Origin of the sequence: Luteibacter sp. 9135 (assembly GCF_000745005.1) — a bacterium.
Classification (GTDB): Bacteria; Pseudomonadota; Gammaproteobacteria; order Xanthomonadales; family Rhodanobacteraceae; genus Luteibacter.
Genome location: NZ_JQNB01000001.1, coordinates 112289 through 572715, shown reverse-complemented (window position 1 = coordinate 572715; position 460427 = coordinate 112289). Strand labels below are relative to the sequence as shown.

The 460427-nt window shown below is 67.0% G+C and carries 401 protein-coding genes, 2 tRNA genes, 1 other RNA gene, 1 pseudogene and 4 riboswitches (2 of these 409 running past the window's edge); of the genes and pseudogenes, 234 read left to right on the top strand and 171 right to left on the bottom strand.

All coding sequences use genetic code 11. The features are described from left to right. Positions 1–909 carry the 5' portion of an LTA synthase family protein gene (locus FA89_RS02550; RefSeq protein ID WP_036137911.1) on the bottom strand. 990 nt of this gene lie to the left of the window's left edge, so only the first 909 of its 1899 coding nucleotides appear in the window; the start codon lies at positions 907–909; the stop codon falls past the left edge of the window. Between the two features lie 177 nt (positions 910–1086). Between FA89_RS02550 and glnE the strand changes: the two genes are divergently transcribed. The 4 genes from glnE (at position 1087) to FA89_RS02530 (ending at position 6872) form a co-directional block, all read left to right on the top strand. Then, positions 1087–3975, top strand: coding sequence for a bifunctional [glutamate--ammonia ligase]-adenylyl-L-tyrosine phosphorylase/[glutamate--ammonia-ligase] adenylyltransferase (gene glnE / locus FA89_RS02545; RefSeq protein ID WP_036137908.1), 2889 nt, complete (start codon positions 1087–1089; stop codon positions 3973–3975). A 50-nt stretch (positions 3976–4025) separates the two neighbouring features. Then, entirely contained in the window at positions 4026–4973 is a 948-nt protein-coding gene (locus FA89_RS02540) for a nucleoside hydrolase (RefSeq protein ID WP_036137905.1), read from the top strand. A gap of 84 nt (positions 4974–5057) precedes the next feature. Then, positions 5058–5303, top strand: a complete 246-nt coding sequence (locus FA89_RS02535) for a type B 50S ribosomal protein L31 (protein WP_036137903.1) — start codon at positions 5058–5060, stop codon at positions 5301–5303. Between the two features lie 273 nt (positions 5304–5576). After that, positions 5577–6872 (top strand): citrate synthase, encoded by a 1296-nt coding sequence (locus tag FA89_RS02530; RefSeq protein ID WP_036137900.1) that lies wholly within the window; start codon positions 5577–5579, stop codon positions 6870–6872. A gap of 278 nt (positions 6873–7150) precedes the next feature. On the opposite strand, the gene FA89_RS02525 is transcribed toward FA89_RS02530, so the two are convergent. Both FA89_RS02525 and FA89_RS02520 read right to left on the bottom strand, forming a co-directional pair. After that, positions 7151–7777, bottom strand: a complete 627-nt coding sequence (locus FA89_RS02525; protein ID WP_036137897.1) for a hypothetical protein — start codon at positions 7775–7777, stop codon at positions 7151–7153. Positions 7778–7815: 38 nt separating this feature from the next. Then, entirely contained in the window at positions 7816–10392 is a 2577-nt protein-coding gene (locus FA89_RS02520) for a penicillin-binding protein 1A (protein WP_036137894.1), read from the bottom strand. 232 nt (positions 10393–10624) lie between these two features. Between FA89_RS02520 and FA89_RS02515 the strand changes: the two genes are divergently transcribed. The 11 genes from FA89_RS02515 to FA89_RS02465 all read left to right on the top strand — a co-directional run bounded on the left by FA89_RS02515 (position 10625) and on the right by FA89_RS02465 (position 23101). Further along, complete coding sequence (locus tag FA89_RS02515) at positions 10625–11683, top strand: pilus assembly protein PilM (RefSeq protein ID WP_036137892.1); 1059 nt, start codon at positions 10625–10627, stop codon at positions 11681–11683. Beyond that, positions 11683–12435 (top strand): PilN domain-containing protein, encoded by a 753-nt coding sequence (locus FA89_RS02510; protein WP_036137889.1) that lies wholly within the window; start codon positions 11683–11685, stop codon positions 12433–12435. The genes FA89_RS02515 and FA89_RS02510 overlap by 1 nt, the downstream gene beginning before the upstream one ends. Beyond that, positions 12432–13082, top strand: a complete 651-nt coding sequence (locus tag FA89_RS02505) for a type 4a pilus biogenesis protein PilO (RefSeq protein WP_036137887.1) — start codon at positions 12432–12434, stop codon at positions 13080–13082. The genes FA89_RS02510 and FA89_RS02505 overlap by 4 nt, the downstream gene beginning before the upstream one ends. Further along, the gene (locus tag FA89_RS02500; protein ID WP_036137885.1) at positions 13082–13609 is read left to right on the top strand and encodes a pilus assembly protein PilP; all 528 of its coding nucleotides are present in this window, start codon (positions 13082–13084) and stop codon (positions 13607–13609) included. Before FA89_RS02505 ends, FA89_RS02500 begins: the two co-directional genes overlap by 1 nt. A 19-nt stretch (positions 13610–13628) precedes the next feature. After that, complete coding sequence (gene pilQ / locus FA89_RS02495; RefSeq protein WP_051938475.1) at positions 13629–15908, top strand: type IV pilus secretin PilQ; 2280 nt, start codon at positions 13629–13631, stop codon at positions 15906–15908. Between the two features lie 143 nt (positions 15909–16051). Further along, positions 16052–17044 carry an AAA family ATPase gene (locus FA89_RS02490; protein ID WP_036137882.1) on the top strand — a complete coding sequence of 331 codons (993 nt, stop codon included), beginning with the start codon at positions 16052–16054 and terminating at the stop codon, positions 17042–17044. Next, the gene (locus tag FA89_RS02485; protein WP_036137879.1) at positions 17041–17964 is read left to right on the top strand and encodes a DUF58 domain-containing protein; all 924 of its coding nucleotides are present in this window, start codon (positions 17041–17043) and stop codon (positions 17962–17964) included. Before FA89_RS02490 ends, FA89_RS02485 begins: the two co-directional genes overlap by 4 nt. Next, complete coding sequence (locus FA89_RS19070) at positions 17964–18470, top strand: DUF4381 domain-containing protein (RefSeq protein ID WP_051938474.1); 507 nt, start codon at positions 17964–17966, stop codon at positions 18468–18470. Before FA89_RS02485 ends, FA89_RS19070 begins: the two co-directional genes overlap by 1 nt. Further along, complete coding sequence (locus tag FA89_RS02475; protein ID WP_036143508.1) at positions 18463–19443, top strand: VWA domain-containing protein; 981 nt, start codon at positions 18463–18465, stop codon at positions 19441–19443. The genes FA89_RS19070 and FA89_RS02475 overlap by 8 nt, the downstream gene beginning before the upstream one ends. Beyond that, positions 19440–21413, top strand: a complete 1974-nt coding sequence (locus FA89_RS02470; protein WP_036137877.1) for a tetratricopeptide repeat protein — start codon at positions 19440–19442, stop codon at positions 21411–21413. The genes FA89_RS02475 and FA89_RS02470 overlap by 4 nt, the downstream gene beginning before the upstream one ends. A 2-nt stretch (positions 21414–21415) precedes the next feature. Next, the gene (locus FA89_RS02465) at positions 21416–23101 is read left to right on the top strand and encodes a BatD family protein (RefSeq protein ID WP_051938473.1); all 1686 of its coding nucleotides are present in this window, start codon (positions 21416–21418) and stop codon (positions 23099–23101) included. Here FA89_RS02465 and FA89_RS02460 read toward each other — a convergent pair. Further along, the gene (locus FA89_RS02460) at positions 23098–23622 is read right to left on the bottom strand and encodes an O-acetyl-ADP-ribose deacetylase (protein WP_036137873.1); all 525 of its coding nucleotides are present in this window, start codon (positions 23620–23622) and stop codon (positions 23098–23100) included. The two genes, FA89_RS02465 and FA89_RS02460, sit on opposite strands and share 4 nt — an antisense overlap. A 77-nt stretch (positions 23623–23699) precedes the next feature. On the opposite strand from FA89_RS02460, the gene FA89_RS02455 reads away from it, so the two are divergent. From FA89_RS02455 to FA89_RS02445, 3 genes are all read left to right on the top strand, one after another. Beyond that, positions 23700–24161 carry a MarR family winged helix-turn-helix transcriptional regulator gene (locus tag FA89_RS02455; protein ID WP_036137870.1) on the top strand — a complete coding sequence of 154 codons (462 nt, stop codon included), beginning with the start codon at positions 23700–23702 and terminating at the stop codon, positions 24159–24161. A gap of 117 nt (positions 24162–24278) precedes the next feature. Continuing rightward, on the top strand, positions 24279–25418 hold the full coding sequence (locus FA89_RS02450; protein WP_036137868.1) for an efflux RND transporter periplasmic adaptor subunit: 1140 nt from the start codon (positions 24279–24281) through the stop codon (positions 25416–25418). Between the two features lie 10 nt (positions 25419–25428). Continuing rightward, positions 25429–28581 carry an efflux RND transporter permease subunit gene (locus tag FA89_RS02445; RefSeq protein ID WP_036137866.1) on the top strand — a complete coding sequence of 1051 codons (3153 nt, stop codon included), beginning with the start codon at positions 25429–25431 and terminating at the stop codon, positions 28579–28581. A 30-nt stretch (positions 28582–28611) separates the two neighbouring features. On the opposite strand, the gene FA89_RS02440 is transcribed toward FA89_RS02445, so the two are convergent. From FA89_RS02440 to FA89_RS02430, 3 genes are all read right to left on the bottom strand, one after another. Next, entirely contained in the window at positions 28612–30054 is a 1443-nt protein-coding gene (locus FA89_RS02440) for a M20/M25/M40 family metallo-hydrolase (protein ID WP_036137863.1), read from the bottom strand. A 96-nt stretch (positions 30055–30150) separates the two neighbouring features. Then, complete coding sequence (locus FA89_RS02435) at positions 30151–31530, bottom strand: ATP-binding protein (RefSeq protein ID WP_240003841.1); 1380 nt, start codon at positions 31528–31530, stop codon at positions 30151–30153. A 26-nt stretch (positions 31531–31556) separates the two neighbouring features. After that, positions 31557–32270 carry a response regulator gene (locus FA89_RS02430; protein ID WP_036143505.1) on the bottom strand — a complete coding sequence of 238 codons (714 nt, stop codon included), beginning with the start codon at positions 32268–32270 and terminating at the stop codon, positions 31557–31559. A gap of 197 nt (positions 32271–32467) precedes the next feature. Here FA89_RS02430 and FA89_RS19065 point away from each other — a divergent pair, with 197 nt between their 5' ends. Together FA89_RS19065 and FA89_RS02420 are read left to right on the top strand one after the other, a co-directional pair. Then, positions 32468–33463 (top strand): helix-turn-helix domain-containing protein, encoded by a 996-nt coding sequence (locus FA89_RS19065; protein ID WP_051938472.1) that lies wholly within the window; start codon positions 32468–32470, stop codon positions 33461–33463. A gap of 181 nt (positions 33464–33644) precedes the next feature. Further along, on the top strand, positions 33645–36641 hold the full coding sequence (locus FA89_RS02420) for a TonB-dependent receptor plug domain-containing protein (protein WP_036137859.1): 2997 nt from the start codon (positions 33645–33647) through the stop codon (positions 36639–36641). Between the two features lie 192 nt (positions 36642–36833). Here FA89_RS02420 and mscL read toward each other — a convergent pair whose 3' ends face one another. Next, positions 36834–37244 carry a large-conductance mechanosensitive channel protein MscL gene (mscL, locus tag FA89_RS02415; protein ID WP_036137856.1) on the bottom strand — a complete coding sequence of 137 codons (411 nt, stop codon included), beginning with the start codon at positions 37242–37244 and terminating at the stop codon, positions 36834–36836. Positions 37245–37353: 109 nt separating this feature from the next. Continuing rightward, positions 37354–38040, bottom strand: a complete 687-nt coding sequence (locus tag FA89_RS02410) for a fumarylacetoacetate hydrolase family protein (protein WP_036137853.1) — start codon at positions 38038–38040, stop codon at positions 37354–37356. A 118-nt stretch (positions 38041–38158) separates the two neighbouring features. On the opposite strand from FA89_RS02410, the gene FA89_RS02405 reads away from it, so the two are divergent. From FA89_RS02405 to FA89_RS02390, 4 genes are read left to right on the top strand one after another with little or no spacing between them, the layout of a single operon-like run. Beyond that, complete coding sequence (locus FA89_RS02405; RefSeq protein ID WP_081916313.1) at positions 38159–39238, top strand: efflux RND transporter periplasmic adaptor subunit; 1080 nt, start codon at positions 38159–38161, stop codon at positions 39236–39238. Positions 39239–39257: 19 nt separating this feature from the next. Next, positions 39258–39944 (top strand): ABC transporter ATP-binding protein, encoded by a 687-nt coding sequence (locus FA89_RS02400; RefSeq protein ID WP_036137851.1) that lies wholly within the window; start codon positions 39258–39260, stop codon positions 39942–39944. 14 nt (positions 39945–39958) lie between these two features. Further along, a complete protein-coding gene (locus FA89_RS02395; protein WP_036137848.1) occupies positions 39959–41125 on the top strand; it encodes an ABC transporter permease in 1167 nt (388 codons plus the stop codon). Between the two features lie 9 nt (positions 41126–41134). Further along, entirely contained in the window at positions 41135–42457 is a 1323-nt protein-coding gene (locus FA89_RS02390) for an ABC transporter permease (RefSeq protein WP_036137845.1), read from the top strand. Between the two features lie 2 nt (positions 42458–42459). Here FA89_RS02390 and FA89_RS19975 read toward each other — a convergent pair whose 3' ends face one another. The 4 genes from FA89_RS19975 to FA89_RS02375 all read right to left on the bottom strand — a co-directional run bounded on the left by FA89_RS19975 (position 42460) and on the right by FA89_RS02375 (position 45083). Continuing rightward, the gene (locus FA89_RS19975; protein WP_185754201.1) at positions 42460–42711 is read right to left on the bottom strand and encodes a hypothetical protein; all 252 of its coding nucleotides are present in this window, start codon (positions 42709–42711) and stop codon (positions 42460–42462) included. 124 nt (positions 42712–42835) lie between these two features. Then, positions 42836–43747 (bottom strand): drug/metabolite exporter YedA, encoded by a 912-nt coding sequence (gene yedA, locus FA89_RS02385; RefSeq protein WP_036137842.1) that lies wholly within the window; start codon positions 43745–43747, stop codon positions 42836–42838. Between the two features lie 93 nt (positions 43748–43840). Continuing rightward, positions 43841–44719, bottom strand: coding sequence for a methylated-DNA--[protein]-cysteine S-methyltransferase (locus tag FA89_RS02380; protein ID WP_240003840.1), 879 nt, complete (start codon positions 44717–44719; stop codon positions 43841–43843). 76 nt (positions 44720–44795) lie between these two features. After that, the gene (locus FA89_RS02375) at positions 44796–45083 is read right to left on the bottom strand and encodes a hypothetical protein (protein WP_036137841.1); all 288 of its coding nucleotides are present in this window, start codon (positions 45081–45083) and stop codon (positions 44796–44798) included. 80 nt (positions 45084–45163) lie between these two features. On the opposite strand from FA89_RS02375, the gene FA89_RS02370 reads away from it, so the two are divergent. Next, positions 45164–45529 carry a Rieske (2Fe-2S) protein gene (locus FA89_RS02370; protein ID WP_036137839.1) on the top strand — a complete coding sequence of 122 codons (366 nt, stop codon included), beginning with the start codon at positions 45164–45166 and terminating at the stop codon, positions 45527–45529. Here the strand turns inward: FA89_RS02370 and FA89_RS02365 are convergent. From FA89_RS02365 to FA89_RS19060, 4 genes are all read right to left on the bottom strand, one after another. Then, positions 45516–47333, bottom strand: coding sequence for an SLC13 family permease (locus tag FA89_RS02365; RefSeq protein ID WP_036137836.1), 1818 nt, complete (start codon positions 47331–47333; stop codon positions 45516–45518). The genes FA89_RS02370 and FA89_RS02365 overlap by 14 nt on opposite strands. Before the next feature lie 185 nt (positions 47334–47518). Further along, positions 47519–49252 carry a ubiquinone-dependent pyruvate dehydrogenase gene (gene poxB, locus FA89_RS02360; protein ID WP_036137833.1) on the bottom strand — a complete coding sequence of 578 codons (1734 nt, stop codon included), beginning with the start codon at positions 49250–49252 and terminating at the stop codon, positions 47519–47521. A 95-nt stretch (positions 49253–49347) separates the two neighbouring features. Continuing rightward, complete coding sequence (gene trmB / locus FA89_RS02355) at positions 49348–50076, bottom strand: tRNA (guanosine(46)-N7)-methyltransferase TrmB (RefSeq protein WP_036137831.1); 729 nt, start codon at positions 50074–50076, stop codon at positions 49348–49350. 15 nt (positions 50077–50091) lie between these two features. Next, a complete protein-coding gene (locus tag FA89_RS19060) occupies positions 50092–50661 on the bottom strand; it encodes a hypothetical protein (RefSeq protein WP_051938471.1) in 570 nt (189 codons plus the stop codon). A gap of 134 nt (positions 50662–50795) precedes the next feature. Between FA89_RS19060 and FA89_RS02345 the strand changes: the two genes are divergently transcribed. Next, positions 50796–50869, top strand: a tRNA-Gly gene (locus FA89_RS02345). A 270-nt stretch (positions 50870–51139) separates the two neighbouring features. Here FA89_RS02345 and FA89_RS02340 read toward each other — a convergent pair. After that, on the bottom strand, positions 51140–51346 hold the full coding sequence (locus tag FA89_RS02340; protein WP_036137826.1) for a hypothetical protein: 207 nt from the start codon (positions 51344–51346) through the stop codon (positions 51140–51142). A 41-nt stretch (positions 51347–51387) separates the two neighbouring features. Between FA89_RS02340 and FA89_RS02335 the strand changes: the two genes are divergently transcribed. Beyond that, complete coding sequence (locus FA89_RS02335; RefSeq protein WP_036137823.1) at positions 51388–51897, top strand: ferritin-like domain-containing protein; 510 nt, start codon at positions 51388–51390, stop codon at positions 51895–51897. A gap of 70 nt (positions 51898–51967) precedes the next feature. Continuing rightward, a complete protein-coding gene (locus FA89_RS02330; RefSeq protein ID WP_036137820.1) occupies positions 51968–52480 on the top strand; it encodes a YciE/YciF ferroxidase family protein in 513 nt (170 codons plus the stop codon). A gap of 294 nt (positions 52481–52774) precedes the next feature. On the opposite strand, the gene FA89_RS02325 is transcribed toward FA89_RS02330, so the two are convergent. Then, on the bottom strand, positions 52775–53662 hold the full coding sequence (locus tag FA89_RS02325) for a manganese catalase family protein (protein ID WP_036137818.1): 888 nt from the start codon (positions 53660–53662) through the stop codon (positions 52775–52777). A 163-nt stretch (positions 53663–53825) separates the two neighbouring features. Then, the gene (locus FA89_RS02320; protein WP_036137815.1) at positions 53826–54017 is read right to left on the bottom strand and encodes a response regulator; all 192 of its coding nucleotides are present in this window, start codon (positions 54015–54017) and stop codon (positions 53826–53828) included. 426 nt (positions 54018–54443) lie between these two features. On the opposite strand from FA89_RS02320, the gene FA89_RS02315 reads away from it, so the two are divergent. Next, positions 54444–55931: a S41 family peptidase gene (locus FA89_RS02315; RefSeq protein WP_036137813.1), complete on the top strand. Its 1488-nt coding sequence runs from the start codon at positions 54444–54446 to the stop codon at positions 55929–55931. A gap of 165 nt (positions 55932–56096) precedes the next feature. Then, a pseudogene (locus FA89_RS02310) lies at positions 56097–57302 on the top strand (OmpA family protein). A 42-nt stretch (positions 57303–57344) separates the two neighbouring features. Here FA89_RS02310 and FA89_RS02305 read toward each other — a convergent pair. The 3 genes from FA89_RS02305 to FA89_RS02295 all read right to left on the bottom strand — a co-directional run bounded on the left by FA89_RS02305 (position 57345) and on the right by FA89_RS02295 (position 60242). Next, positions 57345–57791 carry a DUF3060 domain-containing protein gene (locus FA89_RS02305; RefSeq protein WP_185754200.1) on the bottom strand — a complete coding sequence of 149 codons (447 nt, stop codon included), beginning with the start codon at positions 57789–57791 and terminating at the stop codon, positions 57345–57347. Between the two features lie 404 nt (positions 57792–58195). After that, positions 58196–59224, bottom strand: a complete 1029-nt coding sequence (locus FA89_RS02300) for a hypothetical protein (RefSeq protein ID WP_051938470.1) — start codon at positions 59222–59224, stop codon at positions 58196–58198. A 259-nt stretch (positions 59225–59483) separates the two neighbouring features. Further along, positions 59484–60242: an SDR family oxidoreductase gene (locus tag FA89_RS02295; RefSeq protein WP_036137806.1), complete on the bottom strand. Its 759-nt coding sequence runs from the start codon at positions 60240–60242 to the stop codon at positions 59484–59486. Between the two features lie 26 nt (positions 60243–60268). Between FA89_RS02295 and FA89_RS02290 the strand changes: the two genes are divergently transcribed. Continuing rightward, entirely contained in the window at positions 60269–61270 is a 1002-nt protein-coding gene (locus FA89_RS02290; RefSeq protein WP_240003839.1) for a LysR family transcriptional regulator, read from the top strand. Beyond that, positions 61267–61587 (top strand): hypothetical protein, encoded by a 321-nt coding sequence (locus FA89_RS20425; protein WP_036137800.1) that lies wholly within the window; start codon positions 61267–61269, stop codon positions 61585–61587. The genes FA89_RS02290 and FA89_RS20425 overlap by 4 nt, the downstream gene beginning before the upstream one ends. A 61-nt stretch (positions 61588–61648) precedes the next feature. On the opposite strand, the gene FA89_RS20530 is transcribed toward FA89_RS20425, so the two are convergent. Both FA89_RS20530 and FA89_RS02275 read right to left on the bottom strand, forming a co-directional pair. Then, entirely contained in the window at positions 61649–62134 is a 486-nt protein-coding gene (locus FA89_RS20530) for a hypothetical protein (protein ID WP_240003838.1), read from the bottom strand. Between the two features lie 110 nt (positions 62135–62244). Further along, on the bottom strand, positions 62245–63018 hold the full coding sequence (locus tag FA89_RS02275; RefSeq protein WP_240003837.1) for a transporter: 774 nt from the start codon (positions 63016–63018) through the stop codon (positions 62245–62247). Between the two features lie 226 nt (positions 63019–63244). On the opposite strand from FA89_RS02275, the gene FA89_RS02270 reads away from it, so the two are divergent. The 6 genes from FA89_RS02270 to FA89_RS02245 all read left to right on the top strand — a co-directional run bounded on the left by FA89_RS02270 (position 63245) and on the right by FA89_RS02245 (position 68401). Next, positions 63245–63592, top strand: coding sequence for an energy transducer TonB (locus FA89_RS02270; protein WP_036137795.1), 348 nt, complete (start codon positions 63245–63247; stop codon positions 63590–63592). A 126-nt stretch (positions 63593–63718) separates the two neighbouring features. Then, positions 63719–63943, top strand: coding sequence for a hypothetical protein (locus tag FA89_RS02265; RefSeq protein ID WP_036137792.1), 225 nt, complete (start codon positions 63719–63721; stop codon positions 63941–63943). Positions 63944–64024: 81 nt separating this feature from the next. Next, positions 64025–65461: a sensor histidine kinase gene (locus tag FA89_RS02260; RefSeq protein ID WP_036137789.1), complete on the top strand. Its 1437-nt coding sequence runs from the start codon at positions 64025–64027 to the stop codon at positions 65459–65461. Further along, on the top strand, positions 65452–66789 hold the full coding sequence (locus FA89_RS02255) for a sigma-54-dependent transcriptional regulator (protein WP_036137787.1): 1338 nt from the start codon (positions 65452–65454) through the stop codon (positions 66787–66789). The genes FA89_RS02260 and FA89_RS02255 overlap by 10 nt, the downstream gene beginning before the upstream one ends. Positions 66790–66938: 149 nt before the next feature. Next, positions 66939–67760, top strand: a complete 822-nt coding sequence (locus tag FA89_RS02250; protein WP_185754199.1) for a hypothetical protein — start codon at positions 66939–66941, stop codon at positions 67758–67760. A 71-nt stretch (positions 67761–67831) separates the two neighbouring features. Then, positions 67832–68401 (top strand): hypothetical protein, encoded by a 570-nt coding sequence (locus tag FA89_RS02245; RefSeq protein ID WP_036137785.1) that lies wholly within the window; start codon positions 67832–67834, stop codon positions 68399–68401. A 71-nt stretch (positions 68402–68472) separates the two neighbouring features. On the opposite strand, the gene FA89_RS02240 is transcribed toward FA89_RS02245, so the two are convergent. Continuing rightward, entirely contained in the window at positions 68473–69594 is a 1122-nt protein-coding gene (locus tag FA89_RS02240) for a fatty acid desaturase family protein (protein ID WP_036137782.1), read from the bottom strand. A gap of 9 nt (positions 69595–69603) precedes the next feature. Continuing rightward, positions 69604–70674 carry a ferredoxin reductase gene (locus FA89_RS02235; protein WP_036137780.1) on the bottom strand — a complete coding sequence of 357 codons (1071 nt, stop codon included), beginning with the start codon at positions 70672–70674 and terminating at the stop codon, positions 69604–69606. A gap of 92 nt (positions 70675–70766) precedes the next feature. On the opposite strand from FA89_RS02235, the gene fabR reads away from it, so the two are divergent. The 4 genes from fabR to FA89_RS02215 all read left to right on the top strand — a co-directional run bounded on the left by fabR (position 70767) and on the right by FA89_RS02215 (position 74124). After that, complete coding sequence (gene fabR / locus FA89_RS02230; protein WP_036137778.1) at positions 70767–71420, top strand: HTH-type transcriptional repressor FabR; 654 nt, start codon at positions 70767–70769, stop codon at positions 71418–71420. 86 nt (positions 71421–71506) lie between these two features. Next, positions 71507–71962: a hemerythrin domain-containing protein gene (locus FA89_RS02225; protein WP_036137776.1), complete on the top strand. Its 456-nt coding sequence runs from the start codon at positions 71507–71509 to the stop codon at positions 71960–71962. A 112-nt stretch (positions 71963–72074) separates the two neighbouring features. Beyond that, a complete protein-coding gene (gene nhaA / locus FA89_RS02220) occupies positions 72075–73280 on the top strand; it encodes a Na+/H+ antiporter NhaA (protein ID WP_240003836.1) in 1206 nt (401 codons plus the stop codon). Between the two features lie 67 nt (positions 73281–73347). Then, positions 73348–74124: an HAD-IIA family hydrolase gene (locus FA89_RS02215; RefSeq protein WP_036137774.1), complete on the top strand. Its 777-nt coding sequence runs from the start codon at positions 73348–73350 to the stop codon at positions 74122–74124. Between the two features lie 7 nt (positions 74125–74131). Here FA89_RS02215 and FA89_RS02210 read toward each other — a convergent pair whose 3' ends face one another. Next, positions 74132–75259 carry a Gfo/Idh/MocA family protein gene (locus FA89_RS02210; protein ID WP_036137770.1) on the bottom strand — a complete coding sequence of 376 codons (1128 nt, stop codon included), beginning with the start codon at positions 75257–75259 and terminating at the stop codon, positions 74132–74134. 157 nt (positions 75260–75416) lie between these two features. On the opposite strand from FA89_RS02210, the gene FA89_RS02205 reads away from it, so the two are divergent. Further along, positions 75417–76622 carry a GAF domain-containing sensor histidine kinase gene (locus tag FA89_RS02205; protein WP_051938468.1) on the top strand — a complete coding sequence of 402 codons (1206 nt, stop codon included), beginning with the start codon at positions 75417–75419 and terminating at the stop codon, positions 76620–76622. An 18-nt stretch (positions 76623–76640) separates the two neighbouring features. On the opposite strand, the gene FA89_RS02200 is transcribed toward FA89_RS02205, so the two are convergent. Then, positions 76641–78512, bottom strand: a complete 1872-nt coding sequence (locus FA89_RS02200) for a DUF1302 domain-containing protein (protein WP_036137768.1) — start codon at positions 78510–78512, stop codon at positions 76641–76643. Positions 78513–78645: 133 nt separating this feature from the next. On the opposite strand from FA89_RS02200, the gene FA89_RS02195 reads away from it, so the two are divergent. From FA89_RS02195 to FA89_RS02160, 8 genes are all read left to right on the top strand, one after another. Next, complete coding sequence (locus tag FA89_RS02195; protein ID WP_036137766.1) at positions 78646–79953, top strand: MFS transporter; 1308 nt, start codon at positions 78646–78648, stop codon at positions 79951–79953. A 187-nt stretch (positions 79954–80140) separates the two neighbouring features. After that, positions 80141–80590: an ATP-dependent zinc protease family protein gene (locus tag FA89_RS02190; protein ID WP_036137763.1), complete on the top strand. Its 450-nt coding sequence runs from the start codon at positions 80141–80143 to the stop codon at positions 80588–80590. Next, positions 80587–81522 carry a 30S ribosomal protein S6--L-glutamate ligase gene (rimK, locus tag FA89_RS02185; RefSeq protein ID WP_051938467.1) on the top strand — a complete coding sequence of 312 codons (936 nt, stop codon included), beginning with the start codon at positions 80587–80589 and terminating at the stop codon, positions 81520–81522. Before FA89_RS02190 ends, rimK begins: the two co-directional genes overlap by 4 nt. 196 nt (positions 81523–81718) lie before the next feature. Beyond that, positions 81719–82405, top strand: coding sequence for a response regulator transcription factor (locus FA89_RS02180; protein WP_036110317.1), 687 nt, complete (start codon positions 81719–81721; stop codon positions 82403–82405). Beyond that, entirely contained in the window at positions 82389–83672 is a 1284-nt protein-coding gene (locus FA89_RS02175; RefSeq protein ID WP_036137760.1) for a sensor histidine kinase, read from the top strand. The genes FA89_RS02180 and FA89_RS02175 overlap by 17 nt, the downstream gene beginning before the upstream one ends. 160 nt (positions 83673–83832) lie before the next feature. Continuing rightward, on the top strand, positions 83833–86145 hold the full coding sequence (locus FA89_RS02170; protein ID WP_051938997.1) for a TonB-dependent receptor: 2313 nt from the start codon (positions 83833–83835) through the stop codon (positions 86143–86145). Continuing rightward, on the top strand, positions 86145–87644 hold the full coding sequence (locus FA89_RS02165) for an esterase-like activity of phytase family protein (RefSeq protein ID WP_036137757.1): 1500 nt from the start codon (positions 86145–86147) through the stop codon (positions 87642–87644). Before FA89_RS02170 ends, FA89_RS02165 begins: the two co-directional genes overlap by 1 nt. An 11-nt stretch (positions 87645–87655) precedes the next feature. Further along, positions 87656–88531: a hypothetical protein gene (locus FA89_RS02160; protein WP_036137755.1), complete on the top strand. Its 876-nt coding sequence runs from the start codon at positions 87656–87658 to the stop codon at positions 88529–88531. 1 nt (position 88532) lies between these two features. Here FA89_RS02160 and FA89_RS19490 read toward each other — a convergent pair whose 3' ends face one another. The 3 genes from FA89_RS19490 to FA89_RS02145 all read right to left on the bottom strand — a co-directional run bounded on the left by FA89_RS19490 (position 88533) and on the right by FA89_RS02145 (position 90914). Then, a complete protein-coding gene (locus FA89_RS19490; protein WP_081916311.1) occupies positions 88533–89336 on the bottom strand; it encodes a DUF2846 domain-containing protein in 804 nt (267 codons plus the stop codon). Between the two features lie 64 nt (positions 89337–89400). After that, complete coding sequence (locus tag FA89_RS02150) at positions 89401–90318, bottom strand: branched-chain amino acid transaminase (protein ID WP_036137753.1); 918 nt, start codon at positions 90316–90318, stop codon at positions 89401–89403. Between the two features lie 65 nt (positions 90319–90383). Beyond that, positions 90384–90914 carry a DUF4124 domain-containing protein gene (locus tag FA89_RS02145; RefSeq protein WP_185754198.1) on the bottom strand — a complete coding sequence of 177 codons (531 nt, stop codon included), beginning with the start codon at positions 90912–90914 and terminating at the stop codon, positions 90384–90386. Between the two features lie 134 nt (positions 90915–91048). On the opposite strand from FA89_RS02145, the gene FA89_RS02140 reads away from it, so the two are divergent. After that, entirely contained in the window at positions 91049–91837 is a 789-nt protein-coding gene (locus FA89_RS02140; protein ID WP_185754197.1) for a glycosyltransferase family 2 protein, read from the top strand. Positions 91838–91840: 3 nt separating this feature from the next. Here FA89_RS02140 and FA89_RS02135 read toward each other — a convergent pair whose 3' ends face one another. Beyond that, entirely contained in the window at positions 91841–92878 is a 1038-nt protein-coding gene (locus FA89_RS02135) for a CDP-glycerol glycerophosphotransferase family protein (protein ID WP_036137750.1), read from the bottom strand. A 52-nt stretch (positions 92879–92930) separates the two neighbouring features. Beyond that, positions 92931–93752, bottom strand: a complete 822-nt coding sequence (metF, locus tag FA89_RS02130) for a methylenetetrahydrofolate reductase [NAD(P)H] (protein WP_036137748.1) — start codon at positions 93750–93752, stop codon at positions 92931–92933. A gap of 142 nt (positions 93753–93894) precedes the next feature. Here metF and FA89_RS02125 point away from each other — a divergent pair, with 142 nt between their 5' ends. Then, positions 93895–94407 carry a DUF4232 domain-containing protein gene (locus FA89_RS02125; RefSeq protein ID WP_051938465.1) on the top strand — a complete coding sequence of 171 codons (513 nt, stop codon included), beginning with the start codon at positions 93895–93897 and terminating at the stop codon, positions 94405–94407. A gap of 251 nt (positions 94408–94658) precedes the next feature. Here the strand turns inward: FA89_RS02125 and ahcY are convergent, their stop codons facing one another. After that, entirely contained in the window at positions 94659–96089 is a 1431-nt protein-coding gene (ahcY, locus tag FA89_RS02120; protein WP_036137744.1) for an adenosylhomocysteinase, read from the bottom strand. Positions 96090–96107: 18 nt separating this feature from the next. Then, positions 96108–96190: riboswitch (S-adenosyl-L-homocysteine riboswitch) on the bottom strand. A 93-nt stretch (positions 96191–96283) separates the two neighbouring features. On the opposite strand from ahcY, the gene ppc reads away from it, so the two are divergent. Next, entirely contained in the window at positions 96284–98989 is a 2706-nt protein-coding gene (ppc, locus tag FA89_RS02115; protein ID WP_036137742.1) for a phosphoenolpyruvate carboxylase, read from the top strand. Positions 98990–99135: 146 nt separating this feature from the next. On the opposite strand, the gene FA89_RS02110 is transcribed toward ppc, so the two are convergent. From FA89_RS02110 to FA89_RS02100, 3 genes are all read right to left on the bottom strand, one after another. Continuing rightward, complete coding sequence (locus FA89_RS02110; protein ID WP_036137740.1) at positions 99136–101007, bottom strand: ATP-binding cassette domain-containing protein; 1872 nt, start codon at positions 101005–101007, stop codon at positions 99136–99138. Between the two features lie 168 nt (positions 101008–101175). Then, entirely contained in the window at positions 101176–102222 is a 1047-nt protein-coding gene (locus tag FA89_RS02105) for an aldose epimerase family protein (protein WP_036137737.1), read from the bottom strand. A 27-nt stretch (positions 102223–102249) separates the two neighbouring features. Next, entirely contained in the window at positions 102250–103428 is a 1179-nt protein-coding gene (locus FA89_RS02100) for a XylR family transcriptional regulator (RefSeq protein WP_036137735.1), read from the bottom strand. Positions 103429–103581: 153 nt separating this feature from the next. Here FA89_RS02100 and xylA point away from each other — a divergent pair, with 153 nt between their 5' ends. From xylA to FA89_RS02075, 5 genes are all read left to right on the top strand, one after another. Beyond that, positions 103582–104898 (top strand): xylose isomerase, encoded by a 1317-nt coding sequence (gene xylA, locus FA89_RS02095; protein ID WP_036137734.1) that lies wholly within the window; start codon positions 103582–103584, stop codon positions 104896–104898. 13 nt (positions 104899–104911) lie between these two features. After that, positions 104912–106393: a xylulokinase gene (gene xylB / locus FA89_RS02090; protein ID WP_343123025.1), complete on the top strand. Its 1482-nt coding sequence runs from the start codon at positions 104912–104914 to the stop codon at positions 106391–106393. A gap of 51 nt (positions 106394–106444) precedes the next feature. Continuing rightward, entirely contained in the window at positions 106445–107461 is a 1017-nt protein-coding gene (gene xylF / locus FA89_RS02085; protein WP_221174271.1) for a D-xylose ABC transporter substrate-binding protein, read from the top strand. Between the two features lie 80 nt (positions 107462–107541). Next, positions 107542–109089, top strand: a complete 1548-nt coding sequence (locus FA89_RS02080; RefSeq protein WP_036137729.1) for a xylose ABC transporter ATP-binding protein — start codon at positions 107542–107544, stop codon at positions 109087–109089. 40 nt (positions 109090–109129) lie between these two features. After that, the gene (locus tag FA89_RS02075; RefSeq protein ID WP_051938464.1) at positions 109130–110275 is read left to right on the top strand and encodes a sugar ABC transporter permease; all 1146 of its coding nucleotides are present in this window, start codon (positions 109130–109132) and stop codon (positions 110273–110275) included. A 122-nt stretch (positions 110276–110397) separates the two neighbouring features. Here the strand turns inward: FA89_RS02075 and FA89_RS02070 are convergent, their stop codons facing one another. The 3 genes from FA89_RS02070 to metE form a co-directional block, all read right to left on the bottom strand. Then, positions 110398–110919 carry a DUF4142 domain-containing protein gene (locus FA89_RS02070; protein ID WP_051938463.1) on the bottom strand — a complete coding sequence of 174 codons (522 nt, stop codon included), beginning with the start codon at positions 110917–110919 and terminating at the stop codon, positions 110398–110400. Positions 110920–111058: 139 nt separating this feature from the next. Then, on the bottom strand, positions 111059–112279 hold the full coding sequence (gene metK / locus FA89_RS02065) for a methionine adenosyltransferase (protein WP_036137726.1): 1221 nt from the start codon (positions 112277–112279) through the stop codon (positions 111059–111061). A gap of 392 nt (positions 112280–112671) precedes the next feature. Further along, complete coding sequence (gene metE, locus FA89_RS02060; RefSeq protein WP_036137724.1) at positions 112672–114963, bottom strand: 5-methyltetrahydropteroyltriglutamate--homocysteine S-methyltransferase; 2292 nt, start codon at positions 114961–114963, stop codon at positions 112672–112674. 196 nt (positions 114964–115159) lie between these two features. Beyond that, positions 115160–115381: riboswitch (cobalamin riboswitch) on the bottom strand. Positions 115382–115474: 93 nt separating this feature from the next. Between metE and FA89_RS02055 the strand changes: the two genes are divergently transcribed. Then, positions 115475–116785: a glycosyltransferase gene (locus FA89_RS02055; protein WP_051938462.1), complete on the top strand. Its 1311-nt coding sequence runs from the start codon at positions 115475–115477 to the stop codon at positions 116783–116785. 55 nt (positions 116786–116840) lie between these two features. Here FA89_RS02055 and FA89_RS02050 read toward each other — a convergent pair whose 3' ends face one another. Continuing rightward, positions 116841–117821, bottom strand: coding sequence for an aldo/keto reductase (locus FA89_RS02050; RefSeq protein WP_036137723.1), 981 nt, complete (start codon positions 117819–117821; stop codon positions 116841–116843). A 544-nt stretch (positions 117822–118365) separates the two neighbouring features. On the opposite strand from FA89_RS02050, the gene fusA reads away from it, so the two are divergent. The 4 genes from fusA to FA89_RS02030 are packed head-to-tail and all read left to right on the top strand — an operon-like array spanning position 118366 to position 122523. After that, on the top strand, positions 118366–120462 hold the full coding sequence (fusA, locus tag FA89_RS02045) for an elongation factor G (RefSeq protein WP_036137722.1): 2097 nt from the start codon (positions 118366–118368) through the stop codon (positions 120460–120462). Continuing rightward, the gene (locus FA89_RS02040) at positions 120459–121655 is read left to right on the top strand and encodes a molybdopterin molybdotransferase MoeA (RefSeq protein ID WP_051938461.1); all 1197 of its coding nucleotides are present in this window, start codon (positions 120459–120461) and stop codon (positions 121653–121655) included. Before fusA ends, FA89_RS02040 begins: the two co-directional genes overlap by 4 nt. After that, positions 121625–122188 (top strand): molybdenum cofactor guanylyltransferase, encoded by a 564-nt coding sequence (mobA, locus tag FA89_RS02035; protein ID WP_240003835.1) that lies wholly within the window; start codon positions 121625–121627, stop codon positions 122186–122188. The genes FA89_RS02040 and mobA overlap by 31 nt, the downstream gene beginning before the upstream one ends. Next, a complete protein-coding gene (locus FA89_RS02030; RefSeq protein WP_036137719.1) occupies positions 122185–122523 on the top strand; it encodes a hypothetical protein in 339 nt (112 codons plus the stop codon). Before mobA ends, FA89_RS02030 begins: the two co-directional genes overlap by 4 nt. Before the next feature lie 9 nt (positions 122524–122532). Here the strand turns inward: FA89_RS02030 and fdhD are convergent, their stop codons facing one another. Both fdhD and FA89_RS02020 read right to left on the bottom strand, forming a co-directional pair. Next, positions 122533–123354 (bottom strand): formate dehydrogenase accessory sulfurtransferase FdhD, encoded by an 822-nt coding sequence (fdhD, locus tag FA89_RS02025; RefSeq protein WP_036137717.1) that lies wholly within the window; start codon positions 123352–123354, stop codon positions 122533–122535. Beyond that, on the bottom strand, positions 123341–125647 hold the full coding sequence (locus tag FA89_RS02020) for an FdhF/YdeP family oxidoreductase (protein ID WP_036137714.1): 2307 nt from the start codon (positions 125645–125647) through the stop codon (positions 123341–123343). Before FA89_RS02020 ends, fdhD begins: the two co-directional genes overlap by 14 nt. Before the next feature lie 156 nt (positions 125648–125803). On the opposite strand from FA89_RS02020, the gene FA89_RS19055 reads away from it, so the two are divergent. Beyond that, positions 125804–126811: a hypothetical protein gene (locus FA89_RS19055; protein WP_185754196.1), complete on the top strand. Its 1008-nt coding sequence runs from the start codon at positions 125804–125806 to the stop codon at positions 126809–126811. A 23-nt stretch (positions 126812–126834) separates the two neighbouring features. Here the strand turns inward: FA89_RS19055 and dusB are convergent, their stop codons facing one another. Further along, entirely contained in the window at positions 126835–127821 is a 987-nt protein-coding gene (gene dusB / locus FA89_RS02005; RefSeq protein ID WP_036137706.1) for a tRNA dihydrouridine synthase DusB, read from the bottom strand. A gap of 114 nt (positions 127822–127935) precedes the next feature. Between dusB and FA89_RS19050 the strand changes: the two genes are divergently transcribed. Continuing rightward, positions 127936–129207: a GGDEF domain-containing protein gene (locus FA89_RS19050; protein WP_051938458.1), complete on the top strand. Its 1272-nt coding sequence runs from the start codon at positions 127936–127938 to the stop codon at positions 129205–129207. A gap of 726 nt (positions 129208–129933) precedes the next feature. Here the strand turns inward: FA89_RS19050 and FA89_RS01995 are convergent. After that, positions 129934–130188 carry a CsbD family protein gene (locus FA89_RS01995; protein ID WP_036137703.1) on the bottom strand — a complete coding sequence of 85 codons (255 nt, stop codon included), beginning with the start codon at positions 130186–130188 and terminating at the stop codon, positions 129934–129936. A gap of 154 nt (positions 130189–130342) precedes the next feature. Between FA89_RS01995 and FA89_RS01990 the strand changes: the two genes are divergently transcribed. Genes FA89_RS01990 through FA89_RS01970 form a run of 5 tightly spaced genes read left to right on the top strand, consistent with a single transcriptional unit; the run spans position 130343 to position 136671 of the window. Further along, positions 130343–132946: a glycoside hydrolase family 31 protein gene (locus tag FA89_RS01990; RefSeq protein ID WP_051938457.1), complete on the top strand. Its 2604-nt coding sequence runs from the start codon at positions 130343–130345 to the stop codon at positions 132944–132946. A 2-nt stretch (positions 132947–132948) separates the two neighbouring features. Continuing rightward, entirely contained in the window at positions 132949–133887 is a 939-nt protein-coding gene (locus FA89_RS01985; protein ID WP_221174270.1) for a glycine betaine ABC transporter substrate-binding protein, read from the top strand. Further along, positions 133884–135014: an ABC transporter permease gene (locus FA89_RS01980; RefSeq protein ID WP_036137700.1), complete on the top strand. Its 1131-nt coding sequence runs from the start codon at positions 133884–133886 to the stop codon at positions 135012–135014. Before FA89_RS01985 ends, FA89_RS01980 begins: the two co-directional genes overlap by 4 nt. Continuing rightward, the gene (locus FA89_RS01975; RefSeq protein WP_036137698.1) at positions 135011–135940 is read left to right on the top strand and encodes an ABC transporter ATP-binding protein; all 930 of its coding nucleotides are present in this window, start codon (positions 135011–135013) and stop codon (positions 135938–135940) included. Before FA89_RS01980 ends, FA89_RS01975 begins: the two co-directional genes overlap by 4 nt. After that, positions 135937–136671, top strand: coding sequence for an ABC transporter permease (locus FA89_RS01970; protein ID WP_036137696.1), 735 nt, complete (start codon positions 135937–135939; stop codon positions 136669–136671). Before FA89_RS01975 ends, FA89_RS01970 begins: the two co-directional genes overlap by 4 nt. Positions 136672–136863: 192 nt before the next feature. Here FA89_RS01970 and FA89_RS01965 read toward each other — a convergent pair whose 3' ends face one another. Beyond that, entirely contained in the window at positions 136864–138915 is a 2052-nt protein-coding gene (locus FA89_RS01965) for a M13 family metallopeptidase (RefSeq protein ID WP_036137695.1), read from the bottom strand. Between the two features lie 229 nt (positions 138916–139144). Between FA89_RS01965 and FA89_RS01960 the strand changes: the two genes are divergently transcribed. From FA89_RS01960 to FA89_RS01950, 3 genes are all read left to right on the top strand, one after another. After that, positions 139145–139921, top strand: coding sequence for a TenA family transcriptional regulator (locus tag FA89_RS01960; RefSeq protein ID WP_036137692.1), 777 nt, complete (start codon positions 139145–139147; stop codon positions 139919–139921). A 58-nt stretch (positions 139922–139979) separates the two neighbouring features. Further along, positions 139980–142721: a putative bifunctional diguanylate cyclase/phosphodiesterase gene (locus FA89_RS01955; protein ID WP_036137689.1), complete on the top strand. Its 2742-nt coding sequence runs from the start codon at positions 139980–139982 to the stop codon at positions 142719–142721. A 74-nt stretch (positions 142722–142795) separates the two neighbouring features. Further along, the gene (locus tag FA89_RS01950; RefSeq protein WP_036137686.1) at positions 142796–143467 is read left to right on the top strand and encodes an HAD family hydrolase; all 672 of its coding nucleotides are present in this window, start codon (positions 142796–142798) and stop codon (positions 143465–143467) included. A gap of 286 nt (positions 143468–143753) precedes the next feature. Here the strand turns inward: FA89_RS01950 and FA89_RS01945 are convergent, their stop codons facing one another. The 3 genes from FA89_RS01945 to rsmI form a co-directional block, all read right to left on the bottom strand. Further along, positions 143754–144128, bottom strand: coding sequence for a YraN family protein (locus tag FA89_RS01945; protein ID WP_036137684.1), 375 nt, complete (start codon positions 144126–144128; stop codon positions 143754–143756). Between the two features lie 28 nt (positions 144129–144156). Then, a complete protein-coding gene (locus tag FA89_RS01940; RefSeq protein WP_036137682.1) occupies positions 144157–145959 on the bottom strand; it encodes a penicillin-binding protein activator in 1803 nt (600 codons plus the stop codon). 101 nt (positions 145960–146060) lie between these two features. After that, entirely contained in the window at positions 146061–146888 is an 828-nt protein-coding gene (gene rsmI / locus FA89_RS01935) for a 16S rRNA (cytidine(1402)-2'-O)-methyltransferase (protein ID WP_036137679.1), read from the bottom strand. A 950-nt stretch (positions 146889–147838) separates the two neighbouring features. On the opposite strand from rsmI, the gene rnpB reads away from it, so the two are divergent. The 16 genes from rnpB (at position 147839) to lpxC (ending at position 165227) form a co-directional block, all read left to right on the top strand. Continuing rightward, an RNA gene (gene rnpB / locus FA89_RS19480) (RNase P RNA component class A) lies at positions 147839–148205 on the top strand. Positions 148206–148542: 337 nt separating this feature from the next. Further along, entirely contained in the window at positions 148543–148989 is a 447-nt protein-coding gene (mraZ, locus tag FA89_RS01930; RefSeq protein ID WP_036137675.1) for a division/cell wall cluster transcriptional repressor MraZ, read from the top strand. A gap of 47 nt (positions 148990–149036) precedes the next feature. Continuing rightward, positions 149037–149960 (top strand): 16S rRNA (cytosine(1402)-N(4))-methyltransferase RsmH, encoded by a 924-nt coding sequence (rsmH, locus tag FA89_RS01925; RefSeq protein ID WP_036143449.1) that lies wholly within the window; start codon positions 149037–149039, stop codon positions 149958–149960. Continuing rightward, the gene (ftsL, locus tag FA89_RS01920; RefSeq protein ID WP_036137674.1) at positions 149957–150229 is read left to right on the top strand and encodes a cell division protein FtsL; all 273 of its coding nucleotides are present in this window, start codon (positions 149957–149959) and stop codon (positions 150227–150229) included. Before rsmH ends, ftsL begins: the two co-directional genes overlap by 4 nt. Further along, complete coding sequence (locus tag FA89_RS01915; RefSeq protein WP_036137672.1) at positions 150226–152034, top strand: peptidoglycan D,D-transpeptidase FtsI family protein; 1809 nt, start codon at positions 150226–150228, stop codon at positions 152032–152034. The genes ftsL and FA89_RS01915 overlap by 4 nt, the downstream gene beginning before the upstream one ends. Beyond that, positions 152031–153524, top strand: coding sequence for a UDP-N-acetylmuramoyl-L-alanyl-D-glutamate--2,6-diaminopimelate ligase (locus FA89_RS01910; protein ID WP_036137670.1), 1494 nt, complete (start codon positions 152031–152033; stop codon positions 153522–153524). Before FA89_RS01915 ends, FA89_RS01910 begins: the two co-directional genes overlap by 4 nt. Continuing rightward, positions 153521–154885: a UDP-N-acetylmuramoyl-tripeptide--D-alanyl-D-alanine ligase gene (locus FA89_RS01905; RefSeq protein ID WP_036137668.1), complete on the top strand. Its 1365-nt coding sequence runs from the start codon at positions 153521–153523 to the stop codon at positions 154883–154885. The genes FA89_RS01910 and FA89_RS01905 overlap by 4 nt, the downstream gene beginning before the upstream one ends. Then, positions 154875–155957 carry a phospho-N-acetylmuramoyl-pentapeptide-transferase gene (gene mraY, locus FA89_RS01900; RefSeq protein WP_036137665.1) on the top strand — a complete coding sequence of 361 codons (1083 nt, stop codon included), beginning with the start codon at positions 154875–154877 and terminating at the stop codon, positions 155955–155957. Before FA89_RS01905 ends, mraY begins: the two co-directional genes overlap by 11 nt. 6 nt (positions 155958–155963) lie before the next feature. Next, entirely contained in the window at positions 155964–157184 is a 1221-nt protein-coding gene (gene ftsW / locus FA89_RS01895) for a putative lipid II flippase FtsW (RefSeq protein ID WP_036137663.1), read from the top strand. Beyond that, on the top strand, positions 157181–158284 hold the full coding sequence (gene murG, locus FA89_RS01890; RefSeq protein ID WP_036137661.1) for an undecaprenyldiphospho-muramoylpentapeptide beta-N-acetylglucosaminyltransferase: 1104 nt from the start codon (positions 157181–157183) through the stop codon (positions 158282–158284). Before ftsW ends, murG begins: the two co-directional genes overlap by 4 nt. Beyond that, complete coding sequence (gene murC, locus FA89_RS01885) at positions 158281–159720, top strand: UDP-N-acetylmuramate--L-alanine ligase (RefSeq protein ID WP_036137658.1); 1440 nt, start codon at positions 158281–158283, stop codon at positions 159718–159720. Before murG ends, murC begins: the two co-directional genes overlap by 4 nt. Beyond that, a complete protein-coding gene (locus tag FA89_RS01880; protein WP_240003834.1) occupies positions 159717–160694 on the top strand; it encodes a D-alanine--D-alanine ligase in 978 nt (325 codons plus the stop codon). Before murC ends, FA89_RS01880 begins: the two co-directional genes overlap by 4 nt. Next, a complete protein-coding gene (locus tag FA89_RS01875) occupies positions 160691–161431 on the top strand; it encodes a cell division protein FtsQ/DivIB (protein WP_036137653.1) in 741 nt (246 codons plus the stop codon). The genes FA89_RS01880 and FA89_RS01875 overlap by 4 nt, the downstream gene beginning before the upstream one ends. 8 nt (positions 161432–161439) lie before the next feature. Beyond that, on the top strand, positions 161440–162675 hold the full coding sequence (gene ftsA / locus FA89_RS01870) for a cell division protein FtsA (RefSeq protein WP_036137650.1): 1236 nt from the start codon (positions 161440–161442) through the stop codon (positions 162673–162675). A gap of 134 nt (positions 162676–162809) precedes the next feature. Next, positions 162810–163994, top strand: a complete 1185-nt coding sequence (gene ftsZ / locus FA89_RS01865; RefSeq protein WP_036137648.1) for a cell division protein FtsZ — start codon at positions 162810–162812, stop codon at positions 163992–163994. Between the two features lie 321 nt (positions 163995–164315). Continuing rightward, entirely contained in the window at positions 164316–165227 is a 912-nt protein-coding gene (lpxC, locus tag FA89_RS01860; RefSeq protein ID WP_036137646.1) for a UDP-3-O-acyl-N-acetylglucosamine deacetylase, read from the top strand. 632 nt (positions 165228–165859) lie between these two features. Here lpxC and FA89_RS01855 read toward each other — a convergent pair. Then, the gene (locus tag FA89_RS01855) at positions 165860–166318 is read right to left on the bottom strand and encodes a DUF721 domain-containing protein (protein ID WP_051938454.1); all 459 of its coding nucleotides are present in this window, start codon (positions 166316–166318) and stop codon (positions 165860–165862) included. Between the two features lie 29 nt (positions 166319–166347). Between FA89_RS01855 and FA89_RS01850 the strand changes: the two genes are divergently transcribed. Both FA89_RS01850 and secA read left to right on the top strand, forming a co-directional pair. Continuing rightward, complete coding sequence (locus FA89_RS01850) at positions 166348–167280, top strand: M23 family metallopeptidase (RefSeq protein ID WP_036143440.1); 933 nt, start codon at positions 166348–166350, stop codon at positions 167278–167280. Between the two features lie 134 nt (positions 167281–167414). Beyond that, the gene (gene secA / locus FA89_RS01845; RefSeq protein WP_036137645.1) at positions 167415–170138 is read left to right on the top strand and encodes a preprotein translocase subunit SecA; all 2724 of its coding nucleotides are present in this window, start codon (positions 167415–167417) and stop codon (positions 170136–170138) included. 79 nt (positions 170139–170217) lie between these two features. Here secA and FA89_RS01840 read toward each other — a convergent pair whose 3' ends face one another. The 7 genes from FA89_RS01840 to FA89_RS01810 form a co-directional block, all read right to left on the bottom strand. Further along, positions 170218–171069 carry a symmetrical bis(5'-nucleosyl)-tetraphosphatase gene (locus FA89_RS01840; protein WP_036137642.1) on the bottom strand — a complete coding sequence of 284 codons (852 nt, stop codon included), beginning with the start codon at positions 171067–171069 and terminating at the stop codon, positions 170218–170220. Positions 171070–171132: 63 nt separating this feature from the next. Further along, entirely contained in the window at positions 171133–171516 is a 384-nt protein-coding gene (apaG, locus tag FA89_RS01835; protein ID WP_036137640.1) for a Co2+/Mg2+ efflux protein ApaG, read from the bottom strand. A gap of 52 nt (positions 171517–171568) precedes the next feature. Beyond that, positions 171569–172348, bottom strand: a complete 780-nt coding sequence (gene rsmA / locus FA89_RS01830) for a 16S rRNA (adenine(1518)-N(6)/adenine(1519)-N(6))-dimethyltransferase RsmA (protein ID WP_036137637.1) — start codon at positions 172346–172348, stop codon at positions 171569–171571. Further along, positions 172345–173340, bottom strand: coding sequence for a 4-hydroxythreonine-4-phosphate dehydrogenase PdxA (pdxA, locus tag FA89_RS01825; RefSeq protein WP_036137634.1), 996 nt, complete (start codon positions 173338–173340; stop codon positions 172345–172347). The genes rsmA and pdxA overlap by 4 nt, the downstream gene beginning before the upstream one ends. A gap of 7 nt (positions 173341–173347) precedes the next feature. Continuing rightward, complete coding sequence (locus FA89_RS01820; protein WP_036137631.1) at positions 173348–174724, bottom strand: peptidylprolyl isomerase; 1377 nt, start codon at positions 174722–174724, stop codon at positions 173348–173350. A gap of 30 nt (positions 174725–174754) precedes the next feature. After that, positions 174755–177334 (bottom strand): LPS-assembly protein LptD, encoded by a 2580-nt coding sequence (locus tag FA89_RS01815; RefSeq protein ID WP_240003833.1) that lies wholly within the window; start codon positions 177332–177334, stop codon positions 174755–174757. Between the two features lie 149 nt (positions 177335–177483). Continuing rightward, positions 177484–178044, bottom strand: coding sequence for a cob(I)yrinic acid a,c-diamide adenosyltransferase (locus FA89_RS01810; RefSeq protein WP_036137628.1), 561 nt, complete (start codon positions 178042–178044; stop codon positions 177484–177486). An 84-nt stretch (positions 178045–178128) separates the two neighbouring features. Between FA89_RS01810 and ubiH the strand changes: the two genes are divergently transcribed. The 3 genes from ubiH to FA89_RS01795 all read left to right on the top strand — a co-directional run bounded on the left by ubiH (position 178129) and on the right by FA89_RS01795 (position 181410). After that, positions 178129–179340 (top strand): 2-octaprenyl-6-methoxyphenyl hydroxylase, encoded by a 1212-nt coding sequence (gene ubiH, locus FA89_RS01805; protein ID WP_036137625.1) that lies wholly within the window; start codon positions 178129–178131, stop codon positions 179338–179340. Beyond that, complete coding sequence (locus FA89_RS01800; protein WP_036137623.1) at positions 179337–180548, top strand: UbiH/UbiF/VisC/COQ6 family ubiquinone biosynthesis hydroxylase; 1212 nt, start codon at positions 179337–179339, stop codon at positions 180546–180548. Before ubiH ends, FA89_RS01800 begins: the two co-directional genes overlap by 4 nt. A gap of 64 nt (positions 180549–180612) precedes the next feature. Further along, positions 180613–181410: a dienelactone hydrolase family protein gene (locus tag FA89_RS01795; RefSeq protein WP_036137620.1), complete on the top strand. Its 798-nt coding sequence runs from the start codon at positions 180613–180615 to the stop codon at positions 181408–181410. Positions 181411–181414: 4 nt separating this feature from the next. On the opposite strand, the gene FA89_RS01790 is transcribed toward FA89_RS01795, so the two are convergent. Further along, a complete protein-coding gene (locus FA89_RS01790; RefSeq protein ID WP_036137617.1) occupies positions 181415–182413 on the bottom strand; it encodes a polyprenyl synthetase family protein in 999 nt (332 codons plus the stop codon). Between the two features lie 129 nt (positions 182414–182542). Between FA89_RS01790 and FA89_RS01785 the strand changes: the two genes are divergently transcribed. From FA89_RS01785 to ssb, 6 genes are all read left to right on the top strand, one after another. Then, positions 182543–183748, top strand: a complete 1206-nt coding sequence (locus tag FA89_RS01785) for an MFS transporter (protein ID WP_036137614.1) — start codon at positions 182543–182545, stop codon at positions 183746–183748. A gap of 166 nt (positions 183749–183914) precedes the next feature. Then, the gene (locus FA89_RS01780) at positions 183915–184445 is read left to right on the top strand and encodes a fimbrial protein (protein ID WP_036137611.1); all 531 of its coding nucleotides are present in this window, start codon (positions 183915–183917) and stop codon (positions 184443–184445) included. 29 nt (positions 184446–184474) lie between these two features. After that, positions 184475–185203 carry a fimbrial biogenesis chaperone gene (locus FA89_RS01775; RefSeq protein ID WP_036137609.1) on the top strand — a complete coding sequence of 243 codons (729 nt, stop codon included), beginning with the start codon at positions 184475–184477 and terminating at the stop codon, positions 185201–185203. A 16-nt stretch (positions 185204–185219) separates the two neighbouring features. Then, positions 185220–187661 (top strand): fimbria/pilus outer membrane usher protein, encoded by a 2442-nt coding sequence (locus FA89_RS01770; RefSeq protein ID WP_036137606.1) that lies wholly within the window; start codon positions 185220–185222, stop codon positions 187659–187661. Further along, entirely contained in the window at positions 187658–188185 is a 528-nt protein-coding gene (locus FA89_RS01765; protein WP_036137603.1) for a fimbrial protein, read from the top strand. The genes FA89_RS01770 and FA89_RS01765 overlap by 4 nt, the downstream gene beginning before the upstream one ends. A 112-nt stretch (positions 188186–188297) precedes the next feature. After that, positions 188298–188924: a single-stranded DNA-binding protein gene (gene ssb / locus FA89_RS01760; RefSeq protein ID WP_036137601.1), complete on the top strand. Its 627-nt coding sequence runs from the start codon at positions 188298–188300 to the stop codon at positions 188922–188924. A 115-nt stretch (positions 188925–189039) separates the two neighbouring features. Here ssb and FA89_RS01755 read toward each other — a convergent pair whose 3' ends face one another. Then, positions 189040–190170, bottom strand: coding sequence for an aminotransferase class I/II-fold pyridoxal phosphate-dependent enzyme (locus FA89_RS01755; protein ID WP_036137598.1), 1131 nt, complete (start codon positions 190168–190170; stop codon positions 189040–189042). Between the two features lie 121 nt (positions 190171–190291). On the opposite strand from FA89_RS01755, the gene FA89_RS01750 reads away from it, so the two are divergent. Beyond that, positions 190292–191170 carry an EamA family transporter gene (locus tag FA89_RS01750; RefSeq protein WP_036137595.1) on the top strand — a complete coding sequence of 293 codons (879 nt, stop codon included), beginning with the start codon at positions 190292–190294 and terminating at the stop codon, positions 191168–191170. Between the two features lie 63 nt (positions 191171–191233). On the opposite strand, the gene FA89_RS01745 is transcribed toward FA89_RS01750, so the two are convergent. Next, positions 191234–194218, bottom strand: a complete 2985-nt coding sequence (locus FA89_RS01745; RefSeq protein WP_036137592.1) for an autotransporter family protein — start codon at positions 194216–194218, stop codon at positions 191234–191236. Positions 194219–194529: 311 nt separating this feature from the next. Between FA89_RS01745 and FA89_RS20525 the strand changes: the two genes are divergently transcribed. From FA89_RS20525 to ku, 3 genes are all read left to right on the top strand, one after another. Then, on the top strand, positions 194530–194757 hold the full coding sequence (locus tag FA89_RS20525; RefSeq protein ID WP_051938452.1) for a hypothetical protein: 228 nt from the start codon (positions 194530–194532) through the stop codon (positions 194755–194757). 163 nt (positions 194758–194920) lie between these two features. Next, positions 194921–196831 (top strand): CocE/NonD family hydrolase, encoded by a 1911-nt coding sequence (locus FA89_RS01735; RefSeq protein ID WP_036137590.1) that lies wholly within the window; start codon positions 194921–194923, stop codon positions 196829–196831. A 68-nt stretch (positions 196832–196899) separates the two neighbouring features. Then, on the top strand, positions 196900–197922 hold the full coding sequence (gene ku / locus FA89_RS01730) for a non-homologous end joining protein Ku (protein ID WP_036137588.1): 1023 nt from the start codon (positions 196900–196902) through the stop codon (positions 197920–197922). Between the two features lie 189 nt (positions 197923–198111). Here ku and FA89_RS01725 read toward each other — a convergent pair whose 3' ends face one another. The 4 genes from FA89_RS01725 to FA89_RS01710 all read right to left on the bottom strand — a co-directional run bounded on the left by FA89_RS01725 (position 198112) and on the right by FA89_RS01710 (position 202780). After that, entirely contained in the window at positions 198112–199335 is a 1224-nt protein-coding gene (locus tag FA89_RS01725; protein ID WP_036137585.1) for an AGE family epimerase/isomerase, read from the bottom strand. Next, complete coding sequence (locus FA89_RS01720) at positions 199332–200312, bottom strand: carbohydrate kinase family protein (protein WP_036137583.1); 981 nt, start codon at positions 200310–200312, stop codon at positions 199332–199334. Before FA89_RS01720 ends, FA89_RS01725 begins: the two co-directional genes overlap by 4 nt. Before the next feature lie 72 nt (positions 200313–200384). Beyond that, a complete protein-coding gene (fucP, locus tag FA89_RS01715; protein WP_354515752.1) occupies positions 200385–201620 on the bottom strand; it encodes an L-fucose:H+ symporter permease in 1236 nt (411 codons plus the stop codon). A gap of 110 nt (positions 201621–201730) precedes the next feature. Then, entirely contained in the window at positions 201731–202780 is a 1050-nt protein-coding gene (locus FA89_RS01710) for a LacI family DNA-binding transcriptional regulator (protein ID WP_036137578.1), read from the bottom strand. A 170-nt stretch (positions 202781–202950) separates the two neighbouring features. Here FA89_RS01710 and FA89_RS01705 point away from each other — a divergent pair, with 170 nt between their 5' ends. The 5 genes from FA89_RS01705 to FA89_RS01685 all read left to right on the top strand — a co-directional run bounded on the left by FA89_RS01705 (position 202951) and on the right by FA89_RS01685 (position 209903). After that, a complete protein-coding gene (locus FA89_RS01705) occupies positions 202951–205299 on the top strand; it encodes a GH92 family glycosyl hydrolase (RefSeq protein ID WP_036137575.1) in 2349 nt (782 codons plus the stop codon). Positions 205300–205533: 234 nt separating this feature from the next. Then, entirely contained in the window at positions 205534–207330 is a 1797-nt protein-coding gene (locus FA89_RS01700; RefSeq protein ID WP_036137572.1) for a sensor histidine kinase, read from the top strand. Continuing rightward, positions 207327–207779, top strand: coding sequence for a response regulator (locus FA89_RS01695; RefSeq protein ID WP_036137569.1), 453 nt, complete (start codon positions 207327–207329; stop codon positions 207777–207779). The genes FA89_RS01700 and FA89_RS01695 overlap by 4 nt, the downstream gene beginning before the upstream one ends. A gap of 21 nt (positions 207780–207800) precedes the next feature. Next, positions 207801–209363, top strand: coding sequence for an ATP-binding response regulator (locus FA89_RS01690; protein WP_036137567.1), 1563 nt, complete (start codon positions 207801–207803; stop codon positions 209361–209363). 90 nt (positions 209364–209453) lie between these two features. Further along, on the top strand, positions 209454–209903 hold the full coding sequence (locus tag FA89_RS01685) for a hypothetical protein (RefSeq protein ID WP_185754194.1): 450 nt from the start codon (positions 209454–209456) through the stop codon (positions 209901–209903). Here FA89_RS01685 and FA89_RS01680 read toward each other — a convergent pair. Both FA89_RS01680 and FA89_RS01675 read right to left on the bottom strand, forming a co-directional pair. Next, the gene (locus tag FA89_RS01680) at positions 209854–211257 is read right to left on the bottom strand and encodes a sigma-54-dependent transcriptional regulator (RefSeq protein WP_036137563.1); all 1404 of its coding nucleotides are present in this window, start codon (positions 211255–211257) and stop codon (positions 209854–209856) included. The genes FA89_RS01685 and FA89_RS01680 overlap by 50 nt on opposite strands. Positions 211258–211324: 67 nt before the next feature. Further along, positions 211325–212968: a sensor histidine kinase gene (locus FA89_RS01675; RefSeq protein ID WP_036137560.1), complete on the bottom strand. Its 1644-nt coding sequence runs from the start codon at positions 212966–212968 to the stop codon at positions 211325–211327. A 272-nt stretch (positions 212969–213240) separates the two neighbouring features. Here FA89_RS01675 and sucC point away from each other — a divergent pair, with 272 nt between their 5' ends. Further along, positions 213241–214401: an ADP-forming succinate--CoA ligase subunit beta gene (sucC, locus tag FA89_RS01670; RefSeq protein ID WP_036137557.1), complete on the top strand. Its 1161-nt coding sequence runs from the start codon at positions 213241–213243 to the stop codon at positions 214399–214401. Between the two features lie 13 nt (positions 214402–214414). Further along, the gene (gene sucD, locus FA89_RS01665; RefSeq protein ID WP_036137555.1) at positions 214415–215287 is read left to right on the top strand and encodes a succinate--CoA ligase subunit alpha; all 873 of its coding nucleotides are present in this window, start codon (positions 214415–214417) and stop codon (positions 215285–215287) included. 422 nt (positions 215288–215709) lie between these two features. Here the strand turns inward: sucD and FA89_RS01660 are convergent, their stop codons facing one another. Genes FA89_RS01660 through FA89_RS01645 form a run of 4 tightly spaced genes read right to left on the bottom strand, consistent with a single transcriptional unit; the run spans position 215710 to position 220178 of the window. Further along, the gene (locus tag FA89_RS01660; protein WP_036137552.1) at positions 215710–216465 is read right to left on the bottom strand and encodes a L,D-transpeptidase family protein; all 756 of its coding nucleotides are present in this window, start codon (positions 216463–216465) and stop codon (positions 215710–215712) included. Between the two features lie 26 nt (positions 216466–216491). After that, entirely contained in the window at positions 216492–217583 is a 1092-nt protein-coding gene (locus FA89_RS01655; protein WP_036137549.1) for a dipeptide epimerase, read from the bottom strand. A 7-nt stretch (positions 217584–217590) separates the two neighbouring features. Continuing rightward, on the bottom strand, positions 217591–219006 hold the full coding sequence (locus tag FA89_RS01650) for an SH3 domain-containing protein (RefSeq protein ID WP_036137547.1): 1416 nt from the start codon (positions 219004–219006) through the stop codon (positions 217591–217593). 14 nt (positions 219007–219020) lie between these two features. Further along, positions 219021–220178, bottom strand: a complete 1158-nt coding sequence (locus FA89_RS01645) for a DUF819 family protein (RefSeq protein WP_036137545.1) — start codon at positions 220176–220178, stop codon at positions 219021–219023. Positions 220179–220271: 93 nt separating this feature from the next. On the opposite strand from FA89_RS01645, the gene FA89_RS01640 reads away from it, so the two are divergent. Both FA89_RS01640 and FA89_RS01635 read left to right on the top strand, forming a co-directional pair. After that, a complete protein-coding gene (locus FA89_RS01640; RefSeq protein WP_036137544.1) occupies positions 220272–220967 on the top strand; it encodes a M15 family metallopeptidase in 696 nt (231 codons plus the stop codon). Positions 220968–221038: 71 nt separating this feature from the next. Next, a complete protein-coding gene (locus FA89_RS01635; RefSeq protein ID WP_036137541.1) occupies positions 221039–222655 on the top strand; it encodes an NAD+ synthase in 1617 nt (538 codons plus the stop codon). 84 nt (positions 222656–222739) lie between these two features. Here the strand turns inward: FA89_RS01635 and FA89_RS01630 are convergent, their stop codons facing one another. Beyond that, positions 222740–223567, bottom strand: a complete 828-nt coding sequence (locus tag FA89_RS01630) for an outer membrane protein assembly factor BamD (protein WP_036137538.1) — start codon at positions 223565–223567, stop codon at positions 222740–222742. 69 nt (positions 223568–223636) lie between these two features. Between FA89_RS01630 and rluD the strand changes: the two genes are divergently transcribed. Both rluD and pgeF read left to right on the top strand, forming a co-directional pair. Continuing rightward, positions 223637–224611: a 23S rRNA pseudouridine(1911/1915/1917) synthase RluD gene (gene rluD, locus FA89_RS01625; protein ID WP_036137535.1), complete on the top strand. Its 975-nt coding sequence runs from the start codon at positions 223637–223639 to the stop codon at positions 224609–224611. A 2-nt stretch (positions 224612–224613) separates the two neighbouring features. Beyond that, positions 224614–225348 (top strand): peptidoglycan editing factor PgeF, encoded by a 735-nt coding sequence (gene pgeF / locus FA89_RS01620; protein WP_036137532.1) that lies wholly within the window; start codon positions 224614–224616, stop codon positions 225346–225348. Positions 225349–225355: 7 nt separating this feature from the next. On the opposite strand, the gene otsA is transcribed toward pgeF, so the two are convergent. Further along, complete coding sequence (otsA, locus tag FA89_RS01615) at positions 225356–226777, bottom strand: alpha,alpha-trehalose-phosphate synthase (UDP-forming) (protein ID WP_036137530.1); 1422 nt, start codon at positions 226775–226777, stop codon at positions 225356–225358. Next, a complete protein-coding gene (gene otsB / locus FA89_RS01610; protein ID WP_036137527.1) occupies positions 226774–227559 on the bottom strand; it encodes a trehalose-phosphatase in 786 nt (261 codons plus the stop codon). Before otsB ends, otsA begins: the two co-directional genes overlap by 4 nt. Before the next feature lie 168 nt (positions 227560–227727). Between otsB and clpB the strand changes: the two genes are divergently transcribed. From clpB to FA89_RS01500, 22 genes are all read left to right on the top strand, one after another. Next, positions 227728–230316 carry an ATP-dependent chaperone ClpB gene (clpB, locus tag FA89_RS01605; protein ID WP_036137524.1) on the top strand — a complete coding sequence of 863 codons (2589 nt, stop codon included), beginning with the start codon at positions 227728–227730 and terminating at the stop codon, positions 230314–230316. A gap of 18 nt (positions 230317–230334) precedes the next feature. Further along, positions 230335–230652: an FmdB family zinc ribbon protein gene (locus FA89_RS01600; protein WP_036137523.1), complete on the top strand. Its 318-nt coding sequence runs from the start codon at positions 230335–230337 to the stop codon at positions 230650–230652. A 107-nt stretch (positions 230653–230759) separates the two neighbouring features. Further along, positions 230760–231353, top strand: a complete 594-nt coding sequence (locus FA89_RS01595; RefSeq protein WP_051938450.1) for a DUF3011 domain-containing protein — start codon at positions 230760–230762, stop codon at positions 231351–231353. Positions 231354–231427: 74 nt separating this feature from the next. Beyond that, positions 231428–233197 (top strand): aspartate--tRNA ligase, encoded by a 1770-nt coding sequence (gene aspS / locus FA89_RS01590; RefSeq protein ID WP_036137520.1) that lies wholly within the window; start codon positions 231428–231430, stop codon positions 233195–233197. Between the two features lie 20 nt (positions 233198–233217). Next, positions 233218–233862 (top strand): esterase/lipase family protein, encoded by a 645-nt coding sequence (locus FA89_RS01585; RefSeq protein WP_036137519.1) that lies wholly within the window; start codon positions 233218–233220, stop codon positions 233860–233862. A gap of 49 nt (positions 233863–233911) precedes the next feature. Continuing rightward, positions 233912–234661 carry a YebC/PmpR family DNA-binding transcriptional regulator gene (locus FA89_RS01580; RefSeq protein WP_036137518.1) on the top strand — a complete coding sequence of 250 codons (750 nt, stop codon included), beginning with the start codon at positions 233912–233914 and terminating at the stop codon, positions 234659–234661. Between the two features lie 41 nt (positions 234662–234702). Then, a complete protein-coding gene (gene ruvC / locus FA89_RS01575) occupies positions 234703–235224 on the top strand; it encodes a crossover junction endodeoxyribonuclease RuvC (protein WP_036137516.1) in 522 nt (173 codons plus the stop codon). After that, a complete protein-coding gene (ruvA, locus tag FA89_RS01570) occupies positions 235221–235820 on the top strand; it encodes a Holliday junction branch migration protein RuvA (RefSeq protein WP_036137514.1) in 600 nt (199 codons plus the stop codon). Before ruvC ends, ruvA begins: the two co-directional genes overlap by 4 nt. 3 nt (positions 235821–235823) lie before the next feature. After that, complete coding sequence (locus tag FA89_RS01565) at positions 235824–237725, top strand: potassium transporter Kup (RefSeq protein WP_036137512.1); 1902 nt, start codon at positions 235824–235826, stop codon at positions 237723–237725. 195 nt (positions 237726–237920) lie between these two features. After that, positions 237921–238283, top strand: a complete 363-nt coding sequence (locus FA89_RS01560) for a hypothetical protein (protein WP_036137510.1) — start codon at positions 237921–237923, stop codon at positions 238281–238283. A 1-nt stretch (position 238284) separates the two neighbouring features. Continuing rightward, positions 238285–239061 (top strand): hypothetical protein, encoded by a 777-nt coding sequence (locus FA89_RS01555; protein WP_036137506.1) that lies wholly within the window; start codon positions 238285–238287, stop codon positions 239059–239061. A 77-nt stretch (positions 239062–239138) separates the two neighbouring features. Continuing rightward, a complete protein-coding gene (ruvB, locus tag FA89_RS01550; protein WP_036137503.1) occupies positions 239139–240179 on the top strand; it encodes a Holliday junction branch migration DNA helicase RuvB in 1041 nt (346 codons plus the stop codon). Beyond that, a complete protein-coding gene (ybgC, locus tag FA89_RS01545; RefSeq protein WP_036137501.1) occupies positions 240176–240580 on the top strand; it encodes a tol-pal system-associated acyl-CoA thioesterase in 405 nt (134 codons plus the stop codon). The genes ruvB and ybgC overlap by 4 nt, the downstream gene beginning before the upstream one ends. Before the next feature lie 33 nt (positions 240581–240613). Further along, entirely contained in the window at positions 240614–241297 is a 684-nt protein-coding gene (tolQ, locus tag FA89_RS01540) for a protein TolQ (protein ID WP_036137499.1), read from the top strand. Between the two features lie 8 nt (positions 241298–241305). Continuing rightward, complete coding sequence (gene tolR / locus FA89_RS01535) at positions 241306–241758, top strand: protein TolR (protein WP_036137496.1); 453 nt, start codon at positions 241306–241308, stop codon at positions 241756–241758. Beyond that, positions 241745–242686 (top strand): cell envelope integrity protein TolA, encoded by a 942-nt coding sequence (locus tag FA89_RS01530; protein ID WP_036137493.1) that lies wholly within the window; start codon positions 241745–241747, stop codon positions 242684–242686. The genes tolR and FA89_RS01530 overlap by 14 nt, the downstream gene beginning before the upstream one ends. 111 nt (positions 242687–242797) lie before the next feature. After that, positions 242798–244126 (top strand): Tol-Pal system beta propeller repeat protein TolB, encoded by a 1329-nt coding sequence (tolB, locus tag FA89_RS01525; RefSeq protein ID WP_185754191.1) that lies wholly within the window; start codon positions 242798–242800, stop codon positions 244124–244126. A 244-nt stretch (positions 244127–244370) separates the two neighbouring features. After that, positions 244371–244880 (top strand): peptidoglycan-associated lipoprotein Pal, encoded by a 510-nt coding sequence (gene pal / locus FA89_RS01520; RefSeq protein ID WP_036137489.1) that lies wholly within the window; start codon positions 244371–244373, stop codon positions 244878–244880. Positions 244881–244883: 3 nt separating this feature from the next. Next, positions 244884–245726, top strand: a complete 843-nt coding sequence (gene ybgF / locus FA89_RS01515; protein WP_036137487.1) for a tol-pal system protein YbgF — start codon at positions 244884–244886, stop codon at positions 245724–245726. Between the two features lie 4 nt (positions 245727–245730). Next, positions 245731–246423 carry a 7-carboxy-7-deazaguanine synthase QueE gene (gene queE / locus FA89_RS01510; RefSeq protein ID WP_036137484.1) on the top strand — a complete coding sequence of 231 codons (693 nt, stop codon included), beginning with the start codon at positions 245731–245733 and terminating at the stop codon, positions 246421–246423. 21 nt (positions 246424–246444) lie between these two features. Further along, entirely contained in the window at positions 246445–247128 is a 684-nt protein-coding gene (gene queC, locus FA89_RS01505; RefSeq protein ID WP_036137481.1) for a 7-cyano-7-deazaguanine synthase QueC, read from the top strand. 86 nt (positions 247129–247214) lie between these two features. Next, a complete protein-coding gene (locus FA89_RS01500) occupies positions 247215–247799 on the top strand; it encodes an RICIN domain-containing protein (protein WP_081916300.1) in 585 nt (194 codons plus the stop codon). Positions 247800–247847: 48 nt separating this feature from the next. On the opposite strand, the gene FA89_RS01495 is transcribed toward FA89_RS01500, so the two are convergent. From FA89_RS01495 to FA89_RS01465, 7 genes are all read right to left on the bottom strand, one after another. Next, positions 247848–247923 (bottom strand) — tRNA-Lys (locus FA89_RS01495). A gap of 65 nt (positions 247924–247988) precedes the next feature. After that, entirely contained in the window at positions 247989–248933 is a 945-nt protein-coding gene (locus FA89_RS01490; RefSeq protein ID WP_036137478.1) for a DedA family protein/thiosulfate sulfurtransferase GlpE, read from the bottom strand. 106 nt (positions 248934–249039) lie between these two features. Continuing rightward, positions 249040–249765 (bottom strand): LuxR C-terminal-related transcriptional regulator, encoded by a 726-nt coding sequence (locus FA89_RS01485; RefSeq protein WP_051938448.1) that lies wholly within the window; start codon positions 249763–249765, stop codon positions 249040–249042. 87 nt (positions 249766–249852) lie between these two features. Next, positions 249853–251763: an ATP-binding response regulator gene (locus FA89_RS01480; protein WP_036137476.1), complete on the bottom strand. Its 1911-nt coding sequence runs from the start codon at positions 251761–251763 to the stop codon at positions 249853–249855. Between the two features lie 65 nt (positions 251764–251828). After that, positions 251829–252521, bottom strand: a complete 693-nt coding sequence (locus tag FA89_RS01475) for a TVP38/TMEM64 family protein (protein ID WP_036137474.1) — start codon at positions 252519–252521, stop codon at positions 251829–251831. Positions 252522–252537: 16 nt separating this feature from the next. Continuing rightward, complete coding sequence (locus tag FA89_RS01470) at positions 252538–253095, bottom strand: nucleoside deaminase (protein ID WP_036137471.1); 558 nt, start codon at positions 253093–253095, stop codon at positions 252538–252540. After that, the gene (locus FA89_RS01465; protein ID WP_036137470.1) at positions 253095–254822 is read right to left on the bottom strand and encodes a glutamine--tRNA ligase/YqeY domain fusion protein; all 1728 of its coding nucleotides are present in this window, start codon (positions 254820–254822) and stop codon (positions 253095–253097) included. The genes FA89_RS01470 and FA89_RS01465 overlap by 1 nt, the downstream gene beginning before the upstream one ends. A gap of 100 nt (positions 254823–254922) precedes the next feature. Between FA89_RS01465 and FA89_RS01460 the strand changes: the two genes are divergently transcribed. After that, positions 254923–255441: an adenine phosphoribosyltransferase gene (locus FA89_RS01460; RefSeq protein WP_036137469.1), complete on the top strand. Its 519-nt coding sequence runs from the start codon at positions 254923–254925 to the stop codon at positions 255439–255441. A 4-nt stretch (positions 255442–255445) separates the two neighbouring features. Here FA89_RS01460 and FA89_RS01455 read toward each other — a convergent pair whose 3' ends face one another. Both FA89_RS01455 and oxyR read right to left on the bottom strand, forming a co-directional pair. Next, on the bottom strand, positions 255446–256051 hold the full coding sequence (locus tag FA89_RS01455; RefSeq protein ID WP_036137467.1) for a hypothetical protein: 606 nt from the start codon (positions 256049–256051) through the stop codon (positions 255446–255448). Positions 256052–256064: 13 nt separating this feature from the next. Beyond that, entirely contained in the window at positions 256065–257027 is a 963-nt protein-coding gene (gene oxyR, locus FA89_RS01450) for a DNA-binding transcriptional regulator OxyR (RefSeq protein WP_051938447.1), read from the bottom strand. A 152-nt stretch (positions 257028–257179) separates the two neighbouring features. On the opposite strand from oxyR, the gene FA89_RS01445 reads away from it, so the two are divergent. The 3 genes from FA89_RS01445 (at position 257180) to FA89_RS01435 (ending at position 261340) form a co-directional block, all read left to right on the top strand. Next, a complete protein-coding gene (locus tag FA89_RS01445; protein ID WP_036137465.1) occupies positions 257180–257728 on the top strand; it encodes a peroxiredoxin in 549 nt (182 codons plus the stop codon). Positions 257729–257933: 205 nt separating this feature from the next. Next, positions 257934–258476: a carboxymuconolactone decarboxylase family protein gene (locus FA89_RS01440; RefSeq protein ID WP_036137463.1), complete on the top strand. Its 543-nt coding sequence runs from the start codon at positions 257934–257936 to the stop codon at positions 258474–258476. A gap of 179 nt (positions 258477–258655) precedes the next feature. After that, complete coding sequence (locus FA89_RS01435; RefSeq protein WP_036137460.1) at positions 258656–261340, top strand: M1 family metallopeptidase; 2685 nt, start codon at positions 258656–258658, stop codon at positions 261338–261340. A gap of 16 nt (positions 261341–261356) precedes the next feature. On the opposite strand, the gene FA89_RS20895 is transcribed toward FA89_RS01435, so the two are convergent. Continuing rightward, the gene (locus tag FA89_RS20895; protein WP_081916299.1) at positions 261357–261776 is read right to left on the bottom strand and encodes a DUF4879 domain-containing protein; all 420 of its coding nucleotides are present in this window, start codon (positions 261774–261776) and stop codon (positions 261357–261359) included. A 573-nt stretch (positions 261777–262349) separates the two neighbouring features. Here FA89_RS20895 and FA89_RS01430 point away from each other — a divergent pair. Together FA89_RS01430 and FA89_RS01425 are read left to right on the top strand one after the other, a co-directional pair. Continuing rightward, positions 262350–262586 carry a hypothetical protein gene (locus FA89_RS01430; protein WP_185754189.1) on the top strand — a complete coding sequence of 79 codons (237 nt, stop codon included), beginning with the start codon at positions 262350–262352 and terminating at the stop codon, positions 262584–262586. Between the two features lie 355 nt (positions 262587–262941). Beyond that, the gene (locus tag FA89_RS01425) at positions 262942–263964 is read left to right on the top strand and encodes a LacI family DNA-binding transcriptional regulator (protein WP_051938446.1); all 1023 of its coding nucleotides are present in this window, start codon (positions 262942–262944) and stop codon (positions 263962–263964) included. On the opposite strand, the gene FA89_RS01420 is transcribed toward FA89_RS01425, so the two are convergent. After that, positions 263961–265079, bottom strand: a complete 1119-nt coding sequence (locus FA89_RS01420; protein WP_036137456.1) for a Gfo/Idh/MocA family protein — start codon at positions 265077–265079, stop codon at positions 263961–263963. The genes FA89_RS01425 and FA89_RS01420 overlap by 4 nt on opposite strands. A gap of 140 nt (positions 265080–265219) precedes the next feature. On the opposite strand from FA89_RS01420, the gene FA89_RS01415 reads away from it, so the two are divergent. After that, positions 265220–266122 (top strand): phytanoyl-CoA dioxygenase family protein, encoded by a 903-nt coding sequence (locus tag FA89_RS01415; protein ID WP_051938445.1) that lies wholly within the window; start codon positions 265220–265222, stop codon positions 266120–266122. A gap of 12 nt (positions 266123–266134) precedes the next feature. Here the strand turns inward: FA89_RS01415 and FA89_RS01410 are convergent, their stop codons facing one another. Beyond that, positions 266135–267058, bottom strand: coding sequence for an alpha/beta hydrolase (locus FA89_RS01410; protein WP_051938444.1), 924 nt, complete (start codon positions 267056–267058; stop codon positions 266135–266137). A gap of 47 nt (positions 267059–267105) precedes the next feature. After that, complete coding sequence (locus tag FA89_RS01405; RefSeq protein ID WP_036137455.1) at positions 267106–267969, bottom strand: alpha/beta hydrolase; 864 nt, start codon at positions 267967–267969, stop codon at positions 267106–267108. A 65-nt stretch (positions 267970–268034) separates the two neighbouring features. Here FA89_RS01405 and prmC point away from each other — a divergent pair, with 65 nt between their 5' ends. Next, positions 268035–268862 carry a peptide chain release factor N(5)-glutamine methyltransferase gene (gene prmC, locus FA89_RS01400; RefSeq protein WP_036137454.1) on the top strand — a complete coding sequence of 276 codons (828 nt, stop codon included), beginning with the start codon at positions 268035–268037 and terminating at the stop codon, positions 268860–268862. Positions 268863–268875: 13 nt separating this feature from the next. Here the strand turns inward: prmC and dxs are convergent, their stop codons facing one another. Further along, positions 268876–270771, bottom strand: coding sequence for a 1-deoxy-D-xylulose-5-phosphate synthase (dxs, locus tag FA89_RS01395; protein WP_036137453.1), 1896 nt, complete (start codon positions 270769–270771; stop codon positions 268876–268878). A 77-nt stretch (positions 270772–270848) separates the two neighbouring features. Then, complete coding sequence (locus FA89_RS01390; RefSeq protein ID WP_185754188.1) at positions 270849–271451, bottom strand: HNH endonuclease; 603 nt, start codon at positions 271449–271451, stop codon at positions 270849–270851. A gap of 270 nt (positions 271452–271721) precedes the next feature. Here FA89_RS01390 and FA89_RS01385 point away from each other — a divergent pair, with 270 nt between their 5' ends. Then, the gene (locus FA89_RS01385; protein ID WP_036137451.1) at positions 271722–272480 is read left to right on the top strand and encodes a SapC family protein; all 759 of its coding nucleotides are present in this window, start codon (positions 271722–271724) and stop codon (positions 272478–272480) included. Positions 272481–272550: 70 nt separating this feature from the next. On the opposite strand, the gene FA89_RS01380 is transcribed toward FA89_RS01385, so the two are convergent. From FA89_RS01380 to FA89_RS01370, 3 genes are all read right to left on the bottom strand, one after another. Continuing rightward, on the bottom strand, positions 272551–273027 hold the full coding sequence (locus FA89_RS01380) for a GNAT family N-acetyltransferase (protein ID WP_036137450.1): 477 nt from the start codon (positions 273025–273027) through the stop codon (positions 272551–272553). 168 nt (positions 273028–273195) lie between these two features. After that, positions 273196–274971, bottom strand: coding sequence for an acyl-CoA dehydrogenase C-terminal domain-containing protein (locus FA89_RS01375; protein WP_036137449.1), 1776 nt, complete (start codon positions 274969–274971; stop codon positions 273196–273198). 40 nt (positions 274972–275011) lie between these two features. After that, entirely contained in the window at positions 275012–275512 is a 501-nt protein-coding gene (locus tag FA89_RS01370) for a hypothetical protein (RefSeq protein ID WP_036137448.1), read from the bottom strand. A 149-nt stretch (positions 275513–275661) separates the two neighbouring features. On the opposite strand from FA89_RS01370, the gene FA89_RS01365 reads away from it, so the two are divergent. The 4 genes from FA89_RS01365 (at position 275662) to FA89_RS01350 (ending at position 280075) form a co-directional block, all read left to right on the top strand. Beyond that, positions 275662–276144: an SET domain-containing protein gene (locus FA89_RS01365; protein ID WP_036137445.1), complete on the top strand. Its 483-nt coding sequence runs from the start codon at positions 275662–275664 to the stop codon at positions 276142–276144. A 100-nt stretch (positions 276145–276244) separates the two neighbouring features. Continuing rightward, complete coding sequence (locus tag FA89_RS01360) at positions 276245–276790, top strand: type 1 glutamine amidotransferase domain-containing protein (protein WP_036137441.1); 546 nt, start codon at positions 276245–276247, stop codon at positions 276788–276790. Between the two features lie 209 nt (positions 276791–276999). Next, positions 277000–278013 carry a hypothetical protein gene (locus FA89_RS19045; RefSeq protein WP_051938443.1) on the top strand — a complete coding sequence of 338 codons (1014 nt, stop codon included), beginning with the start codon at positions 277000–277002 and terminating at the stop codon, positions 278011–278013. A gap of 58 nt (positions 278014–278071) precedes the next feature. Then, positions 278072–280075, top strand: a complete 2004-nt coding sequence (locus FA89_RS01350) for a hypothetical protein (RefSeq protein WP_036137439.1) — start codon at positions 278072–278074, stop codon at positions 280073–280075. Between the two features lie 7 nt (positions 280076–280082). Here FA89_RS01350 and FA89_RS01345 read toward each other — a convergent pair whose 3' ends face one another. Further along, positions 280083–280577, bottom strand: a complete 495-nt coding sequence (locus FA89_RS01345) for an RDD family protein (RefSeq protein ID WP_036137435.1) — start codon at positions 280575–280577, stop codon at positions 280083–280085. A 169-nt stretch (positions 280578–280746) separates the two neighbouring features. Here FA89_RS01345 and FA89_RS01340 point away from each other — a divergent pair, with 169 nt between their 5' ends. The 8 genes from FA89_RS01340 (at position 280747) to FA89_RS01305 (ending at position 289630) form a co-directional block, all read left to right on the top strand. Further along, positions 280747–281097 carry a hypothetical protein gene (locus FA89_RS01340; protein WP_036137430.1) on the top strand — a complete coding sequence of 117 codons (351 nt, stop codon included), beginning with the start codon at positions 280747–280749 and terminating at the stop codon, positions 281095–281097. 32 nt (positions 281098–281129) lie between these two features. Next, positions 281130–282080, top strand: a complete 951-nt coding sequence (gene xerD, locus FA89_RS01335; RefSeq protein WP_081916298.1) for a site-specific tyrosine recombinase XerD — start codon at positions 281130–281132, stop codon at positions 282078–282080. Positions 282081–282279: 199 nt separating this feature from the next. Next, entirely contained in the window at positions 282280–282630 is a 351-nt protein-coding gene (locus FA89_RS01330; protein ID WP_036137427.1) for a hypothetical protein, read from the top strand. A 25-nt stretch (positions 282631–282655) separates the two neighbouring features. Next, complete coding sequence (locus FA89_RS01325; protein WP_036137425.1) at positions 282656–283006, top strand: hypothetical protein; 351 nt, start codon at positions 282656–282658, stop codon at positions 283004–283006. A 167-nt stretch (positions 283007–283173) separates the two neighbouring features. After that, positions 283174–283923: a DsbC family protein gene (locus FA89_RS01320; RefSeq protein WP_036137422.1), complete on the top strand. Its 750-nt coding sequence runs from the start codon at positions 283174–283176 to the stop codon at positions 283921–283923. Positions 283924–283996: 73 nt separating this feature from the next. Beyond that, on the top strand, positions 283997–287860 hold the full coding sequence (gene purL / locus FA89_RS01315) for a phosphoribosylformylglycinamidine synthase (RefSeq protein WP_036137418.1): 3864 nt from the start codon (positions 283997–283999) through the stop codon (positions 287858–287860). 16 nt (positions 287861–287876) lie between these two features. After that, positions 287877–288731 (top strand): glycosyltransferase family 2 protein, encoded by an 855-nt coding sequence (locus FA89_RS01310; protein ID WP_036137414.1) that lies wholly within the window; start codon positions 287877–287879, stop codon positions 288729–288731. Beyond that, positions 288728–289630: a DMT family transporter gene (locus FA89_RS01305; RefSeq protein WP_036137412.1), complete on the top strand. Its 903-nt coding sequence runs from the start codon at positions 288728–288730 to the stop codon at positions 289628–289630. Before FA89_RS01310 ends, FA89_RS01305 begins: the two co-directional genes overlap by 4 nt. A gap of 306 nt (positions 289631–289936) precedes the next feature. On the opposite strand, the gene FA89_RS01300 is transcribed toward FA89_RS01305, so the two are convergent. Further along, positions 289937–291075, bottom strand: a protein-coding gene (locus FA89_RS01300) for an IS3 family transposase (protein ID WP_185754187.1) whose coding sequence is annotated in 2 segments (ribosomal slippage) — positions 289937–290829 and positions 290829–291075 — 1140 coding nt in all. Because the reading frame shifts where the segments join, the coding sequence is not laid out codon by codon here. 507 nt (positions 291076–291582) lie between these two features. Further along, the gene (locus tag FA89_RS01290) at positions 291583–292716 is read right to left on the bottom strand and encodes an aldose epimerase family protein (protein WP_036137399.1); all 1134 of its coding nucleotides are present in this window, start codon (positions 292714–292716) and stop codon (positions 291583–291585) included. Positions 292717–292848: 132 nt separating this feature from the next. Here FA89_RS01290 and FA89_RS01285 point away from each other — a divergent pair, with 132 nt between their 5' ends. Further along, positions 292849–293556, top strand: a complete 708-nt coding sequence (locus tag FA89_RS01285; RefSeq protein WP_036137397.1) for a FadR/GntR family transcriptional regulator — start codon at positions 292849–292851, stop codon at positions 293554–293556. A 49-nt stretch (positions 293557–293605) separates the two neighbouring features. Here the strand turns inward: FA89_RS01285 and FA89_RS01280 are convergent, their stop codons facing one another. Then, the gene (locus FA89_RS01280) at positions 293606–293812 is read right to left on the bottom strand and encodes a YbdD/YjiX family protein (protein WP_036137394.1); all 207 of its coding nucleotides are present in this window, start codon (positions 293810–293812) and stop codon (positions 293606–293608) included. A 10-nt stretch (positions 293813–293822) separates the two neighbouring features. Then, entirely contained in the window at positions 293823–295898 is a 2076-nt protein-coding gene (locus tag FA89_RS01275) for a carbon starvation CstA family protein (protein ID WP_036137391.1), read from the bottom strand. Between the two features lie 197 nt (positions 295899–296095). On the opposite strand from FA89_RS01275, the gene def reads away from it, so the two are divergent. Next, positions 296096–296632 (top strand): peptide deformylase, encoded by a 537-nt coding sequence (gene def, locus FA89_RS01270; RefSeq protein ID WP_036137389.1) that lies wholly within the window; start codon positions 296096–296098, stop codon positions 296630–296632. A gap of 22 nt (positions 296633–296654) precedes the next feature. On the opposite strand, the gene FA89_RS01265 is transcribed toward def, so the two are convergent. From FA89_RS01265 to FA89_RS01250, 4 genes are all read right to left on the bottom strand, one after another. Further along, complete coding sequence (locus tag FA89_RS01265) at positions 296655–297038, bottom strand: hypothetical protein (RefSeq protein ID WP_036137387.1); 384 nt, start codon at positions 297036–297038, stop codon at positions 296655–296657. Between the two features lie 119 nt (positions 297039–297157). Next, positions 297158–297973: an orotidine-5'-phosphate decarboxylase gene (gene pyrF / locus FA89_RS01260; protein ID WP_036137384.1), complete on the bottom strand. Its 816-nt coding sequence runs from the start codon at positions 297971–297973 to the stop codon at positions 297158–297160. Between the two features lie 245 nt (positions 297974–298218). Further along, complete coding sequence (ettA, locus tag FA89_RS01255; RefSeq protein WP_036137382.1) at positions 298219–299877, bottom strand: energy-dependent translational throttle protein EttA; 1659 nt, start codon at positions 299875–299877, stop codon at positions 298219–298221. A gap of 126 nt (positions 299878–300003) precedes the next feature. After that, positions 300004–301011 carry a hypothetical protein gene (locus FA89_RS01250; protein WP_036137380.1) on the bottom strand — a complete coding sequence of 336 codons (1008 nt, stop codon included), beginning with the start codon at positions 301009–301011 and terminating at the stop codon, positions 300004–300006. A gap of 285 nt (positions 301012–301296) precedes the next feature. Between FA89_RS01250 and FA89_RS01245 the strand changes: the two genes are divergently transcribed. The 13 genes from FA89_RS01245 to FA89_RS01185 all read left to right on the top strand — a co-directional run bounded on the left by FA89_RS01245 (position 301297) and on the right by FA89_RS01185 (position 312927). Then, positions 301297–302448: a hypothetical protein gene (locus tag FA89_RS01245; RefSeq protein ID WP_036137378.1), complete on the top strand. Its 1152-nt coding sequence runs from the start codon at positions 301297–301299 to the stop codon at positions 302446–302448. 83 nt (positions 302449–302531) lie between these two features. Next, positions 302532–303788 carry a serine hydroxymethyltransferase gene (glyA, locus tag FA89_RS01240; RefSeq protein WP_036137376.1) on the top strand — a complete coding sequence of 419 codons (1257 nt, stop codon included), beginning with the start codon at positions 302532–302534 and terminating at the stop codon, positions 303786–303788. Between the two features lie 3 nt (positions 303789–303791). Further along, positions 303792–304307, top strand: coding sequence for a transcriptional regulator NrdR (gene nrdR, locus FA89_RS01235; RefSeq protein WP_036137374.1), 516 nt, complete (start codon positions 303792–303794; stop codon positions 304305–304307). A gap of 41 nt (positions 304308–304348) precedes the next feature. Continuing rightward, the gene (ribD, locus tag FA89_RS01230) at positions 304349–305410 is read left to right on the top strand and encodes a bifunctional diaminohydroxyphosphoribosylaminopyrimidine deaminase/5-amino-6-(5-phosphoribosylamino)uracil reductase RibD (RefSeq protein WP_036143404.1); all 1062 of its coding nucleotides are present in this window, start codon (positions 304349–304351) and stop codon (positions 305408–305410) included. Then, a complete protein-coding gene (locus tag FA89_RS01225; RefSeq protein ID WP_036137372.1) occupies positions 305407–306402 on the top strand; it encodes a Gfo/Idh/MocA family protein in 996 nt (331 codons plus the stop codon). The genes ribD and FA89_RS01225 overlap by 4 nt, the downstream gene beginning before the upstream one ends. Before the next feature lie 69 nt (positions 306403–306471). Beyond that, positions 306472–306621, top strand: a riboswitch (FMN riboswitch). Between the two features lie 125 nt (positions 306622–306746). Continuing rightward, the gene (locus FA89_RS01220) at positions 306747–307388 is read left to right on the top strand and encodes a riboflavin synthase (RefSeq protein WP_036137371.1); all 642 of its coding nucleotides are present in this window, start codon (positions 306747–306749) and stop codon (positions 307386–307388) included. Positions 307389–307401: 13 nt separating this feature from the next. Then, complete coding sequence (gene ribB / locus FA89_RS01215) at positions 307402–308493, top strand: 3,4-dihydroxy-2-butanone-4-phosphate synthase (RefSeq protein ID WP_036137370.1); 1092 nt, start codon at positions 307402–307404, stop codon at positions 308491–308493. A 71-nt stretch (positions 308494–308564) separates the two neighbouring features. Beyond that, positions 308565–309497, top strand: a complete 933-nt coding sequence (gene ldcA, locus FA89_RS01210; RefSeq protein ID WP_036137369.1) for a muramoyltetrapeptide carboxypeptidase — start codon at positions 308565–308567, stop codon at positions 309495–309497. Between the two features lie 45 nt (positions 309498–309542). Further along, complete coding sequence (gene ribH / locus FA89_RS01205; RefSeq protein WP_036137368.1) at positions 309543–310010, top strand: 6,7-dimethyl-8-ribityllumazine synthase; 468 nt, start codon at positions 309543–309545, stop codon at positions 310008–310010. Beyond that, positions 310007–310450: a transcription antitermination factor NusB gene (gene nusB, locus FA89_RS01200; RefSeq protein ID WP_036137365.1), complete on the top strand. Its 444-nt coding sequence runs from the start codon at positions 310007–310009 to the stop codon at positions 310448–310450. The genes ribH and nusB overlap by 4 nt, the downstream gene beginning before the upstream one ends. Before the next feature lie 35 nt (positions 310451–310485). Continuing rightward, positions 310486–311439, top strand: a complete 954-nt coding sequence (gene thiL / locus FA89_RS01195; RefSeq protein ID WP_036137362.1) for a thiamine-phosphate kinase — start codon at positions 310486–310488, stop codon at positions 311437–311439. Continuing rightward, positions 311436–311936 (top strand): phosphatidylglycerophosphatase A family protein, encoded by a 501-nt coding sequence (locus tag FA89_RS01190; protein WP_036137359.1) that lies wholly within the window; start codon positions 311436–311438, stop codon positions 311934–311936. The genes thiL and FA89_RS01190 overlap by 4 nt, the downstream gene beginning before the upstream one ends. 10 nt (positions 311937–311946) lie before the next feature. Continuing rightward, on the top strand, positions 311947–312927 hold the full coding sequence (locus tag FA89_RS01185) for a potassium channel beta subunit family protein (protein ID WP_036137357.1): 981 nt from the start codon (positions 311947–311949) through the stop codon (positions 312925–312927). Here the strand turns inward: FA89_RS01185 and FA89_RS01180 are convergent. Then, positions 312912–313646: a 16S rRNA (uracil(1498)-N(3))-methyltransferase gene (locus tag FA89_RS01180; RefSeq protein WP_036137354.1), complete on the bottom strand. Its 735-nt coding sequence runs from the start codon at positions 313644–313646 to the stop codon at positions 312912–312914. The two genes, FA89_RS01185 and FA89_RS01180, sit on opposite strands and share 16 nt — an antisense overlap. Before the next feature lie 50 nt (positions 313647–313696). Continuing rightward, entirely contained in the window at positions 313697–315067 is a 1371-nt protein-coding gene (locus tag FA89_RS01175) for an adenosylmethionine--8-amino-7-oxononanoate transaminase (protein ID WP_036137351.1), read from the bottom strand. Between the two features lie 58 nt (positions 315068–315125). Here FA89_RS01175 and gspN point away from each other — a divergent pair, with 58 nt between their 5' ends. Genes gspN through mazG form a run of 5 tightly spaced genes read left to right on the top strand, consistent with a single transcriptional unit; the run spans position 315126 to position 318835 of the window. After that, on the top strand, positions 315126–315899 hold the full coding sequence (gene gspN, locus FA89_RS01170) for a type II secretion system protein N (RefSeq protein ID WP_036137348.1): 774 nt from the start codon (positions 315126–315128) through the stop codon (positions 315897–315899). Next, positions 315896–316684 (top strand): inositol monophosphatase family protein, encoded by a 789-nt coding sequence (locus tag FA89_RS01165; protein ID WP_036137346.1) that lies wholly within the window; start codon positions 315896–315898, stop codon positions 316682–316684. Before gspN ends, FA89_RS01165 begins: the two co-directional genes overlap by 4 nt. Further along, positions 316681–317238: an ADP compounds hydrolase NudE gene (nudE, locus tag FA89_RS01160; RefSeq protein WP_036137344.1), complete on the top strand. Its 558-nt coding sequence runs from the start codon at positions 316681–316683 to the stop codon at positions 317236–317238. The genes FA89_RS01165 and nudE overlap by 4 nt, the downstream gene beginning before the upstream one ends. After that, the gene (gene cysQ / locus FA89_RS01155) at positions 317235–318053 is read left to right on the top strand and encodes a 3'(2'),5'-bisphosphate nucleotidase CysQ (protein ID WP_036137342.1); all 819 of its coding nucleotides are present in this window, start codon (positions 317235–317237) and stop codon (positions 318051–318053) included. Before nudE ends, cysQ begins: the two co-directional genes overlap by 4 nt. Beyond that, complete coding sequence (gene mazG / locus FA89_RS01150; RefSeq protein ID WP_036137340.1) at positions 318050–318835, top strand: nucleoside triphosphate pyrophosphohydrolase; 786 nt, start codon at positions 318050–318052, stop codon at positions 318833–318835. The genes cysQ and mazG overlap by 4 nt, the downstream gene beginning before the upstream one ends. A gap of 297 nt (positions 318836–319132) precedes the next feature. Here the strand turns inward: mazG and FA89_RS01145 are convergent, their stop codons facing one another. Next, on the bottom strand, positions 319133–319675 hold the full coding sequence (locus tag FA89_RS01145; protein WP_036137337.1) for a hypothetical protein: 543 nt from the start codon (positions 319673–319675) through the stop codon (positions 319133–319135). Between the two features lie 163 nt (positions 319676–319838). On the opposite strand from FA89_RS01145, the gene FA89_RS01140 reads away from it, so the two are divergent. Both FA89_RS01140 and FA89_RS01135 read left to right on the top strand, forming a co-directional pair. Beyond that, on the top strand, positions 319839–320621 hold the full coding sequence (locus FA89_RS01140; RefSeq protein ID WP_036137334.1) for a DUF4097 family beta strand repeat-containing protein: 783 nt from the start codon (positions 319839–319841) through the stop codon (positions 320619–320621). 100 nt (positions 320622–320721) lie between these two features. Continuing rightward, on the top strand, positions 320722–321825 hold the full coding sequence (locus tag FA89_RS01135) for an SLC13 family permease (protein ID WP_036137331.1): 1104 nt from the start codon (positions 320722–320724) through the stop codon (positions 321823–321825). A 207-nt stretch (positions 321826–322032) separates the two neighbouring features. Here the strand turns inward: FA89_RS01135 and FA89_RS01130 are convergent, their stop codons facing one another. From FA89_RS01130 to FA89_RS01110, 5 genes are all read right to left on the bottom strand, one after another. After that, positions 322033–323316, bottom strand: coding sequence for a polyhydroxyalkanoate depolymerase (locus FA89_RS01130; protein WP_051938442.1), 1284 nt, complete (start codon positions 323314–323316; stop codon positions 322033–322035). Positions 323317–323399: 83 nt separating this feature from the next. Next, positions 323400–324164 carry a class I SAM-dependent methyltransferase gene (locus FA89_RS01125; protein WP_036137328.1) on the bottom strand — a complete coding sequence of 255 codons (765 nt, stop codon included), beginning with the start codon at positions 324162–324164 and terminating at the stop codon, positions 323400–323402. Positions 324165–324190: 26 nt separating this feature from the next. Beyond that, entirely contained in the window at positions 324191–326467 is a 2277-nt protein-coding gene (locus FA89_RS01120) for a xanthine dehydrogenase family protein molybdopterin-binding subunit (RefSeq protein ID WP_036137325.1), read from the bottom strand. After that, positions 326464–327015 (bottom strand): (2Fe-2S)-binding protein, encoded by a 552-nt coding sequence (locus FA89_RS01115; RefSeq protein ID WP_081916297.1) that lies wholly within the window; start codon positions 327013–327015, stop codon positions 326464–326466. Before FA89_RS01115 ends, FA89_RS01120 begins: the two co-directional genes overlap by 4 nt. Before the next feature lie 47 nt (positions 327016–327062). Continuing rightward, the gene (locus tag FA89_RS01110; RefSeq protein WP_036137323.1) at positions 327063–328376 is read right to left on the bottom strand and encodes an APC family permease; all 1314 of its coding nucleotides are present in this window, start codon (positions 328374–328376) and stop codon (positions 327063–327065) included. A 1035-nt stretch (positions 328377–329411) separates the two neighbouring features. On the opposite strand from FA89_RS01110, the gene FA89_RS01105 reads away from it, so the two are divergent. From FA89_RS01105 to murD, 3 genes are read left to right on the top strand one after another with little or no spacing between them, the layout of a single operon-like run. After that, a complete protein-coding gene (locus tag FA89_RS01105; RefSeq protein WP_036137322.1) occupies positions 329412–331973 on the top strand; it encodes a bifunctional aspartate kinase/diaminopimelate decarboxylase in 2562 nt (853 codons plus the stop codon). Then, positions 331970–333319 (top strand): UDP-N-acetyl-alpha-D-muramoyl-L-alanyl-L-glutamate epimerase, encoded by a 1350-nt coding sequence (gene murL, locus FA89_RS01100; RefSeq protein ID WP_036137321.1) that lies wholly within the window; start codon positions 331970–331972, stop codon positions 333317–333319. Before FA89_RS01105 ends, murL begins: the two co-directional genes overlap by 4 nt. Further along, on the top strand, positions 333306–334664 hold the full coding sequence (murD, locus tag FA89_RS01095) for a UDP-N-acetylmuramoyl-L-alanine--D-glutamate ligase (RefSeq protein ID WP_036137320.1): 1359 nt from the start codon (positions 333306–333308) through the stop codon (positions 334662–334664). Before murL ends, murD begins: the two co-directional genes overlap by 14 nt. A gap of 57 nt (positions 334665–334721) precedes the next feature. Here murD and FA89_RS01090 read toward each other — a convergent pair whose 3' ends face one another. The 3 genes from FA89_RS01090 to fliK all read right to left on the bottom strand — a co-directional run bounded on the left by FA89_RS01090 (position 334722) and on the right by fliK (position 341235). Then, positions 334722–339593: an RHS repeat-associated core domain-containing protein gene (locus FA89_RS01090; RefSeq protein WP_036137319.1), complete on the bottom strand. Its 4872-nt coding sequence runs from the start codon at positions 339591–339593 to the stop codon at positions 334722–334724. 170 nt (positions 339594–339763) lie between these two features. Beyond that, positions 339764–340027, bottom strand: coding sequence for a hypothetical protein (locus tag FA89_RS01085; RefSeq protein WP_036137318.1), 264 nt, complete (start codon positions 340025–340027; stop codon positions 339764–339766). Next, on the bottom strand, positions 340024–341235 hold the full coding sequence (gene fliK / locus FA89_RS01080; RefSeq protein WP_036137317.1) for a flagellar hook-length control protein FliK: 1212 nt from the start codon (positions 341233–341235) through the stop codon (positions 340024–340026). Before fliK ends, FA89_RS01085 begins: the two co-directional genes overlap by 4 nt. Before the next feature lie 147 nt (positions 341236–341382). Here fliK and tgt point away from each other — a divergent pair, with 147 nt between their 5' ends. From tgt to secF, 4 genes are all read left to right on the top strand, one after another. Next, a complete protein-coding gene (gene tgt / locus FA89_RS01075; RefSeq protein ID WP_036137316.1) occupies positions 341383–342513 on the top strand; it encodes a tRNA guanosine(34) transglycosylase Tgt in 1131 nt (376 codons plus the stop codon). 142 nt (positions 342514–342655) lie between these two features. Next, positions 342656–343000, top strand: coding sequence for a preprotein translocase subunit YajC (yajC, locus tag FA89_RS01070; RefSeq protein ID WP_036137315.1), 345 nt, complete (start codon positions 342656–342658; stop codon positions 342998–343000). 59 nt (positions 343001–343059) lie between these two features. Further along, positions 343060–344940 carry a protein translocase subunit SecD gene (secD, locus tag FA89_RS01065; protein ID WP_036137313.1) on the top strand — a complete coding sequence of 627 codons (1881 nt, stop codon included), beginning with the start codon at positions 343060–343062 and terminating at the stop codon, positions 344938–344940. A 12-nt stretch (positions 344941–344952) separates the two neighbouring features. Continuing rightward, the gene (gene secF / locus FA89_RS01060; RefSeq protein WP_036137311.1) at positions 344953–345915 is read left to right on the top strand and encodes a protein translocase subunit SecF; all 963 of its coding nucleotides are present in this window, start codon (positions 344953–344955) and stop codon (positions 345913–345915) included. Positions 345916–345990: 75 nt separating this feature from the next. On the opposite strand, the gene FA89_RS01055 is transcribed toward secF, so the two are convergent. Then, a complete protein-coding gene (locus FA89_RS01055) occupies positions 345991–346230 on the bottom strand; it encodes a hypothetical protein (RefSeq protein WP_036137310.1) in 240 nt (79 codons plus the stop codon). 204 nt (positions 346231–346434) lie between these two features. Between FA89_RS01055 and FA89_RS01050 the strand changes: the two genes are divergently transcribed. From FA89_RS01050 to FA89_RS01030, 5 genes are all read left to right on the top strand, one after another. Then, the gene (locus tag FA89_RS01050; RefSeq protein WP_036137309.1) at positions 346435–346713 is read left to right on the top strand and encodes a hypothetical protein; all 279 of its coding nucleotides are present in this window, start codon (positions 346435–346437) and stop codon (positions 346711–346713) included. 110 nt (positions 346714–346823) lie between these two features. After that, a complete protein-coding gene (locus FA89_RS01045; RefSeq protein WP_036137306.1) occupies positions 346824–348137 on the top strand; it encodes a two-component system sensor histidine kinase NtrB in 1314 nt (437 codons plus the stop codon). A gap of 79 nt (positions 348138–348216) precedes the next feature. Beyond that, on the top strand, positions 348217–349071 hold the full coding sequence (gene motA / locus FA89_RS01040; protein ID WP_036137303.1) for a flagellar motor stator protein MotA: 855 nt from the start codon (positions 348217–348219) through the stop codon (positions 349069–349071). A gap of 6 nt (positions 349072–349077) precedes the next feature. Further along, positions 349078–350115, top strand: coding sequence for a flagellar motor protein MotB (gene motB, locus FA89_RS01035; RefSeq protein WP_081916296.1), 1038 nt, complete (start codon positions 349078–349080; stop codon positions 350113–350115). An 88-nt stretch (positions 350116–350203) separates the two neighbouring features. After that, on the top strand, positions 350204–350431 hold the full coding sequence (locus FA89_RS01030; protein ID WP_036137300.1) for a hypothetical protein: 228 nt from the start codon (positions 350204–350206) through the stop codon (positions 350429–350431). A 14-nt stretch (positions 350432–350445) separates the two neighbouring features. Here the strand turns inward: FA89_RS01030 and murU are convergent, their stop codons facing one another. Both murU and FA89_RS01020 read right to left on the bottom strand, forming a co-directional pair. After that, positions 350446–351120: an N-acetylmuramate alpha-1-phosphate uridylyltransferase MurU gene (gene murU / locus FA89_RS01025; RefSeq protein WP_036137298.1), complete on the bottom strand. Its 675-nt coding sequence runs from the start codon at positions 351118–351120 to the stop codon at positions 350446–350448. After that, positions 351117–352130: an aminoglycoside phosphotransferase family protein gene (locus tag FA89_RS01020; RefSeq protein WP_036137293.1), complete on the bottom strand. Its 1014-nt coding sequence runs from the start codon at positions 352128–352130 to the stop codon at positions 351117–351119. The genes murU and FA89_RS01020 overlap by 4 nt, the downstream gene beginning before the upstream one ends. Before the next feature lie 140 nt (positions 352131–352270). On the opposite strand from FA89_RS01020, the gene FA89_RS01015 reads away from it, so the two are divergent. Further along, a complete protein-coding gene (locus tag FA89_RS01015; protein WP_036137290.1) occupies positions 352271–353548 on the top strand; it encodes a nucleotide sugar dehydrogenase in 1278 nt (425 codons plus the stop codon). Positions 353549–353562: 14 nt separating this feature from the next. Here FA89_RS01015 and FA89_RS01010 read toward each other — a convergent pair whose 3' ends face one another. From FA89_RS01010 to FA89_RS01000, 3 genes are all read right to left on the bottom strand, one after another. After that, positions 353563–354519 carry an ADP-ribosylglycohydrolase family protein gene (locus FA89_RS01010; RefSeq protein ID WP_036137288.1) on the bottom strand — a complete coding sequence of 319 codons (957 nt, stop codon included), beginning with the start codon at positions 354517–354519 and terminating at the stop codon, positions 353563–353565. 10 nt (positions 354520–354529) lie between these two features. After that, positions 354530–355948 (bottom strand): nicotinate phosphoribosyltransferase, encoded by a 1419-nt coding sequence (locus tag FA89_RS01005; RefSeq protein WP_036137287.1) that lies wholly within the window; start codon positions 355946–355948, stop codon positions 354530–354532. Between the two features lie 63 nt (positions 355949–356011). Further along, positions 356012–357061 (bottom strand): bifunctional nicotinamide-nucleotide adenylyltransferase/Nudix hydroxylase, encoded by a 1050-nt coding sequence (locus tag FA89_RS01000; protein WP_036137286.1) that lies wholly within the window; start codon positions 357059–357061, stop codon positions 356012–356014. Positions 357062–357331: 270 nt separating this feature from the next. Here FA89_RS01000 and FA89_RS00995 point away from each other — a divergent pair, with 270 nt between their 5' ends. After that, on the top strand, positions 357332–357556 hold the full coding sequence (locus FA89_RS00995; RefSeq protein ID WP_036137285.1) for a hypothetical protein: 225 nt from the start codon (positions 357332–357334) through the stop codon (positions 357554–357556). 97 nt (positions 357557–357653) lie between these two features. Here the strand turns inward: FA89_RS00995 and FA89_RS00990 are convergent, their stop codons facing one another. Then, positions 357654–358988 (bottom strand): ammonium transporter, encoded by a 1335-nt coding sequence (locus FA89_RS00990; RefSeq protein WP_051938441.1) that lies wholly within the window; start codon positions 358986–358988, stop codon positions 357654–357656. Beyond that, on the bottom strand, positions 358978–359316 hold the full coding sequence (locus tag FA89_RS00985; protein ID WP_036137283.1) for a P-II family nitrogen regulator: 339 nt from the start codon (positions 359314–359316) through the stop codon (positions 358978–358980). The genes FA89_RS00990 and FA89_RS00985 overlap by 11 nt, the downstream gene beginning before the upstream one ends. Before the next feature lie 320 nt (positions 359317–359636). Here FA89_RS00985 and FA89_RS00980 point away from each other — a divergent pair, with 320 nt between their 5' ends. The 8 genes from FA89_RS00980 to FA89_RS00945 all read left to right on the top strand — a co-directional run bounded on the left by FA89_RS00980 (position 359637) and on the right by FA89_RS00945 (position 366339). After that, complete coding sequence (locus FA89_RS00980) at positions 359637–360089, top strand: SUF system Fe-S cluster assembly regulator (protein WP_036137281.1); 453 nt, start codon at positions 359637–359639, stop codon at positions 360087–360089. A 14-nt stretch (positions 360090–360103) separates the two neighbouring features. Then, on the top strand, positions 360104–361564 hold the full coding sequence (sufB, locus tag FA89_RS00975) for a Fe-S cluster assembly protein SufB (RefSeq protein ID WP_036137278.1): 1461 nt from the start codon (positions 360104–360106) through the stop codon (positions 361562–361564). 2 nt (positions 361565–361566) lie between these two features. After that, a complete protein-coding gene (locus tag FA89_RS00970) occupies positions 361567–361977 on the top strand; it encodes an ACT domain-containing protein (protein ID WP_036137276.1) in 411 nt (136 codons plus the stop codon). Between the two features lie 20 nt (positions 361978–361997). Continuing rightward, a complete protein-coding gene (sufC, locus tag FA89_RS00965; RefSeq protein WP_036143389.1) occupies positions 361998–362783 on the top strand; it encodes a Fe-S cluster assembly ATPase SufC in 786 nt (261 codons plus the stop codon). Continuing rightward, positions 362780–364105 (top strand): Fe-S cluster assembly protein SufD, encoded by a 1326-nt coding sequence (sufD, locus tag FA89_RS00960; protein WP_051938440.1) that lies wholly within the window; start codon positions 362780–362782, stop codon positions 364103–364105. The genes sufC and sufD overlap by 4 nt, the downstream gene beginning before the upstream one ends. An 18-nt stretch (positions 364106–364123) precedes the next feature. Then, positions 364124–365371 carry an aminotransferase class V-fold PLP-dependent enzyme gene (locus tag FA89_RS00955; RefSeq protein ID WP_036137273.1) on the top strand — a complete coding sequence of 416 codons (1248 nt, stop codon included), beginning with the start codon at positions 364124–364126 and terminating at the stop codon, positions 365369–365371. A gap of 123 nt (positions 365372–365494) precedes the next feature. After that, entirely contained in the window at positions 365495–366028 is a 534-nt protein-coding gene (locus FA89_RS00950; RefSeq protein WP_036137271.1) for a GNAT family N-acetyltransferase, read from the top strand. Then, on the top strand, positions 366025–366339 hold the full coding sequence (locus FA89_RS00945) for a non-heme iron oxygenase ferredoxin subunit (RefSeq protein ID WP_036137270.1): 315 nt from the start codon (positions 366025–366027) through the stop codon (positions 366337–366339). The genes FA89_RS00950 and FA89_RS00945 overlap by 4 nt, the downstream gene beginning before the upstream one ends. Before the next feature lie 15 nt (positions 366340–366354). Here the strand turns inward: FA89_RS00945 and FA89_RS00940 are convergent, their stop codons facing one another. Further along, on the bottom strand, positions 366355–367116 hold the full coding sequence (locus FA89_RS00940; RefSeq protein ID WP_051938439.1) for a MipA/OmpV family protein: 762 nt from the start codon (positions 367114–367116) through the stop codon (positions 366355–366357). A gap of 136 nt (positions 367117–367252) precedes the next feature. On the opposite strand from FA89_RS00940, the gene FA89_RS00935 reads away from it, so the two are divergent. From FA89_RS00935 to FA89_RS00920, 4 genes are read left to right on the top strand one after another with little or no spacing between them, the layout of a single operon-like run. Continuing rightward, positions 367253–367966 carry an MtnX-like HAD-IB family phosphatase gene (locus tag FA89_RS00935; RefSeq protein WP_036143381.1) on the top strand — a complete coding sequence of 238 codons (714 nt, stop codon included), beginning with the start codon at positions 367253–367255 and terminating at the stop codon, positions 367964–367966. Further along, the gene (locus tag FA89_RS00930) at positions 367963–369366 is read left to right on the top strand and encodes an aspartate aminotransferase family protein (RefSeq protein WP_036137266.1); all 1404 of its coding nucleotides are present in this window, start codon (positions 367963–367965) and stop codon (positions 369364–369366) included. The genes FA89_RS00935 and FA89_RS00930 overlap by 4 nt, the downstream gene beginning before the upstream one ends. 17 nt (positions 369367–369383) lie before the next feature. Beyond that, complete coding sequence (locus FA89_RS00925; protein WP_036137263.1) at positions 369384–370448, top strand: GNAT family N-acetyltransferase; 1065 nt, start codon at positions 369384–369386, stop codon at positions 370446–370448. Then, positions 370426–371334 carry an arginase family protein gene (locus FA89_RS00920; protein WP_036137261.1) on the top strand — a complete coding sequence of 303 codons (909 nt, stop codon included), beginning with the start codon at positions 370426–370428 and terminating at the stop codon, positions 371332–371334. The genes FA89_RS00925 and FA89_RS00920 overlap by 23 nt, the downstream gene beginning before the upstream one ends. Here FA89_RS00920 and FA89_RS00915 read toward each other — a convergent pair. After that, entirely contained in the window at positions 371294–372301 is a 1008-nt protein-coding gene (locus FA89_RS00915) for a YeiH family protein (RefSeq protein ID WP_240003832.1), read from the bottom strand. The two genes, FA89_RS00920 and FA89_RS00915, sit on opposite strands and share 41 nt — an antisense overlap. An 89-nt stretch (positions 372302–372390) precedes the next feature. Here FA89_RS00915 and FA89_RS00910 point away from each other — a divergent pair, with 89 nt between their 5' ends. Continuing rightward, positions 372391–373299: a LysR substrate-binding domain-containing protein gene (locus tag FA89_RS00910; RefSeq protein WP_036137253.1), complete on the top strand. Its 909-nt coding sequence runs from the start codon at positions 372391–372393 to the stop codon at positions 373297–373299. A 10-nt stretch (positions 373300–373309) separates the two neighbouring features. On the opposite strand, the gene FA89_RS00905 is transcribed toward FA89_RS00910, so the two are convergent. The 5 genes from FA89_RS00905 to FA89_RS00885 form a co-directional block, all read right to left on the bottom strand. Then, a complete protein-coding gene (locus FA89_RS00905; RefSeq protein ID WP_036137250.1) occupies positions 373310–374299 on the bottom strand; it encodes a diguanylate cyclase domain-containing protein in 990 nt (329 codons plus the stop codon). Then, on the bottom strand, positions 374296–374865 hold the full coding sequence (locus FA89_RS00900) for a chemotaxis protein CheB (protein WP_036137247.1): 570 nt from the start codon (positions 374863–374865) through the stop codon (positions 374296–374298). Before FA89_RS00900 ends, FA89_RS00905 begins: the two co-directional genes overlap by 4 nt. Beyond that, on the bottom strand, positions 374862–375701 hold the full coding sequence (locus FA89_RS00895; RefSeq protein WP_081916295.1) for a CheR family methyltransferase: 840 nt from the start codon (positions 375699–375701) through the stop codon (positions 374862–374864). The genes FA89_RS00900 and FA89_RS00895 overlap by 4 nt, the downstream gene beginning before the upstream one ends. A 1-nt stretch (position 375702) precedes the next feature. Beyond that, positions 375703–379356: a response regulator gene (locus FA89_RS00890; RefSeq protein ID WP_036137243.1), complete on the bottom strand. Its 3654-nt coding sequence runs from the start codon at positions 379354–379356 to the stop codon at positions 375703–375705. A gap of 104 nt (positions 379357–379460) precedes the next feature. After that, complete coding sequence (locus FA89_RS00885) at positions 379461–380369, bottom strand: CPBP family intramembrane glutamic endopeptidase (RefSeq protein ID WP_051938438.1); 909 nt, start codon at positions 380367–380369, stop codon at positions 379461–379463. An 87-nt stretch (positions 380370–380456) separates the two neighbouring features. Here FA89_RS00885 and FA89_RS00880 point away from each other — a divergent pair, with 87 nt between their 5' ends. Further along, positions 380457–382115: an FAD-dependent oxidoreductase gene (locus FA89_RS00880; protein WP_036137241.1), complete on the top strand. Its 1659-nt coding sequence runs from the start codon at positions 380457–380459 to the stop codon at positions 382113–382115. A 3-nt stretch (positions 382116–382118) separates the two neighbouring features. On the opposite strand, the gene FA89_RS00875 is transcribed toward FA89_RS00880, so the two are convergent. After that, a complete protein-coding gene (locus FA89_RS00875; protein WP_036137239.1) occupies positions 382119–383720 on the bottom strand; it encodes a peptide chain release factor 3 in 1602 nt (533 codons plus the stop codon). Between the two features lie 363 nt (positions 383721–384083). Continuing rightward, a riboswitch (SAM riboswitch) is annotated at positions 384084–384198 on the top strand. A gap of 92 nt (positions 384199–384290) precedes the next feature. Here FA89_RS00875 and metX point away from each other — a divergent pair. From metX to FA89_RS00860, 3 genes are read left to right on the top strand one after another with little or no spacing between them, the layout of a single operon-like run. Then, the gene (metX, locus tag FA89_RS00870) at positions 384291–385334 is read left to right on the top strand and encodes a homoserine O-succinyltransferase MetX (protein WP_051938437.1); all 1044 of its coding nucleotides are present in this window, start codon (positions 384291–384293) and stop codon (positions 385332–385334) included. A 3-nt stretch (positions 385335–385337) separates the two neighbouring features. Then, positions 385338–386534: a cystathionine gamma-synthase gene (gene metB, locus FA89_RS00865; protein WP_036137236.1), complete on the top strand. Its 1197-nt coding sequence runs from the start codon at positions 385338–385340 to the stop codon at positions 386532–386534. Continuing rightward, positions 386531–387598: a homoserine dehydrogenase gene (locus FA89_RS00860; protein WP_036137234.1), complete on the top strand. Its 1068-nt coding sequence runs from the start codon at positions 386531–386533 to the stop codon at positions 387596–387598. Before metB ends, FA89_RS00860 begins: the two co-directional genes overlap by 4 nt. Before the next feature lie 495 nt (positions 387599–388093). Here FA89_RS00860 and FA89_RS00855 read toward each other — a convergent pair whose 3' ends face one another. Continuing rightward, the gene (locus tag FA89_RS00855; RefSeq protein ID WP_036137232.1) at positions 388094–389764 is read right to left on the bottom strand and encodes an APC family permease; all 1671 of its coding nucleotides are present in this window, start codon (positions 389762–389764) and stop codon (positions 388094–388096) included. Between the two features lie 158 nt (positions 389765–389922). Between FA89_RS00855 and FA89_RS00850 the strand changes: the two genes are divergently transcribed. Further along, positions 389923–390303: a hypothetical protein gene (locus FA89_RS00850; protein ID WP_036137230.1), complete on the top strand. Its 381-nt coding sequence runs from the start codon at positions 389923–389925 to the stop codon at positions 390301–390303. Positions 390304–390423: 120 nt separating this feature from the next. Here FA89_RS00850 and FA89_RS00845 read toward each other — a convergent pair whose 3' ends face one another. Continuing rightward, entirely contained in the window at positions 390424–391806 is a 1383-nt protein-coding gene (locus FA89_RS00845; protein WP_036137229.1) for an L-serine ammonia-lyase, read from the bottom strand. 72 nt (positions 391807–391878) lie between these two features. Here FA89_RS00845 and FA89_RS00840 point away from each other — a divergent pair, with 72 nt between their 5' ends. After that, positions 391879–392103 (top strand): glutaredoxin family protein, encoded by a 225-nt coding sequence (locus FA89_RS00840; RefSeq protein WP_036137227.1) that lies wholly within the window; start codon positions 391879–391881, stop codon positions 392101–392103. 3 nt (positions 392104–392106) lie between these two features. Here the strand turns inward: FA89_RS00840 and FA89_RS00835 are convergent, their stop codons facing one another. From FA89_RS00835 to FA89_RS00815, 5 genes are all read right to left on the bottom strand, one after another. After that, entirely contained in the window at positions 392107–393450 is a 1344-nt protein-coding gene (locus FA89_RS00835) for a GTP-binding protein (protein ID WP_036137225.1), read from the bottom strand. A 6-nt stretch (positions 393451–393456) separates the two neighbouring features. Beyond that, positions 393457–394017: a YceI family protein gene (locus FA89_RS00830; protein WP_343123023.1), complete on the bottom strand. Its 561-nt coding sequence runs from the start codon at positions 394015–394017 to the stop codon at positions 393457–393459. Then, complete coding sequence (locus FA89_RS00825; RefSeq protein ID WP_036137218.1) at positions 394014–394598, bottom strand: cytochrome b; 585 nt, start codon at positions 394596–394598, stop codon at positions 394014–394016. The genes FA89_RS00830 and FA89_RS00825 overlap by 4 nt, the downstream gene beginning before the upstream one ends. Then, positions 394582–395205 carry a YceI family protein gene (locus tag FA89_RS00820; RefSeq protein ID WP_036137217.1) on the bottom strand — a complete coding sequence of 208 codons (624 nt, stop codon included), beginning with the start codon at positions 395203–395205 and terminating at the stop codon, positions 394582–394584. The genes FA89_RS00825 and FA89_RS00820 overlap by 17 nt, the downstream gene beginning before the upstream one ends. Before the next feature lie 98 nt (positions 395206–395303). Further along, positions 395304–396761, bottom strand: coding sequence for a GTPase (locus FA89_RS00815; protein ID WP_036137216.1), 1458 nt, complete (start codon positions 396759–396761; stop codon positions 395304–395306). A gap of 115 nt (positions 396762–396876) precedes the next feature. Between FA89_RS00815 and FA89_RS00810 the strand changes: the two genes are divergently transcribed. Next, positions 396877–400389, top strand: coding sequence for a hybrid sensor histidine kinase/response regulator (locus tag FA89_RS00810; protein ID WP_051938436.1), 3513 nt, complete (start codon positions 396877–396879; stop codon positions 400387–400389). Between the two features lie 11 nt (positions 400390–400400). Here FA89_RS00810 and lptG read toward each other — a convergent pair whose 3' ends face one another. Together lptG and lptF are read right to left on the bottom strand one after the other, a co-directional pair. Next, positions 400401–401498, bottom strand: coding sequence for an LPS export ABC transporter permease LptG (gene lptG / locus FA89_RS00805; RefSeq protein WP_036137214.1), 1098 nt, complete (start codon positions 401496–401498; stop codon positions 400401–400403). Next, positions 401498–402601 carry an LPS export ABC transporter permease LptF gene (gene lptF, locus FA89_RS00800; protein WP_036137213.1) on the bottom strand — a complete coding sequence of 368 codons (1104 nt, stop codon included), beginning with the start codon at positions 402599–402601 and terminating at the stop codon, positions 401498–401500. Before lptF ends, lptG begins: the two co-directional genes overlap by 1 nt. 97 nt (positions 402602–402698) lie before the next feature. On the opposite strand from lptF, the gene FA89_RS00795 reads away from it, so the two are divergent. The 4 genes from FA89_RS00795 to FA89_RS00780 all read left to right on the top strand — a co-directional run bounded on the left by FA89_RS00795 (position 402699) and on the right by FA89_RS00780 (position 406725). Beyond that, positions 402699–404192 carry a leucyl aminopeptidase gene (locus FA89_RS00795; protein WP_036137211.1) on the top strand — a complete coding sequence of 498 codons (1494 nt, stop codon included), beginning with the start codon at positions 402699–402701 and terminating at the stop codon, positions 404190–404192. Between the two features lie 10 nt (positions 404193–404202). After that, positions 404203–404625: a DNA polymerase III subunit chi gene (locus tag FA89_RS00790; protein ID WP_036137207.1), complete on the top strand. Its 423-nt coding sequence runs from the start codon at positions 404203–404205 to the stop codon at positions 404623–404625. A 934-nt stretch (positions 404626–405559) separates the two neighbouring features. Then, a complete protein-coding gene (locus tag FA89_RS00785; protein WP_036137204.1) occupies positions 405560–405865 on the top strand; it encodes a transposase in 306 nt (101 codons plus the stop codon). Continuing rightward, positions 405856–406725: an IS3 family transposase gene (locus FA89_RS00780; protein ID WP_185754475.1), complete on the top strand. Its 870-nt coding sequence runs from the start codon at positions 405856–405858 to the stop codon at positions 406723–406725. Before FA89_RS00785 ends, FA89_RS00780 begins: the two co-directional genes overlap by 10 nt. 117 nt (positions 406726–406842) lie before the next feature. On the opposite strand, the gene FA89_RS00775 is transcribed toward FA89_RS00780, so the two are convergent. Further along, positions 406843–409602: a valine--tRNA ligase gene (locus FA89_RS00775; protein WP_036137198.1), complete on the bottom strand. Its 2760-nt coding sequence runs from the start codon at positions 409600–409602 to the stop codon at positions 406843–406845. Positions 409603–409682: 80 nt separating this feature from the next. Here FA89_RS00775 and FA89_RS00770 point away from each other — a divergent pair, with 80 nt between their 5' ends. From FA89_RS00770 to tsaB, 3 genes are all read left to right on the top strand, one after another. Then, positions 409683–411596, top strand: a complete 1914-nt coding sequence (locus FA89_RS00770) for an ATP-dependent DNA helicase (protein WP_036137195.1) — start codon at positions 409683–409685, stop codon at positions 411594–411596. Positions 411597–411702: 106 nt separating this feature from the next. Then, positions 411703–413040 (top strand): cell envelope integrity protein CreD, encoded by a 1338-nt coding sequence (creD, locus tag FA89_RS00765; protein WP_036137193.1) that lies wholly within the window; start codon positions 411703–411705, stop codon positions 413038–413040. Next, the gene (gene tsaB, locus FA89_RS00760; RefSeq protein WP_036137190.1) at positions 413037–413726 is read left to right on the top strand and encodes a tRNA (adenosine(37)-N6)-threonylcarbamoyltransferase complex dimerization subunit type 1 TsaB; all 690 of its coding nucleotides are present in this window, start codon (positions 413037–413039) and stop codon (positions 413724–413726) included. The genes creD and tsaB overlap by 4 nt, the downstream gene beginning before the upstream one ends. A gap of 25 nt (positions 413727–413751) precedes the next feature. Here the strand turns inward: tsaB and FA89_RS00755 are convergent, their stop codons facing one another. The 6 genes from FA89_RS00755 to FA89_RS00730 are packed head-to-tail and all read right to left on the bottom strand — an operon-like array spanning position 413752 to position 418686. Further along, positions 413752–414963, bottom strand: a complete 1212-nt coding sequence (locus FA89_RS00755; protein WP_036137187.1) for a DegT/DnrJ/EryC1/StrS family aminotransferase — start codon at positions 414961–414963, stop codon at positions 413752–413754. Continuing rightward, positions 414947–415345, bottom strand: a complete 399-nt coding sequence (locus tag FA89_RS00750; RefSeq protein WP_036137184.1) for a DMT family transporter — start codon at positions 415343–415345, stop codon at positions 414947–414949. Before FA89_RS00750 ends, FA89_RS00755 begins: the two co-directional genes overlap by 17 nt. Then, positions 415342–415701, bottom strand: coding sequence for an EamA family transporter (locus FA89_RS00745; RefSeq protein WP_036137183.1), 360 nt, complete (start codon positions 415699–415701; stop codon positions 415342–415344). Before FA89_RS00745 ends, FA89_RS00750 begins: the two co-directional genes overlap by 4 nt. A gap of 3 nt (positions 415702–415704) precedes the next feature. Further along, on the bottom strand, positions 415705–416553 hold the full coding sequence (locus FA89_RS00740) for an alpha/beta hydrolase (RefSeq protein ID WP_036137180.1): 849 nt from the start codon (positions 416551–416553) through the stop codon (positions 415705–415707). Positions 416554–416609: 56 nt separating this feature from the next. Further along, positions 416610–418019: a sensor histidine kinase gene (locus FA89_RS00735; RefSeq protein WP_051938434.1), complete on the bottom strand. Its 1410-nt coding sequence runs from the start codon at positions 418017–418019 to the stop codon at positions 416610–416612. Next, a complete protein-coding gene (locus tag FA89_RS00730; protein ID WP_036137178.1) occupies positions 418012–418686 on the bottom strand; it encodes a response regulator in 675 nt (224 codons plus the stop codon). The genes FA89_RS00735 and FA89_RS00730 overlap by 8 nt, the downstream gene beginning before the upstream one ends. A 272-nt stretch (positions 418687–418958) precedes the next feature. Between FA89_RS00730 and FA89_RS19040 the strand changes: the two genes are divergently transcribed. Then, on the top strand, positions 418959–420776 hold the full coding sequence (locus FA89_RS19040) for an LTA synthase family protein (RefSeq protein ID WP_185754186.1): 1818 nt from the start codon (positions 418959–418961) through the stop codon (positions 420774–420776). Between the two features lie 21 nt (positions 420777–420797). Here FA89_RS19040 and FA89_RS00720 read toward each other — a convergent pair whose 3' ends face one another. The 9 genes from FA89_RS00720 to FA89_RS00680 all read right to left on the bottom strand — a co-directional run bounded on the left by FA89_RS00720 (position 420798) and on the right by FA89_RS00680 (position 430241). After that, complete coding sequence (locus FA89_RS00720; protein ID WP_051938432.1) at positions 420798–421463, bottom strand: HAD-IA family hydrolase; 666 nt, start codon at positions 421461–421463, stop codon at positions 420798–420800. 165 nt (positions 421464–421628) lie between these two features. Continuing rightward, complete coding sequence (locus FA89_RS00715; protein ID WP_036137176.1) at positions 421629–423416, bottom strand: M56 family metallopeptidase; 1788 nt, start codon at positions 423414–423416, stop codon at positions 421629–421631. 1 nt (position 423417) lies between these two features. Further along, positions 423418–423804, bottom strand: a complete 387-nt coding sequence (locus tag FA89_RS00710; protein ID WP_036137173.1) for a BlaI/MecI/CopY family transcriptional regulator — start codon at positions 423802–423804, stop codon at positions 423418–423420. 410 nt (positions 423805–424214) lie between these two features. Next, a complete protein-coding gene (locus FA89_RS00705; RefSeq protein WP_036137170.1) occupies positions 424215–424619 on the bottom strand; it encodes an HU family DNA-binding protein in 405 nt (134 codons plus the stop codon). 211 nt (positions 424620–424830) lie between these two features. Then, positions 424831–427026, bottom strand: a complete 2196-nt coding sequence (locus tag FA89_RS00700) for a xanthine dehydrogenase family protein molybdopterin-binding subunit (protein WP_185754185.1) — start codon at positions 427024–427026, stop codon at positions 424831–424833. A gap of 8 nt (positions 427027–427034) precedes the next feature. Beyond that, positions 427035–428027, bottom strand: coding sequence for an FAD binding domain-containing protein (locus FA89_RS00695; RefSeq protein ID WP_036137168.1), 993 nt, complete (start codon positions 428025–428027; stop codon positions 427035–427037). Beyond that, the gene (locus FA89_RS00690) at positions 428024–428605 is read right to left on the bottom strand and encodes a 2Fe-2S iron-sulfur cluster-binding protein (RefSeq protein WP_441295030.1); all 582 of its coding nucleotides are present in this window, start codon (positions 428603–428605) and stop codon (positions 428024–428026) included. The genes FA89_RS00695 and FA89_RS00690 overlap by 4 nt, the downstream gene beginning before the upstream one ends. A gap of 77 nt (positions 428606–428682) precedes the next feature. Then, positions 428683–429267, bottom strand: coding sequence for a nucleotidyltransferase family protein (locus FA89_RS00685; protein WP_036137166.1), 585 nt, complete (start codon positions 429265–429267; stop codon positions 428683–428685). Continuing rightward, the gene (locus tag FA89_RS00680; protein ID WP_036137163.1) at positions 429264–430241 is read right to left on the bottom strand and encodes an XdhC family protein; all 978 of its coding nucleotides are present in this window, start codon (positions 430239–430241) and stop codon (positions 429264–429266) included. The genes FA89_RS00685 and FA89_RS00680 overlap by 4 nt, the downstream gene beginning before the upstream one ends. A gap of 85 nt (positions 430242–430326) precedes the next feature. On the opposite strand from FA89_RS00680, the gene moaA reads away from it, so the two are divergent. Genes moaA through FA89_RS00655 form a run of 5 tightly spaced genes read left to right on the top strand, consistent with a single transcriptional unit; the run spans position 430327 to position 434191 of the window. After that, positions 430327–431301 (top strand): GTP 3',8-cyclase MoaA, encoded by a 975-nt coding sequence (gene moaA, locus FA89_RS00675; protein WP_036137161.1) that lies wholly within the window; start codon positions 430327–430329, stop codon positions 431299–431301. A gap of 21 nt (positions 431302–431322) precedes the next feature. Continuing rightward, positions 431323–431574: a MoaD/ThiS family protein gene (locus FA89_RS19035; protein WP_051938431.1), complete on the top strand. Its 252-nt coding sequence runs from the start codon at positions 431323–431325 to the stop codon at positions 431572–431574. A 3-nt stretch (positions 431575–431577) separates the two neighbouring features. Further along, on the top strand, positions 431578–432066 hold the full coding sequence (locus FA89_RS00665) for a molybdenum cofactor biosynthesis protein MoaE (protein WP_036137158.1): 489 nt from the start codon (positions 431578–431580) through the stop codon (positions 432064–432066). Further along, on the top strand, positions 432063–433001 hold the full coding sequence (gene moaCB / locus FA89_RS00660; protein ID WP_036137155.1) for a bifunctional molybdenum cofactor biosynthesis protein MoaC/MoaB: 939 nt from the start codon (positions 432063–432065) through the stop codon (positions 432999–433001). The genes FA89_RS00665 and moaCB overlap by 4 nt, the downstream gene beginning before the upstream one ends. Beyond that, positions 433001–434191, top strand: coding sequence for a molybdopterin molybdotransferase MoeA (locus tag FA89_RS00655; RefSeq protein WP_036137152.1), 1191 nt, complete (start codon positions 433001–433003; stop codon positions 434189–434191). The genes moaCB and FA89_RS00655 overlap by 1 nt, the downstream gene beginning before the upstream one ends. A 32-nt stretch (positions 434192–434223) precedes the next feature. Here FA89_RS00655 and FA89_RS00650 read toward each other — a convergent pair whose 3' ends face one another. The 16 genes from FA89_RS00650 to rpsB all read right to left on the bottom strand — a co-directional run bounded on the left by FA89_RS00650 (position 434224) and on the right by rpsB (position 451980). Continuing rightward, on the bottom strand, positions 434224–434589 hold the full coding sequence (locus tag FA89_RS00650) for a hypothetical protein (protein ID WP_036137150.1): 366 nt from the start codon (positions 434587–434589) through the stop codon (positions 434224–434226). A gap of 855 nt (positions 434590–435444) precedes the next feature. Then, a complete protein-coding gene (gene rnhB / locus FA89_RS00645; protein ID WP_081916292.1) occupies positions 435445–436149 on the bottom strand; it encodes a ribonuclease HII in 705 nt (234 codons plus the stop codon). Between the two features lie 10 nt (positions 436150–436159). Further along, positions 436160–437386 (bottom strand): lipid-A-disaccharide synthase, encoded by a 1227-nt coding sequence (gene lpxB, locus FA89_RS00640; protein WP_036137147.1) that lies wholly within the window; start codon positions 437384–437386, stop codon positions 436160–436162. 69 nt (positions 437387–437455) lie between these two features. Further along, on the bottom strand, positions 437456–438229 hold the full coding sequence (lpxA, locus tag FA89_RS00635) for an acyl-ACP--UDP-N-acetylglucosamine O-acyltransferase (protein WP_036137144.1): 774 nt from the start codon (positions 438227–438229) through the stop codon (positions 437456–437458). Continuing rightward, positions 438226–438699 carry a 3-hydroxyacyl-ACP dehydratase FabZ gene (gene fabZ, locus FA89_RS00630; protein WP_036137141.1) on the bottom strand — a complete coding sequence of 158 codons (474 nt, stop codon included), beginning with the start codon at positions 438697–438699 and terminating at the stop codon, positions 438226–438228. The genes lpxA and fabZ overlap by 4 nt, the downstream gene beginning before the upstream one ends. Further along, positions 438696–439724, bottom strand: a complete 1029-nt coding sequence (lpxD, locus tag FA89_RS00625; RefSeq protein ID WP_036137139.1) for a UDP-3-O-(3-hydroxymyristoyl)glucosamine N-acyltransferase — start codon at positions 439722–439724, stop codon at positions 438696–438698. Before lpxD ends, fabZ begins: the two co-directional genes overlap by 4 nt. Positions 439725–439803: 79 nt before the next feature. Beyond that, on the bottom strand, positions 439804–442248 hold the full coding sequence (gene bamA, locus FA89_RS00620; protein ID WP_036137137.1) for an outer membrane protein assembly factor BamA: 2445 nt from the start codon (positions 442246–442248) through the stop codon (positions 439804–439806). 131 nt (positions 442249–442379) lie between these two features. Continuing rightward, positions 442380–443723, bottom strand: coding sequence for an RIP metalloprotease RseP (gene rseP, locus FA89_RS00615; RefSeq protein WP_036137134.1), 1344 nt, complete (start codon positions 443721–443723; stop codon positions 442380–442382). Positions 443724–443768: 45 nt separating this feature from the next. Then, on the bottom strand, positions 443769–444953 hold the full coding sequence (locus FA89_RS00610) for a 1-deoxy-D-xylulose-5-phosphate reductoisomerase (RefSeq protein ID WP_036137131.1): 1185 nt from the start codon (positions 444951–444953) through the stop codon (positions 443769–443771). Between the two features lie 3 nt (positions 444954–444956). Then, positions 444957–445775: a phosphatidate cytidylyltransferase gene (locus FA89_RS00605; RefSeq protein ID WP_036137129.1), complete on the bottom strand. Its 819-nt coding sequence runs from the start codon at positions 445773–445775 to the stop codon at positions 444957–444959. A gap of 12 nt (positions 445776–445787) precedes the next feature. Then, positions 445788–446525 (bottom strand): polyprenyl diphosphate synthase, encoded by a 738-nt coding sequence (uppS, locus tag FA89_RS00600; RefSeq protein ID WP_036137126.1) that lies wholly within the window; start codon positions 446523–446525, stop codon positions 445788–445790. A gap of 20 nt (positions 446526–446545) precedes the next feature. Beyond that, the gene (gene frr / locus FA89_RS00595; RefSeq protein WP_036137124.1) at positions 446546–447103 is read right to left on the bottom strand and encodes a ribosome recycling factor; all 558 of its coding nucleotides are present in this window, start codon (positions 447101–447103) and stop codon (positions 446546–446548) included. Positions 447104–447219: 116 nt separating this feature from the next. Then, a complete protein-coding gene (gene pyrH / locus FA89_RS00590; RefSeq protein ID WP_036137122.1) occupies positions 447220–447942 on the bottom strand; it encodes a UMP kinase in 723 nt (240 codons plus the stop codon). A gap of 597 nt (positions 447943–448539) precedes the next feature. Next, positions 448540–449463, bottom strand: coding sequence for an IS110 family transposase (locus FA89_RS00585; RefSeq protein ID WP_036137119.1), 924 nt, complete (start codon positions 449461–449463; stop codon positions 448540–448542). A gap of 691 nt (positions 449464–450154) precedes the next feature. Continuing rightward, the gene (tsf, locus tag FA89_RS00580) at positions 450155–451033 is read right to left on the bottom strand and encodes a translation elongation factor Ts (RefSeq protein ID WP_036137116.1); all 879 of its coding nucleotides are present in this window, start codon (positions 451031–451033) and stop codon (positions 450155–450157) included. 86 nt (positions 451034–451119) lie between these two features. Continuing rightward, entirely contained in the window at positions 451120–451980 is an 861-nt protein-coding gene (gene rpsB, locus FA89_RS00575; protein WP_036137114.1) for a 30S ribosomal protein S2, read from the bottom strand. Positions 451981–452304: 324 nt separating this feature from the next. Between rpsB and map the strand changes: the two genes are divergently transcribed. The 5 genes from map (at position 452305) to dapE (ending at position 458098) form a co-directional block, all read left to right on the top strand. Continuing rightward, a complete protein-coding gene (gene map, locus FA89_RS00570; RefSeq protein ID WP_036137111.1) occupies positions 452305–453072 on the top strand; it encodes a type I methionyl aminopeptidase in 768 nt (255 codons plus the stop codon). Between the two features lie 151 nt (positions 453073–453223). Then, positions 453224–455794, top strand: coding sequence for a [protein-PII] uridylyltransferase (gene glnD / locus FA89_RS00565; RefSeq protein ID WP_081916783.1), 2571 nt, complete (start codon positions 453224–453226; stop codon positions 455792–455794). Next, positions 455781–456608, top strand: coding sequence for a 2,3,4,5-tetrahydropyridine-2,6-dicarboxylate N-succinyltransferase (gene dapD, locus FA89_RS00560; RefSeq protein ID WP_036143344.1), 828 nt, complete (start codon positions 455781–455783; stop codon positions 456606–456608). Before glnD ends, dapD begins: the two co-directional genes overlap by 14 nt. 3 nt (positions 456609–456611) lie before the next feature. Then, complete coding sequence (locus FA89_RS00555) at positions 456612–456968, top strand: arsenate reductase (protein ID WP_036137108.1); 357 nt, start codon at positions 456612–456614, stop codon at positions 456966–456968. Further along, on the top strand, positions 456965–458098 hold the full coding sequence (gene dapE / locus FA89_RS00550) for a succinyl-diaminopimelate desuccinylase (RefSeq protein WP_036137106.1): 1134 nt from the start codon (positions 456965–456967) through the stop codon (positions 458096–458098). Before FA89_RS00555 ends, dapE begins: the two co-directional genes overlap by 4 nt. Positions 458099–458101: 3 nt before the next feature. On the opposite strand, the gene FA89_RS00545 is transcribed toward dapE, so the two are convergent. Then, entirely contained in the window at positions 458102–458914 is an 813-nt protein-coding gene (locus FA89_RS00545) for a phosphodiester glycosidase family protein (protein ID WP_081916291.1), read from the bottom strand. Positions 458915–459017: 103 nt separating this feature from the next. Between FA89_RS00545 and FA89_RS00540 the strand changes: the two genes are divergently transcribed. Continuing rightward, positions 459018–459506, top strand: a complete 489-nt coding sequence (locus tag FA89_RS00540; RefSeq protein WP_036137104.1) for an NUDIX hydrolase — start codon at positions 459018–459020, stop codon at positions 459504–459506. Positions 459507–459515: 9 nt separating this feature from the next. Here FA89_RS00540 and parC read toward each other — a convergent pair whose 3' ends face one another. Continuing rightward, on the bottom strand, positions 459516–460427 hold the 3' portion of the coding sequence (gene parC / locus FA89_RS00535) for a DNA topoisomerase IV subunit A (RefSeq protein WP_036137102.1). Its footprint extends 1329 nt past the window's final position; 912 of the gene's 2241 nt are visible here — the last part of the coding sequence; the start codon falls outside the window, past its right edge — the gene reads right to left on this strand; its stop codon occupies positions 459516–459518.

Below are 460427 nucleotides of genomic sequence, written 5' to 3'. Positions count from 1 at the left end.
GGTGCCGCCGCCGAACGTGGGCACGTGCAGTTGCCCTGTGCTGGCGTGCTGGGCCAGACGGTGTAGGTTTGGTGCGAAATCCTCGTGCTCGATGCCGCGAATGACGGCGGGATCGAAGAACGACTCGCTCTGGATCACCACGATGTCCGGTGTCTGGCGCGCATTCGCCGCGGCGCTGGTCATGTGCTGGCGCAGCTGGGCATCGGTGGCCGCGAGGAACTGCTGTGCTTCGGCCGGATCGGCCTTCTGCTTCTTGCCGGCGTTCTGCAGGCGGAACTGCATGAGCGTGGTGACCACGCCGTTGTATCCGGCGTTGGAGGCGGCAGACCAGGGCTGCATGCCCAGGCGGTCCTTGTTGTACATCGCCGACCAGGCCGGCACCCCCGCGGCCAGCGTGCCGATCAACGCGAACAGGGCCAGCCCGGAGACCAGGCGGCGGCCATGGGTGCGCCTCGCGAACAACGGTGGCTCGACGCGGGCGACCAGGACGATCAGCGCGACGACGCCGAGGATGGCCAGGTAGGGCAACGGGCTGGCGGGCAGGTAGCCGCCCAGGAGGTGCAGGCCGCCGTTCTTCAGCTGGCCCACCATGCGGAAATCGGCCGGCAACAGGGGCGAGCCCAGGTTCTTCATCTTGATCGCGCTGACCGCCAGGACGGCACCCTGGACGAGGAAGGCGATGCCGAAGGACAACCAGGCGCGACGGGTGAGCACCAGCAGCAGCGAGGCCAGCAACAGCCCCGGCAGCGCATTGGCGAACAGGTGCCAGGGGCGCTCCGCCCACGCGCTGCTGGCGACGCCGGGATTGCCGTCGAGAAATCCCGTATAGAGGACGAACGCGACCGCCAGGCACAGCGGCAGGGCGACCCGTCCGGCGATGTCACGCCCATGTGATGAAAGGAGAGTCATAGCGTCCTCGTATCGCGCCCCCGTCGTGAGGGGATCGGGACTGTAACGTAATGGACATGAACCGGTTGTCAGGCGGTCATCGAAATGTCATGACAAAAAAGGTCATGATTCGCAAGAAAAACCTCAGTTTTGCGAACCCGGCCGCGACCGGTCCGCCTCGGGCACAATGACCATCCTATGAATGCTTCCACGCCAGTGCCACGCGAGAGTCCCGAACTCCGCGGCCTCATCGACCATCGCTATGCCGACGTCATGGCGGCATGCCGCGCGGCGCGCGTGCCGCTGCATGACGACGCCGGCGTGGCCGAGCGCATCCGTCGCACCTTGCTGGCCTCGGATTTCGCGTTCGATGTGCTGCGTCGCCAGCCTGAACTGCTGTCCCCTGCGGGCCTCGAGCGCCTTCGCGGCAATCCGGATGCCAGCACCCGCGCCGCCTCGCTCGACCTGCCTACCGACGAGGAGCGCTGCATGGCGATGCTGCGGCGCTTCCGGCATGCGGAGGCGTTGCGCATCGTATTTCGCGACGTCAATGGCCTGGACGATGTCGACGACACCCTGGCCTCCACGAGCGCGCTCTACGAAACGTTGTTGTCGGCTGCCCTGCGCTGGTCCGAGCAGTCGCTGCATGCGCGCTACGGCCGCCCGCGCGACCCGGCCGGCGTGGAGCAGCGCATGGTGGTGGTCGGTTTCGGCAAGCTGGGCGGCAACGAGCTGAATTTTTCCTCCGATATCGACCTCGTGTTGGCCTATGCCTCCGGTGGCGAGACCGACGGCGCGCGTCCCCTCGACAACGGCGAGTACTTCATCCGCGAGACACGCCAGCTGGTGCGCCTGCTCGCCGAACCCACCGTGGACGGCATCTGTGCCCGCGTCGACCTGCGTCTGCGCCCGTTCGGCAACGCGGGGCGCCTCGCGCTACCGTTCGCCGCAATGGAGCAGTACTACCAGCGCGAGGGCCGCGACTGGGAACGTTATGCCTGGATCAAGGCGCGTCCCGTGGCCGGCGATCGTGTCGCCGGGCGCGAGCTACAGGACATGTTGCGGCCGTTCGTGTATCGGCGTTACCTCGATTACACGGCATTCGCCGGTCTGCGCGAGATGAAGTCGCTGATCGACGCGGAAGTCGCGCGCAAGGACCTGGCCGGCAACCTCAAGCTGGGGCCGGGCGGTATCCGCGAAATCGAATTCGTGGTGCAGCTCACCCAGATGATCCGCGGCGGGCGCGACCCCGCCCTGCGCGTGCGCGGGCTGCTGCCGGCCCTGCGTGCCTGCGAGGCGAAAGGTTACATCCCGGCGGCGCGGGCAAAGCTGTTGCGCGAGGCCTACCTGTTCCTGCGCCTGCTGGAGAACCGCGTGCAGATGCTGCGCGACGCGCAGACGCACGATATTCCCGACGACGAGCTGTCGCGCGAGCGTCTTGCCCTGGGCATGAATTACCCCTCGTGGAACGCGCTGGCGGAGGTGCTGGCCGGCCATCGCGATGCGGTGTCCGCCGAGTTCGCCGCGGTGCTGGTGCCGGAGGCCGGCGGCAAGGCGGTGGCCCCGGCGGCCGACGTCGAGTTATGGAACGCCGCCAGAGACGAATCGCTCGTGGGGGAGACACTGGAAGCTTCGGGTTTTCGTCCGGGCCACGATGTGGCCGCGGAGCTGGTGAAGCTGCCACGCGCGGCGTCGGTGCGATCGATGTCGGCACGCTCGTCCGAGCGGCTGGAGCGATTGATGCCGCAGCTGATCGGCGCGGCCCGGGGCAGTGCCTCGCCAGCGGCCAGCCTGTTGCGCATGCTTCGTCTCGTGCAGGCCGTGGCGCGCCGATCGTCCTACCTGGCGCTGCTGGATGAACAGCCCAGCGCACGTCGCCGCGTAGCGCATGTCTTCGCCGACAGCGCGTTCCTGGCCGAGCGTGTCATCGCGCAACCGCTTCTGCTCGACGACGTGCTCGATCCGCGCATCGACCAGTTGCCGCTGAAGCGCGCGGACATCTCGGCGGAGATGGCCCGTTCGCTCGGCACGCTGGACGAGCGCGACGCGGAGCACGAGCTGGAACGTATCAATGAATTCCGCTCCAGCATCGCGTTCCGCCTGGGCCTGGCGTTCAACGACGGGCGTGCCGACGCAACGGCCACCGCGCGGCGCCTGGCCGGCCTGGCGGAGGCGGTGGTCGCGGCGGTGCTCGCCCTTGCCACGCGGGAACTGACGGCGCAGCACGGGCGCCTTCCCGGCGAGGGCAGCGGTTTCGCGGTGCTGGGCTACGGCAGCCTCGGTGGTGAGGAACTGGGTTTCGCCTCCGACCTCGATCTGGTGTTCGTCTACGACGGCAAGCGCGCCAACGCGATGAGCGACGGTCCCCGTCCGGTCGATGGCACGCGCTGGTACCAGCGACTGGCCCAGCGGGTCATGCACTGGCTGAGCGCGCAGACCCACGCCGGCAAGCTTTACGACGTGGATACGCGCCTGCGGCCGGACGGCTCCAAGGGTCTGCTCGTGGCCAGCGTGGATGCCTTCGAGGCCTACCAGCGCGACCGTGCGTGGACCTGGGAGCACCAGGCGCTGCTGCGTGCCCGGCCGGTGGCGGGGGATGCGCGCGTCGGTGGCCTGCTGGCCGAGATCCGCCGGGACATCCTCGCCACGCCGCGTGACGCCGAGCGCGTTCTCGCGGAAGTGAGCGCGATGCGTGCCCGCTGGCGTGGCGAGCGTGATCGTTCCGACGCAGGCCATGTCGATCTCAAGCAGGGCGGCGGTGCCTTGATCGACATCGAGTTCATCCTGCAGGGCATGGTGCTGGCGCATGCCGCCACGTGCCCCGCCATTCTGGATACGCCGGCCAGCAGTCCGCTGATCGACGTGCTGCGCGAGCAAGGGCTGCTGAGCCAGGCGCAGGCCGATACGCTGCATGTCGCGCATGCCGACCTGCTCCAGGCCGGCCTCGCCTGCACGCTGGACCTCCGGCCGCGCATCGCCACGCGCACGCCCTCGCTGGATCGGGTGCTCGCCGGGGTGACCCAGGTGGCGGGCGAGCTCGGTTTCGCCTTCGCCGCTGCCGACGCGGCGTCCCGCCAGGCTGTCTGAAGCTGGCGGCCGGCGTTATGCTGTGCGGCCGTCCACGGACCGATACCCCGATGACCCGACTGCCGCTGCTGATCGACACCGACCCCGGCGTGGACGACGCGCTGGCCATCCTGATGGCCCATGCGCACACCGATGTCACCGCCCTGACGGTTGCCGCCGGTAACGTCGGCCTGGCGCACACGGTGCGCAACGCCTGCACCCTCGTGGAGCTGATCGGCGCGACCACGCCGGTGTTCGCCGGTTGCCCGTCGCCGCTGGTGCGTGCCCCCGACGAGGACGCCGCGTTCGTGCATGGCGCGGACGGTTTCGGCGATGTCGGCTTCGTCGAGCCGGCCCACACGGCGCATGCCGAGCACGCGGCCCTCGCCCTGATCCGCCTGACCCGCGAGCGCCCGGGCGAGTTGACCCTGGTGGCCCTGGGGCCGTTGACCAACCTGGCCCTGGCCGTGCGGCTCGATCCCTCGTTTCCCGCACGCGTCAAGCGCCTGGTGGTCATGGGCGGCGCGGTGACGGGGCACGGCAACACCGGCCGGATACCCGCTGAGTTCAACATCGGCTTCGATCCGGAAGCCGCGCACGTCGTCTTCGAGGCGTTCCAGGGTTTCGACCTGGTCGACTGGGAGGCCACGGTCCGCCATGCCTTCCCCGACGAGGTCTACGATCGCTGGGTAGCGGCGGGCGACCACCGCGCCGCCTTCTTCGAGAAAATCTTCGGCACGGCGCGCCGCTTCAACGCCGCCCACGAGCGCACGGGTTTCATCGCCGCCGACGCGCTGGCCATGGCCGTGGCGCTGGACCCCGCGATGATCGTCCGCGCGGAAACCCGCCATGTCGCCATCGAACTGGACGGGCGGCTGACCCGTGGCGCCACCGTGGTGGATTGGCAGGGCCGGCTGGGTGGGCGCCCCAACGCCAGGGTGGTGCTGGAAGTGGACCACGATCGCTTCGGCGACTTGATCGCCGGTGCGCTGGGCGTCGCGCCGGTCGCGTCTACCTAGGTTTCCTGGGCCGCCGGTTGCGAAGGCCCCGGGTGCGGGCTACAATGCCGCTCTTTTCACCCCGCTATTTCTCAGGTTCAAGCCATGAAAGAGAACATCCATCCGAAGTACCAGCCGGTGGTCTTCCAGGACCTTTCCTCCGATTTCGCGTTCCTGACGCGTTCGACGATGTCCTCGAAGGACACCGTCAAGTGGGAAGACGGTAACGAATACCCGGTGATCAAGCTCGATATCTCGAGCCACTCGCACCCGTTCTATACCGGTAAGCAGAAGACGCTGGACGTCGGCGGTCGCGTCGACAAGTTCCGTCAGCGCTACGGCAAGAAGTAAGCAGCGACATCATCCGCGCGCCGCCTGCGGGGTGGCGTGTCGCGAGGATAAAAAGACACGGGGCAGGCCCACGGCTTGCCCCGTGTCTTTTTGCGTGCGCGGTTTACACGTCGGGCTAACGGACGTTCGAAGGGCCTCTGTGTGATAATGGGGAACTTCGGTCGCGGGTTGCGACCGGTACGGCGCCTTCCCCAGGGGGTCGTTATCCCAACCATGGCTACGTCGCTTTCCCCGAGGGGGAGGCGGCGGGAACAAAGCACAGAGGAGCTCGCCGTGTCCGACGCCAAAACCGTCAAATTGGTCGATGAATCCAACAAGCCCGTGAGCGAACTGCCGGTCATCGGCGGCACGCTCGGCGCCGAGTGCGTCGACATCGGCACGCTGTACAAGGACACCGGTTACTTCACCTACGATCCGGGTTACGGCAGCACCGCCAGCACCAAGAGCGCCATCACCTATATCGACGGCGACAAGGGTGTGCTGCTGTATCGGGGCTACCCGATCGAACAGCTCGCCGAGAAGTCCACCTTCCTCGAAACCTCCTACCTGCTGCTCAACGGCGAACTGCCGAACAAGACCGAGTACGCCGCGTTCGAGCACGACATCACGCATCACTCGATGATGCACGAGAACCTCAAGTTCTTCCTGCGTGGCTTCAACCACGACGCGCATCCCATGGCCATGCTGGCCGGTTCCATCGCGTCGCTGTCGGCGTTCTATCACGACAAGCTCGATGTCGATAACCCGGAAGACCGCAAGCTCGCCGCCGTCCGTCTTATCGCGAAGATGCCGACCATCTCGGCCGCCATCTACCGTCACTCGATCGGCTGGCCGACGCGTTACCCGCGCAACAACCTCGAATACGTCACCCGCTTCCTGCACATGATGTTCGAAGTGCCGAGCGAGCCGCTCGAACTGAACCCGGTAGTCGCCAAGGCGCTCGACCTGCTGTTCATCCTGCATGCCGACCACGAGCAGAACGCGTCGACGTCCACGGTTCGCCTCGTCGGTTCCACCGGCGCCAATCCGTATGCGTCCATCGCCGCGGGTATCACGGCGCTGTGGGGCCCGGCGCACGGCGGCGCCAACGAAGCCGTGCTGAAGCAGCTCGAGGAAATCGGCTCCGCCGACAAGGTCGAGAACGCGGTCAAGCGCGCGAAGGACAAGAACGATTCGTTCCGCCTGATGGGCTTCGGTCACCGCGTCTACAAGAACTTCGATCCGCGCGCGAAGATCATCCGCGAGATGTGCCACAAGGTGCTCGAGGAGCTCGGCGTCAACGACCCGCTGCTCGACGTCGCCATGAAGCTGGAAGAAGCCGCGCTGAAGGACGACTACTTCGTGGAGCGCAAGCTCTACCCGAACGTCGACTTCTACTCCGGCATCATCTACAAGGCACTGGGCATCCCCACCGAGATGTTCACCGTGATGTTCGCCATCGCGCGCACCTCCGGCTGGATCGCCCACTGGATCGAACAGCACGAAACCCCGGGCGCGCGCATCGGCCGCCCCCGCCAGATCTACACCGGCGCCGACGTTCGCGACTACATCCCGAACGACAAGCGCTAAAAAAAAGGCCCGCAAATGCGGGCCTTTTTTTTAGCGCGGTAGGAGCGCACGCATGTGCGCGAACCCTCAGATCCCATCACGCGAATGAAGCCGAACGGCCGCATGTGCAGGCGTTTCCGTGAGCCCGGTGAACCTTGCAGGCCGCATGCGCAAGCGTTTCCGTAAACCCGGTCGGCGCCGGGTTTGCTTCGTTTTGCGCTCGGAAACGCCTTAATTTGTGCGAGGGGCGGCTTCATTCGACGTAGCAGGGTTCAGGGGTTCGCGCACATCGTGCGCTCCTACCCGGCTAGCAGGGCCTGGACCATCGACACGGTGGCGCGGCGCATGGGGCGTTCGTCCACGCGGTCGAGCGGGGCCTGGCGCAGGGCGTCCACGGGCAGCACGGTGAGGTCGAAGGGGATGCCGTCCGCGCCGAACAGCAGAACGGGGTGTTCGCTCTGCGTGTCGTTGGACCAACGCAGCCGGCGTGTCTGGGTTTCCAGTGGAATACCCTGTTCCTGCAGGAACAGGACCGGTGCCTCGGGATCGTCGCTGAACAGATGCAGGCAGACGGCCGAGTGGTCGTCGGCGGTGCCTTCCAGCACGGCACCGACCAGTCGCGCATCGAAGCCGCGCAGGAAGCGCATCGCCTCGATCGCCGCCTCGCGGCGCGCCCGCAGGGCCTGGGGTTGTGTGTCGGCCTGGAACAGGCGCTGGTGCTCGCGCAGCGCGTCCTCGATCTCGTGGTTGCGCGGCAGCGCCTGGGTGTCGACGATACCCAGCCGCTCCGCGGCCTTCAGCTTCGCGTGGTGGAAGTCACGGATGCCATGCTCGCTCATCAGGCGGGCCGCCTCTTGGGCGACCAGGACGCGATGCCGCTGGGCCCTGTCCTGGGCATGGATCTTGTGGTGTTCGCCTCGTGCCATGACTCACCCCCGTGTGGTGTGTATGTGTACGTGTGCCGTCAGAAGATGTCGTAGGCGTGGTCCTGCTGTTCCTCTTCCTGCTTCTGTGCGGCCTGCTCGCGCAGGCGGTCGACATCTTCCACCTTCATGACTTCGCTCATGCCGCCCGGCGAGGGCAGGCCGGAGCCGGGATCGATCTGCACCGTGGCGATGCCCGGGGGCATGGCCAGCGTATGTGACGGCTTGTCCTTCAGCACCGCGCCCATGTAATCCATCCAGATGGGCAGGGCCGCCTTGGCACCGAACTCGCCGCGACCCAGCGAACTGAAGTCGTCGAAGCCGACCCACACGGCCGTGGAGATGTCGCCGTTGAAACCAACGAACCAGGCGTCGCGGTGATCGTTGGTGGAACCGGTCTTGCCTGCCAGGTCGTCGCGACCGAGCGCACGTGCCGCCGAGCCGGTACCGCGCTTGATCACGTCCTGCATCAGCGAGGTGATCAGGTAGTCGTTGCGCACGTCGATCACATGCGGCGCCAGCTTCGGCGCCTGCGCCGTGTTGTCGTGGGCGTCGGCGGGCAGCACGGCATCGCCGGTACCGACACCAGCCGCGGAACTGCTGGCGGCGGGCTTGGCCGGGATCAGGGCCGTAGATGCCTGGGTGGGCGGGCCGGCCGGCGTGGGGTTCAGCATGCGCTCCTGGCACTCGGCACAGGCGCGTTCGGGATTGGCCACGTAAACCGGCTTGCCGTCGCGGTCGTCGATCCGCGAGATGAAATACGGTGTGATGAGGTAGCCGCCGTTGGCGAACACCGCGTAACCGCGCGCCATGCTCATCGGCGAGACGGAGGCCGTGCCCAGGGCGAGCGACAGGTTCTGCGGCAGGGCGTCCGGCGTGAAGCCGAAGCGCGTCATGTAATCGCGGGCGAAGCGGATGCCGATGGCATCCAGCAGGCGCACCGAGACCAGGTTCTTCGACTGGACCAGGGCTTCGCGCAGGCGCATCGGGCCGGCGAACTTGCCGTCGTCGTTGGCCGGCGTCCACATGCCGTCGGGGCGTGACGGGTCGGGGAAGGCCACCGGGGCATCGTTGACGATGGAAGCAGGCGTGAAGCCGCGCTCGAACGCCGCCGAATACAGATAGGGCTTGAAGCTGGAGCCCGGCTGGCGGGCGGCCATGACGGCGCGGTTGAACTTCGAGCGGACGAAGCTGAAGCCGCCGACCAGCGCACGGACGGCGCCGTCTTCCGGATCCAGCGAGACCAGGGCGGCCTGCACGGCGGGGATCTGGGTGAGGCGCCAGGGGCCCTTGGCCGGTTCCGGACGGGCCTCGGTGCTGACCTTGGCCGTGTCGGACGCACTGGCGTTCTCGGAGAGGTCGTCCTTTTCGCTGCGGATCAGGCGGACGATGTCGCCCCGCTTGAGCACGCTGTCCACCCGGGTGGGCGCGGCACCTGCACGGCCTTCGTTGACATAGGGGCGGGCCCAGGCGATCGATTCCAGGCTGATGGTCGCGGTTTCCTTCGCGGACAGGTACACCGTGGCCTCCTTCGCGCCCGTGGCCGTGACGATGCCCGGCATCATGCCGGCCACGCCCGTGTAGCCGGCGAGAACCCGGTCGTATTCGTCGGGACCGGCCTGTGCCGCCAGTTCCTCGTGGCCTTCCGGGCCACGGTAGCCGTGGCGGCGATCGTAGGCGGACAGGCGCCCGCGCAGGGCGTCGTTGGCCGCCGCCTGGCTGTCGCTCGGCACCGTGGTACGCACGACGTAGCCCTCGGTGAGCGCATCGTTACCCAGTTTCTCCAGCACCTGCTGGCGAACCATCTCGGCCAGGTAGGGGGCATCCACCTCGATCTGCTGCTCGTGCGGGAAGGCGTCGTTCGGCTCTTTCACCGCCTCGTCGTATTCCGCCTTGGTGATGAAGCGGTTGGAGAGCATCTGGCCGAGCACCCAGTTCCGGCGGTTGACCAGGCGGGTGGGGTTGTTCAGCGGGTTGACCACCGAGGGCAACTGGAAAGTGGACGCCAGCGACGCGCACTCGGCCACGGTCAGCTGGTCGAGCGTCTTGCCGTAGTAATACGAGGCCGCGGCAGCCAGCCCGTAGGACCGGTGCCCGAGGAACATCTTGTTGATGTACAACTCGAGGATCTGGTCCTTGGTCAACTCGTTTTCCATGCGCAGGGCGATGAACACCTCGGTCAGCTTGCGCGAGTAGAGCTTCTCGGGGCTGAGGAAGAAGTTGCGGGCCACCTGCTGGGTGATCGTCGAACCGCCCGGGCCCTTGTCGCCGCCGGACAGGATCACATGGATGCCGGCGCGGGCGATGCCATGCCAATCGACGCCGGGATGGCTGTAGAAATCGCCGTCTTCGGCCGATAAGACGGCATTCTTGAGGCGCGCGGGCACGTCGGCGATGTGCACCGGGATACGGCGGGTCTCACCGAACGAGGCGATCAGGCGTCCGTCCGAGCTCAATACTCGTAAGGGAACCTGCATGTGGTAATCACGTAGCACCGCCACGGAGGGAAGGCGCGGCGCCAGGAGCCAGTAGGCGACGCCGATGGCGCCTACCACGAAAAGGATGCCGGCCAGGGCGAGATACAGCCCGATGCGCAGCAGACGCTTGAGAATTCGCATGGAGGAAGGGGTTCACCGGCGTGAGGGTCGTGGCGGAGTATAGAGCTTCGCCGTCAGGTGGGGCGGTCGCCCCGGGTTCGACGGAAGGTGAGGGGTTTTCGCTAACCCAGTGACGCTATTTGTGAATTGGTGCCGGCAGGGCCCTAGCGGGCCGTTGCCAATCCGTTAAGATTTCGATCTAATGCCATCGCGCCGAAGACCAATTCCGACAAGGCGCGGGGAAGGGGGAAACGTGGGGCTCTTTACACCCAAAGCGGCGCCGCTCATCGGTGTCGATATCAGTTCGACCGCCGTAAAGCTGCTACAACTCAGTCAGGCCGGTGGGCGTTACCGCGTCGAGCATTATGCCGTCGAGCCGTTGCCGCCCAACGCTGTCGTCGAAAAGAACATCGTCGAGGTCGAGGCAGTGGGCGAAGCCATTCGCCGCGCTCTGGCCCGGTCCGGATCCAAGCTCAAGCACGCGGCCGCCGCCGTGGCGGGCTCGGCCGTGATCACCCGCATCATCCCCATGTCGGCCGATCTGTCCGAGGACGACCTCGAAGGGCAGATCCAGGTCGAGGCCAACCAGTACATTCCCTACCCGATCGAGGAAGTCAGCCTCGACTTCGAGGTGATGGGCCCGGTCCGCGACAACCCCGAGATGAACAACGTGCTCCTGGCGGCGTCGCGCACCGAGAACGTCGACATGCGCATCGCCGCGCTCGACCTGGGCGGCCTGACCGCCCGCGTGGTCGACGTCGAGGCCTTCGCCATGGAGAACGCTTTCGGCATGGTCGCCGACCAGCTCGCAGTGTCGCGCGACGCCCTGGTCGCCGTCGTCGATATCGGCGCCACCATGACCACCCTGGCCGTGCTGAAGAACCAGCGCACGATCTATTCGCGCGAGCAGGTGTTCGGCGGCAAGCAGCTGACCGACGAGATCATGCGTCGCTACGGCCTGTCCTACGAGGAAGCCGGCCGGGCCAAGCGCAAGGGCGGCCTGCCCGAATCGTACGAGATGGAAGCGCTGGAACCGTTCAAGGACTCGCTGGTGCAGCAGGTCAGCCGTCTGCTGCAGTTCTTCTTCGCGGGCAGCGAATACAGCCGCGTGGACCAGGTGGTGCTCGCCGGCGGCTGCGCCTCGATCGACGGCATCACTGAATTGCTCGAGCAGCAGTTGGGCGTGCCCTGCGTCGTCGCCAACCCGCTGGCACGCATGGCCCTGTCCAACCGCGTGCAGGCCCAGACGCTGGCCCAGGATGCCCCCGCGCTGATGATCGCCGTCGGCCTCGCCATGAGGAGCTTCGACTGATGGCACGGATCAACCTACTTCCCTGGCGCGCCGAGCGCCGCAAGCAGCGCGAGCGGGAGTTCTATATCCAGCTCGGCCTGGCCTTCGGTGCCGCCTTGGTCGTGCTGATCGGCTGGTCGCTGTGGATGGATGCCCGGATCGACAACCAGAGCGAGCGGAACAGCTACCTGACCAGCGAGATCAAGCAGCTCGACGACCGTATCGAGAAGATCAAGGACCTGGAAAAGGTCCGCGCCGACCTGCTCCAGCGCAAGCAGATCATCGAGGAGCTGCAGGCCAACCGCTCGCAGATGGTCCACCTGTTCGACGAACTGGTGAAGACCATCCCCGCGTCCGCGCGCCTGTCCGGCATGAAGCAGTCCGGCGATTCCATGTCGCTCGACGGCGTGGCGCAGTCCAACTCCAGCGTCGCCGAGTACATGCGCAACGTGGAAGCGTCGCCATGGATGGGCCATGCGGACCTGCGCAAGACCGAAAACACCCATGACGCGTCGCGCATGCCGTATTCGTTCGGCCTCGACGTGCACCTGAAGACCCCGGGCGACAGCGCCCAGGACGGCGCACCGGCCGGCGCTTCGACGGCGGCCATGCCGACCGCCGTCGCGGTCCCCGTGCCACTGGCCCAGGCGGCGAAGGCGGTCACCGGCGCGCCGGCACCCGTCGCCACGGCGCCCGCCAGGTCCGCCGCCACGACGATGCCGCCGGCGGCTACCCTGCCGGCCGCGGCCGCTTCGGCGGGAGTCAAGCCATGAAGTTCTTCGACGATCTGCGCAACCTGGACCGGCACAATGTCGGCGGCTGGCCGAAGCCCATCAAGACGTTCTTCACCGGCCTGGTCTTCGTCGTGGTGATGCTGGGCGGCTGGTATTTCCAGATCAGCAGCCAGCAGGACGACCTGGCCTCCGCCGAATCGCAGGAAGAGACCCTCAAAGGCCAGTTCTCGCAGAAGCAGGCCAAGTCGGCCAACCTCGAGGCCCTGGAGCAGCAGCTGTCCGACATGCAGGACATGCTGCGTACGCTGCTGCGCCAGTTGCCCAGCAAGACGGAAATGCCCGAGCTGCTGATCGACATCTCGCAGACGGCATTGGCCGCGGGCATCGAGACGGAGCTGTTCCAGCCCGGTCCAGAAACGCCCAAGGACTTCTACGCCGAGAAGCCGATCACGCTGCGCATGGTGGGCACCTACCACCAGTTCGGCACCTTCATCAGTGGGGTGGCCTCGCTGCCCCGCGTCGTGATTCTGACGCTGCACGACGTGTCGCTGAGCCCGAAGGCGGGTGACGCGAAGAATCCGGGTAATGGCCAGCTGGTGCTGCAGGGCACCGTGAAGACCTATCGCTACCTCGAGGACGACGAGACCCCGCAGGCGAAATCCAAGCTGCAGAAGGCGACGCCGTGATGAAACGCCATGACGCCTTGACCCGCCCGCTGGCGATCGCCCTGTTCGGCGCGCTCTCGCTGGCCGGTTGCACCAAGGGTACGTCCGACCTGCGCGAGTGGGTGGACGCCGAGAAGCACAAGAAGGGCGAGCCCATCCCGCCACTGCCCGTGATCCGCACCTTCGAGACGTTCGCCTACCAGGACCAGGGCGCGCGCGATCCGTTCAGCCCCAGCACGGCGGAAATGGACAGCAACGTTGCCAGCGGTCCGCGCCCGGACGAAAACCGGCCGAAGGAACCGCTGGAGATGTTCGGCCTCGACAGCCTGAAGATGGTTGGCACGGTGGGTGCAGGTGCCAGCCTGGAGGCGCTCGTGAAGGATCCCGGTGGCGTGATCCATCGTGTCCATCGCAACGAATACATGGGTCAGGCCTACGGTCGTATCACGTCCGTGGGTGAGGATCGGATCGATCTGGTCGAACTGGTGCCGAATGGCTCGGGCGGCTGGATGGAGCGCCCCGCAAGCATCGCGGTCGGCGAAAAATAAGAACTCGGGGATGACGCACATGACGACCAAACTGAATCATCCGCCGGGTAGCGCGCGTCACCGCACGCGCCGCTGGATCCTGGGCGCTGCACTGGCTGTCGCAGGTGCCTTTGCCGGCACCGCCGCGGCGGAGAACACGTTGCAGAACGTGAGCTACGACGCGCAGCCGGGCGGCCGCATCGAGTTGCGACTGGCCTTCTCGGAGCAGGCGCCGACGCCGAAGGTCTTCACGACCAACAACCCGCCCCGCATCGCTATCGACCTGCCAGGCACCACCAATGCCTACAGCACCCGTCACCTCGATATCGGCAAGGGTTCGACCCAGGGCGTGTCGGTGATCTCCGCGGCGGGCAAGACCCGCGTTACGGTGGAACTGTTCCGCGAGTCGGCCTACCGCACGCGTACCGAAGGCAAGACCCTCTTCGTCACCGTGAACAACGGCCCGACCAGCGCGACCACCACCACGGCCACCGTATCCGACCCGACCAAGGCGCTGCCTTCCAGCGCCGGCTCGCCGGTGTCCAACATCGATTTCCGTCGTGGCCAGAACGGCGAAGGCCGCGTCATGGTGACGCTGGGCGGCACCGGCACCACGCCGGAAATGCGCCGCGAGGGCGACCACGTGATCGTCAGCCTGGCCGGCTCGTCGCTGCCGCCGAAGCTGGCCCAGCGCCTGGACGTGCTCGACTTCGCCACCCCGGTGCAGTCGATCGAGTCCAAGGCGTCGCCGGGCGGCGCCCGCCTCGACATCCGCACCAAGGGCGACGTGGACGTATCGGCCTACCAGAGCGGTGCCGACTATGTAGTGGAAGTGGCCCCCAAGAAGGCCGCCGCAATGGCCGGCAAGGCCGCCAAGGGTCAGGACCCGACGTACTCGGGTTCCCGCCTGACGTTCAACTTCCAGGACATCCCCGTGCGCTCGGCCCTCCAGCTGATCGCCGACGAGGCCAAGCTCAACCTGGTGGCTTCCGATACCGTGGGCGGAAGCGTCACGCTGCGGCTGGTCAACACGCCGTGGGACCAGGCGCTGGACGTGATCCTGCGGGCCAAGGGCCTGGACAAGCGTCGTAGCGGCAACGTCATCTGGATCGCCCCGCAGGCCGAACTGGCCAGCTACGAGCAGAGCCTCGCCGATGCCCGCCAGAAGGCGCAGGATTCCGCGGAGCTGGTCTCCGACTACATCCCGATCAGCTACGGCAAGGCCGAGGACATCGCCAAGCTGCTGACCCAGGGCAGCATGACCAGCACCGGCGGCGGCGCGTCCACCAGCGGCTCGCGCGGTTTCCTCTCCGGCCGCGGTAGCGTGTCGTTCGACGACCGCACCAACACGCTGCTGATCAACGATACGCCGGACAAGATCCGCGACCTGCGCGAGCTGATCGGCACGCTCGACCGCCCGGTCCAGCAGGTGCTGATCGAGTCGCGCATCGTCGTGGCCACCGATACCTTCACCCGCCAGCTGGGCGTGCGCTGGGGTGTGCAGGCGTTCAACCACAATAACGCCAACCAGGTCGTCGGTACGTCGCCTGACCTCAGCAGCGGCGGCACCGGCACCACCGCCGGTGGCGCCGGCGGCCTCGTCACCAGTGTCCGCAACAGTGACGTAAATTACGGCAACGCGGTCAATCAGTACAACGCCAACGGCGGCACGGGCACGCTGCCGGTCCGCGATCCGTACACCCTGCCGGGCGGCTACAACGTCAACCTGCCGGTGTCCAACCCGTCGGGCAGCATCGGCCTGGCGATCCTGGGTGCCAACTACCTGGTGGACCTGGAGCTTTCGGCCGCGCAGACCGAAGGCCGCAGCGAACTGATCTCCAGCCCGCGCGTGATCACGGCCAACCAGCAGGAAGCGATCATCAAGCAGGGCCAGCAGATCGGCTACGTGACCTACCAGGCGTCCAGCTCGGGCGGTGGCGCGCAGAACGCCACCGTGCAGTTCAAGGATGCCGTGCTCGAGCTGCGCGTGACCCCGACGATCACCGCCGACAGCCGCGTGTACCTCAAGATCAACGTCAAGAAGGATGCGCTGGCCCAGTTCGTCACCAGCCCGGGCGGCGGTTCGGTGCCGCAGATCGACACCCGCGAGATCAACACCTCGGTGCTGGTCGACAACGGCCAGACCGTGGTCCTGGGTGGCATCTACGAGATCACCAAGACCAACACGACCGACAAGGTGCCGGGCCTCGGCGACATCCCGGGCCTGGGTGTGCTGTTCCGCCGTACCAACCGCGGTAACAACAAGGCGGAGCTGCTGATCTTCGTGACGCCGCGCATCCTGTCCGACACGCTGCAGTAAGCAACTCGCGTTTCAAGGCGATATCGGGAGGCGGCCTTCGGGCCGCCTCTCTCGTTTGCGGGCAGGGCTCTCACCGAAAGCGGATTAAACTTCCCGGGCCGACTGTGGTCTCATCGGTCTTCCACCCGATACGAGATCCACCGATGTCCGAGACGCCGAACGCCACGACCCCGCTCCAGGAGGCCTTCCTCCGCCTGCGTGAGGAACTGACCCGCGGCATCATCGGGCAGCCCCACCTGGTGGAGTGCCTGCTGATCGCGCTGCTGGCCGATGGCCACCTGCTGGTGGAGGGCGCGCCCGGGCTTGCCAAGACGACCGCCATCAAGGCCCTGGCCACCCGTGTGGAAGCGGACTTCCACCGTATCCAGTTCACGCCCGACCTGCTGCCAGCCGACCTCACGGGCACGGACATCTTCCGCCCGCAGACGGGCAGCTTCGAGTTCGAGCGGGGGCCGCTGTTCCACAACATCGTGCTGGCCGACGAGATCAACCGCGCGCCGGCGAAGGTGCAGTCGGCCTTGCTCGAGGCGATGGCCGAACGACAGATCACCATCGGTCGCCGCACGTGGCCGCTACCGGACCTGTTCATGGTCATGGCCACGCAGAACCCGATCGAGCAGGAGGGCACGTTCGCGCTGCCCGAGGCCCAGCTGGATCGTTTCCTGATGCACGTGACCATCGGCTACCCGGACGCCGAAGCCGAGCTGGCCATCCTGCGGCTGGCGCGCCAGCAGGCCCGCGAGGCGATGCATCCCGTGCCGCCGCCGGCCTATATGTTGCGTCCCGCGGATGTCTTCGCCGCGCGCGACGCGGTACTCGCCGTGCACATGGCCGCGCCGCTGGAGCTCTACATCACCCAGCTGGTGGTCGCCACGCGCGAGGCCGGTAAATACGGTCCGGAGCTGGCGCGCTGGATCGCCTGGGGCGCCAGCCCGCGCGCCACCATCGCACTGGATCGCTGCGCCCGCGCGCATGCGTGGCTGGCCGGTCGCGACTTCGTCGTGCCCGAGGACATCCACGCCATCGCCCACGAAGTGCTGCGCCATCGTGTGCTGCCCAGCTACGAAGCCGAGGCGGAAGGCGTGCGCACCGATGCCGTGATCGATCGCCTGCTGGATCTCGTGCCGCTGCCGTGACCGTCGCCCCTGCCGTTGCCGATGGGCGCGTCCACGTGTCGTTGCCCGAACTCATCGCGTTGCGCTCCTGCGTGGCGCGCGCCCCGGCGCCCCAGGTCGTCTCGCGCGCGCCGCGCAGCGGGCAGCGCCCCGCACGGCTGCACGGCCGTGGCATGGATTACGCGGAGTCGCGTGTCTACCAGGCCGGCGACGATGTCCGGCGCATGGACTGGCGCCTGACCGCACGCAGCGGCGTGGCGCATACGAAATTGTTCCAGGAAGAGCGCGAAGGCCGCCTGCTCGTGTTGCTCGACATGAACGCCAGCATGCGTTTCGGTACACGCACCCGCTTCAAGTCGGTGCAGGCTGCCCGTGCCACCGCGATCGCCGCGTGGTACGCGATGCGCGGCTCGGAACGCGTCGGCGTGCTCGCCTTCGGTGGTCAGCGCCAGCTCGTCCGGCCGCAGGGCGGTCCACGCGGTGTGCTGACGGTACTCGGTGCCATGGCTGCGTGGGATGCGCTTCCGGCGGACGCCGACGAACCGCTTTCAGGTGCCTTGCAGCGTGCCGGTCGCCTCATGCACGGCGCGTCCCGGGTGCTGCTTGTCAGCGACGGTTTTGCCGTCGACGACGCGGCACGGGGGCGCATGCTCGGGCTGATCGGCAAGGCGGAGGTGTCGGTGCTGGGCGTGGCCGATCCGCTGGAGTTGGCCGAGCCACCGGCCGGCCGTTATCCGATCGCGTACCGCGGTACCCACTACGATCTGGCGCTGCAGGGCGACCGGCAACGTGCCGAGTTCGCACGCGGACTCGGCGAAGGCCAGCGCAAGCTCACCGCGCTGGCGGGTGGCCTGGGCCTGCGTGTGCGCTCCATCGACACCAGCGAAGATCCCCTTGAAGCGATCGTCGCGTTGCTGGGCGCCAGCAGGAGGGCACGCTGATGCCCGACCAGGGTCCGGTACTGCGCGACATCCACGTGCCGCACGTGTCCGCCTGGTGGCCGCTGGCACCGGGCTGGTGGGTGCTGCTCGGCCTGTTGCTGGTCGCGTTGGTGGCCGGCGCGATCGTCTGGCGCCGCCGCCGTGCCTGGCGCCGGCACGTGGACACGACGCTCGGCGAGCTGCGTGAGGCCCGTGCACGGCATGCCGCGGACGGCGACACCGCGTGCTTCGCCGCATCGGTCAGCCAGTTGCTCCGCCGTGTCGCCCGTATGCGTGACACCCGCAGTGTCACGCTGCGTGGGGAGGCATGGCGCGACGCATTGGCCGCGCTGGCACCGCGCAGCGATGTAACCCGTCTTGCGCAGCTCGATACCGCGATCTACCAGCCGGCCGCGTCGCTCGACGTGCCGGTCGTGGCGCGCGATGCGGAAGCCTGGATACGCGAGGCGATGCGTCGTCGTCCTTCGTCCGCCACGCCGGGGAGGGCATCGCATGTTCCTGCCTGAGTTTGCGTGGCCCTGGATGTTCCTTGCCTTGCCGTTGCCGTGGCTGCTGCGTCGCGTGTTGCGGCCGGTGCGGCCCGCGCAGGCGCTGAACCTGCCGCAGCCCGGGCTGGCGCTGACGCAGGCGGCGTCGATGCGGGCCCCATTCGCGTCCACGCTGCTGCTCGCGCTGGCCTGGCTGTGCCTGGTCGCCGCCGCGGCGCGTCCGCAGCAACTGGGCCCGCCCGAGCCCCAACAGCGCAGCGGGCGCGCGATGATGCTCGCCGTCGATCTTTCCGGAAGCATGTCGCTTGACGACATGCGCCTGGCCGGTCGCGCGGTCACGCGCTTCGCCGCCGTGGAGGCCATCGCCGGCGACTTCATCGATCGCCGTGCAGGCGATGAACTCGGTCTCATCCTGTTCGGCTCGCAGGCCTATCTGGTCACGCCGCTCACTTATGACCTCGATGCCGTGCGTGCGCAGTTGCACGGTGCCGTGGTCGGACTGCCGGGTCGCGAGACGGCGATCGGCGATGCCCTGGCCGTGGCCGTAAAACGACTGGCCAGCCTTCCCGAGCAGGCGCGCGTGGTGGTGTTGCTCACCGACGGCGTAAACAACGCCGGATCCATCGCACCGCGCGAGGCGGCCCGTGCAGCGAAGGCGGCGGGCGTGCGCATCTACACCATCGGCATCGGTGCCACGGCGATGCGTGTCCCCGATTTTTTCGGTAGCCGCACGGTCAACCCGTCGGCCGATCTGGACGAAGGCATGCTCACCGATATCGCCAGGCAGACCGGCGGTCGTTTCTTCCGCGCCACCGACACCGATGAAATCGCGCAGGCGTATCGTGCCATCGACGCCCTCGAACCGTTGCCGCAACAAGGCGCCGCACTGCGTCCGCATATCGAATTGTTCCGCTGGCCGTTGCTGCTGGCGCTGGGTCTGCTGATGGTCGGCGCCGCGCCGCGCTACCTGGGCGGGAGCGCACGTCGATGATTCCCTCGATGGCCGACTTCCATTTCCTGCAGCCGCAGTGGTTGTGGCTGGCGCTGCTGGTTCCGCCGATCGCCTGGCTGGTCGGGCGCCGCGGTTCGTCGTCGCGTGCACTGTCGCGGCTGGCCGATCCCGCCCTGTTGCCCTATCTGCTCGACGGCACGCCCTTGGGCTCGCGCGGGCCGGCTGTCGCCGTGGTCGCTGCCGGGTTGCTCGCCGTGCTGGCCCTTGCCGGCCCTACCTGGAACCGGCAATCGCAGAAGCTCTTCGCCGAACACGCGGCGCAGGTGGTCGTGGTATCGATGTCGCCGCACATGCTGGCCAAGGACATCGTGCCGGATCGACTCAGCCGCGTGCGCTACAAGGTCCGCGAGTTGTATGCGGCCAACCGCGACGGGATGAACGGACTGATCGCCTACACCGGCGAAGCCTTCATCGTCGCGCCGCTCACCACGGATGCGCATAGCGTGGACGACCTGCTGACGGCGCTCTCGCCGGACACCATGCCGGTGACCGGCGACGACCCGGCCAAGGCGATCGACATGGCGGCCGACCTGGTCCGTCATGCGGATCTTCGCGGCGGCTCCATCGTGCTCGTGACGGATACCGCCGATCGCTCGGCCGTGGCCGCCGCGGCGCGTGCGCGCGCCGCCGGGGCACGCGTTTCCGTGCTCGGCGTCGGTACGGTTCGAGGCGGGCCAGTGCCAACGCCGGACGGCGGTTTCCTCAAGGACGACAGCGGCGCCATCGCCCTCGCGGCGCGTGACGATGCCGCGTTGTCGGCGGTGGCCGCTGCTGGCGGCGGTCGCTTCGTTCCGCTGGCGGATGGCGGCACCGATGTCGCCACCCTGGCCGGCATGCTGCACGACGACGGGCAGGGCAAGGCGGTGGACGGCGCACAGGCCGGCGCGTGGCAGGACCGCGGCCCGTGGCTGCTACTGCCCCTGTTGCCGCTCGTCGCGCTGGCGTTTCGTCGGGGCTGGATGCTGGTCCTGTTGCTGGCCTGCCTGCCGTGGTCGCCACCCGCACGTGCCGACGGCGTGGTCGATGCCTTCCGCACGCCCGACCAGCAGGCCGCGGCGGCCCTGCGCGAGGGTGACGCCAAGCGGGCGCAGGCGCTGGCGCGCAGCCCTGCCTTGCGCGGCGCGGCGGCTTACAAGGCGGGCGATTTCGCTGCAGCACAACGTGCGCTCCAGTCCGGCACCGACACCGATTCGCAATACAACCTCGGCAATGCGCTGGCGAAGCAGCAGCACTACGAGGACGCGCTGGCGGCCTACGATCGCGCGTTGAAGCTCGATCCGCACAATGCGGACGCCGCCGCGAATCGCGCGGCGGTGGCCGACTTCCTCAAGAAGCAAAACGACGCTTCGAAAGACAAGCAGGACAAGCAGGACAAGAAGAATCAGCAGGGTAACAAGGACCAGCAGGGCAAGAACGGCAAGGACGGTCAGCAGGGCAACGGCGGCAAGAACGACGCCGGCCAGCAGGACCCCAAGAACACGGGCGACGACTCTAAAAACTCATCCGGCAAAGACGGGAAAGATCCATCCCAGGGCAAGGACCAGCCGCCCGGCAAGGATGGCGAGAAGCCGGGTGACGACGGCAAGGACGGTAAGGAAAACAGTGCTTCCGGCAAGGACGGCGACAAGGGCACCGACAAGGCGCCGCCGCCGCAGGGCGATGCGGCCGCCAAGTCCGCGGCCGAGAAAGCCGAAGCCGAGCGTGCCCAGCAGGCGTTGAAGGAAAAGATGGACCAGGCGATGTCCGGGAAGGCCGCTGCGCAGGACGCGACGAAGGACGATGGCAAGCCGCACGACCTGGGCGCGCTGTCCGCCGGCGATGCGGCGTCGAAACTGCCGCCCGACGTGCAACGCGCGCTGCTGCGCGTGCCCGACGATCCGGGCGGCCTGCTGAGAAGAAAATTCATGCTCGAGTACCAGCGTCGCCATGGTGCGGAGCCGGAGGAATGACGATGCGCCGCCTGCTCCTAGCCTGCCTGTTGCTTTGCCTGTCGTTTGTCGCCCTTGCGCAGGCGGTGGCACCGACGGCTTCGCTGGATCGCACCTCGATCGATGCGGGCGATACCGTCACGCTCAACATCGAACTGGGCGATGCCGCCGGCGACACGCCCGACCTGTCGTCGCTGATGACCGACTTCGTCGTGCTGGGTACCTCGACCAACCGCAGTCTCAGCGTTGTCAACGGCCGCCGCGAGGCGCATACCATCCTTGGCATCGCACTGCGGCCGCGGCACGAGGGCCATCTGACGGTACCGGCCCTGGACATCGGCGGGCAGCGGACACAGCCGCTCACGCTGGACGTCGCGTCAGCCGGCAATGCATCCAACGCGCCCGCGGACCGGCCCGTGGTGCTGGAGGCCAAGAGCGACCCGTCGCAGGCGTATGTGGGGCAGCAGATCGACTACACGTTGCGCCTGTATTTCGCGGTCAACCTGGCCGACGGCCAGCTGGACGATCCCTCCGCGGAAGGCGCCGAGATCCGTCGCGTCGGCCAGGATGCCAATTTCCAGACCACCCGCGGCGGTCGCCGCTTCAATGTGGTCGAGCGGCATTACGCCATCTTCCCGCAGCATGCGGGCCCGCTGGAGATCCATCCGCCGAGTTTCCAGGGCACGGCGGTGGATGCCTCCGATGCCAGTGCGTTCTTCGGCACCGGTTCCCCGGTCAATGCCGTGGCCGAACGCAGCATCGTCCAGGTGCGCCCGCGGCCAGCCAGCGCCCCCGGCGGTGCATGGATTCCGGCGCGCGAATTGACGCTGGCGCTCGACGGCGTGCCGGCGGACGGCAAGGCGCGTGTGGGCCAGCCCATGACGCTGACGATGCGCGTCGATGCCACCGGCATGCCGTTCGAGGCGCTGCCGGCGCTGTCGTTGCCGACGCTCGACGGCGCGGACGTGTATCCCGACAAGGCGGTGACCGGTGGCGGCGCAAGCGGCCCGTGGATCACCGGGCGACGCCAGCAGGGCTTTGCCGTGGTACCGACGCGGCCGGGCACCTTGCACATTCCCGCCACGACGTTGCATTGGTGGAACGTGGTGACCGACACCGCGCAAGTGGCCACCTTGCCCGCGCGCGATATCGAGGTGGCGCCCGCGGCCGGTTCGGCCGTGGCCCCTGTCGGCACGCCGCCCGCTGCCGCGGCAAACCCGCTGGCGGCAGGGTCCACTGCGTCTGCACCGCCCCCGTCGCTGCCTGCGACCGGCGTACCCTGGCGATGGCTGTTCGTCGGCGTGTGCGTGCTGTGGCTGCTCACCGTGGCTGCGTGGTTCGTCATGCGGCGTCGCAAGCCCGGCGCGTCACCTTCGGCGCGCCCGACCGCGGCGGCGCCCAGCCGTGAACGGCCGGCTCGCGAGGCCTTTCTCAAGGCCGCAGCGCATGCGGAGCCCGCCGGGATCGAGCGGGCATTGCTGGGCTGGGCCGCCAGCGTGCAGCCATCCGCGCGGACGCTGGGTGCGCTTTCCGCGCTGCTGGCGCCGGGCCCGCAGCCGGTGGCGATCGCCCAGCTCCAGCGAGCCCGCTTCGCCGGCGCGGAAGTAGATCGGGACGGCCTGCGTCAGGCGTTCGTGGACGGGTTCGCCTGGAAAGCCGCGCCGCGTGACGGCGACAGCGCCGTGCTGCCGCCGCTTTACCCGCGCTAGCCGCGCAAGGCGTCGGCCAGCGCGGCTTCATAGACGCGTGTCATGGCCGCGCCGAACGTGCAGAAGATCACTTCTTCGGGCGCCCAGGGCGCCTCGCGCACCGTCCGCACCGCCAGTCGGGCGGCGCTGTCGGGCGGATAACCGTAGACGCCCGCGCTGATGGCCGGGAAGGCGATGGACGCCAGGCCGTGCTCCCGCGCCAGTCGAAGGCAGTTTTCATAGCACTGGGCGAGTTGGGCCGGCTCGCCGTGTCCGCCGCCATGCCACACCGGACCCACCGTATGGATGACGAAGCGGGACGGCAGGGCAAATCCCGGGGTGATCCGGGCTTCGCCGGTGGGGCAGCGTACGCCCCGGGGGTGCTCCGGCAAGGCCCGGCAGGCCGCCAGCAGCGCCGGGCCCGCGGTGCGATGGATGGCGCCGTCCACACCGCCACCGCCCAGCAGGGACGGGTTGGCGGCATTGACGATGGCATCCACCGCCAGGGTGGTGATGTCCGCCTCGCGAATGGTCAGGCCCATAAGGCAACTCCTTGTGACGGCACGGCGCCAATTGGCTACGATGGTCGTCTGTCAGTTCTGTATTGTCCCCGAAGGTTATGGCCGACCCGATCAAAGTTGAAGACATCTCGTTCGCCTACCTGATCAACGACGTGACCTTGCTCTTCCGCAAGCACTTCGATCGTCGGGCGGTGCGCTTCGGGCTGACCCGCGCGCAATGGCGGGCCCTCAAGGCGCTGCATCGGCTGCCGGGCATGCGCCAGAACGAGCTGGCGGAACAACTCGACATGGAACCGATCGCCGTGGGCCGCGTCATCGACCGCCTGCAGGCGGCCGGATTCGTCGAGCGCCGGGCGGACCCGAAGGATCGCCGGGCGTGGCGGCTGCACGACACCGAGCAGGCCCGTGGTGTCATCGACGACATGGAAGACATTGCGCGCGGCCTCCGTCGCGACGCCACCCAGGGCATTTCGCTGGACGACCTCCAGGTGATGCTGGCGGTCCTGGACCGCATGAAGGAAAACCTCCAGGCGCTGGACGGGCCGGGCGAAGAGAACTGAGCCGGTCAACCATCCTGACGGATATGCGTTAGCGTTTACGGTTAATCGAAACCCCACACCCATGTCCGCGTCCCAGGATGCGGCGACCGAAGCCTGAAGGCTCCGGCCGGAGCACCCATGCAGCGATCCCCAGGGAAGAAGCTCGTCCTCATCGTCGGCCTGCTGGTCGCCGCCGCCGTCGGCATCGCCGTCTGGCGGCATGGAGCGGGACACGACGACGCGCCGAAGACCCTCGGCGGCTCGCGTCCGACCGCGGCGACACCGGTCAAGGCGGCTCAGGCGCAGCGCGGCGAGATCGACCTGTCACTGAAGATCATTGGCCGCGCGGAAGCCTATTCCACCGTGAACGTGCGCTCGCGCGTCAGCGGTCAGCTCGAGACGCTGGCTTTCACGCCGGGGACCCACGTGACCAAGGGCCAGTTGCTCGCGCGTGTCGATCCGCGCCCGCTACAGGCCGCACTGGACCAGGCGCAGGGCAAGGTGGCCAGCGACGAAGCCCAGCTGGCCAAGGCCGAGGCCGACATGGGCCGCTACCAGAGCATGCTGGGCAAGGGTTTTGTCAGCCGCGCCGATGTCGACCTCTACAAGGCCAATCTCGGCGTGGCCCGTGCGGCGCTGGTCAGCGACCGTGCCGCCGTGCGGGCCGCGCAGACCCAGCTCGATTTCACGACGATCAAGGCCCCGTTCGACGGCGTGACCGGTTCGCCGCTGGCCTGGCCGGGCGCCACCCTGGCGGCCGACACCACCGACATCGTGGTGCTCAACCAGGTCGATCCCATCCGCATCGCCTTCGCCGTTCCCGAGGACAGCCTGGCCGCCGTGCGCAACAGCGCGCGGAGCGGGCCGTTGACGGTGCGGGCGAAGATCCCCGGCGACGCGGGCGCACCGCTGCAGGGCGACCTGGAATTCATCGACAACGCCGTGGACGTCACCACGGGCACCATCGTCCTCAAGGGGCGCTTCGCCAACGCGGATGCCCGGCTTACGCCGGGGCAGTTCGCCGAGGTGACCCTGCCGACCACCCGGCTGCGCGACGCGATCAGCATCCCGGTGATCGCGCTGCAGAGCTCGTCCGCCGGCACGTTCGTCTTCGTGGTGAAGCCCGACCAGACCGTGGAGCAGCGCCCGATCACCACGGGCGCCACCACGGCCGACCGGGTGGTGGTGGACAAGGGCCTGCAGCCCGGCGAACGCGTGGTCACCGAAGGCCAGCTGCTGTTGGTCGACGGCGCGCGCGTGCGCGTCGACGAGGGATGAGGGCGTCGGGATGAACCTGCCGGAACTCTGTATCCGTCGGCCGGTGATGACCACGCTGCTGATGGCCGCCCTGGTCATCTTCGGCATCGTGGCCTATCCCAGGCTGCCGGTGAACGAACTGCCCAACGTCGATTTCCCGACGATCAACATCAGCGCCAGCCTGCCGGGTGCCTCGCCGGAGACCATGGCATCGTCGGTGGCGACGCCGCTCGAGGCGCAGCTGTCCACCGTGGCGGGCATCGATTCGATGACCTCGTCCAGCTCGCTGGGCTCCACCACCATCACGGTGACCTTCGCGCTGGATCGCAGCATCGACGGTGCGGCCCAGGACGTCCAGGCGGCCATCTCCGCCGCGCAGCGCCAGTTGCCGCAGGACATGCCGACCCCGCCGACCTATCGCAAGGTGAATCCGGCCGACGCACCCATCCTGTTCCTTACCATGCAATCGTCCACGTTGCCGTTGTCCACCGTGGACGACTACGCCGAGACCGAACTCGCCCAGCGCCTGTCGATGGTCGACGGCGTGGCGCAGGTCAGCGTCTATGGTTCGCAGAAGTACGCCGTGCGCATCGCGGTGGACCCCGACCGGCTGGCGGCCACCGGTATCGGTGTCGACCAGATGGCCGCCGCGATCGCGTCCGCCAACGTCAACAAGGCCACGGGCTCGCTCAACGGCAGCCGCCAGTTGCTGTCCATCCGTTCGGACGGCCAGCTGATGCGCGCGGCGGATTACGCCCAGGTGGTGGTGGCGTACCGCAACGGCGCGCCCGTGCGCCTGTCCGATATTGCCGTGCCGCGCGACAGCGTGCAGGACGACCAGAAGGCCAGCTGGTTCAACGGCACGCGTGCCATCACGCTCGCCATCCAGCGGCAGCCCGGCGCCAACACGGTGGAAACCGTGGATCGCATCCTCGCGCTGCTGCCGGACTTTTCACGCACGCTGCCGCCCTCGGTGAAGCTGGACGTGATGTACGACCGCTCCGTATCCATCCGCGACTCCGTGCACGACGTGCAGTTCACCCTGGTGCTCGCGGGCATCCTGGTGGTGCTGGTGATCTACCTGTTCCTGGGCAATGCGTCCGCCACGCTGATTCCCGCCGTGGCCCTGCCGATCTCGGTGCTGGGCACGTTCGGGGCCATGTTCGCACTGGGCTACAGCCTCGATAACCTGTCGCTGCTGGCGCTGACGCTGGCGGTGGGTTTCGTCGTCGACGATGCGATCGTGATGCTCGAGAACATCATGCGGCACATCGAGATGGGCGAGGCGCCGTACGAGGCCGCCATCAAGGGCGCCACCGAGATCGGCTTCACCATCTTCTCGATGACGCTTTCGCTCGTGGCGGTGTTCATCCCCGTGATGTTCATGGGCGGCATCGTGGGCCGCCTGTTCCACGAGTTCGCGGTGGTCATCAGCGTGTCCATCCTGATCTCCGGATTCGTGTCGATCACGTTGACGCCCATGCTGTGCAGCCGCTTCGTCAAGGCGCACGCACACGACAAGCGCAGCCGTGTGGTGATCTGGTTCGACCGCGGGTTCGGCGCGGTGTCGGACGGCTACACCCGCACGCTGGCCTGGTGCATGCGCCATCCACGCGTGGTGTTGCTGGTGTTCGCCCTGAGCCTCGTGGCCACGGGTGTGCTGTTCGCCGTCACCCCGAAGGATTTCATTCCGGCCGGCGACAGCGGCCAGCTGCGCGTGACGACCGAAGGGCCCACGGATATCTCGTTCAGCGCCATGTCGGCACGGCAACAGGTGTTGGCGAAGATCGCCAAGGACGACCCGAACATCGAGGCGGTGATGTCGAGCGTCGGTGCCGGCGGCGCACGCGCCACGGTTAATGCCGGCTCGCTCTTGCTGCGCTTGAAGGACCCCGCGGCGCGTGGACACACCACTCCGGACGAGATCATCCAGTCGTTGCGCAAGCGCTTCGCCGACGTGCCCGGCATCCGGGCCTATATACAGAACCCGCCGGCGATCCAGGTGGGCGGTCGCCAGTCGAAGGCGCAATACCAGTACACGGTGCAATCGACCGATCTGCAGGCGCTTTATGGCTGGTCGGGCAAGCTGGTCGCGGCCTTCCAGAAACTGCCCGGCTTCCAGGACGTCACCACCGACCTGGATCTCAACAGTCCGTCGATGGTGGTGACGGTGAACCGTGACAAGCTGGGTCCGCTGGGCCTGACGATGTCACAGGTGCAGACGGCCCTTGGCGACGCCTTCGGCGAAAACCAGATATCCACGATCTACGGCGCGGCCACGCAATACTGGGTGATCCTGCAGGTGGAACGTCGCATGCAGGACGATCCGTCGGTGCTTTCCCGTCTTTACGTCACCTCCGACACGGGCAAGCTGGTGCCGCTGAGCACCGTGGCGAAGTTCGAGCGCAAGCCGCAGGTGCTCACGGTCAATCACCAGGGCCAGCTGCCGGCCGTCACCGTGTCGTTCAACCTCGCGCCGGGCGTGTCGTTGAGCGACGCCGTGCAGCGTATCCAGCGCGCGACCACGGCGATGAACCTGCCGGGCACGCTCAGCGGCAGCATCCAGGGTACGGCGCAGGCGTTCCAGGACTCGGTCAAGGGCATGGGCCTGCTGTTGCTGCTGGCGGTGTTCGTGATCTACCTCGTGCTCGGCATCCTCTACGAGAGCTTCATCCATCCCTTGACGATCCTCTCGGGCCTGCCGGCCGCCGCCGTCGGCGCGTTGCTGACGCTGGTGCTGTTCCACGCGTCGCTGGACCTGTTCGCCTTCGTCGGCATCGTCATGCTGGTGGGCATCGTGAAGAAGAACGCAATCATGATGATCGACTTCGCGCTGGAGCGTCAGCGCGACGGCGGCGTCGCACCCTACGAGGCGATCTTCGAAGCCTGTCGCGTCCGTTTCCGGCCGATCATGATGACGACGATGGCCGCGTTCGCCGGCACGCTGCCGATCGCCCTGGGCATCGGCGCCGGTGCGGAGACACGCCGGCCGCTGGGATTGGCCGTGGTCGGTGGCCTGGTCGTGTCGCAGATCCTGACGCTGTACCTCACGCCCGTGATCTACCTCTACATGAACCGACTGCAGGACCGTTTGTCGTCCCGCCGCGGCGCTCCTGCGGATGTCGCCACCACCCCGGACGCTGCTGTAGGAGCGCACGATGTGCGCGAAAAAAATCCACAATAACCTTTGATCGTGCGCTCCTACGCGTGAGGGTCAGTCGTGCGCGCCGTCGCTGGCGAACGCGCCGGGGGCCGAGCCGAAATCGCCGTTCGCCTGCGCGGCCATGTACGCGAATGTGGCGTACACCGCCACGTTCTGTGCCAGGGTCTTCGGGTCGATCTTGTCCAGCGTGTCGTTGGCGTTGTGGTGGTAGTCGAAGTAGTCGGTGCCGTCCTGCGTGAGCGACAACGCCGCCATGCCCTTCGCGTGCATCTGCGAGAGGTCCGAGCCACCGCCGCCGGGCTTGCTGGCGTCATAGGTAACGCCGATGGGCTCGAGCACCTTGGCGATCTGCGCGATCGCGTCGCGCGCTTCCGGCTTCACGCTGGCGGTCATACGCCAGATGCGGCCCGCGCCGAAATCCGACTCCGTGCCGAGCTGGAACTTCGCCACATCCTTCCCGTGGGCTTCGGCATACGCCTTGCCGCCCCACAGGCCCATTTCCTCGTTGGCAAAAGCGATGACGCGGATGGTGCGATCCGGGCGTTGCGGCATGTCCTTGATGAGCTTGGCGGCGGCCGCGGCGATGGCCACGCCGGCACCGTCGTCGATCGCGCCCGTGCCGAGGTCCCAGGAATCCAGGTGACCGCCGATGGCCACGACCTGGTCGGGATGCTTGCGGCCGGTGACTTCGGCGATGACGTTGGCGCCTTCATACGTGCCGGCAAAGCCAACGTCCAGGTCGAGGTGCAGCGTCACCGGCTTGCCTTCCTTGAGGATGCGTTCGAGCTGGTCGGCATCCGGCAGGGACAACGCGGCGGCGGGAATCGCCTGCTTCGGATCGGTGAAGCCGGTCACCCCGGTGTGCGGCGTGCGGCTGTGCGGGTCGGTGCCGGCGGAGCGCAGCAGGAACGCCGCGGCGCCCATCTTCGCCGCGAGCACCGGGCCGCCGGTACGCGTGGCCGAACCCTTGCCGTAGTCGTGCCCGTCCTTCTGCTGTTGCATATGCGTGGACACGTAGACGATCTTGCCCTTGACGCTGGCGGGGTCCGCGCGCTTGAGCGCATCCAGGTCATCGAACCCCACCACGTCGGCGGTCAGGCCGCCCGCAGGCGTACCCGCGGAATACCCCAGCGCGGTCAGCGCCAGCGGTTGCGGGAACGGCGACACCACCTGGGCGTGCTCGCTGCGGCGCTGCCACAGCGGGTAGCTGACCTTCTCGGTATAGACCTTGTCGAAACCCATGGCCTTGAACTTCGCCACGGTCCAGGCGACGGCGCGCGCATCCGCGGCGCTGCCGGCCAGCCGCGCGCCCACCTCGGTGGTCAGGCCCGAGACGAAGGCATAGCCGGTGTCGTCGTTCATGGCGCGGTCGCGCAGCTGGCTGGCAGCGGCGACGGCGTTGTCCGGGATGGCGGTGGCCTTGTCGGCGGCATGGGCGGAGAAGGCGAGCACGAGGCACGCGGCAAGCGCGTGCGGGCGGAACGTAGGACGCATGGTGACCCCCGGGACGGTAAAGGTCGATTATGACCACGGCACGGGGTGCGCCCGCGTAGGTCGGAAGTCATGGGCCGGGTCGATGCGCCGGCGAGGCTAGGACTGCGGCAAGGCCACCACGACGCGCAGGCCGCCCTCCTTGCGATTGCGCAGCACGATGCTGCCGCCATGATCCAGCACGATGGCGCGCACGGTGGCCAGGCCCAGGCCGATGCCGCCGGTGTCGCGGTTGCGCGAGGATTCGAGCCGGAAAAAGGGGGCGAAAACCTGCTGCTGCATGGTCTCGGGAACGCCGGGGCCGTCGTCGTCCACTTCCAGCAGGCACTCGCCGTGGCCGGCACGCAGGCGCAGGCGAACACGCTGTCCGTACTTCAGGCCGTTCTCGACGAGGTTGACCACGGCGCGACGCAGGGCGACCGGATCGCCGTCCAGCGTGACCGGCGGACCGGGCACGATCGCCACGTCGTAGCCCACATCCACCAGGTCGTCGGCCACGCTCTCGACCAGGAGGCGGAAATCCAGCGGTTGCCGCTGCGTGCCGAGCGAGCGGTCGCGCATGAAATCCAGCGCGGCCGAGATCATGGTCTTCATCTCGCGCAGGTCGGCATCCACCTTGGCACCCATCGGCTCCGGCAGTCCGTCCAGGCGGAAGGACAGGCGCGTGAGCGGTGTGCGCAGGTCGTGCGCGATGGCGGCGATCAGGTGCGTGCGCTCGTGCAGCAGGCGATTCACTCGCCCCTGCATGGTGTTGAAGGCATCCACGGCGCGCCGCATTTCCGGTGGGCCATCGCGCGGCACCGGCGGTGCGCCGGTATCCGCGCCCAGACGCTGTGCAGCCTCCGCGAAGCGGTGGATGGGCGCGGACAAGGCATGCGCGAACCACCAGGCCAACTGCAGCAGGACCAGGACGCCCGCGCCCAGCAGCCAGAGGATGTCTTCCTGCAGCAGGTTGGGGAACGTCTCGCCAGGCACCCGGGCGATGCGCCAGCGCCCGTCGGGCTGCTGCCAGCCGACCACCGACGCCGGCCCCAGCGTCATCCGCACGCCGCCGCGGTGCCGGTCCATGTGGCTATCCGTGGCGTACACGCGCAGGGCATCCGGACGCACGCGCAGCAACATAGCCAACCGTGGCAGCAGGTGGGCCGACAGCCGCGCATCGGTACCGTCCGGCGCCAGTGGCGGCGTCGCCTGGGTCAGCACGTCCAGGTCCGCCGGTACCGGCGGCATGAAATCCATGCCGGGAGGAGGCATGCGCCGGTCGTCGCCACCGGCGGCGTTCATGGCCCGTCCGTCGGTGGCGCTGCCCTGGCCGGCCGCATCCGCAGGGCTCGGGGGGGTGTCGTCCATGCGCAGGGCGGCGGCGACGTCGAACAGGCTGGCCAGGGGCGGCAGCATCGGTGGTCGCCACGCAAGGATGCCCAGCCCGATGCCCGACGAGACCAGCAGGGCGCACACCGTCAACAGGAAGGTGCGCACGAAGATGGATGGTCCGGCCCCTCGGCTCACAATCGGGTCACCTTTGGCAGCAGCATGTAGCCCTCGCTGCGCACGGTACGGATCATTTCTTCCTGCGCCCTGTCGTTGAGCTTGCGCCGCAGCCGGCTGATCTGCGTGTCGATGGCGCGGTCGTACACCTCCGCGCGGCCGCCATGGACCAGGTCGAGCAACTGGTCGCGGCTGAGGATGCGCTGCGGGTGCTCGACGAACGCGCGGAGCAGGGCGAATTCGCCATCGGACAGGTTGATGAAGATGTCCGTGGGATCGCGCAGGTCGCGCCGCGTGACATCCAGCCGCCAGCCGGCGAAGCCGTACGGGCGTGCTTCCTCGGCATGCACCGCGTCACCCCGGCTGCTGCGACGGAGCAGCGCACGTACGCGGGCCAGCAACTCGCGCGGGTTGCACGGTTTGGCCAGGTAATCGTCGGCGCCCACCTCCAGGCCGATGATCCGGTCGGTGTCGCTGCCCAGGGCGCTGAGGATGATCACCGGAGGCCCCTTGGCCGCGGCGAGCCGCCGCGCGGCGCTCAGTCCGTCCTCGCCCGGCATCATCACGTCCAGCACGATGAGGTCGGGTCGCTCGCGCTCGACCGCTGCGGTCATGGCCGCGACGTTCTCCGCGGCACGCACGCGATAGCCGTGGCCGCCGAGGAAGCCGGTGATGAGCTCGCGCAGTTCGGGATCGTCGTCGACGACCAGGATGAGGGGATGCAGGTCCATGGACATGGGAATTAGATACCAGACGCGGGGACGCGGCGTTTGCCGACGCGGCAAAAGAACCGACACACAACGGACACACAGCGACATTCTTCCGTGACGCCAAACGCTTAGCGTAAGCCAACGCACACGCCATCCAGGGAAGACCATGAAGCCGCTTGCCGCGCCCCCGTGCCCACTTCCCTATCGGAATCGCCGCCTTGCCGTCCCTATCGCACGTTCTTGCCGAGTCGCCACCCGTCGACGAGGGTATCGCAACTAATCGCCTGCTGGCCCGCCGCTTCTGGCAGGCGCTGGTCGAGCGCGCCCCCAGCCGCTTCGAGACCAGTGCATTGATCGACGGGTATGCCGGGGAACGCCTGCGCCTGGGCGTCTTCCGCCACACCCCGCACGTGCTGACCGAGAACGCACTGCCCCCGGAGCACCGGCAAGCCGTGTTGCTCAGCCTGCAACTCGACGGCCGCGCACGCATCGAACAGCACGGCCGCCATGGCGACCTCGCCGCGGGCGACTTCTGTCTCATCGACCTGTCGCGGCCGTTCCGCCTGGAGGTCGGCCGGTGCACCGTGCAGGCGATCCATCTTCCGCTGGTGGCCCTGCGTGACGCCATTCCCCGCCTGGCCGACGTGGCGGCCATCGGCTTGCCGGGACACCTCGCCAGCGTCGGCTTCCTTCGTGTGTTGTTTCAGGAAATGTTCGCGCATCCGGCGGGCCTGACCGACGCGTTGGCCGACCGGCTGGCCGATGCCGTTCCGCATCTTCTTGCGGCAGCACTGGAATCGGTGGGTGCGGAAGGCGACGCCTTGCCTCGCCTGCGTCACTATCACAAGCGTCAGGTACGCCAGTACGCGCGCGAGCACCTGGCCGATCCCGAGCTGTGTATCGACATGATCGCGAAAGGCGTGGGTCTGTCGTCCAGCCACCTGTTCGACTTGTTTTCCGACGAAGGCCTGACGCTCATGCGCTGGGTGCGCCTGGAACGCCTGGCCCGCTGCCAGCGCGAGCTGGCCGATCCGCGACTGCGCCATCGGAGCATCGCGCATATCGCGCATGCCTGGGGCTTTGGCGACATGACCAACTTCAGCCGCTGCTTTCGCGATCACGTAGGGACGTCGCCGCGGCGGTTTCGCCAGGCCGCCATGCTCGGCCCGATACCCGTGCTGGATGGTTCGGACGTCCAAACATCCAACGAATGACCGAATGACGCGGCAGTTTCCGCCGAATGGGTGCATGTTCTTAACACTAGATTGAGGTCGTGGCCATGCGGCCACGCAACGTTCCGCATCGAACCACACGCCATGGGCAGTGGGGGAGAGCGCCTTGCCGGGCGCGCGCCTCGTGGCGTCGCACATCCTAAATTTCGGGGAGAGTTCCACAGTGAAGAATCCGACATCCATCCGGCTCAGCCGGATCAGCCTCGCGCTGGCGATGGCCTTGGGCAGCAACGTCGTCCTGGCGCAGTCGACCACCGGCAGCATTTTCGGCCAGGCGCCGGCCGCCGAAGGGGAAACCGTCCAGGCCAGGAGCAGCTCCGGCGTCACCCGCGAGGTGACGGTGGGTAGCGACGGCCGTTACACCGTTGGCTCGCTGCCCCTGGGCACGTATACCGTCTCCCTCGTGCAGGGCGGCAAGGTGGTGGACACCCGCAGTGACATCACGCTGCGAGTAGGCTCGGGTACCGAGGTGTCATTCGCGGCCGCCAGCGGTGCCACGACCAGCCTGGGCGCGGTCACCGTGTCGGCCAACTCGCTGCCGGCCATCGATGTGTCCAGCGTGGATGCGCGCACCGTCATCACCTCGCAGCAGCTGGCCCAGTTGCCGCTGGCCCGCAGCGCGGAAGCCATCGCGCTGCTGGCGCCCGGCGTCGTGCCCGGATACAGCGGCTTCACCAGCGGCACGACCGGCACCTCGCTGGTCTCGTTCTCCGGTTCCTCGGTGACCGAGAACGCGTATTACCTCAACGGCTTCAACACCACCGATCCGCTCAGCGGTTTCGGCGGCATCAGCCTGCCTTACGGTGCCATCGACCAGCAGGAAATCCTCAGCGGCGGCTACGGCGCCGCTTACGGGCGCTCCGACGGCGGCGTGATCAGCCAGAGCGGCAAGCGCGGTACCGACGAATGGCACTTCGGCGCGCAGGTGCAGTGGACCCCGGCGTTCGCCCGTGGCACCAGCCCGAACAGCTATTACGTGTCCGGCGCCAACGATGGCGAGATCTACCGTCGTTACTCGCAGAACAAGTCGTGGGAAACCACCGAGAGTGCCTATGTCGGCGGTCCGCTGATCAAGGACAAGCTGTTCTTCTTCGCCGCCGTGGAAGGTGACAAGCGTTCGGGCAACAGCCTGGGTGCGGTCACTTCGTCGTACAACACGCAGTACCAGTACAGCAACCCGAAGTGGTACACCAAGGTCGACTGGAACATCAACGACAACAACATCCTCGAACTGACGGGTGCATCGACCAAGACCTCGTACAAGGGCAACCTGTACAACTACGACTACGACACCAAGCAGACCGGCGACCTCAACAGCTTCGATACCTCGACCAAGAACAGTGCGCAGGTGTCCATCGCCAAGTACACCAGCTATATCACCGACGACATCACGCTGACCGCGTTGTACGGCAAGCAGAAGATGACGTATTTCAGCCAGACGCCGGGCTACGATCCGAGCCTGACGTACATCAACGGCTCCGAGTTCGAGAATCCCGCCATCACCGGCGGTAACTCCATCGTCAACGCGCAGACGGTGCTGACGGCGGACAATCCGAATCACCGCGCCACCAGCAACAACCTTCGCCTGGACCTGTCGTGGAAGCTCGGCGACCACACGATCACCGCCGGCATCGACAACCTCAACTCGCACGATATCGACGACGGCCAGACGGGCAACGCATGGATCTACGCGTTCGGCGATCCGAGCACGCCGATCAGCGACTCGCCGTTCGTCGCGGCGCCCAACACGGGCGCAGGTGGCGAAACTGGCTATTACGTGTCCAAGTACCTGTACAGCACCTCCGCGTCGGTGCGGGTGAAGCAGCGTGCCCAGTACATCGAGGACAGCTGGCAGGTTGACGATCGCTGGCTGGTGAAGATCGGCCTGCGCAACGACCAGTTCACCAACTACAACCCGAACGGCGACGCTTACCTGCGCATGACCAAGCCGCAGTGGGCTCCGCGTGTCGGTTTCAGCTGGGACGTGCATGGCGACTCGTCGTTGAAGGTGTACGCCAATGCCGGCCGCTATTACCTCGCCATGCCGGCCTCGGTGGCGCTGCGCGCGGCGGCGGGTTCGCTCTACACCAACCAGTACTACACGTACACCGGCATCGATGCCAACGGCAACCCGACCGGTCTGACGCCCCTGGCTTCGGCCACCGGCGGCGCCGTGTCGGCCAACAACGAGTATGGCCAGTCACCGGATGCGAAGACGGTCGCTTCCAGCAGCATCCGTTCCGAGTACCAGGACGAATACCTGCTCGGCTTCACCCAGCAGATCAACGCCGACTACGTCTGGGGCATGAAGGGCCAGGTACGCAAGCTGCGTAACATCCTCGACGATATCTGCGATACGGGCACCATCGCGGCCAAGGCGCAGGCGCTCGGCTACGACATCGATCCGACCACGCTCAACGGTTGCTACCTGTCCAACCCCGGCCGTGCGAACACCTACCGCATCGTCAATCCGGCCGGTGGCTACTACAGCGTCGACGTGACGAAGGAAGACTTCGGCATGCCGCACGCCAAGCGCAGCTACTACGGGCTGGAGACGTTCCTGGAGCATCCGTTCGACGGCGTGTGGCAGGCCAAGATCGACTACGTATATTCGAAGAGCTACGGCGACAGCGAAGGCCAGGTCCGGTCCGATATCGGCCAGTCGGACGTGTCGGCCACGGTGGACTGGGACTTCGGCAAGGTGATGGAGAACTCCAACGGCCTGCTGTCCAATGACCGCAAGCACCAGCTGAAGATCTACGGCTCGTGGCAGGTGGCGCCGGAGTGGATGCTCTCCGGCAATATCGCATTGCTTTCCGGTACGCCGAAGACGTGCCTGGGCTACTACGGTGCGGACGAGAGCAACCCGGTGGGCTACGGCAGCTACTATCACTACTGCGGTGGCGTGGCTTCCGCCCCCGGTGCCGCGGGCCGCCAGCCTTGGCAGCACATCGTGTCCTTGTCCGCCGAATACCGTCCGGTATGGGCTGACAAGAAACTTGGCTTCAACGTGATGGTCTACAACCTGTTGAACGAGTCGGTGGCGACGTCCACGTATGCCCTCTACGGCAACAGCAAGGCGCTCAACACCAACTACGACCGCATCAATTACTTCAGCACGCCGCGTTATGTCCGTTTCGGGATCAACTACGACTTCTGATCGGGCGTTTGGCTAGGTCATACCAACAATAAGCGCCGCGAGTCCCCCGACTCATCTACTGCGGCGCAACGATCTCCCCAGATAAGGCCGCCGGGCTCCCACCTGGCGGCCTCTTTTTTTTTGTGCGTGGCACTGGGCTTGGATCGCGGACATCGTCCGCTCCTACCGCGCGCGCATAGGCTCGGTGGCGGGTTAGGCGCGCGGGGGTTGCTGCTTGAGCAGGTCGCGGATTTCCGTGAGCAGCACCACGTCGGCGGCGGGAGCGGCGGGTTTGGCTTCTTCGCGGCGGGTGAGGCGGTTGATGGCCTTGACCACGAGGAAGATGGCGAACGCGATGATGATGAACTGGATCAGCACGTTGATGAACACGCCGTACTGGATGGCCACTTCGGCGGTCTTGTTCGCGGCATCGGCGGGTTTGAGCACCCATTTCCAGTCGGAAAAATCGATGCCGCCGATCAGCCAGCCGATGGGCGGCATGATGATGTTGTCGACCAGCGACGTGACGATCTTGCTGAAGGCCGCGCCGATCACGACACCGACCGCCAGGTCGATCACGTTGCCGCGCAGGGCGAATTTCTTGAATTCCGCGACGATGCTCATGGGTGGTTCTCCTTGGGGGCGGGACGTCGAACGTAGGAAATTAACGGTCGGGATGTAAGGAGTTCGCGAAGTCACGCCCGGCGGCGTCGGACCCGCCGGTCTTGCGGACTCAGACCACCCGGCCTTCCAGCGTGGCGATGCCTTCGAGTGTGGCCCGGAAACGATCGCCTCGCACCAGCGCGGCCACACCGGCAGGGGTGCCGGTGTAGACGATGTCGCCTGCCTTGAGTTCGAACAGCCTCGACAGCGCGGCGAGGATCTCGGGCACGCCCAGCACCATGTCGCCCAGCATCGCCTGCTGGCGCAGCTCGCCGTTGATCTCCAGCGCGATGCGGGTGGTAGCGTCGGGCGAGGCCTGGTCGGCGGGCACCAGGGCGGAGACCGGCGCGGAGTGGTCGAATGCCTTGGCCACGTCCCACGGCGCACCCTTGGCCTTGGCCTGCGCCTGCAGGTCGCGGCGGGTCAGGTCCAGACCTATGCCGTAGCCCCAGACCGTGGCGGCGGCCTGTTCGGTCGTGAGGTTCGAGCCGCCCGAGCCCAGCGCCACGACCATTTCCACTTCGTGGTGCAGGTCGTTCGTGGCCGAGGGGTAGGGCACGTCGGCGCCATCGGTGACGAGGGCGTCCGCGGGCTTGGTGAAGAACATCGGGTTGGCGGCATCGACCGAGGCGCCCATCTCGCGCGCGTGGTCGGCGTAGTTGCGGCCGATGCAGAAAACGCGGCGGACCGGGAAACGTTCGGTGCGCCCCGTGACGGGGATGCTCGGCGAGGCCGGCGCTGGGATGACGGTAGGCATGGGCAAAGGGTATCAGGTGACAGATGTCACGGCGGATGGCTGATGGGCGGAAGTGGTGCGGCTGCCACCCGGGCCGGATGATCGTGTTGTCGATCCGCATTGCCAGGGGCCAGGGAACATGAAAGCGAACGCCGAGCTGCTGCGCCAGCTCAAGATCGACCGGTCGCAGAAGGAATCGCCGGGGAGCGAAAACGGCAAGCCGGCGCGTATCGTCGGGTGGTTGCTCGGCATCGTGCTGGTGCTGCTCGCCCTCGGTGCCGTGGCCTGGTTCGTCGTTGCCCGGCGGCCCGTCGAGGTCGATCCGGCGCCGCCCCCCGCCTCGACCGCGGCCGTGACGCCGTCCTCTGCGGCGGATGCCGGTGCCGTGTTACAGGCCACCGGCTATGTCACCGCGCGTCGCCAGGCGACGGTATCGGCACAGATCACCGGCACGTTGACCGAGGTGCTGATCGAGGAAGGCGACCGGGTGAAGAAAGGCCAGGTGCTGGCCCGGCTGGAGGACAACGCGCTGCGCGCCAGCCTCAAGGCCGGCCGTGCCACGGCCGCCGCGGCGCATGCCGGTGTCGCGCAGAGCCAGACGCAGCTCGACCAATCGCTGCGTGACGCGGATCGCCAGGAGGCGCTGGTCGCCCGCGGGCTGGTGTCGAAGCAGCAAGCCGAGCAAAGCCGCACCCAGGCCGCCACGTATCGCGCCCAGCTCGACACCTCACGCCGCCAGGCCGACGCGGCCGATGCGCAGGTGGGCGTGGGCCAGGTCAATCTCGACTACACCGTGGTGCGCGCGCCGTTCGATGGGGTGATCACCGACAAGGCGGCGCAGGTCGGCGAGATCGTCTCGCCCCTGTCGGCCGGTGGCGGCTTCACCCGTACCGGCGTCGGCACCATCGTCGACATGGATTCGCTGGAGATCGACGTCGATGTCAACGAAGCCTATATCGGCCGCGTGCGGGCGGACATGCCGGCCGAGGCCGTGCTGGATGCCTATCCGGACTGGAAGATCGGCGCCCATGTGATCGCCATCGTGCCCGCGGCCGATCGCGGCAAGGCGACAGTGAAGGTACGCGTCGCGCTGGAGACGAAAGACGCCCGCATCGTGCCGGACATGGGTGTGCGCGTCTCCTTCCTCGAACGTCGCGCGACACCCGTCGCTGCCACCGCTGCCATCAGTACCGCTCCCTCCACCGCTTCCTCGCCCTGACCGTCCGGAGAACCTTGCCATGACTACCCTGATCGACATCCAGGACCTTTCCAAGGTCTACGAACGCGGCCGGCAGAAGGTCGAGGTGCTGCACGGCGTGAACCTCACGATCGAGGAGGGCGATTTCCTCGCCCTGATGGGGCCGTCCGGCTCGGGCAAGACCACGTTGCTGAACCTGATTGGCGGGCTGGATACGCCGACCTCCGGCAGCCTGGCCGTGGCCGGGGAGCGGATCGACCGGCTGGGTGCCGGTGCGCTGGCCCGCTGGCGGGCGGCGCACGTCGGCTTCGTTTTCCAGTTCTACAACCTCATGCCCATGCTCACCGCGCAACGCAACGTCGAGCTGCCGCTGCTGCTCACCAAGCTGTCGGCGGCGCAGCGCCGCACGAATGCGTCGATCGCCTTGCAGCTGGTGGGCCTTTCCGATCGCGCGTCGCACAAGCCGTCGGAACTCTCGGGCGGCCAGCAGCAGCGCGTGGCCATCGCCCGCGCGATCGTCTCCGATCCCACGCTACTGGTATGCGACGAGCCGACGGGCGACCTGGACCGGCAATCCGCCGAGGACATCCTGGGGCTGCTGCGCGAGCTCAACCGCGAGCACGGCAAGACCATCGTGATGGTGACCCACGATCCGAAGGCCGCCGAGTACGCCAACCATACGCTGCATCTCGACAAGGGCAGCCTCGTCGATCACGCCGCTGCCTGACCGAGGAACGTCGCATGAAATACATGCACCTGATCTGGGCCGCGTTGTTCCGGCGCAAGACGCGCACCTTCTTTACGCTGGCGTCGATCCTTGCGGCCTTCCTGCTGTTCGGCATGCTGGATGCCACGCGCGCCGCTTTTTCCTCCGGCGACAGCGTGATCGGCGTGGACCGCCTGATTACCGCGTCGCGATATTCCATCATCCAGTCGTTGCCGGTAAGCCTCACCACGCGCATCCAGGCGATCCCGGGCGTCAAGGCCGTGGGTACGGCCAACTGGTTCGGCGGGATCTACCAGGACCCGAAGAACTTCGTGCTCAGCTTCGCGGTCAGCGACAACTACCTGGACATCTACCACGAGATCGACCTGCCGGCGGACCAGCGCAAGGTGTTCGAAGCCACGCGCACCGGCGCCATCGTGGGTGAGGCCCTGGCGAAGCGCTTCGGCTGGAAGATCGGCGACAAGGTGCCGCTGCAGTCGACCATCTTTCCACAGCGCAGCGGCGACAAGACCTGGCCCTTCGATATCGTCGGCATCTACAAGCCCGCCCCTGGTGCGGCCAACGGCACCGATCAGCAGTTCTTCTTCCACCACAAGTATTTCGAGGACGCTAACGCCTTCCGTAGCGTCGGTACGACCGTGGGCTGGTACGCCGTGCAGCTGACCTCGGCGGACAAGGCCGATAGCGTCGCCAAGGCCATCGACGCGCTGTCGGCCAACTCCGATCACGAGACCAAGACGCAGACCGAGCAGGCGTTCAATGCCTCGTTCGCCAAGCAGCTGGGCGATATTGGCCTGATCGTGTCGGCCATTATGGGCGCGGTGTTCTTCACCCTGATCCTGCTGACCGGAAACACCATGGCGCAGGCCGTACGCGAGCGCACCAGCGAACTGGCCGTACTCAAGACCATCGGGTTTTCCAGTCGCAGCGTGCTCGGCATGGTGCTGGCCGAGGGCATCCTGCTGCTGATGCTGGGTGGCGTGCTGGGCCTGGCCCTGGCGGGCATCGTGGTGCCCATCGTCGCCAAGGGCAGCGGCGGCATGCTCAACCTGCCGCCCATCGGTGCGCAGACGTGGCTCACGGGGCTGGCGCTCATGGTGGCGATCGGTGCGCTCGTCGGCGCCTTGCCCGCCCGCCGCGCCATACGCCTCAACATCGTCGACGCGCTCGCAGGGCGCTGAGGAACCGTTATGAATCGCATCAAGAAACTCGGCTTCGGCCTGCTGACACTGCTGTTGGTCGCCGCCTTCCTGGGCGTATGGATCGCGTTGCCCTGGCAGGGCATCGTGGCACTGGGCCTCGCCTTCACTGCGTGGATGGCGTTCAGCCGGCGTGGCCGGCAGACCTGGCAGGTGACCCGCGTGGGCCTGGCCACCGTGGTGCAGCGCCTGGGCTCGTCGTCCGTCGTCGTGGTCGGTATCGCGGGCGTGGTCGGTGTGCTGGTGGCCATGCTGGCGATGAGCGACGGCTTTGCCGAAACGCTGCGGGCCACGGGTAACGACCGCACCGCCATCGTGTTGCGCGGCGGTTCGCAGGCCGAACTCAACTCCATCCTCGATCGCGACAGCGCCAACGTGGTGATGCAGGCGCCGGGCGTGAAGAAAGACGCGAAGGGTCGGCCGATCGCGTCCGGTGAGCTGGTCGTGGTCGCCAACCTCACCCGCAAGGCCACGCCCGACACCGACGCCAATGTGCCGATTCGCGGCGTCGGTGCCGACGTGTGGGCATTGCGCGACCAGGTGAGGATCGTGGCGGGACGCACGTTCCAGCCGGGCCTGCGCGAACTGATCGTGGGCAAGGGGGCGCGCGCGCAATTCGCCGGGCTGGACATCGGCAAGAGCATCCGCCTCGCCGGGCAGGCCTGGACGGTAGTCGGCGAGTTCACCTCGGGCGACGCGCTGGAGTCCGAGCTGTGGAGCGACGCCGAAAGCGTCGCCTCCGCGTACCGTCGCGGCAGCAGCGTGCAGTCGGTCACGGTGATGCTGGCCTCGCCGCAGGCGTTCCCGGCCTTCCAGGCGGCGCTGGCGGCCGATCCGCGACTGAAGGTGGACGTCAGTACCACCCAGGCCTATTTCAGCAAACAGTCCGAAGGCCTGACCAAGGTGCTACGTGCCGTCGGCATCACGGTGGGCTTGATCATGGCGATTGGCGCCATCTTCGGTGCGCTCAACACCATGTTTGCCGCCGTGCAGGCGCGTGCACGCGAGATAGCGACGCTGCGAGCGATCGGTTTCCGTGGACTGCCGGTGGTGGTGTCGGTGATGCTGGAGACGATGTTGCTGGCGCTGCTGGGCGGCTTGGTCGGCGCCGGCGTCGTCTGGCTGGTCTTCAACGGGTATACCGCCTCGACGCTGGGTTCGAATTTCAGCCAGGTGGTGTTTCGTTTCCACGTGAGCGGCGCGCTGCTGTGGACGGGCATCAAGTGGGCGCTGGCCATCGGCTTCATCGGCGGCCTGTTTCCCGCGCTGCGCGCGGCGCGGGTGCCGGTGACCACGGCGCTGCGCGAGCTGTGAGTTCAGTCGGCCGGCGGGGCCTTGCCGGACTCGCAGGTATCGCGTTCGAGGCTCCATCGTCCGTCCTGCGCATCGCAGGCGTCGATGTCGGACAGCCGGGCGTCCAGGTCGGCATACATGGTGTCGGTATCGGGCCGGAAACGCTGGCAGGACGCGATGGCCGCCACGCCGATACCCATGACCGTGAGACCGCGCGCGACGCACAGGCGTCGTCGGTACGCTTTCCGGTTACGCGTTGCCAGGCTGCCTGTCATGCCGTTCTCCCGTGGGTGAAACAGGCAGCGTAGGCGGGCGGTCGCGCACCGCCCATCGAATAATTCTCAAAAATGCGGGCGCTGGCGCAGGCCGAGAACCGCGTCACATTCGCCGGGGCGAAACTCAGGCCTTGCGTGTCCGCATCAGCGTAATGATGCCGACGCCCACGAGAATGATGGCCATGCCGGCAAGGTCGAACGCACCGACATGCTCGCCGGCCAGGGCCACGCCGAAAAGCACCGCCACGGGGGGATTCACGTAAGCGTAGCTGGTGGCCAGCGCGGGGCGCACCGTCTTGAGCACGTAGAGGTACGCGCTGAAGGCGACGATCGAGCCGAACACGATGAGGTAAGCCAGCGCGATCGTCGCACCGACCTGCGGGTGGTCGGGCAGGTGCTCACCGTGCAGCAGCGCGAGGATCGCCAGCGAGACGCTGGCACAGAGCATCTGCGCCGCGGTGTTCATCGGGCCCGAGGGCATGTCCTGGCGCTTGGACCACACCGAGCCGAAGGCCCAGGCCATGGCCGCGCCGATCAGGGCGATGGCGCCCAGCGGCGAGGCGGAAAGCCCGTCACCCAGGTTGAGCACCACGACGCCGACGAAGCCGAGCAGCAAGCCGACCAGCTCGCCACGCGTGGGCCATTCGCGATAGAGGCCACCGAAGGCGGCCGCGAACAGCGGCATGCTGGCGACCGCGACGGCGGCGATGCCGGAGCTGACCGACTGCTCGGCAAAGCACACCAGGCCGTTGCCGCCGGCGAGCAGCAGCGTGCCCACGATGGCGGCATTGCGCCACTGGCGGGCGGTGGGCAACGCCACCCCACGGAGGCGCAGCACCGCGAACATCAGCACGCCGGCGACCGCGAAGCGGATCGACGCCAGCAGGAACGGCGGGTAGCTGACCAGCGCGTAGTGGATGCCCAGGTAAGTCGAGCCCCAGATCAGGTACATCGACAGCAGCGACAGCGGCACCAGCCAGCGCGGGCCGGCCAGGGGAAGGGTGGGAGCGTTGGCGTGGCACGCGGTGTCGGACATGGGGAACCCGGGGCAGGCACGCGCCGCATCGTGCGGCGCGGAGCGGGGAAGATATCGCCGTCGTGCATGGCGCGGTAGCGAAACGTTTGCAGGTCAGGCTTGAGCGGCGCTCACGGCACGCTCGATGGCCAGCAGTTGCCGCTTGATGTCCAGGCCCCAGCGCCAGCCGCCCAGGCTGCCGTCTTCACGGATGATCCGGTGGCAGGGCACCAGCAACGCCAGCTTGTTGCTGCCGCAGGCACGCCCGATGGCACGGGCCGCCTTGGGCACGCCCAGCTGTGCGGCAAGCTCGCCGTAGCTCAGCGTCTCGCCCTGCGGTATGCGCGTCAGGGCCTCCCAGACCCGCCACTGGAAAGCCGTGGCGGCGACATCCAGCGGTGGCATGGCCGGCGTGTCGCCATGGTCCCAGCCCAGGTCGCGGCTGACTCGGGCGATGACGGCATCGAGCCAGTCGTCGCGACCGGCGTCGACGCGCTCGCGCTCGGCCAGGGGGAACTCCGCCACCAGCCGTGCATGCAGTGCGTCGTCGTCGGCACCCAGCGTCACGGCGCAGATGCCGCGCGCCGTGGTGGCGACCAGCAAGCGACCCAGGGGCGTATCCGTGGTGGTGTAACGAATGGCCGCCCCGGCGCCCCCGGCGCGGTAACTGGCCGGAGTCATGCCCAGGCGTCGGTCGCTCTCTTCGTAAACGCGGCTACCGGAACCGAATCCGGCCTCATAAACGGCATCGGTGACGCAGGCCCCGTCGCGGAGCGCGCCACGCAGCTGGTCGAAGCGACGCGCGCGGGCATATTCCGCGGGGCTGACACCGAAGCGGCGGCGAAAGGCGCGCTGCAGGTGGGTCGGGCTGAGGCCCGCGAGGGTGGCCAGCGTGGCGAGATCGCTGGCGCCGCCACCATCATCGAGCGCGGCGCGGACCCGCTCCAGGGCATCGTCGGCGTTAGGGCGCATGGCGGGAACCTGGGTTTTCATCGTGGCCTCCGGCTAGGAGGGGCCAGCTTAGACGCGCGCCTGCGCCCGCCACTATCCGCTTCTTGCGCGGGTCGCCTTAATGATGAACCGGCTGGCGCTCGCGGATGACCACGAATTCGCCCTCCAAGACCTTCGGCTCGTGCGGTGCGCGTGCGGCCGAGGGCTGGGGCGCGGGGCGCCCGCCGCCACGGGCCAGCTTCCACTGGCGGACGGCCAGGAAGATCATGCCTCCGGCGAACATCACGCCGATGACGACCACGCCGAACACCAGCAGCACCCCGAGGACGGCCAGGCCGGCCACGACGGACAGGACGCGGGCCAGTGGGTTGCGGGAGCGACGAAGGGGCGGGAAGACGAAGCGCATTGGTTAAAAATCCGTATGGCACAATGACATGCGTGGTTGCCGCTTTACCTTGGGGCAACCCACCCTCATAGACAAGTGCCATGACTCCCGACCTCTCCGCCGTACCCCTCTGCCTGCTGGCCGACATCCCCGATGGTGGCGCCGTCGAAGCCGAAGCCCTCGTGCAGGGCGAGGTGGAGTCGTTGCTGGTCTACCGTCACGGCGACGAGGCCCGCGCCTACCTCAACGTATGTCCCCATGCGGGCCGCCGTCTGGATTACGCGCCCGGGCGGTTCCTGGTCCGCAACGGCACGATCATCTGCGCAGCGCACGGCGCCACGTTCGCGGCCGATAGTGGCGATTGCACGCAAGGCCCTTGCCGCGGCGACCGTCTGCGCGCCGTGCCTGTCGCCGTGGTCGGGGGTGTGGTGCGCCTCGCGGCTGAGAAACCTCTCAGCGGTACATGAGGTTGATCACCACCAGGGTGATGACCAGCACCAGCACCGTGAGCGGCAGGCCGACCCGCAGGAAGTCCTTCGCACGGTAGCCGCCGGGGCCCGCGATCATCATCAGGGCGGGGTGGCCCGACGGCAGCAGGAAGGTATTGGACGACGACACCGCGACGATCAAGGCGTAGGCCGACGGGTTGCCGCCGGTGCTGACCGCCACGCTGATCGCCAGCGGCACCATCATCACGGTGGCGCCGACGTTGGACATCACCTGCGAGAACATCAGGGTGAGCACGGCGATGCACAACTGCAGCGTCCATTGCGGCGCGCCGCCGAGGATCGCCAGCACTTCCTGCGCCAACCACGACGCGGTGCCGGTGGAATCCATCGACCAGCCCAGGGGGATCAGGCAGGCGGTGACGAAGATGGTCTTCCAGTTGATGGCCTTGTACGCCTCGTCCATGTTGAGCACGCCCGTGAGCAGCATGCCCACGGCGCCGGTCATCATGGCCACCGACAGGTCGAGGTGGGTGAACAGCGCCAGGCACTTGGCCAGCACGAAGAAGCCTACCGCCTGCCAGATCTTGCCGGGGCGCTGTTCTTCCTTGGGAATGTCGGTGACCACCACGAAGTCGCGGTCTTCCTCGGCGAGCAGCAGGTCGCGCCACTTGCTGTGCAGCACCAGGGTATCGCCAGCGCGCAGGCTGACCGCGCGCACATCTTCGCGGAACACCTCGTCGCCGCGGTTGACCGCCAGCACGGAGATACCGAAGCGCTTGCGCAGGCGCAGCTCGCCCACGGTCTGCTTGATGAAGCGCGAGCTGGGCGGCACCACCGCCTCGGAAATACCGGCACGCGTGGTGTTGAACTGTTCGCCGAGCTGGCGCATGCGCATGGACACGCGGCATAGCTGGTTGTTGGCGAACGCCTGGATGGCATCCTTCGGCGCCAGCACGCCCAGCACCGTGCCCACCCAGATCATCTGGTCGGAAGGCGGCGCCACGCGGCTCTCGTTGCCGTTCTTGATGGCCAGGATCAGCGGCGCGCCGTGCAGTTGCTCCACCTCGCCGATGCTCATGCCCACCAGCGGGCTTTCCGCCGTGACGGTGAGCTCCGCCGTTTCGCCCGCGATGCCGTAGGTGTCGGCAAAGTAGCTTTCCGTGCGGCCGGGGGTGACCTTCAGGCGCTCGTCCTCGCGCTCGGGCAGCAGCTTGCGGGTGAAGAAGTAGAAGAACAGCACACCTGTCACGGCCAGCACGAGGCCCACCGGGCTGACACTGAACAGGCCGAAGCGGGGGATGGTGTGCGCCCCGGGCGGCAGGTTGCTGTTGGCGCTGGCGATCAGGTCGTTCAGCACGATCAGCGGCGAGTTGGCGATCAGCGTGGTGTTGGTGGCCGTCAGGATGCAGAAGGCCATGGGCAGCAGCAGGCGCGACATCGGCACGCCGGTGCGGGCGGAGAGTCGGCTGGTCACGGGGATCATCAGCGCGGCCAGGGCCTGGCTGGGGATGACCGCACTGAACAGGCTGGTGACCGAGTTGACCACCACGCCCAGGCGCGATTCCACGCCGCGCGCCATGCGCATCACGAAGGCGGCCGTCAGGTTGAGTACCCCGGCGCGGTCCAGGCCGGCGCCCATGATCATGATGGCGATGATGGCGATGACCGCGTTACCGGCAAAGCCGTTGAATACCTGGTCGCCGGGAATCAGGCCGGTCAGGCCGATGGTGACGACGACCAGCAAGGCGACGAGGTCGGCCCGGATCCACTCCAGAACGAGCATGAGCATGGTGAAGCCCACCAAGCCCAGCACGAGGATCATTTCAGGCGTGAGGGTCAGTGCCACGAGCCGGGGGCCCGGGTCCGGTCGTTGGAGGCGTGCGGCGGCATGGTCTCGCCAGGCGGCTATCGATGTCGCAGGAGTATACGCGTAGGGGGTGGCTCCCGGCTGAAGAAAAAACGATCACCCGCGAGCCGCCGGGGCGGCCCGCGGGTCATCGTGCATCGTCAGCGGCTGAGGTTGCTCACCGCCAGGTCCACGATGGAATCGCCACGGCCGCTCATCACCGCCTTCAGCGCATAGAGGCTGAAGCCCTTGGCCTGCTCGGCGGTGATTTTCGGCGGCATCGACAGTTCCAGCCGATTGCTGACCACGTCCAGCAGCGCCGGGCCGTCGTGCGACAGCACCTCGGCGATGGCCGAGGGCAGGTCGCTGGCACGGGCCACGCGACGACCGTGGATGCCCATGGCGTTGGCCATGGCGGCGAAGTCGGGGTTTTTCAGCTCCACGCCGGTTTCCAGCAGGCCCGCAGCCTTCATCTCCATCTCGACGAAGCCCAGCGTGCCGTTGTTGAGCACGATGACCTTCACCGGCAGGCCTTCCTGGGCCAGCGTGATGAAGTCGCCCATCAGCATGGTGAAGCCGCCATCACCGGAGAGCGAGATCACCTGGCGTTCGGGATGAGACGCCTGGGCGCCGATCGCCTGCGGCATGGCGTTGGCCATCGACCCGTGCACCCACGAGCCGAGCAGGCGGCGCTTGCCGTTCATGGCCAGGTAGCGTGCGGCCCACACCGTGGGTGTGCCGACGTCGCAGGTGAAGATGGCATCGTCTTCGGCCAGCTCGCTGACCAGCCGGGTCACCTGCTGGGGATGGATGAGGTCGTGGCCGGGTTCGATACGGGCCAGTTCGTCCAGGCCCTCGCGGGCCCGCGCGTAGTGCGCCAGGCAGCGGTCGAGGTGGCCGCGCACGCGCCGGGGCTCGATCCGTGGCAGCAGGGCGCGGATGGTCTCACCCACGTCGCCCACCACGCCCAGGTCCAGGCGGCAACGTCGTCCGAGGTTCTCGGGGCGGATGTCCACCTGCGCGATCGTCGCATCTTCCGGATAGAACTGGCGGTAAGGAAAATCCGTGCCCAGCATCAGCAGGGTGTCGCAGTCTTCCATCGCGTGGAAACCGGAGCTGAAGCCGATCAGGCCGGTCATGCCCACGTCGAAGGGGTTGTCGTACTCCACGAACTCCTTGCCGCCCAGCGCGTGCACGATGGGCGACTTCAGCGCATCGGCCAGGGCGATCAGGTCGTCGTGCGCGCCGGCCGTGCCGCGGCCGCAGAGCAGCGTAATGCGCTTGCCCGCGTTGAGAAGGTCGGCCAGGGCATCCAGTTCGCGTGCCGCCGGCACAACCTTCGGTGCGGGTGGCAGCAGGCCGGCCACCGGTGTCACGGTCTTGACCGGCGACTTGCGCATGGCCACGTCGCCCGGGATCACCACCACGGCCACGCCACGCTGGCCGACGGCGGCACGGATGGCGGACTCCAGCACGCGTGGCATCTGCGATTCGTCGGAGACCATCTCGCAGTACACGCTGCACTCCCGGAACAGCTCCGTGGGGTGGGTCTCCTGGAAGTAGCCGCTGCCGATCTCGGCGCTGGGAATGTGCGCGGCGATGGCCAGCACCGGCGTACGCGAGCGGTGGCAGTCGAACAGCCCGTTGATCAGGTGAAGGTTGCCCGGCCCGCAGCTGCCGGCACAGACGGCCAGCTGACCGGTGAGTTGCGCTTCGCCGCCGGCGGCGAACGCGCCGGCTTCTTCGTTGCGGACGTGGACCCAGTCGATCCGCTGGCGCTCGCGCAGCGAATCGGTGATCGCGTTGAGGCTGTCGCCTACAACGCCATAGATCCGGCGTACGCCGGCTTCTTCCAGGGTGGCCGCGATGAGGTCGGCAAGGTTGGCGATGGACATGGGGCACTCCGTGAACGCGAAGCCCTACGTTATGCGCCCTTGACGGTCAACGCACCGTCGTCGGGCGCGCCGCCGCTTCTCGTGGTTTCATGCGATCAGCCGTGCCACTCGTAAAGGTAATCCCACACGCCGTGACCCAGGCGCGTGCCGCGGCGCTCGAAGTGGGTCTCGATGCGCCAGGCGGGCCGCTCGGCGGATTGGCCCGGGCCGACGCGATTACGCCAGCCTTCCGCGGCTTCCATCGTCTCGCGCATGTGCTCGGCGTAGGCCTCCCAGTCGGTGGCCAGATGCAGCAGGCCGCCGGGTGCCATGCGCGAGGCCAGCAGCTGCACGAACGCCGGCTGAACCAGGCGACGCTTGTTGTGGCGCTTCTTGTGCCAGGGGTCGGGGAACCAGATCCGCACTTCCGACAGGCTGCCCGGCGGGATCTCGTGCTCCAGCACCTCGACGGCGTCGTGCTTGTAAAGGCGCACGTTGGTCGCGTCGCGCGCGGCCAGTACGTTCATCAGGCGGCCGACGCCCGGGCCATGCACTTCCACGCCGATGTAATCGCGCGCGGGGTCGTGCTCGCTGGCCCAGGCCAGCGCCTCGCCGTTGCCGAACCCGATCTCCAGCACGCGCTGCGCATCGCGCCCGAAGACGTCGCCAGGATCGCGCACGCTGCCGTGGTAGTCGAGGCCGAAGCGGGCCCAGTGGTCGTCGAAGGCGCGCTGCTGCGCGGGCGTCATCCGGCCTTCGCGCAGCACGAAGCTGCGGATACGGCGGTAAAAGGGGGCGTCGCCGGCGTCGTCGTCACGGCTGTCGTCGTCGGGGGTGGTCTGCATGCGCCTAGTGTAACGTCAGCGCCCGTTGTTCCACCCACCACCGCGCATGGGAATACCCGTACCCGGCTGGTTCCCGCTACCCATGCCCGTACCGGGCTGCGGCGCCCGGCTGTTGGTCGTGCCGGTGCCCGGCTGCACGGGGCGCACGTCGTCGTGACCGCTACTCCAGCCCGGGTTGGCGTTGTTCCAGCCGTTGCCGTTGCCGTGGTCGGGCCGGCCGTGGTTCCGGTCGCGATCGCGATCGTGGCGATCGTGGCGGTCGGCGTGGTCATAGCCGTTTCCGTAGCCGCCGCCATAGCTATCGCTGTAGTAACCACCGTAGCCGTCGTTGTACGGGGCGTCACGGTCGCGGTCGTAGCCGTCGTCGACCATCGTGGCCCGGTCGCCGGCATAAAGGTGTGGGGGCTGAGGGAGGGTAGCGGTGCTCACGGTTTCCCGTCGCACCGGGACGGCGGGGCCGGAGATGTAGCTGACCCCCGGCTTGGGCATGTCGGCGGTGGACACCGTGCGCGACTGCGCGGACACGACCCCGGCGGCACAAAGCGCGAGCGCCGAGAAAGCGGAAAGCGATAGTGCGCGATGCATGAGCCGACCCTCGTCAGATTCCCCGGCACGATTATGCGCCGGACCTTGGGCCGCTGGGTGAGGGCGCCCGGGGGTGTTCAGGTGGACGCCACCTTTCGCGGGTGGGGGGTCTCGTATTACCATCGGTGCCCGATGCGGGTGTAGCTCAATGGTAGAGCTGTAGCTTCCCAAGCTACTGACGAGGGTTCGATTCCCTTCACCCGCTCCAGCTTCCCTTATAGCCCATGCGGCACAACGGTTGTGGGCAATCAGTAGTACCTGGAAGCGGCCTTTAACAAGGTATCGTTTTAGATATCGCCCTCGTGCCAAGGCCCCTTCTCCTGCATCGACCCGCTGGACGCTACCTCCGCTTCCGTGCGCCTGCTGCACTGGGCGGGCTTACGCCCGCCTCCGACGCAAAACAGCTACAGTAATTCCGGACTCAAACCGGACCGCTACTGAAGGCGGGGGGACGTCGTGAGAAGAATGCTTACGGTATTCACCCCTGGACCGACGCCTGAAGCGCCAGAGCAAGCCCTGCGTCCCCTGAGATGATGTCTCTCCAGGCCAAAGCAATACCTTTGCGCTTGCCCTTTTCAATGAGCTTGAGGCCGTCGGGATCGATGGTCAGCGTGTACTCCGCCCCGCCAATAGTGCCGGAGCTTTTGTCGAGACGGGCTTCACTGAATTTGCGTTCTCCATGCATGCGAGGGCAGGCATCCTGACCTTCCATCACCGGAGGAACGTATGGCAGAACTCAAAGAAAACCTCATCGACTGGTTGCGCGATGCGTATGCGATGGAGCAGCAGGCGGAGCAGATGCTCAAGGCCCAAGCCGCACGCATCGAGCACTATCCTAAGGTCAAAGCGCGTATTGAGCAGCACCTTCAGGAGACCCTTGGTCAGCAAGAGCTTTTGCTGGGCTGCATCGAACGCCACGGGGGCAAGCCGTCGGCCATGAAGGACATCATGGGTCGTGTGGCAGCGTTTGGCCAAGCCGCTGGCGGCGCACTCAATTCGGATGAGATCGTCAAGGGCGCGATTGCCGGGTATGTCTTTGAAAATCTGGAAATCGCAACGTACACAGCGCTGATTGCAGCAGCTAAGACGGTGGGCGATGCGGAAACGGTGAGGCTCTGTGAACAAATCCTGCCGCAGGAAGAGGCGATGGCAAGTTGGTTGTTGGAAAACCTGCCGGAGCTGACGGAGGAGTTTCTCGTCCGCGACGCAACGCCTGACGTTGAGGCGAAGCGGTGATTGAACGGGCTGGCGGCTTACGGCTGCGGACCGTGTGACAACTGTCAAACAAAAAAACAGGAGGAAACACATGGCCATCAAGACCATCGAAGACCTTTTCATCCACGAGCTGTCTGACATCTATAGCGCCGAGAAGCAGCTCACCAAGGCGCTTCCCCGCCTTGCCAGGGCAGCGTCCAATCCTGACCTAAAGGCCGCGTTTGAGTCGCACCTCGAGGAGACCCATGGGCAGGTCGAGCGCATCGACCAAATCGTTGAACTGCTCGACATCAAGCTCAAGCGCATCAAGTGTGCCGCCATGGAAGGGCTGGTCGAGGAAGGCAAGGAGGTTATTGACGAAGTTGAAGAGGGTCCGCTTCGCGATGCCGCCCTTATTGGCGGCGCACAGAAAGTCGAGCATTACGAGATTGCCTCTTACGGGACCATTTCCGCCATTGCCAAACAACTCGGCTACGCGGATGCCATCCCGCTTCTACAGGCGACGTTGAAGGAGGAGAAGGCAGCCGACGAGAAGCTGACGCTCCTTGCCGAATCCGCTGGCAATCAGAAAGCTGCTCAAAAGAGCAAGACGACCGCAGCCTGACTTCATGGGCAAGGCGAGGGCTGCAGCGTGATGCAGCCCTTTTGCTTCTTGCCTGCATGAGCCAGACGGTGATCCAGGCGGGTTTACTGGTCACGATAAAAGAAGGGCCCCTTATAAACAGGGGCCCTTCATCGTTTACCCGATGACAGCCATGACCCCGCTAGATCCAGACTGCCCTGGATACCGACAACACGGCAACAACCATCGTTATCCCAGTCATCAGTCCCAGTACAAGCGTATGCGCTTGGCGGGTGTGCAGCCTTCGCAACGGTAAACACAACCGGCCCCCGCTGGTCATTTCTTGGGTTCCTGCTGCAGAACGCCAAGGTCAGCACCGGTCACAGGGTCACGCGAGGGGTCGGACGCACCCCGGGTCGCAAACAACCCTACAACCGCTTCTTCTTCGCCGGTCAGCTGCACGAACGCTTGTCCATCGCCGCCGTCCACCGGAATGTTGTCGGCGGTGGGGGTAAACACCTCCCACTGCTCGCCCCGATTCCATGGGCCTGCTGTGTCGCCTTCACCGGTCGACGTGTTGACGTATATGTTCGTAAAGCGCGGGTCACCCGGAAGCTTGCCCGGCGGGAAGCTCTTGTCCATCGAGTACAGCGCCTTCTCGAAACTCTTCTGATGGGCAATCTCGCGGGTCATCAAGAAAGTCAGGGCGTCCTTGACGCCAACGTCCTCGGTCACGTTGATAAGGCGTTCGTAGACAATCTTTGCGCGAGCTTCGGCCGCGATATTCGAACGCAGGTCAGCGGTAGGCTCACCGATGGAATCGACGTAGGCGCCCGAGAACGGCACGCCGGCTGAATTGACGAGCGCGGGGCCTCCGCCGAAGAGCACCTGGGTCACGTGACTGTCGTTGCCTGCGCCCTGAAGCGAGCGGAACAGGTCGGCTTCCGAATCGACTGCTTCGGCAAGCTTGCCCTTGGCGCCCCGGTTGAGCATGGCGACAAGGGACCCGATGACTTCGAGGTGGCTGAGTTCTTCCGTGGCGATATCGAGAAGCATGTCCTTCCGGCCCATGTCTTCTTCCGCCAGCGCCTGGGTGAAATAACGCATGGCGGCAGCAAGCTCGCCCTGGGGACCGCCGAACTGTTCAAGGAGCAAGTTGGCCAGGGCTGGATTGGATTCGGAGACGCGTACGGTGTACTGCAGTCGCTTGTTGTGGCTGAACATCGGCTGGCACCTCGTGCTGGCTGGTAGAGGCACAAGGATTAATGATGGCGCGTCGAAGACTGGACGTCGTGGTGTGAGCGAAGCATGGACATCCATGAAGATGCACCCCGGAACTGGACGCGCTCCGCGACGCCGCTGTCGCCACCCAGGGACTGGTGGACTGTCAGGGAAAACCGCTCACCGAACTCGCGTGGCACGCGGCGACCTCAACAGTTAGGGTGCATTCGAGCAGCGCGGACATATCGGAAAGGGTTGAAGCTGCGACGGCCTCAAATCCCCTTACCCGCAGGACCTCGGCGGTCATCTCTGCGAGCTCGCGATGCGGGTCGACGACAAGGACGGTGGGCGCGCTCATGCGCCATTGTTCAATCGACACACGGCGGCAGGAAAGCATGCGCTTGCACAATTATGGTGCGTTAGGTCTCATGTCCGCAGGAGAACGAGGTGTGCATGCAAGTTGAGGTCAGTCACACGGGAGACCGTCTTCGCATGAGCAGACGATGCCAGCAGTCGGCCCAGGAACCCGGCGGCTCGCTGCAGTACAAGTACCTGAACACGCACTACCGAAACGCCGAAGTACAGCGAGGGCGATTGGATGTGCGGGACATTTCTGAAGGATTGCGCGTCAGTCGTTCGGGCATGCCTTCCGCGCTGCTCCGAGCGGCAAAGTCGTGACTTCCTGCACTTCGCGGTTCGACCCGCGCCACCTAATGTTCGGCTTATCGTGAACAGGCGTTCTCGCCGGAACCTGTCGCCGCCGGATACCCTTTCAGGATCGCTCATGCCCAAGATGTACCAAGCGGCTGTCATGCTCTGCAGCCTCGTCGCGATGAACAGCGCACGTGCGGCACCGTCCGACGGCCAGCTGCTTCGAACCCAGGTGCAGCAGGCATACCCGTCGCTTCGATTTGTCGAACGCTACCGGCATGATTTCCCCTTGGAAACCCAGGGGCAGGCCTTCTGGGCAACCGATGCTCCGTTGGCGTCCGTGGATACGGCGGAACAACTCACTAGCGCGTTGGTTGCCCTTGAAGACCAACACGTCGCGCTGGCGGGGAAGAACGCCGGCAAGTCCGAGACGCTGGGCGTGCTGTTTCGCACAGCCAGCGACGGCAGCATGGTCGTCTGGCGGGTCTTTGGCACCGACGGCGCGGAGGCCACGGTGACCGAGGGCGATCGCGTCACGGCCATCAATGGCCAGGACGCCGGTGCGTGGCTGACTCATGCGGCGACCCTGACATTCGGTGGTCACCGTCGAGGCCGCTACGCGGAAGCGGCGACGGAACTGGGTATGGCGACACCGGTCGTCCACCGGGTGGCTGGCCTTGGAAAGCAGGTCACTCTGCAGCTGCAGGACGCCAAGGGTGGCGTCAAGACAGTCGATCTGCCGTACAAGGCGGTAGATGCGACGCTGGCGAAGGCCATGACCCGTGCGATCGACCGTAGCGACCTTCCCCGACAGTTCACCCTTCAGGGCCTCCGCATCGGCACGCTGCGCGTCGGCGCCTTTGCTCCTCAGTACGACGATGCGTTCGTGGCTGCCTCCGATGCGGCCAGCAAGCGTCCAGGGGCCACCGAGACCACGGCGATGCTCGCCGGCTATTGCGCGGTGATGCACACCTTTATCGGTGATGCCGAACTCGCTGCCAAGGGCGCCGACATTCTCGTGCTGGATTTGCGCGGCAACCTCGGTGGTTTCGATAGGGAGGCTCGGCTGATGGCGGATGCGCTCGGGTCACGTCCCCCGGTTACCGCACTCGATGTCTTCCACGGTTCCAGGGCGGGAATCGTGATGTTGAAGAAGGAACAGCCGGACCCGAGCTGCGGGCGCGTCGCTACCAAAGCACGGCGCGTCGTGTTGGTCGATGCAGGCACACGGTCGGCTGGTGAATTTCTCGCCAGTTGGCTTTGGGCGTCCGGAGCCACCGTCGTCGGCGAGAGCACCGTGGGCGCAGGTGGCGGATACGAGTTCGGTGGTGCATCCGCCGATTCATTGCCCGGATCGGGGTATGCCGTGCGGTTGTCAGGCAACCTGACGGTCTTCGACCCCTCCGGATCACTTGCCGAGGGCAGTCACCCGGAAGAGGCATTGGTAAACACGTTGGCGCAGGATGGATTCGCACCCAGCCGAACGCGACCCTATACGTTTCAGTCCATCGGGGTGCGCCCTGATGTTGCGATCCCGACCACCTTCGCCGATTTGCAGGATGGAGGGCAGGCAAGTCTGGTCAAGGCGATTTTGCTGGGACGAAATACCCCTAAGCCCTAAGTGTGGGTGCGTCGTTATCCAACAAAATGCGCTCTGCCAGTTCGCCATGTCCTGGCTTCGCCAGCGGATCCGACCGACCTGTCGAGGTTTGGTCCGCGGTATCGCTATGTCCGGGTTTCGTGATGAACTACGGGCCACGAGATCCGGATATGGGAAGATCGAGCGATGCGGACATTGCCATTGTGGCTGTCGATAGGGCTCCTCGTGGGCTGCGGGGCGTCGGACGACCGGGAGCACGCGGCCGCGCCGCCGCCGGTGAGCCATGAAACACCGCGCGAGATGCCGCAGGCTGTGCGCGCGGCCGACGTCACCGCCCCCGACGACACCGCGCCCATCCCCGACTTCCCGGTCATCCCCACGATCGTGGTGCCGGACATCCTGGGCGTGACCCCGGCGCAGCGGGCGCTCGAAGCATCGATGAAGGATGCCATCGATCCCGTCGCCGGCATCAGCGTGGCGCCTGCGCGTTGCGGCACGGACGGCACGCTGGTGAACGACGGTGGCATCACCAGCGTGGACGCACAGGGCAACCTGCTTCGCAACGATAAGGACGGCGTCTTCAAGATCGGTGCGGATGGTACCGGCACGGCCAACTTCGAGGGTGGCGTGGTCAGCGTCAACGCCGATGGCAGCGGCACCATCAACGGGTCGGTGGGCGACGGCGCCGACGCGATCGTTTAGGTCCATGCCGATGGATCGGGTACGTACAACGGTCCCGCTGGCATCATCAGCCTGGACGGTAAAGGCGCAGGCACCTGGAACGGCAAGGGCGGCGTGATCCAGAACCACGGCGATGGCAGTGGCTCATGGAACGGCCCGGAGGGCCTGCTGACCATCAACGCGGACGGCTCGGGCACCTGGAACGGTCCCCACGGGCTGCTTCGCAACAACGGCGACGGCACCGGCCAGATAGGTACCCCGCCGCATCCCGTGACGATGGCGCCGCTAGCCAGGGTGGTGCCAGCGGGACGCTTCCCCCCGATGAAGCGGTTCGCGCCGCCCGGCGCGCCGTGCGGCTACCTCATCACCCTGAGCGATCGTGTGTTGTTCGATTTTGACAAGTCGGCGATACGCCCGGATGCCGCGCGCATTCTGGATGCGCTGGCCGGCGCCCTGTCCCATGTGCAGGCACGCGACATGGAGATACGTGGCCATACCGACAGCAAGGGCAGCGACGACTATAACCAGCAACTATCGGAGCGACGGGCGGCGTCGGTTCGCGACGCGTTGGTCCAGCGAGGATTGTCGATCAAGGCTACGGCAAAGGGTTACGGGGAATCGAAACCCGTCGCCCCGAACGAAGTCGACGGCAAGGACAATCCCGCCGGACGGCAAGCGAACCGGCGCGTCGAGGTATTCGTGCGGACCTAGGGCGGCGTTTCCCTGGGCACGATGGCCATGTAGCTTCGTCCGTCAGGAACCGATCCGGTTGTCCTTTCCGTAGTCTTGGACGACGGCGGTGCCGTCCTGCTGGATGACCTCGTTGTTGCTGCCGTGCAGCGTGGCGGAGCGGATGGACAAGGCGCGCAGGCGCGTTTCGCGGCCCGGCACGCGCAGCTCATCGACATGGCCGACCTGAAAAGTGCCACGGTCTCCAAAGATCTCGACGGTCTTCAGGTCGCTCGTCGTGACGACCTGGGCATTGGCGCCGACCACCCTCAGACCTTCCGCATGCTCGATCTGCAGGTTTCCGTAGGCACCCAGCAGCGCGACCATGCCGCAGTGCCCACGCAGGATCAGGGTCGCATGCTGCCCGGTGATATCGACGTTGCGGTTCTCGCAATTGATCGTGCCGGTGGTAGAGGTGACAGACAGTGTCTCGCGTTCACCGTCGCCGTCCCCGGCCTGCGTCGATGCCATGGAGGGCACGGAGGCAACCGGTGGTATGGGATCGACCTGGGGTGCGGCGGGCGGTGCAGCGGTGCTGTCGGCCGATGATGCCGATGGTTGCGTGCACGCGGCAAGCGCTAGCCATGACAGGTAAAAAAGCGGGCGAAGCGTCATCGCGATCTCCTTGTGGGCCAGGCCGTGGCCGCACGGTGGCCGGGTGTTCCGATAGTGCTTTGCGTCCCGGAAATCGTCCAGCTACCGCCACGCGATCGTTCATCATTCGCGTGGAAGACCATGCAGGGGGGCGACGCGGGCAAAGCAAAGGCGACGGTAAAAAAACCGTCGCCTTTTTGGATACTTGCCGCGTAGCCCTCGGGCCTCGGCAACCCCGGAGCGCGTCGTGCGCGCCGAGGCTCGCTCGATCGCGTTAGCGATCAGCGCAGGCGTTCATCCACTACCACCACATAGCGGCGGCCCGCCAGCGCGCCGCCCAGGGCAGCCGCCATCGCACCCAGTATCAGTGCGATCGCCGCGCCCAGTGACGCCTTGGCGGCAGCCTTGGCTGCGGCGTCGGCGGCCTCACGAGCCTTCACCTCGGCCTCGGCCTTCGCCTGCGCGATCTTGGCCTTGGTCTGCTGGTACTGCGTGATCCAGGTGTCCACGCGCTGCTCGGCTTCCTGCTGCGACACGCCGGCGCGCGCCATCACCACGTTGACCAGGGCCTGCTTGTCGGCCTGCTGCACGGTGTCGCTACCCGAGGCGATGATGCGCTGTGCGACAGCCTGCACATCTTCGCCCGTGTCACCGTTGCCCTGGTTCTGGGCGGCGTCGTTCAGCTGGTTGGCTGCGCCGTTCGCCTGCTGCTTGAGGGCATCGGGCTGCAAGGCGGGCTTACCGGTCTGTGCCAGCAACTGATTGGCCTGACCCTTTAGCGAATCCATCGTGATGCCGCTTTCCTGCAATTGGTTCTTCGCTGCGTCCACCACCGGACCCGCCGCAGCGGCAATACCGCTGCCGGCCGCGCTGGCGGCCGCACCCGCCGCGGTGGCGCCACCCTTTACGATCGACGTGACGGCGGTGGCGACCAGATAGGCGCCCAGCAGACTGGCCAGACCCCAGGCGACGAGGCCGTGGAGCATGGCGTCCGTCCGCCCGGGCGCCGCGGCGAGATGGCCGGCGACCCAGCCGCCGGTGAACAGGGCCAGCACGCTACTGACGCCCCACCATACCGCGGCGCCGATGCCTACACTGGAGGCGTCGGGCGAATCATGGGCCAGTGCGTCGGTGGTGCTGAAGCCGATGCCTGCACCAATGAGGCTGAGGACGAGCTGGATGACCACGGCCATGATGACGCCGGCAAAGATCGACCCCCACGAGATGCGACGGACAAGTGTCACGTCGCTTTCGGTGATGTGGGAACCGACGGGGGCGTTGTATCCGGATTCGGAGCGGATGGTATTCATGGAAGTCCTTTTGGCCATCGGCCAGATGAGAGAAGCCGGCGTCGTTCTTTGGGCGATCCGGTGGTGTGCGGCGGACAGTGTCCTGCCGCACGTGACCGCCTCGTGTGGGCGGCGTGTCGTCAGGTATCGCGCGGATGCCCCGAGCCCCGGCCTTCCACCATGAGAGAAGGACGGTTAGCAGGGAAAAGCGTTGAGGAGCTTCGTAACCGCGGCGCTGGAGGCCAGCGCCGCAAGCCAGCAGACGAGCAAGCGAGACGCACTACACCTGCGCCTGACCACCGTCGACGAACAGCTCGATGCCGTTGACGAAACTGGCATCGTCCGACGCGAGGAACACGGCGGCGCGCGCGATCTCGACCGGCTCACCCACGCGTCCCATTGGCACCTGGGTGGCGAGGAAGTCGAGCAGTCCCTGCTGCTGGGCCGCATCGGGACCGGCAAGGTCCACCAGACCCGGTGTACGTGTCGGCCCAGGGCTCAGGGTGTTGAAGCGTAGCCTGCGGCTCGTGTCGACATCGAGGATCCAGTGACGGACGAAGGCGCGAACGGCGGCCTTGGATGCGCCATAGACGCTGAAAGCGGGCGTGCCTTTTGTGGCGGCGGTCGAACCGGTGAGAATGACCGAGGCGCCTTCGCCCAGGATGGGCAGCATCGCCTGTACGGTGAACAAGGTGCCCTTCACATTGCGGTCGAAGGTGTCGTCGAAGTGCTCTTCGGTAATGGCGCCCAGCGGAAGCATCGAGCCGCCGCCTGCGTTGACGAAAAGCACATCGACTCGCCCGTGCCGGGCCTTGATGACGTCGACCAGGTGCTGCAGATCGGCGAGTTTTGTCGAGTCCACCGCGATCCCGTTGGCCTGCGGACCGATGGACGCCGCTGCGGCATCCAGCTCGGCCGTGCGACGGCCGGTGATGTAGACCGTGGCGCCCTCGAGGGCGAACTGGCGGGCTGTTTCCAGGCCAATGCCGGTGCTTCCGCCCGTGACGACGGCGATCTTGTTTTCAAGCTTGCGTGACATGGTGGTACCTCGATACGCGTGGGTTGATGAGCACAGGTTATCGACGGGCGGATGCGAACGAAATAGAATCAAATGAAAGCCATCGTTGCAGAAATGAAATGTCAAAGCTTCCCGACTTCGAGGGCCTGGCCCTGTTCGCCAAGATCGCCGAGTGCCGGTCGTTCGCAGCGGCGGCCCGTGATCTCGACCTTTCTGTGCCGACGCTTTCGCGCGGCATTGAGCGTCTTGAAAAGCGATTGGGTGCCCGCGTGTTCAACAGGACGTCCCGCCAGTTGGCGTTGACGGCGTTCGGCACGAGCCTACTGGGGCGGGCGACGCAGCTTTACCGTGACGCCGAGGAAGCCGAGGCACTGGCACGCGATCAGTCCGCCTCCCCGCGTGGCACGGTGCGCCTGGCCGTGCCGATGACCTTCGGCGTGCACTGGATCGCGCCGATACTCCCCGGGTTGCTCGAGCGTTATCCCGAGCTGTCGATCGACCTGCATCTCTCCGATGCCGTCGTCGATGTCATCGGAGACGGCTTCGACGCCGCGCTCCGCATCGCCTCGCTGCCCGATTCGTCACTGGCAGCGCGACGCATCTGCGAGGTGTCGCGCTATACGGTGGCGGCGCCGGCCTATGTCGCGCGGCACGGCGAGCCAAGGCACCCACGCGATCTGGACCCGACGCACTGCCTCGCTTATGCATTTCGCGCAGGCAGCGACGTGTGGCGCTTTCGGAATGGACGCAAGAAGGAAGAAGTCGTGCATCCCATGGGCCGGCTGCGTGTAACCAACTCGGAGGCCTTGCTGCCGGTGTTGCTGGCGGGGCAGGCCATCGCCGCGCTGCCCGAATTCATTGCAGCGGAATACCTACGCGATGGACGCCTTGTTCCATTGCTTGCCGAGTGGCAGCAGCCGGGCGGCGGCTTGTACTTCGTCTCGCCGACCACACGCAACCGGCCCGTGAAGGTGGAAGCGGTGGCCGACTATCTAGCGGAGATATTGGGCGATCCGGTGTGGCGCTGGCCTGTCCCGACGAGGAAATGAGTCATCGCATCGATCTGCTTCACGATCACCTCCGAACTGCCCTTTACGTCCGGGTTCCACTCGACGAGATCGCCGCGGCGGCGACGGAGCAGAGTCACGGCGTCGGCCAGGTGCGTCAGGCGGTCAACCAGATGGATGATGTCACCCGGCAGACTGCTGCGCTGGTGGATGAGGCCTCGGCCGCCTCCAAATCGTTGAAGGGGCAGGCAGATGCCCTTGCCGGGCTCGTTGGAGAATGTCGCGTCGGTCAGGAGGCCGAGCAGCGTGAGACGTCGACTCAACCCCTGCCACCGCTAGCCGTGCCGTTGCCGGCATAAACCTCTCGTCGTTGGCGATGTTGGTTTTCTCGACACTGCCAGGACTTGCTCGCCGAACGGGTCAGGGTCTCGATCCGCTGATATACCGTTTGGGCAGGGCACTTTGGGCGAACACCTCGGCATAACGCCTGCGGCCGGCTCGCGTCGGTCCGATGATGTGCATGAGCATGGCCCAGCGGATGGGATCGCGCGTAGCGCCGATACCTCCGATGCGTGGACCGCCGTCCAGGCATCGCCGCACGTACCGCAGCAGGCTCGTGCCGGTCGATACATCCAGCACGATGAGACCGGTCGCGCGGGCAAGACGCTGGGGCAGCAGGCGCGAATAGTTGCCTTCCATCACCCAGCGGTCTTCCGCGATGGCGGCATCATGCAGTGCCTGAAAGGCTTCGTCGTCCCGAAGCGTCCACGGTGTACCCGGCACGTGCCGCAACTGGTCGAGGTGCACACACGTCAGGTCATTGGCGCACGCAATGGTGTGCGCCAGGGTTGACTTACCCGCATTGGATGGCCCAAGGATGCAGATGCGCGGGCCGAGTTCGTTCATCAACACCCTGTCACGCTCGTTCATTACGCCATGCGACCCCCGAGCCTCCGACACAACGGTTCGCCCAGACATTGTCGCACCAGCATCGATCCTGATCGATGGCGCCCCGTTCAAAAACGGGCCGATAGTCCAACATAGAACTGACGATCGGGTGTTTCACGGGTCATGCCGACATTGGCACCCACATCGACCTGCCAGGCGGGCGTGACGAGATAGCTCAGCGCCACATCCGCCGAACGCTGGCGTACCGTGCCAGAGGGATCGCGGTTAACCAGATCCCACACTTCCACGGCGAGGGTCATCCGGCTGCCTAGCGGGTGGGCGACATTGACCAGGTTGACCAGCGCCGCATGGTGACCCGAGCCGTCGAGATCGGCCAGCACATCCACTTCGGGGCCCAGCGTCAGTGCGAAGCCCCCCGGGAGCGGAACTGCGACAGGCAGGGCGACGCCGCCTTCCCAACGATCGTTACCGATGCCATGCGCTGCGGTAGGCGCTTTTACGAAGGGGATGACTGCTACGGAGACAGCATCGGTATCGACGAACCGATGCTTCAGGCGCAGATAGGCGTCGCCACGACCGGACGCGTGGCTGCGCGCATTGCTTGCGTGGTCGCGCATATCCACGGCGATGTGCGGCGACCAGCTGAGTTGTAGGTCGGTTTTATCGCCGAGCCCGTACTTCAGCGTCGGATTGATGATGTTGACCGTACGCGTGGTTGTCGATGCCTGATGATCGCGCGTGGTGTTGCCGATATCGATTTCGACCTGGGAGGAACCGGCAGGAACGGTGCACGTCGAGTTGGCCTTGGTCGGCCGGTCGGTGCAGATGGGCGTTGCGGCATCGTCGGCGAAGGATGGTGACGACATTGCCAGCAGGGCCATCGCAAGACAGGCGGCCAGCGCAGGCGTCCGATGGCGGAGGCGGGGATATGGATTCATGGCGTGCGGGATATCGGAGGCAATCGGTGCCGGTACACGCAAGTTATTGCGAGGCGCCGTAAAAGCAATAGGTTTCCTGGACGGGATGCCGTAAACAACGCGCAAACTTACGGTTCGTCGCGCGTGCGATCGGCGTTACAGTTCGGCCGGACATTTTCCGGAGAAGGTCATGGGCAGACACGTCGCGGGTTATTGGGTCCTGCTGGTCATCGGTGCGTTGCTGGCGCAGGCAGTGCATGCCGACGACTGGCCGAAAGACGCCTCGGGGCGGCCGGCCTCGGGCGAGGCTATCGTGCAGGTCACCGTTGACGCTGACGGACATGCGAGTCATGCCCGGATCGTTCGCACGACGGGCAATGCGGACCTGGACCGCAAGGCGCTGTCAGTCGTCGAGGCGCACGCCTTCAACCCACCCGTCCAGCATGGGACCCGACGGAGTGTCGAGGCGATCGTACCGGTCAAGCTCGATCCCTCCGGAGCCGCGGTGGCGCATGCCCCTGTGGCGCCCCAAGCCTAGAGAAAGAAGACAGAACCCGTGTAGGGGAATGCCTACACAACTGTAGGGCGTAGGCCTACACCGCTCCTGGTCGCTCTTATTCATAATCCTGCGGACGACGACGCCTGAGCAGAAGGATCAAGGACGATGTGGGCACTCCAGCATCTGGAAAACAGCCAATGGGCGTTGCACGGCGTGCGCGCCGCGGCGGCGGCCTTCCCCTGGTGGCGTCAGTACTGCGCCCGCTGGAATCCCACGCGCCGTCGGATATGGATCGCGGCGGGTGTCGTTCTTACCCTGGTGTGCCTGGGTTTTTTGGCCCATGACCTCTACATGCCGTCGCCTACCGGCGTCGGCTTCGACGAGTCCTGACGGCGCGCAGCACGCAGCGTCGTTCACGAAAGCGTACAGGTAACACGCCTACCCTCGCCGGATTCTTCCTCCCGGTGACCCATGCCCGCCACCCTTTCCCGTCAGCTCTTCCTGGTCTGGGTGCTGATCCTTGCCGGCTGCGTCGGCATGGCGGGTTTGCTCTTCGCCGCCTGGCAGCAGTCGGGCAGCATGCAGCTTGCCCAGGCGCGACAAACCCTGGACACCGATTGCGCGTCCCTGGTCGCCCGCTATAACGGCGCCAGTGCGGACGCACGCTCGGAGTCGCTGGCCAACGGCCTTGCCAATGTCGTGGTCCAACTGGTGCTGGCGGACCAGGACGGCATCGAGGGCGGCGTCTGGGACAACCGCACGGGTTTCGTCGCCTATGCCTATCCCACGTACCAGGGGTCGGGCAGCAAGTCCGACGTGCCGGACGCGGAGCGGAGTAACCTGGTGACGACGGCTGCGGCGGCCCTGTCACGGCACGAGACGGTCGGCTATACCCGTTCCGGAAAGCGCGAATCGCTGTTGATCGCCGCGTGCCCGATCGACGCGTACCGCGCGGGATGGACGATGACCCACCTGGCCCATGCGCCGGGCCGTTCGTCCGGATTGTTCGCCGCGGCGGCCGGCGTACTGCTGGCCCTGGCGCTGGCTTCGGCCGGTGCGCTGGGCGCCATCATGCGCCGCTGGTCACGACGCTTTGCTGCGGTGGAGCATGCGCTGGCGAATAGCGACGCCATTCCCGACCTGCCGCGAACGGGCGCGCCCGAGCTGGATCGTTTGGGCGAGACGGTGGTCGGGTATGCGACCCGGCTCGCCGAGAGCCACCGCGAGGCGGCCACGCTGGCCACTCACCTCAGCCGCCATGAGCGCCTGGCCTCGCTGGGTCGCATGACCGCTACCGTGGCGCACGAGATCCGCAACCCCATCGCCACCCTGCGCCTGGCGGCCGAGAACGCGCTGGCGATCACGCCCGAAGCCCTGTCCCCGACCACCCACGCCTCGCTGGACCTGATGCTGGCACAGGTGGGCAAGCTGGATGCCCTGGTGGAAACGCTGCTGCGCATGGTGCAGCCGGTGCGCGTGGAGCGCACCGAGGTGAACATCGCCGGGTGGGCCCGGCGCGTGCTGGCCGAACTGGACGACCGGCAAACCGCCGTCGCACTGCGCGTCGGCGACGGGGCGAGCACCTGGTCGCTCGATCCTGCGCAGATGGAGCGCGCGGTCGACAACCTGCTGCGCAATGCGCTGCGTCATCGTGCTGCCGGCAGCATCGTGAACTGGTCCATCGAAACCACGGACGGGCGCCTGGTCATGATCGTTGCCAACGTGGGCGAGCCGATGTCGCAGGAGGTGCGCGACCATCTGTTCGAGCCGTTCGCCACGGATCGCATCGACGGCAATGGGCTCGGGCTGGCGCTGGTACGCGATATCGTCGAAGCCCATAACGGAACCGTCGGCCATGCATGGCACGATGGCCAGACCGCCTTTCGCGTGGAGCTGCCATGGCGCTGATCCTGCTCATCGACGACGACCGCGATTTCGGCGCGACGCTGGCTGTCACCCTGGGTTCGATGGGGCACGAGGTGATCGTGGCGACGGACGGCAGCGCAGGGCTGGCCATGCTGGCCGACGCGCCGGTCGAACTCGCCTTCGTCGATTACCGCATGCCGACCATGGACGGCATCAGTTTCCTGCGCCAGCGGCAGGCGGATGACCGTATCAGCGCCATCCCGGTCATCATGCTCACTGCTTTCGCGTCGGGCCAGAACACCATCGACGCCATGCGCCTGGGTGCCTTCGATCACCTGACCAAGCCGATCGGACGGGCCGAACTGGCCGAGATCGTGGCGCGCGCGCTGGCCTCGGGCCATCGGACCAGCGTGCCGGCGGTGGCAGCCGACGACACCGAGCTGGCGGGCGGCAGCCAGGGTATGCGTCAGGTGCAGAAACGCATTGGACTGGCCGCCGCCAGCGACGTGCCGGTGCTGATCACGGGCGAGACGGGCACGGGCAAGGAGCTGGTCGCGCGAGCCTTGCACCGGGCCAGCTCGCGCGCCGCCCGGCCGTTCGTCGCGGTGAACTGCGCGGCCATTCCCGCCGACCTGCTCGAGAGCGAACTGTTCGGACACCGGCGCGGCGCGTTCTCCGGCGCCACCACGGAGCGCGAAGGTTATTTTCGTGAGGCCGACGGCGGCACGCTGCTGCTGGACGAGATCGGCGACATGCCACTGCCCATGCAGGCGAAACTGCTGCGCGTGTTGCAGGAGGGCGCTGTGACACCGCTGGGCAGCAGCCAGCCGGTCCGCGTGGATGTGCGCGTGCTGGCCGCCACGCACCGCCGCATCGGCGACCTCATCGCGGCAGGTACATTCCGAAGCGACCTGTTCTATCGCCTCAACGTGCTGCCGATCGAGCTGGGTGCGTTGCGCGAGCGCCCCGAAGACATCCTGGCGTTGGCGGATCGTTTCCTGCGGGAAGACGGCCGGCCCGGCAAGCAGCTCACCGAAGCCGCCCTGGCGCTGTTGCAGGCGTATGCGTGGCCGGGCAACGTGCGCGAGCTGCGCAACGTGATGGAGCGTTGCCGTGTACTGGTGGCGGGCCAGCGCATCGACGCGGCGGATCTCGCGCCCATGCTCAACACGGCCGCGCCCGCCGTGTCGATCACCGTCGACGCCGATTCCGCGTCCGAAAGCCTGCCCGATGCCGTGGCACGCCTCGAGCGCACGATGATCGTCCATGCGCTGCGCGAGGCGCGCGGCAACCGTGCCGAGGCGGCCAGACGCCTCGGCATCCGGCGCCAGTTGCTCTACCGCAAGCTGGTCGATTACGGGCTGGAATGATGTCCCGCGGGTGGACACCCGGGTGTCCCGGAAAGGGACACCGCGGCCTGCACGCGATGCGCACAGCGGCGCCATACGGCGTCCAGAGGGTTGGCACGGCGCATGCATCGACCTTGATGCGGCCTCCCCACCGCACCTCGGAGTCGAACATGAAAACTCGCGTTCTTTCCTTTGCCATCCTCGCCGCTTGCGGCGGCATGACGGCCGCCGCTGCCACCGTCGCGCCGTCGCTCGCAGCACCCCGGTCCGCCTCGGTAGCCCAGGCCCAGCCGCCGGCACCGGACCAGGCAGCACCGCTTCCACCGCCGCCCCCGCCGCCGATGACATCGTCCCAGCGCAGCGTGCAGCTGAGCGGTCGCATTGCCCGTTTCCTGGTCAACCCGAACGGCGAAGTGGACGGCGTGCTGCTTGCCGACCACACGCAGGTCGATTTCCCGCCGACCCTCGGCGCGTCGCTTACCGCCAAGGCCAGGACGGGCGACCGTCTCGACATAGACGGTTTCCGAGTCGGTACGTTGCCACTGATCCGCGCCGCGTCGCTCGGCCTGCCCAATGGCGACAAGCTGGTCGATACGCCGCCCGCCGTTCCGCCCGCACCCCCGGTCCCGCCGGCCCTCCAGCCGATGGACGCTCAGGGTCGCGTGACCCAGGCGCTGCTGGGGCCCATGGGCGAGGTCAACGGCGTGGTCCTCGATAGCGGCCCGATCGTGCGGGTCCCGCCGCCGGCCGCGGTGGACAATCCCTTGCTGCAACCGGGCGCGCGCCTGAGCGCGAAGGGTTTCGGTGTGGAGTCCCCGTTCGGCAGGGCCATACAGGCCACGGCGATCGGCGCCTCCCCCGGCACCGAACAGCCGCTGGTGCAGCCGCCGCAGCCGGGTCAGCTCCCGCCGCCGCCCGCCCCTCCGGCGCCCCCGCAGACGGTGCCGGGTCCGTCCAACACGGTGGGCATGGTTCCGCCGCCCGTCCGCTAAGCCGATCACCGCGTTACACGGCCGCCCGTTTCAGGGCGGCCGTCCTGCTTTCTTTTTTACTGGAGATACCCATGCATCATCTCGACCCCGATCGCCTGCCGGTGATCCGTGGCGCCCTCGACCGTTTCATCATCAACGGTCACGGTCTCATCGACGGCCTGTTGCTCGATGACGGCATGGAGGTGCACACGCCGCCGCATCTTTCCACCGCGATCGAGAAAGCCATCAAGCGCGGCGCGACCATCGAGGTGCGTGGCGTGGCGCTGCGTGACGTCGATCTCGTGGTGGCCGTCGCCATCGACCCGCCCCGTGGCAAGCGCATCATGGACGAGGGTCCCGGCAAGGGACACGACAAGCCGAAAGTGGCCGATGACGGTTCGCGCTGGTCGTACGAGGGCACCGTGGAGCGGTTGCTGCACGGCCCCAAGGGCAACGTGCACGGCGTGCTGCTGGACGATGGCGTGATCGTACGCATCCCGCCGCATGCCGCCGATGCGCTGTCGAAGCATCTCGTGGTCGGCCGGGGTATCGGCGTGGAAGGCCGCTGGCTGGATACGCCGCACGGCGCGGTGATCGAAGCCGATAGCCTCGGCAAGGACGCGGACTCCGTGACGGCGTTGCCGAAGAAGCCGAAGCACTGATCCGGCTGGGTAGGCACGCATGAAAAAGGGCGGCGCGTCGATGGTCGACGCGCCGCCCTTTTTTCGTGGCCTCAGCCGCCCTGCATGGCCGCTTCCGGCATGCGCACCGCGCGGGCCCGGCTCGGGAACGCGTGCCGCACGATGCGCCAGATCACCTGCCCGAATTGCTTCGGCAGCGAGCCGGTGTTGTAGTGCTGGCCGTAACGCGCGCAGATCTGCTTCACTTCCACCGCCATGGCCGCGTAACGGTTGGCCGGCAGGTCGGGGAAGAAGTGATGCTCGATCTGGTGGCTGAGGTTGCCCGACATCACGTTGAGCAGCTTACCGCCGGCGATGTTCGACGAACCGCGCAGCTGGCGCAGGTACCAGTGGCCTCGGGTTTCGTTGCGGATGGTTTCCTTCGGGAACACTTCCGCATCGGCAGTGAAGTGGCCGCAGAAGATGATGACGAAGGTCCACACGTTGCGCATGCCGTTGGCCACCATGTTGCCCAGCAGCACCGGCAGGAAGAACGGGCCGGCCAACAGCGGGAACACCAGGTAATCCTTCAGCAACTGACGGCCCATCTTGCGGCCGACCGGACGGAATGCACGGCGCAGTTCGGCGCCCTTCATCTTGCCGGCGAACCAGCGGCCCACGCGCAGGTCCTGGATCGCCACGCCCCACTGGAACAGCAGCATGAAGACCACTGCGATGAACGGCTGCATCAGGTAGAACGGGCGCCAGCGCTGTTCCGGGAAGATGCGCAGCAGGCCATAACCGATGTCGTCGTCCATGCCGCGCACGTTGGTGTACGTGTGGTGCTGGAAGTTGTGCGTCTTGCGCCAGGCATCGCCGGTGGCGACGATGTCCCATTCGTAGGTCTTGCCGTTGAGCTTCGGGTCGCCCATCCAGTCGTACTGGCCGTGCATCACGTTATGGCCGAGTTCCATGTTTTCCAGGATCTTCGACGCACCCAGGCACAGCACGCCCAGTATCCACGCGGGTACCAGCACGGCGTGCACGAAGGCACCGAGGAAAAGCAGTGCGCGGCCGGCGACGCCGGTCCAGCGCACGGCGGCCACGATGCGGCGGATATAGCGTGCATCGCGTGCGCCGACATCGGCCGTGACGCGTGCGCGCAGGGCGTCCAGTTCGTCGCCGAACGACTGCAGCTCGGCAGCGGAAAGAATGCGGTTGGTGATACGGGCCATGTGATTTCCTTAGAGGTCCAGGACCAGATCGGTGCTCGGCGCGCTGACGCACAGGCGTACCTGGGTCGACGGTTCACCGTTGTGTGCGCCGGTCAGCGTGTGCCGTACCGTGCCTGACTCGCGTCCACAGACGCAGGTGTTGCAGATGCCCATGCGGCAGCCGTGCGCCGGGCGAAGGCCCTGTGCTTCCAGGCCTTCCAGCAGCGACTGGCCGCGGGCGAGGGTGAGGGTACGACCGCTGCGCGCCAAGAGGACCTGGACCTCGCCTTCTTCGCCGTCCACCAGGGCCGGTGCGCTGAACGCCTCGGCATCGAATCGCGCCACGCCGCCTTCCAGGCGCGCGCGGGCAGCCTGGACGAAGCCGCCGGGGCCGCAGGCCAGCACGCGGCGCGAGGCCAGGTCGTCCACCGAGGTCAGCGTGATGGCGTCGATGCGCTCGTCGGGGTGGCTTTCGTCGCGCGTCAGCAGGGTGCGTACCCGCAGGCGAGGGTGCGCGGCGGCCAGGGCCTGCAACTCGTCGACGAAGCAGAGTTCGTCGCGCTGCCGGGCCCAGTACATCAGGTCGACCTTGACCGGCATACCCTGCGCGGCCAGCGAACGGACCAGCGCGCGCATCGGCGTGATGCCGCTGCCGGCAGCCAGCAGGAGCAGGTCGTCGCGCGGGGCGGCAAGGGTCATCTCGCCGAATGCCTGGCCGAGCGTGACCACGTCGCCGATTCGTGCCTTGCTTGCCAGGTGCCCGCTGACTAGGCCGCCCGGCATGGCCTTGACCGTGATGGCCAGTGTGCCGTCGTCCAGGGGGGTGGGGCTGTAGCTACGAACCAGCCGACGACCTTCGATCTCCACGCCCACGTTGACGTGCTGACCCGGCAGCATGCCGCGCCAGTGACGATTGGGTCGCAGCACCAGGGTCACGGCGTCCCGGCCGGCCGGCGTACGCGAGAGCAGGCGCGCCATGGGCTGTTCGAGGGTCCACAGCGGATTGAACCGGGTGGCCCAGAAGTCGAACAGCGCGGGGGACACGGCACGCCGAACGGCGCGCTGCAGACGGGGTGGCTTCGGAACGGGGAGGGCGTTCATGCGTTCACTATACGCCCATGTTTACGAATGTCTATACAGTTGTGCAGTGGCAGGGAGGAGTATGATCGGGCCTTGCCCGCCACCGCCGCCTCATGACATCCATCATCCTCACCCCGTCCCTGGCCAACCCGACACTGCCACGCAAGGTCGGCATCGCCCGTGAGGACCTCCTGGCCGCCGCGCTGAAGCTGATCGGCCCCAACCGCAGCCTCTCCACGGTCAGCCTGCGCGAGGTGGCCCGCGAGGCGGGCATCGCCCCGAACAGTTTTTATCGTCAGTTCCGTGACATGGACGAACTGGCCATCGCGCTCATCGACCTGGCCGGTCGGTCGCTGCGCACCATCATCGGCTCGGCGCGCGAACGCGCCACGTCTACCGACCGCAGCGTCATCCGCGTCTCGGTCGAGACGTTCATGGAGCAGCTGCGCGCCGACGACAAGCTGTTGCATGTCCTGCTGCGCGAGGGTGCGGTGGGCTCGGACGCCTTCAAGCAGGCGGTCGAGCGCGAGCTGATGTACTTCGAGGACGAGTTACGGGTCGATCTCATCCGCCTCGCCGCCGCGGAACGCGCCACCCTGCACGAGCCGGCACTGGTGTCCAAGGCGATCACTCGGCTGGTCTTCGCCATGGGCGCGATCGCCATGGACCAGCCGCCCGAGCGCGATCCGCAGGTGATCGAGCAGATCGCCAAGATGCTGCGGATGATCATCACCGGATCGCGCGTGCTGGACCAGGCGTCCGGTTAGATCCGTTTTTTCCGGCTGACGAATCATCCACACGGCGTGGACGATGATCGCGCGGTCTCATTCCTCAGCTGCCGCCAGGGTCCGCCATGTCCGAAACCATCTTCGAAGCGTTGCGCGAAAGCCACGCGACCCAGCGATCCCTCGTGCGCAAGCTGCAGCGCTCGGAGCCGGGCCCCCACCGCGTGGAGTTGTTCACCGCCCTGCGTATCGAACTGGCGGCACACGAGGCGGCCGAGGAACGCTACCTCTACGTACCCATGCTGATGGACGATCGCGGGCTGCATTCGTCGCGCGACGCCCTGGCCGATCACCACAAGATGGACGATCTGATCGAAGAGATGCAGACACGCAGCCACGCGGGTCGCAGCTGGACGGCCAACCTGGCGAAGCTCTCGGAAGAGCTGCACGACCACCTGCGCGAAGAGGAGAAGATCTTCTTCCAGCTGGCCGGCAAGATCCTCAATGACACGCAGAAGACGTCCCTGGCGAAGAAATACCGCAAGGATTTCGCCGGGCACGAGAAGCGCCTGCTCGCCGAGTGATCCGTGATTTCGCCGGCCGCAGCACCGGCCAGCGGCGATCCGGCAAGCCGCAGGTTTGCCTCGTACAGCTCATGATGTGACCATCATGGACTTTCGGGGACAGGAGAGTCCGTTGCTCAAGACACTTATCTGGCGACCGCTGCAGCGACTGGTCGACTTCGTTTCGGGCTCGGCCGTGGGTGGCCTGGTGCTGATGGGGTCGGCGGCGCTCGCCATGGCGGTGGCCAACTCGCCCTGGGCGCCGGCTTATTTCGCAGCGTTGCATGCGATGGTCGGGCCACTGAGTGCCCTGCACTGGATCAACGACGGCCTGATGGCGGTGTTCTTCCTGCTGGTGGGCCTGGAGATCAAGCGCGAGTTCATCGACGGCGAGCTGGCCTCCAACCCGCTGCGTGTGCTGCCCGGGCTTGCGGCACTGGGCGGGATGATCGTGCCTGCGGCGATCTACCTCCTGGTCAATCGCAGTAATGCCGAATCCATACGCGGCTGGGCCATTCCCTCGGCCACCGACATCGCCTTTGCGCTCGGCGTGGCCGCCTTGCTGGGCAGTCGGGTGCCGGCCTCGCTGAAAGCCTTCCTCGCCGCCCTGGCGATCATCGACGACCTGGGGGCGGTGGTCATCATCGCGGTGTTCTACACGCCGGGTTTGTCCACGATCTACCTCGGCCTTGCCGTGCTGGCCGTCGTGTTCATGGCGCTGATGAATCGCCTCGGCGTCGCCCGCCTGTGGCCCTACCTGCTCGTGGGTGCGGTGCTGTGGGTGCTCGTGCTGAAGTCGGGCGTGCACGCGACGCTGGCCGGTGTGGCGACGGCGCTGTGCATTCCCCTGGCCGATCGCCAGGGGCGCCTCCCCTCGGACGACGACTGCACCCATTCGCCGCTGCTGCGCCTGGAGCATGCCTTGCACCGACTGGTGCCGATCACCGTGCTGCCGCTGTTCGGCTTTGCCAACGCCGGCATTTCCTTCGCGGGCGTGGGGCTGGCGCAGTGGCTGGCGCCCACCACGCTGGGCGTCGGGCTGGGGTTGCTCGTGGGCAAGCTGGTGGGTGTGTTCGGCGCGGCATGGCTGGCGATCCGGCTGGGCTGGGCGCGGATGCCGCGGGCGGCGTCGCGCATGCAGCTGTTCGGCACCGCCTTGCTGTGCGGCATCGGCTTCACGATGAGCCTGTTCATCGGCATGCTGGCGTTCCCCGATCATCCCGACTACCAGGATGAAGTGAAGCTGGGCATCCTCGCCGGTTCGCTGCTGGCGGGGCTCGCCGGGTGGATCGTGCTGCGCACGGCACCCGCCTCCAGGGAAACGGAGGCGGACGGCTGACGCCGTGCTGCCTTGTGCGTCGCGGTATGCTTCGGGGTCACCGTTCACCTCTTCGAAGGAGCCTTTCGTGGCCGATCGCAAAGACATCGAATGCTGGCTCACCGACATGGACGGCGTGCTGGTGCACGAGAACAAGGCCCTGCCGGGCGCGCCGGAACTGATCCGGCAATGGCGCGACCAGGGCAAGCCGTTCCTGGTGCTGACCAACAATTCGATCTTCACCCCGCGCGACCTCAGCGCGCGGTTGCGCACCTCGGGCATCGACGTGCCGGAAGATCAGCTGTGGACCTCGGCGCTGGCGACGGCCGCTTTTCTCAAAGCCCAGTCTCCCGGTGCCTCCGCGTTCGTCATCGGTGAGGCGGGCCTTACAACGGCGTTGCACGAGGCCGGGTTCATCATGACCGACACGGCACCCGACTACGTGGTGCTCGGCGAGACGCGCACGTATTCGTTCGAGGCGATCACCAAGGCCATTCGCCTGATCGGCGCGGGTGCCCGCTTCATCGCCACCAATCCCGACGTGACCAGCCCCAGTGCCGAAGGGCCATTGCCGGCCACCGGTGCAGTGGCGGCGCTCATCACCAAGGCGACGGGTCGGCTGCCTTACATCGTCGGCAAGCCGAACCCCATGATGTTCCGCTCGGCCATGAACAAGCTGGGCGCGCACTCGCACAACACGGGCATGATTGGCGATCGCATGGATACCGACGTGGTGGCCGGCATCGAGGCCGGTCTGCACACGGTGCTGGTGCTCAGCGGCATCGCCGACCGGGCGGAAGTGAATCGTTATCCCTTCCGTCCGGCGGAAATCCTCGACTCGGTCGCGGACCTGCTCGAGGGCTGAGGGTCGCTTACTTCGCGGGCTTGGCGGCGTCCACGGGTGCGGGCGCCTCTACCTTCGGCAGCGTCATCTTCTGGCGCTGCGTATCGATGCGGCGCTCGCGCGCAGGCAAGTCGAGCTTCTGCGGCTTGCCGCTGGCCAGGGCATCCATGATGCCCTCGACGATCAGCACGTCGATCAAGCCCTCCTGGCCGTCGGGCTCAGGGTCCTCGTTGCCGAGGATGCATTCGGAAAAGTATTTCAGCTCGCCGCCGAACTGGTCGGTGACCCGGGGGCTGACCGTGTCCTGCGTATCGCCGATGCTGACCGTCTGCTCCAGCGGCTTGCCGTAGGTGAAGCAGGGACGCATGTGGACGCTGCCCTTGGTGCCAGCCACGTAGAACGCGTCCACGGCGTGGCCGTAATAGGAAACCGAGAACAAGGCTACCCGATGGCCGGGGAAGCGGAGTGTCACCGCCACGGTGTGATCGAAGTCGCCCAAGCCCGAGTCGGGGTGACGCAGCCCCACGGCCGACACCACTTCGATCGGATCGGCATCGAACACGTAGCGCGCGGCATTGATGGGGTAGGGGGCCATGTCGAATACGGGGCCGGCCTTCGCGCCGTTGGTCGCACGATGATTCTCCGGGTCGACCATCTGGGCGAACGTCGCGCTGAAGGTGTGTACCTGGCCCAGTTCACCCGAACGGATACGATCGATCAGCGACAGCGTGGATGGCTCGAAGTGGAGCCGGTAGGCCACCATCAGCTTGGCGGTGGATGCGGCCGCCGTCGCCAGGATCTCGCGGCTGGCCTCGCTACTGACTTCCAGCGGCTTCTCCACCAGTACATGGATGCCCGCCTTGAGCGCCGGAATGACGAACTCGGCATGCCGCCAGTTGGGCGTGGCGATGTACAACGCGTCGATCTTGCCGGAGGCGAGCAGTTCGTCGAACTGGTCGTAGCTGTAGACGCTGCCGATGCCGTACCGCTCGGCCACCTTGGCCGCCTTCGCCGTGTCGCTGCTGACCAGCGCGGTGACGACGGAGTTACCCGTGTGGCCCACGCCGGGCAGCATGGCTTCCTGGGTGATGTCGCCCAGGGCGACGAAGCCGTAGCGGACCTTGCGGTCGGTGGGGGGCGCGTTGGTTGCGGACATCGGATGCTCCTGAAAGATCGACGCGCCAGTATGGAATCGTCGGTGTTCACGGCACGTGGTAGCCAGGCGAACGAAATCGTGAAAAACGTAACCCGAGCGGTGGCCTACGTTGCTTCCACGCGGCGACCTGCCAGAATGACGCGTCCCGGAGAAGCCCATGTCCCACGCGCCCGCCCCCAAGTTGCCCGCTGCGGCCGAAGCCCGTCGCCTGGCGGCGCTGTCGTCGTTCGGCATCCTCGATACGGAGAAGGAAGGGCCTTTCGAGGACATCGTCCGGATCGCGTCCTACGTGTGCCAGGCGCCCATATCGGTGGTCAACCTGATCGATGCCGAGCGGCAGTGGTTCAAGGCGGAGATCGGGCTGGGCGTGCGCGAGACCCCGCTGGACACCTCTCTGTGCGCCCACGCGATCCTCGAACACGACCTGCTGGTCGTTCCCGACACCACGCGGGATAGCCGGTTCGCCTTCAACCCGTTGGTCACCGGCGAGCCGGGGCTCCGGTTCTACGCCGGCGCGCTTCTCAAGACCGCGGACGGCCTGCCGCTGGGCACCGTATGCGTGCTGGACACGAAGCCGCGCACGCTCGACGACTTCCAGCTCGACACGCTGCGACGGCTGGCCCGGCAAGTGATGACCCAGCTGGAACTGGGCCGCATGCTGCGTCGCTCGGAGCGTCGTGGCGATCATCTCGCGCGCCTGGTGGCGACCGCCGGCCACGACCTGAAGGCGCCGCTGCGTGCGGCGCTTTATGCGATCTCCCGGGTACGCGGCACGGTGCCCGACGACCAGCTCCCGCGACTGGACGGCGCCAGCGCCGACCTGCTCGGCATGGACCAGCAACTGAACCGCCTGCTGGCGGCCACGCGCGTGGATGCCGGCGGCGACACGGTGGAGTTGACCCCGGTGGTGCTGGGAGACGTCTTCGACGCGCTGGACACCACGTGGCGACGGGCGGCGCAGCGCAAGCGCGTGGCGCTGACGATCGAGCCCACCACGGCGGTGGTGCTTGCGCATGGGCTGCTGCTGGAGACGGTGCTGGGCAACGCCTTGTCCAACGCCGTGAAATACACCCCCGAGGACGGCACGGTACGCATGGTGGCGCGGGCCATCGACGACAAGGTCATCATCGATGTCGAGGACACCGGCTGCGGCATCGCGCCCGACAAGGTCGAGGAGCTGTTCGCCGCGTTCCGGCAGGCCGACCCGCAAGCCGAAGGCTTGGGACTGGGCCTGTGGCTGGTGCGGCAGAGTGCGGACGCGCTGCGCGCGGAAGTCCGCATCCTTCCGCGGGAAGGTGGCGGCACCTGTTTCCGGGTGGTCCTCGACGAGGTGTCGGGCTCGCCGGCTACTGAAACGGCCTGAGCCCACCCCAGGTCCGGGTCAGAAGGTCGCACCGATCGACAGCGTCGCGAAGTCGTGGTCGGCCAGCGTGTCGTACGTGGGATGCCCCAGATAGTTCGTGTAGGTAAGGTTGGCGAACCAGGTGGTGTCCAGGGTCGCTCCCACCCCCAGGGTGACCTGCCTGCGGCCGCCCACCAATTGGCCGTCCACCGAATAACCATGCACGTCCTGGCCGATGCCCAGGCTGGGCGACACCACCCAGCCGTGCGCCACGGGATAGGCCAGCGCGGTCTTGAGTCGATAGCCCCAGGCAGACCGCGTGTAATAGCCGCCGTCGTGGCAGCCCGCGGGGTTCTGGATAGCGGGACAGGCGCCGCCGTAGCCCTCGCTGGAAAAGCCCCAGTGGAAGCCGCGCCCGTAGCGCACGTCGGTCAGGCTGGGCAGGTCGGTATGGCTGTAGGCCAGCTCGGCGGCAAAGCTGCCGCTGGCCGCGCCCAGCACCCCTGTGAAGGTGCGCGTGGTGTTCAACAGCAACTGCGTACGGTCGTGGCGGTCGGAGCCGGCGAGCACGCCGCCCGGCGGCAGGCGCGTGTTGCGTGCCCCGATGGGGCCACCGCTGCGCGTGAGTGCGGCGAACATGTCGGCGGTGTTGATCTGCACCGGCAGGTCCTGCGTGTAGCTGGCTTCGCCCGCGATCTTCCAGGCGCCCACGCGCGTGCTGGCGGAAACGCCCCAGAGACGGATGTCGTCGGGGTAATCCCACAAGACATGGATGGAGGAAAGCCGTGCGGACAGCTGGGCGTCCGCCAATGGTGCGCCGGCCGACAGCAGCAGGGGCACGACGGCGTTGTTCTGCTGCGTGGGATCGATCGTCGTGGCGTCGAGGATCGGCAGGCGCGAGTTGTAACGCATGTAGTACACGGCCAGGTTGGTTGCCGGGTGATCGAAGGTGTAGCGCAGGGTGGCGCCGTACTGGCCGTGGTCACTGCCATCGCGCGTGTCCGCGCGGGGCAGCACGCCCCCGACCGCATACTGGTAGCCGTCGCTAAGCCACCGCCCGGCACCCGGGCTGTAGGCGTTGATCGGGTAATAGGCGTTGCTCTCGATACCGCCGCAGCCCGGGTCCACGCCCAGATCGGTGCCGGAGAAGAACGTGCCGCAGGGGTCCAGTTCGGCGGGGCGCCACTTCCACTGGTAGAACGCTTCCACGCTCCAGTGCGGATCGAAGGTCAGCTTGCCCCAGAGCATCTCGACCGGCAGCTGCGCTTCGGTGGCCGGATCCGTCCCGGGCCGGTGCAGCGTGGTGTAGTCGGTGGGATTCACCTGGTTCACGCCCTGCATGAACAGGCCTTCGCCCCATTTCACCGTCTGCTTGCCCAGTCGCAGGTCGAGCGCCGCCTGGTCGTCCAGCGCGAAATGGCCGTACACATACGCGTTGAGCCACATGAAACCGGAGAAGCGGTTGGACTTCGACAAGCCGCGGTCGGCAAGCGGCCGGTCGGCGGCGAACGCGCTGGCGCCGCTGCCCTGCGGCACGTCGTGGTGTTCGAGCGTGGAGTCGTACCATGCTCGCGCGCTGGCGGCGAGGCCGATGTTCTCGTATTTCAGGTCCAGTGCGCTGGTGACCTTGAACAGGCTGGCATAGACATCGTTCTTGCCGTAGTTGAGGTTGCCGTCATCGGCGGTGTCGGCGCCATCGCCGCCCTTGGGCTTGCCGTCGGACCGGAAGCCCTTGCCAATCAGGTGCTTCGACGGATCGTTCAGGCGCACGCCGGCACCTGCCACGATGCGGGTCTTGAGTGTGCCCTTTACCCGGCCATCGGCGAGCGTGAAGTCGGTGGCGTGCAAGGCGGTGGCGAAAAACAGCGCCGTCAGCGGGGCCGCCGCGAGTAGCCATCGGCGTGGATGCATCGTTGGTTCCCTGGAAAGCTTGACGGCATTCTAGACATGGCAGCTATATTGGGCGCAAGGCGTCTGGACGTCCGTCTTCTGCGACTTTCGTCGCAGCGTTACTCGTTTCCCCCGTATCCGGCGAATACTGCTCATGAGTGCAACCCTTCCCGATGACACCGTCGACGCGCGCCCCCTGGATCGCCGCGATGCGAAGACACTGGTGCTTTCCGCGCTCGGCGGCGCGCTGGAGTTCTACGACTTCGTGATCTTCGTGTACTTCGCGAAGACCCTCGGCCACCTGTTCTTTCCGCCGGGTGGCTCTGACTGGCTGGCGCAGCTTCAGGCCTTCAGCCTGTTCGCCGTGGCCTACCTTGCCCGCCCGCTGGGCGGCATCGTCATGGCGCACTTCGGCGATCGCGTCGGGCGCAAGCGCATGTTCACGCTCAGCGTGTTCCTGATGGCGGTGCCGACACTGTTGATCGGTGTACTGCCCACCTACGCCAGCATCGGCCTGTTCGCGCCGGTGCTGCTGACCTTGCTGCGCGTGGTGCAGGGCGTGGCCATCGGCGGCGAAGTACCCGGTGCCTGGGTTTTCGTGTCGGAGCACGTGCCTTCGCGTCGCAAGGGCCTCGCCGTGGCCAGCCTCTCCGCGGGACTCACCTTCGGCATCCTGCTGGGCTCGCTGCTGGCCGCCTACCTCAACGCGCACATGTCGCCCGAGGCGCTCATGGACCATGGCTGGCGCATCGCCTTCATCCTGGGCGGGGTGTTCGGTTTCATCGCGGTCTACTTGCGGCGCTGGCTCAGCGAGACGCCGGTGTTCGCGCGCATGCGCGAGCGTCGGCAGCTGTCCGAGGAACTGCCGGCGTGGGTCGTGGTGCGCGACCATCTGCCGGGCGTGCTGCTGTCGATGGCCGTCACCTGGGTACTCACGGCAGCCATCGTGGTGGTCATCCTGATGACGCCCACGCTGATGCAGACGGCGTTCCACGTCGATGCCGTGCGGGCGTTCACCGGCGGCAGCATCGGCGCGTTCACCCTTTGCCTGGGGTGTGTCGGTGGGGGCTTGCTGGTGGACTGGCTGGGCCGCGGTCGCGCCATGCTCATCGCATCGGTGGGCCTCATGCTAAGCACCTACGCGCTGTATTTCGACCTGCAGGCCGGTGGCGCCCACCTGTATCCGTTGTATGCGCTGGCCGGGGCTTTCGCCGGGGTGGCGGGCGTCGTGCCCGCCGTGCTGGTCGCGGCGTTTCCCGCCCCGATCCGTTTCTCGGGCATTTCCGTGTCCTACAACGTGGCCTATGCGATCGCGGGAGCGGTAACGCCCCTGGTCGTGGGCTACCTGGCCAGGGCGGCCGGCGGCATCGGCCCGGCGCACTATGTTGCGCTGGTGTCGTTGGTCGGGGTCGCCGCATCCGTCTACATGATCGTGGACAAGCGCCACGCCGTGTCGTCCTGACGCCAACGCAGCGCGGGGCTTCACATCGATTTCATGCGGGGGACGGGGTGGCGCGGTGCCATCGGCGTCACCCCGGTTGCGCGCCGGTCCGGGCTTGGGCATGCTTTCCTCATCGTGCGCCGTCCCGGGTGACGGCCACGACGGTTTCCCACATTCCCTTTCGTCCCCCACACGTCGCACCAGACCCATGACTGATGTCATCACCCTTGGCTGGCGCGAACGGCTCGCACTTCCGTCGCTCGGCGTCACCGTCCTCAAGGCGAAGCTCGATACGGGCGCGCGCACCTCGTCGCTGCACGTCGAGTGGCTGGAGGTGGACGAGCGCGCCGATGGCGCATGGTTGCGTTTCCAGGCGCGGACCACCCGCAAAGGCGGCTTGTCCGAGCCTTGCGAGGCGAAGGCCACCGGCCGGCGCAACGTCACCGATTCGGGTGGCCACCGCACCACGCGCTGGTTCATCGAAACCGAGATCGAGCTCGCCGGCCGGCGTTTCACCGCCGAGGTGAACCTGACCGACCGCCGCCACATGCTTTTCCCCCTGTTGCTCGGCCGGACGGCGCTCTACGGGCGTTTCCTGGTCGATCCCGCGCTTTCCTATTCGCAGACGCCGCGCCGCGTCGTCCGGGACCATCCATGAAGCTGACCATCCTGTCGCGCAACGCGCGGCTGTATTCCACGCAGCGGCTTGTCGAGGCGGCGCGCAAGCGGCGCCACACCGTGCGTGTGATCGACCCCCTGCGTTGCTACATGAGCATCTCGCCGGGGTCGTTCGCCATCCATTTCAAGGGCAAGTCGCTGGGCCCGGTGGACTGCGTCATTCCCCGGATCGGCGCCTCCAGCACGTTCTACGGCACTGCGGTGCTGCGCCAGCTGGAGCAGATGGGCGTCTACACGCCCAACCCCTCGGACGCGGTGTTGCGCGCCCGCGACAAGCTGCGTTGCCTGCAACTGCTGGCGTCCCGTGGCATCGACATGCCGCTGACCGCCTTCGGCGATAACCCGGACGACACCTCCGACCTGCTGGCTATGCTCGGCGACCCGCCGCACATCATCAAGCTCAACGAGGGCACCCAGGGGGCGGGCGTGGTGCTGGCGGAGAAGAAATCGGCCTCGCAGAGCGTGATCGAGGCGTTCCGCGGGTTGTATGCCAACTTCCTCGTCCAGGAGTTCATCCGTGAGGCCAACGGCAGTGACCTTCGCTGTTTCGTGGTCGGCAACGAGGTGGTCGCGTCCATGCAGCGCTCGTCCGCGCCGGGCGAGTTCCGGGCCAACCTGCACCGTGGCGGCAGCGCCGCCCAGGTGGAACTGTCCGACGACGAGCGACGGGTGGCGATCGAGGCCGCGTCGGCGCTGGGCCTGGAGGTGGCGGGCGTCGACCTGCTGCGATCCTCGCGCGGTCCGCTGCTGCTGGAGGTCAATGCGTCGCCGGGGCTGGAGGGTATCGAGGGAAGCACCGGCGTGGACGTGGCCGGCGCCATCATCGCGCATTGCGAAGAACGCCTGGCTGCCCGGCCGGCCGTGCCGAAGGCACGCAAGCCCAAGGCGCCCAAGGGGTTAACAGCGATTTAAACGCCGCTGACCTATAAAGGTTCCACTGTGATTCCGCGGGGCGGAATGACGGTATCGGGGCAGTAGTTCTTTCGGCCCGGGCGGTCCTTCCGCCCGGGCCTCTCTTTTAGTGCTGTCCGCTTCACGGGTTCCCCGTTAAGCTTGCTGTCGCAATACTTGCAAGATTCACAAGAGCGACCGCCCAACGGAGTGCCGCATGCGCGTCCTGGTCATTGAAGACAACACCGACATCGCGACGAATATCGGGGATTACCTCGAGGATCGCGGCCATGTCGTCGATTTCGCCGGCGACGGCGTCACGGGCCTGCACCTTGCCGTGGTCCACGACTTCGACGTCATCGTGCTCGATCTCACTCTCCCGGGCATGGATGGCCTGGACGTCGCCAAGAAATTGCGCCACGAGGCGCATAAGCAGACGCCCGTGCTGATGCTGACCGCCCGTGACTCGCTGGAGCACAAGCTCACCGGCTTCGAGTCCGGCGCAGACGACTACATGACCAAGCCGTTCGCGCTGCAGGAACTTGCGGCCCGGCTGGAGGTGCTTGCGCGCCGGGGCAAGGGTCCGCAAAGCCGTGTCCTCAAGGTCGGCGGCCTCACCTACAACCTCGACACCCTCACGGTCAGCCGCGAGGGCAAGTCGATCCAGCTCAACCCGATCGGCCTCAAGCTGCTGCAGGCCCTGATGGAAGCCAGCCCGTCGGTGGTCACCCGGCAGGATCTGGAACAGCGCGTCTGGGGCGAGGAACTCCCCGATTCCGATTCCTTGCGCGTGCACATCCACGGCCTGCGCGCAGCGATCGACAAACCCTTCGAAAAACCGTTGATCCACACGCGTCACGGTATTGGCTATCGCATGGTCGATCCGGATGCGGTCCAGACGTAAGCTCCGTTTCCGCCTGATCGTCACGTTCGCGCTGTTCGGCTTCGGCCTCAGCGCGCTGTTCGCGTACGCGGCCGTCAACATCCGCACCCGCGTCGAAGAGCAGCTGATCAACTCGGCGTTGCAGGACGAGGTGGACTCGATCAACGCGAAGGTCCGCGCCAACCCGGCCGAGCGTCCGCCGTTCGACATCATCAAGGGCGCGACCTTCAGCGACCGCACGCTCTACAAGGCGCCGCTGAACTGGCAGTCGCTGGAGACGGGCGTGCACGACGTGTACGAGGATGGCAAGGACGGCAAGCCCCGGCATTACAAGGTGGCCGTGCGGCGCGAGGACGGCATCATCAGCTTCATCCAGTTCGACGTATCCCGCGACGAGCTGGGCAAACGTCAGCTGGTCACCAGCGTGGTCGCCGCGGTGTTCCTGTTCGGCCTGTTCTCGCTGGTGCTGGGCGTGTGGTTGTCGTCGCGCGTGCTTCGCCCGGTGACCGACCTGGCCCGCCGCCTGCGCGACTTCCGCCGGGTGGGCAAGGCCGAGGCACTGGCGCCGCACTTCGCCGACGACGAGGTGGGCGAGCTGGCCGTAGCGCTGGACGAATACGCCATGCGGCTGACCTCCGTCGTGGAGCGCGATCGCGAGTTCAACTCCGATGTCAGCCACGAACTGCGCACGCCGCTGGCGGTCATCGCCAGTACCACGGAATTGCTGCAGGGCTCACCGGACCTGACCGACAAGCTGCGTGAGCGGCTGAAACGCATCGAACGCGCGTCGCGCCAGGCCACCGAGCTGATCGAGGCCCTGCTGCTGCTGTCGCGCGCGGAACGCCGCGGCCCCACGCGCGGCGAGACCACCGACGTGGCCAAGGTGTCGGCGGACGTCATCGAGAGCCAGCGCCCCCAGATGGGCATGAAGCCCATCGAGATCGAGCTGATCGCGGACGGCAGCGTCACGGTCAATGCGCCGGCCTCCGTGCTCTCGGTGGCGCTCACCAACCTGATCGGCAATGCGATCAAGTACACGATGGAGGGCAAGGTCACCGTGCGCGTGCTCGACGGCCGCGTCGACGTGATCGATACCGGCCCCGGCATCAAGCCGGAAGATGCCGAAAAGCTGTTCCAGCGCGGCATCCGCGGTGAAAGCGCCACGGGCGGCGGTGCCGGCCTGGGCCTGGCGATCGTGCGTCGCCTGTGCGAACTGTACGACTGGGACGTGTCGCTTCGGCCGCGCCCCGACATGGCTGGCGCGATCTCGACCATCGACTTCCGCTGACGTAGCAACAATAGCTGTCACCAAGCTTTCATTTTACTGTCGCACCATCCGGGGCTTAACGGCGCGAGAAGGGCGGTCCTCAGGGGAGGCACATGCCGGCGCCCGAGCATGTAAGGACGCCCCCTTGTTCAAGTATTCCGCTTTGGCCGTTGCCCTGGGCATGGCCCTCGCCTCCGCCGCGTACGCCACGGATAACGACACCACACCGCCGCCTGCGACTACCGGAGCCACCGCCGGACGCGAGAAGGCCCAGGACCTGGACACGGTGTCCGTCATCGGCAGCGGCGAGACGCGCCAGGTGCAGCGCCTGCGGACCACCGACCAGAAGGCGTTGCCGCCGGGTACCAGCCTGCAGAAAGTGCTCAACACCTTGCCGGGCGTCAACGCGCAGTCCGCCGACGCGCTGGGTACCAACGAGCAGTCCATGACGCTGAGCCTGCGCGGCTTCAGCGGCACGCGCCTGGGCTATACCCTCGACGGCATGCCGTTGGGTGACAGCGCGTACAACAACTACAACGGCCTGTCGATCAACCGCGCGCTGATCTCCGAGAACTTCGCTGGCGCGGAGCTTTCCGAAGGCATCGGCAACCTCGGTACGCCTTCCACCAGCAACCTGGGTGGCACGATCGCCTACAGCTCCAACGATCCGGCCAAGACGATGGGTGGCCGCGTGGCCCAGACCTTCGGCAGCGACGCCAACCGTCGCACCTTTGCACGCTTCGATACCGGCGAGCACGACGGTTTCTCGATGTACCTGTCGGGCGCGCGCACTACGTCGGACCTGTGGAACCACCAGAGCGTGTACAACGGCTCCACCACCAAGCAGTTCAACGGCAAGGCGGTGTGGGACTTCGACTGGGCGCGTTTCACCGCTTTCGCCGACACCTCGCGTACCTCGCAGGCGGATTATTTCTACCTCTCCAAGAGCGAGCTGGCGCGCGGGCTGGGTTACGACTGGGGTGGCTACGCCCCCAACTGGCAGCGGGCCATCGGCAAGGCGTACTGCAATGCCGGCACCCTGAATGCGCGACGCTGCGACCGCAGCGGCGCGGACACGGATGCGGACGGTGCCTTCACCGCGGGGCAGATCCTGCGTGACGACAACCTGTACTACCTCGCGGGCGATTTCTTCCCCAGCGACACGGTGACCCTGCACGCCCAGGTCTACCATCACGAGGACGCAGGCGAAGGCCACAACTGGAACAGCGGTACCTACTCGTATCCGGGTACGCCGCAGCAGTTGCCGATCATTTTCCGCAACACGCTCTACACGATCAACCGCTCGGGTGCGATCCTCTCGGCCGCGTGGGACTTCGCCAACCATCATCTCGAAGGCGGCGTCTGGTACGAGCACAACATTTCCAGTGCCTCGCGCTACAGCAGCTATGTCACCGGTCCGCGCGACCTCAGCGGTAGGATCGACACCCAGCCCAACCTGGGCGTGTTCGACCAGCGCACCGTGTGGAACACGCGGCAGGCCTTCCTGCAGGACACCATGCGTTTCCTCGACGAGGCGCTGACGGTCGACGTGGGCGCGAAGAGCCCGCATGTCACTTCCGACGCGCAAGCGCTGCCGGGCGTGGCCAGGACACCGATCAGCCCGACCTCCAACAACCAGTTCGCCACCGGCAAGCTGAGTGCGAGCAAGGCCTTGCTGCCGCAGTTCGGTGCGCGCTACAAGCTGGCCGAGGGCCAGGAAGTGTTCGCCAGCTTCGCCAAGAACATCGCCATGTTCCAGGGTGGTTTCAAGCTCGGTCCGCAGGCGGTCAGTCAGTCGATCTGGAACAGCCAGGGCGACCTGAAGCCGGAGAAGTCGCGCAGCCTCGAGGCCGGCTACCGTCTGGAGCGCGACGGCTTTGCCGCATCGCTGGCGGCCTACGACGTGCGCTTCGACAATCGCCTGCTGCAGTACAACCCGTGCGATTCGCGCCAGCCGGTCGGCGCCAATTGCGGCAACCGCTTCTACAACGTGGGCGGCGTGAACAGCCGTGGCGTGGAAGCCACCTTCGTGTGGCAGCCGACCGATCACCTGCGCTGGTACAACTCCGCGTCGTACAACCGCTCCACCTATGCCGGTGACTATACGCAGGCCGGCGTGGTGCAGCACACCCGCGGCAAGACGCAGACGGACACGCCGGGGCGGCTGCTGGCCACGCAACTCGACTGGAACCAGGGCCCCTGGTTCGCCTCGCTGCGCGGCAAGTACACCGGTGAGCGCTTCTACACGTACACCAACGATCAGGGCTTCGGCGGCTTCACCACCTGGGACATGTCGGCGGGTTACGACTTCGGTGCGTTTTCCGTGGCCAGAGACGTGCGCCTGACGCTCAACGTGACCAACCTCACCAACAAGCGTTACGCCAGCAACCTGGATTCGAGCGCCTTCGTGCCGAGCGACCCGAACGGTACCGCCTATGTCTTCCACGCGTCGGCACCGCGCCAGCTGTTCGCCACGCTGGACGTGCGGTTCTGATGCGTCGGCTCATCGCGGGCCTGGTCGCCAGCTTGGCGCTCGGCGGCCTGTCGGCACAGACCCTCGAGCTGCGCGTGCCCGACCTCGCGGCGATGCCGCTGCCGCGCAGCGTCGACATGGGCGGTATCACCTATGTCGACCACGGCCTGGTGGCCGCGGGCTCGCTGCCTGCGGGCACGGTCGATTTCCTCGGCGACACGCTGGGCTCGTTCTCGTCGCTGGCGATCCAGCCGGGCACCTGGAAACGGGACGGTGATACGTACACCGGCGTGTTGTGGACCCTGCCGGATCGCGGGCGCAACGACCCCGAGCACCAGCTTTTCTTTGATTACCGGGGGCGCCTGCACCGCTTCAGGCTCACCCTGCGCCTGGGCGACACGCCGCAACTGACCTTGCTGCCAGACCGCGGCCGGGAACTGCGCGACTTCGACGGCCGGCCCTTCACCGGCGCCGAGCCGGGGCAGGGGGTTCGCAGCGAGCATGGCGTCGTGTTGCCGTCGCCGGCGAAGGGCACGGGTGCCGGCAAGGTCTCGCTCGACGCCGAGTCGTTGCAGTTCACGCCCGATGGCGGTTTCTACGTCGGTGACGAATACGCGGCCAACGTGTATCGCTTCGACCCGCGTGGCCGACTCACTGGCATCGTGGTGCCGCCGCTCGCGGTGCGCCCGCGGGATGCCGCCGGCCGCCCGGACTTCACCTCGCTGCGTCCGCCGGCCACGGGCCGGCGCAACAACCAGGGCGTGGAAGGCATGGCGCTGTCGCCCGACGGCACGCGCCTGTTCGTGGTGCTGCAAAGTGCCCTGGTGCAGGACAGCGCGTCCGGCGACGCGTCCGGCCGCACGCTCGCGCGCGTCGTCGTCTATGACACGAGCCGCACCACGGTGCCGTCGACTCCCATCGCGCACTACGTGGTGCGCCTGCCGTCCTATACCGATCGGGGTGACGGCGGCAGCCCGAACCGCACCGCGGCGCAGAGCGAGATCCGCGCGCTCGACGATCATCGTTTTCTCATGCTGGCTCGCGACGGTAGCGGCTACGGCGCCGGGGGCAAGCGGCCCATCGTCTTCAAGAGCGTCCTGCTGGTGGATACCGACGGCGCCACCAACCTCGCAGGTACGTCGTACGAAACCGGCAGCACGCCCGTCATCGATGCACGCGGCGTATTGCGTACGGACATCCATACGGCCACCACCCTGCCGTTCGTGAACCTGCTGGACCCGGCCAACCTGGCCCGTTTCGGCCTCGGTGTGCAAGCGGACGAGGCGGGTAAGGCACAGCTGTCGGAGAAATGGGAGGCAATGGACCTGGTGCCCGCACTCGATCCCGCGCATCCCGACGACTGGTTCCTGCTGGTCGGCAATGACAACGACTTCATCGCGCGGCACTGTGTCATGGACGGCCAGCGCTGCGATTCGGACATCGACAACGACAACCGCATCCTCGTGTACCGGCTGAGCTTGCCGGGCATGCGTTCCGCCACCGCTCCCCACCACCGATAAGGGTTACGCGCATGATGAAACGTACGGTTCTCTCGCTGCTTTCAGCGAGCCTCCTGCTGGGCTCGTTCGCCAGCCACGCCAATAGCCCGGCCTACGTCGACAGCAAGGAATACAAAGTGCTGCTGGATGCGTCGCGCTTTGCCAGCAACCCGTCCAGCGCGGCCGGCACGCTGCTGCAGAACCTGTCCACGCGCCTGAGCGCGCTGGGCTTCGACAAGACGGTCGGCGGCGGCTTCACTGCGGGCAACCGTGACACGCTGGCCTATTACGACACGGCGCACAGCTGCGCGCTGATGAAGGCGGGTTACTCGGTGCGCACGCGCGCCGGCGACGACCTGGACATCCAGTTCAAGTTCCGCCACCCGGACGAGGAACTGTCCTACGCCACGGACGTGTCCGGCGCGGGCAAGAACAAGAAGACCAAGCTGGAAACGGACGTCACGCCCGGCGGCCTCGTGCTGGCGCATTCGACCAAGCAGGATGCGACGACCACGCCCGGCACGGTGGCGGACCTGATCAAGCAGTTCCCCGGCGCTTCCGCGTTGTCGTCGCTGTCGTCGTCAACGCTGTCGAAGGTGGCCGGCGTCACCGTGACGCAGCAGGAATACGATGGCCCGACCGCCGACCTGGGCCAGTCCGTGGCCGAGTTCACGCTGACGCTGTGGTACGTGGACGGTGCAACCACGCCGGCACTGGCCGAGTTGTCGTTCCGCGTGGACGCGGATGCGGACAAGTACTTCACCACGCCGGTGCTGCAGCGCTCGCAGGTGCTGAATACGGCAATGGGCTCGATCGGCAACGGCTGGAACATCGCCAACGACGGCGGCAAGACGAGCTGGCTGTACGCCTATCGCTCGTCGTCGTTCCCGAACGGTTTCTGTAACTGATTCACCCCTGAGGGGGGCCTTCGTGGCAGCTGGTGGCGTTGCACAGGATCTCGATCGGTGCACCGCCACTGTCGCAACGGCTGAAGAAGTGGGCGTTGTCCCCGTCCACGCTGCGCACGCGCAGCATCCGCTCGCACTGGTGGGCGGATGCCACGTCCTGCGCCGCTTCGAACATCGGCTTGCCGATGCGGTTGTCCAGGGCGGCCAGGCCGTACTCGGCCTTCACTGGCGCGGCCATCGACGCCGATGAGGGCACCGCCCCGCGCTGCGGTGCGGTCACGCGGGCTGCGACAGCGTCGGCATGGGCCGGTGCAACACTGGCCGGGGCGACCATGGCGTCGTTGGGGGCCCGTAGCGCCGGCGCTTCAGTCACGAGCAGCTTGCTCTCGCGCACGCCTTTCTGGCCCTTGGTTTCGTCTACACGGTGCAGCAGCGAGCTGGCTGCCCACATGCCGACCTTCACCTCCTGCCAGACGTAGTACACCTGGCCCGCGGTGGTGGCCAGGGAGAGGGTGGAGTCCGTTTCGCCCTTGGACGTAATGATGTGGTTGCCGCCGAGAACGGCAACTTCAAGGAAGCTGTTGGGACCGGTGTCGCCCACGGCGATGCCATCGACGAGTACCGGAAGCTTGATCGCGGTGCCGAGGATCTCGTTGCGGTAGATGTAGACCACGGCCTTGTCCGGCACCGGTGCGAAACGCTTCGCCCGCGCGTCGGCGTCCTGGCCGGCCTTGTGCACGCTGGCGCAACCGCTGACGGCGCACGCGGCGGCTATCGCCCAGACGGCGACCTGTTGGACCTTCATGTGTTTTCCCCCTGTGGAATGCGGAACATCGCGCGCAGGGCACACCCCTGCGCGCGATGTTTTATCACAACGGTTCGAGCCAGCCCCAGCGGTCGGTCGTCTTGCCACTGAACAGGCCGAAGAACAGTTCCTGCAGGCGGCGCGTGATCGGGCCGGCCTTGCCGGTGCCGATCTGCTTGCCGTCGACCGAGCGGATGGGCGTGACTTCCGCCGCCGTGCCGCACATCAGGATCTCGTCGGCCAGGTAGAGGTACTCGCGCGGCAGGTCGCGCTCGATCACCTCGAGGCCTTCCTCGCGGGCGAGCGTCATCAGCGTGTGCCGCGTGATGCCGGTGAGGATCGATGCACTGGCCGGAGGGGTGTGCAGTGCGCCGTCGAAGACCAGGAACAGGTTCTCGCCGGCGCCTTCGCTCAGCAGGCCCGTGGAGGCCAGTGCGATGCCCTCGCCGAAGCCGAGGCGGCGCGCTTCCCGGGCGATCAGCTGGCCGGACAGGTAGTTGCCGCCCGCCTTGGCACCGGCCGGGATGGTGTTGGGCGCGAACCGCTGCCAGCTGGAGACGCAGGCTTCGATGCCGTTCTCCAGCGCCTCGGGCCCGAGGTAGGGACCCATGGGCCAGGTGGCGACGGCCACGTCGGTCGGGCAGTCGGCGGAGAGGCCGAAACCGCCCAGGCCGCGGAACGCGACCGGGCGCAGGTAGGCCGCCTGCAGGTCGTTCTTCTTGACTACCTCACGGCACGCGGCCGCAAGCTCCTCGATCGAATACGGAATCTCGATGTCGTAGATCTTCGCGGACAGGTACAAGCGCTTGAGGTGGTCGGTGAGGCGGAAGATCGCCGCGCCGTCCGGCGTCTTGTAGCTTCGGATGCCTTCGAAGACCGACGAGCCGTAATGCAGCGCGTGGGCCATGACGTGGACGGTGGCATCGCGCCAGGGCTTGATCTGCCCGTTCTGCCAGATCCATTCGGGGTAATTCTGCGACATGTGAGCGCTCCGGAGGGGACCGCCCATGATAACGGGTGCCAGCCGGCGGCACATGGCGCGTTGCGTCAGGGCGAGGCGGACGGCTGGGGGCGAGGACGCAGCCACAGGCAACCCGAGTCGCGGACCACGTCGAAATGCGTGCGGCGCGTGGCAAGGCCGCCCCCAGGTACGGAGGTCGCCACGTCGATGCCTGCCGCCTCGTCGCCATCCAGCGACACCAGCGGTTGGCGGATGAGTGCCTCGATGCCGCGGATGCCCTCGGCGGCGCTCTGGCCCGACGCGTTCCACAGCACCAGGCCACCGATACGATTGGCGCTTTTCAGGGCGAAGGCCTGGGCGATGCTTCCGCGCAGGTCGGCCAGGCTCTTGGCGCAGAGCAGCCCCACCGAGGCGCCATCGGCGACGGCGCCACCTGGCCGGGCCGACGTAGCCGTGGGCGGCAGGACCGGAGTGGCGCCGATGGTCGCGCAGGGCTGGTCAGTGAACGCCGGGCGCCCGTCCGTCCCCACGCAACGATGAATGGCCGTCTGCGCGGCGGCAGGCACGGCGATCGCGAGCAGGGTGCACAGTACGGGAGGGATGAGGTGGCGATTCACGGCGAGCACGCGACGATGGGCAGGTCATGATCACCGGCGTTGCCTCCACGGACAGTGATGACTCACTCGGCGGGTGGACGGACCGGTGCGGTCGCTCTGGTAAAGTGCCGCATCCCCCGCAGCGGCCCACCGCCATGGCCCCGAATCCCGCCGACACGTCGCGTTTGCCGATTTCCTTGTGCGTCATCGCGCAGAACGAAGCCGATCGTATCGTCGCCTGCCTCGCCTCCGCCGATTTCTGCGACGACATGGTCGTCGTGGATGGCGGCTCGCTGGACGCGACCGTCGCGCTGGCCGAAGCGGCGTGCGCGCGCGTGATCCATCGCCCGTTCGATGGCTTCCGTACGCAGAAGGATTTTGCCGTCGCCGCCGCGCGCAACGACTGGGTGCTTTGCCTGGACGCGGACGAATGGGTGGACCCCAGCCTGCGCGCGGCGATCCTGGCCCGCTTCGCCAGGGGCACCGGCGACACCGCCGCGTTCCGCATCGTCCGGCGCAACCGCTTCCTCGGCAAGGTGATGAAGCACGGCAACGCGGGCTCCGATCGTGTCGTGCGCCTGTTCGACCGGCGCACCGCGGGCTGGCACGGTGCCCGTGAGATCCACGAGTCCGTCGTGGTCAAAGGCCGCACGGAGGCTATCGACGGCTGGCTCGACCACGATCCCTACCGGTCGTTGTCGGCCATGCTGGCCAAGCAGGAGCGTTACGCGCACCTCATGGCCGAAGAGGCCTTCGCCAAGCGCAAGCGCACGGGCCTGGCGCAGATCGTGCTCAGCCCCGCGTTCCGTTTCCTCAAGGGCTATGTCTTCCGTGGCGGCTTCCTCGACGGCTGGCGCGGGCTGATCTATGCCCTGCTGCGCGTGGAATACGTCCGCCGCAAGTACGTGAAGCAATACCTGCTGCAGAAGGGTTTCAAGCCCTGAGGGTCATCGGTCGAACAGGGCTGCGCGATCACGCCATGCCTTGTAGCGACGCACGGGATTGAGCGGTTTGCGCCCGCGCCGCGCCGCGCCGGCAGCGAGCATGGCGTCGGTCGCATCGAGCACGCGCTCGCTCGAACGCCCGTCGCGGTAGGGGTGGATGTCGTCGCCGTGGACCTTGAGCGCCGCCATCAACGCTGCCGGGTGCGACAACGCCACGTCGATGGCTGCATCCACTTCGGCCGGCGTCGCCACGTCCAGCATGAACGGCTCGGGCCGCCGGTTCGCCACGGTGACCACCGGTTTGTCCTGCACCGCGAATTCGTGGATCACCGACGAGGTGTCGCAGACCAGCACGTCGGCGGCGCGTTCCATGTCGATCAGGCGCTCGGCATCCAGGTAACGCGCATTGGGCGCCTCCAACGCGCGATAGGCCTGGATGAGCTCCGGTTCGGATTTCGGGTGCAACGTCAGCAGCCATTGGCGGTCGCCACGGGCGATGAGCGAACGCAACGTCTCTTGCATCGCCGGTGCGCAACTGAGGCGATGACTGAAGGTGGAGGCGAACATCACCACCGGTCGACCATCGCGTGTGATCAGTGGGCTGGGCTCGGGGCGGAACAAGGGATCGAGCTTGGGCCAGCCCGTCTCGACCACGGCAAAGTGGCCGTGCTGCGCCGCCAGTGCCTGGAAGGGCAGCGTCGTCGCCGGCCCCTGTGTCGTATACAGATCGAAGAAGCCGCGGATGGCGAAGTGGCCACGGTCCGGCTCCCGCTTGTTCGCGTTGAAGCCGTGGAACACCTGCACCTTGAGCCCCGGGATGCCGGGTGGCGCCCAGTTCGCGGCGCAGAACGTCGCATCCGGCGCGAAGGCGCGTGCTTCGGACAGCTGGCGCAGGCGCACTTCGTCGTTGCGCAGCCGCGCCGCCACGGCATCGGTCGTCAGCCAGCGCACCGCGACACCCCGCGACATGGCGGCCGCCGCCAGCGGTCGCAGGATCGGCAGCGCATAGGCTTCGGTGGCGAACATGACGCAGGCGCGCATGCTGGGATTCCTGGAGGGCGGTGAACGGGCCGCAGTATAGAAGACGACGCCTCTATAACCGATCCAGCACCGCCGTCGTCGCGCGTGCACGGTTGATTGTGTAGAAGTGCAGGCCCGGTGCGCCGCCATCGATCAGCCGGCGGCACAGTTCGGCCACCACGTCCGCCGCCAGTTCACGTACCGCTGCCGCGTCGTCGCCATGGGCCTGCATGCGCTTGACGATCCACCGCGGAATCTCCGCGCCGCACTGCTCCGAAAAACGGCGCAGCTGGCTGAAATTGGCGATTGGCATGATGCCGGGCACGATGGGGATGCTCACGCCAAGCCGGGTCACGTCCTCTACGAAGCGAAAGTACGCGTCGGCATTGAAGAAATACTGCGTGATTGCGCCATCCGCGCCCGCGTCCACCTTGTCCCGGAAATGGCGCAGGTCGGCCAGCGCGTTCTCCGCCTGCGGATGCGTCTCGGGATAGGCCGCCACCTCGATGTGGAAGTGATCGCCGCTGTGCTCGCGGATGAAGCCGACCAGCTCCGCCGCGTAGCGGAAGTCGCCCGGCGTGGCCATGCCCGAGGGGAGGTCGCCGCGGAGGGCGACGATGCGCCGGCATCCCGAGGCCTTGTACGTGTCGAGCAGTTCGCCGATCTCGGCCCGCGTACCGCCCATGCATGACAGGTGCGGGGCTACCGACAGCCCGTGTTCCTGGCGCAGCTGTTTCACGGTCTTATCCGTGTAGCTGAGGGTCGAACCACCGGCACCGAAGGTCACCGAGACGTAGTCCGGCTCGCTCTTCTTCAGTCGGCTCACCGCGGCATCGAGCTGGACGCGCTGCTCTTCGGTCTTGGGCGGGAAGAATTCGAAGCTGATCGCAGGCATGGTCGGCATCCAGGAGGGTCGCCGTCATTGTATATATCTTTATATCTCGATGGAAAGATGCTTGTTAGGGAGGGTGCCTCCGCCCTGTTGCACGTCCGTTCAACCGGTAGCCTCTAGAAACGAGGCATCAAGGAGACCCGTCATGATCGCTTCCCTCGCACTCACTACGCTCATCGCTACCAAGGGACTCGCCGCCACCGGCGCTTCTGCCCCTCCACCCACCGCCTGCCACGCCGAAGACCTCGCCGTGCGCACTGACGCGGGCGACGGCGAATTCAACGGTATGTCACACGGCGGCGCGCGGCTGATCGTGCGCAACACAGGCCACACGCCTTGCCTGCTTCCCGGCCTGCCGACCGTCGTGTTCCTGGATGCCTCGGGCGCCGAGCAACCGACCCTACGTAACGAACCTCCCGGCATGCATCCCGGTCCCATCGTGTTGCCGGTGCGGGTTGCGCCAGGCGCAGAGGCGGTGACCACCCTGCGCTGGATAAGTGGTGAGGTTTACGATCGGAGCCGCTGCTTCACCTCGGCGCGTGTCCGCGTCCGTTTCGGCGCTACTGCCATGATCGAGGGGCCCATGCAGGCCCACGTTTGCACGCAGGGCGATGCGCCGGCCAAGGTCGAGCAACCGCCGATGACATCGAAGCCATAAAAAAGGTTCTTCGCGCGTTACCGGGGAGGAGGTGTCGGGCGGTCACCCTCTGCGCTCGAGCAGCGGCCGCTTGCGGCCGCTGCTCGAGCGCAGAGTGTGACCACCCAGCGCCTCATCGCCGCGCCATACGGGCGAACGATGGCTCTGGCTCTGGCTCTGGCTTCGGCTTCGGTACGGCCCCTGTCATGCGTGTAGAACCAAAAAAAAGGCGCCCGAAGGCGCCTTCCTTTTTCAACGATACGAACCGTCGATCAGTAGCGGTAATGATCCGGCTTATACGGGCCTTCCACCGGCACGCCGATGTAGTCGGCCTGGTCCTTGGTAAGGACCGTGAGCTTCACGCCGATCTGCGCGAGATGCAGGCGGGCCACTTCCTCGTCCAGCTTCTTCGACAGGCGGTACACCTTCTTCTCGTAGGTGTCCTTGTTCTTCCACAGGTCGATCTGCGCCAGCGTCTGGTTGGAGAAGCTGTTCGACATGACGAAGCTCGGGTGGCCGTGGGCGCAACCGAGATTGACCAGACGACCTTCGGCCAGCATGTAGATGCTGTTGCCCTTGGCGAAGGTGTAGCGATCCACCTGCGGCTTGATCGTCTCGCGGGTGACATCCTTCGCGCCGTTCAGGCGATCGATCTGGATCTCGTTGTCGAAGTGTCCGATGTTGCAGACCAGGGCGTTGTTCTTCATCGCCGCCATGTGCTCGAGCGTGATGATGTCCTTGTTGCCCGTGGTGGTGACGTAGATGTCGCCCAGGCCCAGGGTCTCTTCGATCGTGGTGACCTGGAAACCTTCCATCGCGGCCTGCAGGGCGTTGATCGGGTCGATCTCGGTCACGATCACGCGGGCGCCGAAGCCCTTGAGCGAATGGGCACAGCCCTTGCCCACGTCGCCGTAACCGCAGACCACGGCGACCTTGCCGGCCACCATGAGATCGGTGGCGCGCTTGATGCCGTCGGCCAGCGACTCGCGGCAACCGTAGAGGTTATCGAACTTGCTCTTGGTGACCGAATCGTTGACGTTGATCGCCGGGATCAGCAGCTTGCCGGCTTCAGCGAGCTGGTAGAGGCGATGCACGCCGGTGGTGGTTTCCTCGGAGACGCCCTTCCACTCGGCGGCCACCTTCTTGAACCAGCCCGGACGCGCGGCGGCCGTCTTCTTGACCAGGTCCTTGATGACCTGCTCCTCGTGGCTGCCGCTGGGGGTGTTGACCCAGTCGCTGCCGTCTTCCAGCTCCACGCCCTTGTGGATGAACAGGGTGGCGTCGCCACCGTCGTCCACGATCAGCTGCGGGCCCAGCTCACCCGGGTGGGTCAGCATGTCCAGCGTGCACTCCCAGTACTCCTCCAGCGACTCGCCCTTCCATGCGAACACCGGCAGGCTGTCGGCGGCGAGGGCCGCGGCGACGTCGTCCTGCGTGGAGAAGATGTTGCACGAGGCCCAGCGCACGGAGGCGCCCAGCTCGCGCAGGGTCTCGGCGAGCACGGCCGTTTCCTTGGTCACGTGCAGCGAGCCCGACAGGCGCACGCCCTTGAGCGGCTTTTCATTAGCGTAGCGGGCGCGGATCTGCATCAGGCCCGGCATTTCCTCTTCCGCCATGCGGATGCGGCGGCGGCCGAGGGCGGCCTGCGAGATATCGCGGACCTTGAAATCGTCGAAGGCTTGGTCTTTGGTAACGGCGTTCATCTGGCGTAGCTCCGGAAGTTCACGGGGGCGCCGTTTGGTGGGACGCCGCGTCGAGCCTGGCCAAGGGGCCGATGCCCATGGTCGCAGCGCCCCTCGACGGGCAAAACGGTCCGGCGATTATATCGCGGAATCCGGATGCAAAGATGAACGCGTTTTTCGGTACTCTCGGGGTTTCGTCCCAACGTGAGAGTCCGATGGAAGCTGCGCGCGATCCCGAATTCCTGCCCCACGACGGCCCCCTGCGCGAGGACGTGCGCCGCCTCGGTGCCCTGGTAGGCCAGATGCTGGCCGAGCAGGGCGGTCAGCCCTTCTTCGAACGGGTGGAGCATGTGCGCACCGCGGCCATCCATCGCCGGCGCAGCGGAGCCGCCGTGGACGCCCTGGCCGACACCCTGACCGGACTGGAGGCCGCCGATGCGGAGTCCCTGGCCCGCGCCTTCGCCACCTACTTCCAGGCGGTGAACACCGCGGAGCGCGTGCATCGCATCCGCCGCCGCCGCGATTACCAGCGCGAGGGCGGGGCGGCCCAGCCCGAGTCGCTGGCCGCCGTGCTGGCGCGGCTGAAGAAGGACGGGGTAGGTCGCGAGGAGCTGTCTTCCTTGCTGGAGCGGCTCGACGTGGAGCCGGTGTTCACGGCGCATCCCACCGAGGCGGTGCGCCGGTCGTTGCTGGAGAAGGAACAGGAAATCGTCCGCGCGCTGGTCGACGAGTTCGACCCCACGCGTACCCCCCAGGAGCGCCGCGACGACGACGCGCGCATCCTCATGGCGCTGTCCTCGGGCTGGCAGACCGCCGAAGCGTCGCCGGTGCGCCCCAGCGTCCAGGACGAGTTCGACCACATCAGTTTCTATATCGCCCGGCCGATCTACCGCGTGTTGCCGGCTCTTTACGAGTCGCTGCAGCAGGCGATCGACGAGACCTACGGCGAAGGCGTCACGATTCCCCGTCTGCTCCGCTTCGCCACCTGGGTGGGTGGCGACATGGACGGCAATCCCAACGTCAACGCCGATACCATCGCCGCCACGCTGTCCGCACAGCGCACACTGGTGCTGGAGCGTTACCTCGAAGACATCACGGCGCTGGGCCGCCTGCTCAGCCAGACCGACGATCGCGTGACCCTGGACGATACGCTGGCGCGGCGCCTGCAGACCTACCGCGACGATCTTCCCGAGGCGGCAGGGCGCATCCGGCCCCGTCACGCCGACATGCCCTACCGCACCTTCCTGGCGTTCGTCGCCGCCCGTCTGGAGGCGACGCTGCACGAGGGGGCACAGGCCTATCCGGATGCGGATGCTTTCATCGACGACATGGCGCTGATCGAGCGAAGCCTGCTCGATCACGACGGTCGCCATGCCGGCGCCTATGCGGTCGGTCGCCTGCTATGGCGCGCACGCACGTTCGGCTTCCACCTGGCCCGCCTGGACGTGCGTCAGGACGCCCGCGTGCACGACGAGGCGCTGGGTGCGCTGCTCGACGATGCCGAGTGGGCGCAGCGCGACACGGGGGCACGGGTGGAGGCCCTGCGGCCGTATGCCTCCGGCGAGCGCGCCTTCGCGGCCGGCGACGGCCATGAGGCGGCGGAGATGCTTCGCGCCGTGTTCGCGACGCTGGCGGACGCGCGGCAGCGCTATGGCACGGAGGCCACCGGCCTCTACATCATCAGCATGGCCGAAACCGCGGCCGATGTGCTGGCCGTGCTGGCGCTGGCGCGTCGGGGCGGCCTGGTCGACGACGGTCGCGTGCCGCTCGACGTGGCCCCGCTGTTCGAGACCATCGACGACCTTGCCGGCGGCGCGGCAACCTTGCAGGCGCTGCTGGACGACCCGGTCTATCGCGAGCATCTGAAGGCTCGCGGCGATCGCCAGTGGGTGATGCTCGGCTATTCCGACAGCGGCAAGGATGGCGGCACGGTGGCCTCCAAATGGAGCCTGCAGCGCGCCCAGGCCGAATTGCTCGACGTAGCCGCGAAGGCCGGCATCCGTGTCGCCTTCTTCCACGGCCGCGGTGGCTCGGCCAGCCGAGGCGGCTCGCGGATCACCCCCGCGCTGATGGCCTCGCCGCGGGGCTCGGTCGGCGGTGTGCTGCGGGTGACCGAGCAGGGCGAGGTGATCCATCGCAAATACGGTATCCGCGCATTGGCCGTGCGCAACCTGGAGCAGACCCTGGGCGCCGTGATGCGCGCCTCGTTGCGCCCGCGCGAGACCGAGACCCGCGAGGCCGGCTGGAAGGACGTCATGGCCCGCCTGTCCGACGAAAGCCGCAAGGCCTATCGCGCCTTCGTCGATACGGAGGGTTTCGTCGACTATTTCCGCGGCGCCACGCCGATCGACGTGATCGAGCGCATGACCCTCGGCTCTCGCCCCGCGCGTCGGCGCAGCATGAAGGGCGTGGAAGACCTGCGTGCCATTCCGTGGGTGTTCTCGTGGACGCAGTGCCGCGCCGTGCTCACCGGCTGGTATGGCCTGGGCAGCGCGCTGGACGCCGTGGCGAAGGAATGCGGCGAAGACGACCTGGTCCGCATGGCCCATGAGTGGCCGTTCTTCTCGACGATGCTCGACGATGTGGAGATGGTGCTGGCCAAGGCCGATATCGACATCGCGGAAGCGTTCTCGCGCCTGGCTGGACCGCTGCACGAGCGGTTCTTCCCGATGATCCGCGCCGAATTCGAGCGCACGGTGGCCTGGGTGCTGAAGCTGAAGGGCGCCAGCGAACTGCTGGCCGGTGACCCGCGGCTGGCTACGTCCATCCGCCTGCGCAACCCGTACGTGGACCCGATGAGCCTGCTCCAGGTCGACCTGCTGCGTCGCTGGCGCGCGACGGAGGGTAAGGACGAGGCGCTGCTCAATGCCCTGGTGGCCTGCGTCAATGGCGTGTCGCAGGGGTTGCAGAATACGGGGTGAGGGTGGGGTGGGACGCGGCAACGGAGGGGGGTGCCGCGTTGCCGCCTTGTTGGCTTTTCGCGCACATCGTGCGCTCCTACCGGGGCGAGGCCGGGTAGGAGCCCACGATGTGGGCGATGCTTTTAACGCCGCTTTACCCGATCTCCTCAACCCTCGAGTTCTTCCCACCGCGCGAACGCCACATCCAATTCGGCCTGCAGCTTCGCCAGTTCCTCGTTGGCGCGGGTGATGGCGGCGGCATCCTGCTGGTAATACTTCGGGTCGTTCATCGCCTCGGTGCGCTTCGCGATCTCGGTCTCGAGCTGCTCGAGCTTTGCCGGCAGCAGGTCCAGTTCACGCTGCTCCTTGAAAGACAGTTTCTTCTTCGGCGCGGCCGGGGGCGGCGTTGCCGCGGCGGGCGCCGGCGCGGAGGCCTTTGCGCTGGCGGCGCGGGCCGCCTCGATGGCCGGCTTCTGGCGCAGCCAGTCGCTGTAGCCGCCGATGTACTCGCCAACTTCGCCGTCGCCTTCCAGCACCAGCGTGCTGGTGACCACGTTGTCGATGAAGTCGCGGTCGTGCGACACCAGCAACAGCGTGCCGGTGTATTCGTTGAGCAATTCTTCCAGCAGTTCCAGCGTCTCGACGTCGAGATCGTTGGTGGGTTCGTCCATCACCAGAAGGTTGGATGGCTGCGCGAACAGCTTGGCCAGCAGCAGGCGGTTGCGCTCGCCACCGGACAGGCGGGTGATCGGCGCGCGTGCGCGCTCGGGCGAGAACAGGAAGTCCTGCAGGTAGCCGATGATGTGCTTGCGCTGCCCGTTGAGCTCGATGTATTCGCGCCCCTCGGCCACGTTGTCCAGGGCGTTCGCGGTGTCGTCCAGCGTGGAGCGGTGCTGGTCGAAATAGGCGATCTGCAGGCTGGTGCCCAGCGTGGATTCGCCGGTTTGCGGCTTCAGCTCGCCCAGCAGGATCTTCAGCAGCGTGGACTTGCCCGCACCGTTGGGTCCCATGATGCCGACGCGGTCGCCGCGCATGATGGTGGTGGACAGGTCGCGTAGCAGCGTGCGGCCGGCGTAGCCATGGGTGACGTGCTTGAGGTCGACCACCTTGCGGCCCGAAGCCTGCGCACTGCCCAGGGTGATCTTGGCCGTGCCGGTCTGCTCGCGACGCTCGGCGCGCTCGCGGCGCAGGGCCTTCAGCGCGCGGACGCGGCCTTCGTTGCGGGTGCGGCGCGCCTTGATGCCCTGGCGGATCCACACTTCTTCCTGGGCCAGCTTGCGGTCGAAATGGGCGGTGGCCTGTGCCTCGGCGTGCAGGCGTTCCTCGCGGCGGCGCAGGTAGTTGTCGTAGTCGCCCGGCCAGCTGGTGACGTTGCCGCGGTCGATCTCGACGATGCGGGTGGCTAGCGCGCGCAGGAAGCTGCGGTCATGGGTGATGAAGACGATGCTGCCGGCGAAGCCCTTGAGGAACGTTTCCAGCCAGGCGATCGCCTCGATGTCCAGGTGGTTGGTCGGCTCGTCCAGCAACAGCAGGTTCGGGTCGCGGACCAGCGCCTGGCCAAGCAGCACGCGGCGCTTCATGCCGCCGGAGAGGTCGGCGAAGTCGGTCTCGGCCGGCAGTTCCAGCCGCTCGATGACCTGCTGCACGCGGGAGTCCAGGTCCCACGCGTTGTGGGCCTCGATCTGCGCCTGGACGTCGCCCAGGGCATCCATGTCGCCTTCTTCCAGCAGGTGGTGGTACCGCGCAAGCAGGTGGCCCAGTTCGCCCAGGCCCTCGGCCACCACGTCGAAGACACTGCCGGTGGTGTCTTGCGGCACTTCCTGCGTCAGCCGCGCGATGCGCGTACCGCCCTGCAGGCGGATCTCGCCGTCCTCGGCATGGATCTCGCCGGCGATGAGCTTCATCAGCGTGGACTTGCCCGCGCCGTTGCGCCCGACCACGCAGACGCGCTCGCCCGCGTCGAGGGAGAGATTCACCTGTTCGAGCAGGAGCGGGCCGCCGACGCTGTAGTCGACATTGAGCAATTGGATAAGAGACATGCCCGCGATTGTAACCGGGTAGCGGGGCACGGGGTGGATCGGTCGCGCTGTACGAAGGGGTGTAGGAGCGCACGATGGGCGCGATGGGCGGTGCCGCGTCGCTACGTCGCTACGCGGGCGCGTGGCCGCGTCGCCGCCCTGTTGGCTTTTCGCGCACATCGTGCGCTCCTACGCCCCTATGCCGAGGGTATAGCGGGTGTGCTGGCGCCAGGGGGCGCCGGGGCGGAGCACGACCGCCTCGGCCTCGGGGCTGTTGATCTGGTCTGGGAAAGCCTGGGTTTCCAGGGCGAAGCCGGCGAACGGTCCGTAGACCTCGCCATAGCGATCGAGCTGGCCGGCGAGTTTCTGCCCGCTGTAGAACTGCAGTCCGGGGCGGTCGCTCGCCACGGTTAGCCGGCGGCCGCTGGAGGGTTCGCTGACCACCGCCACCGTGCGGGGGGCCGCGCCGGCCGGGCCCTGCGGTATGTAGCAATGGTCGAACCCGCCGACCAGGCGCAACTGGGGGTCGGGCCAGTGCAGGCGTGAGCCGATCGGGGCGGCCTCGCGGAAATCGAAGGCCGTGCCAGCGACATGCTGGCGTCCCACGGGGATGGCCCCACCATCGATCGCCAGGAACTCGTCGGCGTCGATCCGCAGCATATGGTCGCGGATATCCGGCCGGCGGTCGTTGAGATTGAAATAAGGATGGGCGGTGAGGCTGAGCGGTGTCGGCGCATCGCTCGTGGCGACATAGGCCAGATCCAGCGTGCCCTCGTCGTCCAGGCGCACCTGCAGTTCCACGCTCACCTCGCCGGGAAACCCGCCGTCGCCTTCCGGGGAGACCAGTCGCAACACCAGCGAATCGCCGTCCGGTTCGACATCCCAGCGCTGCACGTGGAAGCCCTCGTGGCCGCCGTGCAGGTGGTTGCCGCCATCGTTGCGGTCCACGCGGTAGTCGATGCCGTCCAGCCGGAACCGGCCGCCACGGATGCGGTTGGCCCAGCGGCCCACGATGGCGCCCATGTAGGCGTCGGAGGCGAGGTATTGGGCCGCGTCGGCGTGGCCGAGCAGCACCTCGCCCATCCGGCCCTGGCGATCCGGCGACTGCCAGGAGAGCAGGGTGCCGCCCAGGTCGGCGATGTCGACCTGCGCGCCGCGGGCGTTGCGCAGGGTCCAGCGATGGAGCGGGCGGCCGTCGGGGAGGTGGCCCCAGGCGGTGGCGTTGGATACGGGCATGGATGAAGCGTTCCCTGCGGAAGGCGGTCAGGTGGCCGCCGTCTTGCGATGGAGGTCGAGGTATTGGCGTGGCGTGCAGTCGTACTCGCGACGGAATACCGCATACATGTATTGCAGCGACGTGAAACCGCAGCGCAGCGCGATGTCGCCCAGCGGAACCTCGGAGTGCGCGATCAGGTCGCAGGCGGTGTCCAGCTTGTGCTTGAGGATCACCTGGTGGACGGTCTGCTTCAGCTCGCGCTTGAAGTGTTCCTCGAGCACGGTGCGGGACACGCCCACGTAGTCGGCCACCTGTTCGGTCTTGATGCCCAGGCAGCCGTACTGGCGGATGTAGTGGCTGGCGCGCATGACGTGCGGGCTGCGCATCGGCTGGAACCGGCTGGACACCTGCACGTTGATGCCCACCGGGGGCACCAGCACGCGCGAGGCCGAGCAGTCCACGCCGCGCAGCATCTGGTGCAGCAGGTGGGCGGCGGTGCGACCCATTTCCTCCGCGCCCTGGATCACGGAAGTGAGTGGAATGCGGGTGAGCAGCTGCGCCATGGGGTCGTTGTCGATGCCGACGATGGCGATCTGTTCGGGCACGGCGAAACCGCCCATCACGCAGGCCTGCAGCAGCTGGCGCGCGCGCGCGTCGGTGACCGCGATGATGCCGATCGGCTTGGGCAGCTCCGCCAGCCAGGTGACCAGTTCCTCGACCGCATGGCCCCAGCCGCCCGCGCTGGTGGGTGAGCCCTCGTACACCACGCCCTCCACCGATTCCTCGTCGACCATGGCCTGGAAGGCGTGCTCGCGCTCCTGCGCCCAGCGGCTGCCGGGGCTGCGGGGAATGCCATAGAAGGCGAATCGCGTCAGCCCCTGCTCGATCAGGTGGTCGTAGGCCAGGCGCACGAGGCGGACGTTGTCGGTGGCGATGTAAGGCACGCCGACCGGGTAATCGGCGGCATCGCGGTACGAGCCGCCCACTGCCACCACGGGGATGTGCAGGTCGCGCAGGGCATCCGGGGCTTCGGGGTCGTCGAAGTCGGCGATGACGCCGTCGCCGCGGAACAGGTGGATGTCGCGCATGCGGCTGCGGAAGTCTTCTTCCATGAAGAGGTCCCATTCCACCCGCGTGCTGTTGAGGTAATGCCCGATGCCGGCGATGACCTGGCGGTCGTACACCTTGTTGGCATTGAAGAGCAGGGCGATGCGGTGCGGTGCCATGGCCGCGAAAACTAGCAGGAATCGCCGTTTCCGGCCATGACGCAGCGCGGCAAAGAAAAGTACCGGGGTGGCGAGGGAAATCGCAATTGCGCCGGATGCCCCGGGCTAGTCAGCATCGACACGATTCGTCCCCACGTTTGTCAAGGATTCGTTATGTCGTACTTTTCCCATATTCCCAACATCGCCTTCGAGGGCCCCGGCTCGGACAACCCGCTGGCGTTCCATCACTACGATGCGAAGAAGCAGATCCTGGGCAAGAGCATGGCCGAGCACCTGCGCCTGGCCGTCTGCTACTGGCACACGTTCGTATGGCCGGGCTCCGACGTATTCGGCGCGGGCACGTTCGAGCGTCCCTGGCAGACCGCCGGCGATCCGATGAGCAAGGCCCGCGAGAAAGCCGACGCCGCCTTCGATTTCTTCTCGCGCCTGGGCACGCCGTTCTACACCTTCCACGACACCGACGTGGCACCGGAAGGCGCCAACCTGGCCGAGTACCGCAACAACTTCGCCGCCATGGTCGACGTGCTGGAAAAGAAGCAGGCCGAGACCGGCGTCAAGCTGCTCTGGGGCACCGCCAACGTGTTCAGCAACCCGCGTTATGCCGCCGGCGCCGCGACCAACCCGCAGCCGGAAGTGTTCGCCTATGCGGCTACCCAGGTGCGCCACGCGATGGAAGCCACGCACCGCCTTAAGGGTGAGAACTACGTGCTGTGGGGCGGCCGCGAGGGCTACGAGACCCTGCTCAACACCGATCTGAAACGCGAGCGCGCACAGCTGGGCCGTTTTCTCCAGATGGTGGTGGAACACAAGCACAAGCTGGGCTTCAAGGGCACGATCCTGATCGAGCCCAAGCCGCAGGAGCCGACCAAGCACCAGTACGATTACGACAGCGCCACGGTCTACGGCTTCCTCAAGGATTTCGGGCTGGAAAACGAGATCAAGACCAACCTCGAAGCCAACCACGCCACGCTGGCGGGGCATTCGTTCCAGCACGAGGTGGCCACCTCCATCGCGCTGGGCCTGTTCGGCTCCATCGACGCCAACCGTGGCGATCCGCAGAACGGCTGGGATACCGACCAGTTCCCCAACAGCGTCGAGGAACTCACGCTGGTGACCTACGAGATCCTCAAGGCCGGCGGCTTCACCACGGGCGGCTACAACTTCGACACCAAGGTGCGTCGCCAGAGCAGCGCGGCGGAAGACCTCTTCCACGGCCACATCGGCGGCATCGATGCGCTGGCGCTCAGCCTCGAGCGTGCGGCGAAGATGATCGAGCGCGATGCCATCGCCGATTTCAAGGCGAAGCGCTACGCGGGCTGGGATGCCGAGCTGGGTGCGAAGATCCTCAACGGCGGGTTTACCCTCGCATCGCTGTCGGATGAAGCCATGACGCGGGACATCCAGCCGAAGCATGTCTCCGGCGGCCAGGAGTTGCTCGAGAACATCGTCAACCGCTATATCTACGGCTGACAGGGAACCCGTGATGGACGCACAGGAACGCATGTACCTAGGCATCGACCTCGGCACCTCATCGGTCAAGGCGGTGCTCATCGACGATACCGGGGCGGTGCGGGCCAGTGCCTCCAGCCCGCTGGAGGTATCCCATCCCAAACCGCGCTGGTCCGAGCAGGACCCGGCCACCTGGTGGAGCGCGACCGAAGCAGCCGTGGCCGAGGTGCTCGAGGGCACCGATGCCCGCCGCGTGGCCGCCATTGGCCTGTCCGGGCAGATGCACGGGGCCACGCTGCTGGATGCGGACGATGCCGTCCTGCGTCCGGCGATCCTCTGGAACGACACCCGCGCCGATCGCGAATGCCTCGAGCTGGAGAACGTGCCCGGGTTCCGCGAGATCACCGGCAACGTGGCGTTCCCTGGGTTCACCGCGCCCAAGCTGGCCTGGGTGCGCAAGCACGAGCCCGATGTGTTCGCCCGGGTGGCGAAGGTGCTGCTGCCGAAGGATTACCTGCGGCTCCGGTTGACCGGTCAGTACATGACCGATGCATCGGATGCCGCCGGTACCCTCTGGCTGGACGTGCGCAAGCGCCAGTGGAGCGACGCGATGCTGGCCGCCACCGGCCTGGATCGCTCGCACATGCCGGCGGTGTTCGAAGGCAGCCAGCCGGCCGGCCGGCTGAGCCAGGCCCTGGCCGACCGCTGGGGCATGGATACGGTGCCAGTGGCCGCAGGCGGCGGTGACAACGCCGCCGGCGCCGTGGGCGTCGGCATCGTGCGCAGCGGGCAGGCGATGCTCTCGCTGGGTACGTCGGGTGTGTACTTCGCTGTTTCCGACGGTTTCCGGGCCAGTCCCGAACAGGCGGTGCACAGCTTCTGCCACGCCCTGCCCGATACCTGGCACCTGATGTCGGTGATGCTCAACGCGGCCAGCTGCCTGGACTTCACCGCGCGGCTCACCGGCTTCAGCGACGTGCCGGCCCTGCTCGCCGAGGCGGAGGCTTCCGGTCTCAAGCCGGACGGCCCGATGTTCCTGCCTTACCTCACCGGCGAACGCACGCCGCACAACGACGCCCACGCCCGCGGTTCGTTCACGCACCTGGTGCCTGGCACGTCGCGCGCCGACCTGGCCAACGCCACCCTGGAGGGCGTTGGCCTGGGCCTGCTCGACGGCCTGCTCGCCGTGGAGTCCACCGGCCTGGTGGCCGACGAGGTCACGGTGATCGGTGGCGGTTCGCGCAGCGCCTACTGGACCCAGATGCTGGCCGACATACTCGGCAAGAAGCTGGTGCTTCGCAGCGGTGGCGAGGTGGGTCCGGCCCTGGGCGCGGCGCGCCTGGCCCGGCTGGCCGTCGATACCGACGCCACGCTGGACGAGGTCTGCCCGATGCCCGAGGTGACCGCCGTGCGGGAGCCCGATGCAGCGCGTCATGCATATTTCCTGCAAACGCGTCACCCTCTGTTCCGCCGCTCGTACGAGCGTTTGAAGCCGCTGTATTCCGACGCCCCCTGAGGCGCGTTTTTTCCACCCCGACCGGGGGTGTACCCAAGCATGGAGATGAGCATGAAGCAGAAGGCCCTATACACCCTACTCGCCGTTTCAATGGTCGGCGCCGGCATCTTCGGCGCGCCGCAGGCGCACGCCAGCAAGGAAAAGCCGGTGATCGGCTTCTCCATCGACGACCTGCGCGTGGAGCGCTGGACCAAGGATCGCGACTACTTCAAGGCCGCGGCCGAAGCCAAGGGCGCCACCGTGTCGGTGCAGTCCGCCGACGCCAACGAGCAGAAGCAGATCCAGCAGATCGAAGGCCTGATCGCACGCAAGGTCGACGTCATCGTCATCGTGCCGTTCAACGCCAAGACGCTGACCAACGTGGTCAAGTCGGCCAAGGCAGCCGGTATCAAGGTCATCTCGTACGACCGCCTGATCCTGGGTGCGCCCGTGGACGCCTATATCTCGTTCGATAACGACAAGGTCGGCCAGATGCAGGCACAGGGCGTGGTCGACGCCACCGGTGGCAAGGGCAACTACTTCCTGCTCGGCGGCGCGCCGACCGACAACAACGCCAAGATCCTCCGCGAAGGCCAGATGAAGGTCATCGACCCGCTGGTCAAGAGCGGTGCGGTGAAGATCGTCGGTTCGCAGTGGACCAACGAGTGGCTGGCCGCCAATGCGCAGAAGATCATCGAGAACGCGCTCACCGCCAGCAAGAACGACATCCAGGGCATCGTCGCCTCCAACGACGGCACCGCGGGTGGCGCCATCGCCGCGCTGAACGGCCAGAAGCTGGCCGGCAAGGTGGCCGTGTCGGGCCAGGATGCCGACCTCGCCGCGATCAAGCGGATCAAGGCCGGTACGCAGACCATGACGGTGTACAAGCCGATCAAGACGATCGCCACGGACGCCGCCAACCTTGCCGTCGACCTCGCCCAGGGCAAGACGCCGAACTTCACCTCGAAGATGAACAACGGCACCGGCGACATCAACACCATCCTGCTTTCGCCGACGGCGCTGACCAAGGCCAATGTCGACCTGGTGGTCAAGGACGGCTTCTACACCCAGGCGCAGGTCGGCCAGTAAGGCGTCGGGCGCAGGGCGTTAAAGCGTAAGATCGGGACGCCCCGCCTTGGTGCGGGGCGTCGCCATGAGAGAGGAACACCGTGAGCGAATACCTGTTCGAGATGCGCCAGATCGTCAAGGAGTTTTCCGGCGTGCGCGCGCTCAATGGCATCGACCTGGCCGTGCGGCCCGGCGAGTGCGTCGGCCTGTGCGGCGAGAACGGTGCCGGCAAGTCCACGTTGATGAAAGTGCTTTCCGGCGTGTATCCCTACGGCACCTGGGCAGGCGAGATCCTGTTCGACGGCAAACCACTGCAGGCGCAGTCCGTGCGCGACAGCGAACACGCCGGCATCGTCATCATCCACCAGGAGTTGATGCTGGTACCGCAGCTCTCCGTCGCCGAGAACATCTTCCTCGGCAACGAGATCCGCAAGTTCGGCGGCGTGATGGACTACGACGCCATGTACGCCAAGGCCGAGGCCCTGCTGGCCCGGCTGAAGCTGAAGGATGTCAACGTCGCGGCCCCGGTCATGAACTACGGTGGCGGCTACCAGCAACTGTTCGAGATCGCCAAGGCGCTGGCCAAGAATGCGCGCCTGCTAATCCTCGACGAACCTTCCTCGTCGCTCACCTCGTCCGAGACCGACACGTTGCTGTCGATCATCGAGGACCTCAAGCGCGACGGCGTGGCCTGCGTCTACATCTCGCACAAGCTGGATGAAGTGGCGCGGGTCTGCGATACGGTCACGGTCATCCGCGACGGCAAGCACATCGTCACAAAGCCCATGAGCGAGATGACCACGCATTCCATCATCACCGCGATGGTGGGCCGCGAGATCGAGAACCTGTTCCCGAAGATGGACCACGACATCGGCGAGGTGATCTTCGAGGCGAAGCACGTCACCTGCTGGGACGTGGCCAACCCGAACCGCAAGCGGGTCGACGACATCTCCTTCGCCGTGCGTCGCGGCGAGATCCTCGGCATCGCCGGGCTGGTGGGTGCAGGCCGCACGGAGCTGGTCTCGGCCATCTTCGGTGCCTACCCGGGCCGCTACGAAGCGGAGCTGGTGCTGGAAGGCAAGCCGGTGAAGATCCGTTCGCCCGAGCAGGCGATCAAGGCCGGCCTGTCGCTGGTGCCGGAAGATCGCAAGCGTCAGGGCATCGTGCCGCTGCTGGGCGTCGGCGACAACATCACCCTGGCCACGCTGGCGCATTACGCGCACGCCGGCCAGATCGATCGCCAGGCCGAGCTGCAGGTGGTCGACGCCGAGATCAAGCGGCTGCGTGTGAAGACCGCCAGCCCCGAACTGGCCATCGTCGGCCTGTCCGGCGGTAACCAGCAAAAGGCGGTGCTGACCAAGATGCTGCTGCCCGGGCCGAAGGTGTTGATCCTCGACGAGCCCACGCGCGGCGTGGACGTCGGCTCCAAGTACGACATCTACAAGCTGATGTTCGAGCTGGCCGCGAAAGGCGTCGCCATCATCATGGTGTCCTCGGAAATGCCCGAGGTGCTCGGTGTGAGCGATCGCGTGCTCGTCGTCGGCGAGGGCAAGCTTCGCGGCGATTTCAAGAACGTCGGTCTCACCCAGGAACAGGTCCTCGAGGCTGCGATCTCCCATGCCGCCGAAGGCCCCGCTCACGCGGCCTGATCCTTCGAACCCTTTCACGCGCCACCACGGAAGCTCCTCCATGCAGGCCCAGCAAATCCAGCAACTGTTCGTCCGTTACAAGATCCTCGCGCTGCTCATCGCCGTCGCACTCATATGGGTGTTCTTCCACGTCAAGACCGACGCGGCGTTCATCACGCCGGGCAACCTGTCCAACCTGTTCCGGCAGATGGCCATCACCGGCATGCTTGCCTGCGGCATGGTGTTCGTCATCATCGCGGGCGAGATCGACCTGTCGATCGGCTCGCAGCTCGGCCTGCTGGGAGGCGTCGTCGCCATCCTCACGGTCAACCAGGGCTGGGGTACATGGCCGTCCATCGGCGTGGTGATGCTGCTGGGCCTGGCCATCGGCGCGTTCAACGGCTTCGTGGTCACGAAGATGCGCGTGCCGTCGTTCATCGTCGGCCTGGGTGGCATGCTGGCGTTCCGCGGCATCGTGCTCTACATCACCGGCAGCTCCACCATCGCGCCGGCACCGGACGACCTGATCCAGCTGGGCCAGGGCTTCGTGCCGGTTGAGATGTCGCGCTGGATCGGCGGCGTCATCTTCCTCGCCATGGTCGCGTTGACCGTCCGCCGTCGGCTGCGCCGGTCGAAGCTCGGCCTGCAGCAGGCCGCGACGTGGATCGACGTGGTCAAGCTGGTGGCGATCGGTGCGGTCATCTTCGCCTTCGTGCGCACGCTCAACGACGCCAACGGCATCCCCATTCCGGTGATGATCCTGCTCGGGCTGCTGGCGGTGTTCACCTATGTGTCTACGCAGACCGTGTTCGGCCGGCACATCTACGCCGTCGGCGGCAACATGGAAGCCACGCGCCTGTCCGGCGTCAACGTGGCCCGGGTCAAGCTGGTGGTGTTCGCGCTGATGGGCCTGATGTGCGCCTTCGCCGGCATCATCACGGTGGCACGCACGGGCTCCGGCTCACCTTCCGCCGGTACCGGCGGCGAGCTGGACGCCATCTCGGCCTGTTTCATCGGCGGCACCTCCATGCGCGGCGGTTCCGGCACGGTCTACGGCGCGCTGATCGGCGCCCTGGTCATGGCCAGTCTGGACAGCGGCATGCAGCTGATGGATGTGGACAATTCCTGGCAGATGATCATCAAGGGCGCCATCCTGGTCCTCGCCGTGTGGGTCGACGTCCTGTCCGGCTCCAACCGCAACGGCTGATCACCCGTAAGGACCACGTAGGAGCGCACGATGTGCGCGATGGGGGGTGGCGGAACATATAAACCCTCCGCATTACCCATTCGCGCACATCGTGCGCTCCTACGTGGGTTGGCTATGGCTTGTTATTTGTCGAGGTTGCGGGCCATCTTTAGATGCTGCTTCAGCGTCGGCAGGGTCTTCTTCGCGAACGCCTGCAGGTCCTTGTTCGAACCCTTCTCGGCTTCGACCTCGAAGATCGCCACGGCCTTTTCGTGGTCGGCCACCATCACCTTGGCGAACTCTTTGTCGAAGGCCGCACCGTTCATGCGCTTCAGCGCATCGATGTCCTTCTGGTTGGCCGGCGGCGGTGCTTCCGCGGTGGCGTAACCACGATCGCCAGCAGCGAGGCTTTTCAGTTCCTCGCCCGCCTTGGTGTGGTCGTCGATCATCTTCTGGCCGAACGCCTTGACCTTCGCCGAGCCGGCGTTGGTCTGGGCCAGCTTGCCCAGTTCGACCTCCGTCAGGCCCGCGCCGCTGGCGTTGGTGACGAAGCCGGCGTCGGTGGCGCTGCCACCCTTGGAATCCTTGACCTGGGCGTGGACGGCGAAGGGCAGGGCGGCCACCAGCAGGGTAGCGGCAAGGAAGCGGGGCAGGGTACGCGACATGGTGGATCCTCCGATAACAATATCCAGATGTCGCATTCCGGTCATGAAAGCCTCGTGACATGGCTTAACGAAGTGCCGCAGGCGCGAACGAAAACGGGCGCCCGAGGGCGCCCGTTCCGTCATGCCTGTCGCGTGAGCCTTACTTGACGCGGGCGACCTTGGCACCGAGGCCGGCGGCCTCGCGCAGGATGTCGGCCTTGTCGGTCTTCTCCCACGAGAACGCCGTGAACGTGTTGCCGTTCTTGTCGGTGATCTCGTAGGGCTTACGGCCGAAATGGCCGTTGGAAGCCGTCGGCTGGTACATCGGGTGCACCAGGTCGAGCATCTGGATGATGCCGTACGGGCGCAGGTCGAAGTGCTTGCGGATCAGCTTCTCGATCTTGTCGTCGGCGATCTTGCCGGTGCCGAAGGTGGTGACCGAGATGGAGGTCGGCTCGGCCACGCCGATGGCGTAGCTGACCTGGATCTCGCAACGGTCGGCCAGGCCGGCCGCCACGATGTTCTTGGCGACATAGCGCGCGGCGTAGGCAGCCGAGCGGTCGACCTTGGACGGATCCTTGCCCGAGAAAGCACCGCCACCGTGACGGGCCCAGCCGCCGTAGGTATCGACGATGATCTTGCGGCCGGTCAGCCCGCAATCGCCCACCGGACCGCCGATGACGAACTTGCCGGTCGGGTTGATGTGGAACTTGGTGCCCTTGTGCAGCAGCTTGGCCGGCAGCACCGGCTTGAGGATCAGCTCACGCACGCCTTCGATCAGGTCTTTCTGCTTCACGTCCGGATCGTGCTGGGTGGAGAGCACGACGGCGTCGATGGCGACCGCTTCGCCATTCTCGTAGCGCAGGGTGACCTGGCTCTTGGCATCCGGGCGCAGCCACGGCAGCGGCGAGTTCTTCTTCTTGCGGACCTTGGTCTGCTGCTCGACGAGGCGATGGGCGTAATGGATGGCCGCCGGCATGTATTCGGCGGTCTCGTTGGTGGCGTAGCCGAACATCAGGCCCTGGTCGCCAGCGCCCTGTTCTTCCGGCTTCTTGCGGTCCACGCCCTGGTTGATGTCCGGCGACTGCTTGCCGATCAGGTTGAGCACGCCGCAGGTCTCGCCGTCGAAGCCGACGTCCGAGGAGTCGTAGCCGATGTCGAGGATGACCTTGCGGGTCAGCGCTTCCAGGTCGATCCAGGCGCTGGTGGTGATTTCGCCCGCGACGATGGCGACACCGGTCTTCACCAGCGTCTCGCAGGCCACGCGTGCACGCGGGTCCTGAGCCAGGATGGCGTCCAGGACGGCGTCGGAGATCTGGTCGGCGATCTTGTCCGGGTGGCCTTCGGAGACCGACTCGGAGGTGAAGAGGTAATTGCTCATCGAGGGTATATATCCTTCTTTACGGATAAAGAGATAAATGGGGCGCGCCATGATACACCCCCCATCACCGGTTTGCAGCGGGGGAGGGTACGCCTCGATGGTGACGATTGCATGGATGTTCAGGGGCGGGACCCGGTCTACGGGCCCGCACGCTTTTTTGGGGGGGGGGGGGTAGGAGCCCACGATGTGGGCGAACCCTCAGGTCACGCTCGGCGAATGAAGCCACACATCGCATCCACGCGAGCGTTGCCGTGAGTCGAACGAAGCGGCTTTTGAAGCGTTTTAAAGCCGCACCAGGCGAGTCTAAAAACGCTCGCCTGGGCACGAGGTCGGCTTTTTTCGCCCTAGCTACGTAGACGTTCGCCTACATCGTGGGCTCCTACCGGTCCCTTTTATGCCGCCGTCGTCAGCCTCTCCCGGGCCGTCCGGGCTACCGAGACCATGCCTTTCAGGGCTTCGGCCACCTCTGGCCAGTCACGGGTCTTCAGGCCGCAATCCGGATTGACCCACAACTGGTCGGGTCGCAGCACCCTAAGTGCCCGGTCCAGCAGCTCGGCCATCTCGGCCTCGGCCGGCACGCGGGGCGAGTGGATGTCATAGACCCCGGGACCGATGCCGTTCGGGTAGCGGAAGCGGGTGAAGGCATCCAGCAGTTCCATGCGCGAGCGGCTGGTCTCGATGGAGATGACATCCGCATCCATCGCCGCGACGGCCTCGATGATGTCGTTGAACTCCGAATAGCACATGTGGGTGTGGATCTGGGTGGCGTCGCTGACGCCGCCGGCCGTGATGCGGAACGCGTCCACCGCCCAGGCGAGGTAATCGGCCCAGTCGGCGCGATGCAGCGGCAGGCCCTCGCGCAGCGCGGGCTCGTCGATCTGCACGATGCCGATGCCTGCTTTTTCCAGGTCGTGCACCTCGTCGCGCAGGGCCAGCGCGATCTGCCGGCAGACCTCGGCACGGGGCAGGTCGTCGCGCACGAACGACCACTGCAGCATGGTCACCGGGCCCGTCAGCATGCCCTTCATGGGCTTGTTGGTCAGCGATTGCGCGTAGCTGGACCAGGCGACCGTCATCGCCGCCGGCCGGGCCACGTCGCCGTAAATGATCGGCGGCTTGACGCAGCGCGAGCCGTAGCTCTGCACCCAGCCCAGCGAGGTGAACGCATAGCCCTGCAGCTGCTCGCCGAAATACTCCACCATGTCGTTGCGCTCGGGCTCGCCGTGCACGAGGACATCCAGCCCTATCTCGTCCTGGAAGGCCACCGCGCGGCGTACTTCGTCACGCAGCACGGCCTGGTAGGCCTCGTCTTCCAGCTTGCCGGACCGGTGCGCGGCACGCGCGAGCCGCAGGTCGGCGGTCTGCGGGAACGAGCCGATGGTGGTGGTGGGCAGGTCGGGCAGCCCGAAGCGCTCACGCTGCACGTTGGCCCGGAACGCATAGGCCGAACGGCGCTGGCCGAACTGCGGTGTCAGCCCGCGCACGCGCGTACGCACCTCGGCGCGCACCACGTCGTGCGAGCGGCGACGCGCCTCCACCGTATCGTGCTGGCGGGCGAGCACGCGTTGCGCGGCCTCGTCGCCGGTCGCGGCATCGGCGTAGCGGCGCAGTTCGACGATCTTCTGCCGGGCGAACGACAGCCACTCGCCGATCGCGCCGGGCAGGCGCTTTTCCTCGGCGGCGTCGATGGGCACGTGCAGCAGCGAGCACGAGGTGGACAGCCAGAGTCGATCGTCACCCAGGCGCTTGCGTGCATGGGCGATGCGCGGGCCGATGATGGCCGGGTCGCTCAGCCAGATGTTGCGGCCGTCCAGTACGCCGGCGGACAACACGCGCCCGGCGGGCAGCGCGTCGATCACCGCGTCCAGTTGCCCCGGAGCACGGGCCAGGTCCACGTGCAGGCCTGCCACCGGCAACGACGTGGCCAGGGCCAGGTTGGCCCCCAGGTCACCGAAATAGGTGGCCAGGAGGATGCGTCCGCGCGTGCGCTCGCCGATGGCGGCGTACGCCGACCGGTACGCCGCCTGCCAGGCCGGTTCGAGGTCCAGCACGAGGGCCGGTTCGTCGACCTGCACCCAGTCGGCGCCGGCTTCCGTCAGCGCGTCGAGCAAGCCGCTCCAGGCCGGCAACAGGGCATCCAGCAGGGCCAGGGGGTCGCTGCCGTCCACGGTCTTGGCCAGGCGAAGGAAGCTCAGCGGGCCCAGCAGCACTGGGCGCGCCGTATGGCCCGCGGCCACGGCCTCGCGGTATTCCGCCACCGCCTTGTCGGCCCGGGTAGCGAAGACCTGGCCCGCATGCAGTTCCGGAACGATGTAGTGGTAGTTGGTATCGAACCACTTGGTCATCTCCAGTGCGTGCAGGTCAACCGTGCCGTCCTGGCGACCGCGTGCCATGGCGAAGTAGCCCGCCAGGGCGTCCCGCGCATGCAGGTCGCGGTAGCGCTCGGGGATGGCATCCACCGCGACGGCGGCATCGAGCACATGGTCGTACAGGGAAAAGTCGTTGACCGGCACGCTGTCGGCGCCGGCCTCGCGGGCGAGTTGCCAGTGCCGCTCGCGCAGCTGGCGGGCGACGGCGAGCAGGGCCTCGCGGTCGCTATCGCCCCGCCAGTGGCTTTCGAGCGCGCGCTTGAGTTCACGGCGTCTGCCGATGCGGGGAAAACCGGGGTAGGTAACGTGTGGCATGTGGATACGTCCTCTTCGTGGCAAAGAGGAGGGAAGGGCGGCCCGCTGCCGGACACGCGCGCGCCGCCGCACGCAGGTGCACGGCGTCGTGGGTGTCATGCGGCGTACCGTCGACCTTCGCCCCCGCGGGCGAACCGGGCCACCACGCGGGCGCGGTGGGTCCAGGTCGTGCGGAGCGCGCGTACCCATGACGGTACGCGTGCTCAGGCCGGCGGCAGGTCTTCGGGCTCGTGGATGTGGCACCGGAACAGGTGCCGCCTTGCGCGTCGCTTCCCGGATCGTTGTTAGATCCAGTGCCTGTGACGCGTTCGTCTCCACATACCGCTGCGGGGCAGCGCCGGATTCGCACCGGCTTCCCTCTTAGCTTTTATCTTTCCATTCGAATAGAGAGATAAAGACCGCTGGCGAGCGAAGACTAGCCTGCGTGGTGGGGGCAGGTCAACGCGTCGGGATGCATCGCGTCGACACGCCGGCCGCGAGGATGCGCGTGGACATCGACGGGAGGGGGGACATGGCGGGACGACACATCGTGATGGCGACGGTCGGGTCACAGGGCGACCTGTTTCCCTTCCTGTCGGTGGGCCGGGAGCTGGTGGCGCGCGGGCACCGGGTCACGATCGGCGCGCACGCGATCCATCGGCAAGCGGTGGCGGACGCCGGGTTGCGCTTCGTGCTGGCCAGCGGTATCGCCGAGCCGGAGGACAAAGCCGCCTTTGCCGCGCGGGCGTTCCACCCCTTGCGCGGCCCACGCTTCGTCGTTCGCGACCTGGCCGCCGCGGATGTGGCGGCGAGCTACCAGGCGCTGGCACCTGTCTGCGCGGATGCGGATGCCATCGTGACGACCACACTGGCCTTCGCCGGGCAGATCCTGGGTGAGACCACGCGTGTCGCCTGGCTGTCGGCGGTGCTCTCGCCGGCCGCGTTCCTGTCGGCGTACGATCCGCCCGCCACGGGCCTGGCGGTGCTCGACCGCTTTCTGCGCGCCACGCCACGACGCGGCGCCTGGCTTCGTCGTATGGCCGAGCACGTCACGGCACCGTGGACGCGCCCGGTGCGCCGATTCCGCCAATCGCTCGGCCTGGCGCCGGTCTCGGCAGGGGGTGATCCCTTCCACTGCGGGCAGCACGCGCGCGACGGCGTGCTAGCCATGTATTCGCCGTTACTCGGGCAGGCGCCGGCCGATGCGCCGGCGCATACCCTGGTGACGGGCTACTGCCGTTACTCTCCCTCCTTGGGCAGCCTGTCGCCGCCATTGACGGCGTTCCTCGACGCCGGCGAGCCACCGCTGGTGTTCACGCTGGGCTCGGCGGCGGTCCACGCGGGTGAAGGCTTCCTTCGCGAAAGCATGGGCGCCGCCGCGATGCTGGGCCGACGCGCCGTACTGCTGACGGGATCACCGGAAATGCGTTCGCGCCTGCCGACCGTGCTGCCCGATGGCGTGCTTGCCGTCGAATACGCCCCGCACGGCGCCCTGTTCGAACGTGCTGCGGCCGTCGTGCACCACGGCGGCGTAGGCACCACTCAGGAAGCCCTCCGCGCCGGTTGCCCCTCCTTGGTCGTGCCGCATGGGTTCGACCAGCCGGACAACGCGGCGCGGGTGGTTCGACTCGGCGTGGGGGCCGTGTTGCCAGCGTCGCGTTATCGCGCGGATCGCGCCGCCGCGAGGTTGCGCGTGCTGCTTGCCGATGAAGGCGTCGCCCTGCGCGCGCAACACGCGGCCACGGCCATCCGGGCGGAAACGGGTGCGTCTCGGGCCGCCGACGTTATCGAACGGGCGATCGAAACGCGGCGGCATCCACGCTCACCTTCGATAGCGAGCTGATCGCAAACGCCACGCTTCAGCGCGCAGCGGTTACGCGTCATTTGGAAGGCAGGCTTCATTCGAAGCCCGCAATGGCCCTGGGCGTATAAGCGCCCTCCAGCGTGGCGATCTCGTCGGCGGTCAGCGTAAGCTCGATCGCCGCCACGGCATCGTCCAGGTGCTGTGGCTTCGACGCGCCCACGATCGGCGCGGTGATGCCTTCGCGCTGCGCGACCCATGCCAGCGCCACCTGTGCGCGCGGTACGCCGCGCGCTTCCGCCACCTGCTTCACCGCCGCCACGATGGCACGGTCGGCGTCTTCCGTGCCGCCATAAAGCGTGCTGCCGAACACGTCGCTCTGCTGCCGGGTGCTGCCTTCGTCCCAGTCGCGCGTCAGCCGTCCGCGTGCCAGCGGGCTCCACGGCAGCAGCGCGATGCCTTCGTCGATGCAGAACGGCATCATCTCGCGCTCTTCCTCGCGCTGCAGCAGGTTGTAGTGGTCCTGCATGCTGACGAATTCGGTCCAGCCATGCAGGCGCGCGGTGTAGATCATCTGCGCGAACTGCCACGTATACATCGACGACGCGCCGAGATAACGCGCCTTGCCGGCCTTGACCACGTCGTGCAGGGCTTCGAGCGTTTCCTCGATCGGCGTATCCGGGTCGAAACGATGGATCTGCAGCAGGTCGATATAGTCGGTTCCCAGGCGGGCGAGCGAATCATCCACCGAGTGGAAGATCGCCTTGCGTGACAGGCCCCCGCCGTTCGGCCCCTTGTGCCAGCGGAAGAACGTCTTGGTGGCGATCACCACTTCGTCCCGACGTGCGAAGTCGCGCAGCGCGCGGCCGACGATTTCCTCGGAGGTGCCGTCCGAGTAGGCATTGGCGGTATCGAACGTATTGATGCCCAGGTCCAGCGCCTTGCGCAGGAAGGGGCGGCTCTGCGCTTCGTCCAGTGTCCACGCGTGGTTGCCGCGATCGGGCGCGCCGTAGGTCATGCAACCCAGGACGACGGGGGAAATCTCCAGGCCGGTGCGGCCGAGTTTCACGTAGCGCATGGGTAGGGACTCCATGGAAATAAACAGCGATCTTGGCGGATGTCACGTGGACGTGGCATAGAGCTCCCGTGACATCACCGCCGCTGCTTGTGGCGTCTTCGCGACGCCGCTCGACCGAATATAGTCTTCGAAATCTTTCGATGGCGCGCTTGAAAGCGTCGTGCATGCCCCTATGTCATGCGCACGACGCTATGGTGTCATCCCTGCCAACCTTTGAAGAGCGCCACCCCATGTTCCGTTGCAAGCACGATTTGAAGCACCGCCTATCGATCGCCCCTGGGGCGCGTCGCGGGTGCGCGCGCTTCGTGCGGTGCGGCACGCCCTCCTAGGCGTCCGGCGCCAGCAGTACGTCGAAAGCACCCGCAAGGGTGCTTTTTTTTGATTTTTTTTCGTCATCTCCGGAGTGCACGTGCCATGAAGAACCGCCGCGACCCCCGATCCTGACCCGTCCGGCTCCGCCAGGGGCGGCGGTCGTCGGATCGGGGAGTGCCTCGCTTGCCCCCTGGTCCACGCCCCTGGCGATCCCTTCAGGACACTGTCACCCATGAACACCGTCAACCGCGATACCCGCATTCCCGTCGACCGCTGGCGCAACCTTGGCATCATCGCGCACGTGGACGCAGGCAAGACCACGCTCACCGAGCGCCTGCTTTACGCCTCCGGCGCGATCCATCGCACGGGTGAGGTGCACGACGGCGCGACCACCACCGACCACATGGAGCTCGAGCGCGAGCGCGGCATCACGATCGGTGCCGCGGCCGTGCGCGCGCAGTGGACGCCGGATGGCGGCGAGCCGCATCGGCTTACCCTTATCGATACCCCGGGACACATCGACTTCGCGATCGAGGTGGAACGTTCGTTGCGCGTGCTCGATGGCGCGGTCACCGTCTTTTCCGGCGTGGCGGGCGTGCAGCCGCAATCGGAAACGGTGTGGCACCAGGCACGCCGCCATGGCGTACCGCTCATGGCGTTCGTCAACAAGATGGATCGCCCGGGGGCGGACTTCGACGCCGTGGTCGTGCAGATGCGGGACACGCTGGGCGCCCGCCCTTGGGTCGTCGCGCGGCCGGTCATCGAGGCCGAACACATGACCGGCCTGGTCGACCTGGTCGGTGAGCGCACGTGGCGCTTCGATGCCACCGGCGCGGCGGGCGTGCACGCGTGGGATGCCGCCGAGCGCGCCGTCCATGCGGCTGCGCGTGCAGACCTCGTGGCCGCGGTGGCCGATCACGACGATACGCTCGCCGCCCTTTGGCTGGCGGACCAGCCGATCACGGCGAACGAACTGCGCGCGGCGTTGCGCCGGGGCACGTTGGCGGGCCTCGGTTCGCCGGTGTTGCCGGGCTCCGCGTTCCGCAACGTCGGTATCGAGGCGTTGCTCGATGCGATGGTCGACTATCTACCGTCGCCGCTGGATCGTCCGCCCGTGGTCGCGCATACCGACGACGGTGACATCGCGGTGCTGCCCGACGCGCAGGCGCCCCTGGCGGCGCTGGTCTTCAAGGTGGTTCATCAGGCGCATGGCCCGATGGCGTTCGTTCGTATCTATGCCGGACGCCTGCGCGTCGGCGATGCGGTGTGGCGCAGCGGCACCGATCGCGTCCAGCGCGTGGGCCGGCTTGCCGTCGTGCGCGCCGACGAAACCGACGCCGTCGAGTTCGCCGAAGCGGGCGACATCGTGGCCGTCGCCGGCTGGAAAGACGTCGCCACGGGCGAAACGCTGGCCGATCCGCATCGCCCGGTAAGGCTGGAGACGATCCAGGCGCAGCCGGCCGTGCTGTCGTGGCGGTTGTCGCCGGAACGCTCCGCCGACCTGCTCAAGCTCGGCAACGGGCTGGCGCGGCTGGCGCAGGAGGACCCGTCGTTTCGCGTGGGCACGGATCCGGAGACCGGTGAGACGCTGGTCTGGGGTATGGGCGAGCTGCACCTGGAGGTCACGGTCGAGCGCCTTCGCCGCGAATGGGGTGTGCCGGTACGTACCGGTTTCCCGCGCGTGGCCTACCAGGAAACCCCGGCGAAGGCCTCCGGTCCGGTCGAAGGCAAGCTGGCCAAGCAGACCGGTGGCAGCGGGCAGTACGCGCGCGTCGTACTGTCGCTGGCACCGACCGGCGAGGCGGGCAACCGCTTCGAGGACCGCAGCACCGGCGGCGTCATTCCGAAGGCCCTCCAGTCGGCCGTGGAGAAGGGCGTGCGGTCGGCGCTGCTCGAGGGCCCGCGTGGCCACCCCGTGGTCGGTGCCGGCGTGACGGTGCTCGACGGCCAGGCGCACGCGGTGGACTCGAACGAGGCCGCTTTCCATCGTGCTGCGCAGATGGCGGTGAAAGCCGCGTTGGAGGCGACGGGCACGGTGCTGCTGGAGCCGGTGATGCGGGTATCGGTCACCACCCCGGGCACGGCCGTCGGCGATGTGCTTGGCGACCTGCAACGTCGCGGCGGGCATATCGTCCAGCTCACGGAGGCGCAGGCGCGCACGACGATCGAAGCCGACGTGCCGCTGGCCCGGCTGGATGGCTACAGCACGGCACTGCGGTCCCTGAGCCAGGGGCGCGCCTCGGCCACGGTGGCATTCCACGCCTACCGTCCGGCGTCCGCGCAGGAGGTGTCGCACGCGGGGCGTGCTGCCGTTAGTCTTGGCGGATGATTGCCTATCCCGATGCCGTGACGCGGTTGCTCGCCGAGTGCAGGACGCTGAGCAGTGAGCATCCAGGGCTCGACAAGGCGGCGGGGCGTGTCCTCGCCGCCGATGTCGTCAGCCCGCTGTCGCTACCCGGGTTCGACAACGCGGCCATGGATGGCTACGCGTTGCGTGCCCCCGGCGCGTCCATCGCCGCCGGTTCCGGCTACCGCGTGGCCGCCATGCATGCCGCGGGCGATGGCGCATTGGCCTACCCCGAGGCGGAATGTTGCGAGATCGCCACCGGCGCGCGCATGCCGGAAGGCTTCGATACCGTGGTGCCGCTGGAGCGCTGTGAACGCGACGGCGATCACGTGCATTTTCTTGCGGACGAACCGCGGGGCCAGAACGTGCGTACCGTCGGTGGGGACCTCCGTGCGGGCAGCGTCGCCTTGCACGCCGGCCGGCGTATCGATGCGGCGGCCGTCATGCTGCTGGCCGCGCTGGGCATCGATGGCGTCGATGTCGTACGGCGGCCGCGGGTGGCCGTCATCGCCACGGGCAGCGAGTTGCATCCCGCCGGTACGCTGCCGCCCGGTGGCATCCACGATTCCAACGGCCCGTTTCTCGCCGCCAGCCTGTTGCGCTGGGGCGCCGAGCTGGTCGTCCGTCAGCGGGTACCCGATGTCGGAACGGCTTTCCATGAGGCCATCGCCGACGCTCTTGCGGCCGGTGTGGACCTGATCGTCACCACGGGTGCCGTGTCGGCCGGTCGGTTCGACTTCGTTCCCACCACGCTTTCGGCACTCGGCGCGCATACCCTGTTCCACAAGGTGGCGATGCGGCCGGGCAAGCCCTTGCTCGCCGCACGCTTCGACGCCGGCCCGCTGGTGCTGGGCCTGCCGGGCAACCCCATGGCCGTCGCGGTCGGCTATCGCTTCTTCGTGGCGCCGGTGCTACGCGCGCTGGCGGGCTTGCCTCCCGAACGCCCGCAGCGCGTGCGCGTCGCGGAAGGCGTCAGCTTGCGCGAGGGCCTGCATCACTTCGCCCTCGGTCGATTCATCGATGACATCGATGGCGAAACGAGGGTATGCGTCATGCCGGCTCAGGCCGCCTACCGCATCGTGCCGTATACGCAGGCGGACACATGGCTGTCCGCGGCGGATGCGTTCAACGGAAGGGTGGATGCGTGGCCCCTCGACCCGGCGGACGCCCGATGATCCTCGGCCTGGTGCTTGCCGGCGGACTGTCCTCGCGCATGGGGCGTGACAAGGCCGCACTGGTGATCGACGGTGCCACGCTGTTGCAGCGCGCGATCCTTGCATTGCACGCCGCCGGCGCGGCCATCGTCGCGGTCAGCGGCGATCGGCCTGGTGGCATCCCCGACCGCTGGCCTCGCAGCGGCCCGGTCGGCGGTATCGCCAGCGTGGCCGACCATCTGCCTAACGGCGAATTGCTCGTGGTGCCCGTGGACATGCCGCACCTGGGCGAGTCCCTGCTCGCGCCCTTGCTGGCGTCGGCAGGCACCCATGCCACGAGTTGCTGGCAAGGCCACCCCCTGCCGATGCGCCTGCGCCTGGATGCGATGTCACGCACGGCGCTTGCGGAGCTGATGACCCGACCCGGGCGGGCGTGTTCGGTCGCGGCCTTGCAGTCGCGGCTGGGCGTCGCCGCGCTGCCGCTCGACAACGCGGTGACGCCGCGACTGGTCAACTGCAACACACCCGATCAATGGCGCGAGGCGACGGCATGAGAGTGCAGCTGGAGAACCACACCATCCGCGTGCGCGTCGACGAGGACGAGCTGGCTGTCCTGCTGGAAGACGTCGCCTTGCTGGGCTCGACGGCGTTCGGCACGGTGTTCACGATGCGCTACGCGGTGGATGCCACCGATGGCACGGCATGCGTGCTGTCCGGCGATGCTCACGAGTGGCGGATGGAAGTGCCGCGCACGGCGTTGCAGGAACTGCATGCGCGGCTGCCGAGCAAGGACGGCCTGGTGTTCGAACTACCCGGTCATGAGACCGTGGCCACCACGGTGCGATTCGATGTCGACGTGAAGGACAGCCTGCGTCGGCGGCGCGGTTGATCCAGCCCGCTAAAGCACCCGCTGCGGTCGTGTATAGACGTTGAAACGTCCCGGTCGCGCAAAGCCCACCAGGGTCACGCCGCAGTCGGCGGCCAGGTGCACCGCCAGCGCGGTAGGAGCCGAGATAGCCACTACCACCGCGATGCGCGCGACGGCCGCCTTGGTCACCATCTCGTAACTGGCGCGGCTGGTCAGCACCACGAAGCCGTGGTCGGTGTCGATGCGCGCGGCCAGCAGTGCGCCGATCAGTTTGTCCAGCGCGTTGTGCCTGCCGACGTCCTCGCGCACGCTCAGCAGGGTGCCGTCCGGCAGGGCCCAGGCCGCCGCATGCACGGACCCGGTGAACGCGTTGATGGGTTGCGACCCGCGCAGGGAGTCCAGGGCGTGCTCGATGGCGGCGGGCGTGATCGACGGCCCCGTGCCGACCGGCGCCGGATGACGAACCACGTCTTCCAGTTCGCGGCTGCCGCAGATGCCGCAGCCGCTGCGCCCGGGCAGGGTGCGTGATGCCGGTTCGACAGGTCGTTCGCGCCGCGCATGGCCCACGGTGCGCACGTCCACCGTGACGCCCTCGAGTACGTCGTGGATGTCGATCGACGTGATCTCGTCGATCGACGCCACCTTGCCTTCGGTCAGGGCGAAACCGCGGGCGAAATCCTCGAGGTCGTGCGGCGTGGCCATCATGACCGCGAACGGTTCGCCGTCCACATGCATCGCCACCGGCACTTCCTCGGCCAGCCTGTCGTCGTCCTGGGTGGCCACGCCGCGCTCGAAGCGCAGCACGGGCCGCGTCACCCATCCCGCTGCCGGCGGGCGATCAGGCAACGGCATGCGTCACCGCGCGCTCGATGCGCACGGGCACCGATTTGTAAGCCGGCGTGCCGGAGCGTCGATCGTGGCTTTCCAGGGCGATCAGTGCGTTGCCCTCGGGGTAGTACATGGCCACGGAGCCCGGCGCGATGTCGAAGGCCACTGCCGTGAACCCGCGCACGGCACGTGCCTTGCCGTCGGCCACGTTGGCGCCCGTGGCGAACACGTCGATGCGATCGCCGTGTTTCAGCCCGCGCGCGGCGAGGTCGTCGGCGTGCAGGAAGATGACGTCACGCCGACCGGTCACGCCGCGGTAGCGATCGTTAAGGCCGTAGATGGTGGTGTTGTACTGGTCGTGCGAGCGGATGGTGGTGAGCATCAGGTCGCCCTCGGCCAGCGGCGCATCCTCGTCCAGCCCACGTGCAAGGAGGAAATGCGCGCGGCCGTCCGGCGTGTCCCAGGCGCGCTCGCTGGCGGCGACGCGCAGGCGGAAACCGCCGGGTGCACCGACCCGCCGGTTGAAGTCGCGGAAGATGGGAAACACCTTCTCGATGTCGTCGCGGATCAGGTTGTAATCGCCCACCAGACGGTCCCAGTCCACCCGCGTGGCGGGCAGGGTGGCCTTGGCGATCCCGCCGACGATCCACGGCTCGGAGCGCAGGTGTTCCGACGCGGGTTTCAGCGTGCCGGCGGACGCATGCACCATCGACATGGAATCCTCCACCGTGACCGCCTGCGGCCCGGTGGCCTGCTCGTCCAGTTCGGTGCGGCCCAGGCAGGGCAGGATGAACGACTGCCGGGCCAGGATCAGGTGCGAGCGGTTGAGCTTGGTGGCGATGTGCACGGCAAGGTCGAGGCCGCGCATGGCGGCGAAGGTTTCCTCGGTGTCGGGCATGGCCACGGCCAGGTTGCCGCCCAGCGCCACCAGCGCCTTCGAGCGGCCTTCGCGTATGGCGATCACTGCGGCGACGGCATCGTGTCCGTGCGCGACCGGTGGCTCGAAGCCATAGGTGGCGCGAAGGCCCTCGTTGAGCGCAGCGTTCGGCTTCTCGGTGATGCCCACCGTGCGGTCGCCCTGCACGTTGCTGTGGCCGCGCAGCGGGCAGATGCCGGCGCCTTCGCGGCCGATGTTGCCGCGCATCAGCAACAGGTTGGCGATCTGCTGGACATTCTCGGTGCCGTGCGCGTGCTGGGTGATGCCCATGCCGTAGCAGACGATCACCTTCGACGCCCGGGCGTAGATGGATGCCGCGTGCTCGACCTCCGCGCGCGTCAGGCCGGAAGTGCGTTCGATGGCCGCCCAGTCGGTCGCCTCGACGTCGGCGAACAGTGCTTCGAAGCCGCTGGTGTTCGCGGCGATGAAATCCCGGTCGATCACGCCCGGCATGCCCTCGGCGAGGGCCCTGGCATCTTCGACGAGCAGATACTTCATCATGCCCTTGAGCACCGCCACATCGCCACCGATCTTCAGCTTGTAATAGGTGGAGGCGATGCGCACGGCGCTGTTGGTGAGCATCTCCACCGGGTGCTGCGGCGAGGTGAAGCGTTCCAGGCCCCGCTCGGGCAGCGGGTTGAGCACGACGATGGGCACGCCGCGCAGCGATGCCTCGCGCAAGGTCGAAAGCATGCGCGGGTGGTTGGTGCCCGGGTTGTGGCCGATGCAGAAAATCGCGTCGCAGTGATCGAAATCCTCGAGTGTCACCGTGCCCTTACCCGAGCCCAGCGACTCCGGCAGGCCCACGCTGGTGGCCTCGTGGCACATGTTGGAGCAGTCGGGGAAATTGTTCGTGCCGTATTCGCGAACGAACAGCTGGTAAAGGAACGCCGCCTCGTTGGAGGCGCGCCCCGACGTGTAGAACTCGGCCATGTCCGGCGAGGGCAGCGCGCGCAGGGCGGCGCCGATGCGCGCGAACGCGTCGTCCCAGGCGATCGGGCGATACGTGTCGGTGTCGGCGTCGTAGGCCAGGGGATGGGTCAGCCGGCCCAAGCCCTCCAGGGCATAGTCGGTCAGGTTCCACAGGTCGGCGACGGTATTGGCCGCGAAGAACTCCGGCTTGACCCGTTTTGCCGTGGCTTCCCACGACACCGCCTTGGCGCCGTTCTCGCAGAACTCGAACGAGGAGGTTTCCTTCGGATCGGGCCAGGCGCAACCGGGGCAATCGAAGCCCTTGGGCTGGTTGACCTTGTGCAGCGCAATGGACTCGCGGGCAAGGGCCATCTGGCCGCTGAGCGCGCGGGCGACCGCGCCGAGCGCGCCCCAGCCGCCTGCCGCGCCGTCGTAGGGCTCGATGCCGGGAATGTCTTTCTCGCTCATGCCTGTGCCTCAGGTTGACCCGCCTGACGCCATTCTACGCGCCTGCATCGGCGAGGAAATTGAACCGCGACCGACGGCATTCACGCGGTCTTGCCGGGTGCTGCCCCAACCTCCGCGCCGCTCGGCGCCCCTCCCCGTCGCCAGGAAGAATCGAACGTGCCAGCCCAACCGCTCGCAACCGTGCTGCACGATGGTGCGCCCCCGCCGCGTGGGCTGCCCATCGGCGACCTGTGCGGTTTCGGCCGCGTGGGCGACGACGCGTCGATCACCGACCTCTCACTCGACCGCGCACGCGGCTCCTTGCGCGCATCCCACCCGGACCGTCCACTGCTGGCGCTTCATCTGGACGGTGATGTCGCATGGACCGCCGCCTACGTGCCCGGTACCAACGTGGTCGAGACCACGGGACGTGCGACGGCGGGCGAGTTGCGCGTGGTGGACTTCATGCCGCTGGCGGAAGGACGCCCGGGACAGGGCGACGCCGTGGCCGCGGGTCGTTTCGTGCGCATCGTCAGCTGCACCGAGGGCGAGGTGGCCTTCCGGCTGGTGTGCGCCGCCGCGGCGGACGCGCAACCGGCGCTCGAGGCGCGGACCATGGACGGCTGGTACATCGCCTGCTCGCGGCCAATGAGCTTTGGTGGCGAACTGGCGGCGACGCACGTGAGGCTCACGGCGGGTGAAAGCATGGCGTTCATGCTGGCCGCCGAGCCGGTGGATGGCGGTGCCGGGCTGATCGCCGATGCGCTGCACGGGCTGGGCGACAGCATGCACTACTGGACCTGGTGGAGCGATCGCTGCCGCTACAAAGGCGAGGATTTCGAGGCGCGCCTGCGCGAGGTGCTGGCGCTGAAGCTGTGCTGCGTGCCCGGCGGCGGCCTCATGGACGACCACCCCGGCACCGGCGGTTTCGTCGCCGCCCCGCTGGTGGCCTGTGCACGTGCGGCCGCTCGCTTCCTGGCGCTGGGCTACCGGCAGGAATGCGTGGACCTGCTGAAATACGTGCAGGGCGGATGCGATGACGTGGATCAGGCCAGTTGGCGTTCGGACGATGGATTCGCCCAGACCCTGGCGCATTATGTGGAACGCTACGGTGACCTCGGCCTGCCCGAAGGGTTACGCCGTGCGCTTGCCGCGCCGAACATGCCGCTGCAGCGGGCGGTTTAGCGCTCCAGCGCGCACTGGACGCATCACGCCGCCAGCGACACGCCGGCGGCCAGTGCGTCGAAGTACTCGCGCATGAGGCGCAGCTGCGAGATGGCATCCTCCGCCTGGTTGACCACGTGGCGGAACGCCGCGTTTTCCGGGCGATCCTTCGCGTACCAGCCCAGGTGCTTGCGCGCGATCCGCACGCCCATCCGCTCGCCGTAGAACGCATACAGCTGCTCGAGGTGGCCGGCCAGGATGTCGCGCACCTCCGCGGGCGAGGGTTCGGCAAGAAAGCCACCGGTCTGCAGGTGGTGCGCGATTTCGCGGAAGATCCACGGCCGGCCCTGCGCGCCGCGGCCCACCATGACGGCATCGGCACCCGTGGCCGCCAGCACCTCGCGTGCCTTTGTCGGCGAGGTGATATCGCCGTTGGCCATGATGGGGATGCCCACCGCCGCCTTCACCGCGGCGATCGTGGCGTACTCGGCCTCGCCCTCGTATTTGTCGGCGCGCGTGCGGCCGTGCACGGCCAGGGCCGCGATGCCGGCATCCTCGGCGATACGCGCAATGGTCAGCGCGTTGCGGTGTTCACGGTCCCAGCCGGTCCGGATCTTCAGCGTGACCGGTACATCCACCGCACGAACCACGGCGTGCAGGATGCGCGCCACCAGGGGTTCGTCCTGCAGCAGGGCCGAGCCCGACCAGACATTGCAGACCTTCTTGGCCGGGCAACCCATGTTTATGTCGATCAACTGGGCCCCGTTGTCGGCGTTGTACTTTGCCGCCTCGGCCAGCATGCCCGGGTCGTACCCGGCGATCTGTACGCTGACCGGCTCCGGCTCCCCCTGGTGATCCATCCGGCGCAGCGACTTGGTCGTGTTCCACAGCCTCGGATCGGAGGCTGTCATCTCGGACACGGCCAAGCCCGCCCCCATGCGCTTGCACAGGAGCCGGAACGGTTTGTCGGTCACGCCCGCCATGGGTGCGAGCACCACGTGGGGCGCGATGGAGTAGGGACCGATGCGCATGGCGCGATTTTACGCGATCCGGCAGACCACCGTCGGCGGGGCCGAGGGGTGGGATCAAGTCCCGCGCCGGCCTGCCGATATACTTCCATGGCACCAATGGGCTGACGGCGGATCATGAGTACGGGTGTGGAACAGGACATCTGGGAGCGCAAATACCACCTCGCACTGGAGAGGATGGAGCGCGACGAGCGCGATTTCCGCGACCTGGAGGAGGGCCTGCGCCGCCTCGCCGTGCGCCTGGCTGCCCTTGCCCGTGGCCAGGGCAGCGATATCGACAGCCTGCTCGACCGCCTGAACGAGGCGCTGCGCGACTCCCCCCAGCCCGCCCTGCTGGATACGCTGCTGGAATCCTTGTCGGAAGCCGTGGCCGGGCTGGATCGCCTGCCGTCGGCGGTGAACGACGATGCCCCGGCCGCGCCCGCCGTCTCCGCGCCCGCCGCCGCGCCGGCTGCGCTCGCCGTCGCGGCAACCGAGGCCGTAGCACCCTCACCCTTGCAGCAAGACAGTGAGGTGGTGGCGTCGCTGCGCACGGATATCGCCCGCCTGCAGGACCTGCTGGCTGCGGTCAGCGCACGCCTCGGCGACATGACCCGTTACCTCGCCGCCGAACTGGCCTACGGCGAGGCCGCCGCGGGTGGCCGCGAACTGGATGCCACGGTGCGCGAGGAAATGCGCGCGCTCGGCGAAAGCACCCTCACCGCGACAGACCTGGGCGCCCTGCAGGCGGAGGTGAACGCGCGCCTGTCGCTGATCGACACGCACTTCCGCAAGTACCGCGACCGCGAGGACGCCCGCATGGCCGCCTACCGCGACCGCGCCGAGCGCATGCGCGACCGTGTCGAGGAGCTGGAAACCCAGACAAGCTCGCTGCAGGATTCGCTGCGCCGCGAACACGCGCTGGCGCTGACCGACCTACTCACCGGCCTGCCCAACCGGCTGGCCTACGAGCGTCACATCGAAGCGGCCCAGGCGCGGATGCGCGAAACCGGCGCGTCGCTCTGCCTGGCGGCGCTCGACATCGACCATTTCAAGACGATCAACGACAGCCTGGGCCACGCCGCCGGCGACGCCGTGCTGCGTATCGTGGGCCAGACGCTGACCCGCGAGCTCCCTGATGCGGCGTTCGTTGCGCGTTACGGCGGCGAGGAATTCGTCGTGGTATTCAGCGGCAGCGAACGCGATGCCGCCCTCCAGGCGGCAAAGGGGCTGTGCGCCCTCGTGGCCTCGCTCGCGTTCCATGCCAGCGGCAAGCCGGTCACCGTAACCATGTCCGGCGGCGTCGCGTGCTTCGGCCGGAACGACACGGCCGCGGAAGTATTCGAACGCGCCGATCGTGCCCTGTATTCGGCAAAAAACGCAGGCCGCAACCGCTGCCAGGCCGGCTGACGTAGGAGCGCACGATGTGCGCGAAAAGCCAACAAAGCGGTGAAGCGGTAAATCCGAACTCCTCGAGCAAGAGCCGGCGGGTAGCCCCCTCGGTGCCACGCCTGCGGCGACCCGTTGAGGAAAGGCCGCTGGCGCGGCCGTGTATCTGGTTCGCGCACATCGTGCGCTCCTACGCCGGAGGTAGGGCTGGTCTATTCAATGCCTGAGCCGCCGGCCGTGTAGGAGCGCACGCACGTGCGCGAACCCTCAATACCGCTAAGGCGACCGATGCCGTGCGCATCAGGCAAGCGAGCGTTCCCAGCCACGAAGCAAAACGCTGCTCTTTGCTCGCCTGCAAGCAACGTCAGTCGTCGAAAGAGCCGGCGGGTGCCACCCTCGTGGCCGGTAGCCGCAGGCGAGGGCTTCGCACAGATCAGGCCCGAAGGGGGCCGGCCTGGACGGCCGGCCGTTCTCGCGAGACAGGGATGTCGAGTCGAGAACCCCTGTGCGAAGCCCGACCCGCCCCGAAGGGGAATAGATATACGGCCGCAGAGCGGCCTTTCATTGACGGGTCGCCGCAGGCGTGGCCGCGAGGGTGGCATCCGCCGGCTCTTGCTCCACGACCCAAGGCCCAACACGACGCCGAAGGCAAGCCTTCAACCCGCCCACAAAAACAAAAAAGCCGCGCGGGCTATAGGGACCAAATCCCACCGCCCGCGCGGCCTCATCGCACAAACCTACGAAAGATCAGTCGCGGCGCGCGAGCAGCATGCCGACGAGGATGCCGACGCCGAAGCCGCTCAGGATCGCGCCGAGCGGGCGGTGGGCAACCGCGTCACGGACGGTGTCGACGGCTTCGCCGGCCTTGGCCTGGACGCGGCCAGCTGTCTCACGGATGGCGCCTTCGCCTTCCATGCCATGGTCGCCCACGAGGGCGCCGGCGGCACGCTGCACACGGCCGCCGACGGTGTTGGCGGCGCCGCGGATCTGGTCTTCGTTCATGGTTTTTGCTCCAGGTGGGTTGGACGAGGGCCGACAGTGCCTTGTCGTAAGTGCACGAAGCGACAAGACCTCGTCGACTCCGTTCATTCACCGGGTCCATGCGGCGACGCGCCATAATCGTGGACTTCCGGTTCGACGAAGGGTCCATCCGCCCATGGAAGCGAAAAAAGACAAGCCATCCTCGTCCGACGCGGCGGCCAGGCCTGCAGCGGTCGTGACCCGGGGCCCTGTCCGTTTCACCGTGCTTACGCCGCGGTTGCTGCGGCTGGAATGGAGCGAGGAGGGTCGGTTCCGCGATGGCCGTACGCAGGTGGTCGTGCACCGTGACCTCGATGTGCCGGCGTTTCGGGTGACCGAGGACGACACGTCCCTGCAGATCGACACCGATCGCCTGAGCCTGCGCTACGACAAGAACGGCGGGCGTTTCCAGGCCGGCAATCTCTCGGTGCGTCTGCGTGGGCACGGCGGCGCGGACATCGTCTGGCATCCGGGCGACGTGCAGACCGACAACCTGGGTGGCACGTACCGCACGCTGGACCGTTATGACGGCGACACCTGGCAGGACGGCAGCACGCTGCCGATGGAACAGGGTCTGATCGCCCGCGATGGTTGGCATGTGGTCGACGATACCGAAAGCTTCGGCCTGGACGACGACGACTGGGTCACGGCGCGTCCGTCCGGCGAGCGCCAGGATCTGTATTTCTTCGGTTACAGGCACGACTACCCGGCGGCCCTGGCCGATTTCGCGGCGATCGCCGGGCCGCAGCCGATGCCCCCACGGTTCGTGTTCGGCTACTGGTGGTCGCGTTACTGGAATTACTCGGACCAGGAGCTGCGTACGCTGGGTGCGCGCTTCGTCAAGGAACGCATTCCTCTGGATGTGCTGGTGCTGGATATGGACTGGCACACCACGCCCGGCCTGTCGTTGCGCCCGGGACACGAGGAAAAGGATGTCTTCGGCGAACAGTCCGGCTGGACCGGCTACACCTTCAACCGCAGCCTGTTTCCGGATCCGGTCGCGTTCATGCAGTGGGCGCATGGCCAGAAGCTGCGCGTGACGCTCAACCTGCACCCGGCCTCGGGGGTAATGCCGCACGAGGAAAAGTACCAGGCGATGGCCGATGCGCTGTCGTGGGATACCTCCACGCAGGCGCCCATCCCCTTCGAGGGCACGTCGCGTTCGTACATGCGCGCCCTGTTCGACACGGTGCTCCATCCGCTGGAGCGCGAGGGTGTCGACTTCTGGTGGCTCGACTGGCAGCAGTGGCCCGAGTCGAAAGCCCATCCGGGACTGTCCAACACCTGGTGGCTCAACCACGTGTTCTTTACCCAGATGCAGCGCGAGGGCGACCGGCGCGGTCTGATCTACCATCGCTGGGGCGGCCTCGGTAATCATCGTTATCCGATCGGGTTCTCCGGCGACAGCGTGATCTCCTGGACCTCACTGGCCTACCAGCCGCACTTCACCGCCATGGCGTCCAACGTGCTGTATGGGTACTGGAGCCACGACATCGGCGGGCACACCTTCCACAAGCACATCCCGCGCCCGGAGCGGCACCTGGAGCCGGAGCTCTACGCGCGCTGGATGCAGCTGGGCGTGTTCAGTCCGGTGCTGCGCACGCATTCGGCCAAGGAGGCCAGCCTGCACAAGGAGCCCTGGCATTTCGGGCCGCCCTATGGCGATGCCATCTTCGCGGCCATCCGCCTGCGCTACCAGCTGGCGCCGTATATCTATGCCGCCGCGCGGCAGGCCTACGAGACCGGCCTGTCCATCGTGCGGCCCATGTATTACCACTGGCCCGAGCACGACGAAGCGTACACCCACCCCTCGCAGTACATGTTCGGCAACGACCTGCTGGTGGCGCCGGTGACGGTGCCCGTGGGCGCCGACGGCACCGCGCCGTTTCCGGTCTGGCTGCCGCCCGGTCGTTGGTACAGCCGCGATGGTGCCGACGTGTTCGAGGGTGGCCGCGTACTGGCGCAGTGCTACACCCTGGAGGAAACGCCGGTGTTCGTGCGTCAAGGCAGCGTCGTTCCGCTTTACCCGGAAGGCATGCGCGACCTGGCCAATGTGCCGGACGAGCTGATCCTGCAGGTGTTTCCGGGCGCCGAGGGTCACGCCGAACTTTACGACGACGATGGCGAGAGCCAAGGCTACCGGCGTGGCGAGTGCTCGCGTATCCGCGTGCAAAGCCGCAAGGATGCCACGTCGCACCGGTTGCACATCGCCCGCAGCGAAGGCGACTTCCCAGGCAAGCATCCGGTTCGCTCGTACATCGTGCAGTTCCTCGATGCGGGCATGCCGGACAGCGTGGAAGTGGACGGGCGCGTGCTGCCGTACAGCGCGCAGCCGAAGCAGGGCACGTGGTTGTTCGACACGGCATGGTTGTGCATCCGGATCGATCTCGGCCCGGTGAGCATGGACGAGGCGCACGAGGTCATCGCGCATGTCCGTCCTGCGCATGTGCCGACGTCGGGCCTGCTGCGACGCATGCGGCGTGCGGCCGATGCGGTGCTCTACCTCAAGCAGGTATGGGGCGACATCTCCGCGCTGCCCGACGAGGTGGACCTTGCCAGCCAGGCGTCTCGCGTACTCGCCTATGCGGTGGAGCAGGGTGATGACGCCGGGCGTGGCGATCGCTTCATGGCCGCGGTGGCCGCGTTCGAGTCCCGCTACGTGGCGCTGCCGGCGAGCGTGGCGGCGACGCCGATCGACGATGCACTCAAGCGCGGCTTCGTCGACGTGCTGGGGCGCTGAGCGTGCGTCTTTGCCGCCGCCTGTGGCTGTCGCCGTTGCTGTGGGGCGGGATGGCCTTCGCGGCTGTTTTCGCGATGCAGGCGCAAGCCCAGGCGCAGCCGCCCGTGCGAGTGGGCTCCAAGGCGGACAACGAAGGCGCGGTGCTTGGCCAGATCGTGCTTCAGGTACTCCGCCATGCGGGGATTCCGGTGGTCGATCGCACGCAGCTGGGCCCCACGTCGGTCGTGCGCCGGGCGCTGCTCAACGGCGATCTTGACGTCTATCCGGAATACACCGGCAACGCCGCTTTCTTCTTCCATCGGGAAAGCGACCCGGCCTTTCGTGACGCGGCGCAGGCGTGGGCCCTCGCCGCATCGATGGATGCGGCGGCGAATCAGCTGGTCTGGCTGCGCCCCGCGCCGGCCGACAATCATTGGGCGATCGGCGTGCGCGCCGACCTCGCCCGCACCCAGCGGCTGCGCACGCTCGACGACTTCTCGCGCTGGGTGCGTGCGGGTGGCGATGTCTACCTTGCCGGATCGGCCGAGTTCGTGGAAAGCGACGCGGCACTCCCGGCGTTCCAGTCGGCCTACGGGTTCACGCTGCGTGGCGACCAGTTGCTGGTACTGGCCGGCGGCGACACGTCCGCCACGATCAAGGCCGCGGCCGAAGGAACCTCAGGCGTCAATGCCAGCATGGTCTATTCCACCGACGGCGCACTGGCCGTCACGGGACTGGTCGTGCTCGACGATCCCAAGCATGTGGAAATGGTCTATCAACCAGCCGCTGTGGTGCGCGATGCCACGCTACGGCGCTATCCCACCATGCGAACGTCCCTGGAAGCCGCATTCAGGCCGCTGACCGTGGAGGTGTTGCGCCGGCTCAACGCGCGCACGCAGATCGATGGCGAGCAGGCATCGGCCGTGGCGGCGGATTACCTGCGCACGCAGGGCCTGTTGTGACGGTGCGGGGTGCGGCGTTGCCGGTGATCGTGCTAGCGGGAGCGGGAGCGCTTGCCGCGGTGTTCGCCGACTTCCTGCATGTGGCGCCGAACCGCCTCCTCAGCGGTCCCGCGGTCAGTCCGCACGTGTGGGCGCTCGCGGCGGTATGGCTGCTGGCGGGCGCGGTGGGCACGGTGCGTGTGCCGGGGCGCACGTTCATCACTGCGGTATTGGCGTGGGCCGGCGTGGTCGGCTTGCCGCTGCTTGCCGGCATGGACGCGCGGGCCCTGCTGGAGGGCGCCGCGACTGGCACGCGTATCCAACTGGGTACCGGGTTCTGGGTGATGTGGCTCGCGGCGGCTTTGCTGTTGCTGCACCGGCTGGCCGCGATGTCCCGGCCGGTGCGAGTGCTTGCGTGGGTCGGCGTGCCGATGGCAATGGCCGGGATGGCGATGACCGGGACGTTCGATAGCCTGGCGTTGCTGCGCGAATACGCGGCGCAACGCGCGCCGTTCGCCGAGGCCCTGCTGACGCATGTGCTGCTCGCGGCCGCCACGCTGGCGATAGCGCTGCCGATCGGTGCGCCGCTGGGCTGGTGGGCATGGCGAACGCGGCGTACCGACGGGGCGCTGGTCGGCGTGCTGGCGTTCCTGCAGACGGTGCCCTCACTGGCCTTGTTCGCCTTGTTGATCGGGCCGTTCGCGTGGCTGGCCGGCAGGTGGCCCGCGCTGGGTGCGCTGGGTTTCGGTGGCACGGGGGCCGCACCGGCGGTGTTCGCGCTGGTGCTGTATGCGCTGTTGCCGGTGGTCCGCTACACCGTGGCCGGGCTGGATGCCACGGCGGCGGACACGCGCGAGGCGGCGCGCGGCCTGGGCATGACCCGGCGTCAGGTGCTGCTGCGCGTGCAATTGCCGCTGGGCTGGCCCGTGCTGCTGGCCGGCTTGCGCATCGTGGCGGTGCAGACCGTGGGGCTGGCGGCGGTTGCCGCCCTGATCGGCGCGGGTGGGCTGGGTCGGTTCGTTTTCCTCGGCATCGGCCAGGGTGCGACGGACATGGTGCTGCTGGGTACGCTTACCATCATCGCATTGGCGCTGGCGGTCGATCTTTTCTTCCAATCGTTGCTCGTGCTGACGGAGCGCCCCGCATGATCGAGTTCGAGCACGTTCGCACGTCGTACGGTACGCAGGTCGTCATCGACGATCTCTCGCTGCATATCGAGGCGGGCGAGTTCTTCGTCCTGGTCGGGCCATCGGGTTCGGGCAAGTCCACGCTGCTGCGCATGGTCAACCGGCTGGAACACGTAGACAACGGCACGGTGCGCGTGGACGGCAAGGATGTGACGACGGTCGATGCCGAGACGCTGCGCCGGGGCATCGGATACGCCATCCAGTCGGTCGGCCTGTTTCCCCATCGCACCGTGGGCGAAAACATCGCCACCGTGCCGCGTCTGCTCGGTTGGAGCGATGCCGACATACGTGCGCGCGTCGGCGAACTGATCGACCTGCTGCACCTGGACGAACCCGGCATGATCGATCGTTATCCCGATACGCTTTCCGGTGGGCAGCAGCAGCGTGTCGGCGTGGCACGTGCCCTGGCCGCGCGCCCCCCCGTCGTGTTGATGGACGAGCCGTTCGGCGCACTCGATCCGCTCACGCGCGAATCCCTGCAACGCAGTCTCAAGGCGATACAGCGCGACAGCGGCACCACGTTGCTGTTCGTGACGCACGACATGGACGAGGCGTTCGGCCTCGGCGACCGGATCGGCCTGATGCTGGAGGGCAGGCTCGCCCAGGTCGGCACGCCGTTGCAATTGATCCGCGAGCCGGCGGACGAGCGCGTGCGCACGTTCGTCGGCGGCGTGCGGGTGCGCCTGCGTGAGCTGGCCGTGCGTTCGGTGCGCGAGGTGCTGCGCGGCAGTGAGTCCGTGGACGGTGACCCGCTGGATATCGACACGTCGCTGCAGGACGCGCTGGCGGCCATGCTTGCGCAGGGGCGCGACTGCCTGCCGGTGGACGAGGGCGGCCGCCGGGTGGGCGTGGTCCGCCTGGGCGACCTCGTGGCGCGGCCTGCATGAGGGGGCTGCTGCCCGCCGTGGTCCTGCTGGCGTTGGTGCTGGTGCTGCCGCACGCGGCACCGGTGTTCCATGCGGGATGGCCGGCGCTGAGTCATCCGGTCTACGTGCGTACGTCGTTCGCCATGCTGACCCTGTCCCACTTGGGGCTGGTGCTCGTTGCCACCGCGGTCGCGACGATCGCCGGGCTGTCCCTCGGTGTGCTGGTGACGCGTCCGGTCGGCCGGTCGCTGCTGCCCACGGTGCGTGCGGTGGCGGTGATCGGGCAGACGTTTCCACCGGTGGCGGTGTTGGCCATCGCCGTACCACTGCTCGGTTTCGGCGCGGCGCCGACCTTGCTGGCCCTGGCGTTGTACGGCGTGCTTCCGGTGCTCGGACAGACCGTCGCGGGCCTGGACAATGTACCCGCGGCGGCGCTGCATGCCGCCGACGGCATGGGTTACGGCCGCTGGCGTCGCCTGCGGGAGATCGAACTGCCGCTGGCCATGGGGCCGATCATGGCCGGCGTACGTCTGTCGGCCATCGTCGGCGTGGGAACGGCGACCATCGGGTCGACCGTCGGCGCCACGACGCTGGGCTCGCCCATTGTCGAGGGCCTGGTCGGCAACAACACCGCCTACGTGATTCAGGGTGCCCTGCTGGTCGGTGCGCTGGCACTGACCCTGGACGGTGCCCTGCAATACCTGGAGCGGCGCCTCACCCGTCCCGCCCCAACAGCCGACCGCATCAGGTAGGAGCGCGCGCGTGCGCGCGACATCTTTTCGCCGTGACCATCGGGCTGGCGCGCCAGCTCCGGGGTGTCGCGAAAACATGTCGCGCGCGCACGCGCGCTCCTACATGGCGTTGTCGTTGTTCAGTACGTTGCCGTTGTGCAGGGCGTTGTCGTGGTGCCGCCGCCGGCGCGGTGGAACGCCGGCGGCGGTCGCTTACCAGATTTTGACGCGCTGCTTCGGATCGAGGTACAGCTTCTGCCCGGGCTTCGCCTTGAACGCGTCGTACCAGGGGTCGAGGTTGCGCACCGTCTGCGCGCGGAACTCGCCGGGTGCGTGGCCATCGCCGATCACCTGGGCGCGCATTGCCGCGTCGCGGGTCTTGCTACGCCACGATTGCGCGAAGGCAAGAAAGAAGCGCTGGTCGCCGTCCAGGCCGTCGATCACCGGGGCGGGCTTGCCGTGGAGGCTTTCCTTGTAGGCGGCATAGGCGATGGTGAGTCCGGAAAGATCGGCGATGTTCTCGCCCAGGGTCTGCTGGCCGTTGATGTGCAGGCCGGGCAGCGGTTCGTAGGCGTTGAACTGTTCGACCAGGCGCTGGCCCGCATCCTTGAAGTGCTTCTGGTCGGCGTCGGTCCACCAGTTGGCCAGGCGGCCCTGCGCGTCGAACTCGGCGCCGGTGTTGTCGAAGCTGTGGCTGATCTCGTGCCCGATCACGGCGCCGATCGATCCGTAGTTGGATGCGGCGTCCGCTTTCGGATCGAAGAACGGCGCTTCCAGGATGGCAGCCGGGAAGTTCAGCGCGTTCTGCAGCGGCAGGTTCACCGCGTTGACCGTCTGCGGCGTCATCCACCATTCGTCGCGGTCCACCGGCTTGCCCAGCTTGGCGACCTGATGCCGGTACTCGGCCAGTTCGGCGCGCTGGTGGTTGCCCAGCGCGTCGTCCGGATGAATCTCCAGCGTCGAGTAATCGCGCCAGGTGTCCGGGTAGCCCACGCCGACCTTGATGGTAGCGATCTTGGCCTTGGCCTTCTGCCGGGTGGCGGGTGACATCCAGGCGAGCGTGTCGACACGTGCATCGAACGCCTTCAGGATGTTCTTCACCATGTCCTGCACTTCGCTGCGCGACGACGCCGGGAAGTACTGCTTCACGTAGATCTGGCCCACGGCATCGCCCAAGTCGGTGTCGACGCGGCCGATGCCACGCTTCCAGCGCTCGCGCTGCTGCGGCGTGCCCGTGAGCACCTTGCCGTAGAAGCCGAAGGCGAGGTCGTCGTACACCTTGGGCAGCAGGCCGGACGCGTTCTCGTTGATTGTGTGGAAACGCAGCCATGCCTTCCAGGTGCCCAGCGGCTCACTGGCGACCAGCGCGGCGAACTTCGTCACCGTACCGGGCTGCCAGACGATGAAAGTCGGCTGGTCGTCGAGCGCGGCCGCCTTGAAATACGCGTTCCAGTCGATGCCGGGCGCTTTGCTGGCGAAGGCGGTGCGCGGCCACGGATTGTTCGCCTTGTGGATGTCCTCGCTGTCCACGATGGATTCCTGCGCCTGCGCGATCTTCGTTTCCAGGGCCATGACGGCCTTGGCCTTGGCGGCGGCGTCGGGCGTGCCCGACTGCTTCAGCACGGCCTCGACGTAGGCGGCGTACTTGCCACGCGTCTCGACCATGTCCTTGTCGGTTTTCAGGTAGTAATCGCGATTGGGCATGCCCAGGCCGCCCTGCAGCAGGTAAGGCATGTTGCGCGTCGGATCCTCGAGGCCCTGGGCGACGAACAGGCCCAGCAGGTGGCCGGTGTCGAGGTTGGTCGCATTGATCGGGTCGACATCGGCGCGCAGTTGGGCGCCCAGGGCCGTGGACAGGGCGGCCTTGTCACCGATCGCGTCGATCGCGTCCAGTGCCGGTTTCAGTGGGGCGAGACCGGCTTTCTCAATCGCCGCCTGGTCCATGTATGCCTTGTAGTAATCGGCGATCAGGCGCTGGTTGCTGCCCGCCGCCGGATGGCCTTCGCCCGCGGCCTTGATCAGCTCGGCGTTGCGTTTCTCGGCCTTCTCGAACACCTCGAGGAACACGCCGGTACTGGCACGGTCGGCCGGAATCTGCGCGGTCTTGCGCCAGTTGCCGTTGGCGAAGCCGTCGAAGTCGTCGCCGGGCTGCACCGAACGGTCCATGCCCTTGAGATCGACGCCCACGGGCTGCGCGGCCATCGCCGCGGCGGAAGCGAGGCCGCAGGAAATGGCGGTCGCGAGAATCCGGTGAAGGTTTGCCATGGACGAGTCCAACGAAGGAAAGGGCGCCCACCATAAACCGGGAACCGTCCCGTGTGTGCATGACGGATGGGCCAGAGCGGCAGACACCGACCCGCAGGAAAGCCCAACCGGGGTTGTGCCCTAATGATCGTCCGGCCCCGCAAGGGGGTCGGCACGGGCGGGCTGCGGGTCAACCCCGGCCTGTCCGGACCTTCCATCCATGGCTAGCAGATCTTTAGGGAGATCCACTATGAACGCACGCTTCGAACTCACGGGGCCGCAGACCGATATCGCCAGCTACCCCACCTGGACCCAGGACATGGTGTCCTCTTGCGAGGATGCCCGGCGACAACTCGTCCGCCACGACATGTGGGAAGCGATGAAGACGGCGACGCTCGATCCGGTGACCACACGTAACTTCATGGTCGGTGTGTGGCCGGTCATCGAGCGGTTTCCGGGTTACATGTCGCACAGCCTGCTCAAGACGCGGTACGGCCGCAGTCCGGGCGACGACCTGGCCCGCCGGTGGCTGGTGCGCAACATCCGCGTGGAACAGAACCACGCCGAGTATTGGCTCAACTGGGCCGAGTCCGCCGGCGTGTCCCGCCAGGACGTCCTGACGGCGGAGCCGCCCAAGGGCAGCCAGGTCCTGGCCAACTGGTGCGAGGAGGTCAGCCGGGACGACTCCCTGGCCGCGGGCATTGCCGCCACCAACTACGCCGTGGAGGGGGCGACCGGCGACTGGTCGCAGATCATCTACGACAGCCAGGCCTACGCGGCGAGTCTGCCGATTTCGTGCCGCAAAGCCGGCCTCCGTTGGCTTCAGCTTCACGCGGCCTATGACGATACCCATCCATGGGAAGCGCTCGAGATCGTGTGTACCCTGCTGGGATCGAACCCCCCGGTGGACCGGATCGAGCACATCAGGGAGTGTGTGAGTCGCAGTTACGTGGGCATGAGCATCACGCTCGACCGTTGCATGGATGCGGCGGCCCCGGTTCGCACGTCGAACGTGGTTGCCGCGTAACTCGCATGTTGGGCGTCTTATAGCGCAATATCAGGTTAGTGCGAGACCCGAGGAAGCGATGCGTCGTGTAGATGCCATTCACCCCCAACCGCTGTCCCGGCGCCTCAGGCCGCTGGCCTATGCGCTCGTGGCCGTCGTGGGCCTCGTTCTCGCGTTGACGTGGGTTGCCCTGCAGACCCAGGTGACTCTCGCCGGTTTCCTCAACGGCGAGAGTCTTTGGGCCAAGGCGCAGAAACAGGCGGTGATCGACCTGGACGAATATGCCGCGCATGGCCGGCCGGGCGATCTGGCCGACTTCCGCCGCAACTTCGCCGTGCTGATGGCCGACCGCGGTTCCCGCGACGCCATTGCCAGCGGCCGTTACAGCAAGGAGGCCGTGGAAGAGGGTTTCGCCCAGGGCGGTGTCATCCCCGAGGCCATTCCTGGCATGGTCTTCATTTTTCGTCACTTCGACGGCATGCCTTATGTCCGCGAAGCCATCGCCCAGTGGCGCTCAGTGGACAGCAGCCTGGCGGAGATCGACCAGATCGCCAACCGTCTGGAGCACGCCTACGGCGGCGGTCTGCCGTCACAGCAGCTTCTGGATGACGAGCACCGACGCATCGGTGCGCTCAACAGCTACATCGAACCGCGCGCGAAGGCCTTCTCGCTGTATATCGCCAACGGCGCCTCGTGGCTGGGGCGGGTGCTGTTCTTCACCGTGCTGGGTGTGGCGGCGCTGGCGTCACTGCTATGGCTGCGCATGGCCCAGCGGATACTCGCCAGCATCCGCGGGACCGAGGAACGCTACAGCCTGCTGTTCGACAGCGCCGCGGATGCGATCTACATGGTGGACGAGGCCTCGGGGCGCATCCTGGACGCCAACCATCGCGCCGCCGCGTGGGCCGGTTGCCAGCCGGGTGAGCTGATCGGCATCCGGCTGGCCAGCCTGTTCGTCGAGGGATCGGTGTATGCCGGCGTGGGTTCGCTGCGCAACGGCGACGGCAGCGTGCGGCCGGTGGAGACCCAGAGCAGCCTCGTCGTGTGGGGCTCGCGTCACGTATCGCAGGCTATCGTGCGGGACATTTCCGACCGGGTGGCCATGGAGCAGGAGCGCAAGATCGCCTCCGAAGCGCTGGCCAGCATCGCCGAGGGCGTCATCATCGCCGATGCCGACCGGCGGGTGACGACGGCCAACGCGGCGCACACCAAGCTCACCGGCATCCCGCTGCAGGCGTTGCGTCGCACACGCTTCGACGCGACCCGCAGCCTGCCTGACGGCCGTCCGCTGCCGCAAAGCCTCTGGGACGACATCGCGGCCGGCGACAACTGGCTGGGCGAGGTGGAGAGCCGGCGCGCCGACGGCACCACCTATCCGGAGATGCTCAGCATCAGCACCATCCGCGACAGCGAAGGGCGCCCGCAGCACTACGTGGCCGTCGTGTCCGACATCACCGCGCGCAAGGCCGACCGCCAGCGCCTGCAGCACATGGTCAACCACGACCCGTTGACGGGTCTGGTGACCCGCTCGGAATTCGAACGGCGCTGTGCCGAGGGCATCACGCGGGCCGCGCACCAGCGCGGGGCGGTCGCCGTGCTGTTCGTCGACCTGGATGCTTTCAAGGTGGTGAACGACAGCTACAGTCACGCCACCGGCGACGCCCTGCTGATGCGTGTGGCCGAGCGCATCCGCGCCCAGCTCGCGCCGCACGATGTTGCCGGGCGCATCGGTGGCGACGAGTTCACCGTGCTGCTCGCCGACCTGCGCTCGCGCGAGGAGGCCCTCACGGTGGCCGAGGCGATCCTTGCCGCGCTGGCCCGACCGTTCGACCTGGGCGACTACGAGCTGTTCGTCAGCGCCAGCATCGGCATTGCCGGTTACCCGCTGGACGGCAACGACGCGGTCACACTGATCGCGCATGCCGACGCGGCCATGTATGTGGCCAAGACCGAGGAACGCAACGCGCTGCGGTTCTACACGCCGAAGATGCACGCCGATGCACGACGCCGCCTCAAGCTCGCTTCCGAACTGCGCCAGGCGCTGTCACGCAAGGAATTCGTGCTGGTGTTCCAGCCCAGCGTGGAAATGAAAACCGGACGCATCGTGGCGGTGGAAGCCCTTATACGCTGGCGCCACCCCGACCGCGGCAACGTGCCGCCGGACGAGTTCATTCCCATCGCGGAAAGCCTGGGCCTGATCCGCCAGATCGACCATTGGGTGCTGGGTGCCGCGTGTGCGCAGCTGAAACGTTGGGACGATGCCCACATGCCGTCGCTGCGCATGGCGGTGAACGTGTCCGCAAGTTCCTTCGGTCATCCGGACTTCCTGCCGGCCGTTAGCGAGGCGCTGTGCACGGCCGGCATCGCGCCGGAGCGGCTGCTGGTGGAATTGACCGAAAGCGCGATCCTGCGCCTGGGTGAAGACACCGAGCGCTCGATGCAGTCGTTGCACGACCTGGGCGTGGGCGTGGCCATCGACGACTTCGGTACCGGCTATTCGTCGCTGGCCTACCTCAAGCTGCCCGCGGTGGCATATCTCAAGATCGACCGTTCGTTCGTCACCGGCCTGCCGGACAACGGCAACGATGTGGCGATCACCGAGGCGATGGTGGCCATCGCGCGCAGCCTCGACCTGCATACCATCGCCGAAGGCATCGAGACCGAGGCACAGCACGAATTCCTGCTGCGTGCCGGTTGCCAGGAAGGGCAGGGCTTTCTTTATTCGCGACCGCTGCCGCCCGACGAGATCGAACGGCTGCTGGCGCCGAACAAGGCGGCCGGCGGCAAACGACTGTCACTGGTGCCGCCGCGCAGGGCATGATCGATCCGGGGCTTCGCATCGGTATGACCCGGCCCCATGTACAACGGTCGACGTACCCGCGCTAAGGATGCCCCGTGCCCCACGATTCCCTCGTTTTCCTGTTCGACGTCGATAACACGCTGCTCGACAACGACCGCTTTGGCGCCGACCTCGCGGCGCGCCTCGAGCACGCCGTCGGTGTCGACGGCCGCGACCGTTACAACGCCATCGACAAGGAGATCCGCAGCCAGGTCGGCTACGCGGACTACCTCGGCACGCTGCAGCGGCTGCGCGGCAACGACGGCGCCACGCCGTACATGGACCTCGCCTTCTTCCTCCTCGATTACCCCTTCGACGAGCGTCGTTTCACCGGCGCGCTGGAGGCCGTGGACCATGTACGCACAATGGGACGGCCGGTGATCATGTCCGACGGCGACACGGTGTTCCAGCCGCGGAAGATTCGCCGCGCCGGCCTGTGGGACGCCTTCCGCGGCGACGTGCTGATCTACGTGCACAAGGAGGACATGCTCGACGACATGCAACGTCGCTACCCGGCCGACCATTACGTCATGGTCGACGACAAGCCGCGCATCCTCGTGGCGATGAAGAAGCTCATGGGCGAAAAGGTCACGACCGTCTTCGTCAGGCAGGGCCACTACGCGGCGGCCGCTGGCGCGGACCTCGAAGCCGCCCCGCCGGATATCACGATCGACGCCATCGGCGACCTGGCCTCGATGCCCGCCGAGAGGTTTTCCCGCGCCACCTGACCCGCCAGGATCGCCATGACCTTGCATCCAGCGGGGGGGGGGCATCTGGCGCGGGTGGGTGGGTAGGAGCGCACGCACGTGCGCGAACCCTCAGCACCGAACCAAGGCGAATGAAGCCAAACGTCTAAACGAGCCAGCGTTTCCGTGCATCCGACGTGCGCTCGTCAGACGCCCCAAACCGCCCGCATCCCGCATGAGTACGGCATCGTTCGTGAGGATTCGCGCACGTGCGTGCGCTCCTACAACGACGAACCGATGTCCCCACGTCCCCACCTCCCTATGTCCTTCACCCCGCGTCGAACGCGCCGCGTATCCACTCCGCGGTATCGCTTTCGAAGGCCAGCACGTCGAAACGACAGGGACGATGGGCATCGTGCGGATGCCAGCCCAGCCACAGGTGCGCGGCGCTGATCAGCTTGCGGCGCTTGGCGGCGGTGACCGAGGCCGCGGCGCCGCCGAAGCGGGCATTGCGTCGGTAGCGCACCTCGACGAAGACCAGGATGGGGCCTTCGCGCATGATCAGGTCGATCTCGCCATGGCGGCAGAGGAAGTTGGCCTGCACCAGTCGCAGGCCGCTGGCTCGCAGAAACGACAACGCCGCGCCCTCGAAACGATCTCCGGTGGCGCGGCGCGGTGTGGCGGTCTTCGTTGGTGCGGTCACGCGAACCTCCCGGTTCGCGCCGGCGGGATCAGGCCCCGCCGCTTTCCACGCTGGGGGCCGTGGCCGGCGCTTCGAGCTCCAGGCTACCCGCGACCGGACGGGCCACGCCGTCGGCGAAGCGCGCCCAGATGAGTACGCGCCGTACCCGGCCGAACTCATCCGCCACCAGCTGGCCCGTCGCGCCCGGCAGGTAGCTGCCCGGGTGGCCGCGCATCCAGTCGATGTAGGGCACCAGGCCCCAGGCGTCCATGCCGAAGGCGAACAGGCGTGCGGTGACGCCGCGCGTTGCCGGAATGGCGTTGCTCAGCTCGCTGCGCCGGGCGAGGCCCGGCTGGGCATCGAACAGCCACGGCGCGTCGCAGAATTCCACGCCTTCCAGGTCGCGATCCGCGGTCGGATCGTCGCTGCCCCCATAGACATGGGAGGTGGCGAAAACGGGCAGGGTGTTCTTGGCCAGGCGCAGCTGCGGGATCAGCAGGCGTGCCTGGGGCGGCTTCATGCTGATGAAGACGCCGCTGGTGTCGGGGTCCTGGCCGACAGGCTCGGACAGCTGCGAGGCGAAGTCGATGCTGCCGGAGTCGAGCGTGATCTGGGCCGCCAGCGTGCCGCCGCGTGCTTGCCACTCGGCCTTGAAGGCGTTGCCGGCACGACGGGCGAAATCGTCCGTCGACACGATGACGGTAGCCGTCTTCATGCCACGGTCCGCCATGTGGTCGGCGACCTGCGCGCCTTCGGTCTCCGGGATCAGGCCGAACTCGTTCGCGCCCGACGGCGGCAGGTTCTTGTTGTCGTTGGGATAGTTCAGCGTGAGCATCGGCGCGGGCAACGCGCCCTTGGCGAAGATGGCCGACACACCGTCACGGTTGAGCGGGCCGACGACGAAGCGCGCGCCCTCGGCCACGGCCTTGTCGTAGGCAGCCACTGCGTGCGCGGCGTCGTTGCCCGAGTCGTACACGGCAACCTCCGGACGCGCGGCACCGGTGCGACCGGCATCCACGTAGTTGGTAAAGAAGCCGTCCCGGATGGCGGCGCCGGCACCGGCGAGCGGGCCGCTCAGCGGCAGTAGCAGGGCCACCTTGCCGGGCACCTTATAGCCTTCCCGCACGCCTTTATCGCCGCTGACCGTGCCCACGGCCTGGTCGAGCACGGCCGGCGAGCGGGACACGCTGCCGAGTTGCGACTGCGCTTCCACCACCCACGGCTTCATGGGGTCGTTGGCGGACAGGGCGGCGCTGCGGTCGGCCAGCGGCTGCGCGCCCAGGCCCGTAAGCAGGGCGAGGATCTGCTGGCGGTTCTGCTCGCGGTCGATGCCGCGCAACTGGCCGTCCAGCTCCATCCGGGTCTGCGCCGCGCTCCACGGGTCGTTCGACGCGGCCTGCGCACGCGCGCGAAGCTCGGCCAGCCGCTGCGCGACCTGCGGCGATACGCGGGTGGCGGGCTTGCCGGTCAGCGACAGCGCCGTGGCCGGATCATTGTTTTTCAGGGCGATTTCGGCGCGCAGCGCGTCCAGTCGCAGCGAGTCTTCGCCTTCCAGTCGCGGGCGACGGATATCGGCCACGATGGGGGCGGCCCGATCCAGCGCGCCCTCCTGGCGGTACGACTCGGCGGCCAGCAGCTTGTAGTAATCGCGGCGATCGCCGTCCTGCGCGGCCAGGGCGAGGTAGGCCTGGGCGGCCTGGTCGAACTGGCCCTTGATGTACATGGCCTGCGCCGCCTGAGTCGCCTCACCCGAAGGGGCGGCACCCTGTGGCTGGACGCCGCCCTGGGTCACGCAGCCGGCCAGGCCGGCGCAGATCAGGAGGCCGAGGATCGAGGCACGAATCGGTCGCATCGCTAGTGAGTCCTTGATGGGCACGTCGGCCCCCTGGCGGCGCCGAAACGACCGGATGATAGCCCATCGCCCCGCGAGGCCCGCGTGAGGCAGGACGAGGCTTACGTCCCGTAGAGCGCCTTGCGTGGCGCGCCGGTGATGGCGGCGGCGAGCTTGGCCGCCCGGGCGGGCGGCAGTTCGTCCTTCAGGATGGCGAAGACACGCAGTCCCTCGGCCAGGCGCTCGTCTTCGCCGGCCTCGCGACCGGCCACCATCACCACGAACTCGCCACGTTGCTGGTTCGGGTCGGCCGCCACGCGCTCGACCAGCGCCGCCAGCGAGCCGTCCAGCACCGTTTCGAACATCTTGGTCAGCTCGCGCGCAACGACGGCCTCGCGGTCGGCACCGAACGCCTCCCGCATGTCTTCCAGGGATTCGAGGATGCGATGCGACGACTCGTAGAAGATGAGCGTGCGCGACTCACCGGCAAGCTCGGCGAGGCGCGCCCGCCGGGCGCCGGCCTTGGCTGCCAGAAACCCCTCGAAAACGAAGCGGTCGCTGGGCAGACCGGCCACCGACAGCGCGGCGATCACGGCGCTGGGGCCGGGCACAGGGCTGACCCTCAATCCCGCAGCGCGAGCGGCACGCACCAGGCGGAAGCCCGGGTCGCTGATCAGGGGCGTGCCCGCATCGGAGACCAGCGCCACGTCGTCCCCGGCTCGCATGCGTTCGACGAGGCCGTCGACGGCGGTGCGCTCGTTGTGGTCGTGCAGGGCCACCAGTGGCGTGTCGATGCCGAGGTGCTGCAAGAGCGGGCGGGTGTGCCGGGTGTCTTCCGCGGCGATGACCTTCACCCGCCGCAGCGTCTCGATGGCGCGGGCGGCGATATCGTCGCGGTGACCGATGGGGGTGGCGACGACATGGAGCGTGCCGGGGCGGGGCTGGGTCATCGGTGCATCCGGTGGGCGTGGCTGGGCATTGTAGAAGTGGATTTGGTGGTGTGGGGGGTTAGAGCTTTGGAGCCCTAGAGCCCTAGAGCAAGAGCCGGCGGGTGCCACCCTCGTGGCCACGCCTGCGGCGACCCGCTAAGGAAGGGCCGCTCCGCGGCCGTTTATCTATTCCCCGTCGGGGCGGGTCGGGCTTCGCCCGGGGATTTTCGATTCGCCATCCATGGCTCAGCGAAAATGGCCGGCCGTCCTGGCCGGCCCCCTTCGGGCCTTGTCCGTTCGAAGCCCTCGCCTGCGGCTACCGGCCCCGAGGGTGGCACCCGCCGGCTCTTTCACGGACTGAGGTTGCGTGTGGGAAAAGCTAAGAGCCAGGTTTCGCTTCGTTGTTGGGAACGCTCGCTTGCCTGATGCGCACGGTATCAGCCGCCTTGGGTGGTGTTGAGGGTTCGCGCACACGCGTGCGCTCCTACACACAGCCGGTGGATCAGACGTTGAATAGACCGACCCTACCTCCGGCGTAGGAGCGCACGATGTGCGCGAACAACCAAAACAAAGCGCTGACGCCGTACCCCGACCGCTACTCGTTCACCCCACGCGCTGCTCGCCCAACACGCCACCTCAGTTTGAGGAAGAGCCGGCGGGTAGCCCCCTCGGTGCCGGTAGCCGCAGGCGAGGGCTTCGAACGGAGAAAGCCCGAAGGGGGCCGGCCAGGACGGCCGGCCGTTTCCGCTGAGACAGGAGGTCGAATCGGAAACCTCCGTTCGAAGCCCGACCCGGGCCCGAAGGGCAATAGACAAACGGCCGCGGAGCGGCCCTTCCCTTTCGGGTCGCCGCAGGCGTGGCACCGAGGGGGCTACCCGCCGGCTCTTGCTCCACGGCCCAAGGCCCAACGCGATGCCAAAGGCGAGCCCCAAGCCATCGCCGATATCGCGTTATGCCGTACAATCCGGGCTGGAGTCGGCCGGACAGTCGCGTCGCGCCTTCGGGCGTATCGAGGAAAGTCCGGGCTCCATAGGGCAGGGTGCCAGGTAATTCCTGGGCAGCGTGAGCTGACGGCCAGTGCAACAGAGAGCAGACCGCCGATGGCCCCGCAAGGGGATCAGGTAAGGGTGAAAGGGTGCGGTAAGAGCGCACCGCGTGCGGGGACAACGTCGCATGGCACGGTAAACCCCACCCGGAGCAAGACCAAATAAGGGGACTATGACGTTGCCCGCGTCGTCCCCGGGTAGGTTGCTGGAGCCTGGCGGTGACGCCAGGCCGAGAAGAATGACTGTCGCGTCGCAAGGCGTACAGAACCCGGCTTACAGGCCGACTCCTTCTCTTCTTGTGACGGCGCCGTCTCGCGACGGCGCCGTTTTTGCATGTGGAATACGGGTGAGTGCCGTCGTCACATCGGTGGAGGCCGGGTTGAGTGAACGTGAGTTCAGCCCCGCCGCCCATTTCACGCGACACACACACCGTAAATCACGGTGTGAATCGCAAAAAACTCCAATGATTCAACCACCTCCCGCCCCTTCCTCATAAACGGCTGGAATTGGTCATGAACCTGCCCTTTCTCCTTGATTCACAAGAAAAATTTCCTTGACAGTCTCAGGTGCCGAGACTATCGTGGGCCCCAGTGTGAAATCGTGGGTTTCGGTGGGGCGGCCAGTAGACAATGTTCCAAGGTGAGACAGCCATCACGATCGACGACAAGGGTCGTCTGACGATCCCGACCTCGTATCGGGATCTGGTGGCCGACGCCTGTGCGAACCGTCTGGTGATTACCTACAACCCCTTCGATGCCGGTTGCCTCTGGATCTTTCCGTACGCGGAGTGGGAACAGGTGCGCGACCAGGTCAACGCGCTGCCCAGCGTCAAGGCCGTCCATCGCGCGTTGCAGATGAAGCTGGTGGGTGCCGCGTCCATCGTCGAACCCGACGGGGCCGCACGCATCCTCCTTCCATCCAGTCAGCGGGCGGCGGCGGGGCTGGAGAAAAAAGCCGTCCTGCTGGGCATGGGCAACAAGTTCGAGCTTTGGAGCGAACAGGCCCACCTCGCGAAGATCCGCCAGACCATCGGCGAAGAAGACATCAGCGATGACATGGCGGAACTGCGGTTGTGACGACGAACTAATTCGAGGTGCTGGTGGAACGGGAGCGGGATGTGGCGATGGCGGGGCGCGATGTGCACATCCCGGTGATGCTCGACGAAGCGGTGGAGGGCCTCGCCTTGCGCGGGAACGGACGCTATCTGGATGGGACGTTCGGTCGCGGGGGCCATGCCTCGGCGATCCTTGCCCGTCTCTCCGCCGAGGGCCGCCTGTTCCTGATGGATCGTGACCCGTCGGCGATCGCCGTGGCCGAAGCCGGCCTGGCTACCGATCCGCGCGTCGCGCTGCGCCATGACAACTTCGCCACCATGGGCGAATGGCCAGAGCTGGCGGAAGGCCTCGACGGTATCTTGCTCGATCTCGGCGTGTCCTCGCCGCAGCTGGACGATCGCAGCCGCGGCTTCAGCTTCATGGCCGACGCGCCGTTGGACATGCGCATGGATACCACGCGCGGCATCAGCGCCGCCGAGTTCCTTGCCGAGGCCTCTGAATTCGATATCGCCGACGTGCTCTGGCGCTTCGGCGAGGAGCGCTTCAGCCGCCGCATCGCCAAGGTGATCGTCGAGCGCCGCGCCACCGCCCCCATCACGCGCACCGCGGAACTGGCTGAACTGGTCGCCGGTTGCGTCGGTCGCCGCGAGCCGGGGAAAAATCCCGCCACGCGCACGTTCCAGGCCCTGCGAATCCGGGTCAACGCCGAGTTGGATTCCGTCGAGCGTGGCCTGGAGGCCGCCCTCGAACTGCTCACCATCGGTGGCCGCCTTGCCGTGATCAGCTTCCATTCGCTGGAAGATCGCACGGTGAAGCAGTTCATCCGCTCGCACGAAGGCCGTGTGCAGGGCAGCCGTCGCGGCCCGCCGACCGAAGCGAAGCTGGCCCGCCTGAAATCGGTCGGCAAGGCGATCTTTCCCTCCGACGCCGAAGTGGCCGCGAATCCGCGTTCGCGTTCCGCCGTGCTGCGCGTCGCGGAGAAGCTTGCATGAAGGTCTTCGGCGCCATCTGCCTCTCCCTCCTGCTGCTGGCGGTCATCGCCAGCGCCATCGGGGTGGTGTGGACGCGCCACGAAAGCCGCGTGCTGTTCGTCGAACTGTCGCGGCTGCAAAGCCAGAAGGACGACCTGGGCGTGGAGTACGGACGCCTCGAACTGGAGCAGGCCACCTACGCCGAGCCCAGCCGCATCGATGCCGACGCGCGCGGCAAGCTCGGCATGTTCACGCCGAAGCCGCAGGACATCCAGCTGGTGCGTCGATGAAGGCCCGCTACGGCAAGCCCGTCGTGCCCAGCCGCCGTCGCGGCCAGGGCCCCAGCCCGCGCAAGCGCATGACCGTGATCGTCGCGCTGTTGTGCGTGGCCGCCTCCGGCCTGGTGGTGCGCGCGTTCGACCTGCAGGTGGTCCGCAAGCAGTTCTACCAGGACCAGGGCGATGCGCGCTTCCTGCGCGAGATGCCTATCGCCGTGTCGCGTGGCACCATCTTCGATCGCAACGGCGAGCCGCTGGCCGTGTCCACGCCGGTCGCCTCGATCTGGGCCAATCCGCCGGAAGTGCTGGAGAACGCCGACCGCATTCCCGAGCTGGCCAAGGCGCTGCACGTCGACGCCGACGACCTGAAGCAGAAGATCGAACAGCGCGCGGACAAGGAATTCATGTACATCGCCCGCCAGCTGCGTCCGGAAGATGCGCAGGCGATCGTCGACCTGAAGATCCCTGGCATTTCATCGCAGCGCGAGTACCGTCGTTACTATCCGTCGGGCGCGGTGAACAGCCACATCCTCGGCTTCACCAACATCGACGACCACGGCCAGGAAGGCCTGGAACTGGCCTTCGACGAGTGGCTGTCGGGCAAGCCCGGCGCCAAGCGGGTCATCCGCGATCGCATGGGCCATGTGGTGGAAGACGTCGAACTGGTGCGCGAGCCGCAGCCGGGTCGCGACATCACGTTGTCCATCGACCGCCGCATCCAGTACCTGGCGTACAGCGCTTTGAAGGATGCGCTGGAAAAGAACAAGGCCGACTCCGGCTCCATCGTGGTGATGGACGTCCATACCGGCGAAGTGCTGGGCATGGCCAACCTGCCGTCGTTCAATCCCAATGCCGTGCGCGGCAGCTCCCCGGGCGACCGCCGCAACCGCGCGGTCACCGACGTGGTCGAGCCGGGTTCGACGATGAAGGCCTTCACCATGGCCGCCGCGCTCACCAGCGGCAAGTACACGCCCACCTCGCCCATGATCGAGACCTCGCCGGGCACCTGGATGATGGGTGGCCACCCCGTGCGCGACACGCACAACTGGGGCACGCTGACGCCCACCGGCGTCATCACCAAATCGTCCAACGTCGGCGCCGCCAAGATCGCGATGACGCTCGACACCGATTTCCTCTACTCCATGTGGAAGTCGTTCGGCATCGGCAACAGCACGGGCAGCGGATTTCCCGGTGAAGCGGCGGGCTACCTGCCTGTCAGCCGCACCTGGAAGCCGATCGAAAAGTCGCGCATGGCCTACGGCTACAACCTGAGCGTGACGCCGCTGCAGCTGGCCACCGGCTACGCGGCGATCGCCAACGGTGGTGCGCTGCGTGCACCCAGCTTCATCAAGGGCGCGGACAACCCGCCCAACCAGGTGATCACCCCCGAGGTGGCGCACGAACTGGTCCGCATGCTGGAAACCGTGCTGCAGCCGGGCGGCACCGGCTACGGTTTCGCCTCCGTCGCCAACTACAGCGTGGCCGGCAAGACCGGTACGTCACACAAGTTCTCCGTGGGCGGGTATTTCGCGAAGAACTACATCTCGCTCTTCGTCGGCATGATCCCGGCGAGCAATCCGCGCCTGGTCACCGTGGTGGTCATCAACGACCCGCAGGGTGGCCATTACTACGGCGGTTCGGTGGCCGGCCCCGCGTTCGCCCAGGTGATGGAAGGCGCGGTGCGCCTGCTCGATATCCCGCCGGACAACGTGGGTCGCTGGTATGTCGGGGGCCCCAGCCAGGGCGGCCTGATCGGCACGGCCAATGCGCCGCCGCCGCAGGCGGACGACAGCGCGGCGGAAGAGGTGGTGCCGTGACCCTCGCCCTTACCGACCTGCTCCGCGATATCGCCGACGCCCCAGGCGCCGGCGATATCGTCGTGTCCGGTCTCTCGCTGGATTCGCGCGAGGTGACGGCCGGCCAGGCCTTCGTCGCCCTGCGCGGCGGCAAGGGCCATGGCATCGACTTCGCCGCGACGGCCGTGGCGCAGGGGGCCGCCGTCGTGCTGGCCGAGCCGCCGTTCGCTGCGGTGGAGCCCGGCGTGCCGGTGATCGCCGTCGATGGCCTGCGCAACAAGGCCGGTGCGCTTGCCGCCCGGTTCCATGGCGACCCGTCGGCCGCGCTCGACGTCGTCGGCGTGACCGGCACCAACGGCAAGACCTCCACGGTACAGCTGATCGCGCAAGCGTTGGCGTTCCTCGGTCGCAAGCCGGCCACCATCGGCACGCTCGGCGCCGGCCTGCACGGCGCGATCGCCGAGGGCGAACGGACAACGCCCGACGCTATCAGCATGCAGACGCGCCTGGCCGAATTCCGCGACGCCGGTGCCACGCACGTGGCGATGGAAGTCTCCTCGCACGCGCTGGAGCAGGGGCGCGTCAACGCCGTGGCGTTCGACATCGCCGTGTTCACCAACCTCACCCGCGACCACCTGGATTACCACGGCACGATGGAAGCGTATGGCGCGGCGAAGGCCCGCCTGTTCGCGTTCCCGGGCCTTTCCGCCGCGGTGGTCAACATCGACGATCCGTTCGGCGCGAAGCTGGCCAAGGGCCTGCCAGAAGGTGTGGTCCGGCTGCGCACGTCCATGGCCACCGACAGCACCGCGAAGGATGCCGAGGTACGCGCGGACATCGTGGTCACCTCGGCCAAGGGCCTGTCGTTCAACCTGGATACGCCTTGGGGCATGCGTACGGTGCGCAGCGGCCTGCTGGGCCGGTTCAACGTGGCCAACCTGCTCGCCGTCGCTGCCGTGCTCGGCGCGCTGGGCGAACCGTTCGAGCGTATCCACGCCGCGCTGGAATCCCTGCAGCCGGTGAACGGACGCATGAGCCGTCTTGGCGGCGACGGGCGCAAGCCGCTGGTGGTCGTGGATTACTCGCACACGCCCGATGCCCTCAAGCAGGCGCTGCTGGCGCTGCGTTCGCATACCAAGGGCAAGCTGATCTGCGTGTTCGGCGCCGGCGGCGACCGCGACCAGGGCAAGCGCCCGCTCATGGCCGCCATTGCCGAGCGCCTGGCCGATGTGGTGATCGTCACCGACGACAACCCGCGCACCGAGGACGGCGACGCCATCGTCGCCCAGATCGTGACCGGCTTCGCCCATCCCGATACCGCGATGGTGGAGCGCGACCGCGCCCAGGCTATCGCCCTGGCGCTGGCCGATGCAAAGGCCGACGACGTCGTGCTCATCGCCGGCAAGGGTCACGAAACCTATCAGGAAGGCCCGGACGGCAAGCGGCCGTTCGACGACTTCGCCGTCGCCCGCGAGGCGATGGAATCCGGCAAGAAAGGAGCCCGCGCATGATGCGCCTGTCCGCCGTCGCCCTCTGGACCCGCGGCCGCCTGCATGGCGCCGATGTCGAGGTGAGCGGCTTCTCGATCGATACCCGTACGCTGAAGGCCGGCGACCTGTTCGTGGCGCTGCCCGGCGAGCGCGTGGACGCGCACGATTTCGTGGCCGCCGCAGCGGCGCGCGGTGCCGTCGCCGCGCTGGTCACCCGTCCGGTCGACGCGTCGATCCCCCAGGTGATCGTCGACGACACCCAGGCCGCCCTGGGCGACCTGGCCAGCGCCGCGCGTGCCAACAGCCATGTCCGTGTCGTCGGCATCACCGGTTCCAACGGCAAGACCACGGTGAAGACGCTCACGGCATCGATCCTCTCGCGCCACGGCCGCACGCACGTCAACGCAGGCAACTTCAACAACGAGATCGGCATGCCGCTGACCTTGCTGGCGATGCCCGAAGGCACTCAGTACGCGGTGCTGGAGATGGGCGCCGGCAAGCCGGGCGACATCGAGTACCTGGCCGCCATCGCGCGCCCGGATATCGGCCTGGTCACCTCCATCGCACCCGCGCACCTGGAGCGGATGGGCACGCTGGAAGGCGTGGCCGAGACCAAGGGCGCGCTGTACCAGATGCTGTCGGCCGATGGCGTGGCGATCATCAACGCGGACGACGAGCGCTTCGGTGGGTTGTTCACCAACCTGGCCGGTGCGCGCCGGGTGCTGCGTTATGCGCTGAACCATCGCGCGGACATCGGTGCGGATATCGTCGAGGAACGCATCGACGGCACCCATTTCGTGCTGTCCACGCCGCACGGCGACGGTGATGTTCACCTCCCGCTGCCCGGGCGGCACAACGTGGCCAATGCGCTGGCAGCCGCGGCGATTGCCATCGCGCTGGACGTGCCGGTGGCCCGCATCGTTGAAGGCCTGGAGCAGGTGCCGCCCGTGGCCGGGCGCCTCCAGCGTGAACCGATGGCGGGTGGCTGGACGCTCATCGACGACAGCTACAACGCCAACCCCGGTTCCGCCGCCGCCGCGATCGACACGCTGGCGCTGGCCCAGGGCGAGCGCTGGCTGGTGCTCGGCGACATGGCCGAGCTGGGCCCGGACGCACTGGCACTGCACGCCGGCATCGGCGATCTCGCGCACCGCCGCGGCATCGAACGCCTGCTCGCCACGGGTGCCAAGAGCGCGGCGGCCGTCGAGGCGTTCGGTGCGGGCGCACAGCATTTCGCTACGCAGGAGGCGCTGATCGAGGCGGCCTGCGTGCAGGTTCACGAGGGCGTTACCTGCCTCGTGAAGGGGTCACGTTCCTCCGGCATGGACCGGGTCGTGGCGGCGATGAAGAAATACGCTGAAGGAGCCTCCGATGCTGCTTGAACTGGCGGAATGGATGGCTCGGCACTTCACGTCCGTGCATCTTTTCCAGTACATCACCTTTCGCGCGATCATGGCCGCGCTCACCGCGCTGTCGGTCTCGCTGCTGCTGGGTCCGTTGCTGATCCGCAAGCTGGCCGCGCTGAAGGCAGGGCAGGTGGTGCGCAGCGACGGTCCGCAGACGCACCTGTCCAAGGCCGGTACGCCGACCATGGGCGGCCTGCTGATCCTGTTCGCCGTAGGCATCGCCACGCTGCTGTGGGCCGACCTGTCCAATCGCTACGTGTGGGTGGTGCTCGCCGTGACGCTGCTGTTCGGCGTGATCGGTTTCTACGACGACTACCGCAAGCTGGTGCTGAAGGACAGCCGCGGGCTGGCCAGCCGCTGGAAATACTTCTGGCAGTCGGTGTTCGGCCTGGGTGCCGCAGTGTTCCTCTATCAGACCCACCAGTTGCCGGCGGAAACCGCCCTGTACGTGCCGCTGTTCAAGCAGGTGGCGATCCCGCTCGGCCTGCTGTTCATCGTGGTGGGCTATTTCATCATCGTCGGGTTCTCCAACGCGGTGAACCTCACCGACGGCCTGGACGGGCTGGCGATCATGCCGAGCGTGCTCGTGTCCGGTGCGCTGGGCATCTTCGCTTACCTCGCCGGCAACAAGCTGTTTTCCGAATATCTCGGTATCCCCGCCATCCCGGGCGCCGGCGAGCTGGCCATCTTCTGCAGCGCGTTGTCCGGGGCCGGCCTCGGCTTCCTCTGGTTCAACACGTATCCGGCCCAGGTGTTCATGGGCGACGTGGGCGCGCTGGCCATCGGCGCGGCGCTCGGCTGCGTGGCGCTGATCGTGCGCCAGGAAATCGTGTTGCTGGTGATGGGTGGCGTGTTCGTCATGGAAACCGCTTCGGTGATGCTCCAGGTCGGCAGCTTCAAGTTGCGCGGCAAGCGCATCTTCCGCATGGCGCCCATCCACCATCACTTCGAATTGAAGGGCTGGCCCGAGCCGCGGGTCATCGTCCGCTTCTGGATCATCAGCGTCGTGCTGGTGCTCATCGGTCTCGCCACGTTGAAGGTGCGCTAAGCGATCATGTTCGGCTTCGGAAACAAACAGGCCAAACGCCGTCAGGGCCCCCGCGGGAGCTTCGATCTCCCGTTGCTCCTGGCCGCGCTCGCCCTGGCGACGCTGGGCGTGATCATGGTCACGTCCAGCTCGATCGCGGTGGCCGATGGCTCGCACCAGGGTGCCTTCTACTACCTCAAGCGCCACCTCGTGTTCCTCGTGCTGGGCGGCTGCCTGGCCGCGGCCGCCATGCGCACGGAACTGAAGGTGCTGGAAAAGCACAGCTTCCTGCTGCTGCTGTTCGGCGTCATCATGCTGCTGATGGTGTTCCTGCCCGTGTTCGGCATGCGCATCAACGGCGCGCGCCGCTGGGTGAACCTGCTGGTGACCAGCTTCCAGCCCGTGGAAGCGGTGAAGCTGATCTTGGTCGGCTACCTGTCCAGTTATCTGGTCCGTCATCGCGAAGGCGTCGAATACGACCTCTTCGGCGTGGTCAAGCCGGTGGGCGTGGCGGGCCTGATCGTGCTGCTGCTGCTCGCCCAGCCCGACTTCGGTTCGGCCGCGCTCGTGGTTGCCACCACGGTGGGCATGGTATGGCTGGCCGGCGCGCGCATGCGCAACCTGCTGGTGCTGGCGACGCCGCTGGTGCCGGCGCTGATCTACGCGGCCACCGCCGAGGACTACCGCATCAAGCGCCTGACGTCCTTCCTCGATCCGTGGAAGGATCCGTTCAACGACGGTTTCCAGTTGACCCAGGCACTGATCGCCGTGGGCCGTGGCGAATGGACTGGCGTGGGCCTGGGTTCCAGCGTGCAGAAGCTGTTCTACCTGCCCGAGGCGCATACCGACTTCATCCTTGCCGTGCTGGCCGAAGAACTCGGCCTGGCCGGCATCGTCACGGTGATCTTCCTCTATATCGTGCTGGTGGGCCGCGGCCTGTACATGGGCCTCAAGGGCGTCGAGCTCGGACAGCGCTTCTCCGGTTACGTGGCCTACGGCATCTCGCTGATGCTGGGCTTCCAGGCCATGGTGTCCATCGGCGTGAACCTGGGCGTGCTGCCGACCAAGGGCCTGACCCTGCCGCTGATCAGCTCCGGCGGCTCGTCGGTGCTGATGACCTGCGCCATGGTCGGCGTGCTGCTGCGCGCCACCTTCGAGATCAACCGCGCGGAAGACGCGCGACAGACCGCCGTGCGCCTGCCGGCCAACGCCGTGCCGGATTCAGCGGCGTTCGGGGGTGCGGCATGACGCGCCCGGTGCTGATCATGGCCGGCGGTACCGGCGGCCATATCTTCCCCGGCCTGGCCGTGGCCGACGAACTGCGTTCGCGCGGCATGCCCGTGGCCTGGCTGGGTGCCGAAGGCGGCATGGAAACCCGCGTGGTGCCCGCGCACGGCCTGGACCTGCACACCATTGCCGTGGGCGGCTTGCGTGGCAAGGGCCTGAAGACACGCCTCATGGCCCCGGTGATGCTGGTGCGAGCACTGTTCGCGTCGCTCGCGTTGCTGCGTCGCCTGCGTCCGGCCTGCGTGCTGTCGATGGGCGGCTACGTGGCCGGACCGGCCGGCGTGGCCGCGCGCCTCGCGGGCATCCCGCTGGTGGTGCACGAGCAGAACGCCGTGGCCGGTTTCACCAATCGCAAGCTGGCTGGTTTCGCGCGCAAAGTACTGACCGGTTTCCCCAACGTACTGCCCAACGGCGAGTGGGTCGGCAACCCGGTGCGTTCACGCATCGCGGCGTTGTCGCCGCCCGAGCTGCGCATGACCGGTCGTACGGGCCGTCCGCGTCTGCTCGTGCTGGGCGGCAGCCTCGGTGCGCGCACGCTGAACATGGCCGTGCCTGCGGCACTGGCCGAGCTTCGCCGGATGGCCGATAACGGTCAGGGCGACCGGCTGGAGCCGGAAGTGGTGCACCAGACCGGCGAGCGCGGCCTCGAAGACGCCCGTGCCGCCTACGCCGAAGCCGGTATCGCCGCCAACATCGTCGCCTTCATCGACGACATGGCCGGTGCGTACGAGTGGGCCGACGTCGTCGTCTGCCGCGCCGGCGCACTGACCGTGGCCGAACTCTGCGCGGCCGGCCTCGAAGCGCTGCTGGTGCCTTTTCCGCATGCCGTGGACGATCACCAGACCGCCAATGCGCGGGCGATGGTCGATGCCGGCGGTGCACGGCTGGTGGCGGACGCTACCCTTGCACAGAGCGGTGCGCGCGACATGCTCGCCCACCTGCTATCCGACATGCTGGCCGATCGCCGGCAGATCCTTTCCGCGGCCATCGCGTCCCGCACGCTGGCCAAGCCCGACGCCGCATCCACGATTGCCCGTCATTGCATGGAGGTTTCCGCATGACGCCCGGTCGTTTGCGCGCCCACGACGATTTCATGACCTCGTTCCGCCGTGTCCACTTCATCGGCGTGGGCGGCGTCGGCATGAGCGGCATCGCCGAGGTGCTGTCCAACCTCGGTTACAGCGTGTCCGGCTCCGATCGCGCGCCCTCGGCCACCACCGAACGCCTGGCCGGGCTCGGCGTCACGGTGTGCATCGGTCACGAGGCGGCCAACATCGACGGCGTGGATGTGGTCGTCACCTCCAGCGCCATCCGCCAGGACAATCCCGAACTGGTCGCCGCGCTCACCGCGCGCATCCCCGTGGTGCCGCGTGCGGAAATGCTCGGCGAGCTGATGCGTTTTCGTCGTGGCATCGCCATCGCGGGTACGCACGGCAAGACCACCACCACCAGCCTGGTCGCCAGTGTGCTGGCCGAGGCCGACTACGATCCGACCTTCGTGATCGGCGGCCAGCTCAATGCCGCGGGTGCCAATGCGCGCCTGGGCACGGGCCAGTACCTCGTGGCCGAAGCGGACGAATCGGACGGTTCGTTCCTGATGCTGTCGCCGGTGATGGCGGTGGTCACCAACATCGATGCCGATCACCTCGAGAACTACCAGGGCGATTTCGCGCTGGTGAAGAAGGCCTTCAGCGATTTCCTGCATCGCCTGCCGTTCTATGGCATGGCGGTGCTGTGCATCGACGACGAGGAAACCGCGAAGCTGGCGCAGGACACCTCGCGCCGCGTGATGACCTACGGCGTGGACAACGCCGGTGCCGACGTCACGGCCACCCACGTCCGCCAGATCGGTTTCGAGATGCACTTCGACCTGCACCTTCCAGGCATGGACGGTACGCTGCCGGTGACTCTCAACCTGCCTGGCCGGCATAACGTGCAGAACGCGTTGGCCGCGGCCGCCGTCGGCTGGCAGCTCGGCGTGGAGGCTGAAGCGATCGCGCACGCGCTGGCACGTTTCGAAGGCGTGGGACGCCGCTTCCACCGGCGCGGCGAGATCGCGCTGGATAGCGGCAGCGCCTTGCTCGTGGACGATTACGGCCACCATCCGCGCGAGCTGGCCGCGGTGTTCGCCGCCGCCCGCGGCGGCTGGGCCGATCGTCGCCTGGTCGTAGCCTTCCAGCCGCACCGCTACAGCCGTACGCGCGACCTGCTCGACGATTTCGCCAACGTCCTGGCCGAGGTCGACGTGCTGGTGCTGACCGAGGTGTACCCGGCGGGCGAGGCGCCCATTCCGGGCGCCGACGGCAAGGCACTGGCCCGCGCGATCCGTGCCCGCGGCAAGACCGACCCGGTGCTGGTCGACCATCCGCGCGACCTGCGCGACACGCTGTCGGCGCTCGCGCGCGACGGCGACCTGATCATGCTGCTCGGCGCCGGCGACATCGGCGCGGCGGCCATCGACCTGGCCGGTGTCGGCCACCTGAGGACGTCTCCGTGAACCGCTCCGACCGCTTTCCCCGCATCGTGAACGACGCCGCCGGTTTCGGCCGCGTGGCCGTCGTGCTGGGTGGCAATTCCGCCGAGCGCGAGGTGTCGCTCGACTCCGGCCGTGGCGTCCTCGAGGCGCTGCGTTCGCTCGGCGTGGATGCACACCCCATCGATGGTATTCCCGCCTTGCTGGATGCGGTGCGCGCCGGCCATTTCGCCCGCGTCTTCAATATCCTGCACGGCGCAGGCGGCGAGAACGGCGAGCTGCAGGGTGCCTTGCAGTCGCTCGGCGTGCCTTATACCGGTTCCGGCGTACTCGGTTCGGCGCTGTCGCTGGACAAGGTGCGCGCCAAGCAGGTGTGGATCGCACTCGGCCTGCCCACCCCGAAGTTCAGGGCGTTGCCACGCGGCGCGGACGTGCATGCCGCGGCCCGAGATGTCGGTTTTCCGCTGATCGTGAAGCCGGCATGGGAAGGGTCCAGCGTGGGCGTCACGCGCGTGTTCGACGAAGCCGGCCTGGATGCGGCCGTCGAACTGGCCCGCCGTTACCCGGGCGACATGCTGATGGAAACACTGATCGAGGGCGACGGCAACGAAGGTGGGGAGTTCACCGTCGGTATCCTGGGTCGCGAAGTGCTGCCCACGATCAAGATCGTGCCCAAGGGCGAGTATTACGACTACAACGCCAAGTACGTGGCCGAAGACACGCAGTACCTCGTGCCCGGCCTGTCCGGTGACGCGGAAGACGCGATGCGCGCGCTCGCGCTGCAGGCTTTCGACGCGCTGGACTGCTTCGGCTGGGGTCGCGTGGATGTCATGCGCGACCGCCATGGCAAGAACTGGCTGCTCGAAGTGAACACCGCGCCAGGCATGACCTCGCATTCGCTGGTGCCCAAGGCGGCCGCCGTCGCCGGGCTGAGCTATGCCGAACTTTGCTGGCGCGTGCTGGAAACCTCGATGGAACGGGAGGCGGCCCGCGCATGAGGGGTTCAGCCGCCACGCGTCTGGTTGCCTGGGGCATCGCCATCACGTTGGTGGTGTTGCCCGTGGTCGGCGTCATGCAGGGCTGGTTCGCCGCCGGCCGTTGGCCCGTCACGCAGCTGAAGGTGGAGGCGGAGTTCGCCCATGTCAGTGCGGAGCAGATCCGCAGCGCCGTGCTGCCGAGCCTCGGCAAGGGGTTCTTCGCCACCGATCTGGAAGCCGTGCGCCACTCCATCGGCAGCCTGCCGTGGGTGGAGTCGGTGGAAGTGCGCAAGCGCTGGCCGGATACCCTGCTGGTCCGCATCTACGAACGGCAGCCGTTCGCGCGCTGGAACGAGGATCGCCTGATCAGTCGGCAGGGCCTCGTTTTCGATGCGCCGGGCGCCGACCAGATGGGCGATCTACCGCGCCTGCGCGGACCGGATTCGCGCCTGGCCGAGGTGGTGAGCTTCTACGCGCAGGCGCAGAAATCGTTCGAAGGCCGCACCGGCCTGTCGATCGTCGGCGTCAGCCTCAGCGAGCGTGGCAGCTGGAGCGTCACCGCGGAAAGTGGCGCGGAAATCGTGATCGGCGATCGCGAGCAGGCCGACCGTCGCCTGGCGCGGTTCCTCGATGTCTACCCCCAACTCGTCGCCGGTCGGCATGGCGGTTTCGCCTACGCCGACCTTCGTTACACCAACGGATTCGCCATCCGGTGGCCGCAGCCGGAAACCACGGCCACACCCAAGGTCGGAAGTTGAGCAGGATCATGAGAAACAAGAACGACAAACAGCTCGTCGTCGGCCTCGACATCGGAACGTCGAAGGTCGTCGCGATCGTCGGCGAGTACGAGCCGGGCGAACCGATCGAAGTGATCGGCATCGGCACGCATGTGTCGCGCGGCATGAAGCGCGGCTCGGTGGTGGATATCGAATCGACGGTGCATTCCATCCAGCGTGCGGTGGAAGAGGCCGAGCTGATGGCCGGCTGCGACATCCGCTCGGTCTACGCTTCCATCTCGGGCAGCCACCTGGAAACGCGTAACTCGCACGGTACCGCGGCCATTCGCGACCGCGAGGTCATGGCTGCGGATCTGGAGCAGGTGCTGGAAGCCGCCAGCGCAGTGGCGATCCCTGCCGACCGCAAGGTGCTCTACAAGGAATCGCAGGAATACCGTATCGACGGACAGGACGGCATCCGCCATCCGGTCGGCATGAGCGGCGTGCGCCTGGAAGCCAGCGTGCATCTGGTCACGGGTGCGGCCAGCGCGGTGCAGAACATCTCCAAGTGCATCCAGCGTTGCGGGTTGTCGGTGGACGAGCTGGTGCCGGCCGCTGTGGCCAGCGCGAAAGCGGTACTGACCGAGGACGAGCTCGAACTCGGCGTGTGCCTTGTCGACATCGGCGCGGGTACCACCGATATCGCCATCTACACGCAGGGTGCGATTCGTTACACCAAGTCGCTGCCGGTCGGTGGTGATCAGGTGACCAACGACATCGCCTACGGTGTGCACACACCCACCGCTCACGCGGAAGAGATCAAGATCAAATACGCGTGCGCGCTTGCGCAGCTGGCGCATGCGGAAGAAACCATCCAGGTCCCCAGCGTCGGCGATCGCCCGCCGCGTCGCCTCGCACGACAGGCATTGGCCCAGTCGGTGCAGGCCCGCTACGAGGAGATCTTCGAGATGGTGCAGGACGAACTGCGCCGCTCGGGTTACGAAAGCCTCGTCGCCGCCGGCATCGTGCTGACCGGTGGCGCGTCGCGGATGGAAGGCGCACTCGAGCTTGCCGAGGAAATCTTCCACAAGATGGTGCGCGTCGGCGTGCCCCAGCATGTGTCCGGCCTGGGCGATGTGGTCTCCACGGAGTTGCATTCCACGGGCGTCGGCCTGCTGTTGCACGGGTCGCGCTCCACGGGTGCCGCGCGCCACACGCATTCCGCCGCCGGCAATGTCGGCAGCATGGTCGAGAAGTTCCGAAGCTGGTTCACCAAGAATTTCTGAGCATCGTATCGAATTAGTCGGTGCCCGATGGAAGGGGGGCGCCGGGGCAGCAGGATGGCCCGCAACCCATGGCCGACAGGAGTCGGGCAAGGGACATAAACCAAAAAAACTAAAAGTTCTGCGGAGGACGGGAAATGTTTGAACTCATCGAAAAGCTGGCACCGAATGCGGTCATCAAGGTCATCGGCGTGGGTGGTGGTGGCGGTAACGCCGTGGCCCACATGGTCAACTCCAACATCGAAGGCGTCGAGTTCGTCGTCGCAAACACCGACGCGCAGGCGATGAAGAGCTGCGCCTCGCGCACGCATCTCCAGCTGGGCGGCAACGTCACCAAGGGCCTGGGCGCGGGCGCCAATCCGGAAGTCGGCCGCCAGGCCGCGCTGGAAGATCGCGAGCGCATCGAGGAAATGCTCGAAGGCGCGGACATGGTCTTCATCACCGCTGGCATGGGCGGTGGCACCGGCACCGGCGCAGCGCCGGTCGTCGCGCAGCTGGCTAAGGAAAAGGGCATCCTGACCGTCGCGGTCGTGACCAAGCCGTTCCCGTTCGAGGGCCGTCGTCGCATGCAGGTCGCCCTCAAGGGTATCGAGGACCTTTCGCAGCACGTCGACTCGCTGATCACCGTGCCGAACGAGAAGCTGCTTTCGGTGCTGGGTCGTGAGGTCACCCTTCTCAACGCGTTCAAGGCCGCCAACGACGTGCTCCAGGGCGCCGTGCAGGGCATTGCCGACCTGATCACGGCCCCGGGCCTGATCAACGTCGACTTCGCCGACGTGCGCACGGTCATGAGCGAGATGGGCATGGCGATGATGGGCTCCGGCACGGCACGCGGCGACGACCGCGCCCAGGCCGCCGCCGAGGCCGCGATCAACAACCCGCTGCTCGAGGACGTCAACCTGGCCGGTGCCTGCGGCATCCTGGTCAACGTCACCGCCGGTCCGAACCTGACCATGCGCGAGTTCGACGAGATCGGTCGCGTGATTCACGACTTCGCCTCGGAAGACGCGACCGTGGTGATCGGCACCTCGCTGGACCCGGAAATGCAGGACGACGTCCGCGTCACGGTGGTCGCCACCGGCCTCAACCGCGTCGGCGCCACGGCCAAGCAGCCGGTTCGCCAGCCGGTGCAGCAGCAGGTCGAGATGCGCCAGCGTCCGCGTCCGGTGGTGCTGCGCACGGGTACTGGCAACGAAGTGGTCGACTACGCGCAGTCGGACGCCGTGCCGTCGGTGCGTTCGGAGCCGGCCCCGTCGAAGAACGCCGAGCCGGCGATCGATTACCTCGACATCCCGGCTTTCCTGCGTCGCCAGGCCGACTGACGCACCACCCCAAGGCACGTTAAGGACAACGTGAGGACGACCCGGCACGACGCCGGGTTGACCGACGCTCCGCCGCCGTCCCGTCCGGGTGGCGGAGCGTCCCCGTTTCGTCGACGGAAAAGCGGACCGTATTTCAGCAGCTTGTAAATGATTGACAGGACGAACAATTCGGTCGCACGGGCGGTGAGAATCGCCTGTCCTTCATGCTGAAGGAACAGTGAAGCGACACTGGACTGTACCGTCTGGTTTGTTTATTCGCAGGTTAAGACTGTGTTAGGATGACCGCTACTTTAGGCTGCTGCCAACAAGGTTCGACCCAACATGATCAAGCAGCGCACGCTCAAGAACATCATTCGCGCCACGGGCGTCGGTCTCCATACCGGCGACAAGGTGTACATGACGCTTCGTCCGGCCGCGCCGAACACGGGTATCGTGTTCCGCCGCACCGACCTCAATCCCCCGGTCGAGCTCAAGTCCCGCCCGGAAAACGTCGGTGATACGCGTCTCTCCACCACGCTGATCCAGGGCGAGGTTCGCGTCTCGACGGTCGAGCACCTGCTCTCCGCCATGGCCGGCCTGGGCATCGACAACGCGTATGTCGACCTGTCGGCGCCGGAAGTGCCGATCATGGACGGCAGCGCCGGTCCGTTCGTTTTCCTCATCCAGTCCGCTGGCATCGAGGAGCAGGACGCGGCCAAGCGTTTCATCCGTATCAAGAAGCCGGTGATCGTCAAGGACGGTGACAAGTGGGCAAAGCTGGAGCCGTTCGACGGTTTCAAGGTCGGCTTCTCTGTCGAGTTCGACCACCCGCTCTTCAACAAGCGCAACTCGCAGGCCGAGATGGATTTCTCGACGACCTCGTTCGTCAAGGAAGTCAGCCGTGCCCGTACGTTCGGCTTCATGCGTGACATCGAAATGCTCCGTGAGCGCAACCTCACGCTGGGCGGTTCGATGGACAACGCCGTAGTGCTCGACGACTACCGCGTGTTGAACGAAGACGGCCTCCGTTACGACAACGAGTTCGTCAAGCACAAGATCCTCGACGCCATCGGCGACATCTACATGCTCGGCCACAGCCTGATCGGCGCGTACTCCGCGCACAAGTCGGGGCACGAGCTCAACAACAAGCTTCTCCGCAGCCTGATGGCCGATGCCGCGGCGTGGGAAGAAGTCAGCTTCAAGGACCCGGCCAAGGCGCCGATCTCTTACGCCCATCCCGCCCAGGCGGTTTAAGCCGAAGCCCGACGACACACAAGCGACCCGAAAAACCCGCCCGCCGAGGCGGGTTTTTCGTTTGTTCGCGCATGCGTCGTAGGAGCGCACGATGTGCGCGACATCTTTTCGCGATAAGGGTTTCGTGTGCCGTGTGCTCTGGCGCAAGAGCCGGCGGGTCGCCCCCTCGGGGCCACGCCTGCGGCGACCCGAAAAGGAAAGGCCGCTGGCGCGGCCGTATATCTATTGCCCTTCGGGCCCGGGTCGGGCTTCGCCCCGGGGATTTCAATTCGCCATCCATGGCTCAGCGAAAATGGCCGGCCGTCCTGGCCGGCCCCGCTACGCGGCCTTGTCCGTGCGAAGCCCTCGCCTGCGGCTACCGGCCCCGAGGGTGGCACCCGCCGGCTCTCACTCCCAGGCCCCAGGCCGAGCACGATGCCAGAGGCCCGCCAGTTTTGTACCTACAAGAACCGACCGCTATCTACGCAATAAGTCACCACCGCGACTTGGCCCTATGGTTCCGATAGCCGTAGGAGAATGTGAATCAGGCGTGCACCTCAGGTGCTCCCTTTGTGAATGCATGCTATAAAGTTCGCCACCTCCCGGGTGCGGTACGACTTACGCATTCGCAATGGTGAACGGTAAGTGCTTGATTAATCTTCGTTGTCTGCCTGGAGAGCCAGGTAGAGGAAGAGATCCCGCAGGGTGGGATCGGACAGCGACGCCGCGGCGGACCGGAGGTGACTGGCCGCACCGGCGGAAAGCGGCTTGTGCCGGTCGGGAATGACCTCCACGGGCGGCAAGGGTGCCACTTTCACGGCGACCGAGTAGGCCTTCGCGCCCATGGCGCGGGCGGCTTCGAGGATCTGCGTCTGGTAAAGGCGCACCCGCGATGCCCAGGCCGACGATGGGGCCAGGAAGACGAGTCGGCCATCGCGCAGGTCCGCGAAGCGGATGTGGTCGCGCATGGGCGAGGGCAGGGTCGCGCGCAGCTGGCGGTCCAGTTGGTCGAGTTCGCGCGCCTTGGCGGCGAGCGACGCGACGGGTCCCACGTCCACGATGGATTTCAGTCCGCGGGTGGCATGGCGGGACGGCTTGGACGGCGGTGGCATGGGCCGATGGACTTTTCGATGTGGAACGTATGCAGATCATACTCGTGTCACGCGGTCAGAAAGGACCGAAAACGCTGGACCTCTCCTGCCGGCGCCTTCGCTGCAAGATGGCCGCTGTCGCCCTGGCCAGTGTGCTGGCCATTGCCTGCGTCGGCGCGGTGGTTGCCCTTGCCGTGGCCAGTCCCCGCGGCCGTGCCCTCGGTCATATCCAGGGTCTTCAGCAGCAGGTGGGCGACCAGGATGCCCAGGTTGCACAGATCCGGCGAGACGCACAGCGAGACCTCGATGCCCTGGCCGTGAAGCTGGGCCAGCTGCAGGCCCAATCCATTCGCCTGAACGCGCTGGGCGAGCGCTTGACCCAGGTGGGCAAGCTCGACGCCGGCGAGTTCGACTTCGATGAGGTGCCGGGGCAGGGTGGTCCGGAGCCGACCGCTGCTGGCGACGCCTATACCCTGCCAGGATCGCTGGATCGCGGCATCGATCGATTATCGGGCCAGTTCGATACCCAGCAGGTCCAGCTCGAGGCACTGAGTGACATGCTCATGGATCGCCGGATCGAGTCCAGCCTGCGGCCGACGGGCATGCCGGTGAACGGCTACATCTCGTCGTACTTTGGCGGTCGCCCCGATCCTTTCAGCGGGCACAGTGCCCGGCACACGGGCATCGACATCGCCGCCCCGACGGGTACGCCGGTGACGGCGGTCGCCGAAGGCATGGTCACCTTTGCCGGTCAGCGCAGCGGCTATGGCGATGTCGTCGAAATCGACCACGGCAACGGGTACATGACCCGTTACGCCCACAACAGCGCCATCGTCGCCACCCCGGGCGAGCGGGTCAGGGTGGGCGACGTGATCGCCAAGGCCGGTTCAACGGGCCGCTCCACCGGGTCCCACGTCCATTTCGAGGTCTGGTACCACGATCAGGTGGTCAATCCGCTGGCCTTCGTCCGCAGCCACCGCTGATCCGGCCTTGAATCCGTGGCGGCATGCCGCCACCCCGAGGAAAGCCAGGGGCGGGCGTAGTATGATCGTCCCTTCGTGCCGCTCGGCTTCAGGCCTTCCGGCGCCCTTTTTTTCGTTTCAGATCCGGATGATCGATGTTCAATCGTGCACTGACGAGTATTTTCGGCAGCCGTAACGAGCGTGTGCTGCGCGACCTCTCCAAGACGGTCAAGCGCATCAACGCCCTGGAGCCCGAATTCGAAACGCTTTCCGACGATGCGCTGCGCGGGAAGACCGAGGAGTTCCGCGGCAGGCTGGCTGCGGGCGAGGCGCTCGACAAGCTGCTGCCCGAAGCCTTCGCGGTCACCCGCGAGGCGGCCAAGCGCGTGCTCGGCATGCGCCACTACGACGTCCAGATGATCGGCGGCATGGTGCTGCACTCGGGTCGTATCGCCGAGATGCGTACGGGTGAGGGCAAGACCCTCGTCGGCACGCTGCCGGTGTACCTGAATGCGCTGGAAGGCAAGGGCGTTCACGTGGTCACGGTGAACGACTACCTGGCGCGTCGCGACTCCGCCCAGATGGGTCGGCTGTACAACTTCCTCGGCCTCACGGTCGGCGTCGTATACCCGGGCATGGACCACGCGGACAAGCGCGAGGCCTACCAGTCGGACATCACCTACGGCACCAACAACGAGTTCGGCTTCGACTACCTGCGCGACAACATGGCGCTCAGCAAGGAGCAGCGCAACCAGCGCGGCCTGCATTACGCCATCGTCGACGAGGTGGACTCCATCCTCATCGACGAAGCCCGCACCCCGCTGATCATTTCGGGTCCGGCCGAAGATTCCCCGCAGCTGTACATCGCGGTGAACAAGATCGTGCCCCGCCTCATCCGGCAGGAAAAGGAAGAGGCCCCGGGCGACTACCTGGTCGACGAGAAACAGAAGCAGGTGCACATGTCCGAAGAGGGCATGGAGCACGCCGAGCAGCTGTTGCGCGAGGCGGGTGTCATCGAGCCGGACAGCGGTCTGTACGATTCGAAGAACCTGGCGGTGGTGCACCACCTCAACGCAGCGCTGCGCGCCAACGGCATCTACCAGCGCGACGTGGACTACATCGTGCGCGACGGCGAAGTCATCATCGTCGACGAGTTCACCGGTCGTACGCTGGCGGGTCGCCGCTGGTCCGACGGCCTTCACCAGGCGGTCGAGGCGAAGGAAGGCGTGCCCATCCAGCGCGAAAACCAGACCCTGGCGACGGTCACGTTCCAGAACCTGTTCCGCATGTACAAGAAGCTGGCCGGCATGACCGGTACGGCCGACACGGAAGCCTACGAATTCCAGACCGTCTACGGCCTAGAGGTCGTGGTCATCCCGACGCACAAGCCGATGGTGCGCGTCGACAATCCGGATTCCGTGTTCCTCGGTCCGGATGCCAAGTACAAATCGGTGATCGCCGACATCAAGTCCTGCCATGAACGCGGCCAGCCCGTGCTGGTCGGTACCGCCTCGATCGACGTATCCGAACTGGTCTCCGGCCTGCTCAGGCAGGAAGGCATCGCGCACGAAGTGCTCAACGCCAAGCAGCATGAGCGCGAGGCGCACATCGTCGCGCAGGCCGGTGCGCCGGGCGCGGTCACCATCGCCACCAACATGGCCGGTCGCGGTACCGACATCGTCCTGGGCGGCAGCCTCGAGGCGGCACTGGCCACCTTGCCCGAAGACGCCTCCGACGCCGAGCGAAAGCAGGTGCGCGAGGACTGGAAAACGCGTCACGACCAGGTGCTCGCTTCCGGCGGCCTGCACATCATCGGTACCGAGCGCCACGAATCCCGTCGTATCGACAACCAGCTGCGTGGCCGTTCGGGCCGCCAGGGCGATCCGGGCTCGTCCCGCTTCTACCTGTCGCTGCAGGACAACCTGATGCGCATCTTCGGCGGCGAGCGCATCGGCCGCTGGATGCAGATGTTCGGCATGAAGGAAGACGAGGCACTGGAGGATCGACTGATCTCCCGCCAGATCGAGAAGGTGCAGCGCAAGGTCGAGCAGCACAACTTCGATATCCGCAAGAACCTGCTGGACTTCGACGACGTCGCCAATGACCAGCGCAAGGTGATCTACGCGCAGCGCGACGAACTGCTCGAAACCGACGACATCTCCGACATGATCGGCGACATCCGCCAGGACGTCGTGGTTGCCCTGGTGCGTCGCTTCGTGCCGGCGGACAGCATCGACGACCAGTGGGACCTCGCGGGCCTCGATCGCGAGCTCGCCAGCGAACTCAACCTGCGCATCGACCTGCCGCAGTGGGTCGAGGCACAGAAGGAAGTGGACGCCGAAGGCATCCTCGAGCACGTGCGCGAGGCGGTGGACGCCCTGTTCGCGGAGAAGGAAGCCCAGATCGGCGCCGAGACCATGCGCTCGCTCGAGAAGCACGTCATGCTCTCGGTGGTCGACAACGCCTGGAAGGAGCACCTCGCCAGCATGGACTACCTGCGCCAGGGCATCTATCTGCGCGGGTATGCGCAGAAGCAGCCGAAGCAGGAGTTCAAGCGCGAGTCGTTCGAGCTCTTCTCCGAAATGCTCGACCGCATCAAGGGTGAAGTGGTACAGATGCTCGCGCGTATCCGCGTTCGCAGCGAAGACGAAGTGCTGGCGATGGAGGCGGAGCAGCAACGCGCGGCCGACGGCCAGGCGCTGCAGTTCCAGCATGCGGATGCGCAGGCCGCGGGTTTGCCCCAGGGTAACGGTCCGGCGGAGGTCGCCGCGCCGATCATGCCGTCCGTCGTCAACGACGGCCCGAAGGTTGGTCGCAACGATCCCTGCCCCTGCGGCTCGGGCAAGAAGTACAAGCATTGCCACGGCCAGCTCACCTGAAAACAGGGTGGCCCTGCCTGATAAAAACAAACCCGCCGAAAGGCGGGTTTGTTTTTATCAGGCAGTCGGTCGTTATCGGTCAGTCGCCGCCGCCCTTGGGCTTCTGCCGATGCGGCTCGGCATTCACGGTGATGTATTCCGGCTCCTCGGTGTCCAGGCGCAGGGCGGTGAGCTGTCCGCCCCAGACGCAGCCGGTGTCGATCGCATAGACGCCCAGGCCGGCGAACCGTCCCAGCGCGGACCAGTGGCCGCAGACGATCCGGGTTTCGCGGCGACGCATGCCCGGCACTTCGAACCAGGGATACATGCCCGGTTTCTGCGTGCCGGGGGTGCCCTTGCCTTCGAAGTCGATCCGACCGGTGACGTCGCAATAGCGCATGCGGGTCAGCGTATTGATGGTGGCGCGGTGGCGCTCCACACCCTGCAGGCGGTTGTTCCAGCCGGGCGGACGATTGCCGAACAGGTTTTTCAGCAGCCGCTGGTGACGCGGGCCGCCAAGCTCGCGCTCGACGTCCAGGGCAGCGCGCTGGGCCTGGCGCAGCGTCCACATGGGCGCCAGGCCCGCGTGGATCATGGTCCAGCCCAGGGTCTCGTCGTGGTGCAGCAGCTTCTGCATGCGCAGCCACTCGAGCAGCACCGGGGCATCGTCGGCAAACAGCACTTCGCGCAGCTCGGGGTTGACCCGTTGCTGTGCGTCCTCGCGACGCTGGCCGATGGCGAGCAGCGAGAGATCGTGGTTGCCCAGCGTGATGATGGTGCTGTCGCGCAGCGAGTGGATGAGCCGCAGCGTGGCCAGCGACTCACCGCCGCGGTTGACCAAATCGCCGCAGAACCAAAGTTTGTCGTTCGACGGGTCGAAACGAAGCTTCTCCAGCAGGCGCTGGAGTTCGGGGTAGCAACCCTGGACATCGCCGATCGCGTAGACGGCCATCAGTCCTGTCGCTCCGTCGCGCCGTTGTCGGCGCGGGCATGCACACTATCCATGGCTTCGATCCTAGTGGAGCGTGCGTGGGATCGAAAGCACGAAGGGTGCGATCGGGGCATCGAAGTGCGTACCGTCGTCGGCCACCATGCGATAGCTGCCCTCCATCGTGCCGACCGAGGTCTCCAAGACGGCGCCGGAGGTGTATTCGAAGGATTCGCCGGGGCGCATCCACGGCTGCTCGCCGACCACGCCGTCGCCGCGCACTTCCTCGACCTTGCCGTTCGCATCGGTGATCACCCAGTGCCGTGTCAGCAGCTGTGCACCGGACTCGCCCGCGTTACGCAGCGTGATCGTGTAGGCGAACACGTAGCGGTTGTCCTTGGGCTGCGACTGGTCGGGAACGAAGCGGGTTTCGACCTCCACGTCGATCGTGTAGGGCTGTTTAGAGTTCATGGAGGGATTGTCGGGGACGGGAAGGGGGTGGGCAAGTATGCCCTGAACGCGCTCAGCTCGCGTTTGCCAGCTTCACGAAGTCCATCGGCGCCAGCGTTTCGGCGCGTGCACGCGGATCGATGCCGAGTTCACGGATCGTCGACTCGTCCACGATGCCCTTCAGCGTGTTGGAAAGCGTCTTGCGTCGCATCGCGAACGCGGCCTTCACGACCGCATGAATGCGTACCGGATCGCCCGTGGGCAACGCCTCGGGAGGGAGCGGTACCAGCCGGACCACGGCGGAGTCGACCTTCGGCGGCGGCCGGAATGCGCCCGGCGGCACCGTGAAGAGCGGCGTCACCTTGCAGGCCAGCTGCAGCATGACACTGAGGCGCCCGTAGACCTTGCTGCCCGGCTCGGCGGCCATGCGGTCGACGACTTCCTTCTGCAGCATGAAGTGCATGTCCTGGATGGCCGAGGCGTGGGCTACGCAGTGGAACAGGATCGGGCTGGAGATGTAGTACGGCAAGTTGCCGGCAATGCGCAGGCGCTCCGCGCCAAGTTCATGGGCCAGCGCCGTGAAATCGACCTTGAGCACGTCCGAGTGCACGATGCGTAGTTCGCCGATGGCGGCCGCGCGCGCCTGCAGGCCGGGAATGAGGTCGGTATCCAGCTCGATCGCCGTCATGCGCTTTGCCACGGCCAGTAGGGGCATTGTCATGGCGCCTTCGCCCGGTCCGATTTCGATCACTGTGTCGCCGTCCTTGGGTGCGACGGACGCGACGATGCGATCGATGTAGCGCTTATCGTGCAGGAAGTGCTGGCCGAAACTCTTTTTGGGGCGTGCGTTCATGGCGTGGCCCGATGGCGGGCGAGGTCGATGGCGAGGCGGGTGGCGGCGAACAGGCTGGCCGGATCCGCGCGGCCGGTGCCCGCGAGGTCCAGCGCCGTGCCGTGGTCTACCGAGGTACGGATGTAAGGCAGCCCCAGCGTCACGTTGACGGTGCGGTCGAAGGCTTCACTCTTGAGCACGGGCAGGGCCTGGTCGTGATACATCGCCAGCACGGCGTCGTAGTGCTGGCGCATGGCGGGAACGAAGGCCGTGTCGGCCGGCAGCGGGCCGAGCAGGATCATGCCTTCGCCGCGCAGTCGATCCAGCAACGGGATGATGGTGTCCAACTCTTCCCGGCCCATGTGGCCGCCCTCGCCCGCGTGCGGATTGAGGCCGAGCACGGCGATGCGCGGATGGGTCAGGCGGAAATCCTGCACCAGTACACGCGCCACGATGCGCAGCGTGCGTTCGATACGCGTCGCGGTGACCGCCGCGGGCACGGCGGACAGGGGCAGGTGGGTCGTGACCAGGGTGACGCGCAGTTCGGGGCTGGCCAGCATCATCACCACGTCGACGCCCGCGCGTTCAGCGAAGAACTCCGTATGGCCGCTGAAGGCGATGCCGCTCTCGTTGATGCTGGATTTCTGCACGGGGCCGGTGACCACGGCATCGAACTCGCCCACGGCACACCCGTCGGCGGCTGCGGCCAACATGTCCAGCACGTGGCGCGCGTTGCGTGGGTCGGGGTGGCCCCAGGTCTCCACGGTGCCCAACGGCACGTGTTGCACGCGGATGTGCCCGGGCGCCCGGCTGCCGATGCGCTGGCCGGTATCGTCGTCGATATGGAGGGTGACGCCGGCGGCGGCGGCCGCGCGGCTCAGTAACTGCCGGTCGGTGATAGCGACCAGGTCGGCCTGGAGATCGCTGGCGGCCAGGCGGGCAACCAGCTCCGGTCCCACCCCGGCAGGCTCGCCGGCGGTGACGGCGAGCCGTGGCAGGGTGGTCGCGGTCATGTCGGTGTTACGGCGTGGAGGCCGTGCTTGCCGGCTTGTCGCTCGGATCTTTCAGCTCAGGCACGCGGATATCGACAAAGGACGTGGAACGCAGCTCACGGAGGTAGTTCTCGTAGGCTTCGTCGGCCTTGCGGTTGCCGATGGCCTGGCGGGCCTGGTCGCGCTGCAGCTGGTCGGTCAGGTCACTCTGGCGTGAGCCCAGGCGCTGCAGGACGATCCAGCCGGCATCCGTCTGGATGGGGTGCGAGACCTCGTTGTCCTTCAGCTGCTCGACCTGGGTGGCGATGGCCTGGCCCCAGGCATCCTTGGCGAACCAGCCCATGTCGCCGCCGTTGTTCGCCGTGGTGTTGTCCTTGGACTCATCCTTGGCGAGCTTGGCGAAATCTTCTTTCTTGTCGACGATGCGCGTGTACAGGTCCTGCGCCTTCTTCTCGGCCTGCTCCGGCGTGACCAGCTCGGACGGCTTGATGAGGATCTGACGGGCGTGATACTCGGTGACGATCTGGCGGCCCGGCGCGCGCGTGTCGACCAGCTTCAGGATGTGGAAGCCAGTGGGACCGCGCAGGGCGGCGGTGGTCTCGCCCGGCTTGAGGGTGGCGACAGCGTCCGCGAAGGCGGGCGGCACTTCGTCCAGGCGGCGCCAGCCCAGGTCGCCGCCGTCCAGCGCGTCGGGCGCGTCGGAGAAGCGGATGGCCGCGGCGTTGAAGTCCATGCCGCCCTTGATCGCCTTGATCGCCTCGGCGGCCTTGGCTTCCGCCTGCGCGATGTCGGCGGCACCGCCATTGGCGGGGGTGCTGATGGCGATGTGCGCGAGGTGGACCTCGCCGGCCTTGTAGCTCGGGCTGGCCAGCAGGTTGTTGACCTCGGCGTCGGTGACGGTGACCTGGTCGCGCACCACGCTCTCGTGCAGCTTCTGGGCGATGATCTGGTCGGACAGCTGCTGGCGGAACGCTGCGTAGCTGTAGCCGTCCTGCTCCACTGCCGCACGCAGCTGGTCGAGGCTCATCTTGTTCTGCTGGGCCACGTTGGTGGCCGCCTGGTCGATGTCCTGGTCGGACACGTGGATGTTCTGGTCGTTGGCGCGCTGGACCTGCAGCTTCATCAGGATGAGGCGGTCGAGCACCTGGCGGGCCAGGACGTCCTTCGGCGGCAGCTGGCCCGGATTCGAGGCGTACTGGCGGACGATGGCGTTGATGGCCTCGTCCAGCTCGCTCTGCAGGATGACGTCTTCCTCGACCACCGCGACGATGCGGTCGATGGAACCGTTGCCGGCGGTCGCGCCCGACGTCGTCGGCTGGGCCGAAGGCATCAACTGGGCATGGGCCGAGGGCATCGCCACCAAGAGGGAGGCGGCGAGCAGGGAGTACGAGAGGATCTGCTTCATCGAATAGGGAGCCCGGGGCACCTGCCCCACTTATTGATAGCCAAGGATAGCACGGCGCAGGTAGGCGCCCGATTGCGGGTTGAGCGAGCCCAAGCCCTTGAATTCCACCTCGAACATCACCGCGTTGTCCGTCTCGCGCAGGTAGTCGTGTACGTAGTGGCGACCGAGCACGCGGAAGGCGACGCAGCAGCTGTCGTACTCGATACCCACCGCGGCTTCCAGGGTCCGGTGCGAGTAGTCGAAGGTGGTAAACGGGAGGCCGCCGTTGAAGGTGACCGGCACGATGTCCCGGCGGGCATAGACCCAGCGGGCCAGCGCGCGCCAGCGCTCCGACACAGGAAAGACCACGGATGTGTCGAATTGTTCCATGACGCCGCGGCGGTACCGGTAGGAGAAGTTGACGATGCCGTCGCCCTTGATACGGCGCTGGACCATGACCGTCGCCAGGTCGGTGTTGCGCCCGGAGTTATAGATCATGTTCTGGTCGTTGACGTAGGTACTGGGCTGCTTGTTCGGGTTCCACTGGTAGGAGCTGTTCAGGCGCCACTTGTCGTTGAACTGAACGCCCAGCTGGGCGACGTAGTCGGACCGGCTGAAGTCGGTCGGCGCGACGCCTGGCATCTGCACCTTCTGATCGCTGAAGTACTTGATCTGGCCGATGCTGGCCGACAGGCGCTCCACGCCGGTGTCGTCGAGCAGTCGCGTGGTCAGCGCGGCGGTCAGGTTGTTCGCATCCATCTGGCGATCGGCGCCGGAGAAGCGATTGGTGGTGAACAGCTGCCAGAAATCGAACGACATCGCGTTGGTGTCGAACGTAGGCAGGTTGGACTGATTGCGGTACGGCACGTAGAGGTAATACAGGCGCGGCTCGAGCGTCTGCGTGTAGCTGGTGCCGAACAGGCTCGTCTGCCGGTCGAAGATCAGGCCGGCGTCGAGGCTACTGATGGGGACGGAGCGCGACGGGCTCTGCTGCGCGAAATGGTAGTACTGGTAGTCCGAATCCAGACGGTAATCGGTGTAGCGGTACTCGACGCGCGGCCGGATGAACCACGAGGCGCCGGAGAAGTCGGCGGCCAGGTAGGGCGCAAGGTCGAGCCGGTTGCCGTCGACCTGGCCCAGCGTGCCGAGATTTTGTGGGGTGAACGGCTGCTTGTCGATCTTGCGGAAAGCCACAGCTTCCGAATCGACGCCCACGTCGAGCCAGTTGTTCAGCGGTGCCTGCAGATTGAACGTCGCGCGCGGCCAGCGGCGGTACGGCACCACCCAGTTCGGCAGCCCGGCGTCCACGTTCTGGTAATCGTCCGCACCCAGCGAAGCGCTCCAGTACTTGCCGCCCTTGTAGACATAGACGCTCGAGCTCAGGATGCCGACGGCCGACTGATAGAGGTCGTTGCTGAAGTCGCGGAAGTACTGGTTGTCGGACGCATGGTTGATGTTGGCGAGAAGACTGAAGCCGGCGCCGAGGTTGGTCGAGTTGGTGATCTGGACCAGGTAGCGCTGCTTGGAGCCGTCACGATCGCTGGTACCGCTCTCGTCCTGGTCCGGGCCCTTGTCGTGCGCCATGTATTGCAGGTCGAACGTGCCGTTGGAGCGCGGCAGCAGGTAGCGGAACTCCGTGCCCAGCAGGAAGCCACGGTCGCTGTAGTAGCCCGGCGTGATCGTCGCGTCGTAGTTGGGTGCGATGTTCCAGTAGTACGGCAGGTTGAGGTACATGCCCGAACGGCTGGACGAGCCGAACGTCGGATACAGGAAGCCGCTCTTGCGGCGATCGTCCAGCGGGAACGTGAAGTAGGGCAGGTAGGCGACGGGCACGTTCATGACGCGCATCGTGGCGCTGCGTGCCTCGCCGACGCCGGTTTCCTTGTTCAGGTTGATCGTCTTGGCGCGGAACTCCCACTTGCGGGAACCGATGTCGCAGGTGGAGTAGGACGCCATCTGGAAGCGGCCGTGCTGCGGGTCGATGATCTTCGCGTGGTCGGCCACGCCGTTGCCACGCGACTGCAACAGCTGGTAACGCACGTTGTACGCATCGCCGTCGTTGGGCGTGGTGGTGCCCGTCATGCGGTCGGCGGAGACCAGCATGCCGGCCTCCTGGTACTTCACGTTGCCCTTGGCGTCGTAGGCCGTGGAATCGGAGTTATAGGTGACGTCGTTGGCGCGCAGCACCTGGTCGGCGCGCTCCAGGCGGACGCCGCCGGTCATGTGGTAGAGGTTGGGCTCCGGGCTTTCGACCTTGACGCCGCTGGCGTTGCCGTCGTCGATGCCCGAATGGACATCGGTCACCGCGGTGTCGCGCAGCGTGCTGTCTCTGGTGACGCCGGGCTCGTAGAAGTCGAGCATGGCGTTCGGACGGCACAACGCGTAGCTGATCGGGCGGGGCGGGCAGATGAACGAGCCCAGCGGGCAGGTCTCCGCAGGCGCCATGGCGGCGTTCGGCGTGGAGGCCACCGGTGCGACAGGCACAGTGGACGCCACCGGTGCCACGGCGCGCGTTTCGCCCTGGGTCGGGGCGCTCTGGGCCTGCGCCTGCCAGGCAGGGGCCGAGACGATGAGGGCGACGGCGGTCGCCAGCAGGCGGCGTTTAGGCAGGATGCTGATGCGTGACGTCACGGGCGGGGTCTTATCCGGGTTACGAAAGGCGGCCAACTTAGCAGAATCCCCTATGCGGCGGCACGATGGCACGTCACCCATGAGCATGAACCCCATCCTGAGGCGCGGCGTCGATCGCCGCTCCGGCCCCGCGAGCTTACACCGCCGACTCAGCCGCGCGGGCGGCGCACGTGCTGCCAGAGCACCTCGCCATGCCCGCTGCGCCTTGCCAGGACACGGGCGAGAACAAAGAGGAGGTCGGAGAGCCGGTTCAGGTAGCGCTGCGCCTCGGGGCGGATGGCCTCGTCGCGGGACAGGGCCACCACATCGCGCTCGGCGCGCCGGCAGACCGTCCGGGCGACGTGGCAGGTGGCGGCCGCCATGCCGCCGCCGGGCAGGATGAAATCCTTCAGTGCCGGCAGGTCGGCATTGAAGCCGTCGAGGACGGTTTCCAGGCGGTCGATGTCCGCGGCCTGGATCATCGCCATGCCGGGGATGCACAGCTCGCCGCCCAGGTCGAACAGCTCGTGCTGGATCTGGACCAGGGCCTCGCGGACATCGTCGTCCACGCCATCGGCCGCCAGCGTCAGGCCGATCGTGCTGTTGAGTTCGTCGACGGTGCCGTAGGCGGTCACCCGTAGGGAATCCTTGCCGGTGCGGCTGCCGTCGCCGAGGCCGGTGCTGCCGTCGTCGCCGGTGCGGGTGTAGATCTTGGAGAGTCGATTGGCCATGGACACATTCTAGCCAGCGCGGCAACCCCTGCGGCAGGGGGCCACAACGCCGGCGCATTCACGCGGCGGCGGTATGATTCCGCCATGAGCCCAACACCCGAACCCATCCTCATCGTCGGCGGCGGCCTGGTCGGTGCCAGCCTCGCCATCGCGCTGGACGCGGCCGGCGTGCCCGCCGTGCTGATCGAGGCGGCCGCCCCTACCGTCGGGCAGCAGCCCAGCTACGACGAGCGCAACCTCGCTCTGGCGCGCGCCACGGTGAACGGCCTGCGTGCCATCGGCGTCTGGGCGTTCGCGGAGCATCGCGCCACGCCGATCACGCATATCCATACCAGCCGGTCCGGCGATTTCGGCAGTGTCCGCATGAGCGCCACTGACGAAGGCGTGGACGCGCTCGGCTGGACGCTGCCCGCGCGCGAACTGGGTGCGGCGCTCCTGGCCCGCCTCGACCGGTGTCGGCACCTGACCCGGCTGGCGCCTGGACGGGTGGAGCGGATACGTTCCGAAGGGAATGGCTGGGCGGTGGAAGTGGCGACGCAGGGCGGCGTGCGCACCCTGCACACGTCGTTGCTGGTCGGCGCGGACGGCACGCATTCCGGGGTGCGCTCACAGCTGAGTATCGCCACCCAGGAGTACGACTACGACCAGGCTCTCTTCGTCAGTACGTTTACGCCGGGGCGCGATCCGGGTGGGCGGGCCTTCGAGCGTTTTACCGACGCCGGTCCGGTGGCGGTGTTGCCGCTGGCGGATCGACGCATCGGGGTGGTCCTGACCGTCGCCGCCGACCAGGCCGATGCGGTGGCGGCCATGGACGATGCCGCCTTCTGCGCGCTGGCGCAGGAGCGCTTCGGCTGGCGGCTGGGGCGATTGACGCGTCCCGGCAAGCGCTCGCCCTATCCCATTCGTCGCGTGGCGGCGTCCGCGGTCACGTCCGACCGCGCGGTGCTGGTCGGCAATGCCGCGCAGACGGTGCATCCCATCGGCGCACAGGGGTTCAACCTGGGCCTGCGCGATGCGCTGACCCTCGCCGAACTCGTGGCCGTGGCCGACGACCCGGGCGCGCCGTCGCTCCTTGCCGAGTACGCAAAACGTCGGGCGCCGGACCGGGACGGCACGATGGCGATGAGCCACGGCCTGGTCCGCCTGGCCTGTCTCGACCAGCCCCTGCTGGGGCCCTTGCGTTCGCTGGCCATGCTGGCGCTGGATCGTGTGCCACCCTTGCGCCATACGCTAAGCCGTCGCGGCATGGGCTTTCGGGCGAACGCCCCGTTCGCCGTGCGCGAGCCGACACCATGAGCGACCTCGGCCTGACCCCTTCGTCGCGTCGCCGCGCCGGTCCGCTCGACGTGGCGGTCGTCGGCGGTGGCATGGTCGGTGCAGCGGCGGCGCTGGCGCTGGCCCGGGCGGGTTTCGCGGTCGCGCTCGTCGATGCGCGCGAACCGGCGGCCTGGCGTGCGGAAGACGAACTCGACCTGCGCGTGGTCGGTCTCGCCCCGTCGTCGGTGCTGCTGCTGGACGCATTGGGCGCCTGGGCCGGCATTCGCGACGCACGTGCCTCCGGCTACGAACACATGGCGGTCTGGGATGCCGAGACCGGCGCCGCGTTGCGTTTCGACGCCGCCGACGAGGGGCGCGACGTGCTCGGCTACATCGTCGAGAACACGCTGGTGCAGTCGGTCCTGTGGCGTGCCCTGGAAGACGCCGGTGTCCAGTGCGTCGTGCCCGCGGCGGTGGTCGGCTACACCGAGCGTGAGGATCGCGCGCAGCTCGAACTCGACGATGGCCGGCTCATCGCGGCACGCGTGGTCGTGGCCGCCGACGGCGCTGACTCGCCGCTGCGCGCCATGGTGGGAATCGACACCCACGGACACGACTACGCACAGCGTGGCGTGGTGGCGCATGTCACCACGGCGCATCCCCACGAGCGCACGGCCTGGCAGCGCTTCCTCCCCTCCGGCCCCCTCGCCCTACTGCCGCTGGGTGACGGCCGCAGTTCCATTGTCTGGACACTGCCCGATGCCGAGGCCGATCGGGTCATGGGCCTGGATGACGAGGCCTTCCGCGATGCGCTCGGTGTAGCCAGCGACTTCCGGCTCGGGCAGATCCTGTCGGTCGGCCGTCGCGCTGCGTTCCCGCTTCGCCTGCGCCTGGCCGACCGCTATCAATCCGGCCGTACCGTGCTGCTCGGCGACGCGGCGCACGCGGTGCACCCCCTCGCCGGGCAGGGCGTGAACCTCGGCCTGCGCGACGTCGAGGCCTTGCGCGATACGCTGGTCTCTGCGCGCGATGCCGGGCGTGATATCGGCGCGTCGCATGTATTGCGGCGTTACGCGCGGCGGCGCGGCAGTGCCAACGGCATCGATGCCTGGTCGTTCGATGCCTTGGGGCGGGTTTACGGCTGGACATCCCCCCCGCTGGTCGCGGCGCGTGGCCTGGGCATGCGCCTGGTGAACGCACTGGCGCCGCTCAAGCGGCCGCTGGCCAGGCACGCCGCGGGTCGCTGACCGGACGACTGGCCGTGACGCCCCCGGGGCGCCTATGCTAGGCGCTTTCCGGGGAGTGATGCCGATGCGCCGCACGCTGCTAGCCTTGTCCTTAGTGGTTCTGGGTTCCATGGACGCCGCTTCCGCGGCCATGGTCGCGCGGCCGGTCCAATGGACCGATCACGGCGTGACCTTCAAGAGTGTCCTCGTCTACGACGACGCGGTGGCCGGAAAACGGCCCGGCCTGGTCATGGTGCCGAACTGGTTCGGCGTCAACGACCGCGCCGTGGCCAAGGCCAAGGAGATCGCGGGCAAGGATTACGTCATCCTCCTGACTGACATGTACGGCGGCGATATCCGACCCACCTCGGAGGCCGAGGCCGGTGTCGCGGTGAAGCCGTTGTACGCCGACCGCACGATCATGCGCCAGCGTGTCACGCGTGCCTTCGATGAGCTGAAGGCCCAGGAAAAGAACGCGCCGATCGATCCGATGCGCCTTGCCGCCATCGGCTTCTGCTTCGGTGGCTCGGCCGTGCTGGACCTTGCGCGCACGGGCGCCGACCTGGCCGCGGTGGTGAGCTTCCACGGCCTGCTCTCCACCGACGATCCGAAGCTCGCTTCGCAGATTCATGCGCACGTGCTGGCGCTCAATGGTGCGGACGACACCAACGTGCCGCCGGAGCAGCGCGCCGCGTTCGAGGCGGAGATGCGCGGCGGCAAGGTGGACTGGGCCTCGACGGATTTCGGCGGCGCCGTGCACTGCTTCACGGAGAAGGAAGCCACCTCGCCAACCGGCAATTGCCGCTACGACGACAAGGTGGCCAAGCGGGCCTACACCGCTATGCGGGCGTGGCTGAGCGAGTCGTTCGCCACGCGGAAATAATCCGTCAGAAGCGGCGTTCGACCGAGTAATCGGCGAGCGCCGCCAGTGCGTCGCGGTAAGGCGAGGCGGGCAACGCTGAAAGCGCTTCGCGCGCCGCCCTGGCATGGATCACGGCCTTCTCGTACGTGCGCTCGATCGCACCCGAATCCCGGATGGCCGACACGATGCGGTCGAGCGAGTCCAGTCCGCCGTGCTCTATGACGTGACGGAACGACTTCAACTGGTCGTCGTCGGCCACCTGCATGGCATAGATCAGGGGCAGGGTGGGCTTGCCCTCGGCGAGATCGTCGCCGATGTTCTTGCCCAGCGTTTCCGTGTCGGAGACATAGTCGAGCAGGTCGTCGGCGATCTGGAAGGCATAGCCCAATTCCAGCCCATAGCGCCGTAGCGCTGCCACCTGCGCCTCGGGCAAGCCACCCAGCACGCCGCCGAGTTCGGTCGCGGCGGCGAACAGCACGGCGGTCTTCCGTTCGATGACGGCGAGGTAGGCGGTTTCGTCCACGTCTGCATTGCCGATGTTGAGCAGCTGCAGCACCTCGCCCTCGGCGATGGTGTTGGTGGTGTCGGCCAGAATGCGCATGATCCGCATGTCGTCGAGCTCGACCATCAACTGGAACGAGCGCGAGTAGAGGAAATCGCCTACCAGGACACTGGCGGCATTGCCCCACAACGCATTGGCCGTCTTGCGTCCGCGTCGCATGTCCGACTCGTCGACGACGTCGTCGTGCAGCAGCGTGGAGGTATGGATGAATTCGACGATGGCCGCCAGCTTGGCGTGTTGCTCGCCCGCATAACCCGCCGCACGGGCCGCAAGAACGTGCAGCATCGGCCTGAGCCGTTTGCCGCCGCCGGCAATGATGTGGTCCGCAATCGCATTGATCAGGACCACATCCGAGGACAGCCGCTGGCGGATCAACGTGTCGACGTACCTCATGTCGTCGGCGGCCAGCGCACGGACGTCGGCGAAGTCGAGGGAGGTCGAGCGGGATGCTATGGAGTCCATCTATCGGGTCGCGTGCGGCAAATCAGCCCACAGTATAGGGTCTGCTACGTGGTTTCGCCGTGGATTCGGATGGGGCCCGTATAATCGTCGGTCGACGCCCCTCGCGGGTGATTCGCCCGGACCCTGTCGGTGAGCAAACTCAGTTCCCTGGAGCGGCGTAGCGCGCTGACGCTGGCGGGCGTCATCAGCCTTCGCCTGTTCGGGCTTTTCCTGATCCTGCCGGTGTTTTCCGTGTATGCGCGGGCCCTGCCGGGTGCCACGCCTTTGCTGATCGGGCTCGCCCTTGGCGTTTACGGCATCGGGCAGATGTGCCTGCAGATTCCCCTGGGTCTGCTGTCAGACCGGATCGGTCGCAAGCCGGCCATTACGCTGGGTCTGGTGGTCTTCGCGGTGGGCGGGGTCGTCGCCGCGCTTTCGCATACGTTGACCGGCATCGTGCTCGGGCGAGCCCTGCAGGGCATGGGGGCCGTCGCTGGCGCCGGGACGGCACTGGCCGCCGACCTCACCTGCGAGGCCAATCGCGGCAAAGTGATGGGCATCATCGGGGTGAGCATCGGCATGTCCTTCCTGCTCGCGCTCGTTCTCGGACCACCGCTCGAGGCGATCGCCGGTCTTCCGGGGCTGTTCGGTTTGACCTCGCTCCTGGCGGTCGCTGCCATCGTCATGCTCTGCTGGCAGGTGCCCACGCCGGCGTGTCAGGCGTTGCCGATGACGGTGACCTGGCGCACGTTGGCATCGATGTTCGTGGACACGCGCATGCTCGTCCTGAACGGATCCGTCTTCTTCCTGCATGCGTTGCTGACGGCGTCCTTCGTCGGTCTGCCCCTGCTGCTCACCGACGTGCTGCACCTGCCCGTGGCGCATCACTGGATGCTCTACCTGCCCGTGTTGACCCTGGCCGCGGTGGCCATGGGAGCGCTGCTGCCGCGGATGCGTGACATCGAGCGCGCGACCCGTGTGATCGTCGGCTGCGTCTTCGTACTCGGCCTGTCCCTGGCTGGCATGGCGTGGGGCGGCAACCACCTGGTCGTCCTTGGCGTGGCGGCTACGTTCTTCTTCGCCGCCTTCAACCTGCTCGAAGCCGCCATGCCCAGCCTGGTGTCGCGCCTGGCACCCGCCGCGCTGCGGGGTGCGGCCATGGGCGCGTACTCCACGTCGCAATTCTTCGGCGCGTTCGTCGGCGGCGCGCTGGGTGGGCTGGCACTCGGCAGGCTCGGCCTTTATGGCGTGTTCGGTGGCGCGGCGGCGTTCGCCCTGCTCTGGTTGCCGCTCGTGGTGTACGGGACGCGGCGCATCGCGGGTACGCCGGGCGTGGCGGCAGACGAGTCCGTCTGACGCTTTACGGTCTTCGGCTGTCATCCCCTTTTCAGAATAGCCATATCGATTCACGCAGGAACGTGCGGTCAGACTTGGCCTGCGCGTCGTATTTCGTTCGTCATGCCGCGCACCCTTCTCTCCTTCCAAGAGGTTGCCGTCCATGTACAGGAAACCCGCTTCTTCGATGTTCGTCGTATCGTTCGCGCTCGTCGCGTCCCTGCCCGCGCTGGCGCAAAACGACGGCACCCTCCAGATCACCGGACGCATCGAAGCCACCACCTGCAAGGTGGAAAACGTCATGCCCGGCACGGGAGCGGCCAGGAAGGTCGTGGCCCTCGACCGCATCAGTGCGGCAAGCCTCGCCACAGTCAACCAGACCGCGGGCGATCGCGGCTTCGTCATTCTGGTGGGCGGCAACGACGAATGCGTGGATGGCCTGAAGGCCAAGGTGCGGTTCGATCCGGCCAGCCCCTTGCTCGATCCCGTCAGCGGCCATCTCAATGTGGAGCCGGCGGCGGATGCGGCATCCAATGTGCAAGTCGATATCGCCGACAGCACGGGCAAGTCGATCAACCTCTACACGCAGGATTCCCCGAGCGTGGAGATCAAGGAGCACAAGGCGTCCATTCCTCTTATCGCCCGTTACATCAGTCTCGGCGGTGCCACGGCGGGCACGGCCAACTCGAGTGTCGGCTTCCAGATCGTCTACGACTGATGTCGCCGACCCTGCTTACAGGAGTTCCCATGCGTCTTATTCCATTGATTGTCGCCGCCAGCCTGTTCTCGCCCGGTCTGGATGCTGCCGTGGTCATCAGCGGCACGCGCATCGTCTTCCCCGCTCAACAGCGCGATGTGGCCGTCCGTATCCAGAACAAGGGTGAAGAAGCGGCGCTGGTGCAGGCGTGGATCGACGACGGCGACGAAGCGTCGACGCCGCAGAGTGCAAGGAGCCCATTCGTCATGACGCCGCCCGTGTTTCGTATCGATCCGGGCCAGGGTCATACGCTGCGTATCGTGCACGCCGGCGATACGCTCCCTACGGACCACGAGAAGCTTTACTGGCTCAATGTCCTGGAAATCCCACCGAGAGCCGAGGGCGCTACCGACCAGAACCTTCTGCAGTTCGCTTTCCGCCACCGGCTGAAACTCTTCCACCGGCCGGGCGACCTCGTCCTGCCTGTCGTGCGTGCGACGGAAAAACTGCAATGGTCGCTGGTGCGTGAGGCAGGTCGCCCTGCGGTGCAGGTGCACAACGCCTCGCCCTATGTCGTTTCATTTAACGACGTGTCGCTGCTCGCCGACGACGCGAAGGTCGGGTCCTGGTCGCTGGGCGGTGGCATGGTCGAACCCGGTGCGACAACGCGGTTTGCTTTGCCGGACACCGCGACGGCCGGGCACCACGCACGCGTGTCCTATGCGTCGATCAACGACTTCGGTGCCCTTGTCCCTGGGCAGGCCGACGCGACGCCATGAACAGGAACGGCATCCCATGGCGCGACGACGGCAACCGTGGCATGTCATCCGCCTGGTGGCGGGCATGCTTGCCATGCTGGCGCGATGGGCCCACGCCCAGGATGATAAGGCGGTCGACTTCGATGCCAGCTTTCTGCCGGGCGGTTCGGCGATGACGGTCGATCTTTCGCGATTTCGGCATGGTAACGCCGTGCTTCCCGGCGTCTACGACGTCGATCTATGGTTGAACGACGAGTGGCAGGCACGTCGCTCCATGCGCTTCGTCGAGCGTGCACCAGGAAGCGATGCCGTTCCTTGTCTGGGGCGTGCCGAACTGGAGCGTGCCGGTCTGGCGGCAACGAGTATTCCGGGCGACGACGATCCCTGCGCGCCGCTGGGCCATCGCATCCCGGGCGCGCGTACCCATCTGGACGTTGCCGAGCAGCGCCTCGACGTCGAGATTCCGCAGGCCCTGCTGGTGCGTCGGCGGCGTGGCGTCCCACCGCGCCATCAGTGGGGTCAGGGTATCGCGGCCGGGTTACTGGGCTGGCGTCTCAACATGCAGGACGCGTCGTCACGGGGAAGGCACCGGCGCTCGATGTTCCTGGCCGGCGATGCGGGGCTCAACGTCGGGCCATGGCGGTTACGGCACTCGGGTGCGATGACCGGTCGACGCTATCGCTCAACGCAGACGTTCCTCCAGCATCCTTTTGAAGCGATGGATGCGTCGTGGCGCGTAGGCGATCTCTCGCTTGCCGGTGATCTATTCGATCCACTTCGGGGTCGAGGCATCCAACTGGCCAGCGATGCCCGGATGAGCCCGCGCGGCAGCATCGGCTACACGCCCGTGGTACGTGGCGTCGCCTCCAGTCGCGCGCGCATACGCATTTCCCAGGGAGGGGCGCTCCTGAGGGAGTTATCCGTGCCCGCGGGTCCCTTCGTACTCGACGATCTTCCCGCGTCCGCGCAGGGTGGCGACCTGGTCGTCGACATCGAGGAGGAGCGGGGTGGCCGACGTCAGATGCGTGTGCCCTATTCGCCCATGCCGGAACTGCTGTCCGAAAGCGAGCATCGTTTCGCGGTAGCCGTCGGCCGTTCGCCATTGGCAGGTCGACGTGACGCGCCATTGGTCCAGGCGCTCTGGCGGCAGGGCCTTTCGCACGGTGTAACGCTGTACGCGGGTCATCGCCGCGTGCGCGACAGCCGCTGGCTGGCTGCAGGTGCGGCCATCGATACACGCCACGGCGGTTTCTCTCTGGACGGCACGCACGCCAGCCGCCGCCGAGGTCGTCCCGGCGAATCCCGCTGGCGCGGTCGCTACGGCGTACGCTGGCGTGACGACAGCCTGCTCTCTGTCGGCGTCACGCAGGGCAGCACGCACGGCGGTCCGCATCGTGGCGTGCCTATACGGCCCGTAGCGCGGATGTCCCGTTTGCGACGGGCGAGGGAGCAGCGCGTCGACACGCTCTATCAACGGTCGCTCGGGGCAAACGGCAGTGCTCTAGGCGTCGGCCTGTCGCATCTCTCACGATCGGGCGACGCTTCCGTCTCGGACCTCACGTTGACATGGAGTCGCCTGTGGGCCTCCGTGGCCCTCGACCTGTCGTTCCGCCGGCGTTATCGCCGGGGCGCCTTGGGCGGCGGACCCTCGGGTGCCACGGAAGGCCAGGTCTCCGTATCGGTGCCATTGGGAGGGCGCGCTGGCCTTACCCAGGCAAGATTCGCCTGGCGTCCCGACGAACGGGGCGGTGAGTGGCAGGCCGGCGTAACGGGAGCTACCCAGGAACCTCGTGGATGGGCCTACGCCGCGTCGATGGCTACCGGTCGTGCTCCGGGCGGGCGCTTCGATGTCTCGACATCACGCGCGTCGGGCGGCGGGGACATCGGCTTCGCCATCAGCCGGTCGACCGGTGCATCGTCCGCGTCGCTGTCCGCCTCGGGCGCAGCCATCATCCATGCGGGAGGCGTGACGCTCGCTCCTCACCTGAGCGAGGCGATGGGGCTGGTCCGTGCGCGGCATGCCACGGGGGCACGGCTAACCACATCGTCGCTCGGCCAAATCGATCGCCGTGGCTATGCCGTGCTTCCCGACCTTGCCCCCTACCGCTGGAACCACGTCGACATCGACCCGACAGGTCTCCCTCTGGGCATCACATTCGCCGCCACGCAGGCGCGGGTCGTCCCCACGGCCGGGGCAGTTGTCCTGTTGCCGTTCGACACGGAAGCCCATGCCACGGTCCTGATCGCCGGGCGTATGCGCGATGGCATGCCGCTGCCGTTCGGCGCCGAGGTGATCGATAGCCAGGGCCGCTCGATGGGCTTCGTCGGGCAGGGTGGCAGGGCGCTGGTCCGCTGGGATGAAAGCCCCTCGCCCATCACCGTCCGCTGGTCCGGCGTGGGCGCCGGTGGCTGCGTCCTGAGGATGAAGTCCGTCCGACAGCAGGGCACGCTCGAACAGCACGAAGGAGATTGCCAATGACGGCGGGGAACATCGACACGATGTCCGGCCATCGTCGCCGTCTGACACTTGCTTTGGCGGCGGCGCTGGTCTCGCCGACCCTGTGCGCTGACGACACGCTGGATTTCGAGGTCACGGGTGCCGTGACCCCGTCCTGCGTCCTCTCTAACGCCCGGCTCCGGATCGACCTGGGCAGTGTGACGATGGCCGATCTGGCCCAACCCGGGGCGACAAGTGCCTGGCGAGGCGGCTCTTTCATCGCGGTGGACTGCATCGGGGCCTCTCGGGCCACGGTCACCGTACGGGCTCCGTCCTATGCACCCGACGCACGATTCCTCGCCGTCGCCGGCGGGGCGGGCGGCGTCGCCATCGAGCTGCGCACCGGCACGGGCGAGGCCGTCCTGCCCGATGGCAAGACGGCGGTGGGGTTCGACTGGGGCCAAGGAGAGGCCAGGCTGGCCTTCGAGGCCCGCTATGTGCGCGTTGGCCCGCTGCAGGCGGGTGCCGCCGGCGCCTCGGCCGTGGTCCAGATCAGATGGGAATGAGACTGGGACCACACAACGGCCCGGCGGAGGCCCGCAATCCAGCGTTTGCGGTCATGGCGGCCATCGCCCAAACTACCCGGTCGTCCTACGATACGAATTACGAGGGAAATCCATGGCACGCGGCATAAACAAGGTCATTATCGTCGGCAACCTCGGCGCGGACCCCGAGACCCGTTACACCGGCAGCGGCACGGCGATCACCAGCCTGCGCCTGGCCACCTCGGAGGCCTGGACCGACAAGCAGAGCGGTGAGAAGCAGGAGCGGACCGAGTGGCACCGCGTGAAGCTGTTCGGCAAGCTCGCCGAGATCGCCGGCGAATACCTCAAGAAGGGCCGTCAGGTCTACATCGAGGGCTCGCTGCGCACCGACAAGTACACCGACAAGGACGGTATCGAGCGCTACTCGACCGACATCATCGCAAACGAGATGCAGATGCTCGGTGGTCAGGGCGGTGGCGAAGGTGGCGGTGGCGGTGGCGGTGGCGGTAGCTTTGCTGGCGGGCAGGGCGGTGGCGCGCGCCAGCCGTCGCGCGGCAACTTCGGCGGTGGTGGCGGTGCCGCTGCAGGTGGCGGCGGTGGTGGCCAGCAGCGTGGCGGCGGCAACTACGGCGGTGGCGGCGGTGGTCAGCAACGTGGCGGTGGCGACGACTACGGTCAGCCGCGCGGGGGCAATGCGCCTCCGCAGCGCTCGGCACCCCCGGTCAACGAAGGCTTCGACGACGACGATATCCCGTTCTAAGCCTCACTGTCCCGTTCCGAGTGTGTCACGGGCGCCCTTGTGCAGGGGCGCCCGTTTTATTTGGGGTGCCTGCTTCGTCACGTGTCCAGCGTGAGCCTGGGACACCGCACACGGGCTACATGCGGCTCACGTAACCAGATAGCACGTCAAGGCCCTCCGCGAGATCGGTGCGACCGAACCCGATGCGGAAGCGATCCGTCGGCGTGGGCGTCAAGGTCGACCGGTAGTGGGTTGCCGGCAGCAGCAGGACGCCGGCTTCTTCGACCAGCGATGCCGCAAATGCATCCACCCCCTCCGAGCCGAGATAGCGTGGATAGGCGATGCAGCCTCCGTCCGGTCGATACCACGCGAAGCGATCTCGCCACGTGGCGAAGAACGCGTCGAGCAAGGCCAGGTTCGCGTCCAGGAGACGACGCTGGCGTTCGAGGATGATGTTGCCGGCCTTGAGGGCGATGAGTGCGAGGTGTTCCGACGGGCCCGCATTGCAGATCGACGTGTAGTGCTTGTAACGCTCCATGCGCTGTAGCAGGGAACGGTCGGCACAGGCGATCCAGCCGATGCGCAGTCCTGGAAGACCATAGGCTTTCGACATCACGCCGAGCGAGACGCCACGTTCGTACACGTCGGCGGCATGTGGCAGGTGCATGCTGCCACTGGCGCCCAGCCCCCGGTAGACCTCGTCGCTGAACAGCCAGATGCCATGTCGGCGGCAGAGCGCGACCAGGGCGTCGAAGCGCTCGCGCTCGAGGATCTTGCCGGTCGGGTTGTGTGGAAAGTTGATCGACACAAGCCGCGTATTCGGCCGGATTGCTGCTGCAACGGCGTCGATGTCCAGCGACCAGTCGTCGTCGGGATCGAGGGCGATGCCGGTAACTGCGCAAATCGCGGCAGGTACGGTTTCCGCAGACTGATAGTTGGGCGTGACAACGATGGCATGGTCGCCCGGTTCCAGCAGCACGCGCATGGCTACATAGACTCCTTCCTCGGCACCCGCGAAACAGAGCACATCGGCCGCCTGACGCTGCTCGTAGGTGGCGGCGATGGCATCGCGCAGCGCGGGTTCGCCGTAGGTTTGGGTGTAGCCGAGCGAAAGCGATTCGAAGGCGAAGCGATCCGCTGGCTCGGCAAGTTCCAGCAAGGCCGACAACGTCATGCTCTGTGCGTCCGATGCGGCCAGGTTATAGCGCGCACGGAATTCCCAGCGCGAAAAATAGGTTTCCAGGCGGAAGTCGGGAAGGGCGGTCATGCGAAAATCTCCGTGCGACCGCGAACTATAAAACCTGCGGGTCGGGTTTCTCCAGCTGCCTCCCCGATGGACGGCCAAACGATCGATGGCATGCGTGCTCCCATCTCGTTAAAGTGGCGGCATGAATTCCCGCCCCGTCCCTCTCTGGCTGCCGGCCCTTGCCGTGCTCGGCTCGGTCACGTCGTTGTGCATCGGTACGTCGTTTGCGAAGACGCTGTTTCCGCTCATCGGCGCCGAAGGCACTTCGGCCCTGCGGGTGGGTTTCTCAGCGTTGGTACTCCTGGTGGTGTGGCGACCCTGGCGATGGCCGCTGAACCGGCGCGATGCGGGCTTCGTGGTCCGTTATGGCCTGACGCTCGGTGTCATGAACCTGTTGTTCTACATGGCCCTGAAGACCATTCCCTTTGGTGTGGCCGTCGCCATCGAATTCAGCGGGCCGCTGGCGGTCGCCATGATCGGTTCGCGCCGTGCGGTGGATTTTGTCTGGCTTGCCTGCGCCGTGGTCGGGCTTGCCATGCTGCTGCCGCTGGGCGGGCGGGGTACCGTCGATACGACCGGCGTGATGTTCGCCCTGGGTGCGGCGGTTTGCTGGGGCCTGTATATCGTCTTCGGTAAACAGGCCGGGCACCTGCACGCCGGCCATTCCGTGTCGCTCGGACTGGTGGCGGCGAGCCTCGTCGTCGTGCCGTTTGGCGTGATGCATGCCGGTGCGGCATTGTTCGAGCCGGGCGTGCTGGTCGCGGGCCTGGGCGTGGCGGTGATATCGAGCGCCATTCCCATGTCATTGGAGATGATGGCGTTAAAACGATTGCCGAGTGAGACCTTCGGCATCATGGTCAGCCTGGAGCCTGCCGTGGCCTCCTTGCTGGCGATGCTGCTGCTCGGCGAGATACTCGCGCTGTCGCAGTGGCTGGCCATCGGCTGCATCGTGCTGGCGTCCATCGGCAGCACCGTTACCGCGAAGCGTTCCGTGGCGGTGTCCCCCGAAGTCGTGGGGTGATGACGTTGTGGGCTGAGGCAACCTGATGCTCCGGATCGCCTTGCGGCGATCCGGAAACATGATTCACCAGACCCGTCGGATACCCAGGCTGCCCGTCACGCGGCGGTAGCCGTTGGCACCGAAGCGCGTTTCGACATCGGTCCACATCCGCCAGTGCGTGGCACGGAGGAAGGTGAGCCCCAGTTTTATGGCGTATGCATTGCGTGGCACGCCGGCGGAAAACGCGTCGTCGTCGAAGCGGGTGGCATCCAGGTGGCCCAGGCGACGCAGCCAGCTGGCCGTGAAGTAAGGCGACGCCGTGTGTCCGGACGGCGTGTGCCAGCGCGCCGCACCACGAAGACCCAGGCGTGCGGTGGCCCCGCTACCGTGTAGCGAAGCCACCTGCGTGCCGTTGGCCTCGCGATGCGCGCCACCGCTCAGGCGCATGGCCGTGACTTGCGCCTGCGGCTCGAGGTAGACATCGGTATCGGGATTGAGCGCGCGGCGCCAGCGTCGGCCTGCTTCGATGCTGGCACTGAGGTTGCCGCTGCCGTAACGCTCCATGCGCAACGCGCTGCCCTCCACGCGCTGACTGAGGTGGGCGTATTGGGTCCACCCGCGGACGTAGATGCCGTTGTCGGTGCGGATACCCGCGTACAGCCCCCCTGCCGAACCGCGGACGCGGCCTTTGGCGGCGTAACCCGTGACACGGGACCGGGCGCCTGTGTCGGCGCGGCCCGTCGATGCCATGACGCCGGCGTAACCCTCGGCATCCGAGGCGCCGCGGAGAAGGTCGGCGCCGAGGGTGAGTTCGCTCGATCCGCTGGTCGACGTGAGTTGGTGGCCGATGTCGAACGCCGTGTGTCGGCGATCGAAGCGCACCCAGACACTTTTTCGGGCATCGTCGTGCTCGTCGTCCTGGCCACCGCCGATCCCACCCTGGAACATGTCCAGCGCGGCAGTCTGGTTGGCGCGATAGGTGCCAACCTCCGGACGCAGGACGCGCGGTGTCTGCGGCAGCGGTAGCGGTGGAAGCACGTCCGCCGGTAGATCGATGTCAGGGTTTTCCGGTGTCGTCGTGACGGGGGGCTCGATCGCCGGATCGACGATGGGGTCGGGCTCGCGAGACGAGCGCAGGTACCAGTTGCCGTCGCCGGGTGCGCGAGCCGAACCCTTGTGCAGGAAATACTCGTAGGCACTGGCGACAGCGCGGCCGTCCAGTCGAAAGACCGCATCGGAGCGACCATCGATGCGGATCAGCGGAATACCGTCCACGGTCTCCGCACCGGTACCGCCAAGAGAGGTGACCGCAATGCGCCCGGAGCCGGAGGCGTTGCCCCGCACATGGATGAGATCGGCGGGTGAGCCATCGTCGCCCAGGCGCGCGCGCATGACGAAAAGGCCGTCCTGTCCGTGGTAGTCGCCCCGGATCGTCAGGTGGAGAAACGTGCCCGCGGCAGCGGGAGCGAAAGCCAGCGTGCCTTCCTGGTGGTGCAGGTTGGCGATCTCGCTGTCGGCCGTGACGTTCCACGTGCCACCGCTGTCGAGCGTGACGTCGCGGACGATGGTGGTAGCGCCGGTCCAGGAGGCACGACGGCTGATGGCCAGGGACAGTCCGCTGGCCTGCGCGGAAGGCGAAGTGGATGGGCTTGCGGTGCGAATATCGCCAGAGGCTTGCGCGTTTTCGTCCAGGACCACGGTGAACGGAAGCGAGGACGCCGGATCGACATCGATCAGGCCATGTTCGGCACCGTCGAGGCGTGCTCCATGGGCGAAGCGTACGGTGCCGGGATCGCGAAGGCGGAGCACCGCCGTGTGCTCGCTGCCGATGCTGCCCCCGTCGACATACAGGTTGCCGCCGCCCAGCAAGACGGCGCCATACGCGCCGGCACCGTGCGTCATGACCTGTGTATCGTCCGCGCGGACGGTGCCCTGACTGGTCGCAATGCCGTGTGCGGTTGCGCCGGTGGTGGTCACCGTGGCTTCGATCAGGCGGACTTCGCCTCCGCCCAGGGCCTGCACGGCGTGCGCGGAAATGCCGGCCGTCTTGAGCGCCGTGCCGGTGAGCGAGACGAGGGGGTTGCGGCCGGCGTACTCGCCGCCCCGGGCGTTGACTGCGTACGCCCGGTCGCCGCGCGTGGATACCTCGCCGTCGATCAGCACGACCGACGAGGCGCGATCGTCCACGCCGGTCGCGCCGGCGCCCGCGGTGTCGATCCGCGTGCTTTCCAGGCGCATGTTGGCGCCGTCTGCCGTGGTGACGCCGCGCGCGTTGTCGCCGGTCGTGGTGAGTGAGGTGTCGAGCACGGTGACCGTGCCGCTCTGCTCCTGCCCGGCCAGTGCCGGCGCATAGGCTCCGTGGGTAAGGATGGTGCTGTCAGCGATCGTTGCCACTGCCTGGGCGCCGATGTTGACGCCTGCCGCGCCCTCGCCCTGGGTCGTGATGGTGGCACCCTTGCTGGCGCGCAGCGACGAGTCGGCACCCGTGGCTTCGGCCCCGTGCGAGGTTTTCCCCGTCGTGAGAACCTGCGTGCCCGCCAGCGAGAAACTGCCGCCGTTTTCCGCGAGCACACCGATGGACGTATTGCCGGTGGTCGTGACGCTGCCACGGATGAACTGCCCGTCGGCGCCGTCCTGGTTGAAGTAGGCGCCGCGCGCGACGCCGGCCTCTGTCACGAGGGCGACATCGCGCAGTGCGACATTCGCGCGTCGGGTACCCTGGACCCAGAGGGCCGCGGAGCCGCCGCCGTGGGTTTCCAGGGTGCCGCCGGCCATCTCGAACGTGCTGCCCGCGCCGCGTACCTCGACGGCGCTGGCGGAGTCGCCGTAGGTTTCGAGGATTGCCCTGCGCGCCGTGGCGCCACCACCGCCTCTGATCAGGAGCACGGATTCCGACTCGCCGCGGGTTTCGAAGGCTTCGCCGGGGATGTCGAGGATGCCACCGTCGACGATCCAGGGTGGCGGTGCCGCACCGGCGACCGGCGCCAGGACGGCACCGACCATGGCGGCGAGGTAACGCCGGCGTTGCGGCGTGCGCCGCGAGATGCGGGAGGGTTGGGGGGTGCTCACGAGGCCTTTCTCCTTGTCTGGTCATCGGCAGGGCGCCGATGGCAACTTCCAGCTGACAGAATAGGGACTGGCTTCCGAGGGGGGAACGCGATTATTCTGAAAATGTCTGCGAGCACGTCTAGCGCTGCGCCGCCGGACATCCACGCTTCATTATTGTCGTTGCATCCTAGGAGAGCCTATCTTCGGACGGTTTTATCGAGGATGCGAGTTCCAACCGCCTGCCGACGCGGCTACTCTGGGGCATGCTGCCTTCCGGGCAGGATTTCCACGACGTACCCGTTTATGTATTACACATTGAGGAGCAAAGAATCATGAAGGTCATTTCCATCGCCGCCCTGGCATTCGTCGCCGTCGCCGCCCTGTCGGGCTGCAACAAGTCGGAAGACAACGCCGCCCCCGCCGACGCCCCGGCTGCTGCCGCCACCGCACCGGCTGCCGCTCCGGCTTCGATGCCGGCCGATGCCCCGGCTGCCGCCACCACCGCACCGGCTGCCACGGCTACTGCCCCGGCTCCGGCTTCGACCGCTCCGGCCCAGTAAGTTCGTCCATCGTCGGGGTCCTTCGGGGCCTGATGAGAAAAACGCCGCTCTTCGGAGCGGCTTTTTTTTGCACGATCGTCGTGCTCGCCCCTTCGGGCGTGGCCGCCCCGCCACGAATGCGGCACGCTAGGGCGGTTGCCTGCTGCCCTAGGACTCCGTTGCCATGACATCCCGCTCGCTCCTGCCGCGCCTGCTGGCGCTCTCGTTCTCCGTGACCGCCGGCCTGGCCCATGCCCAGACCGCACCGATGACGCCGGATATCCCGGCGAGCTTTGCCGGTCCCACCGCCGCCGACGACTTCATCAAGCGTGTGGTCGAGATCCCCATGCGCGACGGGGTCAAGCTGCATACGGTGATCGTGATTCCCCGAAACGCCCACCATGCCCCCATCCTGCTGACACGCACGCCTTACGACGCCGATGGCCGGACCAGCCGGGCCGATGCCACGACGATGCGCGACGTGCTGCCGCAGGGTGACGAGGTATTCGTCGATGCCGGCTACATCCGCGTCTTCCAGGATATCCGCGGCAAGTACGGGTCCGAGGGCGACTACGTCATGACCCGCCCGCTGCACGGCCCGCTCAACACATCGGCGGTGGATCACTCCACCGATGCCTACGACACCATCGACTGGCTGACGAAGAACCTGCCCGAGTCGAACGGCAAGGTCGGCATGATCGGTTCGTCCTATGAGGGTTTCACCGTCGTCATGGCGCTGGTCAACCCGCATCCGGCGCTGAAGGTGGCCGCACCCGAAAGCCCCATGGTGGATGGCTGGATGGGCGACGACTGGTTCCATTACGGCGCGTTCCGGCAGACCAACTTCGATTACATCGCCGGCCAGAACGCCAGGCGTGCCAAGGGCGAGGCCATCAGCCGGGCCGGTTACGACGACTACACCAACTTCCTGCAGGCAGGCTCCGCAGGCGATTACGCCCGTGCCGCGGGCCTCGACGCACTGCCCTACTGGCACAAGCTGAGCGAGCATCCGGCCTACGACGCGTACTGGCAGGGCCAGGCACTCGACAAGGAAATGGCGCGGCAGCCGTTGAAAGTCCCGGTGATGTGGATACAGGGCCTGTGGGACCAGGAGGACATGTGGGGGGCGATCCACAGCTATGAGGCGGTCGAACCCAAGGACCGCGCCAACAACATGAATTACCTGGTCATGGGACCGTGGCGCCACAGCCAGGTCAACTACAACGGTGCCTCGCTGGGCGCGCTGGCGTGGGACGGCGACACCGCGTTGCAGTTCCGGCGCGATGTCTTGTTGCCGTTCTTCAACCAGTACCTGCTGGACGGCGCGCCGAAGGCGAAGACGCCGCCTGTGCTGATCTACAACACCGGCGAGAACCACTGGGATCGCTTTTCGTCCTGGCCGCAGGGGAAAAAGACCCGGCCGTTGTACTTCAATGCCAATGGCAAGTTGTCATTTTCGGCGCCGACGGCCGCTGCGCCGGGTTATGACACCTATGTGTCCGACCCGGCCAAGCCGGTGCCCTACGTACCGCGCCCGGTCCATTTTGCCGATCGTCAGTCGTGGACGACATGGTTGGTCCAGGACCAGCGTTTCGTCGACGGTCGCCCGGATGTCCTGACCTACATGACCGAGCCGCTCACCGCACCCTTGCGGGTGGCAGGCGCACCCCAGGTCGACCTTTACGCCTCCACCAGCGGCACAGACAGCGATTGGGTGGTGAAGCTGATCGATGTCTATCCGGAGACCAACGCCTCCAACCCCACGATGGGCGGGTACGAACTGGCAGTGTCGATGGACATCCTGCGTGGCCGCTACCGCGAGGGATTCACCGAGGCTAAACCGCTCACGCCCGACACGCCGCTGCCCTACCGCTTCGGCCTGCCTACTGTGGATCACACCTTCCTGCCCGGACATCGGGTCATGGTCCAGGTGCAATCGTCGTGGTTCCCTCTCTACGATCGCAACCCGCAGACCTTCGTGCCGAATATCTTCTTCGCCAGGCCTGCCGATTACCGCAAGGCCACGCAGCAGGTATGGCATGCGCCGGGCAAGGCCAGCGCGATCGAGTTGCCCGTGATCGACGACGCGAACTAGGCGTTGGCGTTACCTGCACGCCATCGGGGCGATCCTCGGCGCTCATCCGCCGCCCGAGGATCGCCTGTATGGCACGCCCCATCTGGACCGGTACGTTATCGTTCGGCCTGCTCAACGTGCCGATCCGACTCATGTCGGGCGAACGTCGCAACGACCTGCATTTCCGCATGCTCGACCAGCGCAGCAATACGCCGGTGCGCTACGAGCGGGTCAATGCCGAGACCGGCGAGGAAGTCCCCTGGAAGGACATCGTCAAGGCGTTCGAGTACCAGAAAGGCAGCTACGTGGTCCTCGAGGAAGAGGACATCAAGAACGCCGCCAGCGATGCCCACGAAACGGTAGAGATCGACGCCTTTGTCGATGCCGGTTCCATCGCGCCGTCGTATTTCGAGAAGCCCTACATCCTGTTGCCGGCGAAGAAGGCCGAGAAGGGTTACGTACTGCTGCGCGAAACCCTGAAGAAGACCGGCAAGATCGGGATCGCGCGTGTGGTCATCCGTACCAAGGAATACCTGGCCGCGGTGATGCCGCAGGGCGACGGCCTGGTGCTGAATATCCTGCGCTACCAGTCCGAGATCGTGGACCTGAGCGATTACGACTTGCCGGACAAGGCCGTAACGGCCTACCGCATTTCGCCCCGTGAAATCGAGATGGCTGCCGACCTCATCCAGTCCATGGCGGCGGATTGGTCGCCCGGCGATTATCGCGACGAGTTCCGCGACAAGCTGCGTGGCGCCATCGAGAAGCGGCTCAAGAGCAAGGGCGTCAGGACGACCGTGGACGACGATGACGACCATACGCCGGAGAACGCCACCACCAATGTGGTGGACTTCATGGCGCTGCTGAAGAAGAGCCTGGGCGCGAAGACGCGCACACCGGCGAAGACGACGCCAACCGAGAAGATGCCGGTGAAGAAAGCCGCCAACGGCAAGCCTGCCACGAAGAAAGCAGCGGCGAAGGGCGGGGCGAAGAAAGCGGCTCCCGCCAAAGCAGCGCCCGCCAAGGCAGCGCCCGCGAAGACGGTCGCGAAGAAGAATCCGGCACGGAAGGGGGCTTCACGTAAGGCGCCGACCAGGCGTCGGGCGGGGTGATACGGTGCGGCGATTATCGTCGCGGGTCTGGCGGGTATGGGTTGTCTTGGACGGGTGGCTTTGGGATGGGGTGTCTAGAGCCCAGGGCCTAGAGCCGTTCTGGCGGGCGGTACGGAACCGCCCGCCAGAACATGATTTGCGGCTTCCCTCGCGGTAGGGCCATTGAGGGATCGCGCACGTCGTGCGCTCCTACGCGGTTTTTTGCATGCGGCGGAGGGAGGCCATGATTTCGTAGCAGGCGCCCATGGTGTGGTAGTCCGTCTTGCCGGCGGGGCTCTTTTCGTCGTCGTATTTTTCGTTGTTGCGCTTGAGGATGCGATACCAGGCGCCGTACGTGTGATCGACGAAGTGCTGCCAGCTGTAGGCCCAGATCTTCTCGTAGGCCTCGTCGTACTTTTTCTCGCCCGTGGTTTCGAACAGCAGCTGCGCAGCGCCCAGCGATTCCGCCTGTACCCAGAAATACTTGTCGTCGTCGCAGACATCGCCCTCGGGCGAGAAACCGTAGGCGATGCCGCCGTGCTCGTTGTCCCAGGCCTTGGCCAGGGCCTCGTCGAACAGGTGCTTCGCGGTGGGCACCAGCCAGTCCTCATGCTTCGGCGTGCCCTTGGTGTAGCGATCGAGCATCATCAACAGCTTCGCCCACTCGGTCTGGTGGCCGGGCTGGAAACCCCAGGGGCGGAACAGGTGCTTGGGGTTGTCGAGGTTGTATTCCCAGTCGATCGTCCAGTCACTGTGGTAGTGCTCCCACACCAGCTTCTGCGGGGTGAGCCCGGCCTGGCGCTGGGTCATGTTCTCGGCCAGCAGCAGCGCGCGATCGAGGTAACGATCCTCCTTCGTGGCTTCCCACGCGGCGATCATGGCCTCGGTCATGTGCATGTTGGCGTTCTGGCCGCGATAGCCGGTGAAGTTCCAGTCCTTGTCCGCCTCGTCGCGGTACAGGCCGTACTCCGGCTCGAAGTAGCGCTTCTCGAGCAGGTCCCAGATCTCGCCCTGCCACGCGCGTGCCTCGTCGAAGCCGACCTTCACGCCGCAGGAATAGGCCAGCAGCATGAAGGCCAGGCCGTAGCAGTGGTTCATCTGGTCGTCGCGCTTGCCGTCGGCGATCGTCCAGGCGTAACCGCCGGTCTCCGGGTTGAGGTGCACCTTGCGCAGGTAGGTCAGGCCGTGCATGACCAGGTCCTTGTCCTCGGGCTTGTTGAACTCGAGGTAGGCCATGGCATGGTTGAAGACGAAGCGCGTGCTCGACACCAGGTGGCGATGGCCGCGGTCGTAGACCGAGCCGTCGTCCTTGAAGTACTGGAAGAAGCCGCCGGCCGGATCGACCTCGTTCGGCTTGTAGAAGGCCATTGTCTTCGCGACATGGTCGCGGAGGACGTCAACGGAATGGAAATCGGGGCGGGGGACAGTCGTCATGCGTGCTTCTCCATGAAGGCCTTCACTTCGGCCTGGTCGGGAATGGCGGTGAACGAGCCCTTGCGGGTCGCGGTGATCGCACCGCAGGCGGCGGCAAAACGGATCAGCTCGACCAGGCGGGCTTCATCGGCGATCAACGCGTCGAAGCTGGCCGGGGTGACGCCCTCGTGGTCCAGGCGCGACAGCAGGCCACCGACGAACGCATCGCCCGCAGCCGTGGTGTCCACGGCCTCGACGGCATAGCCGGACAGCTCGCCGCTTGCGGCGCGGGTAAACCAGCGCATCGGTTCACCACCGTCGGTTACCAGCAGCAGGCGGGCCTTGCCCTCCCACAGCCGGGCAAGCACGGCATCATCGGTGTCGGCGTCGGTGTGGATGAACGCGAACTCTTCGGCACTGAGCTTGATCACGTCCGCTTCGTGCAGGGTCTCCCACAGACGGGGCAACGGTGCCTCGTCCTTCGGCCACAGGGCCGGACGCAGGTTCATGTCGAAGCTGACCAGCGCACCGGCCGTGCGGGCGCGGCGCATGCCTTCGACCGTAGTCGCGGCGATCGCGGCCTCGGTGAGCGAGTTGGAGCAGACGTGGAAGATCGACAGATCGTCGAACGCCTGGGCGCGAAAGTGCTCAGGACGGAACAGCAGGTCGGCCGCGGGCGGACGATAGAAGCTGAAGCTGCGGTCGCCCTTGTCGTCGTGCGCGACGAAGGCCAGCGCGGTGCGCGCCTCGTCGGTACGCGCGACATCGTCGGTGCCGACGCCGAGGTCGGTCAGGCTCTTGAGCAGGAAGTCGCCGAACATGTCACGGGCGAGCATGCCGGCGAAACGGGCTTTGGCGCCCAGCAGGGCGGAGGCGACCGCGACGTTGGCGGGAGCGCCACCGGCAAACGGAACGAAGGCGGGAGGCTGACCGGCGCCGCCCTGGGGCTGTGCGTGGAAATCGATCAGCGCCTCGCCGAAGCAGAGGATGGAAGACATGCGTACGCGTGTCCTTGGGGACAGGGAAGGGGAAGCACGACGGCCGGCGGGCGCCGGCCGTCGTGACGAGCGTCAACCGGCCTTGGCGGCGACCGGGACGTTGCGGATCTTCGAGCCGCTCAGGCCGTAGAACACGATGTACGCGTAGCAGATGAGCGGGATGAAGAAGGCGTGCTGCAGGCCGATGTGGTCGGCGACCGCGCCCTGGATGACCGGGATCAGCGCGCCGCCGACGATGGCCATGATCAGCAGGCTCGACGCGTTGCTGGTGAGCGGACCCATGCGCTCGATACCCAGCGAGAAGATCGTCGGGAACATGATCGAGTTGAACAGGCCGATGGCCACGATGCTGTAAACGGCCACGGTGCCGGTGGTCATCATGGTGGTGATGACGAGCAGCACGTTGATGGCGGCGAACACGGCCAGCAGGACGCGCGGCGAGAACTTGGCCAGCAGGGCCGAACCGATGAAGCGGCCGACCATCGCGCCACCCCAGTAGAAGGCGACGTGCGACGCGGCGACTTCGCCCGTCATGTTGCCGATCTCAGGCAGCTGCAGGTAGTTGATCATGAAGCTGCCGATCGAGACTTCACCACCGACGTAGAAGAAGATACCGAGCACACCAAAAAACACGTGCGGGGTCTTCAGCGCGTCCATCAGCGAGTGGTGGCCTTCGTCGGCCTTCTCGGTGGTTTCTTCCAGCTTGGGCAGGTTGAACAGATACACGCCGATCGCGATCAGCACCAGCACCACGGCCAGGCCGATGTACGGCACCTGCACGGCGCTGGCTTCGGTCGCGCGGTAGGTGACCTGCTCGGCGGCGCTGAGCTTGGCGATGTCGTCGCTGCTCTTCACGGCGTTGGACAGGATCAGCACGCCACCGAAGAACGGAGCGAGGAAGGTGCCGAACGAGTTGAGGGCCTGGGCGAGGGTGAGGCGACTGGAAGCCGTCTTCTCGGGACCCAGCAGCGCGACGTACGGGTTCGCCGCCACCTGCAGCACCGTGATGCCGGTGGCCAGGATGAACAGCGCGCCGAGGAAGATGGGATAGACGCGCATACCGGCGGCGGGCCAGAACAGCGCCGCGCCGATGCCCGCGATGATCAGGCCGGCAACGATGCCCTTCTTGTAGCCGAGCGCAGCCACCAGCTTGCCCGCAGGCAGGCCCATGATGAAATACGCGCCAAAGAAGGTGAACTGGATGAGCATCGCCTGGAAGTAGTTCAGCTCGAACACACCCTTGAGGTGCGGGATCAGGATGTCGTTCAGGCAGGTCAGGAAGCCCCACATGAAGAAGATCGTGGTCATCACGCCGAGGGCGAGCGGGAAGTAGGTGTAACGGGTGTCGCCCGTGCTCGTCGAAGACGAGGTGGGCAATGGCGTGGATCCGGTGGCCATGGGGCGCTCCAGGTAGTGGGTCAGGGTGAAGAGGGCGGACAACTGCTTTCGCGTACGACCAGCCGTACCGGCGCGATCGTATAAGCGGTGTCCGTCTCGGGGTTGCGAAGTCGTTCGAGGATGAGTTCGGCGCTGCGTCGGCCCAGGCCGCGCGGATCGACCGCGACGGTGGTGAGGGGCGGTACGCACACCGAGGCCTCCGCCACATCGTCGAAGCCGGTCAGGGCGAAATCGTCGCCGGGGCGCCGGCCGCGCTTGGTCAGGCCGAGGATCAGGCCCAGCGCCACGGCGTCGTTGTAGCAGACGGCTGCGGTAGGTGCCGGGTCGCGGGCGAACAGCGCGCCGGTCTGCCGGGCGGCTTCCAGGCGTGTGGGCGCGCTTTCTACCAGCCAGGCGGGATCGACCGGCAGGCCGGCGTCCTGCATGGCGCCGGCATAGCCCTTGCGACGCTGGGCCACCGAGCTGGAATCGCGGTGGCCGCCGAAGAAGGCGATGCGCCGGTGGCCGAGGCCGATGAGGTGTTCCGTGGCGAGCCGGGCGCCGTGCTCGTTGTCCATCTCCAGGGTGTCCCAGCGATGGGCGCCTTCGTCGTCCGGCAGCTCGCGGTTGAACACCAGCAGCGGCGTGTGCATGCCGACCGCCGCCAGCACCTGCTCGCCCTCGCTGCCTTCGGCCGGCGAGAGGATGATGCCGGCGGGGCCGTGTTCGATCAGGGAGTTGAGCACCGCCTGCTGGCGGTCCGGCGATTCGCCGGTATTGCCCAGCAGGGTGACGTAGCCGGCGCTGGCCAGCGCCTCGTCGGCACCGGCCGCGAACTCGGCGAAGAACGGGTTACCCAGGTCGTTGATGACCAGGCCGATGCTGGAGGAGGTGCGTCGGCGCAGGTTGGCCGCCGCGCGGTTATAGACGTAGCCTTGCCGTTTGAGTTCCGCCTCGACGCGCGCGCGTGTCGCGGAGTTGACCAGGGGGCTGCCGCGCAGCACCAGCGATACCGTGGCCCGCGACACATCGCATCCCAGCGCGATGTCGGCGAGGGTCACCTTGCGGCGTTGCGGGGTGATCCTCGGCATTCAGGGCTCCTTCAAACGATCTAAACCGGGCGATCATCGCGCGGTGTGGTCTGGGATGCATCACGCACTGCAACATGCATGGGCCGGCTATCTTTGCTACGTTCGATCCGTTTGTCACGATCCAAACGATCGCGACCGCTCGTCAAGCGTTCATCCGAGGGGAACCATCCATGCCGAACTCCGCCCGCCTGCGTCGCGGCCTGCTCGCCGCCGCCCTGGGCCTTGCCCTGCCGATTCTGACATCCGCCGCCGCCGCCGACCGACCGACCAGCGCCTTTGCGGCGGTCGATCCGATGATCGGCACCGGCGGCGACGGTCATACCTTTCCGGGCGCCACGGTGCCCTTCGGCATGATCCAGCTGTCCCCCGACACGGCGATGCCGGACGTCAAGCACGCCTACAAATGGGCCGCCGGTTACCAGTACGGCGACACGAGCATCCTCGGTTTCTCCCATACGCATTTCTCCGGCAGCGGCCATTCCGACCTGGGCGATGTCCTCGTCATGCCCGTTGCCGGTGACGTGAAGCTGGACCCGGGCTCCCCCGACAAGCCCGGCAGCGGCTATCGCTCGCGTTTCGACCATACGACCGAACGCGCCGAGGCAGGGTACTACGCCGTTACGCTGGCCGACTACGGCGTACGTGCGGAACTGACGGCCGGTGCGCGGGTCGGCTGGCACCGCTACACCTTTCCGGCGGGCAAGCCGGCGCACCTGCTGCTGGACCTGCGGCCCAGCATTTACGATTACGACGGCAAGGTACTCTGGTCGTCGCTGCGCGTGCGTGCGGACGGTACGGTCACCGGCGGTCGCACCACGCGGGGCTGGGCGCCCGGCCGCCAGCTGTATTTCGCCATGCGTTTCAACCAGCCGATGACCTCCCGTGCGTTGAAGAACCGTGAGGAGGCGATCGCCTACCGCGGCTTCAGTGGGCCGGGCAACCGTGCCGACGACACCGACGGCATCAGCGGTCGTGCGCTGGAGGGCGTGTTCGATTTCGGCAAGCTGGGCAAGCCGCTGGTGGTGAAGGTCGCCGTGTCCTCGGTCAGCGAGGACAACGCGGTGGCCAACCTGGACGCCGATGGCCAGGGCTTCGACTTCGACGCGCGTCGCGCCGAGGCTCGTGGGGCCTGGGAAAAGGTGTTGTCGACGGTGGACGTGCAGGCCCCGGTGGACACTCGACGGATGTTCTACACCGCGCTGTACCACGCGATGATCTCCCCCAGCCTGTCGATGGACGTCAACGGGCAGTACCGTGGGCCCGACAACCAGGTGCACACCGCCAAGGGTTTCGAGTTCTATTCCACATGGTCGCTGTGGGACGTGTACCGCGCACAGCAGCCGCTGGTGACGTTGCTGCGCCCCGACATGAGCAGCCAGTTCGTCAATTCGCTGATCGCGGCGCGCGAGGCTAGTCCCTTCGGTATCCTGCCGATCTGGGCGTACCAGGGCATGGAAACCTGGTGCATGGTCGGCTACCACGCCGTGCCGGTTATCGCCGATGCCTATGTGAAAGGTATCCGCGGGTTCGATGCCGACAAGGCGCTGGAGGCGATGGTGGCCAGTGCCACGTACGGCCCCTACGGCGGCCTGGACGATTACATGAAACTCGGCTACGTGCCGATCGACCGGCAGCCCGAGGCCGCCTCCAAGACCGTCGAGTACGCGTTCGACGACTGGTCGCTGGCCGGCATGGCCAAGGCGATGGGCAAGGACGATGTCGCCGCGACCTTCATGAAGCGTGCCGGCAACTGGAAGAACAGCTTCGACACGCGTACCGGCTTCCTTCGTGCGCGCAAGAGCGACGGCGCCTTCCGCGAACCGTTCGATCCGTCGTCGGCCGCCTATGGCAGCGATTACACCGAGGGCAACGCGTGGCAGTATTCCTGGTACGTGCCGCAGGACGTTGCCGGACTGATCACGGCCCTGGGCGGAACGGATGCCTTCGTCAAGAAGCTGGATTCGGTATTCGATGCCAAGGTGGACCCCAAGTCGTTCGCCCACGTCGAGGACATCACCGGCCTGATCGGCTGGTATGCGCATGGCAACGAGCCCAGCCATCAGGTGGCCTACCTGTACGACTACGCGGGCCAACCCTGGAAGACGCAGGAGCGGCTGGTCCAGATCATGAAGACGCAGTACAGCCCGACGCCCACCGGCCTGGTCGGCAACGACGACCTGGGCCAGATGTCCGCCTGGTACATCTTCAGCTCGCTGGGCTTCTATCCGGTGGCCCCGGGCAGCAACGAGTACGTGATCGGGCGGCCGTTCGTGGAGAAGGCCACGCTGAACCTGCCCGGCGGCAAGCGGTTCACGGTGTCGGCCGACCGGCTCGACGCCGCGCATCCCTATATCGGCGGGGTGACGCTCAACGGCAAGCCGCTGGACCGCACCTTCATCCGTCACGAGGACATCGTGGCCGGGGGCGCGCTGCACTTCACCATGCAGGCGGAGCCGGCAAAAGGCTGGGGCCAGCAGCCGGGCTCGGCGCCTTACTCGATGACCGGAGCGGCTCCCTGAGCCCACCCTCGGCAGGGCTCACGGAACCTTCACGGCTTTTTGGGCATTAAGCACGCCTTTCATCCAACGGGTGCGTCACTTATCCCGCCGATGCCGGAACGGCACATGGCGGGAAGGGGCGCACCCGTTATCGCGTCCCCAGGGTGTGTCCTTGCGTCACCAGCGAATCGAAGTACCCAGCGTCTATAATCCATGTCCTTCAGGGGCAGGATTCGTCGCGGGGAACACGACAGCATGATCGTAAGGATGGGGGCGCGCTGGCGTATCGCGAGTCTGCTCACGGCGGTGCTCGTCATCGTGGCCTTGCCATACGTGGTCAATCGGTCCAGTGCGGATGCCGCCCTGTCCACCCGCGACTGGGTGACGCATACGGCCGAGATCAAGGCCGGCGTCTACCGTGTCGACGCCATCCTGCGCGGCAGCGAGGCGGCGGCGTACACCCTGCTGGCGGGCGCGCCGGCCGACCCCCAACTGGAAGAGCGGCTGGCCGCGAACCGCAAGCTGGTCCCCGGTCTCATCGGCGACCTGCGCCGGATGATGTCCGACAATCCGCAGCAACTCACGCGCCTGGGCGGCCTGGAAGCGATGGCGAACAGCCGGGCGACCCTTTGCGAGCGGGCGATGGACCGGCTCAGGGCGGGCGATCGCGAAGGCGCATTCAAGGCCATGGAGGACATACGCGTCCTCTTTCCCATTCGCCAGACGGTGATCGACCTGCTGGCGGAGGAATCCACGCTGCTGGAACAGCGTCGCGCGCAGGCCCTGGATTCGGCATCGGACAACCGCACGGTGCTACTGATCGCCTCGCTGGCGCAGATCGCGCTGCTGGCGATCGTGGTGGTGGTGTCCGAGCGACAGATCGCGATCCGCCTGAAAGCGGAGGTGCAGGCGTCCGACGCCGTGAATCGCTCGCAACTGATCGTGCAGGCCGTGCGCGAGCCTATCGCCATGCTGGACGCTTCGCTGCGTACGTTGCTGGTCAATACGGCGTTCGCCGAGCTGTACGGTTTCGACCGTGAGCGTGACAGCAAGCTGCCGATCAACGAGATCGGCGAAGGCGCATGGAGCGACACGTCGCTGTTGCAGCGCCTCAGCGACGTGGTGGCGCGCGACCGCGAACTGTGGGATTACGAACTCACCCAGCGCACCGTGGACGGCATCGACCGCTTCGTGGTGATCAATGCACGCCGTATCGAAGAGTCGGACAACGATGCGCCGGCGGTCTTGCTGACCGTCAGCGACATCACGGCGCGAGCGCTGGTCGAGCAGAAGGTCAGCGAGCTCAATCGCCAGCTCGAGGGCAAGGTGGAGCAGATCTCCGACGTCAATCGCGAGCTGGAGGCCTTCAGCTATTCCGTCTCGCACGACCTGCGTGCGCCGCTGCGGCACATCGCCGGCTTCGCCGGCAAGCTGGAAGCGCACCTGGCCGACCGTTCCGACGACCGGGTCAGGCACTACATCGACGTCATTACCCATTCCTCCCGCCGCATGGCGCAGCTGATCGACGACCTGCTGGTGTTCTCCCGCCTGGGCCGCGGCGCGTTGCGGCTGCAGGCGGTGGATATGCAGTCGCTGGTGGAAGAGGCGCGCGCCCTGGTTGAAACCGAGGTACGCGACCGCCAGATCGAGTGGCGGATCGCTCCCCTGCCCATCGTCGTCGGCGACGAGAACATGTTGCGCACCGTCTGGCAGAACTTGCTGGGTAACGCGGTCAAGTACACCGCCAACCGCGAGAAAGCGATCGTCGAGGTTACCCTCGAGCGCAGCGCGGCAGGCGATTACGAGTTTGCCGTGCGCGACAACGGCGCCGGCTTCGACATGCAGTACGCAAGCAAGCTGTTCGGTGTCTTCCAGCGCCTGCACCGCGCCTCGGAGTTCCCGGGTAACGGTATCGGCCTGGCCAACGTGCGCCGCATCATCGCGAGACACGGCGGGCGGACCTGGGCCGAGGGCGAGACGGACCGCGGTGCGACGTTCCACTTCTCATTGCCGGCTTCCGATAGTGCGGACGCCCACACAGGTGACACATGATCGACGCCAAGGCCAAGCTGCATACGATCCTCATCGTCGAAGATTCCATGGCCGATGCGGAAATGGCGATGGACGCCCTGAGGGAGGCAAAGCTGGCCAATCCCGTGGTGCACGTGGAAGACGGCGTGGACTGCCTCGACTGGCTGCATCGCCGGGGCCCCTACGCGACGCGTGACCCGGGCGATCCGGCGGTGATCCTGCTGGACATCAAAATGCCGCGCAAGGATGGCCTGGAAGTCCTCAAGGAGCTGCGAACGGAAGAGCGGTGGCGCCGCCTGCCGGTGGTGATCCTTTCCTCGTCGCGCGAAGAGAGCGACCTGGCCCGCAGCTGGGACCTTGGCGTGAACGCCTACGTGCTCAAGCCGGTCGACGTGCAGCAGTTCTTCACCGCCGTGCAGACGCTCGGCCACTTCTGGGCGGTGCTGAACCAGCGCCCGGACGGCGATTGAGCCAGGAGCCGGGCGACTGATATGGGTGGGCAGGACCAGAACCGGAAAGTGCGCATCCTCCAGGTGGAGGATAACGAGCTCGATGCGGAGCTCATTCAGGCCGAGCTGGAGCAGGACGGGCTCGACTACGAGGTGTTGCTCGTCGACGACGAGGCGGCGTTCCTCGCGGGCCTCGACGGGTTCGACCCGCATATCGTGCTGTCCGACCTCAGCCTGCCCACCTTCAGCGGTGAGCGGGCCTTGCAGCTGCTGCGCGAACGCAATACCGCCATACCCTTCATCTTCATTTCCGCCACCTTGGGTGAGGAAGCCGCCATCGAGGCGCTGCGCAACGGCGCCACGGATTACATCCTCAAGCACAACACGGCGCGACTGGCGTCCGCCGTAAGGCGTGCCCTGCGCGAAGCGGAAGAGCAGCGCGGTCGCGCCCGTGCGGAGCAGGAACTGATCCGCGCGCAGCGCTTCGAGAGCCTGGCCCTGCTGGCAGGCGGCCTCAGCCACGACCTGCGCAACCTGCTGCAGCCGCTGCTGCTGGCCGGCGATACGCTGGAAGACTACGCCGACGATCCGCGCCTCGCCCGCCTGGGCACGCTGGTGCGTGACTGCGGCCGCCGTGGCCTGGAGATGGTGTCGTCGATGCTGTCGTTCGCGCGCGGCGCGCGGCGCGCGGAACAGGTGCGCCTGGGCGCCCTGCTGGATGCCTTGAAATTGCTGTTGCAGGGCAGCGTGCCGCGAACCGTCAACATGACGATCGAGGTATACGACGCGGATGTCACCTTCGAGGGCAACCACACCGAGCTGCAGCAGTGTCTGCTCAACCTCAGCCTCAACGCTTTCCAGGCCATGCCTGCCGGCGGCACGCTGCGTATCGAGACCACGCAGGCGAGCCTGGCGGACGATTTCTTCCTGGAAGGCGAGCAGCCGCACCCGGGCCGTTACCTGCGCCTGTCCGTGATCGATACGGGACTGGGTATGCCGCCGGACGTCCTGTCGCGCCTGTTCGAGCCGTTCTTCACCACCAAGGAGACCGGCACGGGCCTCGGCCTGCTCTCGTGCAAGCGCATCGTCGCCAGCCATGGCGGCCTCATGCGCGTGCGCAGCGTGGTGGGCGAAGGCACGCAGTTCCACCTCTACCTGCCGCTCAACAGCGAAGACGAGGACGCCGCTCCGGCCTCCATCATGGATGCGTCGCTCCAGGGCGAGGCCGAGCGCGTGCTCGTGGTGGTCGAGGAAGCCGTGCAGCTGTCGCTGCTGGTCGACACGCTGGATGCGTACGGCTACCAGGCAGGCGCCAGCCAGAGTGGCACGGCCGCGCTGCAATGGATCGAGGCCCACGGCGTGCCGGACCTCGTGGTGATGGACGCCGACATGAACCTGTTCACCGGCGTGCGTACGCTGGCTGCGTTGCTCGAACATGGCTACAGCCGTGCGGTGCTGTTGCTGGCCCGGCCGGACGCCCCGCCCAACCTCGACGAACTGCCGCAACTGGATCACCTCTACGTGCTGCACAAGCCGATCCAGTCGCGCGCGCTGCTGCGCAAGGTGCGCGAGGCGCTGGAGGCGAGCGAGGGCAAGGCCGGCTGATCCCTTTCGGGTCGCCTGGCGGAATGCCTGCATTTTTCAGAATCCTTCCATATCGATGGAAGGGGTATCCGACTAAAGTCTTCCCGACACGTGTCTGCGCTGCCGCAGGCCGCCACGGCTTCGGGAAGTGCGATGTTCTGGGATATGCAAAAGGAAGCCGACGCCATCGTGCGTCGCATGACGATCGCCACGCGCCTCGTCGGCTTCATCGTCGCGAGCCTGGCGCACCTCATGGCATCGCTGTCGCTCCTGCTCTGGCAGACCTCCTGCCTCTACCCGCGATGCGTGCAGGGCCTGACGTTCGACCTCGTGCGCGGGGTCATGCAGGTGCCGCTGTTCATCACGCCCTGGCTGCGGCTGCCGTCACCCGATGAGGATTTCCACCGCGGCTGGGCGCTGTTCGGCTGCCTGATCCTCAACGCCGTGGTGGCGGCGATCGTCTACGGCAGCCTGACCGTGGCGGCGCGCCGTGGCTACGCCTGGTGGCGCATCAATCGATCCCGAGCTTCTTCAGCTTGTAGCGCAAGGCGCGGAACGTGATGCCCAGCTTCTTGGCGGTGGCGGTCTTGTTGTACCGCGATTCTTCCAGCGCCTTGATGATGGTGTCGCGCTCGATGTTGGAAATGAAATCTTCCAGTGAGCCATCGGCGCCGCCGGCCGAGAGTCCGCTGGCCGGCGGGGGAACCACGCCGCCCAAGGCGACATCCGCACCGGAAGGTGAGGGTGCCGCCGTACGCTGCGGCAGCATCAGGTCCTCCGCCTCGATGGCGTCGCCTTCGCACATGGCCATGGCGCGCTCGAGGATGTTCTCCAGTTCGCGCACGTTGCCCGGGAACTGGTAGGCCTCCAGCGCGGCCAGCGCTTCGGGTTGCAGCCGGCCGGGTGCGCCGCCACCGGATTCCACGGCGAGCTGGCGCAGGACGAACTCGGCCAGTTTGGGCACGTCGCCGCGGCGTTCGCGCAACGGCGGTACGCGCAGTTCGATCACGTTGATGCGATAGAACAGGTCCTGGCGAAACAGGCCTTGCTCGACCAGCAGGGCCAGGTTCTTGTGCGTGGCCGAAAGGATGCGCACGTCCACGGGGATCTCGTCACGGCCGCCGATGGGGCGCACGGCTTTTTCCTGGATCGCCCGCAGCAGCTTCACCTGCATGTGCAGGGGCAGTTCGGCCACCTCGTCGAGGAACAGCGTGCCGCCCTGCGCTGCCTGGAACAGGCCCTCCTTGTCGGCATGGGCGCCGGTGAAGCTGCCCTTGCGGTGGCCGAAGAACTCGCTTTCCATCAGTTCCGACGGAATGGCGCCGCAGTTCACGGGCACGAAGGAGCCGGCCGCACGCGGCCCCAGCTCATGGATCAGCCGGGCGACCAGTTCCTTGCCCACGCCCGATTCGCCGCCGATGTACACCGGCGCCTGGTTGCGCGCCAGCTTGACGATCTTGCCGCGCACTTCGGTCATGACCGGCGAATCGCCGATCAGGCGGTCGGCACCGGGTGCGCCCTTGGCGCCGCTCTCGGTCCGGCGCTCCTCGGACAGGCGCAGGGCCGTGCGGACGAGGCGGCGCAGGAGGTGGATATCCACCGGCTTTGACACGAAGTCGAACGCACCCGCCTTGAGGGCGGTCACCGCCGCATCGACGTTGCCGTAGGCGGTGATCATCGCCACCGGCATGTCCGGATGGTTGGCGGCGATCAGCTCGATGATCTCCTGGCCGCTGCCGTCGGGCAGACGCATGTCGGTAAAGCACAGGTCGTAGCGACGGGACGCCAGGGCGCTGCGTGCTTCGGTGACGCTCCCCACGGCGTCGACGTCGAGCTCCATGCGCCCAAGGGTGATGGTCAGCAACTCACGGATGTCGCGTTCGTCGTCGATGACCAGTATGGACTGCTTGCTCATGGGTTCCGAAAGGTTCGGTGATGACAGCCAATGTAACCGTCCCGGCGTCCCGCGCAAAGGGCGCCGTTCACGCCCTCGCGGCCAGGGGCACCGACGCCGCCGTGCGGGCGGGCGGCGTGAGGCTGATCCGGAAGCAGCTGCCGCCGCCTGCCACGCGCACGTATTCCAGGGCGGCCTGATTGGCCTCGGTCATCTGCCGGGCCAGATAGAGACCCAGGCCCGTGCCGTATTCGTGCGTGGTGAAGAACGGCTCGAAGATCTGCGCGGCCACCTTCGGCGGAATGCCCGGACCCCGGTCGATCACCTCGAGGATGGGAATGCCGGCCTCCGAGTGACGGGCCACCAGCATGACGCGGGCGGGCTCACCCGGCATGCGCCCGTAGCGCAGGGCGTTCTGGACCAGGTTCCAGATCACCTGTTGCAGGTGCTGGGGGTCCGCGACGGCGGCCACGGGCTCGCTGCCCGAGACGGCGCGCAGGATGTCCGCGCCCAGATCGTTGCCCAGGCGGTACTCGGTAACGAAGTGGTGCACCCACTGGCTCAGGTCCAGGGTTTCCGGGCGCGAGCGCTCGCGGCGGGACAACTGCAGGATGTTCTCAATGATCTCGTTGAGCCGCGAGCAATGGTTGTTGATGATCTCGACCATCCGCAGGTCGGTATCGTTCATGTCGGTGGATTCGGCCAGCAACTGGGCTGAGTAGTGGATCGCCGCCAGCGGGTTGCGGATCTCGTGGGCGATCGACGCGGACAGGCGCCCCAGCGAGCTGAGGGTCAGCTCCTCGGCGCGCCGTGACACCAGCGAGGTGTCGTCGAGGAAGATGAGGACATGGGAGTCGTCGTTGGGCGCCAGCCGGGAGAACCGGGGGATCACCTCGGGAGTGCCGTCGGCCAGCATGGTCGCGCTCTCGTCCAGCTTGCCGGACGTGCGCCAGTGGTAAAGCCGCCGCGACAGTTCCGGCGCCAGGCTGCCCAGGTCGCGCTGTTCGGCCGACGGGTTGCCCATCAGCATCCACGCGGACTCGTTGAGCTGGTGGATACGGTTGCCTTCGTCGACCAGCAGCACGCCGGTCTTCATGCGCCGGATGATCAGCTCGTTCACCTGGGACAGGTTGGCCAGGTCAATGCCGCGCTGCTCGGCCAGGGCCTCCGACGCGCGGATATTGCGGCCCAGCATGTAGCACAGCGAAGCGCAGGCGAAGTAGGCCGCGCCGAACAACCCGTATTCCACCAATTCGCGGTCGCTGGCGGTGGGTTCGTCCAGGTCGAACAGGCAGTGGCCCAGCATGGCCAGGGTGGCCAGCGCCGCGAAGAACATCGACAGCCGGAAGGGCAGCAGCAGGGCCCCGGTGGCCATGTTGACCGCCAGCATCATGGCCACGCCCATGCGCACGTCGTGCATGAGGATCAGGGCGAACAGGGCGGCGGCGATGTCCAGCGTCAGACCGATGGAGACGATCAGGACGGGGCGGTGCAGGGAAATCCGGGTGCGCGAGACCATGACCAGGGCGGCCAGCAGGTAGGCCAGGGCGAGCAGCCGGGCAGCCAGGGGCTCCGGCAGGGCCGGCCAGTTCATGTGCTCGGGGCGGAACGCCAGCGCGGTGTAGACCGCGGCCTGACCCAGCCGGAAGTAGTTGAAAAAGAACAGTTCGTGGCGGGCCGTGTTTTGTACGGCGCGCGAGCTGGAGGCGCTGGTCGGCGCGGGCGTGGACACGTGGATGGTTCTCCGCCGGTGGCCCCCCGGGGCCTCGATGAGGGCCAGTATAGGCGGGGCGGCGGGCGCGGCAACACACCATTCCTGCAGCCCAGGCCGGCCATCCCGGGCCAATGTCGCGGCGCCCCTTTCCATCCGGGGCGCCTTCCGGGAAAATACGCGGCCGTATTGCGTCATTCTGGCGTGATCGATCGAAGCATCCCCCACTCCCGTGCAGGCCGCTCCTGGCCCGCATGCATTCACACGCTTCTCCCGTTCGCTCGAGGTATCGAATGAATTTCCACGAGTACCAGGCTAAAGAACTGTTCGCCAAGTACGGCATCGCCGTGCCGCCGGGCAAGGTTGCCAACTCTCCCGATGCCGCTGTCGACGCCGCCAAGCACCTTGGTGGCTCGCAGTGGATGGTCAAGGCCCAGATCCATGCCGGTGGCCGCGGCAAGGCCGGTGGCGTCAAGTTCTGCCGCAGCCTCGATGCCGTCCGCGATGCCGCCAAGGGCATGCTCGGTACCAATATGGAAACCTACCAGTCCGCCGGCCGTGCGCTGCCGGTGAACCTGGTGCTGGTGACCGACGCGACCGACATCGCGAAGGAACTCTACCTCTCGATCCTCACCGATCGTGACACCAAGTCGATCTCGTTCATCGCCTCCAAGCATGGCGGCGTCGACATCGAGCAGGTGGCCGCCGAGACCCCGGAAGACATCCACACCTTCCAGGTGGATTTCGTCGAAGGCCTGCAGCCGTACCAGTGCCGCGACCTCGGGTTCAAGATGGACCTGAACCCGAAGCAGGTCGGCCAGCTGGTCAAGATCATGCTGGGCCTCTACAAGCTGTTCAATGAGAAAGATCTGGCCCTGGTCGAGCTCAACCCGCTCGCCATCCTCGAGGACGGCAACCTCGCCGCGCTCGACGGCAAGGTCAACTCGGACGACAACGCCGAGTTCCGTCACGCCGATCTGGCCGCCATGCGCGACCTCACGCAGGAAGACGCCGCCGAAGCGGCCGCCGTCCAGCACAACCTCAACTACGTCACGATGGACGGCACGATCGGCTGCATGGTCAACGGCGCCGGTCTGGCCATGGCCACGATGGACGTGATCAAGCTGGCGGGCGGTGAGCCGGCCAACTTCCTCGACGTCGGCGGCGGCGCCACCAAGGAGCGCGTCTCCGAGGCGTTCAAGCTCATCCTCTCGTCCGACAAGGTCAAGGCCATCCTGGTCAACATCTTCGGCGGCATCGTGCGTTGCGACCTGATCGCCGAAGGCATCATCGCAGCCGTGAAGGAAGTGGGTCTGCAGATTCCGGTGATCGTGCGCCTGCAGGGCACGAACGTCGATGAAGGTCGCAAGCTCCTGGCCAACTCGGGCCTGGCGATCACGCCAGCCGACGATCTTAACGATGCGGCCCAGAAGGCCGTGGCCGCAGCGGCCTGAGGAGCATATTCAAATGAGCGTCCTGATCAACAAGAACACCAAGGTCCTCGTCCAGGGTTTCACCGGACAGCAGGGCACCTTCCACGCCGAACAGGCGATTGCCTACGGAACCAAGGTCGTCGGCGGTGTCACGCCGGGCAAGGGTGGTTCCGAGCACATCAACCTGCCGGTCTTCAACACGGTGCGTGACGCGGTCGACCAGACCGGCGCCGACGCGTCGGTGATTTTCGTGCCGCCGCCGTTCGCGGCCGACTCGATCCTCGAAGCCATCGCCGGTGGCATCAAGATCATCGTCACGATCACCGAAGGCATTCCGGTGCTCGACATGATGCGCGTCAAGAACGTGCTGAAGTCGCACCCGGACGTCGTGCTGGTCGGTCCGAACTGCCCCGGCGTCATCACCCCGGGTGAGTGCAAGATCGGCATCATGCCGGGCCACATCCACAAGCCGGGCAAGGTCGGTATCGTCTCGCGCTCGGGCACCCTCACGTACGAAGCGGTGTTCCAGACCACGAACGAAGGCCTGGGCCAGTCCACCTGCATCGGCATCGGCGGCGACCCGATCAATGGCCTCAACTTCATCGACTGCCTGAAGCTGTTCCAGGACGACCCGCAGACCGAAGGCATCATCATGGTTGGCGAAATCGGTGGCAGCGCGGAAGAAGATGCGGCCGAGTTCATCAGCCAGTACGTCAAGAAGCCGGTGGTGTCGTTCATCGCCGGTGCCTCGGCGCCTCCGGGCAAGCGCATGGGCCATGCCGGTGCGATCATCTCCGGCGGCAAGGGCACGGCGGAAGCCAAGTTCGCCGCGCTCGAGAAGGCAGGCGTGACCACGGTCAAGTCGCCGGCCGACCTCGGCAAGACCCTCGCGGGTCTGATGAAGTAAGACACGTCGCTCGCCTAGGCGAGTGTCGGAAAAAGCCGCGGCCTCCGGGTCGCGGTTTTTTTTTGAGAAATCGTCGCCCCGTAGGAGCGCACGCACGTGCGCGAACCCTCGACCTTCCGCCACCGAATGAAGCGATGCACAGCATCGGACCCCGCGTTTCCTACACCCGGACGTTCCATACCCTGCGTCCGACTTCATCCACAACCTGTGTGGACATCGACGGCATAACCATGTGCATAACTCCGAATCCGCTTTTAGTAACAGCCACTTGAGTTGCACTGATTAGTTAGTGACCAGTTAGCCTCGACTTCGTAAAGCTTTATCCACAGCGGATGTGGATACTGCCTGCATAACCATGTGGATAAGTCACTTTTTGCCTTGGGTAGCGTTCACTTGCGTTCTGTTGGTCACTCTGTGACCAGTTACAGCGCAGGTAGATTCCACACATCATGAAGTCGTCCGTACTCCGCACGCGGCAACAAAACGAATACCGGCTTCTTCTTCGGATCGAGCCAGCCGAGCAGGCGTTTCATCGCTTCGTCGGTCATCGCCGTACAGCCCGCGGTGGGCGATGTCGGTGATTTCCACAGGTGCGCGAAGATGCAGCTGCCCGCCCCTTTGCGACCCGCGGCGTTGTGCTCGATGACGAAGCCGATCCGATACGCGTGGTCACCGTTGAAGTGCAGGTCGCGGCGCATGGGCTCGGTCGCGCCGGCGACCGCCTCTTCGCCCACCTTCGTCTCGTCGACCAACTGGTTGTAGTAAGGCGAACTGCCGACGTCCACGCAATAGTCCGAGGCGGTCAGGCCGCGGTACGGCAGGGCCGTGGTGTTGCTTTCGGCGTAACCGAACGCTTCGCCGATGCGGAAGATACCGGCCGGGCTGCGACCGTCGCCTTCGACCTTGACCGGGCCCTCGGTCGGTGCCGGATGCAAGCCGATACCCCAGGCGCTGCCGTGCTTGCCGATAGTGACGGACACCGGCGTGCCGAGCGCATGCCAACCGCCGGCATCGCGCTCGTAGCTGCGCAGCGTGCCATGGTCGGTGTTCCAGTCATCCGTGGTCACGACGATCATCTGCCGCGAAACGGACCAGGCCACCGGCGCCTCGAAGGCGCTCGCGCCTGCGGCCAGCGAGACGAGGACGCCAACGAAGAGGGCGAAAAAGAAACGAGGCATACGTTCACCTTGATAAGGGCACGGACTCAGAAGGGTTCGAGGCCACGGACGGCGCGGATACCCAGGCCGGGCATATCCGAGAGGGTGATCCGCGATTCATCGAAATGCACGCCGCCGTCCACGGGGTCGAACGCGCACAGCGACGGGCCGTCCAGGTCTACGCGGGTGATGATCTGCGATCGCGCGGCAGCCACGTGCGCCGCGGCAGCCACACTGACGCTGCTTTCCAGCATGCAGCCCATCATGCACGGCACGCCGTGCATCCCGGCAAGGTCGGCGATGCGCAGGGCGTTGGCGACACCGCCGGCCTTCATGAGCTTGATATTGATGATGTCCGCCGCACCCCGGCGGATCACTTCGAGTGCTTCGTGCGGACCGAAGGCGCTTTCATCGGCCATGATCGGCGTCTCCACATGACGGGTGACGTAGCCGAGGCCATCGAGGTCGCTCGCCTTCACCGGTTGTTCGACGAGGTCCATCGGTACACCGGCGTCTTCCAGTCGCCGTATCGCTTGTACGGCCTGTTTGGCCGTCCAGCCCTGGTTGGCGTCAAGGCGCAGAAGCGCGCGGTCGCCTACCGCGGCGTGGATGGCCCTGACCCGCGCGACATCGTCATCGGTGTCTTTGCCGATCTTGATCTTCAGCGCGGCGTAGCCGCGCGCCAGCGCATCGAGGGCGTCGTCGACCATGGTGTCGATCGCGTTGACGCTGATGGTGAGGTTGGTGGTCAGTTGCGTGCATCCGCCACCGAGCAGGCGGTAGAGCGGCGCGCCGTGGTGCTGGGCCCACAGGTCGTGCAGCGCGATGTCCACCGCGGCTTTCGCACTGTGGTTGCCGGCCATCGACGTCTGGATCAGCCCCGCGACGCGGTGGAGGTCGGCGATGTCCTCGCCGATGAGTCGCGGAGCGATGTGTTGCGTGATCGCTGCCGTGATCGAGCCGAGGGTCTCGCCGGTGATGGCAGCCGTCGGGGGTGCCTCGCCGTAGCCGATCCGGCCATCGTCGGCCTGCAGCGTGACCACGACGTCCTCGACACTGTCCACCTCGCGCAAGGCTGTCCGGAACGGCGTGCGCAACGGTACGCGGAGCAGGGCGACGTGGCATGCGACGATCTTCATGGCTACCTCAACGGATGCGTACGATGCTGGTCATGCGATCGAGGAAGCTCGTGCGCTCGTCGAACATCAGCGGCAGCAGCGGCGTCACGGCCACTTCGTTGAGCTTGATGCGGCGCAGGCTGCCATCGGCCTGGCGCAGGCCGATGCCGCCCACGTCGTGGATGACGTACGGTTTTCCATCGACCTTGCCGATCACCATCATCACATGGCCCGGGATGTAGACGAGATCGCCGACATCGAGCGCCATGGCGGCCGCCAGGCGTGCCTCGTGGGTGTCCTTGTCGGTGTACACGGTGTGCGCGAGGCCCGGGCTGGATGCCTGGTCGCCGGTGTTGCGCGGCATCTGCACGCCCATGCTGCGGTAAACGTCGGAAACGAAGCCGCTGCAATCACGCCCGTCGAAGTCGTGCCCCCATCCGTAGCGCTCGCCGAGGAAACGGAAGGCCTGGCGGATGATGTTCGCCCGGGTCAGGGGGAGGTAGTCGGCGGCCGATGGCTGGTTGCGCTGGAGCAGGGCGGGGCGGAACGACAGCTGGCCCCGCGCATCGCGTACCGGCAGGCTGAGTACCCATGACGTGTAGGGGTGCTGCCCATTGACGGGCTGGTCCGGCGGCTGCGAGGTATCCAGCGGCACGCGCGTGCCCATGTCGAGCGGCAGGGCCGACAGCGCCGGCGCCTCCGGTGTGAAAACGGTGCGCGGCGTGGCGCCGGTGATGACGCGATAGGGCGTGGCATCCGCATGCCCGAATACCTGTGCCGCGCTGCCGTAGGCAATGCCGTCGGCGGGCGTCCACGCGGCGTAGCGCGTGCTGATCGCGAACACCCAGGCCCCGTCCGCGCTCGCGTGCACCACCACGACCGGATCGCCGGGAAACAGCGTGCTTTCCTGGAAGCGGTCGATATCGGTATCGCCGGGCCGGCTGAATACGCGCAGCGCCGTTGCATGGCTGCGCAACGGCGTGCGGCGCACGGCCATGCCGTAACGCGGCGTCACGTCGTCGGGCACCGCATCCGACGCGTCGTTGGCCAGGACGGCTTCCAGGGCCGGGCGGGGCAGGGGCTGGCCGTCCGTGCCGAACAAGGGTGACGTGGGACGCTTCGACACCTTAGCCAGCAGCGCCGCCACCTGCGCGTGCGTGAGCGTGGCCGGCAGGTGTCGAAGGTCGTGCATCGACGGATCGACGCGCAGCAGCGTCCGGTTCAGCGCATCGATGGCCGCGCGATCGAGCACGACACCGTCGGCGTCCGGCAGGCGCGACACCCAGTAGTCCGCCGAAAGCTGCGCGTCGAGCACACCGGGGATGGCCGTGGCGCCGCTGGCCGGCGGCTCGTTCGCCGCGGCGGTACGATCGGCGGCAGGGCACGCACCACTGGAGGCCATGACGATGGCGACGGCGAGCAGGGCATGGCGGAACAGGGGCATGCGTGGCATTCCGGTCAGGCGGCGAGTCGGGACAGCACGGCGGCGACGACGAGGCCGAAGCCGGTGCCAAGGATATAGCCCAGCAGGGCCAGCAGGATGCCGACCGGCACGAGCGAGCGGGCATAGGTGGCCGCCAGCACCGGCGTGGCGGCGACCCCGCCGATGTGGGCCAGCGAGGCGATGCCGCACAGGTACAGGTCGAAACGAAACAGCCGTGCGGCCATGACCAGCAGGACGGCATGCAGGGCGATCACCGTGACCCCGCACAGCAGGTACACCGGCGCGGCGGCGATGCCGGCAAAGCTGCCCTGCGAGGCGAGCACGGCGACGACGCAGACCAGCATCGCGCTGGATACCGCCTGGGCACCGGGCAGGCGTGCCAGTGGGGTCTGCGCCAGCACCAGTCCGGCGAGCGTGGCGAGCAGGATCGTCCAGGTCGTGCCCGAGACCATGCCGCCGACGGGAAGCCGCGCGCCGGCGGCGGAGGCCAGCGTGGCCGCCAGCAACGCGATGCCCAGCCACAGCAGCACGCCTTCCGTCGTCGCGGGTGGCCGCGGTGCGCTGTCCGCGATCGCCAGGTCGGCCAGGTCGGCGCTCGAGGTGGCCCGGGTCCATCGATTGAAGACGGGCGCCAGGCGCGCGACCGAGAACAGCACTACCACCCACATCGAGTAACACAGCGCGTCGGTCAGCAGCGCCGTGGCCAGCGAAGTGTCCGACATGCCGATGGCCTGCTTGACCGCGATCAGGTTGGCGGTGCCGCCGACCCAACTGCCGGACAGGGCGGCCAGCGGTTTCCAGCCATCGCCCGGCAACCAGTGACGGTAGAGCAGGAAGGCGAGGATGAAGGCGATGAAGAGGCTGATCGAGGTGCAGGCAAAGACGCCGAGCACGCGAGGCCCCAGGCGGATGATCGCCCGCACATCGCAGCCGATCATCAGCAGGAAGATCAGGGCCGGGACCAGCTGCGTCACGATGGCCGACTGCGCGGCGCGTATCTCGGCCGAGGCGGACCACACGCCGGCCACCGACAGCGCTGTGACGCTGAGATAGGTAAGCACGATGGGCGGCAGGATGTCGAAGACCTTCCCGCCATGGCGTCGCTCGATCGCGGGCCACACGCCCGCGACGAGAAACATGACGGCCAGGTAGGGCCACACCGTTGAAATCATGCACTGCTCCCTCGGCGAACCCTCATGATGTCAGCAATCGTGGGGCGCGGCAGCATGGCAGCATGGCAGTATGTCCGCATGACGAGACGATCGATGCCCCTTCCGCTGTTGGCGCTGACCCTGGGCGCGTTTCCCGCCATCGCGGGAACGCCGCCCTTGTCCCATTCGCGCACCGCTGCCGAGGCCGGCCTCGTCGACGTGAGCCACCAGGTGCCCGATATCGCCGAGGACATGAAGTACGCCGGCAGCGACAACTTTACCGGCGCGCCTGTGCCGGGCTATCTCGCGCCGGTCTGCCTCCTGCGCACCGCGGCGGCGGAGGCGCTGGCCCGGGTAGAGGCCACGCTGCGCCCGCAGGGTTATCGCCTGCGCCTGTGGGACTGCTATCGCCCGGCACGCGCCGTGGCGGCCTTCGTGCGCTGGGCGGGTCGGCCGGACGACCCGACGTCCAAGGCGTTGCATTACCCGAACCTCGCCAAGGCACAGTTGCTGGGCGAATACATCGCGCCGGTGTCCGGCCACAGCCGTGGCGCGACGGTCGACCTCACGCTGATGCAGTGCACCGGCACGCGGTGCACGCCGCTCGACATGGGCACGGACTTCGACTATTTCGATCCGATGGCGCATACGGACGATCCGCGCGTGACGACGATGCAGCGCGAGAACCGGCAACGCCTGGTCCAGGCCATGGCGGCACAGGGCTTCGTCAACTATCCGCAGGAATGGTGGCACTTCACGTTGCCCGCTGCCGCGGAGGGGACGGTCGTCTATGACGTATCGGTGAGGTGACGCCGCGCGGTTACGGCGATGCCTCACCGGTGGCTTATCATAGACAGTCCCCGCGGCCGTACGGATCTGCCATGTCCACCTTTCGCTTCGCCCTGGCCCAGTTCGATTTTCCGGTCGGCGCCACCGCCGACAACGCGCGGCGGGTCAAGGCGCTGGCCGATGAAGCACGCGACCGCCTCGGCGCCTCGCTGATCGCCTTCCCCGAGCTGACCCTTTCCGGCTACCCGCCGGAGGACCTGCTGCAGCGGCCCAGCTTCCTCGAAGCCTGCCAGCGCGAACTGCATGCGCTGGCGCCGACGATCCGCGGTATCTCCGCCGTGGTCGGCTACCCGGATGCGCAGGGCGAGGTCTACAACGCCGCCTCGCTGATCCGCGAAGGCGAGCGCGAGTGGACGTACCACAAGCAGGCCCTGCCCAATTACACGGTGTTCGACGAGAAACGCTATTTCCGCCATGGCGGCGACACGCGGGTGTTCGCGATGGAGGGCGTGCAGGTCGGCATGCTGATCTGCGAGGACATCTGGGAGGCCGAGCCGGCGCGCCGGGTGGCCGAAGCGGGCGCGGAGCTGATCCTGGTGATCAATGCCTCGCCGTGGGACAAGCGCCAGGCCGCCACGCGCGAGGCCCTGCTACGCGATCGCGCCCGCGAGACCGGCCTGCCGATCGCCTACGTCAACCTGGTCGGCGGGCAGGACGACCTGCTGTTCGACGGGCATTCGCTGCTGGTCCAGGCCGATGGCGAGATCGCCGCGCGCGCGCCCTCGTTCGAAGAACTGTTGCTGGCCGTGGACTACGACACCGACACGCGGCGCCTTACCGCGGTCGACTGGCCGGCGCCGGACACGCGGTCGCCGGAGGCGCTGATGTATGCGGGCATCGTCCGCGGCATCCGCGACTACATCGGCAAGAACCATTTCTCCGGCGTGTTGCTGGGTTTGTCCGGCGGCATCGATTCCGCGCTGACCCTTGCCATGGCGGTGGATGCCCTGGGCAAGGACAAGGTCACGGCCATCATGATGCCCACGGAGTACACCTCCGACCTGTCGCTGCGCGAAGCCAAGGCCCAGGCCGAGCACATGGGCGTCGAATACCACGTGCTGCCCATCGAGGGCATCTACGGTGCGCTGACCGATACGCTGGCGCCGGTGTTCGCCGGCCGGGCCCCTGATATCACGGAAGAAAACCTGCAGTCGCGCACACGCGGCGTGCTGCTGATGGCGATGTCCAACAAGACCGGCCGGCTGTTGCTATCCACGGGCAACAAAAGTGAGATGGCTGTGGGCTACGCCACCCTGTACGGCGACATGTGCGGTGCGTACGCGCCGCTGAAGGACGTCTACAAGACCGTGGTCTACGCCCTCTCGCGCTGGCGCGCCAACGTCGACGGCGCCATTCCCGCCGCCGTGATCGAGCGACCGCCCTCGGCCGAACTGCGCCACGAGCAGACCGACCAGGATTCCCTGCCGCCGTACGACGAGCTGGATGCGATCCTCGAACGGTTCATCGAAGGCGAGGCCTCGGCCGAGGACATCATTGCCGCCGGCCACGACGATGCCACGGTGCGCCGGGTGATCCGCATGGTATTCGTCAACGAGTTCAAGCGCCGCCAGGCCGCCCCCGGCCCCCGCGTCACCACCAAGGCCTTCGGCCGCGAGCGCCGCTACCCCATCACCTCCGGCTGGCGGTGACCGGCGGCGTGTCCTGAAACGAAAAACGCCGGCCCTGGGCCGGCGTTTTTCATGGCGCCCCGGGTCGACCCCGGGGGACAGGCCTCAATGGTGACCCGAGAACGGGATCGCCTTGCGCCAGATCGACGGATGGTGCGGCCAGTTCGGGTCCGTGAGGTACGGGTGGTCCGGGTAGTTCAGGGCCAGCACCTTGCGGGTCTGCTCTGCCAGCGGCTGGCGATCCAGGGCCAGGTAGCTGCGGGTCAGGATGGCCAGGGCGTCGGCCGTCTCGGGCGACTGCTGGTAGTGCTCCACCACGTACTGCGAGCGGTCGGCCGCGGCGATATAGGCCTTGGTGCGCAGGTAGTACTCGGCCACGTTGACCTCGAACCGGGCCAGCTGGTTGCGGAGGAAGATCATCCGCTGGCGGGCGTCGGTCGCGTAGGCGCTGTTGGGATAACGGCGCGTCAGCTGGCTGAAATCGTCGAAGGCGGTGAGGTTGAAGCCCTGGTCGCGCCGGGTCGAACCCGAGTTGTCGCGCTGCAGGTAACGCTCGATCACGCCGCCGGTGCGATCGAAATTGATCAGACCGCGCAAGTAATAGGCATAATCTGCATGCTTGTGGGTCGGGAACGTCTTGATGAAGCGGTTGATCGTCGAGTAAGCGTCGTCCGGCTTGTTGTCTTTGTACTGCGCGTAAGCCAGTTCGATCTGCGACTGTTCGTTGATGTCACCCGAGGGGAAACGAGCGATCAGTCGCTGGTAGGCCTTCTCGGCCGCGGAATAGTCGGAGTGCTCCAGCGAATTGTGGGCATTGGCATAAAGCCGGTCGACCGGCATCGTGTCGATCGTCTCCTTCTTGCTGCGGAACATCGAGCAGGCGCTCATCGACAGGGCGAGGACGAGCAGAATGGTGATCTTGGTTGCACGCATTGAGAGAGTTCGGATGCTTAAGCGAATGGGCATGATAGCCGAAACCGGCCTTCGGCCGGGCGGGTCGTTATGACGACGGTCCGGCACGAGGCCACCATAGCGGTAACGGCCGCTGGACGGCGTTTCGACCAGACCGTGGCCGAGATGTTCCCCGATTATTCCCGATCCCGCCTCACCGGGTGGATCAAGGAGGGCAAACTGTTGCTGGACGGGGCCCCGGCGGCTCCCCGGCACCTCGTCCGCGGCGGTGAAAGGGTGCTGCTGGAGGCCGAGCTGGAGACGGAAGTCCACGCCCAGCCGGAAGACATCGCCCTGGATATCCGCTACGAGGACGACGACCTGCTGGTGCTGGACAAGCCCATGGGCCTGGTCGTCCACCCCGGGGCGGGCAATCCGGCAGGCACCTTGCTCAACGCGCTGCTGCACCACGCCCCGGCCCTGGCCGAACTGCCCCGTGGTGGCATCGTCCACCGCCTGGATAAGGACACGGCGGGCCTGATGGTGGTCGCCAAGTCGCTTCCGGCCCATACGGGACTGGTGGCGATGCTGTCGCGGCACGACGTGCGCCGCCAGTACGAGGCCGTGGTGCTGGGCACCATGGTGGCCGGCGGCACGGTGGACCAGCCGATCGGCCGTCACCAGCACGATCGCCTGAAGCAGGGCGTTCGCGACGTGGAAGACGGCGGCAAGGAGGCGGTCACCCATTACCGGGTCCGCGAGCGCTTCCGCTCGCACAGCGTCCTGCAATGCAACCTGGAAACGGGACGCACCCACCAGATCCGCGTACACATGGCGCATATCGGCCATCCGCTGGTCGGCGACCAGCTCTATGGCAATGGCCTGCGCCTGCCGCGAGGGGCCAGCCAGGAACTGATCGACGCACTGCGCGGCTTCCGGCGCCAGGCGCTCCACGCGGAGAAGCTGGCCTTCGAGCATCCGGTCACGGGCGCGTCGCTGGAGTTCGATTCCCCGCGTCCCGCCGACCAGGACGCCCTGATCGCGTCGCTGCGGGCCGATACCCAGTTGCACCCCATCGAGGACTGAGCATGCCGCGCAGTTGGATTCGCCCCGAGTGGACGGTGCCCGACACGATCGATGCGACGGTGGCGACCCGGCACGGGCCTGGCGTGTCCAGCGGGGCCTATGCCAGGTTCAATCTGGGCCTGCGCTCCGGCGACGCCGTTGACGCGGTGCGGGCCAATCGCGCCGCACTCGTCCCCGCGCTGGGTCTGCCGGAGGCGCCGCTGTGGCTGCGCCAGGTACACGGCACGCAGGTGGCGGAGGTGGTCCCCGCCGATGGCGACGAGCCCGAGGCAGACGCCGCTGTGGCGCGTGGACCGGGGCGGGTGCTTGCCATTCTTACCGCCGACTGCCTGCCCGTGCTGTTCGCCTCGGCCGATGGCGAGACGATCGGTGCCGCCCATGCGGGTTGGCGTGGCCTGGCGGCGGGGGTGCTCGCGCGGACCGTGGAGCACATGGCGGCTTCGGGCGTCCAGGCGTGGCTGGGGCCGGCCATCGGCATGGCCTCGTATGAAGTGGGTGAGGAGGTCAGGGCGGCGTTCGTCGATGCTCATGCGGACGCTGCGGCGGCGTTCGTCGCAACACGGCCCGGTCATTGGCTGTGCGACCTCTACGCGCTGGCCCGATTGAAGCTGGCCGCCGTTGGCGTGGAACGGATATCGGGCGGCGGTTTCGACACGTTCCGCGACGACAGGTTGTATTCCTATCGCCGCGATGGCGCGGCCAGCGGGCGTTTCGCCACGCTTATCTGGACGCGTTGAGGGCGCCTCAGCCCGGCGAGGCGGTCATCGGCGCGTGGACGTAGATCTCGGGCTTCACCTTGGGTGGTTCCATCAGGGCGTGCAGGAACGCGTTGCGCCAGGTGGTGATGTCGTTACGCTCGAGTACGTCCATCATCGACTGCCAGCGCATCCGGCGTTCCTTGAGCGGCATCTCCAGTGCCCGCTTCAGCGCCTCGGACACCTCGTCCAGGTCCGACGGGTTCACCAGCAATGCGGCGTCCAGCTCCTGGGCTGCGCCCGCGAAGCGCGACAGCACCAGCACGCCGGGGTCCTGCGGATCCTGGCAGGCCACGTATTCCTTGGCCACCAGGTTCATGCCGTCGCGCAGGGGTGTCACCAGGCCGACCTTGGCGACCCGGAAGTAGCCGGCCAGTACCTTGTGTCCGAACGACTTGTTGACGTACCGGATGGGTACCCAGTCCGGCTCGGCGTACTGCCCGTTGATGTGCCCGGCGCTGCGTTCCAGCTCGCGCCGCAGCGAACGGTATTCCGGCACGTCGGAGCGCGAGGGCGGGGCGATCTGCAGCAGGGACACGCGTCCGCGCATGTCCTTCTGGTCGCGCAGCAGGCGCGCGAAGCCTTCGAAGCGTTCGGGCAGGCCCTTGGAATAATCCAGGCGGTCCACGCCGATGATGAGCTGGCGGTCGTCGATGCTGGCCCGCAGCTTGGCCACGGCGCCACTGTCTTCGGCCCGGTGGGCCAGCTCCACCGCCTCGGCGGTGTCGATGCTGATCGGAAACACGCCGGCGCGGAAGATACGCCCGTTGGCGGCGCGGATGCGTCCACCCGTGCGCATCGCCGCGCCCAGTTCGTGCAGGAAATAATCCTCCAGCGCGCGCAGGTCGCGCTGCGTGTGCAGGCCGACGAGGTCGTACGAGGCGAAGGATTCCAGCAGTTCGCGGTGGCGCGGCAGCGTGATCAGTAGACCCGCGGCCGGCAGCGGCGTGTGCAGGAAGAAACCGATCCGGTTCTCCACGCCCAGTTCGCGCAGCATCGAAGCCAGCGGGATCAGGTGGTAGTCGTGCACCCAGATGACGTCGTCTTTCTTGATCAGCTTCGACACGCGCTTGGCAAAAGCGCGGTTCACCCGGAAATAGCCTTCGAGATGGTCGCGTCGGTAATCGACCAGGTCACCCCGGTAATGAAACAACGGCCACAGGGCGCGATTGGCGAATCCGCTGTAGTAGTCGTCGTGGTCCTGTTTCGACATGTCGATGGTGGCGTATTCGATATGCCCGTCGCTGACCTCGTGCAACTCCTTGCCCGTCTCGGCGGCGATGTTGCCGCTCCAGCCGAACCACAGGCCACCCATTTCCTGCAGTGCCGCGTTCATGGCCGAGGCGAGGCCGCCGGTCTGCGTCTGCTTGGGCAGCGCCACGCGGTTGGATATGACGACTAGTCGGCTCATTGTGACCTTGCGGCTCCCTGCGTCAGTCGGGCTTTCACGGAATCGAGCCAATGGTGGACATCGGCTGGGCTAGACAATGTGAAAGCGGCCTGTGATGGGGCTCGCGAACCGATCCGGATGGACACCCCGCCCTGCGCATTGACCACCGCGAACGCATGTTCATCGGTCAGGTCGTCGCCGAGATACACCGGCCGGCGGCCGGCGAACGGCGCGGAAGCCAGGAAGGCCGCCACGGCGACGCCCTTGTCCATGCCGCGCGGTTTGAACTCGAACACGTAACTGCCGGGCTGCAACTCGAAACCCGGAAAGCGCGCGGCGATCTCCGGGGCACGCCGGGCCAGTTCGGCCTCGTGTTCAGGGCGCTCGCGGCAATGCAGCGCGACGGACCAGCTCTTGTCCTCCACCCTCACCCCGGGCATGTCGGCGGCCACGGCGTGCACCGTCTGGCGCAGTCGGGCCAGTTCCGCCTCGTCCACCGGAACCGTGGTCAGCCGGCCCGCACCGTCGCGGCGCTCCAGGCCGTGCTGGCCCGCCGCGGCCCAGTCGGGCCGATCGAAGATGGCGTCCAGCCCGGCGATGGCGCGACCGCTGACCAGGGCCAGCGCACCGTCCAGTCGATCGCGCAGCGTGTCCAGCGTGTCCAGGAGTCCGTCGGCCACCGCCACCGCGTCCGGATCGTCGGCAAAGGCCAGCAAGGTGCCGTCGGCGTCGAGGAAAAGGGCGCTGCCGGTGTCGATCAGGTCGACGGGCGGAGGGGGCAAGGTGTCGCGGGCGGCTGTCACGGCGTCTCCATGGGGCGGCGGTTCGCCGAGCATGCCGGCCGGGGTGTGAAAAAAGTGCTGCGCACGGCCCGTTGAAGGGTCGTACGATCACCCGCATGTCTTGCGCCAGAGGCGGTTCGGGGCGATGCGCCCCGAATGCGCCGTAACCTTTCCAGGGAGACATCGACGATGCGAATGGACAAACTCACCTCGCGCTTCCAGCAGGCGCTGGCCGATGCGCAGTCGCTGGCGGTGGGCCGCGACAACAACATGCTCGAGCCCGTCCACGTCATGGCCGCGCTGCTGGACCAGCAGGGCGGCTCCACCGGCCCGCTGCTGACGCAGGCCGGCGTGAACGTGCCGGCGTTCCGCCAGCGGGTCGGCGAGATACTGGACCGGCTGCCGCGCGTCAGCGGGCAGGAAGGCAACATCAACATAGGTAACGACCTCAACCGCCTTCTCAACCTCACCGACAAGCTGGCGCAGCAGCGGGGCGACCAGTTCATCGCCAGCGAGCTGTTCGTGCTGGCCACGCTGGAAGACCGCGGCGAGGTGGGCGGCGCGCTGAAGGCCGCGGGCGCCACGAAGGATCGCCTCGAAGCGGCGATCGAGAAGCTTCGCGGTGGCGAGAAGGTGCAGTCCGAGAACGCCGAGGAACAACGCCAGGCGCTCGAGAAGTACACCATCGACCTCACCGAGCGCGCCGAGGTGGGCAAGCTGGATCCGGTGATCGGTCGCGACGAGGAAATCCGTCGCACCATCCAGGTATTGCAGCGCCGGACCAAGAACAACCCCGTGCTGATCGGCGAGCCAGGCGTCGGCAAGACCGCCATCGTCGAAGGACTGGCGCAGCGCATCGTCAACGGTGAGGTGCCCGAGGGTCTGCGCGATAAGCGCGTGCTGTCGCTGGACATGGGTGCGCTGATCGCCGGGGCGAAATTCCGCGGTGAGTTCGAGGAGCGGCTCAAGGCCGTGCTCAACGACCTCTCCCGCCAGGAAGGCCGGGTCATCCTGTTCATCGACGAGCTGCACACCATGGTCGGTGCCGGCAAGGCCGACGGCGCGATGGATGCGGGCAACATGCTGAAGCCGGCGCTGGCGCGCGGCGAGCTGCATTGCATCGGTGCCACCACGCTGGACGAGTACCGCAAGTACGTCGAGAAGGATGCCGCGCTGGAGCGTCGCTTCCAGAAGGTCTACGTGGGCGAGCCCAGTGTCGAGGACACCATCGCGATCCTGCGCGGCCTGAAGGAACGCTACGCGGTGCACCACGGCGTCGAGATCACCGATCCGGCCATCGTCGCCGCCGCGACGCTCTCCGCGCGCTACATCCCCGACCGCCAGCTGCCCGACAAGGCCATCGACCTGATGGACGAGGCGGCCTCGCGCATCCGCATGGAGATCGACTCCAAGCCGGAGGAACTGGATCGCCTGGAGCGCCGGCTGATCCAGCTGAAGATCCAGCGCGAGATGCTGAAGAAGGAACACGACGACGAATCCCGGCAACGCCTGGCCCAGCTGGAAACCGACATCGAGGCACTGGATCGGGAGTTTTCCGACCTGAATGAGGTATGGAAATCCGAAAAGGCTATGCTGCAGGGCGCGACGAAGATCAAGGAGCAGATCGAGCAGGCCCGCCTCGAACTGGAATCCGCGCAGCGGCGCCAGGACTACGGCGCCATGAGCGAGATCCAGTACGGGCGCCTGCCCGCGCTGGAAGCCCAGCTGGCCGCCGCCCAGCAGGTGGAGAAGCACGACTTCACCCTGTTGCAGGACCGGGTCACGGCCGAGGAGATTGCCGAGGTGGTCGCGCGCTGGACGGGTATCCCGGTCAACAAGATGCTGGAGGGCGAGCGCGAGAAGCTGCTGCAGATGGAAAGCGCGCTGCATGAGCGCGTGGTCGGCCAGGACGAGGCGGTGCGCGCCGTCTCCGATGCCATTCGTCGCGCGCGCGCCGGGCTGTCCGATCCCAACCGTCCGTACGGCTCGTTCCTGTTCCTGGGCCCCACGGGTGTCGGCAAGACGGAGCTGTGCAAGGCGCTGGCGGATTTCCTGTTCGACACGCAGGACGCGATGATCCGCATCGACATGAGCGAGTTCATGGAGAAGCACTCGGTGAGCCGTCTGGTCGGTGCCCCGCCGGGGTACGTGGGCTACGAGGAAGGCGGCTACCTGACCGAGGCGGTCCGTCGCCGCCCGTACAGCGTGATCCTGCTGGACGAGGTGGAGAAGGCCCATCCGGACGCGTTCAACATCCTGTTGCAGGTGCTGGACGACGGCCGCCTCACGGACGGGCAGGGGCGCACGGTCGATTTCCGCAACACGGTGATCGTCATGACCTCCAACCTGGGTTCCCACCTGATCCAGGAGCACGCGGGCGACAGCGAGGCGGACTACATGCAGATGAAGGCCTCGGTGCTGGGCGTGGTGCAGGGCCACTTCCGGCCGGAGTTCATCAACCGGCTGGACGACCTGGTCGTGTTCCGCGCGCTGGACAAGGCGCAGATCCGCTCGATCGCCCGCATCCAGCTGGGTTACCTGGCGAAGCGGCTGGCCGATCGGCAACTGTCGCTGGATATCACCGACCGGGCGCTGGACCTGCTGGGCAGCGCGGGTTTCGATCCCGTGTACGGTGCCCGTCCGCTCAAGCGGGCCGTGCAGCAGCAACTGGAGAACCCGCTGGCGCAGCGCATCCTGCAGGGGGCGTTCGTCCCCGGGCAGACCATCCGGGTGGATTCGGACGGCAACCACCTCACTTTTGCGACAATGCCCGCCTGATTCCCGAGGTTCCACCCGATGCCCATCTACGAATTCCAGTGCAAGGCCTGCGGCCACCGCTTCGAGCGCCTGCAGAAGATGTCCGATGCCGATCCCACCGTGTGTCCCACCTGCGGCGAGCCGCAGGTGGGGCGCATGCTGAGCGCCCCGCAGTTCCGCCTGGCCGGCGGCGGCTGGTACGAGACCGACTTCAAGAAGGACGGCGACAAGAAGCGCAACCTCGTCGAGGGCTCGTCCGGTGCACCCGCCGCGGCGCCCGCGGCTGCGGCGCCCACGCCTGCCTCCACGCCGGCGCCGGCGCCGAGCCCGGCACCCGCCAAGTCGTCCGGCGACTGACCCGCCGCTGACCCGCCGCACGACGTCATCGTTTTCCTGCGATCCGTTCAAACATCGTTGCGTATGCGTCCGATAGTTTCTGCACACACACATCGGAGGTCAGGGGCATGAAACGCATTCTCGGGTTGGTCGCCATGGTTGCGCTGGGCGCGGGGCTGTTCGTGACGCCGCACGTGGCGCAGGCCCAGCGCGGCGGTGACACGGTCAACTGCTACAGCGACAGCGGCCGCCGCGCCTATTGCCAAGTGCCGTGGCGCGACGCACGCCTGGTCCGGCAGGACTCCCAGACCCCCTGCATCCGCGGTCGCAACTGGGACATGGATCGCGGTGGCCTGTGGGTCGACGATGGCTGCCGCGGCATCTTCCAGGAAGCGGGTGGCTGGGGCGGCGGCCGACCGGGCTGGGGCGACAACGGTGGTCGTCCTGGCTGGGGCAACGACCGCGATCGCGATCGCTATCCTCCCGGTTACGGCAGGCCCGATGGCGGTCGTCCCGGCTATGCCGGCAACAGCGGCCAGATCGTGTCCTGCGACAGCGAGGACAACAAACGCGTGCTGTGTCGCTGGCCGGTCGGACCCGGCGCCCGCCTGGTCGAACAGAACTCGGACGCCGCCTGTCGCGAGGGCTACAGCTACGGCTTCTCGCCCCAGGGCATCTGGGCCGATCACGGCTGCCGCGCGAAGTTCGATATCGGCCGCTGAGCGGCCCCTGCCGGCGCTTGGCAGACCCCGGTCGTGATACGATCCGGGGTCTTTTCCCACGAAGCTTCAAGCGCATGCGCAGCCATTTTTGCGGAGCCATCGACGAGTCCCTGGTCGGCCAGGAAGTCACCCTTTGCGGCTGGGTCAACACCCTCCGCCTGCAGAGCCACGTGGCCTTCGTCGACCTTCGCGACCACGAGGGCATCGCCCAGGTCGTGATCGAGCGCGAGAACGCCACGGCCTTCGCCGTGGCCGGCGAGCTGGGCAACGAATTCGTCATCCGGGTCACCGGCCAGCTCCGCCGCCGCCTGTCGTCCAACGACAAGCTGAAGACGGGCACGGTCGAGTTGCTCGCCGACACCGTGCAGATCCTCAACGAGGCCCGTGACCTGCCGTTCGCGCAGCACGAGACGCCGAACGAGGACATGCGGATGACCTACCGCTACCTCGACCTGCGCCGTCCCGAGATGCAGCAGATGATGCGCACGCGTACCGCGCTGGTGCGCGAGCTGCGCCGTTACCTGGATGCCGCCGGCTTCCAGGACATCGAAACCCCGATCCTGACCAAGGCCACGCCGGAAGGCGCGCGCGACTACCTGGTGCCCAGCCGCGTGCATCCGGGTCAGTTCTACGCGCTGCCGCAGTCGCCGCAGCTGTTCAAGCAGATCCTGATGATGGCGGGCTTCGACCGCTACTACCAGATCGCCCGCTGCTTCCGCGACGAAGACCTCCGCGCCGATCGCCAGCCGGAATTCACCCAGCTCGACCTGGAGTTCGCCTTCGTCGAGGAACAGGACGTCCAGGACTTCGTCGAGGACCTGATCCGCCACGTGTTCCGAGAAGTGCGCAAGGTGGAACTGGACGCCGCGTTCCCGCGCATGACCTACGCCGAGGCCATGCGCCGCTTCGGTTCGGACAAGCCCGACCTGCGCATTGCGCTGGAGCTGACCGACATCGCCGAGGCGGTGAAACACGTCGAGTTCAAGGTGTTCTCCGGGCCGGCCAACGATCCGGCCGGCCGCGTGGCCGCCCTGCGCGTGCCGGGCGCGGCGGGCCTCTCGCGCAAGGACATCGACGGCCTGACCGAATACGCCGCCCGCTACGGGGCAAAGGGCCTGGCCTGGCTCAAGGTCGACGATCTGGCCAAGGGTCGCGAGGGCATCAACTCGCCGGTGGCCAAGTTCCTCGACGACGATGCCCTGGCACAGGTGCTGGCGCTCACCGGCGCCGCCAATGGCGACATCGTGTTCTTCGGCGCTGGCGCCTGGAAGACGGTCACCGACTTCATGGGCGCGCTGCGCATCAAGCTCGGTCGCGACCGTGGCCTGGTCGAGGACACCTGGAAGCCGCTGTGGGTCACCGACTTCCCCATGTTCGAATACGACGACGAGGAAAAACGCTTCGTCGCCCTCCATCACCCGTTCACCGCGCCCAAGGTCGACGACATCGCCGACCTGCGCGAGCACGCGGTCACGGCGGTCAGCCGTGGCTACGACATGGTGCTCAACGGCAACGAGATCGGCGGCGGCTCCATCCGTATCCATCGCCCCGAGATGCAGAGTGCCGTGTTCGGCCTGCTGGGCATCGGCGCCGACGAGGCCGAAGCCAAGTTCGGCTTCCTGCTCAAGGCCCTGCGCATGGGTGCCCCGCCGCACGGTGGCCTGGCCTTCGGCATCGACCGCATCGCGGCGCTCATGGCGGGCACCGAGTCCATCCGTGACGTCATCGCCTTCCCCAAGACCACCAGCGCGCAAGACCTGATGACCGACGCCCCGTCGCCGGTGTCGGAGCCCCAGCTGAAGGAACTCCACGTCCGCGTCGCCGCGGAGGCGCCCAAACCCTGACTTCGGTCGGGCGCCCTGCCATGAGTGACTCGCCCATCGACGTGCTGTTGCTGCATGGCCTGTGGATGCGCGGTTTTGCCATGGCGATGCTCAGCCGCCGGCTGCGCGACGAAGGGTTCCGGGTCCATCCGTTCGAATACATGAGCGTGGTCGCGCCGCCGCAGCAGGCCATCGAACGCCTGCGGAAACGGATTCGCCACCTGGCGCCCGAGCCCGTGCATATCGTCGGGCACAGCCTGGGCGGCATCCTCGCCCTGCTGGCCTGCCGTGACGAAGCGCCGTCGCCCGCCCGCATCGTCTGCCTCGGCTCGCCGCTCAACGGCAGCGGCGCGGCGCGGGGCCTGACCCACCGCTGGGGTGGCGACATGCTGCTGGGCCAGGCCAAGGGCCTGCTCGAACATGGCCTGGATCGCTGGGACGGCGCGCGCGAGGTCGGCATGATCGCCGGCCGCATGCCGGTCGGCCTGGGCGCACTGGTAGGTGAGATCGGCGAGGAGCACGATGGCTCGGTGGGCGTGGAGGAAACCCGCCTGCCGGGCCTGTGCGATCACTGCGTCCTGGAAACCAGTCACACCGGCCTGCTGGTCTCGGCGGATGTGGCCCGGCAGGTCGCGACCTTCCTCCGTGAGGGACGCTTTGCCGCCCCCCTTAGCCCCCCGGCCTGATTGCAGCTAGAATCGCGCCTCGTCCGTCCGGTAAGTCCAGGAATCGAACATGGGTAGAGGCCCTTCCATCGAAGGTCGCAAGAACGCCGAAGACGCCAAGCGCGCCAAGGTGTTCACCAAGCTGATCCGCGAAATCACCATCGCCACCCGTGGCGGCGTGCCCGACCCCAACGGCAACCCGCGCCTGCGCGCCGCCGTGGACAAGGCGCTGGCCGCCAACATGACCCGCGACACCATCGAGCGCGCGATCAAGCGCGGTTCCGGTGCCGAGGGCGGCGCCGACATGCACGAGGTGCGCTACGAGGGCTACGGCCCCGCGGGCACCGCGCTCATCATCGACTGCGTGACCGACAACCAGACCCGCACCGTCGCCGACGTGCGCGCGGCGCTGAACAAGCTCGGCGGCAACATGGGCACTACCAATTCGGTGGCATTCCAGTTCACCCGCGTGGGCCAGGTGCGGGTGCACACCGGTGGCGACGCCGATGTCGAGGCGAAGCTGGAAGAAGCGGCCATCGAGAACAACGCCGAAGACATCGTCATCGAGAACGGTGTCGGCACGGTGCTGCTCGCCGCCGATCCCATCGCCGTGGAAGCCATGCGCAAGGCGCTGGCCGCCGCGGGTTTCGAGATCGACGGCTCCGACGTGGTCATGCGCCCGAACGGTCCCCTGGTCACCCCCACGGGCGAGGCGCTGGAGCACTTCGAGAAGCTGCTCGACCGGCTCAGCGCGCTCGACGACGTCGACGAGGTCTACCACAACGCTGTTCTCCCGACACAGGATGCGGACGAGGCGTGAGGCCTCCTGCTCCCTATCGTCTTGCTTACTAACCCGCTGTCATGACCCGCATCCTCGGTATCGATCCGGGTAGCCAGCGTACGGGCGTCGGTGTGCTCGATGTCGCCGACAACGGCACGCTGACGCACGTATGGCACGGTGCGCTCACCATCGGCGGGGAGGCCACCTTCCCGTTGCGGCTGAAGCGTATCTTCGACGAACTGGGTGTCATCATCGCCACGCACGCGCCGGCCGAGGCCGCCATCGAGAAAGTGTTCATGGCGCGCAATCCCGATTCGGCCCTCAAGCTGGGCCAGGCGCGCGGCGCCGCCATCTGCGCCGTGGTCAACCGGGGCATCGTGGTGCACGAATACGCGGCCACCGAGGTCAAGCAGGCCGTGGTCGGTACCGGCCGCGCCGACAAGACCCAGGTCCAGCACATGATCGGGATGATCCTCGGCATCAAGGGGCCGCTCCAGGCCGATGCCGCGGATGCGCTGGCGATCGCGATCGCCCACGCCCACACCCGGTCCAGTATCGAACGCGTGGGTATCCCGCGCACGGCATGGAGACGTCGCCGATGATCGGCCGCCTGCGGGGCATTCTTATCAGCAAGCAGCCACCCTCCCTCCTGATCGAGGTGGGCGGGGTCGGTTACGACGTCGATGCGCCGATGTCCACCATCTACGACCTTCCCGCCACGGGCAAGGAGGTCATCCTGCTCACCCATTACGCGGTGAAGGAAGATGGCGTGGCGCTGTACGGTTTCCTGCGTGAGACCGAGCGGGCCATGTTCCGCAACCTGCTGAAGGTGAGCGGCATCGGCGCGAAGATCGCGCTGGCCGTGCTGTCCGGTGTGTCCACCGAGGAACTATCCCGGCAGGTGCATGCGGGCGACGTGGTGGCGCTGACCAAGATCCCCGGCATCGGCAAGAAGACCGCCGAGCGCATGGTGGTCGAGTTGCGCGATCGCGTGGATGCGGTCGGTGTCCGGCTGCCGGCGGCACCGGGCACGGGCGATGCCATCCCGGTGGACCCGGTAAGCGAAGCCACCGTGGCGCTGCAACAACTAGGTTACAAGCCGGTGGAAGCATCGCGTCTGGTACAGAAGGCGGCCGCCGAAGGCGATACCGCCGAGGCCATTATCCGCAAGGCGCTCCGCGCCGCGCTGGGAAGCTGAGTCATGGGTCATCACAATCCCGCCGAAGAACTGCAGAACGCCCGCGGCAAGAAACTTGCCGCGCTGGCGCTCGGGGCCATCGGCATCGTTTTCGGCGACATCGGCACCAGCCCGCTGTACACCATGAAGGAAACCCTCGGCACGCACGGCATGACGCCGCAGCCTGCCGCGGTGCTCGGCGTGCTGTCGCTGATCTTCTGGTCGCTGCTGATGGTGATCTCGCTGAAGTACGTCACCTTCGTGATGCGTGCCGACAACAAGGGCGAGGGCGGCATCATGGCGCTCATGGCGCTGGCGCAGCGCAGCGTCAGCGGTTCGCCGCGCTCGCGCTGGGTGCTGGCCGCCATCGGCATCTTCGGCGCGTCGCTGTTCTACGGGGACGGCGTGATCACGCCGGCCATGTCCGTGCTATCCGCGGTGGAAGGCCTGGAAGTGGCGGCCCCCTCGCTGGATACCTACGTGGTGCCCATCTGCCTGGTCATCCTGGTGGCGCTGTTCGCCATCCAGCGGCACGGCACCGAAATCGTCGGCAAGGCCTTTGCCCCGGTCATGACCGTGTGGTTCCTCGTGCTGGCCTGGCTGGGCCTGCGTCAGCTGGTCATGCATCCGCAGGTGCTGTGGGCGTTAAACCCGTGGTACGCGGTGACCTTCTTTACCGAGCACGGCCGTTCCGCCTTCATCGCGCTGGGTGGCGTGGTGCTGGCGCTGACCGGCGGCGAAGCGCTCTACGCCGACATGGGTCACTTCGGCAAGAAGCCGATCCGCCTGGCCTGGTTCTTCTTCGTGCTGCCGGCGCTCCTCATCAACTACTTCGGCCAGGGCGCGCTGCTGCTGCACGACCAGACCGCGATCGAAAACCCGTTCTACAAGATGGTGCCCGAGAACCTGCTGTACCCGATGATCGCGCTGGCCACGGCGTCGGCGGTGATCGCCTCGCAGGCGGTGATCTCGGGCGCCTTCTCGATGACCCGCGAGGCGATGTCGCTGGGCTACTCGCCACGCATGGCCGTGGTGCACACCTCGCACGAGATGTCGGGGCAGATCTTCGTGCCCTGGGTGAACCGTCTGCTGATGGTGCTGGTGTTCCTCGCGGTCATCGGTTTCCGCTCGTCGAACAACCTCGGTGCGGCTTACGGCATCGCCGTGACCGGCACCATGACCATGACCACGCTGCTGGCGCTGGTCGTCGCTCGCCGCCGCTGGAACTGGCACTGGGCGGCCGTCATCACGGTCGGCGTCATCTTCCTGGTCATCGACCTGGCCTTCTTCGGCGCCAACGCGCTGAAGATCGCCCATGGCGGCTGGTTCCCGCTGGTGCTGGGTGTGGTGATCTTCACCGTCATGACCACGTGGCGGCGGGGCAGAGACCTCGTGGTGCGCGAGATCAAGCAGTCCGGCCTGGCGCTGGAGCCCTTCGTGGCGAACATCGCCGACCATCCGCCGCTGATCGTGCCGGGTACGGCGGTGTTCCTCACCGCCAACCAGAACTCGGTGCCGCACGCGATGCTGCACAACCTCAAGCACAACAAGGTGCTGCACGAGCGCAACGTGCTGCTGACGGTCGAGATGCTGGAAACGCCCGTGGCCGACTTCGACGAGCGCATGGAAGTGATCGAATACGGCGGCGGCTTCTTCGGCCTGCAGCTGCGCTACGGCTTCGCCGAGGATCCGAACATCCCGCTGTCGCTCTCGCGCGCGAGTGCACGCGGACTCGATTTCGACATGATGGATACGACGTTCTTCCTGTCCCGCGAAACCATCGTGGCGGATGCGCGCCGTCCCGGCATGGCCCTTTGGCGCGACAAGCTGTTCGCCTTCCTCGCCCGTAACGCGATGCCGGCCACGGCCTTCTTCCAGATTCCGGGCAACCGGCTGATCGAACTGGGCGCTCAGGTCGAGATATAAGCAGCGGTGGTCGCAGCATCGCCAAGCCGATGCTGCGGCCAGCCGAGCAATAGCATGTCGCCGTCGGTGTGCGGGTCGTGCCCGTTATCACGTCGGCGTCTTACGTCCACAACGTAGCGACCGATTCCTATCTCCAAAGTACTCCACGATTTCTAGTCTGAATTCGCCCGATGGAGGGCGATTCAGGAGTGTGGAATGCGAGCCAAACCGCTCATCGTTTTACTCACGTTGCTGATCGTGAGTTCCGAGGCATCGGCGTCTGTCAAATGGCTGAGTCGCGCCAATTGCATCGCCGGAACCATCAATGAGTCGATTACCTACGATCGACCCGCGTTACGTAGCCACTTCATGTACACCCAGGGTACCCACGTGGGTTTCGGTGCCGTGGCGGGTCATGTCGTGACGGCGGACTGGAACATGACGTGGCGCTCTTATGCCGGGGACCTCGCGGATGCGTCGCGCAACACTGTGCGCGGCGTCCACGTATTCGGGGATGACCTGCGATTCCTGCAGACTCAGTATTCCATTGCGACCGACTGCAATCTGACGGAGTGGTGAAATGAAGAAGCTTCTCTATGTTTCTTTCCTGTCGGCTTCCCTGTTCTCAGCATGTGCCTCGGCCTCGTCGACTCTGGTCGACGTTCCTGCGCAAAGCGGTAATTCGTCCGCAGTCTCGGATGATACGTCGGCCACAAGCGAGGGCGACCTGGACATTTCGCGCATCCCCATGTCCCCGGGGCTTCACGTGGTGCCGCTGAATGAATCGCCTTTCGTTGGCGCCCTTGCCGCGAAGATCGAGCAGGATATTGCCGAGCAGTCTTCCAGGGGCGTACACACGGCTGAGGATGTCCCGGATGTGCGCGCATCGCTTGCCCATGTCCGCAGCAGCGCCCTTGGCGGCAATGAGGAAGTCTTTACGACGTTGTCCCAGGTCAAGCCGCATCTTTACTATGAGCCGGCATCGATCTCCCAGACCTTGCTCGAGGGGCTTCCACTGGTGGATGTGTCCACGGCGGGCGGGAATAGGGATGGTCGCTGGACCGGCCTCAGTCGTTCATGGGAAGTGGCCGGGCTCGGACTGGTACAACTGGACGAGTCCGAATACGCAGACGGCGGCGGGTCTGTTACGGTCATCAAGGAGTGGCTCAACACCGATATCAACGGTCAACCAGGCACCATCCAGACCATGCGTGGGCCTGACGGCGCCACGCAGGTCTCGCTGGGCTGGGTCACCGACCACAAGGTCATGAGGTTGAACCTCCAGCCTGTCGACCCCGATGCACTGGCACCCAACCAGGAAGCCTTGCTTACCATGGCTCGTTCTATTCGATACTGACCCGCGCCTGGCCTGACAAAGCGGATCGGGCAGTCGGTTCGACCTGTCCGGTCCGCGAATCCTGCCATAATGTGAGGATGTCCGAGCACCGAATCATCTCCACCGCCGCCGCCATGGATGACGACGCGCTGGAAGCCAGCATCCGTCCCAAACGCCTGGCCGAATACCTCGGCCAGCAGACGGTGCGTGAGCAGATGTCGATCTACATCGAGGCCGCGCGGCGTAGGCAGGGCGCACTCGACCACGTGCTCATCTTCGGGCCGCCCGGTCTGGGCAAGACCACGCTGTCGCACGTGATCGCCAACGAGCTGGGCGTCAACGTCCGCTCCACCTCCGGGCCGGTGCTGGAACGCGCGGGCGACCTGGCCGCGTTGCTGACCAACCTGGAAAAGAACGACGTCCTGTTCGTGGACGAAATCCACCGCCTTTCCCCGGTGGTGGAGGAAGTGCTCTATCCGGCCATGGAAGACTTCCAAATCGACATCATGATCGGGGAGGGCCCGGCCGCCCGCTCGATCAAGCTCGACCTGCCGCCCTTTACCCTGATCGGCGCGACCACGCGTGCGGGCCTGCTCACCGGCCCGCTGCGCGACCGTTTCGGCATCATCCAGCGGCTGGAGTTCTACAGCGTGGACGAGCTGACCGCGATCGTCCGCCGCGCCGCGAAAATCTTCGGTATCGAGTGCGAGCTGGAGGGTGCGATCGAGATCGCCCGGCGATCCCGCGGCACGCCGCGCATCGCCAACCGGCTGCTGCGCCGGGTGCGTGATTTCGCCGAGGTGCGCGGCGATGGCATCATCACCCACGCCCTGGCCCGTGCCGCGACCGACATGCTCAGGGTGGACGCCGAGGGTTTCGACGATCTCGACCGCCGCCTCCTGAGCACCATCATCGAGAGTTTCGACGGTGGTCCCGTCGGGGTGGAATCCCTGGCCGCCGCCCTCAGCGAGGACCGCGGCACCCTCGAGGACGTGGTCGAGCCCTACCTGATCCAGCAGGGCTACCTGATCCGCACCGCCCGTGGCCGCATGGCCTCGGCGAAGGCCTGGCGCCACCTCGGCCTCAACCCGCCGCCGCGCCAGGGTGACGTCCCCGACCTGTTCGTAGACGACCCATGAGCGCCTTCAGCTTTCCCGTGCGCATCTACTGGGAAGACACGGACGCCGGCGGCGTGGTGTACCACGCCAACTATGTCCGTTTCATGGAGCGCGCCCGCACGGAATGGCTGCGCGCGCAGGGCATCGACCAGTTGGCCCTGCGCGAAACCACCTCGCTCGGCTTCGTCGTCCGCGAGATGCACCTCGATTTCCTGCGGCCGGCCCGTCTGGATGATGAACTCCAGGTCACGGTAGACGTCAAAGAGCGGCGTTCAGCCAGTATGCTGTTCGGTCAGGAGATCGTGTGCGGGGGCACGACGCTGTTGCGCGCCACGGTGCGCGTGGCGTGCGTCAACCTCGTCACCATGCGACCTGCCCAGATACCGGCCGGCTTGTTCCTCCAAGCCTTCCCCCTTACCTAAAGCCCCAGATACCCGGCGGAGAGCCTTCAAGCGATGAACGGTGGACTGAACATTTTCAAGCTGGTTGCGGAAGCAAGCCTGCCGGTGCAGCTGGTGATGCTGCTTCTCCTCGTCTTCTCGTTCCTGTCGTGGGTCATCATCATCCGCAAGTACAGCCAGCTGAAGACCGCCCACGACAACGCCGAGACCTTCGAGGATCGCTTCTGGTCCGGTGCCGACCTGGCGGCCCTGTTCCGTGAGGTGGGTAACCGCGAAGGCCAGAGCGGCATCGAGAACGTGTTCGAGGCCGGCTTCCGCGAGTTCGCCCGCCAGCGCCAGCGCCGGGCCGGCGATGCCGACCGCATCATGGAAAGCTCCGAGCGCGCCATGCGCGTGGCCGGCACTCGCGAGATCGGCAAGCTGGAACAGAACCTGGAATTCCTGGCCAACGTTGGCTCGATCAGCCCGTATATCGGCCTGTTCGGTACCGTCTGGGGCATCATGGGTGCCTTCCAGGGCCTGGGCGAGATGAAGGACGTCACCATTTCCGTGGTGGCTCCGCACATCTCCGAGGCCCTGATCGCCACGGCCATGGGCCTGTTCGCCGCCATCCCGGCCGTCTGGGCCTACAACCGCTTCGCCACCAAGGTGGAGCGCGTCGCGTCGCGTTACGAGGTGTTCCAGGAAGAGTTCTCCTCGGTGCTGCAGCGCCAGATCCACGCCGACGACGTCGCCTGAGCCCCGCCATGGCCACGCGTAACGTGCACCGCCGCCACAAGCGGAAGCTGAAATCCGAGATCAACGTCGTGCCGTACATCGACGTGATGCTCGTCCTGCTCATCATCTTCATGGTCACCACGCCGATGATGAACCTGGGCGTGGATATCCAGCTGCCACAGACCAACGCCAAGTCCCTGCAGGACAAGAAGGACCCGGTCGTCGTTTCCGTCGACGAGGGTGGCCAGATCTACCTTACCGCCAACGGCACCAAGCGCGAGCCGGTCAGCGCGGACGAGTTCAAGAGCAAGATCACCGCCTTCCACGATGCCAATCCCGAGCTCCAGGTCCTGGTGGCGGGCGACCAGCGCGTGGGCTATGGCAAGGTCTACCAGATCCTCCCGATCCTCCAGGAAGCGGGCGTCTCCAAGATCGGCCTGATGAGCCAGCCGGAGTCGGGCGCGCAGAATGGAAAACCGTAACGGTACGCCGCGCGCGGTCGTCCTCGCCGCGCTCCTGCACATCGGCATCGTGGCCTTCCTCGGCCTCGCGATCATCCCGTGCTCGGACTACGAAAAGTGGGCCAACGCCCTGGGCTTGCCCGCGGCATGGAACCCATTGAAGTGTCCCGCGCCGATCCAGCTGCCCGGCCAGATCATCGAGGCCACACTGATCGGCCCCACGGGAGCGCCGCCGCCGAAGCACACCGCCAAGCCGGTGCCCAACACGGTGCCCCCGCCGCCCGCGCAGCCCACGCCCACGCCGCCGCAGCCCGAGAAACCCAAGGTCGAGACCCTGCCGCCGCCGCCGAAGGTGCCGGCCCTGAAGGACCAGGAAAAGGTGGTCGACGACGCCGTGCAGAAGGCTGAGGATGCCAAGCGCCTGCAGGAAGAGCAGCAGCGCCAGCGTCAGGCCGAGCTGGATGCGCAGCAGGAAGAGAAGAAAAAGGAAAAGCAGAAGCAGATCGACGAGATCTTCAAGCAGCTGGACGCCGCCAAGTCGCAGACCAAGCAGGCCGACAGCAAGAAGAAGCAGGCCGAACAGCAGCTGCAGGACCTCGCCAACGCCAAGGATGATGGCCGTGAAAACCTGCCGTACGCCGACAAGGTCCAGACCGGCCAGGCCGGCAAGGACGACAGCAAGCAGGCCCTGTACATCGCCGCGATCCAGAACGCCGTGACACCCAACTGGCTGCGGCCTGACAACATGCCGGACGCCCCATGCATGGTGCACATCACCCAGATCCCGGGTGGCCAGGTGCTCAGTGCGAAGGCGGACGCCAGCTGCCCGTACGATGCCGCGGGCCGGGCGTCGATCGAGAACGCCGTGTTGCGCGCCCAGCCCTTGCCGTACCAGGGCTTCGAGGATGTGTTCCAGCGCAACCTCACGTTCACGTTCCGGCCGCAATGATGTGACGCGCCCCGGCCCGGCAGGCGCCGGGCGGGGCGGTTCATAATCGGGTCATGCTGGCTTTCGCCAGCGGGTTAACATGCCGTCGCCGTCCCCTCTTCCCAGGTCGCAATGAATCCGCCCATGCGCAGAATGCTCCCCCGCCTAGCTCTCCTCCTGGTTGCCCTGACTGCCTTCGTGGCCGGTCCGGCAGCCGCCCAGTCGCTGAACGTCGACATCGTGGGCGGCCTGAAGACGGCCACTCCGATCGCCGTCGTGCCGTTTGCCCAGGCCGGTGGCGCGCCACTGCCTACCGACGTGGCCGACGTGATCCGCGCGGATTTCAACCGCTCGGGCAAGTTCCGCTCGCTGGACAAGGCCGACATCGTCGAAACCCCGTCACAGGGCGCGGACATCAAGTTCGCCACTTGGCGTCTGCTCAAGCAGGATTTCATCACCATCGGCCGCATCAGCGACGCTGGCGGTGGCAACCTCAAGGTCGATTACGAGCTGTGGGACGTCAACAAGCAGCAGAGCCTGCTGGCCCAGTCGTTCACTGCGCCCGCCGGTGACCTGCGCGGCGTGGCCCACCAGATCGCCGACCAGATCTATGAAAAGATCACCGGCGTGCGTGGTGCCTTCTGGACCCGTATCGCCTATATCACGGCCGTGGGCGTGGGTAACAACGCTACCTACTCGCTGATCGTCGCGGATTCCGATGGCTTCAATCCGCAGGTGGTGGCTCGCTCGCGGGAATCCCTGCTCTCGCCGGCCTGGTCGCCGGACGGCAGCAAGATCGCCTATGTTTCGTTCGAGAGCGGCAATTCGGCAGTCTACGTGCAGAACATCTCCACCGGCTCGCGCAGCCTGATCGCCTCGCATCCGCGTGGCATCAACAGTGCGCCGGCCTGGTCGCCGGACGGTCGCAAGCTGGCCGTCAGCCTGTCGTATGTGGGCAATCCGGAGATCTTCGTGATCGACGTGGCCAGCCACACCGAAACGCGGGTGACCAACAACTTCGCCATCGACACCGAGCCGACCTTCACCCCGGACGGCCAGAGCATCCTGTTCACCTCCGATCGCTCGGGTAAGCCGCAGATCTACCAGATGTCCGCTTCCGGCGGCGCCGCCACGCGTCTCACCTTCCAGGGTGGTTTCAACGCCAGCGCTTCGGTCAGTTACGACGGCAAGCAGATTGCGATGGTGCAGGGCAACGGGAACGTGTATCGTATCGCCATCATGGACCGCAGTCTGGGCGGGCAGGTGCGCTTCGTTTCCCCGGGTAACGTGGACGATTCGCCCAGCTTCGCGCCCAACGCCAGCATGCTGCTTTACGCTGCATCGCAGGGTACGCGTGGTGTCCTGTATGCGGTTTCGGCAGACGGTGCCGTGCGTCAGCGCCTTGTCCTTTCGGACGGCGACGTGCGCGAACCGTCGTGGGGACCCTATCGACAGCGCTGATGCCACGTTTCTACGGGAACGTGGTATCGGTAACGTCCAGGGAGGGGCGCGGGCATCCGCGCCTTTTCTGCGGACGACAATTAACCGGCAATCGCTGCAAGGCGGTTGCCGGAGCGAAGACGCAGGGTGCGGGACAGCGCCCCGTCGGCGTAGATGTAAGTAGAAAAACAGCCGGACAACCGGCGGTGCCTGTCCCGAAACCGAAAACCGACTGTCGGAACTCAACTGTTTTAAGGAACGTCCCATGAATAAGACTGTTACCGTCACCCTGGCTGCCCTGCTCTGCGTGGGCGCGGCCGCTTGCTCCAAGAAGCAGGTCAAGCCGGTCGCTCCGACCGAATCGCAGCCGGTCGCTCAGACCCAGGCTCCGATGAACGACGGCAAGTACCAGCCGTCCGACCTCGACACCGACGCTTGCCTGCGTCAGCGCGTCGTCTACTTCGACTTCGACAAGAACGAAGTGAAGCCGGAGTTCCAGCAGATCATCGCTTGCCACGCCAAGTACCTGCAGGATCGTCCGCAGTCGGCCATGACCCTCGAAGGCAACACCGACGAGCGCGGCACGCGTGAATACAACCTGGGCCTCGGCGAGCGTCGCGGCAATGCCGTGTCCAGCGCCATCCAGGCTGCCGGTGGTTCGGCTGGCCAGGTCAACGTCACCAGCTACGGCAAAGAGAAGCCGACCTGCCGTGAGCACAACGATGACTGCTGGTCCAAGAACCGTCGCGTCGAGATCGTCTACACCGCGAAGTAAGTGATGAAGAAGACTCTGGCTACCAGTTACATGGCCATGCTTTTTGCTTTGCCCGTCACCGCCCAGGACACCCGTCTGAGTCTCGCCGATCGCGTTGCGCGGCTCGAGCAGCAGTCGCAGGCCCAGGCCGGCACGACCACCCTGGTCAACCAGGTGAACGATCTGCAGCAGCAGGTCTCGCAGTTGCAGGGCCAGATCGAAGAGCTCCAGCACCAGAACCAGCAACTCCAGGATTCCCAGAAGGCACAGTACGCGGATGTCGATTCGCGGCTGGGTCGTATCGAAAAGGGCGGTGCCGCCGCCGGCCAGCCCGCCGCCGCGCAGGGCACGCCGCCGGCCGCCGCCCAGCCACCGGCCACGTCGTCGCAAGGTAACGCCGCAGCCGGCGCCGCAGGCGCGGCTGCCGGCAGTGCCTCCGCCGCGCCCCCCGCGGGCGCGCCGTCCCAGCCGGCCAATGCCGACCAGCAAGCCGCTTACGACGCCGCGTTCAAGTCGCTGCGCGCGGGCGATTACGTCACCGCGTCGCGTGGCTTCCGCGACTTCCTGGTCAAGTACCCGGATAGCCCGCTCGCCCCCAACGCCTACTACTGGCTGGGCGAGTCCTACTACGTGACCATGAACTACCCCGTGGCCATCGAGGCCTTCCAGCGCCTGGTCAAGCAGTATCCGCAGAGCGACAAGGTCTCCGACGGCCTGCTCAAGGTCGGCTATTGCCAGATCGAGCTGAAGCAGCAGGATGCCGCCATCGCCACGCTGAAGCAGGTCGGCACCAAGTATCCGGGCACCAAGGCCGCCGGCCTTGCACAGGAACGCCTGCGTCGCCTGCAGCGCCAGACGGCCAACTGATCCCATGACCGGTAGCACCGTACTACCGGCGGCTGTCCCGCCGGCTTCGCCCGTCGCGGAGCGGCTGCGGATCACCGAGATATTCCACTCCGTGCAGGGTGAGGCCGACGCCATAGGCTGGCCCACGGTATTCGTACGCCTTACCGGATGCCCGCTGCGCTGCGTGTGGTGCGATACCGAATATTCCTTCCACGGCGGCCAGTGGCACGACATTGACGCCATCGTCGCCGAGGTGGCCGGTTACGGTGCGCGCCATGTCTGCGTCACGGGCGGCGAGCCGCTGGCGCAGAAGCGCTGCCATATCCTCCTGCGCAAGCTGTGCGATGCCGGCCACGAGGTTTCCCTGGAAACCTCCGGCGCGCTCGATGTCGCCGATGTCGATCCGCGCGTCCGTAAGGTCATGGACCTGAAAGCTCCGGATTCCGGCGAAAGCGCGCGCAACCTCTGGTCCAACCTCGACCATCTGCTGCCGCACGACCAGGTGAAGTTCGTCATCGCCAGCCGCGGCGACTTCGAATGGTCGCGCGACATCGTCCGCGAGCACGCGCTGGATCGCCGCGCGATGGTGCTGTTTTCCCCGGTGTGGGGCAACGTCCAGCCGCGCGAACTCGCCGAGTGGATTCTCGCCGAACGCCTGCCCGTGCGCTTCCAGCTGCAGCTGCACAAGCTGCTGTGGAACGACGCCGCCGGCCACTGATACGACTGCAAGGGTATTGCCATGAATGCTTCGACCTCTCCCCGCAAGGCCGTGATCCTCGTGTCCGGCGGCATGGATTCGGCGGTCACCATCGCCATGGCCCGCGAGCAGGGTTTCGAGGTCTATGCCCTGAGTGTCGCTTACGGTCAGCGGCACAGCTCCGAACTGGAAGCGTCCGAGCGGGTGTCGACCATGCTCGGCGCGGTGACCCACAAGACCGTGAACATCGACCTGCGCAGCATCGGCGGTTCCGCCTTGACGGCGGACATCGACGTGCCCGAGGACGGCGGCGAAGGCATCCCCGTGACCTACGTGCCGGCGCGCAACACCATCATGCTGTCCATCGCGCTGGGCTGGGCCGAGGTGCTGGGCTCGTCTGACATCTTCTGTGGCGTCAATGCCGTGGATTACTCCGGCTACCCGGATTGCCGCCCCGCATTCGTCGAGTCGTTCCAGGCCTTGGCCAATGTGGCCACCAAGGCCGGTGTAGAAGGCGCGGGCATCCGCATCCATGCCCCGCTGATGCAGATGGGCAAGGACGACATCGTGCGCGAAGGCATGCGCCTGGGCGTGGACTTCTCGGCCACGGTCAGCTGCTACCAGGCCGATGCGCAGGGCCGTGCCTGCGGGCACTGCGATGCCTGCCGGCTGCGGGCGGAAGGATTTGCCAAGGCCGGCGTGCCGGACCCGACGCATTACGCCTGATGCGCTGAAGGCCAGCTTGCGTGATTCCCAGGCCCATTTTCGGCAGCAGAATGAGGCGCTTGCAAAAGTGCTGATAAGGTCGACGCATGACGTGGCTCGGTTTCGATTGCCATGACAACGGCGAGGGCTTTGGACCTCTGTCATCCGTACGTGCCGAATCGATGGGGACATGGAACATGAAAAAGGCTTTGCTGATTGCGACAGCTGCGGTTTCCTTTGCATATGCATCGTCCGCCATGGCGGCGGTGAACGATAAGCAGGATGCGCAGGCCATGCTCACAGGCGGACCCTTTACGTGGGTTGCCTATTTCAGCGTTCTTAATCCACCCTCGCGTTGTGTCACTGCCACGGAGGGTGGACAGGTAAATCTCTCGATCTGCGATGGCGGCCGGTATCAGATGTGGACGCACTCGCAGAATCAGCTCGGCGACGAGATCCGCAACGTGCAGTCAGACCTTTGTTTGCAGGGTGGCAGCCCCAGCAGCCCGTCGGTCACGACACAGGCCTGCAACGGCGGAAACGCGCAACGGTGGGTTTTGACGCAGGATCGCCTGGGCTGGTCCATGCGTAATGTTTCCACCGGGTACTGTCTCGACACCAATGGAAGCGCTGTCCTGCAGATTTATTGCGGTTTGGGTGACCCGGCGCGCCAACGTTGGGTTCAGCAGTAGGGCGTCGAAACGCGGAGCGTGCCGCTTTCGGTAAGTCTCTGATGCGGATGGTGGGTCGTGCCGGATTCGAACCGGCGACCTACGGATTAAAAGTCCGCTGCTCTACCAACTGAGCTAACGACCCATACGCGGCAAGCCGGCTAGTTTAGTGGTCCGGCCGGGACCGCACAACCCGCCAGGCACGCCGGTTCAGGTGGTGGCGACCAGGGCCTGAACGTCACGGCCCGCGGCGCGCCATGCACCGATGCCCCCGGTCAGCGGTCGCACGTTGCGGAAGCCAAGCTTGCCTAGCCGTTCGGCCACTTTCGCGGCCGATACCTCGTTCGGGCACGAGCAGTAGATCACCACGGCACTGTGCCTCGGCAAGGTGGCGATATCCGCCTCCGTCGTGGCGAAATCGAACAGCCGCGCGCCCGGGATCACGAAGGGGTCGTCGCGCCGGCTGATCGCGGTGCGCACATCCACGATCAGCGCACCGGGTTCGCTGGCGAGCAGGAGCGTCAGCTCGTCGACGGAGATGCGCGACCGCCGCATCCGTCGCAGGAGCAGCACACGTCGCGCATAGCGGAAGCCGATCCACAGCACCATGACCACGGCGGCAACCGCGGCCAGGCCGATGCCGAACTCGCGCAGGGCGATCAGCACCGCGTCGATCTGCCGGTAGCAGATCATGCCGACCGACAAGCCCACCGCGATCCACAGCGAGGCGCCGAGCAGGTCGTATAACGTGAAACGGACGAAGCGCGTGTCTCCCGCGCCGGCGATGGGTATGGTGACCAGCGACAGGCCGGGAATGAAGCGCGAGATCAGCAGCAGCTTGACCCCACGTTTTTCGAAGAAGCCGCTGGCGCGCCGTACACAGGTATCCGGCGAGAGCGACACCCGGCACAGGCCGTCCAGCACGCGGTAGCCGAAGTGCCGCCCGGTCAGGAACCAGGCCAGGTCGCCCAGGAAAGCGCCGGCCAGCGCCGCCACGAAGGTGGCGACAACCAGGACGGGGTTGTGCGAGGCGACCAGGGTGCTGCCGACCACGATGAGGGTGGGCATGGCGGGCACCGGCAGGCCGATCGCGCCGGCGAACACGCCGAGAAAGGCTACCGTCGGTGCCGCGTCCGTCCAGTTGATGCTCGCCACGCTGCGTACCTCGACCCATGTCCGTCAGTTCCGACACGATACGCCGGTGATGTTTCGCCGGACAGACGGCCAGGCCTCTCGGCCTAGGCCTTTTGGCAGCGGCGTATCACGGGTGGGTCGACAGGTCGTCGTCCAGGGTGCTCATGTCACCCAGGTGCTGCGCGGCCACGAGCGCCTCCAGCCGGTTGCGGACATGGAGCGCGCGGAAGATCGCCGCCAGGTGGATCTTGACCGTGCCCTCGCTGATCTCCAGCTCGCGCGCGATCAGTTTGTTCGGCCTGCCCTTGGCCAGCAGCTTCAGCACGTCCTGTTGCCGATCGGTCAGGATGCTGGTCAGGCGGTCTTTCAGCGCCATGCCTTCGCCGACGTCGCGCTGCATGATGAAGGGTGGCACGACATCCGCGGCGGCCTTCATCGCCTCCGGCGGTACATAGACACCACCACCGACCACCAGCCGCACGGCATTGAGGATGACGTCCGGCGGCGACGATTTCGGGATATACCCCTGCACGCCCAGTCCCAGGACACACCGGATCGAGGACGAATCTTCCGTGCCGGACAGCACGATGACCGGACGCATGCGTGCGATGCCGCTTTCGTCTTCGGCCTCACGCATCGCCGTCACGGCGTGCTTGATGTGTTCAACACCATCGGCGCCGGGCATGGCCATGTCGATCAGGGCGATGTCCGGCAGGGGACCGTCGCTGAGATGCTTCTGAAGCTGGGCCACCGTCTGGGCTTCGACGAAGGTGACGTGATCACCCAACTCGCGAAGCTTGAGCTTCACTCCCTCGATGATGAGTCGATGATCGTCCGCGATCAGTACGTGCATACAGCTCCTCCGCCTGCACGATCGCAGGCTTCCCCGTTCCCGCGAACATAGCCCTGTCGGTGGCCGTCGGCAAGCCGGCCATCCGGCTCAGGCGGGCGCATGATGGACAGCCCAGGCGGAAACCATGACTTCATGCAGGCGATCCGGGGATACGGGCTTGAACAGCACGCGCGTTGTTGCCGTATCCACGCTTTGCAGGAAGTCCACGCGCGTCTCGCCGGTAATGAGTACGCGTGCGAAGGGCGGCGGATCGCCCGGGCGTCGCCGGTAATAGCGATCCAGCAGTGCGATCACGTCCAGGCCGGTGCCTTCGCGCAGGCGCAGGTCGGAAATGACGATGTCGGGCGGCTGCATCCACTGGTGAATGGCCTCCATGGCCTGCTGTGCATCTTCGGCAGTCATTACCTCGCAGCCCCAGCTGCCAAGGAGAAAACTGATGCCGGCCAGGATGGAAGGCTCATCGTCGATCACGAGCACGCGCATGCCGGCTACATCGCGTGTCGCCGCCGGTGCCTGCATCGGAGGCTGGTGGAACTCGACGATGCCCGGGCGTGCTTCCGGCAGGGTCAGCGAGAACACGCTGCCCTTGCCGGGGCGTGACCGCACCGATGCCGTGCTGCCCAGCAATCCGGCCAGTCGCTGCACGGTGGACAGGCCCAGTCCGAGACCACGCCGGGTGCCCTCGGGGCGACCGGCCTCCGGGCTGCTTTCCACGCGATAGAACTCGTCGAAGATATGACGCAGGTGGTCGTCGCCGATGCCGGTACCGGTGTCCCACACGTCGATCCGCACCCGCCCGTCCATCCGTTTGCGGGCACCCACCAGCACGCCGCCGCAGCGCGTGTAGCGAAGGGCGTTGCTGACCAGGTTGTTGAGTATGCGGGCCAGCATGGTGCGGTCGCAGCGTACCCACAGTCCCGTGGTGCGGACGACCAGGCGCAGGTCGTGCTGCTCGGCGACCATGCGGAAGTTGACGCTCACTTCCTCGAACACGTCGTCGAGGGCTACGTCGCGCAGGACGGCCGGCATGGCGCCGGTCTCCAGGCGCGACAGGTCCAGCAACTCGCTGAACAGGTGATCCAGTGCCTCGACGCATTCCTGGATGTGCGCGATGCGGTTGAGCCGGAGCGGGTCGAACTCGTCCACCGCCAGGCCCGATGAAAACAGCGTCAGTGCGTACAGCGGCTGGCGCAGGTCGTGCGAGGCGGCGGCGAGGAAGCGGGCCTTGGCGACGCTGGCCGCTTCCAGCGCGGCGTTCTTGCGGGCCAGTTCCTCGGTGGCGGCGGCGATCTCCCGCTCCATGCCGATCTGCGCATGCAGCAGTTTGGACGCGGCGCCGTTGAAGCCGCGCTGCAGATCGCCGATCTCGGTGTCGTCGGTGACGGGCACCACCACAGTGCGGTCGCCCAGACCGAGCTGGCGTACGGCAATGGCCAGGTTGCGCAAGGGCGCGCTGAGCCAGCGCGCCGCCGACCACCCGATCATGGCCGCGATGAACAGGCTCAGCGCCAGCCAGAGGAGGGCGTTGTGCATACTGACGCGCTGCGCTTCGATGGCCTCCCCGATGCTGACGTCCACCGTAACCGAGCCCACCATCCGGTGGGTGAGTGGATCGACCACCTCGCGGGCGACGGTGAGCGTATCGTCGTCGCCCGCGGTGCCGTTGACCCGGTCGGCAAGGATCTCGCCATCCCGGTCGCTGATACGCACGCGGGACACCTGCGGCAACTGCACGATGGATTGCGCGATGCGCGCGATCTCGCGGCGCTCGCCGGTGCGCAGGGCGTCTCCGGATACGGAAGCCGATTGCTGGGCGATGGCATCCGCGGTCGACCGGCCCATCTCGTGCAGGTTGTCCATCTGGTGGCTGGTGAGCATCGTCACCAGCAGCACGGCGCTGATGGCGGTAGGCACCAGCGCCACGCAGGTCAGGCGCTGCACGAGCGACGTGCGGCGCCAAACCCTTTCCAGCCCTGACGACGCCGATACGTCACGCATGACATTCCCCCCGACGGCCCCTTGCCTGGCGCCGCGAGGCTACAGCCTAGCGCAGTTGTCCGTGTTCAGGCGCGCCGGCGGCGTGCCCGTACCGACCGCACGAGCAGGGGTAACAGGCTGACGACCACGAAGGCGCACAGCGGGAGCAGGATACGGACATCCAGCAGGCTGAAAGGGGCCGCTCCGCCGACGGTGGAGGCGAGCCCGGCGCCGATCGCACTCTCGATCACCAGCGATACCGTACCGCCTAGCCAGGTGGCCCCGATGAACAACCATACCGGGCAGCGCAGCCAGGCCAGGGCGACCGTCATCGCTCCCAGGGGCACCACGGGCACGAAGCGCAGGGCAAAGGTATAGCGCACGGGATGGCGGGCGAAGCCGTCGCGCAGCCTCGCCGCGAACTCCGGCGGTGCCCGCCCGCCTGCCCGAAAGGCGTGGCGGCTGGCGACATACAGCAGGAGCGAACCCGCGACGAGGGCTGCCGAAGACAACGCGCTGCCCTGCACGATGCCGAACAGCAGTCCCCCGGCCAGTACGACGACGATGGTGCCGGGAACCCCGGTGGCGATCGCCAGGGCCAGCACGCCCGCGTAGGTCGCCCGCGACAGCACGGGGTGGGCGGCAATGCCCGCTCGCAGCATGCCCTGCTCGGCAAGCAGGTGCTCGGGATGGAAGCGGTCCAGGGCGCCGCTGGCCAGCGCGACGACACCGGTCAGTATCATCAGCACCAGCGGCAGGGCGGCACGCCAGCGCGTCATCGGAGGCGTGGGCCGCTCAATACGTGGCTCCGGAGGCACCGTAGCGGCGCAAAACGTCCCGGGCGTCGTCGCGGCGTATGTCGCGACGCACGGCGATGCCGCGACGCTCAAGCTCACCGATCCAGTCGGCCGGAAGCGGACCTTCGTCGAACGCGGTCAGTTCCTCGACATCCTCAGAACGGGCGCCGATCAGCAGCTCGTCGATGCCGGCCCACACCGTGGCGCCGAAACACTGGCAGCACGGCTGCGAACTGGTGGCCAGCACGAAGCGCGAGCCGTCCTCATTGAGGCGGAAACGCTGAAGGCGCTGCTGTGCCGTCATGTACGCCATCATTTCGGCATGCGCCACGGAGCAGCTGTGCGGCACCACGCGATTGACGCCGATCGAGACGATGCGATCGGCGCCATCGAACACCACGGCACCGAACGGCCCGCCCGTGGCCAGGTCGACGTTGCGCGAGGACAGGTCGATGGCCAGGCCGACCTTGGCCTCGTCGCCGATGTAGGACACGGCGGTATCGACCGCTTCATGGACCCAGGCCGGCAGGGTGAGATGAACCTGTGCGTACAGCATCAGGCCTGCTTCGCCCAGGAATCGCGCAGGGTGACGATGCGGTTGAACACCGGCGCATCGGCGCGGTGGTCGTGCATGTCGGCCACGAAATATCCCAGCCGCTCGAACTGCACGCGCTCCTCCGCGGATGCCACGGCGGCCGCCGGTTCGACGTAGCCGCGGACGATGCGCCGCGATGCCGGGTTGAGGTGATCCTTGTAGGTCTTGCCGTCGCTGTCGTCGTCGGGGTCGGTGACGTCGAAAAGGCGGTCGTACAGGCGGATCTCCGCCGGCACGGCATCCCGCGCGCTCACCCAGTGGATGGTGCCCTTGACCTTGCGGTCGGCGCCGGGCATGCCGGTGCGCGAGGCGAGGTCGAGCGTGCAACGCAACTCGGTGATCTGGTCGTCCGCATCCTTGACCACCTCGTCGCAGCGGACGATGCCGACGCCGCGCAGGCGGACTTCGCCCTCCGGCTTGAGGCGATGGAAGCCCTTCGGCGGCACTTCGGCGAAGTCGTCACGCTCGATCCACAGCTCGGGCGAGAACGGCACGCTGCGGGTACCGAAGCTGTCGTCCTTCGGATGATTGGCAAAGGTAAGCGACTCGGCGTGCGCGGCGTCGAGGTTGGTGATGACCAGCTTCACCGGGTCGATCACGGCCAGGCGTCGCGGGGCGGCGCCGTCGAGGTCGTCGCGCACGGCGCCTTCCAGCACACTCATGTCGATGGTGCTGTTCTGCTTGCTGACGCCGATGCGCTCCCAGAACAGGCGGATACCCGCAGGGGTGAAACCGCGACGGCGGACGCCGGCGATGGTCGGCAGGCGGGGGTCGTCCCAGCCGTCCACCAGGCGCTCGGTGACCAGCGTGATCAGCTTGCGCTTGCTCATCACCGTGTAGTTGAGGTTGCCGCGGGAGAACTCGATCTGGCGTGGCTTGCTGGGTGCGGTCGGCACGCCGGCCGCCACCAGCGATTCCCACAGGGCCGGGTCGTTCGCGAGGTCCACATGGTCCACGCACCAGTCGTACAGCGGCCGGTGATCTTCGAACTCCAGGGTGCACAACGAATGCGTGATGCCTTCCAGCGCATCGGACAGCGAGTGCGCGAAGTCGTACATCGGGTAGATCGGCCAGGCGTCGCCGGTGTTCTGGTGGTGCACCTTGCGCACGCGGTAGAGCGCCGGGTCGCGCAGGTTGATGTTGCCCGAGGCCATGTCGATCTTCGCGCGCAACGTCTTGCTGCCGTCGGCGAACTCACCGGCGCGCATGCGCTGGAACAGGTCGAGGTTTTCCTCGATGGCGCGGTCGCGGAAGGGCGAGTTGCGGCCGGGTTCGGTCAGCGTGCCGCGATACTCGCGCACTTCCTCGGCCGAAAGGTCATCCACATAGGCCACGCCCTTGCGGATCAGCTTCAGGGCCGAACGGTAGAACACCTCGAAGTAATCCGAGGCGTGGCGCAGCTCCGCCCAGTCGAAGCCCAGCCAGGTGACGTCACGCTGGATGGCCTCGACGTATTCCACGTCCTCCTTCGAGGGGTTGGTGTCGTCGAAGCGCAGGTTGCACACGCCGGCGTAGTCGGTGGCCAGACCGAAGTTCAGGCAGATCGACTTGGCATGGCCCAGGTGCAGGTAACCGTTGGGCTCGGGCGGGAAGCGCGTGCGGATGGTCGCGTGTTTGCCGGCGGCGAGGTCGTCGCGGACGATCTGGCGAATGAAGTTCTGCGGCAGGACGGGCGTTTCGGTCGACATCGCTTGGACTCGGCAGGTAGGGCACGGCAAACGCGGAAGTTTACCTTCCTTGGGCGCGGCACGCTTGCCGCCGGGGGTGGGCGCGGGGTAGCTTGGCGCCATGTCGCCCCTTTCCGATCTCGTCCGGGATGTTCCCGACTTTCCTCGTCCGGGCATCATGTTCAAGGACATCACCCCGCTCCTGGCGGATGCGGTGGCCTTTGCCGCCTGCATTGACGCCTTGTGCGCGCCCTGGTTCGGCAAGGACATCGGTGCCGTGTGCGGCATCGAGTCGCGCGGTTTCATCTTCGGCGCCGCCATGGCCCGGGCGCTGGACGCCGGTTTCGTGCCCGTCCGCAAGGCTGGCAAGTTGCCGCCGCCCGTGGTCGGGCTCGACTACGGCCTGGAGTACGGCCTGGATCGCCTGGAAATCGGGGCGCACGCCATCGCACCGGGAGAGAAGGTCATCGTGGTGGACGACGTGCTGGCCACGGGCGGCACGCTCGAAGCCGCGCGTCGGCTCGTGGAGCGACTGGGGGCCGAGGTCTGCGGCGGTAGCGTGGTGCTGGAACTGGCGGGACTGAACGGGCGGTCTCGGTGGTCCGGTGACGCGCCCCTGTACGCCCTGGTCGGGTCCTGACGCCTCAGCGTCGGGGTGGGCCTTCCTCCCGCAGGTCCTCCACGAGCACGATCTCGCACCCGCCGGCACCGGTGTCCTCGCGCGTCAGCGATGTCTTCCACTGCCAGCCATCGTCGCGCCGCACGTCCACCAGGAAACCGTCGAAGTGGACCACGTCGCCCGGGCGCACGTGGCGCAGCTCGCGCGCCGCGTTGTCGTTGGCGGGAATCATGTGCATGTTGGCGCTGGAGTCCTCGATCTCCTTGCGGGGTATCGGGAAGTGGTCCGTGTACCAGAAGTAGAAGCGGTTGGACTGGGAGATGCGAATCTTGTCCAGCACCGCGGTGTCCGACATGCGCCCCCAGCCCAGCGCGAGGTCCGTCGGGGCGATCGGCGCCAGGTCGTCCAGTTGGTAGTCCTCGCGTGACAGCACGCGGCCGGTCATGGCGAACTTCGCGCGGGGCGCCAGCGTGTAGTGCCCGCGGTTGAGCACCGTGCCCGGGCCGAGGTCCTCCTGGTCGGGGGTGTCGCCCGCGAGGACGCCCGGTGCGTCGTGCACCGGATGGTGCTGCCACCAGGCGTAACCGCCCCAGCCACAAAGGATGAGCAGGAGGACCAGCCAGAAGCGCATGCCGCGAGAACCGTCAGTAGGGTGATGAGGGGCCAACGCCCGAAACCCTTTCCGGTTGACGTGGCGAGGTTCCCCGTGGATCGAACAGGGCGGCGGGCAGGTCGCGGACGATGGCCGCAAGCGCCTCGAAAAACGGCGTCATGGCGGAACTCTTGCGCCACAGCATGGCAATCCGGCGGCTGGGTGCCGGCGCCGCGAAGGCGATCAGGTCCACATTGGGCGACTGGGCTACCGGGGCCTGCACGGCCAGGGCAGGCAACAGCGTGATGCCCACGTTGGCCGACACCATCTGGCGCAGGGTTTCCAGGCTGGTCGCCCGGAATCCGGTCTTCTCGCCGGCGCCGGCCATGTGGCAGACCTCCAGCGCCTGGTCGCGCAGGCAGTGCCCGTCCTCGAGCAGCAGCAGGTTCTGGTCCGAAAGGTCGTCCATGCGCAGCGGGGCGTGGCCCGCGAGCGGGTGTCCGCTGGGCACGGCAAGGACGAACGGTTCCTCGAACAGGAATTCCACGTGCAGCGAATCGTCGTGGACGGGCAGGGCGAGGATGCCGGCATCCAGCGTGCCCTCGCGCAGCATGTGCAGCACCTGCTCGGTCTTCTCTTCGCGCAGCAGCAGCTCCAGGCGAGGAAAACGCGCCCGCAGCGGCGGCACCACGTGTGGCAGCAGGTAAGGCCCCAGCGTGGGGAAGATGCCCAGGCGGATCGTGCCCGACTCGGGATCGCGCGTGCGCTGGGCGATCGCCTTGATCTCGTCGATCTGCGACAGCACCCCACGGGCGCGCCGTGCGATTTCTCCACCGGTTTCGGTCAGCAGCACCTTTCGCGGCGTGCGCTCCACCAGCGCGACACCCAGCTCGTCTTCCAGTTTGCGGATCTGGGTGGACAGCGTGGGCTGGCTGACGAAGCTGGCCTCGGCGGCGCGACCGAAGTGGCGGTGTTCCGCAAGGGCGACGAGGTACTGCAGGTCACGCAGGTTCATGGCGGCGGCTCGAGGTAGATCAATAGATGCAGCCTATCACACTGATGCCTACAATCGATTTGAGATAATCGCCGCAGCGGGCTAACCTTGGTATTCAGTCGCGTCACCAAGCGCGCAACGAAACCAACAACCCGTAACGGAGAGTCGAAAACATGCTGACCATCGGCGATAAATTCCCGGAATTCAACCTGCTGGCCGTGAACGGTGGCCCCCTGGCCAACAAGATCGAAGACGCGTTCACGACCATCACCGACAAGTCGTACGAAGGCAAGTGGAAGCTGGTGTTCTTCTACCCGAAGGACTTCACCTTCGTCTGCCCGACCGAAATCAAGGGTTTCAGCGACCTCAACGAGAAGTTCGCCGACCGCGACTGCCAGATCCTGGCCGCCTCGACCGACTCCGAGTTCGTCCACCGCGCCTGGCGCATGGACCACGCCGACCTGAAGGACCTTTCGTTCCCGATGCTGGCGGACATCAAGAAGGACTTGACCTCGGCCCTCGGTATCCTTACGGCCGACGGCGTCGCCCAGCGCGCCACGTTCCTGGTCGATCCGAACAACGAGATCCAGTTCGCCTACGTCACGGCCGGTTCGGTCGGCCGTAACCCGGACGAAGTGCTCCGCGTCCTGGACGCCCTGCAGACCGACGAGCTGTGCGCCTGCAACTGGAAGTCGGGCGAAGAGACCCTCAAGGTCGCCTGATGCGTCAACGGTCGTAAGTCCCGCGCCGCTACGCTCCCTCCCCCGCGTGGCGCGGGCAGCCCCACGGGCGGTGAAGTTCGCTTCGCCGCCCGTTTTTCTGAAATGGCCTGGAAACGATCCGTGCCATCCGCGCGGAACCGCACCGTGCGTGCCGCGACCGTCCGCGCCCTCTTTCCCCTTTTTCCTTAGACACAAGGTGCATCCCATGAGCGTCGCCGATCTTCGTAGCCAGATTCCCGACTATGCCAAGGACCTCAAGCTCAACCTCGATACGGTCCTGAGCGAAGCGGGTGCCCCGGGCCTGAACCTTGCCCAGATCGCCATGGTGGCCCTCGGTGCCGCCTATTCCACCCGCTACAAGCCGCTGACCCAGGCCATCGCCGCCTTCGCCGCGGAGCATGCCTCGGCCGAGCAGGTGACCGCCGCCAAGGGCTCGGCAGCGATCATGGGCATGAACAACATCTACTACCGCTTCCAGCACCTGGTGAGCCACCCGGAATACGCCAGCATCCCCGCCAAGCTGCGCATGAACGTCATCGGCGCTTACAAGGGCGATGCCAAGAACGATTTCGAACTGGTCTCCCTGGCCGTCTCCGCGGTCAACGGTTGTGGCATGTGCATCGATTCGCACGACAAGGTGCTGCGCGACGGCGGTATTTCCGTCCAGGCCATCCAGAGCGCCGTCCGCATCGCCTCGGTGATCCACGCCGTCGGTGTCGTCCTCGAGCAAGCCGAATCGGCCGGTTAATCAAGCCACGTAGGAGCCCACGATGTGGGCGATGCTTTACCAAGGTTGCCTCGCCACGATGTAGGCGATGCTCCTGTTTCATGCCGCACCGCAACGACAAAAGGGTGCCTTCTGGCACTGTGTCAAAAGTCACCCTGTTTGCAGGATGGGGGATTACCCAAAGGGGAGTCCCACCCATCATGCGTCGTTTCGTCCGTCCTCTCGTTCTCACCGCGCTCGCCACCTGCTGTGGCGCAGCGCTTGCCGCCGGCACGGACGCCGCGGCGCCGCTCGGTCACCTGCCGACCTGGGCCCAGCCGGAAAGCTACAAGCTCGCGTTCAAGGTCGACCCCAGGCAGGAAGACTATTCCGGCTCCTCGACCATCCGGATCAAGCTGGCGCAGCCGTCCGATTTCATCTGGCTGCATGGCAAGGACCTTAAGGTCTCCAAGGTCACCGTGACCGACGCCGCCGGCAAGACGCACACCGGCAAGTACACCGTCGCCGCCGAGAAGGAAGGCGTGGCGAAGGTCGAACTCGGCGCGAAGCTGCAGGGCGAGATCACCGTGGCCATCGCGTTCACCGCGCCACTGAACAAGCAACTGCAGGGCCTGTACAAGGTGTCCCACGAGGGCGTGCCCTACGCCATGACCCAGATGGAGCCGGTGTCGGCGCGCTACGCGTTTCCCGGCTTCGACGAGCCGTCGTTCAAGGTGCCGTTCGACCTCAGCCTGACCATCCCGTCCGACGACCAGGGCGTGGCCAACACCGCGCAGGTCAAGGAAGAGAAAGCCGCCGCCGGCTGGAAAACCCTCACCTTCTCCACCACCAAGCCGCTGCCCACTTACCTGGTCGCGTTCGCCGTGGGCCCGTGGGACGTGGTGAAGGGCCCGGATATCAGCCCGACCGCCTACCGCGCCACCGCCACGCCGCTGCGCGGCATCGCCGCCAAGGGCGAGGGCCATCGCATGCAACACGTGCTGGGTGAGACCAACGCCATCATCCACACGCTCGAGGACTACTACGGCTTCGGCTACCCGTACGACAAGCTCGACCTGCTCGCCGCACCGGACTTCAGCGCGGGCGCGATGGAGAACGCCGGCCTGGTCACCTTCCGCGACTGGCTGCTGCTCATCGATCCGGATTCCGCCGCCCAGTACGTGCGCGGCTCGTTCAACGTCAACGCGCACGAACTGGCCCACCAGTGGACCGGCGACACCGTAACGATGGCCTGGTGGGACGACCTGTGGCTCAACGAGGCGTTCGCCACCTGGATGCAGCAGAAGGTCACCAGCAAGGTGCATCCGGAATACCGTGCCGACCTGGATCGCGTCCGCGGTGCCCAGGGCGCCATGAACAACGACAGCCTCGTCAGCGCCCGCAAGATCCGCCAGCCGATCACCGGTAACGGCGACATCGAGACCGCGTTCGATGGCATCACTTACCAGAAGGGCGCCGCCGTCCTCGGCATGTTCGAAGGCTACGTCAGCGAGCCGGTGTTCCAGAAAGGCATGCGCGCCTATATCCAGAAGCACAAGTTCGCCAATGCCACGGCCGACGACCTGATCGACGCGATCGCCGAGGCCGCGGGCCAGGGCGATGCCTTCAAGAAGGCGTTCCGCAGCTTCCTCGACCAGTCGGGCGTGCCGTATGTCACCACCGAGGTGAAGACCGAAGGTGGCAAGACCGTACTGCACCTGGCGCAGAACCGTTACCTGCCGCTGGGCAGCACGGGCGACGCCAGCCGCGTGTGGGGTGTTCCCATGTGCGTGCGCTACGGTACCGGCGCGGGCGCCAGCAAGGTCGCGTGCCAGTTGCTCGACCAGGTCACCGGCACGATGGTGCTCGACGGCGCGGCGAAGAACACCTGGGTCATGCCCAATGCCGACGGTCGCGGCTACTACCGTTTCGCGCAGGGCAAGGGTGACCTTGCGGCGTTGGCCAAGGTGGTGGGCACGCTCAGCGATGCCGAGCAGCTGGCGTATGCCGATGCCGTGCGTGCGGCGTTCCAGCACGGCGACATCGATGCGGGCGACGTGCTTGCTGCGATGAAGCCGCTGACGGCCTCCAAGACTCGCGAGGTGTTCACCGCCCCGCTGATGACCTTCGACTGGATCCTCAACCACGAAGCCGTCACCGATGCGCAGAAGAGCCACCTGCGCCAGTGGGCGGTCGATGCCTACCTGCCGAAGCTGAAGGGCCTCGGCTTCCGCAAGAAGGCCGGTGAAGTGGACAACGACACGCTGACCCGCACGGCGCTGGTGGGCTTCCTGGGTGACGACGACATCGCCGAACCTTCGGTACGCGCGGAGATGCTCAAGCAGGGCGATGCCGCACTGAAGACGAAGGATGGCCACCTCGACCTCGACGCGGCCGACCCTGACCTGCTGGCCGATGCGCTGGGTGTAGCGGTGCAGGAACGTGGCGCGCCGGCCGTCGATGCGCTGATCGCGGAGATCCCCAAGACTTCCGATCCGGCCAAGCGCAATGCGATGCTTTCCGCGCTTGCTTCCACCAAGGACGCGGCGCTGGCCAACAAGGCTCGCGACTTCGCCCTGGGCAAGGACGTAAAGGTCGGCGAGATGGCGGCGGTGCTGCGTGGCGGTCGTGCCACGGAAGCCACGCGTAACGACCTGTGGACGTGGTTCACCGCGAACTACGACAAGATCGTGGCGCGTACCGGCAGCTTCGCCGGTGGCCAGCTGCCGGCAATGGCGGCCGGTGGCAGCTGCTCCAAGGCGGAAGCCGATCGCATGGATGCGTTCTTCAAGCCGCGCCTTGGCCAGGTCAGTGGCGCCGATCGTGGTCTCGCGCAGACCAGCGAACAGACGCTGCTGTGCGCGGCGCTGAAGGCCAAGCAGGACCCGAAGGCGATTACGCGCTGATCGTCCAAGCGCGTAGTTAGTGGTTAAGGGCCGGGCGAGAGATCGCCCGGCTTTTTTTGTTCTTCGCGTGTAAGTGTGGACTTTCCCGAAGCCTGAGCTGCGGTCGCTCGCATGGTGCGGCGACGAGGCGCCGGGTGGTCACACTCTGCGCTCGAGCAGCGGCCGCAAGCGGCCGAACTCGCTCAGAGCGTAACCACCCGCCACCTCTGCGACGACAGAGGTAAGCGTGTGCGTAGAGCAAAGCGTGGGCGACCTTGAGCGGTTCATAGCCGATGACTGTGCCGCGGCCATGACATGGCGCGGCCCTGCCGCCGACGTTGCAAAGAGGATCGGTACGGATCTCACGCAATGGGCTGCCTAGAAGCGTTGCCTGTGCATTGTGGCCATATCCAAGGTCATCCGTAACAACATGCATCCAAGCTCCTCCATGGTCCATGGTCCTTGGTCGTGACGGGTCGCGAGCTTTGGATTACTTCTAATCCGGCGTTTGCCGAGCTGATGCCGTAGACGTAAGCGCGTATGAGTGAGTTAGCCTGGACCGAAGCCGAAGGGACGAATAGGAGAAATGGAAGGCAATAAAAAATATGGTTTTTAATGATCAAAGCGATTCCTCATCGACGTTATGGTCGATAAGGATGCTCGCGCTTCTCTCGGGTGAAACAAAAGTCGTCGGTCGCCTTGATGCGTGTCATCTTTTGAGCCTCATCGCAAGATCCTCGCTAGGACGAGGCTCTGTATGGTCGGCGCCCATCGCGTCGTGAAGGCGCGCGCCCCGGTCTTGCGTTTGGAACTGGTATCCACAGCGATCGAGTGATTTCCTTTGCGTATGTCACTCGGAGACGTCATGTTCATCACGTCCCTATCCACAGTCCCGCCCTTTAGCGCTGGCTCACACGCGAATACCCTTCAGGAGCCTGCGCCATCCGCGCGATCTTCTGAGTCATCTGTCACCAGAAGGATCGATTTCTCACATGTCAGTCCCCGTCAGTTGCTGACTTACGTTGACGAAATGATCAAGGCCGACCGTATCGATCCCATGGATGCGACGTCGCTCATGTGTTCGCTGGGAGCAGGCCAATTCGAGGAAGCACCGGACGCGCCGTTCGATCTGCGGTCCAGCTTGAAGGGCACGGTAGCGTTCCATAGGGAGAAAGGCGATGTGGATCTGGCGCAGTGGTATGTCGGGCTTCTTGGCCGTCTGGATATCATGGAAGGGCAGTCGGTCCGCATTTCTACAACAGCATAGCGTTTAGATACAGAAGTGCTTTGCTCTTCATTCCCGCCTGCCTCTGTCGTCGCAGAGGTGGCGGGTGGTTACGCTCTGAGCGAGTTCGGCCGCTTGCGGCCGCTGCTCGAGCGAAGAGTGTGACCACCCGGCGCCTCGTCGCCGCACCGTGCGAGCGACCGCGGCTTTGGCATTCGCTTGCAGGCGACCCGCCCGGGACGGGCCAAATTCGATCGAAACAACGGTTGTCCGGTCTTGGCTGCCTGGTACGAACGACTCGCCGAGTGCATGCGAATCATGGAAGCCGGCTCGGTACATGTCTCGATACGAGTATGAACGTGACACGGCCATCCGGGCCTTGCGCTAACCTTGCGTCATGCCACCTCGTCCATCTCCCCCGCCGCGCCTTGCCACCGCCACCGCCCGCGATGTCGCGGAAGCGGCGGGTGTGTCGATGTCCGCGGTGTCGCGTACGTTTACCGTCGGCGCCAGCGTTTCGGCGAAAACACGGCAGCGTGTCACCGAGGTGGCGGATCGCCTGGGATACCGGCCTAACCATCTGGCGCGCAGTCTGATGACGGGGCGGACGAAGCTGATCGGGCTGGTCTCCAACCACTTCGGCAACCCGACCTTCATGGAGGTCTTCGACCTGTTCACGCGGGAGTTGCAGGCGCGAGGTCTTCGCCCCCTGCTGGCGAACCTGGGTGAGGACGACGACGGGCAGGCGGCCATCGACATGGTGCGGCAGTACAACGTCGACGCCGTGCTGATCGCCACGTCGGCACCGCCGGCGGGCTTCGCGGCATCCTGTCGCCAGGCGGGCCTGCCCGTCGTGCACGTGTTCGGCCGCCCGGGGCGTTCCTCGCCCGTGCCGGTGGTGACGGTGGACAACGTCGCCGGTGGACGCCTGGTGGCCGAGGCGATGCGCAAGCGTGGCTTGCGTCGGCTGGCCTTCCTCGGCGGCTCCGTCCACGACGCGTCGACCGTGGATCGCGGCACCGGCTTCGCTGCCGCGGCCGGGCGTTCCCTGCGACACACCGTCCACGCGGGCAACTACACGCACGAGCACGGCCAGCGGGCGATGCATGCGCTGCTCGACAGCGATGCCGCCATCGACGGCGTGTTCTGCGCCGACGACGTCCTGGCGCTCGGGGCGATCGACGCCTGCCGTGAGCGCGGTCTGGCTGTGCCGGATGACATCAGCATCGTCGGCTTCGACGACATGCCGCTGGCGGCGTGGGCGTCCTATGGGCTGACCACCGTGCGTCAGCCCATCCGCCCGATGGTGCTGCACGCCATCGAGCGCATCGTTGCCTGGATGGACGATGCCGACGCGGTGCCGCGCAGCAAACTGTTTCCCTGCGAGCTGGTGTTGCGCCGAAGCCTGCGCGAGCGCTAGCCCACATCGACCCAGCGGCGCTCGCGGTTCGATACCAGCGCCGCGTCGATCACCCGGTCCACGGCGTAACCATCGCGGAAGGTCGGCCAGACCGGCGTGCTGGTGGCTACGGCCTGCAGGAAGTCGCGCGCCTCGATCACGATCTGTTCGTTGTAGCCGGTGCCGTGGCCGGTGCCCTGGTTGAAAGCCAGGTAGTCGGGATGCGCGGGGCCCATCAGCAGCTTCTGGAAGCCGCGTCGCGCAGGCTCGCGGCTGGCGTCGTAAAGCCACAGGGCGTTCTGGTCTTCCTGGTCGAAGGCAAGGGCTCCCCGGGTGCCCGTGATGCGGTAGGTGTAACCCATCTTCCGGCCGGCGGCCATGCGGCTGAAGCTGAGGCTGCCGGTTGCGCCGTTCGCAAAGCGCAGCAGCATCTGGCCGAGGTCGTCGTTCTCCACGGGCTCCGGCCCCGTGTCGCCCGCGCGTGTCGCCTGGACGATGCAGGTATCCGCGACCAGGCTGGCGATGGGCCCGACGAGTCGAAGGCAGGCGTTGACGATGTGCGAGGCGACGTCGCCGAGCGCGCCGGCCTCGGTGCCCGTGGCGATGCGTGTGCGCCAGGAGGCGGGCAGGGCGGGGTCGTGCAGGTAATCCTCGACATGCTCCGCGGTCACCTGGATCACTTCGCCGATCTCCCCGGAGGCGATGATCTGCCGGGCGAGCTGGCTGGCGGGCGTGCGGATGTAGTTGAAGCCGACCATGTTGGCGATACCCGCGGCTTCGACCGCCTCCGTCATGGCCAGTGATTCGCGCACGTTCGCGCCCAGCGGTTTTTCGCAGAACACCGGTTTTCGTGCGGCCACGCAGGCCATCACCATGTCGAGATGGGTGCGTGGCGGGGTGGCGACGATCACGGCATCCACCGCCGGGTCGTCGACGAGTTCTCGCCAGTGTCCTGTCGAGCGACGCCACCCCCAGCGTTGCGCATGCGATGCGGCACCGTCGGCGGTGGAAGTGGCAAGCATCTCGCACACAGGCCGCAACGGCGTGTCGAACGTTGCCGCCACGCCGTGCAGCGCCTGCGTATGGGCCTTGCCCATGTAGCCCGCGCCGATCAGGCCGATCCTCAGGTCGCTCATCGCGTGGTTTTCCGGGGAGGGGGAGTGTCGACTCTACGGATGCTGCAGTGCGGTTTGCAAGCGCTTGCAATTCGGCCTAGCGTAGTGCCCGAGCCGCCTTAAACGGTCGACACGCCAACGCGCCCCGCGCAGGAGTTGCCATGAATGCCTCCGCCCAGACTGCCCGCCGTCCTGCGGTCGAGCTCCGTGTCTTCACGGAAGACACGCTCGACACCGGATTCATCGTCAACGAGTTGCTGGATGGCGCCGGTGCGATCACCTTGCGCGGTCTGTTCACGCCGGCGGAGATCGCCGAGGCGCGGGCTATCGTCATGCGCGAGTCCGACGCCGACGAGCGTGGCGGCAAGGTCACGCACTTCCAGGGCGATGCGGAGCGGGCCGGTCGGCTCAACCTGCAGCGCCGCGTCTGGAACCTGCTGGCCAAGGGCGAGGTGTTCTCGCGGATGGCCGCGCATCCGGCGATCATGCAGGTGATGCGCGCCTTCATCGGCAGCGAGTTCATCATGGGATCGATCGCCGCCAACCGCATCCTTCCGGGCGGCCCGGGGCAGGAGCCGCACATCGATTACCCCTACTGGGATTACCACTCGCCGCAGACGCATCCGGCGCGCATCCATTCGCGCTTCCCGCTAAACGCGCAGGCGACCATCATGCTCGACCCCTTTACCGAGGAAACGGGTGCGACGGCCTACGTGCCGGGGTCGCAGCGTGACCTGCATTACCCGCAGGACGACGATCGCTTCTTCGAACGTTGCGAGCGCATGCTCGGCCAGCCGGGCGACACCGTGATCTTCTTCGGCGCCGTGTGGCATTGCGCGATGCCCAATCGAAGCACCGTCGATCGCTCGGCGATCATCACCCAGTACCTGCCCAAGTTCGTCAAGCCGATGGAAGATCTGCCTGCCTCGCTACCCGCGGAGTTCGTCAGGGATGCCAGTCCTGATATCCGCCAGTTGCTGGGGTTGAACTATCCGTACCCGGAGGTGCTGGATGCGGCACGCGGCGGCAACGCCGAGGGCCGCGACGTGATGAAGACGCGCTGAGGCAGGGCGGCGTCAGTGCCCTGCGGGAACAGGAACGGCAGGGGTGGCGGCATTGGAAGTGGCAGCGGCAGGGCGAGCCGCCGGCTGGTGAACCCGCTGCTGGACGAAGTGGACCACATCGTCCAGTACCGGCGGGGCGTCCTTGCCGCCGCGAAGCGCGAACAGGATGCCCATGTGGCCCATGTCGGGGTACAGCTTCACCTCCACCGGCTCACCTTGCGCCTGGTAGCGCCGTTGCAACGACAGTGCGTTGGAAGGCCTGACGGTGGAATCGTCCTGCCCTTGTAGCAACAAGGCGGGTGGCTCGTCGCCGTCGACGAAATTGACCGGCTGCGAACGTGCCTGCTCCGCCGCGGTGTTCCCGAACATGTCGATGAAGTCGTCCTGCTTCAGTGGCAGGAAATCGTATGGACCGGCCAGGCCGATGAAGCCGGCCAGGTCGCGGGGACGCATGCCGACCATCGCCAGGCGATGCTCGTCGGTCGCCAGCATGGCGGCGATGTGCCCGCCGGCGGAATGGCCCATGACGACGATGCGCGAGGGGTCGCCACCGTACTCGCCCACCCGGTCGTGCGCCCAGCGTACCGAGCTGGCGGCATCGCCTACGAAGCCGTCCAGCCTCACCTTCGGCCAGAGGCGGTAGTCCGGCACCACGGTGACGATGCCGCGGGCCGCCAGGGCCTCACCCACCCATCGGTACCACTGGCGCTTGCCGCTCTTCCAGCTGCCACCATAGAAGAACACCACCACGGGTGCGTTCTTCGCCTGCACGGGACCATAGACGTCGAGCGCCAGGCCCTCGGTCGGGTCGTAGACGATGTCGTGGTGGGCCACGACGCCGGTGGAGGACTGCCGCGCGTTGATCGCGCCGAACAGGACGGACTGGCAGCCCGAAAGCAGAAGGGTGCCGAGCGTGACAAAGAAAATTCGGGTCATGAACAGAGCTTACGGACCGGCCGTGAAAACGGATGCACGGCGCAGGATCAGTGCTCGAGGGCAACCGGATGGCGGCCGATGAAGTCCAGCGTGTCGTCGAGCACGGGAGCTGCGGTCCGTCGCGGGCCGAAGGCGAGCAGCAGGCCTTCGTGGCCGAGGCCGGGATAGAGCCGCAGTTCCACGGGCTCGCCCTGTTGTCGGTAACGGCCTTCGAACGCGACGGCTTCGGCCGGCGACACGATGGTGTCGTCCTCGCCCTGGAGGATGAGCGCGGGCGGTTCGTCGCCGTCCACGAAGTTGATCGGCTGCGACAGGGCCTGTTCGGCGGCGCTGTGCCCGAAGATATCGGCGAACGCCGGCTCGTCGAACGGAATGAAGTCGTAGGTACCGGCCACGCCGATGACACCGGCAAGCTCGCGCGGCCGCATGCCCACGGCAGCCAGCCATTGCTTGTCCACGGCGAGCATGGCGGCGATCTGCCCACCGGACGAATGCCCCATCACGAATTCGTCGTGCGGATCGCCGCCGAACGTGGCGGCGTGGTCGCGCGTCCAGCGCACGGCTTCGGCGGCATCGTGGAGGAACCCTTTCATCCGCACGGTCGGCCACAGCCGGACATCGACGACCACGGTCACCACGCCACGCGCGGCCAGGGCCTCGCCCATCCAGCGAAACCACTGCCGCCGGCCGCCCATCCAGCTGCCGCCGTAGAAGTACACGACGACGGGTGCATGCCGGGCGTGGGCGGGCGCGTAGACGTCCAGTGCCGTGCCTGTCGCGGCGTCGTAGACGATGTCCCGGTGGGACACCACGCCATCCGTAGGCTGGCGCAGGTTCACCGCGCCGAAGAACGCGGCCTTGCACCCGCCGAGGAGCAGGACCAGCAGGAGGAGGGCGGCGCGAAGCGACATGGCGCGATTGTAGCCGCGGCCACCTTACCGGCGTCTTCCTGGGGTGCGCGGGCTAGAATGCGTCGATGACCGATGTCCGCAACCTCCTGCGCCAGTCCGCCATCGACCTCGGCGATCGCCTTGAGGCCGAGCTGCTGCTCGCGCATGTGGTGGGGGTAAACCGGGCCTGGTTTTTCGCCCATGCGGACGACGCTCTGGATCCCGCCATGGTGGAGCGGTTCGCCGGCCTGGTGCACCGGCGCGCCGCCGGCGAGCCGGTGGCTTATATCACCGGCACCCGCGACTTCTGGTCGATGACGCTCGAGGTCACGCCCGCCACGCTGATCCCACGCCCGGAGACGGAACGATTGGTCGAACTGGCGCTGGAACGCCTGCCGCGGGGCGCGAGCGTGGTCGACCTGGGCACCGGCAGCGGGGCCATCGCCCTGGCGCTTGCGAAGGAACGGCCCGACCTCTCGGTGACGGCGGTGGACGCCAGCCTGGCGGCGCTCGAGGTTGCCCGGCGCAACGCCGACCATCTCGGCCTGACGCGGGTAAGGTTCCTTGCTGGCGACTGGTTCGCGCCGCTGGCGGGCGAGCGTTTCGACCTGATCGTCAGCAACCCGCCCTACATCGAATCGGACGACCCGCACCTGGACCAGGGCGACCTTCGTTTCGAGCCTGCCAGCGCGCTGGCCTCGGGCGGCGACGGCCTGGACGACATCCGGCGTATCGCATCCGGCGCGCCAGACCATCTGCACCCGGGCGGATGGTTGCTCGTGGAGCATGGCTGGAACCAGGGGGTAGACGTCCGCACCGTGCTGGCATCGTGCAGCCTGCAGGACGTGTTCACGGCGCAGGACCTCGAAGACCGTGACCGGGTGTCCGGCGGATGCAAGGCCCTCACACCCTGACGCTGCGCCGGACTCAGCCGGCGCTCGCCACGTCCTTCGCGACGAACTGCGGGAACCGTGCCAGGATGGCGCGGCGGATCTGCGGCAGGTCGAGGCCGGCCATGGTCAGGACTTCCTCGCGGCTACCGTGTTCCAGATAGACGTCCGGAAGGCCCAGGTGCAGGATCGGCTGGGTGATGCCATTGGCGGCCAGCAACTCGGCCACGCCCGCGCCGGCGCCACCCGCTATGGCGTTGTCCTCCAGGGTGACGAAGGCCTCGTGCGTACGGGCCAGCTCCAGGATCAGCTCGGCATCCAGCGGTTTGACGAAGCGCATGTTGACCAGCGTGGCATCGATCTCGCCCGCGATCACGGCGGCGGGCGCCAGCATGGTGCCGAAGGAGAGGATCGCCAGGCCGTGGCGACCGCGTCGACGCACCTCGGCCTTGCCGATCGGGTAGGTTTCCAGCGTCTCGGCCATCTTGGCGCCCGGGCCGGTGCCACGCGGGTAACGGATGGCCGCAGGGCCCTTGTAGTGGAAGCCCGTGCTCAACATCGTGCGGCAGTCGTTCTCGTCGGCCGGCGCCATGATCACCATGTTCGGCAGGCAGCGCATGAACGACAGGTCGAAACTGCCGGCGTGCGTGGCACCGTCCGGCCCCACCACGCCTGCGCGGTCGATGGCGAAGGTGACGTCGAGATTCTGCAGGGCCACGTCGTGGATGGCCTGGTCGTAGGCACGTTGCAGGAAGGTGGAGTAGATCGCCACCACCGGCTTGGCGCCCTCCACGGCCATGCCCGCGGCCAGCGTCACGGCGTGTTGCTCGGCGATGGCCACGTCGAAGTAGCGCTGCGGGTATTCCCGCGAGAAACGGACCAGGCCCGATCCTTCCCGCATGGCAGGCGTGATGCCGAGCAGGCGCTCGTCGCTGGCGGCCATGTCGCACAGCCAGTCGCTGAAGATATCGGTGTAGGTGGGCTTGGCCGGCGCCCCCTTTTTCACCAGGCCGGCGACGGGATCGAACGGTCCGACGGCGTGGTACTCGATGGGGCCTTTCTCGGCGGGCTCGTAGCCCTTGCCCTTGGTGGTCATCACGTGGATGAGCTGTGGGCCGGGCAGGTCCTTGACCGTTTCCAGCGCCTGCACCAGCTGGGGCATGTTGTGCCCGTCGATGGGGCCGGTGTAGTGGAAGCCCAGCTCCTCGAACAGGGTGGACGGTACGAACATGCCCTTGGCATGTTCTTCCCAGCGCTTGAAGAAGCGGCCGAAGAAGGACTCGCGCGGCATGGCCTTCTTGGCGCGCTCGCGCAGGGCGTTGAGCCGCCGGCTGGACATGGCGCGGGCCATCATCTTGGTCATCGCACCGACGTTTTCGCTGATCGACATGCCGTTGTCGTTGAGGATCACCAGCATGTTCGGTTCGACGTCGCCGCCGTGGTTCAGTGCCTCGAAGGCCATGCCCGCGGTAATCGCGCCGTCGCCGATCACGGCCACGACCTTGCGCGGATCGCCCCGGCGCTGCAGAGCGATTGCCATGCCCAGGGCGGCCGAGATCGAGGTGGACGAATGACCGACGCCGAAGGTGTCGTAGTCGCTTTCCTCTCGGCGCGGGAACGGCGCCAGGCCGTCCTTCTTCTTGATGGTGGTGATGCGGTCGCGACGACCGGTGAGAATCTTGTGCGGGTAGCACTGGTGGCCCACGTCCCAGACGAGACGATCGCGCGGGGTGTCCAGCACGTGGTGCAGCGCCACCGTCAACTCGACCACGCCCAGTCCCGCGCCGAAATGCCCGCCCGACGAGGCCACGGCCTCGATCAGGTATCGGCGCAGTTCATCGGCGATCGCTGGAAGTTCGTCCACCGGGAAACGCCGGAGGTCCTCCGGCGATTCGATCTGCGCCAGATAGGGATAGCGGGAGAGGTCGTTCATCCCCGTATTGTTGGCCTCCGGAGAGGCCGGGGCAAGGGATGGGGTGTGAAAGTTTGCGGGCAAAGGCCGGACAGGCCTCAGGCGGGGCGCCGATCCCGTGGTAAATGGCTGATCAGGAACTGCATCTGGTCGGCCAGGATATTGCGATTGGACAGGATCAGGTGCTCGACCCAACTGGGCCGGTAGGGCACGGCCAGCAGAGGCATGTTGGCCTGCTGGGGGGTGCGGTTGCTCTTGCGCAGGTTGCAGGCCAGGCACGCGCTGACCACGTTTTCCCATTCGTCGGCGCCGCGTTTGGACAGCGGAATCACATGGTCGCGGGTGAGCTCGTGACGCGTGTAGTGGTGGCCGCAGTACAGGCAGATGTGCCGGTCGCGCGCGAACAGGGCGGTGTTGGTCAAGGCCGGCGCCGGGTCGATCGCGTGCTCGCGGCAATGGCCCGTGCTGGCCACGATGGGGTGGAGGTCCAGCGTGCTCTGCAGGCCGTTGGCCCGGCTGGTGCCGCCATGCACGGTGAGGCAGGGGTCGCCCAAGGTCCAGGCCACCACGCCGCGCACATAGAGGCAGACGGCGTCCTGCCAGCTGATCCAGTCAAGGATGCGGCCGGCGGCGTCGAGTGAGAGCACGCGCGTGGTGTGTAGCGCGGTTACCCTCGGCAGGTCTTCGTGTAGCACTTCCATCGTCATCGGGTTTCGTCCTTCACACGTGCGAAAGAGCGTTCCAGTCAGCCGAACTCCGTGCGGATCGGGTAAGCGATCCCACCCCTTTGAAGCGGGTTTGCCCGAGCATAGCCGATAATTGCGACCGAATTGCACACGCCCGGTATGCTTCTTGCGGTGCTGTGGCGGTCATGCGGCACTGATATAGTGGGGGTTCGTATATGCCTGCGCGGGTTTGGAAGGGGGGCCGGGGTGGCTTCCCAGGTCCGGCGGGTCCATGAGGGTTTCACAGTGGCTGAAGTGCTTTTCTACGAGCGTCCGGTTCCCCTGAACCGCACCGCGCATCGCGATCTCCGCCTCAAGGCGGTGAACAACATCCGTTTCGCGGCCACCGCGCATTCCGTGCCCCTCACGGGCGTCGAGTTCGCGCCCGCCTCGCGTGACGTCCCCATCCTGTTCGCCGGAAACAGCATGGAAGAAGCCGGCCCGATGGCCCTCCTGGGTCTGCGCCAGGGTGAAAACCTGCTGGTCGGCGAGAACGGCTTCTGGGAGCAGGGCCTGTACATCCCGGCCTTCGTCCGCCGTTACCCGTTCGTGCTGGCCGAGAAGCCCGCCGGCACGGAAGGCGACGACTTCACCGTGTTCCTCGACGAAGCCTACGAAGGCTTCAACGAAACCGAAGGCGAGCGCCTGTTCAACGAGGACGGCACCGACGCGCCGGCCCTGACCAACGCCGTGAACTTCCTGGGGGAATTCCAGGACCACGTCGCCCGCACGCAGTGGTTCATGGGCAAGCTGCGCGAGCACGACCTGCTCGAGCCGCGCACCATCACCCTGCAGAAGGAAGGCAAGGGCATCAACCTCAACGGCCTGTTCGTCATCAACGAAGAGAAGCTGCGCGCCCTCGACGAGAAGGTAGCCGGCGAGTTCCTCCGCGAAGGCGCGTTCGGCTGGATCTACGCGCACCTTGTGTCGCTGGCCAACATCGATCGCATGGCCGCACGCCTCGACGTGCGCGAGCAGAAGGAAGGCTCCATCGCGAAGGTCTGACCGCCTTTACCGATTGCCGAAAAAAGGCTGCCCTGGGCAGCCTTTTTTTGTTCCCGGTGCCACCAGCGTCCTACCGGACGGGTTTGGCCAGGCGCATCAGGTCGGTGTCGAAACCGTGCTTGACGTACATCTCGCGCGCCCGCTCGTTGCCGGGGAACACGGCCAGGGTGACGAACTGGCAGCGGTGCTCCTTGGCCCAGGCATAGGCGTGGTCGAGCAGGAATGTGCCGACGCCGTCGCCTTCGTGTGCCTTGGCTACCGCGATATCGGAGATGTGGCAGTTGTCGCGGTGGGTGAAGAAGTCCTTCGTCTTCTGCAGGTGGACGAAGCCGACCGGCTCGCCGTCCTGGTTCTCGGCGACGAAGATGTAGCTGTTGGACGGTTGCTCGTCGAGGTGCCTGACCAGGTCGGATTCGATGCCCTTGAGGCAATCCGTCTTGGTGCGGCCGTTGGGCAGCGGGAAGTCGACGAAGCGATGGAGCAGGCCAAGGATGAACTCGTCATCGTCGCTTTCGGCGAGACGGATCAGGAACGGGGAAGCGCTCATCGTGTCGGGCACCGTTGCGGTGGGGAGACTGACCGGTAGCCTTTTCTACACCTTCGGGGGTGTGGGGAAAAGCCCCTTTGGCGGTGCGGCGAGGGGCCCGCTGCCGCGGGATCGCCGGCATCGCCGGCTCCTGCAAGAGCTGGCGATGCCGTGTGGGCGGCTCGATGTTCAGAGCAATTCCGGCAGGGTGGCTACGCCGGCGTCGATCGCCGCCTTGTGCATGTGGATGCGCGGGAGGATGCGGCTGAAGTAGAAGCCGGCGGTATCGCGCTTGGCCTGCTTGCCGTCCGCGGACAGCCGCGAGCCCTCGGCGGCCTGCACGCTGCGGGCCCAGCAGTAGGCCAGGGTGACGTAGCCGGACAGGTACAGGTAATCGACGGCGGCTGCACCGAGTTCTTCCGGGTTCGCCTGCGCGCTCCTGGCGATGGCCTGGGTGAGATCGCCCCAGGTCTTGGCGGCGATCGCCAGCGGGCCGATGAAGGGCTTCAGCGTGTCGTTGCCCTGGTGGGCCTGGCAGAACGCCGAGATCTCGCCCAGGAAATGCTTCAGTCCGGCGCCCTGCAACTGCATGACCTTGCGGCCCAGCAGGTCCAGCGCCTGGATCTGCGTGGTGCCCTCGTACAGCGTGATGATGCGGGCATCGCGGACGAACTGTTCCATGCCGTGTTCGGCGATATAGCCGTGGCCACCGAAGATCTGCAGGGCTTCCTTGGTGCATTCCTGCGCGGCTTCGGTAAGCAGGCCCTTGGCGATGGGAATGAGGAAGGAAAGCAGTTCGCCTGCCTCCTTACGGGCCTGCGGATCGGGATGGCGTGCTTCGATGTCGCCCTGCAACGCGGCATAGGCGGCGAGCACACGGCCGCCCTCGACGAAGGCACGCTGGGTAAGCAGCATGCGGCGCACGTCCGGATGGACGGTGAGCGGATCGGCCGCTTTTTCCGGCAGCTTCGCGCCCGACAGCGCGCGCATCTGCAGGCGCTCGCGGGCGTAGTGAAGACTGTTCTGCAAGGCGCGCTCGGAAACGGCCAGACCCTGGATACCCACCGCGAGGCGCGCGGCATTCATCATCGTGAACATCGCGACCAAGCCCTTGTGCGCCGGGCCGACCAGCCAGCCCTGGGCATCGTCGAAGTTCATGACGCAGGTGGCCGATCCCTTGATGCCCATCTTGTGCTCGATGGCGCCGGCCGCCACGGCGTTGCGCTCGCAGAGCGCGCCGTCCTTGCCGACCTTGAACTTCGGCACCACGAGCATCGAGATGCCGCGGCTGCCGGCGGGGGCGTCGGGCAGGCGCGCGAGCACCAGGTGCACGATGTTCTCGACGAAATCGTGCTCGCCCGCACTGATGAAGATCTTGGTGCCGGTGACCCGGTAGCTGCCATCGTCGTTGGGTTCGGCGCGCGTCTTCAGCAGGCCGAGATCGGAACCGGCCTGGGGTTCGGTGAGGCACATAGTGCCGGTCCAGCGTCCTTCCACCAGCGGTTTCAGGAAGACCTCCTGCTGCCAGGCGTCGCCATGGTGCTCGAGCGCGTCGGTGGCGCCTTGCGAGAGCAGCGGATAGATGCCCCAGGCCAGGTTGGCCGAGTCGATCATTTCCTTGGTCAGCGCGCCGAGCACGATGGGCAGGCCCTGGCCGCCGAACGTCTCGGCGGCGGTCAGCCCGGCCCAGCCGCCGTCGGCGTACTGCCGATAGGCTTCCTTGAACCCCTTGGGCGTGGTGACCGACGCGGTGGCCTTGTCGTAGTGGCAGCCTTCCTGGTCGCCGCTGGCGTTCAGCGGTGCCAGCACCTGCTCGTTGAAGCGCGCCGCTTCGTCGAGCACGGCGTCGAGCAGGTCGCGCGTGTGCGCTTCGCCGCCGTCCAGGCGGGCCAGCACGGCTTCCGCGCCCAGCACGTCGTAAAGGGTGAAACGCATGTCGTCGAGGGGGGCTTTGTAGAGCGTCATGTCGGGGTCCTGGCGTCGCGGCGCGCGCGGCTGGGTGGGATCAGGGAGAGCGATAGGTATCGGGGATGCCGGGTACCGGCGAGAGCCAGTTGCGCCCGTGCACCTCGAAGGAGCGGGGCGTCTTTTCCTGCTCCGGCAGCGCGACGATGTGGCCATCGATGGTGTAGGGGAGCGAGCCGGCGCTGCCCTTGGCAGCCAGCTCGGCCAGCGCGCGGCTCATCTCCGGCGTGGGCACGAGGTCCATGCTGGCTACGTCGGCGGCGAACGAGGGGATGTCCTGGTCCACCTTCACATCCATCAGCACGCCGCCCAGGTCACCGACGCGCAGGGTGCCCTGGAAACTCTGGAAGGCCATGCCGCCATAGCTGTTGTTGCGGATGCGCAGGGTCAGGTGCCAGACGCCGCCCGGCTTGGCGGTGACTTCCTGCAGCGTCACCGCCGGCGGGAACACGCTTTTCCTCGCGGGCCCGCAGGCAGCGAGCAGCAGCACGCAGGCGATGGGCATGAGGCGGGCGAGGCAGGTGCGAACGGTCGGGATCATTCCCTGGGTTTCCACGGGCAGCGACGAACAGGGCCCGATGGTAGCGCCGGGCCCCCGGGTGCGCGAGACGTGCGTTTGAAACGCGGTTCCCAAGCGGGGAGGTAGCAGGCATCATCAGCGCTTATCTTCCAAGACACCGATTGCCGCCCATGACCCGACGCATCGCCGCACGACGTTCGCCCATTCACGGAAACGGCGTCTTCGCCACCGCGCCCATCAAGGCCGGCGAAGAGATCGTCGAATACAAGGGTGACATCATCACCCACGCCCAGGCCGACAAGAAATACGGCGATGGCGGTGAAACCGGCCACACCTTCCTGTTCACGCTGAACGAGAAATACATCGTCGACGGTAACAGCAACGGCAATACGGCCCGCTGGATCAACCACGGCTGCGATCCCAACTGCCAGGCCGTGATCGAGGAAGCCGTCGAAGGCAAGCCGTCGAAGAAGGATCGCGTGCTTATCGAGGCGCTTCGCGACATCGCGCCCGGCGAAGAACTCACCTACGACTACGGCATCACGCTGGACATGCCGCACACCGCGCGCCTGAAGAAGATCTGGGCCTGCCTGTGCGGGTCGCCGCAGTGCATCGGCACGATGTTGAAGCCCAAGCGCAAGGCGGCAGCCTGAGTCGTCCGCCACGACCGCTCACGATGCGGCGACACATGCGCGACGCCGTGCTCATGTCGTCGCATCCATCCTCGGACCACACTTATCCGAGGAGACATCCATGGCGAACACATCACTCGACGGCCGGCGTATCGCGGTGCTTGCCACCGACGGTTTCGAACAGTCGGAGCTGACCGAGCCGAAGCGCCTGCTGGAAGAAGCGGGTGCCAAGGTCGATGTCATCGCGCCGGGCGGCGCATCGCAGATCAAGGCCTGGGACAAGAAGGATTGGGGTATCAGCGTGAACGTGGACATCGCGCTCGATAAGGCCGATGCCGCTTCCTACGATGCGCTGGTACTGCCCGGTGGCGTGATCAATCCGGACAACCTGCGTACGGACGACACCGTGCTCGCCTTCGTCAAGGCGGTGGCGTCGTCGGGCAAGCCGGTGGCGGCGATCTGCCATGGCCCATGGACGCTCATCAACGCCGGCCTGGTCGATGGCAAGAAGATCACCTCGTGGCCCTCGCTGAAGCAGGACTTGAGCAACGCCGGCGCCCGTTGGGAAGACAGCGAGGTGGTTACGGACGGTAACCTCATCACCAGCCGCAAGCCGGACGACATTCCCGCGTTCGCCAAGGCCGTGATCGCCTCGCTGGTCGGCTGAGACCGTGTCGTGATCCTGCTCCGCCGGTCGTTGCCGATCGGCGAAGCGCGGGAATCGCGGGCCCCGCCATGACGGGGCCCGCGCTGCGTCGGGGCGCAAGGGGGAATCTTCGCCGTTCCACGTGGTCTGAAAGCCCGGGCATACGCCCTGCTTACCCTTGACGGGCTAAGCTCCGCGACTTTCCACGGCCCGAAGGGACACCCCCGCGCGTGCATGACCCCGGCAAGGCGCCACCGTCGTTCGTCGAGACCCATCGGCTTCCCGCCGACGATGGGGCGTGGCCGGACGGCCTGACGCCGCTCGATCCCGCTATGCTGGCCACGCTGCGTGCGATGCGGCAGCGACGGCCCGTCCCACGCGACCGGTTGAGCGTTACGCTGGCGATAGCCGCTGCGATCCTTCTTCATCTCCTGCTGATCGTCGTGGTCAGCTACGAGATGCAGCCGCGTGTGCAGATCGGTTTTTACGTGCCGCACGGGCCACCCGACGTGCTCGAGGTGCGCTTCATCGACCGTGCCCCGCCGCCCGCGGTCCCCTCGGCGCCCCCGCCGCCACCGGTCACCGAACCACCTCCGAAGGTGCGCTCGGCGGAAGCTACACGCCCCGAACCGCCGCCCCGCAAGAAGAAACCGGACGAGGTCACCCCCGCAGTGACGCCGTCCGACGCGCCCCCGGCGACGGCGGCTCCGGCCAGCGGCGTCTTCGGGGCCGACGGCTCGATCGCCCTGCCCAAGGGTGCGCCGGGTTCGGGCGGTTCCGACTACACGCCGCCACGGCCCACGGACGCGGCGGGTGTCATGTCGCACAAGACCACCGTGACCTACACGCAGACCCGGTTCGAGAAGGACTGGGCGCCGCGCGACGAGAACGTGCTCAGCCAGGGCATGCGCCGGGCGATCGAAAAGACCACGGTGAAGAAAACGGTGGACCTGGGGCACGGCGTGCGGGTGAACTGCTCCACGGTGTTCTTCGTGCTGCCGGTGGGCTGCGGTGGCGAAGACCCGTCGAAGGCGGCGCACAAGGACGGCGACACCCGCCTGAACATGGCCCCGGCCAACCCGTTGGTGAAAGACCTGCCCGGTGCCGTACCCGTCCGCAGCGAGGCGGAGTGCATCGCCGCCTATCGTAAGGACGAGCGCGTGCCCGAAGGGTGCCCGACCGATACGCCGTTGAAAGCGATGGACCAGGAGAACGCCGAGCGGGCACGGCGCACGGGAAACTGAGCCCGCCAGGGCAGGGCGCGATTGTGCGGCGCCGCGGGAGCGGGGACACTAGCGCCCGATGCCGACCCTCCTGCCACCGGACAACGCGCCGGACGCCGATCCTTCACCGCCCCTCGCGCCGCGCGATGCGGCGCTGCACGCGATCGTCTATCGCCAGCATCTGCGTCGCAAGCCCGGCGCCAGCGGGCGGCGCATCGCCGGCTGGGTCGGCACCCTGCTCATCCACCTGGCGTTCCTGTTCGGGATGATCCTGGGATCGGCCTACGATGTGCTGCCGCCGCCCCCGGAGCCCGAGCATCCCGATGCGCTGCAGGTGCGGCTGATCGACAAGCCGCCGCCGCCCGTGCCGCCCGTGCGCGGCACGCCGTCCACGGCACCCGTGGCGAAGGTGAAATACACGACCAGGTGGTCCACCGCGGCCAGTCGCGCCGCGCAGGGCGCGCATGCGTCGGCCGTCGCCGCGGCGCGCACGCCGTCACGTCCCGCGGTGGCTTCGCCCGCCGCGCCCGCGCCGAAGGTGAAGGCTGCGCCGAAGCCGGTCGCGCCGCCTCCCAGCGTCCTCGCCGTGGCCGATCGTCCCGTGGTGCAGCCAAAGGCGCCGCCCCCGCAGCCGGAGCTGGAAAAAGTGCCCGTGCCGACCCAGGCGCCGCCGGACCTTGCGATGGATACACCCCGGCCGGACGTCGTGCCCCCGCGGTTCCAGCCCGAGCCGGTGCGTCGCCCGCAGGCCGAGGGCTCCGCGCCCATGCCGCCACCGGCCTCGCTGTCGATCCCGCCGACCCCGGCGGCGCAGATGGCCGTGACACCCGCGCCACCCACGATCACTGCCGAGCGGACCACGCCCGTACCGACCACGGCGATGACGCTCGCCACGGTGCCGCGCCCGGAGGTGGAGACGAGTGCCGCGCCGCCGACGCCGCAAGAGGCGCCGCTGCCGAAGGTCGCTGTGGAAGCGGCCGTGCCCCGGCCCGACCTGACCGCGGACATGCGACCGGTGCCGACACGGATCTCGGTGCAGAGCGTGCAGGCTCCGCCGGTCGAGGCTGAGGCGGAACTCGCGGCCGTGCCGTTGCCGGACGCCGTGGCCAAACCGTCGGTATCGGCACCGGAGAGCGCGGTGGCGCGCCCGGCCGTACAGGCGCCTGCGGTCGCAGCTGGTGATATCCAGCGTCCGGTGGCCGGTGCGGACACGGCGCCCGCGGCGCCCGGCCAGGCGCCGGGCGACACCGCGGCCGGCCAGTCCACGGCCAAGGCGGCCACGCAGGGCAAACAGGGCAGCAACGCGTCGGCCGAGGCCGTGCAGGGTCAGTCGGCTGGCAAATCGTCGCCCGGCGATGCCGACGTGTCCGGTTCGAACACACCGGGTGCCGCACAGGTCTCGGGTAAGCCGGGCGCGGCGAAAGGCGCGGATGAAGGCACGCGCATCACCGGTGCCGACGGCACGTCGCAGCGCAGCGACGGCGTGGTGGGCGGGCAGGGTGACAAGGCCGGTCCCGTGGGCGCCTACACCGAGCTGAAACCGCGCGGCAACCTGATGCCGCAGAATGGCGCGCGCGTGCACGTCGACTACAAGGCCACCCGCTTCGATAACGACTGGACGCCCAAGGGCGAGAGTTCGGTCGATACCGCGCTTCGCCACGGCGTGGAGGCGACCACGGTGAAGGCCACCGTTTCCCTGCCTCGCGGTATCCGCCTCAACTGCACCGCCGGTCCCGGCAATGCCGGTGCGAAGGGTGCGGGCAGCCCGGGCATGAGCGCGATATCGTTGTTCACGCTGGGCTGCAGCGGTGGCGACGGCCCGCCGAAGCCAGCCAGCCAGGACGCCGTGGCCCGCACGCAGACCATGGCGCCGGCGAAACCGCTGGCCGAGAACCTGCCGCCAGCGAATAGCGCGACAGTGGCGGCAGCGCCCGCGGCGTTCGACAACACAGCGCTTTGCACCACCGCACGTGTCACCGGTGGGCCTCTGCCGCCGGGCTGCGAGGCGTCGATCAAGATCAACGTGCCCGTGGCCTCACCGGCGTCGGGCTCGTGGGTGCCGGCGAGCGATCAGTTCAAGTAAGCGGCCTTCATGGAGCCAGCGGGCGTATCTCCGTGCCCGCGGCCATGTCGTGCAGCGCGCGGCGACGACGGTCCACCAGCGCCGGAAGCAACAGGATCGCCCAGCCGACGAGCGGCGCCCACAGTGCCGCGCGCAGCGACGTCAGCGGGAAGATCAGCACGAGCGCGAGTGGCAACGCCGCGACGGCCAGCCGCACCAGGCCGCGTCGCCAGCCTACTGCGTCGCCCCGCGCATCCGTCACGCGGATACGCCAGGGCCGCATGCCCAGGGTCTGCCCGCCACGCACCCACGACAGCAGGAAATACGCGCCGACGGCCACGCCCTGCAAGGGCTGGTACCACCAGGTCAGCAGGTGTCCGTGCGCATCGAACAGTTGCCCGCCCGTGGCCATCTGCGCGAGCAGCCCCACCACCATGACGATGGCCACGACCGCCAGCGCGTCGTAGACGATCGCCGCGAAACGGCGCCAGGCGGAGGCAGGGGCGGGCGGATTGGGGAGCATGGGTCTACCTGCGTGACGCGATCGGCCGGGCGATCGTAGCGGAAATTCGGAAAGCCGCAGGCTTGCCGGTTAGTTTCGTGGGGTTTCATGGGTTTTGCCGGACATTGACCCCTCCGGCGTGTGCCGCCAATGTCGGCTTCATACCCCTCACTGCACGGAGCATCCCATTATGAGCCTCAAGCTTTCTTCTACGGACGTCGCCCTCAACACCGTACTCGAGGACATCGGCAAGGATGACGTGACATCGCCCGTCGAGATGCAGAGCCTTCGTGACAGTGCCGACGAGCACGTCCTGGAAGCGACAGGACTGTCCATTTTCATTCCCACGACGCCCCTGGGTGCATCCGTCGTGCGTGTGCTGTTCCAGGCCGACGAGTTCGTCGAGAACATGCAGCGCGTGGCCATCGAATCGCGAAATGTCAACCTTCCGCCGGAGCGACGTGAGGCGATGAAGGCGGCGATCGAACACCAGATCGCCTACATCGTCGCTGGGTACCAGTCCAGCGTCCAGAGGCTTTGAGTCGAGGGCGAGGGCATGCGACCATCCGGTCCATGCCCTCGCCGCACCCGCGCGTCCCCACCGCTACCGAACCGGCAGCCCCCGTTCCTCCGCGGGACGACGACGCCCGCCTGATCGATCGCTTCATCGAGCGCATCTGGTCGGAGGACGGCCTGGCCGAGCGTACGCTCGAAGCCTACCGACGCGATCTGCAAGGCCTGGGGCGCTGGCTCGCCACGCGCGGCAAGTCGCTCGCCACGGCGACTCGCGAGGATATCTCGGCCTACCATGGTAGCCAGCCGGTGGCCGTGCGCAGCATGGCGCGGCGGCAGTCCGCGTTCCGCCGGTTCTATGCGCAACGGGCGAGGGACGATGCCACGACCGACGACCCCACCTTGCTCATGCAACGACCGAGGATGCCGCGCGGGTTGCCCAAGGCCCTGGCCGAGCGCGAGATCGAGTCGCTGATCGTCGCGCCGGACCTGTCGACACCGCTGGGCCAGCGTGACCGCGCCATGCTCGAATTGATGTACTCCTCCGGCCTTCGTGTGTCCGAACTGGTCGACTTGCCGCTGGCGGGACTGAACACGCGGCAAGGCGTGTTGCGGGTCACCGGCAAGGGCGACAAGGATCGCCTGGTGCCCGTGGGCGAAGAGGCGTTGCGCCACGTGGAGACGTACCTGCGCGAAGCCCGTCCGGCGCTGGCAAAAGGCCATGGGCAGCCGGCGGCGCTGTTCCTCTCGCGGCGCGGCGGGGCACTCACCCGGCAGATGTTCTGGACGCTGGTGAAACGCTATGCCCTGCAGGTCGGCATCCCGTCGAAGCGTGTGTCCCCCCATGTGCTGCGCCACTCCTTCGCCACCCACCTGCTCAACCACGGCGCCGACCTGCGCGCCCTGCAGATGCTGCTGGGGCACAGCTCGCTCAGCACCACGCAGATCTACACGCTGGTGGCCAAGGAGGGGCTGAAGCGCCTTCACGCCCAGCACCACCCGCGAGGTTGACGACGGCGTCCTGAAGCTTCGCCCGGCAACGGACAGCTAGCGTCACGTATCTGCGGCACTCGACGTGTAGATCGCTGTTTTATTGGAGAAAATGCGATTTCTCCGGAACGTTCTGGTTGTTGTTTCGCGATAGCCCACTGCGTAGTCTGGTTTGAAACGCGTCCGATCGGCGCGCCACCGCAGGACGAGGTGATTTTCGATGAACGTGAAACTTAACGCCGACGACCCAGTACTTGCGTCGCTGATGTCCGGCATGGATGAAGGCGCTGCTGATCCGACCGTGCCCTTAGGTCGCCTTCGCGATGCGGCCGCGCTGCAGTTCGGACAGGCCATGCACGCGGATGTCCACGCCGGAGAGAACGCACTCAGGGATGCGCTGGCGCGCGTGCGTCCGGCCGTCGATTCGCTTGTGGAGAACATGCGACGCGTCGCGACAGAACCTGCCCTTTCGAGGATGTCCGACGTTCAGCGCGCCGACGTGAAGTCGGCCGTCGAACATCAGATCGCTTATGTCATCGGTGGGTACCGGGCAGCATTCCCGCAGACGTGAGGGATAACTCATAAAGGAGCATGTCATGGGCATTAAGCTGGAATCGAACGACCGCATGGTCAGGTCGATCATCCGTACGGTCGACAGGGACGACCTGATGTCGGAGGAAGAGCTTCGCGTCCTCCGGGAGGGGGCGGATATCCGCATGCAGGCCGCGACCGGCATCGACCCGGGTGACGACACGATGAAACTGAGCGTGGCCATTACCCTCTTGCTGGACTCGGCGGACGTGCTTGTCGCGGTGTTCGAACACCTGCGAGATCAGGCGCGGGATGCCGGCGCGTCCGTGGCGTGGATGGACGCCACAAGGCGTGCCCTCGACTATCAGCTCGCGTGTGTGGTGGCTGGCTTCAAGGCGACCATCGAACCGCTTTGAGCCGTCCGTGGATCGTCTCGACGCAGGCGATCCGTCTGTTACCGCGCCCTCCGTCGCCGTCTCACACCCGCGGGACGGTGAGCCGTGCCACAATCCGGGGAACCGAAAGCGGCGGCCGTGTTCAAAGTCGGTCCCGCATCCCCACGGTGACAGATGGAGTCGTACCGATGTTGAAGAAGATCCTCCCCGCGCTGCTGGCTGGCGCGTTCGCCATGACGGCGCACGCGGCCGACGATACCCAGGCCGTGCGTGCCGCCGTCGAATCGCTGGCCCCCGGTATCAAGGTGGATAGCATCGCCGCCGCGCCGATGCCCGGTTTCTACCAGGTGGTGGCCTCCGGGCGCATGGTCTACGTCAGCGCGGACGGCCGGTACATGCTCAACGGCAACCTGATCGACCTGAAGGCCAAGACCGACCTGAGCGCCGCCAGCTGGGCCGCCACGCGCAAGGTGGAACTGGCCAAGGTGCCCGCCTCGCAGCGGCTGGTCTATGCCCCGGCCAACCCCAAGCACACGGTCACGGTGTTCACCGATGTGGATTGCGGTTTCTGCCGCCAGCTTCACGCCCACATCGACGAATTCAACAAGCAGGGCATCGCGGTCGAATACGTGTTCTGGCCGCGCGAGGGCCTGAAGACCACCTCGGGCAATGACACCCCGTCGTATACCAAGGCCGTGTCTGTCTGGTGCAGCGCGGATCGCAAGAACGCCTTCAACCAGGCCATGAGCGGTGCTACGCCCAAGGCCGCCACCTGTGCCAACCCGGTGAAGGACGAATTCGAGCTGGGCGAGCGTCTCGGCGTGAACGGCACGCCCACCATCGTGACCGAGAACGGTGACGTGGTCGGCGGCTACGTCACCCCCGCGCAGTTGCTCCAGGCCCTGCAGGCCCCGGCCGGCACCGTCCGCGGCGGGTGATCCCGCGCGGCCCATGTTGCCGCGCAACATCATGTAGAATGGGCGTTTTCCTTCAGCGCCTATTCTCCCCCGCATGATCGCACTCGACGGGCAGAGCGCCCTCTCACCGTTTCGCCTCGAACGACTGAACGCCCACCTGGATGCCCTGCATCACGGGACGCGGGTGCAGGCCGCCTGGTTCACCTATTTCGTCGACGTCGCCACCCCGCCGGAAGGCGAGGCCCGGGCACGCCTGCTGGCTGTGCTGGAGGCGAAAGCCCATGCGCCCGACGATGCCACGTTCTGGATCGTGCCGCGCCTGGGCACGATCTCGCCGTGGTCCAGCAAGGCCACCGACATCCTGCATGGCGCCGGTTTCGATGTGCGACGCGTGGAGCGCGGCACCGCCTGGCGAATCACCGGCATGCCCGAGGTCGACCACCCGGCCCATGCCGCGGTCATGGCCTCCTTCTGCGATCCCATGGTGCAGTCGCCACTGGCCCACCTGGACGACGCCACCGGCCTGTTCCTGGTCGGCGAGCCGGGTCCGCTGGGCCATGTGGAACTGGGCGACGATGCCAGCGCTGCCCTGTCGGTCGCCAACCGCGAACTCGGCCTCGCCCTGGCGGATGACGAAATCGCCTACCTGGCCGAGCGCTATGCCGAGATGGGTCGCGCCCCGACCGACGCCGAGCTGATGATGTTCGCTCAGGCCAATTCCGAGCATTGCCGGCACAAGGTGTTCAACGCCACCTGGACGCTCGACGGCCAGGCGCAGGACATCTCGCTGTTCGGCATGATCAAGAACACCCACCAGCACTCGCCCGAGCACACGCTGTCGGCCTACCACGACAACGCCGCCGTGATCGCCGGCTATGACGGCCAGCGTCTGTTCGTCGACCCGGCAGACGGCGTGTTCCGCAAGGTGGCCGAAGCGGCGCCGTATGCGATCAAGGTCGAGACGCACAACCATCCCACGGCCATCGCGCCTTGGCCGGGTGCGGCCACCGGTGCCGGCGGCGAAATCCGCGACGAGGGCGCCACCGGTCGCGGCGGCAAGCCCAAGGCCGGTCTTACCGGGTTCTCGGTGTCGCATCTGCGCATCCCCGGGCTGCCCCGGCCGTGGGAAAAGGAACGCCCCCTGCCGCCGCGCATGGCTTCGGCTTTCGAGATCATGCGCGATGGCCCTCTGGGCGCCGCCGCGTTCAACAACGAGTTCGGCCGTCCCGCGCTGGGTGGTTACTTCCGCACCTTCGAGCAGGAAACCGGCGAGAAGGGCGTGCGCCGCGGTTACGACAAGCCGATCATGATCGCCGGTGGCCTGGCCGCCATCCGTCCTGACCACGTGCAGAAGCGTAAGGTGCGCCCCGGTGACAAGGTCATCGTGCTGGGCGGTCCGGCGATGCTGATCGGCCTGGGTGGCGGTGCCGCGTCGTCGGTGTCGTCGGGCACGTCCAGCGCGGAGCTGGACTTCGCCTCCGTGCAGCGCGACAACCCCGAGATGGAACGCCGCTGCCAGCAGGTGATCGACGCCTGCTGGGCGCGTGGCGACCACAACCCCATCGTCAGCATTCACGACGTGGGCGCGGGCGGTGTCTCCAACGCCATCCCCGAGATCCTCAACGACGCCGGCGTCGGCGGCATCATCGACTTGTCGAAGCTGCCTTGCGACGACCCGACCCTCTCGCCCATGCAGGTGTGGAGCAACGAGTCGCAGGAGCGCTACGTGCTGGCCATCGGTGCGGAAGACCTCCCGCTTTTCGAGTCCTTCTGCGCGCGCGAGCGCTGCCCGTACGCGGTGGTCGGCGACGCGACGGAAGAAGCGCGCCTCATCGTCCGCGATACGCGGCGCGACATCACCGTGATCGACCTGGGCATGGATGTCCTGTTCGGCAAGCCGCCGCGCATGCATCGCGATGCCGTGCGCGTGAAGCCGCGCGTCGACCTGGTCGCCGATCTCACCGGCATCGGCATGAACGAGGCGCTGCTGCGCGTGCTTCGCCTGCCCGCCGTCGGCAGCAAGAGCTTCCTCATCACCATCGGCGACCGCACGGTCGGCGGCCTCAATGCCCGCGATCCCATGGTCGGCCCGTGGCAGGTGCCGGTAGCCGATGTCGCCGTCACCATGACCGACTTCGATGGATACGCCGGCGAAGCCATGGCGATGGCCGAGCGTGCGCCGGTGGCGCTGCTGTCCAGCGCCGACGCCGCGCGCATGGCCGTGGGCGAGGCGATCACCAATCTGGCGGCGGCTTCGCTGAAGCTGGACGAAGTGCGCCTGTCCGCCAACTGGATGGCCGCGGTGAACCACCCCGGCGAAGACGCCGCCCTGTTCGACGCGGTGAAGGCCGTCGGCATGGAGCTGTGTCCGTCGCTGGATATCTCGGTGCCGGTCGGCAAGGACTCCCTGTCCATGCAGACGGTGTGGACCGACGAGACCGGCAAGGCGCAGAAGACCGTGTCGCCGGTGTCGCTGGTCATCACCGGCTTCGCCCGCGTGGACGACGTGCGTCGCACGCTCACCCCGCAGCTGAAGACCGACCGTGGCGATACCGAACTCTGGCTGATCGACCTGGGTGCCGGCCGCGATCGCCTCGGCGGATCCGCGCTCACCCAGGTGTTCAACCGCAGCGGCGGCGTGCCGCCCGACCTCGACGACCCGAAGCGCCTGCGCGCCATGTTCGAGCTTGTGCAGGAGGCCAATCGCTCCGGCCTGCTGCTGGCCTATCACGACCGCTCGGACGGCGGCGCCATCGTCACCTTGCTGGAAATGGCCTTCGCCGGTCGCTGCGGCCTGGAGCTGCGCCTGGACGGGTGGGCCGACGCCATGCTGCGCGCGCTGTTCAACGAGGAACTGGGCGCGGTGGTGCAGGTGGCGTCGGCCAATCGCGAGGCCTTCGAGGCCCTGGTGGTGAAGCATGGGCTCACCGGCATGACCCACATGGTCGGCCGCCCGAAGGAAAAACTGGGCATCAAGCTGCATTTGAACGGCGAAACGCCGTTCAAATGGAACTGGACCGAGCTGTTCCGCGCCTGGAACGAAACCAGCTATGCCATGCAGCGCCTGCGCGACAACCCGCACAGCGCCGACCAGGAAAGCGACTGGCGCCTCGACGATGCCGATCCGGGTATCTCGCCGAAGCTGACCTTCGACCCCTCGGTAGACATCGCCGCACCGCTCATCCTGTCCGGCAAGCGGCCCCGCGTGGCCATCCTGCGCGAGCAGGGCGTCAACGGCCAGGTGGAGATGGCGGCGGCGTTCGACCGCGCCGGCTTCGACGCCGTCGACGTGCACATGACCGACCTCGCCAGTGGCCGTCATCACCTCAAGGACTTCGTGGGCCTGGCGGCCTGCGGCGGGTTCTCCTATGGCGACGTCCTGGGTGCGGGTCGCGGCTGGGCCACGTCGATCCTCTACAACGACGCGTTGCGCGAGCAGTTCGCCCGTTTCTTCGAGGACGGCACCCGCTTCGCCCTGGGTGTGTGCAACGGCTGCCAGATGATGTCGCAGTTGAAGGACATCATCCCGGACGCCCGCCACTGGCCGCAGTTCCTGCGCAACCAGTCCGAGCAATACGAGGCGCGCGTGGCCACGCTGGAAATTCTCGACTCGCCCAGCGTCTTCTTCCGCGGCATGGCCGGTTCGCGCATTCCCGTGGCCGTGGCGCATGGCGAAGGCCGGGTCTACTTCCCGAACGTGTGCAGCCCATCGAAGAGCCACGGCGTGGCGCGTTTCGTCGATAACCGTGGCCGGCCGACGGAAAGCTACCCGCTCAACCCGAACGGTTCGCCGGGCGGCCTGGCGGCGTTCACCGCGGCGGACGGGCGCGTCACCATCATGATGCCGCATCCGGAACGCGTGTTCCGCAGCGCGCAGCTGAGCTGGCACCCGGAGCAGTGGGGCGAGGATTCCCCCTGGATGCGGATGTTCCGCAACGCCCGCGTCTGGGTCGGCTGATCCGCCGCACGCCACGGTGACCACGCCCGACCTCACCAGCGTCATCGTCGTCCTCGCGGACAGTGGCCCGTTCACCCGCGAGTGCGTCGAGCACGCACTCGCCAGCGAGGTGCCGGTCGAGGTCATCGTGGTCGACAACGGCTCGGCCGACGGCGTGCCCGAATCACTGGACCGCGCTTACGCACGCGACGAGCGCGTCCGTGTGGTCTACAACCGGGCCAACCTGGGCTTCGGCGCGGCGGTGAACCGCGGCGCGCTGCATGCGCGCGGCGAGCGCCTGCTGGTGTTGAACCCCGACTGCCTGGTGCAGCCCGATACACTGGCGCGCATGATCGCCTATATGGACGTCCATACGGGCATCGTGGGCGCGGTGGTGTGCGACAGCGAAGGGCACCCCGATCCCGCATCGCGGCGACGCGATCCCCTGATGGCACGCGCGCTGCGTACCAAGCTGGGGCGTGGCGGTGACGGCGGCATCGATATCCACGGACCGATGCCACAGGGTGCCGAGGAAGTCGAGATCGTTTCCGGCGCCCTCCTGCTTATCCCGCGCAATGTGTTCGAGCGGGTGGGCGGCTTCGACGAAACCTTCTTCCTCCACTGCGAGGACATGGACCTGTGCCGCCGCGTGCGTGACGGCGGTTACCGTGTGTTGCTGGCCGGCGACGTACGGGTGCTTCACGGCAAGGGGGGGTCCAGCCGCCACCGGCCGGTCTTCGTCAGCCGGCACAAGCACCGCAGCATGTACCTATGGTTCCGGCGCCACGATGCGGCGGCACGCAACCCGCTCGTGCGGCTGATCGTGTGGCTGGGCATCTGGGCGCACTTCCTCGTCAAGATTCCCGGCCAGCTGTTACGCCGGCGCCGGTGAGCGCCGCAAAGGGCAGCGGTGTCGCCACACTGGGCCTGCTCGCCGTCACGGCGATCTGGGGCTCCACTTTCGTGCTCATCAAGGATGTCGTCGGCCGCATGGCGGTGGTCGATTTCCTGGCCGTCCGTTTCGCCATCGCCGCCGTCGTTATGCTTGCGGTGTTCGCCGTGCCGGTGTGGCGGCTGGGCCGTGTCGAGCGCTGGCGTGGCCTCGGGTTGGGCGTGCTCTACGGCTTCGCTCAGTGGTTGCAGACCGAAGGCCTGGCGCTCACGTCGCCCAGCGTCAGCGGTTTCGTCACCGGCATGTATGTCGTCATCACGCCCATCCTCGCCCTGCTGCTGTTCCGCCAGCGCATGCCGGTAAGCACCTGGTTCGCCGCCGTGCTGGCGACGGTGGGGCTCGGCGTGCTGGCGTTGAACGGCTTCACCGTCGACCTGGGCGTGCTACTGACGCTGGCGTCGGCGGCGCTATATGCGCTGCATATCGTAGGGTTGGGCCACTGGTCGAAGCCCGGGAGCGCGTTTGGCATGTCCGCGGTACAGATGGTCGGCATCGCCGCGGTCTGCCTTACCGCCACCGCGCCCCACCACGGTCCGGCGTTGCCGCCCGACGGTAAGGCATGGGTGGCGGTGCTGTACATGGCGCTGATCGCGGGCGCGTTCGCCCTGCTGGTGCAGACCTGGGCACAGTCGCACATGCCCGCCACGCGCGCGGCCATCGTGATGACCACCGAACCGGTGTTCGCGGCGGGGTTTGCCGTGGTGCTGGGGGTGGATGCGCTGACGGTGCGGATGGTGGTCGGTGGCGGGCTGGTACTGGCGGCTATGTACTTGGTCGAGCTGGCGCCACGCTTTCGTCGGCGTCGGCCGGCTGAGGCTTTGCATCATGAGGTGGGGTAGGACTCGCTTTCGGCATCGCGTTTAGCCTTGGGCTCTGGGGCAAGAGCCGGCGGGTAGCCCCCCTCGGTGCCACGCCTGCGGCGACCCGCTAGGGAAAGGCCGCTCCGCGGCCGTGTATTAATTGCCCTGCGGGCCGGGTCGGGCTTCGAACGGGGGTTTCCGATTCGACATCCTGTCTCAGCGGAAACGGCCGGCCGTCCTGGCCGGCCCCGCTACGCGGCATTGTCCGTTCGAAGCCCTCGCCTGCGGCTACCGGCCCCGAGGGGGCTTGTCGTGGTCAAGTATTTCTGGACACCCGATAGGGCGTTATTTTCGGGCCGCCATCATCTCGTAAATGGCTGGCGGCACCTGCCCGTTGGCCGCATGTAGGCGCCGGTAGTTGTAGTACGACGTCAAGAAAACAGTGATGTCGCTTTGGGCTTCATCGCGGTTGCTGTAAGTCGATGTCACCCATTCGGTTTTCAACGTGGCGAAGACGCGCTCGGCAACCGCGTTATCCCAACAGTTGCCGCGCCTGCTCATACTTTGGGTAATCCCCAGGGCCTTGAGGCGTCCGAGAAAGTCAAAACTGTTGTACTGCGCACCTTGATCGGAGTGGAACATGAGATTCCCCGACGGTTTCCTCTCTCTGATTGCCATGTCCAGGGCGGCAACGGCCAGCTGTGCATTCGGCCGGGTTGAAAAGGCCCAGCCCACGATCCGGCGTGCATAAAGATCCACGACAACGGCCAGATAGAGCCAACCCTGTCGGGTAGGCACAAAGGTAATGTCACCGACCCAAACCTGATCGGGCCGGGCGACGTTGAATTGCCGTTCGAGGCGGTTGGGGGCCGGCACAGCCGCCTTGCTCGCCGTCCGGTACACGTGCCGACGCACCCGCTCGGCCCATAGACCGGCCTGCCTCATCAACGTGCGCGCCCGATATCGCCCTGTCGGCATGCCTTGGCGACCCAACTCAGCCGCCATGCGACGGGTGCCGTAACTGCCTCGGCTCTGGCGATGAATCTGCTTGACCCTCGCTACTAGCGCCGGATCGGCAACCGCCGGCTGTACCTCTTCTGCCCGCTTGGCGTAATAGCTGCTACGGGGGTATTCCATCGCCTCGCACAGCCGCGATACCGGGTAGGCCTCCTTCAGCTCGTCGATCACCGCCGTGGGCGATCGCTCTCCCGAACGAAGAAGGCGATGGATTTTTTTAAAAGTTCGCGCTCCTCCTTTAGCTGAAGTACCTGCGACTCAAGCTCGACGATACGCCGCCGATCATCCGCCGCCGTGGGGGCATGAACCCCGGTCGACTTAGCCTCTTCATGTATCGCCAGCCAGCGCCTCAACGCTGTCGGGCCTACATCCATCAGCTGGCATACCTGTCGTACCGTATGCCCCTCGGCCACCACCAGATGCACGGCGTCGTCTCGCTGCGATTGCGATATCTCTTTACGTCCCATAGCTCACCTCCTTCTGCCCGTGAATCCTATCGGACTGTCCAGAAAGATTAGACCACCTCAGCTACCCGCCGGCTCTTCCCGACACCGAGGTGGATTGGTGGGCGAGCGGCGAGTGGTGGGAATCGATTAGCGATCAGGGTGTGGCGTCACCGCTTTGTTGGCTTTTCGCCCACATCGTGGGCTCCTACGCCAGGGGTAGGTAGGTCGCAGGTGCAGGGCAGGTTGTGGCATATCCAACGCCTGATCTGCCGGCTGGGGGTAGGAGCGCACGCACGTGCGCGAACCCTCGACGTACCTAAGGCGACCGATGCCATGCACACCACGCAAGCGAGCGTTCCCAGCAACGAAGCGAAACCCAGCTCTTTCGCTCTCCCACACGCAACCTCAGTGCTGGAAAGAGCCGGCGGGTGCCACCCTCGTGGCCGGTAGCCGCAGGCGTGGCCACGAGGGTGACACCCGCCGGCTCTTGCTCGAAGCCCCTGAGGCCAAGAGGCCCCAAAGCCTCACTTACTTCACCGTAGAGAATTTATAAGTCATGGTGTTCTTGTAAGTCTGGCCTGGATCGAGCCGAGCCGAGCCGAAATCCGGCTGGTTCGGGGTGTCCGGGTAGATCTGCGGTTCCAGCGCAAAGGCGTCGCCCTGGCGATAGATGCCACCCGACTTACCCGACGTGGTGGCGTCAAGAAAGTTGCCGGAATAGAACTGCAGCCCGGGCTGCGCCGACCACAGCGAAAGCACGCGTCCGCTCTTCGGGTCGGTGACGCGTGCCACCTCGCGCGGCTGGGCCGCTTCCTTGCGCGAGATCACCCAGTTGTGGTCGTAACCCTTGCCCAGCACCAGTTGCTGTTCCTTTGCATCGCGTATGTCGCGGCCGATCGGCTTGGCCTTGCGGAAATCGAAGTCCGTGCCGGCCACGTTGCGCACCTCGCCCGTGGGAATGGCCGTGGCATCGGTAGGCAGGTAGGCGTCGCCGGCGATCATCAGCTGCTGGTCCATCACGCTGCCGCGGCCTTCGCCGGCCAGGTTCCAGTAGGTATGGTTGGTGATGTTGACGATGGTCGGCTTGTCGGTGGTGGCGGTGTACTCGATGGTCAGCTGGTTCTTGTCGTCCAGGGTGTACTTGGCGGTGGTGGTGAGCTTGCCGGGATAGCCCTGGTCGCCGTCCGGGCTGACGTAACTGAGCGTAACGCTGGGCGTGGCCCCGGATTCCACCTTGTCCACTGTCCAGATCACCTTGTCGAAGCCCACCTTGCCGCCGTGCAGCGAGTTGGGGCCGTCGTTGACCGGCACCGTGTACTGCTTGCCGTCGAGGGTGAACGTGCCCTTGGCGATGCGGTTGGCGTAGCGGCCCACGGTGTCACCGAAATACTGCGGCTTGGCGAAGGTGCCTTTCAGGTCGGGATAGCCGAGCACCACATCGCCGGGCTTGCCGTTGCGGTCGGGCAGGTCCAGGGCGTACAGCGCGGCACCCAGCGAAAGCACCTTCGCGGTAATACCGTGGCCGTTGGTGAGGGTGACCAGGGTGACGTCCTTGCCATCCGGCGTGCTGCCGAAGGATGCCTTGGACGCCTGGCCGGCCAGCGCGGCCGTGGATGTCGTCGTAAGCAGGATCGCCGAGATCAGCGCGGATAGCGGTTTCATCACAGCTTGACTCCCTTGAGTTGGTGGTGTCCGACATGACCATATTTGTCGGACAAATGACAAGCTGCGCTGCGTCATCCGGTAACGCCGTTACGTCGTTAGGATGGGCCCTCGTCCTGAGGGGGTGGGGTCATGGCAGCAAGAGCAGCGGGTGCGAAGAGCCTGCATGCGCGGGTGATCGAGGAAATCGGCGAGTCCATCGTCGGTGGTGTGCTGCGTCCGGGCGATCCGCTGCCGGGCGAGGCGGTGCTGGCCGAGCAGATGGCGGTCAGTCGTACCGTCCTGCGCGAGGCCTTGAAGGTGCTGGGTTCCAAGGGCCTGATCGAGACCCGGCAGAAGACCGGCATGCGGGTGCGCGACCCGCGCTACTGGAACCACCTGGACGCCGACGTGCTGGGCTGGCGCTGCGCGTCGCTGCCCACCGACGATTTCGTCGAGAAGCTGGTCGAGATGCGCGAGATCATCGAGCCGGCCGCGGTGATGGCGGCGGCGCGTCGTCGTCGGCCCGAGCAACTGGAAGCGATCGCCGCCGCGCTGCGGGGCATGCAGGAAACCGACGACCTGGACGACTGGGCCGCGGCCGACCTGCGTTTCCACGAGGCCGTGCTGGAAGCGACCAACAACGAACTGCTCAGTGCCTTGTTCGCGGTGATCGAAACGGCCCTGGCAACCTTTTTCGTGATGTCGGCCCGCACCGCACCCGACATTGCCTATGCGGTCGGCCAGCACCGGGCGGTGTACGAGGCGATCCGTCGTCGTCGCCCCAACGAGGCGGCCAAAGCGATGCGCACGCTGATCGCGGAATCGCGCACCAACATGCGCAAGAGCCGCCGGCACTGAGCCGGCCGGGCACCCGGTGGACATCGGGGCCCGGCCCCACGGTCGTCCCTCAGCAGCAGCGACCGCCCGTGCCGCGATAACGGGCTTCCTGCCGTTCGCGGAAAAACTGCTTGTACGTGGGCACCTCGCGCTCGGGATGGTGCTCGCGCAGGTGCTTCACGTAGACATCGTAATCGGGCACGCCACAGCAGAGGCGGGCGGTCTGCACCACCCGTTTCCACCATGAGCGCGGCGTGCCGGCGGCGGTCTGGTTCATGGCCATGTCCTTATTGGGCGACGCTGGACAAGGCGACCCGGGGTTCTTCCTGGGCGGTCGGCCTGTCGACCTGCCAGGCGCGCAGCACGGCGCGCATGGAGAAGAACAGCATGGTCAGCACCAGCAGCATGAACATGGCGGTGAGGGCCATGTCCACGCGGTTGTTGGTGACGATGCGCTGCATGGCGTCCGCGGTTTTCGCCGGCGGCAGCAGGGTGCCCGCGGCGGCGGCATCCGCATATTTCTGCGCGGCGGCGGTGAAGCTGATCTTCGCGTCGAACAGCTTCTGCCAGCCGGCGGTGAGCGTGCAGATCACCAGCCAGGCGGCCGGCACCGCCGGCACCAGCACATAGCGCTGGCGTTTCAGCTTCACGGTCACCACGGTGGCCAGCATCAGGGCGATCGCCGCGAGCATCTGGTTGGCGATGCCGAACAGGGGCCACAGGGTGTTGATGCCGCCCAGCGGATCGACCGCGCCCTGGTAGAGGAAATAACCCCACAGCCCCACGCAGATCAGCGTGGCCACCACGTTGCCCAGCCAGGAGTCGGTCTGTTTCAGCGGCGCCCAGGCCATGCCGGCCAGTTCCTGGATCATGAAACGACCCACGCGGGTGCCAGCGTCGACGGTGGTAAGGATGAACAGCGCTTCGAACAGGATGGCGTAGTGGTACCACAGGGCCATCATGCCTTCGCCCGGCATGATCCCGTGCAGCAGTTGCGCCATGCCCACGGCTAGCGTGGGGGCGCCGCCGGCGCGGCCCAGGATGGTGCTCTCGCCGATATTGCGGGCGGTCTCCGTCAGCTCCGCCGGCGTGACCACGAAACCCCAGGCGCTGATCGCCTGCGCGGCGGACTCGGCGGTGGCACCGACCAGGGCGGCCGGCGAGTTCATGGCGAAGTACACGCCCGGGTGCAGCGACGAGGCGGCGATCAGCGCCATGATCGCAACGAACGCCTCCATCAGCATGCCGCCGTAGCCCACCATGCGGGCCTCGCCCTCGTTGGCGAGCAGCTTGGGCGTGGTGCCGGAGGCGATGATCGAATGCCATCCGGAGACGGCGCCGCACGCGATGGTGATGAACAGGAACGGGAAAAGGTTGCCCTGGAAGACCGGCCCGCTGCCGTCGATGAAGCGGGTGACCGCGGGCATCTGCAGCGTGGGTGCGGCAAGGAAGATGGCCAGGGCGAGCAGGGCGATCGTGCCGATCTTGAGGAAGGTGGACAGGTAATCCCGGGGGGCGAGCAGCAGCCACACCGGCAGCACGGAAGCGAAAAAGCCATAACCGATCAGCCACCAGGCCAGCGCCCGGGCGTCGTAGTCGAACAGTGGGGCCAACGTCGCCGAATCGGCCACCGCCTTGCCGTACCAGATGGACGCCAGCAACAGCACCAGGCCGATGATCGACACTTCGAGGATGCGGCCCGGGCGCACGTAGCGCAGGTACAGCCCCATCAGCAGCGCGATGGGGATGGTCGCGGCCACGGTGAACGTGCCCCACGGGCTGTGCGTCAGCGCCTTCACCACCACCAGTGCCAGTACCGCCAGTACGATCATCATCAGGACGAGGATGCCCACCATGGCGATGACGCCGGGCACCGCGCCCAGCTCGGCGCGCAGCATGTGACCCAGCGAGCGACCGTCCCTGCGCAGGGAAAGCCCCAGGATCATGAAATCCTGCACCGCGCCGGCGAACACCACGCCGATCAGTATCCATAGCGTGCCGGGCAGGTAACCCATCTGCGCGGCCAGCACGGGGCCGACCAGGGGGCCGGCACCGGCGATGGCGGCGAAGTGGTGCCCGAACACCACCCACTTGTCGGTGGGCACGTAATCCAGCCCGTCGTTGCGTAGCACGGCCGGCGTGGCGCGGCCCGGGTCCATGCGCAGCACCTTGTCGGCGATCAGGCGGCTATAGAAGCGATAGCCGATCAGGAACACCGCGAGGGAGGCCGCCACCAGCCAGATGGCATTGATCGGCTCGCCCCGGCGGAGGGCGACGACGCCGAGGCACCAGGCCCCCACGATCGCAATGGCGGCCCACAGGATCTTCCCCGCGGGACCGGGTCTCGGAATGGCGTTGTGCATGGTTCGGTGCTCCCCTTGCGGATGGCACAAGGGTCGTCCCGCGCGCGATGGGGGTCAATCGCCGTGGCGCCTTTCGGGCATTAGCCATTGGTCGAATGGTTTTGCGGGCATCCGCATGCCGCGGGCTCGCGAAAGACGCTTGAGCCCGGGGCCTTCCGCCGCCATGCTGGAGGCATCCCCACTCCCCGGGCACGACGATGATCCGCGACATTCTGAAGATGGGCGACGAACGCCTGCTGCGCATTGCGGCCCCGGTGCCCGACGCGATGATGGGCACGGCCGAGCTGGATGCCCTGATCCAGGACATGTTCGACACCATGTATCACGCTGGCGGCGTGGGCCTGGCGGCGCCGCAGATCGGCGTCGACCTGCAACTGGTCATCTTCGGTTTCGACGCCAGCGAGCGCTATCCGGATGCCCCGCCGGTGCCGCAGACGATTCTGCTCAATCCGCTGATCACTCCACTGTCGCAGGACATGGAAGAAGGCTGGGAGGGCTGCCTTTCGGTGCCCGGCCTGCGTGGTGCCGTGAATCGTTACTCGCTGATCCGCTACCAGGGTGTGGATCGCAACGGTGCGCCCGTGGATCGCACGGCCGAGGGGTTCCACGCGCGTGTGGTGCAGCACGAGTGCGATCACCTGATCGGGCGTCTGTATCCCTCTCGCATCACGGACTTCGCGAAGTTCGGCTATACGGATGTCCTGTTTCCCGGCATGGACATCGGCGACGACTGAGAAAGTTCGCGGCCGCGGAGGCCTATTCGGCTTCCGCCAGCGCCTCGACGATTACCAGCAAGGCCTTGCGCCGCTCCTTGGGCAGGCGGCTGACCAGTCCGACGAGGCGCAACTGCTCGCGCGAATCGGCACGGTAGAGGGCGGGGCTTTCACGAACGCCGGTCGCGCCGTTCGGTGCGCCCCGGCCGGTGGCCAGCCATTCGAAGTTGACCCCGAAACGGGTCGCCATATCGATCTGGCGTTCCAGTTCCGGCAGGCCCAGATCGCTCAGCCACTTGCGTGCCGTCTCCCGACTGACGTCGAAAAGATCGGCCAGCTGGGTGATGCGGCCGCGGCCTTTCTTCACACCCGCCATGTCCAGCGCAACATGCAGGCGTTGGGAAAAACCTCGGTTCATAGGTGGCATGACTACTCCGGTGGAACGCGGTGGCGCCGTGAGCCGGGTATTGTTGGTTAGCGTACAGCGCCAGCGTAAGGCTTTTGCAGTTGCCAAGTCGTGCAATTTGCGACTGCTTTTTGATCTGTCTAGCTATGACGGAACGAGTTGATCAATTTTCTCAATTCGTCGGCCGCGCGATGTGCTACGTCGGCAAAGTCCCCATCGGCGCCAGCGTAGATGATGGCGCGCGAAGATGAAATCATCAGGCCATCGCCGGTGGACGTGCCGCCATGTCTCATCACCGCTTCCACATCGCCGCCCTGGGCACCGATGCCTGGTACCAGCAGCGGCATGTCGCCGACCACGGCGCGCACCTTGCCGAGTTCTTCCGGCCAGGTGGCGCCGGTCACCAGGGCGCAATTGCCGTTTGTGTTCCATTCGCGGGCGACGGTTTCGGCGACGCGGAGGTACAGCGGCTGCCCGCCGCAGTCCAGCGCCTGGAAATCCTTGCCGCCGGGATTGGAGGTGCGGCACAGCAGGATCACGCCCTTGTCGGCCCGCTCCAGGAACGGTGCGATGGAGTCCTGGCCCAGGTAGGGATTGAGGGTGACGGCGTCGGCGTCGTAACGGTCGAAGGCCTCGCAAGCGTAATGCGCGGCGGTCGATCCGATGTCGCCGCGCTTGGCATCGAGGATCACGGGGATGCCGGGCTGCGTCGCGTGGATATGCGCGATGACCCGCTCCAGCGCGTTTTCGGCACGCTGTGCCGCGAAATGGGCGATCTGCGGTTTATAGGCGCAGACCAGGCCGGCCGTCGCATCGACGATGGCCCGGCAGAATTCGAAAATGCCTTCGTTGCCGGACAGGCCGGCAGGCAGGCGGCCGGGCTCGGGATCGAGGCCGACGCACAGCAGGGAGTCGTTGCGACGCCAGGCGTCCTTCAGGGCGGTCATGAAGTTCATGGGTGGCTTCGCTCGATAGGGATGTGTGGACGTCTTTACACAAAAGCACCGTAGGAGCGCACGATGTGCGCGATGGCGTTGTGGCGATTCGCCATATGCGCGATTCGCCATGTGGCCATTCGCACATCGAAGCGCGTGACCCGCACGATGGCGGGTGCCGCATCATCGCTCTGTTGGCTTTTCGCGCACAGCGTGCGCTCCTACGGGCGGTGTTGGTGTTGGTGTGGGTGGTATGGGTATCGGTGTCAGACCAGCTTCTTGTACTTCACGCGCTTGGGACCGGCGTCGTCGCCGAAGCGGCGCTTCTTGTCGGCTTCGTACTCGTTGTAGTTGCCGGGGAAGAACTCCACGTGGGAGTCGCCTTCGAACGCGATGATGTGCGTGGCGATGCGATCGAGGAACCAACGATCATGCGAGATGACCACCGCGCAGCCGGGGAACTCGAGCAGGGCGTCTTCCAGCGCGCGCAGCGTTTCGACGTCCAGGTCGTTGGAGGGTTCGTCCAGCAGCAGCACGTTGCCGCCCTGCAGCAGGGTCTTGGCCATGTGCAGGCGACCGCGCTCACCGCCGGACAGCTGGCCGACGATCTTCTGCTGGTCGGTACCCTTGAAGTTGAAACGGCCGATGTACGAGCGGGACTGGATCTCGAAGTTGCCGATGGTAAGGATGTCCGAACCGCCGGAAACTTCCTGCCATACGTTGTTCTTCGGATCGAGCGCGTCACGGGACTGGTCGACGTAGGCCAGCTTCACCGTGTGGCCGTGCTTGACCTCACCGGAGTCCGGCTTCTCCAGGTTCATGATCATCTTCATGAGCGTGGACTTACCGGCACCGTTGGGGCCGATAATGCCGACGATCGCACCGGGCGGGATCTTGAACGACAGGTCTTCGATGAGCATGCGGTCGCCGAAGGACTTGGTGACGTTCTTGAATTCGATGACTTCCTGGCCCAGGCGCTCGCCCGGCGGGATGAATATCTCGTTGGTTTCGTTGCGGCGCTGGTACTCGACCGAGTTCAGCTCCTCGAAGCGGTTGATGCGCGCCTTGCCCTTGGACTGGCGGCCCTTCGCGGCGGTGCGGATCCAGTCGAGTTCTTTCTGCAGGGCCTTCTGGCGGGACTTCTCCTGGTTGGCTTCCTGCTTCAGGCGTTCGCCCTTCTGCTCCAGCCATTCCGTGTAATTGCCCTTCCAGGGAATGCCGCGGCCGCGATCGAGTTCGAGGATCCATTCGGCGGCGTTGTCGAGGAAGTAGCGGTCATGGGTGACCGCGACGACCGTGCCCGGGTAGTCGTGCAGGAAGGTTTCCAGCCAGTCGACCGACTCGGCGTCCAGATGGTTGGTGGGCTCGTCGAGCAGCAGCATGTCGGGCTTGGACAGCAGCAGGCGGCACAGCGCGACGCGGCGCTTTTCACCGCCTGAGAGGGGGCCGACCAGAGCGTCCCACGGCGGCAGGCGCAGCGCATCGGCGGCCACTTCGAGCTGGCGCTCCAGGGCGTGCGCGTCGTTGGCGGCCAGGATGCCCTCCAGAGCCTCTTGCTCCTTGGCCAGCTTGTCGAAGTCCGCGCCTTCCTCGGCGTAGGCGGCGTAGACCTCTTCCAGCCGCTTCTGCGCGTCCAGGACCTCGGACACGCCTTCTTCCACGACCTCGCGCACTGTCTTGGCCGGGTCAAGGTCGGGCTCCTGCGCGAGGTAGCCGATCTTGGTGCCGGGATTGGCCCGGGCTTCGCCCTGGAAATCCTTGTCCACGCCCGCCATGATCCGCAGCACCGTGGACTTGCCCGAGCCGTTGATGCCGAGGAGGCCGATCTTCGCGCCGGGGAAGAAGGACAGGGAGATGTCCTTGATGATATGGCGCTTCGGGGGGACGATCTTGCTGACCCCGTTCATGGTGTAGATGTATTGCATGCGGCCTCCGGAAGGCGCGGCCGCCTGCCTTCCGACGGGGAAGGGGGCGTCGACGCGTGGGTACAAACCCCCATTATAGCCGTTGTCCCGGGAGAGCAGGCCTCCCGGGACCGGGGTCCCTGCGCCCTACAGGCGGGCGCTCAGGTAATCGCGGATGTTCTGGTCGTTGGCCTTGGTGTAGACCCGGCACGCCGCCTTGCCGATGATGTTGTCGGCCATGTTGGTGACGCAGAAGAAACGGTTCTCGGCGGCCTCGTGCGTGGCTCCGATCAGGTGGCCCACCTCGTGCGCGAAGATGTGCCGGTGCGCGCGGTTGCTGGCGATGGCGGCCCGATACGGCTCGATGGCGCCGCCGAGCACGCCGGAGGGCAGGTTCCGGGGCGGTTCGTTCACGAAAAGGACGAATCGCGAAAGGTTGTCCACGTGGCCGCCCTGTTCCCTGACGTAACGGGCGCCTGCAACGGCGATATCCGCAATGCGGCTTTCGGCTTGGCCCGCGTGGTAATCCATGTCGGTCAGGCCGGGAATGCGGTCGCGCAGCGACACCCTGATCGGCATGCCGGGGCGTACGTTGGCTTCCATGTCCTTGATCCACCACGCGGCGTACCAGTTGAGGAACTTGGCGTAGTCGCGCTCGCCGGACCGATCGTGCAGGAAGATCCAGACGTGCAGCGTCTTCTCCGACGGCGCGTCGCTGCCGCCGTACAGCTCGGTCAACTCCTCAGGCTGCTCGTTGCCGGGAAGGAGCAAAAGGTCGCTTCCTTCCAGCCATGGCCACGCGCCTGAGCCGGAGGAAAACCGGGCCATACGCGGTGCCGGCGCCGGGGTGTCGTCGTCCATGACGACGTCGACGCGGTCGCCAACCCGGATGACGCTGGCCGGGCGGCCGTCGACCTCGGCCAGATACAGGGTGCCCTGCGTTCCGTCGGGGAAGTCGAGAGCGGTGTTGAGCCGCTCCAGCACGCTGACCCGCTGCGGCGTCGCGCCCGGGCGGGACAACAGGACGTCGCTGGGCAGGCCCCCGGCTATCTGTTGGTCGAATGCCTCGGCGATCCGGTCGGGCTGGGCGGGGGCGGGGGGCGTCCATGCGGCCAGTCCGGAAGCGATGGCGATCGTGAACATGAGTGTTTTCATGGGGGTATTCCTTTCCCTACGCGGCAGGATGCGACCGCAGAATTAGCCTACGCACAAGCCAGGGCGATCACCCTAGGAGCTTGCCTAGCGGGATGTAGGTATTTGACTTGATCGTATGTACGTCATCGCTGGCCCCTTGGGCCTGCCGGCCAGGGCACCGGATCCGGTTGATCTGGAAGGTCCCGCAACGCCGTCAGTCGGCGCCGCGTGGTGCGTCATCCGGGCGGGGAAGCGGTGGCAACGCAGGTATCGTCCCCGGCCCTTCCGGCCAACAAGGATGTCTCGATGGTTTCCATGTTCCGCCTGTGCAGGGCACTCGTGCCCGCCCTGGCCCTTTTCCTGCCCTCCGTCGTCCAGGCGGCCCCCGTGCCGCCGAACGGCGCCGCGAGCGTCGTCGAGCTGTTCGATCAGGCCGTGGACGCTGGCCTTCCCTTCCGCATCTGGATTCCCGACGTGACGATGACACCATCGCCGTCCGCCGGGGAGCAGAGTGGCCCTTCACGACCGCGGCGTGCCGTGGGCCCCGGTGCGGGCATCTCCGTCGAGCGGCGCCTGCCCGTGGACCTCCGCCTGTCGCCGCAGGTCGCCGGGGCCATGTACGCCGGGCAACTGAACGGGGAGCGCGCCGTGTTCACCCGGGGCGGCGACGGCCTGCACGTGTCCCTCCCGTCCGAGGGCGGGGTAACCGTCGTATCCTTCCGGGTCGGGCATGACGAGGCGCGTCGCCACACCTACCCGGCAGGGGACGGCTACGCCGACGAGCCTGTCATCCCGTTCACGGGCGAGCTTTCGATCACGCCCCACCACGTCGAGGACCCGCTCGCCCACCGGCCGACGTTCCACGTGTTCGTCCACGACGATCTTCGCGAGCAGTCGATAGCGGACCTGCATGCGCGATTCGCCGCCTGGTGGCTGGCGGACCTGGTAACCGTGCTGCCCGGCGAGCCGAAGATCGACGTGCGCTATTACACCAGGGTGCCCTGGATCACGGACATGGACTATGAGCATCCGGATGTCCTCGACCGCTTCGCGATCGCCCTGCGACAGCTGAGCCTGCATATCGACTTGCCCTACGGCAAGTCGTACAAACACAAGTTCCTGCTGCTGACGGCCCGCCCCGCCGTGAGCAAGGCGTCCGGACTGGCGCTGGAGGGGCAAAGCGAAGCCGTCGCGACCGTCCAGGGCCGCGTGTCGGTGCTGGCCCACGAATTTGGCCATACGCTTGGGGCGACCCATGAGTCGGCGGCGTCCGGCCGCTTCCGTACCGGGCCATGGAGCCTCATGAACTGGTACCGGTGCGACTCGAACATGCACCCACTGGCGCCATCCACTTTCAGTTGCCTGCGCTATACGCCCGACAACGAACGGGCCATCCGCTCCTACATGCGCCACGGCCCGGTCGCCGAGCGGACGGACCTCTGGCTGGAGCGGCGCTGAGCCCGCGGGTGGGGCAGTGGCCGCAAACCCCGGCGGGCGCTACACTTTCGGTCTTCATTCCCCACCCGCGACCCGAGGTAGAGATGTTCCCCAAGGATGCAACGATCGCCGGCTATGACGACGAACTCGCCAGGGCCATCGCCGACGAGACCCGTCGCCAGGAAGATCACGTCGAGCTGATCGCCTCGGAGAACTACGCCAGCCCCCGTGTCATGGAGGCCCAGGGCTCGTCGCTGACCAACAAGTACGCCGAGGGTTACCCCGGCAAGCGCTACTACGGCGGCTGCGAATACGTGGACATTGCCGAGAAGCTGGCCATCCAGCGCCTGAAGAAGCTGTTCGGCGCCGATTACGCCAACGTGCAGCCGCATTCCGGTTCGCAGGCCAACCAGGCGGTGTACTTCGCGCTGTTGCAGCCGGGCGACACCATCCTGGGCATGAGCCTCGCCCACGGCGGCCATCTCACCCACGGCGCCAAGGTCAACTTCTCCGGCAAGATCTACAACGCCGTGCAGTACGGCATCGATGCCGAGACCGGTCTGGTCGACTACGACGAGATCGAGCGCCTGGCGATCGAGCACAAGCCGAAGATGGTGGTGGCCGGATTCTCCGCCTATTCGCAGGTGATGGACTGGGCGCGCTTCCGCGCCATCGCCGACAAGGTCGGCGCCTACCTGTTCGTCGACATGGCGCACATCGCGGGCCTCGTCGCCACGGGCCACTACCCCAGCCCGATCGACCACGCCCACGTGGTCACGTCCACCACGCACAAGACCCTGCGCGGTCCGCGCGGCGGCATCATCGTGGCCAAGGGCCTGGGCGAGGATATCGAGAAGAAGCTGCAGTCCATCGTCTTCCCGGGGATCCAGGGCGGCCCGCTGATGCATGTCATCGCGGCCAAGGCCGTGGCCTTCAAGGAAGCGCTGGAGCCCGAATTCAAGGACTACCAGGGCCAGGTGGTGAAGAACGCCAAGGCCATGGCGAAGACATTGATGGAGCGCGGCTACAAGGTGGTCTCCGGCGGTACCGAGAACCACCTGATGCTGGTCGATCTGATCGGTCGCGAGGTTACCGGCAAGGACGCGGAAGCGGCCCTCGGCAAGGCGCACATCACCGTCAACAAGAACGCCGTGCCGAACGACCCCCGCTCGCCGTTCGTCACCTCAGGCCTGCGCGTGGGCACGCCGGCGATCACCACCCGTGGCTACAAGGAAGCGGACACCATCGAGCTGACCCAGTGGATCTGCGACGTGCTGGACGCACCGGGAGACGAGACGGTCATCGCGGCGGTGCGCGAGAAGGTTACGGCCCAGTGCGCCCGTTTCCCGGTATACGGCTGATCGATGCATTGTCCGTTCTGCCAGCATGAAGACACCCGCGTCATCGACTCACGGCTCACCGAAGACGGGAGCACGGTGCGTCGTCGACGCGAGTGCCCGCAGTGCAGCGAGCGGTTCAATACCTTCGAAACCGCCGAACTCAAGCTGCCGGTGATCGTCAAGTCCGGCGACCGTCGCGAGCCGTTCGACGAACACAAGCTGCGCGTGAGTTTCGAGCGCCCCCTGCAGAAGCGCCCCGTGGCCAGCGACGCGGTGGATACCGCGATGCGCGCCGTCATCAACGACCTCCGCCGCCTCGGCGAGCGCGAGGTGCCGTCGCGCCAGGTGGGCGAACTGGTGATGCGTGAGTTGAAGGAACTCGACCAGGTGGCTTACGTGCGCTTCGCCTCGGTATATCGCCGCTTCGAGGATGTGCACGCTTTCCGCGAGGAGATCGAGAAACTCGAGCGCGACCTACCCTCGATCGAAGGCCTGCAACTGCCGCTGCTGGACGCAGCCAGGCGGGGGCGCAAGGGCTGAGCATGTCGCGCCCGTTCTTTCCCGCCATGGATCACCTCCACATGGCGCACGCCTTGCGCCTGGCGGAGCGCGGCCTCGCCACCACCCAGCCCAACCCGCGCGTGGGCTGCGTCATCGCCCGCGGCGAGACCGTGCTCGGCACCGGCTGGCATGCGCGCGCGGGTGAGCCGCATGCGGAAGTCTTCGCGCTGCGTGAAGCCGGCACGGCGGCACGCGGTGCCACCGCTTACGTCACCCTGGAGCCCTGCGCGCACCACGGTCGCACGCCGCCCTGCGCCGACGCCTTGATCGCGGCGGGCGTGGGCCGTGTGGTCGTGGCGCACGAGGATCCATTCGACCAGGTCGATGGCGCGGGGATCGAAAAACTGCGCGCCGCCGGCATCGGCGTGCAGGTGGGCCTGATGCGCGACGCCGCGCACGAACTCAACATCGGTTTCTTCAGCCGCATCCAGCGCGCTCGCCCGTGGGTGCGCGTCAAGCTGGCCATGAGCCTCGACGGTCGCACGGCCCTGGCCGACGGCACGTCCAAGTGGATCACCGGCGAGGCCGCCCGCGCCGATGTGCAGCGCTGGCGCGCGCGCTCCTCGGCCATCCTTTCCGCCAGCGGCACCGTGCTTGCCGACGATCCCCAGCTGACCGTTCGCCTGCCCGACGCCCCGGGTTGCGTGCCGCCGTTGCGTGCCATCGTCGATACCGCGTTGCGCACGCCGGCCGGTGCCCGCGTGCTCGACGGTACGGCGCCCACGCTGGTGTTTCATGCCCCGGATGCGCACGTGCCGGCCCATCTGGCCGATGTGGCGCGCGTGGCGGTACGTCGTGACGACCACGGTGGCCTCGAACTGCGTGCCGTGCTGCACGAGCTGGCCCGGCGCGACGTGAACGAGGTGCATGTCGAGGCAGGCCCGGTCCTGTGCGGTGCCTTGCTGGCCGCGGGGCTGGCCGACGAACTGTTGGTCTACGTCGCGCCGGTCCTGCTCGGCAGCAGCGGCCGCCCGATGCTCACCCTGCCGCCGCTCGACGACATGGCCTCGCGCTGGCGCCTGCACACGGTGGACCGCCGGCAGGTAGGCGACGACATGCGGTTGCAGCTGCGGCCGGCGTGAACACCTATCCGCACGTCCGCTGGGGCATCGTCGGCTGCGGTGCCGTCACCGAGACCAAGAGCGGCCCTGCGTTTGCGAAGGTGAGCGACTCGTCGCTGGTCGCCGTGATGCGGCGTGATGGCGACAAGGCGCGCGATTATGCGGCTCGCCACGGCGTGCCGCGCTGGTACGACGACGCGGCGGCGCTGGTCGCCGATCCCGGCGTGGACGCCGTATACGTCGCCACGCCGCCGTCCAGCCATCGCGAGTACGCCCTCATGGCCATCGCCGCGGGCAAGCCGGTGTACATCGAGAAACCGATGGCGATGGACCACGCGGAATGCACGGCGATCCTGCAGGCCGCGCGGGCGGCCGGCGTACCCGTCTTCGTGGCCTACTACCGGCGCGCGCTGCCGCGCTTCCTGCGTATCGCCGCGCTGTTGGCCGAGGGCGCGATCGGCACGCCGCGCCTGGTCAACGTGCTGTTGCACCATCCGCTCGAGGCACGCTACCGCGACCCGGCCAACCTGCCCTGGACGGTGCGTCCCGAGCTGTCCGGCGGCGGCATCTTCGTGGATATCGGCTGCCATACGCTGGATATCCTCGACTTCCTGCTCGGCCCCATCGTCGAAGCGCGTGGCATGACCGCGCACCAGATGAACGCTTATCCGGCCGAAGACGCCGTGGCCATGGCCTTCCGCTTCCGCAGCGGCGTGCTGGGTACCGGCTTGTGGAACTTCGCCGCCGACCGCCGCGAGGATCGCGTGGAGATCGTCGGCGATCGTGGCCGGCTGGTCTTCGCCACCTTCGGTGACGGGCCGATCGAACTCGAGGCCGGCGAGCGACGCGAAAGCATCCGGGTGGTCAATCCGCCGCACATCCAGGAGCCGTTGATCGCCACCATCGTGGCGACGCTGACCGGCAAGGGCACCTGCCCCTCGACGGGCGACTCGGCGGCGCGCACCAGCCGGGTGATGGACCAGGTGCTCAAGGGCCACCCGCTGCCGCCCTGACCGTTGCAATCGGCCGTTCAGGCCGCATGCTATTCTCAGCCGGCTGCTTTCCTCGGGGAGCGGCCTCCACAGCGTCTTCAGGGCGGGGTGCAATTCCCCACCGGCGGTAGGTTTCCGTGAGGAAACAAGCCCGCGAGCGCTCCCGGTCCTGCCGGGAGGTCAGCAGATCCGGTTCGATGCCGGAGCCGACGGTCACAGTCCGGATGAAAGAAGACGGCGTTAGCGCGTCCCAGGCGGGGCGGGCGGCGCCATGCGCCTTGGGGCGTTTTTCGCTCACCACCGCGGGAAACGTTTCATGAAAATCCAGCATTCCGTCGCCGCCTTCCTCGCGGGAGGTCGCTGACATGTTCACCGGCATCATCCAGGCCGTCGGCCGCATCGCCCGGCTGGAACCGCGCGGCGGCGACGTGCGCCTCGTCGTCGACACCGCCCCCCTCGACATGACCGACGTCGCCCTGGGCGACAGCATCGCCGTGTCCGGTGTCTGCCTCACCGTGGTGGCCTTCGACGCCGCCAGCTTCGCGGCCGATGTCTCCAACGAAACCCTGGCCCACACGACCCTCGGCAAGCACAAGGCCGGCGATCCGGTGAACCTGGAGAAAGCCCTGCGCCTGGCCGACCGCCTGGGCGGGCACATGGTCTCGGGGCATGTGGACGGCGTGGGCAAGGTGGTGTCCGTGGCACCGGACGGCCGCTCCTCGCGCTGGACCTTCGAGGTGCCCGGCGAGATAGCGCGCTACATCGCCCACAAGGGCTCCGTGTGCATCGACGGCACCAGCCTCACGGTGAACGAAGTCGGCGGCAACCGTTTCGGGGTGAACCTTATCCCCCATACGGTGGCACATACGGCTTTCGTCGCCCGGCGCCCGGGGGACGCCGTGAACATCGAGGTCGACGTCGTCGCGCGCTATGTCGAGCGGCTGCTCACCGGCGGCGATGCCCCGCGCCTCGACGAGGCTTTCCTGAAACAGCACGGCTTCGCCTGAGGAACCGCTCCGCATGTCCTTCAACACCATCCCCGAGATCCTCGAGGACCTCCGGCAGGGCCGCATGGTCGTCATCCTCGACGACGAAGACCGCGAAAACGAAGGCGATATCGTCATGGCCGCCGAGAAGGTGCGGCCGGAAGACGTCAACTTCATGGTCCGCGAGGCGCGTGGGCTGCTGTGCCTCACGCTGACCGAGCGGCACACCCGCCAGCTGGGACTGAAGCCCATGGTCAGCGACAACACGTCGCCGTACCACACCAACTTCACCGTTTCGATCGAGGCGGCCGAAGGCGTCACCACCGGTATCTCCGCGCAGGATCGCGCGCACACGATTCGCGTGGCCGCGGCGAAGGACGCGAAGCCCGCCGACATCATCATGCCCGGGCACATCTTTCCGCTGACCGCGCAGGCGGGCGGTGTACTGATGCGCGCCGGGCATACCGAGGCCGGCTGCGACCTGGCCGCGCTGGCCGGGTTGGAACCCTCGTCGGTGCTGATCGAGATCCTGCACGATGACGGTTCCATGGCCCGGCGACCGGAACTGGAAGTATTCGCGGCGAAGCACGGCCTGAAGATCGGCAGCATCGCCGACCTGATCCGTTACCGCCTCGAAACCGAGAAGACGGTGGAGCGCGTGCACGAGGAGGACGTCGATACCGAGTTCGGTCCCTTCCGGCTGGTCGCCTTCCGCGACGCCATCCGTAGTGGCCTGCACTTCGCGCTGACCCGGGGCGACGTGGACGACGGCGAACCGGTGCTGACGCGGGTGCATGTGCGCAACACGCTGTCGGACGTGCTCCACCTTCGCCGCGACGACCTCGGCCAGACCGCGACCGATGCGCTGCGACGCATCCACGAAGCGGATCGCGGCGTGCTGGTGGTGCTCTCGGGCGAGGACAGTGCCGATGCGCTGCTGGGTCGCCTCAAGCGCCATGCCGTGCCGGTGCCCACGCCGCGCGACGACCAGGAGTGGCGTCAGCTCGGGCTCGGTGCGCAGATCCTTGCCGACCTCGGCGCGCGGCGCCTGCGCGTGATGGGTACGCCGCGCCGCTTCGTCGGCATTGCCGGCTTCGGCCTGGAAGTGGTGGAACAGGTAGGCTGATCCTCCCGCGGGTTGCCTTCCACACCGCGACCCTCTATTGCTACCGCCCCGTGCCACGACCCCGCGAGACCATGCCCCCGACCTACGACATCCGCCTCATCGCCCCTTCCGGTTACCCGCAATCCGCCGAAGCCATGCGCCGGGGCATCGCCCGGCTGGAAGCGGCCGGCCACCGCGTAACCGGCCAGGAAGTGCTCGCACGTCGCGAATTGCGCTTTGCCGGCAGCGATGCCGAGCGTGCGGCCGACCTCAACGCGCTGGCCGATCCCTCGCGCGATCTTCCCGATATCGCCCTGGCGATCCGCGGCGGATACGGCGCGCATCCCCTGTTGCCGCTGCTCGATTACGAGGGCCTGGGCCGCCGCCTGCGTGGCGCGCCCGTGGCCCTGTTGGGCCTGAGCGACTTCACCGCGTTGCAATGCGCGCTGTATGCGAAGAGCGGTCTGGTGACGCTCGGCGGGCCCATGCTGGGGGGTGATTTCGGCGCGGCCAGCCTCGATGCCCAGACCTGGGCGCATGTATGGGAGACGCTGGCGGCGGAAGAAGGGCAGGCGACGTGGGATGCGCCGGAAACCTCGGACATCCACGTCGAAGGCACCCTCTGGGGTGGCAACCTGGCCATGCTGGCCGGGTTGGCCGGCACGCCGTATTTCCCGGCGATCGACGGCGGCATTCTTTATGTGGAAGACCTGGCCGAGCCGCCCTACCGCGTGGAACGCATGCTCTACCAGCTGCTGCATGCCGGCGTGCTGCGTCGCCAGGCGGCGCTGGTGGTGGGCGACTTCATCAACTACCGGGTGACCGAATACGACAACGGCTACGACGTGGACGTGGCGCTCGACCGCATCGCCGCCGCGAGCGGCGTACCCATCGTCCGCGGGCTGCCCTTCGGTCATGGCCCGCGCAAGTTCACCCTGCCGTTCGGCGCACCGGGCCGGCTGCGTGTCGCCGCCGGACAGGCCCGCCTCACGTTCACCGGCCATCCCCGGCCGAAAACCCCGTAAAATACCCGGCCGCCCGGCGGCCGTTTCGCCACAGGACATGCGTACATGAAGATCATCGAAGGCGATTTCGCCACCCCGAAAGGCCGTTTCGCCATCGTCGCGGGTCGTTTCAACAGCTTCGTCGTCGAGCCGCTGATCGAAGGCGCGCGCGACACCCTGGTCCGCCACGGCGTGAGCGACGACGCGATCGACCTGATCCGCGTACCCGGCGCCTGGGAGATCGCACAGGCCGCCTACAAGGTCGCCGGTGCCGGCGGGTACGCCGCCGTGATCGGCCTGGGCGCGGTCATCCGTGGCTCCACGCCGCATTTCGACTACGTGGCCGGTGAGGCCGCCAAGGGCCTGGGGCAGGCCGCGTATGTCTCGGGCGTGCCGGTGGCCTTCGGCGTGCTGACCACCGACAGCATCGAGCAGGCGATCGAGCGTGCCGGCACCAAGGCCGGCAACAAGGGCAGCGATGCCGCCATGGTCGCCATCGAGATGGCCAACCTCTACACGAAGCTGGCCCGATGAGCACGCCGCACGGGATCGACCTGGCTGCCCGCTCCCGCGCGCGCCGTCGTGCGCTGCAGGCGCTGTACGCGTGGCAGGTGGGCGGCGCCAAGATGGGGAACGTCATCGAGCAGTTCCGCCATGAGCAGGACATGGTGGTGGCCGACCTCGAATACTTCGAGGACATCCTGCGCGGAGTCGAGCAGCACGTGAAGGAACTGGACGAAGGCATCAAGCCCTTCGTCGATCGCGAAGTGGCGCAGATCGATCCCATCGAGCTGTCCGCCCTGCGCATGGGTGCCTACGAGCTGAAATACCGTCCGGACGTTCCCTACCGCGTCGTCATCAACGAGGCGGTGGAAGCCACCAAGCGGTTCGGTGCCGACCATGGCCACAGCTATGTGAACGGTGTCCTCGACAAACTCGCGACGCACTGGCGTACCGCCGAGAAGCGATCCTGAGCCCACCGCGAATCCCCGCGGGACAAGGAACCTGCATGGAATTCGACCTGATCGACCGCATCCGCCGTCACACCAGCGTCCATCGCGACGATGTGCTGACGGGAATCGGCGACGATGCGGCCGTGGTGGCCGTGCCCGCCGGGCGTGAACTGGCGATCGCGGTGGACACGCTGGTGGAGGGTATCCATTTTCCGCCGGGCACCGATCCGGCGGACATCGGCTGGAAAGCGTTGGCAGTGAATCTTTCCGATCTGGCCGCCATGGGGGCCACGCCCGCGTGGGCGCTGCTGGCGCTGACCACGCCCGACGGCGACGAAGCCTTCTTCGACGGCCTGGCCCGCGGTTTCGCCGAACTGGCCACGCCTTATCGCCTCGCGTTGATCGGTGGCGACACCACGCGTGGGCCGCTGACGGTCACCGTGGCGGTCCACGGCTTTATCGCACCGGGCGAGGCGTTGCTGCGTTCCGGCGCGCGCGTGGGCGACGCGGTGATGGTCACCGGCACGCTCGGTGACGCGGCGGCCGGCCTGCGTTGCCTCGAGGAAAACGACATCACACCCTATGCCGGCATGATCGAGCGGCTGAACCGGCCGGTGCCGCGCTTGTCGGCCGGGCAGGCGTTGCGCGGGGTGGCCACCGCCTGCATCGATATCTCCGACGGCCTTGTGGCCGACCTGGGCCACATCTGCACGGCCAGCGGCGTGGGTGCGTCCATCGATGCCGCGTTGCTGCCGCGCTCGTCCGCGCTGCTGACGCATTTCGCCGAGGCCGACGCGCAGGACTTCGCGCTGAGTGGCGGCGACGACTACGAGCTGTGCTTCACGGTACCCGCCGACCAGGCGGCTGAGGTGGGCGCCGTGCTTTCGCGGCTCGGCTGCGGTGCCACGCGCATCGGGCGCATCGTCGAAGGCGCGGGCGTGCGCGTGGTGGATGCCGCGGGAGAAACCCTTGCGCCGGCGCGCAGCGGCTGGAACCACTTCGCGGCATGAGCACCAAGTACGTCCTCGATCCGGCCGACCGCCGCCGCCTGCTGACCTCGCCGGCGGGCTGGCTGGCCTGCGGGTTCGGCTCGGGCCTGACGCCGAAGGCGCAGGGTACGTTCGGCTCGGCGGCGGCGATCCTGCCGTGGCTGCTGCTGCGCGACCTGCCGCCGCTCGCCTGGATGGCCATCCTGGTGGTGAGCTTCGCCGTTGGTGTGTGGGCGTGCGAAATCGCCGGGCGCATCCTCGGCGTGGCCGACCATCGCAGCCTGGTCTGGGACGAGTTCGTCGGCCAGTGGATCGCCTTGCTGCCCGCACTGCTTGCCCCGTGGTGGGTGGTGCTGGCCGGGTTCGCCCTGTTCCGCCTGTTCGACGTGTGGAAGCCCTGGCCGATCGCGTGGTTCGATCGTCGGGTGAAGGGTGGCCTGGGCGTCATGCTGGACGATGTCATCGCCGGCCTCTTCGCGGCGGCCGTGCTGTCGCTGGTCCTCTTCTTCGTTCGCTAGGAATACCCCGATGGAATACCGCCGTCTCGGTTCGACCGGCCTCAAGGTGTCCGCGCTGTCTTACGGCGCGTGGGTGACGTTCGGCCGGCAGGTCGGGCGCACGCAGGCCCGCGAGCTGATCGCGCTGGCCTACGACCGTGGCGTGAACTTCTTCGACAATGCCGAAACCTACAACGCGGGTGACGCCGAGCGCCTCATGGGCGACGTGATCGCCGACCTGCGCCTGCCGCGCGATGCGTATACGGTGTCCAGCAAGGTCTACTTCGGGGCGGTGACCGACCCGAAACCCACCCAGCGCGGCCTGTCGCGCAAGCACGTGTTCGATGCGTGCCACCAGGCGCTGCAGCGCCTGCGCGTGGATTACCTCGATTTGTACTTCTGCCACCGTGCCGACCCCGATACGCCGATCCTGGAAACCGTGCTCGCCATGGACGCCCTGGTCCGGCAGGGCAAGGTCATGTACTGGGGCACCAGCGAATGGACGGCCGTGCAGATCGAAGAGGCGCATCGCGTGGCCCGCGAGCACCACCTCATCGCGCCGTCGATGGAGCAGCCGCAGTACAACCTGCTGCATCGCGAACGGTTCGAGCGGGAATACGCGCCGCTGTACGAGCGCTATGGCATGGGCACCACGATATGGTCGCCGCTCGCGTCGGGCCTGCTGACGGGCAAGTACAACGACGGCGTGCCGGACGATTCGCGCCTGGGCCAGCCGGGCAATGTCTGGTTGCGTGACGAAAAGCTCGAAAACGACGGGACTTGGCTGCACACCGTGCGTGCCCTCGCGCCGATCGCCGCCGACCTCGGTCTACCGATGGCCACGATGTCGCTGGCCTGGTGCCTGAAAAACCCGCACGTCTCCACCGTGATCCTCGGCGCCAGCCACACGTCGCAGCTGGAAGCCAACCTGGGGGCGCTGGATGCGGTGTCCCTGCTGGACGAAGGCGTGATGCGCCGGATCGACGGCGTACTGGGTCAGAGGTCGCCGTAGAGTGCCTGCAGCGCGGCGATGGCGGCCAGGCCCGCCGTCTCCGTGCGCAGGATGCGCGGGCCCAGCCTCAGGCCGGTGAAACCGTGCGCCGCCAGTGCCGTGCGGTCGCGCTCGCCGAAACCACCCTCCGGGCCGATGGCGAGTAGCGCGGGGCCGGTGAGGGCCAGTTCCCCGGGGCGCCGCGTGCCCTCGGGTAGCAGGGCGAGCCGCATGGCGCTGTCGTCGCCCAGGGCGGCCAGCCAGGTCGCCATCGGCACGGCTGCGTCCACCTGCGGTACCCGCGCGCGGCCGGATTGCTCGCAGGCGCTGGCGGCCACGGCGCGCCAGTGCAGCAGGCGCTTCTCGCCGCGCGCGGCATCCAGTTTCACCTCGGACCGCTCGGTAAGGATCGGCACGATGCGGCCGACGCCGAGTTCGGTCGCCTTTTGCACGATCAGGTCCATCTTCTCGCCGCGCGCCACGCCCTGCACCAGCGTCAGCGCCAGCGGCGATTCGTTGTGCACGGGGCGACCCGCACCCACATGTGCCACCACTTCGCGCTTGCCGACGCTGGCCAGCGTGGCGTCGAATTCCATGCCGTCGTTGCCGGAAAACAACACCACCGGCGCACCGGCTTCCAGGCGCAGCACGCGGGCCACATGTTCACCTGCTTGGGCGGGCAGGGTCAGGTCCTGCCCGCTGGTCAGCGGCATGTCGACATGGATGCGAATGCTGCGCATGGTGGCGTCCCTCGGGGGCAAACCGCCATTGTAGCGACGGCGCGCCGCCGCTAGCGGGTGGCGGCGTCTATGCCGGCGATGGCGGTATCCACCATGAAGTCGATCTCGTCTTCCGTGATGGCGTAGGGCGGCATGAAGTAGACGATGTCGCCCAGCGGACGTAGCAGCGCGCCGTGGGCCAGGCCGTGGCGGTACACGCGCAGGCCGCGTCGGTCGCCGGCCGGGAACGGTGTGCGCTTCGCCTTGTCCGCGACCATTTCCACGGCGGCGATCATTCCGGTCTGGCGGACCTGCGCCACGTGCGGATGGTCCACCAGCGGGGCGATCCGTTGCGCCATGCGTGCGGCCAGCACGCGGTTGCGCTCGAGCACGGGATCGTCGCGGAAGATGCCCAGCGTGGCGGTCGCGGCCCGGCAGGCCAGCGGGTTGCCGGTGTAGCTGTGCGAGTGCAGGAAGGCCTTGCCCGCCGCGTATTCCGCGTAGAACGCCTGGTACACGTCCTGCGTGGTGAGCACCGCCGACAACGGCAGGAAACCGCCGGTGAGGCCCTTGGACAGGCACATGAAGTCGGGCGAGACACCGGCCTGCTCGCAGGCGAACAAGGTGCCCGTGCGGCCGAAGCCCACGGCGATCTCGTCGGCGATGAAGTGCACGTCGAACTCGTCGCACAATGCGCGCAGCCCGGTGAGATAAGACGCGTCGTACATGCGCATGCCGCCGGCGCACTGCACCAGCGGCTCGACGATCACCGCACAGGTTTCGTGCGCGTGGCGTTCGAGGATGTCGCGCATCTGCGCGAGGCGGCGGGTGGCGATCTCGCGTGGCGTTTCGCCCGGTTCGCCTTCGTAGGTGTCGGCGGAGGGGGCGAGCTCCGGCGTCAGCAGCAGCGGCGCATAGGTTTTCCGGTACAGCGCCACGTCGCTGACCGAAAGCGCGCCCAGCGTCTCGCCGTGGTAACTGCCGGTGAGCGCGATGAACCGGGTCTTCTCGCCGTGGCCGCGGTTGAGCCAGTAATGGAAGCTCATCTTCAGCGCCACTTCGATGGCCGCGGAACCGTTGTCGGCCAGGAACACGCGATCCAGGCCCGGCGGCGTGATGCGCACCAGTTCCTCGGCCAGTTCCACGGCGGGCGCGTGGGTGAAGCCGGCGAAGATCACGTGTTCCAGCTTGTCGAGCTGGTCCTTCACCGCGCTGGCGATGCGGGGTTCCGCATGACCGAACAGGTTGGTCCACCAGGAACTGACGGCATCGAGGTAACGCCGGCCGTCGGTGCCGACCAGCCATGCCCCTTCGCCGCGTGCGACGGGTACCATGGGCAGGGTTTCGTGGTCGTGCATCTGGGTGCACGGGTGCCAGAGAACGGAAAGGTCGCGCGCGACGAGCGTGTCGGCCGCCTGGGAAGCGAAAAGGGTCTCGGTCATCGGCCCATCATCGCCCCCGGGCCGCCGTGCCTCAAGTAAGGAGTGTCGAGGTGATGGTTTGAAATGGCTTCGTCGGGTCGCCCTGGGCGTCGTCGTGCTGCTGCTTGCCGGCGGCCTGTTCTACTGGTTCCTGCCTGCCAGCGTGGCGGTGCCGCTGTTCGCCGCACGCGCGAAGGGCGTGGTGCTGGACGACCTGTCGGGCACGCTGTGGGACGGCCGCGCGGGTCGCGTCACGGCGCGTGACGGCCGCGAACTGGGCCAGGCCAGCTGGCGCCTGGGCCGTGACGCGATCCTCGGCCGCATCCATCTGCAGCTGCACATGGACGGTCGCGCCGGTCGCTTCGACGGGCATCTGGAGCGTACCGATCCCGATACCGTGCACTGGACCGGCGTCGATTTCCGGCTGGATGCCGCAGCGCTGGCCGGCCCGGCCTCTCCGCAGGACCTGGCGCCGCTCGGCGTGGTCGAAGGCCACATCCCGCGGGCCGACCTCCAGGGCAACTGGCCGCTGGCGCTGGAGGCGGTCGTCCGTTGGCACGCTGCGGCCGTGCGCACGCCGGAAGGCGTCGTGGCGCTGGGCAACCTGGCCCTGAAGGCGGCCAGCACCGGTGGCGTGCTGCGTGCCACGCTGGCCGACGACGGCCAGGGGCCGCTGGCCGCGAACGCGGCCCTTGCCGCCTCGCCGCTAGGCTGGCGCCTCGACGGTCGCCTGGCGCCGCGCGCTCCCGACACCGCGCTGTCGCATCTCATTGCCCGTTTCGGCCCGCTGGGTCGCGACGGTGCCGTCAACCTCCAACGCAAGGCCGGGCTCGCCCCCGCGAACACGCCATGACCAACACCCTCGACACCGCGCTTGCCGCTGCCCGGGAGGCCGCGCAGGCCGCGGCGGAGATCATCCTGCATTACTGGCGCTCGGGCGTGGAGGTGATCGTCAAGGGCGACGACACCCCGGTGACCGCCGCCGATCGCGAAGCCGAGATGGCGATCCGAGGCATCCTGGCCGCGGCCCTGCCGGAGGCGGGCATCTACGGCGAGGAATACGGTGCGGACGACACCTCGCGCGAGTACCTGTGGCTGGTGGACCCGCTGGACGGCACCAAGAGTTTCGTCCGCCGCACGCCGTTCTTTTCCACGCAGATCGCGCTGATGCACCGCGGCGAACTGGTGCTGGGCGTGTCCTCGGCCCCCGTGTATGGCGAGCGCATGTGGGCGGTGCGGGGCCGCGGCGCCTTCCTCGATGGCGAGCCGGTCCGCGTGGCGTCCACCGCCAGACTGGCGGAGGCGTCGATCTCCACGGGTAACGTGAAGACGCTCACCGCCGACCGCCGTTGGGATGCGCTGGGTGGCCTGATCCGCGACAGCAACCGCATCCGCGGCTACGGCGATTTCTGCCACTACCACCTGCTGGCGCGCGGCTCGCTCGACCTGGTCGTCGAGTCCGACGTGAACATCCTCGACATCGCCGCGCTGGCGGTGATCGTCACCGAGGCCGGCGGTATCTTCACCGACCTGTCCGGCGCCGCGCCCGGCCTGGACACGCGCAGCGTGCTGGCCGGCACCCCCGCGATCCATGCCGAGGCGCTGGTCCGGCTCACCGACGGTACAATCGACCGATGAACAAACGCCCGACGATCCTTGCGACGCGCGATGCGTCCACCACCCACTTCCGTCATGCGGAGGAAGTGGACCTGGAGTTCTCCAACGGCGAGCGCCGCACCTTCCAGCGCCTGAAAAGCAGCGGCCACGGGGCCGTACTGATCGTGGCCATGCAGGATGCGGACACCGTGCTGCTGGTGCGCGAATACAGCGTGGGCGTGGACCACTACGAGTTGGGCGCGCCCAAGGGCCGCATGGATGCCGGCGAGACCGCGGAGGAAGGCGCCAACCGCGAACTGAAGGAAGAAGTGGGCTTCGGTGCGCGCAAGCTCACCTTCCTCGGCACGCTGTCGCTCTCGCCGGCCTACATGACCCACCGCATCCACGTGGTGCTGGCCGAAGACCTCTACCCCGAGCGCCTGCCCGGCGACGAGCCGGAAGAACTGGAAGTCGTGTCCTGGCGCATGGACAACCTGCACGAACTGATCGCCCGCGAGGATGTCACCGACGGTCGTTCCATCGCCGCGCTGTTCATGGCCCGCGAGTACCTCGCCGGTCGCTACAAACCGGCATGACGGTGGCGTACGCGGATTGGCTCGACCCGGTCTGCGCGATCGCGCGCCAGGCCGCCGATGCGATCCTGGCCATCTACGCGCACGACTTCGAAGTGGTGCGCAAGGACGACGACTCCCCGGTGACCGCGGCGGATCTCGCCGCGCAACGTGTCATCGCCGAAGGGCTGCACACGCTCGCCCCCGGCGTTCCGGTCATTTCCGAGGAAGCCCTGGCAGCGCCGTGGTCCGAGCGCCGCACCTGGCGCCGCTACTGGCTGGTGGACCCGCTCGATGGCACGCGTGAGTTCGTCAAGCGCAACGGCGAGTTCACGGTCAACATCGCGCTCATCGAGGATCACCGACCGGTGCTGGGTGTGGTGCTGGTCCCGGTCTCGGGCGATCTGTATGCCGCGGTGTCCGGTGGCGGTGCCTGGCGCCAGCGCACGGTGGGTGCGCCCCGCGAGGCGCTGGCCACGCGGCCGGCCAACGGGCTGCTGATGGTCACCGGTAGCCGTTCCTACGGCACCGGCCGCACCATGACGCTGCTGGATCGCCTGGGCACGCACGAGACCTTCGCCCTGGGCTCGTCGCTGAAGTTCTGCGTGATCGCCCGCGGCGAGGCCGATATCTACCTGCGTCTGGGCGCCACCTCGGAGTGGGACACGGCTGCGGCGCAGTGCGTGCTCGAAGAAGCAGGCGGCGCGGTGCTCGACCTGGCCGGGCGCCCGTTCCGCTACAACACGCGCGATTCGCTGATCAATCCCGAATTCATTGCCTGCGGCGACACCACGGTGGACTGGGCGGCGCGCCTGATCGATCCGGACGACGCGGCATGAGCCGGCCCGTGGACGACCTCATCGCCATCATGGCGCGCCTGCGCGATCCGGCCACGGGCTGCCCGTGGGACGTGAAGCAAGACTTCGCCTCCATCGCGCCTTACACCATCGAGGAAGCGTACGAGGTGGCCGACGCGATCGACCGCCACGATATGCACGACCTTCGCGACGAACTGGGCGACCTGCTGTTGCAGGTGGTCTTCCATGCGCGCATGGCGGAGGAAGCCGGGCACTTCGCCTTCGGCGACGTGGTGCAGTCCATCTGCGAGAAAATGGTCCGCCGCCATCCGCACGTGTTCGACGAGGTGACGCATGAAAGCGACGCCGCGCGCTCGCGCGACTGGGACCGGTTGAAGGCGGAAGAGCGTCGCTTGAAAGGCGGCGACGATACCAGTGCACTCGCCGGTATCTCGCACGGCCTGCCCGAATGGCAGCGTGCGGTGAAACTGCAGAAGCGTGCCGCCAACGTCGGCTTCGACTGGCCCGATCATCGGCCGGTACTGGACAAGATCGTCGAGGAAATCGACGAGGTGCGCCACGAGTTCGACAACGGTGCGGACGAGGAACGTCTCACCGACGAAATCGGCGACGTGCTGTTCGTCGCGGCCAATCTTGCGCGGCATGCAAAGGTGGACGTATCGCGTGCATTGCGCGGTGCGAACGCGAAATTCGAACGCCGCTTCCGCGGCATGGAAGCCATCGCCGCCGGTGAAGGCCGCACGCTGGCGTCGTACACGCTGGAAGAACAGGAAGCCCTCTGGGCCCGCGTAAAAGCCATGTAGGAGCGCACGATGTGCGCGATCCCCCAGCCCCATCATGCGAATGAGGCGAGATGTCGGCACAGGCGGGGCTTGATGGGTGGTGCGTATGGATGAACGGCGCGGCATCAGCGCTTTGTTGGCTTTTCGCGCACATCGTGCGCTCCTACCCTGCGTATGGATGAACGGTGCGGCATCGTCGCCTTGTTGGCTTTTCGCGCACATCGTGCGCTCCTACAACAAAGCGTGCGCTCCTACGGCGCGGCGGTCGTAGGAGCGCACGCTGTGCGCGATGCTTTGATGTGCGCGATGCCTCTGGGGTTATTTCGCGTCAGGTGTCTTCGCGGCCATGCGCTGCTGCATGTGCTGCCTGAAGGCTTCCATGTCCTGGTGGCGCTTCTGGTCCTGGGCGAGGTTTTCGTCCAGGCTCTTGCGCAACGTGGCGATGGCCGCATCGACGTTCTGCGGTTGCATCTGCGCGCGGGCCAGGTGACGGTAGGCGTAGTCGCGGACCATCGGGTTCTGCGACTTGGCCAGCACCTCGTTGTATAGCGCCGGCAGTTCCTTCTGGCGGCCGGTGCTCACGTAAAGGCGCTCGAGCGAGCGGAGGTCGCCGATGACGCCGGCGTTTTCCATGCCGCCGTGGCCGTGACGGCCCCAGCCGCCGCGATCGGCGTGGCCATGGTCGTCGCCCTTGTTCCACTTCGGGCCACCTTGCGGGCCCTGCGCGGCATTCGCGGGCGGCGCCATGCGCGCGGTCGGAGCGGGCGGGGCCTGGGGAGCGGCATCCTGCGCATACGCGAAGGCGGCCGAGCCGGCAAGGAGGAGGGAAGCGGCACTGGCGAGAAGGGTCTTGCGTTGCATAGGGTATCTCCCGGTTGGACTTGCACGATGAAAAACGTGCCGCCCGGCAAGCCGTTGACCAAGCCGTTGCCGGCCGCTCAGGTTCGCGTGAAGGGCCTTGCAACCTTTTTCGCGCGGGCGGCATCCATCCCTGGTTGCAACCCATCACTGAAGGGGACTCCCCATGCGCCACCTGGTTCTTGCCTCGCTCCTGCTGCTGCCCGCCGTCGCCCTGGCGGACAACGTGCCCTCCTGCGCCTTCCATGCGGACCGCAATCTCGATCTCGACCTCTCGGGCGTGCGCGCCGTGCGCTTCGTGGTCAACTCCTATGATCTGTCCGTCCAGGGTGGATCGGCCGCAGGCAAGGGCACCCTCCGCGGCAAGGCCTGCGGCTCCGACCAGAAGATCGTCGACAACCTGATCGTCACCCAGGAGAAACGCGGCGACACCCTCGTCGTGGAACTGACCGAGAAGGACAAATCGTGGTCGGGCGGCTGGGGCAACCACTACAGCTACCTCAAGGTGGAAGCCACGATTCCCGCCAGCCTGCCGGTGACGGTCGAAGCCGGCTCCGGTGACGTCAAGCTGCGCAGCATCGCCTCGCTGGACGTCGGCGCCGGGTCCGGCGATATCGAGGCATCCGACGTCAAGGGTGCCGTGCATGCACGCATCGGATCGGGCGACGTGAAGGTCGACGGCGCCGGGTCGATGAGCGTGGATTCGGTCGGTTCGGGTGACCTGACGGCCCGCCAAGTCCATGGCGACGTAAGGATCGGCACGGTCGGTTCGGGCGATGCCAAGCTGACCGATGTGGATGGCAGCGTCGACGTGGGGTCGATCGGCTCGGGCGATCTGGGCGTCGATGGCGTAAAGGGCAACCTGACCGTGCGCAAGAAAGGCAGCGGCGACATCGAACAGCACGGCGTCGCCGGCAAGGTGAGCATACCCGTCAGCCACGACGACTGACCTCGGCGCGTCCCGTCGCGTGGTGCACGCGGTGTCGGTCTGTACATCCGGGCGACACCGCGTGACGTTATGATCCCGCCCTCTCCGGCGGAATCCATCCATGACGTGGCTACCCGACTCGTTGCGCAACCTGCGCCGCGACGTGCTCTTTCTTGTCCTACTGGCGGCTGCTCTGGCGTTCGCGGTGGCCCAGCCGTCGCGGATCGCGAGCTGGCCCGGCCTGGTGGACTGGCCGACCATCGCCACCCTCACGGGTCTGCTGATCCTGACCAAGGCCGTGGAACACAGCGGCGCGCTGAACGTCGCCGGCCGCTGGCTGATCGACCGAACCGCCACCCGGCGGATCGCCGCGCTGGGCCTGGTCGCGCTGACCGCCCTGCTGTCGATGCTGCTGACCAACGACGTGTCGTTGTTCGTCATGGTGCCGCTCACCCTCAGCATGTGTCGCATCGCCCGCATGCCGGCGACGCGCCTGGTGATTTTCGAGGCACTGGCCGTGAACGCCGGCTCGATGCTCACCCCGATCGGCAATCCGCAGAACCTTTTCCTGTGGCAGCAATGGGGCAATGGCTTCGGCGGGTTCGTGCTGGCCATGCTTCCCCTGGTGGCCATCGTGCTCGTGCTGTTGCTGGCAGTCACCGCGATGGCGTTTCCCGCCGAGCCGCTGGAAGTGCACGACGGCACCGAGCATGCGGTGGAGCGAGGCCTGCTGGTCACCGCAGGGGTCCTCTACCTGCCGTTCCTGGTGCTGGCGGACCTGCACCACGAGCTGTGGGCGCTGCTGGGCGTGCTGGCCGTTTTCCTGGTGTTCCGCCGCCGCGTGGTGGCCGCGATCGACTGGGGGCTGCTTCTGACCTTCGTGCTGATGTTCATCGACCTGCGCATGCTGGCCGGCCTGGAGACCATCCGTTCGTTCATCGGCGGTCTCGGTCTGGACATTCCGTCGCACCTGTACGCCACGGGTGCGCTGGCCTCGCAGCTGGTCAGCAACGTACCCGCAGCCATCCTGCTGGCAGAGTATTCACACGACTGGCGCACCATCGCGTTCGGCGTGAACGTGGGCGGCTTTGGTTTCGTGCTGGGCTCGCTGGCCAACCTGATCGCCCTGCGCCTGCTGGGCGAGCGTAAGGCCTGGGCCACGTTCCATCTGTGGTCCACGCCTTTCTTCATCGTCGTCGGCCTGATCGGCTGGGCGCTGTTGTAGGAGCGCGCGATGCGCGCGAACCCTCAGGGGCTGGTCCGGCGAATGAAGCCGAACGCCAAATCGAGCGGGCGTTTTAGACGCCCGACAAAGCCGGCTTCATCGGGCGTAACGCCGGCTTGTGCGTCGCGTTCGGCATCGTTCGGCATAGGCATGGTGAGGATTCGCGGACATCGTCCGCTCCTACACGCACACACATGCCGGACGTGATCAGGCCGGCCGGTTTCCCTGCGCGCCGGTGTTGCTGTTGCCTTTATCGTGCGCCTTGATGAAATCGCGCACGTCGGGGTAAACCACTTCGCGCCAGCGGCGGCCGCTGAAGATGCCGTAGTGTCCGGCGCCCTCGATGGTGATGTGCTTCTTGCGCTTCTTCGCAATGCCTTTGCATAGCCCGTGCGCGGCTTCCGTCTGGCCGGCTCCGGAAATGTCGTCCAGTTCACCCTCGATGGTGAGCAGGGCGGTGTCCTTGATCTTCGCCGGTTGCACCAGCTCACCGTGGATTTCCCACGTGCCCTTGGGCAGGCGGTGCTCCTGGAACACGGTCTCGATGGTGTCGAGGTAATATTCCGCCGGCATGTCGAGCACCGCGTTGTATTCGTCGTAGAACTTGCGGTGCTGCTCGGCGTCGTCGAGGTCGCCCTTGCGCAGGTTTTCGTAGAAATCCCAGTGCGACATGACGTGCCGGCTCGGGTTCATGGCGAGGAAGCCGGCGTGCTGCAGGAAGCCCGGATACACCTCGCGGCCCGCGCCAGGGTACTGGTAGGGCACCTTGTGGATCAGCTGGTTGCGAAACCAAGACAGCGGGCGCGTGGTGGCCAGGTTGTCGACGCTGGTCGGACTCTTGCGGGTATCGATCGGGCCGCCCATCAGCGTCAGCGTGGCCGGGGTGGCTTCGCCACGTGCCGCCATCAGCGAGACGGCGGCCAGCACCGGCACGGTGGGCTGGCAGACCGACACCACGTGCGCGCGGTGCACGCCCACGTGACGGATGAACTCCTCGATGTACGCCACGTAGTCCGCCAGTGAGAACGAGCCGGCGTCGAGGGGAATCATGCGGGCGTCCACCCAGTCGGTGATGTACACCTTGTGGTCGCGCAGCAGGGTGCGCACCGTATCGCGCAGCAGCGTGGAGTGGTGGCCCGACAGCGGGGCGACCACGAGCACGGCGGGGTCGTTCTTCATCGTGTCGACCGTGGCCTGGTCGTCCGAGAAGCGCTTGAAACGCTTGAGCGTGCAGAACGGTTTGGCCAGCGCTACCTGTTCCACGATGGCCACGTCATGCCCGTGGGCGTGCACGCTGTGAATGTCGAACTCCGGCTTTTCGTAGGCCTTGCCCAGCCGGAACATCAGTTCGTAACCCGCGGCGGCGCGGTCGGCGCCAGGCATGCGGGCAAACGGGCTGGCGGCATCGCCGAACATCTTCGCGCTCGCCTCGGCCCAGTAGGTCAGCGGGCTGAGCATCGAGCGTTGCCATTCGTGCATGAGATAGAGCATGCCGATTCCGGAAGGGGCGGGGAGGGTGGCGCATCATAACCAGTTGCGCCGCGCCATATGTAAAGCCCCTGTTTTTGCTCGATTTAAGTGGCTGCCTTGCGGCAGACCAGCAGCACTTCGTCGACACCGGGGCCTGGCTCGAAGCCGGGCGTGAAGGACAGCGCCTTCTGGAACCGGACGCCCAGGGGCATGAAAACGCGGTTGTACCACCACATGGCGCGCGCGCGTTGATGAGTCAGGTACCACTGACCCAGGTCGAGCAGCTTCGACGACTTCGGCTGCATGCCGTAGACGGCGCTGCGCTCGATCGTGAAGCCGTGGCGGGCCAGCAGGTCACGGATGGCCTCGGGCTCGTAACGGCGGTAATGCCCGACGAAGTCGTCGAACGCCGTCCAGGCGTCGGGATGCAGCGGTACGGAGATCAGCAGTCGGGCGCCGGGTTCGGCCACGCGCGCCAGCTCGCCCAGCGCCCCCTCGTCATCCACCACGTGTTCCAGGATGTCGAAGGCACAGACGAAGTCGAAGCTGGCGTCACGGAAGGGCAGGGCGCCGATCATGGCGTTGGCCACCCGTGCGCCGTGCCGGCCCAGCTCGGCCAGGGCCGGGCGGCTGAGGTCCACGAACTGGGTGCCTTCCAGGGGCAGCCGTGGGCGCAGGCCCGGGGCGACCTCAAGCCGGCGGGTGGTCTGCGCCGTCAACTCGGCCACCAGCGGCCACGTATTGAAGCGGTCGGGCGAAAACAGCTTGGCCTCGGACCACAGCGCGTCGTAGAAGCGCTTGTTGCTGCCGATCAGGTCGGCGTCGGTCCGCGTGGCCGTCGAGCCCGAGGTGAATGATGCGATGGTCATGCGTTACCTCGGGCGGGACGGGGGTGTCAGCGCAGGCGGGACAGCTCGCGCAGCAGCGGCAGGCGTCTGATGCGTACCGCGGTGGCGCGGAACACGGCGTTGGCCAGCGCGGGTGCCGCCGAGGGTACACCGATCACGCTGGCCCCGGTGGGCTCGGCCATGGACGGCACGATCACGGTTTCCACCTCATAGGGGAGGGGTTGCGTGGCCGCCAAGGGGTAGTCGCGGAAGCCCGTCTGCTGCACCCGGCCATCCTTCACCGTGATGGCCAGGTTGAGCGCGGTGGACAGCGCGTCCATGGTGGCACCCTGCAGCTGGGCCTCGAGGCCCAGCGGATTGATCACGCGCCCGACGTCGGCCACGCAGACGGCACGGTGGATGTCGATGCCTTCGCCCGACGGGGCCACTTCGATGGCATGGGCCACGTAGGCACCGAAAACATACGAACAGGCGATGCCCAGGCCGTTCTCGCTGCGCAGCCAGCGGCTCCAGTCGATTTTCTCGGCGGCCAGTTTCAGCACGTTGGCCAGGCGGGCCGTGTCGATGGGGCCGCCGCGACCGCTGTAGGGCAGCTGGCGCCCTTCGCCCAGCATGCCGAGGCGGAAATCGAGCGGGTTCACCTTCAGCAGGTTGGCGATCTCGTCGATGAAGCTTTCCGACGCGAAGGTGGGCGTGACGTTCGGCGAACCGCGCCACTCGCCGCGTGACAGCTGCGACGGCAGCGGGTACCAGTCGCTGCGGAAGTTCGGCACCAGACCGGCCGGCAGCGCGTCGGCTACCAGTTCGGACTGCCACAGGCGGTTGTCGGGCGTATTGCCGCCCGCCAGCACCGAAGGGCTGGCCATGCGCTGTTGCCAGCCCACGAGGGCTTTCTTGCGATCGATGAAGGCATTCAGACGATGCACGGCCAGCGGACGGTAGTAGTCGTGCGCCAGGTCGTCGTCGCGTGTCCACAGCAGCCGCACCGGGCGGTTGCGGATGGCGTCGTCTTTCTTCGCCAGCGCCACGGCGACGGCCTCGGCGATGTAGTCCTGCTCGAGGCGTCGGCCGAACGCACCGCCGCCACGTGGCACCTGGATGTCGATCTGGTCCGGCCTGAAGCCGGTCATCCGCTGGACCACCGCGTAGGCGGCGCGCGGCGACTGCGTCGCGGCGATGACGGTGATGCTGGTGTCCGGATCGAGGCGGACGACGCAGTTGGGCGTTTCCGCGGTGGCGTGGGCCACCCACGGCTGGAAGTAAGTGGCTTCGAGCGTGCGCGCGGCTTTCTTGCGGATGGCCGCGATGTCGCCGTCGCTGCGCACGGTGCTGGGCGTGGCGGCATCATCGGCGAACAGTTCGAGGGCTTTCTGTTCGAGCGTGTAGCTGTTGGGCTCCGGCGTGGCGCCCGGCTTCCACTTGGCCTTCAGTGCGGCGCGCCCGGACAGGGCGGCCCAGGTGTCGCTCGCCAGGACGGCGATGGCCGGCGCCTGGGGTGTGTCACCGGGCGCCTGGCCCTGCTCCGGCGTGATGTCGATGATGTCGTAGACGCCCTCGACCTTCTTCGCGGCATCGCGATCCGCGCTGTCCAGCGTGCCACCCGGGTACGGGCAGCGCGCCAGCACGGCGACCACGGCATTGCCGACGGTGTCGTCGGCGGTGTAACGCAGTTGTCCGGTGACGGCGGCGCGTGCATCGACATCGCCCGCCGGCTGGCCGATGAGGCGGTACTGGTCGGCCGCCTTCAGCGGCGGCGGGCTGGAGGGCGCATCCACCGACGCGGCCGCAGACGCCAGGTCGGCATACGAGAGGCGGCGACCGTCGCTGGCGATCACCGCGCCGTTCTCGCTGCGCAGCTGGTCGGCGGGCAGGCCGAGCCGCCGCGCGGCGGCCTGTAGCAGCAGCCAGCGGCCGAGCGCGCCGGCCTGGCGCAGATCCGCCCAGGCGGCGGGAATGCTGGTGGCATCGCCGCTGCGCTGGCGTCCGTAGATAAAATCCGGCTCGCCGTTGCCCGATCGCACGCCCAGGCCCAGCGGTTCGACGATCACCTGCGACCAGTCGGCATCCAGTTCCTCGGCGATGATCCGGGCCAGCGAGGTGGCGGTGCCTTCGCCGTTGTCAGGATCGCGCACGCCGATGTACACGCGGCCGTCGGCGGCCACGCGCAGGTAGGGGCCGACCTGCGCCCATGCATCGCCGAGCAGGCCCAGGGGCGGCGGACGATCGAGCGCTTCCGCCGTGCCGATGCCGATGACCAGCGCACCGGCGGTGCCGGCGGCGTACTTGAGGAAGCGGCGACGGGACAGCCGGACTTCGCCGCTCATGCCTTGCCGTCCTTCATCGTGCCGGCCGCGCGCTTGATCGCCTTGCGTATGCGGCCGTAGCTGCCGCAGCGGCAAAGATTGCCGATCTTGTCGATGTCGTCGTCGGAGGGGTTCTTCTGCCGGGAGAGCAGATCCACCGCCGCCATGATCTGGCCCGGCTGGCAGAAGCCGCACATGATCGCGTCCTCGTCGATCCAGGCCTGCTGCACGGGATGCAGCTTGCCGTCCTTGCCGGACAGGCCTTCGACCGTGGTGACGCGCTTGCCGGACAGCTTGGCCATCGGGGTGTGGCAGGCCGCGACGGCGCGACCGTCGACGATTACCGTGCAGAAGCCGCAATCGCCCTGGTCGCAGCCGTACTTGGCGCCGGTGAGGCGAAGTACGTCGCGCAGGTACCACAGCAGCGGCATGGTCTTGTCGCCGGTGTGCCTGTAGCGCTTGTCGTTGACGATGAGGTCGATGCCTTCGCGTACGGGCGTGGGCGCCGGTTGCGCGGCATCCTGCGGGGTGGGAACGGGTACGGGCGACGTCGGACCTTGCTGTGCCATCTGCTTTCCTCAGCTTAACCGGGTCATTGTGGCATCGGTGCCCGTGATCAGCGAGCGAGTTTACTGAACAGGCGTCGCCAGACCGCATAGACGGGCAGGCCTGCGAGCACCACCAGGCAGACGACGCCCGCGCTCAGCGGCTTGTCCAGGGCATAGGCCACCACCACTGCGACCACCGTGGCCATGAAGACCAGCGGCAGCAGCGGATAGGCCGGTGTGGCGAAGGCCGGGCGTTCGCCGCCGTGGCGGCGGTACCAGAACAGCGTGGCGATGGTGACGGCGTAGGCCGCCCAGTCGCCGAACGCGGCAAAGTCCAGCAACTGGCCGTAGTTGGCTCCCAGCACCAGCACGATCGCCCAGGCCGCCAGCGCCATCAGCGCGATATTGGGCGTGCGGTAGCGGGGATGCAGCCGGGCCACGCTGGCGAAGAACAGGCCGTCCTCACCCATGACCTGCAGCACGCGGGCGCCCGCCACCAGGGTGATGTTGCAGAACCCCAGTGTGGACACGGCGATGCCGATGGCGATGACCCGCGCACCGGCTGTGCCGAACACGCGGCTCATGACGTCGGCGGCGGGCGCCTGGCTGGCGGCCAGCCCGTCGTGGCCGAGCACCGCCATATAGGCGTAGTTGGTCAGGACATAGGCGGCGATCACCACCAGCATGCCCAGCACCAGGGCGCGCGGCAGCGTGCGCTGCGGGTCGCGCACCTCACCGGCGAGGTTGTTGAGGTAGCTGAAACCCGAAAAGGCGAACAACACCGGGAGAAGGGCGCTGGCCAGGCTGCCGCTGGTGGGTACGACTCCCGGAGCCAGCGCTTCGGTGTTGCCGACGCCGGCGAAGGCCAGCCCGGTGACGACCAGGGCGGCGATCGCCAGCAGCTTGAGGATGGAGAAGACATTCTGCACCTGGGCGCCGAAGCGGATGCCGAACAGGTTCAGCCCGGTCACGAAGATCAGCGCGCCCACGGCCAGCGGCTTGACCAGGGCCGGCGACAGGCCGAATACCGAGGTGGCATAGGTCCCGAAGATGGTGGCCACCGCCGCGCTGCTGCCGCTGTAGATCACCAGCAGCATGGTCCAGCCGAAGAGGAAACCGGCCAGGCGGCCGAAGGCTTCGCGCAGATAGACGTAGCTGCCGCCGGCCTGGGGGCGCCGTGCGCCCAGTTCCGCATAGCAGAGGCAGCCGATCAGGGTGAGCAAGCCACCGCCGACCCACAGCCCCAGCAGTACCCAGCCGGACGACGTGCGCTGCGCGACGATGCCGGGATTGAGGAAGATGCCACCGCCGATGATGCCGCCGACGACGATGAGGGCGGCATCCATGAGCGTGAGGCGGCGGGCGTAGCCGGGATTTTCCATGTGTCGTGGTCGGGTTCGGGCAAAGACGGGAGGATGGCTTGGGAGGGCGGGTTTGTAAAAGGTTGTTGGTGGCTTGGAGCCTTGGAGCCTTGGGGCCTTGGGGCCTTGGAGCAAGAGCCGGCGGGTAGCCCCCTCGGTGCCACGCCTGCGGCGACCCGTCAAGGAAAGGCCGCTCCGCGGCCGTTTATATATTGCCCTTCGGGCCGGGTCGGGCTTCACCCGGGGATTTTCGATTCGCCATCCATGGCTCAGCGAAAATGGCCGGCCGTCCTGGCCGGCCCCGCTACGCGGCCTTGTCCGTTCGAAGCCCTCGCCTGCGGCTACCGGCCCCGAGGGGGCTACCCGCCGGCTCTTCCCAAGACTGAGGCAGGTTGTTACGCGAGCACCGTAGACGTGCAGGGTACGGCGTCGCCGCTTTGTTGGCTTTTCGCCCACATCGTGGGCTCCTACCCTAGGGGTAGGGCAGCCCGTGAAATATCCAACGCGTGATCCGCCATCTGGGTAGGAGCCGACGATGTCGGCGAACCCTCAACCCATCCAACGCGAACGACGCCATGCGTAACATGAAGCGAGCGTTCCCAGCAACGAAGCGAAACCTGGCTCTTCGCTCTCCCCACACGCAACCTCAGTGTCAGGAAGAGCCGGCGGGTGCCACCCTCGGGGCCGGTAGCCGCAGGCGAGGGATTCGCACAGATCAGGCCCGAAGGGGGCCGGCCAGGACGGCCGGCCGTTTTCGCGAGACAGGGATGTCGAGTCGAAAACCCCTGTGCGAAGCCCGACCCGGCCCGAAGGGCAATCAATAAACGGCCGCGGACGCGGCCTTTCCTTGACGGGTCGCCGTAGGCGTGGCCCCGAGGGTGGCACCCGCCGGCTCTTGCTCCAACAGCCCCCCAGCAGATTGCGTTTTTTCCGTTGCAGCGCAACACTTCGAAGGATATGCCGCCGCATCGGCAACCCGCTTTTCCCACCAGCCCAAAGAGTCCCGTGAGCGAAAACGCAAACGCGCCGTTGCCTGTCAACGCGCCCTGGATCGTCATGAAGTTCGGCGGCACGTCGGTTGCCACGGCCGCACGCTGGCGCAATATCCTCGAGCTGGCCGCCAGCCGTCGCGCCGAGGGCGCGCGCGTGCTGATCGTGGTGTCGGCCCTGTCCGGTATCACCGACGGCCTGAAACAGCTTTGCACGCATCCGGACCCGAAACGCCGCTCGGACGCGGCCTCCGCACTGGCCGATCGCCACCACGCCCTGCTCGCCGAGATGTCGCTGGCGATGCCGGAAACGCTGGGCGCGCGCCTGGCCGACCTGGCCGCGCTGGCCGACGGCGGTGCTGGCGAACTGGGCGAACTGGCCTGGCAGGCGCGCGTGCAGGCGCATGGCGAACTGATGTCCAGCGCGCTGGGGGCGGCTTTCCTCAGCGCCAACGGCCTGCCGACCACCTGGGTGGATGCGCGCGAATGCCTGCATGCGGTGGCCCTGCCCAACCAGAACGAGCGTACCCGCGTGCTCTCGGCCATGATCGAGCCGCACCACGACGCGGCGTTGTCCGCGCGGCTGGCGGCGCGTGGCGAGGTGTTCATTACCCAGGGCTTCATCGCCTGCGATGAGCATGACCGGACCGTGCTGCTCGGCCGCGGTGGCTCGGACACCTCGGCGGCGTATTTCGGCGCGCTGCTGGCGGCGGCCCGCGTGGAAATCTGGACGGACGTGGCCGGCATGTTCACGGCCAATCCCCGGCAGGTGGCCGGCGCGCGCCTGTTGCAGCGCCTGGACTACGAAGAGGCCCAGGAAATCGCTTCCACCGGGGCCAAGGTGCTTCATCCGCGTTGCCTCTCGCCGCTGCGCGAGCCGCGCGTGCCGTTGCTGATCAAGGACACCAACCGGCCGGAGCTGGAAGGCACCTTCATCGGTCCCGAGATCCGCGAGCACGCGCCCAGTATCAAGGCGATCAGTGCCCGCAAGGGCATCACGCTGGTGTCGATGGAATCGGTGGGCATGTGGCAGCAGGTCGGCTTCCTGGCCGATGTGTTCGACGCGTTCCGCCGGCATGGCCTGTCGGTGGACCTGATCGGCTCGGCGGAAACCAACGTCACGGTGTCGCTGGACCCGACCGAGAACCTGCTCGATTCCGACGCCATCGCCGCCCTGGCCGCGGACCTGGCGCGCGTGTGCCGGGTCAAGGTGATCGCGCCCTGCGCGGCGATCACCCTGGTCGGCCGCGGCATGCGTTCCATGCTGCACAAGCTGTCCGGCGTGCTGGCGGAGTTCGGCCAGCTGCGCGTGCACCTCATCTCGCAGTCGTCGAACAACCTCAACCTGACCTTCGTGGTCGACGAAGACGTGGTCGACGCCATGCTGCCGCGGCTGCACGAACTGCTGATCGGTGCCGGTGCCCTGCGCACGGACGACAGCATGGTGTTCGGTCCGTCGTGGCAGGCCCTCTACGGTGCCGGCGACCAGGCCCTGCCGGCCGCCGCATGGTGGCAGGCCGAGCGCCTGCGACTGGTGGAACTGGCCACGCAGCGCACGCCGCGTTACGTCTACCACCTGCCCACGGTGCGCGCCCAGGCGCGTCGGGTGAAGTCGCTGCAGGCCGTGGATCGCGTGCATTACGCGGTCAAGGCCAACACCCATCCCGGCATCCTCAAGGTACTGGCCGAGGAAGGCTTCGCCTTCGAATGCGTATCGCCGGGGGAACTGGCGGCGGTGTCGGCGGCGGTGCCGGAAAGTACGCCACTGTTGTTCACCCCCAACTTCGCTTCACGCCGCGATTTTGAAAGTGCCGTGCGCACGCGCGCCACTGTCACGATCGACGCGCTGTATCCGATCGAGCACTGGAGCGACCTGTTCGCCGGGCGCGAGATCATGCTGCGCGTGGACCTGGGTCGCGGCCTGGGCCACCACGACAAGGTGAAGACGGGCGGCACCGGCAGCAAGTTCGGCGTGCCTATCGAGCAGGTGGACCGTTTTCTGCGCCTGGCCGACGCGGCCGGCGCGCGCGTGATCGGCCTGCATGCGCACCTGGGCTCGGGCATTCTCGATGCCGCGCACTGGGGCGAGGTGTACTCGCAACTGGCGGCCTTGGCGGAACGTATAGGCACCATCACCGTGCTGAACATCGGCGGCGGCCTGGGCGTGCCTTCGCACCCGGGCGAAACGGCGCTGGACATGGCCGCACTGGATCGCGTGCTGACGTCCGTGCACCAGGCCTACCCGCAGTTCCAGCTGTGGATGGAGCCCGGCCGCTACCTCGTCGCCGATGCCGGCGTGCTGCTGGCGCGGGTGACGCAGGAGAAGGAGAAGGGCGCGAACGTGCGCTACCTGGGCCTGGATACCGGCATGAACAGCCTGATCCGCCCCGCGCTGTACGACGCCTGGCACGAGATAGTCAACCTTACGCGCCATGGTGAGCCGGCTACGACGATGTACCAGGTGGTCGGCCCCATCTGCGAGTCTGGCGACATCCTCGGTTCGGACCGGCGGCTGCCGGAGTCTAGGGAAGACGATGTGATCCTGGTGGCGCAGGGCGGTGCCTACGGGGCCGTCATGTCGTCGCGTTACAACCTGCGCGACGAAGCCGACGAGGTACTGCTGCCGTGACCGCCACGCCCAACGATCCCCGCGGCAGCGCCAGCTTCCGATTTGTCCGCCACACCTTCGCCGATGGGGTGGCGGAGCTGGTCTATGCCTTCGATGATGGCGTGGAGCTCATCGAGCGGGTGACCTTCCCCGGCGCGCCCACCGTGCCGGCGGAACGCGAGGCCGCATTCGCCGCGGCCCTTCGCCTGCTGCACATCGTGGCCGGCGTCAGCTATTACAAAGCGGGTATCCCGCCGTCCATCGTCGTCGAGGGCCCGCCGCTGGACGAAGCCACGGCCAGCCTGGCCGATGCGTTGTACCTGCACGGCCTGGCCGAGTTCGCCTACCGCAACCGGCTCGACCTGCGCGGCCGCATCGCCTTTCCGTTCGAGCGTTCGGTGCACCGTGCAGCGCCAGCGGTCGGCTTGCCGGCGCGATCGCTGCTGCCCATCGGCGGCGGCAAGGATTCGGTGGTGGCCGTCGAGGCGGTGAAGTCGATCGGCGGCGACGCCACGGCGGCATGGGTGGGCAATTCCCCGCTCATCGCCGAATGCGCGGCACGCACGGGTCTGTCCACCCTCAACGTCTCACGCGAACTGGCGCACGGCTTGTTTGAACTCAATCGCCTGGGTGCCTGGAACGGGCACATCCCGGTGACGGCGATCAATTCGGCCATCCTCACGCTGGCCGCGCTGCTGTACGGCTACGACTCCATCGTGTTCGCCAACGAGCGGTCCGCCTCGGTGGCCACGCTGGAATACGACGGGCAGGAAGTGAACCACCAGTGGAGCAAGGGCTACGGCTTCGAGAAGACCTTCCACGATTACCTGCATTCGCACGTGGCCGCGGATCTGGACTACTGCTCGCTCCTGCGGCCGTGGTCGGAACTGGCCGTGACCAGCGCGTTCGCGCGACTGGGTACGGGTTACTTCGACGTGTTCTCCAGCTGCAATCGCAACTTCCGCATCCTCGGCCCGAAACCGGCGGATCGCTGGTGCGGGCAATGCCCCAAATGCCATTTCGTGTTCCTGGCGCTGGCGCCGTTCCTGGCCAAGCCGAGGCTGGTGTCGATCTTCGGCCGCAACCTGCTCGACGACGACGCGCTGGCCGGGGCCTTCGATGCCCTGCTCGAATACAAGGACCACAAGCCGTTCGAGTGCGTCGGCGAGGGCGCCGAGGCGCGTGCCGCGCTGGCCTCGCTGGCCGAGCGTCCCGAGTGGCGCGAGGACGCACTGGTCTCGCGTTTCCGCCGCGAGATCCTGCCGCAGCTGGATCCGGGCGAACTGGCCCTGGAACCATGGCTGCAACCCGGCGCCTCGCATCTGGTGCCGGAGCGCCTGTTGGGAGCGCTGGATGCGTTGGGCTGAGCTGGCGGGGCAACGGGTCGCTGTCTGGGGCTTCGGGCGCGAGGGTCGCGCGGCGCTGAACGCGCTGGCGCGGCACCTGCCCGGCCAGGCCATCGACTTGCACTGCATGGTCGACGAAGCCGATGCGGCGCGCGCGGCGTTCCCGTCCGTGGTTGTGTACACCGGTGCCCCTGACGCCGACACGCTTGCCGGCTATGACGTCGTGATCAAGTCGCCGGGCATCTCGGCCTATCTGCCCGAGTTGATTGCCGCGCGTGAACGCGGCACGCGCTTCACCTCCGGTACGGCGCTCTGGTTTGGCGCTCATGCCGATGCGCGCACGATCGCAGTGACCGGCACCAAGGGCAAGAGCACCACCAGCGCGCTGCTGGCCCACCTGGCCCGGGCTCTCGGTGTGCGTACGGCGCTGGCGGGGAACATCGGCCTGCCGTTGCTCGAACTCGACGAGGTTAGCGCCGACCTGTGGGTGATCGAACTGTCCAGTTTCCAGACGGCCGAAGCGAGCGGTGTCGACCTCGGCGTCGTAACCAGCCTGTACGAGGAACACCTCGACTGGCATGGCTCGCGCGAGCGCTATGTCGACGACAAGCTTCGCTTGCTCGCCGCGTCCAAGGCGGTGCTGGTCAACGCCGCGCAACCATCGCTGCTCGCCCGTGCCGCGGATCACGCCCATCCGCACACCTTCGGCGATGTCGACGGCTGGCACGTCGCCGACGGAATGATCCGTCGGGGCGCCGAGGATATCGTGCCCGCTTCGACGGTCACGGCGCCGGGCCTGCACAACGCCATGAACGCGTGTGCCGCGCTGGCTGCGCTTGAACTGATGGGCCACGATGCCCGCGCGGCGGCGCCCGCGCTCGCCCGTTTCGTGCCGCTACCTCATCGCCTGCAACCGCTCGGTGAGCGCGATGGCCTTCGCTGGATCAACGACTCGATCAGTACGACGCCGCTGGCCAGCCTGGCCGCGCTGGACAGCATCGGGGCGCAACGTGTCGCCTTGATCGTCGGCGGTCATGACCGCGGTCTGGACTGGACGCCGTTTATCGAGGCGCTCCGGCGGCATGCCGAGGCGCCGACGGCGATCGTCTGTCAGGGGGCGAACGGTCCGCGCATCGCGGATGCGCTGGACGCGGCGGGTATCGCGCACGTCCATCGCGCCACCGACCTCGCGGCAGCCGTGGGCGCGGCACGTAGCGCCCTCGACGGTGAGGGTTGCGTGCTGCTTTCGCCCGGTGCACCCAGCTTCGATCAGTTTCGGGATTACGTGGAGCGGGGTAGGCGCTTTGCGGCGCTGGGCGGGTTTGAGCCTGACACGACATCCATCCAGGGACTGGGCGTCATATGACGCGCGTACACCGGCAGCCGCGCCTGCTGGGAGGTGCGGCTGCCGGCGGTCCCGGGTTTAGCGGAAACCGTAGCGCCCGAGATTGAAGCTGCCCCATGGCAGCCATGTCGAGTTGTTGATGTTGCCGTTGATGAAAGCGTCCTGCTCCGACTCGAAATAGCCGGCATTGCCCAGTACGCCGGTGACGGTGCACACCACCGTGTTGATATCGCCGATATTCAACGTGTCATGGACCTTGTCCATAAGACCCAGGAAGGCGCTGCGTTGCTCCGGGGGCGGTAATTCGAAGTCGAATGGGGCGGGGTAGCCCTCTTCGATGCTGGAAAATACGCGTGCCCCGGCCGGGCGTGCCGGCGGCCGCACCTCTTCGATCTGCTCGAGAGAACCGAACCCTTCGGCGGAACTCGGCCGATAGGCGCTCGCGCGTGAACGAAACACCGAGCGGGCGCCGCTTGCCCTGAAACGCGACGCCGCCACGGCGACACGGTGATAGGCATTCCTGGCCACCGCCATGCCGGACCGCCCGATTTTCATCGCAAACTCGCCTACCTTCTTCGCGAGCGAAGCCACGCCGCCGGCGATGGTGAATCCCAGCGACACCCAGCCAAGAATCGCGGCCAGTTCCGGGTTGGTGTCGGAGACGAGGACTGCAGCGATGGCCGTGGCTGACGCGACGATCGCCATGCCGACGAGGGCGGCCGTGAGCAGAAGGGAAGCACCTCCGGTGGCAATGGCGGTCAGTACGCCCAGCGCGCTCCAGATGATTGTGCCAATGAGCGCTCCTTCGCTGCCCAGGCCGAGAGGACCAGGCAGGGAGCTACCCCATTGGGCGCGCAATCCACGGTTCACGGAACCAGAACCTACCGCCATATGCCCGCTGGGGTCTTGCCAGTTCACGGGATCGCCTTTGCCATAGCCGTATGCATTGGGACCGCCCCGGCCAAACGGACTCCAGTCGTCCGGCGCGTGAAAACGCATGCTCGTCGGGTCGTACGATCGATAGCCCTGTCCGAGCGGGTACTGATCGTTCTCGACGTCCCGGTATTCGCCATTGAAGCCCAATAATGAATCCGGCTCGTCCGATGTGTGCGCACCATACGCGGAGTAGGCATGATGCTTCATGGCTTTCGCTGTTGCGTCGTAAGTAACCAGGACCGTGCCATCCACGTCCCGCAGTTCGAAAAGCGTTCGCTCTACGCCAGAGCGCTTCACTCGCTGCACAGTGCAGGCGGCACTACCGGGCTCCAGCTGGCGCCCGCTTCCATCAGCGCCGTATTCCCCGCGCACCTGCATGCCGTCGTAGACAATTTGCCGAGTCTCATTGCCTGTCCCCGTGGTCGCGATACGGTCCATTGCGTCGTAGCCGTAATAACGCGAACCAGCCTGCGTCAGGCGGCCCAGCCAGTCGTAGCTGTATGTCTTCCCCAATGCATCTCGGGTCACTCGCCCATTCGCGTCGTATTCCAGCTTGGCCGACGGTTTGTAATCTGCATGATCGTGCTCGACCCTATCAAGGCGGCTCGCGGTTGCTTCGTCATAACTGTATATGCTGCGGCAGATTGCGCCCTCGAACCTGCTTTCGCACCGAATTATGTTGCCCAGGCCGTCGTAGGAAAAGATCTGCTTGTCGATCAACTTGCCTTTGGGGTTGTGGGGTCTCCAGGCGCCTGTCGTCTCGCAAGTCTCGAGTCGGCCGTGCGGCGTATAGCCGTAGCTGCGTTTGCCTTTGCTGACGTTGCCATCACTCAGCTCGGTGAATTTCACGCGGCCATCGGGGTAGTAACGACGATCAAGCGTGAGATCGAATCCGTTGGCGAGTTGAAATCGACGCTGAGCTTCGCGACCAGATGCATCGTAGGTGAAGCTTACAGCTATCTCGTTTGCCTCAACCTTTATGGTTTCTTTTAGGGGTCTGCCCTGGTTGTCGTAATCGTGGGTTGTTACCAGATCGCCGGCGACGGTGCGCGTCCGTCGACCCATGGCATCGTACTCGTATGTAACCACCTTGCCCCTCGCATCGGTCTCGTTAAGCAGGCGGCCAGCGGGCGTCCAGATACGTTTTAAGGTTGTCTCTGAACCTTTTTGCACTTGAGACCGGGCTGCGATCACCCTCTTGTGCAGGTCATGGTCGCAGACAAGCAATGCCTCACCCTCGCTGGCTTTCGACATGCGATCAGCTCCATGCATGTAAATGAACGACTTTACTTGGCTTTGATCCGCGCCGCAGATCTTGGTCACGCGGTTTCCAAGCTCCTTGCTGTACCGATAGGTGAGGACCTTTCCGTCGGCGGTCGATTTCGAATCCGGCACGGTATTGGCGCCGGTGTAGCTGTATGCCTCCGTGATTCCCGCGCGGGTCGTTGAGGTGATCCGGCCCCACGCGTCGAATGTCCGCGCTCCAAGTGTCCTTGTCTTGCCGTCGAATTCAACTTCGATTTTTCTAGGCTGATCGCTTAGCCAGTTTTCGGGGTATTCGTAGGAAAACGTGTGCGACTTGCCGCTGCTGAAGTGCTCTTCGGTGATGGTTCTTCCAGCCGGATCGTAAGCGTAGAACACGCTAGCCGCACCGTTGGATATGTGATGGATCTTGCCGGCACTATCGAAATCGTAGCTTTCTTCCCGATGGGTGTTGCCATCGGTATCCAGCCATTCGATTTTTTTAACCGTATCGTCGTAAAGGTACGTCGTGCGCTTGCGTTCGTTCTCTGTCGCACTATCTTTCCATTCCTCTCGTACACGTCGGACTGGATCGTACTGATTGAATGTCGTACGTCCATCGTTGAATGACTGACTGCATTCATTGCCCCAATCGTCGTAGCCGAAATCGCAGCTCACAACGAGCTGTGTACCGTCAGCCAGGTAATCGTATTGACTCGACGATTTCTTGCGGCCGAGCGCATCGTAGGTGACCGACCTCATGTCGCGCCATGCTGCCGCGGTCGGGCACCAGATTTGTTCGCTTACCGTGTTGTCCCGGCCGTCCGATTCGATGGCTCGCTTCTGCCCATCCGGCTCGGTTATCTCAACACGGCCGGCTCCGGGGTAGGCATATGCCGTCGTCTGCCTGTAGATGTCGCTTTGCGCGCATTCAGTTTGCGATGATAGCCGGCCGTACGTGTCATAGGTGTAGATCGTCTCGTTGCCATCCGTGTCGACCTGACGTATCAGTCGACCGCTGAGGATGCTGCGGGCTTCCAAAGACGTTCGCGATACATCCTCTACGGCTTCTGTCGTGGTCGTCGTCAAGACCACTCCGTTTTTATCGATGGTGTAGTCGAATATCACCTGCTGGACGGTCGACTCGATGAATGCCCCTTCGTCGCTGGCGTTTCCATGCCGCACGCCGCGTTGTCGACCTTTCCGAAAGTCATCGCCGCTGAAGTAGTCGATTTCCTGGCGGAGCAATGCCGGCGTAGAGTATTCGACTTTTTTGGTAATGGAGAAGGAGTGGAGTTTTCTACGATTGAGACCAGTTATCGTCTCATAGGTATACGATTTTTTCAGGAGAGGAAACATTCTTGCCGCAAGTTGTTTTGCTTGGCCTACGCGAGATCGCGTGCGGAGCAAACTGATAGCACCACCGTCGGCAAGGGATTCAGCAATGTCTCCGGGCTCTTGGGCGCGCATTGCGCCGGACTGTTCAGAGGCCAGATAGATGTGCCGGAAGCGTTCTTCGCGTGACGCACTGTTGGCTGCCGACTGGTACGTGAAACAGGAGATGGCACCTCCATCCATTTTTAGTACAAGCCCGTTTTTCGTGATGGAATCGATACTGAACTCGCGAGCCTTTCCGTCGTACAGGGTTTGGATGAGCCTACTGGTGTCGGCGCTATGCGAATTGTAATACGAGCCAAAAAACTTGACCCGTTTATGTATTCCCTGAATCATTGCATCTACAAACATTTGGTGCTCGCTAGTGTAGATGTGGGCGATGAGTCGCCCGGTGTTGCGTATCTCGGTCTGGTATCCACGGGAGGCAGTGAATCCGACATTTTCTCGCGAGGCATTTTCACTCCGGAAGTACTTGTAGCTGTCGACCACCTTCTCGCCCCCCGCCCGCGGCGTCACCGTATGCGTATTCACCGCCGGCAAGGCCGACAGCTTCGGGTTGTCCTTGAATGTCAGCCCGTTGTCCGCGTATTCCACGTCTTCCTTCAAGCCTTCGAACGTCTCCACCGCAGTGAGCAGCCAGCCGCAGGTTGGGTGCTCGAGATAGCCGAATGTCGTCTTTGTCCCTTCCGGCGCGGTCACCGATTGCAGCGCGACATCCTTGATGTCCAGCACGAACTGCAGCGTTTCATTCGTTCCCGGCCAGAAGGTCAGCGTGACCTTGGCGGGTGACGTCTCGTCAGGACCATAGCCGACCTCGAGCAGCGTGCGATCGGGATCGCGGATGCCGGTCAGGCGGACCTGGTGATGGGTGTCCTTGCCGACGGTCTGCGCCACCGTCGCCCAGGTGAAGTCGAGATAGCGATAGCCGTCGGTGGTCAGCCGCGCGGGCACCCAGACCCGGCCGGCTTCGGGCTTCCTCAGCGTTTCCACACGGCCGTCCTTGCGCTCGACCGTGAGCGTGTTGCCGCCGTCGGACCAGGTGATCATCACCGCGGGGGTGATGAGGTCCTTGCCTTTCTCCACCCGCATCGCCTCACCGGTGTGCAGGGTGAGGTCGCTGTTCTTTTCGTACCAGGTGGTGAAGGCGAACGACCAGCCGTCACCCAGCGCGGCGTGGTTGTTGACCACCGGTGAGTAGTAAAGGCTCAGGTCCACCACCGGGCCGTAGCCCACATTGCCGGTCACCGAGGGCAAGGGTACGTGCGCCTCGAACAGGCCCGTGCGCGCATCCACGTGCGTGCGCTTGTCCGTGGTGATGTTGAAGATCGCGTCGTTCTGATTGTCGCAGGGGTCCATCCCCATGGCGTTGTGGTCCATGCCGTTCTCCCGGTTCGTCCTGAGTGGGTAAATCCATGGCGCATGGCCGTAACGAGCATCCTTGCGCGTCTTTGCAGTCTGCTCTCGACGGTTGCCGTGCAGTAATAGAACTTAGGTTGTAGGGGAGGTTGTCCGTGAACGCGTGCGCCGGAAGCGCCGATGCTTGCCGATCAGTCGGTCGACGCGGCCAGCAGCGTGCCGACCACGGCCGAAAGTGCCGCGTAAAGTTCCGGTGGCACGTCGTCGCGTAGGCGTACGGCGGCCAGCAACGTGGCGACCTGCGGGTCCAGGTGCGGGGCGAGGCCCATGGCCTGCGCACGCTCAAGCATCGCCTTCACGCCGTCGGCGTCCACGCGTTCGTTCTTGCCGCTGCTGGTGGGCGTGGCGAGCCGCAGCGTGACGCTGCGTCGCGGTGAAGGCAGGGCTTGGTTCATGCGCGCGCTTCGAGAAGGACAGCGCTATAGGCGCTGGTGGGCACGGGCAGGCCATGCATGCAGGAGAAATGATCGAGTTGGAGGCCGCTCTTCTCCATCACGCGGCGTAGCGAAACAAATTCGTTTTCCAGGCGTGCCGCCGTCGGTCCGTGGTCGGCCCACAGGCGTACGGACACCCGTGGCGCGCGCAACTGGATTTCGCCCTGCACCGCGCCGAGGGTCGGCGGGTCGATGGCGAAGCCGATGGTCCACAGACCTTCCGGCTCGCCCGGGCCGGCCTTGCCTTCCTCGATGCGCAACTGGAGCACGTCATAGCCGCGCACGCCGGCCAGGGGTACTTCGACCATCCACACCCCGGCCTGAGGGTGCGACTCCAGCTGGGCGATTTCCACTCGCGACAGCGCGGCGCGGGTATCCGTGCGCAGCTGGCTGACCAGGGTATCGACGTCGCCTTCGGTAATGGCCAGGTCGTCGGCACGCGCCTGTGCCACCAGCGCGCGCTGTGCGAGCGGCGGAGGCGTGTCGCTGAGCGGACGGGGCAGGGCACCGAGAGGGCCTTTACCGGTACCCATGGCCAGCGTCCCGCCCATGCCGGCGGCAAGGCCGGGCGCACGGGTGGGGGGCAGGTCGGCCAGCACCCGGCGCAGCACCATCAGCGCGGCCTTGAAGTCGTCGGAGGCCGGCAGTTCGGCATGCGGCTCGGCCAGCTGGGATTCCAGGAAGACACCGCTACGGGCGATGGCTTCCTTCATGCCCGTCGGCGTGCCGACATCGTCGGGGCGGCTGATCGAGGCTTCCAGTGTGGCGAGGGCCGCGCGTAGCGGTGCGGGAAGCGACCGGGCAACCGGGCTGCGGGCCAGCGCGGCCAGCGCGCCGAGCAGCGGGGCATAGCCGTTCTGTTGCGGAAGGCGCTCGCGCAGGCCCTGCAAGGCCACGCGTTCGTCGGTCGGCGCGAGCAGCACTTCCAGTTGCGGCTGCGTGCCCTGGGTGAGTACCCTCACCTGGAACTGCGAGGGCAGTTGCGTACCCGTCGTGTCGGCCTCGACCGTCATGCCGCCGATATCCAGCAGCAGCTTGCCGACGTCGTTCTGCCCGACCACGCGCGCCGTGAGTAACGTGCCCACCCGCCATGCGTCGACGGCGGCGGTGGTGCCCGCGGCCGCACCGGCCCAGAGCTGGGCGGCGACGCTGGTTGGCTGGATGATCAAGGCAGGTACTCCCGCGGGCCTGGACGAACCCCGGTCGGGGCTCGCTCCTGTAGTGAGGGGATCGGCGGAAACCCGCGGAACTTTAGGAACATGCCGCCGCGCCCATGGCGCTTAAACGGCAGTCGGTACTCCCGTTACACTAGGCGGATGACCCAGCTCCCCTTCGACCTTCTCGCCACCGACGGCGCGGCGCGGCGCGGCCGTCTCCGCTTCGGCCGCGGCACCGTGGAAACCCCGGCCTTCATGCCGGTGGGCACCTACGGTTCCGTCAAGGCCATGACCCCGCGCGATGTCCTGGACACCGGCGCGGAAATCATCCTCGGCAACACCTTCCACCTGTTCCTGCGCCCCGGTCTGGAGATCGTCGAGGAGTTCGGCGGGCTGCACCGGTTCATCGGCTGGGACAAGCCGATCCTGACCGATTCCGGCGGTTTCCAGGTGTTCTCCCTGGCGCACAAGCGGAAGATCACGGAGGAAGGGGTGACCTTCGCGTCGCCCGTGGACGGCTCCAAGGTGTTTCTCTCACCCGAGGAATCGATGCGCATCCAGAAGGTGCTGGATTCCGACGTCGCGATGATCTTCGACGAGTGCACGCCGTACCCGGCCACGGAAAAGGTCGCGTCGGACTCCATGGAACTCAGCCTGCGCTGGGCGGAGCGCTCGCGGCAGGCCTTCGACGACCTGCGCAACCCCAACGCGCTGTTCGGCATCGTCCAGGGCAGCACCTACGAAAACCTGCGGCAGCGCTCGGCGTCCCGCCTGATCGAGATCGGCTTCGACGGCTACGCCATCGGTGGCCTGGCCGTCGGCGAGCCCGAGGCGGAGCGCAACCATACCCTCGACCTGACCCTGCCGATGCTGCCCAGGGATCGCCCCCGCTACCTGATGGGCGTCGGCCGGCCGGAGGACATCGTCGAGGCCGTCCGCCGGGGCATCGACATGTTCGATTGCGTCATGCCCACCCGCAATGCCCGCAATGGGTTCCTGTTCACCCATGAAGGCACCCTGCGCATCCGCAACGCGAAGTTCGCCGCCGACACGCGCGTGATCGAGGAAGGCTGCGACTGCTACGCCTGCGCCAACGGCTTCTCCCGCGCCTACCTGCGCCACCTGGACCGCTGCAACGAGATCCTGGGCAGCCAGCTGGCCACGATGCACAACCTGCGCCACTACCAGCGACTGATGGCCGGACTGCGCGGCGCGATCGAGGCGGGCACGCTGGACGACTTCGTGGCGGCGTTCTACGCGGCCCGGCAGAAGGCGACCGTCGACGGTTGACCCGGCCCGGGCCGCGGCTGCAGGCCGCCCCGCGACCCACGGCCGGCGCGGTACATAAGCGCCGGGGGCGTGGCATAATCCACGATCTTTTTACGTGAGCAGCCGCTTTTCCTTGGCTGTTCCATGACTTGCGAGAATCTGCATGAGCCTTCCGATGTTCGCCGCCGTTGCCCAGGCCACCGCTCCCGCCGCCGGCGCCTCCCAGGGCGCGCTGGGCTTTTCGCCGCTGATCATGATGGCGGTGCTGTTCGGCATCTTCTATTTCATGATGATCCGCCCGCAGATGAAGCGGCAGAAAGAGCACCGCGCGCTGCTCGAGGCCCTGTCCAAGGGCGACGAAGTGGTGATGAGCGGTGGCATGGCCGGCCGCATCGAGGACGTGGGCGAGGCGTTCGTGCGGGTGGAAATCGCCCCGGGCACGGTCGTGCAGGTTCAGAAGAGCTCGATCACCCAGGTACTGCCCAAGGGCAGCCTCAAGAAGTCCTGAGCTTTATCGCATCGCGTCAGCTGCGGCCGGCACCCGGTCGCCTCCATGGAATGTAAGGCATGAGTGATTTTCCACGCTGGAAGTACGCACTGGTCGTGATCGTGTTGCTGTTCGGCATCGTCTATGCGCTGCCCAACGTCTTCCCGCCACAGCCGGCCGTGCAGATCTCGGGCAACCGCGGCAATGCGGTCGATGCTGGGCTGAAGACCCGGGTCGAGGGTATCCTGGCCAACGCCAAGGCGCCTGCCGCAAGCGTCGACGTGGCCGGCTCCGACAAGGGCGAGCGCCTGCTGGCGCGCTTCAACGATGCCGATTCGCAGGCGCGGGCTTCCGATGCGTTGCGCGGCGCGCTGGGTGACGACTACACGGTGGCGCTGAACCTGGCCTCCACCGTGCCCGCCTGGCTGCGCTCGATCAACGCGTTCTCGATGCCGCTGGGCCTCGATCTGCAGGGCGGCGTTCACTTCCTCATGGAAGTCGACGAAAACGCCGTGATCGACAACCAGGAAACCCGCTACGCGGACGATATCCGCTCGATGCTGCGCGACAAGAAGATCTCCTACGACGCGGTGTCACGTAATCCGCGCGGCCAGGGTGTCGGCGTGGTACTGCGTAGCGACGCCGACCGCCAGGCAGCCGCCAGTGCCATCAGTGCGGAGTTCACCGACCTGACGGTCACCGACGGCCCCTCGACGGGCAATCGCTTCACGCTCAATGCGGTGGTCAAACCCACCCGCCTGCGCGAACTGGCGCAGAGCGCCATCACCCAGAACGTGACGACGCTGCGCCAGCGTGTGAACGAGCTGGGCGTGTCCGAGCCACTGATCCAGCAGCAGGGCCAGAACAAGATCATCGTGGAACTGGCCGGCGTGCAGGACACCGCGGAAGCCAAGCGCCTGATCGGTGCCACGGCTACCCTGGAATACCGTGCCGGCCTGTATACGCCGCAGCAGGCGATGGATGCCGCGCGCAGCGGCAGCGTGCCGCCGGATGCGAAGCTGTATTACGGTCGCGACCGCCGCCCCTACCTGCTCAGCAAGACGGTGATCGCCACGGGCGACCAGCTGACCTCGGCCGTGTCCGGCCGCGACCAGCAGAACGGCACGCCCAATGTCAGCGTCACGCTGAACAGCGCGGCCGCCCGCAAGATGCAGGACTTCACCAACGGTAATGTGGGCAAGCCGATGGCGGTGCTCTACATCACGCGCACCAACGACATCAAGACGGTCGACGGCAAGGAGATCAAGACGCCCAAGACCACCGAGGAAGTCATCAACTACGCCAACATCAGCTCGCCGTTCGGCAAGCAGTTTTCGACCAACGGCCTGCCCAGCGACGCCGAGGCCTCCGACCTCGCGCTGCTGCTACGCGGCGGCTCGCTGGCGGCACCGGTGGATATCGTCGGCGAAAGCGTGATCGGCCCCAGCCTGGGCAAGGACAACATCGACAAAGGCTTCAAGGCGGTGATGCTCGGCCTCGGCCTGGTGCTGATCGCCGCGGCCATCTATTACAAGCTGTTTGGCCTGGTCGCCGACGTGGCGCTGTTCTTCAACCTCGTGCTGCTCATCGCCGTCATGTCGCTGATCCACGTGACGCTGACCATGCCCGGCATCGCCGGTATCGTGCTTACCCTGGGCATGGCGATCGACGCCAACGTGCTGATCTGCGAACGCATCCGTGAGGAACTGCGCAACGGCTCGTCGCCGCTGGCGGCCATCCGCACCGGCTACGACAAGGCCTGGGCGACCATCCTGGACGCCAACGTGACCCACCTGCTCGCCGCGCTCGGTCTGATGACCATGGGCTCGGGTCCGATCAAGGGCTTCGGTGTCACTCTCTTCATCGGTATCCTGACCTCGATGTTCACGTCGGTAACGGTAACCCATGCCATCACGGCGCTGATCCACGGCGGCCGCAAGCTCAAGACCCTGTCGGTCTGACGGGAGGACGCCATGGAAATCTTCAACCACAACTCGAACTTCAACTTCCTCGGCCTGCGCAAGTACAGCATCGGCCTGGCCATCCTGCTGATGCTGGGCTCGATCGGCCTGATCCTGACCAAGGGCTTCAACTACGGCCAGGACTTCCTGGGCGGCGTCTCCGTCGTGGTCGACTATGCGCAGCCGATCGAAGTGAACGAGGTGCGCAACACTCTTGAAAAGGCGGGCATCGAGAACCCGTTGGTGCAATCGGTCGGCGGCACACGTGAGTTCAACGTGCGTCTGCTGCCCAAGGACGACAAGGGATCGGCCACGCTCGCGGGCGAAGAGGCCGCGACGAGGGTGTCCAGCGATATCATCGCGGTGCTGAAAACCACCCGTCCCGACGTCACGATGAAGAGCAAGTCCTTCGTCGGCCCGCAGGTCGGTGAGGAGTTGCGCAGCGACGGCATCGTCGCCGTGGCCTTCGTCATCATCGGCATCATGGGTTACTTGTGGATCCGCTTCGAGAAGCGTTTCGCCATTGCGGCGCTGGCTACGGAAGTGCACGACGTGCTGGTCACCCTTGGCATCTTCGCGCTCACCCAGCGTGAGTTCGACCTGACGGTGCTGGCCTCCGTCCTGGCCGTGGTCGGCTACTCGATCAACGACAAGGTGGTGGTGTTCGATCGTGTCCGCGAGTTGTTCCGTTCCAGCCGCAATGCCACGCCGGAAGAAGTACTCAACCGGTCGATCAACAGCACGCTGTCGCGAACGATCATCACCTCGCTGTTCACCGGCATCACCATGGCCGCCCTGTTCTTCATCGGTGGTCCGGTGGTGCACGGGTTCGCGATCACCATGCTGATCGGTATCGTGGTGGGTACGCTGTCGTCCATCTTCGTCGCCAGCCCGATCCTCCTGTGGCTGGGCGTGTCCAAGCAGGACTTGATGCCGGTGACCAAGGAAGACCCGGAGCTGGCTCGCCGTCCGTAAGGCAGGCCGGTTGCGTAAAAAAATAAACCCGGCCGAGGCCGGGTTTATTTTTGACGCATCACCCCATCCCTGAGATCAGAAATCGTCCCTGTCCTCGGTGGCGCCTTCGGCATCGTTCGCGAGCGTGACGACGACATAGGCGGAGCCCACGAGCGATGCGCAGAGCCAGGCGTAGACCATCTGGATCGCCGTGCGCGGGATCGCCATGGCAACCCTGGGCGCGAGGGCCAGGCCGGCAATACCGGCCACGGCCAGTACGGCGGCAACGGCCCACGCCAGCCGCCGCGACGGCAACGTGGTGGTGATAACGTTCATAGCTGTCTTGCCCCTGTTTCGCTGAATCACGCCCGTCGTGAAGTCTTTGTGAGGGCGCTTGATGTACGAAATACTCTACAAAATCCTGCGAAGCAAGCGGCTTTTTCTGAACGGGTTCCTTGATTTCCGTCGACATATGTGAAGGATATCGGGCAACCCTTCGGCCCCGCTGGATTTTCCGCTCTTTCCCGAGGTTTTCGATCCATGGCACAACGTGAATTTCCCGGCTTCACCCTGAAGAGCAGCGCGACGCGGGAAGGCTCGCGGTATACGGCGCTCATCGCGTCCTATCCGGCTAACGGTAGCTTTCCCTCGTTCTTCGCCGTCTACGAAAATCGCAGCTTTCGCGATGAAGCGCGTGCCGCCGAGGCGGCCGACAAGGCCCTGGGCCTGGTGCTGGGAGTGGACGACGACGGTGCCCCGGCCTTTGCGGAAGGCGAGACGGGTTTCGATGACGAACCGGCAGCCGAGTCGGAAGACTGAGTTGCGCAGGCCGGGTACATCGGCGTGTCGAAAGTCGTTACGTGGCACACCGCAGGTCGGTCGAGCAGGTCATACTGGCCGCCTGGATCGCGAGGGGTTACGGACGGGTCATGACTAGCGTGGATGGGCTGTACAGGCAATTCGTCGATGCGTCCGCCGATTGCATGAAGGAGCTCGACAGCGAGGGCGTCATCCGTTTCGTCGCGGGGCAGGGCGCCCAAAGCCTCGTGGTGGATGACCCGGATCGCCTCCTGGGTACCCGCTGGGTCGATCTGTGGCCCGAGGAAGCACGCAGCATGGTGGCGAGGGTGCTCGAACGTGCCGCCAGTGGCGAGCGGGTGGACTTCGTGGCGGCGCGCCCGTCCAACGCCGGCAGCGCGCGCTGGTGGGAAGTAATGATCGCCCCCGTGATCGCCCACGACCGGCTCGACCATTTCATCGTCATCAGCCGGGATGTCACCGAGCGGGTCGAGGTGCAGGCGGCCATCGAGGCGATCAACGAGCTGTTGCAGGAGCGCCTCAACGAGACGGTGGCGCGCTCGGCCAGCGCGTCCACGCGGTACGGCACCCTGATGGAGCGTTTCGAGTCCGAGCACGGTGCGCGCCGGGACGCGGAGAACCGCCTCGCCGGGGTCAGCGAGCAGCTGGCCACGGCCCGTCACGGCCGCGACCTGGCCGAGGCCAGTGCCCTGCAGGCGCAGAAGCAGCAGGCCATCGGTCAGCTGGTCAGCGGCATTGCGCACGACTTCAACAACATGCTGCAGACGGTGATCGTCAGCCTGTCCGGGCTGGAGGAAGACGCCGCCGAGTTGAATCCCCGCCATCGCCGCATGTTGACCTACGCGGTGGAGGGTGCCCGGCATGCCACGGCCCTGACCCGGCGACTGCTGGCGTTTGCGCGGAACCAGCCCTCGCGGCCCGAACCGGTGGACGTGGGTAGCCTGGTCAAGGGTTTCGCGGATTTCGCTCGACACGGCATGGGCGGCGGCGTCGGTGTCGACGTGGTGTGCGCCTCCGGCCCGTTGCCGGTATGGCTCGATCGCCAGGGCCTCGAGCAGGCACTGATGAATGTATGCCTGAACGCCCGCGACGCCATGAACGGCCACGGCACCATCGTGATCGAGGTGGGTGAGCGCATGGGCGATACGCGCTTCGCCGCTGCGGTCGGCGAGCACTCCACCCTGCGCCAGGTGTTCGTGAGCGTGGCCGATACCGGCGGCGGCATGTCGGAAGAGGTTCGCCAGCGCCTGTTCGAGCCTTATTTCACCACCAAGGCGGGTGGCTCGGGCCTGGGCCTGGCCCAGGTCTACGGCACCGTGGCGCAGGCGGGAGGCGGCGTGGAGATCGAAAGCGATGCCGGCATCGGTACGCGCATCCGCCTGGTCTTCCCTCATTACCCCGGTTCGTTGGAATCCGGTGACTGAACCCTGACCCGGCGCTGACGAAACGACTCAACTCACGGCCCGGTCTGCCGATACGCAAAGGGTTAGGAGGAAGCAAGTCATGCTGGTCATCATCGGGTCCATTGTCGTCCTCGTCTCCGTACTGGGCGGCTACGTTCTTTCACACGGGTCCATCGGCGCCCTCTGGCAACCTTACGAGTTGCTCATCATCTTCGGTGGCGCCATCGGGGCGTTCATCAGTGCCAATTCACTCGACATCGTCAAGGCGTCGGCGAGCGACGCCGTGGCGTTGCTCAAGGGCCCGAAGTACCGCAAGCAGGATTACGTCGACCTGCTGTCGCTGCTGTACGACATCTTCATCAAGATGCGCAAGGAAGGTCAGCTCGGCATGGAGTCGCACATCGAGGATCCGGCCAACAGTTCGCTGTTCTCGGCCTATCCGCGCCTGGTAGCCGAGCACCACCTGATCGATTTCATCACCGACTGCCTGCGCCTCATCGTGGGCGGCAGCATGGATCCGCACGAACTCGAGCAACTGCTCGACGTCGAGCTGGAAACCCATCATCACGAGGCCGCCGCGCCGGCGCACGCCGTGCAGAAGATGGCCGATGCCCTGCCGGGTTTCGGCATCGTGGCCGCCGTGCTGGGCATCGTCATCACGATGAAATCCATCGACGGCGAAGCCGCGGTCATCGGCGAGCACATCGCCGGCGCGCTGGTTGGTACCTTCCTCGGCATCCTGCTCTGCTACGGCTTCATCGGCCCGCTGGCCGCCGCGATGGAAGCGCGCGTCAACACCGACGGCAAGGCCTTCGAGTGCGTCAAGGTGGCGCTGCTGGCCAACCTGCGCGGCTACAACCCCATGGTCTCGGTGGAGTTCGCGCGCAAGTCCCTGCAGTCCGGCACGCGTCCCACCTTCCAGGATCTCGAAGCCCACCTGAAGGCCGCGCGGTAACCGTCGATGAGCGAGCTGAAGCAGGTCATCATCGTCCGCAAGAAAAAGGCGGCCGGCCATGGTCACCATGGTGGCGCGTGGAAAGTCGCCTATGCGGACTTCGTGACCGCGATGATGGCCTTCTTCCTCGTGATGTGGCTGGTCGGCGCGGGCACGAAGCAGCAGCGCGCCGCCGTTTCCGAGTACTTCAAGAACCCCAGCCTGACGCCGGGCCAGTCGACCATGGCGCCGTCGGGCAAGATGGGCCCGGGTGGCGCCAGCACCAGCATGATCAAGCTCGGCGGCGCGATGGACCTGCCCAAGGGCCCGGGCGACCAGCAGGCCTTCGCCAAGCCGTCGTCGGCGGCGGAACAGGATAAACAGGCCAAAGCGCAGGAAAAACGCCGCCTGGAGCAGCTGATGAAGGACCTGCAGGAGGCTATCGCCAAGAGCCAGGCCATGGCGCCCTACAAGGACCAGTTGCTGCTGGACATCACCTCCGAAGGCCTGCGCATCCAGATCGTCGACAAGCAGAACCGTCCGATGTTCGACACCGGCAGCGGCGCGCTCAAGCCTTACACCGTGCAGATCCTGCACGAACTAGCCGGCTTCGTGAACCAGGTGCCGAACCAGATCAGCATTTCCGGCCACACCGACAACGCACCCTATATCCGTGCCGACAGCGCGTACGGCAACTGGGAGCTCTCGGCGGATCGTGCCAACGCTGCGCGCCGCACGCTGACCGACGGTGGCATGCAGCCTGACAAGGTGGCGCGTGTGGTGGGCCTTGCGGCGTCGGTGCCGTTCGACAAGAGCGATCCGTCCGCACCGATCAACCGCCGCATCAGCATCGTGGTGATGACCCATGAAGCGGCCCAGGCCGCGCTCTCGGCGGATGTTGCCAGCACCGATCCGGCGACGCTGCCGCCGGTGCCGACGCTGCATCCAGCCGAGGTGCAGCATGCGGGGCATGCCGCAGGCGCCGTCGCACCTGCCGCGGAGGCACCCGCCGCCGTCGCCGGCAACACCCACAACGTTGCCGTGGACGCTTCTCCGCGCAGTTGACACGGCGCCATCGTGGCGATGCCAAAGTCACTTGCAACGGTCATCTTCCCCGGTCAGTATCGGTCATGCACCAGGGGGAGGAGTGGCAATGGAAAACCAGAACAAGTTCAGAGTGGTCGCCAAGGCGGTAAAGCACAGCGGTGTCGATGGCGAGCAGGTGTATCGCGCAAGTTACCGCATACTGGATCACGTTGGCGAAGAGATCGAAGCCAATACGGGCACGCACGATTTCAACGACATCACCAGTGCGTTCAACCAGGCCTTCGCCATGGGGCACGAACGTCTGCGTGAACTGAGCACGGTGACCGTGCAGTAAAGCAGCGCCTGCGTCTATCGCGCCGCGCGAAGTTCATCCAGTTGCGCAGGCGTGCCCACGTTGCGCCAGAAGCCTTCAAACTTCTCGCCGTGCAGGCGCCCTTGTGTCATGGCCCGCCGGTACATCGGCAACAGCTTGAACGCGCCCGGCGCCTCGTCGGCCACCAGGTCGCGCCGGTACACACCCACGTTGCCGAAGGTGAGGCGCTCGGCACCCGCCGGTGCATCACCGTCGTCGTAGAGCATGCCGTCCGCCAGGGCGAAGTCGCCCGCCGGATGGAAGTCGGGATTGGGCACCATCACCAGGTGTGCGAGTCCCTGCGGATCGCGGGGCAGTGCGGCGTAGTCGATGTCGCTCCAGATATCCGCGCTGACCACGATAAAGGGCTCCGGCCCCAGCAGCGGCAGCGCGTTGAGCATGCCACCGCCGGTTTCGAGCGGTGTCGGCCCTTCGTAGGAATAGCGGATGCGTATGCCCCAGCGCGAGCCGTCGCCCAGCGTCTCGGGAAATCGGTCCGCCAGGTGCGACGTGTTGATGACGACGTAGCGCACGTCGGCGGCGGCCAGCTTCTCCATGTGATGCACGATCAGCGGCTTGCCGTGGACATCCAGCAGTGGCTTGGGCGTATGGTCGGTCAGCGGACGCATGCGTTCGCCGCGGCCGGCGGCGAGGATCAGCGCGTGCCTCACGGCTGGCGTGCCCGGGTCAGGTCGCGCTCGCCGATGCGTGCCTCGATCAGGTCGGCCAGGGGCGCCATGTCCGCGTGGCGCCGTGCTGTGTCGAGCACGTAGCGCCATACGCGGGGCAGGTCGTGCAGGTAGCCCGGCTTGCCGTCGCGATAGCAGAGGCGGCAGAACAGCCCCAGGATCTTGATGTGTCGCTGCAGGCCGGCCAGGTCGAACCAGCGGCGGAAGCGATCGGCATCGACAGTGTCATCGAGCAGGCGCGCATCCAGTAATCGAAGGCGGTAGGCCTCCACCCAGCCCTCCACCCGCTCGTTGTCCCAGACGATGTACGCATCGCGCAGCAACGAGGCCAGGTCGTAGGTGATCGGCCCGGACATCGCACCCTGGAAATCGATGACGCCCGGCGAGCGTTCCGCGGTGACCAGAAGGTTGCGGCTATGGTAATCGCGGTGCATGAAGGCGCGCGGCTGCTCGGCCAGCGTACGCAGGATCACGGTGAAAGCCTGCTCCACGATCTCCCAGTCGGCGCAGTCCAGGGTCACGCCCAGGTGCCGTTCCAGCAGCCAGGTCGGCATGATCTCCATTTCCATGGTCTGCCACGTGTGATCGAACGCGGGCAGGCCGGACGTATCCACGCGCGACTGCATGCGCAGCAGGGTATCCAGCGCGTCGCCATAGAGGGCATCCACCGTGGTGTCGGACAGCTCCGGCAGGTAGGTGCGTGTGCCCAGGTCCTCGATCAGCAGGAAGCCCTGGGCCAGGTCGGCCACCATCACCGTCGGCACGTGCAGGCCGGCGGCGGCGAGGCGCTGGCCGATGGCCACCCACGGCGCCGGGTCTTCCTGGGCGGGCGGGGAATCCATGACGATCACGGGTTGTCCGTCGACATGGCCGCGCCAGTAGCTGCGGAAGCTGGCATCCGCGGAGGCCGGCTCGAGGGTGAGCGAGGCTTGCCCGGTAGCGTGGCGCGCCCACGCGAGGCGGGCGACGGAACGGTCGTCGGTAGCGGTCATGGAAGATCTGTGCAGGCGGTCGTGCAATGAGCTTAAAGGCTTTGCGCAGGCGTGTCATGGCGCCACGGTTTGGTCGACAAGTGGTATTAAGCCGTCGCTGCGCCGTGTACGCTTCGTTTCTTTGGAAACCCGGGCGCACCATGGCTCTCATCCCTGATCCGCGGATCGGCATCATCGGTCTCGGCTACGTCGGACTGCCGCTGGCGGTGGAGTTCGGCCGCCACTTCGATACCCTCGGCTTCGACATCGCCCCCGCCCGCCTCGCCGAATTGCGCGCAGGCCACGACCACACGCGGGAGGTGACCGGCGATGCGCTGACCGCTGCCGCGCAGTTACGTTACACCGGCGAGGTGGCCGATCTGGCCGACCGTAACGTCTATATCGTGACCGTGCCCACGCCGATCGATGAGGCGCAGCGACCGGACCTTGCGCCGCTGGAGAAAGCGTGTCGCATGCTGGGTGGCCTGTTGTCGCAGGGCGACCTGGTGATCTTTGAGTCCACGGTGTATCCGGGCACCACCGAAGAGATCTGCGTGCCGCTCCTCGAAGCCGGCTCCGGCCTCGTGTTCAACGTGGATTTCCATTGCGGCTACAGTCCGGAACGGATCAATCCAGGCGACCACACGCGCCGCGTCGTGGACATCCGCAAGCTCACTTCCGGCTCCACGCCGGAGGCGGCCGACCGCGTCGACGCGCTTTACCGCACCATCATCCGTGCCGGCACGCACAAGACCTCGTCGGTGCGCATCGCCGAGGCCGCCAAGGTGATCGAGAACGTGCAGCGCGACGTCAACATCGCGCTGGTCAACGAGCTGGCACTGATCTTCAACCGACTGGGCATCGACACGGGCGAGGTGCTGGACGCCGCCGGCACGAAGTGGAACTTCCTGCCGTTCCGTCCCGGCCTGGTCGGCGGTCATTGCATCGGCGTGGATCCGTACTACCTCACGCACAAGGCCGAAGTGACCGGCTACCACCCGGAGCTGATCCTGGCCGCCCGGCGCATCAACAGCCGCATGGGTACGTACGTGGCCGATCGGGTGATCCGGCTGATGAGCGAACGCCGCCTGCACATCGTCGACGCGCGCGTGCTGGTGCTGGGCTTCGCCTTCAAGGAGAACTGCCCCGACCTGCGCAACACGCGCGTGATCGATATCGTACGCGAGCTGAAGCAGTCGATGGCGCGCGTCGACGTCTACGATCCCTGGGTGGACGACGAGGAATGCTTGCGCGAATACGATGTACGTACCATCGGCGCGATCGAGGACGGCGTCTACGACGCGATCATCGTCGCCGTCGCGCACGATGAATTCCGTGCTTTCGGTCCCGGGAAGATCCGCGCCTTCGGCAAGCCGGGCGCGGTCGTCTACGACGTGAAGTCGGTACTGCCGCAGGACAGTGTCGACGGGCGGCTCTGAACAGCGGGCGCCGGTCAGCCGGCGCCCGCGTGTTCGAGCAGCGCAGCCTGTATATCGGCGAAGAGGTCCTTTCCGCGCAACTGTTCGCGCCAGTCCGGCGGAATGCCGGTCAGGCCATGACGGACGCCGGCCATGCCGCCGGCGATCGCCGCCGTCGTGTCAGTATCCTGCCCGAAGCCGATGGCCGCGCGTACGCAGTCGGCATAACTGGACGTCGTCTCGACCGCCACGCGCGCGGACCACAGGCTGTCGATGACGTAGCCGGTGCCGCCGGCGCGGTCGCGTTGCGCAGGGTCGAGGACGCGATCGACCTCGTCCGGCGGAAAGCCGGCGTCAGGGGCGAGCGAACGCAGCACGTGTTCCGCATGCGCCCATGGCTGCGCGTCACCGTGCAGTTCCGCACGCGCCCACAGGCACAGCATGGCGCACGCGATCGCCGAGCGGACGTGGCCGTGCGTGGGTAGCGATTGCCGTGCCGCCATCGCCACCAGGTACGCATCGTCGCCACGGTGCCACAACGCCAGCGGCAGGACGCGCATGAGCGCCCCGTTACCGTTGTCACGGTCGCCTGCGGGACCAGCCCGGTCGGGTGCGACGCCGGCGCGCAACGACGCCAGGGCACGCGCCGTCTGGACACCGACGTCGAACACCTGGCCGTCGACGGCCAGGTAACCCCAATCGTGCCAGTTGAGCAGGCGCCGGGAGAAATCGCCAAGGTCCAGGCCGCCCTGGGCGAGGAGCGACGCGAGCAGGCATAGCGCCTGCGCACCGTCGTCCGACCATGTGCCCGGCGGCACCGACGGGTGCGCGCGGGTGAACGACGGCGGCGGATCGAAGTCGATCGCCTCGCGCGGCGGCAGGTCGACCGCGTCGTGGAATTCGTAGGGCACACCCAGCGCATCGCCGATCAGCAGGCCCTGCAGTCCGCCGGCCAGGCGATCGCGGCGTGTGTCGCGTTCCTCACGGATCATGATCGCTCCCTCAGGCTTGTTCGCTGCGTGCGCGGATATCGGCAAAGGTCTGCTCGCCGACCAGCCGGCCGTCTTCCCACACCGTGCGCATGGCGTGCGCCCAGCCGGCGTCCAGCGCCATGTCGTCGATGCGCGTCACCTCCGCGGGCACGGCGACCGTCTTGTAGGTGCCGTATTCACCATGGCGGATGAGCGTGAGGCGACCGCGCTGCGATGTCTTGCCGGCATCGGTCGCCGGTTGCTTGTAGACGTCCACCCAGCGGCCGTCGATGCGTGCCGCCGAGCACTTCAGCGCGAACTTCTGCGTGTCGCGGTCCAGTCGCTGCAGCAAGGCGCCGCCCATGCCGAAGGCGATGTTGTCGGCGGCGTAGCCGGCCTGGGTGATGTCGAACAGGATCGCCTGGATACTCTGCGGATTGACCCCGTCGCCCTGCATCAGCCGCACGTGGTTGAGCACCTTGTAACCTTTGCCGTTGCGCGTGCTGCCGAAGGCCTCGTCGAGCAGGTCGAGGCAGCGGTGCACCACCTCGACCGGCTCGCCCGAGTCGGGGCGGATGACCAGCGTCGCGCCCGAGCGGATCACGTCCTCGCGCAGCGTCGTGCCCCAGTGCTCGCGGATTGCGCGGTAAATGTCGTAGCTATCGGAGACGACGGCGACCAGGCTGCCCGGCCGGGCGAACCGGGCCAGCATGTTGCGGTAGGCACCGACCTCGTGCTCGCGCCCCCAGCTGGTGATCGTGCTGTGCTCGGCGGCGGGTATCGAAAAGCCGGCCATCGGTTCGGCGTAGAAACGCTTCGCCGCCAGTACGCCCTGCACGGTGTCGGTCCCGCGGAAATTGACCAGGTGCGCCATGCCGCCGATAGCCGCGGACTCGCTGCTGGACACGCCGCGGGCGCCGAAGTCGTGCAGCTTGAACGGCAGCTGCGCGTCCACATCGTCGCTGGTCGTCTCGAGGAAACCGCGGATCACCTGCTTGACCTGCCAGCTGATCGTGGCGACCGTCACCGGGTACCACAGTCTCAGCAGCAACGTTTCCATATAGCTCGGCAGCCAGAACGCCTGCGGGTCGGTCGATTCGATCGTGACCAGAACCTGATGGGTCGGCACCACGCTGCCCTCGGCCACGGCACGCACGCGCAGCGGCAGCCGTCCGGCGTGTGCGTCGACGATGTAACGCCAGCCCGTCTCGTTGAACGGTTCGCCGTGGGCGGCGTAGAAGTCGCGCGCTTCGTCCACGTCGGCATGGGTGACCGGCTTTTCCAGGTTCCCTTTGAGGATCGCCTGCAGGCCGAAGAAGACCGTGCGGTCGTAACTGCCGCCGCGCGACTCCACGTAGAAAAAGGTCGCGTCGGTGCCTGGGGGGTACTGCAGCCAGTGGCTGGCCTTGTAGCTGTCGGTATTGAGGATCAGGTTGTCGAGGTAGTGCATGACGGAAGCTCCTTCGCGTCGGGACGGGGCCGGCGGTCTATCGGCCGGCCGGAGCGGGCGCGATCAACCGCGCCCGAGGAAGAATTCGAGGATGGAGAGGTGGTCTTCGAACAGCTGTGGTCCCATGTCGAGCGCTTCGCTGACCGGAAACCACCGCGCTTTCTCCGCGTCGTCGCCGCCCTTGACCGCGGGGAGTTCACCGACTGGGAAATCGAAGTGGAACGCGTGCGTGATCGTGCGGCCGCGTTGCGATCGATCCGGGTGGTCGAACACGTGCCGATTGCTGAGCGAGCCACGTAGCACGGGCACCGGCAGTTTCAGCCGGGTTTCCTCTTTCAGTTCGCGCAGGCAGGCGGCAAGCACCGTTTCGTCCTGCCTGACGAAACCGCCGGGCAGGGCCCAGAGCCCCTTGCCGGGCTCGGCACGGCGACGCACAAGAAGCACATGGCCCGAGTGCACGACCACGGCATCGGCGGTGACGAAGGTGGGCGGGTAGGGCGCACTGGCCCAGGCTTCCCGATACGACTCTATGAAGCGGTACTCGGAGACCAGCGACATGTACGTGGAGCCGTTCCGGCGAAAGGCCTCCAGCATGTCGAACACGCCGGCGGGGAGGTTGGCCTGCAGCATGCGCAAGGCACCGCGACCGTCTTCCGCGGCCGCTTCGAACAGGTACCGGCGCAGCTCCGTGGCAGACAATGTCTCGGTATGGCGCACGCTCACCAGTGGCCACTGCGGGAATTCCTGCAGGTAGTAACTGCTGGCGTCCTTTTCCTGGCCGATGATGCCGACCCGCGCATCGCTGGCGCCGCCGTCGGCTCTGATCGCCTCCTGTACCGCGCGCTGCACGGCGGCGATCCACTGCGCTTCGTTGTAGAGGTGATCGCGCAGCGGGCGCACCAGCAGGCGGTCGGTCGCGTCGTCGAGCGCGGCGTGGATCATCACCGCACGCTCGGCGACCGTCCACGGATTGCGGGTGGTGCGGGGGGCGTCGGCGGAACCGACCAGGAAGACGAGCTTCTTCGCCTGGCCCAGCGCGTGCCGGGCGACGGCCGCATGGCCGTTGTGGAAAGGCTCGAACCGGCCGATGAAGACCAGGTAATCGAATGCCATGAGAATCCCTCACGGTTGATGGCGGTCCCGGGTCTTTCCCGGGAAGTGGTGCCTATCCTACCCCGCCGACCGCGCCGGTCAATGGGTGTCGAAAAACGACGGGCATCGCCGGATGCGACCAGCCGGACAAGGATGTCGGTCAGGCGAAAGAAATTACGTTCCTTCGCCCCGGGTGCACCTTGCTGAATCCCGACCCGCGTGCTGGCGTTTTCCGCATTGACTATGCGCCACGCAACAGCGAAGTTGAGCCTCCCTTCAGGAGAGATCAGCATGACGTCCCCAACCGCCGACCGCTCCGCCCGATCGCGTTCGCGCCTCCTCGGCTTTCTCGTTCTCGGCGCCGCCCTCGTGGCGCCGCTGGCCGCCAACGCCGACGACCACCGCCCGCCGCACCATCCGGTCCATCATCGTCACCAGGTGTGCAAGCAGGTGCGCGTGCGCGATCACCACGGGCATTACCACAGCAACAAGCAGTGCCATTGGGTGAATCGCTGATCGGGTAAGCGCCGATCACCGAAGAAGCAAACCCGGCGCGCCATGGCCGGGTTTCTTCGTTTGCAGTGGCCGTTCCGTGCAGTGGGCATTCGCCCGGTCAGGACAGGTTGTAGCCGCGTTCTTCGTGCAACGCGATATCCAGGCCGACCTGCTCCTGTTCCTCGTCGACACGCAGCCCCATCGTCACGTCGATGCCCTTGAAGATGACGTAGCTCAGTACGGCGCTGTAGACGACCGTGAAGCCGACGCCCTTGCCCTGGATCCACAACTGGCCGAGCAGATTGGTGACGGTGCCGAAGCCACCGAGCGTGGAAGATGCCAGCGGGCCGGTCAGCAGGGCGCCGATGATGCCGGCTACCGCGTGCACACCGAAGACGTCCAGTGAGTCGTCGTAACCGAAGCGACGCTTCAGCTTCGTCGCGCAGAAGAAGCAGACCACGCCTGCCACCAGGCCGAGTACCAGCGCGCCCCCCGGGCCGCATGTGCCGGCTGCCGGCGTGATCGCGACCAGGCCGGCCACGGCGCCGGAGGCGATGCCGAGGACGCTCGGCCGGCGATGGGTCAGCCACTCGATCGCCGTCCAGCCGATGGCCGCCGCCGCGGTGGCGATCTGCGTGACCAGCATGGCCATGCCGGCGCTGCCGTTGGCCGCGACGGCCGAGCCGGCGTTGAATCCGAACCAGCCCAGCCACAGCATGCTCGCGCCCACCAGCGTATAGCCGAGGTTGTGCGGCGGCATGGGTGTCGTGGGGTAACCGCGACGTTTGCCGATCACCAGGCAGCCGACCAGGCCGGCGATACCCGCGTTGATGTGGACCACCGTGCCGCCGGCGAAGTCGAGCACGCCCAGGTCGCCAAGGAACGAGCCCGGTCCGCCCCAGACCATGTGTGCGACAGGCAGGTAGACAAAGGTGAACCAGAGCCCGGTGAACACGAGCAGCGCGGAGAACTTCATGCGCTCCGCGATGGCGCCGATGATGAGCGCAGGTGTGATGATCGCGAAGGTCATCTGGAACATCACGAACACGCCTTCCGGGATCGTGAGGTAGAGACTGTCCGGCTTGAGTCCCGCCAGCATGGCGCGGCCCAGCCCGCCGACGAACGAGTGCAGGTTGGTGGTGCCCGCCACCATGCCCGTGTTGTCGAAGGCGACGGAGTAGCCATAGACCACCCACAGCACCGTGACCACCGCCGTGATGGCGAAGCACTGCATGAGGACGGACAGGAGGTTCTTGGCGCGCACCATGCCGCCGTAGAACAGCGCCAGGCCCGGTATGGTCATCAACAGCACCAGCATCGTGGCGGTGAGCATCCACGCCGTATCGCCGGAATCCAGTCGGGCGGGCGCGGCGGTAGCCTGGGCGAAAGCGAGTCCCGGGGCGAGGGTGGCGGCCAGGGTCGCGACCAGCGTGCGGGTGGGTTTAGAGTGCATCGCCGTCGACCTCCTGCGTGCGGATACGGATGGCCTGCTCAAGGTCGATGACGAAGATCTTGCCGTCGCCGATCTTGCCGGTGCGGGCCGCGGTGGTGATCGCCTCGACGGCCCGCTCGAGCTGCTCGTCGGTCACGGCGATCTCGATCTTCAGCTTGGGCAGGAAGTCCACCACGTACTCGGCGCCACGGTAGAGCTCCGTATGCCCGTGCTGGCGGCCGAAGCCTTTCACCTCGGTGACGGTCATGCCCTGGACGCCGACCTCGGCGAGCGCCTCGCGTACGTCGTCCAGCGTGAACGGCTTGATGATCGCGTTGATCCACTTCATGCGTCGCGGCTTCCCGTGGTTTGTCTGAGGAAACTGGGTGCACGATGCATGCCATGTGGCGCAAGGGGCGAAAGCGTTGGCGCCCAAAGCGTCCGGAGGGGCGCTAAACGAGATTCATGGTGTATCGCACCTATAAGGTGCAATGAAAGCCCGTATATGGTGCTTTCGTGAGGCGTCGGCGCGGATGGAGGCGGACGGGACCGGCGTTGCGGTATCTCGCCGCCGGCACCTGTCGCTGGGGGCTGGCGACCCTCTCGCATTGCACAAGAAGGCTCAATACAGTACCATTTTGGTCCGGTATTGACTGTGTCCCTTTCCCCATGCTTCGTGTCAGCCGATTGACCGACTATGCGACGGTGGTGATGACCTGCATCGCCGTCCACCCCGCCGACGTTCTGAGCACCGCCCAGATCGCCGAGGAAGCGCGCCTGGAATTGCCCACGGTGTCGAAGGTGCTGAAACTGCTGGGCCATGCCGGCCTGGTGGAGTCGTTCCGCGGCGTCAATGGGGGCTATCGGCTGGCGCGTCCGGCCGAGGCCATCAGCCTGGCCGACATCGTCGAGGCCATCGAGGGCGCCATCGGCATGACCGAATGCAGCGTGGCGCAGGGTCAGTGCGAGCGCCAGTCGCAATGCGGGGTCAGCGAAAGCTGGCGCTCGGTATCCGGGGCCATCGGCAGCGTGCTTCGCGCCATGACCCTCGCACAGATGCTGGCCGATCGCCCCGCGGCGTCGGCAAAGGACGCGACCACGGTCGCGCAGGCAAACGCATGAATGAGAGTGAGAACATGACACGCGACGTGGCAGCGCCGGTGCACGACAACGCTGAAGTGGTGGAAGCGCTCAACCGCCGCTACGAGGCGGGTTTCGTCACCGATATCGAATCGGACAGCCTTCCGCCCGGCCTCAGCGAGGACATCGTCCGCCAGCTGTCCGCCATCAAGGGCGAGCCGGAATGGATGACCCAGTGGCGCCTGGAAGCCTATCGCCACTGGCTGACCATGCCCGCGCCGGACTGGGCCAAGCTGGACATCGCACCGATCGACTACCAGTCGGTCAGCTACTACTCGGCGCCCAAGGCCGGCCCGAAGTCGCTCGACGAGGTGGACCCGAAGCTGCTGGAAACCTACGAGAAACTGGGCGTACCGCTGCACGAGCGCGCCCGGCTGGCCGGTGTGGCGGTGGACGCGGTGTTCGACTCGGTGTCCGTCGGCACGACGTTCCGCAAGGAACTGGCCGAGGCAGGCGTCATCTTCTGCTCCATGTCCGAAGCCATCCGCGAGCACGGCGACCTGGTTCGCCAGTACCTGGGCAGCGTGGTGCCCACGGGCGACAACTACTTCGCGGCGCTCAATTCCGCCGTGTTTTCGGACGGCAGCTTCGTGTTCATTCCGCGGGGCGTGCGCTGCCCGATGGAACTGTCGACCTACTTCCGAATCAACGCGATCAACACCGGGCAGTTCGAGCGCACACTGATCGTCGTCGAGGACGACGCCTATGTGTCCTACCTCGAAGGCTGCACCGCGCCCATGCGCGACGAGAACCAGCTGCACGCGGCCGTGGTGGAACTGGTGGCGCTCGAGCGCGCGCAGATCAAGTATTCCACCGTGCAGAACTGGTACCCCGGCGACGAGAACGGCGTGGGCGGCATCTACAACTTCGTGACCAAGCGCGGCGATTGTCGCGGTGCGGATTCCAAGATCTCCTGGACCCAGGTCGAGACCGGTTCGGCGATCACCTGGAAGTATCCTAGCTGCGTGCTGCGTGGCGATCGCTCCGTCGGCGAGTTCTACTCGGTGGCGCTGACGCACCATCGCCAGCAGGCCGATACGGGCACCAAGATGATCCATATCGGCAAGGGCACAAAGTCGAAGATCGTCGCCAAGGGCATCAGTGCCGGCCGCAGTTCCAACAGCTACCGCGGCCTGGTGAAGATCGAGAAGGGTGCCGAGGGCGCGCGCAACTACACGCAGTGCGACTCGCTGCTGATCGGCAAGAAGTGCGGCGCGCACACCTTCCCGTATATGGAAGTGAAGAACCCCTCGGCCATCGTCGAGCACGAGGCCACCACGTCCAAGATTTCGGACGACCAGCTGTTCTACTGCCTCTCTCGCGGTATCGGCGAGGAAGACGCCGTGTCGATGATCGTCGACGGTTTCTGCAAGCAGGTGTTCCGCGAGCTGCCGATGGAGTTCGCGGTCGAGGCAAAAAAGCTGCTCGAGGTCTCCCTCGAAGGCGCGGTGGGCTGACGATGGGTATCGCCGGTTCCGCCCCGGGCCTGACCGACCTGCGCGCGCTTCTCGCGGCGCTGGAGCCTGCCATGGACCCCGTGCCGAAGCGTTTCCTGCACGTCTCCCACGAGAAGGCGCGCGAGCGCATGGCCGATGCGCTGATGATGTTCCGTGAGGCGGAAGGCACCACGCTGATCGTCGATGTGGATCCCAGCGCGGACGCCGCCGGCGAGCGCATGCTCTGGGCGCGCATCACCCTGCGCGTGCAATCCAGCCTCACTGCGGTAGGCATGATGGCCGCCGTTTCCGCTGCGCTCGCGAAGCGCGGCATTCCCTGCAATCCCGTATCCGCGTTCCTGCACGATCACCTGTTCGTGCCCTGGGAACGCCGCGACGACGCCCTCGATGCGCTCTCGCACCTCACGCCCTGATGGACAGCCACGTCATGCACATGCTCACGATCGACAACCTCCATGCCCGTGTCGAAGGCAAGGAGATCCTCAAAGGCCTTTCGCTCGAGGTGAAGCCCGGCGAAGTGCACGCCATCATGGGCCCTAACGGTGCCGGCAAGTCCACGCTCGGCAACGTGCTGGCGGGGCGCGAGGGCTACGAGGTCACCGCCGGCTCCGTGCTGTTCAACGGCGTGGACCTGCTGGCGCTGGAGCCCGAGGAGCGTGCCGCCACCGGCGTGTTCCTGGCGTTCCAGTACCCGGTCGAGATTCCCGGTGTGAACAACACCTATTTCCTGCGCGCGGCCCTCAACGCGCAACGCCGTTTCCGCGGCGAGGACGAGCTGGATTCCATGCGTTTCCTCAAGCTGGTTCGCGAGAAGCTGAAGGTGATGCAGATCTCCGACGAACTGCTGCATCGCGCGGTCAACGAAGGCTTCTCCGGCGGCGAGAAAAAGCGCAACGAGATCTTCCAGATGGCCGTGCTCGAACCGAAGCTGGCCATCCTGGACGAGACCGACTCGGGCCTGGACATCGACGCACTGAAGCAGGTGGCCGGTGGCGTCAACGCGCTGCGTTCGCCGGATCGCTCGTTCGTGGTCGTGACGCACTACCAGCGCCTGCTCGACTATATCGAGCCGGATTTCGTTCACGTGCTGGCCGGTGGCCGCATCGTGGAGAGTGGCGACAAGGGCCTGGCGTTGAAGCTGGAAGAACAGGGTTATGCCTGGCTCGCCGAGGCGCATCCGGAACTGCGCAAGGTCGATCTCGCCGGGGCGCCGGCATGACCAGCGCGCCGTCCCCGTTCGTGCGGGCGGCACTGGATGCCGCGGCCGGTGTGCCCGCCACGGGTATCGCGTGGCTGGATGCCGCACGACGCGACCACCTGCAGCGGTTCGCCGCGCACGGCCTTCCCGGCGCGCGCAGCGAGTCGTGGAAGTACACATCACTGCGCGCGCTGTCACAGCGTGCCTTTGGCCTGGCCGACGCCGACACCGCGACCAACGTTGCGCTCGCCCCGGCCTTGTTCGCGTTGCCGGGCGTAGACGGGCCTCGTCTGGTCTTCGTCGACGGCGTTTATCGCGACGACCTGTCCGCCAGGAGTGCGCTCGAGGGTGTCTCGCTGATGCCCCTGGGTGCGGCGCTGGCGACCGAAGCCGAGCCGCTGCGTTTCGCGCTGGCTGGGCGCCTCCGCCACGATGCGGACGACGCGCTCGCGCAGCTGAACGCGGCGCTGGCAACCGACGGTGTAGTGCTCCGTGTCGCGGCTGGTGCCCGGTTGGCGTCGCCCGTACACGTCGTGCACGTGTCCAGCGGCGCGCAGCCCGATACGGCCTGGCATGTCCGCATGCGGGTCGAGGTGGGCGAGGGCGCCCAGGTCGATCTGGTCGAGCATTACGTGTCGGCCGGTGAGGGTGTGCAGCTGGGCACGGTGGTCGCCGATCACGTCGTGCACGCCGGCGGTCACCTTGGCCTGGTGCTGCTGCAGCACGCGTCGGCCTCCACCACGTTGTTCCGCCGTGGCCATGTCCGGCTTGAGGCGAACGCCTCGGCCATCGTGCATGCGCTGGAAGTCGGCGGTGCGCTGGTGCGCCACGAACTGACGGCCGAACTGGTCGGCGATCGCGCGCGGTTCGAATCGCGTGGCGTGTTCGCGCTGGACGGCCGGCAGCATACGGATACCCAGCTGGAAGTGCGTCACGAGGCGCGGGACACCACGTCCGACGCGCTCTGGCGCGGCATCGCCAACGGTCGCTCGCGCGGCGTGTTCCGTGGGGCGATCGTGGTGGCCGAGGGTGCCGACGGCAGCGATGCGTCGCTCAGCAACAAGAACCTCCTGCTCTCCGCCTCCGCGGAAATCGACACCAAGCCCGAGCTCGAGATCTACGCCGACGAGGTCAAGGCCGCGCACGGCGCCACCATCGGCCAACTGGACGAACGCTCGCTGTTCTACCTGCGCTCACGCGGCATTCCCCTAGCCCAAGCACGCAGCCTGCTGACGCTGGCGTTCTGCCGTGCGGCGCTGGAATCGCTGCCGAACGAGGCCCTGCGCGAGCACCTGGGCGATCTGCTGGTCGCGCACCTGCCGACCGGGCCGTCCGCCGACTAACGAAGTACGGAGCCAGCCATGAACGCCAAGCCCGAATCCGTCGTCCTCCCGCTGGACGTCGAGCGCATCCGCGCCGACTTTCCGCTGCTGTCGCGCACCGTGCACGGCAAGCCGCTGATCTATTTCGACAACGCCAACACCGGGCAGAAGCCGCTGTCGGTGATCGAAGCGGTAGATCGCCACTACCGGGAGCGCAACGCCAACGTCTCACGCGCCGTGCATGCGCTGGGCGAAGAAGCCACAGCGGCGTACGAAGGCGCGCGCGACGCGCTGGCCGGCTTCATCAACGCGCCCTCGCGCGACGAGGTGATCCTCACCTCCGGCACCACGCAGGCGATCAACCTGGTCGCCTACAGCTACGCCATGCCGCGTCTGCGGCCCGGCGATGCGATCCTCACCACGGTGATGGAACACCACGCCAATATCGTGCCCTGGCAGCTGGTGGCCGAGCGCACCGGTGCCACCGTCAAGGCGGCGCCGATCGATGCCGAGGGCGAACTGATCCTCGAGGCGTTCGTGCGTATGCTCACCCCCGAGGTGAAGCTGGCCTGCGTCACCCATGTCTCCAACGTGCTGGGCACGGTCAACCCGATCCGTGAGATTGCCCGCGAGTGCCGCAAGCGCGGCGTCCCGCTGCTGGTCGACGGTTCGCAGGCGGCGCCGCATCGGCCGATCGATGTCCAGGCGCTGGGCTGCGATTTCTACGCGGTGACCGGGCACAAGATGCTCGCCCCGACGGGCACCGGCGCGCTGTGGGCGAAGCGGGAGCACCTCATGGCCATGCCGCCGTTGTTCGGTGGTGGCGAGATGATCCGCGAAGTACGTTTCGACGGTACCGTGTTCGCCGATCCGCCGCACCGTTTCGAAGCCGGCACCCCGAACATCGCCGGTTTTGCCGGTGTCAGCGCCGCCATCGATTACTTCCAGGGCCTCGGCTTCGATCGCGTGAGGGCGTACGAACAGGACCTGCTGGCCTATGCCACGCAAGCGCTGGAAAGCGTGCCGGGCATGCGTATCTTCGGCCGCGCGAAAGACAAGGAGCCGGTCGTCTCGTTCCTGATCGAGGGCGCCCACGCCAACGACATGGCGACCCTGCTCGACCTGCAGGGCGTGGCGGTACGCTCGGGCCACCATTGCGCCCACCCGCTGATGCAGTTCTTCGGTGTTCCGGCCACGTTACGGGCTTCGTTCGCGTTCTATAACACGAAGGCCGAGGTGGACGCTTTCATCGAGGCGATCGGGCGGGTGCGCAAGCTGCTGCTCTGACCCGACGCCTCCTCCCCGGTAAATCGAGAAGAACCGAATAAATAGTAGTTCTCGGCCAGCTAGCGCGTTGTAGGAATGACATCGCATTGTTCCGCGGCGCGGTCGCGGCGTTAAACTTGGCCCATGACTTCATCCCCGATCTTTCGTACCGCCTCAGCCGCCGACGCCTCGGCGATCGCTTCGCTGGTCGAGTCCGCCTACCGCGGCGATGCCAGCCGGGCCGGCTGGACCACGGAGGCCGATTTCCTCCATGGCCGACGTACGGACGTGACCGAGATCGAGGCGCTCCTGGCCGGTGCCGACGGTCGTTTCGTCCTGCTCGAGCGGGGCGAACAGCTCCTCGCCTCCTGTTACATCGAGCGTCAGGGCCCGGTTTGCTACTTCGGCATGTTCTCGGTGCATCCACCGGCGCAGGGCACGGGGATCGGTCGCCTGGTGATCGACGAAGTGGAGCGCATCGCCCGCGACGAGTGGGCGAGCGAGCGCGTCGAGATGACCGTGATCGACATCCGCGCCGAACTGATCGCCTGGTACGAGCGCCGCGGCTATCGGCGCACCGGCAAGACCAAGCCCTTTCCCTACGGCGACGAACGCTTCGGCCTGCCGCAGCGCGACGACCTGCGTTTCGAATATCTGGTGAAGGACGTAAAGGCATGAACACCTGGGTGCGCGTTGGTACGCGCGGCGAACTGCTGCCTGGCGAACACCGGGTCGTCTGGGATGGCGACACCGCTATCGCCGTATACAACATCGAGGGCCAGCTCTACGCCATCGAGGATGTGTGCACGCATGACGGCGGCGAGCTGGCCGGCGGTCCGGTACACGGCTTCGAAGTGGAATGCGTGCGTCACGGCGCACGCTTCGACCTGCGCACCGGCGCGGTCACCTGTCCGCCCGCCTACGAACCGGTGACGGTGTTCCCGGTGCAGGAAACCGATGGTGCCATCTGGACGCGCGACGACCGCTGAGCCATTTTAAAACGATCAGAAGTGATAGACGAAGGCCAGGGTCTCGGTGACCTGACGCGCCGAGCCGAACGATTTCACCAGCGGGCTCGCGGCCGCGTCGCCGTAAAGTCGACCATAGGAGATCGCTACGGCGAAGCCCGTGTGCTGCGATGTGGGCACGAACGCGTCGTACTCCAGGTTGGCGGACTGCCAGCCGGCGCCCGGTTGCCATGAACGCGTGCCCAGGTTGCGCGCTTCAGTCGGTGTGACACCGAAGAAACGGCGCATCGCCGGCCCGTTCATGCCGCCGACCTGCAACTCGAGCGAATGCTCGATGTACCACACGTTCGGCAGCTTGTAGTCGGCGTACACGGCGACATAGGCGCCTGCGCCGTCGGTATCGTGCGCGACGTGGCTGCCGACGCTGAAGCGTTTGTCGAACACGTAATCGAGGTAGCCGCCACCCTGGAAACGCGGCGACAGCGAGGCCACCTTGCCGCCCAGCGCGCCCAGATCGTTGTGCGTGCGTCCCCACAGCCAGTTGCCGTAGAGGCCGCCGTGCCAGTGATCGCCGTCCAGCAGGTCGATGGTCAGGCCGTCGGCCGTGGACAGTTCGCCCTTGCCGGGCAACTCGATGTCGACGTACGGAATCGGCTGGTTGCGATCGCCTTTAGCGCCCATCCAGGCGGGCATGCGCTGCACGCCCGCGCCGAGGGCGTAGGTGGGGCCGTCCTCCTCAGCATGCACGGAGGCTGCCGCCAGCAGGGCGGCCAGGAAGAGGAGGCAGGTTCTACGCATGGGAGGGAAGCCGTTCGGTGGGACGTGCAAATCATGCCGCACGCTACCTTACGACATGCTTCAGTGACGGGAAAGGGCTTCGAAAGGATGTGCGATTAGCCTTTCTTCCAACCTGACCACCGGCGCATCCGACGTGCTGAGCCCCGCCTCCTGGAACATCCTTTGCGACTTCGATGGCACCATCGCCGTCGAGGACGTCATCGACTCATTACTGGACCGCTACGGGCGTCCGGGTTGGGAAATACTCGAACGCGACTGGCGCGCGGGCCTGATCGGCTCCGCCGTCTGCATGGCCGGGCAGGTGGCCCTGCTGGACATGAGCCGGGACGAGTTGGCCCTCCACCTGGACAGCCTGCGCATCGACCAGGGCTTTGCCGGTTTCGTGGCCGCCACCATCCAGCATGGCGTGCCCATGGAGATCGTCAGTGACGGCCTCGACCACGCCATCCACGCGATCCTCGCCAACCACGGCATCGACACGCTGCCCACGGTCGCCAACCACCTCGTGCAGAGTGGCCAGCGCGACTGGAGCCTGACCTCGCCGTACAGCGTGTCGGGTTGCCGTGCCGGAACGTGCAAGTGCGCCCGCGTGGAAGCGTCCAGCGCGCGCGGCGGCAAGACCCTGCTGATCGGCGACGGCGCATCCGACTTCTGCGCTGCGGACCGCGTGGATTTCGTCTTCGCCAAAAACCGCCTGATCGAACACTGCCGCGCCGCCGGCATTCCCTACGCCCCTATCGCCAGCTTCGACGAGGCCCGCGAACTGCTTCCCGAACTGCTCGCCGGTCGCCTCCCGCCGCACACCGTCATTCCCCTTCACGCGACGATCTCCCAGGAACTCCCCGCATGAACATCCTCTCCCGCAACCCGCAGGTCGTGATCGACGACGCGACGCTGCTCGCCGACGAAGCCAAGTACTGCTCCTTCGGCGACACCGTGCACTACGTGGACCCGCCGAAGATCTTCCGCCACGCGGAAGGCAGCTACATCTACGACAGCGAGAACATCCCGTTCCTCGACCTGCAGATGTGGTACTCGGCCGTCAATTTCGGCTACGGCAACAAGCGCCTCAACGACACCCTGAAGGCGCAGATCGACCTGCTGCCGCAGGTGGCCAGCCAGTACCTGCACCAGGGCAAGATCGAACTCGCCAAGACCATCGCGGTGGACGCGAAGCAGAAGTTCGGCCTGGACGGCCGCTGCCACTTCAACGTAGGCGGCGCGCAGGCGGTGGAAGATTCGCTGAAGCTGGTGCGTAACGCACGCGGCGGCAAGAGCCTGATGTTCGCCTTCGAAGGCGGTTATCACGGCCGTACGCTCGGCGCCTCGTCGATCACCTCCAGCTACCGCTACCGTCGCCGCTTCGGCCACTTCGGCGAGCGCGCGCAGTTCATTCCGTTCCCGTATCCGTTCCGCCGCCCGAAGGGCATGACGCCGGAAGAATACTCCGACGAGTGCGTGCGCCAGTTCGCGCGCCTGTTCGAGACCGAATACAACGGCGTGTGGGATCCCAAGGTCGGCGAGGCCGAATACGCTGCGTTCTACGTCGAGCCGATCCAGGGCACCGGCGGCTACGTCATCCCGCCGAAGAACTTCTTCACCGACCTGAAGAAGGTGCTGGACAAGTACGGCATCCTGATGGTCGTCGACGAAATCCAGATGGGTTTCTGGCGGACCGGCAAGCTCTGGTCCATCGAGCATTTCGGCGTCAACCCCGACGTGCTGGTGTTCGGCAAGGCCCTGACCAATGGCCTCAACCCGCTGTCCGGCATCTGGGCGCGCGAGGAACTGATCAATCCCGAGATCTTCCCGCCGGGCTCCACCCACTCCACGTTCAATTCCAACCCGCTCGGTACCGCGCTGGGCCTGGAAGTGATCAAGATGGGCTACGAGCTGGACTACGGCACGCGCGTGGCCGAGAAGGGCAAGCACTTCCTCGACGGCCTGCGCGACCTGCAGAAGCGCCACAAGGAAATCGGCGACGTGGACGGCCTCGGCCTGGCGCTGCGTGCCGAGATCTGCACGGACGACGGGTTCACGCCGAACAAGGCGCTGCTCGACCGCATGGTCGACATCGGCCTGGCTGGCGGCCTGACCCACCAGGGCAAGAAGATCGGCCTCGTGCTCGACGTCGGCGGCTGGTACAAGAACGTGATCACGTTCGCGCCGTCGCTCGACATCAGCCACGACGAGATCGACCTGGCCATCGCACTGCTCGACCAGCTGCTGACGCTGGCCAAGCGCGGCTGATAACCGGTCGCCCGGCGATGGCTTTCGTGAACCAGCTCGAGCCGGATGCCCTGCTCGGGCACTTCGAACGCCATCCGCCGCACGGGTTCGTCCCGCTCCGCGCCGCCGACGGCTCGCCACTGTTCGTGGCACCGTTCGACCTCCTGACCACGGCCGACGATGCACTGCGTCGGCGCGTGGCAGGCATGCCTTTCCAGTCCCTGCTCAAACGCCTGCTCACGCCGCGCACCTGCTTCGCGGGCAGCACCGTGTCCGAGTATTCGCTGTTCGACGCGCACAGCGATCCCGCCGTCGTGGCGGCCGGCTGGGCGGGCTCGTTCGGCGCCGACCACCCGCTACTGATCGTCAAGGACCTGGCGGTGGATTCGCCGTTGACCTCGGTGCGCGATCGCGCATGGACGCGGCGCTTCATCGAGGCCGCGCGTGAGCACGGCTACATCATCGTCGAGGGCCAGGCGCTGGCCTATGTGCCCATCGATTTCACCTCCATCGACGATTACCTCGGTCGCCTTTCGGCGTCGCGACGGAAGAACCTCCGGCGCAAGCTTCGCTCGCGCGAGAAGCTCCAGATGGACACGCTCGCCACCGGCGAGGCCTTCGCCGCGGACGATACCGTCGATGCCTTCTACGCGCTGTTCGAGAACGTCTACGCGCAGAGCGACGTGCACTTCGACAAACTGTCGCGCGAGTTCTTCGCCGCCGTGTTACGCGACCCGGGTGGCCACGTCTTTACCTACCGGGTGGATGGCGAGCTGATCGGTTGGAACCTCTGCTACGAGCACGACGGCAAGCTGCTCGACAAGTACGTGGGCTTTGCCTATCCGGCGGCGCGCGAACGGGATCTCTATTTCGTCAGCTGGTTCGTCAACCTGGAGTTCGCGCTCCAGCGGGGCCTGCGGTTCTATGTCGCCGGCTGGACGGACCCCGCCGTCAAGGCGTCACTGGGCGCGCGCTTCCACCTCACCCGCCACGCCGTGTTCGTGCGCCAGCCGCTGCTGCGCGCCGTGCTTCGCCGTTTCGCCCATCGCTTCGAAACCGATAGCCAGTGGGAGGCCGCGGATGCGCAAGCCCGTCGTACTTGACCTGGATGGGTCCGTCGGCGCACTGCCGGGCCGGCTGGTGCTGCCCCTGCGCGAATGCGAGGAAGCGATCCGCTTCGGCTGTTCGCTGTCCACCCTGCGTCGCTTCGCCGCCGACCTCCGCGAGACGTTACCGCGAGAGCACGGCACCGTGTTTCTCGGCAGCGGCGATTTCCACCACCTGACCTGGCCTCTCGTGCAGCGCGTGCCGGGCACCTCGGGTTTCCAGGTGGTGGTGCTGGACAATCACCCGGACAACATGCGGTTTCCCTTTGGCGTGCATTGTGGCTCGTGGGTACGCCGGGTCGCCATGCTGCCGCGCGTCAGCCACGTGCATGTCGTCGGCATCACCTCGAGCGACATCGGCCGCAAGCATGCCTGGGAGAACTACCTCGGCCCCTTGCGCGCCGGCAAGCTCACCTACTGGTCCACCGGCGTGGATACGCGCTGGGCGGACAGGATCGGGCTGGGTGCGCGCTTCCGCGCGTTCCCGACCAGCCAGGCCATGGTGGATGCCTTCGTCTCCCTGCAGGCGCACAGTACCGAGCCGGTGTACCTGTCGATCGACAAGGACGCCTATGCACCCGAGGTGGCCATGACCAACTGGGATCAGGGCACGCTCAGCGAGTCCGGTGGTGAAGCCATGCTCGCCACGTTGCGTGGCCGCGTCATCGGCAGCGATGTCACGGGTGAGATATCCCGCTACACCTACGCCAGCTGGTGGAAGCGCAAGCTCAGCGCGATGGACGGCCAGGAAAGCATCGACGAGGCACGTCTGGCCATGTGGCAGGCCCAGCAGCACGCGTTGAACCTGCGCCTGCTCACGGCTATCGGCGCCGACGCACCGGTTACCAGCGTCCGATCAGGTGTTGCACCAGCAGGCTGCTGATCGCCACCGCGGCCCATACGCCCAAGCCCAGCAGGATCGGGCGGGGGCCTGTCGCCGCCATGCGGCGCAGGTCGGCCGACAGGCCGATGGCGGTCAGCGCGAGCACGATCAGGCATTCGGCCACGAAGTGGATCACCGGTAACAGAGCTTCGGGAACCAGACCGGCCGTGCGGATGCCCGACGCCACCAGGAACCAGAGGATGAACCAGGGAAAGATTCGGGCCAGGCTGAAGTCGCTGGCGCCGCTGCGCTTCTGCCGCCACGCCACGATCAGTGCGATGCCCAGGCTGATCGGAATGATCAGGGTGGCGCGGGTGAGCTTGACGATGGTGGCGTAGTCGCCCGCGGCGTGGCTGAAGCTGTAACCGGCCGCGACCACCGACGAGGTGTCGTTGATCGCCGTGCCCGCCCACAGGCCGAAGCCGAGGTCGGACAAGCCCAGCAGGTGGCCCAGCAGCGGAAACAGCAGGACCGCCACCAGGTTGAACAGGAAGATCGTGGAGATCGCGAACGCGGTGTCGTGCTCGTCCGGTTTGATGATCGGCACCACCGCGGCGATGGCGGAGCCGCCGCAGATCGCGGTGCCGACACCGATCAGCACCTGAAGCGTGTCGTGCACGCGCAGCAACCGCCCCAGTATCCAGGCGGCCAGGCCGGCGATGGTGACCGTCACCAGGGTGACCGACAGCGACTCGAGCCCGGTGTGCGCCACCTGGGTCAGGCTGAGTCCGAAGCCGAGGGCGATGATCGACCACTGCAGCACCTGCTTGGAGGCGAAGCGGATGCCGTGTTGGAACGACGCGGGCGGCGGTGCGACATGGCGCACGAGGATGCCCAGCACGATGCCGAACACGGCACCGCCGATGAGCGGCACCAGGCGACCGAGGCCGAAGGCGATCGCGGCCACCGCCACGGCGAGAAGGACGCCGGGCAGGCGCGACGGGGTGGTGGCGGAACGGACTGGCATAGAGATGACTCCTGGACTGGCCCGCATTGTCCCGTTGCTGTTTCGATAAGAATATTGAAAATGCCTTATCGGGGGTATAAGTGAGGCTTATGCAAGCGATCAGTCCGCGCCAGCTACAGGTATTCGTCGCCATCGCTCTTTCCGGCAGCGTTCGCGCGGCCGCCGGGCGCCTGTTCCTCAGCCAGCCAGCGGCCAGCATGGCGCTGGCCGAGCTGGAGCGGCAGCTCGGCGCCGCGCTGTTCGCGCGCGAGCGCGGCCGCCTGCGGATCAACGATCGTGGCCGCGAGCTGCTGCCCCTGGCCCAGGAACTGGTGGAACGCCACGCGGAGTTCGGCCGGCGCGCCGCCGGCGACGTAGCCGAACTCGCCGGCGAGCTGGGCATCGGGGCGAGCAACACCGTGGGCAACTACCTGGTCGGAGAGCTGCTCGGGCCCTTCACTGCGATCCATCCCGGCATCGCCCTCCGCCTGGGCGTCGCCAATACGGCGCGCATCGCGCAGGGCGTACTCGACCACGACTTCGACATCGGCTGCGTGGAAGGTCCGGTGACGCACGCGGCCATCGAGGCGTGGCCCTGGCGCGATGACCGGCTGGTCGTGTGCGCACGTCCGGAACATCCTCTGGCAGGGAAGAATCGGTTGCGCCGCGAGGATTTCGCCGGCGAGCGCTGGGTGCTGCGCGAGCGCGGCTCGGCCACGCGCGCCCTGAGCGAACGGGCGCTGGCCGAACTGCCCGAAGGGCGTACCGTGCTCGAACTGGACCAGGCCGAGGCGATCAAGCAGGCCGTCATCGCGGGGCTCGGCATCGCCTGCCTGCCCGAGGTGGCGATCGCCGATGCGCGGGCCACAGGGCGCCTGGTGGTGTTGCCCACGCCGTTCCTCGACCTGCGGCGCACACTGACGCTGTTGCTGCACCGGCAGCGCTACCGCGGTGCCGTACTGGAAGCCTTCCTGGCCACGCTCGCACCGCGCGGCAGGCGCGATGCGACATCGGCGTGAGGCGCCGTAGTCAGGCCATCACGCAGCGGTTCTTGCCGCTGCGCTTGGCCTCGTACATCGCACCGTCGGCGATGGCGACGATCTCGTCGTAGGCCTCGCCCGGGTGGAACAGGGTAACGCCGATACTGGCGCCGATGCGCGCCGGGAGGCGCACGTCGCCGACGGTGAGCGTATAGGGCTCGGCAATGGCATCGCACAGCGCCTGGCAACGCGCCAGGGCGCCGGTGGTGTCGCCGGTGTCGTGCAGCAGCACGGCGAATTCGTCGCCGCCCAGCCGTGCGACGGTATCCGTGCCGCGCGTGCGTGCATCGATGCGCAGGGCGATGGCCTTGAGCAGTTCGTCGCCCGCGGCATGGCCATGCCCGTCGTTGACCGCCTTGAAGCCGTCGATGTCGATATAGGCCAGGGCGAATGTCGTGCCGCCACTATTGCCTTCGGCAATGGTGCCTTCCAGCCGTTCGCGGAACAGCAGCCGGTTGGGCAGTCCGGTAAGTGCGTCGTGCGTGGCCTGGTGGCGAACCAGTTGCTCCATACGGGCACGCTCGGCCACTTCGTCGGTCAACTGCCGGTTGCGCGTGGACAGCTCGTCCAGCGCATCCTGGAGCAATGCGCGTGCGCGATACAGTTCGAGGAAGATCTTCACCTTCGACTGCAGGATCACGTCGTTGATCGGCTTGGCGATGTAGTCCACCGCACCGGCCGAATATCCCTTGATGCGGTTGATGTCGTCTGCGTAGGCGGCGGTGACGAAGATGATCGGCGTCTCGCTGAGGTGATCGTTCTCCGAGATCAGCTCCGCCACCTCGAAACCGTCCATCTCCGGCATGTTCACGTCCAGCAGCACCAGCGCGAAACGGTGATCCAGGCACAGCGCCAGCGCCTCGTTGCCGCTGGTGGCCTCGAACACGTCGGCCTCCGCACGGGCCAGCAGGCGACGCATGGCAACCAGGTTGGCGGGGGTATCGTCGACGACGAGGATCTTGGGGCGGGTCGGCTTCATGGCAGGCACAGTTGGTTGAGTCGCTCGGCGATAGCGTCGAGATCGAGGCAGGCATCGGCGCCGGCACGTTCGAGGCCGGCGAGGGGCATGGCGCGTGCTTCCGCCGTGGCGGGGTCCTGCACGATGGCGTAACCGCCGACGCGACGCACGGCGGCAAGCCCGTTCGCGCCATCGGAATTGGCCCCGGTCATCAGGACCGCCACCAGGGTGTCGTACCAGGCGTCCGCTGCCGTCTCGAACAATACGTCGATCGAAGGGCGCGCATAGGCCACCTTGGCGTCGATGCTGAGGGAAAAGTGCAGGTTGGGCTCGACCAGCAGGTGATATCCCGCCGGGGCGACATGCACCACGCCCGGGTCCACCGGCGCGCGCTCCTGCGCCTCGACCACCGGCAGCGGGCTGATCCGCGCCAGCAGTTCGACCAGCAGCGAGACGTCGGACGAGCCGGTATGGCAGCACAGCACCACCGGCACGGCCAGCCGCTTGTCCAGCCCGGGCAACACGCGCTGCAGGGCCGACAGGCCTCCGGCGCTACAGCCCATGACGATGGCCTGGTAGGTGCTCATCGGGCCAGTGGCCTGGCACCGTTACCGCCCGCCTGGTACACGCGCAGGCCATGGTCGATGTCGGAGAAACCGGCGGCCGAGGGCGAGAAATCGATATTCTCCCGCGTGCCCAGGCAAAGAAAGCCACCGCGCACCAGGCTGTCGCGGAACAGGCCCAGCGTGCGGTCCTGGAGGGTGTTGGTGAAGTAGATCAGCACGTTCCGGCACAGGATGAGGTGGGCCTCGCAGAACACCTCGTCGGTAACGAGGTTGTGGTTGAAGAAGGTGACGTTACGACGCAGGCGGCCGTCGAGCTTGATGAAGTCGTAGCGGGCGCTGTAGTAGTCGCTCAACGAGCGCTGGCCGCCGGCCTCCATGTAGTTGCGCGACCAGTCGCGCGCCTCGCGCGTGGCGTAGATGCCTTCGCCGGCGGTGACCAGCGCCGCGTCGTTGAAGTCGGTGGCGTAGATGCGCGAGCGCTCGTACAGGCCGGCTTCCTCGAGCAGGATGGCCAGCGAGTACACCTCCTGCCCGTACGCGCAGCCGGCCTGCCAGATGTTGATTTCCGGGTAGGAGGCCAGCACCGGGAAGACCTTGTCGCGCAGCACGCGGAACACGGCAGGGTCGCGGAACATCTCCGACACGGGTACCGACAGTCCCTCGATGGCCTTGGCCAGGAAACCCGGCTCGTGCAGGAGGCGGCGGTTGAGTTCGCTGATGCTGCCGGTGTCGTGCGTGCGCACCAGCTGCTGCACGCGACGCTTCAGCGACGCGGGGGCGTACTCGCTGAAGTCGTGCCCGTGGCGCAACTGCATGGCGCGCACGAACAGCTGGATCTCGATGTCCTCGATATCCATGTCAGGCACGGGGTGGCAGCCACACGCGGATCATCGACAGCAGGCGGTCCACGTCGATCGGCTTGGACAGGTAGTCGTTGGCGCCGGCTTCGAGGCACTTCTCGCGATCGCCGCGCATGGCCTTGGCGGTCAGCGCGATGATCGGCACCTTGGCCACCGCGGGCCGGGCACGGATGGAACGCATGGTCTCGTAGCCGTCCATCACCGGCATCATGATGTCCATCAGCACGAGCTCGAGGCCGGTGTCCTTGTCCAGTGTGTCGAGGGCCTTCTGGCCGTCCTGGGCCATCACCACATCGACGCCCTTGGCCCGCAGCACCTTGGACAGCGCGAACAGGTTGCGCATGTCGTCGTCCACCAGCAGCAAGCGGCGGCCGCGCAGGTCGGCCTCGTCGACGCCGCCCGCGGCCGAGGTCGCCTCGCTGCGCGCGCTGCCGCCGTGCCGGATGGAATGCAGGAACAGGCTGACCTCGTCGAGCAGGCGGTCCGGCGAGCGGGCGCCCTTGACCACGATGCTGTCGGTGTACTGGCGGATCTTCATGCTCTCCTCGCGGCTGAGGTCGCGGCCGGAATACACCACCACCGGTGGGGTATTCCCGCTGCGCGACAGCCTCTCGAGGAATTCGATGCCGGACATGCCAGGCAGGCCCAGGTCCAGGACGATGCAATCGTAGGGCGTGTCGCCGGTCTTCGAGAGCGCTTCCTCACCGGAGGCGGCTTCCTCGATGATCACCATGTCGTCCTTGAGCAGCGTACGCACCGCGGCGCGCGCGCTGGCGTCGTCGTCCACGACCAGCAGGTGGCGCGTGCGGCCTTCGGCAAAGTGGAGCAGGCGGTCGAAGGCGTCTCCGATCGACTCACGGCTGACCGGCTTGGTCAGGAAGCCGACCGCGCCCAGTTCGAGGCCGCGCGAGGCATCGTCCGTGGCGGAGATGAAATGCACGGGGATGTGCCGCGTGGCCACATCGCCCTTCAGTCGCTCGATCACCGTCCAGCCGTCCATGCCCGGCAGCATCACGTCGAGCAGGATACCGGTGGGACGATATTGCTTCGCCAGCGCGAGACCGGTTTCGCCATCGGCGGCGGCGAGCACACGGTGCCCCTTGCGGTGGATCATGTCGGCGAGGATTCGCGCGAACGCCGGGTCGTCTTCCACCACCAGGATGGTGGTGTCACCGGGGTTGATCGCACGACGGTCGTCGTCGATGTGTTCGGCGAGCAACCCCGGCGACAGCGGCAGCGTGGCCTCGGCCGCGGCCTGCTGTCGCGGGACGGGCTCCGCCACGACGCCGGTGTCGGGCGCCGTCTCGGGCAGCAGGATGGTGAAGGTGCTGCCCTTGCCCGGCTCGCTGACCAGCGTGATGTCTCCGCCGAGCAGTTCGGCGATGCGGCGCGAGATGGCCAGGCCCAGGCCGGTGCCGCCGTACTGGCGGCTGGTGCTGGCATCCACCTGTTCGAAGGCATGGAACACCCGCTGGAACTTGTCCGCCGGAATGCCGATGCCGGAGTCCGTCACGGCGATGGCGATGGCCTGGGTGGCGTCGAGGCCCGCCGGCAGCGATGCATCGGGCGCCGGCCGCGAGATGCGCAGTGCCACCGTTCCGCTGGAGGTGAACTTGAACGCGTTGCTGAGCAGGTTGTTGGCCACCTGTTCCAGCTTGGCGCCGTCGGTGCGGATGGTCGCTGGCAGGTCGGGTGCCACGTCCACGACGAACGCCAGTTTCTTTTCCTGGGCGACGTGGTTGAAGGTACGGCCGAGCGTTCGCGCCAGGTCCGCGATCGGGAACGTGTCGACCATCAGTTCCATCTTGCCGGCCTCCACCTTGGACAGGTCGAGGATGTCGTTGATGAGTCGCAGCAGGTTGGAGCCGGCATCGTGGATGATCCGCGCCGATTCCACCTGCTCGCCGGTGAGGTTGTCCTCGTCGTTGTCGGCCAGGCTGCGCGAGAGGATCAGCAGGCTGTTCAGCGGCGTGCGCAACTCGTGCGACATGTTGGCCAGGAATTCCGACTTGTACTGGCTGGCGCGGGCCAGTTCCTCGGCCTTTTCCTGAGTCTCGTGCTGCAGGGCCTGCAATGCGTCCTTTTGCTGGTTGAGGGTCACGCCCTTTTCGCGCAGCTCCTCGTTGGACGCGTGCAGCTCCTCCGTCTGCACGCGAAGTTCCTCCTCGGAGGCGACCAGTCGCTGCGACTGTTCCTGCAACTCGTTGGTCCTGGCTTTCAGCTCGTCGTTGGTCGTGCGCAGGTCTTCCTGCTGCGAGCGCAGGGCTTCCTCCGACGCGCGCAGTTCGTCGGCCTGGGTCTGGGTGTGTTCCAGCAGGGTGCTGGTGCGCAGGGCGCGGGACAGGTTTTCCAGCGACAGCGCGACGATTGGCATCAGCTCGTCCAGCAGGCGCTGCTGGATCGGCGAAAGGTGATCGAAGCTGGCGATTTCCAGCACGCCCAGCAGGTTGTTGCGGGACAGCACGGGCATCATTACCACGCTGCGCGGCGACGCTTCGCCCGTGCCCGAATGGATGCGCGTGTAGTCGTCCGGCACATCCTGCAACACGATGGGCTGCCGCCCGAGCGCCGCCTGGCCGACCAAGCCTTCGCCCAGCGCGTACTCGGTGGTGACATGGCGACGCTGGCGGAAGCCGTAGCTGCCCAGCATCTCCAGCGTGGAGGTGTCTTCGCGGAACACGTAGAACACACCGACCCCCGCCTTCAACGTGGGCACCAGTTCGGCGAGCAGGGTGTCGGCGAACTGCCTGTACGTGGTGGCCACCTGCAGCCGGTTGGAGATCGCGGTGACCGCCGACTTCAGCCAGTTCTGGCCGGCCGTCTCGATCGACATCTCCTTGAACACCTGCAGCGCCCGGGCGATCTCGCCGATCTCGTCGCGGCGGGCCAGCTGGCGCACCTCGATGGCATGGTCGTGGGCGGCCAGCCGGGTCATCAGCTCGGTCATGCGGACGATGGGGCGCGTGATCAGGCGGAAGGTCATGGCGATGACCGCCATGCCGAACAGCAGGCAGACCACGAGGGAAACGATATCGATGTAGAGCGTCGCCGTGAGTATGTCGTCCAGCGCACCGTTGCGCCTTTCGAGCAAAGCGCGCTCGGTCGAGGACATCTCGTCGACCATCTTGCGGATGTCGCTCATCAATACGGTGCGCCGCGCGAAATACTCACGACGAATGCCGTCCCTTGCGAACGCGGCCTCGGGCGTGACCGCCGCACCGATGGCCCGCATCGGCTCCAGCCCGAGCCGCACGGCTTCCGCCTTCCAGCGGTCGAGCATCTCCTGCACACGGTCCAGCCGCGCCTGCTGGAGTGGGTTGTCCGCCGTGAGCTGGCGTACCTGGGCAAGATGCTTGCCCAGGTCCCGGTCGGCCTGCTCGAAGTCGGCCCACTCGTTATCGCTCTGGCTGAGCATGAAACCGCGCGCGGCCACCTGGCGGGCCTGGGCATCGTCGTCCACCTCGGCCAGGGTGAGCAGCACCACGTAAGTGTGCGTCGACCAGGCACGGGTGTCGTTCTCCCGGTGCAAGGACACCAGGTTGGCGATGCTGGACGCCACGAACAGGGCCAGCAGCGCGCCGATGGCGAAGACGATCTTCCGCTGGAGGGGCTGGTCGGCCAGCCAGGTGCGCTGCTTTTCTTGGGATGACATGCAAGGACCGATAGGAGGGCGGAGGGATGACGTGCTGGCCCGTTAAGGTAGTACACCCAACCGTGCCGGGCTTCCATGGCGTCGTGCAGATTATCGGCTACAGGTCACACGACTGAAGGCGGGGCCCGGCGGCGCCACGGCGGGGGTACCAGCGTGCCGCGGCGGATCGCCACGGCAAGACATACGGCGGTGGCGATCGAACAGATGCACAGCGCCACCACGGAGGCTTCCGCGCCGAAGCTGCCGCCCGTGAGCCAGTCGGGTCCCTGCATGTGCGAGGCGAGCAGGCCGCGCTGCTGGAAGCCGGACACGGGGATGCCGTAGAACGGCCCCTGGGCGATGTTCCAGGCCGCATGCACGCCCATGCACAGCCACAGCGAGCGGGTCAGGTTGTAGAGCAGCCCGAACAGCAGCCCGGCTTCCAGCGCGATGGCTATGGCGCTCCATGCGGTGGCGCCGGGGTTCCAGGCGTGCGCGCCGCCGAAGAACGCAGCCGAGACCAGCAGCGACACCCAGGTGCCCAATCCTTCCTCGACGATGCGGAACAGCACGCCGCGGCTGATGATCTCCTCGCCCACCCCGGCGCCGACGCCGGTCACCAGGATCGGGCCGAGCCAGGCCACGTCGTGGTTCACGCCGTCCACGACGAACGCGCCCAGCGCATAGAGCGCGCCGACCACCAGCGAAAAGAGCAAGGCGCCGCCGAGCAGGCCCAGCGCCAGGTGCGGTATGGCCTTGCGTGGCGCCAGTTCGTCGATCCGCCGTTCCTCGATCGTCCGCACCAGCATCCAGTACGCGAGCACGACCGGCAGCAGCCGGAAGGCCTCGATCAGGGGCGTGACCTGGTCGAAGGGCAGCCTGCCGCGCGGCAGGCCGACGCCGGCGTAGATGTGGCCGGCGATGAAGCCGAGCACGGTCAGTGTGACGACGAACGCCACGATCCGACCCAGCGGCGAGCGCAGCAGGCGCATTGGCAGGGCGGGGTGGGCGGCGCGGTCGGGCGGCAGGGACATGGCGGGGCTCGTGACTGGTATTCGACGGCAGTCTACGCAGGCATGATGGCGTTCCGATACCCGATCGTTCCTCCTGGAACCCGCCGCATGGCCATCCCGCCCGAACACGATCCGTCCAGCCCCTCGCAGCGTCGCGAGCAGACCTTCCCCCACCTAGACGACGAGATGACCGCACGGCTGGTCGGCTATGGCGCGGAAGAGGCCCTGCCCGCGGGCACCGTGTTGTTCGAGCGGGGGCAGCGGCACGTGGATTACTTCTTCGTGCTGGAGGGCTGCATCGAGGTCTACGACGTGCACGAGGACGGCACGCCGGACATCATCGTGGTGCACGGCCCGAAGCAGTTCACCGGCGAAGTGGACCTGTTCAGTGAACGCCAGACCATGGTCAATGGCCGCACCGGCGCGGATACCCGTCTGGTCAGGCTCGATCCCGCTCAGTTCCGCAAGCTGGTGTCCGGCGAGCCGGACATCGGCGAGATCATCATGCGTGCCTTCATCCTGCGCCGCGTGGGCCTCATCCAGTCGGGGCAGGGTGGCGTCACCCTGGCCGGTTCGGCGCATGCCGCGGATACGGTGCGGCTGCGCAGCTTCCTCATCCGCAACGGTTATCCCTACCGATTGCTGGACACCGACGTGGACGACGACGTGCGCCACCTGATCGACGGTTTCGGCCTGCACCCGGCCGAATGCCCCGTGGTCATCATGCCCGACCGGCAGGTGCTGAAGTGTCCGACCACGGTGCAGTTGGCGGACCACCTGGGCATCACCATCCCGCTGGACAGCGACCACGTGCATGACGTGGCGGTGATCGGCGCGGGTCCCGCCGGTCTTGCGGCCGCCGTCTACGCGGCGTCCGAGGGCCTGGATACGCTGGTGCTCGAGGCGCTGGCTCCCGGCGGGCAGGCGGGTACCAGTTCGAAGATCGAGAACTACCTGGGCTTTCCCACCGGCATTTCCGGCCAGGCGCTGGCGGGCCGCGCCCAGGTGCAGGCCATGAAGTTCGGCGCCCACATGGCTGTCGCGCGCTCGGTCCAGGCCATGGACTGCTCGACCCATCCGTTCCGGCTCACCCTTGACGACGGCATGGTGGTATCGGCACGGTCCGTGGTCATCGCCACGGGGGCGCGTTACCGCAAGCTGGATACCGCCGACTACGAGCGGTTCGAAGGACAGGGCATCCACTATGCCGCCACGGCGATGGAAGCCACGCTGTGCGCGGGTGCCGAGGTCGTGGTAGTCGGTGGCGGCAACAGCGCGGGGCAGGCGGCGGTGTTCCTCGCGCGCACGGTGGCGCACGTGCATGTGCTGGTGCGCGGCAGCGGGCTGGCGGCGACGATGTCGGACTACCTGGTCCAACGTATCGCGCAATCGCCGCGCATTACGCTGCACACGCACTGCAAGGTCGATCACCTCGATGGCGATACGTCCCTGCGCGAGGTGGGCTGGGTCTGCAACGACGGCACGCAGACCCGCCGGAAGGTCGGTGCGCTGTTCGTGATGATCGGTGCCGAGCCCAACACGGCGTGGCTGGGCGGCTGCCTCGACCTCGATCGCAAAGGCTTCGTGCTGACGGGCCGGGACGCCGACGGTTACGCCACGCCGTCGCCTTATGCGACCACCCTGCGCGGCGTGTTCGCCGTAGGGGATGTCCGCTCGGGGTCGGTCAAGCGGGTTGCCTCCGGCGTGGGCGAGGGCTCGGTGGTGGTGCAGGCCGTGCACCGCTTCCTGCACCCCTCGCCGGTCTGAGGATCACATCTCGATCGAGGCGGCGTGCTCGCGCGTGGCCGAGAAGCGCACGCCGGGCCAGCGTTCCTGGGCCAGCTGCAGGTTGACCCGGGTGGGGGCGAGATAGACCAATTCCCCCGCGGCGTCGATGGCCAGGTTGCCGGCGTTCTTCTCGCGGAATTCCTCGAGTTTCTTCGCGTCGTCGCAGTGGATCCAGCGAGCCGTGGCCACGCCGACCTGCTCGAAGGACGAGTCGACGTTGTATTCGTCCTTTAGCCGGTAGGCCACCACGTCGAACTGCAGCACGCCCACCGCGCCGAGGATCAGGTCGTTGGACATCAGCGGGCGGAAGAACTGCGTGGCGCCTTCCTCGGACAACTGGGCCAGGCCCTTCTGCAGGGCCTTCATCTTCATCGGATCGCGCAGGCGCGCACGACGGAACAGCTCCGGCGCGAAGTTGGGGATGCCGGTGAACGACAGTGGTTCGCCTTCAGTGAAGGTGTCACCGATGGTGATGGTGCCGTGGTTGTGCAGGCCGATCACGTCGCCCGGGTAGGCGCGCTCGACGATCTCGCGGTCCGACGCCATGAAGGTGAGCGCGTTGGCGATCCGCACCTCCTTGCCGGTGCGCGTCTGCTGCATTTTCATGCCGGCGGTGTAGGTGCCCGAGCACACGCGCATGAAGGCCACGCGGTCGCGGTGGGCCGGGTCCATGTTCGCCTGGATCTTGAAGACGAAGCCGGTGAGTTTTTCTTCCTCGGGCTTGACCTCACGGGTGAGCGTGTTGCGGCTACGCGGCGACGGTGCGTGTTCGACGAAGAAATCGAGCAGCAGCTGCACGCCGAAGTTGTTGACCGCGGAGCCGAAGAACACGGGCGTCTGCTTGCCGGCGAGATAGGCGTCGATGTCGAACGGGTTGGACGCGCCCATGACCAGTTCCAGTTCCTCGCGCAGTTCGTCGAGTGCGGCCTGGCCGATGGTGGATGCGAGGCCGGGATCGTCCAGCCCCTTGAAGATGGTGGAATCCTGGCGCGTGAAGTTCTTGCCCGGCTCGAACACGTGCACTTCGTCCAGCACCACGTGGTACACGCCCTTCAGGCGCGAGCCCATGCCGATAGGCCAGGTCACGGGAGCGCAGGCGATGCCGAGCACCGATTCCACTTCGTCGAGCAGATCGATCGGTGAACGACCTTCGCGGTCGAGCTTGTTGATGAAGGTCATGATGGGCGTGTCGCGCAGGCGGCACACTTCCATGAGCTTGATCGTGCGTTCCTCGACGCCTTTCGCGCAGTCGATGACCATCAGCGCGGAATCGACCGCGGTCAGCACGCGGTAGGTGTCCTCGGAGAAGTCCGCGTGTCCCGGCGTGTCGAGCAGGTTGACGATGGCGTCCTCGTACGGGAACTGCATGACCGAGGATGTCACCGAGATGCCGCGCTCCTTTTCCAGCGCCATCCAGTCGGACGTGGCATGCCGGGCCGCCTTGCGGCTCTTCACCGAGCCGGCCATCTGGATCGCGCCGCCGAACAGCAGGATCTTCTCGGTCAGCGTCGTCTTGCCGGCGTCGGGGTGGCTGACGATGGCGAAGCTGCGCCGGCGGCGGGTTTCGGTGAGGTGTGCGGACATGGTCGGGGTCGCTGTGGAGGCTAACCGCCGATTCTAGCAGGGGTTCCGGGCGGAGGCGCCGGGCCAGGCAGCGGTGGGGCCGTCCGCAGGGGGCGCCCGCACGGGCCGCGGCCTGCCCGCTGGCGATCGTCGGCCCGGCGTCCCGCCCGGCGCCAAGCGGCCGCGCGCGGCCAGCCGTTCGGTATGTCCGGGCTGCCCGTGGGGTGGTTCCGTTCGGTTTTTCCTTCGGCGTGGTTGGTCGGAGGGCATGGGTGGCAACGGCTGCGTGGTGCGATCCGCAAGTTTTCACCGGAATGGATGTCTGGACATCTGGACGTCTAAACGGCTGTTGACAGTCATCGTGTGCAGGCGTATCGTCGGTTTCACTCATCGAGACCGGCTGAGGGACAGGCCCTTTGAAGCCGGGGCAACCTGCGGATTTCCGCGACGGTGCCAACTCCTGCGGGACGTGCCAGTCACGTCAGCCGATAGATGGGATGTCCGTTGCGGGCACGCTTTCGCGTACCCGTGGCTGCCAGTCCGCATATCGTCTTTTCCCGCAGGGCTCGATCCCGAACGCAGGAATCCGACATGCCCGCTGAGCCCCTCACCGTGATCTCCCTCCCCGAAACGGCCGCCACCGTCGCCGCGCCGCGTGGCGCCGCTGACCTCACCGAGCAGCGCGGCGTGCGCCGGGTCTCCTTCCAGCCGAAGTACGGCAGCGAGGCGGTGGCGGTGGATGTCCGCTACCTCTGGTGCGGTGCACCCCACGCGCCCACCGTGATCGTCCAGGGCGGCATCTCGGCCGACCGCGACGTCTGCACTGGGCGTGAGCGGGCAGCGGGCTGGTGGCAGGAACTGGTCGGCCACGGCGCCGCCATCGACCTCGCGGCCTGTCGCGTGCTGTCGATCGACTGGCTGGCCCCGGACGATCTGGGCGCCGACGTGGCCTCGGTGTCCAGCGAGGACCAGGCCGCCGCCCTGGCCGCCCTGGTCGATGAACTGGGCATCGGTCGCGTGCATGCATTCGTCGGCTCGTCCTACGGTGCGATGACCGGTCTGGCCTTCGCGGCGGCCTACCCCGAGAAGCTGCGTTCGCTGGTGCTGCTGGCCGGCGCACACCGCCCGCACCCCCTGGCGACGGCGCAGCGCTCCGTGCAGCGCGGGATCGTCCGCCTGGGTATCGCCTCGGGCCAGGTCGACGAAGCCCTGGGCCTGGCCCGCCAGCTGGCCATGACCACGTATCGCGGCAGCGAGGAGTTCTCCCGCCGTTTTGCCGCGGGCCCGGAACTGCGCGACGGCCGCTTCCATTTCCCGGTGGAGGATTACCTGGAACATGCCGGGCGCCGCTTCGTCGAGCGCTTCGACCCCGAGCGGTTCCTCGCGCTCTCTGAATCCATCGACCTGCACGACATCGCCCCCGAGCGGGTGTCCACCCCGACCACCCTGGTCGGTTTCCCGTCCGATCGCCTGGTGCCGTTGGCCGATCTGTGCGAGCTCCAGCACCGGCTGGCCGGTACCGCCTCGCTCGAAGTCGTGGATTCCCCCTATGGCCACGATGCCTTCCTCAAAGAAACCGTGCAGCTCGCTCCCGTGCTGCGTCACGCACTCAACGACTGTCGCGGAGACCGCTAAGCCATGACCCACGAATCCCGCCTGTGTACCCGCGCCGTCCGCGCCGGCATCGAATCCGACACCCAGCACGGCGCCGTCGTGCCTCCGCTGCACCTGTCGACCAACTACGCGTTCGAGGGCTTTGGCCGCAAGCGCGCCTACGACTACTCGCGCAGCGGTAACCCCACCCGCGACCTGCTCGGCGAAGCGCTGACCGAACTGGAAGAAGGCGCGGGTGCCGTCGTCACCGGCAGCGGCATGTCGGCAGTCGCGCTGGCCCTGGAGCTGGTGCCGTCCGGTGCGCTGGTGCTGGCCGCGCACGACTGCTACGGCGGCACCTGGCGTCTGCTGGACGCCTGGGCGAAGAAGGGACGCTTCCGCCTCCGTTTCGTCGATTTCACCGAGCCGACCGCACTGGCCGACGGCCTCGCGGAGAAGCCGGCGCTGGTGTGGGTCGAGACGCCTTCGAATCCCTTGCTACGCATCACCGACGTGCGCCACGTCGCGCAGGCCGCGCACGCCGTCGGCGCGCTGGTGGTGGTCGACAACACCTTCCTTTCGCCAGCGCTGCAGCAGCCGCTGAAGCTGGGTGCGGACATCGTCGTCCACTCGACCACGAAGTACATCAACGGCCACAGCGACGTGGTCGGTGGCGCGGTGATCGCCGCCGACCAGGCCGTGGCCGACCAGCTGAAGTGGTGGGGCAACTGCAACGGCCTGACCGGTTCGCCGTTCGACAGCTTCCTCACCCTGCGTGGCGTGCGCACGCTCGCCGTGCGCCTGCGTGCCCACGAGGAGAATGCGCATCGCATTGCCGCACGCCTGGACGCGCACGACGCCGTGTCGCGCGTGTTCTACCCGGGGCTCGCGTCGCATCCGGGGCACGCGCTGGCGCAGCGCCAGCAGAAGGGTTTCGGCGCGATGCTCAGCTTCGAGATCGCCGGCGGCACCGACGCGATCGAAGCCTTCGTCGACGGGCTCCGTTACTTCTCCCTGGCCGAATCGCTGGGCGGCGTCGAAAGCCTCGTCGCGCATCCGGCGTCGATGACTCACGCATCCATGGCACCGGAAGCGCGCAAGGTCGCCGGCATTTCGGACAGCCTGCTGCGCCTGTCGGTCGGTATCGAGGACGGCGACGATCTGTTGGCCGACCTTGAAGACGCGCTGGCGCGTGCCGCCGCCGTCGCTTCGGTCACCTCGAAACGCAAGGTCGGCGCATGAGCGCCGTGATCGCCGCTCCCCTCGTGGCCGATGCGCCGCGCACGGCGGTCGTGTTGCTCGGTACCGGTGTGGTCGGCCGCGCCTTGCTGACCCTGCTCGCCACGCCGGCAGCCCGGTCGCTGCGCCTGGTCGGCGTGGCCAATTCGAAGCGCCAGCACGCGGCACCGGACGGCCTCTTGCCGGGCGATGCCGCCGGTTGCCTGGCCAAGGGCCGGGACGGGCGTGAGAATGCACCCTTGCTGGCCGCCCTGGACGCCACGGGTGCCCCGCGCAAGGTGGTGATCGACGCCACCGCATGCGCGATCGAGGCGGGCCGCCACGCCGGCTGGCTGGCCGCCGGCTACCACGTCGTCACTGCGAACAAGGCGCTCGCCGGCGGTCAGCTGTCCGGCTGGCGCGCCTTGCAGGGCGCCACGGCGAACGGCAGCGTCTACGGGGATGCCGCCACGGTGGGCGCAGGGCTACCCGTGCTGTCCACGCTGCGCCGCCTGCGCAACTGTGGCGACAGCCTGCTCACCCTGGAGGGCGTGTTTTCGGGATCGCTGTCGTGGCTGTTCAACCAATACGACGGCAGTCGCCCGTTCTCGTCGCTGCTGGCCGACGCGCGTCGCCTGGGCTTCACCGAGCCGGACCCGCGCTCGGACCTTTCGGGCGAGGACGTGGCGCGCAAGCTGCTGATCATCGCCCGCAATGCGGGCTTCGCGCTCGGCAGCGACGAGGTGGAAGTGGAAAGCCTGGTGCCCGAGACCCTGCGTGGCGTCGATACGAAAACCTTCCTCGAACGTCTGGACGAACTGGACGAGCCGCTTCGGCTGCGGCATGAGCAGGCCAGGGCGAATGGCAAGGTGTTGCGCTACCTGGCACGCCTCAACCAGCGTGGCCGGGCGCGCGTCGGTCTGGTCGAAGTCGGCCTCGACCATCCGGCCTCGCGGCTCTCCGGCACGGACAACCAGTTCGCCCTGACCACGACGCGTTATCACGCCACGCCGCTGGTGATCCAGGGGCCGGGCGCGGGGCCGGAGATTACGGCGCAGGCACTGCTGGGCGATGTGCTGGCCTTATAGGTCTGTACGTAATAATTGGGGTGCACGGGATATGCGCCTGCTGCTCGTACGATACGGAGAAGAGGCGTCGGTTCTCGTGCGGTATCGGGAGGAGGCGTCGGGTGGTCACCCTCTGCGCTCGGGCAGCGGCCGCAAGCGGCCGAACTCGCTCAGAGGATGACCCCCCGACACCTCCCCGACGACTGAGGTGCCGGGTAGGGAAAGCGACGCTCGCGGCATCGCCCGAAGCGGCATCTCCAGGGTGGCCCCGTCCGAGATCACCAGCGCTTTGCTTTTCCACTCCCGCTGCCTCTGTCGTCGCAGAGGTGCTGGGTGGTTACGCTCTGAGCGAGTTCGGCCGCTTGCGGCCGCTGCCCGAGCGCAGAGTGTGACCACCCAGCGCCTCCTCGCCGAGCCGTACGAGCGACGGCGGTTCTGGCTTCGGCTCCGGCTTAGCGACAGGCCCAGTCATGCGCGAAGAACCAAAAAAAACAGCCCCGAAGGGCGGTTTTTCGTTTACCGGCGGCCGGTGACTTGCCCGGCCTCGTCGGCGCTGGGCGGGAGCACGGGTTCGCCGCCGCTATCTTCGTCATGGTGGAAGCGCGCGGCTTCGACCATCGGCGTACGCCAGCCGGACGCGACGCCCCAGAAGTAGAAGATCACGCCGATGACCGCGACCACGGCCAGGTCATAGCCGTAGGGGAGGTAGTCGTGTCCGCCGAACGTCTTGCTGCCAGCCCAGGAGACAAGGGCGAGCACCGGCAGGTAGACGATCAGCCACCAGGCGCCCTTGAGGTGGCGGTGGAAGTCTTCCCAGCCCGACTTGGCGGTGTAGTAGAAATAGATCGGCAGCGCGACGACCATCAGCAGGATGATCTCGCCGGTGAGCGGCCACTTCGCCCAGTACAGCAGTTCGGTGGCGAAGATGAAGGCCAGCGCGGCCAGGGTGGGCAGGCCGGCGATGCGCAGGGGGCGCTTCAGTTCCGGCGCGGTGCGGCGCAGGGTCATGACGCTGACCGGGCCGGTCAGGTAGGAGATGATCGTGGACACCGAGATCACCGCCGCCAGCGTGCCCCAGCCGCGGAAGAAGAACAGGAAGATGAAGCTCACCACCAGGTTCAGCCACATCGCCGGGCGGGGAATGCCGAAGCGCGGGTTGATGTGGCCGAATATCTTCGGCAACTGGCCGTTGCGCTCCATGGCGTAGATCATGCGCGCCGTGGTGGCGGTGTAGGTGGCGCCGGTGCCGCTGGGGCTGACGAAGGCGTCCGCGTACAGCAGGATCGCCATCCAGTTGATCATCAGCGCAGTGGCGAGCTGCGCAAACGGCGAGGCGTACTCGAGGCCGGCCCAGCCGTTACCCAGCTGCTCGGGCGGCACGGCACCGATGAAGGCGATCTGCAGCAGCACGTAGACCACGGTAGCCAGCAGGATCGAGCCGATGACGGCGAAGGGCACGCTGCGGCCGGGGTTGCGGGCTTCGCCGGCGAGGTTCACCGGGCTCTGGAAGCCGTTGAAGCTGAAGACGATACCCGAGATGGCCACGGCGGTGAGGATCGACGAGATGTCGATCGCGTGGTTGCCGCCGTGGGCGCCGATGTGGAAGTTGCCCGGGTTGTAGCTGGTGTAGATCAGCGCGATGCCGGTGGCGGCAGGCACGACCAGCTTGAAGACCGTGATCGCCGTGTTGCTCTTGGCGAACAGCTTCACGCTCCAGAAGTTCAGCAGGAAATACACCACGACCAGCACGGCGGCGATGGCCAGGCCAGGCGGGGTGAGTTCGCCATGGCCGGCGGTGACCACGTACAGGCCCTTGGTCCACTGCGCCCATTCCCACGGCCAAGAGGCCATGTACTGGACGGAGGCCTCGGCCTCCACGGGGATCACCGAGACGATGGCGATCCAGTTGGCCCAGCCGGCGATGAAGCCGACCAGTGAGCCGTGGGAGTAATGGCCGTAGCGCACCATGCCACCGGATTCGGGGAACATCGCACCCAGTTCCGCGTAGGTCAGCGCGATGAACAGGATGATGACGGCGCCGATGATCCAGGCGTAGACGGCACCCGGGCCGGCCAGTTGGGCAGCGTGCCAGGCGCCGAACAGCCAGCCCGAGCCGATGATCGAGCCCAGGCCGGTCAGCATGAGGGCGAAGGCGCCGACGTCGCGGCGGATATGGTGGTTGGACATACAGACTCCGGTCGGACGGGGTGGACAAACCACCCCAGGGCGGCACAAGGGCCGGATCATGACAGCCTGCGCCGCCCCTGTCAGCCATCGTTCATCCCGGTACACAAGGCGTCGCGTCGATATACACTCGCCGACGCGGTAGGGCTAAAGGGGTTCGGATGCGTTCGATGGTGGTCGCCAGCGGCATGTTGTTGCTTGCCTTCACGGCATGCGGCATTGCCGCAGCCGATGAGGTCTGGAGCGACAAGGGCCGGCTGATCGATTCGGAGTCCTACGACCGTACCGCCAAGGGTTTCTACTTCACGCTATACCCTGGCGAAGACCCGGTGGCATCCGTGCGGCGCTGCGCCATGACGATGCGCGAGCTCGGCCACCTGGCCTCGGTGTCGTGCTTCGCGTACACCAGCAAGCAGCGTTTCGACACCCGCCGCGGCAAGCTGAGGATCTGCTACACCGCCGTGGCCAACTGGTGGGGCGAGGACGAGCCCGTGCGCGTCGAGACCGTCGAACGGCTGCCGAGGGTGTGCCCCACACGCTGATGCGGTCACCTGCGGCACCGCACATAGGGCCTATCCCAACCCGACATATCGCGATCACGCACATCGGAATCGCGCACATCGTGCGCTCCTACGGTGGTGTTGCGTGCCCCAGGTGGGGCGTCAGCATTCGATGACGTTGACTGCCAGGCCGCCGCGGGAGGTTTCCTTGTACTTGTCCTTCATGTCGCGCCCCGTGTCGCGCATGGTGGCGATGACTTTGTCGAGCGAAACGTGGTGCTTGCCGTCGCTTTTCAGGGCCATGCGGCTGGCGTTGATCGCCTTGACCGCGCCCATGGCGTTGCGTTCGATGCAGGGAATCTGGACCAGGCCGCCGATGGGGTCGCAGGTGAGGCCCAGATTGTGTTCCATGCCGATTTCGGCCGCGTTCTCCACCTGGGTGACGCTGCCACCCAGGGCCGCGGTCAGGCCGCCGGCCGCCATGGAGCACGCCACGCCCACCTCGCCCTGGCAACCCACCTCGGCGCCGGAGATCGAGGCGTTTTCCTTGTAGAGGATGCCGATGGCCCCGGCGGTGAGCAGGAACTCGACGATGCCGTCTTCCGAGGCGCTGGGGCAGAAGTGGCGGTAGTAGTGCAGCACGGCCGGGACGATGCCGGCGGCACCGTTGGTCGGCGCGGTAACCACGCTGCCGCCGGCGGCGTTCTCTTCGTTCACGGCCAGCGCGTAGAGGTTGACCCAGTCCAGGATGGTGAGCGGGTCGCGCAGCGCGGCTTCGGGTTGGGCCCGCAGCTCGGCGGCCATGGCCGGGGCGCGGCGGTTCACCTTCAGGCCGCCCGGCAGCACGCCGGGGGAGCGCAGGCCGCGCGCCACGCAATCCTGCATGGCCTTCCAGATGCGCAGCAGGCCAGCGCGGGTCTCCGCCTCGGGGCGCCAGATTCCCTCGTTGCGGACGACCAGCTGGGCGATGGTGAGGTTGTGTTCCTTGCACAGCGACAGCAGCTGGTCGCCCGTGGAATAGGCATAGGGCTGCTCGCTGGTGTCGGCCACGATGCGGTCTTCGGCTGCTTCATCGGGATTGACCACGAAACCGCCGCCGACCGAGTAGTAATCGCGCGTGGCCAGCTCGTTGCCCTCGGCGTCGTAGGCCGAGAAACGCATGCCGTTGGTATGGAACGGGAGCTTCTGTCGCTTGTTGAAGACCAGGTCGACCTTCTCGTCGAAGGCGATCTCGTGGCGGCCGAGCAGGCGGATGCGCCGCGACGAGCGGATACGCTCCAGCGTGGCCGGAATGGTGTCCGGATCGACGCGATCGGGCCATTCGCCCTCGAAACCCAGCAACACGGCCTTGTCCGTACCGTGGCCGCGACCGGTCATCGCCAGCGAGCCGAACAGCTCGCAGCGCACGCGCACGACGCGATCGAGCACGCCCTTCTCGTCCAGCCAGTGTTCGGCGAAGCGCGCACCCGCGCGCATGGGGCCCACCGTGTGCGAGGACGAGGGGCCGATGCCGATCTTGAAGAGGTCGAAAACGCTGACTGCCATGGCTGGATAGGTTGGCTATGGGGGTAGCCGGCTATTCTACGCCCCGACGCCACTGGCCCCATACACCTGCGCATGTCCCTCTTCACACTATTCCAGCGCGACGATTGCCACCTGTGCGACCAGGCCCTCGAGGTGCTGGCGCAGGCCCGGTTCCCGGACTTCGCTTCCGTGTGGATCGACGACGATGCGACGCTGGAAGCGCGCTACGGGGCGCGCGTGCCGGTGCTGCGGCGAGACGATGGGGCCGAGCTGGGCTGGCCGTTCGATGTGGCGGCGGTGAAGGCTTTCGCGGGCTGACGACTACCCGCGAAGCCGCTTCATGATCTCCTCGCGGGCCTCGCGCAGGATGGAATCGCGATCCAGCCCCGCGACGATATCGGCAACGGCGCGCTTGGCACCGTGCTCGCCCCAGGACTTGCCGGCCACCAGGTAGTGCTCGGCGGCCCGGCCGATCAGCACGGTGGCGTACCAGCCCAGCGCGCCCTGCGCGGCGGCGGTGACGACGACCGACATGCCGCCGCTGACGCCCTTCAACGCGGAGGCTGCCAGCTGCATGCCCCAGACCGCGCTCATCAGTGCTGCCAGTTGCAGCGAGATGGTCGCCACCAGTCGGCCGGACTCGCTGCGGGTGAGCGGCAGGCCGTAGACGCGACCCAGTTGCACCACCATCGCCGCGTCCAGGCCGCCGGCCAGCAGCAGGTCGGCGACGGGTACGGGGTTGAGTGCCACGGCCACGGCCTTGGCGATGCAGTACTGGCGAATGACGCCGGAGGCGACGTCGCGACGCGTGACGGCGATGCGCTCGCTGATCTGGTCGGTCAGCCGCCCGGCGAACAGGCCCGCGTTGATCGCTGACAGGGTCTTGCCTTCGCGTTCAGCGATGGCCAGCAGGCGCGTCTTCAGGGCGGTGACGTCGGCCGGCACGGCCTCTTGGATGGTGTGCTCCCTGCCGGATGCATCCACCTCCACGATGCGGCGGGGGGCCGGGTGTGCGGCCACGCCGATCACGTCCTCGCGCCTGACCAGGCCGTCGGTATGCTCGCGCAGGCGTTGCAGCAAACCGTCGCGTTCGTCGTCGCTGTAGCGGTCGGTCTTGTTCAGGGCCAGGAGCAGTGGTCGGCGCGTAGCGGCAAGCGTCCGCAGCGCGTCGCGTTCCTCGCGGGTGAGGTCGCCGTCGGCCACGAAGACGATGAGGTCGCTGACCTCCGCCACTTCGTAGGCCAGCGTCTCCCGCGCTTCGCCGCCCAGTTCGTTGATGCCGGGCGTGTCGATCAGCACCAGGCCCGCGTTAGCGGCTTCGTCCAGGCGCGCGACGTCCGCCTCGGTGGTGGTGCCATGCAGGACGCCGACGGTGAACGCGTCGCGGCCCAGCAGCGCGTTGCCCAGCGCCGATTTGCCGGCCGACACGCGACCGAACACGGCCACGTGCAGTTCCTCGCGCTCCAGGCGATCGAGCATGGTTTCGACGCGGCGGAAATCCGCCGCCATGGTTTCGCGCACGGCGGGCGGAATGGTCGGGTCGTCCAGCAGGCCGCGCAGGCTGGATGCCACGCTGCCGCCGCGTTCGTCCGGCGCCGGCGCCGTGTCGGCACGCTGGCGAAAACGGCCGGCCAGGCCGCGGAGACGATCGCGCAGGCCTGTCACGCCGGCTTACTTCGGCTGCAGGTTCAGCGAGCCGTTGACCAGCACCTCGTCGGCGATCGTCGAGGTTTCCTTGTAGTCGCCGCTGCCCACGCCGAAGTCGAGGCGCTTGAGCGTACCGGTGACCGACAGGCGCGCACCGCCGGCGTTGGGCGAGAACGCGACCTTGAGGGCGAGCGGCCGGGTGACGCCGTGCAGGGTCAGGTTGCCGTTGGCGATGACATCGCCCTTGGCATCCTTGCTGAAGCCGGTGGTGACGTAGTGCGCCGTCGCGAACTTTTTCACGTCGAAGAAATCGGGGCCCGGCAGCGCGCCGTCGCGATCGCCGTCGCCGGTTTTCGCCGTGGCCATGTCCACCGTCACGTCGAACCGCGATGCGGCCAGGTTGGCGGCGTCGTAGCTGATCGCCGCGTCGAACTTGCCGAACGTGCCGTCGAACTGCTGGCCCTGGAACTTGCCGCTGAAGCCCAGCGTGCTGCCCGGGCCGACCTTGTAATCCGCGGCGGAGGCGGCGAACGGCAGTGCAAGCGCCAGGCTGAGGACGGCAAGGCGGCGGATCATCGGGGTCATGGCGTATCTCCGGGAGGGGTGGGGATGCCGCGCTTTGCGCGGCCGAAGGGCAACATGCGGCGGAGCGTATCGTCGCGGTCGAGGAGGTGGTGTTTCAATGCACCGCCGACATGGGCGACCAGCACGGCCAGCAGCAACCAGAACAGCCACACGTGCACGGTGCCCAGCGTGTCGGACAGGGCCGGGTTCTTCTCTACCAGCGCGGGCAGGTTGAACTGCTTGAAATACTGCAGCGGAAAACCGTGGGCGGAGTTGAACGCCCACCCGGTAAGCGGGATGGCGGCGATGAGCAGGTAAAGGACACCGTGCACCGCGTGCGCGGCCAACTGCTGCCAGCGCGGTGCCGGCATGTCGGGCGGACGGCGGTCGATCGCGCGCCAGAGCAGGCGCAGCAGGAACAACGCGAGCACCGTGAGGCCGATGGACTTGTGCAGCGCGAACATGTCGATCTTGCGCATCGACGGCTTCAGGCCGTCCATCCAGAACGCGAACGCGCCGTTGCCCAGGATCAGCAGCGCCGTGAGCCAGTGGAAGGTCTTGGCGAGGGTGCTCCAGCGGGTAGCGTCACTGCGCAGGGGCATGGGTGTTGTCCTTTTCGCTGGTAGCGGCCGCATCGCCACGGATGGCTTCGATTTCCAGCCACACGGTGACGTCGTTGCCGATCGAGTTCGCGTTGGAGGTCATGCCGTATCGCGTGCGGTCGAGGATCACCGACGACGAGAAGCCGGCCACCGTATGCATGCCGTAGATGGTGGTGCCGACCCGGTTGACGCGGAAGGGCAGGTCCAGCGGCAGCGTGACGCCGCGCAGGGTGAGCTTGCCGTGGACGACGCCTTCCGCGTCGTTCTTCTTCTCCACCGACTCGCTGACGTAGCGGGCGGTCTTCGCACGGTCGCTGTCGAGCAGCGCGCTGCCGCGTACGGCCTTGTCCCAGGCCGCATCGCCCATGTCCACCGAGGACAGGTCGATCGTCGCGTCCACGGACGACTTCGACCAGTCGTCCCGGTCGAAGCGGATCGTGCCGTCGGTGACCCTCAGGCGGCCGAACGAGCGTGAGAAACCGTTGTGCTCGACATTGAAGACCACCTGGCTGTGCACCGGATCGATGCGGTAGGCGGTGGCTTCGGCATGGGCGGCCAGCGGGCCGAGACCGAGAAGCAGCAAGGGAAGGGCACGAATAGGGCGCATGAGTGAGCCGGGAGCGGGTCGGGACCGCGTGGCGGCCGAGGGGGGCAGTGTGGCCGAGCGCGGGCCGGTTGTCAGTACGGCTGCCGGGAACAGATCGTTCACTCGATGCCTCGCAAGGCCTCGCCGGTTAGCTCTGCCAGCCGGCGCAGCCGGGATCCGCTGGCGTCGCCGAGCAGCTCGCGCATGCGCTCGCCGGCGTCGGCCTGGTCGAGCGCCTGACGCTCGGCCAGTGTCGCCGCCAGCGCCCGGCCCAGGCTGTCGAAGATCAACGCGTAGGCGAACGCATGCAGCACGCCTCCGCCCAGCGTACCCAGGCCCGGGAACGCCTTCAGCGCATTGCCGGCCACGGCCAGCACCACCGAGGTACCCGTGCGCAGGGTGAGCCGGGCCTGCTTCAGCAGGTTCTCAATGTCGACATCGGTCACGCGGACGCCGTGCAGGTCGGCCAGCGCGCGCACCATGCCGGCGGCCAGCGCACCCTGGATCACCAGGTCGGTGCCCGGGGCGACGGCTGCCATGGCGCCGACGATCGCGCGCCGGGCGTAGCGGGTGACGATGCGTTCCGCCTCCGCGGCACGATGAAGGGCCTCGTGCTCGCCCGTGAGCTCGTGGATGCGCGCCAGCACGGCGTTTTCCCGCAGCGGCTCCAGCCCGTGCGCGCCCGGGGCGACCAGCCGCGCGATGGCGTCCCGCAATGCCGCGACGTCCGGGACGCGCTGGCGCGTCACCGCTTCGCTGCGGCCGTCGGCCAGCCGACGGGTGAAACGTTCCTCACCGCCCGCGCTGATCGCGACCACCGCATCGGGCACGCCGCCGGCCTGGTCGCGCACGTGCCGAAGCACGCGTTCGCGATCGACGCCCGACCACTGGTCGGCCTTGTTCACCGCCAGCACCAGCGGCTTGCCGAAGTCGCCCAGCCAGCGCAGTTCGTCGCCCTGTGTGCGGGTGAGGTCGCCGGCGCAGACATAGACCACGGCGTGGGCGCGGAGCGCCTCGTCGCGTGCCATGCGCTCGCGCGCGTCGCCTCCCGCTTCCGCGGAACCGGGCACGTCGGCCAGCAGCCAGGTGTCGCCACGCGGTGCCGTGCCTTCGTAATGGGCGACCTCATGTGTGGTGCCGCCGCGCGCGTCGCGCCGGGGCTGCGCGCCGGGCACCAGTGCCGCGATCAGCGAGGACTTGCCGGTGGAGATTTCGCCGAAAACGGCGATGTAGAGCTGCTCGCTGGCGCGACGACGGTCCAGCTCGCCGAGTTCGTTGCGTATTTCCTCAACCTCGGAGCCGGCGTCGCGCAGGGCGGCCAGGCGCATTTCGAGGGACGCGCGATCCGGTGCGGCGACCGGCCCACGTGGCTTGCGTGGTCGCAGCCACCAGATGCCTGCTGCGATGCCGGCCAGCACCAGGGCGATCATGCCCATGCCGACCAGCCAGCGCATGCCCGCGGGCAAGCCCATGAAACGTTGGGCCAGCGCGAGCGCGCGGTCGAAGGCGGCCAGCAGCAGCCAGGCGAGTGCGACGATCCCGACAGCCGCGATGAGTAGACGCAATCGGCGTGACATGCGGCCATTCTAGAGGCAAGCGCCCACGCGAATGCCTACATCGCCGTGCGGCGTCAAGCCATACAGCTTTCCGCAGGTGCATGGCATGATCGGGATCGCACCAGGAACCCGGCGTATGCACCGCACGCTTTTCACGAGATGGATTCTCGTCGCCTTCATCGTCATCGGTGGGGCCACCCCCCTTGCGGCAGCCACCACGATGGCGCCGATCCCCACGCCCCAATTCCGCAGCTACGGCCTGCATGAAGGCCTGCCCAGCAGCAAGGTGCAGGCGGTGGTGCAGGACGCCCGCGGCTTCATCTGGGTGGCCACGGCCGCCGGGCTGTCGCGTTTCGACGGCGTAGCATTCACCATCCCGCGTATCGACGCGGGACAGGGCGAGCCGTTGACCACCGGCGGCCTGTCCTCCCTGTTCGTCGATCGCGACGACCGGCTCTGGATGGGGGGCCCGGAACTGGGCCTGGGCCGTTACGACCCGGCCACCGGCCATTTCGTGCACTGGCGCGAAGGGCTGGCCGGCGAAGAGGTGCATGTCATCACGCAGACACCGGACGGCTTGGTCTGGATCGGATCCTCCCGCGGTCTGGATCGCATGCGCGCGGACGGCGGCGGGCTGCAGCGGGTGGCGGTCGCGTCGTCAGGGGCAGGGATAGCGGTGCATGCGCTCCATGTGTCGACCGATGAGCGCCTCTGGGTGGGCGGCGACAGGGGACTTTTCGTGCGCGAGGCGAACGGCACGTTCAATGCGGTGTCGTTTGCCGAGGGTGCCGCGCCCACGGTGCTGGGCATCCACGGCAGCGGCGCGCAGATGCGTGTAGCTACCGATCGCGGGCTGTTTCTTCCCGGCGCCGATGGACGTCTGTATCGCGATCGCCGCGTGCCCGGCTCGGCTGTTCATACGACGCTGGCCGACAGCCACGGCATCCTCTGGATCGCGGCGGCGCAGGGCCTGTCGATGCTCGACCGCTTCGATCGCCTGCACGAGGTGGCCGGCGCATGGACGGCCCTGGGCGGCCTGCCGGGACGTACGGTGCGCGGCATGCTGGAAGATCGCGAGCACGGCCTGTGGTTTGCCCTGAGCGATGGTGGCCTGGCCTACCTCGGTCCGTCGTGGGACGACTTCACCCGTTTCACCCACGTCGCCACCGATGCGCACACCTTTCCCGGCCGCACGGTCACCGCCGTGGCGGCCCGCGAGGGCGGTGGGCTATGGGTCGGCGGCTTGCGCGGCTGGATCCGTGGCTTCGACCCCGCCACCGGACACACCGGCGAGGGCTTCGAACTGGGCGCACCGCGCATCCAGTCGTTGTGGGCGCTGCCGGGAGGACGCCTGCTCGTCGGTACGGTCGACGGTTTGTCCGTGGCGACTCACGGAAAAGTCAGGCCGGTGCTGCGGTCGGTCGTCCATCGCCCCGTGACGTCGATCGTCGCGGCGCCCGGCGGCGGCGTCATCGTCGCGGCGCTGGGACAGGGCCTGTTCGAGGTGGACGCCGATCTGCGCCGCGCGGTGCCGCTGGTCTTCGTGAGCTCGCCGCGTGGCTGGCTGGATACGCGGCAGATCGACATCGTCGATGGCGTGCTCTGGCAGGCAAGCGTGGCGGGGCTTGCCCGACGTGACCGCGCCAGCGGACGGATGCAGTTCATCGACGGGGTGCCGATGGGCCGGATCAGCGCCTTCGAGCCCGACGAAGACGGATTCTGGATCGTGCGCCCCGATGCGCTGGAGCACTACCGCTGGCAGGGCGCGCGGGCCGAACGTGATCGCCTCATCGGGGGCGCGGACGGGTTTCCCTCGGCCGACATCCTCAACCTGCGCCGTGATCGCGCCGGGCGGCTGTGGCTGTATGGCCAGACCGGGGTCTGGCGGTTCGACCCCGGTCATGGCCGGTTCCGGTCGTTCGGTCTGGCCGACGGGCTGGCCAGCGGCGAGTTCACCCATGCCATCACCGTGCAGCTCGACGACGGCAGCATGTATGGCGCCACGCTGGGTGGCCTGGTGGGCTTTCGTCCTGACGGGCAGCGCGACCACATCCGGCGGCCGCCCATCGCGGTGCTCGGTGCCACGGCGTCGAGAGGGGGTGTTCGCGAAACCTTGCCCCTGGACAACGGCGAGTTGCGGCTGCGCTGGAACGACCGCGACGCACGCGTCGTCGCGCGGGTGCTGTCGTTCGTCGAACCCGATCGCAATCACCTGCGTTTCGAATGGCGCCACGGTGCGACATCCACAGTCATGCACGTCGGCAAGGAGGGCGAGCACGCGCTGGATGGTTTGTCCCCGGGCCGTTACACGGTGGCTATCACGGGCGCCGGGCGTGACGAACTCAGCCCGGCACTGCCTGCCTCGGTGGTCGTTTTCGTGGAGGCGCCGCCCTGGCTGCGCTGGTGGGCGTGGACAGCCTACGTATCGCTCGCCGTCGTGATGGCGCTGGTGCTCGTCCGCGGCACACGAAAGCGTCTGCGCCAGGGCATGCGCATGCGGCTCGCCGAACACCAGCGGCGCATGGCCGAGGAAGCGAACGCGGCCAAGACCGATTTCATGGCCACCCTGGGCCACGAGATCCGTACGCCGATGACGGGCGTGCTGGGCATGGCTGAACTGTTGTCGCGCACCCCACTCGACGAGGCGCAGCGCAGTTACGTCGATGCGGTGCGCCGCTCAGGCGACACCCTGCTGCGGCTGGTCAACGATGCGCTGGACATCACGCGGATCGAGGCGCGGCGCCTGGTACTCGAATCCGAGTGCGTGTCGCTGCGCGCGGTGGCGGACGAAGTGGTGGCCCTTGCCGCCGCCGCGGCGCACGAGAAAGGCCTGGCGTTGTCGGCCAGCGTGGAGGCATCGGTGCCGCCCGCCGTGCGCGGCGACACCATTCGTCTCCGCCAGATCCTGCAGAACCTGGTGAACAACGCGGTGAAGTTCACTACGGAAGGCGGCGTGTCGTTGCAGGTGGCAGTGGATCGGGACGGCTTGTGCCTGAGCGTCGCCGACACCGGGCCAGGCATGTCAGCCGAATTGCGCGCGCGCCTGTTCTCGCGCTTCGAGCAGGGCGACACGCCCCGGCGTGCCGACGGGTCCGGCCTGGGCCTGGCGATCTGCCACGAACTGACCACGCTGATGGGAGGCACCATCGACGTTGTCAGCGAGCCCGGCCGCGGCAGCCGGTTCACGGTACGCCTGCCGCTGGTGGCCTGTGCCTGCGCGGGCCGTGCGTGTGCGCCGGCATCGCCCGCGCGCAACGACACCACCGGCTGGCGTGTGCTTCTGGTGGAGGACGATGCCGTGGTCTGCGAGGTCATCGCCAATCTGCTGCGTGCCCGCGGTCACGTCGTGACGGCGGTGGGCGACGGGTTGGCCGCCATGAGCGAAGTCTCGGCCGGTCGCTACGATGTGCTGCTGCTGGACCTGGACCTGCCTCTCGTCGACGGCTTTCAGGTGGCGCGGATGATCCGCCGCATCGACGCGCTGGCCACGTTGCCGATTGTCGCCGTGACGGCACGCTCCGCCGGCGATGAAGCCGCCGCGGTGCGTGCGGCCGGCATGGACGCCCTGTTGCGCAAGCCCATGAGCGGCGACGACCTGTCCGCGATGCTGGAGCGTGTATGCAGGGCACCGCTGGTCGCGGCGTCCTGATCAGTCAGGCGCTAACCGAAGCGCCTGAAATAGGCGAGGGCACCGACCACCAGCAAGGTGGTGGGCAGCAGGTTGGCCAGCAGTGGCGGCATGCCGTACACCGTGCCGAAGTTCACCATCGCGCCCTGCAGGAAATACCAGCCGATGGCCAGGATGATGCCAATAAACAGTCGTTTGCCCAGGCCGCCGGAGCGCAGCGAGCCGAACGCGAAGGGCATGGCGCAAAGCACCAGCACCAGCGTGTTGAGCGCGAACAGCGCGCGGCCCCAGAACGCCACGGCGTACACGCCGGAGTTCTGCCCGTTGTTGTCCAGGTAGCGGATGTTGCGCCGCAGGTCGGCCATGGACAGGTATTCGGGATGGATCACCGACTGCTCCAGCACGTGCGGATTCAGACGCGAGGCCCAGGTCTGCGTGTCCACATGCGATGAGTGGGTGCCCTGGTCGTCCAGCGTGGTGGTGCGGACGTTGCTCATGATCCACTTGTTGCCGTCGTGGGTGGCGCTGTCGCCGTGCGAGAAGATCGACAGTTGGCCGTCCGGCGTGAAGCTGTAGACGCGCACGTCCACCAGTTTCACCGTGGTGCGGTCGCCATCCTGCACGGCGATGGCCGACTTCGCATTGATGATCTTGCCGGCGTCGCGGGCCCACAGGCCGCTGCTGGTGGAGCCGAGGTTGCTCGAGCGCATGCGTACCTGGATGGCCTGCGCATGCTGGTCGCCGTAGGGCGCGGCAGTCTCGCCCATCACCACCACGGCCAGGGTCAGCACGGCGATGACGCCCGCGGCGGAGACGGCGATACGCAGCTTGGACATGCCGGCGGCGCGCAGGGCGGTGAGCTCGCCCGTGGCGGCCAGGCCACCCAGCCCGAGCAGGCCTCCGATGAGGGCGGCGTTGCTGAACATCTGGTAGAGACGACGCGGCAGCGTCAGCATGATGTAGGCGATGGCGTCGTACAGCGAAAAGCCGTTCTTGCCGATGTTGCCGAGCTGGCGGACGAACTGCAGCAGGGAATCGAAGCCGGCCAGCACCAGCCATACCAGCAGCAGGGTGCCCAGCACGCTCATGGCGATGAGGCGGTCGGCGCGCTTGACGGTCAGGGTGGTCATCAGGCGGCTCCCTTGATGCGGCGCGGCGAGTTCTGCTTCCAGAAATACCAGGCGGCCACGCCGAACACGACGATGTGCAGTATCCACACCGGCACCGAGGTATGCAGGTGGCCCTTGATGATCTGCGCGCGGGCGATCAGCTGCCAGATGACGTAGAGGAAGTAGGTCAGCACCGCGATCAGCAGGCGCCCGTAGCGGGCATCGCGCGGGGCCTGCTTGGACATCGGCAGCACCATCATCATCAGCACCAGCGTGCTGACGGGAGCGGCGAAGCGCGAAACCAGCTCGCCCAGGGCCTCCGGGGTGCCGGCCTTGAACAGCTGGGCCATGGTGGACTCGTGGGCCGGGTCCGTATCCTCGTCGTCGTCCACGATAGACGACAGCGAGGCGTCGTTGCGCTCGTATTTCATCCGCCGCCAGTTGTCGGCCGCCAGCGGCACCTCGAACTGCCAGCCGTCGTAGAGGGCGAGGAAGCGGTTCTGGCCGTCGCTTTCCTGGTACATGCGGCCGCTCTTGGCGCTGACCACGCGTACCTGCGGGTTGCCGTTGCCGTCGGTACGGTCGGTAGCCAGGAAGGTCTTGCCCAGTACCGTGCCGTCGCGGCTGAGCGTGTCGACGAAGATGATGCCGCCCTTGCCCGGCAACTCGGTGAAGCGGCCGGCATCCAGGCCCGCGGCGATCACGGACTTGTTGGCCGCGGCGATCACCTGGTCGGCCGTGCGCGCGGAAAGGGGACCGAGCCACAGCGACACCGTGCCCACCACCAGCGTGGCCATCACCGCCAGCAGGGTGGCCGGGCGCAGCATGCCGCGGGGGCCCATGCCGGACGAGGCCAGCACGTGCATCTCGCTTTCGCGGTACATGCGGCCCAGGGCGATCAGGGTGCCCAGGAAGGCGGACATCGGCAGCAGGGTCGAGAGCAGGTCGACCATCTGCAGGCCCAGCACCTCGAACATCACGCTGGGCTGGATACTGCCGTTGGCGACCTTCTGCAGGACGTTGGCAAAGGCGCCACCGGAGAAGATGACGAGCAGGACCACGGCCGTCGCTATGACACCGTAGGCAAGTTCACGCAGGAAATAGCGGTCGAGGATGCTGAGCATTTGGTAGAATTGGCGGTTCGTGCCGCGTCAGTCCTGGCCGGCAAACCTCAAGTCTAGCCTGTCCGGGCCCCGGCGGGCTTTTACAGGACGATTAGCTATGTCAGTTCAGTTCAGCCTCGGTTCCAGCGCTCCAGACTCGACCGCCACCCCGGTCGCGGTGGTCGGCGTTTACGAGAACGGTGTCCTGACCAGCGCCGCGGCGCGCATCGACACCGCGGCCCAGGGCGCGATCAAGCGCCTGGTCGAGGCCGGTGACATCACCGGCAAGGTCGGTAACCTGGTCACGCTGCTGCACCCGGCCGGCGTCGCCGCCGCCCGCGTGCTGGTGGTCGGCCTGGGCCCGCAGAAAACCTTCGACGCGGCCCGCTACCAGCGCGTCACCCTGGAAGCCGCCCGTGCCGTGGGCCGCCTGCCGGTCACCGAGGCCACCAGCTGGTTGCCCGAGGTCGAGGTCCCCGGCCGCGACGCCGCCTGGCGCGTCCGTGTCGCCGCGCTGGCCACCGATCACGCCGCCTACCGCTACACCGCCACGGTGAAGCCGCGCGACAAGGCGGTGCCCGAACTGGCCTCGGTGACCCTGGTCGGCCCCGCCGATGGCGAAGCCGGCCTGGCCGAGGCCCGCGCCATCGCCGAGGGCGTGCGCTACGCCAAGGAACTGGGCAACCTGCCGCCCAACATCTGCAACCCCGATTACATCGCCGACCAGGCCAAGGCCTTCGCCGACGCCCACGAAGGCGTGACCTTCGAAGCCCTCGATCGCGCCGACATGGAGCGTGAAGGCTTCGGCTCGCTGCTGGCCGTGGCCCGCGGCTCGGCCAATGCCCCGCGCCTGGTCATCCTGCAGTGGAACGGCGGCAAGGAAGGCGAGCGCCCCTACGCGTTCGTCGGCAAGGGCATCACCTTCGATACGGGCGGCGTCAGCCTCAAGCCGGGCCCGGGTATGGAAGAAATGAAGTTCGACATGTGCGGCGCCGCCGGCGTACTCGGCGCGTTCGTCGCCGCCGTGAAGCTGAAGCTGGCGGTCAACCTGGTCTGCGTGGTCCCAGCCGTGGAGAACATGCCGGACGGTGACAGCTATCGCCCCGGCGATGTGCTGACCAGCCTGGCCGGCATCACCATCGAGGTGCTGAACACGGACGCGGAAGGTCGTCTGATTCTCTGCGACGCGCTGACCTACACCGGCAAGCGCTTCGACCCGCACACCATGATCGACGCCGCCACCCTCACCGGCGCCTGCGTCGTCGCGCTGGGCAAGCATGCCAGTGGCCTGATGACCAAGGACGAATCGCTCTCCGCCGAACTGCTGGCGGCCGGTGAGGCCACGCTCGATCGCGCCTGGCGCCTGCCACTGTGGGACGACTACCAGAGCCAGCTCGATTCCGGCTTCGCCGACGTGGCCAACATCGGCGGCAAGTACGCCGGTGCGATCACGGCGGGTTGCTTCCTGGCCCGTTTCACCGAGGGCCGTCGCTGGGCCCACCTCGACATCGCCGGCACCGCGTGGGACGAAGGCCGCAAGGGCATGGCCACCGGCCGTCCCGTGCCGCTGCTGACCCAGTGGCTGCTCGACCGCGTCGCCGCGGCCGGCTGATCCCGCACCCATGCCGCGCGCCGACTTCTACCTGATCGACAAGCCGCGTTTCCGCGAGGATCCCCTGCTGCTGGTCTGCGAGCTGACCCGGCGCGCCTTCGGAGCCCAGCAGCCGACGCTGATCCTCACCCGCGACTTCGAGCAGGCCGAGGCCATCGACGAATACCTGTGGGCGTTCGACGAGAACGCCTTCATCCCCCACCAACTGGCGGGGGATGACGATGACGCCAACACCGCGGTGCTGATCGTGCCGCCCGGCGTGGAAACCGCCGACCGGCCGATGGTGATCAACCTGCGCGAGGTCTGCGCACCAGGGCAGTTCGACCGCGTGCTCGAGGTGGTCGCAGCGGATCCCGCCGAGCGCGAGGGCTCACGCTCGCGCTGGACCGAATACAAAAAAGCCGGCTTCGAAGTGAACAAGCACGACATGTAGGACCGCGCGATGTACCGGCATGACCGCACGATTTGCGGGTAGGAGCGCACGATGTGCGCGAAAAACCAACGAAGCGGTAAAGCGGCAAAGCCGTAAAGCCGAACCCCTCGAGCAAGAGCCGGCGGGTAGCCCCCTCGGTGCCACGCCTGCGGCGACCCGCTAAGGAAAGGCCGCTCCGCGGCCGTTTGTCTATTGCCCTTCGGGCCCGGGTCGGGCTTCGAACGGAGGTTTCCGATTCGCCATCCATGGCTCAGCGGAAACGGCCGGCCGTCCTGGCCGGCCCCCTTCGGGCTTTTTCCGTTCGAATCCCTCGCCTGCGGCTACCGGCCCCGAGGGGGCTACCCGCCGGCTCTTTCCAAGATTGAGGTGGGTTGTGACGCGAGCGGTCGCAGACGTGCACGGTATGGCGTCGCCGCTTTGTTGGCTTTTCGCCCACATCGTGGGCTCCTACCCCAGGGGTAGGGCAAGCCGTGGAATACCCAACGCATGATCCGCCGGCTGGGGGGGTAGGAGCGCACGCACGTGCGCGAACCCTGGACAGACCTAAGGCGACCGATGCCATGCAAAGCAGGCAAGCGAGCGTTCCCAGCAACGAAGCGAAACGCGGATCTTCGCTCTCCCCACACGCAACCTCAGTGCTGGAAAGAGCCGGCGGGTGCCACCCTCGGGGCCGGTAGCCGTAGGCGAGGGCATCGAACGGACAAGGCCCGAAGGGGGCCGGCCAGGACGGCCGACCATTTTCGCTGAGCCATGGATGGCGAATCGAAAATCCCCGTGCGAAGCCCGACCCGCCCCGAAGGGGAATAGAGATACGGCCGCGGAGCGGCCTTTCCTTGACGGGTCGCCGCAGGCGTGGCCACGAGGGTGGCACCTGAGCTTGCCCGGATTTGATGGACACCCATCGTGAGCCGTAAGGTTCGTTCAGAGGTGTCCCATGTCAAAAAGAATTCGTCGTCAGTTCACACCTGATTTCAAGGCCGGCGCGGTTGCCCTGGTCCTTGAGCGAGGTCAGCCGGTGTCTCGGGTATGCCGTGACCTGGATCTGGTCGAGAGTGTCTTCAGGCGCTGGATCGAGAAGGTTCAAGCCGGTTCTGGAGCGCCTTCGCGATCGCCCCCCGCCGTTCCGCTGACGGCCGAGCAGGCCGAGATACAGCAGCTTCGACGCGAGAACGAGATCCTGCGGATGGAGCGTGACATCCTAAAAAAAGCGACGGCGTTCTTCGCCAAGGAATCGAGCTGAGATGCCGGTTTATCGAAGCGGAGAGCGCGTCGTACTCCATCGTGGTCCTCTGCCGGCTGCTCGAGGTGGGTCGCAACAGCTTCTATGCCTGGCGGCATCGCCAAAAGCATCCGAGCCCCCGCGTGCTTCGTGACCGCCAGCACCTGGCGCAGCTGAAGCAGTTGCATGAGCGCAGCCGAGGGCTTTACGGCAGTCCCCGGCTATGGCATCTGGCTCGTGAGCAGGGGCTGAGCCTGGGGCGCCATGCGACCGCCCGCTTGATGCGCCAGGGCGGTCTCGTCGGGCGCAGCTGGCGTACAAGCAAGGCATCACGACGGGCCGCCACGGTGTCCGCGGTGGCCGATAACCATGTTGATCGATGCTTCACCACGGCCGCGCCTGATCAGGTCTGGGTAACGGACATGACACAGTTCGCCACGCAACAGGGTCCAATGTATCTGGCCGTCGTGATCGATCTGTACGCCCGGCGAGTGATTGGCCACGCAACGGCTGCGACTATGCATACCGACTTGCCCTTGCAGGCTTTGCGCATGGCCGTAGGCCAGCGCGGTTCGGCGCAGGGAGTGCTCCATCACTCCGACCAGGGCAGTCAGTACACGAGCGCGGCCTATCAGGCCGAACTCGCTCGACTGGGTATGCGGGTAAGCATGAGCCGGCGCGGCGAGTGTTGGGACAACGCGGTGGCTGAGAGCTTCTTCAGTACGTTGAAGTGCGAGATCGCAGCCCCACGCCGCTACGCCTCGATCGAGGAGGCACGCCACGTGGTTTTTGAATACATCGAAGTGTTTTATAACCGGCAGCGCTTACACTCGACCAACGGCTATCGATCGCCTGCGGCGACCGAAGCTGCTATCCCATAACTTGAGTGTCCATTAAACCGGGGCAAGCTCAACCCGCCGGCTCTTGCTCCAAGCCGCCGGCTCTTGCTCCAAGCTCCCGGCTCTCGCTCCAAAGCCAACCCTCCTAGAGCCAGCCGCTCAACCCCCCAGCTTCCTAGCCTGTTCCCGCATCGCATCCGCCTGCCGTGTCCAGTCGGCGATGCGCTGGCGCTCCTGCGCCACCACCTCGGCCGGCGCATTGGCGACGAAACTGGCATTGCCCAGCTTCCCTTCGCACTTGCGCACCTCACCCTCGATGCGTGCGATCTCCTTGGCCAGGCGCGCTTTCTCCGCACCCACGTCGATCAGGCCTTCCAGTGGGATCAACGCACGCATGCCGCCCACCACGGCGGCGGCTGCGGCAGGTTCTTCACCGTCGACCCAGACAGGCGTTTCCACGCGGCCGAGGAACGCGATCTGCGCAGCGAACTTGGCGGCGCGTGCGCGATCGGCCGCATCGCCGTCCGCGAACAGCAGCGGGATGACTTTGCCCGGGGCGATGTTCATTTCCGCACGGATACGACGCACGCCGGTCAGCACGCCCTTGACCCATTCGATCTCGGCCGTGGCGGCATCGTCGCCTTCGATATCGGCGGCTTCCGGGTAGGGGCGCAGCATGATCGTGGTGCCCTCGATACCAAGCAGCGGACGCACGTGCTGCCAGATTTCCTCGGTGACGAAGGGGATCATCGGATGCAGCGCGCGCAGCAGCGTTTCCAGCACGTGGACCAGCGTGTAGCGGGTGGAGGCGATGGCGGCGGCGTCGGTGCCGGCCAGCGCGGGCTTGGACAGTTCGAGGAACCAGTCGCAGAACTCGTTCCAGGTGAACTCGTAGAGCGCCTGCGCGGCGAGGTCGAAGCGGTACGCGGCGAGCTGTTCCTTCACCATGGCCAGCGTGTCGCGCAGGCGGGTGAGGATCCAGCGCTCCGCCTCGGTCGCCGGGGGCACGGGCGCGATACGGGCATCTTCGCCGAGGTTCATCAGCACGAAGCGCGAGGCGTTCCACAGCTTGTTGACGAAGGCCTTGTAGCCGCCAGCGCGCTCCAGGTCGAACTTGATGTCGCGGCCGTGCGTGGCCAGCGAGGCGAAGGTGAAGCGCAGCGCGTCGGCGCCGAAGGCGGGGATGCCCTCTCCGAATTCCTTGCGCGTGGACTTCTCGATCTTCTCGGCCATCTTCGGCTGCATCAGGCCGCGGGTGCGCTTGGCCAGCAGGTCGTCCAGGCTGATGCCGTCGATGATGTCGAGCGGGTCCAGCACGTTGCCCTTGGACTTGGACATCTTTTGGCCGTCCTTGTCGCGGATCAGGCCTGTGACATAGACGTCCTTGAAGGGCACCTCGCCGGTGAAGTGGTCGGTCAGCATGATCATCCGGGCGACCCAGAAGAAGATGATGTCGAAGCCGGTGACGAGCACGCTGGACGGCAGGTAGCGGTCGAAGCCCAGTTCGGCCTGGCGCTCGGGGTTGGGCCAGCCCAGCGTGGAATGACTCCACAGTCCGGACGAGAACCAGGTTTCCAGCACGTCGTCGTCGCGGCGCAGCGCGCCGGTGTAGCCCTGCGCGGCAGCCTTGGCGGATGCCTCGGTGTCGTCGCGGGCCACGATGACGCTGCCCGTGTCGGTATACCAGGCGGGGATGCGATGGCCCCAGGTCAGCTGGCGGCTGATGCACCAATCCTGGATGTTGCCCAGCCAGTGGCGGTAGGTGCTGATCCAGTTCTCGGGCACGAACTTCACGTGGCCCTGCTCGACCAGTTCCAGGCCGCGGGCGGCCAGGGTGTCCATCTTCACGAACCACTGCCAGGTGAGATACGGCTCGATGACCTGCCCGCTGCGGTCGCCGCGCGGCACCTGCAGCTTGTGCTTCTTCGTTTCAACCAGCAGGTCTGCCGCTTCCAGGTCGGCAAGCACGGCCTTGCGCGCGACGTAGCGGTCCATGCCGCGGTATTTCTCCGGCGCGGCGTCGTTGATGGTCGCCTCGTCGGTGAAGATGTTGATCATCGGCAGGTCGTGGCGCAGGCCGACCGCGTAGTCGTTGAAGTCATGCGCGGGGGTGATCTTCACGCAGCCGGTGCCGAAATCCTTCTCGACGTAGTCGTCGGCGATGATCGGGATCTGCCTGTCGGACAGGGGCAGGGCGAGCATCTTGCCGACCAGGTGCGCGTAGCGCTCGTCGTCCGGATGCACGGCCACGGCGGAGTCGCCCAGCATGGTTTCCGGACGCGTGGTGGCGACCACCAGCTCGCCCGAGCCATCCGCCAGCGGATAGCGGATCGACCACATGGAGCCGTCTTCTTCCTCGCTGACCACTTCCAGGTCGGAAATCGCGGTTTTCAGCACCGGGTCCCAGTTGACCAGCTTCTGGCCGCGGTAGATCAGGCCTTCCTCGGAGAGGCGGACGAAGGTCTCGACCACCGCTTCGGACATGCCCTCGTCCATGGTGAAGCGCTCGCGCGACCAGTCGCCGGAGACGCCCAGTCGGCGCATCTGCCGGCCGATGGTGTCGCCGGATTCCGCTTTCCATTCCCACACGCGGGCGATGAACGCTTCGCGGTCGAAGTCCGAGCGCTGCTTGCCCTCGGCGTTGAGCTGGCGGGTCACCACCATCTCGGTGGCGATGCCGGCGTGATCGGTGCCCAGCTGCCACAGGGTGTCGTAGCCGCGCATGCGGTGGTAGCGCACCAGCGTGTCCATCAGCGTGTGCTGGAACGCGTGGCCCATGTGCAGGGTGCCGGTCACGTTGGGTGGCGGCAGCATGATCGTGTACGGCGTGCCCTTGCCGGACGGCTTGAAGCAGCCGTCGGCTTCCCAGCGGGCGTACCACTTCGACTCGATCTGGCTGGGCTCGAAACTCTTGTCCATGTGTGGGCTCTCGGATCGCGCCGCGAAGGGGCGCGCTTTTGGAAGACGAAAAGACGGCCATTGTAGGCGATACTTGGCGGATGACTGAACCGGAAGTGGCCGCGATCCTCGGCGCGGAGGGCCCCTTTGCCCGTGAAGTACCGGGATTCGCCCCGCGCGAGGCCCAGCAGCGCATGGCCGAGGCCGTGTCCACGGCGATCGCCGAGCGCGACGTGCTGATCGCCGAGGCCGGTACCGGCACCGGCAAGACGTTCGCCTACCTTGTGCCCGCCCTGATGTCGGGGCGCAAGGTCATCGTTTCCACCGGCACCAAGGCCCTGCAGGACCAGCTGTTCTTCCGCGACCTGCCGCGTGTCCACGCCGTGCTGGGCAGTCGCGCCCGGACCAGCCTGCTCAAGGGGCGGGCCAACTACCTGTGCCTCTACCGGCTGGACCAGTCCGTCCGCGAGGGCAACCCCGACCGCCAGCTGGCCTCCCAGCTTTCGGCTATCCGGGCGTGGTCGGCCCGCACGCGCTGCGGCGACCGCATGGAAATGGTCGATATCCCCGAGGACTCCCCGGTATGGCCGCGCGTCACCTCCACGCCGGAAAACTGCCTGGGCACGGAGTGCGCGTTCTTCGACGACTGCCACGTGGTCAAGGCCCGGCGCGATGCGATGGAGGCCGATATCGTGGTGGTCAACCACCATCTGCTGATGGCGGACCTGGCCCTCAAGCAGGACGGCTTCGGCGAACTGCTGCCCGGCGCGGACGCGTTCATCCTGGACGAGGCCCACCAGATCCCGGAATTGGCGGGCCAGTTCTTCTCGCAGAGCGTCAGTGCCCGGCAGATGACCGACCTGGCCCACGACGCCCTGGCCGAGGCGCAGGGCGTCACCGGTGCCACCAGTCAGTTGCTGGAGCCGGTGGAAGCCGTGCAGGATCTGATCCGGCGGCTGCGCCTGGCCATGGATCCCTTGCCGCCCAAGGGCCCCTTCGGCGCGCTGGACCGCGACGGCGCGGTGCATGGGCTGTTGACGGAGCTGCGCGACCTGATGGCGGCGCTGTCCGATCTGCTCGGCGCGTTGGGCGAGCGCTCGCGTGGGCTGGCCAACGTGTTCGAGCGGGCGCAGATGCTCAGCCTCCGCCTTGATCGCATCGCGGAGGAACACTCGGCCAGCGACGTGCGCTGGTACGAGACGTTCCCCCGCGGCTTCGCGCTGCACGCGACGCCGCTGGACCTGGCATCCCCGCTGCGTGCCATGCGGGCGTCCACCGATGCGGCCTGGATCCACACCTCGGCCACGCTGTCGATCGCGGGCGATTTCGGCCATTTCGCCCGCCAGTTGGGCATCGAGGACCCTCGCACGCTGCACGTCGACAGTCCGTTCGACTATGCGCGTCAAGCGCTCGCCTACCTGCCCAAAGACCTGCCCGACCCCGCAGCCCGCGATTTCACCGACAAGGTGGTCGCGGCGATCCGTCCGGTGCTGGACGCCTCGGACGGTCGCGCGTTCCTGCTGTTCACCTCGCACCGTGCCTTGCGCCGGGCGGCGGAGTTGCTGGAAGGCCGCGTGCCGTGGCCGCTGTTCGTGCAGGGCAGTGCGCCTCGCCATCGCCTGCTGGAGGAATTCCGGGCCAGCGGCCGTGGCGTGCTGCTGGGCGCGGCCAGTTTCTGGGAGGGCGTGGACGTGGCCGGCGAGGCATTGAGCGTGGTGGTGATCGACAAGCTGCCGTTCGCCATGCCGGACGATCCGGTATTGCAGGCGCGCCTGGAAGCCCTCGACGAAGCGGGCATCAATCCGTTCATGGGCTGGCAGGTACCCACTGCCGTGATCGCGTTGAAGCAGGGCGCAGGCCGCCTGATCCGCGACGTCAACGACCGCGGCGTGCTGGTGCTGTGTGATCCGCGCCTGAGCACCAAGGGCTATGGCCGACTGTTCCTCGCCAGCCTGCCGCCGATGCCGCGCACACGCGAGCTGGCCGACGTCACCGCGTTCTTCGCGGCTACCTGACGCCTGCGTTTCGCCCGCGTTTGCCTCCGTAAGGCCACGGCGCGGACGCGTCCACCGCCCCGGTTGCCCCGACCATCGCCGTTACTGTCGATGAAGGAGAACGCCGATGTTGCGCTGGACGCAGACGATCACCGCCAAGGTCCTTGGTATCGGGCTGTTGGCCCTGCTCATGCTCATTCCCCTGACCCAGGCCGACGGGCTGGTGCGCGAACGCCAGTCGATGCGTGACACGGCCGCACTGCGCGTGGCCGATGGTTGGGGTGGCCCCCAGACGATCGGCGGTTTCGTGCTGGCCGTGCCGACGCACAGCGAAACCCGTGACGCCGAGGGCAAGCTCGTCGGCAGCCGCAACGATACCGAGATCGTGCTGGCGGACGAGCAGAGCACGACCGCCAACCTGACCGTCGAGAAGCGCCGGGTCGGCATGTACGAGGTGCCGGTCTACACCGGCGACGTGACACTCGGCGGGCGCATCCTTCCCGACGACCTGCACCGTTTCGCCGACGAAAGCGGCGTCACGTGGTCGATGGATCGCGCGGAATTGCGGCTGCTGATCGCCGACACGCGGGGCTTGCAGCACATCGCCACGGCCATCGTCGACGGCAAGCCGGTGCGGCTGGCCTCGTCCACCGCCCGCCTCGGTCCCTACACGGTCTTGTCCGTACCCATCGCGATCGACCCCGCACGCCGTACGCCCCTGGATTACTCCGTGACGCTGCGCATCGCCGGCACGGAATCGTTCTCGGCGCTGCCGCTGGCGCGCAACAACAGCGTGAGGATCCGCTCGCCCTGGCCGGACCCCAGCTTCATCGGCGCGCTGCTGCCGGGCACGCGCCATGTGGACAGCCGCGGTTTCGACGCGTCGTGGCAGGTGCTGGACCTCAATCGCGCCTATGGCCAGCACTGGAGCGCGAGCGACGACGACGTGGGCAAGCGCCTGGAACCCTCCGCCATCGGCGTCACGCTCTACCAGCCGGGCAGCGTGTATCAACAGAACGACCGCGCCGGCAAATACGGCCTGTTGTTCATCGCGCTCACCTTCGTCGCCTTCTTCCTCTTCGAGGTGCTGCGCGGCCTGCGCCTGCATCCGGTGCAATACCTGCTGGTGGGCGCAGCCATGACCAGCTTCTACGTCCTGCTGCTGGCGCTTTCCGAGCAGATCGGTTTCGGACCGGCGTATGCGGTGGCATCCGCCGCGGTGGTGCTGATCGTCGGCGGCTACGCGTTGGCCGCGCTGCAGGCCCGACGCGCCGGACTGACCCTCGGCGGCGTGCTCGCACTGGTTTACGCCATACTGTACGGCCTGATCGGCGCGGAACAGTACGCGTTGCTCATCGGCGCGGTGGTACTGGTCGCGGTGGTCGCCGTGCTGATGTACCTGACCCGCCGGATCGACTGGTACGCCCAGGGCGTACCCTTCAACCCCACTCCGGATACGCCATGAACTTCCTCGCCATCGAAACCTCCACGGAAGCCTGTTCCGTCGCCCTGGTCCACGGTGATGTCGTGATCGCGCGCAGCGAGATCGCGCCCCGGCGGCACGCGGAGCTGGTGCTGCCCATGGCGGACGAACTGCTCGCCGAGGCCGGCCTGAAACGCGAAGCGCTCGACGGCATCGCCGTGGGGCGTGGCCCGGGAGCCTTCACCGGCGTGCGGCTGGGCGTGTCGCTGGCCCAGGGCATGGCGATGGCGCTGGATATCCCGGTGGTCACCGTGTCGTCGTTGCAGGCCCTGGCGCTGGAAGCGCCGGAAGACGATGCGGCCATCCTTTCGGTGATCGACGCGCGCATGGGCGAGATTTACGTCGCCGCATGGCGCCGCGAAGACGACGGCAGCGTGACAGCGATCGACCGCGAACGCGTGGATACGGCGGCGGCGCTGGTGTTGCCCGAGGCATCGGCCTGGCACGTGGTGGGCAGCGGCTGGGCAACGTACGAAGCCTTGCTGCGGGAACGTATCCCCGCGCCGATCCGTTCGGCGGACGGTGCGCGCTTTCCGCAGGCGCGGCATGTGGCCGAAGTGGCGGCGCCCCTGTTCCGCGCAGGCAAGGCCGTGGCGCCTGAGCTGGCGCTGCCGGTCTACCTGCGCGACAAGGTGGCACTGACGCTGGTGGAGCAAGGCAAGGCCTGAGGCAGCGCGGAGACGTCGCGCGCGCTCAGCGCGTGACCAGCACCGCCTCGATCACCGCGCATACGTGCTCGAAGCACGCGTCGTCCAGCCACAGGCTGTTGGTGATGGTCAGGGTGCGTGCGGCGAAGTCGCGCGCGTGCGGGATGTCGTCGGCGCCGGGCATGGCCTCGAGGTAGTCGTAGTCGGGCAGGGCATGCACGAACATGCGGGCCACGCCGTGGCGCGATGCCCACAGGCGCTTCAACACCGCGTCGCGCGAGGCTTCGTCGGGCAGGCGCAACATCAGGTACGGCCAGGTACCGCCTTCGTCCGTGAACACATGTACGCCGGGGATCGACGCGAGCGCCGGTAGCCGTGCCACGGCCTGGGCACGCGTGGCGTCGATGAACCCGGGCAGCCGCGCGAAGGCACGCGCGCCGACCGAACGGCGCCAGCGTCCCACGCGATGCAGCGGGAAATCCGCATGGAAGTCCTCGCCGGCGGCGCCGACCAGGTCGCCGCGACGCAGGGCGCGACGCATCGACCGACCGTAGGCCAGGCCCATGCCGGCCGGCCGGTAGAGCGCCGCGTAACCCGCTAGTTCCAGCGAGCGGCGGATCTCCCAGCCCGGGTGCCAGCGCACGACGCGATGCGAGGCGCGCCGGAAACGCTCGCGCCACGCGTCGTCCTGGGCGACCAGCAGGCCGCCTTCGAAGATGGACAGGCCCTTGCCCGCCGCCAGGCTGTAGAAGCCGACGTCGCCCAGCGTGCCGGCAAAACGGCCGTCGATGCGCGCGCCCAGCGCCTGCGCCGTGTCCTCGATGGTGAGCGCACCCACGGCGTGGGCGATGGTGTTGGCGCTGGCGACATCGGCGGTGCGTCCGCCCAGGTGGGTCGGCACCACGGCCAGGGTCTGCGGGCCGCAGGCTTCTTCCAACCGCTGGGGGTCCATGTCGAAGCCACCGGGCAGCAGGTCGACCAGCCGCGGCACCAGCCCGGCGCGCCGGATGGCCAGCGGCACCAGCGGGCAGGTGAAGGCGGGAATGGCCACTTCGCGCCGCGGGCGAGCGTATTCGGAAAGCGCGGTGAGGGCCACGGTGAGCGCCGCGGTGCCGGAGCATTCCAGCTGGGTGTCTTCCACGCCCAGCCACGACGCGGCAAGCGCCGTCAGTGGCGCGCGGACATCGCCGCCGAAGTCGGCCATGCCCAGCGGGAGCCCTGCCGTGGGCGGGGTCTCGGGATCAGGCCGGAACCACATCGGGCACCGTTCCGTCGCCGCGCTCGGCGAAGGCCAGGCAGACGATGCCGGCCACGATCGCCACGGCGCCCGCGATCTGCGTGGGCGTGACCGGTTCGGCGAACACCCACCAAGACAGCAGCATCACGCTCACCACTTCCAGGTGGGAGGCGGCGAACGCGGGGCCGATCGGGGCATGCTTGAGCAGGCTCATCCAGGTCAGGAATGCGCCGATGTAGCCGACCACGGCGCCGTAGATCCAGGGATGGGAGAACACGCGGGCAACCCACGCCGTGCTCATTTCCACCGGCAGCGCCTGCGTGCCGGCGATCTTGAAGCACACCAGGTTGAGCGTGTCGAAGGCCAGCAGCAGGCCGAAGCCGATCAGGTAGAAGCGTTTCACGAGCCGGCTCCCACGATGGCGACGCCGGCGGCGACCAGCAGGATGCCGGTGACGCGCAGGGGGCTGAGGCGTTCGCGGAACAGCACGCGCCCGGCGATCATGATGGCCACGATGTTGATGGAGCCCAGCAGCACGCCCTCGGACAAGGGGACCAGTGACAGGAAGGCGATCCAGACGAGGAACTCGGCCACGTAGCAGCCGATGCCGGTCCAGATCCACGGGCGCGCCAGCATGTAGCGCCAGCGTGCCAGGCCGTCACCCGCGCGATCGTCGCCGGCGGCTGCCTTGAACGCCAACTGGCCGCCGGTGTCCAGCACGACGTTGGCGATCCACAGCGCCAGCACCAGCCCGTGCATGGCTCAGGCCGCCATGCGCGTGGGCCGCGCGTCGCGCGCGATGCGGCCGAAGAAGTCGGCCGTCCGTTCGATCAGCATGCGGCGTTCGCGGTCGATCGTGATCATGTGGTAGCTGTCGCCCAGCAGCAGCATCTCGATCGGACCGCGCACCCGCCGGGCCACCAGGTCGGCATTGGCCACGCTGGCCACGTCGTCTTCCGCGGCGTGCGCCACGAAGCAGGGCGCCGTGACCTCGGGCAGGCGGCGACGCACGTCGCGCGACAGCTCCACCATCTCGGCCAGGGCGTGCCACGGGTTGCCGGGCAGGCCCGCCGCCGCGCTGTCGCCGGAGAACATGGCGCTGCTGACCTGCGCGCGCAGGCGCTCGTCGCGGATGCCGTAGGGCGGCTGTTCGATGAAGCTGCGATGGCGACCGATGCCCATGCGCTTGAACCAGGGCAACAGGAAGGAAAGCTTGCCGGTCCAGCCGATGGACCAGCCGTCGTAGCGGAAGGTGGCGCCGAACACGCCCACGCCATCCACCCAGGTGGGCTGGACGGCGGCGAGCCGCAGGGCGAGCACGGCGCCCATGGACAGCCCGGCCACGAACAGGCGGTCGACCCGGCCGCGCAGTTCGTCCGCAGCCGCCTCGACGCTGGCGTACCAGTCCTGCCAGCTGGTCTCGAGCAGGTCTGCCTCGGTGCCGCAGTGCCCGGCGAGGCGCACGCCCACGACGGTGAAGCCCGCGCGGTTGAGGCCCTTGCCGACCATGCGCATCTCGGCGGGGGTGCCGGTGAGGCCGTGGATCAGGAGGACGCCGTCGCGCCCGCCTTCGAAGTGGAATTCCGTCGGGTGGCTCACACCTGACCTCATCGGGTCGTTACTGTTGGCTGCATCGTGCCCCAGCGTGGTTTCAGCCGGCTTTCCGGTCACGCGGCGGGCAGGGCGGGGAAGCGTAGCTCGACGCGCAGGCCACCGGCGGCGGCGTGCATGAAGCGCACCCGCGCAGCGTGGCGCTCGGCGATGCTCTCCACGATGGCCAGTCCCAGCCCCGTGCCGTCCTCGTCGGTTCCGGGTACCCGGAAGAAACGTTCGCCCAACTGTTCGAGGAACACGTCCGCCACCCCCGGGCCGTCGTCGTCCACCGCCAGCACGATATCGTCGCCGTCGCGCGTGGTGGACACGGTGACGCTGTGCCCCCGGCCTGCGTAGTGGAAGGCGTTGTCCACCAGGTTGTCGATCACCTCCTGTACCTGCAGGGCGTCGCCGCGGACGTCGAGGGGCGCGTCGGATCCCTCGTAGCCCAGGTCCACGCCCAGGCCGAGTGCCTGGTGCACGCGCACGGCCACCGACTCGGGCACGATCACGGCCAGGTCGATGACCGACATGCCGTCGTGGTCGGGCAGGTCGGGCGACTGCGTACGGGTGAGCGCCAGCAACTGCGCCGAGGTACGGGCCGCGCGCGCGGCGAGCCGGTGCACGTGGCGCAGGGCCTCGTCACGCTGGGCGGGGTCGGCGATCGCCTCGTAGCGCTCCACGTGCAACTGGATGCCGGCCAGCGGCGTGCGCAGCTGGTGGGCCGCGTCGGCGATGAAGCGCTCCTGCAGGCCGATCATGTTGCGCATGCGCGCGAACAGGTCGTCGATGGTACGGGTCAGCGGCAGGATCTCGATCGGCACGTCTTCCTCGCCGATCGGCCCGAGATCGTGGCCACGTCGACCCAGCCGCGCCGTCAGGGGCTCCAGCACGCCCAAGCCATGGCTGACCCCCAGCCACACCAGCGACAGCACGGCCACGATCAGCAGGGCCTCGATGGGCAGGGTCAACAGCAGGATCTCGCGTGCGCGGGCATGTCGGTCGCGCAGGTTCTCGGCCACCGTGATGGTCAACACGTCGCTGTCGTCGTGGCGGTTGGGCACGCGCATGATCGCGCCGCGCAGCGGCCGGTGGCCCAGGAAGGTGTCGTAGAGCAGGGGCGGGGCGTCGGTGGCTACGGGTTCGCCGGGGCCTGCAAGGTCGGCGTTGCCGATCATCCGGCCGTGCCGGTCGCTGATCACCGTGTAGTAGTTACGCCCGTCCGGGTCGTATTCCAGCAGGAAGCGAGCCTGTGCGGTCAGTTCGCCGCGCAGCGCGTCGTTGCCGATCATCTCGGACAGGGTAAGTGCCGAATCGGACAGGTCGGCGTCGTGGACACGGTTGGAGTAGGCCAGTGCCACGAAATACGCGACCACGGCGTCCAGCAGCAAGACGCCCAGCACCGGCACGAGCAGGAAGGTCAACAGGCGTCGACGCAGACTCGGCCGGGCGGAGCGTTGCGTCGCATGACGCCGTTCAGGCATCCGCTGATTCTTCGAGTAGGTAGCCCAGGCCACGGATGGTGCGCACGTTGGTACCCGACCCGTGCAGCTTGCGCCGCAGGCGGTGCAACGCGATGTCCAGCCCGTTGTCGGTCAGGTCCTCGTCCCAGTTGCACAGCGCCTCGACCAGTTGGGCGCGGCTGGTGACCTTGTCCGCACGCGTGGCCAGGGCCTCGATCAGGCCGAACTCGCGGGCCGTCAGGTCCAGCGGTGCCTCATCGATCCAGGCACGGTGGCCGGGGATGTCGAGCCGCAGGCGGCCGATACGGAACTCCGGCGTGCCCTTGCTGGTGCGGCGACGCAGCAATGCACGCACACGGGCGTCGAACTCGGCCAGCGCGAACGGCTTGACCAGGTAATCGTCGGCACCCAGGTCGAGCACCCGCACGCGTTCCTTCAGGCCCTCGCGGGCCGTGATCACCAGTACCGGCAGGATGGCGCCCCGTTTGCGGGCGCGGGCAAGCACGTCGCTGCCGTCGAGCAGGGGCAGGCCCAGGTCGAGCACCAGCAGGTCGTAGTCGTGGTCGCGCAGGGCGTGGTCCGCACTGGCCCCGTCGGGCACATGGTCGACGGCGTGTCCGCCCTGTTCGAGGGAGGCCCGCACGGCGGCGGCGATGGCGGCGTCGTCTTCGGCAAGGAGTATGCGCATGGTGGGCAAGGATACGCTGGGGAAGGGACATGCGCACGTTGTCTCGACAGGCTTTCCCGGTGCTTTCCGCACCCGAGCCGTGGCGTCCGATCGCCATACCGGTGCATGGCCATTCATGTTCGTGCCGGTTTTGTTTATATGCAATGATCCTGACTCCAACGAGGGGCACGACCGATCCGTACGATTCGGACGAGTGACGCTTCCTCCCGAGGCAGGTTGGGGGATTTGATTTGCTGAAGCGATACCTGGGCCTTTACGTGGCCGGCCTTTATATGGCCTATATCTTTGAGTTGTTCGGTTTCGTGCACCTGCCCGACCGAGGGTCCATCGGGCACGATGTTTTTCGACTGATCGCTCCCCTCGTCGAGTTGGGGATCGCCTTCCTCGTCATCGCCTGGCTGATCAGGACGCGCCCTGGCGCCAGCCCGTGGCGACGCTGGCTGGCATTCGTGGCGGGTCTTCTGGTGGCGTGTATCGTCGGCCTGGTCTATGGCGCGCAGATCGTTTCGCTGCACATGTCGGATAATTTCATCACCGTGCTGGCACTTGAAAACGGTGGCGAGGGCAGGCTGGTACGCGGAACCAGCCTCTACGCGATCATGGCGGCCGCCGTCGCGTGGTGGCTCTTGTTCGCAGTGAAGGCCGTTGTGCGTCGGGCATGGGGCAACGACGCTCCGGTATTCAAGCGAGGGGCAGCCGCCACCTTGCTGCTCCTGCTGGCACTCGCGGCGTTGCTCTCACGCTACCAGGCAGGTAGCGGTCGCCTCGAGGTCGGATATCGCCAGACGCCGATGGCGTCACTCCTGTACAACCTGATCGCGGTGCAGAAAAGCTCCCGGCTCGTCGCCTCCGGTCGCGCGCCGGGTTCGGCGCTGGAACTGAGCACGCTTGCCGTCGACGACTACCCCTTTCAGCGTCGCACGATCTATCGCTCACCGCTGCCGTTTTCCTCGAAGGGGACGTATGCGGGCCCACCGAATGTGGCCGTGATCTTCATCGAGGGATTTTCGGCGCGCCTGATCGGTGCCTACGGCGGAAACTATCCGGGGCTGACCCCCAATATCGACCGGCTGGCCGCCAAGTCGATGCGTGTCGACAACTACTTCAACCATACGGCCGCGACCTATCGGGCGCTGCAGGGCCAGCTCGATTCGGGATACCCGGAAGCCGGCGGCAAGGGTGAGAATGTCTCGTGGGACGGCGACAAGAGCATCGGGCATCTTGTCCGCGTACGCTACCAGACGGTGCCGCGTCTATTGCGTGAGGCGGGCTATCGAAGCTATTTCTTCTCGCCACACCCGGATGTCATACCCCTCAATACCATGATCGCGGCCATTGGGTTCGACACGGTCTTCGATTACGAGCATGCGGTGAAGCTCTCGCCGCGTTACGGTGAGAACCCGATCCAGGGCTCGTTGAACGATACCGCGCTGTTCGACGAGATGATTGGCTTCTTCAGGGCGAACGAGAAGGATGCCGGCCAGCGGCCCATGTTCGTCGGAGCGTACAACATCGGTACGCATGCCTTCATGGATCGCGTCGATGGGGCGGTTCCGTATGGCGACGGGACCAACCATGTGCTCGACCGGGTTCACGATTTCGACCTTGCGCTGGGGCGCTTCCTGGACTACTTCTTCGCCAGCCCCTACACGCGCAACACCATACTGATCCTCACGGCAGACCATGCGACGTATCCTGAGCCGGCCTATCGTGAACTCATGGACCCGAGCTACAAGCCGTATTTCGTGGACCGCATTCCGCTGATCGTCTACGACCCCACGCATGCCTTGCCTCCGACTTACGATGCCTCGGGCCGCACTTCGGTGGACTTCGCTCCCACACTGATGCAACTGCTGGGAATCCGGAAGGCCGGCAACAGCTTCCTGGGTACCACGTTGTTCGAACCTTCCGAAGAGCGATTCGGTTTCGCCGCGATCGGTAACGATTTCCTTGCCACCGACAGGCATACCGTCTACGCGGAAGCGGAACTTCCGGAGATATACAGAGCGGAATTCGAGCGACGCAAGGCGGCCGTACAGCTGTACTACCGCCTTGAGCGGGAAAACCGGATATTCGATTCGCAGCACTGACGACCGTGTGTACCGAGATATTCAGACCACGCGCAACGAGACGACGCCGTCCGCGTAGCCCTCGACGCGCAGGGCGGTGAGGTCGGTGATCCACTCCACGTCCGCGTCGATTTCCTCGGGATGGTCGCCCGCGATGGCGATGACCCTCGCACCGGCGGCACGCCCCGCGTCGATGCCTGCGCGGGCATCCTCGAACACCAGGCAATTCTCCGGTGCGGCACCCATGCGTGTCGCGCCCAGCAGGTAACCCTCCGGATGCGGCTTGCCCTCGGTGACGATCTCGCCGGTGACCATGCGCGGGGGCGGCACGATGCCGGCGGCGCCCAGGCGTACCGTGGCGAGGGTGGTGTCGGCCGAGGTCACGATCGTCCAGGTTTCCGGGTGCAGGGCCGCCAGGAGATCGAGCGCGCCGGGGATGGGCACGATGCCGTCGACGTCGTTCACTTCCTCGTTGTACAGCCGCTTGTAGACGGCATCCACGTCCATGCCCGGCGTGGCGAACATGCGCACGGAGTCGAGCATGCGTACGCCGTGCAACCTGGGCAGGACGACATGCCAGTCGAGGCCGTGCTCGTCGCACCAGCGTTTCCATATCCTCTCGACCAGCACGCGCGAATCGATCAGCGTGCCGTCCATGTCAAAAAGCAGGGCGCGGGTCTGAATGAGCGTACCCGGTTCAAGTCGCATGATGCCTCCGTAGGGGAATTGGCTTGCCACCTTACCCCACGCATCGCCGCATTCGCCATGATCGCGCATGATGGATCGCCCACATCGTGGGCTCCTACGCGCGAACGAAGCCGCCGCGCGAACGAGGCCATCGCCCCGCTGATGCAACGACGGTTTCGGGATGCGTCAGCGCGCCGGTTGTGCCACGTGGTTGCGGATCGCCTCGGCGAGGATCGTGTTCACTTCCTCGGAGGCCTTGCGCGATGCCTCCGACTGCCTGCGTCCCCACTCGGCCATGGCCTTGCCCTGTGCTGCACGCTGCTGTCCGATCGCTGCCATCTTCTGCGCGACGGCCGCCTGCTCGCTGGCGATGGTGGCGTGGCCTGCCGCATAGGCTGCGCCATCGCGCGGACCGGAAGGACCGACTTCTCGAGAGACCAGGCTGGCCTGTTGCGCCGAGAGCTTGGCCATCTGCTCGTTGAGCATGGCCTGCTGCCGTTCGAGCATGGACTCCTGCCGGTCGATGTCGGCCTGCTTTCCCGCGCTCGCCGCGCCCTTGTCGGCCGGATGCGAGACTTCCTGGTACGCCGCATGGATACGCTTGATATAGGCCGGGTCGCGCAGTATCCAGGCCTGCGTACCCCGCCGGTACCAGACGAACGACCTGGCGTCGGCGCGATACGCGGCCTCGGCCCGTGCGAGGTCGCTTGCGGTGCCGGTGGCGACGTGGATGTCGTCGGATGAGAACACGAAGCCGTCCGTGGGCTGCCCGTGGATTTCCGTGATGTCGGTCGTGCGCGATGTCGAGGTCACCGGCGCGGCGGGTGTCGCGGGTGTCACGGGTGTCACGTCAGTACGCACCGGCGCGGCCGGAGCGGCAGGCCGTGCGGGTACCGGATCGTCCGTCGTCATCGCAGCGGCGGGCGCCGCTGCGACTGCGGCACGGGCTGGCGCGGGCGGCGTCGCCTGATGGGCGGCCACCATGCGCCACGGGAAGACACCGCCCAGGGCGAGCACGGTGACGACGCACAGGGTGAGCATGCGCGGATGGGTGTCGTTGGCCTGGGCGAGCATGAGCAGTCTCCGTTTCAGTGTGCGGAAGGTGGGCGAGGCGCCGGGAAGCGCATGGTGGGGATGCGGGGCGACCCCCATGCGCACGAGCAGACGGCCGTATGTTTTCGCCAGGGTGTCGCCGCGCGACACCACCAGCGCGTCGCAGGCGGCCTCGCGGCACAGGGCGTACTCGCGCACGGCCAGGTGCACCAGGGGGTGGAAGAAGAACAGCGTGCGTGCCGTGGCCGGTATCCAGCCGAGCATCAGGTCGCCGCGGCGGACATGGGCCAGCTCGTGCATCAGGGCGAGGTCGAGTTCATCGTCGGAGAGGTGGTCGTGCAGGGGCAGCAGAATGGTGGGCCGCCAGAAGCCGATCACCTGCGGGGAATGCACTTCCGTCGACACCGCCAGGCGGGGCGATCGGCGCAGCCCGAGTTCGCGAGCGCGGCGGGCGCACAGGGTTTCCACCCGCACGTCGTCGTGTGGCATGGCGCGCGCGGCCACGCCGGCCAGCGTACGCCAGCGGAATACGGCCACCACGGCCTGCACGATCACGCCCAGAGCCCAGGTGAACAACAGCATGGCCGCCCATGAGAAGCCTGCGTCGCCGATATCGTTACCTGCGGGAGTGACGAGGGACGCCGCCGGGAATGCGCCCGGCAAGGTCAGCGGCATGACGGCGGTGGCGTCGTCCGCCGCGGTGACCGTGGCGATCGCAGGCAGGACGGGCAAGGCGATCAGGGTCGGCGAGATCACGCCGACCACCAGCTGGGCACCCAGCAACCACCACAGCACGGTCCTGGCGGAGGCCGACATCGTTGGAACGAGTCGGCACACGGTGTAGATCGCGCCGCAGAGGAGGATCGCCTGCAGCGACGCGTGGATCAGTCGCGACAGCATTTCATCGAGAAGCATGCTCATGTCAGCGCCCCTTCCGTCGGGATTGCAGCGTGTCGACGAGGGCTTCCAGTTCGGCCAGTTCGGTATCGCTCACCTGCCCACGCTCGGACATCCAGGCCACGAAAGGCGTCACGGAGCCCTGCAGGGTCTTTTCGACGAAGCGCGCCACCGCACCGGTCATGACCTCCCCGCTGCCGTTGGTCACGCTGTAGCGGTACATGCCGTCGATGCGCCGGCGGGACAGGTATCCCTTCGCACGCAGTCGCTCCATCATCGTCAGCACTGTCGAGCGTGCCAGTCCGCGACTTTCGCCATAGCCGGCGCACACCTCGGCCACCGACGATCGCGGCGCCTCCTCGATGTAGTGCAGGAGTGCCAGCTCCTGGTCGCCTACGCTCTTGCTGCTCATGCCGCCGCTCCTGACTACAGATGTAATCAGACTGCACCTGACGACAACTGTAGTCAACCGTGACCATCGGCCTATACACACCCAAAGGTCAAACAAAGCGCGTGGGGTAGGAGCGCACGGTGTGCGCGACCCCTCATGCTCCGCCAGAACGAATGATGCGATGCATGGGGTGGGGTGGCGGTGGCTTTGTCGAGTGCTCGGAAACGCCTATATTTTTAGGGGGATGGCTTCTTTCGTCGTAGGGATGGCTTGGGATCGCCCACATCGTGGGCTCCTCACCGTCCGTCGGTCTGCCCCCTCCGCTCGCCACATCCGTGTCTGTCGGTATCGCGCACAAAAAAAGCCTCCGCCCGGGGGCGGAGGCTTCAGGGGTGCCGACGATCGCGGAAGCGCGAGGCTTCCGCAATGGATCAGGCAGCCGCGTCCTTGAGCTTCTTCAGCGGACGGACCTTGACCTTGACCGAGGCGGGCTTCGCAGCGAACCAGCGCTCTTCACCGGTGAACGGATCCTTGCCCTTGCGCTTCGGCTTGGCGGCAACGGCCACCGAGGTAATCTTCAGCAGGCCGGGCAGCGTGAACGTGCCGGCGCCCTTCTTGTGGATCGACGCGCTGATGGCGCTCTCGAGCGAGGCCATGACGGCCTTGACGCTCTTGCTGTCAACGCCGCTCTGCTCGACGATGTGCGAGACGAGCGTGGACTTCGAGAACGCATCCTTGATCGGCTTGAGCGCGGCCGGGGCCTTTGCAGCCTTCACGGCGCCCTTGGCGGGAGCCTTGGCAGCCTTCTTCGCCGCCGTTTTTTTGGTCGTGGCCATGGTTATCCTTGTCACTTGAATCGAATGAGGCGGCCTTTCCGGCCGGTGCCCAGCGGGCGACTCACTCTAGCGTTGCTTTCGCCCGCTGAAAATAGGGTTCGGGCAGTTTTTTTGCATTTCGAGCCCTTTTTTTACGGTCCCGTGTGATGCAATGCGGAATAACCGCCGCCGCGCTGCCTGCACCGCGCGTGAGCGCGGCGCAGGCAGGGGCTCAGGACATCCCCGCAAGCACCTTGTCCAGCGTGATCGGATAGTCGCGAATCCGCACGCCACACGCGTTGTAAACGGCATTGGCGATGCAGGCTCCGGCACCGGAGATACCCACCTCGCCCAGTCCCTTGATCTTCAGCGGGTTGGCCTTGTCGTCGAGTTCGCTCAGGAAGACCGCTTCCATCGGCCCGATGTCCGCATTGACCGGCACGTGATACTCGGCCAGGTCGTGGTTGACGAACGCGCCGTAGCGCGGGTCCATCACGATCTCTTCCGAAAGGGCGGAGCCGACACCGAAGATCATGCCGCCCAGCGCCTGGGACCTGGCCGTTTTCGCATTGAGGATGCGGCCGGCGGCGAAGACACCCAGCATGCGCCTCAGCCTTACCTCGCCGGTGTCCACGTCGACGCCGACCTCCGCGAAAAACGCGCCATAGGAGTTCTGGTTGTAGTCGGTATTGTTGCTGCCCGGCTCGATGCCGCCCTCGGCCTCGACACCGTGCTGCCCGGCCAGGGCGGTATAACCGACGCGTTTGTCGCCACCGGACACGTGGCCATCCTCGAAGCGGGCCTGGGCGGGGTCGATACCTGCGGAGTGGGCCAGCTTGTCGCGCAGCTGCATGCACGCATCGTAAAGCCCGGAACCGGCACTGGCCGCACCGAACGAGCCGCCCGAGCCCGGCGTGTCGGGAAAATCGGAGTCGCCGAGCAGGATCGTCACCCGGTCCAGCGGCAGGCCGAGCAGGTCGGCGGCGATTTGCGTGAACACGGTGTACGAGCCGGTACCGATGTCCGTCATGGCCATGCGCGCCGTCAGTTGCCCTTCCGCATCCAGGCGCACGTGCGCCTTGGACGCCTGCAGCATGTTGCCGCGTATGCCGGACGACATGCCGATACCTACCAGCCAGCGCCCGTCGCGGACCTGTCCCGGTTTCGCGATGCGCTTCTCCCAGCCGAAGCGACGTGCCCCGTCGTGCATGCATTCCACAACCTGCCGCGAGGAAAACGGCACGCCCAGTTCGGGATCGACCATCGGCTCGTTGCGTACGCGCAGCTCGATCGGATCGATGTCCAGCTGGATCGCCAGTTCGTCCATGGCACCTTCCAGCGCCAGCAGGCCGACCGCTTCTCCGGGTGCGCGCATGGAGATCGCCGGCGGCAGGTCCAGGTCGGTATGCCGATGCGTGTTCAGCCTGTTCTCGCCGACGTAGCGTGAGCGGGTACCGAGCACCGTCGGCTCGAATTCGTCGTTGCCGGGTTCGTTGCCCGACCACGCTTCGTGGGCCTCGGCGAGGATTCGTCCTTGGTCGTCGGTGCCCAGGCGCACGCGCTGGATGGTGTTGGTGCGGTGGCCCACCACGTGGAACAGATGCTGGCGGGTCAGCGCGAGCTTCACCTTTCGTCCTGTGGCCTTCGCCGCCAGGGCTGCCAGCACGGCATCCGGCTGAACGTCCAGCTTGCTGCCGAAGCCGCCGCCGATATAGGCCGACAGTAGCCGCACTTTCTCCGGCGGCACGCCGAACGTCGCAGCCAGCACCTTGCGCCCCGGGGTGGGCATCTGGTTGGAGGTTTCCAAGGTCAGCTTGCCGTCGTCCCACTGCGCCACCGTGGCGTGCGGCTCCATCGCCGCGTGGAACTGGAAGGGCGTGGTGTAGGTGACATCCAGCGTGTGCCGGGCCGACGCATAGGCCGCCTCGAAATCGCCCTTGCCGGTATCGGCCTTGGCGAACGACAGGTCCTCGGGCTTGCGTGCCTTGTCCTTCTCGGCGGCCAGTTCGAAGCGGCCCGGCTTCGCTTCGTAGTCGGCCTCGACCAGCGATGCAGCGTGGCGCGCCTGCTCGTAGGACTCGGCGATCACCAGGGCAATGGGCTGCCCGTAATGCTTGACGGCATCACCGTCGAGTTGCGGCAACGCGTCGTCGGATGAGGTGTCCTGCTCGGGCACGTTGTCCGGGGTCAGCACCTCGATCACACCCGGCGCCTGCCTGGCGGCTGTCGTGTCCAGATGCGTCACGCGACCCACGGCGATGGTGGCCAGCACGGGGAAGGCATAGGCGACCTCGCCGATGCCGCCGTGCTCGGCGGCATAACGCGCTTCGCCGCGTACCTTCAGGGGGCCGTCCACCCGGTCGATCGGCTTGCCGGTGAAGCCGTCCGGACGATCGTCCAGCGGGGTGGTGCCGACGGTTTGATCCATGCGAATCGTCATGCGGCGGTCCTCCCACTGGCTTCGATCAGAACGGCGCCCAGCGTGCGCCGGACAAGCGGTACCTTGAAATCGTTGCTGCCATGGCCCTGTGCTTCAGGAAGCGCTTTCCCGGCGAGCGCGCGCAGCGACGCCTCGTCGGTGGCGGTGCCGCGCGCGGTGGCCTCCCAGGCATCGTCACGCCAAGGCTTGTGGGCCACCCCGCCGAACGCCACGCGTGCCGAGGCCAGGCCGCTGTCGCCGACATCGACGATCGCGGCGATCGACACCAGCGCGAATGCGTAAGAAGCACGGTCACGCACCTTGCGATAGATCTGCCTTCCCGCCGGTGCGGGCGGCAGCGTCACATGCGTGATCAGTTCGCCCGCCTGCAGCACGTTCTCGATATGCGGGGTGTCGCCCGGTAGCGTGTAGAAGTCGCCGATGGGAATGTCCCGCGATTCGCCCTGTGCCGATAAGGTATGGACCACGGCATCGAGCACCCGCATGGCCACCGCCATGTCCGAAGGGTGCGTGGCGATGCAGGCCTCGCTGGTGCCGACGATGGCGTGGATGCGGTTGTAGCCGCCGATGGCCGCGCAACCGCTGCCGGGCTGGCGCTTGTTGCACGGCATGGCGGTGTCGTAGAAGTAGTAGCAGCGGGTGCGCTGGAGCAGGTTGCCGCCGGTGGTCGCCTTGTTGCGCAACTGGCCCGACGCACCGGCCAGCAGGGCACTGGCAAGCACCGGATAGCGTTCGCGCACGCGTGCGTCCGCGGCCAGGTCGCTGTTGCGCACGAGGGCGCCGATGCGCAACCCGCCATCCGCGGTGTCCTCGATGCCGCCCAGGTCCAGCCGGTTGATATCGACCAGGTGTTCCGGGGTTTCGATGCCCAGCTTCATGAGGTCGAGCAGGTTGGTGCCGCCCGCGATGAAGCGGGTGTGCCGCTGCGCACGGGCCGCATCCGTCGCCGCGGCGGGGCTGGTGGCGCGCTCGTAGGTGAACTGTTTCATGCGTCGGCCTCCGCGGCATCCGCGATGGCGGCGACGATGTTGGGATAGGCGCTGCAGCGACACAGGTTGCCGCTCATGCGCTCGCGGATCTCGTCGTCGGTCAGGGTGGGCCGGCTTGCCACATCGGCGGTGACGGCACTGGCCCAGCCGGCGCGCACTTCCTCCAGCATGCCGGTGGCGGAGCAAAGCTGGCCCGGGGTGCAGTAGCCGCACTGGAAGCCGTCGTGCTCGACGAAAGCCGCCTGCAGGGGGCTCAGCGTCGCGCCGTTGGCCAGGCCTTCGACCGTGGTGATCGACTCGCCGTCGTGCATCACGGCGAGGGTGAGGCAGGCGTTGATCCGGCGGCCTTCGACCAGCACGGTGCATGCGCCGCACTGGCCATGGTCGCAGCCCTTCTTCGAGCCGGTCAGGCCCAGGTGCTCGCGCAGTGCGTCCAGCAGCGTGACGCGCGGATCGATGTCGAGTACGTGTTCCGCGCCGTTGATGCGCAGGCGGGTGGATACGCTTGGGGATGTGTTCGGCGGCATGCCGTTCTCCGTGGGTGGGCGACGAGATGCGCCGCTGCCTGGGTAAACCACGGTTGTAAAGGGAGCTGCGTGAAAGAGGCGGGGTGGAAGCGTGCCGCCTGCTTCCCGCCGTTTTTACATCGACCGGATCATTGCCGGTCCAGCAGGCCGGCAGCTACCGCGCGAGCCACGTCGTCTTCCGTGTCCAGGTCCTGGGCCAGCGCGTCGTTGCGCACGCGATGGACATCGTGCCCGGTCCAGAGCGCACGAAAACCACTGTCGCCTTGCAGGGTGACGGCACGCGCGAGCGTCCTGGCACGCAAGACGGCCGGCACGCCCGCGGCATCGCCATACGCCGTGACCGTGTCCTGCGTACCGTCGTGCTCACGCAGCAGCCGCTCAAGGTGTACCTCGTCCAGCGCCAGCTGGTCCACGACGACGACCAGCACGGGGCCATCGCGGCCGGCGAGCGCATCGGCGGCGAGGTGCAAGGACGACGCCATGCCCGTCGTCCAGTCCGGATTGAACACCGGCAGCGCACCGTTCAAGCGGCCGCACAGGTGCTCCGCGTACGCGCCGACGATGGCGATGGTCTTGCCGGGCTGCGTGGATGCCACCAGCCGCGAGACGCGACCCGCCAGGGTTTCGCCGTCCCGCGTCAGCAACTGCTTGGGCCGTCCCAGTCGGCGGCTGCCGCCAGCGGCCAGGATCACGGCATCGTGGCGGCCGGTCACAGGTGCCGCGCGCGATCGCGCTGGCAGACCTGCGCGAGAATGGACAGGGCGATCCCGTGCGGTGTCTGCGCGCCGATGGGCAGGCCCGCCGGAAGGTGCAGGCGATCCAGCGCCGCGTCGTCCACGCCGTCGTCGCGCAAGCGGTCCACGCGCGCGCCGATCTTGTTGCGGCTGCCGAGGACACCGACGGCGAAGGCCGGCGAGCGCAACGCATGCGAGGCCACCGCGTGATCCATCTCGACATCGTGGCTGAGCGCATAGATGGCAGTGCGCTCGTCCACCCGCAGCGCGTCCAGCGCCACGCCCAGCGCGCGCGGGTCGTAGGCCGCCAGGGTCACGCCCGGGGGCGGCTCGGTCGGGCCGTGGGGGCGCAGCAGCACCACTTCCACGCCCATGGCGGGGGCCAGTCTCGCTACCGCCAGGGTGACCGGGTCGCTCCCGACGGTGACCAGGCGCAGCGGCGGCAGGCGTACGTCGGCGTAGCGGTCGTCCTCGCGGCCCGCCATGCCGTCGACGATCGTCCAGTCGCCGGTGGCACGGTCGGTCAGCACGGTCACCGTGCGGCGCTCGCGCCGGGCGGCGGAGAGGTCTGCGACGTATTGGGCGGGCTGGCGCAGTTCGCGGACGAAGATGCCGATGCGCCCGCCGCACGTGAGCTGGATATCCAGCACCGGGCTACCCACGCCGTAATCCAGAAGACGCGGCCGGCCCTCGGCCAGGGCGGCCATGGCCTCCTGGGCGACGGCGGCTTCCACGCAGCCGCCGGAGACGTAACCGGCCACGCGCCCATCGGCGGCGATCGCCATCTCGCTATACAGAGGCCGTGGCGACGGACCGGCGACGTCCACCAGCGTGGCCAGGGCCACGCGGCCAGCCTGGGCATACTGGTCAAGGGCGGGCAGCAGATCGTCGACAAGGGCGTATTCCGGCCAGGCGGGCCAGGCCGGCGGGGACGAGGGGTTCGAGGCGTTCATGCCTGAAGTCTGGCACGATGGCATGTGAAGGCTGGCGGGATTTGGACACATCCCGCCCACGCGCAATGTGGTTTCCTGAGGCGACATGTCCCCACTCATCGACCGTCACGGCCGTACCAAGCGCAAGCTGCGGATATCGCTCACCGACCGCTGCAATTTCCGCTGTACGTATTGCATGCCCGAGCATCCGGACTGGCTTCCCCGGAGCACCCTGCTTGCGCGCGAGGAAGTGGTGCGCCTGGCTGGCCTGTTCGTGGACAGCGGCATCGACCAGATCCGCTTGACCGGTGGCGAGCCGCTACTGCGTCGCGACCTGCTCGAATGCGTGCGCGACATCGATGCCCTGCGCGAGCGTGGCCTGCGCCGTCTGTCGATGACCACCAATGCCTCGCGTATCGCTCCGCGTGCCGCCGAACTGGTGGCGGCGGGCATCGACGACTTCAACGTCAGCCTGGACGCGGTCGATCCGGACACGTTTCGCCGGCTGACCCGGCGTGAGATCGCGCCGGTGCTCGACGGCATCGCAGCGCTGGTCGATGCCGGGGCCCGCATCAAGCTCAACGCGGTGGTTATCCGGGGTGACAACGAGAAAGACGTGGTGCCGCTGCTGGAGTGGGCCATGGCCCGTAACATCCCGCTGCGCTACATCGAATACATGCCACTCGATGCGCCCGGACAATGGAAACGCGATGCCGTGGTGTCGGAGGCCGAGATGCTGGCGGCCATCCGCGCGACGCACCACGTTGACGACCTGCCACGGGGCCACGATCCGTCCACGCCCTATCTCGTGGACGGGCGCTATGCGCTGGGCGTCATCTCCACCGTTTCCAATCCCTTCTGTTCCACCTGCGACCGCCTGCGGCTGACGGCCACCGGCGAATTGTTCACCTGCCTGTTCTCGCCGCTGGGCACCCCGCTGGGCACGCGCATGCGCGAGGGCGTTGCCGACGACGTGCTGGCCGAGCAGGTCCGGCGCGCGGTCTGGCTCAAGGAGGCCGGTTACGCGTCGCGTCCGGGGCCGGTCGACCGGCCGCTGACCATGCACGCCATGGGTGGGTGAGCGCTTTTCTACGGATCTGTTATGACATCGATCGTTTTCGAACTCTTCGCCAACCTGGAGCGGTTGGCCGGCCGACACGAGTGCACCGTGGAGGCCGACGACACGGTAGTCACCGTGGGTGACGCCGTCGCGCGGCTCGCCGCTGCGCAGCCGGCACTGGCCGCGTCGCTCGAGCGCTGCGCCTGCGTATCCGGCGACACCATCGTGCGCCGCGCGGACGCGTTACCGGCCGACGGCCGCATCGCCTTGCTGCCGCCCGTGGCCGGAGGCTGACCCATGACACATGCCGTCCTGACCCACGCCGCCGTTGCGGTGGACCCGTTGCTCGAACTTCACGCGCATCCCGAGTGCGGTGGCCTGGCCCTGTTCGTCGGTACCGTGCGCGACCATCACGAAGGGCGCTCGGTGCGCCACCTTGCCTATACCGCCCACGAGCCACTCGCCGAGAAAGTGATCCGCGACGTGGAGCAGGCCACGCGCGAGCGCTACGGCGTGCCTTACGTGCGCATTGTCCATCGCCTGGGTGATCTGTCGATCGGGGATATCGCCATTGTATGCGTCGTGCGCGCGCCGCATCGTGCCGAGGCTTTCGACGCATGCCGCTATGCGGTGGATGCGGTGAAGCATGGTGCGCCCATCTGGAAGGAAGAGTTCTATACGGACGGCACCAGCGCGTTCGTGGAGGGCTGCTGCATCCGCGACGACCTGGACGACCAGCCAGTGCCTCACGCGCACCATCACCCGCCGCATGCGAGCCACGGATGAAAGACGTCAGCCAGAAACCCGATTCCCTGCGCATCGCGCGCGCGACCGCCACGCTGCATGCGCCGGCGGCGTGCATCGATCTGCTGCGCACAGGCGAAACCGAAAAAGGCGACCCGCTGAAGACGGCGCGCGTCGCCGGCATCCTTGCCGCCAAGCGCACCGACGAACTGATCCCGCTGTGCCATCCGCTCCCCATCCACCGGGCCGACGTCTCCTACGAACTGATGGAGACCAGCGTGCGCATCGTCGCGGAGGTGCAGACCATCGGCCCGACCGGCGTGGAGATGGAGGCGCTGACCGCCGCCAGCCTGGCCGCGCTCACGATCTACGACATGCTCAAGCCGTACGCGGAGCCCGACGAGCTGCACATCCAGGATTGCCGCCTCGAGCGCAAGGTCGGCGGAAAATCGCACTACCGTCGCGCACTGGCGTCGCCGCGCACGGCCGCGGTGGTGGTGCTGTCCGACACCGTGGCCCGTGGCACCAAACCCGATACGGCCGGCGTCTTCGTCCGCGATGCGCTGATCGATGCTCATTTCGCTCCCGTGGCCTACACGGTGATCGGCGACGACGCGACGACCCTGCGCGATCGCGTGCGCGCCCTGATCGACGAGGGCACCTCGCTGCTCATAACGGTGGGTGGTACGGGTCTGGGGCCCCGCGACATCACCGTGGATACCGTCAGGCCCATGCTGGATGTGGATATTCCCGGCATCATGGAAACCGCGCGCGCCTTCGGCCAGCAGCGCATGCCCTACGCGATGCTTTCGCGGGGCGTGGCCGGCTACATCGGCGACACGCTGGTGCTCACCTTTCCGGGTAGCCGGGGCGGTGCCAGCGAGTCGCTGGCGGCCACGCTGCCCGGCATCGTGCACCTGCTGGAAACGGGGCGCACGGGAGGCAAGCACCCCGGCGGCTACGGGGAGGCCAGCTGATGGCACTCCTGCCGCTGGCGGAAACCTTCGCGCATTACCGGCAGCACGTCGGCCCCTTGCCGACGCAGCGGATGGCCCTGGAACTGGCGTTGGGATCGGTGCTGTCCGAGCCCGTGGCCGCCCTGGTCTCGCTGCCGCGTTTCACCCAGAGTGCCGTCGACGGCTATGCGCTGCGTGTCGGCGACGGCCGGAACGAGCGTGTGCTCATCGGCACCTCCGCCGCCGGCGATCCGGCCGACGTCGTGGTCGGGCCCGGCCAGGCGGTGCGTATCCTCACCGGCGGCGTGTTGCCCGCAGGCGCCGATGCCGTCGCCCGCCAGGAGATCGTCGAGCGTACCGGGGCTGGCATCGTGCTGACCGCCGCCGTGGTCGCCGGGGAGGCGATCCGTGTCGAAGGCGAGGAACTGGTCGCCGGCACGATCATCACCGCCGCCGGCCAGCGCGTGACGGCCGGCCTCGTCGCCGCGCTGGCGATGGCCGGGATCACCGAGGTGGAGGTATACCGGCGTCCGCGCGTGGTGGTACTGGTGACCGGTGATGAAGTGGTACGTGCGGGCGAGCCGCTGGCGCCCGGCTTGGTCTACGACGCCAACGGGCCGCTGTTGCGCGCATGGTTCGTCGAGCAGGGCTACGGCGAGCCGGTGGTGGCCTATGTCCGCGACGATGAAGCGGCGCTGGAAGAAGCGATGAGCGCCGCGCTGGACAGTGCCGACCTGGTCGTGACCAGCGGCGGTGTGTCGGTGGGCGACCGCGATTTCGTTCCGGCCGTGGCCGAACGCCTGGGCGTGCGCAAGGTGTTCTGGAAGGTGGCGCAGAAGCCGGGCAAGCCGCTCTGGTTCGGCATGCGCGAGGGCAAGGCCCTGCTGGGCATGCCGGGCAATCCCGCGGCCGTGCTGGTGTGCCTTACCGTGCATGCGCGCGCGGTGCTGGCGCGGCTGGAAGGTGAAACGGCCGATCAGCCGGCGTGGTGCCAGGGCCTGCTGGCCACGGCCGTGGATGCCGACGACGAGCGCGACCGCCTGGTGCGCATGCGACTGGACATGAGCGGTGGCATGGTTTCACTGGCGCTCCTGCCGAGGCAGGAGTCGCACATGCTCAGCAACATGGCCACCGCGCAGGCGCTGGTATGGCTGCCTGCGCGGGCCGAGCCCTTCGCGGCCGGCGAACGCGTCGCCTGGCTACCGCTCTGAACGAGGGCCCGGCAGCGCCGGGCCCGCCGTCATTACCAGGCCTTGACGTCCGAAACGACGACCGTGTAATCGGTCATGTCCGGGGAATAACGGAACAGGCGGCCGAGGTCGAAATCGACGCTCTTGCCCGGTTCGATGTTGGACGTACCTGCAGGCCAACCCTGCTTGCTGGCGACGACCTTGCCCGACGCGTCCTTGGCATCGATGCGAATCTGCGCAGCGGCGGCTTCGGTGCACTTGTTGACCAGGTTGCCCTTCATGCTGAAACGCGGCTGGCCCGAACCCTGCTGGAGCTTCACGCCGAAACCTTCGACGGCGAAGTCCTTGGCGGCGCATGCGGCATGGGCGGACAGCGGGGCGGCGACGAACAGCGCGACGGCGATAGCGATCTTCTTCATGGGTGGTGTTACCTGTCGATAGGGAAAGGCTGACACCCGTCTCGTGAGATAGGGCGTTAGCTTTCGTATCGGCAGGTGGTTAGGAGACTTTAGGCTTTTGGGCTTGGAGCAAGAGCTGGGGGTCTTGGAGCAAGAGCCGGCGGGTGCCACCCTCGGGGCCACGCCTGCGGCGACCCGAAAGGGAATGGCCGCTGGCGCGGCCGTTTACTTATTGCCCTTCGGGCGGCGGGTCGGGCTTCGAACGGGGGTTTCCGATTCGACTTCCTGTCTCAGCGGAAACGGCCGACCGTCCTGGCCGGCCCCCTTCGGGCCTTGTCCGTTCGAATCCCTCGCCTGCGGCTACCGGCCCCGAGGGTGGCGCCCGCCGGCTCTTTCCAACGGTGAGGTTGCGTGTGGGAAGAGCGAATAGCTGGGTTTCGCTTCGTTGCTGGGAACGCTCGCTTGCCTGGTGCTCGTGGCATCGGTCGCCTTAGGTATGTCGAGGGTTCGCGCACACGCGTGCGCTCCTACCCCCAGACGGCAGATCACGCGTTGGATATGCCACAACCGGCCCTACCCGTGGGGTAGGAGCCCACGATGTGGGCGAAAAGCCAACGAAGCGGCGACGCCCTACCCTATACGTCTGCGGTCGCTCGCGTCACAACCCACCTCAGTCTTGGGAAGAGCCGGCGGGTAGCCCCCTCGGTGCCGGTAGCCGCAGGCGAGGGCTTCGAACGGACAAGGCCGCGTAGCGGGGCCGGCCAGGACGGCCGGCCATTTTTGCTGAGCCATGGATGGCGAATCAAAAATCCCCGGGCGAAGCCCGACCCGACGCCCGTAGGGCAATAGATAAATGGCCGCGCCAGCGGCCCTTCCCTAGCGGGTCGCCGCAGGCGTGGCACCGAGGGGGCTACCCGCCGGCTCTTGCTCCAACGCCCCAGCCACAGCAAACAAATCCGCCATCGGCTCCACATCCGGCTCGAACCATCGCCGCACGGGCGCAAAACTGCGACGGTGGGCATCGCACGGCCCGAGGCGAGCGAGGGCGTCGAGGTGCTCGGGGACGCCGTAGCCCTTGTGGCGGGCGAAGCCGTAGCCGGGGTGCAAGGCATCCAGGGCGTGCATGTGGCGGTCGCGGCTGACCTTGGCCAGGATCGAGGCGGCGCTGATGGCCGGCTCGGTCGCGTCGCCGCCGATCACCGCGCGGCCCTCGCAGGGCAAGGTGCGCGGCAGGCGGTTGCCGTCGATCAGGGCGATGTGCGGCGCGTGCGCCAGGCCCAGCAACGAGCGGGTCATGCCGGTCATCGTCGCCTGGAAGATATTGATCCGGTCGATTTCCTCGCGTTCGACGAAGATCACGCTCCAGGCGATCGCCCGTTCCACGATGCGGCCGTAGAGTTTCTCGCGGACGCTTTCGGTCAGCTGCTTGGAGTCGTTGAGGCCGCGGATCGGACGGGTGCGGTCGAGGATGACCGCGGCCACCACCACGGGGCCGGCGAGCGGCCCGCGGCCTGCCTCGTCGACACCGGCCACGACGAGGTCGGGGGCGAGCTGGGAGCTGACGTTGCGCTTGCGGGGCATGCCGAGAAGCCTAATGCGCCACGGCGCCGGCGGGCAAGTCCGTCGGGCGCATCAGCCCGGCGATCGCGTCGGCCGCGTGGTCGGCGGCACGGCCGTCCAGGCCGCCGCGCAGTTCCTGGTGCAGGAACTCGAACGCCGCGACGATGGCACCGCGGCGTTCACTGTCGCCGAGCAGTTCCAATGTGGCGCGGGCCAGGTTGTCCGGTGTGCAGTCGTCCTGCATGAATTCCGGCACCAGGCGCTTCTTGCCCAGTCCGCAGGCGCGGGCGAGGATGTTGGGCAGGGCGTAGACATCGGTCTTGAGCATGCGCAGGGCGATGGCGATGCGGTAGCTGGTGGGCGAGACGCGATACCCCACCACCATCGGTCGCTTCGCCAGCATGGCCTCCAGCGTGGCCGTGCCCGACGCCAGCAGCACCGCATCGGCCGCGAGCATGGCCTCGTGGGCCTGGCCGTCGGTGAGGATCGGCGCCACGCCGGGGAAGTCGGCCAGCAGCGCGCGCAACTGCGCATGCACCCGCTCGTTGGCAGAAGGCACCACGATGCGCAGGGTGGGCATCGCCTCGGCCACGCGGCGCGCCGCGGCGATGAAGATGGCGCCTACGCGCTCGATTTCGCTCGGTCGGCTGCCGGGCAGCACGGCCAGCACGGGCACGTCGTGGGGAAGACCGAGGGCGTCGCGCGGGCCGGCGCGGTCCGAGACCATGGGAAAACGATCGGCCAGCGGGTGACCGACGAAGCGTGCGTCGATGCCGTGCTTCGCGTAGATCGGTGGCTCCATGGGGAACAGGCAGAGCACGCGATCCGCGGAACGGCCGATCTTCTCGGCACGTTTCTCGCGCCAGGCCCAGACCGACGGGCTGACGTAATGCACCGTGCGCAGGCCGGCGGCCTTGAGCTTGCGCTCGACGCCGAGGTTGAAGTCGGGGGCGTCGATGCCGACCACCACGTCCGGGCGCAGGTCGAGCAGTTTGCGCAGCAGTGCCTTACGGAGGCGAAGCAGCCGGGGCAGGTGCCTGACCACTTCGCTGAACCCCATGACCGACAGCGCGCGGATGTCGTACCAGGAGTCGAAGCCGCGCCCGAGCATGCGCCGGCCGCCGATGCCGACGAAACGGGCGGTGGGATAACGGGTGCGGAGCGCGTCGATCAGGTCGGCGCCGAGCTGATCGCCGGAATCTTCCCCCGCGATGAGGGCGAAGACGGGTGCGTCGGCGGAGGAGGGGGGCTGCTGCATGATGTAAAGGTCTCCCTCGGTCGGTAGCCGACCTGGCGAAGTGCCGACGCCCCCTGGCGCCGGCGGGTATTACCGGGCGAGCGAGCGCTCGCTGCGATCGAGAAATTCGAGCATCTGGCGCACGTCGTCGCTGACCTCGGCCTGCGAGAGCAGTTGCTCGCGCGCCTCGGCCAGCGGTAGGCCCGCCATGTACAGCGTGCGGTAGGCACGCTTGATCGCGGCGATGCGCGCGGTGTCGAAGCCCCGGCGCTTCAGGCCCTCGCTGTTGATGCCGCGCGGGCGGCCACGGGTCTCGTTGGCCATCATGACGAAGGGCGGTACGTCGGAGCCCACCAGGCAGCCCATACCGATGAACGCATGCGCGCCCACCTTGCAGAACTGGTGCACGCCGGAGTAGCCGGACATGATGGTCCAGTCGCCGATCTCCGCGTGGCCAGCCAGCGCCGAGTAGTTGGAAAACACCACGTGGTTGCCGACCTGGCAGTCGTGCGCGATGTGCACATAGGCCAGCAGCCAGTTGTCGTTGCCGATGCGCGTGATGCCGCCGCCGTCACCCGTGCCGCGGTTGATCGTAACGAACTCGCGGATGAGGTTGCGATCGCCGATGATCACCTCGGTGCGCTCGCCCTGCCATTTCTTGTCCTGCGGGGCGCCACCGATGGAGGCGAACTGCGAGATGCGGTTGTCGCGGCCGATGACCGTGGGGCCCTCGATCACCACATGCGGACCGACGGTGGTTCCCTCGCCGATGACCACATCCGCACCGATGACGCTGAAGGCGCCGATGCTGACGTTGTCCGCGATGCGCGCCGATGGATCGATCTGCGCGGAGGGATGGATCATTTGTCGCTCCTTGCCGCGCACATCAGCTCGCAGCAGGCCACTACCTTGCCGTCCACCAGCGCGCGCGCCTCGAACAGGCCCATGCCGCGGATCAGCCGCTTGAGCGACACCTCCAGGCGCAGCTGGTCGCCCGGTGCGACTACCGCCGAGAATCGCGCGTTGTCCACCTTGACCAGGTAGAACAGCGGGCTGCCGCTATGGCCGTCCATACGGCTGGTGATCTGGGTCAGCAGGCCGGCCGTCTGGGCCATGGCCTCGACGATGAGCACGCCCGGCATCACCGGATGTCCGGGGAAATGCCCCTGGAAGAACGGCTCGTTGATCGTGACGTTCTTGATCGCCGCGATGGACTTGCCCGGCTCGATCTCGATGACGCGGTCGACCAGCAGGAACGGGTAGCGGTGCGGCAGCAGTCGCTGGATCTGCTCCACATCCACGGGAAGCGTCACGGCGGCTTTCGGTTCGGTCATTGCCCTTTGTCCTTTTCCAGCGCCGACAGGCGGCGCGCGTATTCATCGAGGTGTTTCATGCGCGCCGCGTTGCGCCGCCACTGGCGGTTTTCCTGCAGCGGACTACCGGAGGAGTATTCACCGGCTTCCCTGATCGACGAGGTGACCAGGCTCTTCGCCGTGATGGTAACCCGGTCGGCCAGTTCGAGGTGGCCGAGCACGCCGGCGTTGCCGCCGATGAGGCAGTAGCGGCCGATCTTCGCGCTGCCGGCCACGGCCGAGCAACCGGCCATGGCGGTATGGGCGCCGATATGCACGTTGTGGGCAATCTGGATCTGGTTGTCCAGGCGCACGTCTTCTTCCAGCACGGTGTCTTCCAGCGCGCCGCGGTCGATCGTGGTGTTGCTGCCGATCTCGCAGTCGTCGCCGATGCGCACGCCGCCCAGTTGGGGAAGCTTGATCCAGTGGTCTCGGTCGAAGGCCAGACCGAACCCGTCGGAGCCGATCACCGCGCCCGGGTGCACGAGCACGCGCTTGCCCAGCGTCACGCGAATCACCAAGGTGACCCGCGCGACCAGGCGCGAGCCGGTACCGACCACGCAACCCGGTCCGATGGTGCAGTGCGGGCCGAGGATGACGTTTTCATCGATGACCGCGTTGTCCTCGATGACGCAGCAGGGCCCCACCGAGGCCGTGGGATGTACGCGGGCGGACGGTGCCACGACGGCGCTGGGGTGGATGCCGCGCGGGGCGGCCGGATGCCGTTCGAACAGCGCGGCAATGCGGGCGTAGGCCACGTAGGGGTCTTTCGCCACCAGCGCGGCGCCGTTGCGCAACGGCAGCTGCTCCGCGCCGAGCACCACGATGCCCGCCTGCGACTCGGCCAGCTGGGAGGTGTATTTCGGGTTGGAGAGGAAGGTGAACTGGCTGGGCGTGGCGGCGGCCAGCGTGCCGACGCCGTCCACCGTGGTGGTGGGGTCGCCGTGCGCCTCCAGTTCGAAACGCTCGGCCAGCTCGGCCAGGGTGTAGTGCGGATTGCCGCTCAAGGGAGGCTCCCAAAAAAAAGGGGTGGCGCTTTTGGCGGCCACCCCCTGATTGTATGTGGTGCGTAGTTGCGTTTTTGTCTTAGAACGTGTTGCCGAAGGTGAACTGGATGCGCTCGACGAAGCGGCTGTCGGCGTCCTTCTTCCGGAACGGCACGGCGAAGTTGATGATCAGCGGGCCGATCGGCGCCTGCCACTGCAGCGACAGGCCGGTGGAGGCACGCAGTTCGCTGGCGTCGAACGCGCCGTAGTTCTTGTACACGTTGCCGACGTCGACGAACCACGACACACGGGCGGTGTTCACGTCCTTGAGGAAGGGCAGTGGCAGGAACATCTGCGCCGTGCCCAGCACCTTGAACGCGCCACCGACGGGCTGGCCGTAGCTGTAGTAACCGCCCGAGCACTTGCCCTTGGCATCCGGCGTGCTGGAGACGCTGCCGCCATCGCACAGGCGGGGGCCCAGCGTGTTGTCCTGGAAGCCGCGAACGTCGCGGACACCGCCGGCGTAGTAGTTCTCCCAGAACGGGAAGTCGACCTTGTCACCCTTCTGGTAGGACACGATCGGGTTGCCGCTGGCATCCTTCGCGACCGTACCGTCAGCGTTCACCTGGTAGACGGTGTTGCTGTACGTGGTGCCGTAGGTCTTGCCGTAGCCCACCTGGCCGTCGAGGTAGAGCACGAAGCCCTTGCCGATGGGCCAGTAGTGGTTGGCTTCGCCGAACAGCTTGTAGTACTGCACGGTAGAGCCCGGCAGTGCGCCCGAGACCGACGCCGTGAACTGGCCGCCGCGGGTGGGCGCCCAGTAGCTGTTGCGGGTGTCGTGGGTGTAGCCGAGGCTGGACGTCCACGAGTGGATCGTCTTGTTGCCCAGGGCGTTCTGGTACCCGACCAGCTCACGCGGGGTGTAGAACGACGTGTTGATCAGGTTGGAACTGACGCCCAGGCTGGTCGACACCGAGTCGAAGTCGGTGATCGGGAAGGACAGCGTGGTCTCGAACGACTTGGTGCTGTACGTGTAGTTCGCCAGGTCGGTATCGCCGTAATCCAGCTTGCTGTAACCGAGGTTGTAGCCCAGCTGGATGCCGGAATCCGTGAGGTACGGATTGGTGTAGCTGGCGTTGACGCGCTTGTAGTACGTGCTGGTTTCCGCGCCGACCGAGAAGCGGTCGCCGGTGCCCAGGAAGTTGTTCTGCGATACGGACGCCGACAGGATGATGCCCGAGTACTGCGAGTAGCCGACGCCGAACATCAGCGAGCCGGCCGACTGTTCCTCGACCTTGGCGGTCAGGTCCACCTGGTCGACGGTGCCCGGCACGAGAGCCTTGTCGATATCGACGGTCTTGAAGTAGCCCAGGCGCTGCAGGCGCGTCTTGGAGCGGTCGATGGCGCCCTGCGAATACCAGGAGCCTTCCAGCTGGCGCATTTCACGACGCAGCACCTCGTCTTCTGTACGGGTATTGCCCTGGAAGACCACGCGACGGACGTACACGCGCTTGCCCGGCTCGATGAAGAGCGTGAGGTCGGCGGTGCGCTTGTCCTTGTCGAGCTTGGGGATCGGGGTGACCTTGGCGAAGGCATAGCCGATGTTGGCGAGGATGCCCTTGATCGCATCGTCGCTGGCTTCGATCGCGCCGCGGTTGAAGGTGTCGCCCTTGTGGATGAAAACCAGCTTGCGCAGGGTTTCTTCCGGCAGGATCAGCTCGCCGAGCAGCTTGACGTCGGAGACGGTATAGACCTCGCCTTCCTTCACCGAGGCATCGACGTACATGGCGCGCTTGTCCGGGCTGATCGCCACCTGCGTGGAATCGATGCCGAAGTCGGCGTAGCCGCGGTTCATGTAGTAGTTGCTGAGCTTCTCGAGGTCACCCGAGAGCTTTTCACGCGAGTACTGGTCGTCCTTGGAGTACCACGACAGCCAGTTGCTGGTGTTGGACTCGAAGCCTTCGCGGATGGCCTTGTCGCTGAAGGCCTTGTTGCCGACGACGTTGATCTCCTTGATCTTCGCCGCCTTGCCTTCGCGGATCTCGATGTCGATGGCCACGCGATTGCGGTCGAGCTGCGTCACGTGGGGATCGACCGAGACGTTGTACTTGCCGCGGTTGTAGTACTGGCGGATCAGCTCCTGCTGGACGCGGTCGAGCGACAGGCGGTCGAAGGTCTCGCCTTCGGCCAGGCCGATTTCCTTCAGGCCCTTGCGCAGGTCGTCTTCCTTGATGTCCTTGTTGCCCCGCAGCGTGAGCTTGGCGATGGCCGGACGCTCGACGACCTTGATCACCAGGATGTCGCCCTGGCGGTCGAGTTCGACGTCGCTGAAGAATTTGGTCTGGTACAGGGCGCGGATGGCGGCCTGTGCCTTGTCGTCGCTCAGGGTCTCGCCCTTTTCGATCGGCAGGTAGCTCAGCACCGTGCCTTGCGCGATACGCGTAAGGCCATCGATGCGGATGTCGGAAACGACGAACGGCTCGAAAGCGGCAAGCGCATTGGCGGACAGGGAGGCGAGCAGGATCAGGGCGGCGATACGCTTCATCGTCGATTCCGTTGGGTTAATTCCAGTCGACGGCGGACGAGGCCGGCGACCGAAGAGGAGCACGCGCCGGACTCATGCCCGGCGTCGTTCGGTTGCGGGAGCAGTGAGCGCCCGTGACCTGGGTGATACGTTTACGAAACAAGCAGTCGCTGGATGTCGTTGAAGAACGCCAGCCCCATCATGGTGAACAGAAGGGCGATGCCTACATATTGGCCGGCGATCATGGTGCGCTCGCTGACCGGGCTGCCCTTGACCAACTCGATAAGGTAATACAGCAGGTGTCCACCGTCCAAGACCGGGATGGGCAGGAGGTTCAAGATCGCCAGGCTGAGCGACACCAGGGCGAGGAAATTCAGGAACCAGCCCAGCCCGCGGCTGGCCGAATCGTTGGCGACCTGGGCGATGCCGATCACGCCGGACAGGTTCTTGGTGGAAGCCTGCCCCGACAGCATCTTGCCGATCAGGTTGAAGGTGGAGGTGGTGCCTGCCCAGGTGGCGCGCAGCGATTCGCTGAAGGCGCGAACCGGGCCGTAGCGCAGGGTGGCTTCTTCCAGCGGCTGGCGGCCGACACCGATCAGCCAGCGGGTGGGCTGGCCCTGCTCGGATTTCATGCGGGCGGTGACGTCGACGATGCGGGTCTGGCCATCCCGCTGGATGCCCACGGCCAGCTTCGGCGACACGGCGGCCTGTTCCGGTACCAGCTTGGTGAACGCCGGGAAGTCGGCCACGGGCTTGCCGTTGACGCTGACGATGCGGTCGCCCGTGCGGATGCCGGCGGCGAACGCCGGATCGCCCGGCACCACTTCGCCGACCACGGGCGGCGACTGCAGCCCCAGGCCCAGCTGCGTGATCCGCTTGACCAGGTCGCCGTTGTCGGTGAGGTTCTGGATCGGCAGCACCACGTTACGCTGGGTGCCATCGGTGCCCTGCACATGCACGGGCAGGGGCTCGTTGCCCAGCAGGCTGTCGACCAGGCGGTCGGTGGCGTCGCTCCAGGTGCCGACGGCCTCGCCATTCATAGCCAGGAGGCGGTCACCCGGGCGGATGCCCGCCTGCTCGGCGATGCTGCCCTTGTCGGCGGCCACGATGGGCGCGACATCGGGCTTGCCGATCATGTACATCGCCCAGAAGGCGACGACGGTAAAAATGAGGTTGAAGGCGGGACCGGCGGCGACGATGGCGATCCGCTTCCACACCGACTTGCCGGTGAACTCCTGCCCGCGGTCGGCGGGATCCACCTCGCCCTCGCGGGCGTCCAGCATCTTGACGTAGCCGCCCAGCGGAATGGCCGCGATCTGGTATTCGGTGCCGTCCTTCGCCACGCGACGCCACAGCGGCCGGCCGAAGCCCACCGAGAAGCGGAGCACGCGGACGCCACAGCGGCGCGCGACCCAGTAGTGGCCAAATTCGTGGAAGGTCACCAGCACGCCAAGCGTGACCAGCAGCCAGAACACGGAACCGAGGAAGGGACTCATCAGGAGGGGTGGGTCTCGAAGAAAAAACGTTGGAGTGGAGCGAGTTTAGCAGTAAGCGCGGTGGAGCACGCCCCGGGCGGCCCGTCGCGCTTCCCCATCACGCTCAACGAGCGTCTGGACATCGACCACGGGTTTGGCCGGCAGTTCCTCAAGAACCCGCTCGACGACCTCCGCAATGCCCAGGAAGGGCAGCGTGCCGGCGAGGAAAGCCTCCACGGCGACCTCGTTGGCGGCATTGAGGATGGCGGTGGCGTCGCCCCCGGCGCGCAGGGCGTCGAAGGCCAGGGCCAGGCAGCGGAAGGTGTCGGTATCGGGTTTCTCGAAGTCGAGGCGGGCGTGCGCGGCGAGGTCGAGGGGCGCCACGCCGGCCTCGATGCGCTCCGGGTAGGCCAGCGCGCAGGCGATGGCGGTGCGCATGTCGGGGTTGCCCAGCTGGGCCAGCATCGAGCCGTCGAGGTAGTCGACCATCGAGTGGATCAGGCTCTGCGGGTGCACCACCACGTCGATGGCATCCACCGGGGCGGCGAAGAGGTGATGCGCCTCGATCACCTCCAGGCCCTTGTTCATCAGCGTGGCCGAATCGACCGAGATCTTGCGACCCATCGACCATTTCGGGTGCGCGCAGGCCTGGTCGGGCGTGATCGTGCCCAGATCGGCCCGTGTGCGGCCGCGGAAGGGGCCGCCTGAGGCGGTAAGGACCAGCCGACGCACGCCCACGCGGGCGAGGTCGGGGCGACCGCCGGGAAGGCACTGGAAGATCGCGTTGTGTTCGGAATCGACGGGAATCAGCTCGCCGCCGCCCACGCGCAGGGCCTCCAGCAGCAGGGCGCCGCCCATCACGATCGCTTCCTTGTTGGCCAAAAGCAGCCGTTTGCCGGCATGCGCCGCGGCCAGCGCGGAATCCAGCCCCGCGGCACCGACGATGGCTGCGACCACGGTGTCGCACAGCGGCCCGGCCGCGGCGGCGCTGACCGCCTGCGCGCCGGAGGCGATATCGCAGCGCACCCCGGCCGCGGCCAGGCGGCGGGCCAGGTCCGCTTCCATCGAGGGGTCGGCGACGATTGCCAGTTCCGGGCGGAAACGTGCGCAGAGGGCGGCCAAGGCTTCGGTGCCGCGGTTGGCCACTAGTACGGTGGCGCGGAAGCGATCCGGATGGCGGGCGATCACGTCGAGGGTGCTGCCCCCGATGGAGCCCGTGGCGCCGAGTACGGCGACGTTACGGACGGCCATGGCTCAAAGGCCCAGCAGCAGTTTGCCTGCCACGAAGATCGGCAGGGCGGCGAACACGCTGTCCAGGCGATCCAGCAGGCCACCGTGCCCGGGGAACAGCTGGCCCGAATCCTTGACCTCGGCATGTCGCTTCATCAGGCTTTCGAAGAGGTCGCCGACGATGGCCACGGCCACCGTGAGCAGGCCCAGCACGCCCAGGCCCACCAGGTGCGGCGCATCGTTCACGCCCAGCAGCCAGCCGCCGAAGACGGCGAACGCGCTGCCGCCGACCAGGGCACCGTAGACACCGGCCCAGGTCTTCCCCGGGCTGATCCGCGGGGCGAGCTTGCGCCGGCCGAACTGGCGGCCGGTGAAGTAGGCGCCCGTATCGGCGGCCCAGACCACCACCAGCGCGAGCAGTGTCCACCAGTTGCCGTGGTCCGAGGCATGCAGCGCCATGGCCGCGGCGAAGGTAGGCACGATGACCAGCACGCCGGTGCCGATCTTGAGCAGGCGGTTTTCCGAATTGGGTGCGGCGGCGAAGGTGAAGTGCCGCAGCCAGAAGCAGCAGCCGATCCACCAGATCACGCCGGCCAGGGTGAGCGCCATCAGCAGGCCCGGCGTGGCGATCAGCAGCACCGCCAGCAGGATGGCGGCTGCGCCGGCCACCACGATGCCGCGGCCCAGTGGCGTGCGGCAACCGGCCAGCAGGCTCCACTCCCACGCGGCGCCGACGAAGACCACACCGATGGCCGCGGCGAAATACACCGTCGGCGGCAGGAGGATCATCGCAAGGACCAGCGGGAGCAGGATCAATGCGGTGGTAACGCGTTGTTTCAGCATGGGGTTCCGGCGTCAGCCCGTGGCCACCTGTTCGCCGGTGCGGCCATAGCGGCGCTCGCGGCGGGCATAGTCGTCGAGGGCCTGATCCAGGCAGGCTTCGTCGACGTCAGGCCACAGGGTGTCGGTGAAATAGAGCTCGGCATAGGCGATCTGCCAGAGCAGGAAGTTGCTGACGCGCCGCTCGCCGCCGGTGCGGATGAACAGGTCCAGCGGCGGCTGGTCGGCCAGGCAGGTGTACGCGGCCAGACGGGTTTCGTCGATGTCGCCGATGGCGAATTCGCCGCGCGCAGCCGCTTCCGCGGCCAGGCGCGCCGCGTTGGCGATGTCCCAGCGCCCGCCGTAATTGACCGCCACGTTGAGCGTCAGCGCGGTGTTGGCATCGGTGCGTTGCATGGCGCCGAGCATGCGCTGGCGCAGTTCCGCCTCGAAGCCGTCCAGGTCGCCGACGAAGCGCACGCGCACGCCGTTGCCGTGCAGTTCGTCCACTTCGCGGTCGATCGCCTTCAGGAACAGCTCCATCAGCGCCGAGACCTCGGTGGCCGGGCGCTGCCAGTTCTCGCTGGAGAAGGCGAACAGCGTGAGCGACGCGATGCCGCGCCGCAGACAGAACTCCACCGCCTGGCGAACGGCCTTCTGCCCCGCATGGTGGCCAAACGTGCGCGGTCGCAGGCGCTGCCGGGCCCAGCGTCCGTTGCCATCCATGACGATGGCGAGGTGGCGGGGGACCCGGCCTTCGGGCCTGGCTACCATGGTGTCGGGCCGATGGCGCGTCAGAGCGCCATCAGCTCCTTTTCCTTTTCCTTGACCACGTCGTCCACTTCCTTGACGAACTTGTCCGTGAGCTTCTGGACGTCGTCGTCGGCACGCTTCTGGTCGTCTTCGGTAATTTCCTTGTCCTTGAGCAGCTTGCCGATGTGCTGCACGGCATCGCGGCGGACGTTGCGGATGGCGATCTTGGCGGCTTCGCCTTCCTTGGCCACGCTCTTGGCGAGCTCCTTGCGGCGCTCTTCCGTCGGCGGCGGGAAGTTGAGGCGGATGTCCATGCCCATGGTGGTGGGCGTGATGCCGAGGTCGGAAGCCATGATGGCCTTCTCGATCGGGCCGACCATCGCCTTGTCGAACGGTTTGACCGACAACGAGCGGGCATCGGGCGTGCTGATGTTGGCAACCTGCGACAGCGGCGTGGGCGAGCCGTAATACGGCACTACGATGTTGTCGAGGATCGACGCATTGGCGCGGCCGGTGCGGATCGTCTTCAGGTCGTGCTTGAGGGAGTCGATGCTCTTGCCCATGCGGGTCTCAGCATCTTTCTTGATGTCGTTGATCATGGGCCGTTTTCCGGTGGAACGAGTCAGCAGGCGAGTATAGCAGCGAGCGCGCCGGAGGCCGTGCCGCACTGCGCCAGGGGAGGTCGGCGCCGCTTCCGGCGCCGGCCCGGCCGGGGTCAGCCGGCGTTGACGAGGGTACCCACCGGCTCGCCCTTCATGATGCGCATGAGGTTGCCGGGCTGGGTCATGTCGTAGATGCGCAGGGGCAGCTTGTTCTCGCGGCAAAGGGCTATGGCGGCGGTGTCCATGACTTCGAGGCGCCGTTCGATCACCTGGTTGTAGGTGAGATGGTCGTAGCGCTGGGCGGTGGGATCGCGCTTGGGATCGGCCGAGTAGATGCCGTCCACCTTGGTCGCCTTGAGCAGCAGGTCGGCGCCCACTTCCACGGCGCGCAGTGCGGCGGCGGAGTCGGTGGTGAAAAACGGATTGCCGATGCCGGCGGCGAACAGGGCTACGCGGCCCTTTTCCAGGTGGCGGATGGCGCGCCGGCGGATGAAGTCCTCGCATACCTCGTTGATCTTGATGGCGCTCATGGTGCGGGCTTCGCCGCCCAGTTTTTCGATGGCATCCTGCATGGCCAGCGCGTTCATCACGGTAGCGAGCATGCCCATGTGGTCGCCGGTGACACGGTCCATACCTGCGGCAGCCAGGCCGGCGCCGCGGAAGATGTTGCCGCCGCCGATCACGACGCCCACCTCTACACCGGCATCGCGTACTTCGAGGATTTCCTTGGCCAGGCGCTCGATCACCTTCGGATCGATGCCGTAATCCTCGGCTCCCATGAGGGCTTCACCGGAGAGCTTGAGCAGGATGCGGCGGTGGTTCAGCGGGGTGCTCATCGGGGATCTCCAGTTTGTAAGGGGCAAAACAGGCTTAGTTTAGCGCGTGCACAGTTGTTACAGCTATGTGAATCCGTGGTGGGATGTCACGTTTTTTGGGTTCGTCGCTTAGCCATGTGATTAGGTTCTACTGAGGGCTCGCCTTCGGCATCGGGTTTAGCCTTGAGCCTTGGGCACTGGAGCAAGAGCCGGCGGGTAGCCCCCTCGGTGCCACGCCTACGGCGACCCGCTGAGGAAAGGCCGCTCCGCGGCCGTCTATCTATTGCCCTTCGGGCCGGGTCGGGCTTCGCACAGGGGTTCTCGACTCGACATCCTGTCTCGCGAGAACGGCCGGCCGTCCTGGCCGGCCCCCTTCGGGCCTGATCTGTGCGAATCCCTCGCCTGCGGCTACCGGCACCGAGGGGGCTACCCGCCGGCTCTTTCCAAGACTGAGGTAGGTTGTGAGGCGAGCGGTCGCAGATGTGCAGGTTGCGGCGTCACCGCTTCGTTGGCTTTTCGCCCACATCGTGGGCTCCTACCCCCCCCCCAGGGGTAGGGCAGGTCGTGGCATATCCAACGCGTGATCTGCCGTCTGGGGGGTAGCAACTGTGTCCACCCTCATGGGGTAGGCGCCGCGGCTATCGCCTCTCGCATCCGCGCGTTGAGGATGACGATCAGCTTCCGCATGACGGCGACCAGTGCCAGTTTCTTGGGTTTCCCGCGGCCGATGAGCGCTGCATAAAAGGCCTTCAGCTGAGGGTCGTGGTGGGCGGCCGTCAACGCCGACATGTATAGCGCCGATCGTGGACCCGCGCGACCTCCCCAGGTGCTTCGTTGGCCGACGAAGAAGCCGCTGTCGCGGTTGAGTGGGGCCACGCCCACGAGCTTGGCGATCGCCTTGCGGCTGAGGTGGCCCAGCTCGGGCAGGTCGCAGATCATCGTCGCGACCATCGCCGGGCCCACGCCCTTGATGGTGCGGGCGATCCGGGCCTGCGGGGTGTCCTTGATGAGGTCGGCGATCACCTGCTCGATACGGTGCAGGGCCTGCTCCATGTAAGCGATGTGCGCGTCGAGATCGGCGCGAAGGATGGGGTCGTCCAACTGCCGCCGACGCTGCTTTTCCGTGGCAATGTTCTGCACCAGGTGATCGCGCCGCGCCTTGTATTGCCGCAGTTTGGCGGCGTCTGCATCGAGCGGCTGGAACGGCACCAGATCGATCACACTGGCCACGTGGGCGAGGATTCTGGCATCGATCCGGTCTGTTTTGGCCAGCTGCCCCGTCGCCCGGGCGAACGAGCGGACTTGCCGCGGATTGATCCGACGCATGGGCAAGCCGGCTTCGTGCAGGGCACCCAACGCGCGCTGTTCGTAGCCCCCGGTGGCCTCCAGAACGACCTGGCCAGGCCCGTACGGCTTCAGCCAGGTCACCAGGGCCCGCCAGCCGGCGGCACCGTTATCGAATCGCCTGACTTCGTTCTGCTGGAACACGGCCACGTCCAGGTAGGCCTTGCTCACGTCCACGCCCGCGCCGATGCCGTTCATCTCGATCTCCGCTAGCCTAGGGATGTCGAGAGCCCTTCCCGCCAGGCCCAGCCTTATTTCCGAGCGCCTACTCGGGCAACTGTTCGGGCGTATGGCAGGAAGATCCGGCGTGGCGACCTAGCTACAACGCGATCGATCGATCCAGGAGCGCAACGGTCAGCCACGCCGGCTCTCGGCACCTACTTTCGCGCAATCGGGACAAATAAGGAGCGCACGCACGTGCGCGAACCCTCGACGTATCTAAGGCGACCGATGCCATGCACCCCAGGCAAGCGAGCGTTCCCAGCCACGACGCGAAACCTGGCTCTACGCTCACCCACACGCAACCTCAGTGCCAGGAAGAGCCGGCGGGTGCCACCCTCGGGGCCGGTAGCCGCAGGCGAGGGGTTCGAACGGATCAGGCCGCGAAAGCGGGGCCGGCCAGGACGGCCGGCCGTTTTCGCGAGACAGGATGTCGAGTCGAAAACCCCCGTTCGAAGCCCGACCCGGCCCGAAGGGCAATCAATACATGGCCGCGGAGCGGCCTTTCCTTAGCGGGTCGCCGCAGGCGTGGCCCCGGGGGTGGCACCCGTCGGCTCTTGCTCCAAGGCCAAGGGTCAAACGCGATGCCGAAGGCGAGCCTACCAGGCAAGTAAACAAAAAAGAGCCGCGATTGCTCGCGGCTCTTTAGGGTGTCGCCAGAGCGGGTGGCTTACGCCAGACCCGCCTGCTTCATGACTTCGGCGGCGAAGTCGTCGACGACCTTCTCGATGCCTTCGCCGACAGCCAGGCGCTGCACCGAGATGATCTCGGCACCGGCCTTCTTGAGGGCTTCGGCGACCGTGACGTCACCGTCCAGCACGTACGGCTGGCCGACGAGGGTCACTTCGGCGAGGATCTTGTTGACCTTGCCCGAGACGATCTTGTCGAGGATGTCGGCCGGCTTGGCCTTGTCCTTGTCGGTCATCTTGGAGAGCTCGATTTCCTTTTCCTTCGCAAGGAAATCGGCCGGGACGTCTTCGACCTTGACGAACTTGGGGTTCATCGCGGCGACGTGCATGGCGATGCCCTTGGCCAGCTCTTCCGAGCCGCCCTTGAGCGCCACCAGCACACCGATGCGGCCGCTGTGCGAATACGCGCCGATGATGTCCTGGGTCTCGACCTTGGCCATGCGGCGCACGTCGAACTTCTCGCCGATGGTCAGGGTGAGCGCCTTGGCGCCTTCCTCGACCGTGGTGTCGCCGAGCTTGGCGGCCTTGAGCGCGGCGATGTCGTCGATGCCGGACTCGAGGGCGACGTTGGCGACGTCCTTGGTGAACTGGATGAACTGCTCGTTGCGCGAGGAGAAGTCGGTTTCGCTGTTGACTTCGACCAGGGTGGCGACGCCGGGCTTCTGCGCGACGGCGATCAGGCCCTCGGCGGCAACGCGGTCGGCCTTCTTGTCAGCCTTGGCCATGCCGTTCTTGCGCAGCCATTCCATCGCCACTTCGATGTCGCCATTGTTTTCGACGAGCGCCTTCTTGCACTCCATCATGCCGACGCCGGAACGCTGACGCAGTTCATTGACGAGCTTGGCGGAAATCTCAGCCATGGTAGTTCCTCAAAGTTTTGATGGGCGCCGCGGCGGGTGTGCCGCGGCGCCGGATGGGACGATGGAGCGGTAACGGGGCGGGGCGCTTACGCGCGACCACGACCACCGTCACGGCCGCCGTCACGGCCACCTTCGCGACGCGGGGCACCCTTCTTGTCCGGTGCGCCACGACGGTCGCCACGCGGGGCGCTGTCCTTCGCGACCGGGTTGCCTTCCTCGTCCATTTCCACGAACTCGTTGGCATCGCCACGAGCGGCGTTCGGCGAGGCGGCCTTGCCTTCCAGGATGGAGTCGGCGGCGGCGCGGGCGTAGAGCTGGATGGCGCGGATGGCGTCGTCGTTACCCGGGATGGCGTAGTCGACGAGGGCCGGGTCGTAGTTGGTATCGACGACGGCGACCACCGGGATGCCGAGCTTGCGGGCTTCCTGGACGGCGATGTCTTCGTGACCGATGTCGACGATGAACAGGGCGTCCGGCAGGCGGTTCATGTCCTTGATGCCGCCCAGCGAGTTCTGCAGCTTGTCGCGCTCGCGGCGACGGGCCAGCACTTCGTGCTTGACCAGCTTCTCGAACGAACCGTCGGTTTCGGCGGCTTCCAGTTCCTTCAGGCGGGCGACCGATTGCTTGACCGTGCGGAAGTTGGTCAGCATGCCACCGAGCCAGCGGGCGGTGACGAACGGCTGGCCGGCGCGCGCGGCTTCTTCGGCCAGCGACTCACGAGCGGAGCGCTTGGTGCCGACGAAGAGGATGGTGCCGCCCTTCTGGGCCAGGCCCGAGAGGAAGTTCATCGCGTCGGTGAAGAGCGGAAGCGTCTTCTCGAGGTTGATGATGTGGATCTTGCCGCGGGCACCGAAGATGTACGGCGCCATCTTGGGGTTCCAGTAACGGGTCTGGTGGCCGAAGTGAACGCCGGCTTCCAGCATTTCGCGCATGGTGACTTGTGCCATGGAATGACTCCTGGGCGAACCGCATCGAGCGGTTCTGAGGGGGTTGGGACCTCCACGCATCCCCGGCTTCGACCCGGTTCTTTCGAACCAGGCACCCCGAAGGCGGTGCCGATGCGTGTGTGGCGTTGGGTGCGACCGGTTACAATCGCGGTTCGTATCGCCGCCGTGGCCACGCTCGCGTGGCTTCGCCGGACAGCAAAACTCGCTAATTGTAGCCTCCGGGGCCGCCCTGCCGCAAGATCGGGTGGAATTCCGGTGGGGGCGCCGCCATTTCCGCAGGCAGGCCCGTTCCCCTGAAGGGCAAAGAACCAAGAGAGAGCCGCCATGCCCGTCGTACCCAAGACCCCCGAAGAGATCCAGCTGATGCGCGAGGCCGGCCGGCTGGCCGCCGAGGTGCTGGCCATGCTGGTGCCGCACGTCAAGCCCGGTGTCACCACCGAGCACCTGGACCGCCTGGCCCACGACCACATCGTGAACGTGCAGAAGGCCGTGCCCGCCAACGTGGGCTACCGGGGCTTTCCCAAGACCGTGTGCACCTCGGTCAACCACGTGATCTGCCACGGCATTCCCACGGAGACCAAGGTCCTCAAGGACGGTGACATCGTCAACATCGATGTCACCGTCATCAAGGACGGCTGGCACGGCGACACCAGCCGCATGTATTTCGTCGGCACGCCCAGCGTCCTGGCGCGCCGCCTGGTCGATACCACTTTCGAGGCGATGATGAAGGGCATCGAGGCGGTCAGGCCGGGCGCCACCCTGGGCGATGTCGGCGCCGCCATCCAGAAACACGCGGAGGCCGCCGGTTTCTCGGTGGTGCGCGAGTACTGCGGCCACGGCATCGGCAAGGTCTACCACGACGAGCCGCAGGTGCTGCACTACGGGCGCAACGGCACGGGCCTGGAGCTGAAGCCCGGCATGACCTTCACCATCGAACCGATGATCAACGCCGGCAAACCGCAGACCAAGTCGCTGCCCGACGGCTGGACGGTGGTCACCAAGGATCACTCGCTCTCCGCCCAGTGGGAGCACACCGTGGCCGTCACCGATACCGGTTTCGAGATCCTCACGCCCTGGCCGGACGCCGCCTGACGCTCCATCGACGCGGCCGCCCGGCCGCCGTCCGATCCCTGCCACAGCCATCGAGGGCTTCGCCGTGACGCTTCCGCCGCTTCCGCGCCTGCCCGCCGTGGTGCCCCGCTCGGGCGTCTCGCCCGAGGCGCGCCGTGCACTCCGCCAGTTGATGGGCGATGTGGATCGCGCCCTCACCGTCGCCTTCAACGAGGGCGAGGATGCCTCGGCGCTGGCCCGTCGCCGCGCCGAGATCGTCGAGCGCGTGGTGGTGCATGCCTGGGGTGCCTGCCTGGGCGACATCGCCGCCTCCGCCCTGTTCGCCGTGGGCGGGTTCGGGCGCGGCATGCTGTTTCCCGCGTCGGATGTCGACCTGCTGGCCCTGGTAGGCGAAAGCTCACCGGCGCTGTATCGCGCGCTGGAGAACTTCTTCGGCTGCCTGTGGGACATCGGCCTCAAGCCGGGCCATGCGGTGCGCACCGTGGCGCAATGCCGCGAACTGGCGGCGACGGAGGCAAGCGTCTTCACCAGCCTGCTCGACGCCAAGCGCCTGGCCGGCTGGCCCATCCTCGCCCAGGAGCTGCGCGGGATACTCGACGACCCCGCGCTCTGGCCCCCGCGGGCCTATCTGGCGGCACGCCTGGCCGAGCGTGACGCGCGCCATGCCCGCTACGACGATACCGCGCAGAACCTCGAACCCAACCTCAAGGACGGCCCCGGCGGCCTGCGCACCCTGGACGCGCTGCGCTGGCTGGGGCGTCGCCTCGCGGACGCCCCCGATTTCGACGCCATGGTGGCCGAAGGCCTGCTCGAACCGGTGGAGGCCACACGGCTGACCGACGCGGAAGAAACCCTGCGTCGCTACCGCTATGCGCTGCACCTGGAGGCGGGGCGCGCCGAGGAGCGCCTGCTGTTCGACTACCAGCGCGCGTTGGCCACCCGGCTGGGCTTTGAGGACGAGCACGCGAAAAACCTGGGCGTCGAGCAGTTCATGCAGGGCTACTACCGCGCGGCCACCCAGATCGAGCGCTCCGGCACGCAGCTGGTGGAGCGCTTCGAGGAAATGCTCGATCCGCAGACCCGGCCCGAGGACGTAGGGCGCGACTATGTTCGCTACGGGGCACGCATCGCCGTGCGCGACCCGGACCTGTTCGTGCATCGCCCGGCGGCGCTGGTGGAGATCTTCATCGCGCGGCTGGACGAGCCGGGTATCGCGGGCTTTACCGCCGACACGATGCGGCGTATCCAGCATGCGGCGTCGTCGCATGGCGAGTCGCTGGCCGACGACCCCGAGGTACTGCGTGCCTTCCTCACCCTGCTGCGCCGTGGCGCCCCGGCGGTGGAGGCCTTGTGGCGGATGAACCGCCACGGCCTGCTGGCCGCCGTGCTGCCGGCCTTCGGCAAGGTGGTCGGGCGCATGCAATACGACCTCTTCCACGTCTATACCGTGGACGAGCACACGCTGCGGGTGCTGCGCAACGTGGCGCGTTTCGCCGACCCCGCCGCCCGGCGCGACTTCCCCATCGGCTGCGAGATCTGGCCGCACATCGACAAGCCCGAGCTGATGCTGCTGGCCGCGTTGTTCCACGACATCGCCAAGGGCCGGGGCGGCGATCACTCGGTGCTGGGCGAGGAAGACGCGCGCGCGTTCTGCGGGCGGCTGGGCCTGGGCACCGACGATGTCGACCTGGTCGCCTGGCTGGTCCGCCATCATCTGCTGATGAGCACCACCGCCCAGCGCCAGGACATCACCGATCCCGACGTGGTGCACCGCTTCGCCGCCACGGTGGGCGACTGGGAACACCTGGATCACCTGTACCTGCTGACCATCGCCGACATCATCGGCACCAGCCCGAAGCTCTGGAACGCCTGGAAGGATCGCCTGCTGGCGGACCTGTATACGGCCACGCGCTTTGCGCTGCGCAGCGATCTCACCCCGCCGTCGCACGCGGGGATGCGCGTGCGCGAATGCCGCGAGCGCGCGCTGGGCATCCTGGTCGGCGAGCATGTGGCCGCGGACGAAGTGGGCCAGGTCTGGGCGGAATTCCCCGACGGCAGCTTCCTGCGACATCGCCCCGAACAGATCGCCTGGCAGACGGCCGCCATCCTGCGCTCCCGCGGCGCCACGCCGCTGGTCGAAGTCCATCCGTTTTCCGTGCGCGGCAGCACCGAGCTGTTCATCTACGCCAGCGATCGCGATGGCCTGTTCGCCACGGTCACCGCCGTGCTCGACCGCTTGCGCTTCTCCGTGGTCGAGGCACGCGTGCTCGTGTCCAGCACCGGCATGGCGCTGGATACCTTCCTGCTGCTGGAGTCGGATTCGCAGGCGCCGGCCTCGCTGCAGCGCGCGGAAGAACTGCGCCTGCGCCTGCGCCGCGCGCTGGAACAACCCGCCGGCCAGGGGCCGCCCAAGCGCAGCCTCTCGCGCCACCTGCGGCATTTCCAGATGACGCCGCGCATCGAGTTCGTCGACGCGGGCGAGCGCACGCAGCTGGCGCTGGTGTGCACCGATCGCCCCGGCCTGCTGGCCGCCGTAGCCCAGGCGCTGGCCGAAGCCGAAGTGCGCGTGCATGATGCGCGTATCGCGACGTTCGGTGAGCGCGTCGAGGATTTCTTCCAGCTGACCGATCGCGGCAACGCCTCCCTCTCCGCCGAGCGCCGGGAGATCCTGCGCGCTTGCCTGCTTCGCCATATCGGTTTCGAAACCCCCAGGACTGTCGTACATGCAGATGCAAACGCTTGAATCCCTGATCGACGATGCCTTCGAGCGTCGCGCCGACCTGACCCAGAGCGAGATCGAAAGCCACGTGCGCGAAGCGGTCGAGCAGGTGCTGGGTCTGCTGGAATCCGGCGAACGCCGCGTGGCGGAGCCGGACGGCAAGGGTGGCTGGAAGGTCAACCAGTGGCTGAAGAAGGCCGTACTGCTGTACTTCCGCATCAACGGCAACGCGGTGGTGGACGGTGGTCCGTCCAGCGCGTTCGACAAGGTGCCGTTGCGCTTCACCGACGGCGACGCCACGGAGTACGCGCAGTTGGGCGCGCGCGTGGTGCCGGGTGCGCTGGTGCGGCGTGGCGCGCACATCGCAAAAGACGTGGTGCTGATGCCCAGCTACACCAACATCGGCGCCTTCGTGGGCGCGGGCAGCATGGTCGATACGTGGGCCACGGTGGGTTCGTGCGCCCAGATCGGCGCGGGCGTGCACCTCTCCGGCGGCGTGGGCATCGGTGGCGTGCTGGAACCGCTGCAGGCCAACCCGACCATCATCGAGGACAACTGCTTCATCGGCGCGCGTTCCGAGGTGGTCGAGGGCGTGGTGGTCGAGAAGGGTTCGGTGATCGGCATGGGCGTGTTCCTCGGCCAGTCCACCCGCATCTACAACCGCGCCACCGGCGAGATTTCCTACGGCCGCGTGCCGGCGGGCAGCGTCGTGGTGTCCGGTAGCCTGCCGGCGAAGGACAACAGCCACAGCCTGTATGCGGCCATCATCGTCAAGCAGGTGGACGAGAAGACGCGCTCCAAGACCGGCATCAACGAACTGCTGCGCAGCGGGGACTGAGCCATGGCGATCACCGTCTACGGCCTGCCGCAGTGCGACACCTGCAAGAAAGCCCGCAACTGGCTGACCCGGTTCGACGTGCCGCACGCGTTCGTCGATTACCGTGCGCAGCCGGTGCCCCCCGCCACGCTCAAGACGTGGGCGGAGCAACTGGGCGGCTGGGAGAAACTGGTCAACAAGGCCTCGACCACGTGGCGCACGCTACTGCCGCAGCGCAAGGATCCGCGCAGCGATCCGGAATGGACGCTGCTGCTGAAAGAGTACCCGGCACTCATCAAGCGCCCTGTCGTCGTCGACGGTGACGAGGTCACGGTGGGCTTCAGCGACAACGCCTTCAAGAAGCGCTTCGGCACGCCATGACCTCCGCCGTCCTCAACCTCACCTGCGACCTGATCCGCCGCCGTTCGGTCACGCCCGACGACGCCGGCTGCCTGCCGTTGATTGCCGGACGCCTTGCCGCCGTCGGCTTCCGCATCCAGCACCTGCGCTTCGGCGATGTCGACAACCTTTGGGCCACCCACGGCCAGGACGGCCCGGTACTGGCGTTTCTCGGCCATACCGACGTGGTGCCCAGCGGGCCGGAAGCGGCGTGGCTATCGCCGCCGTTCGAGCCCACCGAGCGCGACGGTGTGCTCTACGGCCGCGGGGCGGCGGACATGAAGGGCTCGGTCGCGGCCATGGTCGTGGCGCTGGAGCGCTATGTCGCCGCGCATCCGGAGCATGCCGGCACGCTGGGCCTGCTGCTGACCAGCGACGAGGAAGGCGTGGCGCTGCACGGCGTGCGCGAGGTGGTGGATTACTTCGCGGCGGTGGGCCAGCGCATCGACGCCTGCGTCGTCGGTGAGCCGTCGGCGAAGGAACGGCTGGGCGACCTGATCCGCGTCGGTCGGCGTGGCTCGCTCTCCGGCACGCTGACCGTGCGCGGCGTGCAGGGCCATGTGGCGTATCCGGAAAAAGCGAAAAACCCGATCCATGCGTTTGCGCCCGCGCTGGCGGCGCTGGCGGCGGAGCGCTGGGACGAAGGCAATGCGGATTTCCCGCCCACGTCTTTCCAGGTGTCCAACCTCAACGCGGGCACGGGTGCCAACAACGTGATCCCCGGCGAGCTGGTGGCGCTGGTCAATTTCCGGTTCGCCACCGCCAGCACGGCGGACGGCCTGCGTGAGCGCGCGGAAGCGATCCTTCGCGCGCACGACGTGGATTTCGCCATCGACTGGCACCTGTCCGGCCACCCGTTCCTGGCCACGCCGGGAGGCCGCCTGCGCGAGGTGGTGGTCGGGGTATGCCGCGACCTGTGCGGTATCGATCCGGAGCAGAGCACCGGCGGCGGCACCAGCGATGGCCGCTTCATCGCGCCGATGGGCGCCGAGGTGATCGAGCTGGGCCCGGTGAACGCGACCATCCACAAGGTGAACGAGTGTGTGTCCATCGCCGACCTGGAGCGCCTGCCCGACCTCTACGAGGCCATCTGCGTACGGATGCTCGCGTAGCGCTCAGCGTTTTTTCGGAAACACCGCCACGATGCCCGCGTAGGGCTTGGTCATGAACGCCGGCGCGCCGGCGTAGCCGTCGTCCGGCGTGTACGCCTGCGAGATGGTGCCGTCCAGGAACAGCGCGTCGCGGCAGCCCAGCTGGTCGCGGAACAGTCGGGCGAAGCTGTGGAAGTTGACCGGCGCGCGGCTGACCACGAACACGGCCTCGTGCGAGGATTTCGCGCACACGCCACTGCGCCACTTCATGCTGTCCGAGCCGTTGTCGAACTGCGGATTCACCTCGCCGTCGATCACCAGCATCGGTCCGGACTGGGTGGCGAAGCGCGGCTTGCGCCCCGCGTCGCGGAACGCTTCCGTGGAGGTGACGGCCACGCTGCCGTCGTCGTACACGGCGAACACGCCGTTGGGCAGCAGCGAGAAATTACCCGAGCGCGGGTTGCCGTGGACCAGGTTGAGCGGCACGACCGTCTTGCCGTCCTCGACGAACAGGCCCAGCGGCTTGAACTCGCGATCGTAGATACCTGCGTTGGTGGCGAAAGCCAGCGGCCGGCCCTTGCCCGCCGCCCAGGTCTTCAGGGCCTCGATGCCGCCGAACGGTTGCCCCGTGTCCGGATTGCGCCAGCGCAGCTCGATGTCCTCCTGCCGGGTATCCACCGTGACGGCGAAATACGACTGGCTGTCGAAGACGATGTCCTGTCCGTCCACGGCATCCGCGGCTGGCGCACAGCCCAGGGCCGAAGCGGTGACCAGGGTGGCGGCGAGGGCGCGGAGCAGGAACGTGCGATCAAAACGGGGAAGGGGCGGGCGGCGCATGGGTGGATGGTCGCCGGGTCGCCGGGGCGACGCAAGGGGTGAATCGCCGTCTTCGCGCAGGGAAGGGTAAACTCCCGGGCTTTTCCACGGTGTCGTCATCGTCATGCCCTATACGCCCATCGTCGCCACGCTCGGTTACGTGTTGTCGCCGGACGGTCGCCGCGTGCTCCTGATCCACCGCAACGCCCGCCAGGACGACCAGCACCTGGGCAAGTACAATGGCCTGGGCGGCAAGATGGAGCCGGGCGAGGACATCGCCGCCTGCATGCGCCGCGAGATCCGCGAGGAAGCGGGCATCGAGTGCGTGGACATGCGCCTGCGCGGCACCCTCAACTGGCCGGGCTTCGGCAAGAACGGCGAAGACTGGCTGGGCTTCATCTTCGTCATCGACCGGTACACCGGCACGTGCCTGGAATCCAACCCGGAGGGCGCACTGGAATGGGTGGCGCTGGACGCGCTGGATACCGTGCCTATGTGGGAAGGCGACCGGCATTTCCTGCCGATGGTGTTCGACGCCGACCCCCGCCCGTTCCATGGCGTGATGCCTTACGAGCAGGGGCGGTTGGTGTCGTGGAGCGTGACGCGGATATAGCCTTGCCGGTCAGCCGGTGGTCTCGATCCGCTCCACGCGACGCAGGCCACGCGGCAGCACGCCACCGCGCGTGGCACGGCTGCCGCCGTACTCGACCAGGTCGGCCCATTTCAGCGTGAGTTTGCGCTGCCCCGCATAGAGGGTGACCTCGCCCTTGCCCTCGGCGACCACGGCGATGCCCACCACGCGCTCCTCGCCCGAGGCCAGCTTGGCCTTGGGAATCTCGATCAGCTTGTTGCCCTTGCCCTTGTCCAGTTCGGGCAGCTCGGCCACCGAGAACATCAGCAGGTGGCCTTCGCCGGTGACCACGACGATGCGGTCGCGCGACGGATCGGCGGTGATCGTCGGTGTGAGCACGCGCGCACCGTCGCTGAGGCTGATGATCTGCTTGCCGGCCTTCTGTCGGCCGGTCAGCGCCTCGAAGCGGGTGACGAACCCATAGCCGAAATCCGTGGCCAGCACGATGCGGGTGTCGTTATCGGCAGCCACCACGGCGTCGAAGCGGGCGCCGGCCGGCGGGCTGAACCGCCCGGTGAGCGGCTCGCCGTTGCCGCGGGCCGAGGGCAGCGTGTGTGCCGCCGTGGCATAGGCGCGGCCGGTGGAGTCGATGAAGGCCACCTGTTGCGTGGTGCGCGCGCGGGAGATCGCCAGCAGGCTGTCGCCGTCGCGGTAGGACAGGGCCTCGCCGTCGATCTCGTGGCCCTTGCCGGCGCGTACCCAGCCCTTCTGCGAGAGCACCACGGTGACCGGCTCGGAGGCGACCAGCGCGCTTTCGTCCAGGGCCTGCGCCACGCTGCGCTCGATCAGCGGGGAGCGGCGCTCGTCGCCGAATTTCTCGGCGTCGCTGCGCAGTTCTTCCTTGATCAGGCTTTTCAGCTTGGCCGGCGACTTCAGCAGCACGTTGATGCGGGCGCGCTCTTC

What these genes read in the sequence shown, in the direction of transcription:
- glnE (WP_036137908.1), top strand. Translation starts at nt 1,087, where the DNA reads ATGAATGCTTCCACGCCAGTGCCACGCGAGAGTCCCGAACTCCGCGGC.
- FA89_RS02540 (WP_036137905.1), top strand. Translation starts at nt 4,026, where the DNA reads ATGACCCGACTGCCGCTGCTGATCGACACCGACCCCGGCGTGGACGAC.
- FA89_RS02535 (WP_036137903.1), top strand. Translation starts at nt 5,058, where the DNA reads ATGAAAGAGAACATCCATCCGAAGTACCAGCCGGTGGTCTTCCAGGAC.
- FA89_RS02525 (WP_036137897.1), bottom strand. Translation starts at nt 7,777, where the DNA reads ATGGCACGAGGCGAACACCACAAGATCCATGCCCAGGACAGGGCCCAG.
- FA89_RS02520 (WP_036137894.1), bottom strand. Translation starts at nt 10,392, where the DNA reads ATGCGAATTCTCAAGCGTCTGCTGCGCATCGGGCTGTATCTCGCCCTG.
- FA89_RS02510 (WP_036137889.1), top strand. Translation starts at nt 11,683, where the DNA reads ATGGCACGGATCAACCTACTTCCCTGGCGCGCCGAGCGCCGCAAGCAG.
- FA89_RS02505 (WP_036137887.1), top strand. Translation starts at nt 12,432, where the DNA reads ATGAAGTTCTTCGACGATCTGCGCAACCTGGACCGGCACAATGTCGGC.
- FA89_RS02500 (WP_036137885.1), top strand. Translation starts at nt 13,082, where the DNA reads ATGAAACGCCATGACGCCTTGACCCGCCCGCTGGCGATCGCCCTGTTC.
- pilQ (WP_051938475.1), top strand. Translation starts at nt 13,629, where the DNA reads ATGACGACCAAACTGAATCATCCGCCGGGTAGCGCGCGTCACCGCACG.
- FA89_RS02490 (WP_036137882.1), top strand. Translation starts at nt 16,052, where the DNA reads ATGTCCGAGACGCCGAACGCCACGACCCCGCTCCAGGAGGCCTTCCTC.
- FA89_RS19070 (WP_051938474.1), top strand. Translation starts at nt 17,964, where the DNA reads ATGCCCGACCAGGGTCCGGTACTGCGCGACATCCACGTGCCGCACGTG.
- FA89_RS02470 (WP_036137877.1), top strand. Translation starts at nt 19,440, where the DNA reads ATGATTCCCTCGATGGCCGACTTCCATTTCCTGCAGCCGCAGTGGTTG.
- FA89_RS02465 (WP_051938473.1), top strand. Translation starts at nt 21,416, where the DNA reads ATGCGCCGCCTGCTCCTAGCCTGCCTGTTGCTTTGCCTGTCGTTTGTC.
- FA89_RS02460 (WP_036137873.1), bottom strand. Translation starts at nt 23,622, where the DNA reads ATGGGCCTGACCATTCGCGAGGCGGACATCACCACCCTGGCGGTGGAT.
- FA89_RS02455 (WP_036137870.1), top strand. Translation starts at nt 23,700, where the DNA reads ATGGCCGACCCGATCAAAGTTGAAGACATCTCGTTCGCCTACCTGATC.
- FA89_RS02450 (WP_036137868.1), top strand. Translation starts at nt 24,279, where the DNA reads ATGCAGCGATCCCCAGGGAAGAAGCTCGTCCTCATCGTCGGCCTGCTG.
- FA89_RS02445 (WP_036137866.1), top strand. Translation starts at nt 25,429, where the DNA reads ATGAACCTGCCGGAACTCTGTATCCGTCGGCCGGTGATGACCACGCTG.
- FA89_RS02440 (WP_036137863.1), bottom strand. Translation starts at nt 30,054, where the DNA reads ATGCGTCCTACGTTCCGCCCGCACGCGCTTGCCGCGTGCCTCGTGCTC.
- FA89_RS02430 (WP_036143505.1), bottom strand. Translation starts at nt 32,270, where the DNA reads ATGGACCTGCATCCCCTCATCCTGGTCGTCGACGACGATCCCGAACTG.
- mscL (WP_036137856.1), bottom strand. Translation starts at nt 37,244, where the DNA reads ATGAGCATCGTCGCGGAATTCAAGAAATTCGCCCTGCGCGGCAACGTG.
- FA89_RS02410 (WP_036137853.1), bottom strand. Translation starts at nt 38,040, where the DNA reads ATGCCTACCGTCATCCCAGCGCCGGCCTCGCCGAGCATCCCCGTCACG.
- FA89_RS02405 (WP_081916313.1), top strand. Translation starts at nt 38,159, where the DNA reads ATGAAAGCGAACGCCGAGCTGCTGCGCCAGCTCAAGATCGACCGGTCG.
- FA89_RS02400 (WP_036137851.1), top strand. Translation starts at nt 39,258, where the DNA reads ATGACTACCCTGATCGACATCCAGGACCTTTCCAAGGTCTACGAACGC.
- FA89_RS02395 (WP_036137848.1), top strand. Translation starts at nt 39,959, where the DNA reads ATGAAATACATGCACCTGATCTGGGCCGCGTTGTTCCGGCGCAAGACG.
- FA89_RS02390 (WP_036137845.1), top strand. Translation starts at nt 41,135, where the DNA reads ATGAATCGCATCAAGAAACTCGGCTTCGGCCTGCTGACACTGCTGTTG.
- FA89_RS19975 (WP_185754201.1), bottom strand. Translation starts at nt 42,711, where the DNA reads ATGACAGGCAGCCTGGCAACGCGTAACCGGAAAGCGTACCGACGACGC.
- yedA (WP_036137842.1), bottom strand. Translation starts at nt 43,747, where the DNA reads ATGTCCGACACCGCGTGCCACGCCAACGCTCCCACCCTTCCCCTGGCC.
- FA89_RS02380 (WP_240003840.1), bottom strand. Translation starts at nt 44,719, where the DNA reads ATGAAAACCCAGGTTCCCGCCATGCGCCCTAACGCCGACGATGCCCTG.
- FA89_RS02375 (WP_036137841.1), bottom strand. Translation starts at nt 45,083, where the DNA reads ATGCGCTTCGTCTTCCCGCCCCTTCGTCGCTCCCGCAACCCACTGGCC.
- FA89_RS02370 (WP_036137839.1), top strand. Translation starts at nt 45,164, where the DNA reads ATGACTCCCGACCTCTCCGCCGTACCCCTCTGCCTGCTGGCCGACATC.
- FA89_RS02365 (WP_036137836.1), bottom strand. Translation starts at nt 47,333, where the DNA reads ATGATCCTCGTGCTGGGCTTGGTGGGCTTCACCATGCTCATGCTCGTT.
- poxB (WP_036137833.1), bottom strand. Translation starts at nt 49,252, where the DNA reads ATGTCCATCGCCAACCTTGCCGACCTCATCGCGGCCACCCTGGAAGAA.
- trmB (WP_036137831.1), bottom strand. Translation starts at nt 50,076, where the DNA reads ATGCAGACCACCCCCGACGACGACAGCCGTGACGACGACGCCGGCGAC.
- FA89_RS19060 (WP_051938471.1), bottom strand. Translation starts at nt 50,661, where the DNA reads ATGCATCGCGCACTATCGCTTTCCGCTTTCTCGGCGCTCGCGCTTTGT.
- FA89_RS02340 (WP_036137826.1), bottom strand. Translation starts at nt 51,346, where the DNA reads ATGCATGGAGAACGCAAATTCAGTGAAGCCCGTCTCGACAAAAGCTCC.
- FA89_RS02335 (WP_036137823.1), top strand. Translation starts at nt 51,388, where the DNA reads ATGGCAGAACTCAAAGAAAACCTCATCGACTGGTTGCGCGATGCGTAT.
- FA89_RS02330 (WP_036137820.1), top strand. Translation starts at nt 51,968, where the DNA reads ATGGCCATCAAGACCATCGAAGACCTTTTCATCCACGAGCTGTCTGAC.
- FA89_RS02325 (WP_036137818.1), bottom strand. Translation starts at nt 53,662, where the DNA reads ATGTTCAGCCACAACAAGCGACTGCAGTACACCGTACGCGTCTCCGAA.
- FA89_RS02320 (WP_036137815.1), bottom strand. Translation starts at nt 54,017, where the DNA reads ATGAGCGCGCCCACCGTCCTTGTCGTCGACCCGCATCGCGAGCTCGCA.
- FA89_RS02315 (WP_036137813.1), top strand. Translation starts at nt 54,444, where the DNA reads ATGCCCAAGATGTACCAAGCGGCTGTCATGCTCTGCAGCCTCGTCGCG.
- FA89_RS02305 (WP_185754200.1), bottom strand. Translation starts at nt 57,791, where the DNA reads ATGGCATCGACGCAGGCCGGGGACGGCGACGGTGAACGCGAGACACTG.
- FA89_RS02300 (WP_051938470.1), bottom strand. Translation starts at nt 59,224, where the DNA reads ATGAATACCATCCGCTCCGAATCCGGATACAACGCCCCCGTCGGTTCC.
- FA89_RS02295 (WP_036137806.1), bottom strand. Translation starts at nt 60,242, where the DNA reads ATGTCACGCAAGCTTGAAAACAAGATCGCCGTCGTCACGGGCGGAAGC.
- FA89_RS02290 (WP_240003839.1), top strand. Translation starts at nt 60,269, where the DNA reads ATGAGCACAGGTTATCGACGGGCGGATGCGAACGAAATAGAATCAAAT.
- FA89_RS20425 (WP_036137800.1), top strand. Translation starts at nt 61,267, where the DNA reads ATGAGTCATCGCATCGATCTGCTTCACGATCACCTCCGAACTGCCCTT.
- FA89_RS20530 (WP_240003838.1), bottom strand. Translation starts at nt 62,134, where the DNA reads ATGAACGAACTCGGCCCGCGCATCTGCATCCTTGGGCCATCCAATGCG.
- FA89_RS02275 (WP_240003837.1), bottom strand. Translation starts at nt 63,018, where the DNA reads ATGGCCCTGCTGGCAATGTCGTCACCATCCTTCGCCGACGATGCCGCA.
- FA89_RS02270 (WP_036137795.1), top strand. Translation starts at nt 63,245, where the DNA reads ATGGGCAGACACGTCGCGGGTTATTGGGTCCTGCTGGTCATCGGTGCG.
- FA89_RS02265 (WP_036137792.1), top strand. Translation starts at nt 63,719, where the DNA reads ATGTGGGCACTCCAGCATCTGGAAAACAGCCAATGGGCGTTGCACGGC.
- FA89_RS02260 (WP_036137789.1), top strand. Translation starts at nt 64,025, where the DNA reads ATGCCCGCCACCCTTTCCCGTCAGCTCTTCCTGGTCTGGGTGCTGATC.
- FA89_RS02255 (WP_036137787.1), top strand. Translation starts at nt 65,452, where the DNA reads ATGGCGCTGATCCTGCTCATCGACGACGACCGCGATTTCGGCGCGACG.
- FA89_RS02250 (WP_185754199.1), top strand. Translation starts at nt 66,939, where the DNA reads ATGAAAACTCGCGTTCTTTCCTTTGCCATCCTCGCCGCTTGCGGCGGC.
- FA89_RS02245 (WP_036137785.1), top strand. Translation starts at nt 67,832, where the DNA reads ATGCATCATCTCGACCCCGATCGCCTGCCGGTGATCCGTGGCGCCCTC.
- FA89_RS02240 (WP_036137782.1), bottom strand. Translation starts at nt 69,594, where the DNA reads ATGGCCCGTATCACCAACCGCATTCTTTCCGCTGCCGAGCTGCAGTCG.
- FA89_RS02235 (WP_036137780.1), bottom strand. Translation starts at nt 70,674, where the DNA reads ATGAACGCCCTCCCCGTTCCGAAGCCACCCCGTCTGCAGCGCGCCGTT.
- fabR (WP_036137778.1), top strand. Translation starts at nt 70,767, where the DNA reads ATGACATCCATCATCCTCACCCCGTCCCTGGCCAACCCGACACTGCCA.
- FA89_RS02225 (WP_036137776.1), top strand. Translation starts at nt 71,507, where the DNA reads ATGTCCGAAACCATCTTCGAAGCGTTGCGCGAAAGCCACGCGACCCAG.
- FA89_RS02210 (WP_036137770.1), bottom strand. Translation starts at nt 75,259, where the DNA reads ATGTCCGCAACCAACGCGCCCCCCACCGACCGCAAGGTCCGCTACGGC.
- FA89_RS02205 (WP_051938468.1), top strand. Translation starts at nt 75,417, where the DNA reads ATGTCCCACGCGCCCGCCCCCAAGTTGCCCGCTGCGGCCGAAGCCCGT.
- FA89_RS02200 (WP_036137768.1), bottom strand. Translation starts at nt 78,512, where the DNA reads ATGCATCCACGCCGATGGCTACTCGCGGCGGCCCCGCTGACGGCGCTG.
- FA89_RS02195 (WP_036137766.1), top strand. Translation starts at nt 78,646, where the DNA reads ATGAGTGCAACCCTTCCCGATGACACCGTCGACGCGCGCCCCCTGGAT.
- FA89_RS02190 (WP_036137763.1), top strand. Translation starts at nt 80,141, where the DNA reads ATGACTGATGTCATCACCCTTGGCTGGCGCGAACGGCTCGCACTTCCG.
- rimK (WP_051938467.1), top strand. Translation starts at nt 80,587, where the DNA reads ATGAAGCTGACCATCCTGTCGCGCAACGCGCGGCTGTATTCCACGCAG.
- FA89_RS02180 (WP_036110317.1), top strand. Translation starts at nt 81,719, where the DNA reads ATGCGCGTCCTGGTCATTGAAGACAACACCGACATCGCGACGAATATC.
- FA89_RS02175 (WP_036137760.1), top strand. Translation starts at nt 82,389, where the DNA reads ATGCGGTCCAGACGTAAGCTCCGTTTCCGCCTGATCGTCACGTTCGCG.
- FA89_RS02170 (WP_051938997.1), top strand. Translation starts at nt 83,833, where the DNA reads ATGGCCCTCGCCTCCGCCGCGTACGCCACGGATAACGACACCACACCG.
- FA89_RS02165 (WP_036137757.1), top strand. Translation starts at nt 86,145, where the DNA reads ATGCGTCGGCTCATCGCGGGCCTGGTCGCCAGCTTGGCGCTCGGCGGC.
- FA89_RS02160 (WP_036137755.1), top strand. Translation starts at nt 87,656, where the DNA reads ATGATGAAACGTACGGTTCTCTCGCTGCTTTCAGCGAGCCTCCTGCTG.
- FA89_RS19490 (WP_081916311.1), bottom strand. Translation starts at nt 89,336, where the DNA reads ATGAAGGTCCAACAGGTCGCCGTCTGGGCGATAGCCGCCGCGTGCGCC.
- FA89_RS02150 (WP_036137753.1), bottom strand. Translation starts at nt 90,318, where the DNA reads ATGTCGCAGAATTACCCCGAATGGATCTGGCAGAACGGGCAGATCAAG.
- FA89_RS02140 (WP_185754197.1), top strand. Translation starts at nt 91,049, where the DNA reads ATGGCCCCGAATCCCGCCGACACGTCGCGTTTGCCGATTTCCTTGTGC.
- FA89_RS02135 (WP_036137750.1), bottom strand. Translation starts at nt 92,878, where the DNA reads ATGCGCGCCTGCGTCATGTTCGCCACCGAAGCCTATGCGCTGCCGATC.
- metF (WP_036137748.1), bottom strand. Translation starts at nt 93,752, where the DNA reads ATGCCTGCGATCAGCTTCGAATTCTTCCCGCCCAAGACCGAAGAGCAG.
- FA89_RS02125 (WP_051938465.1), top strand. Translation starts at nt 93,895, where the DNA reads ATGATCGCTTCCCTCGCACTCACTACGCTCATCGCTACCAAGGGACTC.
- ahcY (WP_036137744.1), bottom strand. Translation starts at nt 96,089, where the DNA reads ATGAACGCCGTTACCAAAGACCAAGCCTTCGACGATTTCAAGGTCCGC.
- ppc (WP_036137742.1), top strand. Translation starts at nt 96,284, where the DNA reads ATGGAAGCTGCGCGCGATCCCGAATTCCTGCCCCACGACGGCCCCCTG.
- FA89_RS02110 (WP_036137740.1), bottom strand. Translation starts at nt 101,007, where the DNA reads ATGTCTCTTATCCAATTGCTCAATGTCGACTACAGCGTCGGCGGCCCG.
- FA89_RS02105 (WP_036137737.1), bottom strand. Translation starts at nt 102,222, where the DNA reads ATGCCCGTATCCAACGCCACCGCCTGGGGCCACCTCCCCGACGGCCGC.
- FA89_RS02100 (WP_036137735.1), bottom strand. Translation starts at nt 103,428, where the DNA reads ATGGCACCGCACCGCATCGCCCTGCTCTTCAATGCCAACAAGGTGTAC.
- xylA (WP_036137734.1), top strand. Translation starts at nt 103,582, where the DNA reads ATGTCGTACTTTTCCCATATTCCCAACATCGCCTTCGAGGGCCCCGGC.
- xylB (WP_343123025.1), top strand. Translation starts at nt 104,912, where the DNA reads ATGGACGCACAGGAACGCATGTACCTAGGCATCGACCTCGGCACCTCA.
- xylF (WP_221174271.1), top strand. Translation starts at nt 106,445, where the DNA reads ATGAAGCAGAAGGCCCTATACACCCTACTCGCCGTTTCAATGGTCGGC.
- FA89_RS02075 (WP_051938464.1), top strand. Translation starts at nt 109,130, where the DNA reads ATGCAGGCCCAGCAAATCCAGCAACTGTTCGTCCGTTACAAGATCCTC.
- FA89_RS02070 (WP_051938463.1), bottom strand. Translation starts at nt 110,919, where the DNA reads ATGTCGCGTACCCTGCCCCGCTTCCTTGCCGCTACCCTGCTGGTGGCC.
- metK (WP_036137726.1), bottom strand. Translation starts at nt 112,279, where the DNA reads ATGAGCAATTACCTCTTCACCTCCGAGTCGGTCTCCGAAGGCCACCCG.
- metE (WP_036137724.1), bottom strand. Translation starts at nt 114,963, where the DNA reads ATGCCACACGTTACCTACCCCGGTTTTCCCCGCATCGGCAGACGCCGT.
- FA89_RS02055 (WP_051938462.1), top strand. Translation starts at nt 115,475, where the DNA reads ATGGCGGGACGACACATCGTGATGGCGACGGTCGGGTCACAGGGCGAC.
- FA89_RS02050 (WP_036137723.1), bottom strand. Translation starts at nt 117,821, where the DNA reads ATGCGCTACGTGAAACTCGGCCGCACCGGCCTGGAGATTTCCCCCGTC.
- fusA (WP_036137722.1), top strand. Translation starts at nt 118,366, where the DNA reads ATGAACACCGTCAACCGCGATACCCGCATTCCCGTCGACCGCTGGCGC.
- FA89_RS02040 (WP_051938461.1), top strand. Translation starts at nt 120,459, where the DNA reads ATGATTGCCTATCCCGATGCCGTGACGCGGTTGCTCGCCGAGTGCAGG.
- FA89_RS02030 (WP_036137719.1), top strand. Translation starts at nt 122,185, where the DNA reads ATGAGAGTGCAGCTGGAGAACCACACCATCCGCGTGCGCGTCGACGAG.
- fdhD (WP_036137717.1), bottom strand. Translation starts at nt 123,354, where the DNA reads ATGCCGTTGCCTGATCGCCCGCCGGCAGCGGGATGGGTGACGCGGCCC.
- FA89_RS02020 (WP_036137714.1), bottom strand. Translation starts at nt 125,647, where the DNA reads ATGAGCGAGAAAGACATTCCCGGCATCGAGCCCTACGACGGCGCGGCA.
- dusB (WP_036137706.1), bottom strand. Translation starts at nt 127,821, where the DNA reads ATGCGCATCGGTCCCTACTCCATCGCGCCCCACGTGGTGCTCGCACCC.
- FA89_RS19050 (WP_051938458.1), top strand. Translation starts at nt 127,936, where the DNA reads ATGAGTACGGGTGTGGAACAGGACATCTGGGAGCGCAAATACCACCTC.
- FA89_RS01995 (WP_036137703.1), bottom strand. Translation starts at nt 130,188, where the DNA reads ATGAACGAAGACCAGATCCGCGGCGCCGCCAACACCGTCGGCGGCCGT.
- FA89_RS01990 (WP_051938457.1), top strand. Translation starts at nt 130,343, where the DNA reads ATGGAAGCGAAAAAAGACAAGCCATCCTCGTCCGACGCGGCGGCCAGG.
- FA89_RS01975 (WP_036137698.1), top strand. Translation starts at nt 135,011, where the DNA reads ATGATCGAGTTCGAGCACGTTCGCACGTCGTACGGTACGCAGGTCGTC.
- FA89_RS01970 (WP_036137696.1), top strand. Translation starts at nt 135,937, where the DNA reads ATGAGGGGGCTGCTGCCCGCCGTGGTCCTGCTGGCGTTGGTGCTGGTG.
- FA89_RS01965 (WP_036137695.1), bottom strand. Translation starts at nt 138,915, where the DNA reads ATGGCAAACCTTCACCGGATTCTCGCGACCGCCATTTCCTGCGGCCTC.
- FA89_RS01960 (WP_036137692.1), top strand. Translation starts at nt 139,145, where the DNA reads ATGAACGCACGCTTCGAACTCACGGGGCCGCAGACCGATATCGCCAGC.
- FA89_RS01955 (WP_036137689.1), top strand. Translation starts at nt 139,980, where the DNA reads ATGCGTCGTGTAGATGCCATTCACCCCCAACCGCTGTCCCGGCGCCTC.
- FA89_RS01940 (WP_036137682.1), bottom strand. Translation starts at nt 145,959, where the DNA reads ATGCGACCGATTCGTGCCTCGATCCTCGGCCTCCTGATCTGCGCCGGC.
- rsmI (WP_036137679.1), bottom strand. Translation starts at nt 146,888, where the DNA reads ATGACCCAGCCCCGCCCCGGCACGCTCCATGTCGTCGCCACCCCCATC.
- mraZ (WP_036137675.1), top strand. Translation starts at nt 148,543, where the DNA reads ATGTTCCAAGGTGAGACAGCCATCACGATCGACGACAAGGGTCGTCTG.
- rsmH (WP_036143449.1), top strand. Translation starts at nt 149,037, where the DNA reads ATGGCGGGGCGCGATGTGCACATCCCGGTGATGCTCGACGAAGCGGTG.
- ftsL (WP_036137674.1), top strand. Translation starts at nt 149,957, where the DNA reads ATGAAGGTCTTCGGCGCCATCTGCCTCTCCCTCCTGCTGCTGGCGGTC.
- FA89_RS01915 (WP_036137672.1), top strand. Translation starts at nt 150,226, where the DNA reads ATGAAGGCCCGCTACGGCAAGCCCGTCGTGCCCAGCCGCCGTCGCGGC.
- FA89_RS01905 (WP_036137668.1), top strand. Translation starts at nt 153,521, where the DNA reads ATGATGCGCCTGTCCGCCGTCGCCCTCTGGACCCGCGGCCGCCTGCAT.
- mraY (WP_036137665.1), top strand. Translation starts at nt 154,875, where the DNA reads ATGCTGCTTGAACTGGCGGAATGGATGGCTCGGCACTTCACGTCCGTG.
- ftsW (WP_036137663.1), top strand. Translation starts at nt 155,964, where the DNA reads ATGTTCGGCTTCGGAAACAAACAGGCCAAACGCCGTCAGGGCCCCCGC.
- murG (WP_036137661.1), top strand. Translation starts at nt 157,181, where the DNA reads ATGACGCGCCCGGTGCTGATCATGGCCGGCGGTACCGGCGGCCATATC.
- murC (WP_036137658.1), top strand. Translation starts at nt 158,281, where the DNA reads ATGACGCCCGGTCGTTTGCGCGCCCACGACGATTTCATGACCTCGTTC.
- FA89_RS01875 (WP_036137653.1), top strand. Translation starts at nt 160,691, where the DNA reads ATGAGGGGTTCAGCCGCCACGCGTCTGGTTGCCTGGGGCATCGCCATC.
- ftsA (WP_036137650.1), top strand. Translation starts at nt 161,440, where the DNA reads ATGAGAAACAAGAACGACAAACAGCTCGTCGTCGGCCTCGACATCGGA.
- ftsZ (WP_036137648.1), top strand. Translation starts at nt 162,810, where the DNA reads ATGTTTGAACTCATCGAAAAGCTGGCACCGAATGCGGTCATCAAGGTC.
- lpxC (WP_036137646.1), top strand. Translation starts at nt 164,316, where the DNA reads ATGATCAAGCAGCGCACGCTCAAGAACATCATTCGCGCCACGGGCGTC.
- FA89_RS01855 (WP_051938454.1), bottom strand. Translation starts at nt 166,318, where the DNA reads ATGCCACCGCCGTCCAAGCCGTCCCGCCATGCCACCCGCGGACTGAAA.
- FA89_RS01850 (WP_036143440.1), top strand. Translation starts at nt 166,348, where the DNA reads ATGCAGATCATACTCGTGTCACGCGGTCAGAAAGGACCGAAAACGCTG.
- secA (WP_036137645.1), top strand. Translation starts at nt 167,415, where the DNA reads ATGTTCAATCGTGCACTGACGAGTATTTTCGGCAGCCGTAACGAGCGT.
- FA89_RS01840 (WP_036137642.1), bottom strand. Translation starts at nt 171,069, where the DNA reads ATGGCCGTCTACGCGATCGGCGATGTCCAGGGTTGCTACCCCGAACTC.
- apaG (WP_036137640.1), bottom strand. Translation starts at nt 171,516, where the DNA reads ATGAACTCTAAACAGCCCTACACGATCGACGTGGAGGTCGAAACCCGC.
- rsmA (WP_036137637.1), bottom strand. Translation starts at nt 172,348, where the DNA reads ATGAACGCACGCCCCAAAAAGAGTTTCGGCCAGCACTTCCTGCACGAT.
- pdxA (WP_036137634.1), bottom strand. Translation starts at nt 173,340, where the DNA reads ATGACCGCGACCACCCTGCCACGGCTCGCCGTCACCGCCGGCGAGCCT.
- FA89_RS01820 (WP_036137631.1), bottom strand. Translation starts at nt 174,724, where the DNA reads ATGAAGCAGATCCTCTCGTACTCCCTGCTCGCCGCCTCCCTCTTGGTG.
- FA89_RS01810 (WP_036137628.1), bottom strand. Translation starts at nt 178,044, where the DNA reads ATGGCCAATCGACTCTCCAAGATCTACACCCGCACCGGCGACGACGGC.
- ubiH (WP_036137625.1), top strand. Translation starts at nt 178,129, where the DNA reads ATGAGCCCAACACCCGAACCCATCCTCATCGTCGGCGGCGGCCTGGTC.
- FA89_RS01800 (WP_036137623.1), top strand. Translation starts at nt 179,337, where the DNA reads ATGAGCGACCTCGGCCTGACCCCTTCGTCGCGTCGCCGCGCCGGTCCG.
- FA89_RS01795 (WP_036137620.1), top strand. Translation starts at nt 180,613, where the DNA reads ATGCGCCGCACGCTGCTAGCCTTGTCCTTAGTGGTTCTGGGTTCCATG.
- FA89_RS01790 (WP_036137617.1), bottom strand. Translation starts at nt 182,413, where the DNA reads ATGGACTCCATAGCATCCCGCTCGACCTCCCTCGACTTCGCCGACGTC.
- FA89_RS01780 (WP_036137611.1), top strand. Translation starts at nt 183,915, where the DNA reads ATGTTCGTCGTATCGTTCGCGCTCGTCGCGTCCCTGCCCGCGCTGGCG.
- FA89_RS01775 (WP_036137609.1), top strand. Translation starts at nt 184,475, where the DNA reads ATGCGTCTTATTCCATTGATTGTCGCCGCCAGCCTGTTCTCGCCCGGT.
- FA89_RS01770 (WP_036137606.1), top strand. Translation starts at nt 185,220, where the DNA reads ATGGCGCGACGACGGCAACCGTGGCATGTCATCCGCCTGGTGGCGGGC.
- FA89_RS01765 (WP_036137603.1), top strand. Translation starts at nt 187,658, where the DNA reads ATGACGGCGGGGAACATCGACACGATGTCCGGCCATCGTCGCCGTCTG.
- ssb (WP_036137601.1), top strand. Translation starts at nt 188,298, where the DNA reads ATGGCACGCGGCATAAACAAGGTCATTATCGTCGGCAACCTCGGCGCG.
- FA89_RS01755 (WP_036137598.1), bottom strand. Translation starts at nt 190,170, where the DNA reads ATGACCGCCCTTCCCGACTTCCGCCTGGAAACCTATTTTTCGCGCTGG.
- FA89_RS01750 (WP_036137595.1), top strand. Translation starts at nt 190,292, where the DNA reads ATGAATTCCCGCCCCGTCCCTCTCTGGCTGCCGGCCCTTGCCGTGCTC.
- FA89_RS20525 (WP_051938452.1), top strand. Translation starts at nt 194,530, where the DNA reads ATGAAGGTCATTTCCATCGCCGCCCTGGCATTCGTCGCCGTCGCCGCC.
- FA89_RS01735 (WP_036137590.1), top strand. Translation starts at nt 194,921, where the DNA reads ATGACATCCCGCTCGCTCCTGCCGCGCCTGCTGGCGCTCTCGTTCTCC.
- ku (WP_036137588.1), top strand. Translation starts at nt 196,900, where the DNA reads ATGGCACGCCCCATCTGGACCGGTACGTTATCGTTCGGCCTGCTCAAC.
- FA89_RS01725 (WP_036137585.1), bottom strand. Translation starts at nt 199,335, where the DNA reads ATGACGACTGTCCCCCGCCCCGATTTCCATTCCGTTGACGTCCTCCGC.
- FA89_RS01720 (WP_036137583.1), bottom strand. Translation starts at nt 200,312, where the DNA reads ATGTCTTCCATCCTCTGCTTCGGCGAGGCGCTGATCGATTTCCACGCA.
- fucP (WP_354515752.1), bottom strand. Translation starts at nt 201,620, where the DNA reads ATGACCACGATCTTCTTCATGTGGGGCTTCCTGACCTGCCTGAACGAC.
- FA89_RS01710 (WP_036137578.1), bottom strand. Translation starts at nt 202,780, where the DNA reads ATGCCGAGGATCACCCCGCAACGCCGCAAGGTGACCCTCGCCGACATC.
- FA89_RS01705 (WP_036137575.1), top strand. Translation starts at nt 202,951, where the DNA reads ATGCCGAACTCCGCCCGCCTGCGTCGCGGCCTGCTCGCCGCCGCCCTG.
- FA89_RS01700 (WP_036137572.1), top strand. Translation starts at nt 205,534, where the DNA reads ATGATCGTAAGGATGGGGGCGCGCTGGCGTATCGCGAGTCTGCTCACG.
- FA89_RS01695 (WP_036137569.1), top strand. Translation starts at nt 207,327, where the DNA reads ATGATCGACGCCAAGGCCAAGCTGCATACGATCCTCATCGTCGAAGAT.
- FA89_RS01690 (WP_036137567.1), top strand. Translation starts at nt 207,801, where the DNA reads ATGGGTGGGCAGGACCAGAACCGGAAAGTGCGCATCCTCCAGGTGGAG.
- FA89_RS01680 (WP_036137563.1), bottom strand. Translation starts at nt 211,257, where the DNA reads ATGAGCAAGCAGTCCATACTGGTCATCGACGACGAACGCGACATCCGT.
- sucC (WP_036137557.1), top strand. Translation starts at nt 213,241, where the DNA reads ATGAATTTCCACGAGTACCAGGCTAAAGAACTGTTCGCCAAGTACGGC.
- sucD (WP_036137555.1), top strand. Translation starts at nt 214,415, where the DNA reads ATGAGCGTCCTGATCAACAAGAACACCAAGGTCCTCGTCCAGGGTTTC.
- FA89_RS01660 (WP_036137552.1), bottom strand. Translation starts at nt 216,465, where the DNA reads ATGCCTCGTTTCTTTTTCGCCCTCTTCGTTGGCGTCCTCGTCTCGCTG.
- FA89_RS01655 (WP_036137549.1), bottom strand. Translation starts at nt 217,583, where the DNA reads ATGAAGATCGTCGCATGCCACGTCGCCCTGCTCCGCGTACCGTTGCGC.
- FA89_RS01650 (WP_036137547.1), bottom strand. Translation starts at nt 219,006, where the DNA reads ATGCCCCTGTTCCGCCATGCCCTGCTCGCCGTCGCCATCGTCATGGCC.
- FA89_RS01645 (WP_036137545.1), bottom strand. Translation starts at nt 220,178, where the DNA reads ATGATTTCAACGGTGTGGCCCTACCTGGCCGTCATGTTTCTCGTCGCG.
- FA89_RS01640 (WP_036137544.1), top strand. Translation starts at nt 220,272, where the DNA reads ATGCCCCTTCCGCTGTTGGCGCTGACCCTGGGCGCGTTTCCCGCCATC.
- FA89_RS01635 (WP_036137541.1), top strand. Translation starts at nt 221,039, where the DNA reads ATGTCCACCTTTCGCTTCGCCCTGGCCCAGTTCGATTTTCCGGTCGGC.
- FA89_RS01630 (WP_036137538.1), bottom strand. Translation starts at nt 223,567, where the DNA reads ATGCGTGCAACCAAGATCACCATTCTGCTCGTCCTCGCCCTGTCGATG.
- rluD (WP_036137535.1), top strand. Translation starts at nt 223,637, where the DNA reads ATGACGACGGTCCGGCACGAGGCCACCATAGCGGTAACGGCCGCTGGA.
- pgeF (WP_036137532.1), top strand. Translation starts at nt 224,614, where the DNA reads ATGCCGCGCAGTTGGATTCGCCCCGAGTGGACGGTGCCCGACACGATC.
- otsA (WP_036137530.1), bottom strand. Translation starts at nt 226,777, where the DNA reads ATGAGCCGACTAGTCGTCATATCCAACCGCGTGGCGCTGCCCAAGCAG.
- clpB (WP_036137524.1), top strand. Translation starts at nt 227,728, where the DNA reads ATGCGAATGGACAAACTCACCTCGCGCTTCCAGCAGGCGCTGGCCGAT.
- FA89_RS01600 (WP_036137523.1), top strand. Translation starts at nt 230,335, where the DNA reads ATGCCCATCTACGAATTCCAGTGCAAGGCCTGCGGCCACCGCTTCGAG.
- FA89_RS01595 (WP_051938450.1), top strand. Translation starts at nt 230,760, where the DNA reads ATGAAACGCATTCTCGGGTTGGTCGCCATGGTTGCGCTGGGCGCGGGG.
- aspS (WP_036137520.1), top strand. Translation starts at nt 231,428, where the DNA reads ATGCGCAGCCATTTTTGCGGAGCCATCGACGAGTCCCTGGTCGGCCAG.
- FA89_RS01585 (WP_036137519.1), top strand. Translation starts at nt 233,218, where the DNA reads ATGAGTGACTCGCCCATCGACGTGCTGTTGCTGCATGGCCTGTGGATG.
- FA89_RS01580 (WP_036137518.1), top strand. Translation starts at nt 233,912, where the DNA reads ATGGGTAGAGGCCCTTCCATCGAAGGTCGCAAGAACGCCGAAGACGCC.
- ruvC (WP_036137516.1), top strand. Translation starts at nt 234,703, where the DNA reads ATGACCCGCATCCTCGGTATCGATCCGGGTAGCCAGCGTACGGGCGTC.
- ruvA (WP_036137514.1), top strand. Translation starts at nt 235,221, where the DNA reads ATGATCGGCCGCCTGCGGGGCATTCTTATCAGCAAGCAGCCACCCTCC.
- FA89_RS01565 (WP_036137512.1), top strand. Translation starts at nt 235,824, where the DNA reads ATGGGTCATCACAATCCCGCCGAAGAACTGCAGAACGCCCGCGGCAAG.
- FA89_RS01560 (WP_036137510.1), top strand. Translation starts at nt 237,921, where the DNA reads ATGCGAGCCAAACCGCTCATCGTTTTACTCACGTTGCTGATCGTGAGT.
- FA89_RS01555 (WP_036137506.1), top strand. Translation starts at nt 238,285, where the DNA reads ATGAAGAAGCTTCTCTATGTTTCTTTCCTGTCGGCTTCCCTGTTCTCA.
- ruvB (WP_036137503.1), top strand. Translation starts at nt 239,139, where the DNA reads ATGTCCGAGCACCGAATCATCTCCACCGCCGCCGCCATGGATGACGAC.
- ybgC (WP_036137501.1), top strand. Translation starts at nt 240,176, where the DNA reads ATGAGCGCCTTCAGCTTTCCCGTGCGCATCTACTGGGAAGACACGGAC.
- tolQ (WP_036137499.1), top strand. Translation starts at nt 240,614, where the DNA reads ATGAACGGTGGACTGAACATTTTCAAGCTGGTTGCGGAAGCAAGCCTG.
- tolR (WP_036137496.1), top strand. Translation starts at nt 241,306, where the DNA reads ATGGCCACGCGTAACGTGCACCGCCGCCACAAGCGGAAGCTGAAATCC.
- FA89_RS01530 (WP_036137493.1), top strand. Translation starts at nt 241,745, where the DNA reads ATGGAAAACCGTAACGGTACGCCGCGCGCGGTCGTCCTCGCCGCGCTC.
- tolB (WP_185754191.1), top strand. Translation starts at nt 242,798, where the DNA reads ATGAATCCGCCCATGCGCAGAATGCTCCCCCGCCTAGCTCTCCTCCTG.
- pal (WP_036137489.1), top strand. Translation starts at nt 244,371, where the DNA reads ATGAATAAGACTGTTACCGTCACCCTGGCTGCCCTGCTCTGCGTGGGC.
- ybgF (WP_036137487.1), top strand. Translation starts at nt 244,884, where the DNA reads ATGAAGAAGACTCTGGCTACCAGTTACATGGCCATGCTTTTTGCTTTG.
- queE (WP_036137484.1), top strand. Translation starts at nt 245,731, where the DNA reads ATGACCGGTAGCACCGTACTACCGGCGGCTGTCCCGCCGGCTTCGCCC.
- queC (WP_036137481.1), top strand. Translation starts at nt 246,445, where the DNA reads ATGAATGCTTCGACCTCTCCCCGCAAGGCCGTGATCCTCGTGTCCGGC.
- FA89_RS01500 (WP_081916300.1), top strand. Translation starts at nt 247,215, where the DNA reads ATGACGTGGCTCGGTTTCGATTGCCATGACAACGGCGAGGGCTTTGGA.
- FA89_RS01485 (WP_051938448.1), bottom strand. Translation starts at nt 249,765, where the DNA reads ATGCACGTACTGATCGCGGACGATCATCGACTCATCATCGAGGGAGTG.
- FA89_RS01480 (WP_036137476.1), bottom strand. Translation starts at nt 251,763, where the DNA reads ATGCGTGACGTATCGGCGTCGTCAGGGCTGGAAAGGGTTTGGCGCCGC.
- FA89_RS01475 (WP_036137474.1), bottom strand. Translation starts at nt 252,521, where the DNA reads ATGACGCGCTGGCGTGCCGCCCTGCCGCTGGTGCTGATGATACTGACC.
- FA89_RS01470 (WP_036137471.1), bottom strand. Translation starts at nt 253,095, where the DNA reads ATGCTGTACGCACAGGTTCATCTCACCCTGCCGGCCTGGGTCCATGAA.
- FA89_RS01465 (WP_036137470.1), bottom strand. Translation starts at nt 254,822, where the DNA reads ATGTCGACCGAAACGCCCGTCCTGCCGCAGAACTTCATTCGCCAGATC.
- FA89_RS01460 (WP_036137469.1), top strand. Translation starts at nt 254,923, where the DNA reads ATGTCGCCCCTTTCCGATCTCGTCCGGGATGTTCCCGACTTTCCTCGT.
- FA89_RS01455 (WP_036137467.1), bottom strand. Translation starts at nt 256,051, where the DNA reads ATGCGCTTCTGGCTGGTCCTCCTGCTCATCCTTTGTGGCTGGGGCGGT.
- oxyR (WP_051938447.1), bottom strand. Translation starts at nt 257,027, where the DNA reads ATGAACCTGCGTGACCTGCAGTACCTCGTCGCCCTTGCGGAACACCGC.
- FA89_RS01445 (WP_036137465.1), top strand. Translation starts at nt 257,180, where the DNA reads ATGCTGACCATCGGCGATAAATTCCCGGAATTCAACCTGCTGGCCGTG.
- FA89_RS01440 (WP_036137463.1), top strand. Translation starts at nt 257,934, where the DNA reads ATGAGCGTCGCCGATCTTCGTAGCCAGATTCCCGACTATGCCAAGGAC.
- FA89_RS01435 (WP_036137460.1), top strand. Translation starts at nt 258,656, where the DNA reads ATGCGTCGTTTCGTCCGTCCTCTCGTTCTCACCGCGCTCGCCACCTGC.
- FA89_RS20895 (WP_081916299.1), bottom strand. Translation starts at nt 261,776, where the DNA reads ATGGACCATGGAGGAGCTTGGATGCATGTTGTTACGGATGACCTTGGA.
- FA89_RS01430 (WP_185754189.1), top strand. Translation starts at nt 262,350, where the DNA reads ATGATCAAGGCCGACCGTATCGATCCCATGGATGCGACGTCGCTCATG.
- FA89_RS01425 (WP_051938446.1), top strand. Translation starts at nt 262,942, where the DNA reads ATGCCACCTCGTCCATCTCCCCCGCCGCGCCTTGCCACCGCCACCGCC.
- FA89_RS01420 (WP_036137456.1), bottom strand. Translation starts at nt 265,079, where the DNA reads ATGAGCGACCTGAGGATCGGCCTGATCGGCGCGGGCTACATGGGCAAG.
- FA89_RS01415 (WP_051938445.1), top strand. Translation starts at nt 265,220, where the DNA reads ATGAATGCCTCCGCCCAGACTGCCCGCCGTCCTGCGGTCGAGCTCCGT.
- FA89_RS01410 (WP_051938444.1), bottom strand. Translation starts at nt 267,058, where the DNA reads ATGACCCGAATTTTCTTTGTCACGCTCGGCACCCTTCTGCTTTCGGGC.
- FA89_RS01405 (WP_036137455.1), bottom strand. Translation starts at nt 267,969, where the DNA reads ATGTCGCTTCGCGCCGCCCTCCTCCTGCTGGTCCTGCTCCTCGGCGGG.
- prmC (WP_036137454.1), top strand. Translation starts at nt 268,035, where the DNA reads ATGACCGATGTCCGCAACCTCCTGCGCCAGTCCGCCATCGACCTCGGC.
- dxs (WP_036137453.1), bottom strand. Translation starts at nt 270,771, where the DNA reads ATGAACGACCTCTCCCGCTATCCCTATCTGGCGCAGATCGAATCGCCG.
- FA89_RS01390 (WP_185754188.1), bottom strand. Translation starts at nt 271,451, where the DNA reads ATGGAAGTGCTACACGAAGACCTGCCGAGGGTAACCGCGCTACACACC.
- FA89_RS01380 (WP_036137450.1), bottom strand. Translation starts at nt 273,027, where the DNA reads ATGAGCGCTTCCCCGTTCCTGATCCGTCTCGCCGAAAGCGACGATGAC.
- FA89_RS01375 (WP_036137449.1), bottom strand. Translation starts at nt 274,971, where the DNA reads ATGACGCTCTACAAAGCCCCCCTCGACGACATGCGTTTCACCCTTTAC.
- FA89_RS01370 (WP_036137448.1), bottom strand. Translation starts at nt 275,512, where the DNA reads ATGATCCCGACCGTTCGCACCTGCCTCGCCCGCCTCATGCCCATCGCC.
- FA89_RS01365 (WP_036137445.1), top strand. Translation starts at nt 275,662, where the DNA reads ATGACCCGACGCATCGCCGCACGACGTTCGCCCATTCACGGAAACGGC.
- FA89_RS01360 (WP_036137441.1), top strand. Translation starts at nt 276,245, where the DNA reads ATGGCGAACACATCACTCGACGGCCGGCGTATCGCGGTGCTTGCCACC.
- FA89_RS01350 (WP_036137439.1), top strand. Translation starts at nt 278,072, where the DNA reads ATGCCGACCCTCCTGCCACCGGACAACGCGCCGGACGCCGATCCTTCA.
- FA89_RS01345 (WP_036137435.1), bottom strand. Translation starts at nt 280,577, where the DNA reads ATGCTCCCCAATCCGCCCGCCCCTGCCTCCGCCTGGCGCCGTTTCGCG.
- FA89_RS01340 (WP_036137430.1), top strand. Translation starts at nt 280,747, where the DNA reads ATGAGCCTCAAGCTTTCTTCTACGGACGTCGCCCTCAACACCGTACTC.
- xerD (WP_081916298.1), top strand. Translation starts at nt 281,130, where the DNA reads ATGCCCTCGCCGCACCCGCGCGTCCCCACCGCTACCGAACCGGCAGCC.
- FA89_RS01330 (WP_036137427.1), top strand. Translation starts at nt 282,280, where the DNA reads ATGAACGTGAAACTTAACGCCGACGACCCAGTACTTGCGTCGCTGATG.
- FA89_RS01325 (WP_036137425.1), top strand. Translation starts at nt 282,656, where the DNA reads ATGGGCATTAAGCTGGAATCGAACGACCGCATGGTCAGGTCGATCATC.
- FA89_RS01320 (WP_036137422.1), top strand. Translation starts at nt 283,174, where the DNA reads ATGTTGAAGAAGATCCTCCCCGCGCTGCTGGCTGGCGCGTTCGCCATG.
- purL (WP_036137418.1), top strand. Translation starts at nt 283,997, where the DNA reads ATGATCGCACTCGACGGGCAGAGCGCCCTCTCACCGTTTCGCCTCGAA.
- FA89_RS01290 (WP_036137399.1), bottom strand. Translation starts at nt 292,716, where the DNA reads ATGAAACCGCTATCCGCGCTGATCTCGGCGATCCTGCTTACGACGACA.
- FA89_RS01285 (WP_036137397.1), top strand. Translation starts at nt 292,849, where the DNA reads ATGGCAGCAAGAGCAGCGGGTGCGAAGAGCCTGCATGCGCGGGTGATC.
- FA89_RS01280 (WP_036137394.1), bottom strand. Translation starts at nt 293,812, where the DNA reads ATGAACCAGACCGCCGCCGGCACGCCGCGCTCATGGTGGAAACGGGTG.
- FA89_RS01275 (WP_036137391.1), bottom strand. Translation starts at nt 295,898, where the DNA reads ATGCACAACGCCATTCCGAGACCCGGTCCCGCGGGGAAGATCCTGTGG.
- def (WP_036137389.1), top strand. Translation starts at nt 296,096, where the DNA reads ATGATCCGCGACATTCTGAAGATGGGCGACGAACGCCTGCTGCGCATT.
- FA89_RS01265 (WP_036137387.1), bottom strand. Translation starts at nt 297,038, where the DNA reads ATGCCACCTATGAACCGAGGTTTTTCCCAACGCCTGCATGTTGCGCTG.
- pyrF (WP_036137384.1), bottom strand. Translation starts at nt 297,973, where the DNA reads ATGAACTTCATGACCGCCCTGAAGGACGCCTGGCGTCGCAACGACTCC.
- ettA (WP_036137382.1), bottom strand. Translation starts at nt 299,877, where the DNA reads ATGCAATACATCTACACCATGAACGGGGTCAGCAAGATCGTCCCCCCG.
- FA89_RS01250 (WP_036137380.1), bottom strand. Translation starts at nt 301,011, where the DNA reads ATGAAAACACTCATGTTCACGATCGCCATCGCTTCCGGACTGGCCGCA.
- FA89_RS01245 (WP_036137378.1), top strand. Translation starts at nt 301,297, where the DNA reads ATGGTTTCCATGTTCCGCCTGTGCAGGGCACTCGTGCCCGCCCTGGCC.
- glyA (WP_036137376.1), top strand. Translation starts at nt 302,532, where the DNA reads ATGTTCCCCAAGGATGCAACGATCGCCGGCTATGACGACGAACTCGCC.
- nrdR (WP_036137374.1), top strand. Translation starts at nt 303,792, where the DNA reads ATGCATTGTCCGTTCTGCCAGCATGAAGACACCCGCGTCATCGACTCA.
- ribD (WP_036143404.1), top strand. Translation starts at nt 304,349, where the DNA reads ATGGCGCACGCCTTGCGCCTGGCGGAGCGCGGCCTCGCCACCACCCAG.
- FA89_RS01220 (WP_036137371.1), top strand. Translation starts at nt 306,747, where the DNA reads ATGTTCACCGGCATCATCCAGGCCGTCGGCCGCATCGCCCGGCTGGAA.
- ribB (WP_036137370.1), top strand. Translation starts at nt 307,402, where the DNA reads ATGTCCTTCAACACCATCCCCGAGATCCTCGAGGACCTCCGGCAGGGC.
- ldcA (WP_036137369.1), top strand. Translation starts at nt 308,565, where the DNA reads ATGCCCCCGACCTACGACATCCGCCTCATCGCCCCTTCCGGTTACCCG.
- ribH (WP_036137368.1), top strand. Translation starts at nt 309,543, where the DNA reads ATGAAGATCATCGAAGGCGATTTCGCCACCCCGAAAGGCCGTTTCGCC.
- nusB (WP_036137365.1), top strand. Translation starts at nt 310,007, where the DNA reads ATGAGCACGCCGCACGGGATCGACCTGGCTGCCCGCTCCCGCGCGCGC.
- thiL (WP_036137362.1), top strand. Translation starts at nt 310,486, where the DNA reads ATGGAATTCGACCTGATCGACCGCATCCGCCGTCACACCAGCGTCCAT.
- FA89_RS01190 (WP_036137359.1), top strand. Translation starts at nt 311,436, where the DNA reads ATGAGCACCAAGTACGTCCTCGATCCGGCCGACCGCCGCCGCCTGCTG.
- FA89_RS01185 (WP_036137357.1), top strand. Translation starts at nt 311,947, where the DNA reads ATGGAATACCGCCGTCTCGGTTCGACCGGCCTCAAGGTGTCCGCGCTG.
- FA89_RS01180 (WP_036137354.1), bottom strand. Translation starts at nt 313,646, where the DNA reads ATGCGCAGCATTCGCATCCATGTCGACATGCCGCTGACCAGCGGGCAG.
- FA89_RS01175 (WP_036137351.1), bottom strand. Translation starts at nt 315,067, where the DNA reads ATGACCGAGACCCTTTTCGCTTCCCAGGCGGCCGACACGCTCGTCGCG.
- FA89_RS01165 (WP_036137346.1), top strand. Translation starts at nt 315,896, where the DNA reads ATGACCAACACCCTCGACACCGCGCTTGCCGCTGCCCGGGAGGCCGCG.
- nudE (WP_036137344.1), top strand. Translation starts at nt 316,681, where the DNA reads ATGAACAAACGCCCGACGATCCTTGCGACGCGCGATGCGTCCACCACC.
- cysQ (WP_036137342.1), top strand. Translation starts at nt 317,235, where the DNA reads ATGACGGTGGCGTACGCGGATTGGCTCGACCCGGTCTGCGCGATCGCG.
- mazG (WP_036137340.1), top strand. Translation starts at nt 318,050, where the DNA reads ATGAGCCGGCCCGTGGACGACCTCATCGCCATCATGGCGCGCCTGCGC.
- FA89_RS01145 (WP_036137337.1), bottom strand. Translation starts at nt 319,675, where the DNA reads ATGCAACGCAAGACCCTTCTCGCCAGTGCCGCTTCCCTCCTCCTTGCC.
- FA89_RS01140 (WP_036137334.1), top strand. Translation starts at nt 319,839, where the DNA reads ATGCGCCACCTGGTTCTTGCCTCGCTCCTGCTGCTGCCCGCCGTCGCC.
- FA89_RS01135 (WP_036137331.1), top strand. Translation starts at nt 320,722, where the DNA reads ATGACGTGGCTACCCGACTCGTTGCGCAACCTGCGCCGCGACGTGCTC.
- FA89_RS01130 (WP_051938442.1), bottom strand. Translation starts at nt 323,316, where the DNA reads ATGCTCTATCTCATGCACGAATGGCAACGCTCGATGCTCAGCCCGCTG.
- FA89_RS01125 (WP_036137328.1), bottom strand. Translation starts at nt 324,164, where the DNA reads ATGACCATCGCATCATTCACCTCGGGCTCGACGGCCACGCGGACCGAC.
- FA89_RS01120 (WP_036137325.1), bottom strand. Translation starts at nt 326,467, where the DNA reads ATGAGCGGCGAAGTCCGGCTGTCCCGTCGCCGCTTCCTCAAGTACGCC.
- FA89_RS01115 (WP_081916297.1), bottom strand. Translation starts at nt 327,015, where the DNA reads ATGGCACAGCAAGGTCCGACGTCGCCCGTACCCGTTCCCACCCCGCAG.
- FA89_RS01110 (WP_036137323.1), bottom strand. Translation starts at nt 328,376, where the DNA reads ATGGAAAATCCCGGCTACGCCCGCCGCCTCACGCTCATGGATGCCGCC.
- FA89_RS01105 (WP_036137322.1), top strand. Translation starts at nt 329,412, where the DNA reads ATGAAGTTCGGCGGCACGTCGGTTGCCACGGCCGCACGCTGGCGCAAT.
- murD (WP_036137320.1), top strand. Translation starts at nt 333,306, where the DNA reads ATGCGTTGGGCTGAGCTGGCGGGGCAACGGGTCGCTGTCTGGGGCTTC.
- FA89_RS01090 (WP_036137319.1), bottom strand. Translation starts at nt 339,593, where the DNA reads ATGGACCACAACGCCATGGGGATGGACCCCTGCGACAATCAGAACGAC.
- FA89_RS01085 (WP_036137318.1), bottom strand. Translation starts at nt 340,027, where the DNA reads ATGAACCAAGCCCTGCCTTCACCGCGACGCAGCGTCACGCTGCGGCTC.
- tgt (WP_036137316.1), top strand. Translation starts at nt 341,383, where the DNA reads ATGACCCAGCTCCCCTTCGACCTTCTCGCCACCGACGGCGCGGCGCGG.
- yajC (WP_036137315.1), top strand. Translation starts at nt 342,656, where the DNA reads ATGAGCCTTCCGATGTTCGCCGCCGTTGCCCAGGCCACCGCTCCCGCC.
- secD (WP_036137313.1), top strand. Translation starts at nt 343,060, where the DNA reads ATGAGTGATTTTCCACGCTGGAAGTACGCACTGGTCGTGATCGTGTTG.
- secF (WP_036137311.1), top strand. Translation starts at nt 344,953, where the DNA reads ATGGAAATCTTCAACCACAACTCGAACTTCAACTTCCTCGGCCTGCGC.
- FA89_RS01055 (WP_036137310.1), bottom strand. Translation starts at nt 346,230, where the DNA reads ATGAACGTTATCACCACCACGTTGCCGTCGCGGCGGCTGGCGTGGGCC.
- FA89_RS01050 (WP_036137309.1), top strand. Translation starts at nt 346,435, where the DNA reads ATGGCACAACGTGAATTTCCCGGCTTCACCCTGAAGAGCAGCGCGACG.
- FA89_RS01045 (WP_036137306.1), top strand. Translation starts at nt 346,824, where the DNA reads ATGACTAGCGTGGATGGGCTGTACAGGCAATTCGTCGATGCGTCCGCC.
- motA (WP_036137303.1), top strand. Translation starts at nt 348,217, where the DNA reads ATGCTGGTCATCATCGGGTCCATTGTCGTCCTCGTCTCCGTACTGGGC.
- motB (WP_081916296.1), top strand. Translation starts at nt 349,078, where the DNA reads ATGAGCGAGCTGAAGCAGGTCATCATCGTCCGCAAGAAAAAGGCGGCC.
- FA89_RS01030 (WP_036137300.1), top strand. Translation starts at nt 350,204, where the DNA reads ATGGAAAACCAGAACAAGTTCAGAGTGGTCGCCAAGGCGGTAAAGCAC.
- FA89_RS01020 (WP_036137293.1), bottom strand. Translation starts at nt 352,130, where the DNA reads ATGACCGCTACCGACGACCGTTCCGTCGCCCGCCTCGCGTGGGCGCGC.
- FA89_RS01015 (WP_036137290.1), top strand. Translation starts at nt 352,271, where the DNA reads ATGGCTCTCATCCCTGATCCGCGGATCGGCATCATCGGTCTCGGCTAC.
- FA89_RS01010 (WP_036137288.1), bottom strand. Translation starts at nt 354,519, where the DNA reads ATGATCCGTGAGGAACGCGACACACGCCGCGATCGCCTGGCCGGCGGA.
- FA89_RS01005 (WP_036137287.1), bottom strand. Translation starts at nt 355,948, where the DNA reads ATGCACTACCTCGACAACCTGATCCTCAATACCGACAGCTACAAGGCC.
- FA89_RS01000 (WP_036137286.1), bottom strand. Translation starts at nt 357,061, where the DNA reads ATGGCATTCGATTACCTGGTCTTCATCGGCCGGTTCGAGCCTTTCCAC.
- FA89_RS00995 (WP_036137285.1), top strand. Translation starts at nt 357,332, where the DNA reads ATGACGTCCCCAACCGCCGACCGCTCCGCCCGATCGCGTTCGCGCCTC.
- FA89_RS00990 (WP_051938441.1), bottom strand. Translation starts at nt 358,988, where the DNA reads ATGCACTCTAAACCCACCCGCACGCTGGTCGCGACCCTGGCCGCCACC.
- FA89_RS00985 (WP_036137283.1), bottom strand. Translation starts at nt 359,316, where the DNA reads ATGAAGTGGATCAACGCGATCATCAAGCCGTTCACGCTGGACGACGTA.
- FA89_RS00980 (WP_036137281.1), top strand. Translation starts at nt 359,637, where the DNA reads ATGCTTCGTGTCAGCCGATTGACCGACTATGCGACGGTGGTGATGACC.
- sufB (WP_036137278.1), top strand. Translation starts at nt 360,104, where the DNA reads ATGACACGCGACGTGGCAGCGCCGGTGCACGACAACGCTGAAGTGGTG.
- FA89_RS00970 (WP_036137276.1), top strand. Translation starts at nt 361,567, where the DNA reads ATGGGTATCGCCGGTTCCGCCCCGGGCCTGACCGACCTGCGCGCGCTT.
- sufC (WP_036143389.1), top strand. Translation starts at nt 361,998, where the DNA reads ATGCTCACGATCGACAACCTCCATGCCCGTGTCGAAGGCAAGGAGATC.
- sufD (WP_051938440.1), top strand. Translation starts at nt 362,780, where the DNA reads ATGACCAGCGCGCCGTCCCCGTTCGTGCGGGCGGCACTGGATGCCGCG.
- FA89_RS00955 (WP_036137273.1), top strand. Translation starts at nt 364,124, where the DNA reads ATGAACGCCAAGCCCGAATCCGTCGTCCTCCCGCTGGACGTCGAGCGC.
- FA89_RS00950 (WP_036137271.1), top strand. Translation starts at nt 365,495, where the DNA reads ATGACTTCATCCCCGATCTTTCGTACCGCCTCAGCCGCCGACGCCTCG.
- FA89_RS00945 (WP_036137270.1), top strand. Translation starts at nt 366,025, where the DNA reads ATGAACACCTGGGTGCGCGTTGGTACGCGCGGCGAACTGCTGCCTGGC.
- FA89_RS00940 (WP_051938439.1), bottom strand. Translation starts at nt 367,116, where the DNA reads ATGCGTAGAACCTGCCTCCTCTTCCTGGCCGCCCTGCTGGCGGCAGCC.
- FA89_RS00930 (WP_036137266.1), top strand. Translation starts at nt 367,963, where the DNA reads ATGAACATCCTCTCCCGCAACCCGCAGGTCGTGATCGACGACGCGACG.
- FA89_RS00925 (WP_036137263.1), top strand. Translation starts at nt 369,384, where the DNA reads ATGGCTTTCGTGAACCAGCTCGAGCCGGATGCCCTGCTCGGGCACTTC.
- FA89_RS00920 (WP_036137261.1), top strand. Translation starts at nt 370,426, where the DNA reads ATGCGCAAGCCCGTCGTACTTGACCTGGATGGGTCCGTCGGCGCACTG.
- FA89_RS00915 (WP_240003832.1), bottom strand. Translation starts at nt 372,301, where the DNA reads ATGCCAGTCCGTTCCGCCACCACCCCGTCGCGCCTGCCCGGCGTCCTT.
- FA89_RS00910 (WP_036137253.1), top strand. Translation starts at nt 372,391, where the DNA reads ATGCAAGCGATCAGTCCGCGCCAGCTACAGGTATTCGTCGCCATCGCT.
- FA89_RS00905 (WP_036137250.1), bottom strand. Translation starts at nt 374,299, where the DNA reads ATGAAGCCGACCCGCCCCAAGATCCTCGTCGTCGACGATACCCCCGCC.
- FA89_RS00900 (WP_036137247.1), bottom strand. Translation starts at nt 374,865, where the DNA reads ATGAGCACCTACCAGGCCATCGTCATGGGCTGTAGCGCCGGAGGCCTG.
- FA89_RS00895 (WP_081916295.1), bottom strand. Translation starts at nt 375,701, where the DNA reads ATGGATATCGAGGACATCGAGATCCAGCTGTTCGTGCGCGCCATGCAG.
- FA89_RS00890 (WP_036137243.1), bottom strand. Translation starts at nt 379,356, where the DNA reads ATGTCATCCCAAGAAAAGCAGCGCACCTGGCTGGCCGACCAGCCCCTC.
- FA89_RS00885 (WP_051938438.1), bottom strand. Translation starts at nt 380,369, where the DNA reads ATGTCCCTGCCGCCCGACCGCGCCGCCCACCCCGCCCTGCCAATGCGC.
- FA89_RS00880 (WP_036137241.1), top strand. Translation starts at nt 380,457, where the DNA reads ATGGCCATCCCGCCCGAACACGATCCGTCCAGCCCCTCGCAGCGTCGC.
- FA89_RS00875 (WP_036137239.1), bottom strand. Translation starts at nt 383,720, where the DNA reads ATGTCCGCACACCTCACCGAAACCCGCCGCCGGCGCAGCTTCGCCATC.
- metX (WP_051938437.1), top strand. Translation starts at nt 384,291, where the DNA reads ATGCCCGCTGAGCCCCTCACCGTGATCTCCCTCCCCGAAACGGCCGCC.
- metB (WP_036137236.1), top strand. Translation starts at nt 385,338, where the DNA reads ATGACCCACGAATCCCGCCTGTGTACCCGCGCCGTCCGCGCCGGCATC.
- FA89_RS00860 (WP_036137234.1), top strand. Translation starts at nt 386,531, where the DNA reads ATGAGCGCCGTGATCGCCGCTCCCCTCGTGGCCGATGCGCCGCGCACG.
- FA89_RS00855 (WP_036137232.1), bottom strand. Translation starts at nt 389,764, where the DNA reads ATGTCCAACCACCATATCCGCCGCGACGTCGGCGCCTTCGCCCTCATG.
- FA89_RS00850 (WP_036137230.1), top strand. Translation starts at nt 389,923, where the DNA reads ATGCGTTCGATGGTGGTCGCCAGCGGCATGTTGTTGCTTGCCTTCACG.
- FA89_RS00845 (WP_036137229.1), bottom strand. Translation starts at nt 391,806, where the DNA reads ATGGCAGTCAGCGTTTTCGACCTCTTCAAGATCGGCATCGGCCCCTCG.
- FA89_RS00840 (WP_036137227.1), top strand. Translation starts at nt 391,879, where the DNA reads ATGTCCCTCTTCACACTATTCCAGCGCGACGATTGCCACCTGTGCGAC.
- FA89_RS00830 (WP_343123023.1), bottom strand. Translation starts at nt 394,017, where the DNA reads ATGACCCCGATGATCCGCCGCCTTGCCGTCCTCAGCCTGGCGCTTGCA.
- FA89_RS00825 (WP_036137218.1), bottom strand. Translation starts at nt 394,598, where the DNA reads ATGCCCCTGCGCAGTGACGCTACCCGCTGGAGCACCCTCGCCAAGACC.
- FA89_RS00820 (WP_036137217.1), bottom strand. Translation starts at nt 395,205, where the DNA reads ATGCGCCCTATTCGTGCCCTTCCCTTGCTGCTTCTCGGTCTCGGCCCG.
- FA89_RS00815 (WP_036137216.1), bottom strand. Translation starts at nt 396,761, where the DNA reads ATGTCACGCCGATTGCGTCTACTCATCGCGGCTGTCGGGATCGTCGCA.
- FA89_RS00810 (WP_051938436.1), top strand. Translation starts at nt 396,877, where the DNA reads ATGCACCGCACGCTTTTCACGAGATGGATTCTCGTCGCCTTCATCGTC.
- lptG (WP_036137214.1), bottom strand. Translation starts at nt 401,498, where the DNA reads ATGACCACCCTGACCGTCAAGCGCGCCGACCGCCTCATCGCCATGAGC.
- lptF (WP_036137213.1), bottom strand. Translation starts at nt 402,601, where the DNA reads ATGCTCAGCATCCTCGACCGCTATTTCCTGCGTGAACTTGCCTACGGT.
- FA89_RS00795 (WP_036137211.1), top strand. Translation starts at nt 402,699, where the DNA reads ATGTCAGTTCAGTTCAGCCTCGGTTCCAGCGCTCCAGACTCGACCGCC.
- FA89_RS00790 (WP_036137207.1), top strand. Translation starts at nt 404,203, where the DNA reads ATGCCGCGCGCCGACTTCTACCTGATCGACAAGCCGCGTTTCCGCGAG.
- FA89_RS00785 (WP_036137204.1), top strand. Translation starts at nt 405,560, where the DNA reads ATGTCAAAAAGAATTCGTCGTCAGTTCACACCTGATTTCAAGGCCGGC.
- FA89_RS00775 (WP_036137198.1), bottom strand. Translation starts at nt 409,602, where the DNA reads ATGGACAAGAGTTTCGAGCCCAGCCAGATCGAGTCGAAGTGGTACGCC.
- FA89_RS00770 (WP_036137195.1), top strand. Translation starts at nt 409,683, where the DNA reads ATGACTGAACCGGAAGTGGCCGCGATCCTCGGCGCGGAGGGCCCCTTT.
- creD (WP_036137193.1), top strand. Translation starts at nt 411,703, where the DNA reads ATGTTGCGCTGGACGCAGACGATCACCGCCAAGGTCCTTGGTATCGGG.
- tsaB (WP_036137190.1), top strand. Translation starts at nt 413,037, where the DNA reads ATGAACTTCCTCGCCATCGAAACCTCCACGGAAGCCTGTTCCGTCGCC.
- FA89_RS00755 (WP_036137187.1), bottom strand. Translation starts at nt 414,963, where the DNA reads ATGTGGTTCCGGCCTGATCCCGAGACCCCGCCCACGGCAGGGCTCCCG.
- FA89_RS00745 (WP_036137183.1), bottom strand. Translation starts at nt 415,701, where the DNA reads ATGCACGGGCTGGTGCTGGCGCTGTGGATCGCCAACGTCGTGCTGGAC.
- FA89_RS00740 (WP_036137180.1), bottom strand. Translation starts at nt 416,553, where the DNA reads ATGAGGTCAGGTGTGAGCCACCCGACGGAATTCCACTTCGAAGGCGGG.
- FA89_RS00735 (WP_051938434.1), bottom strand. Translation starts at nt 418,019, where the DNA reads ATGCCTGAACGGCGTCATGCGACGCAACGCTCCGCCCGGCCGAGTCTG.
- FA89_RS00730 (WP_036137178.1), bottom strand. Translation starts at nt 418,686, where the DNA reads ATGCGCATACTCCTTGCCGAAGACGACGCCGCCATCGCCGCCGCCGTG.
- FA89_RS19040 (WP_185754186.1), top strand. Translation starts at nt 418,959, where the DNA reads ATGGCCTATATCTTTGAGTTGTTCGGTTTCGTGCACCTGCCCGACCGA.
- FA89_RS00720 (WP_051938432.1), bottom strand. Translation starts at nt 421,463, where the DNA reads ATGCGACTTGAACCGGGTACGCTCATTCAGACCCGCGCCCTGCTTTTT.
- FA89_RS00715 (WP_036137176.1), bottom strand. Translation starts at nt 423,416, where the DNA reads ATGAGCATGCTTCTCGATGAAATGCTGTCGCGACTGATCCACGCGTCG.
- FA89_RS00710 (WP_036137173.1), bottom strand. Translation starts at nt 423,804, where the DNA reads ATGAGCAGCAAGAGCGTAGGCGACCAGGAGCTGGCACTCCTGCACTAC.
- FA89_RS00705 (WP_036137170.1), bottom strand. Translation starts at nt 424,619, where the DNA reads ATGGCCACGACCAAAAAAACGGCGGCGAAGAAGGCTGCCAAGGCTCCC.
- FA89_RS00700 (WP_185754185.1), bottom strand. Translation starts at nt 427,026, where the DNA reads ATGGATCAAACCGTCGGCACCACCCCGCTGGACGATCGTCCGGACGGC.
- FA89_RS00695 (WP_036137168.1), bottom strand. Translation starts at nt 428,027, where the DNA reads ATGAAACAGTTCACCTACGAGCGCGCCACCAGCCCCGCCGCGGCGACG.
- FA89_RS00680 (WP_036137163.1), bottom strand. Translation starts at nt 430,241, where the DNA reads ATGAACGCCTCGAACCCCTCGTCCCCGCCGGCCTGGCCCGCCTGGCCG.
- moaA (WP_036137161.1), top strand. Translation starts at nt 430,327, where the DNA reads ATGTCCCCACTCATCGACCGTCACGGCCGTACCAAGCGCAAGCTGCGG.
- FA89_RS19035 (WP_051938431.1), top strand. Translation starts at nt 431,323, where the DNA reads ATGACATCGATCGTTTTCGAACTCTTCGCCAACCTGGAGCGGTTGGCC.
- FA89_RS00665 (WP_036137158.1), top strand. Translation starts at nt 431,578, where the DNA reads ATGACACATGCCGTCCTGACCCACGCCGCCGTTGCGGTGGACCCGTTG.
- moaCB (WP_036137155.1), top strand. Translation starts at nt 432,063, where the DNA reads ATGAAAGACGTCAGCCAGAAACCCGATTCCCTGCGCATCGCGCGCGCG.
- FA89_RS00655 (WP_036137152.1), top strand. Translation starts at nt 433,001, where the DNA reads ATGGCACTCCTGCCGCTGGCGGAAACCTTCGCGCATTACCGGCAGCAC.
- FA89_RS00650 (WP_036137150.1), bottom strand. Translation starts at nt 434,589, where the DNA reads ATGAAGAAGATCGCTATCGCCGTCGCGCTGTTCGTCGCCGCCCCGCTG.
- rnhB (WP_081916292.1), bottom strand. Translation starts at nt 436,149, where the DNA reads ATGCCCCGCAAGCGCAACGTCAGCTCCCAGCTCGCCCCCGACCTCGTC.
- lpxB (WP_036137147.1), bottom strand. Translation starts at nt 437,386, where the DNA reads ATGCAGCAGCCCCCCTCCTCCGCCGACGCACCCGTCTTCGCCCTCATC.
- lpxA (WP_036137144.1), bottom strand. Translation starts at nt 438,229, where the DNA reads ATGATCCATCCCTCCGCGCAGATCGATCCATCGGCGCGCATCGCGGAC.
- fabZ (WP_036137141.1), bottom strand. Translation starts at nt 438,699, where the DNA reads ATGACCGAACCGAAAGCCGCCGTGACGCTTCCCGTGGATGTGGAGCAG.
- bamA (WP_036137137.1), bottom strand. Translation starts at nt 442,248, where the DNA reads ATGAAGCGTATCGCCGCCCTGATCCTGCTCGCCTCCCTGTCCGCCAAT.
- rseP (WP_036137134.1), bottom strand. Translation starts at nt 443,723, where the DNA reads ATGAGTCCCTTCCTCGGTTCCGTGTTCTGGCTGCTGGTCACGCTTGGC.
- FA89_RS00610 (WP_036137131.1), bottom strand. Translation starts at nt 444,953, where the DNA reads ATGGCCGTCCGTAACGTCGCCGTACTCGGCGCCACGGGCTCCATCGGG.
- FA89_RS00605 (WP_036137129.1), bottom strand. Translation starts at nt 445,775, where the DNA reads ATGCTGAAACAACGCGTTACCACCGCATTGATCCTGCTCCCGCTGGTC.
- uppS (WP_036137126.1), bottom strand. Translation starts at nt 446,525, where the DNA reads ATGGTAGCCAGGCCCGAAGGCCGGGTCCCCCGCCACCTCGCCATCGTC.
- frr (WP_036137124.1), bottom strand. Translation starts at nt 447,103, where the DNA reads ATGATCAACGACATCAAGAAAGATGCTGAGACCCGCATGGGCAAGAGC.
- pyrH (WP_036137122.1), bottom strand. Translation starts at nt 447,942, where the DNA reads ATGAGCACCCCGCTGAACCACCGCCGCATCCTGCTCAAGCTCTCCGGT.
- FA89_RS00585 (WP_036137119.1), bottom strand. Translation starts at nt 449,463, where the DNA reads ATGAACGGCATCGGCGCGGGCGTGGACGTGAGCAAGGCCTACCTGGAC.
- tsf (WP_036137116.1), bottom strand. Translation starts at nt 451,033, where the DNA reads ATGGCTGAGATTTCCGCCAAGCTCGTCAATGAACTGCGTCAGCGTTCC.
- rpsB (WP_036137114.1), bottom strand. Translation starts at nt 451,980, where the DNA reads ATGGCACAAGTCACCATGCGCGAAATGCTGGAAGCCGGCGTTCACTTC.
- map (WP_036137111.1), top strand. Translation starts at nt 452,305, where the DNA reads ATGCCCGTCGTACCCAAGACCCCCGAAGAGATCCAGCTGATGCGCGAG.
- glnD (WP_081916783.1), top strand. Translation starts at nt 453,224, where the DNA reads ATGGGCGATGTGGATCGCGCCCTCACCGTCGCCTTCAACGAGGGCGAG.
- dapD (WP_036143344.1), top strand. Translation starts at nt 455,781, where the DNA reads ATGCAAACGCTTGAATCCCTGATCGACGATGCCTTCGAGCGTCGCGCC.
- FA89_RS00555 (WP_036137108.1), top strand. Translation starts at nt 456,612, where the DNA reads ATGGCGATCACCGTCTACGGCCTGCCGCAGTGCGACACCTGCAAGAAA.
- dapE (WP_036137106.1), top strand. Translation starts at nt 456,965, where the DNA reads ATGACCTCCGCCGTCCTCAACCTCACCTGCGACCTGATCCGCCGCCGT.
- FA89_RS00545 (WP_081916291.1), bottom strand. Translation starts at nt 458,914, where the DNA reads ATGCGCCGCCCGCCCCTTCCCCGTTTTGATCGCACGTTCCTGCTCCGC.
- FA89_RS00540 (WP_036137104.1), top strand. Translation starts at nt 459,018, where the DNA reads ATGCCCTATACGCCCATCGTCGCCACGCTCGGTTACGTGTTGTCGCCG.